The sequence below is a fragment of the Bacillus glycinifermentans genome, assembly GCF_001042475.2.
Classification (GTDB): Bacteria; Bacillota; Bacilli; order Bacillales; family Bacillaceae; genus Bacillus; species Bacillus glycinifermentans.
The window spans coordinates 1-461,373 of sequence record NZ_LECW02000045.1; the positions used below are offsets into that span (position 1 = coordinate 1).

Sequence of the window (461,373 nt, forward strand, 5' to 3'; positions counted from 1 at the left end):
TCTTGTTTAGTTTTCAAAGAACTTCGTTGCCGCTCTCAAGGCGACCACTTAAATATAACATTTAATAGACAAGCGGTCAACACTTTTTTAAAAAAAGTTTATTTTCATCTTTTCACTCGCGACCAAAAAAGATTATAACACATAATCTATCGGAAGAAAAGATAAAAAAAGCGCAGCCACAAGGCTGCACTTTCATTTATGATTCATCTTCTTCTGTCTCATTTTCTTCATCTTTTTCGACCAAGGCTACGGTAGATACATGCTCCTGATCCGCTAACCGAATGAGGCGCACACCCTGCGTAACACGGCCGGTAACGGAAATGTCATTGATGTCCATCCGAATGATCACGCCGCTGGCGGTGATGATCATTAAATCTTCCTCTCCTCTTGTCGCTTTCACCGTAACAAGAGGTCCGTTATTTTCCGTGATCTTGCACGTCTTCAAGCCTTTTCCTCCACGGCTCTGTGTTCTGTATTCTGAAGCAGGCGTCCGTTTTCCGTATCCATTTTCGGTTACGATCAAGACATCGGCATCCTCTTCGAGAATCTCCATGCCGACAACGATATCGTCGTCTGTGAGCGTGATTCCTTTAACACCGGCAGCGGTTCTTCCCATCTGCCGCACATCGCTTTCAGGGAACCGGATCAAGAGACCGTTTCTCGTTCCGATGACGATCTGCTTATTGCCGTCAGTCAGGCGGACAGCCATCAGTTCATCTTCATCGCGAAGGCTTAAGGCGATTAAACCGTTGTTGCGAATATTGGCGAATTGAGAAAGCGGGGTCCGTTTTGAGATGCCGTGTTTTGTCGTAAAGAACAAATATGACTCATCGTCAAACTCGGTCACCGGAATGATCGCATTGATCCATTCCCCTTTATCGACTTCCAGAAGGTTGATGATCGGAATTCCCTTCGCCGTTCGTCCGAATTCAGGAATTTCATAACCCTTCGCACGGTAGACTTTCCCTTTGTTTGAGAAAAAGAGCAGCGTATCATGGGTCGATGTGGAGATCAGATGTTCAACAAAATCGTCTTCATTTGTTCCCATTCCCTGAATTCCTTTTCCGCCGCGTTTTTGGCTTCGGTAAGTGGAAGAAGGCAGGCGTTTGATATAGCCGTTATGGGTTAACGTGACGACGATGTTTTCTCTCGTAATCAGGTCTTCGTCTTCAATCGTCTCAAGACCGGATGTGACGATCTCCGTCCGGCGCTCATCATTAAAGCGCTCTTTAATTTCTGTCAGCTCTTCCCGGATGATTTCAAGAACTTTTTCTTCGTCTGCTAAAATCGCTTTTAATTCGGCGATCAGCTTGATTAATTCTTGATACTCCTCTTCAATTTTTTCGCGCTCCAGTCCTGTTAAACGCTGAAGACGCATGTCCAAAATAGCTTGGGCTTGTTTTTCGGTTAATGAGAATGTCTCGATTAACCCGTTTTTCGCAATTTCGGCCGTTTGCGAGTTTCTGATTAAGGAAATAACTTCATCAAGGTGGTCAAGAGCCACTCTCAAGCCTTCGAGAATATGGGCTCTCGCTTCCGCTTTGCGAAGCTCGTATGCCGTCCGCCTTCTGATCACGACTTTTTGGTGATCGAGATAATGACCGAGACACTGCTTTAAGCTCAATACTTTCGGCTGTCCGTCGACGAGTGCCAAAAGATTGATGCCAAATGATGTTTGAAGAGCCGTCTGCTTGTACAAATTATTTAACAGAACGTTTGCATTTGCGTCCCTTCTCAGCTCGATGACGATCCGCATTCCGTTTCGGTCTGATTCATCGCGAAGGTCTGTAATGCCCTCGATTTTCTTATCGCGGACAAGATCGGCGATTTTTTCGATCAGCTTCGCTTTATTCACCTGATAAGGGATTTCCGTAATAATAATGGACTGTTTGCCTGAGGATGCTTCTTCGATTTGGGCTTTAGCGCGAAGCGTAATCGAGCCGCGGCCTGTTTCATAGGCTTTGCGGATTCCGCTTCTTCCCAAAATCAATCCGGCTGTCGGAAAATCAGGCCCCGGAATGATTTCCATTAATTCTGCAAGCGTAATATCAGGATTCTTGCTGAGTGCCAAAACCCCGTCAATAATTTCGCCGAGCTGATGAGGCGGGATATTTGTCGCCATCCCGACTGCGATCCCGGCTGCACCGTTGACCAAAAGGTTTGGGAATCTGGCAGGCATGACAATCGGTTCTCTTTCTGATCCGTCATAGTTGTCTTGGTAGTCGATCGTGTCTTTATTAATATCGCGCAGAATTTCCATTGATATTTTCGACATTCTCGCTTCTGTATAACGCATGGCCGCAGCCGAATCACCGTCGACAGAACCGAAGTTTCCGTGACCTTGGACAAGCATGTAGCGATAGTTGAAGTCCTGAGCCATTCTGACCATCGCTTCGTACACGGCAGAATCACCATGGGGGTGGTACTTACCGATAACTTCGCCGACGATCCGCGCGGATTTTTTGTATGGCTTGTCGCTTGTCATCCCGAGGTCGTTCATCGCGTACAAAATTCTTCTATGCACCGGCTTAAGCCCGTCTCTTACATCCGGAAGCGCACGGGAAACAATAACACTCATCGCGTAGTCTAAGAAAGACGTGCGCATTTCCTGACTGATATTGACTTCCTGGACTTGGGGCTTTTGTTGTTCACTCATTAAAAAACCTCCCTGGAGAATCTACATGAGTTGTGTGGGAGTAGATTTGTATTTATACTCTTTCAACGAATAAAGCTATTCTCCATTATATCAATAATCTTGAATTTATACACATGAAATTGTAAAGGCTCTATTTTAGAAAAGACCTTATTTCAAAAATAAGGTCTTACTTGCATTAAATATCCAAGTTCTTTACATAACGGGCATTTTCTTCAATGAAGTTCCGCCGCGGCTCCACCTTGTCCCCCATGAGCATTTCAAAGGTTTCATCGGCATCGATCGCGTCTTTGAGCGTCACTTGAAGCAATGTTCTCGTTTCAGGGTCCATCGTCGTTTCCCAGAGCTGCGTCGCATTCATCTCTCCCAAACCTTTATAGCGCTGCAGGCCGGGCTTAGGAGTTTGCGGAAGCTCTTTTAAAATCTCATCGAGCTGCTGGTCGTTATATGCATACTCCACGCGTTTTCCCTGCTGTATTTTGTATAATGGCGGCTGTGCAATATAGACATATCCTTTTTCGATAATCTGCCGCATGTATCGGTAGAAAAAGGTCAAAAGCAAGGTTCTGATGTGTGCGCCGTCGACGTCGGCATCAGTCATAATGACGACTTTATGATAGCGGGCTTTTTCGAGGTTGAAATCTTCCCCGATCCCGGTGCCGAGTGCGGTAATCATAGAGCGAACCTCATTGTTTGACAAAATTTTATCAAGGCGCGCTTTTTCAACGTTTAAAATTTTTCCCCGCAAAGGCAAAATCGCTTGGAAATGACGGTCCCGGCCTTGTTTCGCCGATCCTCCCGCAGAGTCACCCTCAACGATGTAAAGCTCGGAAATCGACGGATCTTTGGAAGAACAGTCGGCCAATTTCCCTGGAAGATTAGACACTTCAAGCGCGCTTTTTCTGCGCGTCAATTCGCGCGCTTTCTTCGCGGCCATCCGTGCTCTTGCCGCCATAACTCCTTTTTCCACGATTTTTTTCGCTGAATCGGGGTTTTCAAGCAGGAATTTTTCCAATGCTTCTGAAAACAGGGCGTCTGTTATGGTGCGGGCTTCCGAATTACCGAGCTTCGTTTTCGTCTGACCTTCAAACTGAGGATCCGGATGCTTGATTGAAATGATCGCTGTCAAACCTTCCCGGACGTCTTCCCCGCTTAAATTCGGATCATTGTCTTTGAATATGCCGTTCTTTCTGGCGTAGTCATTGATGACCCGCGTCAAGCCCGTTTTAAACCCGGCTTCGTGCGTTCCGCCCTCATACGTATGAATGTTATTGGCAAATGAATAAATGTTGCTCGTATAGCTGTCATTGTATTGAAGCGCCACTTCGATCGTAATCCCGTCTTTCGAACCTTCGATGTAGACGGGCTCCTCGTGGATCACTTCCCTTGAACGGTTTAAGTGTTCAACATAGCTTTTGATTCCGCCTTCATAGCAGTATTCATTCTTGCGCTCTTGGCCTTCCCGCTTATCTTCAATCGTGATTTTAACGCCTTTTGTCAAAAACGCCAGTTCGCGGACGCGGGTGGCAAGAGTATCGTAGTCATACACAGTCGTTTCCGTGAATATTTCAGGATCGGGAGCAAAATGGGTCGTCGTTCCCGTTCTGTCCGTCTCGCCGATGATTTTCAAATCGGCTTTTGGAACGCCGCGTTCGTATTCCTGGTAATGAACTTTCCCGTCTCTGTAAACCGTTACATCGAGCTCCGTTGAAAGGGCGTTGACAACGGAAGCTCCGACGCCGTGCAATCCGCCGGAAACTTTATATCCGCTTCCGTCAAACTTACCGCCGGCATGCAGTACCGTCATGATGACCTCGACGGCAGGCCGCCCCATTTTTTCCTGGATGCCGACCGGAATTCCCCGGCCGTTGTCTTTTACCGTGATGCTGTTGTCGTTTTCAATGACAACGTTGATCTCTGTACAATAGCCAGCCAAAGCTTCATCGATGCTGTTATCGACAATTTCCCATACGAGATGGTGAAGCCCCTTGCCGCTCGTTGACCCGATGTACATTCCGGGCCGCTTGCGGACGGCTTCTAAGCCCTCCAGCACCTGTATCTGATTTTCATCGTAGTTATTGTTATTCTGTTCCGCTGCCACGCACATTCACCTACACTTTTCTTCAAACATAATAAATTTATAGTTAAGATTCTTTATGAATCGATTTCCGGCTTGGATTGAGCCCGCTTTTTCAACGTGCCTGAGGCTAAAGGAGAAAAATAGATCGTCTGAACTGTGACGACAATTGATTTCGGTGTGCTGCTTGAAGAGATAATCCGCTTGCTTTGTTTTGTTAAAAACTCTTCAACGATCGGCGATGTCTTTGCCTTGTAATCAAAAATAGCCACAATTTCTCGTGTTGAGACGACAAAGTCGTCACCTAAATGGATATACAATCCCTCACCCCATTTTTTCAGTCCAATAGCGCGCCATTTGCAACACGAAAGATGCCTGCTTCGTTTAAGGTTTGATGGTCAATTCCGTCGACGCTTGTCGTTGTCACGAAAGTTTGAACACGCCCTTGAATGGTGTGGAGCAAGTGAGACTGCCGATAGTCGTCAAGCTCTGACAGTACATCATCCAAAAGCAAAATCGGGTATTCCCCAATCTCTTCCTGAATCAAATCAATTTCCGCCAATTTAAGAGATAATGCAGTCGTCCGCTGCTGCCCTTGTGAACCGTAGGTTTGGACATCCCGGCCGTTGACGTAGAACAAAACGTCGTCTCTATGAGGGCCGGACAAAGAAACTCCCCGTTCAATTTCTTTATCTCTTAATTTAGAAAATGATTCTTGATAACTATTGATCATTTTCGACAAATCAGGCGAATCTGATACGTGAAGAGACGTATGATACTTTAACGTCAGTTCTTCCAGGCCACGCGAAATTCCGGAGTGGATGGGCTGAGCCCATTTTTCGAGCTGATCAACAAATTGAAGCCGTTTCATCACAACCTTTGCCGCGAATTCCGTAAGCTGTTCCGTCAGTACGTCAAGCATGGTCTGATCTGTCTGTTTTCTCGTTTGTAGCTGCTTTAAGAAATGGTTGCGCTGTGAAAGGATTTTTTGGTAAAGAGAAAGGTCATGAAGATAGACGGGTGATACTTGGCCGATTTCCATGTCAAGAAATCTTCTCCTGACCTGCGGACTCCCTTTTACAAGATTCAAATCTTCAGGAGCAAACATGATCGTGTTAACGGCGCCTACATATTGGCTCAGTTTCTGCTGTTCAATATGATTGACCTTTCCTTTTTTTCCTTTTTTGGAAATGACGAGCTGGATTGGAACAGGACCGTTTTTTTTAATGACCCTACCTTCTATTTTAGCATAGTCTTGATCCCATCGTATGAGTTCTTTGTCATTAGAGGTCCGATGAGATTTTGCCATTGCAAGCACGTAGATCGCTTCCATCAAATTTGTCTTGCCTTGTGCATTCTCTCCGATAATCACGTTCACTTTGTTTTCAAATTCGAGCTCAACGTGTTCATAGTTGCGGTAAGATGATAATGTAAGATTTTGGATATACAATCAATATCACCTGCTTTAGCCGACGACCTGAAATGAACCGAACCCTTCAATCGTCACGGTATCACCGACATACAGCTTCCGGCCGCGGCGGTTATCCGGTTCGCCATTTATGAGTACTTCGTGCTCTGATAAAAACCATTTTGCCATTCCGCCCGACTGAATGACATCAGCCAATTTTAAAAACTGGCCGAGGGTAATCATGTTTGTATCAATCGTCACCGTCTTTGTCATTTTATCGACCTCTTTCAATATCACTAATATCTAATTGTACTAAAAAACAGGGAAAGAAGGAAAGGGGTAAGTTACAGCGCTATAGGAGCGAAAGCGTCTTTTCTGTCAGCAAAATAAGAAAGCCGCCGGACTCACCCGGCAGCTTTCTTCAATTTCAGATTAATACGTCCGGACAGGAAGAATTAATTGAACGATCGAATCATCATTTGGGGTGCGGATCAGAAAAGGTCTCATTGCGCCTGTAAAGCTGACATGAATGTCCTCTCCTTCAAGAACTTTAAGAGCATCCAGCATATATTTCGGACTAAAGGATATCTTTAAGTCTTCCCCTTCGATTTGTTCGGCATTCACCGTTTCAACAACCTTCCCGATTTCAGGAGAATTTGAAGAAATTTCGATGGACTCATCAGCGGCCGCGGACAGCTTCACCACATTGTTCCGCCCTTCCCTCGCCAGCAATGACGCCCTGTCGATTGCCTGAAGAAATTCTTTTGTATTAACGATCAGATTCGTTTTGCTTTCCTGAGGAATCAGACGATTGGTGTCAGGATAATTGCCGTCTAAGAGCCTTGAGAAGAACAGGACGTTCTTCGTCTTAAACAATACTTGCGTTTCGGTGATAACGATATCGACGAGCTCCTGATGGTCGTCGAGAATCTTGCTCAGCTCAGTCAAGCTTTTTCCCGGAATCACGACGTTATATGAGCTGTCCTCGCTGATATCCAGCTTCGCTTTGCGCAGCGCCAGACGGTGGCTATCCGTAGCAGTGCATATTAATTCACCGCCGGCAACGTTCCAGTTTACACCTGTCAAGATTGGGCGTGTTTCTGAGGTGGACACTGCAAAAACGGTTTGGCGAATCAGGTTTTTTAACAGATCTGTTGGGATCTGAAACGCATGATGCTCTTCAATTTGCGGCAAAAGCGGATACTCGCTTGCATCCAATCCGTTTAGGTTAAATTCGGCTTTTCCTGAACGGATAATCGTCAAATACTGATTTTGAACCTCGATTTCGACGGTTGACATCGGCAGTTTTTTAACGATTTCGCTGAAAAAACGCGCTTGAAGAACGATGCTTCCGGGCCTTTCAATTGTTACGATTTCCAAATCACCGTCTTCTTTCGGGATAAACGATTCGATCGAAATATCGGAATCGCTGCCTGTTAAAGACACTCCATCATCAGAAGCGACGATTTTAATACCGGTTAAGATCGGGATCGTTGTTCTTGAAGAAACGGCCTTCAACACATCCTGGACACTTTCGACTAAACGGTCTTTTTGAATTGTAAACTTCATAATCATCCTCCTTGCGGGAATCTATATTTATTATGTTTTATAAAAATAGCAGAAGTAATAGTAGGGGCTGTGGATTTGTGGATAAGTGCTGAAAACGAAAGGAAACACAGCCTATCCACATGTGGACAGACTGTGTAAGACCATGTTTAAGTTATTCACACTTTCCCATTACCTGAGCTGCTCTTTTATTTCTTTGATCTGCTGCTGAAGCTGTTCATCGTCATTCAGCAGCTTCGATATTTTTTCATGGGCATGGATGACCGTCGTATGGTCGCGCCCTCCAAATTCCTCGCCGATTTTCGGCAGGGATGAATCCGTCATTTCCCTTGATAGGTACATGGCGATCTGCCGCGGAAAGGCCACTGATTTCGTCCGTTTTTTCGCTTTGAAATCCTCAAGCTTAATATTGAACTGCTGGCCGACGACTCTCTGAATGTCTTTGATCGTAATGATTTTCGGTTTTGAAGAAGGGATGATATCCTTCAAAGCTTCCGCGGCCAAATCGGCGTTGATGTCTTTATTGATTAAAGAAGAATATGCGACGACGCGAATTAAAGCGCCTTCCAGTTCCCTGATGTTGCTGTCGATCTGATTGGCGATATACAGCATGACTTCATTCGGAATATCGAGACCTTCTGCCTTTGCTTTCTTTCTTAAAATCGCGATCCTTGTTTCCAAATCGGGAGGCGTGATATCCGTAATCAATCCCCATTCAAAGCGGGAGCGCAGGCGGTCCTCTAGCGTCGGAATTTCCTTAGGCGGCCGGTCGCTCGAAATGACGATCTGCTTCGATTCTTCGTGCAGGGTATTAAACGTATGGAAAAATTCCTCTTGCGTTTGTTCTTTTCCCGCTAAAAATTGAATATCATCTATCAAAAGAACGTCGACATTTCGATAACGATTGCGAAAATCGACCGCTTTATTGTCGCGGATCGAGTTAATGAACTCATTTGTGAATTTTTCTGAAGACGAATACACCACTTTTGCAGACGGATTATGCTCGATGACATAGTGTCCGATCGCATGCATTAAGTGCGTTTTTCCAAGTCCGACTCCCCCGTAAATAAACAGCGGGTTGTATGCTTTCGCAGGCGCTTCCGCCACGGCCAGCGACGCGGCATGGGCAAATCGGTTTCCGGAGCCTATAACGAAAGTGTCGAATGTATATTTGGGATTCAGCATATTTTGCGGAAAATCGGCCGGTTCGTCTTCTTTCGACATTTTTTTGATAGGAGATTTCGGCATGAATTCTTCTTCATTTTGATTTTGAGGAATGACAAATTTAATGCTGAGTTCTTCCCCGGTGAGATCGTAAATCGTATCCGCGATTAAGTGCAGGTATCTTGATTCAAGCCAATCGCGTGCAAACTCGTTCGGAGCAGTGATGATCAGCGTATCGCCCTGCAATGAATGAGCCTTTGTCGACTTCATCCATGTTTCAAAGCTGGGCTTGCTCAATTTTTTTTCGATCTGCCCGAGGGCTTGATTCCAAAGATCCGAAATATTTTTCATAATTGGGGTTCGTCCCTCCTTTACAAGGCAAAATGCACCTGTTATAGAACACAAAAAAAGAGCAAATGGATGGATCCATTCGTTGATTAAATGTTGAAAACATATAATATAGTAGAAAAACGTCTTTTCGACATCTTTCACAGGTTGTGGACAAATTCCTGCACACCCTGTGAAAAAACTTTCCACAAGTTATCCACAGTTTGTGGATAATGAGATGACAGCCAATTTGTTATCAAGAGTTAAAACACAAATATAATATCAGAATAAGTGAGACGTTGCAATGGTTGAAAGGAACTTATCCACACGGCATACAAACTGTTGAAGATTTTTTGTCCACAGCGGTTAGTTTTGTGAAAATGTTGTCGATAATGATTGTGGATAGAGAAAAATAAAGTCGAAAGATATCCACATTGATTATTTTTCGATTAAGAACATAAATTTCCCGCTTCCAAAAAAATCTTTTAAGCTAAAATTGAGGAAAAATGAAAATAGACTTTCGGAGTCGATTTATCTGTGTTATCCTATTATGGTGCAAAAAAGAAATGCATAAGTGAAGTTGACAATGAACAGCTTATCCAAATATAATAAATTAGACTGTCTTTAACAGCTATTCCTCGAGGGAGGTGTCATACATGAAAAGAACATATCAACCAAATAACCGCAAACGCAGTAAAGTTCATGGCTTTCGCAGCCGTATGAGTTCTAAAAATGGACGTCTTGTATTAGCACGTCGCCGCCGTAAAGGAAGAAAAGTATTATCAGCTTAGGCCACTGAATAATGTCAGTGGTCTTTTTTACATAGAGGAATGACCAGGCCCTTTTTGCCAGCTTGTTATCGGAGTGAAGGAAGAAATGAAAAAGCGAAATCGATTAAAAAAAAATGAGGATTTTCAAAAAGTATTTAAAAAAGGGAAATCGATGGCAAACCGGCAGTATGTTTTATATGTGCTTCAACAGCCTGATGCGAAAGAGTTTCGGGTCGGACTGTCGGTCAGCAAGAAAATCGGGAACGCCGTCGTCCGTAACCGGGTAAAACGGCTGATTCGCCAGGTCATCCTAGAAGAGCGTGATCAATTAAAACAGGAAAACGACTATATTATCATTGCAAGAAAACCAGCCGCTGATCTGACATATGAAGAAACGAAAAAAAGCTTGCAGCACCTTTTCAGAAAGTCGTTTGTTTACCGAAAAAAAACGAACAAGCCGTCTTGATCCGGAACATGCGCCTTTCGGCCGCACATTTTAAGCGCTTCCTTTTCGTGCAGAAAAGTCTCGCCCATTCCGGGGAGAAAGATGATAAAATACGAGAAAGTATGTATTTTTTTGAAGATCATAACCGCATAAAAAACGGTTGAAGAATGAAGATTTAGGAGGAAATGTTGTTGAAGAGGCGAATTTTATTATTACTCAGCATGGTCGGCGTTCTCGCGCTTTTAGCCGGATGTACGCAGATAAACCAGCCGATCACTGCAGAAAGTGAAGGATTTTGGAACACTTATATCGTTTACCCTTTGTCACAGCTGATTACGTATGTTGCAAGAATGACGAACAATAACTTCGGGCTTGCGATTATCATCGTTACCATCCTGATCAGACTGTTGATTTTACCGCTTATGATCAAGCAGATGAAAAGTACGAAGGCTATGCAGGCCATTCAGCCTGAAATGCAGAAGCTTCGTGAGAAATACAGTTCAAAGGATCAGAAAACTCAGCAAAAACTTCAGCAGGAAACGATGGCTCTCATGCAGAAGCACGGGGTTAACCCGCTTGCAGGATGTTTCCCGATTATCATTCAAATGCCGATTTTAATCGGATTTTACCATGCGATTATGAGAACGCGCGAGATCGCAGAGCACAGCTTTTTGTGGTTTGACCTGGGAGAGCGCGATCCGTACTTTATTCTGCCGATTCTTGCGGGTGTGTTCACTTTCATCCAGCAGAAGCTGATGATGGCCGGAAACGCGCAGCAAAATCCGCAGATGGCCATGATGCTTTGGTTGATGCCGATCATGATCGTGGTATTTGCCATCAATTTCCCGGCGGCTCTTTCTCTGTACTGGGTAGTCGGTAACTTGTTCATGATTGCCCAAACGTTCCTGATCAAAGGTCCTGATATGAGGACGGCGAAGCAGGAAGCCGCAGCTGAAGGAAAAAAATCCGGAGGTAAGAAAAAGTGAAGGAACTGACTGCTACTGGACGGACCGTCGATGAAGCAGTGCAATCCGGGCTTAAACAGCTGGAACTTCAAGCAGATGATGTTGAAATTGCCGTTATAGAGGAAGGAAAAAAAGGATTTCTCGGCATATTCGGTCATCAGCCTGCGGTAGTAAACATTCGAGAAAAAATCGACCCTGTTAAAGAAGCGAAGCAATATTTGGAAAACGTGATTTTGAACATGGGCATCCAAGCGGAAGTGACGGCTGAAGAGGAGCCGAAAAAGGTGATGTTCCAATTGAAGGGCAACAAAACGGCGCTTTTAATCGGAAAAAGGGGACAAACATTAAACGCCCTTGAAACCTTGGTACAGCTCGTTCTTAACCGCCATTCAGACCGCTATATTCAAGCGGTGGTTGATGCCGAAGGCTACCGTGCCAAGCGGAAGGAAACACTGAGGCAGCTCGCTGTAAAGCTGGCCGACCAGGCGAGCAGGCAGAAAAAAGATATCCATCTTGAACCGATGCCTTCAAGCGAGCGAAAAGTGATTCATGACACACTTTCAGGCTACTCGGATGAAATCGAAACATACTCTACGGGCGAAGACCATAACCGGCACCTCGTCATCTCATATAAAAAACAATAGCAGAAAAACCGAAGTTCAACCAAAACGAACTTCGGTTTTTTGTGCACGCAAAATGCTGAAAAGTCATTTTTTCGTCAGGCAAATCGGTTTAAGCCTGGCCTCTTTCGGTGAAAGCTGTTGATAAAAAACAAATTTAATTGTTATTCACATGTGGATAAGTTAAAGTAAATAATGACGGTTTTTCGAGTTGTGGATAACGGTTCAATTCGCTTCCACTACAATTGAAACTATGTTATCTTTAAATTTTGATTACAATAAAATTTTTTATCGATTTATGATGTTTGGAAGATGCCCCGGCAAATGGGGATAATAGATAAAGGAATGAAAAAGAGAGGTGAACGCCATGGATACGATCGCTGCCATTTCAACGCCGATGGGAGAAGGAGCGATTGCCATAGTCCGTATGAGCGGCCCTGAGGCGCTTTCGATCGCCGATAAAGTGTATAAAGGGCCGCGCGGTAAACGCTTGAGCACTGTTGATTCACATACGATAAATTACGGGCATATCGTTGATCCGGAAACGGAAAAGGTCGTTGAGGAAGTCATGGTCTCTGTGTTAAGAGCGCCGAAAACGTTCACGAGGGAAGACATTGTGGAGATCAACTGCCACGGCGGAATTGTCACGGTTAATCAAGTGCTACAGCTCGTTTTGAGAGAAGGCGCGAGACTTGCCGAGCCGGGCGAATTTACGAAAAGGGCTTTTTTAAACGGCAGAATCGACCTTTCCCAGGCCGAAGCGGTCATGGATCTCATCAGGGCGAAAACGGACCGTGCGATGAATGTCGCCATGAATCAGATGGAAGGAAGGCTGTCCTCTCTGATCAAACGTTTGAGGGCGGAGCTGCTTGAGACATTGGCACATATCGAAGTAAATATTGATTACCCGGAATACGATGACGTCGAAGAGATGACGCATAAACTTCTGATTGAAAAGGCGTCAAAAGTCAAAGAAGAAATCGAAGTGCTCCTTAGAACGTCAGAACAAGGTAAAATATTAAGAGAAGGCATCTCAACCGTTATTATCGGAAGGCCGAACGTTGGGAAATCTTCACTATTGAACAGCCTCGTTCATGAGACGAAGGCGATCGTGACCGACATTCCGGGAACGACGCGCGACGTCATTGAAGAATATGTGAATGTAAGAGGCGTACCGCTGCGCCTTGTCGATACAGCGGGGATCCGCGAGACGGAAGATATCGTCGAGCGCATCGGTGTCGAGCGCTCAAGACAGGTATTAAAAGAAGCGGATTTGATTCTGCTTGTCCTCAATTACAGTGAAGAGCTTTCAGAAGAAGACATCAAGCTGTTCGACGCGACAAAAGGCATGGATCTGATCGTGATCGTCAATAAGACCGACCTCGAACAGAAGCTTGATCTCGGCCGCGTTCAGGAATTGGCTGACGGACGTCCTGTCGTCACGACTTCCCTTTTAAGAGAGGAAGGGATCAACGAGCTTGAGGACGCCATCCAGTCGCTGTTTTTCACGGGAGCGATCGAAAGCGGCGACCTTACGTATGTCAGCAATACAAGGCACATCTCGCTGCTGCATGAGGCCAAGCGCGCCATCTCGGATGCTCTTGAGGGAATCGAAAACGATGTGCCGATTGATATGGTACAAATCGATTTAACAAAATGCTGGGAAGTTCTTGGGGAGATCATTGGAGACGCCGTGCACGAAAGCCTGATCGACCAGCTCTTTTCACAATTTTGCTTAGGAAAATAAAGGAGGAACGAAACATATGGGCTATGAAGCTGGCCAATATGACGTCATCGTCGTCGGAGCCGGTCACGCCGGTGTTGAAGCGGCTTTGGCATCAGCAAGACAAGGCGCAAAAACGCTCGTCTTAACCATCAACCTTGATATGGTTGCTTTTATGCCTTGTAATCCGTCTGTCGGCGGCCCTGCTAAAGGGATCGTCGTCCGCGAAATTGATGCGCTCGGCGGAGAAATGGCTAAAAATATTGATAAAACTCACATTCAAATGCGGCTTTTAAATACGGGGAAAGGTCCTGCCGTACGGGCGCTGCGTGCGCAAGCCGATAAATTTCAATATCAGCATGAAATGAAAAAAACGCTTGAAAATGAACCGAATTTGAATTTGCTGCAAGGAATGGTCGAACGCCTTTTGATAGAGGACGGCGAATGCCGCGGCGTGGTCACTCAAACCGGGGCGATATACCGTTCAAAAACGGTCGTCCTGACAACGGGTACGTTTTTGAGAGGAAAAATCATCCTTGGAGATTTGTCTTATTCAAGCGGACCGAACAACCAGCAGCCTTCGATCAAGCTTTCTGAGCATCTCGAAGAGCTCGGGTTTGACCTCGTCCGCTTTAAAACGGGCACACCGCCGCGGGTGAACAGCCATTCGATCGATTACAGCAAAACGGAAATCCAGCCTGGCGATGACGTGCCGCGGGCCTTTTCGTATGAGACGGTGGAATATATTACAGACCAGCTTCCGTGCTGGCTGACGTATACAAGCCCGGAAACGCATGAGATCATTGACGACAATCTGCACCGTTCACCGATGTACTCCGGCATGATCAAAGGAACGGGGCCGCGATATTGTCCGTCCATCGAAGATAAGGTCGTCCGCTTTAATGATAAGCCGAGACATCAGATTTTTCTTGAGCCTGAAGGCCGCAATACACAGGAAGTGTACGTACAGGGGCTGTCGACAAGCCTTCCGGAAGACGTACAGAGAAAAATGCTCGCAACGATTCCGGGGCTTGAAAACGTGGAAATGATGCGAGCAGGATATGCGATTGAATATGATGCGATCGTACCGACACAGCTTTGGCCGACGCTTGAAACGAAAAAAATACCGGGTCTGTTTACAGCCGGTCAAATCAACGGAACATCAGGCTACGAAGAAGCGGCCGGGCAGGGGATCATGGCTGGAATTAATGCCGGACGCAAGGCGCTTGGCAAGGAAGAAGTCATCCTCAGCCGCTCAGACGCATACATCGGCGTTTTGATTGACGACCTCGTTACAAAAGGAACAAACGAGCCATACCGTCTCCTGACATCAAGGGCGGAATACCGTCTGCTCCTTCGCCATGACAACGCGGACCTGCGCCTGACGGAAATCGGATATAAGGTCGGCTTGATTTCTGAGGAGCGCTATCAAAAATTTCTTCAGAAAAAAGTGGCTATTGAAGCAGAGAAAAAACGCCTGCATTCTGTTATTATCAAACCGACCAACGAAAACCAGGAATACATCCGTTCATTGGGCGGAAGCGAGCTGAAAGACGGCATCCGGGCGACTGATTTAATGAAGCGGCCTGAAATGAATTACAAAACCGTCACGGCGCTTGCACCTGCAGAGGAAGACGTCGCCGCCGACGTTGCCGAACAGGTCGAAATCCAAATCAAGTATGAAGGATATATCGAAAAATCCCTGCAGCAGGTCGAAAAGCTTAAGAAAATGGAAAACAAAAAGATTCCGGACAGAATCGACTATGACGCCATTAAAGGGATCGCGACAGAAGCGCGCCAAAAACTGAAAGAGGTCAGACCGCTGTCCGTTGCGCAGGCCTCACGGATTTCCGGGGTGAATCCTGCCGATATTTCCATTCTGCTTGTTTACCTCGAACAGGGCCGGATCGCCAAGGTCGCGGAATAGAAAGGATGACGGCATGAACATAGAGCAGTTTACGTCCAACTTGGAGGAGAAAGGCATTTCCCTTTCTCCTTACCAGCTGGAGCAATTTGAAACGTATTATGAATGGCTTGTTGAATGGAATGAAAAGATTAACCTGACCTCGATTACAGAAAAAAAAGAGGTGTATTTAAAGCACTTTTACGATTCCATCACAGCTTCTTTTTATGTTGATTTCAACAAGATGGACAGTCTGTGTGACGTTGGGGCCGGCGCCGGATTTCCAAGCCTGCCGATTAAGATCTGTTTTCCCCACCTTCACGTAACAATCGTCGATTCATTAAACAAAAGAATTAACTTTTTAAATCAGCTTTCTAATGCATTAAAATTAGAAAATACGGCTTTTTACCATGACCGCGCCGAAACGTTCGGGAGATTGAAAGATAAGCGGGAGAGCTTTGATGTCGTTACGGCCCGTGCGGTTGCCCGCCTTTCTGTTCTGAGCGAACTGTGCCTTCCTCTGGTAAAGAAAAACGGTTTATTCGTTGCCTTAAAGGCGGCTTCGGCTGATGAAGAAATCGAAGCGGGAAAAAAAGCAATTAAAGTCCTTGGAGGAAAAATTGAAACCGTGCATTCTTTTCAGCTGCCGATCGAAGAAAGCGAAAGAAACATCATCATCATCAAAAAACAATCGCAGACGCCGAAAAAATTTCCAAGAAAGCCTGGAACACCAAACAAATCTCCGATTGAAGGGTAAATGATTCGTTCGTTTTCGTCAAAATTGGTGGTGTCACAGAAGGAAAATTCATGAGAAAATAGAATTATAAAAATGGCAGTGTTCAAAGGTGGTGTAGGTACATGAAGCATTCATTCTCTCGTCTCTTCGGAATCGGTGAAAAAGAAGAACCAGAGATTGTTGAGCATGATACGAATAAAGAAGAAATTCAAGACATTCCAGTAGGCGATATTATTCCTAACCGTTTTCAGCCGCGCACCATTTTCTCTGAAGAAAAAATTCAAGAATTAGCCGCAACCATTCATACACACGGCATTATTCAGCCGATTGTCGTCAGAAAAACCGAGCAGGAAGGCAAATACGAGCTCATTGCAGGGGAGCGGCGCTGGCGGGCAGTTCAAACGCTGAACTGGGAAAAAGTTCCCGCTATTATCAAGGATTTTTCAGATACGGAGACAGCTTCTGTCGCTCTGATTGAAAACCTCCAGAGGGAGGAATTATCTTCGATAGAAGAGGCCCATGCATACGCACGGCTTTTAGAGCTGCATGATTTGACGCAGGAAGCCCTCGCCCAAAGGCTCGGCAAGGGACAGTCAACGATCGCCAACAAGCTCAGACTGCTGAAGCTTCCGCCAGAAGTGCAGGAAGCGATCTTGAAAAAAGAGATTTCAGAGCGGCATGCACGAGCGCTCATTCCGTTAAAACAGCCCGAACTTCAGATCAAGCTGCTGAACGAAGTGATTGAAAAAAGCTTAAATGTCAAACAAACCGAGGACCGCGTTGTCAAAATGCTTGAACAGGATAAGCGAAAGCCTAAACCGAAGAGAAAAGCATACAGCAGGGACGCGAGAATCGCGATGAACACGATCCGCCAGTCATTATCGATGGTGGAAGACAGCGGAGTCAAACTGAATACCGAAGAAGAGGAATTTGAAGAATACATTCAGTTTACGATCCGGATACCGAAATAAAAGCTCCCAGAGCTTTTATTTTTTTTAGGTCAAAATATCTACATATGGGGGAAGCTATGGAACATTATCGAAAATACTGGTCATTGCTTCATTCTGTCGCATATCGAATGACAGGGTCTATGCAGGATGCCGAAGATATCGTGCAGGACCTGTTTGCCGATCTTCAGGAAAAAAGCATCGGTCAGATCAATAAGCCTTATTTGATCAAAGCTGTCACAAACCGCTGCATTAATTTTTTGCAGTCAGCCCGGAAAAAGCGTGAGGTCTATGTCGGAGAGTGGCTTCCGGAGCCAAGCGTGAGACTCCCGGATCAGAATCCGGCTGAACTGCTGGAAAAAGAAGAAACGGTATCCTACGCTTTTCTGGTGGCGATGAGCAGGTTGAATCCCGTGGAGAGAGCGGTATTTATGTTTAGGGACGTGTTTGGATATCACTATAAGGAAATATCATCCATTATCGAAAAATCTGAAGCAAACTGCCGGAAAATTCACAGCCGCATCAAGCACAAATTAAGCGGAGAACTCTCTCTCACTTCCAGACCGAAAGAGGAGCAGCAATTGGCAGAGCTGTTCATAGCATCGACAAAAACGGGAAATTTTGACCAATTCGCACGCAAGCTGACCGAAGAAGCGGTTTTATATACTGACGGAGGCGGAAAAGTCAAGAGCGCTATCAGGCCGATCTACGGACGGAGCCGAATCTATGCATTCTTTAAGGGGATCGCTTCAAAAGGAAGACTTGCAGGCCATATAAGGCATGTCCAAATCAATGGCCAAAGAGGCGTGCTGATAGAGCGGGACAAACGCCCGGTATACGCCATTTGCTTTGCGTGGTCCCCGGAGTGCGATTTGATCAACAACATATACATCGTTTCCAATCCTGATAAACTAAAGCGCATTACATTTTAGCGTTTCCTGTCACAAATCGAATGCCTTACTTGTTATATAAGTGAATCGCTTTTTAGAGGAGGAATTGACATGGAAACAAGATTAATCATGGAGAAGGTAAATCCCAAAGGATATGGCGGCATGCTGGAGCTTGAAAAAGCGCAAAGCGCCTCAAGCATTGATCCCATTTTAAAGGAGCTTATCAAAATCCGCGCTTCGCAATTAAACGGCTGTGCTTTTTGTTTGAATATGCACACAAAGGATGCGAGAAAAATCGGCGAAACCGAACAGCGTTTGTACGCCCTGAATGCATGGCGCGAAGCTCCGTTTTTCACGGACAAGGAAAGGGCCGTTTTGGCGCTGACTGAAGCTGTGACGCTTATTGCCGATGAAGGGGTGCCGGACGATGTTTACGGGGAAGTGAGGAAGCATTTTAGCGAAATCGAAACCGCTGAACTCATCATGGCGGCCGTAACGATCAATGCATGGAACAGAATCGCGGTCTCCACCCGGAAAATGCCTCCAACGGATTGACCTTTACTTCTGCCCTGGAACACGTGGATGTTCCAGGGTTTCCTTTCTTTAATTATTATCCTTGTATAATAATATTATTTTTCCCTCATTCGACTAAATCATCTTTTTTTCTTCCTCATGCAAAAAAATTACTCTTTTTTGTAAAAAAATGCAATGTCACCGTTTCGACACAAAAAACAAAAATTCAAAAAATGCAAACGGCCGATTCTTTTTTTGTTAAAATAGAGAAATGAGAGAAACTTGTTCAATGTGAAAGTAGGTGACATTGTGGGGAAAATTATTGCGATCACAAACCAAAAAGGAGGCGTTGGTAAAACAACAACCTCTGTCAACCTGGGAGCTTGCTTAGCTTACATCGGGAAAAGGGTTTTGCTAGTCGACATAGACCCGCAAGGAAACGCAACAAGCGGAATTGGAATAGAAAAAGCTGATGTTGATCAATGTGTGTACGATATATTAGTGGATGATGCAGACGTCAAAGACGTCATCAAAACAACATCCGTCGAAAATTTGGATGTCATTCCGGCTACGATTCAGCTGGCGGGTGCCGAAATCGAGCTCGTGCCGACCATTTCCCGCGAAGTCAGATTGAAGCGCGCTTTAGAATCGGTCAAACAAAACTACGATTTTATGATCATCGACTGTCCGCCTTCATTGGGGCTGCTTACCATCAACGCGCTGACGGCTTCGGATTCCGTTGTCATACCCGTGCAGTGTGAGTACTATGCTTTGGAAGGGCTAAGCCAGCTTCTCAACTCCGTCAGGCTCGTGCAAAAGCACTTGAATACCGACCTTATGATAGACGGCGTATTGCTGACAATGCTTGATGCAAGAACGAATTTAGGCATACAGGTCATTGAAGAAGTGAAAAAATACTTCCGGGATAAAGTATATAAAACCGTCATTCCGCGGAACGTCAGATTAAGTGAAGCACCGAGTCACGGAAAGCCGATTATTTTATATGATCCGCGTTCCAGGGGAGCGGAAGTCTATTTAGATTTAGCAAAGGAAGTGGCTGCGAATGCCTAAAGGTCTCGGAAAAGGGATTAATGCGTTGTTTTCAAATGTCGATTTATCGGAGGAAACGGTTGAAGAAATCAAGCTGAAAGATTTGCGGCCAAACCCTTATCAGCCAAGGAAAACGTTTGATGATCAATCGTTGAAAGATTTAAAAGAATCCATTTTACAGCATGGCGTTTTGCAGCCGATCATTGTCAGGAAGTCCATCAAAGGCTACGATATCGTAGCAGGAGAGCGGCGCTTTCGGGCTGCTGAAAAAGCCGGTTTGGAAACCATTCCTGCGATTGTCCGCGAACTGTCAGATTCCCTGATGATGGAGATTGCCTTATTGGAAAATCTTCAGCGAGAAGACCTGTCTCCGCTTGAGGAAGCAAAAGCCTATGAGTCTTTATTAAAGCACCTTGATTTGACACAGGAACAGCTTGCAAAAAGGCTTGGCAAAAGCCGTCCTCATATTGCCAATCATTTAAGACTTTTGACGCTGCCTGAGAACGTTCAAGCTTTAATCGATGACGGTACGCTGTCGATGGGGCACGGAAGAACACTGCTCGGGCTGAAAAATAAAAAGAAGCTTGAACCATTGGTCCAAAAGGTTGTATCTGAACAGCTGAATGTCCGGCAGCTTGAAAAACTGATTCAGCAAATGAACGCCAATGTTCCACGTGAAACAAAGAAACCGAAGCCAACGAAAGATGCGGTTATTAAAGAACGGGAAACATATTTGCAAAATTATTTTGGAACGCCGGTCACCATTAAAAAGCAAAAGAAAAAAGGCAGAATCGAAATTGAATTTTATTCAAACGAAGATCTGGAGCGCATCCTTGAACTTTTGTCTGAGGGGCATTCGTAATATCCGTAAATGAGCTGAAACCATCTGGATAACAGATGGTTTTTTTGATTACATTCTTCCCGTTATTTTTTGAATCGGCGATAGATGAGGCCGGAGCCATCCGGCTGCTTTTTCAAGATGCAACAACCCTTCCGCAAGGACATTTGACATGCTCATGACAAGATTGAGCCTCGTGTTCTGCAAGACAAAATACTCCATAAACCCGCTGACATTGACGATGCCGTTGATGTGTACATCGCCGACTTCAGGCAGATTTTTTTGTACACCGGCGCCTGGCTTTAATGGTCCTTTGCCTATTTGAAAGGAGCCAACGCTTTTAGTTCGTCCGAGACAGGCATCAATAGCGATAATGAAGGGATTTTGATGGTCTTGATGAATCGTTTTCAGCTTTTCGGTCAAGTTGACGGCATGAACCGGATCGGCAAGCGTTCCATATACATGAAACCGCGTCAGCCGTTTTTCGGCAAGCTTCATTCCGACGAGGGGGCCGAGCGAATCGCCTGTGGAGCGGTCCGTGCCGATACAGACGATGGCAACGGGGCGATCGGCCGCCTGTTTTAGATGGATAGAAAGAACTTTTTCAATTTGTTTGACTGCCAACGGATCTGAATGGGAAATATATTCGTTTATTGGTTCTTGAGAAAAGAGCCCGCCTTTTCGATTCAAATGTTTCACATCCTTGTCATCGTAATAACAGAATTGTTGTACCAGATTTTTATTTCCAGTATATCCAGTGTTGTCTTGTTTTATGCTTGGATTGAAAAAGCGTAAGACCAGAGGGCAATTTGGGTTTGTTGCGTGAACTGAAGGAGTAGAAGATTGTAAGAAAAGGACTCATGTAAAATATAACAAAAAAAGCAAGAAGAGGACCGGTCTTATATGAGAAATTGATTCAGTGCTGATAGCAAACCCTCGGGAAATAAAGGGGCCGCAGGACAGCGGAAATCCTCTCAACGGGTCTGCAGGTTTCCGTCGCATCTAAAGAACATCAAAGAGCTGCCCGACCGGGGAGAGGCTGTTTGACTTTTTTGTGTTTTAAGCTTCTTCTATTTCGAAATCGATAGTTGCTGAAGGGCGATAGTCTTTACGGACGGCATGCACGCATGAAGGGTTGCGATAACAACGTACGTATTGGGCGTTACCGATCCATATGCCTTGCTTGCCATCGAAAGAGAGCTAAGATAGGGCTCAGGCTGAATATAGAAATAACATCACAAATATTGGTCGGCAAATTGCCGGTCGGTTTGGTCATACATCATTTTGTTGGCGGAATGTCCAGCCAAAACGGCGCGTTCTACACGCTGCGGATCATCCGGCATCATCTAAAACAGCACCGTCCGCCGCGGTCATGGCTATCCCCTCAACTTGACCTGATCCGTTTCTCCAAATTCCGATGCTCCTTTTTGGAATCTTTCATGAATCAGGTCAGTATAGTAACAGTAAAACGGAAACAAGCTTAAAACGATCGACGAGGTGATCAAATCGTGTGGAGAGCCGGGATGAAGTGGATGCTTCTCATTTTGGGAAGTTTAATAGGTGCAGGATATGCATCCGGCCAGGAAATATGGCAGTTTTTTGGCGATGAAAGCGGACTGGCTATCCTGTTGTTCACGATCATATTCACTCTGTCTACATATATTGTGATGAAAATCAGCTTTGAAGAAAAGTCAGAGCATTTTCTTCCCATTCTTGAAAAATTGATCGGTCCTATGCTCGCAAAAGTATACGATCTGCTCATCATTTTATATTTATTTACGACGACGATCGTCATGATTGCCGGAGGCGGGGTTACGTTGCAAATGTTTCAAATCCCGTTTTGGGCGGGTGTCGGCTTATTTGCTTTGTGCACGGCATTTATTTTTCTATGGGGGCTAAACGGGATTCTATCAGTGAACAGCTATTTAATTCCCATTCTGGTAGCCGGATTGCTGTATGCGCTGATTTCATTTCATGCAGCGCATCAGCAGCCTTGGCTGCTCAATATGAACCGTCAATATAATTGGCCTGCCGGGATTGCATTCGCTTCGCTGAACGTTTTGTCGGTCGTTGCCGTCTTGTCCGCGGTTGGCAAGGAGTTGAAGGGGCTTGGCGAAGCGCGGATTGCCAGCCTTCTCAGCGGTTTGGTATTTGGCTCAATTTCATTCATGTACAATGAAACGCTTGTCGTGCTTGCCGGGCAGCTGTCGCATTATGAAATTCCATTATTCGCGGTTTTGGAAGGTGCGCCTTTTCCGATGTTCATGTTTATGACAGCCGTTCTTTGCGTAGCGATTTATACGACGACCGTCACTAGCATTCTCGGACTGTCAAGCCGTTTTCTTACGCTGGTGAAATGGCCGAGATGGACCATTGCGCTATTCCTTCTTTTGCTGATGCTGCCTTTCACATCATTCGGCTTTTCTAATTTGATCGCTTTTTTATACCCGATTTACGGACTGCTGAATCTTTATTTATTAGTAAATATTTTGCTTTATCCCATATTATGCAAATGGAAAAATTAAAATGGGTTATATTATATCGATATAATTAATCTGTTATATTCGAATGATCTCATGTTTTGAAAAATTGCCCTTTCCATGTCGTTTTTTGTACAATAGGATCACAAAAAAGGAATTTTAAAGAGGTGAACGATGTTGGCGGATAAAGAATTTGGCCTGAATGACGTGGTCGAAATGAAAAAGCCGCATCCGTGCGGGACGAACCGCTGGAAAGTGATTCGAATGGGGATGGATATCAGAATTAAATGCGAGGGTTGTGCCCACAGCGTCATGATTCCCCGCAAAGAATTTCAAAGAAAGATGAAAAAGATTCTGGTGAAGCATGAGGAGTCCGATTCTTAATATATACGGGCCCCATGCTTTTTTGGTGGCTTGATTATCGATTTTTGGCAAAAAAAGATTTTCACCCGTTTCAGTTATTGAAAAGCATGTTTTGTCAGCTTGTTTTTTACAGTAATCATCCTTATAATTGTTGCAGGTTTGAATTACACGAATGTCATATGGATGTTTATTTATAGAGGAGATGAAAGAATGGCTTTAACAGCTGGGATTGTTGGTTTGCCGAACGTCGGGAAATCAACCTTATTTAACGCGATTACACAGGCCGGGGCAGAATCGGCCAACTACCCGTTTTGTACGATTGATCCAAACGTCGGGATCGTTGAGGTGCCGGATGAGCGTCTGCAAAAGCTGACAGAGCTCGTCAATCCGAAGAAAACCGTTCCCACCGCATTCGAATTTACCGATATCGCGGGTATTGTAAAAGGGGCGTCCAAAGGAGAAGGTCTTGGAAATAAGTTCTTGTCCCACATTCGCCAAGTTGATGCGATTTGCCATGTCGTCCGCTGTTTTGCTGATGACAATATTACGCACGTCTCCGGAAAAGTGGATCCAATATCCGATATCGAGACGATCAATCTTGAGCTGATATTGGCGGATCTTGAAACCGTTGAGAAGCGGATCGGCCGCGTCGGAAAGATGGCGAAACAAAAAGATAAGGAAGCTGTCTTTGAATTTGAGATTTTGACAAAATTAAAGGAAGCGTTTGAACAAGAAAAGCCGGCGCGCTCTGTCGAGTTTACCGAAGAGCAGCAAAAAGTGCTGAAACAGCTTCATCTTTTAACGACTAAACCCGTATTATATGTAGCGAATGTCAGCGAGGATGAAGTGGCTGATCCTTCAGGTAACGAATACGTCCGGAAAGTCAAGGAATTCGCCGCCGCTGAAAACGCTGAGGTGATCGTCGTCTGCGCGAAGATCGAATCTGAAATCGCCGAGCTTGAAGGCGAGGAGAAAGCGATGTTTCTTGAAGAGCTGGGAATCGAAGAATCCGGTCTTGACCAATTAATTAGGGCATCTTACTCCCTGCTCGGACTGGCAACTTATTTTACGGCGGGAGAGCAGGAAGTCAGAGCCTGGACGTTCAAAAAAGGCATGAAGGCTCCGGAATGCGCGGGCATCATCCATTCGGACTTCGAACGCGGATTTATCCGTGCGGAAACTGTGGCATACGACGATCTGCTTGAAGCGGGAAGCATGTCCGCGGCAAAAGAAGCTGGGAAAGTCCGACTTGAAGGAAAAGAATACATCGTTAAAGACGGCGACGTGATTCATTTCCGTTTCAATGTATAACGCTGTTGAAAAGGGACAAGAGCTTTGATATAATATAAAATTGTGAGTAATAGGATTATTGCTCCTTGCCCAAGTGATGGGCCGCTTAGTCCAAAAGGAGGTGCAAATACAAATGAGAAAGTACGAAATCATGTACATCATCCGTCCAGACGTTGATGAAGAGTCTAAAAAGGCTGTTGTTGAGCGTTTTAACAACATCTTAACGACAAACGGTGCGGAGATCACTGAAACAAAAGATTGGGGAAAACGCCGTCTTGCTTACGAAATCAACGATTTCCGCGACGGATTCTACCAAATCGTAAACGTTCAATCTGGTGCTGAAGCAGTTCAAGAATTTGACCGTTTAGCTAAAATCAGTGATGACATCATTCGCCACATTGTGGTTAAAGAAGAAGAGTAAACAGAAATGAATGATATATTCTAAAGCAAAAGGATGGTCTCTCATATGCTTAACCGAGTTGTTTTAGTCGGCAGACTGACAAAGGATCCAGAGCTTCGTTATACTCCCAGCGGTGCGGCAGTTGCCACCTTTACGCTCGCTGTAAACCGTACGTTTACGAATCAGCAGGGCGAACGTGAAGCAGATTTCATCAACTGTGTCGTTTGGAGAAGACAAGCTGAAAATGTTGCGAATTTCCTTAAAAAAGGAAGCCTTGCGGGTGTAGATGGCCGTTTGCAAACGAGGAACTACGAAAATCAGCAAGGACAGCGTGTATATGTGACGGAAGTTCAAGCTGAAAGTGTTCAATTTTTGGAGCCTAAAGGCGGCGGTTCTGGTGCCGGCGGTTACAGCGGAGGCCAGGGAGGCCAGTACTTTGGCGGCGAACAAAACGATCAGAATCCATTTGGCGGCGGTCAGAGCAATCAGAATCGCAATCAAAGCAACAGCTTTAATGACGATCCATTTGCAAACGACGGCAAACCGATTGACATCTCAGATGACGACTTGCCGTTTTAATGGATGACGGACGGACTTAAAAAAAGAAAGGAGGGAAATAGCAATGGCAGGAGGACGCAGAGGCGGTCGTGCGAAACGCCGTAAAGTGTGTTATTTCACTTCTAACGGAATTACGCACATCGACTACAAAGATGTAGATCTTCTTAGAAAATTCATCTCTGAGCGCGGTAAAATTTTACCACGCCGTGTAACAGGAACAAGCGCGAAATACCAACGTAAATTGACAGTTGCAATCAAACGCGCTCGTCAAATGGCTTTACTTCCATACGTAGCAGGCGAGTAAGCCGAGATATAAAAAGAACAAGAACCCTATGCGGTTCTTGTTCTTTTTTATTTTGAACAAATGGATAAACCAATGTGATTGATGTAATATTTCCCAAATAGTGAAACTTTATTTTCTTTTCGACACTTGAATCTGCTCTATATCTCCGAGGACGGCCAAGTAGAAAACGAGCCCCAGCAGCAATACAAATCCCGCGACGAGGAAACTGAGAGTAAAAGACCCGGTCATGTCGAACAAATATCCTGTCAATGACACCGCGATAATACCGCCAAACAGATTATTGGCGAGATTGACCATCGAACTGAGAAGGGAGATGGAGCCCGAAGGGGCAATATCAGCCGAAATGGACCAGCCGATGGGCGCCGTTGCCGAAATCCCTGCCAGTCCGACGGAAATACAAATGATCGCAATAATGATGTTGTGCGTAAAAATCGCGCCTAAAAAGGCAAATCCCAGGCTCATGCCGATAACGATGATCGTTTGATACACTTTTGTATTTGAATGCCCCTTTTTTATCAAAGTGTCGACAAGCCATCCGCCGACAATGATTCCGGAGATGGTCGAGATAAGCCAGGGAACGGCTGTAAACAGTCCTGATGACATGATATCCAGTCCATAGGTTTCTTTAAAAAAGGTGGGGAGCCAAGTTAACAGCAGGTTGAACGTATAACCGTAACCGGTAAACCCGATCATCAGCCCCCATGCTTTTCGGTTCGTTATCATCGTTTTCAGGGCGTCCATTGTCCGTTCTGATATTTTTTCAGTTGACACGGCATTGTGCTTTTGAATGTAATGAAGCTCTTCTTTTGAAACCAATTTATGCCGGTCAGGCTGTTCATAATACCACCAGAAAAAGATCGTAAAACATATATTCATGATTCCGATCGTCAAAAATGCAGTCCGCCAGTCATACGTCGTCACAAGGAATGCAACGAGCGGCGCACCGATTACATTTGCAAATTTTGCAGCCGAATCAAACAACGAATTGGCAAGGCCGCGTTCATTCGGCGGAAACCAGAGGGCGGTCGCTTTCGAAGCAGCAGGAAAGGCCGATGCGCTTGTCAGTCCGATTAAAAAACGAACGATATATAACAGCAGTTTTCCATGCAAAAAAGCCAAAATGACCGTTAAAAGGCTCCAAATCGTCATTCCGATCCTTGTTACCCAGGCGACGCCGAACCTGTCCAGCAAACTGCCGACGGGAAGATGCATGAGGGTGTAGGAATAAGTATATATCGAAAAGACCACGCCCAATTGTGTCGCCGTCAACTGAAAGGAGTCCTGTATCGCAGGAGCTGCGACAGAAATGGCGACGCGGTCAAAATAATTTAAAATGATCATGCTGCTTAATAATGATGAAATATACCATCTTGTATGCCCCGGCCGTTTTTCCAGCTCTTGCGCCATGATGAAACCTCCTCTTTTTCTTAGATTGATCCCTTTTTTCAAAATACATTCCCTTTTTGCGCTTTCTGATAACCGAAAAACCAATATAGACATTTTGATGCATGTTTGCTAAAGTGAATCATGTTAAAAACAGACGGCTTCTATGAGAGTTGGAAGCAAAACAGATAAAAGAGGTGTTGAATATTTTGAGTATCAAACAATTAAATAGCGAATGGTTTTCAAATGTGCGGGGTGATATCCTTTCGGGTATCGTCGTAGCGCTGGCTCTCATTCCCGAAGCCATTGCGTTTTCCATTATTGCGGGCGTAGATCCGATGGTCGGTTTGTATGCGTCGTTTTGTATTGCTGTTGTGATCTCGTTTGCAGGAGGGCGGCCGGCGATGATTTCGGCTGCAACGGGGGCGATGGCTCTCTTAATGGGTACGCTGGTCAGGGATTACGGCATCGAGTATTTGTTTGCGACTACGATTTTAACCGGAATCATCCAATTCATATTTGGGTTACTGAAAATCGCGCGCTTTATGAAATTTATTCCACGGTCGGTTATGGTAGGTTTCGTAAATGCGCTGGCCATTTTGATCTTTTTGGCCCAGGTTCCCCATTTTGTGGGAGTTTCGTATATGACGTATGTGGTTGTCGGTATTACATTGTTGATTATTTACATTTTGCCCCGCTTCACAAAAGCCGTTCCATCTGCTCTTGTTGCAATCATTGCCATGACCGTATTTTCTATTTTCGGCCATCTTGATCTTCGCACGGTCGGAGATTTGGGAGAGATTAAGCAATCTTTGCCATCTTTTATGATCCCGAATATTCCTTTGAACTTTGACACGTTGTCGATCATTTTTCCGACTGCTTTTGCCCTTTCCATCGTCGGTCTTTTAGAATCATTATTAACATCTTCTATTGTGGACGACATGACGGAAACGGAAAGCGACAAACATAGGGAAAGCCGCGGTCAGGGAATAGCCAATATCGTTGCCGGATTTTTCGGGGGCATGGCAGGCTGTGCGATGATCGGCCAGTCCGTGATCAATGTCAAATCAGGAGGAAGAGGACGTTTGTCCACTTTTGTGGCAGGTGTTTTCTTAATGTTTTTGATCATGGTGCTGGGCGATTGGGTCATCCAAATTCCGATGGCTGCTTTGGCAGGGGTCATGATTATGGTTTCCATTGGGACATTTGACTGGTCTTCATTCGGCATGTTGAGAAAGGTGCCGCTTACCGATTCGATTGTCATGCTGGTGACAGTCATTACCGTCGTAGCCACGCATGATTTGTCAAAAGGCGTGTTTGCCGGGGTCATCTTAAGCACGATTTTTTTTGCGGCGAAAATTTCTAAAATCAAAGTCGATACCGCATCAGCCGGACAAGAAAAAACATACATGCTCAAAGGCCAAATTTTCTTTGCATCTGTACACGACCTTGTAAAATCCATCGAAATAGACGATGATGCCAAAAAGGTAATCTTTGATTTTTCAGAAGCGCATATATGGGACGATTCCGCTGTTGCGGCAATCGACAAAATCATTCTGAAATACAAGGATCAAGGCGCAGACGTTGAGGTGACGGGCTTGAATGAATCAAGCGGCAGGCTCGTCAAAAAGATGGCGACATATCATCTGCCTTGAGCGTTCAGTGTCATGATAAAAAAACAGCCAGTAAGGATTAGATCCTTCCTGGTTGGTTTTTTATCGCATCGAAATCGCCTTCTGGGCGTGCATCGCATCGCCCCTCAAGAGCTCAGTGAGGTTGTAGGCAGGGTACAGTCCCCTTTGGTACATGTACTGAAAGACTTGCTCGTGAAGCCTGATAGCTGCATTAATCTGCTTCACCAGCACTCTTCTCAGCTCAGGGGTTGCCGTTTCCGTGATGGCGATTGCATAATTTCGGACGCTTGTTTTCGCCAATGCTAATAACTCTCCTGCTTCAAAGAAAAGATCCGCTCTTTCATCCTCCCGGTGGAAAACCGGAGCCTTCGGCAAAAACGGGAGAAGCTCTCGTAAATTCCCCTCCAATCCTCTTGCCGCCATGCTGTAAAGGTGTCTGAGCTGGGGATCTCTAATCTTTTTAAGGCTCTTTTTCACCTTGATTAAGCCTACTGATTGTGAGGCGATCAGTTCATGCAATTCCAGCGTTTCATGCCATGCCAATGTTCTTGTATGACTCATATCCATTCTCTTTTATTGCTTTCTCTTTGATAACGTATGCCCAAAACCCCCGAAGGGTTAAAGGAACGTTTCAGACCGTTTTGGAAAGGGGAATTCATAAGTATGAGATTTTTCAGCTGAGTGATTACACAAGTGAGAGGTGATAAAGGGTGCTGGATTCTGTAAAAGATTTCTTTTTATTTATGAGCGGGGGACTTCGGATCACGATATTGATCATGTTTTTGATCATCTTGTTTATGATCAGAAAGGCGAAGAAAAAAAATAAAGATAAATCCGGATTTTTAGATTGATTGAACGGCTGAAGGGGATGTTTCACATGGAACATTCCCTTCGCCGCTGCTGGCCTTATTTTACTTGAGATTTGCCCTTATGTTAATATTAAAGAAACAATGAGAGAAGGCTTTGCACCTGCTCATGTTATCGTCTTCTTGAAAATGAATTGCGACGGAAAAAGAGCAGTCGTCCATACTGCTCTTTTTGGATTCAGAAAACAAAAATATGAGGTGAACAAGTGAAACAAACAAGAGCTTTGGTAGAAGGCGCTATTTTGGTCAGTCTTTTTGCCGTTGTAATGATGATAAGCCTCTATCTTCCTTTCGTCGGAACGTTTCTCTTATTGGCATTGCCTTTGCCTGCCATGATTCAAACGATCAGGCACGGGGTAAAGCCCGGTCTTTTCATGGGCTTAGTGAGCTTGCCTGTTTCATTGATAACAGGCTCTTTGAGCGGATTGGCTTTTGCTGTTCCCGTCACTGCCGCAGGGATTCTCATGGGGTTTCATTACAGAAAAAACGAGCCTGCACAGGCGATTGCTTCAGCCGCCGTTGCTTATATGGTTTCCATTGTGCTGCTGTTGTTTATTAGTATTCAGTTTCTCGGGTTAAACTTAATAGAAGAGATCAATCAATCATATAATGAATCATTCAATATGTATGAATCGATTATGAAGCAGTTTGGAAATGACGATGAGGCGGCGAAACAGCTGGAACTCGTCAGAGAACAATTAAAACAGGCGCAGTATTTATATCCGACGGTGATCGTGATCTTTTCCGCCATCACCGCATTTTTAAATCATCTGATCGCAAAGCCGGTGCTGCGGCGTTTTGCCATGCAAATTCCGTCCCTGAAGCCGTTTAGGGAGCTGAAGCTTCCGCAGGGCACGATTTGGCTGTATGTGCTGACGATTCTTCTGTCGCTGGCGCCTGCTGAAGAGGGAAGCGTGTTCTACTCGGTTATGTTAAACGCGAGCATGATGATGGGGTTCATTATTGCCATTCAAGGTTTTTCATTCGTTTTTTATTTTTGTCACGCCAAAAAGCTGCCAACGGTCCTGCCGGTTCTTTTTTTGATCTTCGGGCTGCTTACGCCCTTGATGTATCTTGTCCGTATCTTGGGTATAATTGACATAGGTTTTAACTTAAGAGAGAAAGTAAAGAAATCATCGTGATGACGTTCTCTCTGGTGGTGAGGAGTTGATTGGAGTGCCAAGTTTTTATGAAAAACCGTTATTTCGATATCCCATTTATTCTTTAATTATCGTTACAATCATTTCTGTCCTCATCAACGTTTATTTTAATTGGGTGGCAGGAGCGGCCGGCGTCCTTATCCTTGGCGTCATTTTATTCTTTTTAAAACGTGCGGATTCTCAAATTAGGCAAGAGTTGGATGACTATATCTCGACTTTGTCTTACAGGCTGAAAAAAGTCGGGGAAGAAGCGCTGCTGGAAATGCCGATCGGGATCATGCTTTTCAATGACCAGTATTATGTTGAATGGGCGAATCCGTTCATGGCGTCATGCTTTAGCGAAAGTACGCTCGTCGGAAGGTCGCTTTATGATATTTGCGAATCGGTCGTACCTTTGATCAAGCAGGAAGTCGATACGGAAACGATCACCTTAAACGACCGGAAATTTAACGTCGTCATTAAAAGGGAAGAAAAGCTCCTATACTTCTTTGATGTCACAGAGCAAACGCAGATTGAGAAGCAGTACGAAAACGAACGAACGGTTCTGGCTTACATATTTTTAGACAATTATGATGATGTAACACAAGGTCTTGATGACCAGACAAGAAGCACGATGAACAGTGAAGTGACATCCCTTCTGAATCAATGGGCCAAACAATACGACATTTTTCTCAAGCGGATTTCCTCCGAGCGGTTTATCGGTGTATTAAACGAGCACATTTTAAGCGAATTGGAAACATCGAAGTTTTCAATTCTCGATGAAATCCGGGAAAAGACGTCTGTTCATGCCATTTCGCTAACATTAAGCATCGGGATCGGCGCGGCTGTCTCCTCTTTGAAAGAGCTTGGCGACCTTGCGCAATCAAGCCTTGATCTGGCGCTTGGCCGCGGCGGCGATCAGGTGGCGATCAAGCAGCCGAACGGAAAAGTGAAATTTTACGGCGGAAAAACGAACCCGATGGAAAAACGGACACGGGTTAGAGCGCGGGTGATTTCCCATGCGCTTAAGGAAATCGTTTCTGAAAGCAGCAACGTCATCATCATGGGGCATAAGTATCCCGATATGGATTCCATCGGTTCGGCGATCGGGATTTTAAAAGTGGCGCAGGCGAACGGAAAAGACGGATTCGTCGTGATTGACTCCGATCAGATCGGCGCAAGCGTTCAGCGGCTAATCGGGGAAATCAAAAAATACGAAGAGCTCTGGTCGCGGTTTATTACGCCGGAAGAAGCGCTTGAGATTGCCAAAGATGATACGCTGCTTGTGATCGTCGATACGCACAGGCCGTCTTTTGTTATCGAAGAGAGACTGGTCAATAAAATTGAAAATGTTGTCGTAATCGATCATCATAGAAGAGGGGAAGAATTTATTAAAGATCCGCTGCTCGTCTATATGGAGCCATACGCTTCGTCGACGGCTGAGCTTGTCACCGAGCTGCTTGAGTATCAGCCGAAACGCTTGAAACTCAATATGATTGAAGCGACCGCACTGCTGGCAGGGATCATCGTCGATACAAAAAGCTTTTCCCTCCGTACCGGCTCCCGTACGTTTGATGCGGCCTCATACTTGAGGGCTAAAGGCGCCGACACCGTGCTTGTGCAAAAGTTTTTGAAAGAGACAGCCGATCATTATATTAAAAGGGCGAGGCTCATTCAGCATACATCCTTTTATAAAGAGGGTATCGCCATTGCATCTCTGCCGGACGGCGGGGATGAGGACTATTTTGACCAGGTCATTATCGCTCAAGCCGCGGATTCTCTTCTTTCGATGAGCGAGGTTGAAGCTTCTTTTGCAGTGGCGAGAAGAGACGAGAGCACGGTATGCATCAGTGCGAGATCGCTAGGCGAGGTAAACGTTCAAATCATCATGGAGGCTCTTGAAGGCGGGGGGCATTTAACAAATGCCGCTACACAGCTGACGGATGTCTCGGTTGAGGAGGCGCTCCGCCGTCTAAAAGAAGAGATTGACGAGTATTTTGAAGGAGGCAATGAGACATGAAGGTAATTTTCTTACAGGATGTAAAAGGCAAAGGGAAAAAAGGCGAGGTTAAAAACGTGGCGGACGGATACGCGCACAACTTTTTGATCAAAAAAGGCCTTGCTGTTGAAGCGACACCTTCCAACATCAGCGCGCTTGAAGGACAGAAGAAGAAAGAGAAAAAAGAAGCGGCTGAAGAGCTGAAGCAGGCTAAAGAGCTGAAAGAAAAGCTTGAAAACATTACGGTTGAGCTTTCTGCCAAGTCAGGGGAAGGCGGCCGTCTGTTCGGTTCTGTCACAAGCAAGCAGATTGCTGATGCGCTGCAAAAGGGACACCAATTAAAAGTTGACAAGCGGAAAATTGAACTGAACGATGCCATTCGCACGCTGGGATATACAAACGTACCGGTTAAGCTGCATCCGGAGGTACAGGCGACGCTGAAAGTACACGTGAAAGAGCAATCATAAGATAAAGCCCCCTGCAAGAGGGGCTTTTTTTTATAAATCTTTTCGCATTTCGTTTGCCAAAAATTCAACATCTGTGCCGACGATCACCTGAATTTCGTGCTGGTTCAGCTTGACGATCCCTTTGGCTCCCATGGCTTTCAACGCTTTTTCATCCAGTTTGGATGCGTCGCGAATTTTGAGGCGAAGGCGGGTTACGCAGTTGTTCAGCGTATCAATGTTTTCCTTTCCGCCCAGTGCTTCAAGGTATTGGACGGCAAGGCTTTCGTATTTGGATGAACCCGTTTCCATTTCAGCTGGCGCAGCTGTTTCTTCTTCGTCTTCACGTCCAGGTGTTTTTAAATTCAGCTTTGTGATCAAGAAATAAAACAAGACGAAATAAATGGCGCCGTACGCCAGTCCGATCGGCAGCAGGAGCAGCGGCTTTGTGGCGATTCCAAAGTTTAAAAGATAATCGATGATACCCGCTGAAAATGTAAAGCCGTGATGGATGCCCAGCATATTGGTGATGGCCATCGCGCTCGCCGTTAACACGGCATGAATGCCGAAAAGCAATGGCGACAGGAACATAAAGGTGAATTCGATAGGTTCCGTGATCCCGGTTAAAAACGACGTGAACGCCAAGCCGATCAAAAATCCGGCCGTTGCTTTGCGGCGGTGTTTTTTAGCGGCTGCAATCATTGCCAGACATGCGGCAGGAAGGCCGAACATCATGATCGGAAAGAAGCCTGTCATAAATGCGCCGGCACTCGGGTCCCCGGCAAAGAATCGGTTCATGTCGCCCGTTTTGCCGGCAAATTCCCCAAATACCATCCATACCATGTTGTTTAAAATGTGATGAAGTCCCAGCGGAAGCAGCAATCTGTTTAAAAAGCCAAAAATTCCGACGCCGACCGCCCCGGCATGAATGATCCAGCTTCCGACGGCATCGATCGCCTGCTGTGCGTATATCCAGACAAACCCGAAAATCGCCGCGAGAATGATAGAAGACATGGCCGTCATAATCGGGACACAGCGTTTTCCGCCGAAGAAGCCGAGCCATTCCGGAAGTTTCGCATCTTTAAAACGGTTGTACATCATAGCGGCGACGACGCCTGAGATAATACCGCCGAGCACGCCCATGTTTAAATCTTTATTGATCGCTGCAAGGCCGCCCGTCAGCACGAAATAGCCGATTGCTCCCGACAGAGCTGCGGCCCCGTGGCTATCTTTCGATAAGCCGATGGCAACCCCGATCGCAAAGATGATCGGCAATTGATCAAGGATCGATTGTCCTGAGGCGGCGATAAACGGAATGTTGAACAAATCTGCTCTTCCCAAAGCGAGCAAAAGGCCCGCAGCAGGAAGAACGGCGATAGGCAGCATTAAAGCGCGCCCGATATTTTGAAGAAAACCAAGCATCATGAAAACCCCTTTCGATGATATTGAATCGCGTGTTTTAAACGGCCATTTTCATAGGATAAACAGCGGTCTGCCTCTTCAAGCGTCCCGCCCGTCAGCACCATAAAAATCGCTGCTTTGACGTTGTAGCGGCTTTCTTTTAAAGCCTGCAACGCTTCGTCCCGTGATATGCCGGTCGTGTTCATTAAAATGCCTGCGGCCCGGTTTTTGAGCTTTTGATTCACCAATTGCATATTGACCATCTCGTTTTGATAGACGTGGCCGAGACGGACCATTGCCGCGGTTGACAGCATGTTGAGAATCAGTTTTTGAGCCGTCCCCGCTTTTAAGCGGGTCGAGCCGCGGATAATTTCCGGTCCTGTCTCAGCCTCAATCGCAATGTCGCTGAACCTGGCTGCTTCCGTTTCCTTGTTACAGCTGATCGAAACGGAGACGGCTCCCATCTCTTTTGCATAGGATAATCCCGCAAGGACATAAGGCGTTGAGCCGCTGGCTGTGACGCCGATGAACACATCCGCTTCTGAAAATAAACGTGCCTTGAGCTGGGAGACGATGATGTCCCGATCGTCTTCATTTTCTTCGAGCGGCTTCCACATCGCTTCGTAATTTCCGGCGATCAGGCCGATCCACTGATGTTCGTCAAGCGAGAATGTCGGCGGCAGTTCGGCAGCGTCAAGGACGGCAAGTCTTCCGCTCGTGCCTGCTCCTGCGGCAAACACCCTGCCTCCCGACTGAAGGCGGCTGACAATCGTGTCGGCGGCATGGGCGATATCGGGAAGACACGGTTTGACGGCTTGCGGCACCGTATGGTCTTCCTCGTTCATCAGTGCGGCGATATCGAGCGAAGTCATCTCATCGAGTGTTTTGCTTTTTGCGTTTGTTCCTTCTGTTGTTTTCATCGTTCTTTCCTCTTCATGTCGATTACGAATTTGTAGCGGTCTCCTCTGTATACCGATTTCACCATCTCAAACGGCCTGCCGTTTGTTAAATAGCTGCATCGTTCGATTAATAGGACGGGTGATCCTGCCTCGATGTCCAGCGGTTCGCTTTCGGTCTGCTGTGCGATGGAAGGCTCAAGCGTTTGCGTGGCTCTGTCGATTGTAAGGGACAGTTTGTTTTCTACATAGTCGTACAGCGAAGCATTCATCATTTCTTCTGTGAGACCTTTGACAAGTTCAACGGGCAGATAAGAAATTTCATAAGCCATCGGAATTTTATCGGCAAGGCGGATCCGTTTGACTTCATAGACGGAAGAGCCTTCAGGTATCTCAAGCTTTGCAGCCGTTCTATGATCACACGGAATGATCCCGAAACCGATCATCTTCGTTCCCGGCGTCATACCTCTTGACTTCATGTCTTCGGAAAAGCTCGTCAGGCCTTGAAGAGGCTGCTCGATCTTTGGTTCGGCAATGAAGGTTCCTTTTCCCCGCTGCCTGACCAGAATCCCTTCATTTACGAGATTGTTGACGGCTTGCCTGACGGTCATTCTGCTCACTTCGTATTTTTCGGCAAACTCCCTTTCAGAGGGGATGAGGTCCCCGGGTTTTAAATCCTTCGTTTCTGCGAGCTTCTTAATTTCGGTTTCGATTTGGTAGTATATAGGAATGTGAGAATCTTTTTTGATCAAAAGGCCATGCTCCTTTCTTTTACAATCGATAATGCGTCACTGTCGGCGATGATCACCACGTCCTGGTGCATGTTTAAGACGGAAGCAGGAATGTCCTCATTCGGTTGTTCGCTGAGCAGCTTTGCCAGAATGCCGGCCTTTTTCTTCCCTGACACGAGCAGCAGAATCTGTTTGCTTCTCATGATCGTAGCAATGCCCATCGTGAGGGCCTGAGCAGGCACAGATGACAGAGAATCAAAATAACGGGCATTTGCTTTTCTTGTGGAATCGGTCAGTTCCACGACATGTGTTTCAGATGAAAATGGCGTCCCCGGCTCATTGAAGCCGATGTGGCCGTTCATGCCGAGGCCGAGCAATTGCAGATCAACGCCTCCGAGCCGCTCGATCAAAGATTCGTAGCGCCGGCACTCGCCTTGCAGATCTGCGGCCATTCCATCAGGCAAATGAGTATGGCTCGCCGGAATGTCGATGTGGCCAAAAAGCTCTTTTTTCATGTAAAACGTATAGCTGTTGTCATCATCAGGCGAAAGGCCGACATACTCGTCTAAATTCACTGTATAGACATGCTGGTAAGACGTTTGATTGTTCAGATGGTCTTCCCGCAGGAACCGGTATGTTCCAAGCGGCGTTCCTCCGGTGGCCAGCCCGAGCACGGGCGCTGATGAACCATTTACTTTTTCGATGATGAAGCTGGCGGCTTTTTTGCTCATATCCTCATAATTCCTGGCTTCAATGATTTTCATGATCAAACCTCCCTTTTGCTGTAAGCGATTGCTCCTTTACATAGCGTGAGAACGACTTCGTTATGTTCGTTTAATACGATCAGATCGGCGTCTTTGCCGTTTCGAATGCTGCCTTTCCGATCAAACACCTGAAGCTGTTTGGCAGGATTGACCGCCGTCATATAGACGATGTCCTCGAGCACGCAATCTGCGAATTCCATCATGTTCCGTGCGGCCTGCTCCATCTTGAGAATGCTTCCGGCCAATGTTCCGTCCTTTAAAACGGCTTTTTCGCCTTCGACGAAAACCTCCTGTCCCCCTAATGTGTAAGTGCCGTTTTGTAAGCATTTGGCGCGCATGGCATCCGTGATCAAAATGATGCCTTCTTTCTGTTTTTGCATGAACGTCAATTTGACAATGGCAGGGTGGACGTGGATGCCGTCGGCAATCAGCTCCGTTCTAAGCTCAGGATATAAAAGGGCGCTTCCCGCAACTCCCGGCTCGCGGTGATGAAGGCCCCGCATGCCGTTAAATAAATGTGTCACATGTGAAATCCCGGCTTTTATCCCGGTTTTCATTTCTTCGAGCCCCGCGTCAGAGTGACCGGCTGACGCGATAACGCCGGTCTCTTTCAAATAAGCGATCAGTTCTAAAGCGCCTTCGGCCTCAGGCGCGATTGTGACTAATTTAATGTTATTCCCCGACAGCTGCTGCCATTCTTTGAATACCGCAAGATCGGGCGAAATGATGGCATCGGCCGGCTGGGCTCCGCAGCGTTTTTCCGAAATAAAAGGGCCTTCCAGGTGAATCCCGAGTATTTCCGCCGCACCGGGCTGATTTTGCTCTGATTGATACCGTTTTGCATTTTCAAGGGCGCGTTCGATGGTTGACGCGTCCTGTGTCATCGTGGTCCCAAGAAAGCTTGTCGTGCCCTCTTTTGGAAGGGATTCAGCCATCGTCTGTAACGCTTCCTGCGTCCCGTCCATCACATCGGCTCCATTGGCGCCGTGAATATGAACGTCAATCATGCCCGGCAGCACTTTGAAGGTTTCCGGAAACTGAAGCGGCTCGGCCGTCTCCGCCGAATCGGGGATATCGGCCATTGGTCCGTAAGCCTCAATCTTTTCTCCGTTTGTCAGAAGAAATCCGTCTTGAATCGTTTCATTTTCGCCATAAATCGTAAGATGCTTAAAAATAAAGCGCTGAGAATTTTTTATCAACACAGTCAAAAGTCCTTTCTTGAAAACGTTATCATAAGTATAAAATAGTATAATTCTAGTTGTCTAGACCATTCGCAAAAATTTATTTTTTCTTATACATGATGATCATGCAGAATCATTCATTTGGCTTCCTTATTGTCAGGTTTTACGACGTAAAAAAAGCCGACTCGATGGTCGGCTTTTTAAGCTGCTTTCGCGTGTATATAGAGATTTCTTCCCGCACCAAGGCCTGTCCCGATTAAGGCGATCAGTGCGGCGATGAACAGGAGGATCGGTCCGTTCCATGAATGCGTATGATCATACAGAAAACCGACAAAGCTCGGGCCGATCGCCGCCAGCAAGTAACCGGCGGATTGCGACATTCCTGATAAAGCTGCGGCTTGATGCGCATTTTCGCTCCGCAGTCCGATTAATGTCAAGGCCAGACTGATGCTCGAGCCTTGTCCGATTCCGATTAAGATCACCCAAAAGGTCAGCATGGCCGGGCTGCCGCCGTACAAAAGGCCCGCCATTCCGGATAAATAAAGAATGCCGAGTCCGAGAACGATGCTTTTTTGGTTGCGGAAACGGCCGGCGAGAACCGGGGTAAAAAACGTTGACGGAAGGCTGGCAAACTGCATAAGCGAGAGCATCCAGCCTGCAAGCGACATGCTCATCCCGTGGGATCTGAGGATCTCGGGAAGCCAAGCGATCGTGCAGTAAAACAGGAAGGACTGGATCCCCATAAAAAATGTGACTTGCCAGGCGATTTTCGACCGCCAGACCGATTGTCCGTCTGCTTTCAACTGAACCGTGCGGTTTGCCGTGTCATGATAGCGGAGCTGGGGAACCCAGATCAATATCGCCAAAAAGGCCAGTCCCGCCCAGATCATGAGCGAGGCGCTCCATCCCCAGTCCAAACCGTGGGAAAGGGGAATGCTGATACCCGATGCCAAAGCCGCAAATATCGACATGGCCGTCGTATAAATACTCGTCATGATTCCCGCTTTGTCAGGGAATTTATGTTTGATCAGGCTCGGCAGCAGAACGTTTAAGACGGCGATACCGACGCCGATCAGAGCGGTTCCGGCAAACAATGTGAACGCTTCCCCGTAGGAACGGAGCAAAATTCCAATCAAAAGAACGACCAGACCGATCCAGAGCGTCCTTTCATTGCCCAGCCTTTGTCCCAGCTTGGGAGCGACCGGGGAAAGAATCGCAAAAGACAATAACGGCAAAGTCGTCAAAAAACCTGCCATTCCGTTTGTCATATCCAGATCGGTACGGATCGAACTGATCAGCGGTCCGACAGATGTAATGGCGGGCCTTAGGTTAAAAGCGATGAATATGATTCCCGTAATGAGAAAGATTCTGTTGATGCGGGTCCGTCGTGCGTCAATGTGGTGCATGGTGTATTCTCCTTTGCTTTCTGGTAAACAAGTGACATGAAAAAGAAACCCGGAAACGAGGTCCAAGGTTACTCTTTCTCTGTTTCGGCCAGCTTCACAAGCAAAATATGCTGCGGCATATGCATGATTTGTTCAGTGGGAATATGTAAAGACTCCGAAAACTTCTCAGCCGTTTCGGCAGATATTTGTAAAGGTCTTATGTGTTGTCCTCCATTTTCTATTGTACTAAAGCGAAAAAGGGACGCAACAGTAAATATTGTTCCCAACAATCATTGTAACATCATATAACGGGTTGGTTGGAAGAAAAACAAATAAAGGATATAAATAAAACAGGAGGTGATGTGATGAACACACCGTTATCGGCATTAAAAAAGAAATTGTATGAGCAGCAGGTCAGAGCGCAGGGGTTTTATACGTTTGAAGAGTCGAAAGATATGCGCAACGCGCTGCAAACGCTGCGCATGAAATTTGCCGCTTACGAGGAATGGGAGCTGTATCAGAAAGCGACCGATGTAATGGTCGGCATGCTGTTTAAAGACAATTGGAACAAAAGAGCGGAATAATGCCGCCACACCGGTTATGTTCCTCTGCCCATTTCTAAAAATGCCCATTTTAATAGAGAGTCTACTATATTTTTTGCAAAAATGATAAAATAGACGTTGGGTTATTTTTAATGGGAGGACGGTGCTTAACATGACAGATCTTCTGAATGACAGGCTGCCGCCGCAGAATATTGAAGCTGAACAGGCCGTGTTAGGTGCTGTTTTTTTAGAGCCTTCCGCGCTCACGTTGGCGTCTGAAGTCTTAATTCCAGATGATTTTTACAGAATGTCGCACCAAAAAATATTCAACGCCATGTTGATTCTAGGGGACCGCGGCGAGCCTGTGGACTTGGTGACAGTCACATCAGAGCTTGCGAATACCGGCCTTTTGGAAGAAGTCGGCGGGATTTCTTATTTGACGGATATTGCAAATTCTGTGCCTACTGCGGCTAATATAGAGTATTATGCAAAAATCGTGGAAGAAAAATCGATTCTCCGCCGCTTGATCCGCACCGCAACGACGATTGCGCAGGACGGATATACAAGGGAGGACGAAGTCGAAGACCTTTTAAGCGAAGCAGAAAAAACGATTATGGAAGTCGCCCAGCGGAAAAACTCGGGCGCCTTTCAAAATATTAAGGATGTTCTCGTTCAAACCTACGACAATATCGAACAGCTTCACAACCGGAAAGGGGATATCACCGGAATCCCGACCGGCTTCACGGAGCTTGACAGAATGACGGCCGGATTCCAGAGAAACGACCTGATCATCGTCGCCGCGCGGCCGTCGGTCGGGAAAACCGCTTTTGCCTTGAACATCGCGCAAAACGTAGCGACGAAAACGGACGAAAGCGTCGCGATCTTCAGTCTTGAGATGGGAGCAGAGCAGCTGGTCATGCGGATGCTTTGCGCCGAGGGAAATATCAACGCCCAAAATCTCCGTACCGGAAATTTGACGGAAGAGGACTGGGGCAAGCTGACAATGGCGATGGGGAGCCTGTCAAACAGCGGAATCTTCATCGATGATACTCCGGGGATCAGGGTCAGCGAAATCCGTTCAAAATGCAGGCGTTTAAAGCAGGAGCACGGACTCGGCATGATTTTGATCGACTATTTGCAGCTCATCCAGGGAAGCGGCAGATCAAAAGACAACCGTCAGCAGGAAGTATCGGAAATATCCCGTTCCCTGAAAGCGCTGGCGAGGGAGCTCGAAGTTCCGGTCATCGCGCTTTCCCAGCTTTCCCGCGGCGTTGAGCAGCGTCAAGACAAGCGTCCGATGATGTCAGACATCCGGGAATCGGGAAGTATCGAGCAGGACGCCGACATCGTCGCCTTCCTGTATCGTGACGATTATTATGATAAAGAAACAGAGAATAAAAACATTATCGAGATCATTATTGCTAAACAGCGGAACGGCCCGGTCGGCACCGTTTCACTCGCATTTGTTAAAGAATATAATAAGTTCGTAAACTTGGAGCGCCGTTTTGACGACGCAGGTGTTCCGCCTGGTGCATAGATCCCTAAGAATTGCTTCTTAGGGATTTTTTTTGTTTCTTGTTCCGCGGTTCTTGCCGATCTCAAACAGGCCGGTTGCCGTTAAGCCTGCCAGACCGCCGGCCCATAATCGCAGAACAAGTTCAAGTTCTGTAAACGGATATGCGGCTGCTCCGATCAGAAAACCAATCAATAGAGACGTAAGCGGAATCAAATTTTTAGGCACTCTTACCGTTTTTTTCACCAGCTCGACAAGCGCCAAAATAATGGGCGATAATACGGATGCAAAAATCAATACGGTTTCCATTGGACATTCCCCTCCTTACTAATTTCATATTGAAGAAAACTTCGTTTTATGTGTATTTGTCCAAGAAAATGTAGTTTTTGAGATTTTATCTAAAAAATATCTCCTAAAAAAGAAATATATAAATCAATAACGAACAAATATGTTTAGTGGTAAAATAAATGTTCGGATTTACGATTGACTTTGCCTTTTGACACTGATAAACTGAATGTGTTTGATATTGATATCGTTTGAAAAGGTTAACGGAGGTGCACGGATATGTCTTCAGTAGTTGTTGTCGGTACGCAGTGGGGTGACGAAGGGAAAGGCAAAATTACCGATTTCCTTTCAGAGAACGCAGAGGTTATCGCACGGTACCAAGGTGGAAATAACGCAGGACATACGATTAAATTCAACGGGGTAACGTATAAGCTTCATTTAATCCCATCCGGTATTTTTTATAAAGATAAAATATGTGTGATCGGAAACGGCATGGTCGTTGATCCGAAAGCATTGGTTGCAGAGCTTGCATATCTTCATGAGCGCAATGTCGCAACAGACAACCTGAGAATCTCAAACAGAGCCCATGTCATTCTGCCGTATCATTTGAAGCTTGACGCGGTGGAAGAAGAACGGAAAGGGGCCAACAAAATCGGCACGACGAAAAAAGGAATCGGTCCGGCTTATATGGACAAAGCGGCCCGCGTGGGAATCCGCATTGCCGATCTTTTGGACCGCGACGTTTTTGAAGAAAAGCTCGCCCGCAATCTAGAAGAGAAAAACCGCCTGCTTGAAAAAATGTACGAAGCAGAAGGGTTTAAAAATGAAGACATTCTTGATGAATATTATGAATACGGCCAGCAAATCAAACAGTACGTATGCGACACGTCGGTTGTCTTAAACGACGCGCTTGACGACGGACGCCGCGTTCTGTTTGAAGGCGCACAAGGGGTTATGCTTGATATCGACCAAGGAACATATCCGTTTGTTACGTCTTCCAACCCGGTCGCTGGCGGCGTGACGATCGGTTCCGGCGTCGGCCCTACAAAAATCAAGCATGTCGTCGGGGTATCGAAAGCATACACGACCCGCGTCGGAGACGGTCCGTTCCCGACTGAGCTTAACGATGAGATCGGAGACCAAATCCGTGAGGTCGGCCGCGAATACGGAACAACAACAGGACGTCCGCGCCGCGTCGGCTGGTTCGACAGCGTGGTTGTCCGCCATGCCCGCCGCGTCAGCGGAATTACCGATCTTTCTCTCAATTCCATTGATGTACTGACCGGAATCGAAACCGTGAAAATCTGCGTCGCTTACAAGTATCGCGGAGAAATTCTTGAAGAATTCCCTGCAAGCCTGAAAGCCTTGGCAGAATGTGAGCCGGTATATGAAGAAATGCCGGGCTGGACTGAGGACATCACAGGAGCGAAAAGCCTCAGTGACCTGCCTGAGAATGCCCGCCACTATCTTGAGCGCATCTCACAGCTGACAGGCATTCCGCTTTCGATTTTCTCAGTCGGTCCTGACCGCTCTCAGACAAACGTCGTCAGAAGCGTCTACCGCCCGAATTAACCGATTTAGCCTCTGCAGATTGCGGAGGCTTTGTTTTTTTTACAGGTTGATTCGCAGAAGAGAAGGCGGTCAGCCTCCCGGGATTTTGGCGAAGCCTTGAGCACTGATAAGAAAATGAATGCTCCCTGGCAGTGTCAGCATAAACCGCGAAGGGACGGGGGAAATCATCGCAGGAAAAAATAAATAGAGAAAAAATAAAAAAATATATTGCCACTTCTGTTCGTTCTATGATAATATAAATCTCGTTGTTGCGAAAACAACGACAAGAGCCATTAGCTCAGTTGGTAGAGCATCTGACTTTTAATCAGAGGGTCGAAGGTTCGAGTCCTTCATGGCTCACCATTTACTATGGCCCGTTGGTCAAGCGGTTAAGACACCGCCCTTTCACGGCGGTAACACGGGTTCGAATCCCGTACGGGTCATTGATTTACTTTAGCATTATTGCTAAATCTCCGCTTGCTTCGGAAGGACCACGATTCCTTCCTGGAGCAGGTACTGTAAATAACATATACGGTCCGGTAGTTCAGTTGGTTAGAATGCCTGCCTGTCACGCAGGAGGTCGCGGGTTCGAGTCCCGTCCGGACCGCCATTTACATAAAGGCTCGGTAGCTCAGTTGGTAGAGCAACGGACTGAAAATCCGTGTGTCGGCGGTTCGATTCCGTCCCGAGCCACTTTAAAGCGCGTCTGCTTTTAGCAGATGCGTTTTTCTTATAGGTTAAGCTTTAACGGAAATTTTTTTGAAAAGCAGCGGAGCGTTTATGAGAGAGAAAAAAAGGGAGGCCGGAGCAGCCGGCCAAAGAAGAAGACGTTACTATATAGACGTTTAAAAACGAAAGATGTTTCACTTTTCAGTAAAAAAAGTAACAGAAATTTAATTGGTGATACGGAAGCTGAAACATTATCAATGGGGGATATTACCAAATCCTTTCCTTGTAACTATTTTTTTAATTTTTGCTTCATAAACGTTATAATGTATAAGAAATCTATTTTTGAATGTTACGACATGAACTTAATATAAACACTGTAAACAAACCCTGGATCAGGAGGAATAAGTAATGGAAAAAAAGATACTTGTTGTAGATGACGAAAAGCCGATTGCCGATATTTTAGAGTTTAATCTGAAAAAAGAAGGTTATGATGTTCATTGCGCTTATGACGGCAATGAAGCGCTTGAGATGGTCGAGGAGCTGAACCCTGATTTAATCCTTCTCGATATCATGCTTCCGAACAAAGACGGTGTGGAAGTATGCCGTGAGGTCCGTAAAAAATATGATATGCCGATCATCATGCTGACCGCAAAAGATTCCGAAATCGACAAGGTCATCGGCCTTGAGCTCGGTGCTGACGACTATGTCACAAAGCCTTTCAGTACCCGCGAGCTATTGGCCCGCGTCAAAGCGAACCTGAGACGGCAGACTGCGGCTGCGCCTGCTGAAGAAGAGCAAACGACAAACGAAATCCAAATCGGATCGCTCGTCATTTTTCCGGATGCCTATGTTGTGTCAAAACGCGATGAGACAATCGAGCTGACCCACAGGGAATTTGAGCTGCTTCACTACCTTGCAAAACATATCGGACAAGTCATGACCCGCGAACATCTGCTGCAAACGGTATGGGGATACGATTATTTTGGAGATGTCCGCACGGTTGATGTCACCGTCCGCCGCCTTCGCGAAAAAATCGAAGATAATCCGAGCCACCCGAGCTGGATTGTGACGAGACGCGGTGTCGGTTATTATTTGAGAAATCCGGAACAGGACTAATGCCCAAATGAACAAAGTCGGTTTTTTTCGATCCATTCATTTCAAGTTTACGTTAATATACGTACTGCTCATTATCGTCGCGATGCAAATTATCGGCGTGTACTTCGTCAATGCGATGGAGAAATACCTTCTCGATACGTATAAGGAATCACTCGATCAGCGGGTTAACAATCTGTCGTATTATCTTGAACAGGAAATGACGAAGGACAGGGACACACCATCCTCCACAACGTTGAAGGAGGATGCTGAGCGGATTTTAAGCGATTTCAGCAAGGAAGGCAAAATTCTGGAGGTCAGCCTGATTGACAAAAGCTATGAAGTCATTGCGACTTCCAATCCGTATAACAGGGAAGTAGCCGGAAAAAAGACAACGGAAGGCATCATAAAAAGAACGTTGCTTGTCGGTCAGCCATATGAAAACAAATTTTTTGATCCGGTACGGGACAGCAGAGTCCAAATTTCCGTCACTCCGATAAAAAAAGCCAATGAAGAGACGATCGGAGCGATTTATGTCGTAGCTTCAATGGACGATGTCTACAATCAAATCCGGATGATCAATACGATTTTAGCTTCAGGAACGATCCTTGCACTTGGGATCACTGCCTTTTTGGGAGTGTTTGTAGCGCGGACCATTACGCACCCGCTTTCAGATATGCGAAAGCAGGCGATCGAACTGGCGAAAGGGAATTTCTCGCGAAAAGTCAGGAAATATGGAAACGACGAAATCGGCCAGCTTGCCACGACCTTTAATTATTTAACGAGAGAACTGAAAGAAGCACAGTCGATGACGGAAGGCGAACGGAAGAAACTATCTTCTGTTATCGCGTATATGACGGACGGGGTCATCGCGACAAACCGAAACGGTGCTATCATACTATTGAATACACCGGCGTTGGAGCTTTTGAATGTTTCACGTGAAACTGCTCTCGAAATGCCGATTACTACACTGCTCGGCCTTGATAAAGAATATACGTTTGAAGATTTAGTCGAACAGCAGGATTCTCTCATTCTTGAGATCGAACAGGAAGAAAGAACCTCTGTGCTCCGCGTCAACTTTTCGGTGATACAAAAAGAGCACGGAAAGATCGACGGATTAATCGCGGTCATTTACGATGTCACTGAACAGGAACAGATTGACCAGGAACGAAGAGAGTTTGTGGCAAACGTGTCTCATGAGCTCAGAACACCGTTGACGACGATGCGAAGCTATTTAGAAGCGCTGGCTGAAGGCGCTTGGCAGGATGCAAATATTGCGCCGCATTTCCTGAATGTCACGCAAAATGAAACAGAACGGATGATCAGGCTCGTCAATGACCTGCTTCAACTTTCAAAATTTGACAGCAGGGATTATCAATTCAACAAGGAATGGATTCATTTTATCCGCTTCTTCTCTCTCATTATTGAGCGTTTTGAAATGACAAAGGAACAGCATGTCGATTTTATCAGCCATCTTCCTGACAGAGATCTGTATGTCGAAATGGATCCTGATAAAATTACACAAGTGTTGGACAATATTATTTCAAACGCATTGAAATATTCTCCTGAGGGAGGCCATATTACGTTCTCCGTCGATGTGAATGAAGAAGAAGAGCTTCTTTATATCAGCGTCAAAGATGAAGGCGTCGGCATTCCAAGAAAAGATATGGAGCGTATTTTCGAACGTTTCTACCGCGTCGACAAAGCGAGAACGAGAAAGCTCGGCGGCACAGGCCTCGGTCTGGCGATCGCAAAAGAAATGGTGCAGGCTCACGGCGGAGACATCTGGGCCGACAGCATCGAAGGAAAAGGAACAACGATCACATTTACCCTGCCGTACAAAGAAGAAAAAGAGGATGATTGGGATGAAGCGTGAAACAATTAAAACGATAGTATTGTCCGTTTTAGTTTTGATCAGTCTTCTTTTTACCTTTAACATTTGGGGGTTCCAGGGCAATTACGAAAAGATCTCCAACTCCAAAGCGCAGGTAAGCGATAAGCAGCCGATCACAAATCAGACCAAATTATTGAACGAAGCGGTTAAACCGCAGCAAATGTTCATACATGACAATGAAAAACACTATTTGCTGAACGATTTAACGCTTTACACACAGCTGTGGGATGATATGAGCCGATGGGAAGTCAAATCGCTGAAAGACATTTCAGATAACTTTGGCAAACAGCAGTTCAAAGATTGGCTTTATGCTGCAAACAAAGGGCCTAAATTGGATCTTGTCTTCAGTGACAGCATACCGCTTGACGTTTTGCAGCCGCTGTTCAAATGGAGTGCGAATTCTTACGAATATAACTCTTTTGACAGGATTGTCCTTCCTATTGATGAAGGAAGCGGCGCAAAAAAGATTTATTTTGTTTCATTCAGCAAAGAAACGGTCGTTGAAGCCGATATTGAATCGGCCAATTATCGAAACATCGTGTCAGAAATCTACAAGGAAAAATCGCGTATGCCTGCCTACAAGGCGTATGCCATTAATTCGAGAAGAGATGCGCTCCTTCCTGTTAACAGGCTGCAGCTGACCGAAAAAGAGTACTTCACGGAAACGATCAGCCCAAGCCGTTTTAAAAAGGCTTTGTTTGATGATCCTGAAACCGTTCGCCAGGAGACGAATTTAAACAATCCTATTTACACGGATGGAACGAGCCTTTTGGAAATTTATTCGAACAACAGACAGGTAAAGTTTCAGCACCGCAACTTAGAGCCGAGTTCATCCTATGAAAATGGAGAGCTGATTAATAAAAGCTTTAAATATTTAAACGATACCGGAAGCTGGACAGATGATTACCAGTTTTTCAGCTTAAATGAGAATCAGCAGATCAGTTTTTACCTTTACATGGATCAGCTGCCGGTCGTCAATAGTCAAAGCCAGCCGTTTGGAACGACATCCATCGATCTGCGCTGGGCCAATAATGACATATTGGATTATAAGCATCCAAACTATGTTCTGGGGGCAAATTCAAACCCTCTCAGCAAAAAAAGCAAAGAAATCATGAACGGCAAGGAATTAATCGAGTACTTGAAAGGGCATGATGAATACAATTTTGACAGCATTGAACAAATTTTCCCTGCTTACGAAATGGTCTCGGTGTCTGAAGAACAAGACCCGGTTGTCAAGCTGGTGCCGACGTGGTGCATTAAAATAAACGGCACAGTACAGCCCGTTTCCAAGGAGAATGAAGCGGTGAAGGAGGACGAAGCAAATGGAGTGGAATAGAACGAAAACAATCTTCATTATCGTCTTCCTTATCCTTGATATCTTTTTGGCTTTTCAATATTTTGATAAGCGCACCAAAAACCAGTTCCCGATTTTAGAAAAATCGACGCTCCAGGAAGATATGAAAGCCGATCATATAACTTATGACAGCTTGTCCAAGGAATCACAGAAAGGCGCTTCGATTTCAGCACAAAAAAAAGTGTTTAAAACGAGCGAGATTAAATCGCTGAAAGGACAAAAGCCTTTAGTGGACATGTCAAAAGGAGACTCCCTCACTGAAATTGAGATGGGATTTGAAGAACCTATCCTTCTGCCGAAAGAGGACATGGAGACGAAGGCCAGGGAAATTGTGAACGAGCAATTACTGGACGGAAGCAAGTATAGGCTTTGGAAAATCGATAAGTCGCAAAAACAGATCATCTTCTTTCAAACGTATAAAGGGGACTACATTTTTCAGAACCAAAAAGATAATGCCGCAAATGAAATAGGCGAAGTTGTTTTGTTTTACAATGATAAAAATGAAGTCGTTAAGTACAAACAGTCGATGCTGAAAGAAATAAAAGAAGTCAAAACTGAAAACCTGATTTCTGCTGTCGGAGCGGTTGAAGCTTTATACTATCCTGATTTTCTTAAGCCTAACAGCAAAATTAAAACCGCCGAGATTGGATATTACACGCAATATCCTCTTGCAAGCGCACAAATTTTCGTACCGGTTTGGCGGATCGAAGTACAGCGCAAATCTGACAACGGCGCAATATATGAAGAATTTATCATTGATGCACGGGATGGAGCCGTTCTTCAGTCACAGGAGACAAAGGAAAAATCATAATGGAGTGAGAAACCATGAGCCTGCAATTTAGCGTACTTGCGAGCGGGAGTACGGGAAATGCATTTTATTTGGAAACCGAAGACCACGCTTTTTTAGTAGACGCAGGACTTAGCGGGAAGGCAATCGAAGGGCTGATGGCTCAGATAGACCGCAGCTTGGACAAGCTTGACGGTATTTTTGTCACGCATGAGCACAGCGACCATATTAAAGGACTGGGCGTGCTGGCAAGAAAATACGAATTGCCCGTTTACGCGAATGAAAAGACATGGAAGGCGATGGAAGGGCACATCGGAAATATCGATACCGGCCAAAAATTCGTGTTCCCGATGGAAACGGTAAAATCGTTCGGCTCCCTTGATGTCGAATCGTTCGGCGTATCCCACGATGCAGCAGAGCCGATGTTTTATGTGTTTCATTACAATGGGCGAAAGCTTGCGCTTATTACGGATACGGGTTATGTGAGCGATAGAATGAAGGGCATCATCAGGTCGGCCAACGTTTTTGTATTTGAAAGCAATCATGACGTCGGCATGCTGCAAATGGGCCGCTATCCGTGGAATATTAAACGGCGGATTTTAAGCGATGTCGGCCATGTATCAAATGAGGACGCAGCGCTTGCGATGACAGACGTCATCGGTGATGAGACATCGCGCATCTACTTAGCCCATCTAAGCCAGGATAACAACATGAAGGAACTCGCAAGAATGTCAGTGCAGCAAACCCTTGCTGCAAAAGGCCTGATTACAGGCGAAACGTTTGATTTATATGATACCGATCCAAAAAAACCGACACCTCTTGCAGCGGTATAAATTTTTCGGAATCAATGATTAATCTCACTGTTTGTGAACCACACTATATACATATATCGTTCCTTGAAAGGATTGAATATAGTGGAGTTTAATCATGATGATGAAAAATACGTTCGCGAAAAACCGGAGAGAAACTGGAGAACCTTTTTGTTTTCTAGCCTCGTCGGCGCCGTGATTGGTGCTTTGTTAACGGTGTTTGCCCTGCCGTACCTCTCACAGCAGGGATTTTTGCCGTACAACCTCCAAGTGGCCGAACCGGACGGAAGTCAGGCGGCAGGACAAGGCGGAGCCGTTCGCAATGTCTCGGTCAATGTAAATACTGATGTCACAAGACTGGTCTCTAAAGTGTCTGATTCGGTCGTCGGCGTCATCAACATTCAAAAAACGGGTGTCTGGGATGAAAAAGGTGAAGCGGGAACCGGTTCCGGCGTGGTATACAAAAAGAACGGAAGCATATCCCATATCGTGACAAACCACCATGTCATCGAAGGCGCAACCCAACTCGAAGTCAGCTTGCAGGACGGAAGCAGAATTCCGGCAAAGCTTATCGGCAGCGACAAGCTGATGGATCTTGCCGTTCTTCAAGTCAAAAGCAATAAAATAAAATCGGCTGCCGATTTCGGAAATTCAGATAAAGTCAAAACAGGTGAACCGGTCATAGCGATCGGAAACCCGCTCGGCCTCGAATTCTCGGGCTCTGTCACACAAGGAATCATCTCGGGAACAGAGCGTGCCGTTCCGGTCGATTTAGACGATGACGGCCAGCCGGACTGGAATGCGGAAGTATTGCAAACGGATGCGGCGATTAACCCGGGAAACAGCGGCGGAGGGCTGTTTGATCTTGACGGGAAAGTGATCGGCATCAACTCGATGAAAATCGCCGAAAGCGCCGTTGAAGGAATCGGATTGAGCATCCCGGCAAACCTTGCGATCCCGGTCATCAACGATCTGGAAACATACGGCGAAGTCAGACGTCCGTATCTCGGAATCGAAATGAAGTCGCTCGGCGACATCGCCAGCTACCATTGGCAGGAAACCCTTAAACTGCCGACAAACGTAACATCGGGCGTCGTGGTTATGAGCGTGCAGGCATTATCTCCGGCCGCAAAAGCCGGGCTAAATGGCCTTGATGTCATCGTTGAATTTGACGGCAAGCGGGTGTACGATATCATCGATCTCCGCAAAAAGCTCTATACAAAAAAAGTCGGCGACACCGTGACATTCAAGTATTACCACCGCGGAAAAGTAAAAACGGCAAAAGTGAAGCTTACGCGATCCAAATTGGGGAGCTAACCATGAACAGTCTGGCCTGTGCAGCCAGGCTGTTTTTCGTATGCGTCCATTATGAAACGGCTGAGGAATTTCGTCAAAAGGCCAAAAAACGATTTTGATTAATTAAATATCAGTTTTCTTACTATGGAAAAAACGGACATGCAGTCGTATTGCGTTTCATTTTCGCCTGCTGTATGATGATTTTAATATTTTTGACAAATCGGAACGGAAAGGGAGATAGAATGAGTCGGAATGCGTTGGTCTTACAATCGGATTTTGGCATTGACGACGGGGCTGTCAATGCGATGTACGGAGTGGCTTATTCGGTTGACAGTTCGATCCGGATTTTCGATGTAACGCACAATATTCCTGTGTTTCACATTTGGGAAGCTTCATACCGATTGCTGCAGACGGTTTCCTACTGGCCGAAAGGAACCGTATTCGTATCCGTCGTTGATCCAGGCGTCGGTTCGGAGCGCCGCAGCGTGGCAGTCAGGGCGTCTTCAAATCAATATATCATTACCCCGGATAACGGCACGCTTACCCATGTCGTACAGAAAAACGGCATTGCCGAAGCGCGCCATCTCGACGAGGTATTGAACAGGCTGCCAAACTCCGGAGAATCGCACACGTTTCACGGCCGCGACATCTACGCATACACAGGCGCAAGGCTTGCGTCAGGCGTAATCAGCTTCGACCAGATCGGCCCGGAGGTATCCCCCGATTCCCTCATCAAACTCCCTGTCATGGAAGCCTATATCGATAACGATTGGGTTGCGGGCACTATCGATATTTTGGATATACGCTTCGGAAACCTTTGGACCAATATCAGCCGCGGACTTTTCAGCAATTTAGACATCCGCTATGGGGATGTTTTAGAAGTCGTCATCACTCACGGTATCAATGAGATATATCGGCAAACCATCGTCTTTGGGCGCTCTTTTGCTGATATACCTGTGGGCGAACCGCTCGTTTATGTGAATTCGCTGGACAATTTAGGCGTTGCGATCAATCAGGGCTCTTTCGCTGAGACGCACCATATCGGTACCGGAATCGATTGGCGGATTTCGATTCGCAAAGCGGGGTAGACGAAACAATCTGGAGAAATTCAGATTGTTTTTTTCATATAAGCCGGGGATTTATGTCGAAAATAGTACAAAAGCTGTCTTAGTGCATAAGACTTATTGTCTAAAATTGTGAAAACCGATATATTGATGGAGTGTGCGTTATTAAGAATATTCGTTTGCTGGAAAACTCAATACCCGGAGGAATCCTAGATGAACCACAATGAAATGATGGCGATGAAAGCGCTGTCCGGTATGAAAAGCAAAAGTATCATGTCCGTTTTAGTATTATGTCTTGTCACCTTGGGAATGTATATTCCGTACTGGTTTCTTTCACGGAAAAAAGTTCTCGATCTTCTGCCTAGTCCTGATATTCCATACACCACACTAAAAGTCATTATATTTTATTATTTATTTTCAATTCCAATAAGAATTACAGCACCCTTTGCATTTTCTGATATGCACTACAGCCTTTTTATTTTGCTGCAGAGAATCATCATGATCCTATCCGCAGGCGTTCACATCTATTGTGCGCTTTCAGTGACGGCAGCCGTCAATAAGGTGTCCGGAGATGAACCCGCCAAAGGAACCGCTTTCGCTTTCCTTTTGAACATTTTATACATACAGCACCGAATCAACAAAATGTCCGAACCGAAACATGCATATATCACGAGGGCATCATAGGAGTGAACAAAATGTTAAAGAAATCGAAAGTGGGTTTAACCCCCATGTCAGACAAAGATTTTACAGCCTACCGATCGTATTCAATCGAACACTACGCCATGGAAAAAGTAAAAGCCGGCACATGGACGCTAGCAGAGGCTTTAGAGAAAGCGGAAGAACAGCTTCGAAAGCTTTTGCCGAACGGAAAGGAAAGCACCAACCACCGCCTCTTCTCGATTATCAACGAAAACAAGGATGTCATCGGATGGCTTTGGGTTTATGCCGACCCGCATCATCCTCAGAAAGAAGCGTTTATTTATGATTTTGGCCTTTATGAAGCGTATCGCGGTCATGGGAACGGGCGGCAGGCGCTCTTGGCTTTGGAAGAAGAGGCCAGAAGGCTGGGAATCGAGAAGCTGTCCCTTCACGTATTTGCCCATAATAAAACGGCAAGGCGCTTATATGAGAAGATGAATTTTGAAGTTACTGATTTGAATATGAGTAAGCGGCTGTAAAAGAGAAGGATCAAGGCTGACATAGCTTTGATCTTTTTTCTGTTTTGATTGGGAGAAAAATTGATACAGGAATGAAAAATAGTTATTTAGTCCTATTTTCTGCAGAAAAACGACCTGTTCACAAACATTCTTTGAAAATAAATAAGAAATAAGAACTAGTAAGGAAGGCTCTGTTTATTCGATTGATTCAATAAATAACGAAAATAAACCTGGGAATTGCAAATCGCAGTTTTGATTTCTCGGGTATTTTATAGTACCTTTTGAAAGTGGAAATGTATACATACAAAGGATAAAAAGACCGAAAGAAGTGGATTTTATAATGAATGCGGAACAAAAATCAGCAGAATTTCCGAAAATTCGGGTTGGATATACAATCTTATTAACGATCGTGACGATTGGAATGTATATTCCATATTGGTTTCTGTCGCGACGACAAGCATTTGAACGTCTTCACATAAAGCTTCCTTATGTTTTCATAAAAGTAACTGTGCTATTATTTGTTTTTTCGGTTTTGGAGTATTTTTGGATAGCATCTATAACAACTATGCAAAGTTTGTTGTTCAGAGACATTTTGCCTTTTGAAAACAATCCTTTTCTGCTTCCGCTGAATCCGGAGGACAGTTTTTTAAGCGAGTTCGGCTTCTTGCTGTTTACGATCGTAAGTATCATCAGCAGCTTTAAAATCCGGAATGGATTGAAAAAACAGCTTCCAAATCAATCGGTAAACGGATGGCTTACTTTCTTTTTTCACATTTGGTATTTGCAGCATATTGTGAATAAACACGCCTCAAGTGATCTAACAGCAAAAGAAACGGCATAACAGAAGAAATTTAAGCATTGGCTGAGGAGGCCGATGCTTTTTTTAGTTATCCAGAAGTCTCGAGTGTCCTTGTGGATAAATCAACTATAGAAGCATAACACCTATTAACATGTGAATAAATAGGGTATATTGAATATATAGCCTTTTAAAAAAGAGCCTAATGAATCAATATTGGAGGTACACTCATGAAGTCTTGTGAGGAACACATTGAAACCGTCATTGACATGTATGTAGACGAAGAAGAATTAGCACCTGAAATCAGAAAAATCGAACATACGCACAGTTTATCCACAACCTGTGAATTGTGCGAAAAGCCAGCAGTATATATAGTAGGGAACGAATGATCGGACACTAAATACACAACTTTTATCCACAATTGTGGATAAAATATATGAATAACTTGTTCTTAAAGTGGGGATGACCTGTGAATATATCAATCGTAGCAATCGGAAAACTAAAAGAAAAATACTTAAAACAAGGAATCGACGAATACATAAAACGGCTTTCCGCATACGCAAAAGTCGACATCATCGAACTCCCGGACGAAAAGGCGCCGGAAAACCTGAGCGACCAGGACATGAAAATCGTCAAAGACAAAGAAGGCGACCGAATCCTCTCCAAAATCAGCCCCGACGCCCACGTCATCGCCCTAGCGATCGAAGGAAAAATGAAAAGCTCGGAAGAATTAGCCGATAATATGGATAGACTCACCACATATGGGAAGAGCAAGGTGACATTCGTCATCGGCGGCTCGCTCGGGTTGAGCAATGCCGTACTGAAACGCGCGGATGAGAAGTTATCGTTTTCGAGGATGACATTTCCGCATCAGCTTATGCGGCTGGTTTTGCTTGAGCAGGTTTATCGGGCGTTTCGGATTAATCGGGGGGAGCCTTATCATAAGTGATGGAAAATTTTAAATTTGAGCTTATCATTATTACCTTAAAAATAGAAGAAACATTACAATTTCTCAGGAGACAGGCAATTAGGCTTGTCTTTTTTTACTCCTTTCAAATACAAATAGAAAATCCCCAACAATTTGCTACATTAAGAATACATTAAAACGGTCTACAATTTTCTGAATCGGTTAAGCATTTAAAGGAAGATAGGAATGTAAATTTTCATTTTTTATATAATAAAAAGGGAAAATAATCTAATTATCCATTCTGATATCTTCTAAGAGTTTTTTACTTTAACAAATCTAAGACATTTAGACCGAATTTTTTAAAAAATCAGGAAACCTCTTGAATCGGTTTTGTTTTACAATTATTATAAAAATAGTTAATTTGAGTTAAAGAGAGTTAGTGTTAGGGTCCCAGGACCCAAATGAAAACTGCTTTTGTCATATGGAGTCTTCGTTTGTTTGCTCTCATTTAGGTATCTTGTTTGATTTGTTTCTTTGGCAGGGTGTTTTCAGGACTATAGTGTCTGGCATCCGCAGTAGTTGTTTGGCGTTTCACCTGTTTTGTCTCGATATTATCCAGGACACTGTCCCAAATCATCCGGCCGCTGCTGCTGTTATTCTTTTCTAGGGCAAATCATATGCCTTCAACACCGACTTGTGAATTATAGGCTTTTGGAGACATGATATGGGACGCTAATCAGTAAAATTGATTTGATCTTTGTAGCGTTGGCGATTTTTCTTCAGGTGTCCGTTCTTCCAGTTCTTGTAATGCCGCGTTGGCTTTTGCAAGCCGATTTCTACGATATTGAATTTTGTGGCGGATCGTCTTCGGGAAAAGAGAGAGCAGTCCTTCATCTTTGACATCCGCTTCTTTGACTTCTTCCACCATCTGCTTGACCTCTTTTTCGAAACGCTGAGTTTACCATTTTATCTGCTTACATAACGATTTATCTGTTTTGCTTGAACAATTTTGGAACACATCCAGATTGCTTTTCCGAAAATCGTTGATAGTGTGAAAACCACGATGCTCCCCTCTGACAACCAGTGAACGGATTTAAGGATAGCCGTCTGAATTTTCCGGAAGGTGAAACACCCGTGATATATATAAAACCATAAATTAAACAGCATAGGCGGATTGTACGCGTTCCTCCACATTCGGAGTATTTCTGAATGATTTTATATAGATCCACACGGTCCACGGTCTCACTGGCTAACCGGATCAGATGATCTTCAGGAGTCAGCATAATACACCCTGTTTAGGTAGATAAGATTTGAATTTGGTGACTTGCTTTTGTTCTTCTTCTTTCATTTTCTGACTAATTCAAACTGAAAAAAATAGGTCTTTTAACAGATTAGGAGGTTCCTGACATGCACCTGCCATTCGGTCACTAACCGAATGCAGTAAAGGACAGTGCTTGCCAGCCATTAGGGTATTGAGGAGGTGATCAAAATGCTAGGTGACAGTATTTCGTCTAAGTGGACAAGTCGTGACCAAATGACCTCGGATCGAGGGTTGGTCATGGAGGAAAAAATTGATGTCTAGTGACAAAGAGGAGTCATGATCATGGCACCGCAAACGAGGGAAAAACTCTTCCCGCATCGACACGGTATGTGGGCGGTGACAAACTAACTTATAGAGCAAATTTATTAGTCGAATGAATGAGGAGGAATGAAATAATGAAAAATCATTTGTATGAGAAAAAAAAGAGGAAACCTTTGACTCGAACAATCAAAGCGACGCTCGCCGTGTTGACAATGTCCATCGCTTTGGTGGGAGGCGCTACGGTGCCTTCATTTGCATGGGTGAATCCGGGTTATCACTACCAGTACCCATCGGAAGGTGGAACATGGAGGTATGGATTCGTAAACGCCGGGCTCCGTTCTGAGTACAACCACCCGACAAAGGTCCACGGCTCGACAGTGCAAAAGCTCATCGATGGAAAAGTGGATAAAACGAATAGAAGCATTGATACGGCTGCGGGCCGCTACTCTAATGCCTATGTCGGAGCCATAAACTCACCTGGTCTTAAGGGGCGTTACTACTATCGCACCAACTAATCAAAGAGAAAACGGTTGCTGTCAACGGGGCTAACATGGTGAGTCCTAGAAAGCTCTGGGAGGTCTCTCTATAGTGGATGACGCGGGCTGAGTTGTTTACACTCCTTGCACTGCTGACAACAATCATCCCTACCTATTAAATCGGGTTTCCGCTGGCCGTTATTGTCGAGAGAGGCACTGCTTTTATTTTGGTAAGGACATACTGGATTTTTGTTTGGAGTACCAAACAAGTTAGCTTGTCTTATCGCCCACTACCGTGTCGATGCGGGAGCAATTGTCCCAGAAGTAATCTGAAAATCGGTATTTTTTGTATTACAATGATTGCAAAGTTCCATAATTTCTGAGAAATAATGAGGGAATACCTCGCTTTTTTGCAGAGCGGCACTTTATTCGCCTATAGAATTCATTCTTAGGTTTTCTTTTAAGTTTTACTTTCTTCATGGTATGCATCCTGTTTAGAAACGAGATGCTTTTGGTGCCCTGCCAAAGCCGTTGCTTCAAAGGATAGTGCATATTAGCGAAAAAGGGCATAAAAAGCAACCAAATCATTTTTTGTTTTTGGAGAATAATACATTCGTTTAATTTTGTAGTTTTATCCCAGTCAGCCTTAGCAGAAAATTGCAATCTTGCACTTTTAAAGCTTGGTGTTGGTACCGTCCGTTATTCAGACAATTTAACAAGAAGCAAATTCCTTGTGCTCCTACAGCAAATAGGTTTCCTTATGGTAGAACAAGTGAAATTTGCTAGTTATAAAGGAATTAATGTTTGTGACAAAGAAGAAATAGGATGTCACGACACTGCCAACAAGAGTGAGAAAAAACCGTTTCCGTATTAATGTGGTAGGTGGGTGATGATTAATCGGCTTGAAGAGTAAAAATAGTTAAGTAAATGAGGGGGAATGGAATAAATGAGTGCCGCTTTTTATAGCGTTGAATTTGATGGGAGGTACGGATGTTGATTGAAGCACAGGGTATTTCAGTAGCAATTGGCGGGCGCTCCGTTCTTGATGGTGAGACCGTTCGTTGCCCGCCGGGGGTCATGACAGCCCTCGTTGGTCCAAGCGGATGTGGAAAGACTACACTTTTGCACTGCCTCGGACTATTGCTCCCGGTTAATCAGGGACGCATCTTGATAGACGGACACGATGTCACAAGCTACGGTACTGCGGCGCGGCGGCGGTTTTGGCGTGATCATGCGGCGTTCATTCTTCAGGATTACGGCATTATGGATGAGGAGTCGGTGGCATTTAATGTCACCATGCAGGCGAGCATCCTTGGACGGCGTGTCACGGGAAACCAAGAGCGGTTGGCGCAGGTGCTCGAGCAGACGGGTCTCCAGGGTCGAGAAGGTGAGTTGGCTAGCCACCTTAGTGGGGGCGAGAAGCAGCGACTCGCACTGGCTCGTGCCATCTACAAGGATGCTGCATTCCTGTTTGTCGATGAGCCGACCGCCTCGCTTGACTCAACCAATCGGCGAAAGGTTATCGATCTGTTTGCGGACTTCGCTGCGCGTGGCCGCACGGTTATTGTGTCGACGCACGACTCGGAGATGATCAACGCGTGTGGTGCTCGGCATGAGGTCGGTACCAACAGTTCGTCAAAACAATTGTCGACCAGCGATCCCGGCAACTTAGGAGGTTCCTCATGAAATCAGCCACGAAGATCATAATCGGTGTCGTCGTAGGATTATTGCTTGTAGTTGGAACAGTTGCATTCCTAAACGGATGGATCACAGTGTCAAGAGACACTCATCCGCCGTGCGATCAGCTGCCGAACGTAACAGAGGCTAATGCAGCGCTTGCCAGACATCAAGACCTCGTCGAGGAGATTAAAGCGTTGGGTGATGGCATTACTGTCGAAGTAGGAAAGCCGTGTCCTGATGACCAGAACCGAGGGCTGGTCATGGTTAGCTATGGTTCAAGATCCGAGCATGACGCAATCTCCGACCTGCTCAGCCGCCGCGACGGGTTTGGGGTTCCGGTGCACCTGGTGAAGCGTTAACTCAATTTCCGCAAAACCGACTTGGTGTAACCGTTGACTACCGCTTATGTGCAAGGCTGGCTCCGCGTTTTTGCCAAGCGGTACGAACCGGATGCAGACCAACTACGCCAAGTACGAAGCGCTGGCTAGGCTTTACATATGGGCCCTTTTGGAGAATTGATAGGAGGCAGAGACAAACGAGTTGAGGAGTAGAAATATTGACAAAAATAGTTGAATAAATGAGGAGGAATGAAATGAAGGGGGAACATTACCTGTTAATCCAGGCAATTACGCCAGTCCCCGGCGATACCGGTTGTGTTAGCCGGGGCTTAGCATGGCAATTTTCAAATAGTTCTTGGAGGTCCAGCTTGTGTATAAACGTATTATAGTCGCTGTCGCGGGCGCGTTGTTTGCTCTGCTTGCGCTAATGGCGGCAATCATCACCGATTTATATGATCGAGATTTTCCCCAGGCCATTGGTGTCGAGAGCAGGTTAAACCTTGATTTCAGCGAATCGGGACTTTCCATTACTGAAGCGTTTGCGAAGCTGGAGAAGCTCGATGCGCGCTGGGATCTTGGGCTGGTCAAGGTCGCTCCAGATCTTGCTAGCGACGGTGATGGCAAAGTCTTCGTAGCATTTAATGATAGAGGTTTACCCGCCGAATTTACTTGGTTTGGCGGCGATGGTGCAGGCAAGATTGTCGGTAAGGACCGGCTTGAAACCTCCTACCCCGATGGGTTCTATCTCGTGACCGGTGAAAAGGCTCACTTGAGCGAGTTTAAGGACACGCTGAAAAGTGAAGGCGTGAAGGTCGGTCGCGGGGATGCGTCCATTTTTAAAAGCCTTGAATTCGTTGTGCGAGAAAGAGGATTTGCTGCCGCCGTTCTTGCAGCATTTGCGCTGATTGCGGCGCTTGCGTTGTTCTGGTTGTCGTTAAGAGCGCGTGGGCGTGCTCTTCGGGTTCTGGGCGGGTGCCCGACCTCGCGGATTCAGGTGCAGGACCTGGCCGGGTTCGGGGGTGCGCTGCTGGTTTCGGCGGGCGCCGTGGCACTGGCTGCGTCGTGCTATGTGGGTGTGTTTCATGGCTGGATATACGTCGGTACCTTCCTCAAGGCGCTGGTCAGCCTGCAGGTCGCCGTCATCGTCGTATCCCTGCTCGCTACGCTTGTCATGTCAGCCTCTGCATGGCCGAGCGCAACCATGATCGCCACCAGACAACCTGCGGTAAAAAGCCTGCGTGCAGCTGCGATCGTGATCCAGGCGCTAACGTTTCTCCTGGTGGTGGCTGCGGCTGGGCCTGCTTGGTCCGCATACAAACACTCCTCAGCTATAGCTGCTGAAATGGCTCAGTGGAAGAAACTTTCAGACCAGGTCGCGATTGTATTCGCGACAGACGTTGACGAGATGAACCACATGGAGCCGATGATTGGTAAACTGGTGAAGGATGCGGAATCGCTTGATAAGGTAGCTCTTTCCTACACATATACTCAAGAAATGACAATGCCAGTCGATTTTGGAGATTACTCAGCCATCTCTTTCGTGAACCAGCGTTGGCTTGATTTGGTGACTATGGATGCACCACAGCCGGCTGTTACTAAGGTACGTTACAACAGCATTCCAAAAGGGCTTGTCAAAATGATTCGAGAAGAGGCTGAGCTTTTGTCGAGGAAAGAGCTTTCCGATGAGCAGTTCGGTAAGTTCAAGTTTTTGCGGCCGATCGACGGATTCCGGTTACCGGTAGCCCAAGGAGGAGGAGGGGAAAGACTTCACTTTGCGGACGATGTCCTAGTTGTTGTCGTGCCCTCGCTCTACGATACCTATAACGATTCTGCCTTGACTTCCATGGTCTCAGGTAGCAACATCGTATTCACTGGTGTAACTGCTACGCAGGAATTGCTAGAGAAACACGGCCTGGACGTGAAGGCGCTGCGTGATCGAGATATCAACGGTGAACTGAAAGTTGTCTATGTTGCCGAAGAGGGGATTCTCCATGCGCAGTTCGCAGCGTACGTTGTATGGTTGTTGAATCTTGCGCTGATTGCATTGGTTATTGCTTTCACTGTCGCTGCTGCGATCAGTGCGTTGATCACCGCGCTGCTGCAGGCGAAGCGTGACTTCCCGCTGCGGGTGGCAGGCCAGTCATGGTTGCGGATTCTTCAGAGCCGCGTGGCCAAAGAAATGCTTGCTGGGGCCGGTCTTGTGGGCGTTGTTGTCTTGTTCCAAAGGCCTGATCCTGATGAGATGGGGGCTGTACTTGTGGCCGCGGTGTATGGGTTGCTTGTTATCCCGCTGAGCCATCTGTTTGCTGCGCGTTGGTGTTTCGATAGTGTCAGCAAACGGCGAATTTAACCTGAGATGCAGATGTTGAATGAAGCTTGCGGCGTTTCAATAGCAATTGGCGGTCGGTCCGTGCTTGACGGCACGGACCATTTGCTGTTCGACCAGGACCATGACAGCCCTCGTTGGTCCGAGCAGAAAATTGTTGAGATATTATGTTATACGATGATTATTACATATGGTACTGATATCTTCATTTTTGATGATGAGGATTTTTTGATTATCGAAAAGAAGAGGATAAGACAGAGCTTAATCATATTAAAAGAATGTTTAAGCCGTTGTTATATCAACAGGTGACGAGTTTTAGTAAGATAAAATGGCGATGAAATAATGGATAAAATCACAAAAAAGGATTTTATACTCAATTAAACAGTACCAAGTTGAAGCTATGAAAAGATGTGATAGGCTTTACACAACAGAAGTCTTTGAATGGTTTGAACGGGATGACGAGTATGCATATGAGTATTGGAGTCCAATCAAACAAGGTTTATCACTGATTGATACAGAGGAAAGGGCAATAAAAATTGGTATTGAACAGCTAAAAGAACATTCTGGTGAACTAATCGACTAAGGGGATACTTGTTAAAAAGACATACCAAAACAAGAGTGTGGGCATTAAATGATAATTGTTCAATAAATGGTTATCCTGAAAGGTCTAAAACCAATTAAGCGTCAGAAATGCCCATCGTACAAAGAACTGCTAATCATCTAAAACCACACTTAAATCCACCCCTCCCCCTCAGCAACCTTCGCCGCCTCCGTCCGGTTCTTCGCACCCAGTTTATTCATAATCTCAGAAATATAATTCCGGACGGTGCCGGCTGATAAGAACAGCTCGGCGGCAATTTCTTTCGTCGTCTTTCCTAAAGCCGCCAAGCGCAGGATTTCCTGCTCGCGTTCGGAGAGCGGGTTTGCCTTGCGGATGGCATCGAAGGTGAGTTCCGGGCTGAAGATTCGCTTGCCTGTCATGCATTTGCGGATGGCGTCTGCGAGTTCGTCGATTTCTCCGTCTTTCAGCAGGTAGCCGTGGACATTGCTTTTTAACGCCCGTTCGAAGTAGCCGGGGCGGGCGAACGTTGTTAAAATGATAACCTTACTTTTTGAGCCTCGTTTCGTCAGCTCTTCAGCCACTTCCAAGCCGCTTTTGACGGGCATTTCGATATCCATAAGACAGACGTCCGGTTCTAGCTTCAGAATGGCGGCAAGAGCTTCTTCGCCGTTCGCCGCCTGGCCGATTACTTTCATGTCCTCTTCCAGGTCAAGCAAGGAGCCCAGGGCGCTTAACAGCATTCTTTGATCTTCGGCGATAAATAAACGAATCATTGCATTGCTTCCTTTCGTTCTGCTTTCTTTACAATCGGCACGGTGATGTGTAAAACAGCGCCGTTATGGGTTGAAACGTCCAGTGCTCCGTCGATTAATGAGAGCCTTTCTTTCATTCCGCGCAAACCGTTTCCAAACGGTTTCTTTTGATCGATCCCCATTCCGTCGTCTTTAACCATGATGCTCATTTTTTCATCCGATTGAGAAATGGAGATGGTGCAATGGGTGGCACGGCTGTGTTTGACGATATTTGTGACTGCTTCCCGTATACACATGCTGACGATATTTTGTGTGACCGGAGGGACTTTTGAAAAATCTGAGTCTCCGTCGTATTGGAATGTCATTTCCGCAGCTCTGAGTATTTGCTGGATGTGGATGAGCTCTTCTGCGATTGTGGCGGTTTTCATATCGGACACGAGCTCTCTTGCCTGCTTTAAGGCGGCTCTCGATGTGATTTCCATTTCTTTTGCTTCTTTGCGCGCCCGTTCGGAATCGATGGTGACGATCCGCTGGACAAGCTGGCTTTTTAAGGTGAGCAGTGACAGGGTATGGCCGAGTGTATCGTGAAGGTCGCGGGCAATCCGTGTCCGCTCTTCGCGTTTTACTAATTCCTTGATATGCTGATTTGCTTTGTCAAGCTGTTGTTCCAGTTCTATCCGGCGGAACATGGAACGGATGCCGAATGGCGACATGAGCATAATAATGAAAAAGGGAAGAAAGCGAACGATCTGGCTTGCCGTCTGGGATAAATTACTTTGAATGAAATAAAAAACAAAAGGGATCAACAATACGAAAACTAAACTAATAAGACCGTGCTGAAACTTCTTTCTATCCCGATAAAAACCGATAAAGTTCGCCGGAAAAAAGCCTAAAAATATGAAGCTGATATCGTATAATACACAGAAAATAAGAATGATTGAAAGCTGTACGGTCAGCCAATAAGAGAATCCTTTTTTTTGCGGCGAAACACAATAAAGCTGGCGGTACGTTATAAAGAAAAGCAGCACCATTCCATAGCCGATAAGCTGTTTGCCCCCCGTTTCTTTCGTCAAATAAAAGATCGGCATCAGCAAATAGACTAAAAAGATATAGGGGAAGAAGCCGTATTGGCTCGGAAATATGCTGATTGTTTTTTTCATTCTGGTCACACCGCTTCTTGTTTTCTTCTCATATATTTAGATAGTAGCATAAGCACGATGAAATAGGCGAACAGAACGAAAACATTGTTCCAGGCCGGCATTTTGCCTTGAACAATTTCCCATGCTCCATTTCCGAAATGATAGGACGGCAGCCAATAGCCGATATTCTGCATCATTTTCGGCATCACCTCGAGCGGCATCCACATCCCCCCGGTAACAGCGAGGACCATATAGAGCACATTGCTGACTCCGGCCGCTGTATCGACTTTTTTCATCATCCCGATCAATGTCCCGATCGCAAGAAACGGGAGGGAGCCAAGCAGGATCCACAAGCCGCTCATGAACCATTCAAACGGGGTCAAAGAAACTCCGTTGATGATGGCGCCGAATGAGAAAATAACCGTGATCGAAAGAATATGAATGACGCTTTGCCCGGCCATTTGGGCGATAAAATAAACATGATCAGAAAGAGGCGTCACGCGAATGAACGTCGACCAGCCTTGGGTGCGCTCTTGAACCATGCGGATCCCGAGCGACATGATCGAGGAGCCCATGACGCTGAATGTTGTCATCGACATTAAATAATGCGCTTTCCAAGCCCCAGGATCCGGAGCATTCGTATTGACGACATTTGTAAAAATGTAATAGAAGGCAATGGGCATTACCAATGACCAAAAGACAAAATAGCGGTTTCTGAGCATTCTTTTGATTTCCATTTTGCATTGCATTTGAAATACATTCATTTTACATCGTCTCCTTTGCCTGTCAGCTGACGAAACGCCTCTTCAAGATTTGCGCGCTCAATTTGAATATCATAAGCGCCGATTTTTTCTGTGAAAAGAAGTTCCAATATTTTGTCTGTATTAGTCGTGTCGATGTAAATCCGGTTGTTTTTCCGGGAAATTTGCTCGATTTCCGGATGCTGATACAGCTTCTCCAGCGATTTTTCCGGATCGGCCATAAACGAAACTGAATGCTTCGATATTTTTGATTTAATTTGCAGCGGCGTTCCATCCGCAACAATCCTGCCGTCTTTAAACAGCAAGATTCGTTGTGCGGCATCATCAGCTTCCTGTAAGTAGTGTGTAGAAAAAATGATCGTTTTTCCTCGATCTGCGAGCGTTTTGACCGTTTGCCAAAAGCAGTTTCTTGATGTGATATCCATGCCGACCGTAGGTTCGTCAAAGATCATCAGCTCTGGATCACCGGCAAGCGCCAAGGCAAAGCTCAGACGCCGCTTTTGGCCTCCTGACAACTTTTCTGACCGTGTTTTTACATCCTTTTCTGTCAGACCTGTTAATGCGGTAAGCTTCTGAAAGGATAACGGTTTTGGATAGTAGCTCCGGACAAGCTCGATGATTTCGCCTGCGCGCAACCCCGGTGTTACGCTGACTTCCTGCAGCATCGTGCCGATTTTTGCGCGCACCTGTTTTTCATGCGGCAGGGAATTGAATAATGTAATATCGCCGGATGTCGGTTTTAACAGCCCCAACATCATGGATATCGTTGTCGTTTTTCCGGCCCCGTTCGGCCCCAGAATCGCTACAATTTCTCCTTTTCCAATTGAAAAATTGATATGTTCAACCGCCGTTTTCTGGCGGAATGTTTTTGCCACGTTTGTCAAGCTTACAACATTCCCCATTACACAACACCTCCTGATTACTTAAGGTCATTGTACAGTTGCAGGAAAGAAGTTTTTAGTATGTGATGTCATCAAAATCGGGTGACAAATGTCATTTTTTAAACAATGAAAATAATATGGAGCTAACGTTGTAGAAAGAATGGAAGTGTGTAAAGCAAATGAAGGCAGGGAGGATTACTGTAAGATAAACAAGAAGGGCGCCGTAATAATCGGCGTCCTGTCTTCTACAGAGGCTGCTTGCTTAATTTCAACTGAATTCTTTTGTATGATTGCGGATGGGAATTTACTATGGAGGTGTAGAGAGAGAGCTGTCAAAGAAACTCTCTCTATATATGCATTGTCATAGAACGTGTTTCAGCCCTCTCTATCGCTGTGGAGAAAGAAGTGTCTTAACCATTATTTTTAACCGGATACTTCCTCCCATTCTTCACAATCTTCTCTTCCACAATCTCTTTTACATCCAATCCAAGATCGTTACACAGCATGAATGAGTAGATCAAAACATCTGCGATTTCTTCACGGATGTTTTCTTTATTTGCTTTGAGTGCTTCTTCACTGCTGATCCATTGGAAGTCTTCCAGCAGTTCTGCTGCTTCGATGGAGATTGAGATGGCGAGGTCCTTTGGGTTATGATATTGTCTCCAGTTTCGTTCATCTCTGAATTCATTGATTGCGTTAATAAGGCTTTGAATATCACTCATGATCATTTTCCCCTTTCTAACTCAAGTAGTCTCTTTCTTAATTTAGGGTCTGTCGCATAAATATATAGGCCGTGGATGCCCCGTTTCATCAGGACATTTATTGAATTTAATATGATTTCTTCTTTAATTTGCTGGTTCTTTTCCGGCGACAAATCCGTACGTGAAATGAATGCACCTGTATCTTTGTATTTGGAAGTATCAATTAATAGTTCGTTTTTTTCTTCATCATAGCTCACGGAAGGGCCAAGAACGACGCCGACGTAATTTAGGTCAAACCCTTGCACGGTATAAATGGAGCCGACTTCTTTAATGGAATTCGGATTTTCGGCCCATGTCACCTTATCCTGGGTGCTGTTCCAGGGCATGTTAACCCCTTCTTCATCGACAATGTAAGTCTTTTTATCTTTTTTATGTAAATAATCAAAGGTTGAAACAATCCGAGAGAGACCGTCCTCATTGTTTTTATCTTCAATAGCTTTTTTAAACGCATCAGCATCTTCGAATATTTTAAGCTCGAAGGAGGTGTCTTCAGTCGGTAAAGGAAGAACTTTCTTTTCAACAAAGCTGTCAATCCACTTGATCGTTTCTGGATTGGCGTTCATTCTCATTTGGTCTGTAAGCCTTACGGTTTTCGCATGATACTGGTTTTTGATTTCTTCGAGCAATCTATCGTTCCAATAACTTTTAATCTTTAGGACTTGTTTTGGATCAAAGATGACAACGGTGATTTTACTTCGCTTAATAATCTCATCCAGCTGGTTTTGGTAGCGGAAATTGTTATATGAATCTTCCTTAGTAAGTAACAGATGAGCTTCATCTACTAATACGATATCTGCTGTTGCTCCCGTCTTGGTTTTCTCATTAATAAATGGTGTTGGCTTCATAAGACTCTTTTTCTTCAAATTCGGTAAGCTGTTGGCAATACTTTTATATGTCTTCAGCATCTCGCTGTGATTCACCAGCAAGTAATTATCTGTTCCTCCCAAAAAAGTGTGTTCATCTTTCGCCAGATCTTGAATCGTATTAAACAGAGAGCTTAACAAGACACTTTTACCTGTACCGGCATCTCCTTCAATGACAATGACATGATTTCCTTCTTTCTGTATATTTTCCTTACAGAAATCAAGGATCTTATTTTTTATATCTTGCTGCTGGGGCGAGAGTTCCTTATAGGGAGATAACTTATAAATATCTTTATTCCTAAGGTTTTCAAGGGAATCGCTCACAATTTTCTCTTTTCTCAGTTTCTCCCAAATGACTTGAAAGATATCTTCATTATAAAAGGGTTTCTGATAGTAATTATGCATTTCCCTTGATCTGGTCTGGCTTACGTTTTGCAGCTGGTAGCGGTTATCGGCGATAAAATAGTTAATTAGATTCGACTCAATATTGTACGTCGCAGACTGATGAAATTTTTCATGGCCGATTAAAATAAAGCGGTTCAGACTCTTTCGCCTTTTATCCTCTATATGATTCCTCAAACGTCGTGCAGCTTGAACCGTTTGCCCAATATATGCAGTCGGTTTCTTTTTCTCATTGTAAAGGATGTACACAATCGGATAGTTATTTAAATGCAGTGCTTTTACAACGTTTACATGGTCTGGAGTGAATTCTCTCTTTTCAAACACAAGTTCATTCATTGTTTTAGCCTCTGAATCTCTTTTTTAAAATAATAGTACCATATTTATGGTAGCTTATTGATATAAGTCTGCAAATGTTTTCCGGCGGTGATAAGTTCAATGCCGGGTGAGAAGACAGCAGAGGCTTCGCAGACGCGTAGAATAGGTGGCCGCTTGTATCGCTGCGTTTGAATGCGATCTCCCGTCAAGGTTCGTTGCGGTGACGAGGAAGCAGCCCGAAAAAGCAGTTTTTCTGTTAAAATAAAACCAGTATTAAGCCTAGATAGGAGGCGGCTGTATTGGATTCTAAAACGTTGAATAGGATCAGAACGGCATTCGATCAAGGAATGAAACATAATCGTGAGCTGCGGGAAAAAAGGGATCAGAAGCTGTGGAAGAATGTTAGTGAGCCGTATCAATTGGAAAGCTTGCTCCCTCTCTCAAAAATTGAATTGGACGATATACGTAAGAGTCTTGAGTTAAAAGGAATAAGCAATTTGAAGAAAGCGGAGTTAATACAGGAACTGGTTGTCGCGATTCCAAGTCATTTACGCAGAATTCTATCGACATTTGACCAGGAAAGGTATGGTCTTTTTAATAAAATCGTCAGTCATTCAGGTAAAATTCAGGTGCCAAGGAATATATCCATTAAAAAAATTAGGGCATTGATAGATTGGGGAATCATCTTTCCGATTCGTTTAGAAGGGAAGCCGGGGTTAACCGTTCCTATAGAACTTATGGAACAGTTCTTCGCTTTAGATGAACAGGAATTACACCAGATGATTGATCGAAATACCGAGTGGATTCGGCTTAGTCACGGTTTACTATATTATTATGGGGTTGTGCGTCTGTTTTAGTTGACATGGCGAGTGACTTGTTGAAGCAGGAAATAGATTTTAAAGAATTTTCAGATGTATTGACCAGTGCGAGCGACTATTATCAGCAAATGGCTTATTCACTGTATGGTTTAGTAGATAAAAGGGTGTACAATGTGAAGAAGACTTTTGAAGAAATAGAAAAGCGGCCAAGCATTGGATATTATCCTTTTACAAAAGAGCAACTTTAAAAAGCGGGCAAACCAGGGTACGTGGAAAAAACGAGAGAAATGAAAAACTTAATTCAGTTTTTACACCAGTATCATCATTTGACTGCTGAGGATATTGAGGATCTTACTGAACAGCTAAATACCATGATCCTCAATGATGCCAGTTTGAACCAAGCCGTTGAGTATTTTCAACTTCAATTTGAATTTCCGGATTTCGAATTTATTAATGATCTCGCCTATCATCTGACAGAATTGATGAATCACTCTAGAAGGTGGATGTTGAAAGGTCACACGCCAAAGGAAATTTCTCAAAGAAGAAAATCAGTGATTGGCTTATCTTCAGCTCAAAATCCTCAACCATCAACGAATGTGATCGACTTCAAAAGTCCAAAGGCGATCGGTCGTAATGATCCTTGTCCATGCGGGAGTGGGAAAAAATATAAAAAGTGTTGCTTGAACAATTAATCATGATGTGGAGAATGAGGTAGGGGGAGGAGCCTTATCTCATAAGTATCTGAAAAGAGAAAACTCCTCCCCTTTCATACCACCTCCGCAAAATGGATTTTGTGAAGATCAACAATACCAAATGGTTTGATGGGTCCATTTTGTCATCAAATATAAAAATGAATTTTTGGAGACTTATTGGGACAGCCTCGGTTTTATGGATTTTTACTTTTTCAATAACAAATAAATAAAATAAGGTGCCCCGATTAATGAAACCATGATTCCAGCCGGAATAGTGGTTTCAATGATGTTATGTCCGATTGTGTCGGCGAATAATAATAACCAACCGCCAAGTAGAATAGCAACAGGGATAAATAGTTGATTTCTGGGTCCTACTAAAGTTTTTGCGATATGTGGGGCCATTAATCCGATAAAGGAAATACCTCCTGTGACAGAAACGGCAGCAGCCGCTAATGCGACAGCTGTTAAAAGTAAAACGATCCGCTCCCTTTCAATGGAAACCCCAACTCCAATGGTTACAGGCTCGCTTAATCCTAATAGATTTAGTCGACTTGCTTTGTACAAAGTAAACGGAATCAAGATGATTAACCAAGGCAGGAGAGTCCCAATAAATGGCCAATCTGCACCCCAGATATTTCCTGCCAGCCATTTGGCGATGAAATCAACTTTTGTCCGTTCAGCAGAAGAAATAATGACAATCATAGCTCCGGAAAGTGCAGTTGAGAATCCGACTCCGATGAGGACTAAACCTATAGGCTGCATACCACTATTTTTGCTATAGGCTAACAGATAAATGAAGAAGCCCGTTATAATTGCTCCTATAAATCCAACAATTGGAATCATATAAACAAATGATCCAGCTTCAGTCGGGAAAAATAAAAAGAAAACGGCAATGGCAACCCCAGCACCCGAATTAATCCCAATAATGCCTGGATCAGCTAAATCATTTTTTGTGATTCCTTGCAAAATAGCACCTGATATAGCAAGTGCCATCCCAGCTAATAAAGTAATCAATATTCGAGGCAATCGAATAGAATATAATATAAATTCCTCTTTAAAGGTTCCTTGACCCAATAGAGTGTGGATGAGTCTGTCAAAAGATAAACTAGCAGACCCTATTCCCATCCCAATAATAGCTGTAGCTATGATGAGTATTAGAGAAATCGATAAAATCATTCGCTGTTTTTTAATTAATGCTGAATGTATCATGAGAGTGTTTTTCCTCCCTTTCGGACAATGATCAGGAAGAACGGTAAACCAAGCATAGCGACAATGGCTATAACAGGTGTTTCATATGGTGCATTTAAGGTACGGCCAAGTGTATCAGCAAATAGCATAAAAGTAGCTCCGCAAGTTGCAGACATTGGTAAAATAAAACGATAATCGGTTCCAACAATTGCCCGAACAATATGAGGAATCATAAGACCGATAAAGGTCATATTGCCAACCAGAGCAACAGATGCTCCCGCGAGAATGATAATGATAATAAATAGAAGGATTTTAATTCTGATGATATTTTGACCTAAGCCAACTGCAACTTCTTCATTTAAGCTGAGAATGGTAAGTTGTCTTGAAAGGAAAAAGGAAACAACAATTCCAATGATAATAAAAGGTACGATGATTCGCAGTTGATTCCAAGTTGTTCCAACCATCCCTCCTGCTGTCCACATCGAGATATCTTTAGAAATTTTAAAATAAAGGCCAAGCCCTTCAGCAATGGCGTATAAAAAGGCGGAAACAGCAGAACCCGCTAATACAATACGGAAAGGAGAAAATCCGCCTTTTTTCATCGAACCAATTCCAAAAACCAACAAGGCACCGATTGCGGATCCGATAAAACAGGCAACCATCGTCAAAAAGTAATTGGCTGATGGAATGAAAGCGATCGTAACAGCCAATGCTGCATAAGCCCCGGCAGATAATCCTAGTAAACCTGGATCAGCAAGTGGGTTTCTTGTTATACCTTGCATGATTGCACCAGAGACAGCAAGAGCTGCGCCAACAAAAATGGCAGCTATTTCACGAGGTAACCGAATATCACGGATAATCGAAATATGATCACCGGTTGCAGAAGACGAAAGAGCCAACCATACATCTTCAACTGAGACGGCTGCAGCTCCAAACACCATTGCCATAAAAAACATACCAATAAACACTAGAATTCCTAAGATCAGTTTGAAGGCAAATGAGGTAATAGATTGAGTTTTTCTTATCATAAAGCTCGTCATTTTCCTTTCTCAGAATGGGAAAGGGGCTGCCCTTTCCGGCCACCCCCTTTCAATAGACCTCTACTTTTCCAGTCTTAGTTTCCTAGAAACGCTTTTTTAAAGAATGCTAGTTGCTTTTCAAGTGTGATTGGGTCAGTGAATGATGCGCCTTCACCTTGCATTTCAATGACATGTCCGTTTTGGACAGCAGGAATGTTCTTGTATGTGTCTGTTTCTTGGAAAGATGTATTCGCATCAGAGTACTTACTTAAAATGATATAATCTCCCGCATATTTTGGAAGCACTTCAGCTGATAACGTATAATACCCTGCTTTTAATGCGTCTTTCTTTACTTTTTCAGGCATATTTAGTTTCATCGTTTGATATAAGATTTCTGTACCGCGCGCCCAGTTATTACCGTAAACATAAAGGTCTTTCCCATATGCTTCAATAACAGATACAGTTGAATCTTTGCCAATTTTTGTGCGAATATCTTCACCGATTTCTTCTGCCCGCTGCTTAAAGTCGTCAACCCATGCTCGGGCTTCTTTTTCTTTGTTTAGTAGCTTGCCAATTTCCACGTGTTGAGTTAAATAATCTACTTTACCCCATGTATAAGTAACAGTAGGTGCGATCTCATTTAATTTGTCTAAATTTTTTACTGTTGATAACGCGATGATTAAATCTGGCTCTAATTCAATAATTTTTTCTAGGTCATCTTCTGAAACTTCTTGAACATCTTTTAACTTTTCTTTAAAGGTTGGATTGTTTTTAGACCAAGTGTCTACACCGACAACGTTGACTCCTAAATCTAACACATTTCCGGTATACCCTGAAAGCATAACAACTCTTTGCGGATCGGCTGGAACTTCGATTGGTCCTGTTTCCGCTTGGTATGTAATCGTTTTAGATTCTTTTTTTGTTGAGCCGCTATTCTTTGTTGCTGACTCTTCATTGCCGCATGCACTAATAATAAGAGTTAGCAGTAGCAAAAACGGGATGAATAGTTTCTTCATGCTCATTTTCACCTCTTAATAAATTGTAAGTAACACAAATCGGTTTATTTGTTCCCGGATCACGGCCAATAACGGCGTCAATTTGAAAGACTTCCCGCAGTATTCATCTCTTCACAAGCCCGACCTTCACGACTTCGCCGTCTATTAATGCAATGATATAATCCAAAAAACGAACAGTTGATGTAAATCATAAAGCACCTTCATCAAGAAAAATAATGCCCGTCTCCCGTACAAGAGCCATAGCAATTCAAACACGTTGACATTGACCTCCGGAAAGGGTGTCGATCAGAAATATTTATAGTCCGATGTTCCAGTATGGCCATTTTTCGCCAATGCTTTTGTGTCTTCTTTTGAAATGTCTTTTCCATCTAAAAGGACTGAGTCTAATTGATGTGGAATAATATGCGTATGGCCTTCAGCAGATGTTGATTTTCCACAACCATTGGATTCGAGATGGTTGTTACTTTTATCTAGAATCATTACACTGAGATTTTTTACAATTAAACGTTGCCAGTACTAAATAGCTGAATCATCTTTGTGGCCCGCAGAATGAAAAACGAATAAATAAACGATAATGATTATCAATATCAACAATAAATATATATTTCATTTTTCAATATGTCAATACAGAAATTGTGTCAATATCATAGTACCCTCATAAAAATGAAAATTTTTAGAAAGAAAATTAATTATGATGTTTCGGAGTGAACGGTGATGAATCAACAGGATGATTTCAACCTTTTATAGCGGGTTAAGAGAGAGGAAGTTAATTGAATATTGGCCGAAACTTGGCGGGGATATCCTTGTTTATTCTGTAGAAAATAATTTGGGATGTTAATGGATTGACCGTTGATCCAACAGTGGGGTGTTGAGAAAAAATAGAATCGATACCCATTTTTTCTAAGTGCGACGTCAGGTCAAAATCATTATACAAGGAGGGCTTTTACCGGAAGGGCTTTTGTAAGGAAAGTCGGTCGTCTGTATTTTGACTATGAAAGGCCCTGAGAAGTACCCTTTGTTTCTGTTGAATAACAGTCACAAAGTGTTGATGAAAAGAGCGGTGTTTCACTTTATAGGAATCAAGAAAGTGAAAATATTTGAACTTGGCAATATGGAGAGTCTAAAGGAATGCAGAGTGAAAAGTTAGAAAAAATATATCACTATTTTAGAAAGGTAAATCGATAACCATTAAAAAATACTTCTCAGTAATATAAACAGTCTAAAGCAAAATCTTTCTATGAATCTATCAATCAGCCGTTTCATCGCTATGCAGAAATCCATAGATTAGTCATACGGAAACAGCCTATTATCATCGGAAGGCCATCATTGCTCAAGAATATAATGCGAAGTGGACAGATCGGGCCGAAGAAGAAAGGAATGTTCGCTGGGTGGAATCATTAAGAAATGCGTTGAAGCCCTATACCGAGGGTGATTATGTAAATTGGCCCGACCTTTTTATACGCGATTGGCCGGAACGTATTATGGGCGAAATTTTCATAGGCTCAGAAAGGTGAAAACAGAAGTGGATCCTTTTTATGTTTTCCGTTTTGAGCAAAGCATCCCGCCATTGTAAATGTCTTCGTTGGTAAGAATGTTCAAAGGCTTAATCAAAAATGATTAAGCCTTTGAAGAAAGCTTTATGAAAATACCTGCTTTTTAATGATAAATTCCGCAATCAGCAGGTTGATGATCCAGCAAAGCCAAACGGCTATTGTGTAGGAATGTCCATATGAGACATTCATTAGGTTATGCGTAATCGCAACTATTATATAAATCGTCATATTCGCAAATGAAAGAAAGAAGCTTCTCATCATCCATTGGCTGTGCAGTATGACTTTTTTTCTTTTAATAGACAGATAAGCTAGGATAGTCGTTCCAAGCCATAATGTATTTAAAATCAGAAATCCGATTGTACTGGGCCATCCTCCGGTTGCAAAAAAAGACACATAAACGCCGGGAATGAAGTTTAATATGATAGACAGGATATATAAACGGCCGTTCCAGTGGTGGAAAGTCCTCGATCTGGTTCGAATCGCTTTGATCATGCCAAGCGGGCCGGTCACAAGAGAAATGATGGCCAGCGAAATATGGAGACGGATCATCCATAACCAAAGGGATTCATTTGTGAGAATTTGATCCTTTCTGGCAATGAATTTTTCTAAATTTGGATCCGCCATAAAGTTTTTTGAGAATGTATGAAACACCCACATGAAAGAGATCAACACAATGAATCCCTTAATCGTCCTTTTCATTCAACATATGCTCCTTAAAGATTTGAGTCATCCAATTGCCGCTTTCCGGTTCAATCAGCCTTTCGGGGAAAGGCCTGTATTTTTCCAAACTGTGCCCCTGCGTTCATACTCAAACAGCTGTTCTAAAGAGATTGCGATACGAGGGCCTAATTCCCGTTCAACTAAGTAAAGGGCGACATCAAGTCCAGACGTCACACCGCCGCCGGTCACAAGGTCACCATCATCTACAACACGGGCATCGATTGGAATCGCGTTCGTCGTCCGCAAAAAATCCATTCCCATATGATGGGTTACGGCATGACGGCCGTCTAATAAACCGGCGATCGCTAAAATAACCGAACCGCCGCAGACCGTGGAAACCAGGATATCAGGTTTCTTCACAGCTTCTTTTAGAATATCGCCTAATTCTGTTTGAGCGGCTCCTATTAATTTCCTTTGAATCGCTTCTTGTCCATCAGCATCAGCAGCTCCTGGTATGAGTATGATGCCTTTGCGGGATAGATCAGGTTTGCCGTTTGCTTGAAGTTTTAGATCATTTAATCCGCTTCTTATCATTTTTTCACCCTCTGCCGACACAAGCTCCACTGTTACTTCCTTATGGGAAAAACTTGCAGCGGCAGTCAATACTTCATATGGAGCAGTGGCGTCTAATAAATCAAATCCGTCAAACAACACAATTTGAATATGCATAACGATGACCTCCAATTTAGATTTCTTGTCATCAAGAAGCATATCAATGAGGTGTCACAAAAAAAGCGCTAAAAATATCACAAAACAATCAAGAAACCATCACAACCGTGTCACGCCGGCTTGCTGCTTGTTGAAACATATGATATTGATAAATAGATGGTCATTACGGAAAGGTGTGTCATGCGTGAAGGAAGTGCAGACGGTGTTAGTTGTAGACGATGAAAAAAGTATCGCCGAATTATTAAGGGATTTTTTGGAGAATGAAGGGTTTCACGTGAAAACCGCTGGAGACGCTTCTCAAGCACTGGCTGTGTTTGAACAGAGTACGATTCATTGCATGATCCTTGACATCATGATGCCGGGACAAAACGGATTCGACTTATGTCGCCACATTCGGGAAAACAGTGATGTACCGATCCTTTTCTTGAGCGCGCGGAGCGGTGATGCAGACAAGATCAGGGGTCTGGCGCTTAAGGCGGATGATTATATTGTCAAAACGGCTTCACCCGGGGAGATTGTGGCCAGAGTAAAGGCTGTATTACGACGCGCGGGTTCTCAACCAGAGTACAATAGAAAAGTTTTGCGTTACGGAAATCTCTCGCTGGACTTATCGACAAGGGAAGTATGGCTGGATGGAGAAATCATTGCTCTTACACCTAAAGAATATGAATTGCTGCAATTGCTTGCAGAGCATCCGAAACATGTTTTTTCATATGACCGATTATTGGAGAAATTTTGGGATGGCGTTGGTGATAAACATACGGTCCGTGTTCATCTCAGCAGACTTCGCGAGAAAATTGAAGCCGATCCAAATCACCCGAAATTAATCGTCAATGTATGGGGAATTGGCTATCGTTTCATGGGAGAATAACATGAAGACGATTCGCATTCGTAAATTTACCGTGCTCAGCCTATTTTTCATATTCCTGTTGCCATGGATATTTTTTCTAGCTGCACACTTTATGGAAACCAAAACACTTCATTTTGATATGACTGATTCTGAACGAAAAGAATTGAATGAAACGATTCATTTGATCGAAACCCATTCGGAAAACTGGACAGACAAAGCCTGGCAAAAACAATTGAGCCGTCATTTGCAAAAAGTGGACATGAGTGCATCTATTCTGTCGGCTTCAGATCAGGTCATTTTTGAAACGGCTGCTGTGCGAAAACATATACCGGTGAAACCGGAACAGTTTTCCGTCATTGAGGACGGGAGAATCATCGGCAGGGTTGCCCTTTACCATTCATCGTCTAGAACGATTCAATGGATGGCGGCATTTATAGGCTTCATACTGGCTTTATTGATCATCGGCATGGCCATGAGACGATGGATGATAACGCCTCTTGAGCAATTGGGTCTCAGCGCTCGGAAGATTGCAAATGGGGATTTTGACGCGCGGCTGCCTTCGTCAAAGATCACGGAAATTGCCGAGGTTCGTGACGGTTTTAACATCATGGTGAATGGTCTTCAAGAAGCGTTTCAGAAGCAGGTCGAACTGGAGGATGAACGTCGCTTCATGATTGCTGCTGTCGCCCATGATTTACGCACTCCATTATTCGCTCTCAGGGGTTATTTGGATGGATTAGAGCAAGGGATTGCCCAATCACCGGAGAAAATGACGAAGTATGTGGCGGTTTGCAAGGAAAAGTCAGCTCAGCTCGACCGGCTTGTAGAGGACTTGTTTACATTTACAAAGACAGAATACGTCGAGATGGAGCTTAACAAAAAGACAGTTGATTTCTCACAGGTCCTGAAGCAGTCGATCAATACGATAAGGCCGCAAGCGCAACAAAAGAAGATTACGATTGTTGAGAGGGCTTTTGAACATGAGTGTATGATAAGCGGTGATCCGCATTTATTAAAACGTGCGATGAACAATTTATTGGACAATGCGGTTAGACATACACCCGGCGCTGGCGAGATTGTTGTTCAGTGTGATAAGGATCGTGACAACGTCATCTTCACGGTTCGAGATACTGGGCAGGGATTCTCCCCGGAGGAGCTTCGCCGTGTATTTGAGCCCTTGTATCGCGGGGAAGCATCAAGAAGCCGGTCGACCGGAGGAGCCGGGTTGGGGTTGACGATTTCACAAAGGATCATGAGACGGCACGGAGGCGATCTGACGGCGGGAAATGATCCTGAAGGAGGCGCGCTGCTGGAAGGATGGCTTCCCTTGGAAAGAGAAAAGCTATGCTGAAAACTCAGCAATAGCTTTTTTGATAGATTAGTTGCGAATCAGGTAGTCTAAACGCACCTAATGCGGCATTTGCCCCCGATCCCATCGAAATAATGATTTGGTTGTACGGGCCGTCTGTGCAGTCGCCGGCCGCGAATAAGCCGGGGATGCTTGTTTCGCCGTGTTTATCGACTGCGATTTCGCCGATGCGGTTGCGCTCGACTGATCCGTCTAACCATTCTGTGTTTGGCACGAGACCGATTTGGACGAAGACACCTTGGAGTTCAACGTGTTGTTCTTTGCCTGTTTCACGATCCACGTAAGTGATGCCGTTTACGTTTTGGTCACCTGTAATTTCTTTCGTTTGTACATGTTTCACTACAGTCGCGTTTGGCAGGCTGTAGAGGCGTTTTTGCAGGACTTCCTCCGCTTTCAGCTCCGGTGCGAACTCAAGAACAGTGACATGGTTGACGATACCTGCGAGATCAATCGCCGCTTACTTATCTATGAACGAGCAGAAAACCAGACCTTGTTAGCAATTTGCTGTACGAAGTGGAAAACCGTAAAAAAGAGCCCAGAGAATGATCCCTGAACTCCACATTTCCTCACTTCATATACCGATATTCCCGCAATCTCTCCAAAATAGCTACTTCCTTCAAGAGTTCCTCACCAACATTCGTTTCCTTTACTTTCTTCCGCTCAAGTTCTTTATCCACTAATCGTTTCACCGTTAAGACATCAGTTCCGGTGCTCAGCACTTCCGCCTTGGAATTAAAGTGTTTATGGGCGACGAGCTGCATGCCGTAGGAGTTGTATAACAGCGTGTAGCCGGCGATACCTGTTGTCGATTGGTAGGCTTTGGAGAAGCCGCCGTCGATGACGATCATTTTTCCGTTTGCTTTGATCGGATCTTCTCCTTCGATTTCTTTTACCGGTGTATGGCCGTTGATGATATGGCCATGATCCGGGTTGAGGCCGAATTCTATCAGGATGTTTCGGCAGGTTGCCTCGTCTTCACGCAAATAGTAATACGGGTTTTTCTTCTCTTTATGTGTTTCCTTCTCTTTAATGAAATACCGCTCAAAGGTCGTCATAGCGCGTTTTCCAAAAAGGGAGGAGTGCTCGCCTGTCCATAAATACCAGACCATATCCGTCGCCAGATCATCGGTTTCTTCCGGGTGGGCAAACGCTTCCCGCAAGAATCGTTCAAATACATCAAGCAGCTCACGGCCCGCATACGGTTTATCCTCAATCATCATCGTTTCCATATTGCCGTTTTCATCAACTGGAATACAGCCGTGAATCAACAGGTTGCCGTTATATTTTAAATAAAGGCTGCCTTTTTTCATCATAAAATTCATATGGCGGCCCAGCTTTTCGGAATGCTGGACAGAGAATAGCAGCTTGTCTATGACTTCCGCTTCTTCCTTTAATAGCTCATCTGGCTGTTCCGGATTAACCGTCGCAAAGCAGGTGTTTTCCAGTTGATATGTTTTTCCGTTCAGCGTGATTTCATTTCGGGCATAATCAATCTTTTCCAGTAACAGCCGTTTCTCCATATTAAAGTTCGGCCGTCTCTTGATAATCGGACTTTCAAGCTTGAATTGGATCATCGCAATCGCTTGATGAATTTTTGTGATTTGCTTAATCTCATCTTCCGGTCTGTTTTCGTCTGCTTTCGGACGGAAAGATGGGTTATCATCGTAATATTTTTCGGCAAGGTTCAAGAGCGGTCTCAAATTGATGCCGTACACGTCTTCAATAATATCCAAGTTGTCATAGCGGGCACAGATGCGGATAATATTTGCCAGGCATACTTTAGAGCCTGAATAAGCGCCTATCCAAAGGACATCGTGATTTCCCCACTGAATATCGACTGAATGATAGTTGATCAGTTCTTCCATAATCTGATCCGGCTGCGGTCCGCGGTCGTAAATATCGCCGACAACATGCAGATGGTCGACAACCAATCGCTGCGTGCTATATGCAAGACCGGTGATCAGCTTATCAGCTTGGCCAAGCGCAATGATCTGATCTACGATTTTGGAGTAATACTGTTCTTTGTTGGCAGCTTCTTCTGTTTTATACAGCAGCTCCTCCGTAATATAAGCAAACTGAGAGGGCAGTGCTTTGCGTAATTTGGAGCGGGTATACTTGGAAGAGCAATAAGATACGAGCTTAATCATTCGATTAATCGTTTCTTTATACCAATCGTTTAACGATGCTTTCGTATCGTAATTATGTTTTATTAACTTCAGTTTGTCTTCCGGATAATACACTAATGCTGCTAATTCATCAATTTCTCTATCATAAATGACACCGCTGAAAATATCGCGTATCTTCTCTTTTACTCTTCCTGAACCATTTCGCAGCACGTGCTGGAATGCCTGGTATTCCCCGTGCAAATCACTGACAAAATGCTCGGTGCCTTTCGGCAGGTTCAGTATCGCTTTCAAATTAATGATTTCCGTTACCACTTTTGCTTCACAATCGTATTTTTGTGCGAGTAAATCTAAATATTTGGTTTCCAAAATTGTCCATCCCCTTTTTAGAATAGGAGCTGTCCCCCTATGTACGAGCATTTGCATGATAAGGTGATTTTAAAAGTATGACATTATTTTTAAATAATTGACCTTTATATGATAGTACCGCATAACTTCTTTTTGAGACAATCAAAACGAGGGAAAGAGGCGCTGAGATGAGCGGAGAGAAAGCTTGAGAAGGCTTCTTTAACATTAATCGGACACCGTATTTCAGCTTAGGAAGTAACCCGGCTTTGGCTTGGTCACTTTTCTATCGCAGGATTGTCTCGTTTTCAGAAATGAGAGGAATGAAAACTCAATACGTAGCAGGCCATGATTACTGTGGGTCGTACTTATAGCAGGGGAAGCTTCTGAAGAGACCGCGGAAGGGTTTTACAATCTTAAGCAGTATTTGTCGTGCTGATGATTGTCAGCGGCACAAATATGATTTGTTATTCTTATGACCACGAGATTGGAGGACATCCGATCTCTTTGTTATGGGGCTTTTTATCAACGTCAAGAACTTGACCACCGAAGCGTTCAGCGACAATCCCTGTGCGGATGCCTTTACGGGCAGGGTGGATAGCTGCATTTGCACCAGCCGTACCATAAGTCGTCAATAAGGTTTACGCTAAAAAAATAACAGCACCTTCAAATTTGACGGAGAGGTGCTGTTTTGTCATTTGAATGCATGAATGGTTGTTGTTTTTGCTTTATGCTGAATTTGCTTTTTTGCTCAACCAAGTTTTTCTTATCCGAATGAAGAAAAAGAATGATCAAATACGAAAAATGACTGAATTCCGGCACTTACGCTTTTGCTTACTTTAATATTCTCCTTTAATGACAAAATAGGAGCCCCTAATGGTTCCAGCTAATTTAGACCTCTGCCTAGCGAACTTAAACTTTCCTTCTAACTCCTTTGGTACCTTCATCCCCTCAGAAAGCTTAAACCCAACGGCCCGCTTTTTAGGATCTTCAATCGTATACATGACGTTGACTGCAAGACCATCCCCATAAAAAACATAGGCAAAATTCTTTGCTTCCGGCAAGACTTGACCGAAGGCAATGCCAGTAAGCTTATTGCTCAACTCATCAGCCGTCTTCCCTTCCCCTTTAACAACCAGGTATTTCCCCTTAGGGAATTGGATAACTCTGGTTTCTCCCGCCACCGACGCCTCTGCCTCTGTCATCACGCCAGCATAATGCATCATCTTGTTGTTTACCGCTTCGTTCACGGCAAAAATATAGTCATTTGTAGCTATGGCTTTTAAAGTGTCAAACCTTCCATCTTGTTTGACGGCCTCCCAAAAGTCTGCCTTTTCCTTATTTATGCCAGCAGAATCTGTGTAATCGCTCTCAAGCTCTGTTCCAATACCAAAAACGGTAAAGCTGTCTTTTTCCTCCAGCGTGTAATTTTTCATATTCAAAACCTTCCTCTTTTTAAAATAATCAAATGATTTGTCTTTTCACTTGATGCGTTTATAATAACCTTAAATCATGTCAAAAAATGATACTGTTTAGGAGGCCCCGATGAAAAAAGTTGAACGGATTAATATCATCATGCGGTATATCAACAACCGCGCCCACTTTACAATTTCTGAAATCATGCAGGAATTTCACATCTCTCGTTCGACAGCTATCAGGGATATCAGGGAAATTGAAGCTATGGGGATGCCGCTTGTTGCTGAAGTTGGAAGGAGCGGGGGTTATTTTGTCATGAACCACTCTGTCCTGCCCGCTGTTCGCTTTACCGATAATGAGATTAAAGCTCTTTTTATTGCTTTTATGGCTACAAGAAATCAACAACTCCCTTATCTAAAGAGCCGTCAGTCTTTAGCTGAAAAATTACTGGGCCTTATCTCAGAAAACCAGCAAGAGACCCTGTTTTTTTAAAAATCGAATCTTGCTTTTTGAAGGGACAAACCCCAATAATCCCGACCTGCTTGAGCTTTCAGATCTCCCCTATCCCATGTTAGAAAAACTCATCCAGCTCCTTCTTTTGGATAGCTATTTATTGATTACCATCAAAGAAGAGAAGGTAATAAAGACTTATCCCATTTATCTCCTGCACCTTTATCATGAAAAAGGCCTTTGGCTGATTGAAGGCTTTGACTTAAAGGATGTAAGGAGGAGGATTTTCCCTGTGGACAATCTTACCAATGTCAAACCATACTCTGCGAAAAAAAGAATAAGTAAGAAAAAGATTTTAGAGAAACTAAGTAAGCAGGAAGAAGTAATCAACCTTGTCCTTGAACTTGGTCCACAGGCGATTGCCCAATTCAAAAAATATCATCCTTTAAAAATTTCAATTTCCTATACGAATCCTTATCAAACCGCAGCCATTCTAAAGACTTTTATCAATGTGAATCATCCCGAAGAATTGTCCGAAATAACAAATTGGCTGCTTTTCATAGGTGAAGATATCAAGGTCAGGGAAGTACCAGAAGAAGTATTAGAAGGTTTACAAGAGAGATTATGCTTATTCTGCCCATAAGCAGTGCCAGTTAAACCCTAATTTTCGAAAGAATATTGTCGCTAGTATAGGTGAGTTTAAGAATACTAGCGTTAACTATAAATAGGACCATTGACAAATCACTCAACCTCTATTAAAATTAAAAGTTATCCGATAGTAATCATCTCTATCGAAAAACTCAATACATGCAAGCTATGATTGCTGTGGGTCGCACTACAGCAGGAGCAGCTTCTGGAGAGACCGCGGAATTCTGCGGCGCCGAAGGGTTCACAATCTCAGGCAAAAGGACAGAAGAGTACCGAATATGTATTTGTCGTGCTGATGATTGTCAGCGGCACAAATATATTTTGATATTCTTATGACCGCGAGATTGGAGGACATCCAATCTCTTTTTTTATGGGCTTTTTTACTGCTCGTCGTTCACTAAAGAGGCAAGGAGGAGTTTGATGTGGAACAGCGGGAATTAAAGAGGGACTTATCCAATCGGCACGTACAGCTTATCGCTATTGGCGGGACGATTGGCACCGGGTTGTTTTTAGGCTCCGGTAAGGCGATTCAATTGGCAGGTCCTTCTATCATCTTTGCGTATTTCATTGTAGGTATTGCGCTTTTTTTCGTGATGCGGGCGCTGGGAGAATTGCTGTTATCTAAAGCGGGTTATCAATCGTTAACCGATATTGCCGAGGAGTATCTGGGGCCGCGTGCGGCGTTTGTCACCGGGTGGACCTATTGGTTTTGCTGGATTATGACGGCTATGGCGGATGTGATTGCCGTCGGTGTCTATGTGAAATATTGGTTTGATATTCCGCAGTGGGTCCCTGCACTTATCTGTTTACTCATTTTATTAGGGCTCAATCTGTTGACTGTCAAGCTTTTTGGAGAATTGGAATTTTGGTTCGCTTTAATAAAGGTGATCACGATTCTTGCGTTAATTGTCATCGGTGTTATTTTGCTGGTGATCGGGTTTAAGACGCATACAGGAACGGTTTCGGTTACCAACCTTTGGGAGCATGGCGGTTTGTTTCCAAACGGATTTTCAGGCTTTTTGCTTTCTTTCCAAATGGTGATCTTTGCATATGTCGGTGTGGAATTAGTAGGTGTATCGGCGGCGGAAACGTCGAACCCGAAAAAAAATATTCCATCGGCTATTAATAAAATTCCTTTACGGATTTTATTTTTCTACGTCGGCGCGCTTATCGTCTTACTATGTATTAACCCTTGGATGGAACTGAATGCAGCGGAAAGTCCTTTTGTGAAAACCTTCAGCTTAGTCGGCATCCCGCTTGCCGCGGGAATCATTAATTTTGTTGTATTAACGTCAGCCGCGTCTGCTTGTAACAGCGGGATGTTTTCAACAAGCCGGATTCTGTACAATTTAAGTAAAACGAAACAGGGCCCGGCCAATTTTGCGAAGCTGAATAAAAACCATGTGCCGAGTCACGCGTTATGGGTATCAACCATTGTCCTGTCAGCAGGAGCGCTATTAAGCAAACTGATACCGGAACAAGCCTTTGGCATCGTGACAACCATCAGCGCGATTTGTTTCATATGGGTGTGGGGTGTGATTCTTGTCAGCCATATCAGATACAGGAAAACCCGTCCGCACTTACACGCAGCATCAACATTCAAAGCGCCATTCGCGCCGTTTATCAATTATGTTGTCCTGGCGATGTTTGCGGTCATTCTCATAATTATGCTGTTTGCGGATGCGACTCGCCCGGCCTTGCTGCTGACTCCTCTATGGTTTATTTTATTGTTTATTTTATTTTGGATGAAAAAAAACAGGACAAAAAGAACATGATGAGTCAAATTAAATCTCTTGAAAAAGACGGTGTACTGCATGCAGTATGCCGTCTTTATTTTTAATTAACCGTTTCCTTTTATAGGTTTATATTTAATGTAGACATGAGAACGAGAGGAATGGAGTCATGGAATACAATTCATACATGAATGGACAATCGCAATATCCCGCTTGGTCCTATCCGTACAATTTGATCATATGGAAATGTTTGTCGGCCATGATGTGAAGTTCTATTTATATGGGTTATAACATAAAAAAGCGCCATACTGCCGTTTAAGCAGCATAGCGCCTTTCGTGTTAGTTCCGGATCAAATAATCAAACGCTCCTAACGCAGCATTCGCACCAGATCCCATCGAAATGATGATTTGGTTATACGGGCTGTCTGTGCAGTCGCCTGCAGCGAATAGGCCTGGGATGGTTGTTTCGCCGCGTTTGTCGACTACGATTTCGCCGATGCGGTTGCGTTCGACGGTTTCAGGCAGCCATTCCGTGTTTGGTACGAGACCGATTTGGACGAAGACGCCTTGGAGTTCGACGTGTTTTTCCGCTCCAGTTTCACGGTCTACGTAAGTGATGCCGTTTACGTTTTCTTCGCCTGTGATTTCTTTTGTCTGTGCGTTTTTCACGACAGTCACGTTAGGGAGGCTGTAGAGACGTTTTTGCAGAACTTCGTCAGCTTTCAGCTCCGGCGCGAACTCAAGAACAGTGACATGGTTGACGATGCCTGCAAGGTCAATCGCTGCTTCGATTCCGGAGTTGCCGCCGCCGATGACGGCTACGTCTTTGCCTTCAAACAAAGGTCCGTCACAGTGAGGGCAGTATGCGACACCTTTGTTTTTGAACTCTTGTTCGCCAGGTACGCCGATATTGCGCCAGCGCGCTCCTGTTGAAAGGATCACGGTTTTGCTTTTCAGAACAGCGCCGTTTTCGAGTTCAAGCTCGAACAGATCTTTTTTCTCGAGATGTTTTGCGCGCTGAAGGTTCATGACGTCAATATCATAATCCTTCACGTGTTCTTCGAGGCTTGCTGCAAGCTTCGGTCCTTCGGTGCGTTTTACGCTGATGAAGTTCTCGATGCTCATCGTGTCAAGGACCTGACCGCCGAAGCGTTCAGCGACAATACCTGTGCGGATGCCTTTACGGGCCGCATAGATCGCTGCGCTTGCACCGGCAGGACCGCCGCCGACGACAAGGACGTCGAACGGATCTTTGTCAGAAAGCTCAGAGGCATCTGTGCCGCTGCCCATCTTCGCAAGAATCTCTTCGATTGTCATGCGGCCGCTTCCGAATGATTCGCCGTTCAGAAATACGGTCGGCACTGCCATGATGTTTTTGCTTTCGACTTCAGATTTGTATGCCGCACCGTCGATCATGGTGTGTGTGATATTCGGGTTGAGCACGCTCATCATGTTCAAAGCTTGGACAACGTCAGGACAGTTGTGGCATGTCAGGCTGATATAAGATTCAAAGTGGTATTCGCCGCTGATGTTCTTGATTTGATCGATGATTTTTTGATCGACTTTAGGCGGTCTTCCGCTCACTTGCAAAAGCGCCAGTACTAATGAAGTGAATTCGTGTCCGAGCGGTACACCGGCGAATGTGATGCCGGTTTCTTCTCCGGCACGATTGACGCTGAAGCTTGGCGTTCTGTTTAATTGCGCTTTTTCGACAGTGACTTTGGATGACATGGAAGCCAGCTCTTCAACGAGAGCCAGCATATCCTTGGAGACGTCATCTTCGCCTGCGCTAACTTTGAGAACAATGTCATTCTCAATTAGCTGCATGTATTGGTTTAATTGTGCTTTGATATTTGCTTCAAGTACCAATTGAATGCACTCCTTAGATTTTGCCTACCAGGTCAAGGCTTGGCGTAAGGGTTTCAGAACCTTCTTCCCATTTAGCCGGGCAAACTTCACCTGGGTTTTGACGAACGTATTGTGCTGCTTTCACTTTGTTGATCAGGATGCTTGCATCACGGCCGATACCGCCGGCGTTGATTTCAACAGCTTGGATCACGCCGTCTGGATCGATAATGAATGTTCCGCGGTCAGCAAGACCGTCTTCTTCGTTAAGTACTTCAAAGTTGCGGGAGATCGTTTGAGACGGGTCACCGATCATCGCGTAAGTAATTTTGCCGATTTTTTCAGAGCTGTCATGCCAGCCTTTGTGTACGAAGTGAGTATCAGTTGAAACAGAGTACACTTCAACGCCAAGCTCTTTTAGGGCAGCGTAATGGTTTTGAAGATCTTCAAGCTCAGTTGGGCATACGAATGAGAAATCTGCCGGATAGAAGCAGAAAATGCTCCATTGACCTTTCAGGTCCTCGTGTGTTACATCGATGAACTCACCGTTTTTGTAAGCTTTCGCTGCAAATGGTTTTACTTCTTTTCCGATTAGAGACATAATATCGTCCTCCTATATGTTAATGTAATAAATAACAAAAGTTAAAACTTTAGTTATCTAAAATAATTCTAATCATGTATAAATTATTAAATAATATATTTTATTTGTCAAGGCAGAAAAACTGCATTTTTATGTTTATTTCTGCATCTGTTTCTGTTTTACCTTGCGAAGTGAAAGAGTTGTACCGGGTTTCAGCTTTAATTGTTACAATCATGTTAAAAATTATGATTCTCAATTAGTGAGTGTATTTGAGGTTGCAAGAGGGATGATATGTACAGATCAACAAAGAAAAAAATCAGAGGCTGGAAAAGGCATAAAAGAAAAATTGACGTGTGGAAGGAGCGTCATCTTCGGCTGGATATGGAGCATGTCAGGGACCGTCACAGAGATTATGCAAAACTGTGGATACACCCTTTTTACGGCATTCCAAACGTGAATCCTCCCGATTGGTATAACCGTTTGCTAGTAAAGGCCATGATTGACGTTTATGATGAATGGCATCGGCGAATGGAGGCTGAGAATGAAGATTTCTATTTGAAAATCTGGCTGTTTGAACACGATTTTATCGGTTCACAGATTGTGACCGCCTATAAGGAAGCGATCGATTTTTACAGCGATGCTTTTGACAAGGAGGATGGGGGTCAATCGTTTCCTATGAAACGATTCGAGCCGCTGCAACACGAGCTGAACCGTTTTGATTGGCAGCTTCATATTCATGCTCACTACTACTGGCTTTCAGAAATGGAGGAAGACGCGGCAGCCGGGCTTATCACCCGTGAAGATATTCTCCATATAAAAGACGTGTCTTATCAAAAAGTGACTTACGAACATGACGTATTGTATAAAGTGAAGGCGGGAAATGTCTGGATTGGCTCCTTAACGGAAGAGCCATCCTCTTAGGGAACGACGGTTAAGTGCCCGGACGTCCTGTCCGAACACCGCCGTCATCACGTCCTGTGAAAGTCCGATGCTCGGCTTTCCTAGACTGCAGGGTTTCGGGTCACGCTGAAAGGATGACAAAATCCTAAAACTATAAACCGTTTTAGGATTTTGTCAACAATCTAAGAGCCATCCTCTTAAGGATGGCTCAGGAATCTCTAAACGCCTTTAAATGCAGCGCGGTATACTTCAGCCAATTCGGATACTAGCGGAAGCTTTGGATTGGCTGTTGTGCATTGGTCTTCAAAGGCCCGGTCTGCCATGATATCGATCTTGCTTTCAAATTCGGCGGCGTCTATGCCGTTCTGTTTGAGGCTCATCGGGATATCAAGCTCTTTGGCAAGCGCGACGATGGCCTTGATCAGGCTTTCGACGCCTTCTTCGGTTGTTTTGGCCGGCAAGCCGAGCGTTCTGGCGATTTCCGCGTAGCGCTGATCGGCTACGAAATGATTGTATTTCGGGAATGCCGTGAATTTCGTCGGTTTAGCCGCATTGTAGCGAATGACGTGCGGGAGAAGCACGGCATTTGCGCGTCCGTGGGCGATGTGAAATTCCGCGCCTAATTTATGGGCCAGGCTGTGGTTAATGCCCAGGAACGCATTGGAGAATGCCATGCCGGCGATTGTTGATGCATTGTGCATCTTTTCGCGGGCGATTTCGTCGCTGCCGTTTTTGTACGCTCTCGGCAAGTATTCAAATACAAGCTGGATGGCTTTCATTGCCAAGCCGTCGGTATAGTCGTTGGCCATGCAGGATACATAGGATTCAATCGCATGCGTCAAGACGTCCATTCCGGTATCAGCCGTAATATGCTTCGGCACGGTCATGACAAACTGCGGATCAATAATCGCCACATCAGGCGTTAGTTCATAGTCGGCCAATGGGTATTTCGTATTCGCCTCTTTATCTGTAACGACGGAGAATGAGGTAACCTCAGAGCCGGTGCCGGATGTCGTCGGAATGGCAACGAATTTTGCTTTTTCGCCTAATGCCGGATATTTGACGATGCGCTTGCGGATGTCTAAGAATTTTTGTTTTAAGTCAAAGAATTCAGCATCAGGGTGCTCATAAAACATCCACATTCCTTTTGCGGCGTCCATTGCAGAGCCTCCGCCGAGCGCGATGATGACGTCAGGCTGGAATTTGGCCATCGCCAGGGCGCCGTTCATCACCGTTTCGATTGATGGATCAGGTTCTACGTCGGAGAAAATGTCGCAATGAACGTAATCCGGGCGTTTTCTTAAATAGTGGAGGACGCGGTCGACATATCCAAGCTTCACCATTCCCGGGTCTGTCACGATAAACGCTTTTGAGATATTCGGCATTTTCGCTAAATATTGCGTTGCATGTTTTTCAAAATAAATTTTTGGCGGTACTTTAAACCATTGCATGTTGACATTCCTCTTTGCCACTTTTTTCGTATTGATTAAATGAACCGCACCCACGTTTGTCGAAACGGAGTTCCCGCCGTACGTGCCGCAGCCGAGCGTTAAGGAAGGCATGTAGGCATTATAAATATCGCCGATCGCTCCTTGGGAAGACGGCGCGTTGACGATGATCCGCCCGGCTTTCATCCGTAAACCGAATTGCTCAATGGCTTCAGGGTCGCTGGTATGGATGACCGCGGAGTGTCCGATGCCGCCGAATTCCAGCATTTCTTCGGCCCGTTTTAACCCTTCCTGGAGTCCGCTTACTTTGTAGCAGGCTAACACAGGACTTAATTTTTCCCTTGAAAGCGGGTATTCCGGCCCTACGCCTTTTAATTCGGCGACGAGGATTTTTGTATCCTCCGGAACTTTTATACCGGCCATTTCGGCAATTTTATAAGCCGGCATTCCGACGATGTCAGGGTTTACCGCACAGGTCGTTTCGTTGATAACCAATTTTTCCACTTTTGCTATTTCCGCCTCATTTAATAAATAGCAATTGTTGGAAGTTAATTCTCTTTTCACGTCTGAATAAACGTCTTTATCGATGATGACGGCCTGTTCTGAAGCGCAAATCATTCCATTGTCAAACGTTTTTGATAAGATCAGGTCGTTGACGGCTTGTTTCAAGTTCGCAGATCTCTCAATGTAGCATGGGACGTTTCCTGGTCCGACGCCGAGAGCCGGTTTGCCTGAGCTGTAAGCGGATTTCACCATGCCGGCCCCTCCTGTGGCAAGAATCAGGGAAATCTTCGGATGGGTCATCAACGCTTGGGTTGCTTCGCGCGACGGCGTTTCGATCCACTGAATGCAATGTTCAGGCGCACCTGCTTGAACAGCCGCGTCCCTCAAAATCTTTGCAGCCTCAATGCTGCATTTTTGAGCGGATGGATGGAAAGCAAACACGATGGGATTTCTTGTTTTTATCGAGATCAGTGATTTGAACATGGTCGTGGAAGTAGGATTTGTCACCGGCGTAACCCCTGCGATGACGCCGACCGGCTCGGCAATTTCAATGACTCCGTCGTGTTCGTTTTCGCTGATGATTCCGACGGTTTTGTCGTATTTGATATTGTGATAGACATACTCTGTGGCAAACATGTTTTTAATGATTTTATCTTCGTATACGCCGCGTTTTGTTTCCTCTACAGCAAGCTTGGCAAGGCGCATATGCTGATCAAGGCCGGCAAGCGCCATCTGTTTGACGATTTCATCGATCTGTTCCTGATCAAAGCTGCGGAATTCTTCCAATGCTTTAAGACCCTTGTCGACTAAACGGTCGATCATTTTTGAAACGTTTATCTTTTGTTTAATTTCCTTTTCTTCAACTGCCATTGTATAACCCTCCAATGAAGTGATAGAATTTTCCGAAAAGAGTGCAACGGCTTAAATTTGTGAAACATTTCACAAGAGATGTTAAAAATTTTTATGGCGATATGGGGATGGTTTGCTGTAAGAATATAAAGTTCCTCATGACACCTCACTCCTTGTTTTTTATGAATCTTATCATAGCACGGATTTGATATAATAATTTGTGAAATGTTGAACAAAGTATGAAACATGAATAAAAACGGGAAGATTTGCTTACGTGTGCATATTTTGGAAAGCGCTTTCGATTAGCGAGACTAGATCATAAGTCATCAAAAAAATATTTTGAAATAATAAAAACTGCACTTCCGATTGCTAACACAATCGGGTGCAGTTTTATTTCAAAAAAGCTTACTCATTCCATTCTGTGTGAAACACACCTTCGATATCTGTCCGCTCATACGTATGGGCGCCGAAGTAATCGCGCTGTGCCTGCAACAGGCTGGCGTTGGAGCGGCCTGTCCGGTAGCCGTCATAATAAGATAGAGCGGTGCTCAAGGCTGGGAACGAGATGCCTGAGCTGATACCTTCGCAGACGACTTTCCGAAGTCCTGTCTGGTAGTCTTTGAGCTTTTCTGCAAAGAAAGGTGCGATCAATAAGTTTGACAGGTCGGGCTGCTCGTTGTACGCTTCGCTGATCAGGTTTAAAAATTCGGCGCGGATAATGCAGCCGCCGCGGAAGATCAGGGCGATGTCCGAAAGCTTCAGGTTCCATCCGTAAAGCTCTGACGTCATTTTATACTGGGCGAAGCCTTGTGCATAGGCGCACACTTTTCCCATATATAATGCCTGTCTGACGTAGTCGATCCACACGTTTTTATCGAGGTGCCATTCTTCTTCCGCCGGACCGGCGAGAATTTTTTCCGCAGCCACCCGTTCTTCTTTTAAAGATGACAGGTAGCGGGCGAATAACGATTCCGTGATAATGGACGACGGAATGCCGTTGTCGATTGCCTGCATGCTCGTCCATTTGCCTGTGCCTTTTTGGCCTGTTTTATCAAGGATGACGTCGATCAGCGGGCCGCCTGTCCGGTCGTCCTTTTTCCTTAAAATCTCGGCAGTGATTTCGATTAAATAGCTTTTCAGCTCGCCTTGATTCCACGTTTCAAAAATGTCGGCGATTTCATCGATGGACAGCTGCAGTTTTTCTCTTAAAAATGTATAGGCTTCAGCGATCAGCTGCATATCCGCGTATTCGATCCCGTTATGGACCATTTTCACGAAGTGTCCGGCTCCTTTTGGCCCGATGTAGGTGCAGCAAGGGGAATTGCCAACTTGGGCTGCGATTTTGGTCAAAATCGGAGCAGCTTTTTCATAGACGTCCAGATCTCCCCCGGGCATGATCGAAGGACCTGTTAACGCGCCGACTTCGCCGCCGGAAATGCCGATTCCCAAATAGCCGATTTCTTCAGCTTTCAGCCTGTCGTATCTTCGTTCTGTATCTTCGTAGTGGGAGTTGCCGCCGTCCATGATGACATCGCCTTCTTCAAGCAGCGGCACTAATGAATCGATCACTGAATCGACCGCTTTGCCCGCTGTCACCATGAGAAAGATTTTCCGCGGCTTTTCTAAAGACTGGACGAAATCCTTCAGCTCGTAGTACGGGCTGAGAGGCTGTCCTTCACTTTTCTCCATCAGTTTATCGGTTAAATCCCTCGTGTAATTGTAGACAGCGACTTGCTCTCCTTTGCCGGCCATGTTTAAGGCAATATTGCTGCCCATCACTCCCAGGCCGATGACGCCAATTGTATTGACCATAATTCCAGCTCCTTCAACAATGTTATACAAATAGACTCAGCAGTAACGTAAATCCTAATCCGGCTACAGCGATGATCGTTTCGAGCAATGTCCATGTCGCAAATGTTTCTTTCATGCTTAAACCGAAGTACTCTTTGAACATCCAGAATCCGGCGTCATTCACGTGGGAAGCGATTACACTTCCGGCCCCGGTAGCGAGCACGACCAAGGCAAGGTTGACGTCAGAATGTCCAAGCATCGGAATGACGAGCCCTGTCGTCGATAAGGCGGCGACTGTGGCGGAGCCTAAAGAAATGCGCAGGATCGCCGCGATTAACCAGGCAAGCAGGATCGGCGACATTGCCGTTCCTTTGAATAATTCGGCCACGTAGTCGCCTACCCCGCCGTTGATTAATACTTGTTTGAAGGCGCCGCCGCCCCCGATGATCAACAGCATCATCCCGATTTGCGAAATGGCTGTCGAACAGGAATCCATTACCGTTTTAATCGGAATGTTCCTGGCGATGCCCATCGTATAAACCGCGACTAATAAAGAGATGATCATTGACGTAGATGCATTGCCGATCAAACGAATACCTGCAAGAATGCTATTATCTGCAAACCCCATCGTTTCTTGAAGCAGCGTGATGATCGTAGAGACGGACATGAGGATGACCGGAAGCATTGCTGTGAACACGCTGATTCCGAAACCGGGCGTATCTTCAAGTTTGAACGTTTTCTGCTCGCCTAAAGACGCGATATTTCCTGTTCTCGTAAACGAATCGGGTACGATTTTTTTCGCAAGCTTCGTAAATACAGGTCCGGCAATCAGCACCGTCGGAACTGCGATAATGAAGCCGTACAGCAGCACTTCCCCGATGTTTGCCCCGTATTCCCCGGCGATCGCCGTCGGCCCCGGATGCGGCGGCAGGAAGCCGTGCGTGACGGATAAGGCGGCCGCCATCGGGATGCCGAGGAACAGAATCGAAATTTTTAATTCTCTTGAAATCGCGAATACAATCGGAATTAATAATACCAGTCCTACTTCAAAGAATAAAGCTACACCGATAATGAATGAGGCGATCACGACCGCCCATTGGATATTTTTTTTCGCCGAATTTGTTGACGAGAGTCATTGCAATGCGCTGCGCACCCCCTGAATCTGCGATCAGCTTGCCAAGCATGGCGCCGAGTCCAAAAATCAAAGCGATGTGTCCGAGCGTTCCGCCCAATCCTTCTTCAATCGTGCTGACGATTTTGTCAAGCGGCATGCCGAGCGCTAAAGCAACGCCGAACGACACGATGATTAAGGAAAGAAAAGTGTTAAGTTTTAATCCCATAATGAACAGCAATAATACGATAATCCCGACTGCTACAATGATTAATGGCATGATAGCGCCTCCATTCCCTTTATTCGTTTATTAAGCTTCTTTGGTAATTTGCAATTTGTGCATACTCGGTTTCCAATGATCTTGATAAGTTGATGAAAATCGGCATCAATTTCCGGTACTCTTTCGCCGAAGCTTCAATTGGCGTATGCCGGTTGGTGCTGCCGATCATGTCGGATGCGACATCGAAAGATTTGAGTTTTCCTATGGCATACAGGCCTAAAATGCACGCGCCGAGACAGGAGCTTTCATAGCTTTCCGGAACGACGACTTCAGACTCGAATATATCGGCCATCATCTGGCGCCAAACGGCAGACCTCGCGAATCCCCCTGTCGCTTGAATCCTTGCGACGGGACCGTCCATGCACTCCGTGAGCGCCAAAAATACGGTATACAAATTGTAGATGACCCCTTCCAATGCGGCCCGGATCATGTGCTCTTTTTTGTGGGACATGGTCAGGCCGAAAAATGAACCGCGCACATCCGGATTCCATAAAGGAGCGCGTTCGCCTGCGAGATATGGGTGGAACAGCAGGCCGTCAGCACCGGGCCTTACGCGCTCGGCGATTTTGGTGAGTACATCGTATGGATCGATTCCCAGCCTTTTCGCCGTTTCGATTTCTGAAGAGGCAAATTCGTCTCTGATCCAGCGAAGCACGATTCCGCCATTGTTAACCGGTCCGCCGATGACCCAATGCTTTTCCGTCAAGGCATAGCAAAAGATTCGCCCTTTTTCGTCGGTTTGCGGGTTGTCGATGATCGTGCGAATGGCGCCGCTTGTCCCGATCGTGACTGCGATCTCGCCCTTCTTAATGGCATTGACGCCAAGGTTCGACAGCACGCCGTCGCTTGCCCCGATGACAAAAGGCGTTTCCGGATCAATTCCCATCTGCTTCGCGATATCCGGGTTGCAGCTGCGAAAGATCTCTGTCGTTGGCACGAGTTTAGATAAATGGTCAGGCGTGATGCCTGCGATCGTTAATGCTTCTTCATCCCAATCCAGCTTTTTGAGATTCATCATCCCCATGGCCGAAGCCAGTGAATAATCGACCACGTATTGACCGAAGAGTTTATGAAAGATGTATTCTTTGATCCCGATATATTTTTTTGTATTGGAAGCGATTTCATTATGCTCATGCACAATCCAGGCAATTTTGCTTAAAGGCGACATCGGATGAATCGGCGTCCCGGTCCGTTTGTAGACTTCGTGCCCGTTCAATTCGTCCTTGATTTTGCGCGCCCAGCCTTCGCTTCGGTTGTCCGCCCATGTGATGCAGGGCGTGAGCGGCCGCCCGTCTTCACCCATGGCAATGACGCTGTGCATGGCGCTGCTGAATGAAATAAATGATATCTTTTTTTCCTGGTGATGTTTCATGATGCCGGCAACCGCTTGTATCACCGCCTGAAAAATCTCTTCCGGTTTTTGTTCAGCAGTTGAGATATCCGGTGTGTAAAGCGGGTAACCGATATTTTCTTTTTGGATCACCTCCCCGTTTTCACTGAATAAAACGGCCTTTGTGCTCGTTGTGCCGATATCGATGCCTAACATGTAACTAGACATTTTCCTGTTCAGCTCCCTTCGTCAGCATTTGTTGCGACAGCCAAAGATCTTCTACTTTATCTTGAACATCATCAAAATTTTGATGTAGGGACTTTATCATCAGAGCCCGATCTTTCGTTTCGATCGCTTGAATATAGAGTTCATGATTATCAAAAATTCTTGTGAAATCTTCGTATTTTTCTTTTAAACGCGCCCGCATCGACAACAGAATAAAGCTCTCCATAACGGGTTTTAAATTATTCCATATCATCTGAATGTACGAATGATTGATGGAGCGTACGATCGTCTCATGGAACAAAACGTCCTGGTATGAGAACTCATCAGCATCTTCGTATTTGATCGAGACTTTCATCATTTCCAGTATCTTGCGAAGATCTTTGACTAACTGATCGGTGTCTATTCTGACAAGCCGCTCAAAGATGAACGTCTCGATCAGAAGGCGAACATCGTAAATCTCTCTGATCTCTTTTTCCGTTAGGCCGATGACAACGGCGCCCATTCGTTCCAGCCGGATGATTTTTTCGGTTGCCAGTATTCGCAAAGCCTCCCGTACGGGGGAGCGGCTTACCGAAAAATCGGCAGCGATTTTGTTTTCAGATAGAATGGTACCGCTTTCAATCACTCCTGAAATAATCCGCATCCTCAGCTCGCACGCAACGCGAACGCCTGTTGACGCCTTTGAAAGCCATTTGACGGGATATAAAAGGTCATTTGATTCGATCATAAACTCACCTTCCTAAACAATGAGTATACTTGTATACAAGTATGATAACTCTAATTTTATATTTGTGCAAACACTTTCATTTCTAATTTTTCGAAAAATTTTTCCCAGTAGAGGAGAGTTGTGCGATACCAGTATCTATATTAATTGTAAAATTGAAGGTTGTAGAGGGAGGTGATTATTATAATAGAAAAATGAATACACAAAGCGCAGTTTGCAGAATAGGAGGCAGGGACAGGAGAGTCTCATACATGAAGGGGGCTTTTAAGAATGGTTCGGTTCTAATTCTTTTATTAAAGGTTAAGAATTAGAACTTTCGAGAGCATAGGGGATGATTTTATTTCAATTCATTAGCAAGAAAGGTCTTGATCTCTAAAGTAAGTCGCGAAATCATGAAGGTACCTGAGACTGTGATTCACCATATCATTGTTTCGGCAGCCTTTTTAAGGGACTAAATTTTTGCAATTGATCGTTATGAGTACTCATTCATTAATTAAATTAACTAATTATGTTACAATAAATCCAATGATATGTTTACTTGGAGGTTTTCCATGCAGCGCGGCACATTTCAATTAATGAAATCAGTCAATAAATCGATCATTTTAAATAAAATCCGTACGTCGGAGCCTATTTCGCGGGCGCAAATCGCCAAAGAAACGGGCATCACGCCGCCTACGGTCAGCAGCATTGTCAAAGAGCTGATGGAGCAGGGCCTGGTTACAGAGAGTGCACTCGGCCATTCGAGCGGCGGACGGAAGCCGACGATGCTGCATATCAACAGCGGCGCGTTTTACGTGATTGGGGTCGATGCGGGGCCTGAGACGGTTGAATGTATACTAACCGATTTAACCGGCGAAATTTTTCACCGGACGTCAAGTTTGCTGAAAAAACCGCTAACAAATGAGCAGTTTATCAGCGTTCTAAAGGAAAACATCTATACCATTTTGCGCCTTTCCAATGCGAATCAGGAAAAAATCATCGGAATCGGGATCGCGATGCATGGGGTGGTCGACGTTGACACGGGAACTTCGCTTGTTGCGCCTATTTTACATTTAACCAACGTCCCGATCAAAGAAGCGCTTGAAGAAGAGTTTGGCTTTACGGTAAAGGTCGAAAACGATGCGCGGGCGATGGCATTGGGCGAATCGTGGTTTGGCGGCCACGGTGACGACGGCAGCATGGTTGCCGTCAACATCGGGCGCGGTGTGGGTGCAGGTGTTGTGATGAACGGAAAACTGTATCATGGGGCACACGGAATCGCCGGAGAATTTGGCCATATGATCGTTGATGTCAACGGCGACACCTGCGAGTGCGGCAACCGCGGCTGCCTGCAAACGGTCATAAGCGGCCCCGCAATTGCCGAACGGGGGAAAAAGCGGATAACGGACAGTGACGCCCGCCTTACGGCTAAAGAATTATTCGATTTGGCGCAAAACGGCAGCGAGGCCTGCATTGACTTGTTCCGCGAAACGGGCCGGATGATCGGGATCGGCTTAATCAACTTCATTCACCTCATCAACCCAAAGAAAATTGTGCTTGGAGGCGGGGTCATGAAGAGCGAAAAATTCATGATGCCGGTGATCCTTGAGACGATTCGGCAGCGGGCGTTGACAGCCGAAGCGAAGCAGACGAAGGTGGCCGTCACCCAGCTTGGCGATGATGCGACACTGCTCGGCGCCGTTTCCTTGCTGTTAATCGAATTATTTGATCCGGTTTGAAAAAAGGCTGAACCAAGCTTAAAGGTTCAGCCTTTATTGACCGTATCAATAAACCGGAGGTAAGCTTCACGGTCTTTTAATACCCCTGCGTCTTCGAGCGCTTTTACAAATTTCTTTCCGAGTTCTTCCCTTACGATCGATTCAGCCTCTTCGGGGGCGGAAACCCTCCCGTATTGATCTTTCAGCTGTTCGGCCCATTCCACGTGATACGGTGCCACGCTGCTTGGACGGCCTGACAGAAAGTCCTTGACCGCCGCCAATTCGTCTTTCAGCCTCGGCGGCAGGACGGCCAGCCCCATGACCTCGATTAAGCCGATGTTTTCCTTTTTGATATGGTGAACGTCTGCATGCGGATGAAAAATGCCGAGCGGATGTTGAGCTGATGTCCGGTTGTTTCTGAGAACGAGATCGATTTCAAACATCCCGCTCCTGTTTCTCGCAATTGGTGTAATCGTGTTATGCGGCGTGTCACCAGTAAACGCAAGGACGTCTGCTTGTGCATCCGAGTAGTTTTTCCAAGCGTGAAGAATGTCATCCGCTGCATCGGCAAGGCGGTCGATTTCTCTTCCTTTTAAGCGGATGACCGACATCGGCCATTTTAAAACAGAAGCTGTAATCTCCGGATGTTTCTTTAATTGAAACGAACATGCATCATCCGCGCGGGTCATGGCAAACTCGTAGCGTCCGGCCTGGTAATGGTCGTGGCTTAGGATCGATCCTCCGACGATCGGCAAATCGGCATTTGACCCGATGAAATAATGCGGAAATTTGTCGGTAAACACGAGCAATCGTTTAAATGCATTTTTGTCGATTTTCATCTCGCGGTGCTCTTCGGAAAATAAAATGCTATGTTCGGTGTAATACGCGTATGGCGAATATTGAAAATACCAATTTTCCTCAAGCAGCGGAATCCTGATGATTCTGTGGCTGGCCCGCGCGGGATGTCCAAGACGTCCTGCGTATCCTTCATTTTCCTTGCACAACAGGCATTTCGGGTAGCTCTCTGCCTGCTTTGCCGCGCGCTCCCGTTTGATTTGTTCAGGGTCTTTTTCGGGCTTTGACAAATTGATCGTAATATCCATTTGACCATAGACGGTGTCCGCTTGATAAGAAATATTTTTTGCGATCTGCTTCGTTTGGATGTAATTGCTGTTTTTGCTGAGACGGTAAAAATAGCCGGTTGCCGCAAGCGGCGATTGCTGATACTTTTGATTGAAAATCGCATTGATCACAGATGGTCTTGCGACAAAGCAATTCATGATATTTGCCGACAATATTTCTTTCGCCTCCGGGGCGTCCGTTATAACGTCCTCTTTGACGGCGCAGGCGACTAAGCTTTCAAGCAGGTCGGGAATGGATTCATCAATTGTTTCAATCTGCCCTTCGGGGAACGACACCAGCCCGAGCTGGTCCAACACTTGATTTCGCGCGTAATTGACGTCGGCCGGTTCGATTAATTCCACTGCGAGCGCTTTTTGAATAAGGCTCTCAATATATTTGTAAACCAATGTTACTCTCCCTTTCCGTAGCCGTTTGGATGTGAGGAATGCCATTTCCAGGCGTCTTCGATGATTTTGGCGACGGACGTGCGCGACGGTTTCCAGCCGAGCACTCGTTTTGCTTTAGAGGAGCCTGCTATTAAAATGCTTGGATCGCCGGCTCTCCGGTCGCCGATGTTCGCTGGGATCTCTCTGCCTGTTACCGTTCTTGCGGCATCGATCATTTCTTTTACCGAAAAACCCTGGTTGCTTCCGAGGTTGAATACGTTGCTTTTGCCGCCGTGTCGCAAGTAATCCAATGCCAACAAGTGGGCATCGATCAGGTCTTCGACATGGACGTAGTCGCGGATGCAGGTTCCGTCGGGAGTGTCATAATCGCCGCCGAAAATGGTAATGTGTGATCTTTGTCCGAGAGCCGTCTGCAATATAATCGGGACGAGGTGTGTTTCGGGGCGGTGGTCTTCGCCGATATCCCCCGTTTCCCTTGCTCCTGCGACATTAAAATAGCGCAGAGAGACATAGTTGATGCCGTGGGCTTCGTCAGTCCGCTTGATTAACTTTTCCATGATCAGCTTCGTTTCCCCGTACGTACTGGTCGGAACGGTCGGCATCTCCTCTGTAATCGGTACAGATTCGGGTTCCCCATAGACGGCTGCGGTCGAGGAGAACACGATGTTCTTCACCCCGTATTCGATCATGACCTGAAGCAGAACCTGCGTCCCATGCACATTATTATCAAAGTATTTGAGGGGATGCTTCATCGATTCGCCGACAAGCGAATTGGCGGCGAAATGGATCACATCATCGATCTGTTCTTTTTGAAAAACAGAACGAAGAAAATAGATGTCGCGCACGTCCCCTTCATAAAAATGAGCCTCGGGGTGTACGGCTTTTCTTTGGCCCGTTTCAAGATTATCAACGATTACAACGCTTTCACCTTTGTCTATTAGCTGATAGACGGCATGTGAACCGATATAGCCGGCTCCGCCTAAAACCAACACGCTCATATGAATGCTCCTTTCTCGATTTCTTTTGCACCGTCGCTAATCTTTGCTGTATAAAACGCCGGCTCATACCCGACCGTTTCACGGTATACGGCATAAATGCTTTTCTTTACATCATCAGCTCTTTCCTTCTCAACGATCGCAATCGCGCAGCCGCCGAATCCGGCTCCGGTCATGCGGGCGCCCAGCACTCCCTGCTGTTCCCAAGCGGTCTCTACAATCGTATCAAGCTCAAGTCCTGTTACTTCATAATCGTGTTTTAAGGATAGATGAGACTCGTTCATCAGCTTGCCAAAACCGATGAGATCGCCTTCTCGAAGCTTTTCCAGCGCATCTAAAGTCCGGGCGTTTTCATACACGGCGTGCCTGGCGCGTTTTCGATTGATATCATTGCGGATCAGGTGTTGATAGGCGTCGAATTCCCCGATTGTCAATTCGCCGAGGCTTTTGATGGATCTCTCCTTTTGCAAATCGCTCAGCGCCGCTTCGCATTGGGTGCGCCTTTCATTGTACTTCGAGCCTGCCAGATCGCGCCGCTTATTCGTATTGATGATCAGAATCACATGGTCATTCAATACGACCGGTGCGTATTTGTATTCCAGCGTACTGCAGTTCAAGAGGATGGCATGATCTTTTTTTCCCATGCCGATGGCGAATTGATCCATGATTCCGCTGTTGAGGCCGATGTATTCGTTTTCTACTTTTTGTCCAAGTTTAATCATGGGTACGTGTTCCATATTCAAATCAAAAAGTCCGTTCAATAGAACGCCTGTTGCAAGTTCAATCGAGGCAGAAGAAGAGAGCCCGGCTCCGTGCGGAATATTTCCGTAATACAAAATATCAGCGCCGTGCGAAATGCTGCAGCCCGCTTCCTTCATAAAAAGAAACATGCCCTTCGGATAATTTGCCCACTTGTGAGATGTGTCAAAAGCTAAATCGGACAGGTCGCATTCAATGACTCCGACGTCGGGAAAATTCATCGAGTAAAAACGGATTTTCGAATCGTCCCGCTTCATACCAAGCGCATACGTACCATACGAAATAGAAGCGGGGAAGACATGACCTCCGTTGTAATCCGTATGCTCGCCGATCAGGTTGATTCTCCCCGGGGCAAAAAAGGTTCTGGGCGTCTTTGCCGTACCAAAAATAGAACGAAATTCGTTTAATAAAGAAGAAGCAGTATTCATAATTCCTCCTATTATTTTGACATTGGCCAAACTTAATAAATTAATTTAATTAAGTTAATCCAAGTGTACTATGTCTTATGAAGCGGCGCAATAAAAAGTGTTTTGTCAATTTATAAAATCTTCAGCGGGAGGATCAGCACTTGACTTTTGGAGAAATACAAGTTAAATTAGTAAAATATTTTACTAAAGAGATCGGCTCATGGAGGTTAAAATCGTGGCGACTATTAAAGAAGTGGCAGAAGCGGCAGGGTATTCAATTTCAACAGTTTCCCGCGTTTTGAATAATGATTCGACCCTTTCCGTGCCTGATGAGACACGGAAAAAAATATTTGAAGTGGCGGAAAAGCTGAACTATCGGAAGAAAACGGTCAGAATGCTGGTGAAAAACATTGCTTTTTTATACTGGCTGACCGATAAGGAAGAGCTGGAAGACGTTTATTTTAAAACGATGAGGCTGGAAATCGAGAAGCTGGCAAGCAAGTTTAACGTGGAACTGACCACGTATAAAATTTCCGACGGCGTCGAGGCCATCCCCGAGGATATCGGGGGGTTCATCGCAGTCGGGTCGTTTTCGGAAAAAGAACTGGCTTATTTGCGGAGCATTACGCCGCACGGAGTTTTTATTGATTCTTCCCCTGATTCCGATCATTTTGATTCGGTAAGGCCTGATTTAATGCAAATGACAAAAAAAACGGTCGATTTTCTTATTGAAAAGGGGCACGAAAAGATCGGGTTTATCGGCGGAACTTATCACAACCCGAACACAGACGAAGATGAGATGGACATACGGGAGCGGACATTTCGCGCTTATATGAGCGAAAAAGGGCTGCTTGAGGAACATTATATGTTTTGCCGCAGGGGCTTTTCCGTCGATAACGGCTACCATCTGATGGGCAAAGCGATCAATGAGCTCGGCGAAAAGCTTCCGACGGCGTTCTTCACGGCCGCTGATCCGATTGCTGTCGGCTGTCTCCAAGCCTTGAATGAAAAAGGGATCGCCATACCGGGCAGGGTCAGCATCATCAGCATCAACAACATCAGCGTCGCGAAATATGTATCGCCTCCGCTGACGACGTTTCATATCGATATCGGGGAATTGTGCAAAAACGCCATTGAGCTCTTGCTCGAACGGGTATTAGAAAAGCGGAACATCGTGAAGACGCTGTATCTTGGGGCTGAACTGGTAGTAAGAAAAAGCACAAATTAAAACAAGGGCACGGCTTTTCATAAGCCGTGTTTTATTTTTCGTAAAATATTTTACCTTTTTAAGTAAAAAAGTTGTTTACAGTTTTTCTTGGCCATGCTATATTGATTCTGTAAAGCGCTTTCAATTCATTTAAAGGGATGAGACAAAAGATGAAATTGAAAAAGTACGTTGGAATGTTCAGTATCATGGCTTTATCCGTATCATTAGCTGCATGCGGCCCGAAAGAAAGCAGCAATGAAGCCTCAAGCTCGGATAAAAAGGAGCTGGTAATCTGGGAGGATAAAGAGAAGGCGGAAGGCATTCAAGATGCCGTTGCCCAGTTTGAAAAGGAGCATAACGTCTCTGTCAAAGTCATTGAAAAACCGTATGCCAAACAAATCGAAGATTTACGAATGGATGGACCGGCCGGCACGGGGCCCGATGTCCTGACGATGCCCGGAGACCAAATCGGCACGGCGGTAACGGAAGGTTTGATTAAAGAATTGACGATCGGTAAAGATGTTCAATCGATCTATACCGACGCCGCGATGAAATCGCAAATGATAAACGGCAAAGCCTACGGACTGCCGAAAGCGGTCGAAACGACGATGCTCTACTATAATAAAGACCTGATTTCTGAGAAAGAACTGCCGAAAACGCTGGATGAGTGGTATGAGTACTCGAAAAAAGTGACAGACGGCAAAAAATACGGCTTTTTGGCTTTATTCGATCAGATTTATTATGCCGAAAGCGTTATGAGCGGCTACGGCGGGTACATTTTTAAAAGCAAAGGCGACGGCAGCTATGATCCGGCTGACATCGGTTTGAACAAAAAAGGTGCAATCGAAGGTGCGGCGTACATTCAAAAGTTTTATAAAGAAGGATTGTTCCCGGCGGGCATCATCGGAGAGCAGGGCATAAATGTACTGGAATCGCTGTTTACGGAAGGAAAAGCGGCGGCGATCATTTCCGGCCCGTGGAATTTGGAGCCGTTCAAAAAAGCGGGGATCAATTATGGAGTGGCGAAGCTGCCTGAGCTGTCAAACGGCAAAAATATGAGCGCTTTTATTGGCGTAAAAAGCTACAATGTCAGCGCTTACTCAAAAAATGCCAAACTTGCGGAACAATTGGCCGCCTTCCTCGCCAATAAAGAAAATTCGAAAAAACGGTATGAGGTCACAAAAGAAGTCCCGGCCGTCAAAGCATTGGCGGATGATCCGGTCGTTACAAAAAGCGAAGCTGCCAAAGCCGTTGCCGAGCAGTCAAAGTTCTCAGAATTGACGCCGAATATTCCTGAGATGAATGAAGTATGGACACCGGCCGATGCGGCGCTGCAAACTATCGCAACAGGCAAAGCAGAGCCGAAAAAAGCATTGGATCAAGCTGTTGAAACGATTCAAGGACAAATCAAGGCCAAACACAGCGGCAAGTGATGGGGAATGGCGTCAGGCGAATTGGCGCCATTTCATCATAAGGACGTCCGTATAAAGAGGTGAAAGAGAAGGTGCAGCATCGCACAACGGCTTTACTATTATCGATCATTCCCGGCTTCGGCCAATTTTACAATAAACAATGGATAAAAGGTCTGCTATTCCTTATTTTAGGTGCAGCGTTCTTCGCGGTTTTTGGCGATCTGCTGAATATGGGGCTGTGGGGCATCTTTACGCTTGGAACCGAAGTGCCGCGCGACAACTCGATTTTTCTCTTGGCACAAGGCATTATTGCCGTGATTGTCACGTGTTTCGGACTGGCCGTATATTACGTAAATTTAAGGGATGCTTATCAAAACGGAAAATTGCGCGATGAACATCAGGAATTAAGCTCCCTTAAAGAGCAATATCAAAATTTAATTTCTCAAGGCTATCCATACGTGATCAGCGGTCCGTCGCTGTTTATCTTAATTTTTGCCGTCGTTTTCCCGATCTTATTCAGCTTTGCATTAGCCTTTACAAACTATAATTTATACCATTCGCCGCCTGCACATTTAGTCGATTGGGTGGGACTGAAAACGTTTTCTGAGATTTTCACAGTTGATATTTGGCGTTCGACTTTTTTTGATGTGCTGGCATGGACTGTCGTCTGGACGCTTGTCGCTTCTTCCCTGCAGGTTGGATTGGGGATTTTGCTGGCGGTCGTCGTCAACCAGAAAGACATTCGCTTTAAAAAATTGTTTCGTACGATTCTCGTTTTGCCTTGGGCAGTGCCCGGTTTCGTCACGATCCTTGTCTTTGCCGGTCTTTTTAATGACAGTTTTGGCGCGGTCAATCATACGATTCTGGCTGCTTTAGGAATCGATCCGATTCCTTGGATGACAAGTGCGGGCTGGGCGAAACTGGCGCTGATTCTTATGCAGGGCTGGCTCGGTTTTCCGTATGTGTTCATCGTCACGACCGGCGTCCTTCAGTCGATCCCGGATGACCTTTATGAAGCGGCAACCATTGACGGCGCATCCGTTTTTACTAAGTTCAGGCACATTACGCTGCCGCTGATCTTAATTGCCATGGCTCCGATTATTATTACGCAGTTCACCTTTAATTTTAATAACTTTAACATTATCTATCTCTTCAATGGCGGCGGCCCGGCAGTTCCCGGATCGACCGCGGGGGGAACCGATATTTTAGTGTCCTGGATTTATAAGTTGACGATGCAGTCGAGCCAGTATTCTTTGGCAGCGGCATTGACGATTCTATTGTCCGTCTTTGTCATTTCGATTGCACTATGGCAGTTCAGGCGGACGAATTCTTTCAAAGAGGGGGCTTAAGACGATGCTTGCAGACATGAGAAAAAGAAAGTTTTTCCGCCTTTTTTTCTCTTACGCGCTATTGATTTTTATGATCGTTATCATCATTTATCCCCTGCTTTGGACCGTGGGAGCCAGTTTTAATCCCGGCAACAGTTTGATCAGCACGTCGATCATTCCGGACAATCCGACATTGGATCATTATAAAGAATTATTTGCCGGAAAACAGAGCCTCCAATATGGGAGATGGTATCTCAATTCGCTGAAAATCAGCATATTTACGATGATCGGAGCGGTCATCAGCGTTTCTTTTACAGCTTATGCTTTTTCCAGGTTCCGATTTAAGGGCAGAAAAAACGCGTTGATGTTATTTTTGCTGCTGCAGATGATCCCGCAGTTTTCGGCTTTAGTCGCGCTCTTCGTTTTGGCGCAAATGCTGGGAATGATGAACAGCCACTGGCTGTTGATTTTGCTGTATATCGGCGGACAGATTCCGATGAACACCTATTTGATGAAAGGCTATATGGACTCGATTCCGGTCGATTTGGATGAAAGCGCCAAGATTGACGGCGCCGGCAATACAAGGATCTTTTGGCAAATCATCATGCCTTTATCAAAGCCGATGATTGCGGTAGTCGCCATGAACGGATTTACCGGGCCGCTCGGAGACTTTGTATTGTCGTCGACCATCTTGCGCTCGCCTGAATCTTATACGCTGCCGATCGGCTTATACAATTTAGTGAATGAGGTCATGGGAGCAAGCTATACGACGTTTGCCGCCGGAGCCATTCTGATCAGCATCCCGGTCGCCGTCATCTTTATCATGCTGCAGAAGAATTTTGTGTCAGGATTAACGGCAGGCGGAACAAAAGGATAAACGAATGAAAAGGAGAATATTATGTCTAAATCTTATACGACAGAGGCAAAGTTCATGCTTCACGGAGGAGATTACAATCCTGAGCAGTGGCTTGATCGGCCCGATATTTTAGCGGACGATGTAAAATTGATGAAGCTTGCCCATGCCAATACGTTTTCTGTGGGGATTTTTGCATGGAGCGCACTTGAGCCTGAGGAAGGCGTCTATACGTTTGACTGGCTTGACGGGATTTTCGACAGCATCCACCGGATGGGGGGACGGGTCATTTTGGCGACGCCGAGCGGAGCGCGCCCGGCCTGGCTGTCGCAAACATATCCCGAAGTGCTGCGCGTGAATGCAGCCAGGGTGAAACAGCTCCACGGTTCAAGGCATAATCATTGTTTTACTTCCAGCGTATACCGTGAAAAAACGAGAGATATCAATCGCTTGCTGGCCGAAAGGTATGGCGGGCATCCGGCGCTCCTCATGTGGCACGTGTCGAACGAATACGGCGGGGAATGCCACTGCGGGGAGTGTCAGAACGCTTTCAGAGAATGGCTTAAAAAGAAATACAACGATGATCTGAAGGCATTGAATGACGCCTGGTGGGGGCCTTTTTGGAGCCATACGTACAGCGACTGGTCACAAATCGAATCCCCTTCTCCGATCGGGGAAAACGCCGTACACGGTCTGAATTTGGACTGGCGCCGGTTTGTCACCGATCAAACGATTTCGTTCTATCACAATGAGATCGTTCCTTTAAGGGAAATCACGCCGAACATTCCCATCACGACAAACTTCATGGCAGACACATACGATTTAATTCCTTTTCAGGGCCTCGATTACAGCAAGTTTGCCAAGCATGTTGACGTGATCAGCTGGGATGCGTATCCTGCATGGCACAATGATTGGGAGAGCACGGCCGATTTGGCGGTAAAAGTCGGCTTTATCAATGACTTATACAGGAGCCTGAAGCAGCAGCCGTTCCTGCTAATGGAATCCACGCCAAGCAGCGTCAATTGGCATGATGTGAACAAACCGAAGCGCCCGGGGATGAATTTGCTGTCATCGATGCAGATGGTCGCCCATGGATCTGACAGCGTCCTCTATTTTCAATGGCGGCAATCGCGCGGTTCTTCAGAAAAATTTCACGGAGCGGTCGTCGGCCACGACAATAGCCCGGAAAACCGCGTGTTTCAAGAAGTCGCCAAAATCGGTCAAACATTGGAACGCCTTTCCGATGTCGCCGGGACGAATCGTCCGGCGGAGACGGCCATTCTTTACGATTGGGAAAACAATTGGGCGATTCAGGATGCACAAGGATTCGGGATGAAGACGAAGCGCTATCCCCAGACATTGCAGCAGCATTACCGGGCGTTTTGGGAGCGGGATATTCCCGTCGATGTCATCACGAAGGAACACGATTTTTCATCATATCGATTGCTGATCGCGCCGATGCTGTATTTAGCAAGCGAAGAAACGATAGCCCGGCTCAAGGCATTTGTTGCAGACGGAGGCACATTGGTGCTGACTTATATCAGCGGGATCGTCAACGAGCATGACTTAACCTATTTATCCGGATGGCCTCAGGATCTCCAAGAGATGTTCGGCATGGAGCCTATAGAAACAGACACGCTGTACCCAAGCGATAAAAATGCAGTCCGTTATCAAAACAAATCGTATGAAGTGACGGACTATGCAACCGTCATTCGCATGCACACGGCGGTTCAGGAAGGCGTCTATGAGGACGATTTTTACGCAAATACACCGGCCGTGACAAGCCATCAATACAAAAAAGGGAAAACATACTATATCGGGGCGAGGTTAAATGACGAATTTCACGGCGATTTTTACCGGCATTTGATGGAACAGCTGTCGATCAAACCGCCATTTTCGGTGAAGCATGAGAAAGGCGTGTCCGTTCAGGTTCGGTGCGACGGGGAGCATGACTATATTTTTGTCATGAACTTTACAGAGGAAAAACAGCCTGTTGCGTTTGAATCAAGCGTGAGGGATATGGTGACAGGGGAAGTCATTAAAGGTGATTTGACACTGGACAAATATGAAGTCAGAATCGTGGCGAAAACAAAAAACGACTAGCTTCTCAGAAACATCCGCCCATGGAGAGCGGATGTATTTTTGCTCATTTTTGACAGCGCTTTCATCACAAGGAGGGTGATTATGGGAGGAAAAGGGGTTAAAACGCCGTTTGCGGTTTTTTTCACGCTGATGATCATCATCGGTTCATTTCAAGGATCGGCCAGGGCAGCCGCTCAGCAGCCGGTCAAGGCTGACATTTTTGTAGAAAAAGTGCCGGGTCTTCATAAGGATTTTATAAAGGGTGCGGACGTTTCAAGCATCATCGCCCTAGAAGAGAGCGGTGTAGCCTTTTACGATGAAGCCGGTAAAAAGCAGGACATTTTCAAAACGCTGAAACAAGCGGGCGTCAATTATGTAAGGGTGCGCATATGGCATAACCCTTATGATGCAAAGGGAAACGGCTACGGGGGAGGCAATAACGATCTGAAAAAAGCCATTGCCATCGGAAAAAGGGCGACTGAAAACGGTATGAAGCTGCTGGTGAACTTCCATTATTCCGACTTCTGGGCCGATCCGGCTAAACAAAAAGCGCCAAAGGCATGGGCAAACATGAATTTTGAAAACAAAAAAACAGCGCTGTACAACTATACAAAAGAAAGCCTGCAAACGATGAAGAAAGCGGGAATTAACATCGGGATGGTGCAGGTCGGAAATGAAACAAACGGCGGGGTGGCCGGGGAAAATGATTGGTCAAAGATGTGCGAGCTCTTTAACGCTGGAAGCAAAGCGGTTCGGGAAACAGACTCGAACATTCGCGTCGCCTTGCATTTTACGAATCCCGAGCGAGCCGGAGGCTATGCTTCGATCGCCCGCACGCTCAACAACAATCGCGTCGACTATGATGTATTTGCAAGCTCGTATTATCCGTTTTGGCACGGTACGCTGAAAAATTTGACGTCCGTACTCAAACATGTGGCCGATACGTACGGCAAAAAAGTGATGGTCGCCGAGACATCGTACACTTATACGGCTGAGGACGGAGACGGGCATGCAAATACGGCGCCGAAAGACGGCCAGACGCTCCGCTATCCGATTACGGTTCAAGGCCAGGCAAATGCGGTAAGGGATGTCATTAAAGCTGTAGCCGATGCAGGCGATGCGGGAATTGGGGTTTTTTATTGGGAACCGGCGTGGATTCCGGTCGGACCCGCGCGCAATCTCGAGAAAAATAAACGCATCTGGGAGACATACGGTTCAGGATGGGCCACAAGCTATGCCGCAGAATACGATCCCGAAGACGCCGGGAAATGGTATTGCGGCAGCGCCGTCGATAACCAGGCATTGTTTGACTTTACAGGCCGTCCGCTGCCGTCCATTAACGTATTCAAGTATGTCGATACAGGTGCGGTTGTCCGCTGATCGCGAATTGAAAGAGGCCTGAGGTCATCAGCGTCAGGCCTCTTTTTAACTTAACGGGACGATTGAATGTGCATTTTCATGACAATCTGTTCTCCGATGGGGCCGATTTTTCTTTTTCCGGTATCGGCAAAACCGGCTTTCTCATACAAACGCCGGGCCGGAATATTTTTTTGATTGACAACCAGCACGATTTCATCGCAATGTTTGAATTCTTGTTTGATAAAGGACGCAAGTTTCAGCAATCCTTTTTTGGCAAAGCCTTTTCTCTGCTGTCTATGATCAATGGATAACGCGGTTAACAGCATGGCGTTCGGGTTCGTTGAATAGTCTTTGACTCTTTCTGTTGAATGAAGCAAAAAAAATCCGACAGGCGTTCCTTCACTGACAATGACGATCGGATATTGTCCGTCCCCCGATTGCATCACATCGCGAGGAAGCGCGGTGAAGCGTCTTTGTTCTTCCGGAAGCTCAAAGCCTTTCAAAACGGGCAAATGCTCTTTAGAGCAATGCGTAAGTTCAATGCTCATTTAATCATCCCCTTTCTGCAGCGAGTAAGGTTCTTTCTCATAGGATAGAACATTTGTTTGTTTTTTGTAAAGAAAAAATGAAGGGGAGTGCCCCCTTCACCACGATCTATATCAAACAAATAAAAAGCTGGCATTCGGTTCATTTCATCTCCGCCAAAGCGCCTTGAGGCACTTCCTCCCGCTCGATCTCAATCCAGCCTTTTCCGTAGGTTCCGACGGTGTACATTTTGAGATAAGCGCCTGCCCGCAGCTTTCTGTCCATCACCCTGACGATTTTTTGTTTGTTTCCAGTTTTTTCGTACCCGGTGAATGTGTAGCGGTATTTGCCGTTCCATAGCTTTTCGTAAGCGTCCGTCGTTTTGACGTAGTATGCTTCAACCGGAAGGCCTTTCAGAAAATTATCAGACAGCGGGGTGAGGCCCGCTGTCGTCTTTTGGAGGGCAAACAGTCCTGCAAAAACGATCAAAACAGCGGCGGCGAGTCCGATTCCCAGCTTTTTCATTGCATCTTCTCCTCTTTTCTTTTGTTCAGTCCCATTTTATAAATTATCGGCGGAATAAGACATTGATTCAAATTACAGTTCGCTTACATTTTTGTAAGATTAGATTTTGTGAATCGCGGGGCAACGTGTCATAATAGACGCAAACAAAGGAGAGACGGAACATGCAAACCATTATGATTGTGGAAGACGATCCGAAAATTGCCGAACTGCTGCGGTCCCATATCATCAAATACGGCTATCGCGTACACGTCGTTCATGATTTTGACCGCGTGATGGACGAATTCAGAAATGAACGGCCTGACCTTGTGCTGCTCGACGTCAATCTGCCGAGCTTTGACGGCTATTATTGGTGCCGGCAGATCCGTCAGGAATCGATCTGCCCCGTCTTGTTTTTATCGGCGCGGACAGGTGAAATGGACCAGGTCATGGCGCTTGAAAACGGAGGGGATGATTTTATTACGAAGCCGTTTCATTCTGAAATCGTCATGGCGAAAATTCGCAGCCAGCTGCGCCGGGCTTACGGCGAATACGCAGCAAAGGCCGATGAGCGGATGCTGGAAAGGGAAGGGCTCAGGCTTTTCCCGGAAAGGCTTGAATTGGCATTTGGAACAAAAACGGCTGCTTTGACGAAAAAAGAAGCCGATATAATCGAAAGCTTAATGGAGCGCTATCCGAGGGTCACCGGCCGTGAAGACCTGCTTGCCAAGCTTTGGGACGATCAGGCGTATGTCGACGAAAACACGCTCAATGTCAACATTACACGGGTCAGAAAGAAATTTTTGGAGCTTGGCATCGAAGACGCGGTGGAAACGGTCAGGGGCGCCGGGTACCGTCTGAATGTATCCTGGGTGAAGGCGGGAGAAGAATGAAGCTGTTTTTCAAGGAGCATTATCTGCTGATCGGCGTGCAAATCGTGCAGTTTGCCGTCATGTTATCGGTGTATTGGCTTGATGGATACCGGAGCATCAAGCCCCTTTTGTATGCCGTTTTTCTCGGTTTTTTCTTTCTCGGCTGCTATCTTTTTTATCATTACTATAGGCGCCGCAAATTTTACAGGCGCCTCGCAAGGCCCTTAGAGACGCTTGACGAATCCATTCAAAAAAACGGCGGGGCCCCTGCGGCAGAAGCGCTTGAGGAGCTTCTGAAAAGCCAGTACAGGCATTACCGGCACGAATTGAAAACGTTGGAGCGGGCGCAAAAAGAGCATCTTACGTTTATGGAGCAATGGGTGCACCAAATGAAAACGCCGCTGTCCGTCATTGAGCTGACGGCCCAGAATCTCGATGAGCCGGAATCGTCGAGCATTCGCGAGGAGACCGAGCGGATGAAGACCGGATTGAACACGATTCTGTACATGGCCCGCCTTCGGACGATTGAGCAGGACTTCCGCGTCAAGCCGGTCGTTTTAGCTGATATCGTTCATGAAGTCAACCGCGACAACAAGCGCCTCTATATCCGCAGCCAGGTGTATCCGAAGTTCAAGGAAGAAAAGCAAGGCCTCACGGTTGAAACAGATGAAAAATGGCTGTTTTTTATGCTGTCTCAGCTCGTGCAAAATGCGGTGAAATATTCTGCGGGAAAAAGCAGCACGATCATTATTTCCCTTTATGAAAAAGGAGCGGAAGCGGTATTGGAAGTGACGGATTTCGGCGTCGGAATTCCTGAAGCGGACAGGAAGCGGGTGTTTGATCCGTTTTTTACGGGCGAAAACGGCCGCAGTTTTAGAGAATCAACGGGAATGGGCCTTTATTTGACAAAGACGGCGGCCGATCAGCTCGGCCATCGCCTTGAGCTCGATTCAGAGGAAGGCAAAGGTACGACGGTCCGGATGGTGTTCACTTCGACGCAAAACCTTACACCGATGTAAGGAAAGTGAAAGAAGAATCGATAGTTTTGACTTTGCTTTTTTAGATAGACTAAAATCACAGATCGAAAGAGGAAAGGAGATCTTGTGATGCTTCAAGTTAAACAAGCGAGCAAAATATACGAAGGAAAAATCGCCTACAGGGCGTTAACCGATATTAACTTAACAATTGATGAAGGCGAGTTTGTCGGGATCATGGGGCCGTCCGGGAGCGGGAAAACGACCCTTTTGAATATGATCGCAACCATTGACGAGCCGACGACTGGAGAAATTCTGATCAACGGCAGAAACCCGCATGTGCTGAAAAAAGAACAGCTGGCCAAGTTCCGCCGCAGGGAACTGGGATTCGTCTTTCAGGACTTCAACCTTCTGCACACATTAACGGTTGAGGAAAACATCGTTCTTCCTTTGACGCTTGACGGGGAAAAGGTCAGAGAGATGAAGCGGAAAGCGAACGACCTTGCTGAAAAACTCGGGATTACACATATTATGAAAAAGCGGACATTTGAGATATCAGGAGGGCAGGCGCAGCGTGCCGCCGTGGCAAGGGCAATGATTCATTCGCCGAAGCTGCTGCTTGCCGACGAACCGACGGGAAATCTTGATTCCAAATCGTCCAAAGACGTCATGGAAATGCTTGAATCGATCAATCGCCATGAGAAAACGACGATGATGCTTGTCACGCATGATCCTCAGGCGGCGAGCTACTGCCATCGGGTGATCTTTATTAAAGACGGAAAGCTGTATTCGGAAATTAACCGCGGCGATCACCGCCAGGCCTTTTTCCAAAGGATTCTGGACACGCTTTCCTTATTGGGAGGGGATGCAAATGACCTTTCGTCAATTCGCGTTTAACAACGTCCTCCGCAATAAAAGGCTTTATGCCGCTTATTTTCTCAGCAGCATATTTACGGTGATGGTGTTTTTTACGTTTGCCATGTTTACGTTTCATCCGGCGATCAATGGCGGTGCAGGGCAATCCGGGATGGGCCTTAAAGCGCTGTCAGGTATGTATGTATCGGGCGGCATCATCTTCGTCTTTTCGTTTTTCTTTATTCTGTATTCGATGAGCTCGTTTCTTCAATCAAGGAAAAAAGAGTTCGGGGTATTAATGATCCAAGGAATGTCCATGCGCCAAATCCGTATGATGGTTTTCATGGAAAATATGCTGATCGGGTTCTTTGCCACCATCGGCGGAATTGCTGTCGGCATGATATTCGCGAAATTGATCTTGCTCACAGCCGAAAATGTGCTGATTATTGAAAACAGGCTCAATTTTTATTTCCCGCTGATGGCGGTCATTGTCACGTTCGTTTCGTTTACGACTTTATTTTTGTTTATTTCGTTTCTCGTGACGTTCGTGCTCAGGACCGGGAAGCTGATCGACCTGTTAAAGGGAAATAAGAAACCGAAGGGAGAACCGAAGGCTTCCGTCTTTTTGGCGATCCTTGCGGCCGTTCTCCTTGCATCGGGCTATTATGCAGCTTTGACTGCCAAAGGAAACGGCGTTTTTCTGGTCATGTTTCCGGTGACGGTTGTCGTCATTCTCGGAACGTACCTGCTCTTTACGCAATTAAGCGTCTATGTCATCCGCAGGATCAAAAAACGGGAAACCCTGTTCTGGCGAAAAACGAACATGCTCTTATTTTCAGACCTTTCCTACCGCATAAAGGATAATGCCCGGACGTTTTTTATGGTGGCGATCATTTCTACCGTGGCGTTCAGCGCAATCGGGGCGCTCTACGGGGTGCAGTCGGTCTTGCTCGGTGCGACAAAAAGCGTGAACCCGAATACGTTCACATATCAGTCGCGGGGGGATGACAAAAAGGCAGAACAGGATACAGCTTTTATCAATCAGACGCTGCGCGACAGGAATGTGAAGACGCAAAAGGCAGAAGCGGAATTCAAATATGTGAAGATAAACGGTGAAGAGCAATTGCTGGTTAAGCTGTCCGATTACAATCGGCTTGCTGGTCTGATCGGCGAGAAGCCCCTCAAGCTGGCTGAAGGAAAAGCCGCGGCGGTTGAATTCGACGGCTATGCCGGCAGCTATGAAATCGAGAGGAACAAGCAGACCATCGAGCTGAAAACAGGTAAACGGCTTCAGGCCGATCACGCCATGTATTCAAGGGCAGTGGGTAAGCCGGGAATGTATTATGTCGTTTCTGACGAAGATTTTGAACAATTGAAAAAGCCGGTATCAGAGGAACGGTTTTATGCGTGGCAGGCTCAAGGGGAAGACGAGACGTCCTTGATTAAAACGGGAGAGATATTAAACAATAAGCTCGACCCGCTCAATTTCATGGCCGTTGATTACGAGGTTTATGATCTCAGCAGGGGATATGGCCCCATGTTATTCATCGGGTTGTTTATCGGAATTGTCTTTTTCGTTTCTGCAGGAAGCTTCCTTTATTTCCGCCTGTATACCGATTTGGATGAAGACAAAGAGAAATTTAAAGCGATATCCAAGGTGGGCTTGACCGGCCGCGAGCTGAATAAGGTGCTGACAAGGCAGATGGCGATCCTTTTCTTTGCACCTATCATCGTTGCGCTGATTCATGGAGCGGTGGCGCTCACGGCATTATCGAATGCGTTTCGGTACAATCTCTTTACGGAATCTGCAATCGTTCTCGGCGTGTTTTTCGCGATTCAGGTCATCTACTTTTTCATCGTGCGTTTCTACTATACGAAGCAGATTAAAGCTGCGCTTCGTTAGGAGATTAGACGGCTGTCTAATCTCTTTTTTATACTTCATGCGACCTGAGCACTTCGCCTCTTTTTTAATTTGGATGATTATGTTAATTTTAAAATATTTCAAATTTGAAAGAGGAGTGTTAGATGTGCAAGTGAAAGAAATTTTCGTCATTCGCTGTATATCCTGCTTAAGCGTCGTGTTGCTCCATACGATTTCCATGGTCCTTTTCTTTCGGGGAGACATGCTTAGTGATACCGTCCGCGTTGTTGAATCTTTCAGAACCCTCCTGATGTTCAGCACACCGGCGTTTATTTTCATTTCCGAGTTTTTGCTGGCGCACGCATATCCCGGCGGTGTTCCGCAAGGTTTTTTGAAAAAGAGATTCAAGACGATTTTCGTTCCCTTTCTATTCATCGCCGTTCTTGACGCGTTTGTCACGACCGGCTTGATGATGCAGCAGTTTCATATGACGGCGATCATAACCAAGCTATTGGCCAACATTTTCTTAGGAAACTTCATCGGCTACTTTATTCTCGTCATCTTTCAGTTTTACCTTCTGCATATGTGCTTTCACTCCTTTTTGCAAAAGGCCTCCCCGAAATGGGTGCTTTCCGTTTCTTTTGCGGTAACGGCTCTTTACTTAAGCTATTTTACGTTTATCAACCCGCCCGTTCTAAAAGAGATGGCGCCGTTTCCGTTTTCATGGGTGCCTTTTCCCGGCTGGCTTTTTTACTTTTGCCTGGCGTATTATTGCGGGAAAAACTACAAGAGCTTTTTGGCTCTGTTGGACAAGTACAAGTATGCGGTGTACGGTACAGCTCTCATTTCGGCCGCTGCGATTGTCGCCATATCGTTTTTCGGGGAGAATATCACCGTTAATTCAAAGCGCCCTGATATCATGTTTTACTCGACGAGCATCATTTTCTTGTGCTTTCACCTGTTTTCCAAGCTGAACGCAGTTCCAAGGCTGATCATGATGATCAGCAACTATTCTTTTTCCATCTATTTGTTGCATGCCTTCCTGCTCATCTTCGGACTTGTGATTTTAACCGCCTTTGAGGGGCTCCATGCGGCTGCTGCCTGTGTGCTGCTTTTTGTCATTTGTACAGGCGGTGCGATGTTCATCTCATGGGCGGTCAACAAGTGTAAATACGGCTATATGTTCGTCGGCAAAATCTATCAGCCGAAACAGCGGAAAACAGAGCGGAACATACAGCATCACGCAGGGTAGAATCCAAGCGGAAAATCGACAGGTTTTCCGCTATTTTTTTACTAAAATATTCACTTGCTTTTTAAATGACGAGCTACCTATAATCATAATATGATAACGAGAATCATTTTCATTCCTGGAGGCATCGATGATGGTTTTAGCAGAATTGAATCAAAGGGATAAAGCGAGAATCATAGATTTTTCAGACGTCAATGAGATGGTGCAGCGGCGGCTGATTCATCTCGGAGTAAAAGAAGACGCAGAGATTTGTATGAAGCGGAAACTGCCGTTCGGCGGGCCGTGTATGTTTGAAACATCCGGGCAATCGATCGGCATTCGATTAACCGATGCGAAAAAAATAAAGGTTGAAAAACGATGACTGGACAGCAAATTGCGCTTTTTGGAAACCCGAATACGGGAAAAACCTCATTATTTAATGCATTGACAGGTTCCTATGAATACGTGGGAAACTGGAGCGGCGTCACCGTCGAGAAAAAAGTCGGTATGATCCGCCATAAAAAAGGGACGATGATCGATCTTCCCGGCGTATACACGTTAAGCCCCCTTTCGCGGGATGAAGGGGTTGTCACCGATTTCTTATTGCACGAGCCGTTTACCGAAGTCTTAAATATTGTGGATGCTTCACAGTTAAAACGAAACCTCCATTTGACGGTGCAACTTCTCGAATTCGGGAAACCGCTGACGATCGGTTTGAATATGACAGATGTGGCCAGGCAGCGCGGCATCATCATCAATCACACCGGCTTGTCAAAACAGCTCGGAGTTCCGGTTATTCCGATCATCGCCCGGAACGGCACAGGGTGCGAAGAACTCAGCCGCCATCTGCTGTTACGGAATGGCGAAGGGCAAAAGCCGCTTGTGATCGATTACGGCAGCGTGTTGGAGAAGGCAATTCGTCAGCTTGAAACGGTCATACAGGAACGGCCCGGCGTTCCGAAGCGCTGGATGGCCCTTCAGTATTTAGAAGGCAATTCGAAAATGAAGGAGCAGCTGGAGTCTTCGGCTGATCAAGCCGCCTTGGAAAAGATCCGCCAGGCGGCCGAAGAAGAAATCGTGAAAGGGAAAACGGCGAAGACCTTGCACCAGCACATTTACCATGTCAGGGAACAGTATATCGAACGCGTGATTTCGAGCTCCGTTCGATTCGAATCAAGCGGAAAACGGACGTTAACCGAGCGGGTTGATGCAATTGTGACCCATCATGTGCTGGGAATTCCGATTTTCCTCGGATTCATGTATCTCATGTTTATGCTGACGTTCGACTGGCTCGGCGTCCCGCTGTCTGATGCGCTTGACGGATGGATGAGCGGTCCCCTTACAGACTGGACGTCTTCGGCTTTAGCGGCGGCGGGGGCGAGCCCGTTTATCAAAGCGTTGATTCTCGATGGGATTATCGCCGGAGTCGGCGGTGTTCTCGTATTCGTACCGCAAATATTCATTCTGTTTTTCTTTATATCGCTCCTCGAAGATTCGGGATATATGGCAAGAGTCGCGATGGTGATGGACCGTCTGATGGAGGCGATCGGCTTAAACGGAAAAGCATTCATTCCGCTTATCATCGGCTTCGGCTGCAATGTGCCGGGCGTCATGGCAGCCAGAACCGTTGAGCAGCCAAAAGAGAGGCTGTTGACCATCATGCTGACGCCTTTTATGTCTTGTTCGGCGCGGCTTCCGGTATACGCGCTGTTTGCGGGAGCTTTTTTTGCGGCTCACCAGGCGCTTGTCGTGCTTTCCTTATACGTCCTTGGAATCGCGGCAGCATTGGCGCTGGCGGCCTTTTTATCCTCGTCTAAGCTGAAGGAAGAAAAGTCGTTCTTTGTCATCGAACTGCCGCCGTACCGTCTGCCGCAAGCCCGTACGCTATGGCGGTCAACGTGGGAAAAAGGAAAAGGATTTGTCCGCAAAGCCGGGACTTATATTTTTGGCGGGTCTGTCCTCATTTGGATCTTGTCTTATACAGGACCGGGCGGAACGGGAGTAGAAATGGATCACAGCTTTTTGGCAATGATCGGCGGCGTAATTGCCCCGCTGCTTGCGCCGCTCGGCTTTGGAACGTGGCAGGCCGCCGCATCGCTGTTAACGGGATTTCTCGCCAAAGAAGTCGTCGTCGCTTCAATGAGCATTATTTACTTTGTACCGGAATCACAATTGCAAGGGGTCATGGCGCATCAATTTTCGCCTTTGGCAGCGTACGGATTTATGGCATTTGTTCTGCTGTATGTTCCGTGCCTGGCTACAGTGGCCGTGATTAAAAAAGAGACAACCTCAAAAAAATGGATGTTTTTGTCGATTTTATACGGTCTGGCGATCGCCTACGCCTTGACATTCGTGATTTATCAGGGCGGAAAACTGCTGGGGCTATCATAAGGAGGGATCTGGCGATATGCTGTTTAATATTACAGTCGGGACGCTCATCTTCGGATACGCGGCTTGGACGCTGGTTAAGTTTGTAAAAAGAAGCCGGAAAGGAAAATGTGCCGCCTGTGAGCTGAATCGCACATGCCAATCCGCCTGTGATGAAATGAAAAACAGCTGAGGTGATCAGCTGTTTTTTGCTGTCATGCTGATGTCCGCACTTCGCTTATCAGAGCAAGGGTATTTCCTTCCGTATCCTTCAAAAAACGCCGTCCTTGTTTCGGTGTTAACTATTTTCGCTATAAGGTGCGGTTCATCAACAAATGAAACGCCTTTTTCAAAATGACGGAACCCGAATCCGCAAATTCCTCCTTCTCAGGAAGGCTAAGGGAGGAGCCGCAGTCCGTGACATTCAAAGCTGGTTCAGGGGCAAGTACTTCCTCTTAAAAAGCAACCGCCCGTTCCAGCTTCTGGACAGGCACCCCGATTTGTCCAACCCTTTGGATTTTCATGTGTCTATCACTTCCATAACATGTATTATAAAGGTATATCGTTTCACGTGAAACAAAGAAAAAAGGCCGGAGAGATAGAGTCATTGAAATTAATGATATTGTCTATATTCAACAGTACAAAGGTATTTAAATGAGAAAGTCATTTCTATTTACTAACATGTCCTCTTCGTTTTCTTATTGATTTGATCTTTTATTCGAATACATTTATTCAAGTGTAAAAAATTATGTCTTGTTGCAGGCATAAGAATTAGTCCAGCAATGGTTTTTTTGCTCCAGTAATCGGCCAGCCATTGAGAATTTTGTGAAACAGCATGTTCTTCGAATAACCGTTTTATTCTTTTTGGTTCAACTTTTTCCTTGAATTGACCAGGTCGCAAAGAAGATACAATGTCACGAGTTCGTTTACCAACCGCTGTTCTATACGCTAATAGCGAATAAAAGTCAATTTTTGAACTTATTAAGGCTATATCTTTTTCGCTCATATCATTGCCAGAATGGGCAAATTCAATATTCATTTTTTTTAGCCAATTGTCAGCAAATAGAACTTGTCGTTCGTTGGCAATCAAAATATTCATCGTCATATCTTCAATTCGGGCAATATGCCAAAGATGCCACGCAATAGAATTTTTCGTATCAGGATTTGAAACAGGATACATCCTAAAGGTTCTTTCATCCAAACTCTTCAACACTTCATCCGCCAGTGTTGCCTTAGCCTTTTTACCGGCAGAGGAAGAATGCAGCAAAGAGTGCTGAGATAGAAATAATTGAACTGCCTGCAAGTGTTCATCAGGTTTTAAAATAATGTCTGTTAAAATCTTATGGTTTTCATTCCAAATCTTGCGTTGTTTTAAATCCATTGCCATTATTCGCTCCTATTAAAGTAATACAGGTATTATTAGGTTAAGTTATATTAATTTCCTTTTTTTACTTAAAAATAAAAAAGCAGTGTGATTTCAATTATGAAATCCACTGCTTTTATCATGTGTTCTTATACTGCCAATGCAATATAGCTCGGTTGGAAGCGAATTAATTCAGTGTTGAAAATAACACGGTTTCTTATGAGATTTAGGTTGCGTGTTAAGGTCATCAGGCTTTTTTTATTTCTTCTGATTTTCCTTCTCGCGCTTCACCAGCATATCAGTAATCAAATCGACCTGCTTGCTGACAGAGATCGGATCGTATGGATAGAAGGTGTCGAAATCGTTGATGAAGACGCGGTTGTTTTTAACGGCGTCAAGGTTTTTCCAAACGGCAGATGCCTTCAGCTTGTCGAGCGTTTTGCTGTCTCCGTTCGGGCTGTAGTCGGTGACGAACATGTAATCAGCTGCATACTCAGGTACGACTTCAAGCGAAAGCTCCTTCATTTCCCCGGTATTGATGACGTCTTTTTCGATTTTTTCAGGTGCTTTTAAGCCGAGGGCGTTATAGACGGCTTGGCCTCCGCGGCCTCCGTTGTCATTAAATACCCAGAACTTTCCTTTGTCTGTGTTTTCGTAAATTCCGAATGTGGCGTTTTTATCGATGACTTTATCGATTTTTTTCCGTGCAGCTTTTGCTTTTTGATCAAAATCGGCAAGGAATTGTTCCGCTTCTTTTTTTGCACCCGCGATATCGCCGAACATCTTTACGGTTTCCTGAACGTTTTTGGCGGTGTTGTAAGGAATGACGACAGTCGGCGCGATTTTAGAAAGCTTGTCATAATTGTCATCCTTCATGACGACGATTAAATCAGGCTTTAACTTCATCACTTTTTCAATGTTGATCGGGTCGCCCACATCAGTGACATCCTTCATCTTATCCTTTAAAAACGGGTTTGTAAAAGACCAGGACCCGGAGCCGACAACGTTCGCGCCTACTGAGAACAGCTCCCCTGCGTAAAAGTCTGTGACGATCCGTTTTGGTTTGACGGGAATTTTTACATTGCCGCGTGTCGATTTATAGGTTCTTGTCGCCGCCTCGGCAGCCCCTTTTTCACTGCCGGTGTTCCCGTTGGACTGTGACGAGCTGCAAGCGCTGACGAACAAACATAATATCATAATCAATCCGATAATAAACGAACGCTTTTTCATTTGACCCTCCGTATATATGTATATAATTGATAATGATTCGCATTATCAAAGTAAATATAGCAGAAAAAGTCCTCATTCGTCTATCACTTTTTTGCTTTGTATGATGATTATTGTTTTGGATAATTTGTTACTATAAACAGAAAAGGATTGATCAACAGATGGCGGAAACACATCCGATTATAAAAAAATTGCAGTTTAAAGACTTCGGGCAGTCCGTGCTCATCGTAAACGCGCCAGAGTCTTACAACGAAATCACGGCCGCATTTCAAGGTGAAGTACATGACAGAGCTGAAAATGGCAAATATGACTTTGTGCAAGTTTTTGGCACGGCAAATGAAGATCTGCAGGCATCAGCCCGGGAAGCGGAGCATCATATGGCAGAGGACGGATTATTTTGGCTTTGCTATCCGAAAAAATCCTCCAAAGTGTACAAGGGTTCAGATTGCAGCCGCGAGACGGTAGCCGCATTGCTTGCTGATCAAGGCTATGAGCCGGTTCGCCAGATCGCAATTGATGATGATTGGTCTGCCCTGAGGTTTCGAAAAGCGGAAAACATCAAGAAAATGAAACGGAAATTTGCCGTGACGGAAAAAGGGAAACAACGTACTGGGAAAGAATCATAAACGCTTGACGATGAATTTTTAGCCCGGCAAGAATGTTCACCTTGTGAAATAAAGTACACAAAAATGAAATATCAACATGTTCAACGATTCACAAACTTTCTGTATAATAAATCTTATATTTTAAATTCTATAGAGAAAAGAGGTATGCAGCATGAAGGAATGGGCATTTGTATCAGACTTTGACGGGACGATTTCCAAACAGGACTTTTATTGGATGGTCATTGATAAATACTTTCCTGAAGGACATGAATTGTTTAAAAAGTGGAAGGCGGGAGAATTAAAAGATATTGAATTTTTAGGCACTGTTTTTGCTTCAATCAATCAAAGCGAACAAACAATCATCGATGACATCCATTCCATTCCGATTGATGAGTATGTACCAGACTTCATTCAGCATGTCCGGGAAAATGGCGGCGACTTTTTCATTCTAAGCGCCGGAACTGATTATTATATTCATTATATTTTAAAAAAATATGGCATTAAAGATGTCGAGGTTTATTCAAATAAAGGCTTTTTTAAAGAAGACAACGTCCATATGACAATTGATGAAAACCATTGGCACTACTCTGAACGCTATGGCATTGATAAATCAAAGGTTATACAAAAGTTGAAAGAACAGTATCAGACGATTTATTTCGCGGGTGACAGCGAACCTGATTCCCATCCGGCAAAATTTGCGGATGTTACGTTTGCAAAAGACGCGCTCCAGGATATATTGCGTGAGCAGGATGTGCCGTTTGTAGCGGTTGAGACTTTCGAGGATATCGAACGGTACTTAAAGCAAAAAGGAATGATCGTCTAATGCTGCACCGGGTGACAAATATCGCCATTCCGTCGGTTTTGGATATTAGTGAAGGCGTATTTGGCCGGTTGGAGGCGATCTTGGAAAAGCACCAGTTTGCTAAGGCCATTATGTTTTTTGATGACTTTTCATATCAGCAGTATAAGAATTCATTAAAAGCCGCTTTTCAAAAAGTCAAAGTCGAAGCCGTTAAACTGCCGTCCAGCCTCGATCTTCAGCAGCTGCTTCAGAAAGCATTTTCCATCGGGAATTATGATGTCATGATCGCCATGGGCGGTGGATATGTCGTTGATTGCGGAAAATATATCGCTTTTTCAAAACGCACCCCGTTCATCAGCATTCCGACATCGGCATCCAACGACGGGTTTGCGAGCAGCAATTGTTCGCTTCAGGTCGAGGGCAAAAAAACGACGGTGCCGGCCCGGGTTCCTTATGGGATTATTGCCGATTTGAATATCATTCAAAAAGCACCAACATGCTTTATTTTAGCCGGGATTGGAGACCTGATGTCCAATATTACCGCTCTTTATGATTGGGAATTTGAAGAGCGGCACGGTGCCGGCGATGTGAATGCGTTTGCGTCTATGCTCAGCAAAAAGGCAGTGAACAGTTTCGTCCGTACGCCGATGGAGGTTATTAAACAGCCGATCTTTTTGAAAGAATTGGTCAGTTCATTAACAATGGGCGGCATCGCCACGGAAATCAGCGGGAACAGCGCACCCATCAGCGGTTCAGAGCATCTGATATCCCATGCGCTCGATAAAATCTCAAAAAAACCGCAGATGCACGGTATACAAGTAGGGTTAGCCACCTATATAATGGCCCATGTCCAAAATCACCGTGCTCAGAGAATTGAAAAGGTGTTTACAAGGACGGGCTTTTTCGATTATGTAAAAACGCTTCATCTTGACAAACATGAATTTCGTGAAGCGATCAGCCTTTCTCACACGATGAAGCCAAACCGTTATACGTATTTGCATGAAAAGGCGTACCGTCAAAAAGCGCTTCGTTTGCTTGATGAAGACCCCATTCTTCAAGACATATTTTAAGACATGCAAACAGTCTCCGCGGGAGGCTGTTTTTTGCTGTTGGGAGTTTTCCGGATGATGCCATAAAGGAAAAGCCAAGGACTGTGGTAAAATAAAGGAGAAATAGGTCATAGGTATGAGTTTGAGGCACGATTTTAATCAGGGAGAGTGGAACATGTACAAACTAATCGCGATAGATATGGATGGAACATTGTTGAATGACCTTCATGAGGTAACAGAGGAAGTGCGTGATGCCCTTCATGCGGGGAAAGCGCAAGGCGTGAAGATCGTCCTTTGCACCGGACGCCCTCTCGGCGGAGTGAGCCGCTATCTGGAAGAACTGAATTTAAATGAAGATGGCGATTATGTTATCGCCTATAATGGTGCGCTTGTTCAAAATACGCATACACAGGAGGTCGTATCAGAGCTGACGCTCAGCTATGAAGATGTGAAATCTTTATATGAACTCAGCAAAACCCTTGATACCCCGATGCACTTTTTTGACTCATCTTATTTATATACGCCAAACCGCGATATCAGCCCCTATACAGTCTATGAATCAAACGTCACCCAGGTTCCGCTCCGTTTTCGGACGCTGGACGAGATTCCGGAAGACATCCTGGTGACGAAGGCGATGTATATTGATGAGCCTGAGAAATTAGATCGGACCATCGCAAGCGTGCCTGAGGACATCAAAAAACGCTACACCATGGTCAAAAGCGCACCGTATTTTTATGAAATCCTTCATCCGGCGGCAAGCAAAGGCAATGCGGTCAAGCAGCTGGCCGACCTGTTGGGCATTGCGCAGCAGGAGGTCATGGCCATTGGGGACAACGGCAATGATCTGACAATGATCGAATGGGCGGGCTGCGGCGTCGCCATGGGAAATGCGATACCGGAAGTAAAGGCGTCCGCGAATTACGAAACGCGTTCAAATAATGAAAACGGCGTGGCCCACGCGATACGTGAGCTTGTTTTATCCAAATAAAAAAGCCGGCCTTATGAAAAGGCCGGCCTATTTTACATTCTGATCCAGTCTTCGATCCGCCAGACGTGCGTCACCCAGTCTTCATAAAAGGACGGTTCATGGGACACGAGCAAAATCGTTCCGTTATAGTTCGAGAGTGCTTTTTTTAAAGCGTATTTTGCCGATCTGTCAAGGTGGTTCGTCGGTTCGTCGAGGACGAGCAGGTTGCTTCTTGAAAGCATCAGCTCCGCAAGCCGGACTTTTGCCTGTTCACCTCCGCTGAGCGTGGCAAGCGGCTGGCTGATATGCTCCTGTGTCAAACCGGACATCACCAGCGTCTGCCTGATGTCTTTTTCTGCTACATTCGGAAAGAGCGCCTGTACTTTTTCAAGCGGCGTCTCGCGTGAGGCGAGGCTTTCCTGTTTAAAATAAGCGGCCTGCAAATGCTGTCCTGCCGTGACGATGCCGCTTAAGGGCTTAAGCTCGCCTAGCAGCGTGTTGACAAGCGTCGATTTTCCGGCGCCGTTTTCACCGACGATGGCGATTTTATCGCCCCGCTTTACAGTCAGGGAAAGCGGCTTGAATAATGGCACCGTGTAACCGGCCTCAAGCTTTTCCGTCTTGAGCACGGTCATCGCCGGATTCCGCCCCGTTGTAAATTCAAAGCGGGGGACATGAGAATCTGTCGGTTTTTCGATTCGCTTGATTTTGCTTAATGCTTTTTCCCTGCTTTTGGCCTGTTTCGCTTTTCGGACTCTGTTGCGGTCGATAAACGCCTCTAACTTTTTAATTTCCCTGTTCTGTTTTGCGTAAGCGGCTTCTGCCTGTGCCCGGCTTTGCGCATATTCCTTCAGAAAATATTGATAGTTGCCGGAGTAGCGTTTTATCGTTTGATGTTCCAGATGGAATGTAACCGTCGTGATCTCATTTAAAAAGCGTTCGTCATGGGAGATGACGAGAAATGTGTGCTCATAGTTTTTCAAGTAGCCTGTCAGCCACTCAATGTGTGAGGCATCCAAATAGTTGGTCGGCTCATCCAACAACAGCACATCAGGTTCTTCGAGCAGCAGCTTGGCCAGCAGCAGCTTCGTACGCTGGCCTCCGCTTAAAGCCGTGACATCCTGATCAAGGCCGATTTCCGTCAAGCCGAGGCCTTGGGCGGCATCCTCAATGTTGGCGCCGATTTGGTAAAATCCTGAAGCATCCAGTTCGGTCTGGAGCTCTCCGTATCTTTTCAGCATGACCTCCAGGTTGTCTCCGGGATCGGCCATTTTTTCAGCGAGCACATTCATTTCCATTTCGATTTCAAAAAGCCGTTCATAGGCCTTTTCCATGTACTGAAGGATGGTGGTGCCAGCCGTCAGCTCGGCGTGCTGCTTGAGAAAACCGGCCCGGACATTCGGATGCCATTCGATGTACCCGTCATCAGGCAACAGGCTTCCGGTCAAAAGCCGGAACAATGTCGACTTTCCGGCGCCGTTTGCCCCGACGAGGCCGGCATGCTCGCCTTTCAGCAAGCGGAAGCTGACATTCCGGAATATGATCCGGTCTCCGTACATATGGGTAAGGTTCGTTACATTGACAATACTCATGATCATTCTCTCCTTCAGGCTTATTTTTGAAAAACAAGCCATCTAAAGAGAACAGCGCGAAGCATCGCCATCCTGCCGGCAAAAAAAGCGGGTAAGGCAAATACACCTCACCCGCTACATATGAACATACAGCAAGAAAGGATGTGAAATCGTATCAAACTGTTCCCGAGATGGCTTGTCTAAAAAAGGGCAGACTTCTCCCGTCTTTAAGCCAATTCTCTTTTAAGAACAGTTGATAAGATTTTCATTCCTTTCCACCTCATGCAGTCAAAATTTCCTTCATTATCAAATTATATGAAGGACGGGTACGGATGTCAAATTGCTCATTTCCATTACATATTGACATCAATCAGACGGTATGTTATTTAAGATGTGAATAGGAAGGATATTGAAAAATCGTTTTCATCACAAAAAGGAGAGAGAAAAGATGGCTAAAAAAGAATTCAAAGCAGAATCCAAAAGATTGTTAGACATCATGATTAACTCAATTTACTCCCAAAAGGAAGTCTTTTTAAGGGAGCTGATCTCCAACGCGAGCGACGCCATCGATAAAATCTACTACAAAGCGCTCACGGATGATTCTTTAACATTTCACAAAGATGACTATTACATAAAAGTGAAGGCCGATAAGGAAAACAGAACATTGACCGTATCAGATACCGGGATCGGCATGACAAAAGAGGAGCTGGAAGAGCACCTCGGAACGATCGCAAAGAGCGGTTCGCTTGCGTTTAAGCAGGAAAATGAACTGAAAGACGGGCACGATATCATCGGCCAGTTCGGCGTCGGATTTTACGCCGCGTTTATGGTGGCTGATGTTGTCACCGTTATCACAAAGGCGCTTGGCAGCGATGAAGCGTATAAGTGGGAATCTGCGGGAGCCGACGGGTATACGATCGAGCCCTGCCAAAAAGATAACGTCGGTACAGACATCATTCTGAAACTGAAAGAAAATACGGATGATGAAAGTTATGATGAATACCTTGACGTGCACCGTTTAAGATCAATCATTAAATCGTATTCCGATTTCATCCGCTATCCGATCAAGATGGATGTCACCGTCAATAAGCCGAAAGAAGACGGCGAAAACGAATTCGAAGAAGTCCAGGAAGAGCAGACAGTCAACAGCATGGTGCCGATTTGGCGGAAAAATAAAAACGAGCTCACAAAAGAGGATTATGAAGCGTTTTATGCGGAAAAGCACTACGGTTTTGACAAACCGCTCGCCCATATTCATACGAGCGTCGACGGTGCAGTCAGATACCATGCCATATTGTTCGTACCGGAGAACATTCCGTTCAACTATTATTCAAAAGAATTTGAGAAAGGCCTGGAGCTGTATTCAAACGGGGTCTTGATCATGAACAAATGCCCGGATCTGCTCCCTGACCACTTCAGCTTTGTGAAGGGAATGGTAGATTCAGAGGATCTATCCCTCAACATTTCAAGAGAGATGCTCCAGCATGACCGCCAGCTCAAGCTGATCGCCAAAAACATCAGCAAGAAAATCAAAAATGAGCTGAAAAGCCTGCTGAAAAATGACAGGGAAAAATACGAGTCTTTTTATCAATCGTTCGGCAGACAGCTCAAGTTTGGCGTCTACAACGAATTCGGCGCCAACAAAGACATGCTGAAGGACTTGCTGCTGTTCTACTCTTCCAAAGAGAAAAAGCTTGTCACGCTGGATGAGTACGTATCGAGAATGCCTGAAGATCAGAAATTTATTTACTACGCGTCAGGAGACTCGTATGCCCGGATCGAAAAGCTTCCGCAAACTGAGCTCGTTTCGGAAAAAGGATACGAGATTTTATACTTTACCGAAGACATTGACGAGTTTGCCATTAAAATGCTGGGGCAGTATCAGGAGAAAGAATTCAAATCCGTCTCAAGCGGCGACCTCGGAATCGAGGCAGACGAAGACCAAAACAAATCTGATGCGGACGAGAAAGAGCACAAAGCCCTTTTCGACGAAATGAAAAGCATACTGGCCGACAAAGTCAAAAGCGTAAGGGCGTCAAAACGCCTGAAAACCCACTCTGTATGCCTTGCTGCCGACGGCGAAGTCACGATCGAAATGGAGAAAATTTTAAACGCCATGCCTGACAATCAGCATGTCAAAGCCGACAAAGTACTGGAGATCAATACAAATCACGACGTTTTCAAAACGCTTCAGGACGCTTTTGAAAGCGATAAAGAAAAATTCAAACTGTACACAGGCCTCCTGTACAACCAGGCCCTTCTCATCGAAGGTCTGCCGATCGAAGATCCTGTCGAGTTTACGAACGATATCTGCAAAGTAATGTCGTAAAAATAAGCTGCGTCTCGAGAAGCCTCGAGACGCAGCTTTTACTTTGCTTTTTTTTACGTCTTTGCCAAGGACAAGAATGCACCGGAAGTCTTGAAACTCTTCAGCAGCCAGCTCTTTGATATTGGGGGATCACCCATTTCTATCCTTTCACTTAATGCTTGACGACCTCCTGTCCACGAACATTCCAAGTCATCGCAAAGATGAGGGCAGCAATCGCGCAGGAAGCCGTTAATAAAGTAAATCCTGCGTTCCAGCCGGCTGCATCAACGATGGCTCCCATTAAAGCGTTGGCTGTCATCGTTCCGCCAAGGTAGCCGAACAGGCCTGTAAGCCCTGCGGCGGTTCCGGCTGCTTTTTTCGGTACAAAGTCAAGCGCCTGCAAGCCGATCAGCATGACCGGGCCGTAGATGAGAAATCCGATCGCAATCAAGGAAATCATGTCGACCAACGGATTTCCCGCAGGGTTGAACCAGTATACGAGCACGGCGATCAACACGCCGAGCATAAAGACAAAGCCGGCAGGTCCGCGGCGTCCTTTAAACCATTTATCAGAGATCCAGCCGCATAAAAGCGTTCCCGGAATACCCGCCCATTCATACAGAAAATAGGCAACGCTTGATTTGCTCATATCAAACCCTTTTTCTTCGCTTAAATAGGTAGGCGCCCAGTCCAATACGCCGTAGCGGACGAAATAGACAAAAATGTTCGCAAGTGCGATCGCCCAAACCCATTTATTATTTAATACGTATTTAAACAGGATTTCCTTTGTCGATAATTCGGTTTCAAACGTTTTTTTCGTTTTTGTTGAATAATCGTTGCGATATTCTTCAATCGGCGGCAGTCCGACAGACTGCGGCGTATCGCGGATTAAGAAATATGAGATAAATGCGATGACGATTGCGACGAGTGCAGGCAATATAAACACGCCTTCATATCCTGAAGAAGATGTGCCGGCGATTCCGGCGAATACTGCAACACCCGCAATGGCAATTGGAGCCATCAATCCGCCTCCGACATTGTGGGCGACGTTCCAGATCGCCGTTTTATTTCCCCTTTCGCTCACGCTGAACCAGTGAACGAGGACGCGTCCTGACGGAGGCCAGCCCATCCCCTGAAACCAGCCGTTTAAAAACAGCATAATAAACATGACGGCTACAGAAGAAGTAAAGAAAGGAACAAACCCCATAAGCAGGCTGATGATGGCGGAAAGAATCAAACCTGCCGGCAGGAACATTCTCGGATTGCTTCTGTCCGATATCGTCGCCATCACAAACTTGCTGATGCCGTAAGACAGCGAAAGGGCTGACAAGGCCAGGCCCAGCTGTGATTTTGAAAACCCTTCTTCGATAAAATACGGCATGGCGAGCGAGAAATTTTTGCGAATTAAATAGTATGCTGCATATCCGATGAAAATGCCGAGAAACACTTGCAGTCTGAATTTCTTATATTCAGCATCGATTTTTTCATCAGGCAATCTGTCAATCGGCGGTGCAGGTTTAAAAAGCTTAATCATGTTGTCCTCCTGTGTCTGTATTACTTGTTTTCGTTTAACACTTCATGCAGGCGATCGGGAAAGTTGGTGAACATTCCGGTGACGCCCCAATCGAACAGTCTCTGCATGTCTTCTTTTTCATTGACAGTATAAGGGTGAACGAGCAATCCGTGTTTGCGCACCTTTTGGACGTATGCTCGATCAATTTGATCAAAGTTCATCCCGAGACCGACGCTGTAAGATTGATACGCCTCAAGCTCGTCATCCGAAACGGCCGCCGGCCCATCGTACCAAAGCAGCTGCACAAGAGGGATGCCAGGGTCCAGGCGGTGAATGATCTTTAAGCTTTCAGTGCTGAACGATTGATGACTTTGTTCGAATGAACGCTTGGCCCCGTTAATTTATATTTTTTTAGGATTTGCAGCAGCTTTTCTTCCATTTTTGGATAGACTTCGGGCGATTTTGTTTCAATATAATAGCGGCGTTTCTGCCGAACTTTTGAATCACCTCTTCGAGCGTTGGAACCTTCAACCCGGCGTACTCATCTTTCGCCGATTCGGGATATTTTTTATTAAACCACGAGCCGGCATCCAGTTTTTTGATTTCTTTTAATGTATGATCTTTGACCGGTCCCGTTCCGTTTGTTGTGCGGTCCAGTGTTTCATCATGCATGGCAATCAATCGGCCGTCTTTTGTCATTTGCAGATCGATTTCTATGTAATCTCCTTTCATACGCTGTCCAAGCTCATAGGCTGATAGAGTATGTTCAGGGGCATGGCCCGATGCACCGCGGTGGGCGATGTTTAGTATTTTATTAGGATTGAGCGGTTTGGCGGCCGGTTGCGCAGCCTCCGCCTGAACGCCCGCTCCTAAGCCGGTTCCGATCAGAGCGGCGCACATGAATACACTGCGTAAAAGTCCTTTCACTTTGTTCGTTTCCCCTTTCTTTTTTTGGATCAAAAATTCACTTTCCCCCTTTGGATATGAATCTGCTAATAAAGCGACATAGAAAAAAGACCCCAAAAAAACCTCTCTGAAACTAAAGGGTTTTTCTGTGGATCTCCTGAATCTCCGTCACTATTATTAACTTAATCCCTATCATATCAGAGTTGGAAGCGCTGTCAATATTTTTTGTAAAAAAACCTATCATGGAAGATAGGTTTTTTAAATGTTTATTTTGCAAACAATTGGTCGATGTCATCGATATCGTCTTGAGACAGTTTGACATCAGCCGTTTTTAAGTTATCCAGCAGCTGGTCTGCGCGTTTTGCTCCCGGAATCAACATGTCAATCTCCGGTCTTGCAAGGTACCAGGCTAATACGACGTGAGCGATGTCAACATTGTGCTTCTCAGCGATCGGGACCAGCTCGTTCACTTTTCTGATATTTTCTTTAAAACGGTCGCTTTGGAAATGTTCCATCTCCCTGCGGAGGTCGCCTTCAGGGAATGTCGTGTCTTCTGTATATTTACCTGCGAGCAGTCCTGATACGAGCGGGAAGTACGGAACAAACGAAATATCATGCTCCTGGATATACGGGAAATAGGTCGTTTCCGCTTCCCTGTTCAACAGGTTGTATTCGCCTTGGAAAACATCAACAAGTCCGTCTTTATTCGCTTCTTTAAGCTGTTCGAGAGAGAAATTGGAGACGCCGATCGCCCGGATTTTCCCCGCTTTTTTCAGCTCGTTGAGCGCTTGGACGGCTTCATCTTTCGGCGTATGTTCGTCTGGGAAGTGAATGTAGAAGAGATCGATGTAATCTGTTTGCAGACGCTGTAAGCTCTCGTCCACAGACTTCTTCAAAAATGCCGGAGAGTTGTCAAAGACAAAATCGTTTCCTTCTTTCCTGTGAGCCGCTTTCGTTGCAATCACAACATCTTCGCGGTTGAATTCGCGGAGGACTTCACCGATCAGCTCCTCAGAACGGCCGATTCCGTATATGTATGCAGTATCCAGCATCGTCACGCCGTTTTTGAGCGCTTCCCTAACCAGTTCTTTTCCCGTTTCTTCATTCAGGTTCGGATAGAGGTTATGGCCGCCGACTGCATTTGTTCCCAAACCGATCGGAAATACGTGAAGATCAGACTTGCCCATTCTTACTTTTTTCATCGTTTCCCCTCCAAAAAATTAATAGACAGACTTGACCGGCCCGGCCGGCCAAGTTGTTCTCTTTCACTATAAACGCTATGCAAGATGGATTTCAATTTTATGCTCTTGGCAGAACTGATTGTAATCCTCATCAAGAGGCTTGGATGTTACAATGGCGTGCAGCCTGTCAAAGCGCGCATACGTCAGCAAGGTTGATTTGCCGAATTTGGAGTGGTCAGCCAGCAAATAGACTTCCTTTGCTTTTTCAGAAATCTTCTTTTTGATTTCATATTCGAGCAAATCGGAGTTTGTCAGCCCGTGTGTCAAAGTTGCTCCTGTGGCCGACATGAAGGCTTTGTTGATGTTGTATTTATCCAATGTCCCCGGATCATCCATCCCGACAAAGGACTGCGTTTTCCGCTTAAAGTTGCTGCCGATGATAATAAGGTTTATGTTTTTCAAGGCTGCCGCGGCATTGATAATATCAAGACTGTTCGTTAAAACGGTTACATTTTTATTTGGATCAAGCGTTTCTAAAATGGACCGCGTCGTCGTCCCGGAATCGATAAAGACGAGATCGTGATCTTCGATAAACCGTGAAGCGTAATGTGCGATTTTCGTTTTGGCGTCTTTATTTTGGATTGTGCGATTTTCGAAAGGGATCAAAACCGTTTTTTCAATCGCCGTCACGCCGCCGTATACCTTTTTGATAACCCCTTTCTCAGTCAATTTGTTGATATCGCGTCTGACCGTGTTTTTAGAAACATTAAAGACCTGGCACAGTTCGTCTAATGAAACGGTGCCATTTGTCAAAATATACTCTTCCATCTCCTTTATCCGCATCAATTTCATATTTTAAAATCTCCTTCATGGAATCTTTAATTAAAATATAGATAAAAACCAAGAGTTAATCAATAATTGCTTAAGAAATGATAACATTGGTGATTATTTTTTGCAAGGATTGGCTGTATTCCATATTATTACACATATATTATACTAAGATTTTCAAGGAAAAATTTATTTTTTTAATGATTGACTTATGGGTATGATCGGATTAGAATATAACCAAGAAGTGACCAAAACGTGATAATTTTTATGAAATGTTGAGCTTAAAAAGGCTTTACATATCGTTTTCGGTTCTTTTATTGTAGCGAAGTTAGTTGTTTTTTTGTAAGCGTTTAATTTTTTTCGAATCGGTCATGCATGCCGTCTATGACGCCCTATCTGTACCAGAGGATTAATAATTAAGGAGGTTATAAGAATGGCAGAAATCAGAAAGTTAAGAAACTATATTAATGGCGAATGGGTTGAAAGCAAAACCGATAAATACGAAGATGTCGTCAATCCTGCAACGAAAGAAGTACTGTGCCAGGTGCCGATCTCCACGCGGGAGGATATAGAATACGCCGCCCAAACAGCGGCGGAAGCGTTCAAAACTTGGTCGAAAATAGCCGTGCCGCGCCGGGCGAGAATCCTATTTAACTATCACCAGCTTTTGACTCAGCATAAAGAAGAGCTTGCCCGCCTGATCACGATCGAAAACGGAAAAAACACAAAAGAAGCGCTTGGCGAAGTGGGACGCGGGATCGAAAATGTCGAATTTGCCGCGGGGGCTCCGTCTTTAATGATGGGTGATTCGCTCGCAACGATCGCAACTGACGTTGAAGCGGCAAACTATCGCTATCCGGTTGGTGTCGTCGGCGGAATTGCCCCGTTCAACTTCCCGATGATGGTTCCGTGCTGGATGTTCCCGATGGCGATTGCTTTAGGAAACACGTTTATTTTGAAACCGTCCGAGCGCACGCCGCTGTTGACGGAGAAGCTGGTTGAGCTGTTTGAAGAAGCCGGACTTCCAAAAGGCGTATTCAATGTGGTATACGGCGCGCATGATGTCGTCAACGGCATCTTGGAGCACCCGGAAATTAAAGCAATTTCATTTGTCGGCTCCAAACCGGTCGGAGAGTATGTTTATAAAAAAGGAAGCGAGCATTTGAAACGCGTTCAATCGTTGACGGGAGCCAAAAACCATACGATTGTGCTGAACGACGCCAACCTCGAGGATACGGTGACAAATATCATCGGCGCAGCCTTCGGTTCTGCCGGAGAACGCTGCATGGCCTGTGCGGTTGTAACCGTAGAGGAAGATATCGCCGATGCATTTATGGAAAAATTGGTTGAGAAAGCGTCCGAAGTCAAAATCGGAAACGGCTTGGATGACGGTGTATTCTTAGGCCCGGTCATTCGCGAAGAAAACAGAAAGCGCACGCTCGGATATATCGAAAAAGGGATTGCAGAAGGCGCCAGACTCGTCTGTGACGGACGCGGAAACGTATCTGACGAAGGTTATTTCGTCGGCCCGACGATCTTCGACAATGTGACAACCGATATGACGATTTGGAAAGACGAAATTTTCGCGCCGGTTCTGTCGGTTATCCGCGTGAAAAACTTAAAAGAAGCGATTGAGATCGCCAACAAATCTGAATTTGCAAACGGTGCATGCCTGTTTACCTCAAATTCCAACGCGATCCGCTATTTCCGCGAAAACATTGATGCGGGCATGCTCGGGATCAACCTTGGCGTTCCGGCTCCAATGGCATTCTTCCCATTCTCAGGCTGGAAGTCATCGTTCTTTGGAACGCTGCATGCTAACGGAAAAGACAGCGTCGATTTCTATACGCGCAAAAAAGTCGTAACTGCAAGATATCCGGCGCCTGATTTCAACTAAACAGATCATTTCCGAACGGCGTGAATCCCGCGCTGTTCGGTCCATGTTTCAAGATATAAAAAGGAGGCTGTTTCAATGAGTCATTTGCTGCGCAAGCCGCAGGCGGTTGAGCTTTCTCAAGGCGTGAAGGTTGTACACGAAGTCAAAACGTCAAATTCGGATCTTCAATATGTGGAATTTAAAGTCATCGATCTCGCACCCGGCGCCCGCTACTCGGAGGAATTAACCAAAAAGGAATGCTGCATCGTCGCGGTTACCGGAAAAATTACGGTGTCTGATCGAGATGTGACATTTGAGAACATCGGCACGAGGGACAGCGTGTTTGAAAAAAAACCGACGGACAGCGTCTATGTGTCAAATGACCGCACGTTTGAAGTAACAGCGGTTACAAAGGCGAGAATCGCCCTTTGTTATTCCCCTTCAGAAAAACAGCTGCCGACGAAATTGATTAAAGCGGAAGACAACGGCATTGAGCACCGTGGAAAATTTAGCAACAAACGGACCGTCCATAACATTCTTCCCGATTCAGACCCTTCGGCGAACAGCCTCTTGGTCGTCGAAGTCTACACCGAAAGCGGAAACTGGTCCAGTTATCCGCCGCATAAACACGATCAAGACAATCTGCCAGAAGAATCGTTTTTAGAAGAAACGTACTATCATGAGCTTGACCCTGCACAGGGCTTTGTATTCCAGCGCGTGTACACGGATGACCGCTCCATTGACGAGACGATGACCGTCGAGAATGAAAACGTTGTCATCGTGCCGGCGGGATATCATCCGGTGGGGGTTCCTGACGGCTATACATCTTACTATTTAAATGTCATGGCAGGACCTGTGCGCAAGTGGAAGTTTCATAACGATCCAGATCATGAATGGATTCTGGAACGCTAACAATCAGGCGAGGAGTGGCTGTTGAAGATGAAATATACGTTTAACGAGGAGAAGGAATTTGACATTGTGGCGATCGGCCGCGCATGCATTGATTTGAACGCTGTCGAATACAACCGGCCGATGGAAGAAACGATGACGTTTTCGAAGTATGTCGGCGGCTCGCCGGCCAACATTGCGATCGGCAGCTCAAAGTTGGGATTGAAAGCCGGCTTTATCGGCAAGATTCCGGATGACCAGCATGGCAGATTTATAGAATCATATATGAGAAAAACGGGCGTCGACACCTCTCAAATGGTCGTTGACAAAGAGGGGCATAAGGCGGGCCTTGCCTTTACGGAAATCAAAAGCCCCGAAGAGTGCAGCATTTTAATGTACCGGGATGATGTTGCCGACCTTTACCTCGAACCTTCAGAGGTAGACGAAGGCTACATCGCCAAATCGAAGATGCTCCTTGTCTCCGGTACGGCACTGGCAAAAAGTCCGTCGCGCGAAGCGGTTTTAAAAGCGGTGAACCTTGCAAAAAAACATCACGTCAAAGTCGTATTTGAGCTTGACTACCGCCCGTATACATGGACATCACCGGAAGAGACCTCGGTTTACTATACGCTGGTTGCCGAGCAGTCTGACATCGTTATCGGTACGCGCGATGAATTTGACGTAATGGAAAACAAGAGCCGGGGAAGCAACAAAGAGTCTGTCCAACATTTATTCGGGCACTCTGCAGACCTCGTCGTCATCAAGCACGGTGTGGACGGCTCATACGCCTACAGCAAATCGGGTGAGGTTTTCCGTGCAAAAGCTTATAAAACGAAGGTCTTGAAAACATTCGGGGCGGGCGATTCGTATGCTTCGGCCTTTATCTACGGCCTTGTGACAGGAAAGACAATCGAAACCGCATTGAAATACGGAAGCGCCTCAGCCTCTATTGTCGTCAGCAAGCATAGCTCATCAGAAGCCATGCCGACTGTTGAAGAAATCGAACAGCTTATTGCGGCACAGTCTTAAAAAAGAACGAATAAAGGTGGGATCGTTTGTGAGAAAGAAAATACGTTTAACAACGGCACAAGCGTTAATTAAGTTCTTGAACCAGCAGTATATCAATTTTGACGGCGAAGAAACACCGTTTGTCGAAGGAATCTTCACAATTTTCGGACATGGAAACGTCGTTGGAATCGGTCAGGCGCTTGAACAGGATGCCGGCCACTTAAAGGTGTTTCAAGGCAAAAATGAACAGGGAATGGCACATGCGGCAATGGCTTACAGCAAGCAGATGCTGAGAAGGAAGATATATGCCGTGTCGACATCGGTTGGACCGGGAGCGGCTAACCTGGTGGCCGCCGCAGGTACGGCGCTTGCGAACAACATTCCCGTCCTCTTGATTCCGGCTGATACATTTGCGACAAGACAGCCCGATCCGGTTCTTCAGCAAGTTGAACAAGAATACAGCGCGGCGATCACGACAAACGATGCATTAAAGCCGGTTTCGCGGTATTGGGATCGTATTACGCGCCCCGAACAGTTGATGAGCAGTTTGATCCGCGCTTTTGAAGTGATGACAGATCCCGCAAAAGCTGGCCCGGCAACGATTTGCATTTCTCAAGACGTTGAAGGCGAAGCATTTGATTTTGATGAGAGCTTCTTCCGGAAGCGCGTTCACTACATCGACCGCATGGAGCCGAGCGAACGCGAGCTAAAGGGAGCGGCAGAGCTGATCAAATCAAGCAAAAAACCGCTTATTTTAGTCGGCGGCGGTGCGAAGTATTCCGGCGCGCGCGACGAATTAATCGCGATGTCTGAAGCATACAACATTCCGCTGGTTGAAACCCAGGCCGGAAAATCTACGGTAGAAGCCGATTTCGCCAACAACTTGGGAGGAATGGGGATCACAGGTACACTGGCAGCTAACAAAGCCGCCCGCCAGGCCGATCTGATCATCGGAATCGGCACGAGATACACCGATTTTGCAACATCCTCCAAAACGGCTTTTGACTTTGACAACGCAAAATTTTTGAACATCAATGTCAGCAGAATGCAGGCGTATAAACTGGATGCTTTCCAGGTTGTCGCGGATGCGAAACTGTCGCTCAGCAAGCTGCACGGCTTATTGGAAGGCTACAGTAGCGAGTTCGGTTCAACCATCAAGGAGCTGAAAGACGAATGGCTGGCTGAACGCGACCGCCTAAGCAAAGTAACATTTAAGCGCGAAAGCTTTACGCCTGAAATTAAAAATCACTTTTCCCAAGAAGTGATGAACGAATATGCAGATGAACTGAAAACCGAACTGCCGCAAACAACGGCATTGCTCGCCATCAATGAAACGGTTGATCCAGACAGCGTCGTCATTTGTTCAGCGGGCTCTCTTCCGGGCGACCTGCAGCGGTTGTGGCATGCAAACGTGCCGAATACGTACAACTTGGAATACGGCTATTCATGCATGGGATATGAAGTATCGGGCGCGCTCGGACTGAAATTGGCCCATCCGGATAAAGAAGTCTATTCACTGGTTGGGGACGGAAGTTTTCTGATGCTTCACTCCGAACTGATTACAGCCATTCAATACAACCAAAAAATCAATGTCCTGCTCTTTGACAACTCAGGCTTCGGCTGCATCAATAACCTGCAGATGGACCATGGAAGCGGCAGCTATTATTGCGAGTTCAGAACAGAGGATAACCGGATTCTGAATGTGGACTATGCAAAGGTTGCCGAAGGCTACGGCGCCAAAACGTACCGCGCCAACACGGTCGAGGAGCTAAAAGCGGCGATTGAAGATGCGAAGAAACAAGATGTTTCAACTTTGATCGAAATGAAAGTGCTGCCCAAGACGATGACAGACGGCTATGACAGCTGGTGGCACGTAGGTGTTGCAGAGGTTTCAGAACAGGAAAGCGTTCAAAAAGCGTATGAAGCCAAAGAAAAAATGCTCGAATCTGCAAAGCAGTATTAAAGGAGGCACCAGGATGGTCAAATCGGAAATTCTATGGGGCATCGCCCCCATAGGATGGCGGAATGATGATATTCCGGAAATCGGAGCGGGCAATACCCTTCAGCATTTGCTGAGCGATATCGTCGTTGCAGGCTTTCAAGGCACTGAGGTTGGGGGCTTTTTCCCGGAACCGGCGATTTTAAATAAAGAGCTCGAATTGAGAAATCTGAGGATTGCCGGGAAGTGGTTCAGCAGCTTTATTCTTCGCGACGGCATTGAAGAAGCTGCCAAAGAATTTAAGGCCCACTGCCAGTACTTGAAGGAAGTCCATGCGGATGTTGCGGTCGTGTCTGAACAAACGTACAGTGTGCAGGGACTGGATAAGAACGTGTTTAAAGAAAAGCCGCATTTTTCTGATGAAGAATGGCAGCGGCTTTGCGAAGGGATGAATCATCTCGGGGAAATCGCCGGCGAATATCAGCTCAAGCTTGTTTACCATCACCATCTCGGGACGGGGGTGCAGACGGAAGAGGAAGTCGACCGCCTGATGGCAGGCACTGATCCGACGCTCGTTCACCTTCTGTATGATACGGGGCATGCCTATATTTCCGACGGTCATTACATCAATATCCTTGAAAAACATATTGACCGTATCAAGCACGTGCATTTTAAAGACGCCCGACTTAATGTCATGAAGAAATGCAAAGAGGAAGGAAAATCGTTCAGGCAATCGTTTTTGCAAGGCATGTTCACAGTTCCCGGTGACGGCTGCATCGACTTTACGGAAGTGTATCAAACGCTTTTAAAGCACGGCTATTCCGGATGGATCGTCGTAGAAGCCGAGCAGGATCCTGAAGTTGCAAATCCTCTAGAATACGCGCTGATCGCCAGAAAATATATCGACCGTCATTTGTTAAATCCCGCAGCAACCAATTAAGGGGGCTTTACATTGAGCAATGGAAATGCAGCAGTTTCACCATTCAATAAACGAACCATAGCAGCAGCTTTGGCAAATTACATCGACGCGGGTTCCATTGTAGCAGGATCAGCCGGTTTATCTTTATGGGTCAGTTATTTAAAGCTTACGGATACACAGATCGGACTGCTCGGCGCGTTGAGCGCAAACGCCATCTCAGCAGCAATCGGAGCGCTGCTCGGCGGGTTTCTTGCCGACAAAATCGGGCGCAAGGCTGTCTATACGAACAGCATGTTAATTTATGCGCTGGGGATCTGTCTTGTTTTATTCGGCTTCAACTTCCCTATTTTGTTAAGCGGTTACATTATCATTGGTTTATCAGTCGGAGCTGATATTACAGCTTCTTGGACGATTATCGCGGAGAATGCTCCGAAAACAAACAGGGCCCGCCACTGCGGCGTTGCCCAAGTCGCCTGGGCTGCCGGAGCGGTTGTCGTCCTCCTGCTGTCAGTATTGCTGGGCGGGTTTGGCTTATTGGGCAATAAGATTGTCTTTGCACATCTGCTTGTTATTGCATTGATCACTTATGTACTTCGGATGAAACTGCCGGAATCTGACGCCTGGCAGGATAAATCCGAGACGGTGCAAGTCATTCGCAAAACTTCTTATTTGGATCTGCTTCAGCCTAAGTTTTTAAAAAGCATTCTGTTTTTAATGGGCGTGTACTTGGTCTGGAATCTGGCGGCCGGCGTGATGGGATTCTTTATGCCTTACATTTATCAGCAAGTCGGCGGTGTTTCGGCAAACATGGCAAACATTCTGCAGATGGGGCTGTTTATTTTCACCGGGCTTGGCGTCGCTTTTATATTCATGCCTTTCGCAGACAAATATAGAAAGACGGTTTTTGGTATTGCGGCATCAATGGCCGTCATCGGCTGGTCGTTGTTTCTGCTTCCGGTAGAAGGATTGCCGATTCTCGTTCTGTTTATCGTGATGATCGGCATTAACAACGGAGCCGGACAACAGGCTAACTACCAATTATGGGCAAGCGAGATCTTTCCTACAGAGTACCGTGCATCTGCACAAGGATTGATGTTCTTTCTTGTTCGTATCTCAATAGGAGCCTGGAGCCTTTTTGTCCCGATGATCATCTCGAATATGGGCATTGGAGTCATGGCTGCTATTCTCCTCGGGTGTGTCACTGTCAGCATGATCATCGGGCTCGCATTCGCACCGAATACATCCGGCAAATCGCTTGAACAAATTCAGGAAGAACTGTACGGAACTCCGCCAGCTCAAGCTGAACAAGTACAAACAAGAAAAATTATGTAACTACTTTTGAAGGAGTGGCTATCAATGAAATTACACATAGGTGTTATTGGTACAGGAGCAATCGGAAAGGAGCATATCAACCGCATTACGAATAAATTAGCCGGCGGAGAAATCGTTGCGGTTACAGATGTGAATAAAGAGGCAGCTCAACAAGTCGTAAGTGACTACAGCTTGAATGCCAAAGTCTATCCGGATGACGACAGCCTGATCGCAGCCGAAAATGTAGATGCGGTTTTAGTGACAAGCTGGGGACCGGCTCACGAGGCCAGCGTCTTAAAAGCCATTAAAGCGAAGAAGCATGTATTTTGCGAAAAGCCTCTCGCAACAACCGCCGAAGGATGCATGCGCATTGTCGAAGAGGAAATCAAAGCGGGAAAACGCCTCGTGCAAGTCGGTTTTATGCGCCGTTATGACAGCGGTTACGTTCAACTGAAAGAAGCGATCGACAACCGGGTAATCGGCGAGCCGCTGATGATCCACTGTGCGCACCGCAACCCGTCTGTAGCGGAAAACTACACGACAGATATGGCTGTCGTTGATACGCTTGTTCATGAAATCGATGTCCTGCACTGGCTGATCGATGATGATTATGAGTCTGTCCAAGTAATCTATCCGAAAAAATCGAAAAATGCACTTCCTCATTTACGGGATCCGCAAATTGTTGTCATTGAGACAAAAGGCGGGATCATTATTAATGCGGAAATCTATGTCAACTGCAAATACGGCTACGACATTCAGTGTGAGATCGTCGGGGAAGACGGCATCATCAGGCTTCCTGAACCGTCAAGCATTTCTTTGAGAAAAGACGGGAAATTCTCTACAGATATCCTGATGGATTGGCAGCGCCGCTTTGTGGATGCGTACGATGTGGAAATTCAAGACTTCATTGATTCGATTCAACAGAAAGGCGAGGTCAGCGGACCGAATGCATGGGATGGTTATATCGCTGCCGTGACAACGGACGCTTGCGTAAAAGCTCAGGAATCCGGGCAGAAAGAGGCTGTAGCGCTCCAAGAGAAACCGGAATTCTATCAATCGTTTACAACTGTAAAAAAATAATAGGGAGTGAAAAAATATGAAATTGGCATTGGACCCATCGATGTACCGAGATGATTTAACTTTGGAGGAAATGGTCTATAAAACGGCGGAGCTTGGCTACGAATATATCGAACTATCGCCGCGCGAGGATTTTTGTCCATTCTATAAATATCCGAAAGTCGATTCAGCAAAGATCAAACAACTCAAGCGGCTTTTAAGGGATACAGGTGTTAAGCTTTCATCTCTCCTTCCTCTTTACCACTGGGCGGGTCCTGATGAAGAGCGCCGGCAGGCAGCGGTGCGCAATTGGAAAAGGGCGATCGAAATTGCGGTTGAACTTGAAGTGGATTTGATGAACAGCGAATTCAGCGGTTCAAAGTATGAGCCTTATGTCTGCGAAGAGAAATTTATCAAATCCATGGATGAGCTTATTCCAGTCTTTGAAAAAGAAGGCATTAAACTCAATCTTCAAGCCCATCCATACGATTTTATCGAAACGCACAAAGGTGCGATGGATATGATCCGGGCTCTTGACCGGGATTGGATCAACCTTGTTTACTCGACAGCGCATACGTTCTTCTATGATGACGGAAAAGGCGATATCGAGACAATGTTTGACGAAGCCGGCGACCGTCTCACACATGTTTTATTTGCGGATACCCTCAATCATAAAGCAGCGCATGGCCTGCGCTACATCGTCAATCCGCCGGACGCGAAAGTAACGGTTCACCAGCATTTGAACATCGGTGAAGGCGAAGTTGATTTTGATACGATTTTCAGAAAGCTGAGAGAAATGAACTTCGATGGAATTGCGACAAATGCCGTTTTCGCCTGGGTTGATAAAGCGGATGAATCATGCAAATTCATGCTCGAAAAATTGAAACAGGAATTAGGGCTGTAAAGGCTTTTTAGTCCGGCGGGGGGCGTTCGGCTCCCTGACTATGAGATAAGGAGAATCGCAAAAATGAAGCTATGTTTTAACGAAGCAACCACGCTCGAAAATTCGAACCTTGCGAAAGATCTCGAATACTGTGAGAAGCACGGATACGATTATATCGAAATCCGGACGATGGATAAGCTGCCTGAGTATTTAAAAGACCATTCTCTCTCAGAGTTAGCCGAGTATTTTCAAACTCATCATATTAAGCCGCTGGCCTTGAATGCGCTTGTCTTTTTCAACAACCGCGATGAAAAAGGGCACCGTGAAATCATCGAAGAATTTAAAGGCATGATGGAAACATGCAAAACGCTTGGTGTGAAATACGTGGTCGCGGTACCGCTTGTCACCGAACAAAAAATCTTAAAAGAAGATATTAAAGCAAGCTCCGTCGAAGTGCTGACAGAGCTGTCAGACATCGCTGAGCCGTACGGCGTTAAGATTGCTCTTGAGTTTGTCGGGCATCCGGAATGTACGGTCAATACTTTCAAACAGGCTTATGACATCGTCAGCACCGTAAACCGTGATAATGTCGGGCTTGTGTTTGACAGCTTCCACTTCCATGCAATGGGCTCAAGTCTTGAGGATTTGAAGAAGGCGGACGGCAAGAAAATCTTCATTTATCATATCGATGACACGGAGGATTTTCCGATCGGCTTTTTAAGAGATGAAGACCGTGTTTGGCCGGGACAGGGAGCCATTGATTTGGATGCACACTTATCCGCGTTAAAAGAAATCGGCTTTTCAGACGTTGTCTCTGTTGAACTGTTCAGGCCGGAATATTATAAGATGAGCGCTGAAGAAACGATTAAAACCGCAAAGGAAACAACAGTTGATGTCGTTTCAAAATACTTTAAGATGTAACACGAGAAGGAGGGGTGAACGTGGCTTTCGTTTCCATGAAGGAGCTTCTTACAGAAGCAAAGGAACAGCATTATGCAATCGGACAGTTTAATATTAACGGCCTTCAGTGGACAAAGGCGATTTTACAGGCGGCGGAAGAGGAACGCTCACCCGTCATTGCGGCCGCCTCAGATCGCTTAATCGATTATTTGGGCGGATTCAAAACGGTTGCCGCCATGGTCGGCGCGCTCGTTGAAGAGTTGTCGATTACCGTTCCCGTCGTGCTGCACCTTGATCACGGAAGCAGTGCTGAACGCTGCAAACAGGCGATTGACGCGGGGTTCAGCTCGGTAATGATCGATGGTTCGCATTTTCCGATCGCCGAAAACATTGCCATGACGAAAGAAGTCGTGTCATATGCCCGGCTATACGGTGTTTCGGTTGAAGCCGAGGTAGGCACGGTAGGCGGTATGGAAGACGGCCTTATCGGCGGGGTGAAATACGCCGACCTGCATGAATGTATCCGCCTTGTCAAAGAAACGGATATCGATGCGCTGGCGGCCGCTCTCGGCTCGGTTCATGGCAAATATCAAGGCGAGCCGAAGCTTGGATTCAAGGAAATGGAGGAGATTTCGGAAGCGACGGACGTTCCGCTCGTTCTTCACGGGGCTTCGGGAATCCCGGCTGATCAAATTGAAAGAGCGATCAGGCTCGGCCATGCGAAAATCAACATCAATACTGAATGTATGGTCGCCTGGACAGAAAAAACCCGCACGATGTTTAAGGAAAACCTGGATTTATATGAACCGCGCGCTTATATGACGCCTGGGATCGGCGCCGTAAAGGAAACGGTGAAAAACAAAATGAGGGAATTCGGTTCAGCCGGAAAAGCGGCAGGCGCCCGCGAAATGAAAGTATAAAACACTCACAGCTTCATAGTGAGTGTTTTTTATTATATTGTTAAGAGATTTTAAATGTTGTTGACTGGTATTGATATAAAAGTTATAATTTCCCTCATAATCCATTTTGATCAGATTTTTCAGAAAATAAACCGCAAGACGATAACAAACAAGGTGAAGTGTGTGATATGTTGACAAACGTTTTAAAGTACCGCGTGCATGTGCTGTTTGGACTTTTATGCTTGATCGGCGGAACGACGTGGGCTGTGCAAAAAGCGGGGCTCAAGGACAGCCTGCCGTTTTGGTCGGCCGGCATGCGCTTTATGATCGCCAGCGTCATGATCGCCGTCTTTCTGTTGATCCGCAAACAATTTGTTGTTTCAAAGGAGCTGCTCGTACTATCCTTCTTCAACGGCATCATGTATTTTTCGATCCCTTTCGGTTCCGTCTATTGGGCTTCTCTGTATTTGCCAAGCGGGCTGGTCTCCATTCTGGCCGCAAGCATCTCCGTCTTCGCCCTGATCATCAATCGGCTTGTCAAAGGAACCCCGGCTACAAAGATTCAAAAGTGGGGCATCTTCCTCGCGTTGCTCGGCATTACGATCGTATTCGGCAATCAGCTGTTTATCAAGGTTGAAGTCATCGAAATCATCTCCATGGCTGCCATCTTATGTGCAATGTTCGGATCTGCCTTTATACAAATTAAAGTGCAGCAGAAAATCCAAACCCTTCCGATACTAAGCTTCAATTCTCTGTCCATGCTCTCGGGCGGAACGATTTTGCTCATCAGCAGCTTAGTAGTAGAAAGCGGAACGCGGACATTTTCCGGCATCAGTCTCTACTCATTGTTGTACTTGGCGATTATCGGTTCTATATTGGGATTTTGGATCAATATTTACTTGCTTAAAAACTGGCACATCTCAAAAGCGACTTCCCATCTGTTTATCTCTCCAGTCATCGCCCTTTATATCGGCTTTCTGTTTTTGGACGAAACATTAAACGCAAATATTTACTTAGGGACGTTGTTTGTGATTTTCGGAGTCATGTTTATCAACATTAAAAAAGAAGAGAGGGCAGAAAAAATTGACAAAGCTAAACAAACGCTTGGCCATCATTTGCCAAAATAAGCAATTGCCGTTTATTTTTGAAGAAGCTGAACATTTAGGCCTCGATGTTACATTTTTCTACAACTCGCAAGAAAATTGCCCGGGAAATCTCCCGGCAGTTGACCGAAGCGTTCCGATCCCGCTGTTCGAGGATGAAGAGAAAGCAATGAATATCGTCAAGCAAACATTTGTCGAATCTCCTTTTGATGGAGTGGTGACATTGTTCGAGCCGGCGCTTCATTTCACTGCAAAAGCCGCGGCGGAATTAAATCTTCCCGGACTTCCTTTACAAACGATTGAAAACTGCCGGAATAAAAGCGAAACCCGCAGGATTCTTCGGCAGCACGGGTTGAATATCCCTTTCTTCCAAGAAGCTGCTGCTTATGAAGACTTGGAACATGTTCAGCTGACGTTTCCTTTGGTCGTGAAACCGATCAACGGTTTTTCAAGCCAGGGGGTCGTTCGGGCCGATGACCGCAAACAGCTTAAGGAGGCGATGCGCAAAGCAGAGGATATCAATAAGGGCGATCTTAGCCGGTTTGTCACAGGAAAAAAAGGCATCATTGTTGAGCAATTTGTCGACGGCCCTGAATTTGCGATTGAAACATTGTCAATTCAAGGAAAAGTCCACGTATTGTCGATCGGTTATAAAGGCGATTGTAAAGGGCCGTTTTTTGAAGAAGGCGTCTATATTGCACCGGCTAAATTGGATGAGGAGGCGCACGATTCGATCATACGGGAAGTGACGGCGGCCGTTTCAGCTTTAGGCATTCATCAGGGGCCGGCTCATACCGAACTAAGGCTCGATAAAAGCGGACAGCCTTATGTCATCGAAGTCGGGGCGAGAATCGGCGGCTCGGGTATCTCCCATTACATCGTTAAAGAGAGTACGGGCATCAACTTCATGCAACTGGTCATTCAAAATGCCCTTAAACCGCTGGACAGGCATCTAGAAGACGGGATTCGCGCCAAGAGGACGGCCGGCAACTACATCATTCCCGTGCAGGGCTCGGGGACGTTTGAAAAAATCGACGGTCTTGAAGACATCAAACAAAGGCCGGAAGTCAAACGGGTTTTTCAATTTATCAAACCAGGAGCCGAAATTCTTCCGTATCCGCATTTTTCCGGATACCCGGGGTTTATTTTAACAAGCCATGATTCATATGAAGAATGCGAAGCTTTTTACCGGAAATTAGATGGTGACCTTGCCATCATCTATAAAAATAATCTGACGGGTACAATGGGAGGTTAAGATGATCTCGACAAAAGTGCAGGAAGATCAAGCGGTGATGGTTGTTCACACATTGGGTCCGAAAGGTACAAACTGTGAAAAAGCGGGTTTTTTATGGCTTGAGAACCAAGGGCTTCAAGGTGAGGTCAAGCTTTATGAAACGCTGGAAGAGGCGCTACTTCATGTAAAAGAGACTGAAAATTCAGTCCTTTTGGGCTGCGCGGTGTATCCGTTTTTGCACAATATCGTATTTGAGAATTTGCTCGATTTACAAATCATAGATAGCTTTGTCATGCCGACATACAATATGGTGTTTGCCGTGAAGCAAAACACGAGGGAACCGGATGTCAAAATAGTCGCATCACATCCTGCACCTGCTCATCTTGCAAAACTGTTCAGCGATCATGTGGATTTGGTCAGCAGCAATTCCCAAGCAGCGCTTGCCTGCGCATCAGGAGCAGCCGACGGCTGTATTACGACGATTAAGGCAGCCCATGAAAACCATTTGCATGTCATAAAGGATTTCGGCGAGGTGCCGATGTGTTTTACCATTCACGGAAAAAGCGAGGGAGGAAGCCGATGAAGACGTTGACGCGTGGCATCGTAAATATGGTAAACGAACAAATTGTACCGCAGGTTCATGAATTGCAAATGTATCAAAACGAAAAAGGACAGATTACAGAGCAGCAGGTCAGGGCGAAACAGCTTCTCCTTCAATTAGCCGAAGCTGCCGGAATCATATATGAGGCGGTACATGTGCCTGAGGCCGGCGCAGCGTTTAAAGAGGATGTCTTGGACTGGATCGGCCGCGGATTGGACGACACGCCGTATTTTGACCGTTTATTAACGGCATATCGCCCTCCGCAGGATCAGGAGACGACCTTCTTTCTCGCCCCTGTCGTTACGCCTAACGGGCCGCATACGAAAGGCTGCTTTTTTGAGGCTTTCCTGGCCGTTCGCGATGAGCCGGCGATGATGAAGCCGATTGAGGTGGAGATGCCTCACCCGGAAAACGGCTGCCAGTCGCTGAAGCTGATAGCGGGAACCAGGGGGTTCACAGAAGAAAAATGCATCGTATTTTTCCCGGAAAATGTTAAGACGAAAGAAAAAATAACAGAGCAGACGTTTGCGATTTTTTATTTCAATAAGTTCTACCAAATCTACCATGAGGATACGTTGAAGAGGGCGCGGGCTATTTTTGAAAACGTTCCTTTCAAATCGGCGCACATTTCTCCTGAAAACACGTATGAAGCAAGAGTCCTTTGGGGTTACTTGCACGACTATTACCACCACTGCGGCAACAAGCCTTTTCACAAGCACATTCAAGCGAAAATGAATTTTTTTGCGGGAATATTGGAGGAAATCAAAGTGGATTGCCAGTCTATCCTCGCTTTAGCAGAACGAAAGTACGATTATTGGGAGGAAATTATCGAATTTGTCCTGTTTGAACGTCTGCTGCGCTACCCGAGCCAGCATAATGCGACACACAACTTTGATTCCGGGACGGGATTTTTTCTGTTCAGCTGGATCATCGACAACGGCCGCTCCATCAAAAAGGGAAAAGATAAGCCGGCATCGCTCGATCTTTCATTATGCATGGACGACTTGAAAAAACTCGTTGCCGAAATCGAAGAGCTGGAAGAAATAGAGGATGATTCGGTTTATAAAAGAGAGGCTGAACGCTATGTGAGGAAATATTTGCCTCCCGGAAATGAGGGAGGGCGGTTCGGCGTCCCGACGCAGTATTTTATCCATGATATAAACAACGCCGTCAAAACGGACCGTATCATGTTTAGGGGGTAAAACATTGAAGCCGAAGCTCAGCATCATAGGCGAAAAAATGAATGAGAAGACGGGGATCAGGGCGGTGATGGCGATATTCAGGAAATCCTTCATGTCGGCTCGCGTGAATATCTCAATTTGAGCGCCGGCAATCCGATGATCCTTCAGGAAACGGCCGCGATGTGGCAAGCAGTTTTAGAGAGACTGCTTGAGAATGGTACGTTCCTTTCGGCCATCAGCCAATACGGATCAAGCTATGGAACGGACGAGCTGATCAACAGCGTCGTCCGGTTCTTTTCACACCGCTATGGTCATGACATTGAGAAAGAAAATGTGCTGATTACGGCGGGAAGCCAGCAGTTGTTGTTTTTTGCGATCAATTCATTTTGCGGCATGGGAAGCGACGGTGTCGTGAAAAAAGCTTTGATTCCGATGCTTCCGGATTATGCGGGGTACAGCGGTGCGGCGTTGGATATGGACACGGTCGAAGGCATCCCGCCGTTAATTTCAACATTGGATGATCACATGTTCCGGTACGAACTGGACCGGGAACGCTTTTTAAAGAGGATGCAAGGCGCTTGCGATATCGTCGCCGTCGTGCTGTCCCGGCCGAATAATCCATCAGGAAATGTTCTTTCTGAAGAAGACGTGCTGCTTATTTCTGACGCCTGCCGTGACGCCGATGTACCCCTTCTCATCGATTCCGCATATGCGCCGCCTTTTCCGGCTATCAACTTCATCGAAATGGAGCCCGTTTTTACCGATCAAATTATCCATTGCATAAGCCTTTCAAAGGCGGGCCTCCCCGGTGAAAGGGTCGGGATCGCCATCGGTCATCCGCGTTACATGAAGGTGATGGAGGCTTTTCAATCAAATGCGGCGATTCATTCTTCAAGGCTGGGGCAATATATGACGGCAGCTGTGTTGGATGACGGGCGCCTCGCCGCCGTTTCGCAGCATGAGGTGCGGCCTTACTACCATAACAAATTTTTGCTGCTGAAGGACGCTTTGCTTCGAGAAATGCCGGGCGATATCAAATGGCATTTGCACAGAGGGGAAGGCTCGCTTTTCGGTTGGCTGTGGATCGAGGATCTCCCTGTTGCTGATATCGAGCTGTACGCCCGGTTGAAAGCAAACGGCGTCATCATCGTCCCCGGTGCGTCTTTCTTTCATCATGTTCCGTGGGATTCGCCGCATGTCCGGCAGTGCATTCGCATCAGCCTGACGGCAGCCGATGAAGATATTAAAAAAGGAGTCGGCATTTTGGCCGGTGTCGTCGAAGGCGTGTGTCAAGATGAGAAACTAATAAAAAACAGGGGCTGATCGTTAGCCCCTGTTCTTTCCGTTGTCAGTCTTCCGTTTTCTGCGTCTTGCCATGATCCAAATCAGAACGGCCGCTACCGCTATGATCAATGCGATGACGCCGAAATATATCATATTCTGCTGACCGTTTTCCTTCGTTTTTTCGGTCTGTGTTCCGCTTGGTTTTTCTGCAAGCTGCTGATGGTTTGTGAAGAGCTGACTGCTGTCCGTTTCATTGATGACGGTCGCTGTGTTATCGTTGCTGTTCAGAAAGCTGATCATTTCTTTTGTGACGGCAGCGCCTTGCCCGTTAAACGGTGCAAACACGGCCATCGAGTAGTTTGAATCCCACGGCGATGTCTGTGTAAACGCAACTTGTTTTGCCGTTTCGTTCAGCATTTGGAAGGATGACACGTCGAGCGTCCCGTTTTTCGCTGCCGGCACGGCCAAGTCCGATGCTTTCTCTTTCAGAAGAGGAAACTGGCCAATGCCGCCGATGAACATGACGTTCCGGCCTTTCATATCATCTGCTTTCACTTCAGAGGATTTTTTGACCGTGAATGAATGCTGGGATTCACTGCCGAATGAATCTGTCACAAGCGAAAGCTCCTGAAGCTTCGATTGATCGACTTTGTCAGGCAGGACAATCAGCGTTGTCTTAGCTTGAATTCCCGCGAAGGGAAGCGGCCATTCCTGAAAGTCGGCTGACGCTGTCGTGCTGCTGACAGGGTACGTGAGTGCGCTGCTTTTATCAATGAATACCCATTTGTCATCGTCTGTTGCATAGCAGGGATTGTTCTCCTTCAAGCCGGAAGTGGCAAATTGAATATCGATGTAGCGGTTTTTTTGCAAAAGCTTCGGATCGACTTTTAAGGTCACATGATAAAAGCCGTTTTTGTCTTCTTTTCCTAAATCGTCAAGCCGGACGGAGTGAGGCTGGCCGTTGATCATGACCTTCAGCTCCGCCTCTTCGGCGGATAAATCGCTTTGGGACGTTAGCTTTTGAATCGTTTTTGATTTTTTTAATGCAAGGGACAGCTTCGCCGATTGATCCTTGTCCAAAATTGCAGGTGCAGGATAATAATAATGCTCAGAAGAAGATTGCCCTGCGCCGATTGTCAAATCGCCCGCTCCGAAATCCTCAAGCGTCAGCTTACCCGCGTCCCGTTTTGTTTGATATTGCAGCTTCCCGATTGCGAGCGTTTCGCCGCTGAGCTGGCCGGCGTATGTTTTATCGGTGATGACGCTGATTTTCACGGAAAGCACGTCATCAGACGCCGCGTTGACAAACAGAACAGGCTGCTGTTTACCGTTTGCCGTGAGCACCCGTTCCGCAAGCAGAAGCTTATCTTCTTGCGCTTTTATATCGCTTTGTGCCAAAAGCTTTTCCACTTTGCCTTTCCAATGCTTTTGAACGCCGATTAAAATCGACGGCCTGTCGATGCGCTTCATGTCTGATTCGTTCAAAGTCGTGATGCTGATGCTGCTGTCAATCGTTTTTAGATAGCTTTCCGTTTTAACAGCCGCTTCTATTTCTGCGGAACTCGGATCGTCCGGAATGACGATTGCCGTTTTTTCCACGGTGTTTCCTGATTGGGCAAATGGATACGGATAGTGCTCAAGCGCCGCTCCCTTTGCTTCGTTCTTGTCCCCCAATGTCAGATGGCTGTCCGGATAAATTTTGATCCAGTTCCCGGAGGAATCCTGCCGGACGCAGACGCCTTCCTTCACCACTCCGTAAAACTTCAATGACAGGCTGTGAAAACCCTGAGACGCTTGGCTTTTGTTCAGCGTCAGCTTTAATGTTTTGCGCTCTGCATTCCCTGTAAGCTTTACCGTTTTGACCGGTTCGTTATCGATCTCAACCGTCAGGGAAGAAGGGGAGATTAACAGGTCAGAGGCTTCATATTCAAGCGCAAGCTGCTGATGGGAGGAAGAGGCGCCGGCTGGAATTTGATACGTCAGCTCCGTGCTGTCCTTTGTACCATACATTGTGATGAGATCGCTCGTAAGCACTTGCTGCTTTGCTTGTTCACGGCTGTTTTCTCCGAGGATCGAGCCGTCCACCTTTACTTCTTTGGCTAAAGCGGCTTCCCCTGTCACTGCCGCCAGCATGAAGCCTACGAGACATATGATTGCATATTTCAAAAACGTCACCCGCTTTTCTTTTGATTGTATCGTTCTGTCTTGTACCATTTAACCTCCTGCTTGAACAGACGGTGCTTGATTTCCACGAATAACGAATAAATGACAAGCACGATCCATGCCTGCGAGTATGTAAAGTACATCAGAAAAACGATAAAAAAGTTTTGCCTGTTCATTTCCGTTTTTTCGATGCTCAACGTTATCATGACCTCCGTCATAAAGAGAAAGAAAGCCAAAATCCACAGGATCATCGACAAAAAGCCGACAGACAAGTGCAAATCGTAAAATAAATTAATAACAAAAATCGCATTTGACATGATCACGCCGAAGAAAAACAAAAAATACGTAAAGAAGAAATAAAACAAATCAAAGATAATCCGTTTTCGTTTCAGCTTAAAAAACTGCGATAAAAATTTCAGGACGACGTATTGGTTGCCGCGCGCCCATCTTGTCCGCTGGCGCCACCAGACCTTCCACGTTTCCGGTTCCTGCTCCCATGTAACAGCCGCCGGAAAAAAACGGATATGGTAGCCGAGGTTGTACACCCGGATCGTCAGCTCGGTATCCTCAGCCAGCGCTTTATCATCCCAGCCGCCGAGCCGTTCGATAATGCTTCTGCGGATGGCAAAATTCGTGCCGGGGATCGTGGCAATTTTGAACCATTTCCAGCGCCCGCCCTGCGCCATCCACTGAAAGCAGATCGTTTCAATGTTGATGAATTTTGTCAGCAGCGTCTTCGCCGCATTGATGACGCGGAATTTTCCCACAACGGCGCCCGCCTTCGGATCGTTCATCAGGCCGAGAACGAGGTAATAGACAGCCATTTTCTCCGGTGTGTTGTCGGCGTCATAGACGCAAATGACATCACCGTTCGATTCGGCAAAACCGCAGTTGAGAGCCGAGGATTTTCCTTTTCCGGCATGCGGCGGTTTCGTTACGACCATTTTAATAAAGTCGTATTGTCTGGAAAATTCGGTCACGATCTCACCCGTTCGGTCGGACGAATTGTCGTTTACGACGATAATCTCCAGCCTGTCCTTCGGATAATAGAGGTTCACCATCGCCTTCAGTGTCTGCCGAATCACGACCTCTTCATTATGTGCCGGGATCAGAACGCTGACCTTCGGAAGGTTCTTCACATTTTCTTTCCACTTCGGAATGTTCAGTTCGTAGGTCATGTAATGGCGGAAGCCTCCCTGCATCAGAAACATGTGATACAGCAGCATGACCCATATTAAGCTTAGCGAGGCAAAGAACAGAACATTACCCACGGCTTTTTCTCTCCTTAAAGATTCGTTTTTTTAGTGTGGCTCTCAAATAAAGGGTGTAGATAACGAACATCACCACAAACAGGAGCACAATCGCTGAGAGAATCCACAGCGCCTTTTCCAGCGGACTTTGCTGATGATGGTCGAAAAACTCCTCAACGGCATTCACCTTATTGTTAACGTGAATCGTTCCGTCTCCGTTTGTATGGATTTCCACTTTGTCCGTTTTTACGGTTTGTTTTGTTTTCTTTATATCGAGCCATTCGCTGTTCGGAATGCGTTCCATTTGATCGACAAGCTCAGGCAAATATTTCATGCCGAGATAAGGGTGGTAAAATGCTCCGGCTACCCCGCCTTCGAAATCGATCATTTGAGAAATGCGCTCATTCACGCCACCGAGCGGATTCTCGGCTGATGCATCGACATAGCCCAGCGTTTCAGGGTACAGCGTCATCCCGTGCAGCATGGCCGGCTTTGTCACGAACGGTGCCGTACCCGACGTTTTCCACGTTGTATCGCTGAGCTGAACCTGGCCGAAAATGCTTGAGAAATACTCGGAGGTGATCTGATAGCCGTGCTCTGACATCGTATAGTGAGGCGCTTCAAATCCGAGCGGATAGAGTCCTTCCGCAGTTAAATCCTCAATGGCGTGCGTCAGCTTTTGCCGTGTGTACGTTTCTTCGTTTTTTCTAAACGGCTTCAAATAGCTGTTATAGGCTGCTTCATTCGGAAAGTCCTGTGCTTTTTTTAAAATCGACGGCGGATCATCTGCATTTTGCGATGTGATCGGCTGATCAGCCTTGGCATCCCAAAATTCGAATCCTTCTCCGGTTTCGCTGTAGCGGTAAGCATGGGTATATCCGTGGACGATCACGCTTCCGCCCATGTCTTGCAGTTTTCTCAACACTTTGACAAGCTTCGGCTTATCAGACATATAGACTTTTTCGCCTGTTTCAGGGTTCACGTATACCGGGATGACAGCCAGAATAAAAGGAATATTCCTTTTATGCAGATACGAACCCGCTTGAAGCAGCAATTTTTCGTCTGCCATCGGACTGATATCCTCAAGCCGCAAGTATAAAAGCGTGCTGTCCGCTTTCTCTCCGAACGCTTGTCTCAGCTCCTTCGCCGTGAGCTGGCTGTCGTTTAACAAATTCGTTAAGCCGATGTATACGTTTGACTTGTCCGTTTTCCACATAAAAGGGTGCGTTTTCCCATCGTCGGATTGATGGGTGTACAATGCCTTCCCCTTCAGTCCCGAGACTTCGAGCACATGAAGCGCGCTTTCCAATGAAACCTCGCTTTTCTCACTGCTGCTTTTGATCTCGTACACGTTTTCTTTGCTTTTTAAGGAAAGGCCGGAAAACTGGCTGAATTGCCCGGCATTAAAGCCGATCGCAATCACGGGTTTTTTGTATGAGCCGATCAGGGATACGAGCTTCCTGCCGAGCTTTCGTTTCGTTTGGCCGTAATAGATGACGCGCATTTTGCCCGACAGGTCCGCTGCTTTGACATCCTCGTCTTTTTTGACGGTTACGCTGGATGAGAAATGGCCTGAGATCAAATCGAGCATTTTTACATGAGCCGATTCTGTTCCGTCCAACGTTGAATAGATGATAAGAATTCCGTTCTCCTTCTCTTTCGCTGCGGCGGAGTCCGGCTGATATAAAGCCGCTGCGATTATGAGCAAGGCCGCCCATAAAAGGCATATTCTTTTACAATTCATTCATCATCATCTCGTTTTCCAGTTCTTCTAAAAATTGCTCAGCCGTCTTGATATCGTTGCGATACGGCAGGTAACACACATGGAAGGTTAAGGTTACATATTTGCCGTTCTGAAGCTGATACGTTTCAAGCTGTGTTTTCAGCTTGGACAGGACGGCGGGCATATGCTCAACCGGCGTATGGGTCAGCACAATGCCGAACCGTTCTTCAGAGGGACGGAATTTCTTGTCCGTCTCCCGTACGCTTGACCTGATTTGACTGCCGACAAATTGGAAGAGCCTGTCGGTTTCTTTTTCTCCGTACAACGATTTAAACTCTTTGAAATAATGCATTTGAAGCAGCAGAAAAACAAACGAATTGCCGTACCGTTCTGCCCGTTTGATCTCTTCTGAAAGCTCAAGCTGCATTCGCTGTTTATTATCAAAACCCGTCACTCTGTCAATCGCGACAAAGCTGTTGATTTCAGACTGGAGCCGTTTGACAGAACGGTGAAGCTCTGCCGCGATATCGTGGATTCTTCCGGACATAAAGGAAAACACGATAAGCGCAATTCCCCAGATGACGAGCGTCCACAGCCCTTCTTCAGACGGAAACACGACTTGCCCCGCTTGAAAAAACATCATTAAAGTCCCGAGAACAAACAGGACGACGATGGTGCCGGACAGTGCATAGATCGGTCCGAGCCATATACCTGCTCCGATCACGGCAAAGGTGATGCAGGTGATTAAAGTCCCTTCCGATTGCTGGGTGGAGACATAAAAGATAAACAGAGAAAGGGCTGCTGCGAGCCCTATCGTATAAGCAAACAGTTGTTGTTTGTCATTGAATGATATTTTCATCGAAAAGCTTCCTTTCAGCCAGCAGCGGCAGCAGGTTGTCAAATGAGTGCGTCTCATTGCCGCTCATATATCCCCCGTAATACGTCTTGGTCGGGTCAAGAATTTCAAAATCATTCATTCTTTCATATATCGCCTTGATCACGGTGCTGTCTGCATTTTGCTTTGTTAAAAACATAATGGCTAAAGCGTAAACGGATGGGGACTCATATTGGACTGCCGGTTTTTTTGTATCCGCCAAATATCGTCCATAAAGCTTTCCGTTCGTCTGAAATTCGTGAATGATCCAATCAGCCAAAACAGCGGCATTTTCATCTCCCGGCCGCAAATGCCAAGCCGCATACAGCTGATCGATGATATTGACTTCGCTGTCATAGCTGTATTCCTTTGTTTCCGTATTGTATGTTTTCGGCAGAAAACCGTTTTTCAAAGGAGCCGAGAAAAGGATATTTTTGTTCCGCTGCAGGGTTTCTTTATCTATGATTCCGTTCTTTTTTAAGACTGATAGTGCATCAGGCATGATATACGAAAGCGTAATATCCTTAGATGCTGCCTGTGAGGCGGAATCGTAAAAATCAGTGAATACCCCGTTGTTCATGTTGTACGTTTTTAATGCGTCTCCGATTTTCTGAGCGGTTTGCTCATACTGGCTGTTTCCCCAAAGAGCGGCAGCTTGATCAAAGCTCCGCATGATTCTGAGATCATCGATCAGGGCGTTCACCCCGCTTGCTTCTCCGTTTTGAATTTCCCAAGAAACCAGGCCGTTCTTCATGAGAAAGGATTCGGTCAGACGCTGGTATTGCTCCTGAAAATGCGGGGCGTCTTTTCTGTTGACCAAAAATTCCATCCATAAGCCGAGAGATTCCGATAAGTAAACCGGCTGATCAGAGAGATCGGTTTTGATGAGCCCTTGATCATTCATTAAATGATGATAGACAAAGTACTCGGCAGGCTGTAGCGGCTCATTGGCTGCATCAGCGGCCGACCGTTTTTGGAGATTGCTTTCGGCTGTGAAGCCGCCGGCGGAAAGACCGATGAATAAACAGCATAAAATCAGACCCATCAATACATGCCTCACGGGCACATCCCTCCTGTGTCAGATCTGTGACTAATGAAATATATTATAAATGAAAAAACGAAGATTGCTATCTTTTTTGCGCCTTTTTGATTATTAAACAACGGGACTATAAGACTGATAAAAGTGGGGGATATTTGTGGAATGTCAGCATAACTAATGAGAACAAGAAAAAAAGGCGTTGTGATAACACAACACCTTTTTCCTGAATACTACTGCCCGAATCAACCAAAACCGGCGTTTTCCGTGACTTTGACCGGAATTTGGCTTACCGCCTTATGATCCGATACCTCATGGGTAGTGAGCCCCGCTGCCAGTATACCCAATAGCAAAGTGACGCCTGTCAGCTTTTTCATGAAATCGCCTCCGTTAATTTGAATATTTGATCTTTCGCATAGCACGCTTTCTCAAAGTATTTTGCTGAATGCTCATAGTTGTTTTGGTTTTTGAAGTATTTTGCACAGTTGATGGCGAGGTCGGCTACGTCTGACCAATGCTGTTTCATTTCCAGATACTTGAGGCCTTGATCGATTCTGTCTGGATCGTTTTTCTCATAAAGGGAATGTATGATGAAGAGTTTTGACTGACATTCAGTCTGCTGTTTTTTCGCAGCGCGGGCTGCAGCTTGTTGATACCACTCGCGCGCCTCGGCATACAACTCCATCTTGTACAGAACGCGGCTCAGCATATACTTCGTCCGCAAAGAAAAGACGGATTGCCTGTGTTCGGGGATGCTCAATGCTTTTTCCAGGCACCGCCTCGCTTCTTGCAGCTGATCATGGCGCTCATAGCAAATCCCCAGGTTCATGCAGGCAAGTCCGGCCGAACGGAAATCGCCGTCTGCGGACGCGCCCTCATACACCCTCTGATAAAGCGCCTCTGCTTCTTGAAACCGCTGAAGATCTACATAGTTGGCCGCGATCACCATTTTGCTTTTGAGCGTTTTGCTCGTATATTCGTCGTGTGCCTTAAACGATTCCAGCGCTTTTTCAGCATGGTTTAATGAAAAGATATTTTGTCTGATTTCATAATAGGCAATGGCCAGATGATAATGGAACTCGGCTAATTCGATTTCATCAGGGATTTTGTGGAGTGAAAGTTCAGCGATTTTATAGAAATTAATAGCGGTGATGAAGTTCTTTTTGTAAAATTCATACATTCCGCTGAAGAAATAAAAATAGTATTGAATCATGTTGTCCGTGCCGATTTCTTCCGGTGTTTTATTGATGTTTTGTAAGAGTGTCCCGGATTCCTCATACCGTTCTGTCAACAGTTTGAATCGTGAATCGATGAGGTTGAAATACAAAAGCACATCCTGATTTTCTTCCATTGCATCAAGCGTCCTTTTAATTTCTTCCCTCATGGCGGCTGCCTCGGTAATGTTGTTCTGTCTGATCAGCCCGTACCATTGATTCAAGCTGTTTCCCACTGCCTCGAACGCGATTTTTGCTGCCACTCTTCACCCTCCGTTCACCGATATGGTAACCTGCCCTACATTACCCATTTTATCATAATAATGGTATATGAATAGTTATAAATAGTACAAGTTTACTATAGTCAACATGGCATACAACTTGATTTCCTGCCGGAGCATATCTGCGCCTTCCAGCCCCCCAAAGGGCTAAAGCAGGTTGAAAAAGTCCGCCGGTCTATATATGATTGTATGAAGCGATAACGATAGGGGAGGCTTGTGATGGACAGGGAAAAACAGCAATTGAGCATTGAAGCTGCCAGGCTTTACTATCAGTCCGATTACAGCCAGCAGCAGATCGCCGAACAGCTTCAAATTTCAAGGCCGACGGTATCCAGGCTGCTCCAATTTGCAAAAGAAAAGGGGTATGTCCAGATCCGCATCGTCGATCCGTTTGAGGATATGGGCGCACTCGGGGCGATGCTGGAGGAGAAATACGGGCTCCTTGAGGCGCATGTCGTCTTTTCTCCGACTGAGGATGATTCGACCATCACGCACTACCTCAGCCGCTATGGTGCGGAATATATGCACGATACCGTTAATGACGGCGACATCGTCGGGGTCAGCTGGGGAATGACAATGTACCAAATCGCACAGCACCTCGAAGCCAAACACGTAAAAGGCGTAGAGGTCGTCCAGCTGAAAGGCGGTATCAGCCACTCACAAGTCAATACATATTCGGCAGAAACGATTCAGCTGTTTGCCGAGTCCTTTCAAACCATGCCGAGGTATCTCCCGCTCCCGGTTGTGTTTGATAACGCCGAGGTCAAACAGATGGTGGAGCAGGACCGCCATATCAAACGTATTATTGAGATGGGCAAACAGGCAAACATCGCGCTTTTTACGGTTGGAACGGTTCGCGACGAAGCGCTGCTGTTCAGGCTGGGCTATTTCAGCGAGGACGAAATCACACTGCTCCAAACGCAGGGTGTCGGCGACATTTGCTCCCGCTTTTTTGACGCTGACGGAAACATTTGCAGCGAAGCCATCGACTCCCGGACGATCGGTGTGGAACTGGCTGATCTAAGGCAAAAAGAAAAATCAATCCTCGTCGCCGGCGGCATCAGAAAAGCGGCTGCCATTCACGGAGCGCTCAAAGGAAAGTATGCCAATGTGCTGATTATCGATCAGCATACGGCAAAGGAACTGCTAAAAGGGGAGGAAGATTAAACCTTTTTCCGGGGTATTTCCCATTGAACAAAATTTCATATCGTAATTTACATTTGTTCAAAAATCAGTTATGCTGAAACTATCATAGAACAAAGGAAGTGCTCGTATATGACGATTGCAAAACGAATTGATCATACAGCATTGAAACCGCATACAACAAGATCAGACATCAAAAAATTAATAGAGGAAGCGAAAGCATATCAATTCGCTTCAGTCTGCGTCAATCCGACATGGGTCGAATTTGCCGCTAAAGAATTGGCCGGTACCGGCATTGACGTTTGTACCGTCATCGGCTTTCCGCTCGGAGCCAACACAACTGAAACAAAGGCATTTGAGACGAAAGACGCCATCGCAAAAGGCGCGACAGAGGTCGACATGGTCATCAACATCGCCGCTCTAAAAGACGGTGACGACGAATTGGCCGAAGCCGATATCCGCGGTGTCGTAGAAGCGGCAGCCGGTAAAGCCCTCGTCAAAGTCATCATTGAAACATGCCTTTTGACAGATGAAGAAAAAGAGCGCGCATGCCGTTTGGCAGTTGCGGCGGGAGCAGATTTCGTAAAAACGTCAACAGGATTCTCAACAGGCGGCGCAACGGAGGAAGACATCGCATTAATGCGTAAAACCGTCGGACCTGACATCGGCGTGAAAGCATCCGGGGGCATCAGAACGAAAGAGGATGTTGAAAAAATGATCGAAGCGGGAGCAAGCCGCATCGGCGCAAGCGCAGGGGTTTCAATTGTCGGCGGTGAAGCCGGAAAAAATGAAGATAATTATTGATATCATATGAGAGCGGGGAGCTTTTAAGCTTCCCGCAGAATATTGAAGATATATTTGTACAAAATTGTAAGCGAATACAATTTCAGGAGGACGCAACATGAAGTTTTTAATTGGGATCGCAGGATTAATCGTATTCTTGGCCCTTGCATGGGTGGCATCTAGTGCGAAAAACCGGGTGAAGTACCGCCCTGTCATCGTCATGATTGTTCTGCAGTTTGTGTTAGGGTATGTTTTGCTGAATACGGGTGTCGGTAATTATCTTGTCGGCGGTTTTGCCAAAGGCTTTGGCTATCTCCTTCAATATGCCGGAGAAGGGGTAAACTTTGTTTTCGGCGGGCTGGTGAATGTGAATGAATCTACATTCTTCATGAATGTTCTCCTCCCTATCGTGTTTATTTCGGCTTTAATCGGAATTCTTCAATATTGGAAAATACTCCCGTTTATTATCAAGTATCTTGGGCTTGCGCTCAGCAAAGTAAACGGAATGGGAAAACTGGAATCATTCAATGCGGTTGCGTCAGCGATTTTGGGTCAATCTGAAGTGTTTATTTCTTTAAAAAAGCAATTAGGCGGACTTTCTAAACAGCGCCTCTACACATTGTGCGCTTCAGCAATGTCTACGGTGTCCATGTCAATCGTCGGTTCCTACATGATGATGCTGAAGCCGGAATACGTCGTAACCGCCCTTGTCCTGAACTTATTCGGCGGATTTATTATTGCTTCCATTATTAATCCTTATGAGGTGACAGAGGAAGATGATGTCGCAGAGACGGTAGAAGGGGAAAAACAGTCCTTCTTCGAAATGCTCGGCGAATACATCATGGACGGCTTTAAAGTGGCGATCGTCGTGGCAGCTATGCTGATCGGATTCGTTGCCATTATCGCTATGATTAACGGTATTTTCAATGCGGTTTTAGGCATATCCTTCCAACAACTGCTCGGGTACGTATTTGCTCCATTTGCTTTCTTAATGGGTATTCCATGGAACGAAGCAGTTAATGCAGGGAGCATCATGGCAACGAAAATGGTGTCGAACGAATTTGTCGCTATGCAGTCGCTTGCACAAGGCCATTTTGGTTTCAGCGGCCGCACGGAAGCGATTGTCTCCGTCTTCCTTGTCTCTTTCGCGAACTTCTCATCAATCGGCATCATTGCCGGCGCGGTGAAAGGTTTGAATGAAAAACAGGGGAATGTCGTCGCCCGTTTCGGATTAAAATTGTTGTACGGTGCAACACTCGTTAGTTTCTTGTCAGCGACAGTCGTCGGTTTGATTTACTGAACATTATAGAAAAGGATCGGTGATGATCATGAGAATGGTCGATATCATTACGAAAAAGCAGAGCGGTCAAGAGCTGTCTACGGAAGAAATCAACTTCTTCGTTAACGGCTATACGGACGGCAGCATTCCCGACTACCAAGCCAGCGCGCTGGCTATGGCGATCTATTTTCAGGATATGACAGACAGAGAGCGTGCTGATTTAACGATGGCAATGGTCAACTCCGGGGAGACGATTGATCTTTCCGCCATCGAAGGCATCAAGGTCGACAAACACTCAACCGGAGGCGTCGGCGACACGACGACGCTCGTCCTTGCGCCGCTAGTCGCAGCTCTTGATGTACCGGTTGCCAAAATGTCAGGACGCGGACTCGGACATACGGGAGGAACGATTGACAAGCTGGAAGCGATTGAAGGGTTCCACGTGGAACTTTCGAAAGACGAATTCATAAAGCTTGTGAACCGCGACAAGGTCGCCGTCATCGGGCAAAGCGGTAACTTGACTCCTGCCGATAAAAAGCTGTACGCCCTTCGCGATGTCACGGGAACGGTTAATTCTATCCCGCTGATCGCGAGCTCGATCATGAGCAAAAAAATCGCCGCCGGGGCGGACGCCATCGTCCTCGACGTGAAAACAGGTGCAGGCGCCTTCATGAAAACGGAAGAAGACGCCGTCAACCTTGCAAAAGCGATGGTTCGCATCGGCAACAATGTCGGCCGCCAAACGATGGCAGTCATCTCCGACATGTCCCAGCCGCTTGGATATGCAATCGGAAACGCCCTTGAGGTGAAAGAAGCGATCGACACGTTAAAAGGCGAAGGTCCTGAAGATCTGCATGAGCTCGTCTTAACGCTTGGCAGTCAAATGGTCGTCCTCGCCAAAAAAGCGGACACACTTGATGAAGCCAGAGAAAAATTAATCGAGGTCATGAAAAACGGCAAAGCGCTGCAAAAATTCAAAGACTTTCTGCAAAACCAAGGCGGCGACAGCTCTGTCGCAGATGACCCGTTAAAACTGCCGCAGGCCGCTTATAAAATTGACGTCCCTGCAAAAGAAGCAGGCGTCGTCTCAGAGATTGTCGCCGATCAAATCGGAGTCGCAGCCATGCTGTTAGGCGCCGGCCGCGCAACAAAAGAAGACACGATTGACCTCGCAGTCGGCATCATGCTCCGCAAAAAAGTCGGCGACCGGGTTGAAAAAGGCGAACCGCTTGTCACGCTTCACGCCAACCGCGAGAACGTCGATGATGTCGTTGTAAAAGTGTATGAAAATATCCGGATCGCAGAAAAATCGGAAGCGCCGAAGCTGGTGCATACGGTGATTACGGAATAGAGAAATGGGAAGCAGCACATGCCCTGTGGGTGTGTGCTGTTTTTATATTCAATGGGCCTTTTTTCTTATTTACCTGTTTTAATCTTTCTTGTAGCATGAAATAGGTCTTAGGTGTCATCTTTTTACATGGACGGAAAGGTATAGATAAATAGGGGGTTTTTTAAAACGTGGCCAAACGCATCCTGGTATCTTCTGGTATTAGTGTTTTAATCTTTATTATTGTTGGTATATTCTCGCTTATTCTATATGCCGTACTGTCGTTTTTTTTCATGCAATCTTTTTCGACGGGAGAGCCTTCCCAGGATGAAGCGCTGGGATGGGGATATTTGGGTTTGTTGTTTATTTCATTCATACTGGCAATTTTGACAGGTATAATTGGCGGAATCATTTCCTTTTGTATATGTTTTAAAAAATTCAGGAAATGAAGTAGTTAAAAGGGAACTGCCGGAAAATCCGGCGTTTTTAAAAACGAATATTTTGAGAAAATCGCGGATGAATTTTTTGATTTATAGAAGAAAGGGTTCTTGCCTGTGTGCTCTTTCAGAAAAAGCTTCTTTTTTTGGCTTAGAAGCAATGCAGTTCTTTTGTGTCACTTCTGCTGACGAATTTTCCATGCTGGAATAAACATCATGTTTTTCTGAATGCTTTTTATTTTACTTTCTTTGTGCCCGGTTGTACATGAAATGGGCTGGTACCCTTTTCCAAGTTGATTGCTTTACATTTCATTGACTGTCAACTTGATAATGGCGATTGCTCCTTGATGAGTAATAAAAATTCACCAATGCAAAATAGATGGGTAAAGGATTTTCTACGCTATTTCTTATTTATAGCTTGGGCAATCAATTATGAAGTTCAGGTTGTTTTAGCCCGCCTTCTTTTTTTGTACTACAGCGTCTCCTGGTTCATTTTTGAGAACTTTTGATACAGTACAGTTTTAAGGGCTGCGTTTATTACAGCCTCTTTTTCATGTCTTTTTGAAATCAAGGATCATTAGCGTATAATCACATTCATAACACCATCATTCACTGGAAATCATATGACCAAAAGGAGTTCATTCATGAGCAAAGCCAGTTTTAGAGACTATGCATTAAGCGGTGAAATTACGAAAGCGCTCGATCATTTAGGGTATAGGCAGCCGACTGTGGTGCAGAGCAAAGTGATTCCCGAGTCGCTTAAGAAGCGGGATGTTGTGGTGAAATCGCAGACGGGGAGCGGGAAGACGGCCGCGTTCGGAATACCGCTTTGCGAACTGACCGAATGGGAAGAGAACAAACCCCAAGCCCTGATTTTGACACCGACGCGCGAGCTTGCCGCTCAGGTTAAAGAGGATTTGACTAATATCGGCCGCTATAAAAGAATAAAAGCAGCGGCTGTTTACGGGAAGTCGTCCTTTGAACGGCAAAAAACGGAGCTCAGCCAAAAATGCCATATCGTTGTCGGGACGCCGGGCCGTGTATTGGACCACATGAAAAAAGGAACCTTTCCATTAGAAAAACTGAAATGCCTTGTCATCGATGAGGCTGATGAAATGCTGAACATGGGATTTATCGATCAAGTGGGAGCGATCATCCGCCATTTGCCAGAAGAAAGGATGACGATGCTGTTTTCAGCGACGTTTCCTGAGGATGTGGAGAATCTTTCCCTTCAATATATGAAAGCCCCTTTGAAAATCGAGATTAAAGCAAGCGGTATGACAACCGCAGACATCGAGCATCAACTGATCATTGTAAATGAAAATGATACATTTTTACTGTTAGTGGATATGTTGATTGTTGAGAACCCGGACAGCTGCATCTTGTTTTGCCGCACACAGGAGCATGTGAATGAGCTGCATCGGCGTTTAGCCGGTTTGGGTTATCCCTGCGCGAAAATTCACGGCGGTATGCCCCAGGAGGAACGTTTTGCTGTTATGAACCGATTTAGAAGGGGAGATTTTCGCTATTTAATCGCCACAGACGTGGCTGCGAGAGGCATCGATATTGAGGACGTCACACATGTGATCAACTATGAGCTGCCATTAGATAAAGAAAGCTATGTGCATCGTACCGGAAGAACAGGCCGAGCCGGCAGGCGGGGAAAAGCGATTACTTTCTCCAGTCCGCGTGAAAAGAGGATGATCGCTGAAATTGAAGATTATATTGGATTTTCCATTCCTGTCATTCAGGCGCCGTCAAAAGAAGAAATTGCGCGGGCAAAAGAAGCGTTTCTAAAGAAAATCAATACGAAACCGGAGCTCAAAAAGGACAAGAGCGAACCGTTAAATAAGGAAATCATGAGGCTCTACTTTAACGGGGGAAAAAAGAAGAAGCTGAGAGCCGTTGATTTCGTAGGAACGATTGCTAAAATCGACGGAGTATCCGCAGAGGATATCGGTATTATTACGATACAGGAGCAAGGTTCATTTGTTGAAATTTTAAACGGCAAAGGTCCGCTCGTCTTAGACGCGATGAAAAAAACGACTGTGAAAGGGAAATTACTGAAAGTGCATAAAGCAAGGAAATAATCTCAGGCTGCCGACTTTGTCGGGAGCTTTTTTGCTCGTAATAAACCTTGGATAAGCAGCATATGATGGATTGTCAAAAAATGAAAGTGCTCCAAAAGAGAGGAGAACAAATGAAGATGAGAAAGTGTTTCATCCAAAACCTGGTGTTGTTTTTCATCATTGCTGCTTGTTTCGCACCAAACCAAGCTTCTGCACAAACTCAAAAACCTGTTTTTTCAGAAGTCACGGTTCATGATCCATCCATTATTAAAGCGAATGGCACGTACTATGTCTTCGGTTCCCATTTAGCTTCGGCCAAATCGACGGACCTTATGAATTGGACGCAAATTTCCTCGAGTGTTCACGACGGCAATCCCCTGATTCCGAATGTATATGAGGAATTAAAAGAAACGTTTGAGTGGGCGGAGACGGATACGCTGTGGGCCGCTGATGTCACCCAGCTTGAGGACGGCAAATTTTATATGTATTATAACGCCTGCCGCGGGGATTCCCCGAGATCGGCTCTCGGCCTTGCCGTCGCGGACGACATTGAAGGCCCGTACAAAAACAAAGGCGTCTTTTTAAAATCGGGAATGGACGGAATCAGCAATGACGGCACCCCGTATGACGCGACAAAGCATCCGAATGTCGTTGACCCGCATACATTCTTCGATAAAGACGGTAAGCTGTGGATGGTCTACGGCTCCTATTCGGGTGGTATTTTTATTTTGGAAATGGATCGGAAAACCGGGTTCCCTCTTCCGAATCAGGGGTACGGAAAAAAACTGATCGGCGGCAACCACAGCCGGATTGAAGGCGCATACATTCTCTACAATCCTGAAACAAAATACTATTACATGTACATGTCCTTCGGCGGACTCGCCGCTGACGGCGGGTACAACATCCGCGTCTTACGCTCCAAAAACCCTTACGGCCCATACTATGATGCAGAAGGCCATCCGATGATCGACGTGCGCGGCAAAGAAGGAACTCTTTTTGATGACCGCTCAATCGAACCGTACGGCGTCAAGCTCATGGGGAATTTTCTGTTTAAAAATCAAAGCGGATCAGACGCCGGCTACGTCTCACCGGGCCATAACTCCGCCTATTACGATGAAAAAAGCGGCAGGTCTTATCTGATTTTCCATACGCGTTTTCCGGGAAGGGGAGAGGAACACGAAGTCCGCGTCCATCAGATGTTCATGAACAAAAACGGCTGGCCCGTTGTCGCGCCTCACCGCTACGCGGGAGAGAAGCTCATGAAGGTAAAAAAATCGAAGATGATCGGGAACTACAAATTGGTGCGGCACGGAAAAGACATCTCCTCAGACATCAAGGAATCATCCGACATCCGCTTGAATCAGAACGGCAAAGTATCCGGCGCAGTGTCCGGCACATGGAAGAAGACCGGGCATAACAGGATTGAGCTGACGCTGGACGGAAAGCGGTATGACGGTGTGTTCTTAAGGCAGTGGGATACAGGGACCGAGAGGAAAGTGATGACGTTTAGCGCGTTGTCTCGTGAAGGTGATGCGGTTTGGGGGAGCGGGATGTAGGAGAGTGTGATTGTAACATATGAGGCATATACCAGGACGATAATAAAACCGCCTTTTAAAGCCGGGATAAAAATCTCGGCTTTTGCTATAACCCTTTCATTTTGACTAATCCTTTCCAATTCGTTAAGATGAACATAAATTGTTCACTAAGTGTAATAACCAAAAAGGACTGAGGCACAATGTGTACGAGTGTGACGTTGACGACTGCAGATCAGGTGCATCTATTGGCAAGAACGATGGATTTTACTTTTCAGCTGGACGGAGAGGTGCTGTTGCATCCGCGCATGTATCAATGGATGAGTGAAGCTGACGGCAGGGAACATAGGGGGCCATACGCGTTTATCGGAATGGGCCGGCAGTTTAAAAACGCTTTGTTTGCCGACGGTGTGAACGAAAAAGGCCTATCGTGCGCTGCGCTTTACTTCCCAGGTTATGCTGTGTATGAAAAAGAACCAAAGGATAACCATGATAACATCGCGCCGCATGAATTTGTGACATGGGTGTTGTCGAACTGCGCCAGCCTGGAGGATGTGAAGGCTGCGTTGTCTTCTCTTGCGATTGTGGAGAGAGAGGTTAAGCTGCTCGGTACGGTTACGCCGCTGCACTGGATATTGTCGGACCGTTCCGGACGGAGCATCGTTGTCGAACCGGCGGCAGACGGCATTCAGGTTCATGATAATCCTGTCGGCGTAATGACGAACAGCCCTGAATTTACGTGGCATTTGACCAATTTGAGAAATTACATCGGGCTGCGGCCCGGGCAGTGTACTGCTAAAAAATTGGGTGAACTGACGTTGTCGGCTTTTGGCGAAGGATCGGGTTTGGCCGGATTACCGGGAGATTTCACTCCGCCTTCCCGCTTTGTGAGGACGGCCTATTTGAAAGAACATATGAAACCTGTCTCAAGTGAAACAGAGGGAGTGTCTGCGGCTTTTCATATTCTTTCAAATATGAATATACCGAAAGGCATCGTCATCACGGAACAGGGAGAAGATGACTATACACAATACACGGCGGCGATGTGCAGCCATTCGGGGAGCTATTATTACCATCATTATCAAAACCGGCAGATTCAGAAGGTTTGCCTGTTTCAAGAAGACCTTGACCGGAAGGAGCTCAAATCGTTTCCGGCAAATGCTGAAGAGGCGATCCACTCACTTCAATCATAATACGAAAGAAGGAACAACATGCAAAACAAAGCAGCAAACAGTCTCACTTTATTGGGAATAGGATTGCATATTATGTACTGGTTCGGCATTTTATACGTCTTCCTGCGCGTCAAAAGCAGGTGGTTTGATTCTTACACCGTTTGGAATCCGGATGTCGTGAGCGGATCCACGCAGTCTGACACTTTCGTGGATATGCTGAGAGCGATGATTTATTCGGGGACATTGTTTAATTGGTTCTGTTTTTTTCTTTTGATCATGTTGATCGTCATTTTAGTGCAGTCGCTTGTTTTTATTGCCCTGGAAATCACCGCGTATATCAAAATCAGAAAAAACCCGTTTTCTGCGTGGGGTTCTTTTATTTTGGCGATGGGCATTAAAAACATCTTTACGAATACATCCGGAATTCCGTTTCTCATTGCAGGCTTTCTCCTTCATAAACAGCAAAAGGAACCGCAGGAACCTGAAACAAAGGCTGTGCGCCGCAAGAACAGAAGAAGGGCTTCCGCATTCAGCAAACGAAAAGCAGCAGCGGTGAAAAAACGGAGAAATCTAGGAATAAAGTCTTGATAGAAAATGAGATTTGCAGGTGAACCAAGCAGGGAAAAAGCCGCCGAACGCCGGTTTTACAGGGTGACGGCGGCTTCTACGGTTTTATGTGACAATTGTAATGAAAGCGTTGACATAAACATAGGCAGGTGCTACAGTATAGATACAAACTAATATCAGCAAGTTCTTAAGGATTGTTACTGCTTTAGCAGGCAAAACCTAAGTTACGAGAGTATTTTCGGGATATTGTCCCGGGAAGAGGTCCGTAATTTAGGTTTTTTTTGTGCCTGAAAATAAGGAGGTGATGCAAGAACGAGCGATATGTTTCCAGAAAAAAAGCCGGGTGAAGGCGGCCACCTTCAGTCCGGCATATTCCCCCAAAAGAGGAGGTACTCATATGGATTATAATAAAGTATCAAAAGACATTTTACAACTCGTCGGCGGTGAGGAGAACGTACAGAGCGTGATTCACTGCATGACAAGACTGCGTTTCAACCTTTATGACAATGGCAAGGCTGATCGTACGAAATTGGAAAACGTGCCCGGTGTGATGGGTACGAACATCAGCGGCGAACAGTTTCAGATCATCATCGGAAATGACGTGCCTAAGGTGTATAAGGCGATGATCGCCAACAGCGGACTGAGCGACGCAAAGGCCGGGCAGCCATCTTCTCAAAAGAAAAACGTGCTTGCCGCCATCTTTGATGTCATTTCAGGCGTATTTACCCCGATTCTGCCGGCGATCGCCGGTGCGGGTATGATCAAGGGAATTATTGCGTTAGCCGTGACATTCGGCTGGATGAGCGAAAAAAGTCAGGCGCATACCATCCTGTCCGCCATCGGTGACGGCGCGTTTTACTTCCTGCCGCTATTGCTGGCGGTCAGTGCGGCGAGAAAGTTCGGCAGCAATCCTTATGTTGCGGCGGCGATCGGAGCGGCGATATTGCATCCTGACCTGACAGCTCTGCTTGCTTCAGGCAAAAGCATTTCCTTTATCGGGTTGCCTGTAACCGCTGCCACGTATTCGTCGACGGTCATTCCGATTTTGCTTGCCATCTGGATTGCATCTTATGTAGAAAAATGGATTGATAGAATTACGCCGACTTCTTTGAAGCTCATCTTTGTGCCGACCTTCACCCTGCTGATCGTCGTTCCTGTCACATTGATTACGGTCGGTCCGCTCGGTGCGATTATCGGAAACTATCTCTCCGTCGGCGTGAACTATCTGTTCCAGCATGCCGGCCTGATTGCGATGATCTTGTTGGCCGGAACGTTCTCCCTCATCATTATGACGGGGATGCACTATGCATTGGTGCCGATCATGCTTAACAACATCGCTCAAAACGGATACGACTACTTGATGCCGGCCATGTTTCTGGCCAATATGGGGCAGGCGGGAGCGTCATTCGCCGTCTTTTTACGGTCAAGAAATAAGAAGTTCAAATCATTGTCGCTCACGACAAGCATCACGGCGTTAATGGGAATTACGGAGCCGGCGATGTACGGTGTCAACATGAGGCTGAAAAAGCCGTTTGTTTCCGCGCTTCTTGGTGGAGCTGTCGGTGGCGCATTTTACGGCATCACGGGGGTTGCATCCTACATCGTCGGCGGAAACGCCGGATTGCCCGGCATTCCGACATTCATCGGCCCTACGTTTGTTCAGGCGATGATCGGACTCGTCATCGCGTTCTTTGCAGCAACGATTATCGCTTATCTGCTGGGATTTGAAGACATACCTTCAGAGGAGGATGAAGCTCCGGCTAAAGGCGAAGCCGCCGCAGGGGAAATCATTCACAGCCCTTTAAAAGGCGAAGTCAAAGCATTAAGCGAGGTGGATGATGCGACATTTTCCGGCGAAGTGATGGGAAAAGGCGTAGCTATCGAACCTGAGGAAGGCGCAGCGGTGTCTCCCGTATCCGGTACGATCACAACCGTTTTTCAAACGAAGCACGCCATCGGAATTACAAGCGGCAGCGGGGCGGAGATCATCATCCATATCGGGATCGACACGGTGAAGCTAAACGGAGAACATTTTACCGTACATGTAAAAGAAGGAGACGCTGTATCACCGGGAGACCTGCTTGTCTCATTTGACATGGAAGCGATTAAAAAAGCCGGCTATCAGCTGATTACGCCGGTCATCGTGACAAATACGGATCGGTACGAATCGATCAAGCCGGTCAAAACATCCGAAAACGTAAATGTTAAGGAAGCGCTTCTCGTTTTATCGTAAATATAATAGATCCCCTCTCTTTCATTGGGAGGGGAAGAAAAAAATATTAATGAGGTGAAAAGCTATGAGTGGAAATGCCAAAAGATTTCCTGAAGGATTTCTGTGGGGCGGGGCGGTTGCCGCAAACCAGGTGGAAGGCGCCTACAACGTCGGCGGGAAGGGGCTTTCAACAGCCGATGTGTCGCCGAACGGAGTCATGTATCCTTTCGATGAATCGATGGAAACGTTGAACTTGTATCATAAGGGCATCGATTTTTATCACCGCTATAAAGAAGATATCGCGCTTTTTGCCGAAATGGGCTTTAAAGCGTTCCGTACATCAATTGCCTGGACGCGCATTTTCCCGAACGGCGATGAGAGCGAACCGAACGAAGAAGGCCTCAAGTTTTACGATGACTTGTTTGATGAGCTTTTAAAATACAATATCCAGCCAGTTGTGACGATTTCCCACTATGAAATGCCGCTCGGCCTTATCAAAAACTACGGAGGATGGAAAAACCGCAAATTGATTGAATTCTACGAACGATATGCCAGAACGGTTTTTAACCGGTATAAAGATAAAGTGAAATACTGGATGACGTTCAACGAAATCAACATCGTTCTGCACGCGCCATTTACGGGAGGCGGGCTTGTCTTCGAAGAAGGCGAAAACAAACTGAACGCGATGTACCAGGCGGCGCATCACCAGTTTGTCGCGAGCGCCCTGGCGGTCAAAGCCGGACACGAAATCATCCCAGACTCTAAAATCGGCTGCATGATCGCCGCAACGACAACATATCCGATGACGCCAAAGCCGGAAGACGTGCTTGCCGCAATGGAAAACGAAAGAAAAACGCTGTTTTTCTCAGACGTTCAGGCGCGCGGCGCTTATCCGGGCTACATGAAGCGCTTCTTGAAAGAAAACAACATTACGATCGAAATGGCTGAAGGCGACGAAGAGATTCTGAAGCAGCATACCGTCGATTACATCGGCTTCAGCTATTACATGTCAATCGCAGCAAGCACCGATCCTGAGCACCTTGCAAAATCAAAAGGCAACCTCCTCGGCGGCGTCAAAAATCCGTACTTGGAATCGTCTGAATGGGGCTGGCAGATCGACCCTAAAGGGCTGCGCATTACGTTGAATACGCTGTATGACCGTTATCAGAAGCCGCTGTTCATCGTGGAAAACGGCCTTGGCGCGGTCGATGCAGTCGAAGAAGACGGCTCCATTCAGGATGATTACAGAATCAATTATTTGCGCGATCATTTAAAAGAAGCAAGGGAAGCGATCGCCGACGGTGTCGACTTAATCGGCTACACATCATGGGGACCGATCGATTTGGTGAGCGCCTCCACCGCCGAAATGAAAAAACGCTACGGCTACATTTACGTCGACCGGGACAATGACGGAAAAGGAACGCTAAAAAGAACGAGAAAGAAAAGCTTTTATTGGTATAAAAACGTAATTGAAACGAATGGTGAGAGCTTGTAATGTGAACCGGAACGGCTGCCTCTATGGAGGCAGCTTTTAATTTGCAGAGCCGGCTTTTTCTGTAGCACGTAACATCATTTTGCTATACACTGTACATAAAAAAGAAAAAACGGGTGAATTCCAATGTATAAACTGCTGCTGATTGAAGATGATCGAACGCTGTTTCAAGAAATAAAAGAACGTTTATCCGGATGGTCCTACGATGTGTACGGCATCAAGGATTTTAGCCGAGTGATGCAGGAGTTTGCAGCAGTCAAGCCTGACTGCGTCATCATCGATATTCAGCTTCCTAAATATGACGGGTTTCATTGGTGCCGGTTGATCCGCTCCCGTTCAAATGTGCCGATCCTTTTTTTATCCTCGCGCGATCATCCCGCTGATATGGTGATGTCCATGCAATTCGGAGCGGACGATTTTATCCAGAAGCCGTTTCATTTTGACGTGCTGATTGCAAAAATCCAGGCGATATTCCGGCGCGTTTATGACTACAATACCGAGCCGAACATTGTGAAAACGTGGTGCGGAGCGACCGTGGACGTCGAACGGAATCTTGTTGTCAATGAGACAGGTACAGTGGAACTGACGAAGAATGAAATGTTTATTTTAAAACAGCTGATTGAACAAAAAAATAAAATCGTCAGCCGGGAAGAGCTGATCAGAAGCTTGTGGAGCGATGAGCGATTTGTCAGCGACAACACGCTGACGGTCAATGTAAACCGCCTGAGAAAAAAACTGGATGGCTTGAACCTGGGCCAATATATCGAGACGAAGGTCGGACAAGGCTATATGGCGAAAGAGGAAGGATCATACATATGATAAAAGCGTTCTTGACTGAAAGGCGAAGCTGGATCGCCATGTTCATTTGCCAGCAGATCCTTGTTTTATTTATCGCCTGTATCGATTCGTCCATCCCGTTTGCTCCCATCCTTTATGTGGTCTATCTGTGTTCCCTGTTATTTATCGTTTTTGTCTTGATCCGCTTTCGGAAGGAAACGAAGTTTTATAAAAGCCTCAAAGAATGGGAACACAGTCTTGATGTGACAAGCATCAGCGAACCGGAAACGCCATTTGAATCGATCATTGAAAAAAGCATCTCCGGGCAGACGGAACAATTGAAGCAAGCGGCGGCACAGCATCAATTGGCGCTCGAGAACGAAAAAGACGAACTAATGGCTTGGATACATGAAGTGAAAACGCCATTAACGGCTATGCATTTAATTATTGAGAGAATGGAAGATCAATCGCTGAAGTCGCAGTTAGCGTATGAATGGCTGCGCATTCATCTGCTGCTTGATCAGCAGCTTCACCAAAAACGCATTTCGTTTATCGAAACTGACCTGTCCCTTGAGATCCTTGATCTTAAAACGCTGATATTCAAAGAGATCAAAGACTTACAATCGTGGTGTATTCAAAAAGGGATCGGGTTTGATATTGAGCTGGAAGCAAAGGAAGTGCTCAGCGATGCGAAGTGGCTCGCTTTTATCGTCAGACAGCTTTTAACCAATGCGGTGAAATACAGTGAAGCCTCAGATATTGTAGTCAAAAGCTATGAACGGGATGAACGGATATATCTCGAAGTGAAGGACTTTGGGCGGGGCATCGATCAGAAAGATATTCCCCGCGTGTTTGAAAAAGGCTTTACTTCAACAACGGACCATGATCAAGCGTCTACCGGAATGGGGCTCTACTTAGCAAAAAAAGCGGCAAAGCCGCTGCTGATCCATATTGACATATGCTCAGCACCGGGAGCGGGTTCAACCTTTACGCTGACATTTCCGAAGCGAAACGAATTTGAACGTGTGATAGGCGTGTGACAAAAATGTCACATGCTTTTCTGTTTTGTTCGCTTAATCGCAGGAAAACGACGGCACGCCTTTCTATAATAAAACTATCCAGTATAAAGGGGAATATAGAAATGAAGATTTTAGAAGCGAATAAAATTCGAAAAAGCTACGGAAATAAGCTCAATAAACAAGAAGTATTAAAGGGAATTGATATTCACATCGAAGAGGGCGAATTCGTCAGCATTATGGGTCCGTCAGGTTCGGGGAAAACGACGCTGCTCAATGTATTATCCTCCATTGATCGGGTGAGCGGCGGCACGATCACCATCAACCAAATCGAGATGACCAATATGAAGGAAAGGCAGCTCGCCGAATTCCGCAAACAGCATTTAGGCTTTATTTTTCAAGACTACAATCTGCTGGACACGCTGACGGTGAGAGAAAATATCCTGCTGCCGTTATCGATTACGAAAATGTCGAAAAGAGAGGCCAATCAAAAATTTGAGGAAGTCGCAAAGGAATTGGGGATTTTCGAGCTGAAGAATAAATATCCGAATGAAATCTCCGGCGGGCAAAAACAGCGCACATCCGCAGCCAGAGCGTTCATTCATGAGCCGAGCATCATTTTTGCAGATGAGCCGACCGGAGCGCTTGATTCAAAGTCGGCTTCTGATTTGTTAAACAAGCTGAGCCAATTAAATCAAAAGCGCCGCGCCACCATCATTATGGTCACTCATGATCCCGTCGCCGCCAGCTACTGCAGCAGAGTGGTTTTTATTAAAGACGGGCAAATTTATACACAGCTGAATAAAGGCGGACAGAACAGGCAGTTGTTCTTCCAGGATATCATGAAAACGCAAGGTGTGTTAGGCGGGGTTCAGCATGAACATTAATCAGCTGATTATTCGAAACCTGAAGAAAAATCTGCGGAATTATTACCTCTATGTGTTTGCGTTAATTTTCAGCATGGCGCTTTATTTCGCGTTTGTCACGCTTCAATACGATCCGGCGATTAATGAAGTGAAATCGTCGATTAAAGGCGCGGCAGCCATCAAAACCGCATCCATCCTGCTTGTTGCGGTCGTATCGATCTTTATTTTATACGCCAATACGATTTTTATTAAAAGGCGGAGCAGAGAAATCGGGCTGTTTCAATTAATCGGCATGACGAAGCAAAAAATCTTCCGCATCTTGAGCGCGGAAAATGTAATCCTGTATTTCGGCTCATTGTTCATCGGGGTGTTTGCCGGGTTTTCGATGTCAAAGCTCGTGCTGATGATTTTGTTCAAAATTGTGGACGTTCAAGCAGATGCGGAACTGCATTTTTCCGGGAAGGCTTTCGTCCAGACCATCATTGTATTTTGCGCCATATACCTTTTGATTATGGTGATGAATTATACGTTTATCAAAAAGCAAACCATTTTATCTTTGTTTCAAGTGACCTCTTCTACGGAAGATAAAGTAAAGAAAATATCCGTGTTTCAGATGATTGTCGGCGCTTTGGGCATCTTGTTGATTTTGACGGGGTATTACGTATCGTCAGAGCTGTTCAGCGGCAAGTTCAAAACGATAAACGAGCTTTTCATGGTGATGACTTTTATTCTTGCGACCGTCATCATCGGTACGTATCTCTTTTACAAAGGCTCTGTCAGCTTTATCTCCAACATCATCCGCAAAAGCAAGGGCGGTTACTTGAATATTTCCGAAGTATTATCCCTTTCGTCGATTATGTTCCGCATGAAGTCAAGCGCGTTATTATTAACGATTATTACGACCGTTTCGGCGCTCGCCATCGGTTTATTGTCCCTGTGCTACATTTCGTATTATTCAGCGGAGAAAACCGCTGAGCAAAACGTGGCGGCTGATTTTGCCATAACGAATCAGAAAGATGCAAAACGGTTTGAGCAGCTATTGAGCGAACATGACATGTCGTACAGCAAAAAAGAAATACACGTCATACAAGCGGTCTTCAACCTGGAAAACATTGTTGAAGGAGATCTTGAAGGCATGGCTGCAGATCCTAAGAAATTCCCGCTCGCAGTGGTGAGCGATAAAGAGATTGACGGAATTAACGTGCCAAAAGGAGAAACGGTCTTCTCCGGATATAACGACTTTCTGCAAAAAGTAATGGCATTAAAGGATTCCGGCACCATTAAAGTCAGCAGCCGCAAGGAGACCGAATCGTTGAACTATTTGGGACTGAGAAAGGAGTTTATCTTATCCTATAATTTTACTAGCGGAGGAATGCCCGTTGCGATTGTCGATGATGCGCTGTTTAAACGTCTGAACCATGATAAACAACCGAATTTGCAGCAACAACCGGACGTTTTCATCGGCATCAATTTGAAAAATAAAGACGAGCTTGAAGCGGCAAATGCTCTCTTTACAAAAGTAAATAAAAGCGATCAGCATTTATCGCGCCTTGACGATAGCATCGCCCAAAAATCCCTTTTCGGCCTTGTCATGTTTATCGTAGGCTTTTTAGGATTAACGTTTCTCATCACATCTGGATGCATCCTTTATTTTAAACAAATGGACGAAAGCGAAGATGAGAAGCCGAATTATACCATTTTGAGAAAATTGGGTTTTACCCAAGGAGACTTATTGAAGGGTATACGCATTAAACAGCTTTATAACTTCGGGATCCCATTGGTGATCGGACTGTCTCACAGCTACTTTGCCGTTCAATCCGGCTGGTTCCTGTTCGGGTCGGAATTGTGGACGCCGATGATTATGGTGATGGTGTTATATACCGTTCTGTATTCAATCTTTGGCCTGTTGTCTGTTCTGTACTATAAGAAGGTGATTAAGTCGGCGCTGTGACGTGAAGAAAAATCCCATCGGACATCTCCGATGGGATTTTCTTCATTCTTACAATTCGACCTTATAAAGCGACGTCTGCTCTGCGCCCCCAGGGCCGCCTCTTGTGCCCTGCTGAATGGTGCTTGAGGAACCGCTGTATTCGTCTGACGAAATTTTCGCACCGTGTTTTTTGATCCAGGAAACCAGCTCACTGTTGCCTGAGTTGTTGCCCGGGATCAGGAAGTACTTCACTTTTCCTTCTTTGATCAGTTTTTTCAGCTTGCTGACCGTCAGGATCGGATCTGTGCCGTTGAAGCCGCCGAGCGCCATGACATTTTCGTCGGCATTGATGATATACGGTGCGGCGGTGACAGTCGTCAGCGTAGCGAATAGGTATTCTTCGCCTGTTTTATTTTTGCGAAGGTAGGAGAGCAGCCCAGTGTCCACATCTGAACTGAACATGCCGCTGCCAGATGAGCTTTTGAGCTGCGGGCCTGCTTCCGGAAGGACGCTGCTGTTGCCGTACATGAGCGGTGTTGCCGACCAGTAGACCGGTGTGAGAAGCAGGGCGCACAAGCTGATGATCGTCAGCTGTTGTCCGAATGGATGGCTGTGCTTGAGCATGAGAAGGGCGATCGTCAGGCCGAGTCCCAAGATGCCCGGAACGTACATCCAGGCGCTGCCGATTTGATTCGTATAACCGCTTAAAATATAGACCTGGAATGCAGCTGTGATGAACACGGCTGCCGTCAGCAAATAGCTTGCCCAGTCTTTATGGTTTTTGTACAAGCCGTACATCGCATACCATCCGATTCCTGATAATGCGGCGATTGGCGGTGCCAGCATAATTAAATAATAATGATGGAAGAAGCCGGCAACGCTGAAGAAGCCTGCGACAGGGATGAGCCATGCCGCCCAGAAAAGGGTTTCTTTCATTTGCCCCGCTTTTTCGCGGCGGTCGCGGAACCAGCTGATCATCATGCCGAGCAATCCGAACAGTGCGAATGGAAGCATCCAGCTGATTTGTCCGGAAAGTGCGGATTGGAACAGTCTCAGCGGACCTGCGGTACCGGTGCCGAACATGTTCATGCCGCCGCCCCCGCCTGGCCCTCCGTTTCCTCCGCCAAAGCCGCCCTGGCCCCCTCCGCCATGCGGTAGCCCGCCTCCGTTTTGGCCTTGAGCATTGCCGCCGGCCGGGCCGTTTCCGTTCGGCGGTTGCATGCCTCCGTTTTGCGATTTGGAATTGCTGTCAGTCAAGCTGTTTTCGCTCGGCGGCTGCATATCTCCGCCAAATCCGTTCATATCTCCGCGGGAATTGCCTGTCGTCTGTCCGAGCAGCCGTTCTGTACCGTTGTATCCGAAAGCCAGTTCAAGCACGGAGTTTTTCTGGCTGCTTCCGACATATGGACGGCTGTCCACCGACGTGTAGTCGACAACGAGCGCCCATGAAAGGGAAATGCCGGTAAGGACGATAAGCGACAGTACGGCCGACGCGATTTTTTTCCTCCATTTGGCGTTTGCCGCGACCAGGTAGAATAGCAAAAAGGCCGGGATGACCATAAAGGCTTGAAGCATCTTCATATTGAATCCGAGTCCGACGATTCCAAACGCGGCGAGCAGCCAGATCAGCTTCCCACGCTTGGCCGCCCTCATCAGGCACCATGTACCGAGAAGCAGCGTGAATACGAGCATGCTGTCGATATTATTCGTCCGGCTGACGGCGACGGCGATCGGCGTCAGTGTCATAACAAGAGCGCTGATTCGCGCTGAACCTTTGCCGAATCTCGGCTTGATCATGATGTAGAGAAGGAAGACAGAGCCGGCTCCTGCGAGCGCCTGCGGAAGGATCACGCTCCACGTATGAACGCCGAATACGAGCGCGGAGACCGTCTGTATCCATAGGACGAGCGGCGGCTTATCAACCGATACAAATCCCGAAGGATCGAATGAAGCATAGAAGAAATTGTGGAAGCTTTTCGTCATGCTTTTAACTGCTGCCAGGTAATACTGGTTGGCCGCATCATCCTGCCAGATGTTATATGTATTCAGAATAAGTGCTGCCAGCAAAATCAAGATAAGTACGATATCAGGTTTTTTTAATTTCATCATCTCTCACCTCTTTATGGTTACCTATTTTAGAAAAAAAATATGAATAAGTTATGAATAAAAAAAGAAATATTCTTTGTTATTGCACGATGGGAAAAAATAAATAATTTTGGAAAAAGTGTGTACATTTTCGATTTCTCGCTGTATACTGTACTACAACAGAAATAAAAACAAAAATCTGTTGTATAAAAAGGAGGGGAAACGATGAGCATGAAAAGCCCGCTCGAATTTTTTCGGACACTTCCGAAAAAAACGTGCCCTGAATGCGGGGAGCAGGTGGAGGAACAGGCTGAATCCTATTTCATGGAATGCGAGCGCTGCCTTGCGAAGAAGGGAGAGTAACTGTTGTATAACAAAATGCGAAAGGGGTTAGAGAGATGAAGACAGAAGAGAGAAGGCTGCAGATCAAAGGAGACATGAATCCGGAATATGAAGCGATTTTAACAAAGGAAGCGCTACAGTTCGTCGGGCGTCTTGAACGCCATTTCGGCAAAAGAAGGCGCGATTTATTACACTTGCGAAATATCGTTCAGGCGGAAATTGATCAAGGAAAGGACCCCGATTTTCTAAAAGAGACGCAGTACATTCGGGAAGGAAACTGGACGGCCGCGCCGGTCCCGCCGGATTTGGAAGACCGCAGGGTCGAGATTACCGGGCCGGTGGACAGAAAAATGGTGATCAACGCTCTCAATTCAGGGGCGAAGGTGTTTATGGCCGATTTTGAAGACGCCAACTCACCGACGTGGAAAAACTGTGTGGAAGGACAGATCAATTTAAGGGATGCGATCCGCGGGACGATTGCTTTTACAAACGAAAACGGCAAACGGTATCAGCTCAATGAGAATCCGGCGGTCATCATGGTCAGGCCGCGGGGCTGGCATTTGGAGGAAAAGCACGTGCTGGCTGACGGAAAACCGGTTTCTGCAAGTTTATTCGATTTTGGCCTCTATTTTTTTCATAACGCAAAAGCGCTGATCAACAAAGGGAGCGGCCCTTATTTCTACCTTCCAAAAATCGAAAATCATCTTGAAGCAAGGCTATGGAATGACATATTTGTTTACGCCCAGAACGATTTGGGCATCCCGCAGGGCACGATAAAGGCGACCGTCTTAATCGAAACAATCCTGGCAGCTTTTGAAATGGATGAGATCTTGTATGAATTGAAGGAACATTCGGCAGGCCTCAACTGCGGCAGATGGGATTACATTTTCAGCTTCATTAAGAAATTCCGCAGCAGGGAAGACGTCATCTTTCCCGACCGTTCAGCCGTGACGATGACGGTTCCGAACATGAGAGCCTATTCCCTTTTGGTCATCAAAACGTGCCATAAGCGGAATGTCCATGCGATCGGGGGAATGGCGGCGCAGATTCCTGCAAAAGACAATCCTGATATCAACGCTGCGGCTTTCGCGAAAATACGCGAGGATAAGGAGCGCGAAGTAAAAGACGGGCATGACGGGACATGGATCGCGCATCCCGGCATGATTCAAACGGCTCTCGACGTATTTGATGAACATATGCCTGAAGCAAATCAGATTCATAGAAAGCGTGAAGACATCAAGGTTGAAGGGAAAGATTTGCTGGAAGTGCCGACAGGGCGGATCACGGAAAATGGCGTCCGCACAAATATCAGCGCCGGCATCCGCTATATGGCTTCCTGGCTGTCCGGAAAAGGCGCTGCCCCGATTGACCATTTGATGGAGGATGCCGCAACGGCCGAAATTTCAAGAGCTCAATTATGGCAATGGATCCGCCATCCGCAAGGCATTCTGGATGACGGCCGGAACGTGACCGCAGAAATGTTCAAGACGATGAAAGAGGAAGAAATGAAGAGCATCATCGATGACGTCGGGTTAAAGCATTATCAAGAAGGACGCTTTGAAGAGGCCGGACGGCTCTTTGAAGCAATGATTTTGGATGATCAATTCGCTGAATTTTTGACGATACCCGCTTATGAAAAATTATAAGGAGGAATGGGAGATGAGGTCAGAACAGGCAAAACAATTGGAGGAGAGCTGGCAGGATGAACGGTGGAACGGAATCACAAGGCCGTACAAGGCGGAGGATGTGATCCGCCTGAGGGGGTCCCTTGAGATCGAATATACCATCGCAAGGCGCGGCTCTGAAAAGCTTTGGCGGCTTCTCCATTCGGAAGATTTCGTTCCCGCGCTCGGAGCGTTGACGGGAAACCAGGCAATGCAGCAAGTAAAGGCCGGATTGAAAGCGATTTATTTAAGCGGCTGGCAAGTAGCTGCCGATGCAAACCTTGCGGGGAGCATGTACCCTGACCAAAGCCTGTATCCGGCAAACAGCGTCCCCGAGGTCGTCAAAAGAATCAACCGTACGCTCCAGCGCGCAGACCAGATTCACTTCATGGAAGGAAAAGAAGAGATCGATTGGTTCGCACCGATCGTAGCGGATGCTGAAGCGGGATTCGGCGGGCAGCTGAATGTCTTCGAATTGATGAAAAGCATGATTGAGGCGGGTGCCGCTGGCGTTCATTTTGAAGATCAGCTTTCATCAGAGAAAAAATGCGGACATTTGGGCGGAAAAGTGCTGCTGCCGACGCAGACGGCGGTTCGTAATTTGATTGCGGCCCGCCTCGCCGCAGATGTCATGGGCGTGCCGACGGTTCTCATTGCCCGGACGGACGCGAATGCGGCCGATCTCATCACAAGCGACATCGACCAGTATGATGCCCCGTTTTTGACGGGAGAACGCACATCAGAAGGATTTTTCAAAACGAAGGCGGGCCTTGATCAGGCGATTGCCAGAGGGCTTGCATATGCGCCTTACGCCGACTTGGTCTGGTGTGAAACATCAGAACCTAATCTTGATGAGGCGCGCCGGTTTGCAGAGGCAATTCATGAACAATTCCCGGGAAAATTGCTTGCGTACAATTGCTCGCCTTCTTTTAACTGGAAAGCCAAACTCGATGATCAAACGATTGTTGATTTTCAAAAAGATCTCAGTGAAATGGGGTATAAATTTCAATTCGTCACACTCGCCGGGTTCCACGCCTTAAATCACGGCATGTTTGAACTGGCCCGCCAATATAAAACACGCGGGATGGTCGCTTACTCCGAGCTGCAGCAGGCCGAGTTCGCCAGCGAAGTCCACGGCTATACGGCGACAAGGCACCAGCGTGAAGTCGGAACGAGCTATTTTGACGAAGTCGCACAGGTCGTCACAGGAGGGACTTCTTCTACGACGGCGCTAAAAGGCTCGACGGAAGCCGAGCAGTTTCAGCCGTAAATTGCCGTGAAAAAGCCGCCTTGTATGACAGGCGGCTTGCTCGTTTGTATAAAAATATTTTAGCAATTGGCATCATTGGAAGGGGCAATCAAAGGATGTTCCCGAAGCACAATCACATTCTGATGAGCTTTGTCGCTTCTTTTGGCCGGCCGGTTGTCTTTGCTGAATGAGTAGAACAAATACACGGTCATTGTCAAAATCAAGATAAACATCATCATATCTATCCCCTCCAATTGAAATTTGCCTTTCAATAGATAAGACGGATTGCGCCCAGTGGAAGTTTCAGAAAATTGATTCATTTTTTAAAAAATATCAATCTATACCAAATTCTGTAATTTTGCGTTATGATGAAATAGAGATGAAGAAAAGGAGTGAAGTGAGTTGGGAAAGAGGTTTAAACGATTTTCATTCATGTTCGCCGTTTCGCTTATGATCTCGTCGATTCCGGCGATGGCAGAAGGAGCCGAACCGCCGAAGAAGGAAAAAGAGATTGCAGACTACCAGCAAAAGCTTGAAGTCAAACGGGAAAACATTGCGATCGACCGGGCCAATATAAAAGAATCCTACAGACTCAATAAAGACGGGCAGTCTCTGAACGTAGCAAAACCCAAAGCTTCCATCAAATCAAACTATTCTTCTTCAGAACAATCCTTTCAGCACCAGGCCACACTGACGGAAACCAACAAGGACGATCTGTGGTTTTTCAGCACGCCTTCAGACAGAACATTCATCGCGAGAATCCTATCAAACAATGCCGACTATAACGTGCAGCTTTACGTCGTTGACTGGGAAAAAGGACAAGCCATCCCGACGAATATATCCGCGTCAGCCGGCAATTTGATCGCACTCAATGAGCTTCCAAAAGGCGACTATGCGCTCAGGGTTTTTTCGGCGGGAGATGTCGGAGATACCTATACGATTCAGATGAACGCCAAGAACCCGGCCCATTTTACGTCGGCTGTATCTGTCTCATCTTCCCTGCAGCAATTTGTCGCGGAATATGAAGACGGTTCAGTTTATGCCAACGGCACCTTTGTATATAACAAAAACGGCGGAAACAGCCACCTTGACTGGAAGAGAGTCTTTTATTTTCCGTATGGCGGCGGCTACACCCAGCGGACTCACGAGATTGCAGATGCAAAGGTCAAATCGGTTTCGGCACCTGTGTCATACAAAGCAAGCTATGCCAGCTCTGAAGAAGCCATCATGGTCTATCTCGATAAAGGGACATTGTTTATGCACCACCAATCCGCCTTTCAATCCGGCGTCGGCTATGAAGGTTCGTTTGTTGATACGCTTGGAAAGGTGACGCCGAGAAGGATCGATGACAACGATTTTGAATACGGCGATCATATTCTCATCGTCGATTTAAAAACGGGTAAGTCTATCGATTTCTTCAGTGTATTAAACTACTACTATGCAAGCGGGGTCGAAAAAATCCCGACGATTCAATACTTGAATTAAAGCATTGACATGAAGTTTATAGATGTGTAGAGTAAAAGTTAATGAAATAGGAAGTCCACTGGGGGAGCCATAAAGCTGGCTGAGACAAGAGGTGATCTTGGACCCTTCGAACCTGATCTAGTTCGTACTAGCGTAGGGAAGTGGAGCCGGTGTCTTTATGAGTTCATCATCTTAAGCCGCTCCATTTTGGGGCGGCTTTTTTGCATAAAGAAGCCGTTTTCCCCTTGTGCCTTCCTTTATAAATGAATGTAAGGAGGCTTTCTTCATGAGTTTTTCAGCACAACTTCGCCGCGAGGCAAACCCCATCTTTAAAGCCATTTTTCAGCATCCTTTTGTAAAGGGGCTGGCGTCGGGCGATCTAAAAAAGGATCAGCTCATCCATTATGTCAAACAGGATGTCGCGTATTTGAATTCCTTTGTACAAATCTACGGAATCGCGATTTCAAAATGCAAAAGTCGGGAAGACATGACCATGTTCAACCGGCAGATTTCCTTTGTGCTGGACAGCGAGGTGCATCCCCACAACAATCTTTGCCGGGTCGCAGGCGTGCAATATGAAAACATGCACGGCTATCCTCTCGCACCGTCGGCTCATCATTATATCAGCCATATGCTGACGGCCGCGCACGAAGGCACGATCGGAGACATATTAGCCGTTTTGCTGCCGTGTCCGTGGACATATTGGGAGATCGGCCAAACATTGCTGAATGAGGTGCAGCCGGATCCGTCGCATCCGTTTTATGACTGGATTCATTTTTACGGAGACCGGACCGATTCGATCACAACGGCATTTTGCGCCCGTTTGGATGAATGGGCAAAGGATGCGCACGAGGAAGAAAAAGAGAAAATGAAAGAGCTCTTTTTGTTAAGCTGCCAGCTTGAATATCGGTTTTGGGAGATGGCCTATACCCTTGAAGATTGGCCTGTGAATACGGAGGCGGTGAGACGATGAATTGGAGGATGAAAGAAGTCGTCATGACCGTAATATTGTCAGTCGCCTGCGGTGTGATTTATTTAGGGTGGTCCACCTTGTGGATTCCGGTTTCGGCTGTCGTTGGTCCAGTCGGTGCAAACTTTATGTTCGGCATATGGGTGATTGCGAGTCCGATCGTTGCCTGTATCATCCGCAAACCGGGGGCGGCGCTGATTGCCGAGACGGCAGCTGCGGCGGTTGAACTGCTGACGGGAAGCCATTTTGGGTTATCTTCACTGCTCATCGGCGTTTTCCAGGGGGCGGGAGCGGAAATTGCTTTTGCAATGTTTCGTTATCAACGCTATAACCTGTTTACCCTCATGCTGTCCGGAGCGCTTGCGGCCGTCGGCAGCATGACCTACAGCCTGATCGCGAACGGCTTTGGCTACTATACGACGGAAACGCTGATTCTGATATTTGTCATTCAGGTCATCAGCGGAATCATTCTCGGCGGCTGGCTCGCCAAAGCAGTGGTCGGGGCGCTCGCAAAAACAGGTGTGCTCGACCAATATGAGATCATGAAGGAACAGCGGAAAAAGGATGAATCAAATGAATTCGTATCTAGGATGCAATAATCTATCCGTTAGCTTTTACAACCGTTCGGAAACGATATTGGACAGCGTGAGTCTATCCATTCAAAAGGGAGAGAAGGTGCTGATACTCGGGCCAAGCGGAAGCGGAAAATCGACATTGATTTCGGTGCTTTCCGGAATGATTCCCGAACACATTGAAGCCGAAGTCAAAGGCGAGGTAAACCGCAGGAAAAGCGCCGGTGTCATGTTTCAGGATCCGGATTCGCAATTCTGCATGCTTCGGGTCGATGAAGAAATCGCCTTTAGCCTGGAAAATCGCTGTGTTCCCCGCGAAGAGATGGAGCGGATGATCTCTTCTCTCATGGATCAGGTCGGGCTGAATGTTGATAAGAAAACGCCGATTGAGACTTTGTCAGGGGGCATGAAACAGCGGCTCGCGCTGGCGTGCCTTTTGGCTTTGGAACCGGAAGTGCTGTTTTTTGACGAGCCGACAGCGCAGCTTGATCCGGTCAGCCGGAACGCGATCTTTGCCCTGCTGAAAGACGTCTCTGAAAAAACGGGACAGACGATGGTGTTTGTCGAGCATGTATTGGACGGCTGCATCGAATGGATGGACCGCGTCATCCTTTTAAACAAAAACGGCCGGATCATCGGCGACGGAAAACCCGGGGACATTCTCCGTCTCTTTCAGCGGCAAATGAAGGAGGCCGGCATTTGGCTGCCCAAGCTGTATCCGGCTGTATGGGAGGAAGTCGTCCGGGATGAGAACCATCCGCTTGCCGTCAAGCTGTCTGCCGAACTGAAAATAAAAGAACGTGCGGAAGAAAGCGGAACGCCCAAAAGCAGGACATTGATCCGCACCGAAGATGCCGCGATCGGCTATCGGAAAAAAACGGTTGCGGACGGCATCAACGTTCAGATTCCAAAAGGCGCCTGGGTATCGGTCATCGGGGAGAACGGCAGCGGGAAAAGCACGTTTCTCAAAAGCCTGATCCGCTTGGAAGCGGTGAGAAAAGGACGCATTTATTTGGAGGATTGCGAGCTGAAAAAATGGTCTGACAAGGAATTGTATGACAAGGCCGGCTTCGTCTTTCAAAACCCGGAGCTCCAATTTATTCAGGATACGGTCTTTGAGGAAATCGCGTACGGAGCGAGACAGAGAAACTGGTCTGAGGAAGAGATTGAGAAAAAAACGTCCGGCCTGTTACAAGAGTTCGGGCTCACATCACATCGAAAGGCCCACCCGTTCACATTGAGCCTGGGGCAGAAAAGGCGCCTGAGCGTGGCGCCGATGCTTTTGTTTGATCAAGATTTGCTTCTCCTTGATGAACCGACATTCGGACAGGACGAAAAAACGTCCGGCGAGCTGATTAAACGCTTAAAAGAACGGCAGGAACGGGGAACCTCAATCATCATGGTGACCCATGATATGGATATCGTCGACCGGCACTCTGATCAAGTCATCGTGTTTCACAAAGGGAAAGCGGCTTACCAGGGAACGCCTTATCGTTTATTTTCCGATCGGAGCCTCATCCGCCGGTTCTCGATCGTTCCGCCGCTTCACTACAAACTGATGCATGCCAGAGAGAAGAAGGTGCCGGTATGAAAAGCAATGATTCGTACCTTTCAACATTGAATCCTGCCGGAAAGCTTTTTTTTCATCTGCTTGTCATGTGTATATTAATGACCGTTTCAAACCCGAAGCCGACTTTTTTCATATGGCTTCTCGCGGTGATGACCGGCATCGTTTTCGGAGGCTGGACGGCTGCATATTTGGCGAAGCGCCTGCTGCCATATTTGCTTTTTTTCGTTCTCGTCTGCTGGATGATGGCCGCTTTTGGAAAAGGCGAGGAAACGCTTTGGCAATGGGCATGGTTCCATGTGACGAAGGAGAGCCTGGGAAACGGCCTGACGATCGCTTTGCGGATGCTCGGGTTTGTCACATACGGACTCCTGTTTACGTCAACGACCGATTTAACGTCATTCATCATGAGCTTAATTCATCAATGCAGGCTGTCGCCGAAATGGGCTTATGGGCTGCTGGCCGGATTCCGGTTTGTTCCGCTCTTTCAATCAGAGCTTTCGCAAATGAAAGCCGCGCATAAAATCAGGGGCTATAAACAAAAAAACAGCTGGAAAGCCTTTATCGCATATTCGCTCCCATTGTTCTCCCAAGGCATCCGGAAATCGGAAAGAATTGCGGTGGCAATGGAAGCGCGCGGTTTTACGGGCACGAGAGACCGGACGTATTATCAAACGCCCCGGCTTGGCGCAAAAGACGCGCTGTACGGGACCGTTCTGCTTCTTGCTGTACTGGCGATATTAATAGTATTTTCCAAATAAATGCATTTATTAGAGCCGTGAAGCGGCTCTTTTTTCATGCCCAGAATAGAAAAACTCCTGAACAATTGACTTAAACATATTGACCTGGTTTAAAAAGGTTGTACAATCAATGTGTAACAATATGAAAAAAGAAATATAAAACATCCCCTTCATTTCTAATAAACGGGAGGTGCACCAGTGAAAATAGCCAAGGTGATCAACAATAATGTGGTCAGTGTTTTAGACGAACGGGATCAGGAGCTTGTGGTCATGGGCAGGGGAATCGCCTTTCAGAAAAAACCCGGTGAAATGGTTGATGAATCAAGGATAGAGAAGATTTTCAGGCTTGATAATAAAGACATCTCAGAACGATTTAAAACGCTTCTCGATGAAATACCGATCGAATTTATGGAGATGACGGAGGAAATCATCAGCCTGGCAAAAATGCGGCTCGGAAAAAAGCTGAACGACAGCATATACGTGTCGCTGACCGATCACATCCATTTTGCCATCGAAAGGCATAAAAAAGGGATGGATATTAAAAACGCATTGCTCTGGGAAACGAAACGGCTTTATAAAGATGAATTTGCCATCGGCAAAGAGGCGCTTTTGATGATTAAAAACAAAACCGGCATTGAACTTCCGGAGGATGAAGCTGCCTTTATCGCGCTTCATATCGTAAACGCCGAGCTCAATGAAGAAATGCCGAACATCGTCAATATTACGAAGGTCATGCAGGAAATATTAAGCATTGTGAAGTACCACTTTCATGTCGATTTTGACGAAGAGTCGCTTCACTATTACCGGTTTATTACTCATTTGAAGTTTTTCGCGCAGCGCCTGTTCAGCGGGTCCTACATGGAAAGCAAAGACGATTTTTTATTTGACACCGTAAAAAATAAATACCGGGACGCTTATGGATGTACAAATAAAATCAAGCAGTATATTGAAAAAGAATACGGCTGGAAGCTGACGAGCGAAGAATTGCTCTACTTAACGATCCATATTGAAAGGGTTGTTCATCAGGCGTGATCAGAAAATGAAAGCGTTGACAATAGGGAAAATGTGTGCTAATTTGAATATAAACAACAACACCACCATCTATTTTAGGATTGTTACTGATGATGCAGGCAAAACCTAAATTGCTATGGGACAGGGGCAGAAGTCTCTTTTCATGGCGATTTAGTTTTTTTATTTTCATACGCTCACATACGGATTGTTACTGCTTAAGGCAGGCAAAACCTAAACGAAGCCTTTTCACAGGCTTTGTTTAGGTTTTTTCTTTTTCATAGATACATAGGTTCCAAGTGAGGGGATGATCACAGATGGATTTTCAATCATTAGCCAAACAGATTTTGACTCATATCGGAGGGGAAACAAATGTTGCTTCTCTTGTCCATTGTGCGACAAGGCTGCGCTTCAAGCTGAAAGACCGTTCTAAGGCCGACAAGGAGGCGATTGAAAACATCGACGGAGTCGTGACGGTTGTCGAGAGCGGGGGACAGTTTCAAGTCGTCATCGGCAATCACGTCCCTGAGGTTTACAAAGAGATCGGCCGCATGTCCGGCGTTCTGGAGAATGCACAAGCAGGCGGAAGCCGGGACGAAAAAGGAAATCTCGCCGGGAGACTGGTCGACATCATATCCAGCATCTTCACGCCGCTCCTCGGCGTCATGGCGGGGGCGGGGATTTTAAAAGGGCTGCTTTTAATATGTACGAACGCCGGCTGGCTGACTGCCGAAGAGACGACATATACGATTTTATACGCGGCCGCAGACAGCTTATTTTACTTTTTGCCATTACTATTGGCCGTTACGGCAGCTAAGAAATTCGGAGCGAATATGTTTGTGGCGCTCACGATAGCCGGGGCGCTCATTTATCCGTCGATCATTGAATTGAAAAACAGCGGCGCGGATACGGAATTTTTCGCTATTCCCGTCGTCTTGATGAATTATACGTCAACCGTTATTCCGATTATCCTTGCCGTATTTGTGATGAGCTATCTCGAAAAGTTTTGTATGCGCTTCATCCATGAAAGCGTCAAAAACTTTATCACCCCTCTCATTTGCCTGGTCATCATGGTACCGCTGACCTTAATCGTGTTCGGTCCGCTCGGGGTTTATACGGGAAACGGCATCGCCGCGGCGATCTTGTCGATTTTTGACATCAGTCCAATTCTGGCCGGGGCGCTCATCGCGGCACTGTGGCAGATCCTTGTTATCTTCGGGATTCATTGGGGCATCGTCCCGGTCATTCTCAACAACATCGCCGTCCATGGAAAGGATTACATCAAACCGGCGACGGCGGCGGCCGTTTTTGCCCAAACAGGGGCGGCCTTCGGCGTGATGTTGAAGACGAAGAACAAAAAGCTGAAGGCTTTGGCGGGATCTGCCGCTATAACGGGAATTTTCGGCATTACCGAACCTGCCGTTTACGGGGTGACCCTCAGGCTGAAAAAGCCGTTTGTATGCGGTGTCATCAGCGCGGCGGCAGGCGGAGCCATTATCGGCTATTCCCACAGCATCGCGATCGCGTCAGGCGCCCCGGGGCTGTTGACCATTCCGATTTTTTACGGACCGGGCTTTCCCGGGTTTATTATCGGCATCTCCGTCTCGTTCATATTATCGATCGTGCTCACTTACATCGTCGGATTCGATGATCCCGCGGACGAAAAAAAGCAGCATGGCGGAGAACAGATTTACAGCCCTTTGCAAGGAGAAGTGCTTCTGTTAACCGAAGTATCTGATACAGTCTTTTCGTCTGAGGCGCTTGGCAAAGGCGTTGCGGTACTCCCGGCGAAAGGAATCGTCACTGCACCGGCGGCCGGCGTTGTCTCAACGGTATTTCCGACAGGGCATGCATACGGCATCACGACGGAAAGCAAAGCCGAAATCCTCATTCATATCGGAGTGGATACCGTAAAATTGGAAGGAAAGCATTTTTATCCAAAAGCCGTACAAGGGCAAACCGTGAAACGGGGTGATATTCTCGCAGAATTCGATTTAGAGGCGCTGAAACGGGAAGGATTTGACGTGAAAACGCCGATCGTGGTGACAAATTCAGATCGATACGGCGATGTCATCAGGACCGGCCAAAAACGGATCAAACCGGATGACTGGATCATCACATTAATGTAATCTGTATAGGAGGAATAGAAGATGAAATACAGCACTTTAGCCAAGTTTCCAGAAGGTTTTTTGTGGGGGGCGTCCACTTCCGCATATCAGGTGGAAGGCGCTTGGAATGAAGACGGAAAAGGACCGTCCGTCATTGATGCGCGCGAAAGCTATCCGGAAGGAACGACCGATTTTCAAGTCGCGAGCGACCACTACCACCGCTATAAAGAGGATATCGCGCTGTTTGCCGAAATGGGATTCAAAGCGTACCGTTTTTCAATCGCCTGGACGCGCATCATACCGGATGGGGACGGTGAGATCAATCCGAAGGGCATCGAATTTTACAGCAATCTGATCGATGAGCTTCTCAAATATAACATCGAGCCGATCGTGACGATGTACCACTTCGACCTGCCGAATGCGCTTCAGAAAAAAGGCGGCTGGTCTGACAGGAGAACGGTTGACGCCTTTGAAATATATGCGAAAATCCTTTTTGAACACTACGGCGACCGTGTGAAATACTGGCTGACCATCAACGAGCAAAACATGATGATCCTGCACGGTTCCGCGCTCGGCACGCTTGATGAGAACCTGGAAAATCCGAAAAAAGAGCTGTATCAGCAAAATCACCACATGCTGGTCGCCCAGGCGAAAGCGATCAATCTGTGTCATCAGCTTCTGCCTGATGCAAAGATCGGGCCGGCTCCAAATATCGCGCTGATTTACCCTGCTTCATCGAAACCGGAGGATATTTTAGCCGCATTTAACTATAATGCGATCCGAAACTGGCTGTACTTAGACATGGCTGTGTACGGCCGCTACAATACGACAGCATGGGCATATATGAAAGAAAAAGGCTGTACGCCGGCTATTGCCGAGGGGGATATGGAGATTCTGCGCTCCGCCAAACCGGACTTTATCGCGTTCAATTACTATACGTCGCAAACGGCTGAAGCGAGTAAAAACGACGGCAGCGATACAGCGGCCCGCGGCGGAGACCAGCATTTGCAGACAGGCGAGGAAGGCGTATACAGGGGAAGCAGCAACCCCCATCTGAAGAAAAACGAATTTGGCTGGGAAATCGATCCCGTCGGCTTCCGTTCCACACTGAGGGAAATTTATGACCGCTACCAGCTTCCGCTCATCATTACCGAAAACGGCCTCGGCGCATTCGACAAGCTTGAGGACGGAGACGTCGTTAATGATGACTACCGGATCGACTATTTAAAGCAGCATATTCAGCAAATCCAATTGGCGATAACGGACGGCGTCGATGTCTTCGGCTATTCGCCATGGTCGGCGATCGATTTGATTTCGACGCACCAAGGCTGCTCAAAGCGCTACGGATTTATATACGTGAACCGCGACGAATTCGATTTGAAAGACCTGCGCCGGATCAAAAAGAAAAGCTTTTACTGGTACAAAGAGCTGATCGCTGCAAATGGCGAGAACCTGGATTAAGCAGTTTAAAGCACCCTTTGTCACGAAGGGGTGCTTTTATCGTTAAAACGAGATAATGCCGAGTATCACCGCTGCAATCGTCATCACAATGGTCGTACCGATCGCCCATTTTAATGTGAATTTTTGATGATCGCCAAAGGTGACGCCGACCATTCCGACGAGAAGGTATGTTGACGGAACAAGCGGGCTGAGCAAGTGGACAGGCTGCCCTAAAAGCGAAGCTCTGCCGATTTCGGCCGCATCGATTCCGTAGTTTGATGCCGCTTCTGCGATAATAGGAAGGACGCCGAAATAATAGGCATCGTTTGACATGAAGAACGTAAACGGCATACTTGTGATCGCCGTAATAATCGGCAAATGCGGACCCATTGAATCCGGAATTAATGATACGAGGGAATTGGCCATGGCATCAACCATCTTCGTCCCCGACAGGATACCGGTGAAAATTCCGGCTGCAAACACCATGGAAATGACCGACAAAGCATTCCCGGCGTGAGCGGATATACGGTCCTGCTGCTCTTTAAGCTTAGGATAATTGACCATTAAAGCGATGGCAAAAGCGGTCATGAACAAAATCGGGAGCGGCAGCAGGTTGGTAACCAACGCAACCATCAACACAACCGTCAGCAAAAAATTGAACCATAGCAAGGACGGGCGTTTGAATGACGGCGCCTCTGAGGCCGCTGACGTTTCCGATGTCGTTTTGACGGAAGATTGATATTCAATATCCACAACCCCGAGCCTTTTGCGTTCTCTTTTGCCGAGGACATAAGCGACAAAGATGACCCATAGAAGTCCTAGGATCATTGCCGGAATCAGCGGGGTAAACACTTCCGACGTGTCTAGCTTGAGGGAGGTCAGCACGCGCGCGGTTGGACCGCCCCACGGAATAATGTTCATCACGCCTGAGCCGAGCATCGCGACCCCCGCCAGTATAAGCGGATTCATCCCGAGCCGCTTGTAGAGCGGAAGCATCGCCGCGATCGTAATCATGTATGTCGTGGTACCGTCACCGTCCAACGAAATCATCATCGTCAAAAGGGCTGTGCCGACTACGATTTTTAACGGATCTCCTTTAACGAATGTCAGGATTTGCTTAATAATCGGATCAAACAAGCCGGCGTCTATCATAATGCCAAAATAAAGAATGGCGAATAACAGCATGATTCCTGTCGGCGCTATATCAGATATGCCTTTCAGCATCATGTCGCCGAGTCCGCCCGCAAAACCGCCGATCAGCGCAAAAACGATCGGGACAAGGATCAAAGCGGTCAAAGCGGATACACGGTTGGACATAATCAGGTACATGAACACAATAATCATCATAAATCCTAAAATCGACAGCATAAACCGTTCCCTCCAAATGATGTTTTCTTTTTAAAAGCCGTATGAAGCCTTTTATTAAAAGAACCCCTAAAGAAAGCGTTTGCAAAAGTCAGTGTAATAAATTTTAGAATTATCTAAATAATTATTTCTAATTTTACACAAATACGATTTGCTGTCAATTGAATCTTTTGCCCGCATCTTCAAGTTTATGAAACTTCAAAACAGGGTATATCATAAAACAGCATCCTAAAAGAATCCGCATGAAACAAAAAACGGGAGGGAGCTGTCATGAGTAAGGATGAACGCCGCAAGGTCGATGAAAACAGCAAGGATGAACAGCTTGAATACTACCGGACCGACAACCGCGGCAAAAAAATGACGACGAACCAGGGTGTGCGCATATCTGAGGATGAGCATTCATTAAAGGCCGGGACGCGCGGCCCCACGCTGATGGAGGACTTCCACTTTAGGGAAAAGATCACCCACTTTGACCATGAACGGATTCCGGAGCGCGTCGTTCACGCGAGGGGATTCGGAGCGCATGGCCATTTTCAGGTGTACGAACCGATGACAAAGTATACAAAAGCGAAATTTCTTCAGGATCCTTCTGTGAAAACGCCTGTCTTCGTCCGGTTTTCGACGGTTGCAGGCTCAAGGGGGTCAGGCGATACCGTCCGCGATGTCAGGGGATTTGCCGTGAAATTTTATACGGAGGAAGGGAACTACGACCTCGTCGGCAATAACATCCCCGTTTTTTTCATCCAGGATGCCATTAAGTTTCCTGATTTGGTGCATGCTTTTAAACCGGAGCCTCACAATGAAATCCCGCAGGCGTCCACGGCGCACGATACCTTTTGGGATTTTGTCGCCAACAATCAGGAGACGGCGCACATGATCATGTGGGCGATGTCGGACAGGGCGATTCCGCGCAGCTATCGGATGATGGAAGGTTTTGGCGTTCATACGTTCAGATTCGTGAATGATAAAGGCAAAGCCCGTTTTGTGAAGTTTCATTGGAAGCCGGTGCTGGGCGTCCATTCGCTTGTCTGGGACGAAGCCCAAAAAATAGCCGGCAAAGATCCGGATTTTCACCGGCGCGATCTGTGGGAAGCCATCGAAAGAGGAGACGGTGCAGAATACGAACTTGGCGTACAAATGATCGATGAAGAAGACGAGTTTAAGTTTGATTTTGATATCCTCGATCCGACGAAACTGTGGCCGGAAGAGATGATTCCGGTTCGGATCATCGGGAAAATGACGTTAAACCGAAACCAGGACAACGTCTTTGCGGAAACGGAACAGGCGGCGTTCCACCCGGGCAATGTCGTTCCGGGCATCGATTTTACGAACGACCCGCTTCTTCAGGGCCGGCTGTTTTCCTATACCGATACACAGCTGATCCGCTTGGGCAGCCCGAACTTTCACGAAATTCCGATCAACAGGCCGGTCTGCCCGTTTCACAACAACCAGTATGACGGCTATCACCGCATGACGATCAATACCGGCCCTGTCGCATATCATAAAAATTCGCTGCAGCAGAACGATCCCGCCCCTGCTTCTGAAGAGGAAGGCGGATATATACATTATCAGGAAAAAGTCGAAGGCCGGAAAATCCGCCGGCGCAGCGACAGCTTTAAAGATCATTTTTCTCAGGCGAAGCTTTTTTGGAACAGTATGTCTCCGGTCGAAAAAGAACATATTGTATCGGCGTTCCGTTTTGAGGTCGGAAAAGTCAAAAGCAAGGACGTTCGCAAGCAGGTCGTCGAGATGTTCAACAAGGTCGACCGGAAACTGGCGAAACAAATGGCTGCCGGAGTCGGCGTGAAGCCGCCTGAAAAAGATGAAAGCTCAAAAGTGACGCTCAAATCCCCGGCACTAAGCCAGGAGAACACGAGGAAATCACCGCTGACAAGAACGGTTGCGATTTTAGCCGAAGACGGCTTCAACCATTCCGAAGTTATCCGGGTCCTCACAGCCTTCCTTAAAGCCGGGCTTGTTCCCGATGTCATCAGCTCGCATTTAGGCGCAGTGAGAGGAGACAACGGCAAAGAAATCGAAGCCGGAAATACACTGCAGACCGCCGATTCTGTGCTGTATGACGCCGTTTATATTCCAGGCGGCAAAGACAGCATTGAACGGCTGAAGAAACAAAAGGCCGCGTTGGACTTCATCAATGAAGCGTTCAGCCATTTTAAAGCGATCGGAGCCGCAAGCGAAGGAGTTGACCTTCTGACGTCCGCGGCCGGCATCCGTGCGCTCTCAGAGCCCGGCATCGTAACGGCGGCCAGCGGCGATGCGCTCGATGCATTCAGTAAAGAGCTGATCGAAGCGGTCGGTATGCACCGTCATTGGGAGAGGACGGTATAAAAAAAAGGGGCAGGCACTTAGGAGCCTGCTCTTTTAAATCAAAACTTTTTGGATAGAATCATCCACGAAGAAAATAACGTGATAATCTGCAAGGAAACCAAAATACGTAAAATATCAAATGCCGCCAATGTAAAAAAGCCCAGCTGCATTCCGAATATAAGTACAAGAAAATACACAGATAATGCGATCATGGAATACTGCATTCCTTTTTGTCTGATGAGTTGTGCTCTTTCATCCTTTTGTTCGAATTGCGGGTAGAGGTAGCCTTGAGCAAAACTTAAAAAGGATAATGCACCCCACATAAAAGCTCAGGATAAGGAACCAGCGGCTATTCCAAAGAACGCTTTAGCAACAAATATAAATACAAATAATCCTCCAATGATATTGTAACTTTTTCGATATGTCATGTATGATCCTCCTCATAACGTTTTTACTGCTCATCATCTAAAAAAAAGATGCTCTCCACCTGTGTATTAAAAGTACGCGCGATTTGAAGCGCAAGAGGCAGAGACGGATTATACCTGCCTTTTTCAATTGAAATAATCGTTTGCCGGCTTACTCCAAGGATTTCAGCTAATTTATCTTGAGAATATTTATTATTTTTTCGGTACTCCGCTAATTTGTTTTTCAATTTAAGATGCCCTCCATATAACTGTAAAGGGTGCTTTACAACCTTGCCCTCATTATATTGGAAATTTAAATAATTGTAAAGGTTCCTTTACTTTTTGCCGCAAAAAAAACTTGCCAACTAAATGGCAAGTTTTTAACCTTTAATCGAATTACCACACAAACAACCCGACAATCGCTGCGCTCAACAGTGAGACGGCAATTCCGCTGACAAGCAGCTTCCAGACGTTTTTACCGATAACCGCAGATTTTTCGTCTTCTTTAAATAAAGAGTTATATGTTCCATAGATCATGCCGACGGTGCTGAAATTAGCAAAGGAGACTAAAAACGTCGTTGCGACCGCGGCTGTGTGCGGCGGAAGCGATTGTAACTGCGTTTTTAAATCCATCATCGCCACAAATTCGTTTGTGGCAAGCTTCATGCCCATCAGCTGTGCGACATACATCGTGTCATTCCATGATAAACCGAGCAAGAACGCGAACGGGCTGAAGATGTACGAAAAGATTTTTTGGATCGTCAAGCCGTGCATGATCAGACCTAAGATGCCGTTTACGCATGACGTTAACGCAACATATCCGATGACCATCGCCAAAATGACGATTACCATGTTCATGCCGACCATCATGCTGTTGGAAATCGTTGAGAAGAAGTCCTTCTTTTCTTCCTTCGGCGGCACGTAAATGATGTCTTCGTCTTTCTTAACTTCGACCGGGTTTAAAATGCTCGCCAGGATCAACGCGTTTAAACAGTTTAAAGGAATGGCCGTAAATACATATGTGGCCGGAACCATCGCCAAATAAGAGCCGATGATCGAACCGCTGATGCTGCTCATGCTCATGATGCCGAACGTCAATAGACGGTTTGTCTTTAGCACGGACAATTGCTGACGAATGACGGCCAGCGCTTCCGTGTTGCCCAAAAACATCATTTGAATCGAAAAGAAACTTTCCAATTTAGGAAGCTTGGATACTTTTGAAATCACCCAGCCGATCTTATCGATCAGCCACGTCAGGATGCCAAAATAAGACAGAATGTCAAAGAATGTGACGACAAAAATAATCGGCAGCAAGGCGCTGAAGAAAAAGTCGACCGTCGGATTGCTCATCACGGACGGAAAAGCAAACGCGATGCCGTCTTTCGCGCAGTCTATCAGCCAAGAGAAGAATGAGGCGATTACGTTAATGACAGAGCCGCCAATCTTCGTCCCGAGCATAAACCATGTTACCAACAGTTCAAGTACAAGGAGAGAAAGGATCGGTCTCCACTTTACTTTTTTCTTTTGCGGGGAACATAAAAAAACAACGGCCATGACGACAAAAATACCCAAAATATTAATTAAAAAATACATGATCCCAACTCCCAAAATATTTTTTGAAAATAAAAAGGCTCTTATTTTTTCATAGATTCTGACAATACAGAAAGCATGAAAAATAAGAGCTGACGTAAAATAGATGGAATGGCGAAACCGTCCTATTTTCGTGTTCAAATCTATCAAACTTTCTTGTAGTCTAGCGATTTACGGTTGCTAGGTAGAAACAATCAGACCCTATTACTGATTATATACAAGAATGCTATTTGTTATTTTGACTGTATTTTATCCCGACAACCGTTAAAAATCAACCCGCCATTATATTTTCACAATAATAAATTATTTCCAATACTCCTGTGACATATACAAAAAAGCCGCCATTTTGACTGTTGATTTTATCCGTGCTTCATCTGACCATGGCTTATATCCATTTAAATTGGAGGAATGACAGATCTAGGCGTCCCAATAACTGCGATATTTGAGTTTGGCGGAAGAAGCGGCAAGAACAGAAGCATTTCCTGTCCCTTACTGAAAGTCCCCGCCCAAACGATGAATCTTATCATTCGTTTTTCATTACTCCGTCTCAATGATACACTCCTAAGTTCCCCCTGGAAATTCAAGATTTTAGCAAAGATCCTATTAATAGCACAATAGGACTTTTCATAACGCAAGACTTAACAAATATTGAGTCGGCTGTTATCACTAAAGAAAAACTACAAAACACATTAGCAACAGGAAAGTTAAAAGATTACTATGATTTATTCTCCGAGATAGACAAATCGGGAAGATATTCGCTTTTATTTTTTGATGATATGATTTTAGATAAAAGGACCAATCGATTAATTGATATTAATAAAGATGATTATTTAAGCGAAGACGGTAAATATGTTTATATTAACGGAGTTAAAGAAAAAGAAACAAATGTAATGCCTGTTGGTATTCAACAGATACAAACAGTGGATAATTATCTAAAAGGAAATGAAAAATATGAAGCTCAATTTAAGATTGACTTCAAACAAATTGCGAAGGAGATGGGTTTTGATGCGGGCGATGCAAGGATAGCTAATATTCAATATTTTAATGAAGATTATGTAGTTTTGTATATTTCCTATCATGGGAAGACAATCGGTACAGCAGGCTCTGTTAATGTATTGATCGATTTACAAAAAAACAAAAAACAGCCAACCGCTTACTTAGTTGATTTAGGAATTGACGACTAGCGGGACTGAAGAGTTTTTGTTCAGGCCTTTTCTCATTTTTCTCAAAACATCATATAGTAAGAGAAAAAAGTTAAATAAGACAATACAGTCTGGGAAACTAAAAGGTTACCTGTCTGTTTTTCCGAAAGTACAGAGTGTGAATCATATCGTAAGTTATTCGACAACATGATGAAGAGACCGTAAAAAAACTGCACCTTAGACAGCGGCTAAGGTGCAGTTCACATTTCCCGGCATTTTCAACCCTGCCTCACCCGCCGCGCTCCATATCCATTCGGATTGGCAGAATGCCAGTTCCAGGCGTCGCGGATAATCGCGATCAGGCTGTTGTGCTTGGGGGTCCAGCCCAGCTCTTTCCTGGCTCTGGAGGAGGAAGCGATCAGCGTGTCGGGAGCGCTGCCGCTGCCTTCTGCGTAACGCATGTTGATCAGGCTGATGCCTGTAACGTATTGGGCGGCCTGGATGACTTGTTCGGCGGAATAGCCTTCTCCGTACCCGAGGTTGAATGTCCGGCTTTCGCCGCCTTTTCTCAAATGGCTGACAGCGAGCACATGGGCTTCCGCCAAATCCTGGACGTGGACGTAGTCGCGGATGCATGTCCCTTCTGCCGCCGTGTGGCCGTCGTATGATAAAGATATAAAAGGTTTTTGTCCGAGCGCGGCGCGAAGAACATTTGAAATCAGATGCGTATCGCTGTCTTCGGCGTCGGCCAGAAGCGCGCCTCCCGCATTGAAAGAGCGAAGAATGACATATTTCAGTCCGGACGCTTTTTCGGCTTCCATCAGCATTTTCTCCATCGTCCATTTTGCCTTTCCGTGCGGGTGTACGGGCCGGGGCTCTGTTTCCTCTGTAATCGGACCGTCTTTGGCGTTCCCGTAAACAGAGGCGCTTGAAGCAAAGACGATCCGGCCGACGCCGAATTCCTTCATGACCGCAAGCAGCGTTTCCATACCTGTGATGTTTTCGTTAAAGGAGGCAAACACGCTGTCTGACTTCGAGGAAATCGGAGTGGCGGCGAAATGCATGACGGTTTCGATGTCCTCGTTGGCGAATACCTGTTTGAGAAAATGCCGGTCCCTGATGTCTCCCTGATAAAAAACGGCTTCGGGATGGACGGCTTCCGCTTGCCCTGTTGCCAGGGAATCGACAACGACGACTTTTTCATGTTTCTCAATTAACGTGTATACGGCGTGGGAGCCGATATAGCCGGCTCCTCCGGCAACGAGTATGCTCATCGAAATCTCTCCTTTTGTATCTCTTTTTTGTTACATGATATGCCGCTGAGGGGCGGCTGCCTGTCTCTTTTCTTCAAATCCGTATTTTCCGTCTATGATATAAAGCGGCCGGTCTTTGACTTCGTCATAAATCCGTCCGATATATTCGCCGATCGCTCCGAGGATGATCAGGATAAATCCGCTGAACAAGCATTGCAGGATGATCATCGAAGACCAGCCGGTAATGGTGCTTGTCGTGAACAGCTTCAGGCAGACGACGATAAAGGCGTATATAAAGCCGATCGCGGAAAGCACGATTCCTGAGTAGCTCGCCAGTTTTAACGGCTGGAAGGAGAACGATGTAATTCCGTCCAGCGAAAGCTTCAGCATTTTCTTGAGCGGATACTTCGTTTCGCCGGCGAGCCGTTCGCGGCGTTCATAGTACACGGCCGTTTGATTGAAGCCGAGCCAGCTGACGAGTCCGCGTACAAACGGATTTTTCTCTTTCAATTTGTTCAGTTCTTTGACGACTTTGCGGTCCATGAGCCTGAAGTCTCCCGTATCGACGGGGATGTCAACATCCGTGAGCTTTCTCAGGGTGCGGTAAAACATGGAGGCTGTCTGTTTTTTGAAAAACGTTTCTCCTTCCCGCTTCGTCCGGACGGCATAAACGACGTCATAGCCTTCACGCCATTTCTCCGCCATTTCCAAAATCAGTTCGGGCGGGTCCTGCAAATCCGCGTCAATGACGACGATCGCTTTTCCCGCTGCGTAGTCCGTTCCTGCGGTGATCGCTATCTGGTGTCCGAAGTTTCTTGAGAAATTCAGGCATTTTACGGCCGGATCAGTGTTTGCCAGCGACTTCAGCATATGAATGCTGTCGTCGCTGGAGCCGTCATTTACAAAAATCAGCTCATAGGCTTCACCGGTTGAATCCATGACGTTTTTGAGTCTGTCATAAGTGTTGTGAAGAACCTCTGCCTCATTATAGACAGGGATTACGATTGAAAATGTGATTTCTTTCTGCACCTTCATCACCCTTCCTTTATCAGTCTAACTCCACTTTATAGAGAGTCTGGTTTCCTCCCGGTCCGATTGCTTGTGATTTGCTCGTTGAAGACGAGCCGTTCCACTTGCTCTCGGAAATCTTTTTGCCGTGCTTTTTAATCCAATTTGTAATGTCAGAGCTTTGCATTCCTTTGTCATCGCCGATCAGGAAGTATTTGACTTCGCCGTTTTTGACGAGCTTTTCGAGCTTGTTCACGGTCAAAATCGGGTCGCTGCCGGAAAATCCGCCCATCGCCATCACCGCTTTGCCGGTTTTGATGATGTAAGATTGAGCAGAAGTTGCGCTGGAGACTGCAAATAAGTATTTTTCTCCGGTATTGTTCTTTTCCAGGTATGACAGGAGGGCTTCATTGACTGATTCGCCGCCGCCCATTCCGCCTGATCTCATTTGCTTTTTCTGATCAGAGCTGCTGCCTTGCTGGGTTTGATCGTTTTGGCCGGCGCTGCTGCCGGCGCTGTCATTGTCCTGCCCGTTTTGGCCGGAATTCATGTCAGGCGGTGCGCCATTGCCGCTTTGGCTGCTGTCTGACTGGCCTTCCTGGCCGTCAAATCCCGGAGGTCCGTAACCGTTTTTCATTTGCATCTTGCCGCCGGCTCCTCCAAACGATTGCGCCGATTTAGGCCCGGCTTGCGGGATCATGCCGTTCACTCCGTCAGCGAGAGTCACCGTCGTCCAGTAGAAAGGACCGATCAGCATGCCGAGAAGCGCTGCAAGCGAAACGTAGTAGCTGAATGACTTTCCTTTTTTGGCAAAGAAGAAGAGAAGACAGCTTGTGCCGATTCCGAAAGCGCCGATGAGAATGCTCCAGCCGATTCCGATGTCGCTGAGATAAGGGCTGAAGATATATAATTCAAACGCGGTTGTCAGCAAAACGCCGATTGGCAAAAGCCATTTTTTCCAGCCGCTTTCTTCCTGATAAAGTCGAACAAGTGCCGTCCAACCCGCACCTGACAAGGCTGCAATCGGTGCCGCCAGCATGATCAGGTAGTAGTGGTGGAAGAATCCGGCGATGCTGAAGAAGGCAGCGACAGGGACAAGCCACATCGTCCAGAAAATCGTTTCATTCGTTGTATCATTGAATTTTCTTTGACCGCGAAGACCTGTGATCAGTAAGCCGATGATGCCGAACAATACAAACGGAATCAGCCAGCTTGCCTGACCTGAAAGCTCAGATTGGAACAATCTCAGAGGTCCCGGTGTACCTGTGCCGAAAGAGCCTGCACCGTTGCCCCCGCCTCCGGGACCGCCGCCGCCTTTTTGAACATCGCCCGTCTGGCCGCCCGGACCGCCTGAAGGCATTTCGCCGCCGCTTGGCGGAGTCATCTGTCCGTTTGAGGAAGATGAACTGCTACTGGACGTGCCGCTTTGCTGCTCTTGGTTCGATTTCTTTTGTGTTTGATCGGAAGCTGCTTTGCCCCCGCCTGCTCCGGACTGTCCCGTCAGACGCTGGACTCCGTTGTAGCCGAAGGCGAGCTCCAGGACAGAGTTCGTCTGGCTGCTGCCAATATAAGGCCGCGAGCTTTCCGGCTGGCTGTCAACGACGACTGCCCATGATACGGAAACCGCCGCAAGAACGATGACCGATGTAATCAGAGACACAATTTTTTTGCGAATCGTCGTCTTTGCTGCAAACAGATAAAACAGCATAAATGCAGGTAACACCATGTACGCTTGCAGCATCTTGACGTTAAAGCCGACACCGACCATGAAGAAGGATGCGAGCAGCCACGATATTTTTCCTGTGCGGACTGCTTTAAACAGCATCCATGTTGCAATCATCAAACAAAGGACGAGAATGCTGTCGACATTGTTTGTATGGCTGACAGCAACGGCAATCGGTGTACACGCCATAACGAGTGCGGAAATTCTTGCTGCCGCTTTTCCGAAAGTAGGTTTTACAATGAAGTAGAGCAGTGCTACGGAAACGACTTCCGCAATTCCTTCGGGAAGCACAACGCTCCAGCCGTGCACGCCGAACACAAGCGCGAAAAGCGTCTGTACCCATAGTGCGACCGGCGGTTTATCGACGGTTACAAAACCTCCCGGATCAAAAGAAGCATAAAAGAAGTTGTGAAAGCTTTGCGTCATACTCGTAACGGCTGCCGTGTAGTAGGCGTTGTCTGTATCGCTGTTCCAGATGCCGTACAGGTTGAGCGCTGCGGATAATAAGAGAATGAGAACTAGGAATATATCAATTTTCCTTTTCTTTATCATGATTCGATCACCTCACTAACAAGCATTATAGAAGCCAAATATGATCAAACTATGAACAAATCAAGAAGGATTTTTAAAAGAGGACATAAAAAAAGCCATACCTGATATCAGGTATGGCTTGAAACATGTCATTATTTCCAAACGTCTTCGGCAATTTCGATCACATGACGCAGTTTTTCCCACTGCTGTTCTTCGGTCAGCAGGTTGCCCTCTTCCGTTGAAGCAAAGCCGCACTGCGGGCTTAAGCACAGCTGGTTCAGATCGGCATAGCGGGACGCCTCTTCAATGCGCCGCTTAATATCATCCGGGTTTTCAAGCTCGCCGAATTTAGATGTAATTAAACCGAGGACGATTTGCAGGTCTTTCCGTTTCACGAAGCGAAGCGGTTCGAAGCCGCCGGAGCGCTCGTCATCGAATTCAAGGAAGAGCCCGTCAAGGTTCAGTCCGTCGAAAATCGTTTCAGCCGCAGCGTCGTATCCGCCTTCTGCCACCCATGTTGACTGGAAGTTTCCGCGGCAAATATGCATTGTGACAGTCAAATCATCGGGACGTCCTTCGATTGCTTCGTTGATCGTATTGGCGAAGGACTGGCGCAGCTCATCAGGCTGGCGGCCGAACGCCTTGATTTGCTCATGTCCCTTTTCTGAGAAAAATACGGACCAGGCCGTATCATCAAGCTGCAAATAGCGGCAGCCGGCATCATAGAACGCGCGGATCGCTTTTTTGTAAGCCTGCGCCACATCGTGATGGAACTCATCAAGATCCTCGTACGGACTTTCTTCCAGCTTTCCTCTGAAAAACAGCATATTCGGGCTAGGGATCGTCATTTTCGGTGTATGCGTTCCTGCAATACTATGAAGAAACTTATAATCTTCCAGCATCGGATGGTTTGTAAAGTCGACTTTGCTGGTTACTTTAATACCGCGCGGTTTCGTCACGACATTGTGAAATTGAATTCCTTTGTCCGCTACAAAGCCTTCAACACCGTCAAGACCTTCGAGAAAATCGAAATGCCACCATGAGCGGCGGAATTCGCCGTCCGTTACGGCTTTCAGGCCGATTTCTTTTTGTTTTTCGACAATGCGCTTGATCTCTTCGTTTTCGACTTCGCGCAATTGTTCCGCGGTAATTTCGCCGTTTGCTTTTTGCAGGCGCGCTTTTTTAACAGGCTCAGACCTGAGCAGGCTGCCCACCTGATCCGCCCTGAACGGTCCTATTTTTCTTCCTGGCGTTTGCTGCAATACATCGGTTGATTGTGTCATGCTTCATCCCTCTTTCTGAATTAACATAAAAAAGCTCTTCCCGATAAGGAAGAGCTTGGCAGACAATCTCCTCCTTATCTTCAAGAGCACAGCCGTACTCTTAAGGAATTAGCACCATTCTGTCAAAAAGACAGCGGTTGCCGGGCTTCACAGGGCCAGTCCCTCCACCACTCTTGATAAGGAAAACCTTTTTATGCGATTTTTATAATAATTTTAATATTAATACTTTTTGCGAAAATGTCAATGGGTTTTGATATTTATCGCTAAGAACGCGATTTATTCCTCAAGCTTATGCCCAGCCGCTTTGAAACAAACCCTGCCGAAATACGGTTTCATTTTAATAAGATCGAATTTTTTTATTGAAATGAAAACTTTTTCACGGGGCTGTCAGTCTTACATGTGTACCCGTTTTGAAAATGGGTAATATAACAATGAAATGAAAAAGGAGGCCATATGATGAACAGCAAACCGTTTTTCAAAGCAGCGGCGATCATGCTCTCAGGGCTATTAATGCTGATGTTGTACAGCGGAGCGGCGATTCCTTCGGCTCAAGCGGCGAACGGGACAAAACCGGTGGTGACGAGCCATACATACAAAAACGTGAAGGAATTGAAGTACCCGCAGGTTAAAAACGTTGGCAGCAGATCTCTGCAAAACAAAATCAACAAAGACTTTAAAAACTATATTGACCAATCCTACAAAGACTATCTGAAAAACAAAAAAGACGGCCAACAGCACGGGTACCAAACGGCATACCAAACGTCTTTTGACGTCAAACATCTGACCGGCAAAAAGATCAGCATCCTGACGAAAAACTACGTGTACTCCGGCGGGGCGCACGGCAATACAGCCGTCCGCTCGTTCAACTACGATTTAAAATCAAAAAAACGCGTCTATCTGACAGACGTATTAAACAAAAAATCAAAAATCGATAAAACGAGAACATACATTTACAAGTACATTCAAAAGCATCAGGACACGTTTTTCCCGGATGTGAAGAAAAAAGACATCGTCCTTCTTCAAAACACGGCATTCCACTTTACAAAAGACGGGATTGCGATCGTGTTCCAGCAATATGACGTCGCACCTTATGTCGCCGGAAACCCGGTTGTTGCCATTCCGAAAACGGTGTATCAATAAATGACAGCCCCTGTTTCGCAGGGGTTTTTGTTTTGAGGAGAGAAGGTATGAGGAGGTTTTGGAAGCCCTTTCACAAAACGGTAACTGACGGGCATGATTCAGCCCGCTGTCAGTCTGCAGATTTTTTCTAAATCAAACAGTTCGGAGACGTGGAAGATGCACTGCTGTCCGCTGATGATCTGGTATCGCTTAAAAACGTATTCCCTGTCTGTTGCAACAGGCACAAGGTGTGTAAAGTGTTTCCCAAGGGACTCACCGGTGCTGAAGATTTCACGCCTTGACTCCAGTTCGGAAATGATTTTGCCGATGGGGAGCCGTTCTTCTTTCAGATATCGTTTAACGGCGTGCGGCAATGCATTTGTTTTGACATAGACATAGTTAAATGACAAATAATCATCGCCCCGTTTCAATGAGGAGGTCCTGAATAAAATCTTATCATCAGGCTGAAACAGCTTTGCTTCCTCAGCGGACAGATGATCGTAATCGACATAGGCCTGCCGGAAAACTTCAATATCAACCTTGCCGCCTATCAATGTTTCGATTGCCTTGGTTGTTGAACCATCCGTTTTGGTCAGCATCTCTTTCACAAGGGAAGTAAGCGATTCAGGCAAAACTTTGCTCATTTCCAATTATGGCACCTCCACACAAAGATAGAATATTTTGAAAACTTGTACTATACATTATCACAGGGAGGGTGGTTTGTCTAGAAAAAAAAGTTAAAATTTATCTTATTTTTACAAAAAGCGGGGAAGAGGTATAGGAGAGATGAAGGCTGCAAATCTCTCCGTAACAAAATGTGAATATTAAGTGGTTTCACCTTCCAGAACCTTAACAGGCAAGTAGGTTTCAAGCGGCAAATCGTTAAAATCACCATCGACCGCTTTTAGCAGGATATCGATTGCTTTTTGCGATATTGATTGAATAGGCTGCTGGATGGTTGTTAAAGAAGGGAGCAGCGACTGAACCGTTTCCGTTCCATCGTAACCGATCACTTTTAAGCGGCTGGGAATATCTTTGCCGCGTTTTTTGGCTTCAGTCAAGACGGCAGCAGCTATAAGGTCGTCACTGGCAAAAATGCCGTCGGCATTAGGTTGTTCATCAAAGAGCCTTGAGATACATTCTTGATAATTTTGATGAAAAGGAACTTCATATGTAACAGGCTGCCTTCCGTGTTCTTTCATGATGTCTTCATATGCTTTTCTCCTAAGATTTGCAGGTGTTTCAAGCTCGAGCGGTCCATTAATATGGACAATGTGCTTGCATCCTTTTCCGAGCAGCAATTCTGTCGCCTTTTTTCCGCCGGCATAGTTGTCTGATCCCACTACCGGGATATGATTGGATAAATAGTGATCGATTGCGACAATCGGAAGGTTTTGTTTGTGATAATCTAAAATGCCCCTGTTAAACGTTACGGCGATAACGCCGTCAACCTGATTTCGTATCAGCATTTCCAAATATTTTTCTTCTTTATCCTTGCGGTTTAAACTGTTGCAAAGAAGAAGTTTATACCCTTTTTGTGTGCAAATGCTTTCAATATGAAAGGCCAGTTCCCCGAAGAAAGGATTGCTGGAGTTCGGAATAATGAGGCCTATTAAATTTGTGCGTTTTCGGAATAAAGAGCGGGCAAGGTCGTTTGGGAAATAGTTAATTTCTTCCATCGCCTTGTACACTCTTTCTTTTGTTTTTTCGCTGATATAACCGCGGTTATTCAGTACCCGTGAAACGGTGGTTGATGAAACACCTGCTATTTTTGCAACATCGTGAATGTTAGGCTTCATGACCTTGCCCCCTGTGTTATTGAAATGGCTTACAATTCTCATCACGCACTTATTTTAGAGAATTGAACCGCTATGTGCAAGGGTTTTCCATGTATCTCCGCGAGGCCTTATTTGTCACCTTTGTAAAAATACATGTCAACCGGTTGACATATGAAACCGGTTGACATAAAATTCATTTGAAAGCGCTTTTAAATTTTGTTGGAACGATGGATTAAGGTGAAAAAAGTGGCTGGCGTGGAAACGTCCATGTGAAAAACGGCTTTTTAAGAAAGCGTTTTCGCATGCAGGCTGTCCAGGACAATTCAAAGCTGGCGACATGTTAAACATTCGTCTTTTCGTGTAAAGAAAGGCGCCCGAACATGCGGAACGGCGGAACAAATTCAAATACAGGCAATGGATTCCAAATAATGGTCAAGGGAGCAGTGAAAATGAAAGGCTCAAAAATTCTGTATTGGAAGCTAAGCGCTTATTTTTTCTTTTTCTTTTTTACTTGGTCTTCCAGCTATTCTTTGTTTGCGATTTGGTTAGGGCAAGAAATCAATTTGAACGGGTCTGCGACGGGCATTATCTTTTCTGTAAACGCTATCTTTACCTTGTGCATGCAGCCTTTGTACGGTTTTATCTCTGATAAGCTCGGGCTGAAGAAAAACATATTATTTATGATCAGTTTGCTTCTCGTATTTACGGGGCCCTTTTATATTTTCGTCTACGGACCGCTTTTGCAATACAATGTCTTTCTTGGGGCTATCGTCGGCGGAATTTATTTGGGAACTGCTTTTCTCGCCGGAATCGGCGCGATTGAAACTTTTATTGAAAAGGTCAGCCGCAAATATCAATTTGAATATGGAAGAACAAGGATGTGGGGTTCCCTTGGCTGGGCTGCGGCGACATTTTTTGCAGGTCAGCTGTTCAATATCGATCCGAATATCAACTTCTGGGTTGCGTCCGTTTCAGCAGTCATATTGGTGGTCATTATTGTTTCCGTAAAAATTGAGATGACAGATAATGAAAAGGAAAGAGCAGACTCGGTCAGATTAAAAGACGTCGGAGGGCTGTTTCTCTTAAAAGACTTCTGGTTTTTGATGTTGTACGTGATCGGCGTAACATGTGTATACGGCGTCTATGACCAGCAGTTCCCGCTTTACTACGCTTCCTTGTTTCCGACTCCGGCCTTGGGAAACCAAATATTTGGATACCTTAACTCATTCCAAGTATTCATTGAAGCGGGCATGATGTTTCTTGCACCTTTCATCGTCAATAAGCTCGGCCCAAAAAAAAGTTTGATTTTATCGGGGCTTTTAATGGCATTCCGCATTATCGGCTCCGGACTTGTCAGCGGACCGGTCGGAATTTCATCGATGAAACTCATTCATGCTTTAGAATTGCCGATTATGCTGATTGCGATGTTTAAATATTTGGCGACTAATTTTGATACTCGTCTTTCATCCGTTCTTTATCTTGTCGGCTTTCAATTCGCATCCCAAGTAGGCACGTCGATTTTTTCGCCGCTTGCAGGAGGTTTATACGACAGCGTCGGATTTCGCCAGACTTATCTCATCATGGGAACAATGGTCCTTTGTTTCACCATTATTTCGATTTTCACCTTGCTAGACTCAAAGAAAGACATTAAATTTTCTCAAAGTTTACAAAGAAAGCATATATAAGAGAGGGTGTCACAGATGAACAGAATTCAGCAGGCAGAAGAAGCATTGAAGAAAGCCGGGAAAAAAGTGAAACACCGCTACCGAATGGGCTATCACATGATGCCCAGGGCAAACTGGATAAATGATCCAAACGGTCTTATTCAATATAAAGGGGAGTACCATGTCTTTTATCAACATCATCCGTATGATGAGAATTGGGGACCAATGCATTGGGGCCACTTGAAGAGCAGGGATCTCATTCATTGGGAGCACTTGCCGATCGCTTTAGCGCCTGGAGACGAATTTGATGAGAGCGGCTGCTTCTCAGGAAGCGCAGTCGAATATAACGGTAAACTCGCTTTAATCTATACAGGGCATAATATGATAGATGAAGAGAAAGACAAGTTCTACCAAAATCAGAATATAGCTGTCAGCAAAGACGGTATCGTCTTTGAAAAACTGAAAGAAAACCCTGTCATTGCAGAGCCGCCGGAAGACAGCGCACGCCACTTTCGCGATCCGAAAGTATGGAGGCATCATGAGAACTGGTATATGGTGGTCGGAAATTCCTCAAAAGAGAACGTCGGGCGGGTCATCTTATACCGTTCGCCTAACTTGGTAGATTGGGAATATGTAGGCGTCCTCGCCCAAAGCGACGGAAATCTCGGCTTTATGTGGGAATGTCCGGATTTCTTTGAATTAGACGGCAAACACGTTTTGCTGATTTCCCCTCAGGGTATAAAGGAGGATGGGGATTTATATCAAAATCTGTATCAAACGGGCTATTTGATTGGAGACTATGATGAAGAAACGAATGAGTTTGTACATGGCTCCTTTAAAGAGTTGGACCATGGCCATGACTTTTATGCCGTGCAAACTTTGTTGGATGACAAAGGGCGCAGAATTGCGATTGGCTGGATGGATATGTGGGAGTCAGAGATGCCGACGAAAGCGGACGGATGGTGCGGGGCTTTAACTTTGCCGCGTGAATTGACGTTGAAGGATGATCACAAAATTTTAATGAATCCCGTCGAGGAGACCAAATTACTTCGTGAATCGGAACATCATGAATGTGCCAATCAATCGATTTCCAGCAGCTATTTTATAAAGACAGCCGAAAAGCTTCTTGAAGTGATGGCCGTTTTTGATTTGACAATTTGCAGTGCCGAAACGGTTGGCTTAAAGATTCGGGGGATTGATCAGGAAGAGACAATCATCCAGTACAGCTTGGTTGATCAAAAGCTGACGCTCGACTGTTCAAAGTCCGGCAAAGCGGAGGACGGTGTGAGAAGCGTACGGCTTGAAGCGAAGGAGAAGCTCACCTTGCATCTGTTTCTTGACAGATCGTCTATTGAAGTATTTGCGAATCATGGTGAAGCGACAATGACCAGCCGCATATATCCTAAAGAAGGAAGAGCCGGGATGGAGCTGTTTTCTGAGAAAGGCAATGTACGGGTTGAAGAGTTCACTTACTGGACGTTGAAAGATATTTGGAAAGGCGATGAAGCCAAATGAGCAGAATATTTTGCATCGGTGAGACGTTAATCGACTTTATACCGATCCAAAAAGAAACCCCCTTGCAACATGTCACAGGCTTTGAACGCGTAGCCGGAGGAGCGCCTATGAATGCCGCGATTGCCGCTGCTAAATACGGCGCCCGTGCGGCAATGCTGACGAAGGTTGCCAACGATCATTTTGGCGATTACTTAATCAGCGTTCTTGAAGAAAATGGAGTTGACACTTCCTATATCGTTCGAAGCGAAGAAGGCGAAACCGGATTGGCATTTGTATCCGTAGACAAGTCCGGGGAAAGAAGTTTTCATTTTTATCGGAAGAATGCAGCCGATTTGCTGCTTTCGGCAGATGAGATTCAGTCTGAATGGTTTCATAAAGGGGATCTGCTTCATTTTTGTTCAATTGATTTAGTCGAAAGTCCAATGAAACAGGCGCATATGAAGGTGATCAATGACTTCCGGGAAGTCGGCGGAATTGTTAGTTTTGATCCAAATGTCAGGCTCCCGTTATGGCCTGATGAGACAAGCTGCCGCCATACGATCACGCAGTTTTTGCCGCTGGCGGATATTGTAAAAGTATCGCTTGAGGAATTGCCGTTTATCACAAATATTGATGATGAGAAGGAAGCGATTGCTTCGCTCTTTAACGGCAATGTCAAAATCGTTGTGTTGACAAAAGGGGGAGACGGTGCGTCGATTTATTTGAAATCCGGCGAAACCTACGAAGATAAAGGATTTAAAGTCACTGTTTCAGATACAACCGGTGCGGGCGACGCCTTTATCGGAGGCTTTTTAGCAGAATTGGCACTACTCGATGTATCGCAGAAGACGCTGTGTGAACGAGTCCGCAAGCACCACCGAAGATTGTTGGAGTTTGCCAATGCAAGCGGCGCCCTGACTGCTTCTGTAAAAGGAGCGATACACGGTGCACCGGGCAGACAGCATGTGCTGAATCTAATTTCAACAAGTGCAGATAGAGATTAATCTGAGAAAAAGCGGCTGCTGTGTCTTGCAGCCGCTTCCTGTTTTTTTTCGGTATTTATGCTCTTTCTTCAAACAACTTCGCAATTTCGACGACAACATTTACGGCTTTCACCATATGATCGGCTGAAATGTATTCGTATTTGCCGTGGAAGTTTTCCCCGCCAGTGAAGATATTCGGACAAGGCAGCCCCATGTAAGAGAGCTGTGAGCCGTCGGTTCCGCCGCGAATCGGTTTGACGACAGGCTCGATGTCCAGGTTTTTCATCGCCTGGTAGGCGATATCGACGATTTCCTTCACCGGCTCGATTTTTTCTCTCATGTTGTAATATTGGTCATTCATGTCAACGATGATGCTGTCTTTTCCGTATTGTGCCCTCAGTTCATCTGCGACTTTTTCCACTGCCGCTTTCCGCTCGTTAAAACGGTCTTTGTCAAAATCCCGGATGATGTAGTGCAGCTTCGTTTCTGAGACATCGCCATTGATCGAAAGCAGATGATAAAAGCCTTCATAACCTTCTGTATATTCAGGAGCTTCTGCTTCCGGAAGCCCCGCGTGGAATTTCATTGCGATTTTGGCGGCGTTGACCATTTTACCTTTTGCCGTACCCGGGTGAACGTTTGTTCCTTTGCACGTAATTTTCGCGGCTGCGGCATTGAAGCTTTCGTATTGCAGTTCCCCGAGGGGGCCGCCGTCAACCGTATACGCGAATGAGGCGTTGAATGCAGCCACATCGAATTTGTGAGGGCCTCTTCCGATCTCTTCATCAGGCGTAAACGCCACTCTGATCTTGCCGTGTTTGATTTCGGGATGGCTGATCAAATATTCCATCGCCGTCATGATTTCGGCTATTCCGGCTTTATTGTCGGCTCCCAGAAGCGTCGTCCCGTCCGTCGTGATCAATGTTTGGCCTTTGTAATCGGCAAGCTCGGGAAATTCCTTCGGAGATAACACGACACCGAGCGCTTCGTTGAGCACGATGTCTTTTCCGTCATACTGTTCAACGATTTGCGGATTGACATTCTTACCGGTAAAATCGGTCGCCGTATCGACATGAGCCAAAAAACCGATCGTCGGCACCTGCTTTTCCGTATTGGCCGGAAGCGTTGCCATGACATAGCCGTTTTCATCAATCGTGACATCCTCCATGCCGATCTGCTTTAATTCTTCAACAAGCATATTGGCGAGCGTCAGCTGGCCCGGTGTAGAAGGACACGTCTCACTGTTTTCGTTTGACTGCGTATCGACCTTCGCATATGTAATCAGACGTTCAATCAATTTGTTCTTCTTCATGCTTCCCTCATCTCCATTTCTTGGTTTTATGTTTATCTTATCATTTATACGGATTGATTTGTAAGAGATGCGCTTAAAGGTTAAGAGTTAACATAACATACATAAGTTATTTTGTTAAGGTATGAGAAATATATATAGATTACCCTGTTTAAAAGAGTTAAGTTAGGATAAAATTTAAATTTTATCTTTGTATTTCTTGTGAACCTAATATAGTTTAGTTAATATATTTTGTAGAACTACATTTGGAGGTTTTTATGAAAAAGAGAAGTCGTGGTTATCCAGGAGTTAATCTTGAAATGTGTGTAAAGAATGCAATTTTAATAAGAGATCAATTTGGCCGAATGCAAGTAGACAAAGAGTCAATAACAAAGGCATTAGGCTATAGTCGATATAGCGGAGCAGTCGGTAGCAAAATAGCGTCTCTAGGTCACTTTGGTTTATTGATGAATAGTAAAGGAACTTATCAACTAACAGATTTGAGTGAAAAGTTGATTAATCAAAAAAACAATGAGGAGTATAAAAAGGCTCTAATAGAGGCTATTTATCAACCAGGTCTTTACAAAGAGATCCTCGACAAATATGAAGATGGAAAAGTATTACCAAACGACTTGCCATCCATATTACTTAAAGAACACGGTATTTCCCAAAATGCTTGTGAAAAAGCGGCAAGGATTTTTCTCGAGTCAACCCAGTTTGCTAAAGTTATTAATAAGAAAAAAGAGTTTACTAAATATCAAGAAAAAAGATCAAAAGGAGATAAAAACGTGATGAAAACGGGTTCAACTGTAAAATCTGATGAAGATCATTTGGGAGAAAAATCTCTTTATTCTCAAAATGAACCTATATTTAACCAACACCAAAACTTTATTTTTGCATTAACAGAAGGAAAGTTCGGTAAGACTGTTGTTCCAGCAAAACTGAATAAAAGGGATATTCAAATTATGAAAAAACAAATAGAAATGTTAGAACTTCAAATCGAATAGTTTTAATTTTTAAGTCATCCAATGAAGAAATATACATGGTAATCCGATAGTTAAATTATCGGATTACCTTAAATTCTCAAGAAAACCACTTTCATTTGGATCACCTTCCAGTTAAGTTCTCTTTAATGGATAGGAATTGGTTCTACAATCACCGAGTTCAAAACCTTTTCTATAGTTGTCCCGATAGTCCCTAGATCCCTCGTAAAAGGTACAGACACGAACCCCGCTATCCCTCCATTACACCCCCATTAAAAATTTCCTCTCCCAAAGGAAAAAATATGCACCAAAAAGAAAGCGTTTTCAATGTAAAGTAAAAGCAAACCATCAAAAAAAGGGGGAGAGCATGTGAGCAGGATGGCGAAGGTGACCGAGACGTTTGAGCGGGTCGCTTTTAAAATAACAAGCTTCAAGTATATCATGGCCATTAAGTCGGCGTTTGTCACGCTGATGCCGGTTATCATTGCCGGGGCGTTCGCGGTTTTGATGCAGAATATGGTGATGAGTCCTGAGACGGGGCTGGCGGTTTTCGAGCCTTTTCGTTTTTTGTCTGCGCTTGAGCCGATTATGGCATCGATCAATTATGCGACGCTGAACTTTATCACGATCGGCGCGGTGTTTTTGATCGGGATTGAGCTCGGGAAGTTAAATGGGCATAAATCGTTTTTCCCGGGCATGATGGCGTTGATGTCTTATATCTCCGTCATTCCATCGACAGTGTTGCTGGAAGTGAACGGTTCGATGCAGGAAGTGATGAACGTGCTGGCCAAGGAGTTTACGGATCCGAAGTCGCTGTTTTTGGGCATGTTTATTTCGATTTTGTCCGTTGAAATCTTCAGCAAGCTTGAAAGCATGGACCGGCTCAGGATTAAAATGCCGGACAGCGTGCCAGCCAATGTCTCTGTATCGTTTGGCACTTTATTTCCTTCCATTATTACCGTCACAATCATCGCCAGCTTCGGATTTGCGTTTCATCGGCTGACGGGCGTATACCTTCATGAAGCCGTATACAATGTCGTGCAAAAACCGCTTGAAGGCGCTATTCAAGGACTTCCCGGCATTTTGCTGCTGGTGTTTGTTGCGCAGTTTTTCTGGGTGATCGGCATACACGGAAACCAGATGGTGAAGCCGATCAGGGAGCCTTTGCTGCTCGCCTCGATCACCGTTAATATGAATGCTTATGCAGCGGGTGAATCGATTCCGAATATCATTACGATGCCGTTTTGGGATGTGTACATGAGCATCGGCGGCTCCGGCGTCACAATTGGCTTGTTGATCGCGATTTTTATTGCGGGAAAACGGGAGGATTTGCGCAGCATTACAAAAATTTCGTTCGGCCCCGGCATTTTCAATATCAATGAACCGGTCATCTTCGGGGTTCCCGTTATGCTGAATCCGCTAATGGCGATCCCGTTTATTGTGACGCCGCTTGTGACGGGGACGATCGGCTACATCGCGACAGTGGCGGGTTTTGCCGGAAAAGCCGTCGTCATGGTGCCTTGGACGACGCCTCCGATTATTAACGCATGGCTGTCGACAGGGGGAAGCCTCGGCGCCGTCGTCACACAAATCGTATGCATCATCGTTTCCGCGCTTATTTATCTTCCGTTTGTGATGTTGTTGAATCGAAGCCTTACGGTCAGTTCTGAAAAAAATGTTTCCATGTAAAGGTGTTGAAAGGAGCGAACGAAATGGCCAGACAAACGTGGAAGATTCCCGACGATTTTATTCTGGGCGCAGCAGCGTCGGCGTGGCAGACAGAGGGTTGGGACGGGAAGCGGCCGACACAGGATTCCTATTTGGATATGTGGTACAAGAATGATCCTGATGTATGGCATGACGGATACGGACCGGCGGTGGCGGCTGATTTTTATAACCGCTACAAAGAAGATATTCAATATATGAAAGACATCGGGCTAACCCACTACCGGACGTCGATTAACTGGTCGCGTTTTCTTTTGGATTATGAAACCGCCGAAGTTGACGAGGTGTATGCAGGCTATATTGATGACGTCATCGATGAGCTGCAGAGATGCGGAGTAGAGCCGATGCTTTGTCTTGAACACTACGAAATCCCGGCTGTCTTGCTGGAACAGTACGGCGGATGGGGATCGAAACACGTGGTTGGCTTATTTGCGGCATATGCGGAAAAAGCGTTTGAACGGTATGGGGACAGGGTGAAATACTGGTTTACCTTTAATGAACCGATCGTGCCGCAAACGCGGATCTACCTTGACGCACTTCGCTATCCGTACGAGCAGAACACGAAAAAATGGATGCAATGGAACTACCATAAAGCATTGGCGACGGCAAAGGTCGTGGAGCTTTTTCGGAAAAGGAAGCCAGGTTTCAGAGAAGGCGCAAAAATCGGCGTCATTTTAAATCCTGAGGTCACGTATGCGAGGTCGAGTGCGCCCCATGACCAGAAAGCGGCTCAAATCTATGATTTGTTTTTTAACAGGGTTTTTTTAGATCCGAGCATAAAAGGCGTCTATCCAGATGAATTGATGGAGCTCCTGGTTAAACACGACATCCTATTTGAGCATGATGAAGAGGAGCTTTCCGTCATCAAGCGGAATACGGTCGATTTTGTCGGTGTGAACCTGTATTATCCAAAGAGAGTTCAAGCGCCTTCAAGGCAATGGAATGAATCGACGCCTTTTCATCCTGCTTATTACTATGAGCCCTTTGAGCTGCCCGGCCGAAAGATGAATCCGTTCAGAGGCTGGGAGATCTGCCCGCGCATTGTGTACGACATGTCAATGAGGCTTAAACATGAGTATGGAAATATCGAATGGCTGATTGCGGAAAACGGCATGGGCGTCGAACATGAGGAGCGTTTTAAAAATGAAGAAGGGGTCATTCAGGACGACTACAGAATCGATTTTATTTCGGCCCATTTGCGAGAGGCAATAAAAGGGATCGCCGACGGCGCAAACTGCAAAGGATATATGCTTTGGGCGTTCACCGACAACGTCTCCCCGATGAACGCCTTTAAAAACCGCTACGGCCTTGTTGAAATCCGATTAGAGGACAACCGCAGCAGGGCGCTGAAAAAATCGGCTTGCTTTTATCGGGATATCATCAAAAACAGACGGTTTGAAACAGAGGAATTCCGGTATAAATAAAAACGTGATAAGGACCATCCCGCTCATAAACGGGATGGCCCTTCTTTATTAGAAAAAATAACTTTTATTTGAGTCCCGTGACCAGGTTTGCTGAAGATTTCAATATGACCTTCGTGTGCATGAATAATCTGCCTGGCAATCGCCATGCCCAGTCCGGTGCCTGATGTGTCGGAAGAAGCGTTCGTTCCTCTGTAGTAGCGGTCAAATAAATGCTCCAATGTTTCTTTTTCCATACCAAGACCATTGTCTTCTATGATAATGGTTAAAGACTGAGACTCACTGTTTTCAATCAAGACCTTTATTTCAGTGCCGGGAGGGTTATGCTTAATACTGTTGGCAATCAGGTTTTCAAAGGCGCGCTGCATGTATTTTTCATCCATATAAAAAGCAATTGCGTCTTGGTCCGCCAGAAACTCGAAATGTTTATCTTTCGATTCAGGCAAGCTTTTCAGCCCGGTTAAAGTTTCCCTTAACAAGCCCACTATGTCCTTTTCTTCTTTTTGAATCGGAAAGGCATCATTTTTCAAGCGGAAGGTGAGGTTGAATTCTTCTATTAATTCTTCCATATACTCTACCCGCTCGTTCATGACGTTTGCAAAATCCCTTACCTTTTCCTTGTTCCACTCATGTTTTTCAGATGATAAAAGAATGGTATATCCTTTAATGACTGACAGCGGCGTCTTTAAGTCGTGTGAAACGCCTGTCATCCATTCTTCCCGCGTTCTTTCCAGCTTCTCGCTTTCCGCTTTGTTTTTCTGAAGAATCACCGTAAGGTTGCTCATTGCATTCATGAGTTCCTGATATAGTTTATATCCGGGTTTTTTCTTTTTCTTCGGTATGAAAGAGTGAGATGCCGGTTCGGCATATGTTCCTTTGGAGAGATTTTCGATCCATGAAACGATATAAAGCAAAGGAGCGCCCAGCTGCTTTCCGAAATACAGCGCAACAATAACCCCGATCATGATCATAGAAAGAATCCAAAGCTGGTTTGTCCAATATAGAAACGGGTTGTCGGATTGAAATGGCTCACCCATAATCCACGTCAATGTCTTGCCGTTTTTCGTATCAAACCATGTTGATAGATGGAAGCCTTTTTTAGCGGGGTAAACATAATCAGAGACAAGCTCGCCGGGAATATAGTGGCTTGGAATATTGTCCGGCTTGTTGAAGGAATAAAGTTCATTTCCCCTTTCATCAAGAATCTGGAGCCACATATGGTATTCCTTTAAATGGCTGATCGCCTCAGCTTCAACGGATATTTTTCCGCCTTTTACAGCTGTTTGCCGAACGACGCTTGATAAAGAAAGGGGTGATTTGTGCGGCTCCCGGTCATTTAGAAAGAAAGTGAAAAAAAGCGTGCTGACGACGAACAGAGCGGTGCAAATCGCAATCAGCAGAATGATTCGGGATATAAAGTGAAACGCAATGCGGTCTCTCAGCTTCATTGCGTCTCGCCCGTCTGCTGAACTTCAAAAATATAACCCAGCCCCCTAGCAGTTTTAATCCATTTTGGACGGCCCGGATCTTTTTCAATTTTTTCCCTCAGCCGGCGCACGTGTACCATGACCGTACTGTCGCCGTTGTAAAATTCACCCCAAACATCCCTGTAGATCTTTTGCTTGCTTAATATTTGATTGGGCTGGCTGCAAAAATACAACAACAGCTTAAACTCCTGAGCAGGGCATTCGACTTTTCTTCCATCCACAACAAGCTTCCCTGATGTTTCATTAACTTGAAAGTCCCCGAAATCATAAGACGGCTTGGACGGTGAGGGCGCGGCACCTTTAGATCGTTTTAACTGGGCTTTCACACGGGCAACGACTTCAAGAGGGTTGAAGGGTTTGGTAATATAATCGTCTCCGCCAAAACTAAAACCTTGCAGTTTATCCAAATCAGACGTTTTAGCTGTAAGAAAAAGGACGGGGATATTAGTGAACTGGCGAAATTGATTGCAAAGAGCAAACCCATCAGTATCCGGAAGCATTACATCAAGCAGTACAATATCAGGTTGCTCCTGTTTTAACAGATAGAACGCTTCCTCTCCATTTTCGGCATGTAAGACATGAGAGAACCCTTCATTTTCAAACACCACGTTTAATAAATTCAAAATATGCTGGTCATCATCGACGATTAACACTTTAAATTGCCCGAAAGAATGATCCATTTTATGACCTCCACAAATGATACGCTTTCATTTTCACACGAAATAGCTGGTAAAGGAAGTTATGCCGGCTTTAATTTAAGTGATGTTTAACTTTCTTACAATTTTTTATTTCTCATTGCACTCATAAAATGTTTTGGAACAAGAGAAAGTTTAGAATATGTAAGCTGCGTGTCCATATATTCGCAGCTGCTTTTGTGTATTTAGGTAATGTTCAGAAAGTGTTTAAGGCGCATTTATGTAAACGGATCTATGATGAAGGTGAGGTGAGGAACAATGGTGCAAAATATTGTATTGACAAAAAATTTAACAAAAAAATTTAGAAAGCAAACATCGGTCAGCGGATTAGAGTTGAGAATCGAAAAAGGGCAAATATATGGTTTTCTGGGTCCGAACGGAGCTGGAAAAACGACAACGATCAGGATGCTGTTAGGCTTGATCAAGCCTACAGAAGGGGATATTCACCTATTCGGCCGGGATATCCGCAAAAACCGCATGCAAATTCTGCAGAGAATCGGTTCCCTGGTTGAATCGCCATCATATTACGGAAATTTAACAGGAAGGGAAAATCTTGAGGTCATTCGCAGGGTTCGGGATTTGTCTGAAGCACGGATTGCAGAAGCGCTTGAGATTGTCCGTCTGTCAAAAGCGGCTGATCGGTTAGCAAAAGAGTATTCGCTCGGGATGAAGCAAAGATTAGGAATTGCGGCCGCTTTAATGAGCAAACCTGATCTTCTGGTGCTTGATGAACCGACGAACGGACTCGATCCTGCCGGCATTCACGAAATCCGGGAGTTGATCAAGGAGCTCCCGGATAAATACGGGATGACTGTTTTAGTATCCAGCCATTTGTTGAGCGAGATTGATCAAATGGCGACACAAGTGGGGATTATTATGAACGGTAAGCTCATTTTCCAAGATGATATCGAAGCGTTGAGGAAAAAACAAAAACCGCTCCTGAAAATTGGCGTGAATCATATTTATGAAGCCCAATCTATCATACAAAACCGGGGATTGCATGCAGAACTTCGGGAAGGAAACTTGTGGATCAGCGAAACATCCCCCGAGTTTGTTTCAGAAGTCAACGGAATGCTGGTGAAATCGGGAGTTTCTGTTTACCGGTTAGAAGAAGTAAAACGTTCTTTAGAAGACATTTTCCTGGATTTGACAGGTACGGAGGGGAGCTTATGAAACAAGTGCTGCACGGCGATCTCTTGAAACTGAAGCGTTCCTCTTTATTTATTGTAGTCTTCCTAGTCCCCCTTGTTGTTTTGGCATATGAGCTGTTAAATCTAATTTACCGTGGGGAATATGTCCAAAAGCAAGCCGAAATATTCAAGGCCTCTTCTATGTGGCAGTATATGCTTTTTGACAACAGCATGCTGTTTGGATTGGGTTTTCCTTTATCCGTTACGATCATTGCTTCCATTATTGCAAATATAGAGCATCAGACAAATTCGTGGAAGCAAACGCTGTCTTTGCCAATATCAAAAGTAAGAGTTTACTTAAGCAAATATATTTGGCTTTTCAACAGTCTGCTATTAACCGCGGCGATATTTGCAATAGGCATGGTTGTACTTGGGAAGGCTTTGGGATTTGAAGGGCCGGTACCGTGGGGGCTTCTATTCGGAGACAGCTTTGCCATGCTGCTTACGGCGCTGCCGGTCATGTCTTTTCAATTATGGCTGTCCATCACATTTAAAAACCAGGCCTTTTCGATTCTCATCGGTACAATCAGCTCGATTGTCGGTCTATTTTTAGCTGCCGGAATGACGACGCGGTGGTTTCCGCTCGCTTACCCGAGCCAGTCATCGACCGTCATTTTGCAATATGAGGGTCTTGGGGGCAATCCGGACCTATCCGCTTTTGTCGTGATTAATGTTTTTGTCGGAATGGCGCTTTTGTTCATGGGGGCCTTTCACTTTAAAAAGCGAGATGTGCTGTAGGAGGATGTATGATGTTAAAAAATATATTAGCTGCCGAAAGGTTGAAATTAAAACGCTCGAAAATGTGGGTGTTGTATGTATTGGCTCCTTTGATCAGCGTCATATTGGCCTATACGAACTTTCACAATAACTATAATCTGTTTGTGCAGCCGGGCGACAACGAATGGATTGAAGCCTGGACTCAGGTTGCCGTTTTCATGGGATCCTTTGTACTGCCGATTCTTGTAGGCATTTATGCTGCTTTTGTCTGCAGAGGAGAACATATAGGAGGATGGAAGCAGCTTTTGGCCCTCCCGGTTTTAAGATCCCGGGTTTTCTTTGCGAAAAGCGTCATGGTTGCGGTGATGGTGGCTGCGACGATGGGCATCTTATTCATCCTCTTTATGATGGTCGGCTTTCTTAACGGACTAAAAGGAGGTCTGCCTTTTTTCGCGATCTTGGGATACGTTGTCCAAGGATCGATTGCCAGCCTTCCGCTGATCGTACTGCAGCTGATTGTTTCCATCAGGTTTAAGACATTCGGGATCCCGCTTGCGGTCAGCATCGGTTTTACTTTGCCGTCCATACTTGCCGCAAATACGCCATTGGGGCAAATATACCCTTGGGCTCTGCCTATGCTCGGGATGTCTCCTCCTGATGAATCGCCTATTGCTTCATATCCGTTGTTTTATGGTGTATTAATTGTTTTGTTAATCCTATTCACGGTGCTGGGAGTAAGAAATTTTTCACGGAGAGATATGGTTTAAGGTCTTTAAAAATTATGATTTTCTCTCCCGGCAGCTTAAGGATATCTAAGAAATTCTGATCCAGCGGGGGAAATCATTAAGGAACGCATCACGAATGAATAGAAAAAAGCAATTCTATTATGACATGTGGAGGAAACATATGATTTCTTTATGATATCATCCCGATAAAAACGGAATGATATCATACGTCGATTTTGCACTTTTCAAGGGGAGTTTATGCAAAATACTCCGGCCGGTTGATCATAATCTGCTTGTTCATCTGGCTGATGATGCCTTCACAGCGGAGCTTTTTCAAGACGGCGCTGACGGTTTCGCGGGAGGTGCCGGAGATTTTGGCGATTTCCGCCGCCGTGATCGGGCAGCTGATGATGGTTGAGTCGCGTTCTTTTTCGCCGAGGCTTTCGGTCAGGTAATAGATCGCTTGCGTCACCCGGTCGTGCGCATGCGAGAGCGTGATTCGCTTAAGCCTTTCTTCATGAAGGGCGAGAATGTCGGATAATTCATTGAGAACATCAAAAAGGAGCGTTTTATTGTCCCTGACGAGATCTTCAAAGATGTTCATGGGAATATAGTAGAGTTCGATATCTGTCAAGGCTTCGGCGGAATAATGGTAATGCTCGTCGCGAAACAAGCCGCCGAATGGAAAAAGCGTATGGGGGCGTACGTAGTCGGTATAAAACATCGATCCCGTTTCGTTTGATTTTTCGAGTTTAATAAAGCCGTCAAGAAGAAGATACATTCGTTCCCGGGGGTCATCTTCCATAAATAAAATCTGGCCTTTATGATAGGTGCGCCAATAGATGAACTGTTTGATGTTTTCCAGCTCCTTTTTATTCAGGGAAGCGAATAGAGGAAACTTTTTCAGATGATGTATGATGTCTTTGTTTTTCATATGAAACGACCACCCTTATCCGTTTTTCTTATGATTGTGGCTTATCATTTTAAATTTTACATGTTTTGGGCGGCAGGCAAAAGGAAGAACCCTTTCCGAGCCCTTCCTCATGCCGCTTAACCCTGTTCGACAATCGTGCCGGCTCTGCCTTCAAGGGCTTCTTTCGCCATTTGAAGGGAGGTGATCACCGCTTTGTTTCCTTTCGCTGCTTCGGCAAACTGAATGGCAGCTTTCACTTTTGGCAGCATGCTTCCTTCTGCGAATTGTTTTTCTTCTATATAGCCTTTCAGCTCGTCGGTTGTAACGCGTTTGAGCGTCCGTTCCGTCGGTTTTAAATAATCGATTGCGACATAATCGACGGCGGTTAAAATAATCAGTTCGGTTGCCTGAACCAGCTCTGCTAATTTGCAAGCGGCAAAATCCTTGTCGATGACCGCGTCGATGCCGCTGACGGACCGGTTGTCTTCAATGACTGGAATGCCTCCCCCGCCTGCCGCGATGACAATATGGCCTTTTTCGACTAAATCGTTGATGACATCGTATTCAAGGATGGATACGGGGACAGGTGACGGTACAACACGGCGCCAGCCTCTTCCCGCGTCCTCTTTAAAGACGATGTCCCCGTTCCCGCTGTTCATCAGCTCTTTCGCCTCTTGTTCGCTGTAAAACGGTCCGATCGGCTTCGTCGGGTTGCGGAATGCTTCATCATCGCCGCTGACGGCGACACGGGTGATGACGGTTGCCGCATGTTTGTCTTTTCCTTTCGCATGGAGAGCTTCATCGATTGCGTTTTGCAGCCAATAGCCGATCATTCCCTGTGTCATCGATACACACGTTTCAAGAGGCATTGCCGGCGTTTTTGGGGAATCTGCCGCTTTTTGCTGAATCATCAGGCTCCCGACTTGCGGGCCGTTTCCGTGTGTAATAATGATGTCGGTGCCGCTGTCGAGCATATCAGCCAAATATGCTGCCGTTTCTTTCAATGCCTGCTGCTGTGCTTCCGCGCTTGCGTCCCCGGCTTGAATCGCATTCCCGCCCAGTGCAACGACGATTTTTCTTTTTTTCATAATGAAACCACCTCTCGTTCAGTGATGTTTGTTAAATGGAAATGCCTCCAGATGCCAATTTCACGATGGCAAATACAGCCAGGATCAGAATGGCTGCGGCGACCACAAGTTCAGCCTTGTTGAATGCCGGAGCTTGCTTATTTTTGCGAACGGCCCGGTATACCAAAATGCCAGGCGCGTATAAAATCATGGTCAAAAGCAGGTAGTCAAGCCCCGCTGCGTAGATCAGCCATATGCCGTATATGCTTGCGATCAGCCCGATGATGACGTTTTTCCAACGGTCGGGCCCCTTGTGCAGCCAGCTGTATTTGAGCTGGTATAATCCAGAAAATAAATACGGAATTAAGATGGCTGAGGAAGCCAGCGAAAATGCGAACCGGTAAGCCGCATCCGAAATGATAAACGTCAGCAGAAACAGCTGAATGATGGCGTTTGTCAGCACCAGCGCGTTTGTCGGCGCGCCGTTTTTATTTTCTTTGCCAAACCACTTCGGGAAGACGCCTTCCCGTGCGGCAATCAGCGGCAGCTCTCCGGCAAAAAGCGTCCAGGCCAGCCATGCGCCCAAGACAGAAATCACGAGACCCAGGTTGATCAGCACGGCCCCCCATTTGCCGACGATATGCTCCATCATTGCAGCCATTGACGGGTTGGGAAGTCCGGCAAGGCTTTCTTGATTCATGACGCCGAGGGAGAGCATAGTGATCATCACATAAATGGCGAGCACGCTGATCAGCCCGATGACGGTCGCTTTGCCGACATCGCTCGATTTTTTGGCCCTGCTTGAAAACAGCACCGCGCCTTCAACGCCGGTAAACACCCAAACGGTGACAAGCATCGTGCTCTTAATTTGCGTTCCGATTGAGCCGAGCGACAGCCCTTTTCCCCAAAAATCGCCGGTAAATAAGTCAAGATGAAAAACAAAGATGACGGCGACGATAAAAGCAAAAATCGGCACCAGTTTCGAAATGGTCGTAATCAGATTAATCATGGCAGCGGATTGGACGCCCCGCAGGATCAAAAAGTGAACGCCCCAAAGAATCACGCTTGCCCCAATAATGGATGCGATATTTTGGCCGTCGCCAAACACGGGGATGAAATACCCGACGGCGCTGAAGAGCAGCGTACCGTATGCGACATTGCCGAGAAGGGCCGCGAACCAGTATCCCCAGCCGCTGTTAAATCCCATGAAATGGCCGAATCCTTCCCGAGCGTAAGTGAAAATACCGCCGTCTAAATCAGGCCGTTTCGCCGTGAGATTTTGGAATGATAAGGCCAAGGCGATCATGCCGGCTCCGGTGATGACCCAGCCGATCAAAATTGCCCCGGCCCCGGCGCCAGCCGCCATGTCGCTTGCGATGTTGAAGGCTCCGCCGCCGATCATTGATCCGATGACAAGCGCAATGAGTGCAAACAGACCCAGTTTTTTTTCTTCCGCCATTTTTGTCACCTCATTCGGTTTAAAGATGGAAAAGGGAATGTTCCCTTTTCCGGTCAGTCAAGGTCGCCAAGTGTCGCCGCCATGACAGCTTTGATCGTATGCATGCGGTTTTCCGCTTCATCGAATACTTTGGAATGCTTGCTGCGGAACACTTCGTCTGTCACTTCCATTTCTTTGAGGCCGTGCTGTTCGTAAACGTTTTGTCCGTATGTCGTATGAAGGTCATGGAAGGCCGGCAGACAGTGCAGGAAGATGACATTGTCATTTCCGGTTTTCTTCACGAGTTCCATGTTGACTTGGTAAGGCTTAAGAAGTTTGATCCTTTCGGCAAACTTGTCTTCTTCTCCCATGGACACCCAGACGTCCGTATACAGTACATCAGCTCCGGAAGCAGCCTTGTCTGTATCGTCTGTTACGGTCACGCGTCCACCGGATTCTTTCGCAAACGTTTCCGCCAGCTTCACGATTTCCTTATCAGGGTAGAGCTCTTGAGGCGAGCAGATTCTGACGTCCATGCCGACTTTGGCTCCGCCGATGAGCAGGCTGTTGGCGACATTATTCCGTCCGTCTCCGATATAGGTCAGTGTGACGCCTTTTACACGTCCAAGGTGTTCTTTAACCGTCATAAAGTCGGCAAGCATTTGTGTCGGATGCCATAGATCGGTTAACCCGTTCCAAACCGGAACGCCTGAATGTTCGGCCAGCGACTCGACTTTTTCGTGTTCAAAGCCGCGGAATTCAATGCCGTCAAACATCCTGCCGAGAACTTTTGCCGTGTCTTCAATCGATTCTTTTTTGCCGAGCTGGATATCGTCTTTGCCGAGATATTCCGGATGAGCGCCGAGGTCAATGCAGGCGGTTGTGAAGGCGCAACGCGTTCTTGTTGACGGTTTTTCAAAGAGCAACGCGATGTTTTTGCCTTCTAAATAGCGGTGTTTGATGCCCTGTGCTTTTTTGTCTTTCAATTCTTGGGCAAGGTCGAGCAAATAAAGGATTTCTTCTTCTGAAAAATCTTTTTCGGCTAAATAGCTTCTGCCTTTTAAATCGATTGTTTTCTCCATTTTGACTCTCTCCTTTTGACTGGATTGTTTATTTGACATCCTCGCGGTACAGCGGCATGCTCATGCAGCGCGGGCCCCCGCGGCCCCTTGAAAGCTCCCCGCTCGGAATTTCGATGACTTCGATGCCCTGTTCTCTCAAGCAGGCATTTGAGATGTAGTTTCGGTCATAGGTGACAACGACGCCTGGAGCGATAGCGAGCGTATTTGAGCCGTCATTCCACTGCTCCCGGGCCGAAGCAATTTCGTCTCCGCCTCCGCAGAAGATCAGATTCACATCTGAGAGACCAAGTGTTTTCTTCAGGACGTCCGGCAGATTGTGCTCTTCGGTAATTTGAATGTCGCCGTCTTCCGTTTTTCCGCGTTCAAGGACAAAGATCCGCATGTCTCCTTCAGGCCCCTGAATGGCCGGATGAATTGTGAACTGATCCCGATCGACCATGGTAAACACGGTATCCAAGTGCATAAAAGCTCTGGTTTTCGGTATTTCTACGGCCAGCACCCGGCGGATTTGGCTTTGGCGTTTAAATAGATTTCTGACCAATTGCTCAATCGCCTGGGCGGATGAACGTTCAGAGACGCCGATTGCCACGGTTTCATGATTCAGCACGAGTTCGTCTCCGCCTTCGATATTGAACTTGATATCGCGGTCAAGCCAGATCGGGATATCCTGGCCCTTAAATCGCGGATGGTGCTGGACGATGTAGCGCATGAACAGCGACTCTCTCCGGCGGGCCGGTTCTTTCATTTTGTTGATGGTCAGCCCGCTGCCGATCGCGGCTGCCGGATCTCTTGTGAAATAAAGGTTTGGCATCGGGTCGAGATAGAATGGATAATGATCATCCATCATCTCGTGCAATTGGGAACGAATGCCCTTTTCCAATTCGTTTTTTCTGATTCCGCTCATCACACGATCGACCATTGCGTCCGTATCGAACGAGAGCAGATACTCCTTTAATCTGTCGAAAGCGCCGTTTACGTCTGCTTTGCTTTCCGTCAAAAGCTCGCTGACAAACCGTTCGCGGACTGATTCGTCTTTGAGCGCTTCCGCTGCCAGCTTCTCTAAATAGAGAACTTCTACGCCTTGTTCTTTAAGAGTTTCTGCAAATTGGTCATGCTCGTGTTGAACGGCCGGTAAAAAAGGAATATCGTCAAAAAGAAGCCGTCCAAGATACTCGGGTGTGAGGTTTTCCAATTCCCGCCCGGGCCGCTTCAGCATGACCGTTTTCAAAGTGCCGATTTCTGAGTAAACGTGAATCGGTGTCGTCATGATCATCCCGCCTCCTAAGCTCTTTTTGTTACACGTACAGCTTAAAACAGCGGGAAAGATGACGCTGTGAAAGCGATAACAGCAAAAATGTGAACTATTTCACTTATTTTTTGATGGGGCAAAAGCAAAAATGAATAAATATGACAAAATGAATATAAACCTTTGTCAGGCCAACAAAGAAAACGTATAAACGCTGTATATTTTTTGCTGAGATTTTTCGAAAAAATTTTTTCGGAAATAAAAAAGCCGGCCCCGTATAGGGCGGCTCTGGAGGACGGCATCAGCACAAATTCTCGCAGAATGCTTGAGCCGTTTCAGGAGATTGAGAGATGACAAGGCATGTATCATTTCCGCAAATACAGCCCAGCATTTCGGGCCGTCCGAGCTGATCGAGCAGAACGCCGATCGTGTGGGCATTCCCGGGCATCGTTTTAATGATGACCAGATTTCCCGAGCGGGTGACCTGCAGGACGACATCCGAAATTTTCTCCTTCAAAATTTTTGAAGGGTTTAATGATAAAGAAGCGTTTGTGCGGTAGACGAGTTTTCCGTTTTCATCGATCTGTTTGACAAGGCACATCTCTTTCATATCCCTTGAAATGGTCGACTGGGAGGCCGTAATGCCGCGGCTCTTTAAAAGGCCGGTCAGCTGCTCCTGCGTTTCAACGGGATGTTCGAGAATGATCTGTTTGATGATCCATTGCCGTTTCTGCTTATCCATATTGGCGCCTCCTAAAAAAAGCAAGCACGTACATCTATTATTATAGGACGTTTTTTCGTTTATACATGGAAGCTATTTTACAGAAAATCAAATCTTTTATGGATGAGAAAGGGGGTTGATAGGCTGCCGAAATTCACTTATAATGCTTGGAGATGACAAATTGATAGAACGAAAGAAAAGGTGGTTTTCTAGGGTTCCGCAATGCCTGAAGCGTTGGTCTGGTCCGAGAGAAAACACATAACGATACATCGTTATGACACGGTGGGATAAAAGCCCAGGAGTTTTTGCTCGTTTCGAGCTCTCTCCTGGGTTTTTATTTTGATCATTTCATCATGGGAAAAGGAGCTGACAAATATGAAAAAGAAACTCATTGATATCATCATGATTATGATAGGCGCATTTTTCTTTGCGTTGGCTGTTAACTTGTTTGCGATACCGAACGATTTCGGAGAAGGGGGCGTTACAGGGGTTACCCTCATCTTGTATTATCTGTTTGAGTGGTCGCCGGGTGTGACCAACTTTATCCTGAACGGAATTCTCCTTATCATCGGCTATAGGTTTTTGGATAAAAAAACGACGATATACACGATCATCGCGGTAGCGGCCAATTCGTTTTTTCTGCACGTTACGGAAGATTGGGCGATCCCCTCTCATGAACTGATCATCAGCGCGATTTTTGCCGGCGTATTTGCCGGCGTCGGAATCGGCATGATCATCCGCGTCGGGGGAACGACAGCAGGTTCGGCGATCCTCGCGAGAATCGCCAATAAATACTTTGACTGGAATATCAGCTATGCTTTATTAATGATCGATTTGGTGGTCGTATTCAGTTCTTACTTCATCATCGGAGCCGAAAAGCTGATGTTTACGATCGTCATGCTTTACATTGCCACAAAGGTGATGGATTTCATCATTGAAGGGCTCAATACGAAAAAAGCGATTACGATTATTTCGGAGCGCAAAAACGACATCGCCGAACAGGTCAATACGCTGATGGACAGAGGCGTCACGGTCTTATCGGGCCGCGGCCATTATACGGGTGATTCGAAAGAGATTTTATATATCGTGATCAATAAGCAGGAGCTGTCCATGCTGAAAAAGATCATCAGAAGCACCGACAAAAAGGCCTTTGTCATCATTCACGATGTAAGGGATGTTTTTGGCGAGGGGTTTGTTGATATATCGAAATAGAAGGCTGCCGGATGTCACCGGCAGCTTTTTTAGCAAAAGCGTTTCAATCACTTTACAGAATGGCGATTTTGAACAATGATGAAAAAGAGCAGTTCATTTTCGGAAAAATGAAAGCGTCCTGAAATAAAAAGGAATTTTCGGCTTTGCATGCCGAAAAAGAAAAGATTCGTTTGCTGATGTTAAGGAGGTCTATGATTGGAACAGGGGAAAAAACGGACAATTGAAGTGAAAAGCAAAATGTTTTTCAGGATTTGGCTTTTTCTTGGTTCATTTGGAATGGGAGCAGCGAGTCTGTGGGTATTCTATATGGGGATCACGTTTCAAACAAAATTTTATCTGTTGGCTATACCTCTAGGGCTATTATGCAGCTTATTTTTCTTTGTATTATTTTTATCGGCTTTTCCCGCTTTCACGAAAAGAGGAAATGTCATCTTCCGCATCGAAGAAGGAGACTGCGGCCGGCTGTTCACGGAGAAAAAATCGGTGGACATCAAAGATATTAAAAGTATCAGAATGGATCGACATCCCTACAGTCCGAAGGGCATTTTCTTTATGGATGTCCTGATTCAGACGCGAGGGAACGGATTGGTGAGGATTCCGACGTACAACATCCTGCCTGAGCCGGAGTTTTACAAAGCGGTCGAGCTTCACGTCCTCTCATATATGACGGAGGAAGCGCGGCAGGATTGGATCGGCCAGTTTACCGAAGCGCAGAGAAAAGCTTATCTGAATCAGTTTCATAAAAATGCGTAAAGAAAAGCAGGGAGCGGGCAATCCCTGCTTTGACATCAGAAAGGCGTCTGTTATTTGCTCAAATTAAAGTATAACGGATGCTCTTTGGTGAAAAAATTTGGATGAAAAATCAATGTTAAGTCTTTTTCATTCTTTTTTGTGACAAAAGCAATTTGGCCTGAATTTTTTTTGCCCGCCGCCAAGTCTACCGGTTCAAATTGAGTTTTTAGCGTAACGGTGCTTGCGACGATCTTATGCACTTTGTCATCGCTGTCTTTTAATTCATAGTTTAGCGGGTTGACGGCTACCTGTTCTTTGCTGCCGTTTTCCTGCGTGATATCGACGACGACAAGCTGTTCATCATGTTTTAATGATGAGCCCTTTGTTTGCCCGTCGGTTGCGAAATATTTGCCGCTGTTTACTTTGTTTACTTTTGAAACTGTAACCGTTTGCCCGTCGCTTGTGGCTTTTTCGCCGATTTTATACGTTTTTTGATCGTTTTGATCTTCTTTTGCCTTTTGTTCTTTTTTTGCTTTTTGATCTGTTTTCGTTTCTTCAGCCTTGTTTTTATGATCAGCTTCTGTGCTGCTTGATTGTCCGCACGCTCCAAGGATCAATCCGAGAGACAGGAGAGCCGATAGCATGAGAAACCTTTTCATACTCGTTTTCCTCCAGATTCATAAAAATACTATTCTGTATTATTCTAGTTATATTGTTTTGGTTTTCAAATAGGTCTATATGCTTAAATTCGCCATGAAAGCCGTCCAAACATCCCGAAAACCTTTGGATAAAATAAATCGGATAAAGTAAAATAGATTGTTGTGAAACCTTTCGCGGAAGACATCCGTCATACTAAAGGCAGTGCAATGCACCGGGAGCTAAATGATGGAAAAAGATTTTCCGTTTCTCCTATTCTGTGTTATTGTTAATCTAGTTTGCTTTGCATTGATGAACCGCATGCCGGATCAAAAAACGACTAAAATGTTAAAAGGTAGAGGTTATCATGAAAAAAATATTCTCACATAAGCTAAGCTTTTTCTTGTTAGCTGTTATTTTCGTATGGGCTAAAACCTATGCATCCTACTTATTGGAATTTAATTTGGGCGTGAAGGGAAGCACGCAGCAGTTTCTACTGTTTATTAATCCATTAAGCTTTACCATCGTTTTTCTTGGTTTGGCTTTATTTGCAAAAGGGCGGCGCGCGGCAATATGGATGATTATCCTCGATGTCGTGATGACGTTTGTGTTATATGCGAACATTTTGTTCTACCGCTTCTTTGATGACTTTTTAACTTTTGCAAATCTGAAGCAGGCCGGAAACCTTGGCAACATGTCAGACGGCGTGTTTGCCATCATGTCTCCCCATGACTTCATCTATATCATTGACTTGGTCATTTTAATCGCATTATGCGTGAAAAGGCCTGAACTGAAAGCTTCCCAATTGAAGAAAAGATGGGGTGCTTTGATCGTTTTGGCGGGTGTTCTTCTGTTTTATATCAACCTGCAAATCGCTGAAAAAGACCGCCCCGAGCTTCTGACGAGAACATTTGACAGAAACTATATCGTAAAATATTTGGGGCCGTACAACTATACGATTTATGACGGCGTACAGGCTGCTCAGAACGCGACGCAAAAAGCGTATGCCAGCAGCGATGATTTGACGAGCGTCATCAATTATACAAACTCCCACTATGCAAAGCCGAATGACGAATACTTCGGTGCTGCGAAAGGAAAGAACATCATCAAAATCCATTTGGAAAGCTTCCAGTCGCTTTTGATCGATTACAAACTGAATGGAAAAGAAGTCACGCCGTTTTTGAATAAATTGGCGCATGGCGGAGAAGACATGACGTACTTCGATAACTTTTTCCATCAGACCGGACAGGGCAAAACGGCCGATGCTGAGCTGATGATGGACAACAGTCTTTTCGGGCTTCCGGAAGGTACGGCTTTTGTGACGAAAGGGCAAAACACGTATCAGTCGCTGCCTGCGATTTTGAACCAGAAAGAAGGATATACAAGCGCCGTCCTGCACGGAGATTATAAGTCTTTCTGGAACAGGGATCAGGTATACAAGCAGATCGGCTATGACAAATTCTTCGACGCCAGCTCTTATGACATGTCAGAAGACAACCTGGTCAACCTTGGCTTGAAAGATAAGCCGTTCTTTGAAGAATCCATTCCGATGCTGAAATCGCTGAAACAGCCGTTCTATGCGCATTTGCTCACACTGACGAACCATTATCCGTTCATCTTGGATGAAAAAGATGCAACGCTTGAAAGAGGTACGACAGGAGACGATACGGTTGACGGCTACTTCCAGACAGCGCGCTATCTTGACGAAGCGCTCGAACAGTTCTTCAAAGACTTGAAAAAAGAAGGGTTACTCGATGATTCCGTAATCGTCATCTACGGCGACCACAACGGAATTTCCGAAAACCACAACCGGGCGATGAAAGAAGTATTAGGCAAAGAGATTACGTCGTATCAAAATGCGATGAACCAGCGCGTGCCGCTGATGATCCGCGTTCCTGGCAAAAAAGGCGGAGTCAACCATACGTATGGCGGTGAAACGGATGTCATGCCGACACTGCTCCACCTGCAAGGAATCGATAATAAGAACTACATCAACTTCGGTACGGATCTCTTTTCAAAAGACCACGACGAAACAGTCGCATTCAGAAACGGCAACTATGTAACGCCTAAATACACGATGATCGACTCGACGGTGTACGATACGAAAACCGGCAAAGAATTGAAGCCGAACAAAGAAACCGAAAACCTGAAAAAACAGGTGGCTGAAAAGCTGAATCTGTCTGATCAGGTTCTCTATAAAGACTTGCTGCGATTCCATAAACTCTCGGATTTCACGCCTGTTGATCCGTCAAAATACCATTATGGAAAAGAAAAAACCGGCGAATAAATCAAAAAAAACGCCTGACGCTTTCAGCCGTCAGGCGTTTTTATTTTTGTATTTAAAAAGAGTACATTTTCCTATTCATCTCTGCTACTTTCAGACTTATAATTTAAATTATGGAAAAAGGCCTAGGAATGAATTTTTTGGAATTTTCAAAAATGATCTTTTAGTCTCTCATATTGGATAATGAAGAGGTGACGGTTCAATGAGCTATTCAGATATGCTAGACCGCATACATGCGGCGATTTCGAGCCAATCTGCCGACCTGGAAGAAAAAATATCAAGGCTTAAACGGGCAAAAAGCAAAATCGAAACGGAACAGAACACGTCTTTGGAAGAAATTAAACAAATCAAAAAACCTGATCTCGGTGCTTCATGGAAGGGAAACCGTTCGGAAAAGTTTAATGAAGCGAGAGATGACGCATACAACGAGATGGAAAACATTATAACGGACGATTATGAAGGCTACAAAGCGAGAATTCAGTCCAAGATCGTGATGCTGGAAATCGAGCAGGGGGCTTTATCCGCGGCGAGGGGGCTCGCTCACACGGCGGATCAGCTGCTCTCCAAAGGCGAGGAAGCGCTCGAAGAATTGGGAAGTACCATCAGCGACCTGAAACGGCGCTTGTTCTAAGGCGATGGTGAACGCTTGGCAAGAAAATTTCTAAAGAAAGGGCTTATGGCCGATGAAAATCTATGAAGCAAAAACTTTGATCTCCGCAATGAAAGAGCGCTCAACACAATATCAAGATTTAAAAGAGCAAATCGCCGATTTAAAGAAGCAATTTCACGGCGTCGTGAACCTGGGGGAAGATTTTCAGGGAGAAGGCGCTGACGCCATTAAAGATTTTTATCAGGCTCAGATTGATGTTGCGGACGCATGGATCGGCTTGATTGATAAGCAGATTGCCTTTTTCGGCGGTATTTCAGGCGCTTCTGAAGATCTCGATCTTGCCGGGGATACGGTCGTCAATGTTGATTTTTTAGAGAATGACCTCTCAAACGCCTATACGACGTCTAAGTCAATCGTCTCTGAACAAAAAAAGGAGCTGCAAAAAATCTTCAATGAGATCGATGACATCATGTCCCTTGAAACATTTTCTGAGGACACTTTCGAAGAGCGCCTTGATAAAGCGAAAAAGGAGCGCGAGGAAACGGTCAAAAAAGTCAATCAATTTGACGAAGACTTAAAATCGGAGTACGCCTTATCGGAAACGGAAGAAAGCTTTGTTACCGGATTGTACGGTGCGCTTTTTACTGCCACACAGAAGGGAAAGGAAGCGTCACCTCTCTACTTTGACGCCAAAGCTTATCACAATAGCGACGTCTACAAGCTAAAAGACGATGTAGAAAAAGGCACTGCCGAATATTTGAAGATTAAAAAGGAGCAGGAAGAAGCGAGGAGAATCGCGAAAGAACAGGAGAAGAAGGCAAACAGACCGTGGTATGCAAAAACGTGGGATACGGTATGCACCTTTACCGGGGAAGTCACGGGCTATTATGATTATAAGAGGGCGAAAGACGGCATCGACCCGGTGACGGGCGAAAAGCTCTCAGCGGCAGAGCGGGTCACCGCCGGCGCCATGGCAGCCGCCGGATTCATTCCAGTCGTCGGCTGGGCCGGCCGTGCATTTAAAGGCGGCAAAGCGATATATAAAACGGCGAAAGGCTTAAATGCTGCAGAACATGCCCTTGACGCCTATAAGTCGGCGAAATCGCTCGATTACCTGAAAAAAGCCGAATTCGGAATTTACGGGTTAACGGCAGCAAACGGTTTTGGAGAAGCAATCACGGGCCGCGACATGTTCGGAAACAAATTGACCGATGAACAGCGTAAGCAAAGCCTGTTCAATGCGTTCGCAATAACCGGCGTCGGAGCAGCCGCCCGTTATGCGGACAAACTGCCGGTCAAAAAAATTCCTTACAATGCCCACAGCAGCAAATGGATCAACGATAAGCTGAGCAGGGCAAGAAACGCTGTCGGCAAAGTGAAAAACAGCATCGGCCGCTTTGAAGTGCCTGTCGGCATCCGCGTCGAACAGCTTGCTACACATGCCGGACCGGTGATGAGCAGAATAGGCGTCGAGAAAAAGCCGCTCAGCGACCTGATGGCGTTTTCCGTGAAAGATGGCGGCAGACGGTCAAAACCGCACTGGGATCCGAAGCCTGACGGCATGTCGCAAAAAGATTACGTCGCTCACAACGGCAACAACTACAGCAAGGAAAAAAGAAGAGAATTATACGAAAAGCTGAATAAGAGCAACAGAAGCTACGTAAAAGAAAAAAGGGTGCCGCAGGACCATGAAACATTCCTTAGCGGAGACGACTTTAAACGAACGAAAGTCAGGGTGAAGGGCGCCACGGTCTACGAAAAAGACGGTTTGTATTATTACCGTGACACGCTTCATGTTGGGGAAGCCGCTCACGTCGAGGTATTTGACCACACAGGGAGAAAACATTTGGGAGAAGCTGATCCGATCAGCGGCGTCCTGGATGAAAGCAAAGCAGATGCGACCAAATCGATTTCCAAATTAATAAAATAGCCGTATTGAAAGGAAAAAACGATGAAATTACTTGAAATCACTCAATGCAATCTTGATAAAGATGTCTACTTTATGGAAGTGTTTCCGGGGAAAATCGTCATTAATGACGATTATGAAGGAATCATGGTGCTTGATGATCGTTTGAACGTCATCGAAAAGATCGGGTTGGAGGACATCGTCGTTGATGCGTCCTTTAAAAACGCGCTGACCGAAGAATTGGCCGTTTTCTTTCATGATGACAAGCGGCTGTTTTATTTCGATTTAAAGAGCATGGCCCATAAGGTGTGCGATATAGAAGGAGACCTTCCCGTTCTGTCAAAATATCATGTTTGGGGCAGCGATGAGATTGTGTTCGTCACCTATGACGGAGAGTTTTACAGATACGGTACTAGAGACAATGCGTTCAATCGCATTGAACAGACATATGTAAAAGAGAAGTATGGTTCATTCTATGCGTTTTGGGAGGAAACAAAGGATTTGCCGGTTGTCCGCTATGATGCAGAGAAATCGGAAATCATCGTCAATACAAGAAATAACAGATACTATGTTTACCAGTCTGGCCGGGATAAAACCTTTTTGACATCCGCTTATAAGCCGCATGATGTCGATTTCTCAGGCGATGCGGCGCTGTTCATACAAGAAAATATTATCGAACTGGCGGATCAAACAGAACGGATAACGCTTGCGCCGGAAGGCCGGATGGCGTTTTTAAGAGGAAGATTTCTTAGCCGGGGAAAAATAGCCGTGCTGTGCAGCCACAATGACGACCTTCTCAGCCAAATTACGCTCTATCAGCTGACAGATTAACTTGGAGAGACCTCTCCAAGTTTTTTTGTGCTTGTTCTAAACATCGCGCCGCCGCATAAGCTGGTATGTGAGAGGCGATGGAGAGGAGTTGGGACGGTTGACGACATTGCATTATTTTTTCAAGCTGCACCCTTTGAAAATCCGGGAAGGATGGAAGGTGAAAGAAAACCATTTATATCAAAAGCCGATTCGGGAGGGCCGTCAAACGTTATTAGTATTGGAAAATGAAGAGAATCATAAAATTGTACAAGTCGAGAGTGCGGGAGATCTCCATTATGCCGTCAAGATGTTTACTATCGATGAGAAGCCGGCCGCCGAGATGTTTCAAATACCGTATGAACAGCTTGTTGAGAGATTGGAAGAGATGATATGGAAGGAAGGGTGCGAATCAGGCGGTCCCCGCAATCTTCTGCGGCTTCGGATTCCGGACGGCTGGAAGGTTTCACATCATGCCTTAACAGATACGAATCCCGGCGATTTAAATCCAGAGAGTGACGTGTGGCTGTCTGATTTCAAGCGGGACTTGCTTCAGCTTGAGCATGAGGAGGAGCAATTGCTCCTTGATGTGGAATGGTATCCGGAAAACGATCCGGCAGGTCATTATGCCGTTAAACTGATCAAAGACGGCGACTGGAAGCGCCCTCTCGAAGAGATGCTGTGCATCCATCCGAAAGAATTGGCTTATGAAATCGACTCTGTTTTAAAAAAAGCGGGGAAACGCAGTTGATCCTCGCTTTTATTCATGTTTGACAGGGCTAAAAGACCTTCCTTATTTTGAGACTATTTATTCAATAAAATGTCATTTTCTTCTTGATAGGCGAGTCTAAATCACTTATGATAGATTCAGATATACATAAACGAAAGGGGTAATAGAAGGTGAAAAAGCTATTTGCTGCACTTTTGTCTTTAGGTCTCATCATCGGCTTTTCTTTTAGCGCCGGCGATGCGGCTGAAGCCAAAACAAAGGTAAAAACATATAAAAACTGCAAGGCGTTAAACAAGGTGTACAAAGGCGGCGTGGCCCGCTCAAAATCGGTAAAGAACAAAGGCGGAAAAACGAAGTACAAGCCGTATGTTTCAAAAGCGTTGTATGACGCCAATAAAAAGCTCGACCGCGATAAAGATAAAATTGCCTGTGAACGATAAGGGCTTCAGATCTCCCGAAACGGGGGATCTTTTTTGCATAAAAATGAAAATTAAAACTGCTGCAACATAATCTTTACAGTATGAAGCTATACTGTTGTTCCGAATCGCAAAGGTAAAGGGGAGTGGAGATTGTGTCAGCAAGTTTAAAAAAAGTCGTATTGTTTTTATTGGTTGGTATTACTCTCGGTTCATTGCTGCTCACGCCAAACGCACGGGCGGCGAAGCCTCACAAAGTGGATGTGATCGCACACAGGGGCGCTTCCGGATATGCGCCTGAAAACACGGTCGCGGCTTTTGACAAAGCGCGCAAAATGAAGGCCGACTATATCGAACTTGATGTTCAGATGTCCAGGGACGGGAAGCTCGTCGTCATTCATGACACAACGGTAAACCGCACGACAGACATCGATTCAAAGGCGCCGGTAAAAGTAAAGGATCTGACGCTTAAAGAGCTGTGCAAGCTTGATGCCGGCAGCTATTTCGGACCTCAGTTCACCGGTGAACGGATCCCGACGTTTGAGAAAGTGCTTGACCGCTATAAAGGAAAAATCGGGCTGCTGATTGAGCTGAAAGAGCCTGCCCTTTATCCGGGGATTGAAGAAAAGGTGGCGGCCGCCCTGAAAAAACGGAAAATGGATAAGCCGAAAAACGGTAAAGTGATTGTTCAATCGTTTGACTTTAACTCCGTCCGCCGCATCCACGAATTGCTTCCATCTGTGCCGACAGGGGTGTTAACGTCCCGTCCTTCCGATCTGACGGATGCCAAATTGAACGAGTTTGCCGGATATGCGAACTATGTCAACGCCCATTTAGGGAATGTGGCTGCTGATCCGACGCTCGTAGGCCGCATTCATGCACTCGGCATGAAAATTACGCCGTGGACCGTGCGTTCCCGTGATGAGGTTCCTCCGCTTTTGCAAGCGGGAGTGGATGGCATCGTCACAGACTACCCGGATTATGTTCCGAAAAAAATACGTTAAACATAAGAAGCCTGCAGACCCTTCTGCAGGCTTATCTTTTTCAATAAATCTGGGCCAGGATCAGCAGTGTGAGCGTAACGGTGATGGCGCCGCCGATCCTTGTCGACACCTGGGCAAACGGCATAAGCTCAAGCCGTTCTGCTGCGCTGAGGATGGCGATGTCGCCCGTACCGCCCTGCCCGGAATGGCAGGCATTGATGATCGCGATTTCGATCGGGTACATGTTCAGCCACTTTCCGGTGAAAAAGCCGACGGTTATCATCGTAATGACGACAGAGAAAATCGTAATAATATTGGCAGCGTTAAAAGCGGCGATCAGCTTGTCCCACGGTGTCATCGAAACCCCGATGGCAAATAGGAGCGGGTACGTAACCGCGGTTGAGAAAAAGCGCGACACGCTGAAAGCACCGCTTTCAATATGGGCGGGCGCCAGGCGGAACAGCTTGATGGCGACGGCCAATAAGAGCATCATGACAGGTGCCGGAAAACCGAATAAGTCATGGGACAGCATGCCGACCAAATAGAGCGTAACTGCCAATATGCCGCCTGACGCGAAATTCGTAAGGTTAAAAACGCTTTCTTTTTCGTTATCGTGAGACTCAAGCGAAGAAACGTCCCCGCTTTCTGAACGGTCGACTTTTCCATTGCCCGTCCATTCCGGTTTTTTCTTCCCTATGACATTGAGCACGCCTGATAAAATGACAGCGGTTAAACTTCCGAACATAATTGATGGAAGTACCAGCGCAAAAGCATCTCCCTGTGGCATATGCATAATTTCGGAATAGCCGATCGACAGCGGAATTGCGCCTTCACCGACTCCCCCGGCCATGATCGGAAGGACAATATACAGCAGCGTATGCTGAAAACCGAGGCCGAGCATTGTGCCGACCGCTAAGCCGACTGCTGCAGCGGCGATAGATCCGGCGATCAGCGGAATGAAAATTTTAAGAAATGCTCTGACGAGTGTTTCCCTTTTCATTCCTAAAATGCTTCCAACGACAATTGCAGAAATAAATAGATAAAGAAAGTTTGAGTTTTCTGTAAACTCTGTTGTCGATTTTACGATGTCGTTTGGAATCAAGTGATAGTACACGATAGCCGAAGGAATAAACGTAGCGATGATCGCGGCTCCCCCGATGGATCGAACGACCGGAATCGATTTACCGATTTGCGCAAAGGTAAAGCCGAAAAAGCCCATGACGGCGATTGACGTCAAGATATCGCTTTTCAAATCGTGCATATATACAAACGTTACAATCAAAGCAAGCAGCAGCAAGTATACAGGAAGCGGAATAATGCCGATCGTGATGTTCATTGCTCTGGCGATAAAGTTATCATCTTTTTCCTTTATCGTTTGAAAAGGCAGGCTTTGCACCTCTGATCTTTGTTCCATTTGATTTCCCCCATTCTGTTAATAGTCCCCTTTGTTGATGTGTTATTTAACTAAATTAAGTATACTAAAAAAATCAAAATTCAGACAAGTGCGAAAGAAGTCCTATCCCTGTGTTCAGCAAACTCCGGAGGCTGCCGGCGTTTTCGTCGGCGATCGTTCATTTTTCGAAAAGCCGCACCAAATATCGTTTTTGCTGAAAAATAATAGAATGCTGCCAAGCTGGTTTTTCCCGAATTTCCGGTTATTTCAAAAAAAACGACACAAAAAGGCTCTTAATCCGTCATAAAGAAATCAATTATTTAGGCTTTCAGCCCTTTTTTCTGGAAAAAAACCGTTTATTAGGCCGTCATTCAGCCTCAGCGAGGAAGAGGCGTTTAAGTCAAATGGTCTGAGGGAAAATCAGGGGACATCGCTAATGAACTTCTTTATAAGGTCTATAGACTTATATAAAAGTTATTTATTGATGAAATATAGGTCTTAAGATGTTAATATAGTTGGGTGCTAAAGAAAGAGAATAAAACATGTACATAACAATCAAATAGGAGAAAAAAGATGGAATATGTTTTTTACGGCTATCCGGCGGCAATGATTGCACTCATTTTAATCGCTTTTTTTGGATGTAAAGCGAGCTCGCGCTTTAAAAAGCTGCTCATCATCATGTGCCTTGCAGCAAACGGCGTTTATATCATCTGGCGGTTCGGATTTACGCTGCCGAGCACCGGCCCCCTCGATACGGCAATGGGGGTGATCCTGCTTGCAACCGAATGCATCGGCTTGTTTCAGCTTGTCATCTTTTATACGCTCGTATGGAAGGAAAAGAAGCGAAGCCCTGTTCCATTACAAGACAAAGATCACTGGCCGACGGTCGATATTTTAATCGCCACGTATAACGAGGAGCGGCACGTGCTGAAAAAAACGGTGTCAGGATGCCTTAATCTCGATTATCCGAAAGAACTGGTGAACGTCTATCTGTGCGATGACGGAAGACGCACAGATATTCAAAAGCTGGCTGAAGAATTTGGCGTTCACTATTTGACGAGGGAAAGCAATGAGCACGCAAAGGCGGGGAACTTAAATCACGCCATGGACCGTTCGGAGGGAGAGCTGATCGTCACGATGGACGCCGATATGGTCCCGCTGCCTTCCTTCCTGCAAAAGACGGTCGGCTATTTTCAGGACGAAAAGGTCGCTTTCGTACAAACGCCGCAGGCGTTCTATAATGAAGACCCTTACCAGTACAACTTATTTTCCGGAACCAATATCCCGAATGAGCAGGACTTTTTCATGCGGAGGCTTCAGGCGGGAAAAGACCGTTTTAACGCGGTGATGTACGTTGGCTCCAATACCGTTTTCAGAAGAACGGCATTGGAAGAGATCGGCGGTTTTGCGACCGGGGTGATCACGGAGGATATGGCGACGGGAATGCTTTTAGAAACGAAATTTGAAGCCGTTTTTGTCAGCGAAGTGCTGGCGGTCGGTTTGGCGCCTGAAACGTGGACGGATTTGCTGAAACAGCGCGACCGCTGGTGCAGGGGGAACATCCAGTGTGGGAAAAAGTGGAATCCCCTTACGTTGAAAGGGCTTTCTCCTATGCAGCGGGTCCTTTATTTTGACGGCATTCTCTTTTGGTTTTTCGGCGTTTTTAAAATGGTGTACATACTGACTCCGATTTTGTTTTTATTGTGCGGTATCCACAGCCTCGATGCTGACGTCTGGTCGATTACCGCCTTTTGGCTCCCGGCCTTTTTAAGCTCATACCTTTCGTTTAAAGCCGTTTCAGATAGACAGCGCAGCATGAGCTGGAGCCATATCTACGATACGTCAATGGCTCCGCATCTGGCGTTGTCGGCTTTGTCTGAATTTATCTTTAAAAAGCGTTTTGACTTTAAAGTCACGCCGAAAGGAGTCAGCACAAACCGGCGCAAATTCAGATATACGACGGCATATCCGTGTGCGGTTTTGCTTGGATTGACGATTGCGGCTCTCGGCAAAACGCTTTATGATTATCTGTTTCATCAAACGTTTGACATCGATGTGGCGTCATATAACTTATTTTGGATGCTGTACAATATGGCGGGCCTTTTTCTGGCGATGCTCGTTGCCTTTGACAGACCGCGATTCAGAAGCTCTGAGCGTTTTGCGATTAACAAATCAGCGGCTTTTCGGGCGGCCGGTTCAAACGGGGAGCACCCGTGCGAACTGGTGGATGTGAGCGATACCGGCGCGCGAATCAGGCTGCCGTACACGGCTGAATCTAACATTTATTATGGGGCCGACGCCTTTGTGATCGAGACGGTCGGAAAGGTTCCGGTTCAGGTGATCTGGACGACGAAAAGCGGGGACGATATCGAAATCGGCCTGCGGTTTCATGGATTGGATAGCGATCTGTATGTGAAGCTGATCGGCTATATGTTCAATGAAGAATACGCAAGAAGAGCCGACCGGGAAAAACGCGCGGATACATTGTCAACGGTGCTGCGGTTTTTCATGAAAACCGAGAAAAGCCCTGACGCTTTTAAAAGAAAATTTATCCGTGAAGCGTTTCAGGGAGAGGGGGCGCTGCAGCTTTCGGCGCCGTCAGACGAGACGGAGAGCGCATCACACCCGATAACGGTCAAGGATATCAGTCTGTCCGGCTGCCAAATCGAAACAAATGTGCCGCTTGAAAACGGCACAAGCGTTTTGGTGGCGATCGATGGCAAACTGACTGTCCGGAGACCGGCGCTCGTCTGCTGGATAAAAAAGAAAAGAAAACGATATACGGCAGGCTTAAAGTTTCTTGACGAAGAAGCGTCTGCATAACATGAATACGACCCGCAAAGCACAGGCTTTCGGGTCTGTTTTGTTACAGATCGTCATGGACGGTCCGGCCGTGTGCAAATGCCATCTTTGAATTCAGCTCATTTTCTTTAGCGGTGATGTCGAACGGCCGAATTTTAATAATGGCTGTTTTGCTGCCCAGAGACGACCGGTATTTCTCGACATGGGCTTTGGAGAGCGGGGAGCTGTAGTAGCCCGGCACGTATTTCGTCAGAAGGGCCTGCATGGCGGATGTTGCTTCTTCCAAATCTGACATGATCTCAGCTTTTCCGAAAAGCATGACGCTCATATAAGCGGTGTCCGTTTTGGCGGGTACCGGGTGAACCATCGTGCCGTAATGTTCGCTGACCGTAAAGCATACGTTTGGATTTTCGCGCAGCATATCGATTTTTCGTCCCTCAGATGCCCCGTGTACATATATCATTCCGTTTTTCCAGACGAAATTCATAGGGATCACATAGGGGGCACCGCAAGCGGCCAATCCGAGGTAGCCGATTTGTGCTTCAGTTAAAAAACGGTCAATCTTCTCTTTATCCGTACAGGCCAGTTTTTGATTTCGAATTGTATAGGTCATGGCGTCATACGCTCCTTTCGTGTGTTATCATGATTTTAGGCTTTGATTGTCACTTTAAAAAGAGACAATTTCATAAAAATTGATGAGGTCAGATGATGATAGAATTGACTCCTTTCCTGAACAAAAAACTGAACATTCCGCTCTATATTCAGCTTTATCAATACATAAAAAAAGAAATTGAAGTAGGCGGCATACCTTCCGGAACGATTCTCCCTTCCATACGCTATTTATCCCGGCATTTACATGTAAGCAAAAACACCGTTGAGAACGCCTATCAGCAGCTGACTGCAGAAGGGTATACGGAAAGCAGGCCGAGAAGCGGCATCAAAGTGCTTCCTCTGGAAAAGCCGCTTCTGCCGCTCCGTCAATTAGAAGGTGCCATTGGCCTTGACAGCAGCAGGAACGGTGAAAAGCCTGCCGCAGCATACGATTTTAAATACGGTGATATCGATTTGGATCATTTTCCGTTCAAAGCGTGGAAACGGTGTTTGCAAGAGGTGCTGGAGAGCGGGGAGCCGGGCGTATTCATGTATGGCGAGTATAAAGGCGATCAGGGCCTCCGTATAGAGCTCAGCAAATATTTATTTCAAGCAAGAGGCGTACGCTGTTCGCCTGAGCAAATCGTGATCTGCTCAGGTACACAGCACGCGATCGGTCTGCTTTGTCAGCTTCTTTCGTTTCGCGGACGCCGGGTCGCTGCGGAAAATCCGGGATATGACGGCGTTCGCTCCGTGTTTCTCAACCACGGATATACAGTGAAGCCAATCGGTCTTGAGGCGGATGGAATCGATTTGTCGCAGCTGGCCGAAAGCGGGGCGAAACTGGCGTATGTTACGCCATCCCATCAGTTCCCGTATGGGATGGTGCTCCCTATCCAAAAAAGATTGAAATTGCTTGAGTGGGCACACCTAAATGGCGCTTACATCATTGAAGACGACTATGACAGCGAATTCCGCTATCAGGGACAGCCCATCCCGTCTTTAAAAGCGCTTGATACGAAAGAAAGCGTCATTTATTTAGGAACTTTCTCAAAATCGTTTCTGCCGTCGGTAAGAATGAGCTATATCGTCCTGCCGGCGGTGCTTTCGGATCGGTTCCGGGAAAAGCTTGGGCGCTACAGCCAGTCTTCCTCGCCGATCCTTCAAAGAGCGATGTACTTGTTTATGAAAGAGGGGCATTTTGAGCGGCACATTCGAAAAATGAAAAAAGTGTATCAGGAAAAACATAAAACATTGATTTCGGCAATTGACAAACATTTTGGAAACCGGGTAGAAATCGTTGGTCAAAAAGCGGGGCTCCATATTGTCATAAAGGTCAATCACCATGCTGACGACTTCATAAACAAAGCGGAACAGCACGGTGTAAAGGTTTACCCTGTTGCAAATTTTTGGATGAATCGTGACGACAGCCCGCAGAAGGCGGTGATGATCGGGTTCGGCGGACTTTCAGAAAAGGAAATCGAAGAGGGGATCAAGAGGCTTCACAAAGCGTGGCATGAATGTTAAAAAATTTCCGCCCGCAATCCGATATGAAGAACGTAACTTAAAGAAAAGAAAGCGGGAAAACGTGTGAAAAAGATGAGAATGCTACTTCTGCTGCTTTTGGCCGTGTCGCTGTATGGCTGCTCAAGCCATGAAGCAAGCGGAGAGGAGAAGGAAATGCCGCCGAAAGCGGCGCAAAAAGAGGCTGTGCCGTCAAAAAAGGCAACGCGGCACAAACCGGCTTGGATAAAAGTGAAGGGCCCCGCCCGGATTCCGATTTTGATGTACCACAGCATCTCGTCGGGAAACAGCCTGAGGGTGCCCGAAGCCGAGTTCCGCGGACATATGAAATGGCTGAAAGACAACGGCTATTATACGCTGACGCCGGAAGAAGCCTATACCGTTTTGACCGAGGATAAAATGCCGCGTAAAAAATCCGTGCTGATTACGTTTGATGACGGCTATACGGACAATTACACGAAGGCGTATCCGATTTTGAAGCAATACGGCATGAAGGCGACGATTTTCATGATCGGAAAATCGATCGACCGCAAGAATCATCTGACGGAAAAACAAATGAAAGAGATGAGCCGAAACGGTATTTCGATTGAAAGCCATACGATCAGCCATCTGGAGCTGAACGGGCTGACGCCGGAGCGGCAATTGAGTGAGATGAACCGTTCCAAAACATTGTTTGACTCTATGTTCGGCCAACAAACCGTGATGCTGAGCTATCCGGTCGGCCGCTATAATACGGAGACGTTGAAAATGGCCGGGAAAGCAGGCTACAAGATGGCCGTGACGACAGAGCCTGGTGCGGCGTCGCACGAACAGGGACTGTATGCGCTGCATCGCGTTCGCATCTCGCCCGGGATGTCTCCGGAAGCATTCGGAAGAACGATTGAACACAACAGGTAATAAGGAAAAGCGGCATTCTTCGCGTATGCCGCCTTCCTTATTTTTTTTCGTTCTGCTCCCCCGGGTTCATGATAAGCCGCAGATTGGGGCGTACACGATCAGATGGCCGCCGGCTTGCCGCCTGGCCTGGTGCGGTTTCGATCACTCTTAAAAATGCGGGCGGTGCAGACGCCTGACGGACCAGTGTTTTCGTTTCAGCTGTTTTTTTAGGCGATCTTCCGTTTCTGTTATCAAAAAAGAACGAATACAAAATGAACAGAGCGAATAAAACGAGTAAAAATATCATATGAAAAAAACCCCTCCTTGTCATAAATGTCTTCTTTTAATATCGAACAAGCGGGTGGAAAGTTTTATATGTTTTGTATCAAAATTGATTTTTTGTGACTTTTGTATCGGTTGAAGAGTGGGGATCGTTGTCTTTACATCATTCCCAATCGGAAGTCCGGTTAAACAACTGAATATTGGAGTATATGGTGAAAGAATTTGAAGGGAATTCCGGAACATGCCCGGCTGACTGCAGCAAATACTGCATCCAGCCTAAGAACCGAGCAGGAGCAGAAGATGGAGAAAGCAGCCGGCATGTCTTAAAAGCCTCCGCCGCCATCGCCTCCACCACCGCTGCAATCACCGCCGCCGTCTCCGAATGAATCGCAGCCGCCTGAGTGATGGCCGTGGGATGAATCAGGACCGCCGGAGAAGAACATCGAAGAGCCGCTGTTTCTGTTTTTTTCGTCCGGCGATGTTATGGCGTTGTAGAGGAAGAAAAGCACAATTATAAAACAAATAATTCCAATCATGATATGAAAACCCCCTTATCAATATGACTTCTGTTTTTATACGAACGGGAGGTCAAAAAGTTTCAGAAATTTGTAAATTTATAGTTTATAATAGAAAAAACGGCTTATATGCCGTTTTTTCACTGTTTTATCAATTTGTCCCTGACTGCATTCGGCATGTCGCCGGGCTGTACTTCTTCCCACGTTTCTACATATTTTCCCTTCGCATATACCTTTAGATATGCGTTTTTTCGAAGGGAGCCGCTGGCGAGGAATGTTACTTCTTTTTCCTTGCCGGCGGCATTATATCCTTCCAGTGTGTACTCATAGCCGCCCGGACTTAGGTGCTTACCTTCTTTGTTGATCTGGACATACACGTTTTCTTTCGGGACGAGCGGATTGAACCGGTCTGTTACATCATTATGAATGAACAGAAAAGAGCCGATGCATACAACAGCCAAACCGGCTGCAATGAAAGAGATTATTTTTTTCATATCTTATCACCTTAAAAATCCTTTTAATTTTTTTAGATAGCTTTTTCGAATGATCATAAAGAATAATAGTTGGAAGATCAGAAACCCGCCTATCGTCATGAAAAGCGGAGCTGTGAAATGACCGAAACTCTGCGACTCGAGCGTCTTCATCGCGAAATAGGTATGAACTGATGCAAGCGCGAATGGAAAGAAGAACAGGATGGCCAATTGAATCGTCACGCTCTGCGACATTTCCTCTTCGCTCAGGCCGATTTTTGCAAGCGACCGGTAGCGCTCTTGATCTTCCTCAAGATCGGTAAACAGGCGGAAGTAGAGAAAACTTCCGGATGCCGTAAAAAAGAGAAGTGCAATAAAGAGTCCGATAAACAGGCTCAGGCTTGGAAGCTGAACAGTATCGAAATAAGAAATGGCCTTTGCGTCAAACTGAAATTGGATATGACCATAGTTTCCGTATATGCTGTTTTTCAGCGATTGGCTGATATCAAGGCTGTCTTTCCAGCGGCTGTACTTATAGCCGTACAGTGTGACGGATTCGCCTTGTTTTTTCAGCTTTTCAAAGGTTTTGCCGTTTACGACAACGATGCTGTCTAACGAAATGAGCGGTTGTTTCTTGCCTTTTACTTTCAGCCGTTCATTTGCCGGCTTCAGATCTTTGTTCAGCATGTTCAAGGTCTCGGGAACTTCCGTCTTGTCTTTCGCCTCAAAGGTGCTCGGATAATACAGCGCCTCGCCGTCTTTCAGTTCACCTGCATCTGACTTGAAGTGCTTTCGGAATTCGCTTTCAGAGATCAGGAGCACCGGAGGAACGAGATCTCCCTGGCTATAGCTGATATGGATACCTTTTGTCTCTTCCTTTGTATACGAAAAATGTCCTTCCTTCAGCTTTTGTTCAATCAGCTTAACGTGTGCTTGTTCTTTGGTGTTCCCGCTGTTCGATAAGTACTCCATCTCGTATTGAGAATCCATTTTTCCGAGAGAGGTCTTGTAAATCGCCAATGTACCTGTCGCGGTAAAGGCGACCGCTGAAATGATACAGACGAGAAAGAACAGGCGGGCATTATCTTTCAGCCGGTAGACAAGATCGGATACCCACAGCACGTTTTTTCCGCGCAAATAAAATGATTTCCGCTTTTTTAACATCCTGAGCAGCCAAATGCTGCTTTGGCTGAAGAAGAAATAAGTCCCGATGATCGTCAGAATTAAGATCGTGACGGCTTGGGGAAAATGGATTTCGTCGGACAATGCAAGCCAGTAGCCGGAGCCGAGGCAGCCGATGCCGATGACCGAAAAGATAAGGGACGGTTTTGGCTCCGGTTTGATTTTCCCGGTGCCTTTGATCAGCTTGACAACGGTTTTTGATTTAATAAACAAGACCGTAAATTGCGACAGCAGGATAAACAGCACGAAAAAGCAGGCGGCTGTGAGAGCCAGCGCTTTCCAAGGCAGATACAGAGGCAAAGCGTCCATTTCCAGAATATAAGCGCCGACCGTAAAGAAGGTTTTTGCGAAAATCAGACCGCCGATGATCCCTGTCACGATCGAAAGCAAGCCGATGATGATATTTTCTGCTGTAATCAGCCTCCTCAATTGACCCGGGGCGATTCCTTGAATGGTGAGTATCCCGAATTCTTTGCTTCTCGACTGAAGAAAGGCGTTTACGGAATAGAGCACAAACAGGATGGAAAAGGCGAAAATCATCCATTCGGCCACCGTCAATCCCCGTTTTGCAATGTTGTTTAAATAGCCTTTTTCCAAAGCGGGGTGGAACAAAAGCATCGCAAAGGTGAAGAAAATCATCACCGAAAACGCGCTGCTTAAAAAGAAGGCAAGATATGCCCTTTTATTCCGAACGACGTTTTTATAAGCGAACTGAAGAAAGGTCATTGGCGTTTCCTCCCAGCATGGACAGCACATTTAAAATCTCTTCATAAAATACTTGGCGGTTGGCGCCGCGGTGAATTTCGTTGAATAATGTTCCGTCTTTAATAAAAATGACGCGGCGGCAGAAGCTCGCGGCAACAGGGTCATGCGTCACCATCAATATCGTGGCATTGTCGTTTTCGTTAAGATGCTGCATCGTTTCCATCACGTCTTTTGACGCCTTGGAATCGAGGTTTCCTGTCGGTTCGTCGGCGAGGATGAGAGCAGGTTGATGAATGACAGCTCTTGCGATGGCTGCGCGCTGTTTTTGTCCGCCGGATACTTCAAACGTCCGTTTATTGAGAAGGGCCTCGATGCCGAGCTTTTCAGCAATCGCCTGAAGCTTTTCTTCCATGACGGAAGGCGGTTTATTTTCAAGCGTTAACGGCAGCATGATGTTTTCGCCGATCGTCAGCGTATCCAGCAAATTAAAATCCTGGAATACGAATCCGAGCTGCTTGCGGCGAAAGTGGGCAAGTTTCGCCCTTTTCAGATGATGCGGGTCTTCTCCGCGGATCAAAATGTCGCCGGAATCGGGGCGGTCAATGGTTGATATCATATTGAGCAGCGTCGTTTTTCCAGACCCGGAAGGTCCCATAATAGCCGTGAATTCGCCGTCCTCGACATTGAATGAAATATTTTTTAACGCCTGATGAGAGACTTGTCCTTTATACGTTTTATTGATGTTTTTAACGACCAGCATGTCAGTCATTATAATCCTCCTTTTTTGCCCTATGTCGATGGGGATTAAAAAATCCTCCGTGAAAAAGATTGTTTCTGCAAACACATCTTATCAAGGAGGATGGGGAAGAGCTATGCGGTTTTATTAAAGAAGACTTACATTTTTGTAAGGAAAGAAAATTGAAAAGCTGTCCCTTTTCCGTCTTCAGAAGCGATGCTCACATCATGATCGAGCTTTTTGGCAATCTCCTTTACAAGGTAGAGGCCAATGCCCGTCGATTCCTGAAAACGCCGCCCGTTTTCACCAGTGTAATATGGTTCGAATACCCGCTTTACATCCTGGGACGGAATTCCGACCCCATAGTCTTTTATTTCCAAAACGATACGTCCATCTTGACGGTATATCGTCATATCGATGCGGTCGCTTTTCCCCGCCGAATACTTTACGGCATTTGTGATGACCTGTCCGATTGCGAACCTGAGCCATTTCCGGTCCGTATAAATGACGGCGTCTTCAGCGGGCAGGTGTGTTTTCGGATAGACGCGGTGCTGGATAAAGTAGCCTTTATAGCGCTGAATTAACGATTGCAGCAGATTTCCAAGAGACACAGCTTCAATTTTAAAATCCCTTTCAAACAGGTCAAGCCTTGAAGAGTAGAGGAGCGTTTCCAGTCCGTATTCAATCTGCCGGACTTCTTTTTTGATTTGTTTAAAAATGGGCTCATCCTCTTCCTGAATGATCAGATTGATGACGGAAAGCGGCGTTTTCACCTGATGCACCCATTGATTCATGTAGGTCACCCTGTCTTCCAGTCTGGCTTCCATCTCATGAATTTTGCGGTGCTGAAACCGGCTTAGCTCCATATGTTTTTCATACAGCTCTGAGCAAAATTCAGACGTCCCCAAAAAAGGAATTTCCGTATCTTGTTGTTCAGAGCCGAGCCATTGATAGACTCTGTGTTCTTGATACCATTTGTACGAAAGATAAAGCGCCAGCGCCAGAAGCTGAACGCCAAGGACGTAAAAAAGGTGTGTAAAAGACTGCATGCCGGCAAACCAATAGTAAAAAAACACGAATCCGCCCTGAAGAAGGAATAGAAGGATAAGAACGGCATGGTTTTTTAGAAACAGCTTCATGATCCCGTCCTCAGCTGATACCCTTCGCCCCGCACTGATTCAATCGAGAAGGGCACGCCCATGCCCCGCAATTTTTTGCGAAGCCTCGCAATATAGACGTTTAACGTGTTTTCATCCACAAATGTATCGGTTTCCCATGTCTTCTCCATTAACCGGTCTCTGCTCGTCACCTTTTCTCCTCTTTCAAGCAGCACTTCCAGGAGCCTGCTTTCCTTTTTTGAAAGCTCGTGCTTCACATCCCGGTAGCGCAGTTCAAAACGTTCGACAAACAACTGAACGCCTTCGAATTCAACCACTTTTTCCCCTTGTTTTACCGCATATTCGCCAAAGGCCCTGCGAATCTGGCTTTTAATTTTCGCAAGCACCACCTCGTAGGAAAAAGGCTTCTCTATATAATCGTCTCCGCCGTTTTCAATCGCCATGACCTGATCCATTTCCCCGCTTCTGGCAGAAATGAAAATAATCGGACAAGTTGAATGCTGGCGGATTTGACGGCACCAATAGTACCCGTCGTATGCCGGCAAGTTGATATCAAGCAACACCAAATCAGGTTTCACTTCCAAAAAAGCATCGAGGATAGATGTGAAATCATGCGTTGCAACGGTGTTATATCCGTATTTTTCTAAATAATTTTGCAATAGCTGCCGAATGTCTTCGCTGTCTTCGACAATCATGATTTTCGTCATACGACACACTCCCATAAACAAACGTTCCGTTTCCGGACGATTGATCTTTCATGCTTAAGAATATCATAAAAAGATATTTTTCATGTGAGCGTTTTATTTTTTTGCACACCAAATCATGCTTATTCTGTTTCTGTAGGTTAAAATGGGAATAGACGACCGTAATGTAAAAAGGAGAGGATCAAATGGCAACATATAGAGGCTATATCGGAACATATACAAAAGCAGACAGTAAAGGAATCTATACGTTTGAACTTGATACCGACAAAAAAGCGCTGAGCACGCCAAAGCTTGCGGCAAAGCTGGGCAGTCCGACATATCTCAATATCGCCAAAGATAATAGCATGCTCTATGCGGTGATCAATGACGGTGATCAAGGCGGTGTTGCCGCCTACCGGGTTGACGGGAATACAGGTGATCTGCATTTCGTCAACAAGCAAACCGCAGACGGCCCGTCGCCGTGCCATGTCAGCGTCGACAGCGCCAATCAGTATGTGCTTTCCGCCAATTATCACAGCGGAACGATTGCATCCTATTCTTTAGATGGAGACGGCAGCTTGGATGCTCCCTCTTCAGAAGTGCAGCATAAAGGGTCCGGCCCGCATGAAAGACAGGAGAAGGCGCATGCGCACTATTCTGGTTTTACCCCTGACGAAAACTATGCGGTTGCCGTTGATCTAGGAATTGACCGGGTGATCACCTATCAATTGAAGGAAGGAAAGCTGGAGGAAGTGAAGTCTCTCGCTGTCGCGCCTGGTTCCGGTCCCCGGCATATTGAATTTCATCCGAAAGAAAAGTACGCGTATGTACTGACAGAGCTGAGCAATGAAGTTATCGTTCTCGAATATAACCCCGGCCTTGGAGAATTTCGCGAAGTGCAAGTCATTTCCGCCTTGCCTGACGGCTTTGACGGACAAAGCCAGGGCGGCGCGATTCACGTCACGCGCGACGGCAAATTTGTCTATGCTTCAAACCGAGGACATGACAGCATCGCCGTGTTTGCCGTAAATGAATACTCAGGCGAGCTTTCCTTGATCGAGCATGTCTCTACAGAAGGGGAATGGCCGCGCGACTTTGCATTTGATCCTGCGGAAGGATTTTTGATCGCCTCCAACCAGGAAACAGGAACGCTGACATTATATGAAAGAAACGAATCGACGGGCACGCTGACGCTGCTGCAGTCCAACATCCCTGCTCCTGAAGCGGTCTGCGTAAAGTTCTTGCATCGCTAAAAATAAAAAAACTTGATTGGCGATTTTCGGCCAATCAAGTTTTTTTGTATGAAAAGGGAAGCCCCCGCTCATTCAGCGTCAAGCTGTTTTTTGACTTTGATGAACGCGACCATCTGCCTGATGTCTTCTTCAGAAAGAAGCGCCCCGTCAACCGCCAGTTTGTGCTTTCCCCAATTCGTCAGTTCAATCGGTTCGTTTTTGCTCTTCCCATCCCGGGGGTCGTCGATTCTGCCGAGCAAGTAGTCGGTTGAGGTTCCGAATAAATCAGCGATTTCGATAAGCGCCTCCAATGAAGGGCGGCGATAGCCGGATTCATACCCCGCATAGGTGCTTTTCGCAATACCGAGGCGGTCGGCTGTATATTGCAATGACCATTTCTTATTTTTTCTCAGTGTTGTTAATCGATCTAAATTCATATCTTCCGCTCCTTTTGATACACAGTGATTATAGCACATTATGAGCAAAAGTGTACGCGAAATGAATAATCTTTCTTGATTATTTCACATTTGAGGACTATAATTGCAATGAAGGTACGCATAAAGCGTATACAATGCTTATCTGTCGGCCTTTTTGCTCTATATGATCATGCTTTAAAACGTTAAAATACTTCTTAGAGAGGTGTAGCATATGAAAAAGTTACTGCTGTTGACCACCGGCGGGACGATCGCTTCGGTAGAAGGAGAAAACGGGCTCGCTCCGGGGGTTAAAGCGGAAGAGCTTCTCAGCTATTTATCTGATAACAATAAAAATTATACGATAGATTGCCAATCTTTAATGGATATAGACAGTACAAACATGCAGCCTGAACATTGGGTGAAAATGGCTGAAGCGGTATATGAGAACTACAGCCGCTACGACGGGTTTGTCATCACCCATGGTACCGATACGATGGCCTATACGTCAGCAGCGCTTTCCTATATGCTGCAAAACGTCGATAAGCCGATCGTTATCACGGGTTCACAGGTGCCGATTACATTTAAGAAGACAGATGCAAAGAAAAATATTAAAGACGCTGTCCGCTTTGCTTCAGACGGCATCGGCGGGGTGTACGTCGTCTTTGACGGCCGTGTCATTTTGGGAACGAGAGCGATCAAATTAAGAACGAAAAGCTATGATGCTTTTGAAAGCATCAACTATCCTTATATCGCTTTCATCCACGATCAGGAGATCGAGTACAACAAACGGGTTCCTGAAGCAAAGCAAGAGCCGATTGCGTTCGATACTTCTTTAAATACCGACGTTTGCCTGATCAAGCTGCATCCCGGCTTGAAACCGGAGTTCCTCGATTGTCTGAAAGGCTCGTATAAAGGCGTCGTCATTGAGAGCTACGGCAGCGGCGGCATTCCGTTTGAGAAACGGAACATTTTGGACAAGGTCAATGAACTGATCGATTCCGGAATCGTCGTCGTCATCACAACGCAATGCCTTGAGGAAGGAGAGGATATGAGCATTTATGAAGTCGGCCGCAGAGTCAATCAGGATGCCGTTATCCGATCAAGAAACATGAACACCGAAGCGATCGTGCCTAAGCTGATGTGGGCTTTAGGGAAAAATGGTGACCCGCACGAGGTCAAAAAAATCATGGAAACACCAATTGCAGACGATATCATTATTTAAACAGAAAGCAGGGTTAACAAATGAATCAGACCGCATATCGGACAGAAAAGGATTTTCTCGGAGAGAAGAACATCCCGGCGGATGTCTACTATGGTATTCAAACATTACGGGCAGCAGAAAATTTTCCGATTACCGGATATAAAATTCATGAGGAAATGATCAAGGCGCTGGCCGTGGTCAAAAAAGCAGCCGCGCTTGCCAACATGGAGACGAAGCGCCTCTATAAAGGACTCGGAGATGCGATTGTCCAGGCTGCTGACGAGATCATCGAAGGCAAGCTGCACGATCAATTTATCGTCGATCCGATTCAGGGCGGCGCCGGCACGTCCATGAACATGAATGCGAATGAAGTCATCGGAAACCGCGCGCTCGAACTGCTCGGCCATCAAAAAGGAGAATATATTCACTTAAGTCCGAACACGCACGTCAACATGTCACAGTCGACAAATGACGTGTTCCCGACGGCCATTCACATTTCAACGCTGAAATTGCTTGAAAAACTGCTCGATACGATGGAATACATGCTGAGCGCCTTCAAGAAAAAAGCGAGTGAATTCGATCATGTCATCAAAATGGGGCGCACCCATCTCCAGGATGCTGTTCCGATTCGTCTCGGTCAGGAGTTTGAAGCGTACAGCCGCGTCATCGAACGCGACATCAAGCGGATTAAACAGTCGCGTCAGCATTTATATGAAGTCAATATGGGCGCAACTGCAGTAGGAACGGGATTAAACGCAGATCCGCGCTACATTGAAAATGTCGTCAAGCATCTGGCAGACATCAGCGGCCTCCCGCTTGTCGGCGCCGATCATCTCGTCGATGCGACGCAGAACACGGACGCTTATACGGAAGTATCGGCTGCATTGAAAGTCTGCATGATGAACATGTCCAAAATCGCAAACGATTTAAGGCTGATGGCATCCGGCCCGCGCGCAGGACTGGCGGAGATTTCCCTGCCGGCGAGACAGCCGGGGTCATCGATCATGCCGGGGAAAGTCAATCCTGTCATGGCCGAGCTGATCAATCAGATTGCCTTCCAGGTGATCGGGAACGACCACACGATTTGCCTGGCTTCTGAAGCCGGACAGCTTGAACTGAATGTCATGGAGCCTGTGCTCGTGTTTAACCTGCTTCAATCGATCAGCATCATGAACAACGGATTCCGTTCATTTACGGATCACTGTGTGACAGGTATTGAAGCAAACGAAAAACGCCTGAAAGCATATGTCGAAAAAAGCGCCGGCGTCATTACGGCCGTAAACCCTCACCTCGGCTATGAAGCGGCCGCAAGAATCGCGAGGGAAGCGATTTTAACGGGCCAATCAGTACGCGATCTGTGTCTGCAAAATGACGTTTTGACAGAAGAAGAGCTGGATCTGATTTTGAACCCTTATGAAATGACCAAACCGGGTATTGCCGGGGCTGAACTTTTAAATCGGGATTAATAAAAAAGGCAGGCGGAAACACGCTGAAAGCATTTTACCGGGATAGAAAAACAGGGTGTTTCCGCTTGCAACTAAAAATGTTGGGGAGAGTAAGGATACCATGGGTAAAATAGGATACCATCTTGTCTTTTTTCATGGTATACTTGCTCTGTTAGTTAAATTTTTAGGAAAAAATTGAGTAGAATTTACTATTTTGAAGTAGCTTTTTTTGTAAGCGTTTCAATAACAAGGGGGACTCCAGGTTGAAAGAAGCACGGTTACCGTCAATGACAGAAATTATCATTGTATTAGGTGCATTTTTAGCAATCGTTTGTTCGTTTACAGTAAAATTTAATTTGCCGATACAGCTGGCATTATTCATATCATGGTTTTTGGTGATTTTGCTCGGGCTGCGCCTGGGCCACCGTTATGAAGATTTGCAGAAATCGATTACAACAGGGATTACCAACGGTCTTGAAGCGATATTAATCCTCATTGCCGTCGGCGCTCTGATCGGCACGTGGATAGCCGGCGGAGTTGTTCCGACTTTGATCTATTACGGGCTCGAATTTATTCATCCGAGCATATTCCTGCTTGCCACGCTCATTATTTGTTCGATTACGTCTGTTGCGACAGGTACGTCATGGGGAACCGTCGGTACGGCCGGAATTGCGATGATGGCGATCGGGGAAGGTCTGGGACTGCCCCTTCCGCTCGTAGCCGGCGCCGTTTTATCAGGTGCGTATTTTGGCGATAAATTATCACCGCTTTCAGACAGTACGGTGCTTGCTTCATCTTTATCAAAAGTCGAAGTCATCTCCCACGTAAGGGCGATGCTGTATTTATCGATTCCCGCATATATCATCACGGCGGTGCTCTTTACCGTTACGGGATTTATTTACGGGGGTAAAAACGTTGATTTGGAGAAAGTCGAGTTTTTGAAGCAGTCGCTGCAGAACACGTTTGACATTCATATTTGGATGCTTGTTCCGGCGATCGTCGTCATCGTTCTTCTGGCGATGAGAAAGCCTTCCGTACCGACGATTGCAATCGGCGCTCTTTTGGGAGCCATCTGGGCGGCTGTATTCCAGGGAATGAATTTTTCCGATGCGCTCGGAACAGCGTACAGCGGTTTTTCGATTGATACCGGCATTAAATTTATGGACCAGCTTCTGAACCGCGGAGGAATCGAGGGAATGCTCAGCTCTGTCGTCGTCATTATCCTCGGCCTTGGATTTGGAGGGCTTCTGGAACATTTAGGCGTTTTGAAAGTAATTGTGTCCAAGTTCCAAAAAAAGCTGACATCTGCTGGAAATGTAACGCTTTCGACGCTCATTGTCGCCTTTTTAGGGAACGTGTTTGGCTGCGCCATGTACGTTTCGCTGATTTTAACGCCGAAGATCATGGAGAAAAGCTATGACAAGCTCCGCATCGACCGGAGGGTGCTGTCAAGAAACGCCGAGGTCGGAGGGACCATGACATCCGGAATGGTGCCTTGGTCAGACAACGGGATTTATATGGCCGGAATTTTAGGCATCTCCACCTTCAGTTACTTGCCGTTCATGTGGATGAGCTTCGTTTCAGTCGGACTCGCGATTTTGTACGGATATACCGGGAAATTCATCTGGTATACGGATCAAAAGGATTCATCGGTGCAGTAGCAGCTGATATCAAATCATTGGAGGTATTCTGTGATGAATGGCAAAAATATTATTCGCAATTTAATGATCGAAATTCCTTCAGCACCCGGAAACCTTGGGAAAGTGACCACGGCGATCGGCCTGGCGGGCGGTGATATCGGAGAGATCGAGACGATCAAGGTCGGGCCGCATTATACGATGAGGAGCATCACGGTTCAAGTCGAGCATGAAGAACAGCTGACCGAAATTCTTGGTGTGATCCGCAATTTAAAGGACGGCATTCATCTTCATACCGTTTCTGACGACGTCCTTTCCGCTCACGAAGGCGGAAAGATTCACATGAAGAGCAAAATGCCGATCAGGTCGCTCGCAGACTTGAGACGGGTGTATACGCCCGGAGTCGCCAACGTGTGCGAAATTATTAAAGAAGAACCGCAAAAAGCAAAGATTTACACGGGAATCGGCAATTCGGTGGCCATCGTGACGGACGGAACCGCTATTCTCGGCTTAGGGGACATCGGCCCTGTCGCCGGAATGCCGGTCATGGAAGGAAAAGCCGCTCTTTTTGACCAGCTTGCCGGAATCAGCGGCATACCGATTTTGCTGGATACGAAAAATCCTGATGAGATCGTCCAGACGGTGAAAAACATCGCGCCGGGATTCAACGGGATCCTGCTCGAAGATATCGGTTCTCCGCATTGTTTTGAAGTCGAGGAGCGCCTGAAACAGGAACTGGACATCCCTGTGATGCATGATGACCAGCATGGCACTGCCGTTGTTACGCTTGCGGCGGCGATTTCGGCAGCTAAAAGCGCGGGAGTCGACCTGAAGCAGGCACACGTCGGCCAAATCGGCCTCGGCGCCGCAGGCGTTGCCATCTGCCGGATGTTTATGGCGTACGGAGTGAAACGGGTCGTCGGAACAGATAAATCGATGGAAGCAATGGCCCGCTTGGAGAATTACGGCGGACACGCAGCTGAAAGCATTGAAGAGCTGATGGAAAGCTGCGACATCGTTATCGCGACGACGGGCGTTCCGGGGCTGATCGATAAAAAATGGGTTCGCGAAGGCCAGGTAATTCTGGCTTTGTCCAATCCGAAGCCTGAGATTGAGCCCGAAGAAGCGCTCAAGGCAGGAGCGGCTTATGCTGCAGACGGGCGGTCTGTCAACAATGTTCTCGGATTCCCGGGCATTTTCAGAGGCGCGCTGAATGCAAGAGCGGAATCGATCACACATCCGATGCTCGTTGCCGCAGCCGAGGCCATTGCTTCCTGTACAAAACAAGGCGATTTAGTACCCGATCCGCTGAACCCCGACGTTCATGAGATTGTCGCCGAAGCTGTGGAAAGAGCAACGCTTTCGAGCGGGAGATAATACGGACGGCAGCTGCTTTATCGTAATACAGATAAGGCGGCTGCCGTTTTTCTTGCAAAAATTAAGGGCGGTTCGACAGATTGGAAATGAATGTACAAAAGATTCGGCCTCGTAAAGATCCAATGGTTATGCAAAGCGCTGATGATGAGTCCCTGATCGGCAAGCCGTTTTGTAAAAAGAGGAATTTCTTCAGGTAAAATGGCGATTTCCGCCATATTCAAGGCGATTCCGTGTTGATCCAGCGACTCGAACATCACTTCTTTCATCGCAATTCCCCGGCTCGGCCTTCCCTGAACAGAGACGTTTATATTCCGTTTTATGCTGACAGAACAAACACCGTGTTCCACTTTTGCCTCTCCATTCAATATTTGCCCAAATTGCCGGCAAAGCGTATGAAAATGTTGCATGGCCGAACCTCCATTTTAAAAAGTAGTAAGATTTTATGAGTCTCCCCATCTTTTCATACCGCTTTTTGCAAATGGAAACTGCTGCTCCTACTTGATCATGTCCTCTGATCCCGGCGCGTTCGCGAAGTGGTACATGAAGCCCATCATAAAAGCTCCGCCGACGATGTTCCCCAATGTAACGGGGATTAAATTGCGAACCGCCCCATATAACGAAATGGTGTCCGGATGGTCGGTCACCAAAGCGACGGCGAAGGTGGCCATGTTGGCAATGCTGTGCTCATATCCGGAAATAAAGAAACAAAACACAAACAGCATCATGGAGAACATTTTTGCACCGTCGCCTTTTTGGGACATCGGAATAAAAAAGGCAAGACAGACGAGCCAGTTGCAAAGAATCGCCCTGAAAAACAGTTCTGTCATCGGCGAATTCATCTTATGTTCGGCCGCGCTCAGCAAAAAGCTGTTGACGGACGAATCCTTGAACAATCCCGTTGAGAAAATGAGGCCTGCGAATAAGATGGCGCCCATTAAATTTCCTGCATAACTGAACAGCCACATCCCGATGGCATCAAGCCAGCGCATTTTTTTGCGAAGCGCCGCAAATGTATAATAAAACGTGTTTCCCGTAAATAAATCTCCCCCGCCGTAAACAATCAGAATAATGGCTCCCCCAAATGTAACCGCGGCAATCGGATATGTGAACGGAGACTGTTCAAGATAAAAAAAATTCCCCGTTTTAAATGCGACGATCACGCCAAACCCGATGAACATGCTTGCCAGCATGGATCGCAAAAAATAGCGAAGCGGGCTCTCTTTAAAGATGCTGCATTTTTTCAATGCGAGCTCCTCTACTAACATGAGCGATTTGGTTTCCATGTTGTACCACCACCGTGAAGTAAGGATCTTAGATTACGAACATAAGTATAGCAGGATATTGTGAAGCATTTCACAATATCTATGGATTTTATGTGAACAAATACATCGGGTAAAATCGTCCATAAGTATGAGAAAGTGAAGACAGCCTATCGAACGCTTTTCATTTGTTCAGCTTTTTTGTATAAAGTGGGGGGTGATGGAATTGGACGTAAAGAAAATCATTGATAAAGCGGTGCGGGCATCCGCACGTGATCATGCTGTTCAGAGGATGACAGAAGCAGGCGGGGGCGACATCAACCGGTCTTTTCTCGTGGATACGGACAAAACCAGGCTTTTCGTCAAGATAAACGATGGAGTGCCGGCCGACTTTTTCGAAAAGGAAGCCATGGGACTTGCAGAACTGAAAAAAACCGGCGCCGTAAACGTTCCTGACGTGATCGGATATAACGGCAAAAGCGATCCGGAGCGATTCCTTGTTCTTTCTTATATTAAGGATACCCGCTCTCCAGGGGCGGAGGAAAGGCTTGGCGAACAGCTCGCCGCCATGCACCGGACGGAGAAGCCGTTTTACGGATTGGGGCATGACAATTACATCGGCACCTTTCAGCAGGAGAACGGCGAATATGACAGCTGGCCGGCCTATTACCGGGAAAAAAGGCTGATTCCGCAAATCGGGCTCGCACTTAAGAAAGGATTTTTGAATGAAAGGCAGGCGGAGAAGCATGTCAGGCTTGCGGAAACGATTTCCCGCTGGCTCCCCGGCAAGCCCTGCGCATCCGTGCTTCATGGAGATCTATGGGGAGGCAACTGGATGACGGGGGAGGACGGCTCTCCATATCTCATCGATCCGGCCGTTTTATACGGGGACTTCCGGATGGATTTGGCGATGACCGCACTGTTCGGGGGTTTCACTGAGAGGTTTTACAGCGCCTATGAAGCGGCGTCGAAAGAACCGCTTAACCGCGACATTTGGCCTTTATACCAGCTGTTTTATGTATACATGCATTTGAATTCTTTCGGAGAAAGCTACTTGCCTCATGCGGAAAGAATTGTAAAACGGTATATGGGCTAAAAAATACCGATATTGTGACAGATTCAGGACACCCTTTCAGGGGTGTTTTTTTATTGATCGGCCGGGCCTTTTAAAGTTTTATGGTAAATAAAACCTATTTGCCGTCAAAAAACGTTTGATTTTTAGTCAAGATTCGGTCACAAATCGACCCATTTTTTAGGTAATTAGATCTTTTTTTCTATAAACAAACGGTGTAAATTACTTATATAAGTAATCTCAAGATTGATTTATAAGTCTATTGTATTAATTTGAAAGAAACACCTTTTTGGTAACCGTTTGCGTCACCTTTCATAGCAATCTTGTGAAATCTTGAACAATCTGATGGAGCATATCAATGGAAATGGAGGAAGCAGGGAATGAACGAATTAATCTTAGCCCGGTTTCAATTCGCTTCAACGACGATCTTTCACTTTATTTTTGTGCCGATGTCGATCGGGCTCGTCTTTATGGTTGCCTTGATGGAAACCCTTTACGTTGTAAAGAAAAAAGACATTTACCGGACGATGGCGAAGTTTTGGGGGCACTTATTTTTAATTAACTTTGCAGTCGGTGTCGTCACGGGAATTTTGCAGGAGTTTCAGTTTGGCATGAACTGGTCGGAATATTCCCGATTTGTCGGCGACGTTTTCGGCGCGCCGCTTGCTGTTGAGGCGCTTTTGGCCTTCTTTATGGAGTCAACCTTCATCGGCTTATGGATATTCGGCTGGGACCGCCTTCCGAAAAAGGTTCATTTGCTTTCTATCTGGCTGGTGTCGATCGGCACGATGCTGTCCGCTTTTTGGATTTTGGCTGCCAACTCATTTATGCAGGAGCCGGTCGGTTTTGCGATTAAAAACGGACGGGCCGAGATGACCGATTTTCTTGCGATCATTAAAAACCCGCAGCTATGGGTTGAATTTCCGCACGTCATTTTCGGTGCGCTTGCTACGGGCTCGTTTTTTATCGCCGGCGTGAGCGCATTCAAAATGCTGAAAAAGCAGGAAATGAACTTTTTTAAAAAATCGTTTCAGATTGCGATGGTCGTCGCGCTGGTTTCAGGTATCGGCGTTGCCTTCAGCGGGCATGAGCAGGCACAGCACCTGATGAAGAGCCAGCCGATGAAGATGGCCGCAAGCGAAGCGCTGTGGGATGACAGCGGAGACCCGGCCGCATGGACCATGCTTGCCGACATCGACACGGACAAGCAGGTGAACAAGTCTGAAATCAGCATTCCGTATGCGCTCAGCTATCTGGCTTACAAAAAATTCAGCGGCGATGTGCCGGGGATGAAAACACTTCAAAAGGAATACGAAAAAAAATATGGAGAAGGAAACTATATTCCGCCGGTAAAAACGACGTTTTGGAGTTTCAGGATCATGGCCGGCGCGGGAATTCTCATGATTATCGCCGCGTTGACAGGGCTTTTCCTAAGCTTCCGCAAAAAGCTTGAGACGAGCAAATGGTTTTTGCGGGTGATGGTCGGGCTGATCGCATTTCCGTTTATCGCCAACACGGCGGGCTGGATCATGACGGAGATCGGACGGCAGCCGTGGACGGTGTTTGGCATTTTAACGACCGCACAGTCCGTTTCACCGAATGTATCTGCGGGAATGCTTCTGTTCTCGGTGATCGCGTTCACAGCGATTTATCTCGTATTGGCGATTATCCTTGTCTACTTGTTTGTCCGCGAAATTAAAAAAGGGGCGCAGCACCATGATCATCATGAAGCTGCCGTTTCGACAGACCCGTTTGATCAGGAGGTTTACCATGGTATCTCTTAATGAGCTTTGGTTCATATTAGTCGCTGTGTTGTTCGTGGGATTTTTCTTTCTGGAAGGTTTCGATTTCGGGGTCGGCATGGCGACCCGGTTTCTCGGGCGGAATGAGCTCGAACGCCGGGTGATGATCAATACGATCGGCCCCTTCTGGGATGCGAACGAAGTCTGGCTGCTGACCGGCGGCGGGGCGATTTTCGCCGCTTTTCCGAATTGGTACGCGACGATGTTCAGCGGATATTACATCCCGTTCGTCTTTGTGCTGCTTGCTTTGATCGGGCGCGGCGTCGCTTTTGAGTTCAGGGGAAAAGTAGAAACGGCCAAATGGACGAAGGCGTGGGACTGGGTCGTGTTTTTCGGCAGTCTTTTGCCACCGTTTTTGTTCGGCGTGCTGTTTACCAGCATTCTGCGCGGCATGCCAATTGACTCCGAGATGAACCTTCATGCCGGCTTTGCAGATTATGTGAATGTCTATTCGGTCACCGGCGGCGTCACCGTTACGCTTCTATGCCTGCTTCACGGCCTGATCTTTATTACCCTCAGGACGGAGGATGATTTGCGGAACCGTGCAAGACGGCTGGCCGGAAAGGTCGTGTTCGCCGTTTTGGCTGCGCTTGTTGCGTTTGTCGCGCTGTCCGTCTTTGAAACCGATCTGTTCACAGGCCGAGGCTATGTGACGATTCCGCTTGCTGCTTTGATCGTCGTCTGCTACGTGCTGTCCATCGTATTTATGAAGCGAAAACGCGACGGCTGGACGTTTGCCATGACGGGAGCGGGAATCGCACTGACGGTCGGCACGATATTTACGGCACTGTTTCCGCGCGTCATGATCAGTTCGGTCAAAAGCGCGTACGACTTGACGATCTACAATGCTTCATCAGGCGCTTATTCTTTAAAGGTCATGACGATCGTCGCGCTCACGCTGCTTCCATTTGTTCTCGGCTATCAAATCTGGAGCTACTACGTTTTCCGGAAACGCGTCAGCAGTAAGGAGCCTATGATTTATTAATGGGAAAAGACCTCTTTCAATATAAAGGAATCAAACGAATTCTTGCGGTCCTGACCGTCTTGACCTTGATGCAGGGTGCCGCCATCATCCTGCAGGCAGAATGGCTTGCAGAGGCGGTGACCCGCCTTTTTAACGGCGAACGAATCAGCGCGCTGTATTCGGTGATGATCCTCTTTCTTGCGGGGTTTCTTCTTCGCCATGCCGTCACGCTCGTGAAGCAGCGGGCGGTTTATCATTACGCAGCAAAGACCGGGGCCGATATGCGAAAATGCTTTCTTGAAAAGCTATTTCAATCAGGGCCGCGTCTGGCGAGACAGGAAGGCACAGGACACGTTGTCACGCTTGCGATGGAAGGCATCGCCCAGTTTCGCCGCTACCTTGAGCTGTTTCTGCCGAAGATGGTCAGCATGGCCGTTATCCCGGCGGCGATCGTCTGTTACGTCTTTTTCAAAGACAAATCGTCTGCGGTCATTTTAATTGTGACCATGCCGATTTTGCTCGCGTTTATGATCCTGCTCGGATATGCCGCGAAAAGAAAAGCGGACAGGCAGTGGAAAAGCTATGAGATGCTTTCCAACCATTTTACGGATTCGCTCCGCGGTTTGGAAACATTGAAATTTTTAGGCTTAAGCCGGTCCCATGAGAAAAATATTTTCAAGGTGAGCGAAAGATACCGGAAGGCGACGATGAGCACGCTTCGAATTGCCTTTTTGTCATCGTTCGCCCTTGATTTTTTTACGATGCTGTCTGTTGCCACCGTGGCCGTTTTTCTCGGGCTCGGACTTGTAAACGGTCATATTACGCTCGGTCCTGCCCTTGCGGTATTAATCCTCGCGCCCGAATTTTTTCTGCCCGTTCGCGAGGTCGGAAATGATTATCATGCGACATTGAACGGACAGGAAGCGGGAAAGGCGATAAAGAGCATTTTGGATGCCCCCGGTTTTCAAAAAGAAGAGCCTCTTCTGCTCGGGGCTTGGTCAGATGAAGACCAGATTGCATTAAAAAACGTTTCCGTACGTCATGAAGAAGGGGAAGAAGCTTCCTTAACCGATATCTCGCTATCTTTTAAAGGGAAGAAAAAAATCGGGATCATCGGGGAAAGCGGTGCAGGGAAATCAACGCTTATCGATGTGCTCGGCGGTTTTCTTGACACGTCCGGCGGAGCGATCGAAGTCGGGGGAACGGAAAGAACGCATCTGCAGGCGGAAAGCTGGCAGCGGCAGCTTGTCTATATTCCGCAGCATCCGTACATTTTTCCAGATACGCTCAGCGCCAATATCCGTTTTTACTATCCCGATGCTTCAATTGAAGAAGTGGAACGGGCGGCAAAGGCTGCCGGTCTGAGTGAGCTGATTGACGGGCTTCCGTCCGGACTTGAAGAACGGATCGGCGAAGGCGGCAGGACGCTGAGCGGCGGACAGGCGCAGCGGACGGCGGTCGCCCGGGCTTTCCTCGGGAACCGCCCGATTCTTCTGCTTGATGAACCGACAGCACACCTTGATATTGAAACGGAATACGAAATGAAAGAAACGATGCTGAAGCTGTTTGAGGATAAGCTTGTCTTTATCGCGACCCACCGGCTGCACTGGATGTTGGATATGGATGAAATCATCGTGCTGAAGGATGGGAAAGTGGCGGAAACCGGAACGCATCAGGAACTGATCGAAAAACGCGGCGTTTACTATGATCTTGTGAAAGCGCAGGCGTTTGGAGGTGCATCATGAAGAAGGAACAGTGGATCCTGCCGTATGTGAAGAAAAATAAAAAGCTGTTTATCATTGTGATTCTACTTGGCGGACTGACGGTGTGTTCCGCTGCTTTTCTTATGTATACATCCGGCTACTTGATTTCAAAGGCGGCGACTCGGCCGGAAAACGTGTTGATGATTTACGTGCCGATCGTAGCTGTCCGCACCTTTGGCATTTTGCGTGCTGCGGCCCGGTATGTTGAACGGCTGACAGGCCACCACATCATTTTGAAAATCCTGTCCGATATGCGCGTCAGATTGTACGGAATGCTCGAACCGCAGGCTCTGAGGCTGCGTTCGCGCTTTCGCACCGGCGATATGCTCGGCATTTTGGCCGATGATATCGAACACCTGCAGGATATGTATTTAAAAACGGTGTTTCCCGGAGTATCGGCATTGCTTTTGTATACCGTATTCATTGCTGTCCTCGGCTGTTTTTCGTGGCCTTTTGCCGGACTGATCGCGATCTATGCCGCGGTTCTCGTTTTTCTCGTTCCCCTTGTGTCGCTGCTTGTGACAAGGGCGAGAAACATCACGTTAAAAAGAGGGCGCAGCCGCCTTTACCGCCGGCTGACCGATGCTGTTATGGGCGCGAGCGACTGGATTTTCAGCGGCCGGCAAAACGACTTTATCCGCGCTTATGAAGAAGCTGAAGAACAAATGCTCCGCATCGAAAACAAACGCCAGCGTTTCACCCGTTGGAGGGATTTCTTCGTGCAGTGTCTTGCGGCGGGACTTGTGCTGTTGATGCTGAGCTGGACCGGCGGACAAAGCGCGGAAGGCGCATTGCCCCATACGTTTATTGCCGCATTTGTCCTTGTTGTGTTTCCGCTGACTGAAGCGTTCTTTCCGCTTTCCGACGCTGCGGGGGCGATTCCTGAATACGAGGATTCGCTGCATCGCATGGATGGTCTCCAGCCGGAACAGGAGAAAGGAAATGACGTTCCCCGGGAAAGCGCCGAAGCGGTCGGAGTGCATGACGTCACCCTTCGCTTTGAGAATGTTTCGTTTTCATATGAACACGGGCAGCCGGTATTAAAAGGCGTCTCTTTTACCTTAAAGCAGGGAGAAAAAATTGCGCTTCTCGGGCGAAGCGGTGCCGGCAAATCGACGATCATGGCCATGATCGAGGGTGCACTTGCCCCAACGGCGGGCCGCGTCACGTTTAACGGGATCGCTGCAGAGGCGCTTGAACATGATATTTCCCGGGTTGTCGGCGTTTTGAATCAAAAGCCGCACCTGTTTGATACGACGATCTTGAATAATATTCGGCTCGGCAATCCCGAGGCGAGCGATGAAGAAGTGTATTGGGCGGCACGGCAGGTAAAGCTTCATGATTTGATTGAATCGCTCCCTGACGGATATCATACGTCTGTACAGGAAACGGGGAGCCGCTTTTCGGGAGGCGAACGCCAGCGAATCGCATTGGCACGCATTCTTTTGCAGGGCGCACCCGTCATCGTTTTGGATGAGCCGACCGTCGGGCTTGACCCGATCACGGAAAGGGAGCTGCTTTTGACGATGTTTGAAGCGCTTAAGGGAAAGACCGTTCTTTGGATCACCCACCATTTGGCGGGAGCTGAAGCAGCTGACCGGATTCTTTTCCTTGAAAATGGAACGATTGAAATGGAAGGAAGCCATAAAGAATTATTGCAAGAAAACCCCCGTTATCAGCGGCTATATCAATTGGATGCACCGGCATTCAGAATGTAATAGAGGCAGCTTCATTTGTGAAGCTGTCTTTTCTTTTTTAGCAATATTTAAGACACGGGTTAACTGGGATTAAGCTGGGGTTGCTACAATAAATTGACACTAAAGGCAAGGAGAGAAGAACAATTGAACATTCAGCCGCTGCAAAGTAACAGAATCGTTTGGTTGGATCAAGCGAGGGGAATTGCGCTGTTTGGCATTTTGCTTGCAAACATGCTTTTGTTTCAATACGGAATGTGGGATGATTTATCGTTTAAACCGCTGGCTTCATATGATCATTGGGCATATGAATGGACCAGGATTTTTGCCGTCGGCAGCTTCATGCCGCTGTTTGCCTTTTTATTTGGATACGGCATGGTGTTAATGAAGGACAGGTTTGCTGAGAAAGGAATCGTAAAATACCGCCGTGTATTCTTCCGGCGCTTTCTCGTGCTGGCTGTTTTCGGCTTTTTGCACGGCTTTTTGATTTGGGATGGGGACATTTTGTTAAGCTACGGAATGATCGGAATGGGACTGCTGTTTCTGTTTATCAACCGAAAACCGAAAACGATTCTGATTTGGGCGGTCAGTTTATTTGCGGTTTATATATTGATCTGTTTTGGAAGCGGGGGAGTGGAGCCAAGTCCCGGGCTGACGGAATTCAACGGGCGAACGGCTGAGGTGATGCAAAGCGGCAGCTATTGGGAAATCGTTTCCCACCGGGCAAATGCGGAGGTTACGTTGTTTGATTTTGACGATTCGGCGCCGGAGGGACTACCCGTGATGCTCATCGTTTTGATCGCACCTGTTTTTACCCTTTCGCCCTTTCTTTTCGGCTTATATGCGGCGAAGAAGAAGTGGCTCCATCAGCCGCGTATCTATGAAAAGAGAATCGGGAAGGTATTCTTTGTGACGCTGGCAATCGGCATTCCTTTTAAAGCGCTGCCGATTGTTTGGAAAGATCCGTTCGTATATATGCTAAGCGAAGGCGTCGGACCGCTGGCGCTGACATTTTGTTATTTGACGGGGATCATCCTATTGGCGCAGACAAAACAGGGGCAGCGCCTGCTAAAACCTTTCGGGGCCGTCGGCAGGCTGTCTTTTACGAATTATCTCATGCAAAGCATCATCATGACGTTCATTTTTTACGGCTATGGACTCGGGTTGTACGGCAGGCTCGGCGTATTGGCCGGAATCGGCATTGCCGTCTTGTTTTTTCTATGTCAGATGGCAGCCAGCATGTGGTGGATCAAGCGTTTCCGCATGGGACCGTTTGAATGGCTGTGGCGGCTGGGAACATATTTAAAAGCGCCTGATTTCTTCAAGAAGAACATGACAGAGGGTGGCCGTTCCGTGGCAAAATAGGGATATAGCTTAAATAAACGTTTGTTTAAAAAGGATGTGAATCAGATGTCTAAAGAAGAGCTGCCGATTTGGACTAAAGAGCGGGTCAAAGCATCGCTGCCGCAGAGGGGCGATGACAGCCATAAAGGAACATACGGCACAGGGTTATTGCTTGCCGGAACCGATGATATGCCGGGTGCTGCACTGCTTGCAGGATACGGAGCCATGCGGAGCGGCATCGGAAAGCTTGTGATCGGTACACCCGGAAGTGCCGTGCCATTAATCGTTCCCGTTCTGCCTGAAGCAACCTATTGGCGGGATGGTCTGGAAAAGGCGGCCCGCGGCGAAATCGAAGCACATTATCGGGCGATTGCAATCGGACCGGGGCTTCTCCCTTCGCAAACGACAGAATTGGCAGTACAGAAGGTACTGAAGGAAAAATGCCCGGTTGTGCTTGATGCCGGCGCTTTGTCGATTCGGGTTTATCCGGATCGTCAAGCAGCGACGATTTTGACGCCCCATCCAGGCGAATTTTCAAGAATCACCGGATTGTCAATTCAAGACGTGCAAAAACGGCGCGCTTCGCTGGCTAAAGAATGGGCGGAAAAGCTCGGCGCGACGATCGTTTTAAAAGGAAATGAAACGGTGATCGCTTTTCCCGACGGTGAGTGCTGGAAAAATCCTACCGGCAACAGTTCTTTAGCAAAGGGGGGAACGGGTGATACATTAACCGGAATGCTCCTCGGCATGCTGTGCTGTCACGAAAATGAGAAAGAAGCGGTGCTGAACGCTGTCCACCTGCATGGCGCCTGTGCTGACAGATGGATAAAGACCCGTTCGCCGCATACGCTGCTTGCCCATGAGCTGTCGCACCTGCTGCCTGAGGTATGGAAGGAGTATGAGGCATAAAAGAGGGAAACGTCCGGGAGCTCCCGGACGTTTCCTATTGAAATTAAGGATTGACTTTGCCGACGCCGGCATTTTGCGTGACGATCGATTTGACATTGTCTACCCCGTCGAGCGAATAGCTGTAAGGCGGGTTATAGGATGTTGTTGAAGTAGTCGGCATGCTGCCTGTGGAATTGACAAATTTATTGTTGGACACGTCCCAATAGCCGGGCTTGTCGCTGTACCAGGAGACGATTGGATCTTTGGCGTTTTCAAACAGGTTGTTTTCGATTTTGAGGCGGGCGCCCATTCTTGAGTTGATGCCGCTTTCGCTGATGTTGCTGTAATAGTTGTTGTAAATGTGTCCTTCTCCGAACCGGAAGGCAGGGACGCGGGAATTCAGGTTGTTAAACCAATTGTGGTGGAATGTAATCGTCCGGTTGTTATTATCGCTGTCAGAGTTCCCCATGAGCATCGACTTCCATGCATCATGGACATAGTTCCACGAAAAGGTGATGTATTGGCTGTCTTTTTTGACATCAAATAATCCGTCATAGTAATCTTTATCAACATTCAGGCTGTGGTACAGCTCATTGTGGTCGACCCAAATATTTTTGGACGGACCTTCAATGCTGATCGCATCTTTGTCTCCTTTAGCGACTTCATGAATTTTTAAGTTGCGGATAATGACGTTGTTTGCCCGCCACACTTTAATGCCGATCCCCTTTAATTCTCCCTTTGTTCCGGAGCCGACGATCGACACATCTGATACATCTTTTATGTCAATTTTTGATGCTGATGTATTTGAGGTTGTAATTGTGCCATTGACATAAATTTTTAAAGGTGTATTTGAGCTTTTATTTTTTAATGCTGCGAGCAGCTGATCCCCCGTTGTCACAGTAACCGTCTGGCCGCCTTCTCCGCCGGTTGTTCCTCCGTTTAAAGAAGCGAAGCCCTTTAAGCTGAAATCGGCCAGCGGGCTGACCTTTGATGCGGTCGCTGACGCCGCTTCCGCAGATAATGCGGCTGTTAAAGATCCAATCATCCCAAGGATAAAAATGAACATGACGCTTATGATTTTTTTCATTGTTCTCCTCCTTTTTATTGATGGCACAAGTAGAAGTAAGCGCTTTCGCAAAGTTAAGTCGGATGATGATGAAAAACCATGGCGACCCCTCCCTTTTACTGGAATTGGAAAGATCATAGCATAATAGACTGAATAATCTGAATAATCATCATATGAGTTGGGTGCAAGTATAAGCTGATGATTATGATAAATGGCACAGATATGATGCAATGCGCATATCGCGATCGGCTTTTCGGAGGAGGGGGAGTTGCATTTTTTTGCAGACAAACGAATTTTCGGGGCATTTCGTCCAAAAAATAAGGGAAGGCTTTTTAGCCTGTCCCTTCAAAACATAAGCCTGTTTATTTCATTTTTAACTTCATCCCGCACTTGCACATGATACTGTGCTTTAAATATTTAATCTTTGACCGGCATTTTGGACATAAATGATGAGTCATTATTTTTCCTGCAGTTTGCGGAGGACGACGCCTGCAAGCACGTCGATAAACCGCGGATCAGCGTTCGGCATGGGCGGGCGGTAATAATCGGCGCCCAGCTCGTCGGTTACCGTTTTGCATTCATAATCATTGTCATAAAGAACTTCCAAGTGGTCAGACACAAATCCGACCGGTGCATAAATGAATGATCTGAAGCCTTCCTGATAAAGTTCCCTTGTCAAGTCTTGGACGTCGGGACCAAGCCAAGGATCGGGCGTATTGCCTTCGCTTTGCCAGCCGACAGCGATCTGATCGAATGACAGGCGCTCTGCGATCAATGCTGCCGTTTCTTCGAGCTGCACCGGATAAGGATCGCCATGCTCAAGAATCTTTTCAGGCAAACTGTGGGCAGAACAAATCACAATCGTTTTTTGTAAATCGTCTTTCGGCATTTTCTTTAAAATCGCGCCGATTTCTTCTGACCAGTAGCTGATAAAACCTTCCTCCTGGTACCATTCATGAACGGAAGTAATCCGGGGGCCGCCGATCGCCTGTGCGGCTTTTTCGGCGCGTCGGTTGTAGACTTCTGTGCTAAAGGTAGAGTAGTGGGGGGCTAAGACGATGGAAACGGCTTCTTCGATCTGATCCTGTTTCATTTGTTTTACCGCATCTTCGATAAATGGAGAGATGTGTTTTAAGCCGAGATACATGATGAATTCAACATCATCCTGGCGGGCATTTAAAGCCTCTTCGAGTTTTTTCGCCTGAGCCGATGTGATCTCCGCAAGCGGGGAGATTCCGCCGATATGCTGATAGCGTTTTTTCAAGTCGTCAATCATGTCTTCGCTCGGTCTGTTTCCATGCCTGATATGCGTATAATACGGAATGATGTCTTCTTCCTTGTATGGTGTGCCGTAAGCCATTACCAATAAGCCGATTTTTTTTCTTTCCATGTTTTTCACCTCTGCTGCTGATCTTGACATGTCGTACAAATTCCGTAAATCCCTAAATGGTGTCTGTTAATTTTATAATTCGTTAATTGTGCAGCTGCGTGTTCCACCTCTTTAAGCGGGGGATATTCAAGATCAACGATTTTTCCGCACGAATGACAGACGACATGATAATGGTGCGGTTTAAAAAGTTCATACTTGCTTTTTCCGTCTCCGTACGGAAGCTCCTTTACAATTCCGATCTTTACGAATAATTTCAGATTGCCGTAAATCGTCGGCAGGCTCATGAATGGCAGCTCCCGGTGGATATCCTCCGCCGAAGGGTGGTCATTTATCGAAATCATCGTTTTTAAGATCAACACTCTTTGAGCTGTCACACGCAAACCGTGCTTTTTTAACAGTGCGATCACTTTTTCCTCTTCCACATCCAACATCCCCTGCTTTCTGGATTAAGGGCAGGCATCCGCATGAAAACGAATGCCTGTACTTGAGAAAATAAGAATAAAATTGAGAATGAACGTTTCTTTACACTTCTTGCGGAACAGGCAAACCGAGTCCTTTCGCGACCTGTGTGCCATACTCCGGATCGGCTTTATAAAAATGCTGAATTTGCCGCAGCTTGATTTCATCTTTTGTCACTTGTTTCATAGAGCCGACGATGTTGCTGATCAGGCGCGAGCGCTCGTCTTCGCTTAAAAGGCGGTACAGATCGCCTGCTTGCGTATAGTGATCATTGTGGTCATAGGCAACGCTGTCTGCTGACCCTGATACAGGATATGCCGTTGTTTTGTTTTCCGGTGTTTCCGCCGGTCCTCCAAAGCTGTTTGGCTCATAGTAGACGGAGCCGCCGCCGTTATTGTCAAAGCGCATTTGTCCGTCGCGCTGATAGTTGCGCACCTCATTTTTCGGACGGTTGATCGGCAGGCTGTTATGGTTTGCCCCGACGCGGTAGCGATGGGCATCGGCATATGCGAACAGGCGTCCCTGAAGCATTTTGTCAGGCGATGGTTCGATGCCGGGTACAAGCGTTCCCGGTGAGAAAGTCGCCTGTTCGACTTCAGCGAAATAGTTTTCCGGATTCCTGTTTAATACCATGCGGCCCACTTCAATCAAAGGATAATCTTTTTGAGACCATACTTTTGTGACGTCAAACGGGTCGAAACGGTACGTATCCGCGTCTTCCAAAGGCATGATTTGCACATACAGCTTCCATGCCGGGAAATCGCCTTTTTCGATCGCTTCGTATAGATCTTGAGTGTGATAATCCGGGTTCTCGCCTGCAATCTTGGCGGCCACTTCTTCCGTCATGTTTTTAATGCCCTGCTCTGTTTTAAAGTGATATTTAATCCATACGCCCTCACCTTCGGCATTCACCCATTTGAATGTGTGGCTTCCGAAGCCGTGCATGTGGCGGTATGTCGCCGGAATTCCGCGGTCAGACATGAGGATCGTCACCTGATGCAAAGATTCAGGGGATAAAGACCAGAAATCCCACACGGCGTCAGGATTTTTCAAGTGTGTAACGGGATGGCGCTTTTGCGTATGAATAAAATCAGGGAATTTAATCGCATCGCGAATGAAGAAAACCGGCGTGTTGTTTCCGACAAGATCGTAGTTACCGTCCTCGGTGTAAAATTTGACGGCAAACCCGCGCGGATCACGCACGGAGTCTGCTGAGCCGCTTTCACCCGCAACGGTGGAAAAACGAATGAATAAAGGCGTGCGTTTTCCTACTTCCGATAAAAATTTTGCTTTTGTATATTTCGAAACATCGTTCGTTACTTCAAAATAACCATGCGCACCGGCGCCTTTTGCGTGTACAACCCGCTCAGGGACGCGTTCTCTGTTGAAATGGGCGAGCTTTTCAAGAAGGTGGACGTCTTGAATAAGCGTCGGTCCCCGGGAACCCGCCGTCATTGAGTTTTGATTGTCCCCAACAGGAGCGCCCCAGCTGGTGGTCAGGTTGTTTTTATTAGTCGTCATAAAAGGATCACCTCGCGTAAAATTTGATTACAAAAATAATGATAACATTTCTCAAGAAAAAAACAATATTTATTTATAATTATTACAAATAAAAAATTAGACTTTTTTTCGAAATGTTATCGACTTTGTCTTTCAGCCTTCCACTTCTTTTTGTTGAGGATAAATTAACGATAATTTCCAGGTAAAGGAGGAGGGAGATGGATCCGAAAGAAAAAAAGACCTTTATTAGAGCGGGAAAGCGATGATTACCTCACCGGAATCATCGGTTTTCTAAAATTCAAAAAGATTACAAATATTAATAAAGAATTATATGGTAATATTAAGCATGAAATGGAAATTACAAAATGATAGGGAGGAGTAATGATGTTTAAAAAATTAGCGGTTGGGATTTTAATGGCTGGAATGCTGTTTTCCGGCGCAGTCGGAGCATCAGCAGCGGAACACGGAAAAACAGCTTCCCGTGATATGATTCATCCCTTGAGCACGGCATATACAGATGTAAAGGTTACAGGCAAAACAGTCTACTTTTATATTAAAGGTTTGGAAAATCCGTTTAATCTGACATATTATGAAAGAGTTGCGTGGACAAGCACTGAAGATGAACCTGATACAGTGACGGGCAATATTCTGTCTGTGAAAATTCCCTTGAAAACAGGAAGCAGGTATGAGGCAAAATCAAATGAACGGCTTGAGCTGATCAGAGATAAGATTGAGTCAGGCGGCACTGTTTACGGATGGACAAAGGCGCAGAACGGCTATTGGTATCCTGCCGGCTCTGCGAAAATTTCCTATTGAGCATAGCAAAAAGCAGGCTTCATCCCCGCCTGCTTTTTGTCTTGCCGAATGGTCTTGAAACAACCGCCACTGCAGCCGCTGCAAATGACAAAACCCCCGCAAACCAAAATACCTCGCCAAGGCCCAATTGTTCCGCCACTTTCCCTGCAGCGATCGGACCGAGAAAAAAGCCGATCGCATAAAAAGACTGGTAAAAGCCCATGACTGACATTTTCAGCTTCGGCGAACCGATTTGGACAATGTTTGAGAGCAGGAGAGGAAAGATAAATCCCAATGTCAGCCCGATGACAGCGTGAATCAGGCAGACGGATAAGAGCGTTTTCGCAAACGGCAGTACACAAAGGAAAAGTCCGGTAATCACATAACAAATCAAGATGACGGCGCTGACTGATTTGATTTTGTAAAATATGCACCATACAGAAGCAGCAGCTTGGGGAATGAAAAAGGCGCACATCACCCACAGCAGCTGTTTCTCATCAATGCCGATCGTCTCCGTGTAGATCGGCGTAAATCCGAAAACGGTCATAAATAAGACGGCATGGGCCAAAAATGACAACAGTGTAATCGTTTTGAGCCGCGGGAGACGCCACGTTTGTTTCACATAATCGGAAACGGGCATCCTTCCAACAGGTTCGCGCGTTCCGTTGTCTTTAATATAAAATGACAACACAAGCCCGATCAATGAGAAGACGGCGCCGATCCAAAACGGAAACATCCAGCCGAACAAATGAACGAGGTATCCGCTGACAGCCATGCTGACGAACTGCGGAAGAACCGTTAAAAACTGCAAAATGCCCATCGCTTTCGATGAGTGTTCCTTCGGAAAATACTGTGAGTATAAAACCGTTGCCATGACCCACATCGCGGCCGTAATCCCGGCAAGCAGCCGGGCGGTGATCACCATGACGAACGAATCGAACAACAGAAATATCAAACTGCTCAAAAGAGCCGCTGCAAAGCCGGTGACAAACAGCTGTTTCCGCAGTGGAGAGAGCACATCAGACAAAATCCCGAATGGAAAACGCAGCAATACCTGCGTGATGCCGTAGCTTCCCAAAATGGTCCCAATCGCCGAATAGGAAAAACCGATACTGTCAAGATACAGCCCGAAAACGGGGACGTAGATATATGTAGCAAACCAAAAACAAAAGACAGCACCCCAAAACATCGCATGGTCTTTTTTGGCGATTTGTTTTTCTTCAAAAATAAGCTTTTCTTGCAATTCCATCCCGTTTTTATCCCCCTTTAGCTTCAAGTACACCATAAATGGCGAACGGAAAACAAGATCATTTTTTATTTTAGAATGGAATTGAACGATTTGCCGACAGATGTCGTCTAATATACGGAGGCAAAGGAAAGGGGGATTGTCATTTTAGTGGATCAGACAGATGAAAAAGAACTTATCATGCAAGCAAAAAATGGAGAAGATGCCGCCTTTTCAAAACTATTTCAGCTGCATTACCCCTTTTTATATCAATATGTGCTGAAATCAACGCTCCATCCCGATCTGACAGAGGATTTGGTTCAAGAAACGATGCTGAAAGCATATATCAGCCTTCAGCAATTTCAGGGAAGCGCAAAATTTTCAACATGGCTGATTTCGATTGCATCCCGTCTAATTATCGATCACCAGCGTCGGAAAAAACGGGAATACCGTAAGACGCAGGCAGCCAGAGAGGATGCCTTGCGGAAGATGAAATGGGAATCATCCCTCCGCGGACATGAGTGGAACGACTATTTGGAGATGTTCGCTGCGCTCGAGCCGGAATTCAGAATGCCGATTTTATTAAGGCATTATTACGGGTTCACATACCCTGAAGTGGCAAAGATGCTGAAAATAAAAGAGGGTACTGTCAAATCCCGCGTTCATCATGGCTTAAAGAAAATTCGAAAGGAGTGGGATCGGTGAATGAACGAGAGGAAAAAGAGACAATTTCACATTTGAAGCAGGAGCTGAAAAAAATCGATGCCGCCTTTGAACCTGCCCCTCTCCATCAATTTGAGCTGAACCGGCAGTTAGCCAGGTTTAAACAAGAGCGTAAACGGGCGATGCAGAAGGAATTGCTTTGCTTTATGGTTTCGGCATTTGTGATTTTGTCCTTATATATCACGATTTCGATTCAAGTGCCTGTCTTGTTTTTGACGGTGCAGGGAGCGGCGCTTATACTTCTTCCGGCGCTTGTCATGTTTGAAAAAAAGCGGCGCCGGACGGCGGACGGGGAGGTTGAAATAGATGAACCTTGATATGACTCAAGAAAAATTGACGGTTTTGCTGTTGATTTCTCCGCTTTTATTAGTACAAAGCATTCTCCTTTTTCTTGATGCAAAGAAAAAGGGAAGCAATGCGTGGTTTTGGGGAATTTGGGGTCTTATTCAAACTCCGATGCCTTTATTATTCTACTACTTGTTTGTCGTCAGACCCTATCATAAAAAAAGGGGATATCGTAATGGCCGCATCTGAAATACCCTGGGCGCTGATTGCCCCGTTGATCGCGTTATATCTTATCCTTGTCATTTCCGCATTGGTGAACTGCTCCAAGCAGGAGGAATTAAACGGTCCCAAGTGGCTATGGCTTTTGATTATTGCCGGCATCAGTTTTATTGGGCCAATTTCGTACTTTGTTATCGGTAAAAGGAGGCACATGTGATGCTGTCCGTGAAAGGATTAACAAAAGTTTATCAGCAGCATAAAGCTGTAGATCATCTAAGTTTTGATATTAAGCACCATCAATCTGTTGCACTTCTTGGCCCTAACGGAGCCGGAAAAACAACAACGCTGCAAATGCTGTCAGGCCTTTTAACGCCGACTTCAGGACAGATTCAATTTTTAGGCCGAAAAACCGTAAACCGGAGCCGCATTGGCTATCTTCCTCAGCATCCTGCCTTTTTTTCATGGATGACGGCGGAAGAATATTTGCGGTTTGCCGGGAGGCTTTCCGATTTGAGTCGCCGTGATGTTCAAGAGAAAAGCAGGGAAGTATTGCGCTATGTCGGTTTGGAGAAGTGCGGTGACCGGAAAATCGCGGGGTTTTCAGGAGGGATGAAACAAAGGCTCGGACTGGCACAGGCTCTGGTCCATGAGCCGGAGCTGCTGATTCTGGATGAGCCCGTTTCCGCGTTGGACCCATCGGGAAGACGCGAAGTGCTCGATTTGATGAAGGATTTAAAAAAACGGATGACGATTTTATTTTCTACTCATGTCCTTCATGATGCGGAGCAGGTATGTGATGAGATTATCATGCTTAAAAATGGAACGGCCAGGTGGACAGGCCCGCTTTCAGAGTTAAAGACGAAGCATCAAACGCCGTCTTTTATACTATCAGCCGAAGAAAGCCTTGAAGGGTGGCTCGAAGAACTCCCTTATGTCACAGGGCTCACCCTTGATCAGCCGTCAAAAGCCGAATTTCATTTATCCGATCGGGCATACGTCCGCGAATTATTAGCGGAATGTCTGAGAAGAAACGTGTCGGTCCTCCATTTTGAACAAAAAACACAGTCTTTGGAAGAGATTTATATGAAGGTGATGGGGCTATGAATTCATTTTATATTTTATTTCAGAAAGAGTGGAAAGAGAGCTGGAAGGACGGAAAGTTATTATGGCTGCCTGTCGTCCTCATCTTGATCGGCCTTATGCAGCCGATCAGCCTGTATTATATGCCTGAAATCATTGATATGGCCGGAAACCTGCCGGACGGGGCAGTCATCAACATTCCAAAGCCCAGCGGTGAAGAGGTTTTGGCCAGTACGCTGTCCCAATTTGGGACGGTCGGCACTGCCATCTTCGTATTCAGTGTGATGGGAAGCATTGTGAATGAACGGAACCAGGGCTCGCTTTCACTGATTATGGCGAGGCCGGTGAGCCCGCTTCACTATGTAGGGAGCAAGTGGCTTGCCCACGTCATTCTCGCTTTGTTGTCTTTTGTCGTAAGCTATAGTCTCGTCTTCTATTATACAAATCTTTTATTTACCCGGGTTACCTTTGCCAAGTTTTTGTTTAGCTTATTGGTTTACGGCATCTGGATTGTGTTTGTGATGACCATTACGCTGTTTTTCAGCGCTTTGTTTCGCCATATTGGAGGTATTGCCGGGGCAAGCATCGGTATGATTGCAGCTGTTTCATTTGCGGGCTCGCTGTTTCCTCGTTTTACCGAATGGACGCCTGATAAAGCACAAAACCAGGCAGTCTATTTTATCAAGAATGGCTCATGGGACGATGCCTTCGGTTTGATGGTTTTTTCTTCAGCCGGAATTGTGATCCTTCTGTTCGCGTGCATCATGTTTGTCTTTAAAAGGTATGAATCTTACTGATCAACCGGGCGGGCCCGGTTTTTTTCTATTTGTCAGAAATGTAAAATTAGATATAAAACGATGGAAGACTGGGACTTGCTGATCCGGCGGGAACATAAATGATTGAAAGGGTGATCCAATGAATATAGCAAACAATCAGGCCCATGTTTGTTTTGATCCCGCTCTTTACCGTCGTCTCCTGCATCGGGATCGTGTCGACGTCTGGCGGCTCTTTGGCCATGCAAAGCCAAGGGAAGTCAGCCGGAAGCGCATCGGCGCTTTTGGGGCTGCTGCCGTTTATTTTAGGCGCCGCTCGTTGGCATCGCCGGAAGCCATACGGCGATGCCGATGGCTGTCGTCATTGTATCAGTGCCGTGATCTGCTTTAAAGCGCTGGCCGGACGCGCGGCGCAGGCGTAAAAAACTCCGGAGCGTGAACCCCCGGAGTTTTTAAACATTTTTAGCGCGGAGCGATTTCCACCATCGTTTCCGCATGGCCGTAGTTTCTTCCCCATTTTTGCAATTCGGCGGTGATTCTGTGTGTGCCGGCATTCGGAAGCGTTTTTCGGACCATCACCAGCTTAAACTGGGAGGAGCTGAATGCATACACGGGAACTCTGACGGTTTGTCCGTCATTCAGAATCTGGGTATAGTTTAATGTTCTGCCGTTTAGCGAATCCCTTGTGTCCGCATGGAAGCGGTACGGGAAGTTAAATTCGACGAAGCTTGCGCCGACGAACATATTCGGTTTGTAGGTGACTTCAATATCGGAAGTCGTCCATTCTTTATTGCTTTGGGTGGTTTCGACATGAAGAGCCGGTTCGCTCCTGTAAAAAGCGGCATTTGCTTCCTGGGACGGAAGGATAAACGAAAACAATGCTGCAGATGCTAACAGGCCAACACTCATTTTTCCAATAAACTTTCGTTTAAGCATCGATTAGTCCCTCCTAAACGGGCAATTTGGCAGAAATCGACTAGATTTGTTTTCCTGCCCACTTAATCTATCATTATTTACCATACAGGTAAATATTTTTTGGAAAAAGTTCTAAAAAAGTTTACATCTATCATTATGTATCAGAAACGGTATAATTCAGGCAGCCGGCCCCTGACATGAGCCGGCCGGTATACATTTAACGAGGAACGATCTCAAGCGTAGCTTCCGCATGATTGATGTTCTTTCCGTTCTGCTGCAGTTCGGCTGTAATTCTGTGTGTGCCTGCATTTGGAAGCGTTTTCCGAACCATCACCAGTTTGAATTCGGACGAACTCAATGCATAGACGGGTACTCTGACTGTCTGTCCGTCGTTTAAAATTTGCGTGTAGTCAAGGGTTTTACCATTTAGCGTATCTCTTGTGCTTGCATGAAAACGGTACGGGAAGTTGAATTCAACATAGCTTGTACCGACGAATGTATTCGGTTTGTAAGTAATTTCGATATCAGAGGTTGTCCATTCTTTATTGCTGTTAACGGCTTTGACCTCAAGCACCGGTTTCTGAGTCGGGTTATCCGGCAGCGGATTATCAGGTTTCGGATTTTGAGGCGGCTGCGGCTTAGGCTTAAATGGTGGCGGACAAAAGATCGGACCTCTGAAATGACTCGTGTTCACTTCCTGTGCATTTGCTTCATTGGTAGGAAGGATAAATGAAAACAGTGCTGCAGAAGTTAATAGACCAATACTGATTTTACTGATGATTTTTCGTTTAAGCATCAACATGTTCCTCCTAAATGGCAATGTGGTTAGAGGACGTCCGGAAAGCAGCAAGAAAAGGCGGCAATACGATCGCGATCAACTAAATTCCTTTTCTTGTTTAATTAATCTATCACCATTTACCAAACAAGTAAATATTTTTACGTAAATTTCTTGAAAAAATTTAAAATATTCAATGATTGTTGCTAGTTTTCTGTATTTTACACATAGAAAAGAGTCGTATAACGAACAAAATGGATAATTGTGGATTAGTTATTGTTATTTTTCGATTTTCAGATTAATCTATTAAAAAAACTTCCTGAGGGGGATGGAGGATGGAAAACATTCAATTGTTTCTGGCCGGTGATTCGACGGTGTCGCATTATGATGCTTCGGCTGCGCCGAGAGCAGGCTGGGGACAGAGAATAGGGGCGCTTTTAAACCAGGGCGTCCTCGTGCACAATGAGGCGGCGTCAGGGAGAAGCTCAAAGAGCTTTATCGAGGAAGGAAGACTCGACCGGATCATGGAGCATATGCAAAACGGCGACTACTTGTTTGTCCAGTTCGGCCATAACGATCAAAAGCCTGATGAGCGCTATACCGAGCCGTATGGTTCCTATCAGGCTTATTTGCGCAAATACGTTGAATGTGCCAGGATGAAACAGGCCAATCCGGTGCTGATTACGCCCGTTCAGCGACGATCGTTCGATTCGGAAGGCAGGGTCCGCGACACCCACGGCGATTATCCGGATGCCATGAGACAGCTTGCGGCAGAATTTCGTGTTCCGCTCATTGATCTCACATCAAAAAGCGCCCGCCTGCTTCAGACTTTGGGGCCCGAATCGTCAAAAAAGCTGTTTTTATGGCTGAAGCCAGGGGAGCATCCAAACTACCCGGACGGAGCGGAAGACGATACCCATTTTTGCGAATACGGCGCAGGGGTAGTCGCAGGGCTCGTGGCAGAGGGAGCGAAAGAAGCCGGGCTTGTGTTATGAGCTATTTGAGAATGTTTTTCAATTATTTTTCGGAATTTTAGCACTTCATCATCTAATCTATGATACGATCTATTTCATAGAGATTTTTTAAAAGGAGTGCACTCTCATGATTCGCCGCTTTTTTTCATACTATAAACCTCATAAACGGCTGTTTATCATTGATTTTACAAGCGCGATCATCGTCGCCGTTTTAGAGCTCGCGTTTCCGCTTGTTGTTCAGTGGTTCATCGATACATTAATTCCAGGGGGCGACTGGGCCGAAATCGTCTGGGTCAGCATCGGACTATTATTCATCTATCTGATCAGCACCGGGCTTCAATATATCGTCAATTACCTCGGCCATAAACTCGGAATCAACATCGAGACCGACATGCGCCAGGAGCTGTTTCAGCATGTGCAGCGCCAATCGTTCAAGTATTTTGACAATACGAAGACGGGGCATATTATCAGCCGCATCACCAATGACCTTTTTGATATCGGAGAGCTCGCCCACCACGGGCCGGAGGATCTGTTTATCGCGGTCATGACCTTTTTGGGCGCGTTCTGGATCATGCTGACGATTAATGTGAAACTGGCGCTTGTCGCCATTTTGTTCGTGCCGCTCCTGATCGTCCTGATCACATATTCGAATGTTAGAATGAACAAGGCCTGGCGTGAAATGTACGGGGAAATTGCCGATGTGAACGCAAGGGTTGAAGACAGCGTCTCAGGCGTGCGAGTCGTCCAATCGTTCACAAATGAACGTTATGAAATTTCGCGTTTTCGGAAAAACAACCAACAGTTCCGCAAGGCAAAACTGAAAGGCTATAAAACGATGGCCATGACGACTGCCGGGACATTTTTAATGACGCGTTTCATGATTCTTTCCGTTCTCGTGTTCGGGGCGTGGCTCAGTTTTTCCGGAGGCATGACGTACGGCGAATTTGTCGGCTTTGTTCTGTACGTGAATGTCCTGTTTAAGCCGATTGATAAAATCAGCGCGATTTTGGAGCTCTATCCAAAAGGAATGGCCGGTTTCAAACGGTTTACGGAGCTGATTGATACAAAACCGCTGATTGTCGACCGGAAAGATGCCATTGATGTTCCGGCTTTAGAAGGAAACATCGTCTTCCGAAACGTCACGTTTGGATATGAAGAGCATAAACCGGTCTTAAACGGGATCGATTTAACGATAAACGCGGGTGAGACGGTAGCGTTTGTAGGGCCGTCGGGCGCCGGAAAAACGACGATCAGCTCGCTGATTCCGCGCTTTTACGACGTTGCCGGCGGTTCAATTACGATTGACGGCATTGACATTCGCAAGATGACGAAGCGGTCCCTGCGTTCACAAATCGGCATCGTTCAGCAGGACGTCTTCCTGTTTACGGGGACGCTGCGCGAAAACATTGCATACGGGAAATTGGATGCAACTGATGAAGATATCAGGCGTGCAGCCAAAATGGCCCATTTGGAGGAGCTGATCGAGTCGCTTCCGGACGGTTACGAAACCGAGGTCGGCGAAAGGGGCCTGAAGCTGTCAGGCGGCCAAAAGCAGCGGATCGCGATCGCGAGAATGTTTTTGAAAAACCCGCCTATCCTCATTTTGGATGAAGCGACATCCGCCCTTGACACGGAAACGGAACGAATCATTCAAAATGCGTTGACAGAGCTGTCCAAAGACAGGACAACGCTCATCATCGCCCACAGGCTTGCCACCATTAAGAATGCCGACCGGATTGTCGTGGTGACGGAAAACGGTATTGCAGAAGAAGGATCACACGATGAATTGGTTGAAAAGGGAGGAATATTCGCCAGTCTTCATCGCGTTCAGTATCAGTCGTAATATGAAAAGGGCAAGCCCGGATGCGGGCTTGCCTCTTTTGCGTTGCTGCGGTTAGCTTAAACCGGGCCGGAATATCAGCGGTTTTCTTTCCCGATCTCGGGCAGTACGGTTTTTGCGATCGCCTCGTCGAGCTTTTCGTAATCATAGTAATGAATGGCATCGTAAAGTTCTTCACGCGTCTGCAGATCGTTCAGCACGCCTTTTTGCGTGCCCTTTTCGTAAATTTCCGTAAATGTGCGTTCATACGCTTTTGCCGCGGCGCGCAGGGAAGTGACCGGATAAATCACCATGCTGAATCCGAAAGATTGAAATTCCTCGGCCGTAAAATAAGGCGTTTTTCCGAATTCGGTCATATTGGCGAGCAAAGGGGCATTGACGGCAGATGCGATTTCTGTGAATTCGGCTTCGCTTGTCAGCGCCTCCGGAAAAATCGCGTCAGCCCCCGCTTCTTTGTACAGAATGGCCCGCCTGATGGCAGCTTCTGTCCCTTCCACCGCTTTTGCATCAGTACGAGCCACGACCACAAGGGAAGGGGCGGTTTCTTTGATTGCTTTAATTTTCGCGATCATGTCTTCTATTGGGATCAGCGTTTTTCCGTTTAAGTGCCCGCATTTTTTGGGAAGCTGCTGATCTTCGATTTGAACGGCCGCGACTCTGTTCTCCACCATTTCGGCCGCTGTTCGCGCGGCGTTCAGCACCCCGCCGTAGCCTGTGTCTATGTCGACTAAGACGGGCAGGTTGGCGGCTCTGACAAGCTCGCGGGCTTTTTCCGCCATTTCTTCCGAATGGATCATGCCGAGATCGGGCATGCCCCGGCTTGCCGTATAAGCGGCGCCTGACAGGTAGAGCGCTTTGAAGCCGACGTTTTTGGCGGTGATGGCTGCCATTCCGTCATGGACGCCGGGGATTTTAAGAATATCCGGTGATTTGATAAGCCTTCTGAAAGCGTCGGCCAGCTCGGTCTGGCTTGATTGTTTGGTAACAATCCACATATGAATTCCCCCTAGATTACAAACAGTTCCATAAAGTCCGGGACGGTTGTGTTCTTTAATTGTTGCGAATCGTGTAAGAGAGTATTGATGTTCTCCGCTTGCCTTGCAGGAAAACGCGTTTTCAGATTGTTGATGAATTTTTCTTTTAGCAGTGGGATGCCTTCATTCCGTCTGCGGCGATGGCCGATCGGATACTCGATGGCGATATTCTCCGAATGTGTGCCGTCTTTATAAAATACTTGGACAGCGTTTGCGATGCTTCGTTTTTCCGGATCGAGATAATCGGCGGAATACTGTTTGCTTTCTACCGTTTTCATTTTCGCACGGAGGCGGTCGATGTCCGGATTTTGCGCGATTTCGTCTTCATAATGTTCAGCGGTAATCTCCCCGTAAATCAGCCCGATTGCTGTAATATACTGCAAGCAGTGGTCGCGGTCTGCCGGGTTGTGCAGCTTTCCGGTTTTGTCGATGATTCTGATGGCGGATTCGTGGGTCGTGATCACGATACGGTCAATGTCATCCAGTCTGTCCTTCACTTGGCCGTGAAGCTGAATCGCCGCTTCAGCCGCCGTTTGGGCGTGGAATTCGGCCGGATACGAAATTTTAAAGAGGACGTTTTCGATGACATAAGAATCGAGCGGCCTTGCAAGCGTCAATTCTTTTCCTCCAAACAGCACGTCCTGGAATCCCCACGTCGGCGCGGACAGAGCCGTTTGATAGCCCATTTCGCCTTTTAAGGTCATAAGGGCAAGCCGCACGCCCCTGCTTGTCGCATCGCCTGCAGCCCAAGATTTCCGCGAGCCGGTATTCGGCGCATGGCGGTATGTCCTGAGGCTCGAGTTGTCAACCCATGCCTGTGAAACGGCATTGATCACATCCTGCTTCGTTCCGCCCAATAGAGAGCATGCCACAGCCGCTGAAGCGACTTTGACGAATAAGACATGGTCAAGCCCGTTTCTGTTCAGGCTGTTGTTGAGTGCGAGGATTCCCTGAATTTCATGAGCTTTTACAATCGCCGTAAGCACATCGCTCATTGTGAGCGGTTCTTTTCCCGCGGCGAGCCGCTGTCTGCTCAAGAAGTCGGCGCATGCTAAAATCGCTCCCAGGTTGTCAGACGGATGGCCCCATTCAGCGGCAAGCCATGTGTCATTATAATCAAGCCAGCGAATCATACAGCCGATGTTAAATGCGCCTTGGACTGGATCGAGTTCAAATTGGGTGCCCGGCACGCGGACGCCGTTCGGGACAACCGTTCCGGGGACGATCGGCCCGAGGTGCTTTGTGCATTCGGGAAATTTGAGGGCCAAGATACCGCAGCCGAGCGTATCCATTAGGACGTAACGGGCCGTCTCGATCGCCTCTTCATTCGTGATTGTCGCATGTACCGCGTAATCTGCAATGTCTTCAAGCAATCGGTCACAAGATTGAGTCATTGTACTTTGCATAACCATCTAAAGCATCCCTTCCTTCCGGGTAAATGTTGTTTATGGCTGAAGACCGCGCGGCCCTGTGTAGCGCACCCGCGGACGAAACAGTCTGTTTTCGTCATGCTGCTCAATGACGTGCGCGCTTAAGCCGGCCGAGCGCGCCGCGAAGAAAATCGGGGTGTACAGATCGATCGGAATCCCGAGCAGGTAATAGACCGGGGCGGCGTAATAATCTAGATTCGGATATAGCCCTTTTTCTTCGCGCATCAGCGTTTCACCGGCATCACACATATCGTATAAGTCCTGTCTCCCTGTTTTGTGAGAGAGTGAAAACAGGGCTTTTTTCAACAATGCGGCCCTCGGATCCATCTTTCTCATATAGACACGGTGGCCAAATCCCATAATCTTTTCTTTATTGGCTAACTTTTGCTGGATCAGTTTGATAAAGCCGGATTTTGTTTCACCTTCGAGAAGCATGTGCATGACCGCTTCGTTGGCGCCGCCGTGCAGGTTTCCTTTTAAAGACGCGGCTGCTCCTGTAAAGGCGCCGTATATATCCGAATTGGTCGACGCAATGACTCTGGCGGCAAACGTGGAATTCGGCATTTCGTGCTCGCTGTACAGCACAAGCGTCTGATCAAAGACGTCCGTTTCCTGTTCGCTCGGCTCTTTACCCGTGAGCATGTATAAAAAGTTCTGGCTGTATGACATCTGTTTATTCGGCATAATCGCCTTCTGCTGATGTAGTATGCGGTAGCTGTTTGCGGCAATGTTCGGCACCTGTGCGATCAAGCGAAGCGCTTTTGCCGCATTGGCCGCTTTCGACCGGTCATTCAGTTCAGGGTCATACCCCGACAAAGCCGAAATCCCGGTTCTGAGCGCATCCATTGGGTGAGTATCTTGAGGAAGTGTTGACAGAATGGTGTAAATCCCGTTGGGAAGATCGTAAGCATTCTTTAAAGCGCTTTCAATTCCTTTTAGCTCCATCGCATCCGGAAGCTTGTTTTGGATGAGGAGATACAGGATATCCAGATACGTTTTTTGTTCGGCAAGCCTGATTAAATCATAGCCTCTGATGACGATTTCTTCAGCTGCGGTGTCCAGGTAGGAAATTCCCGTTTCACCGGCGATAACACCCTCTAATCCCGGTTTAAAAACATCGTGTTTGCCCATTTTTCCACCTCATTTTCGTTTTTTTAAAAACGAGGCATCGGCTGTTTAGCGGTTGAGTGTATAGCTTTGGAGCGTTTCTTCAATGGAATGTAGGCTTCGTCTGATATGGGAGCGCATGGCTGCTTCTGCCTGACGTTCGTTTCGTTCCTTGACGGCATGATAGATTGCCAAATGTTCATTGAAGGATACCGATGGTTTGTAATGAGGATTTTTGTATCCGCTGATTCTCCGGTACCGTTCGATCCTGCTTTCCAATTGTTCGAGAAATCGCTTCGCTGTTAGATTAAAACTGATGGATTGCAAGATAGAATGAAATTCAGATCCGTATTTGACCGTATCCGTATGGCGGTCCTTGGCGGCAGCCATCTTCATTAATTCGAGCCGGTCTTCAAGCTGGTGAAGATGCTCTGTCGTGGCAAGCCGTGCGGCCTCGGCGGTCAGCAGTCCTTCCAGCGCTTCACGGACCTTAAAAACCTCTTTCGCTTCTTCCGGTGAAATCGGACAGACGCGGAGCCGGCCGTTTGGCTGTTTATTGACCAATCCTTCAAGCTCCAGCCTGTAAAGAGCCTGGCGCAGCGGAGTTCGGCTGATTTCCAAGTCCTTTGCAAGATTGTCTTCTACTAGCTGTTCAGAAGGTGAATATTCGAGTTCGATGATTTTTTTTCTGATCTCATTGTAGGCGTAATCACTTGCAGACTGTCTTTTGACTGGATTTGAAGAGCGCATGAAAAAATGTCACCCCTCCTTTTTCTGAATATAAATATAATTGTATACAATTATCCGGATGTGTCAATGCATCATTTTCCATAAAAAAACAAACACCATTCCCTGTTTCTTAAAGGGGCGGGTGTTTGCTTTTTTCTTACGCATATTGATAGAGGTGGGGCCGATCATCGATCCATCGTTTTAATTCTTCAAGCATTTGCTCATAGCTGACAGGCTGATACGGCACATCCTCCCTCGTCATGACCAGGCTTTTATCAGAGCGCGCGTCATCATCGGGAATGATCGCCACACCTCTCTCAAACGTCTGATTGATGGAGAGAAGCAATTCATATTTTGAGATGAAGCGGTTTCCGGTCAGATGAATGAGACCGGTTAACCGATGCTCAAGCAGCTCCTCAATCGCCTTTGCAAGTTCAAGCGTCGTCAATCCGTTCCAGAAAACGTTTCTAAAACCTTTGATCGTTTGTTTTTGATTCATGAACCAATGAAACAAACCGATGCCGTCTTTCAGTTCAGGTCCGATAATGGACGTTCTGATCGTGAGGTTTTTGTCATCTGTAACTTCACCAAGGCTTTTCGTTTGCGCATAGACGGAACCTCCATCTTTTGGATCTGTTTCGGTATATTTTCCTTTCGAGCCTGAAAAAACGCAATCGGTGCTGATATGAATCAGGTAATAATGATAGTTGCCGCTCATGTCGGATAACAGGTGAGGCAGAATGCTGTTGACATGGATTGCGTCGAGCAGATGCTGGCGTGCGGCGTCATTTAATATCCCGGTCGCATTGATGACGACGTCGGGGTTCACTTTTTCAAGCAGCTTTTTTAATTCATCTGTGTTCGTGACGTCCAAAAAAAAGCAGTGTGGATCATCAGGCAAGGAATGGCGCTGTGTCCAGAATACGTCGTATTGCGTTTTGGACGCAAAAAATTCCTTCAGGACGTGGCCGGCCATGCCGTTCCCGCCCAAAATCAACAGTTTCACTTAATGAATCCCCCTTCCCTTAGCAGTTCTGCAATCTCGGGTTTTGTCATTAAAAGGTCGTTGGATTGGTACTTCTCAAAGGTCGCTTTTGGATATGTCCGATAGTGACGGGCCAGCTTTTCTGAGGGATGGGAAGGCAGAATGACATAGTGTTCGGAATCGAAAAGGTAAGTATACGGAACCTCATGATCGGAAACGAGCACCTCGTGGAGCTTTTCTCCAGGCCGGATTCCGATTTCTTTAATTCCGACAGAACTTCCCATCTGTTCGATCAGAACTTCTGCAAGATCCAATATATTGCAGGCCTTCATTTTCATCACGAAGATTTCTCCGCCCAGCGCTTCCTCTGAAGCCTTGAGCAGCAAGTCTATCGCTTCGCCGACCGTGAGGAAGAATCTTGTCATCTCTTTCGATGTCAGCGTGAGATCCTCTCCCTTCTGTATGAAGCGCTTAAAGAGCGGCACGACGCTTCCGTTTGTCCCCAGCACGTTTCCGCCTCTGATGCAGACGAAATCGGTATGGCCTCTGTAATCGTTGGCACGGATCATCAGCCTTTCGCCCAGCGCTTTGGTCATTCCGTAGAAGTTGACCGGATCAGCCGCTTTATCGGTTGACACGTCAATCACTTTCTTGACTCGATGGGCGAGCGCTGCGCGTATGACATTCTGCGTTCCGACGACGTTAGTCTTTAACGCTTCATCAGGCTGTTCCTCGCATATCGGGACATGCTTCAATGCTGCCAGATGAAAGATATAATCGATATCCTGGCAGGCAGACTCCAAAGAAAGATAGTCTCTTACATCACCGATGATGAACGTTAAAGAAGGGTGGTGATTGAATTCTCGCTGCATGCCGATTTGCGTAAATTCGTTCCTCGAAAAAATCCTGATCTCCTTTGGTTTATATAATAATAGTTTTTTGGTAAGTTCCGTTCCCCAGGAACCGGTACCTCCTGTAATCAGTATTCGGGCGTTTTTAAACATACTTCTCCTCCTAAAAACAGATCGTTTGATAGACTGTCAAAACTAGCTTATAAATGTATATGTTTTGCAGGAAATTTTGTGTGATAGAACCGCCTCATGCGAGAAAAAAATAAGCCATTTTGAGAGGTTAGCGATTTATGGCACACCATTTTTTTCGAAATGAATATATATATATAGATTTTTTCAACGCTAGATTGATAAATCATAAAAAGTGTTCAACAGCCAAAAAGGAGCAAGATGATGAAAATCATGACGATTCTCGGAACCAGGCCGGAGATCATCCGCTTAAGCCTGATCATCGGCAAGCTTGATCAATTTGCCGATCAGCACATATTGGTCCATACTGGTCAAAACTATGACGCGAGCTTGAGTGAAATTTTTTTTGATCAATTAAAGGTGAGGCTGCCGGATTATCATATTAAACCGTCTCGGCATTCAACAGGCGCGCAAATCGGCGAAATCTTCACCGAGGTCGAAAAGCTGATATTGAAGCTTGAGCCTGATAAACTGCTCGTGCTCGGTGATACAAACAGCGCGCTTTGCGCTTTTCTGGGCGAAAGGTACGGTATTCCGGTCTATCATATGGAGGCCGGCAACCGCTGCTTCGATAACTCTGTTCCGGAAGAAATCAACCGCAGGGTGATCGATTCGATCGCATCTTTCAACCTCCCCTATACAAGAGTTGCCAAAGAAAATCTGGAAAGGGAAGGCATGCATCCGCAAAGGATATGGGTATCGGGAAATCCGATTTATGAAGTGATGAACCATTACCGGGATGACATAGCAAAACGAAATCCGCTCGATGCCTTGAATGTACAGAGCAAATCTTTCATATTGGTAACGGCGCACCGGGCGGAAAATGTAGATCATAAAAAGCGGCTGCAAAATATTGTTGATGCGCTGACATCGCTTGCCGGGACACACAAAATACCGGTTATTTGCAGCGTTCATCCAAGAACAAGGGACCGTTTGCAAAAATTCGGCATTCAAAACGATGAAGGCTTGCTGAAATTTTGCGAACCGTTTGGTTTTTTTGATTTCGTTAACCTTCAGCAGCATGCAAAATGCGTCATCACGGACAGCGGAACCGTTCAGGAAGAAAGCTGCATACTCAAAGTGCCTTCGGTTACGATCAGGAACAGCACCGAACGGCCCGAAACGGTCATGTGCGGAAGCAATGTCGTGTCAGGGCTTGAAACGGAGCGGATCGTCGATGCGGCGGAGCTGATGATGCAGGCCAAAACGGATTGGGAGCTGCCGGAAGGTTATGATGATCCGCTTGTATCAGACAAAATCGTCCATTTTATATTAGGCGGCCTGAGACATGTTTGACCGACATCTTGAAGCCTTCTATCTCTGGCAAACGTCTGTTGAAAAATGTTAAAATTTATCACAATCAATAGATGCTGCAAAGGAGGCTTCTTGACATGAACCAAGCTTACGAGCTCCTTCCTCCGGAATTTTACCGCATGCCGACGCTTGAGCTGGCGCGGTCGCTTTTAGGGTGTCTGCTGATCAAAGAAACGGAGGAAGGGATCGCTTCAGGATATATTGTAGAAACCGAGGCTTATAAAGGACCGGGGGACAGGGCGGCCCACAGCTATGGAAACCGCCGGACAAAACGGACGGAAGTGATGTATCGGGAAGCGGGCCGGGCCTACACGTATACGATGCATACCCATACGCTGTTCAATGTGGTCAGCGCGGGTATCGACGAGCCCGAAGCCGTCCTCGTCAGGGCGGTTGAACCGCATGAAGGCGTGCTGCTGATGGAGAAAAGGAGAAGCGGAAAAAAGCCCCGCGATTGGACGAACGGACCGGGAAAATTGACGAAGGCGCTCTCCATCACAATGGATGATTACGGGAGATTGCTGACGGAGCCGCCTCTTTATATCGCCAAAGGATATATCCCGGACGACATCTCATGCGGGCCGAGGATCGGTATTGAGAATTCGGGGGAAGCGCGGGAATACCCTTGGCGGTTCTGGGTGAAAGGAAACCGGTACGTCTCAAGATAAAAAACGGCAGGTTTGGCTCAACAGTTATCCGGGTAATCATGATAAAAACGGGAAGGGAGTCATGCCTGCCATGAAAAAACTGTTGAAACGCGCGGTAAAATGGACACCTGTTATTTATCCGATCGCACGGAAAATCATGAAAGACCGAAAAGCCAAAAAGACGTGACAGCCGGCCGCTCCGGCTGTTTTTTCGTTGTTACCGCCTATTGCCCAAATGGACTTGAAAACGAAATCATAATAGAGTTTACTTAAATATGAGAGAAATTTCACAAAAAGAATGAATATAGTGTAAACAGCAGGAAAAGGAATCTGCCTGTTTGTTCTAAGGTTTAAGCGATACATATGTGAGGGAGGGCTTTTCTATGCTCAATGCTCGGCTCAGCAATATTCTCAGCGAATTGATGACAGCGGACTCACCCTTGACCAGCGCATATTTGGCAAACGGGTTGAATGTCACCTCCAGAACGATCAGATCAGATATAAAAGAACTAGACCGTCTTCTCTCTAAAAACGGAGCTTCCATCACATCCATCAGAGGCGCCGGTTACCGGCTGTCCATCCAAAATGACCACCTCTTTCGGCAGTTTCTGCAAAATACGTTTCAAGAAGAATTTTCGCATCCCGTTTTTCCGAATGAACGCATTCTCTATCTATTAAAAAGACTGCTGCTGACAGATGAGTATCTCAAGCTTGAAGATTTGGCCGACGAAATGTTTATCAGCAAGTCGACGGTTCAAAACGATATGAGAGACGTTCGAAAAAGGCTGAAATCGTACGCTATAGAATTGGAGATCAAACCGAATTACGGATTCAGGCTAAAAGGGGATGAAATAAAGCTGCGCTATTGCATGGCAGAACATATTTTTCCGAAAAGGGAAACGGAAATTGACATCCTGAACACCCGGATTTCCATTCTGCCGAAAAAAGAGCTGGAGATGATCCGCCAGACGATTTTGGAAAGGATCAACGAAGGCCAGATTTCCCTGTCCGATATCGGCCTGAACAACTTATTGATTCACATTGCCATCGCCTGCAAACGAATCCGCAGCGGAAAACACGTCTCGCTTTTTTCACAGGACGTCAAGGAAATTATGAATCATAAAGAATATGACGTCTCCCGGAAGATTGTCCGGACGCTGGAAGAAAAGCTGAAGGTGACGTTCCCGGAAGCAGAAATGGCCTATATTTCCATTCATCTGATGGGAGCGAAAAGAACGGCGATGGCGAAGCTCAGCAAGGATAAAATGGAAGGCCTTATCGATGCGGAAACCGACAGGCTGACGGAATTGATGCTGGAGGAGATCGATCAAAAATTCAAACTCGGCATTAAAAACGACAAAGAATTGAAAATCGGCCTCAGTCTTCACTTAAAGCCGGCTTTAAATCGCTGCCGCTACGGAATGAACATTAGAAATCCGATGCTCGACGCCATCAAAGCCAACTATCCGCTTGCTTTTGAAGCAGGAATCCAAGCCGGCGAAGCGATCAAAAAGGAAACGGGGTTCGACATTCAGGAAAGCGAAGTCGGCTACCTCGCTTTGCATATCGGCGCTGCCATGGAAAGAAGGAAAATGAATACCCCGTCAAAGCGCTGTATGATCGTATGCGCCTCAGGAGCGGGAAGCGCCATGCTTCTTCAGGACAGACTGCGGTCGAAATTCGGCTCAAAGCTTGAGATTATTGGAACGGTCGACTATTATAAGCTGAATCAAATCCCGCTTCATGCCCTCGATTTTGTGATCAGCACCATTCCGCTTCCAAAAGTGCTCCCGGTACCCGTCGTGAAAGTAAATGCGATTCTCGGCGGGGAGGATTTAGCAAGAATCGAGCACATTCTCGCCCCGGATGCAGAGCTGGCCGGGAAGTATACACGGAGGGAGCTTGTCTTTCTGCAGGAAGATTTTCAATCAAAAGAGGACGTCTTGCGCTTTCTTTGCGATCAGGTAACAGCGCTCGGCCTTGCCGAAGAAGAGCTTGAAGCATCGGTTTTCGAAAGGGAGTCCGTTGCGCCGACATGCTTTGGGAATCTTGTCGCTATTCCCCATCCGATGACCCCGCAAACGGATGCTACGTTCTGGGCGGTATGCACGCTGCAAAAGCCGATAGAATGGCAGGATAAAAGAGTTCAATTCATCTGTCTTCTTTGTGTTGAAAAAGGCAATACGTCCAATCTCCAGAGCATGTACAAGTTATTGGGCAACGTTTTAGACGATCGGTCAATCGTCAGGGAGCTGCTGAAATGCAAAACGTATGAGGCGTTTATGTCCGTTTTCAGAAAGAACAGCCGGATCCAGCCATTTTCCGAATAATACTTGTCCCCCTGTCTTTTTTCCGGAGGGCAGAGGAAAATCATTGCGTTAATATGAAAGCGGTTTCATAGTATGATAAAACCGTAAAACAGATAAGAACTAAACCGGAAAAGGGGGACATCTAAACATGAACATCTTATTGGCTTGTGCAGCAGGCATGTCAACTAGTCTGCTCGTTACGAAAATGGAAAAGAGCGCAGAGGAACAAGGGAAAAACTATAACATTTGGGCCGTCTCCGGGGGAGAAGTCCAGAATCATATCGATAAAGCCGATGTATTGCTTCTCGGTCCGCAAGTCCGCTATATGCTTCCGCAATTAAAAAAGCTGGGAGAATCAAAAGGCGTACCAGTTGACGTCATCAATACGGTCCATTACGGAACCTGCAATGGAGCAGAAGTGCTGAAATCCGCTGAACGGCTTGCCGGGGCTTAGAAGGAGGACGGGGGATGTGAATAAATTTAACCTGTTCTTAGAAGAGAAGGTCATGCCGATCGCCGGCCGGATAGCGGCACAGCGCCATTTGCAGGCGCTGAGGGACGGCATCATTCTGACCATGCCGCTGATTATTATCGGTTCGCTGTTTCTCATTTTGGCGAACTTGCCGATTCCCGGCTATGCCGAATTCATGGCGGGCATTTTCGGCGACAAGTGGGCCGAGAAACTAAGCTACCCGGTAGGTGTCAGTTTTGACATTATGGCGCTTATCGCAACCTTTGGAATCGCTTACCGCCTTGCCGAAAAATACGGCATCGATGCGCTGTCATCAGGAGCGATCGCGGTAGCTGCCTTTCTCCTGGCAACGCCTTATCAGATTCCGTTTACACCGGAAGGCTCCACTCAGGAAATACTCGTAACAGGCGGGATTCCGATTTCCTTAATGGGAAGCAAAGGCCTGTTTGTCGGCATGCTGATTGCGATGTTTTCCACCGAAATATACCGTTGGATCGTTCAGAAAGACATCGTCGTCAAAATGCCTGACGGCGTTCCGCCGGCCGTAAGCAAGTCATTTATCGCCCTGATTCCGGGATTTGCCGTCATCGGTCTGATCTGGCTTGCCCGCCTTTTGATCGAAATCACTCCTTTTGAAAGCCTGCACAACGTTATCAACGTACTGTTGGGCACGCCGCTCTCCATACTCGGAGGCAGCCTCGGCGGAAGCCTTGTTGCCGAAACCGTCCAACAGCTGCTGTGGTCCTGCGGTTTGCACGGGGCGAACATTGTCGGCGGGGTCATGTCGCCGATCTGGTATGGGGCGATGGATGAAAACCGCCTTGCTTTTCAAGCCGGCGAAGTTCTGCCGAACATTTTTACCATCCAGTTTTTCGAAATCTGGATTAATATCGGCGGAAGCGGAGCGACCCTGGCGCTCGTCGTCACGATGGTTCTCAGGGCGCGAAGCAAGCAAATGAAGCAGCTCGGGAAACTTGCAATCGGGCCGGCCATTTTTAACATCAATGAACCGGTTATTTTCGGAATGCCGATCGTCATGAACCCGATGCTTTTGCTTCCGTTTATCGTATCACCGATCTTGATGATGGTCGCAACCTATATCGGAATGAGCACGGGGCTCGTCGCAAAACCCGCGGGAATTGCAGTGCCGTGGACGATGCCGCCGCTCTTCTCGGGTTATTTGGCAACCGGCGGTAAGATTTCGGGAGCGGTCATGCAGCTCATCAATCTGTTTATTTCGTTTGCCGTGTACTACCCGTTCTTTAGAATGTGGGATAAGCAAAAGCTGAAAGAAGAAAGCGAGCTCGAAACTGTGCCGCCTGCAAATGAAAATCAGCAGATCGGCGTATAAAAAAGGGGGTGCAGTCATGACCGAGGAGTTGGAGCAGACGATTTTTCAAATCATTCTGCACGGGGGAAACGGCAGGAGCTTTTGCATGGAGGCGATTGCTGCTGCGAAGAAAGGCGATTTTGCCGAAGCGAAAAAAAAGATCCAGGCAGCCGATGAGGAATTGATCAAGGCTCATCACTTTCAAACGGCCCTTATCCAAAACGAAGCCAAAGGGGCAAAAACAGAGCCCACGCTGTTGATGATTCATGCGCAAGACCACTTAATGAACGCGATGACAATGAAAGATTTGGCGTCGGAAATTGTTGATTTATACGAAAATATGAATATCCGCGGAGGTGTAAATTAATGGAAAAAGGCTTGAAAATCGTAACGATTGGCGGAGGATCAAGCTATACGCCCGAGTTGGTTGAAGGATTGATCAAAAGATATGATGAGCTGCCGGTAAGCGAACTATGGCTTGTCGATATTCCGGAAGGGGAAGAAAAACTCAACATCGTCGGCACGCTGGCAAAGCGAATGGTTGAAAAGGCGGGTGTCCCGATTGATGTCCATCTGACGCTTGACCGCAGAGAGGCCTTGAAAGACGCAGATTTCGTCACCACCCAATTTCGCGTCGGTCAGCTTGAGGCAAGGGCGAAGGATGAAAGGATTCCGTTAAAATACGGTGTTATCGGCCAGGAAACAAACGGTCCCGGCGGCTTGTTTAAAGGACTCCGCACCATTCCGGTCATCCTCGGTATCGCAAAGGACATCGAAGAGCTTTGTCCTGACGCGTGGCTTGTCAACTTTACAAATCCGGCAGGCATGGTGACGGAAGCGCTGCTTCGCTACTCAAATCTGACGAAAGTCGTCGGTCTGTGCAATGTGCCGATCGGCATGAAAATGGGAGTGGCAAAAGCGCTTGATGTTGATGAAAGCCGCGTGGAAATCCAATTTGCCGGTTTGAATCACATGGTATATGGACTCGATGTCTTCCTAGACGGCGTCAGCGTCAAAGACAAAGTGATCGAGGCGATGGCCGATCCGGCAAATGCGATGACGATGAAAAACATTTCCGGCGAATCGTGGGAGCCTGACTTCATCCACGGCCTTGACCTGATTCCGTGCGGATATCACCGCTACTATTATAAAACGAAGGAAATGCTTGAGCATGAAATAGAGGCTTCAAAAACGGAGGGAACCCGCGCAGAAGTCGTTCAGAAAGTGGAAAAAGAACTGTTCGAATTATATAAAGACCCAAATTTAGCGATAAAGCCGCCGCAGCTTGAAAAGCGGGGAGGCGCATATTACAGCGATGCGGCCTGCAACCTGATCAGCTCGATTTATAATGACAAGCACGACATTCAGCCTGTCAATACGATGAACAATGGTGCGATCGCAAGCATTCCTGACGATTCTGCGGTGGAAGTGAACTGCGTCATGACGAAAAACGGTCCAAAACCGATCGCGGTCGGAGACTTGCCGGTCAAAGTCAGGGGCCTTGTCCAGCAGATCAAATCGTTTGAACGCGTCGCGGCTGAAGCCGCCGTGACCGGAGACTACAACACGGCTCTTGTCGCCATGACGATCAACCCGCTCGTTCCGTCTGATAAAATCGCCAAGCAAATACTGGACGAAATGCTTGAAGCGCACAAAGAGCACCTTCCGCAGTTTTTTAAATCAGTCGAAGCATAGATGGATTCCAAGGTTCCGGAGATTTCGCCGGAACCTTTTTCAGCTTTTACATATTGGCGCTTGCTTCTTTTTCTTTTTGAAGATCTAAGCGGCTCGCTTTGGCAAGCCGGGTAAACAGCAATATTCCAATTCCGGAAAGGATTTCGATGAAACCGCCGATTGCGATCACCTTGCCTGCGCTGAGAACTTGTGCGGCATACCCGCAGGCGATCGCACCGAGAGGAAGCGAAAGGTTTGTGATCGTATGAATAATCGCGTATACCTGCGGCTGGTCATCGCCTTCCACAGACGTTTGAATGATCGTAAACTCAGGTACATTGATCGAGCTGATTGCCGCTCCAAAAGCAAAGGCGGCGAGAAAGACGAGCGGCAAAAACGTATTCAGCCCCGTAATGAAATAGGCCGTTCCTTCTAATATCCCGGCTGTAATAAAGAGCAGCCCGTACCTGTTGATCTTCACTTTGGCGAGGATGAATCCCAATAAAAACGCTCCTCCGGCTGTCGTAGCCTTCAACAGCGAATGGATGAACGGCGTGCCGTTTAAATCTTCCGCTACATAAATCGCTGAAAGCGCCTCCCATGGCGAGGCCGCGAGATTCATGAATATGCAATAAATCGCAAGCGGGAATAACACCTTATGATGCCTCACAAGAGTAAATCCCCTTTTCAGCCTTGCAAAATATGTACCTCTTGGTTTGGCAGCGTCTGACTCAGCATGCTGATGAGCCATTTGATGCTTAATGCAGAGGACAAAAATTCCTGAAATGATATAGAGTGTGAACGATGTGATCAAGGTCGGCGCAGGACCGATAAACGTAAGAAGCACTCCGCATAATGTAACAGCGCCAAGCCTCACAATTTCCGAGGAAGACTGGAGGATCGCATTAGCTTGTTGAATCAGCTGTTCGTTCACGATCTGGGGAATCAATGTAATGGACGCCGGGTTGTATGTCGCGCCGGTCGCCGAATGGATAATCATCAGCCCGAGGACAAACCACATCGGCGAAAAGCCGTTATAGTAGCATAACGGAATAGCAAGTACGATGACTGCTCTCGTTAAGTCAGAAAAATACATCCAGAATTTCAGCGCGCTTCTTTTCACCAATGGACCTGCCAGCGGTGCCAAAAAGGCCTCAGGCAAAAAGGTGACGGCGAGCAGAAGGGAGGTGCCGATTGCGCCTTTCCCGTCAAAGATCAAAAACCATAAAATAGAGTTGAAGGCGAAGCAGTCGGCTGAAATTTTAATGATTCTGGAAAAAAAGAGAAACGTAAATTTTTTTTTCCAGACGCTTATTTCTCCATTTTTTTTCTCCATCTTCAATGTCCTTTCTTCATTGCTGCCTGAATGTTTTTAATGTCTCCTTTCAAGTAAGAGTTCCATATGTATGTAGATGATTTTAACATATTTTATATAAAATGGAATGGTCTTTGGCGAGGAATTTTTCAGAGAGGTTTAGGACGTACGGTATATGAGGAAACTTAAAGGTGAAAATGAAAAGGCCGCCGGCCCCCTGTTGCATGAGGGCCGGACAGCTTAGCACGGTTGGCTGACCGAATCGACTTCAACCGTCCAGCCGAATGGATCAGGCAAAGCGCCTCTTTGAATCCCTGTTATCGTATCGTACAGTTTTTTGGCGATTTCACCGGTTTCTCCGCCGTTAATGACGAGGCTTTCACCTTTCCAAATCAGCTCGCCGACAGGGGAGATGACAGCCGCCGTTCCGGTGCCGAACGCTTCTTCAAGCAAACCGTCCCGGTGGGCTTGAATCAGTTCATCTACGGATATTTTCTTTTCGGCTACAGTGAGGCCCCATTGTTTTAACAGATGGATGACGGAATTTCTCGTAATGCCTTCCAGGATGCTGCCGTTTAAAGCAGGCGTGATGATTTCACCGTTGATTTTAAAGAAGATGTTCATGCTGCCCACTTCTTCAATGTATTTTTTTTCGATTCCGTCCAGCCATAAAACTTGTGAAAAACCTTTGCTTTCAGCCACTTCCTGCGCTTTCAGGCTGGCGGCGTAATTTCCCGCCGTTTTCGCATTGCCTGTGCCGCCTTTAACGGCGCGGACAAATTCGCTTTCAACGGCGATTTTCACGGGGCGGATGCCTTCCTTGTAATAAGAGCCGACCGGCGACAGGATGATCAGCAGCTTGTACATCTTGGACGGGGCGACGCCGAGGTACGGTTCTGTCGAAATAATGAAAGGACGGATGTAAAGGGACGTTCCCTCTGCTGACGGTATCCACTCTTTGTCGATCTGAATGAGCTGCTTCAGACCTTCCAGCACCGTATCGGAATCCACTTGCGGAATGCAGAGGCGGTCGTTTGATTTATTCAGCCGTTCAACGTTTTTCTCCGGCCTGAACAAAAGAACCTTTCCTTCGTTTGATACATAAGCTTTCAACCCTTCAAAAACGGATTGGCCGTAATGATATACCATTGCAGCCGGATCCATTTCGATCGGCTGGTAAGGGACGATTCGCGGATCGTGCCAGCCGTTGTCAACCGAATAATCCATGATGAACATGTGATCGGTGAATATGCGGCCGAATTCAAGATTGTCCGTTTCGGGCTTTTGCTTTTTCGTCTGACTGAGCTGTACGCTGATGGTTTGTTTTGTCATATTCATTCTCCCTGCCGTTCATAATCTTTTTCCAAAAAATATTTATATTCTATTTTAAACCTTATATTTATAATCGCAATAGATTTCAGAGAAATTTGCAAAATAGAATTTTTGGAAACATTAAAAAATATTTTTCGAAAATTCGGCAAAACAAAAAGGATCCCCTAAGAACGGGAATCCTTTTTATAGAAGTCTTCGATTGCTTTGTCTACGTAGACCCAGCCTTTCCAGCCGAGATGGATCGTATCCTTCAGGAAATAAGGATCATATTCATGACCTGACAAATCGGCTACCTGAAAGCCTTCAGCTTCGATCTGCTTTTTGATCTTTGCATAGTAACCAGTCCGTCCTTTTTTAGGTACGCCGGTGTAGTCATACCATTTGCCGTGCACCGGAACCGATATAAACAGAGGATCGGCGCCCGATTCCTTCAGGACATCCATCATCATCTGAAAATCGCCGTATTCGACCGACTGTACATAAGACAAATGTTTTTTTCTGTTTTTTAGCTTCGTCATTTTCGGCTTTATTTTTCTGAATGCATCATCTATTAATTTAAACTTGTTTGAGCGGGATTCCTTTTCGCCAAGCTTTGCAGCCATCTGCTTCAGCTCGCTCCACGATTTGTCCTTGACGCTTTGCGAAATCGTGCGCTCAGGGCCTGGACTATCAACCATTGAATAGTAAAGGTCCTTTTTTTCCAGCACGTTCCGATAAGCTTTGGCAGCAGGCGAAAGAAGGGACAGTGTCGTATGGTCCTGCTTTAGCTCCGCTTTATAAAGGGCTGCGAGCAGGGCATCATTTTTGACGGCATGGTATTTCAGCATGCGCTTGATCATTTTTCTCTTTACATTTTGGTCGATTTTTTGGTTGAACATCAGGTCGTATGCCTGTAATGCTGAGAAATTCGGCGCGAAATGGGATTCATCAGATCCTTTTTTCTGGAACCATTGCGGAGATATGATAAACACCAGTTTCTTTCCCTTTAATTGATCCATATGAGCCGCGAAATTGATTGCATGGATCAGGGATTGCGAACCGCCTTTTCCGACCAGGTAAGGAGTAAATCCTTTATTATTTACTTCAAAATAATTGGACGGATGATAAGGGTCTAACCGGGACAGCTCGGATGATCCGTAGATCGGGAGGTACCTGGAATCTTCAAGCATCTTGCTTTGAAGGTACGTTCCCTGGAACATCATCGGATTCAGCTCCGTTGCCGATTTTTCGACCCGATCTTTAGGAACAAATGCCTCAAGCCATGAATTCGGGATTGAGATCGTGGTGAAAAAAAGTAAAAATGCCAAAATGATTGGCCCGAATAAAAAACGCTTTTTCATTATCTCAACTCATTCAGCTGCTTTATGATTTGATTTGGCGTGTTCCATGCATCCCGGTCAAATTCCGTAATCGGTACGGTTATGTTAAAGCGGCTTTCAAACGCGAGCAGCAGCTCTACCGTGCCGAATGAATCCAGTATTCCTTCTTCAAAAATATCGATATCCGGGTTCTCTTTGACGATATCGTCCTGACAAACCTCTGCTATAACTGAAAGTACTTCTTGATTAAAGTCCATTATTGAAATCTCCTTTTAATGAATTAGTTTTCCTGAGAAAATAAAAAATCCAAAGCATACAAAATGGAAGGTCACCACAATTGAGACTGCTGTCGTCAGCTTGTTGTTCGGCCACCATTTATACTTCTTATTCCATTTTTCAAAGAAGTTGAAGCCTACCATGAGCAGTGCGTGATAAAGTCCGTAAATGATGTACTGCAGGGCAAGGCCGTGCCAGACGCCCATCAGCAGAAACAGCAGCACATATCCGATATTAGACACCGCCATGCGGTTTTTGATCCATTTTTTCTTTGTCATCCAGAAGACAAAGCGCATAAATACGTAGTCTCTGAACCAGAATGAAAGGGACATGTGCCAGCGGTTCCAGAAATCTTTAATATTGCGGCTGATAAACGGCATATTAAAGTTTTCCGGCGACTTGATCCCCATGATATAGCTGATGCCGACCGCAAAAGCGGTATAGCCGGCAAAATCGAAGAACAAGTAAAGGCTATAAGCGTACATGTATCCGAGTCCATGAGCAATCTTGCCTGACGTGAGATGCGACAAATTCAAAATAATGTACGTATTAATGCAGTAGCCGATAATGAATTTGTATAAAAAGCCGAGAAAAATTTTGTTGATTCCTTTGTAAAGCAGCTCTTCATATTGCTCTTTCGTCCAGACCGTCTGCTCGTCTTTTTCAAAGCGGCGGTACCTGTCGATCGGCCCTGATGAGATGGTCGGGAAAAAGAGAATAAAATAAAGCAGTCTGCTGACGGGAAGCTGTTGTTTGATCAGCCCGTCGCGGGTTTCAATAATAAGCTGAACCCCTTTAAAGGTTAAATACGAGATTCCGAGAAAGCTTGCCCAGTTGTTCAGGCCGAGAAACGGCAGCAGCTTGGAAATTGCCAGGGGCAGAATCGAAGCTGCTGCGGCCAAACAAAATACAAAGCCGCTGTTCGCTTTTGAACGGTAGGCGATATAGCCTTTGATCAGCACCGTTTGCCAAAGCGTAAACAGGCACAGAGCGATGAGCCCGTGCAGGCTGTTTGAAAAAATGAGCGCCAGCACGACAACGGAGACCGCCATATTGTAAAGGCGGAAGCTTTTTCCGTTGAGACCGAGAATGATGGTCGGCGCGAGCAAAACTGCTAAAATGATGAAGAAGAGAAATGAACCGTACGGTGTCATATGGTTACCTCTTCTTTAAGCCGTTTCCGGTCAATTTTGCCGTTCGCAGTCATCGGAATCTCTTTTTGATACACGAATTTTCTCGGGATCATATAAGCCGGCAGCGTGCTGCCAAGGTCTTTCTTAATGGCGCTCGTCAGCTGGTATTCCTTTTCGAAATCGTGTTCGGCAGGCACGATCATCGCAATTAGATACTCGATTTTCTCCTCGCGGTAGAATGGAATCACAACGGCAGACTGGACGTATTTCGAACGATTGATTTGATATTCGATCTCTTCCAGCTCGATGCGGTAGCCGTGCAGCTTAATTTGGAAATCGAGTCTCCCTTGGAAGAACAGCAGGCCGTTTTCTTTGTAGCCGGCGTCTCCCGTACGGTAAGCCGCTTCGCCGTTATATGAGAAAAACACTTTTTCCGTCAGCTCTTTTTCGCCTAAATATCCTTTGCTGACGCTTTTTCCGGTGATGATAATCTCGCCTTTTTCACCTTCCTGTACAGGTTCACCGTCTTCATTGACGATGACAATGTCAGTATCGGGCTTCGCCGAACCGACAGGAAGGGAAGAGTACCGCTCCAAAATGTCGTCTGTCACTTCGATCGAAGTCACGGCGACCGTTGCTTCCGTCGGGCCGTATGTATTGAAGACCCGGGCTTTCGGAAATCTTTCTTTCAGCTGTCTGGCGACTGATGCAGGGAGCGTTTCTCCGCAAAACATAAATACGCGGAGGCCCGGCAGCAGTTCCTCTGAAAAGGACGGATCCATCAGGCACATTTGTGCAAAAGAAGGAGTCGATGTCCAGACATTGACGTTTGATTGTTTCAGCGCTTCAAACAGAATCTTCGGCCTGTTGATCATATCTTTCGTCACGGTCCACAGAGTGCCTCCCGCCTGCAGGCAAGGATATAGGTCCATTACCGACAAGTCAAAGGAAAACGGCGCCTGGTTTAAAAACACGTGACCGTTCTCAACCGGAAAATCTTCTGTCACCCAGTTTGCAAAGCTTTGAAGATTATCGGCTGAAATTTGCACGCCTTTTGGATTTCCGGTGCTTCCGGACGTATAGATGATGTAGAAAGTCTCTCCGTCCTTCACCCAGTTATCCGGGTTTGTCTCAAGCTGTTCGCCTGCGTCAAGGTGCTCGGGTTTGATCACGGAGATGAGGGCATCTCCCGTATCGAGATCGGTTCCGGAGTTGTTGAGCAGCAGCTCGGCTTTTGAGCTTTTGATGATCTTCATTACCCGATCCGCCGGGATCGAAACATCCACCGGTACATATGGGTGGCCGGCTTTTACGCAGGCGAGGAAAGAAACTGCCATTTCCGGCTGCATATGACCGTAGACGATGATGGGTGAACGATCGCCGACCGTTTCTTTTTGAAGCCGGGAAGCGAGGCGCTCTGATTGTGACCACAATTCGCTGTATGAAAGCGTCTTGTCATCATTCACAAATGCAAGTGCATCGGGTTGTGTTTGTGCATAATGTTTAATCGTTTCTATCAGTTTCATTTTTTGATTCTCCATTAAAAGTCGTTATAAATATATGAACCTGTATTTGCTGTATGGAATCCGTAAATCAAAAACAACAGCAGCAAAATAAGAAAGTAGTAGGAAGTGTTTAGGAGCCACTTCATTGTTGTTTTTTCATACAACATTTTCAGCTTGGTTAACATTGATCTGTTCCTTTCCCTTATGAAATAGCCGTCACAACAGTATAAGACGAATTTAATTTATAAAAGTTTCATTTCTTCAAAAAAAGTGGAAAAAAATTTATGGCGTTTTGTTCAAAAAAACTTAAGTCCCAACAGCCTATTATAAACATATTGTGCTGAAGATCAATCCATCCTTCTCTTTTCTTTTTGGAAAACGAATCCAACTTTTGAAACATAAAAAAGGATCATAAGAAACAGCCCTTATGATCCTTCTGATAAAATTAAAAAAAGGGATGCCGGAGATTAATAAACAAATGCTGTCCCGACGATGATGAGCAAGATAAATAATACAACGATCAGAGCAAAGTTGTTAAAGAAACCACCCATTGAGCTTCACCCCCTTGTTTTAATATAAAATATGAAACAAAAGATGCTTTCGAAAGGGATATCAATTTAGAAATACAGAAAATAATAAAGGAAACTATTTTTTAATAGCAAAAAACAAGTTCTTTATGTTCGAAACCTTAACGGAAATGGAACCGTCTATTGTTTTGAAAAGAAATCAATTTGATATAAGGAGACCAATTATGGAAACTTCAATAGATCAAATAGCAGGATTGCCGCAGCATCAAATAGAAGATTTTCGAAAACTGATGGAAGACTGGAAAAATGAACTTTTAGTTTATAAATTCGCTTTAGACCAAATGGATACAAAATTTTCGATTATCAGCCAGGAATACAACTTAATTCACGGGCATAATCCGATCGAACACACGAAATCACGCGTGAAAAACTTTGAAAGCCTGATCAACAAGCTTGTAAGAAAAGGCTGCGACATTACAACGAGCGCAGCCAAAGAGCATATAAACGATATCGCGGGACTTAGAATCGTTTGTTCATTTTTGTCGGATATCTACAATATGGTCGAAGTGCTGAAAGAACATGAAGATATCAAAATTTTAAAAGTGAAGGACTACATCAAAAATCCGAAGCCAAACGGCTACAGAAGCCTTCATTTAATTGTAGAAGTGCCCGTTTATTTGACAAACCGGGTGGAGCACGCCAAGGTGGAAATCCAAATTAGAACGATCGCCATGGATTTTTGGGCAAGCCTTGAGCATAAAATTTACTATAAATTAAATAATGAAGTGCCTGATCGGCTGACAGACGAGCTGAAAGAAGCCGCCGATATCGCCAATTATCTGGACGAAAAGATGCTTCATATCAGAAGAAAAGCGGATCAATAAACAAAGCCGGGACGAGGCGTTCGCCCGGCTTTTTTTCGTCTGCCTGTTACAGCCGTTTCCCCCGAGTGCACTGTCCGGCTTTCTTGACAATGCAATGGTCCGGGCGCATTCTTGATGTGGCGTCTGGTCCGATTAAACAGATCCTGCCAATTACATATCATTTTCAAGATTTATTTTGAAAACAAATGTGAATCGAAAAAGTGAATCAAGAAAAAGATAATAAATATGAGGAGGTCCTGATATGAGCGGACTGCAAATTGATTTCAACAAAACTGCACTTGTACTCATCGACTTGCAAAAAGGAATCGTCAACATTCCCGGAGGAGATGCCGTCGTGAAAAAGGCAACCAAATTAATTGACGTGTTCCGCCAAAAACAAGGTTTTATCTGCTTTGTGAATGTCGCGTTTCACGATGGGAAAGATGCGCTAAAGCCGGTAACGGATCAGACTGGGCAGGTTCCGGGGGAGCGCCCGTCCGATTGGTCCGAATTCGTACCTGAGCTGGGGATCACAGAAGGCGACTATACGGTCACAAAGCGTCAATGGGGCGCTTTTTTCGGAACGGATTTGGATATCCAGCTTCGGCGCCGCGGAATTGATACGATTGTGCTGTGCGGAATCGCCACCAATATAGGCGTTGAAGGCACGGCCCGCGAGGCGTTCCAGCTTGGCTATCAGCAGATCTTTATTACGGATGCGATGACGACATTCAGCCAGGAAGAGCACGAAGCCTCAATCTGTTTTATTTTTCCTAGAATCGGCAGGCTTCGGACGACGGAAGAGTTTCTGGAAGAGCTGCGTTGAAAATATCCAAGAAAAGCAGGGCGTTGTTTTTGACGACCGTCGCATCTGGAACCATGCTGAATCCGCTGAACTCCTCGATGATTTCATTGGCTCTTCACAGCATTCAAAAAGAATTTCAATTGTCATTTACAACCGTATCGTGGTTAATTTCATCTTTTTATTTAGCCAGTGCGGTCGCCCAGCCCGTAACAGGAAAACTGGGAGATTTAATCGGCAGGAAAAAGATGTTTTTATCCGGCCTGATTCTCGTTGCCATTTCGGCAATCGGGGCGCCGCTGGCTCCCGCTTTTATGGTGTTATTGGTGATGCGGCTGTTTCAATCTATAGGGAGCAGCGCGATATACCCGTCTGGAATCGGGTTGATCAGGAGCCATATACACGATCGCCAGGCGTCGGCTCTAGCCGTTCTCTCGATCTTCGCTTCCGCCATGACGGCATTGGGGCCGACGGTGGGAGGCTTTTTAATCGTCTGGGGCGGATGGCCGGCCATTTTTACGGTTAACTTTCCGTTTATCATCTTCAGCTTTGTATTTGGGCTGCTTTTGTTTCCGAAAGATGAAAAAAAAGCCGGCCTGAATGTCAAATCTGTTTTGAAGCAGCTCGATTTGCCGGGCATCATCTTATTTGCCTGCGGCATCGTTCTTTTGTTGTCTTTTTTGCTTTCTTTAAGCACCGTTCCCCGTTATGCGGAAGGGGTCTCCGGACTCATTCTGTTGATCGTGTTTATCATGTGGGAACACCGGACGGAAAAGCCGTTTATCGATATGCGCCTGTTTATTTCTCACCGGGTTCTGTCATCGGTGTATATTCAATTTATTATGTTGAACATTTTTAATTACTGCCTGTTTTTCGGGCTTCCGAGTTATTTTCAGGATGAGATGCACCTTTCCGTTCAAACGAGCGGGCTGTTGATGCTGTTTATGTCAGGAATGAGCATCATCGTGTCGCCGCTTACAGGCAGATGGATAGACCGCTCGGGCGAAGCGCAGCCTGTATTGATCGGGGCTTGTTTGATGATCGCCGGCGCGGTTCTGATGACGCTCTTTTTCGTAGAGGCGCCGATGATATGGAAAGGATTGATCCTTTCCTTGCTCGGCATCAGCTACGGTCTAGGCAACGTTGCCCTGCAGGCTGCGATGCTGACGGCAAGCCCGAAGGACATCATCGGCACATCCTCGGGGCTCTTCCAAACGTGCCGCTACCTGGGCTCGATCCTTTCCTCGGTCATTCTCGGCATGTTGTTCGGAAAAGAAATCACGGCCCATCATTTTCAGGAATTGGGAATGATCATGATTATCGTCGCCATCGGAAGCCTGATCTTTAGTTTCCGGTTTGTCAAATTGGCGAAGGATCTGGTTTGATTAAAATAGAGCTGCAGGGTGCAGCTCTATTTTTTGTTATGACGATTCATTCAAAACAGAGCGGGGAAACGATGGTCATACGTTTTTTATAGAAAATAACGTCTGTGCTTTTTGGTCACAATTGTGATCATCATAATGACTATAAAGAGAACGAATATCTGTATAAGATAAGGAAACACAATACATCATTTCCTAATAAACTTTTGAAAAAATAATAAATAGAATGTTGACTGTTGCAATAATAAGAGCACCAAGGATTGCAATAACCGTCTGCGCACTCAAGTTTATAATATTATTTGTTAGTAAAATAAAAAAAATAAAGAGATATCCCATCGAAATAAAATAATTATAAAACATGGCTTTTTGTTGGATTAATTTATAGCGCTCATCATTTTTCTTAAATTGAGGATATAAATAACCTAATCTGAAAAACATGATAAATAAAGAAAAAGGCAGAAAAGACATTACAAATCCAGGTTTTCCATTAACCCATGAGCTAAAAAAAGTATATAGACTTAAAATCAACATCAAAAAACTGATTGTGAAATTACCTAATCGTGACTTCATGATTTACCTCCTTAAACATCTTCGCTGTCCAGAATAAATAATTCTTCTACTGTAGTTTCAAAAAGCTTAGCCATCAACATTGCTAACCGAAGAGAAGGGTTGTATTTTCCCTTTTCAATTGAAATGATGGTCTGTCCAGAGACATTAAGTTTAGAATCTAAGGTTTCTTGGGATTAATTGACTTTCCCCCTATGAAACCACCTTAACGTAAAATAAACTTTACATCAATGGAACTATACAAAAGGGTCTGAGAGTCCCGAGGAGAACATGCGTAAAAATCCTTAAACAAAAAATGAGTGAAATCTGGGCATTACAGGACAGCTCGTAGTCTCGGTCGACGATGGGGAGGGGGCGGGAGTGGATATGGCGCTGCATGTCGGAGGTGATCAGCACAAGTCGTTCTCCATGCTGATCGTCTTTTTGTTTTGGTGAGGTCTGGTTTTTGTCCGTGGATTGTCGCAGTAATCAAAACCCGACATTTAGGAGGCGATCTGATATGGGGTATACTGAAAAGGCGAGGGAGTGCGCTCCCGAAAACCGACGGCCTGCCTGTGATCTTATCAAATGTGTTGGCGGCCAAACACGTTTCAGAAATGACCTGAAAAGGATGATAAACATGAACCAGAAGCTGATCCAAATCAGTCAAAACGTACTGTCGACCTGTCTCGGGCTGAAAAAAGGGGAGTCTTTTCTGATTGTCTGTGACGACAATAAAAAAGGCCTGGCAGAATCTTTGTATCAGGAGGGACAAGCGATTGGGGCGGAAACGATGCTTGCGGTCATGAAGACAAGGGGAAGACCAGGTGAAGAGCCGCCGCCGTCAATTGCTTCGGCAATGAAGCATGCAGATGCGGCCGTTTGCATTACCGAGCATTCGCTAACCCATACAAACGCCCGGAAAGAAGCTGCGAAAGCGGGAACGAGGATTGCGACGATGCCGGGGATTACGGAAGACATGTTTTTAAACGGCGCGATTGCCGCCGATTACGAAAAAGTAAAGGAAAGAACGGAAAACGTTTGTGAGGTGCTTTCAAACGGACGGTCTGTCCGTATAGAAAAGGCGGGCTATATTCTTACGTTTTCAATCGACGGGAGGAAAGGGATTCCAAGCACGGGCATGTATTTGAATCCCGGGGAATCCGGCAACCTGCCTTCGGGGGAAGCGTATATCGCGCCGCTTGAAGGTACGGCAAACGGCCAAATCGAAATAGACGGGTCACTGGCCGGCATCGGAACATTAAGCTCACCGCTCGTGTTAACGATTGAAAACGGACGGATCACGGATGCTGAGGGCGATGCCGCCGAAAAGCTGCTGAGCATTCTTGGGAGCGGCGACGGGCGGTGCCTCGGCGAGTTCGGCATCGGGACAAATGACCGCGCCAGAATAACCGGTGTCGTTCTCGAAGACGAAAAAGTTCTCGGCACCATTCACACCGCATTCGGAAGCAACAACACGTTCGGCGGCACGATTGCAGCGGGTGTACATATTGACGGAGTGGTAACAAAGCCGACGGTTTATATTGATGATGAGCTGTTTATGGAAAATGGGACATTAAAAAAACAGAGCTGATGAGGCTCTGTTTTCTTGACGCAAATTATTGCGCCCGGCGTTCTTCCTTTTCGACTAAATCGTATACCGCTGTCCCGGCGATTTGCCCGGCCGTTTTCAGCCGGTCTTTGCTGATATGCTCAATCGTGTCGTAAGGGGTGTGATACCATGGCTCTAAGGATTCGGTCCCCGGCTCCATCCAAATAAAATTGGCTGAATCGATTCCCGCGTCATGGAAAGGAACGTGATCTGATGAACCGCCCTTTCTCAAGGCTAGAACATCCTTTCCGATGTTCGCTGCGGCGTTTTTGCTTAATTCCCAGACGAGGTTTGCTGACCCGTCAGGTGTATTGATATAAAGTCGTGAAGCATTTTCCCAGCTTGTAGCGACCATGTCTAAGTTGAAGTTTGCTTTGCTTCGTTTTAATTCCTGCCCGGACAGCTTGCTGACATAATATCTCGAGCCGACAAGCCCGATTTCTTCAGCGCCGAACGTAATAAAGCGGATTTCTTTATCGGTCGGGATGTTTTTCATCATCCGCGCCAGCTCGAGGACCGTGGAAGTTCCCGATGCATTGTCGTTGGCTCCGGGCGCTTCGGGGACGCTGTCATAATGCGATGTGACATATACGATATCCGGATTTTTGATTCCTTTCGGTTTACGGACGCCGATGACGTTTTGAGAGGTTTGATTCGGGATGGATTTAAGCTTTAGCGTTGCTTCCCGTTCTGTGAGCAGTTTTTCGCCGTCTTCCTTTTTGACGCCGACGACCGGAATGCCGGTTTTATTCCCGCTGAGATTCGGTGTGAGCGGAACGAGGCTGTCTGCGTTGTTGTAGATGATAACGCCGGCAGCACCCGCATCCTCAGCATTTTTCACCTTTTCATAAAACGTCAGACCGCCTCTTAAAATTACGGCGATTTTTCCTTTCGCTTCTTCTGTGAAATCGCCGGCAAGGCCGAGTCCGGCGTCATAGAGCGGAGCGGTCAGACCTTTGCCGGAGGTAGGAGCCGAACCTGCCGCAGGCCGGGACGATATGTCACTGCCCCGGACGGTGAGCGTTCCTTCCAATCTGTCGGGGATGCTGAACGTCTGTGTACTCACTTTCAAATTCGATTTTTTCATTTGAGACGCGATGAATGCCGCGCTCTTTTTTTCTGCTTTCGTGCCTGTTACACGCGGTCCGATCGTCTCGCTTAAGTGGTAAATCGTTTGGTAAGCGCGGTTCTCATTGAATTTCTTGGCGATTTTCCCTTCCTGTTTCGAATGAATCGCTTGCGTTGCATGTACCGCGGCCGTGCCGTCAGCTGCCGGCAGGAAAACGCCCCCCATAAGAACGGCTGCAGACATACTAATAGCCATCATTTTCTTCTTCATTTCAAACCCTCCCTGATCGATCTTTAGTACAGAAAGATTCGCATTGCGAAAGAAATATCCTGCCCCGGAAAAATAAATGAGGCGTAAGACTCGTTCAGCGCCGTTTATAAGGGAAGCGAGATCCATAAAAAAGAATCTGTTTGATATAAAAAAAGCAGTTGACGGGCGGGGGCCTTTCTGATTAAAATACGTCGAATAATCAGAATTCTGATTTTGAATCACATATGTGAATGGTGGAGAGTGTTATGTCTGTAAAATCCGCAGTACGCGTCATGCGTATATTTGAACTGCTTACAACCCATCCGGATGGGTTAACAATAAAGGAGATCGCAAGAGAATTAGCGCTTCCGCAGAGCAGCACATTCCACTTGGTTGTAACGCTTTTTGAAGAAGGTTATCTTCAGCAGGATGCGGGTAAGCGCTACAGGCTTGGAGCGAAGCTGATTCAAATTGGAACCGCTGCCATGGAATCGGTTGATATATCAGCCCAGGGCGTTCCTTATTTAAAACGGCTGATGGACGGCGTGCAGGAAACGGTGTTCATGGCCGTCCTGTCCGACGATCAGCTTGTCTATATTGCAAAGATCGACAACAACCGGTCGATTAGAACGACCGCACAGCCGGGGTCACGAAAACCGCTTTATTGCACAGGTCTCGGCAAAGCCTTTTTAGCCTTCATGCCGGAGAACGAAAGAAGGAAGCTTTTCGACCGCATCGAATTCGTCCGGTTTACAAAGAACACGATGACAAGCAGGGAACAATTGGAGGAACAGCTGAAACAGTTTACAGAATTGGGATATGCCATTGATGACGAAGAAAATGAAGAAGGCTTGTTTTGTTTGGCAGCTCCGGTATACGGATCAGACGGCGTCATCAAGGCGGCCATCAGCACGGCGGGACCCAAGGACCGCATGTTGAAAAGGAAGGATGTCATTGCCGGGCAGCTTCTTGAAACAGCGGGAAAAATAACGGAAGCAATCGGCGGCTATGTTCAGCCGCCCCGCATAAAGGGGGGATTTTGATGGATGTCATAAGCATAGGGGAAGCGATGGCGCTGTTCACTCCGAATGAAGACGGTCCCCTCAGATACGCGCGAAACTATTCTGCGAGAATTGCGGGAGCCGAAACAAACACATTGATCGGGCTTGCTAAGCTCGGAAAAAAAACGGGCTGGATCAGCAGGCTGGGAAAGGATGAGTTCGGGGCCATGATTCTTTCTTCCGTAAGAGGGGAAGGGGTCGACGTCAGCCGGGTCAAGATCGATGCGGACGCACCGACAGGCTTGTTTTTTAAAGAAAGAGCAAACGAGGCGCAAGTAAATGTCTTCTACTACAGGAACGGCTCTGCCGCAAGCTTTCTCGAAAAGGGCGATATCGATGAGGATTATATCAAAAACGCCGGCTTTCTATACATTACCGGGATCACGCCGGCTTTGAGTGAGAGCGCTTCAGAAGCGGTGTTTTATGCGGTGAAGCTTGCCAGAAAGCATCATAAACCGGTCGTATTTGATCCGAATGTGAGAAAAAAGCTCTGGGAACCGGAGCGGGCGAGACAGACGATATTGGAACTTGTCAAACAGTCTGATGTCGTTTTGCCGGGACTAGGCGAAGGCCGTTTTTTATTCGGGACAGATGATGAGAAAGACATCGCAGAGGCTGTTCACCGGCTCGGTTCTGATATTGCCGTCGTCAAGCTGGGGGCAAAAGGGGCCTACTACTCCTCTAAAAATGAGAGCGGTTACGAAAAAGGCTACGAGATTCAGAGAGTAAGAGATCCCGTGGGAGCCGGAGACGGCTTTGCCGCCGGCATTCTGTCGGGCTTGATTGAAGGCATTCCGCTCCCGGGCGCTGTTAAAAGAGGCTGCGCGGTCGGCGCCATGGTGACATTGGTAAACGGCGATATTGAAGGGCTGCCGGACCGCGATCGATTGTTTGCGTTTATGGAGCAATCCGAAGAGGATGATGTCAGCCGATAGACTTCAAACGAAAGGGTGAGAGAGATGGAGGCTTTATCACAAATCGAAAAACATAGAGTCATTGCGATCGTCCGCGGCTATCATGCGGATGATGCACTCAGAATCGTGGAAGCGTTAAAAGAGGGCGGCATCAGGCTGGTGGAGATGACGCTTAACTCGCCTCAGGCGCTGAAAGCGATAGAGGCTGTTTCAGAACGATATGGAGACGACATGCTTGTCGGAGCGGGGACGGTGCTCGACGCCGAATCGGCGAGAGCGGCTTTGTCGGCCGGTGCCCGGTTTATCCTGTCCCCGACCGTCAATGAAGAAACGATTAAGCTGACAAAACGGTATGGGGCGGTGAGCATTCCGGGAGCTTTTACCCCGACTGAGATTTTGACGGCTTACGAAAGCGGCGGGGATATCATCAAGGTGTTTCCGGGAACGATGGGGCCCGGCTATATCAAGGATATTCACGGGCCGCTCCCGCAGATTCCCCTGCTTCCGACGGGAGGCGTCGGATTGGACAATATTCGCGAGTATTTGGATGCCGGAGCCGTCGGAGCGGGAATAGGAGGCGCTCTCGTCAAAACGAATGAAGAGGTCACAGGCCCGTATTTAGAAAACCTGAAAGAAAAAGCAAAGCAATTTGTCGAAGCAATCAAAAGGGGATGAGCGATATGAAGATTACAGGCTTTGAATGTTTTCAAGTGCCGCCGCGCTGGCTGTTCTTAAAAATCGAAACAGATGAAGGCATCACCGGATGGGGTGAACCGGTGATCGAGGGCAAGGCCGCAACCGTTAAAACGGCGGTCGGCGAATTAATGGAATACTTGATCGGCAAAGACCCGATGGATATCGAAGATCACTGGAACGTAATGTACAGAGGCGGGTTTTACAGGGGCGGTCCGATTCTGATGAGCGCGATAGCGGGAATCGATCAGGCGCTTTGGGACATTAAAGGAAAATTTTATAATGCACCCGTCCATCAGCTTCTAGGCGGGAAGTGCAGAGACTCCATTAAAGTCTATTCATGGATTGGAGGAGACCGGCCTCAAGACGTCGGCCTGGCGGCAAAGCAGGTGGTCGAAAAGGGTTTTACAGCCGTCAAAATGAACGGTACGGAAGAGCTCCAATATATTGACTCGCACGAAAAAATCGACCAGGTGATCGAGAGAATCGCAGCTGTCAGGGAGGCGGTCGGCCCCTACGTTGGCATCGGCATCGATTTTCACGGCAGGGTGCACAAGCCGATGGCAAAAATATTGGCGAAGGAGCTTGAGGCTTTTCGTCCGATGTTCATTGAAGAGCCTGTGCTGCCGGAGAACAATGAGGCGCTCAGGGATATCGCAAACCTTGTCTCGATACCGATTGCCACAGGTGAGCGGATGTTCTCAAAATGGCAGTTTAAACAACTGTTGACAGATGGCTATGCCGATATCATCCAGCCCGATTTGTCACATGCGGGAGGCATTACCGAATGCAAAAAGATCCTCTCGATGGCGGAAGCGTTTGATGTCGCGGCGGCCCCTCACTGTCCGCTCGGCCCGATCGCGCTGGCGGCCTGCCTGCAGGTTGATGCGACCTGCCACAACGCATTCATTCAGGAGCAAAGCTTGGGGATCCATTACAACAAAGGCACGGACCTGCTCGATTATATATTAGATCAAGATGTCTTTTTCTACGAAGACGGCTATGTCCGCATTCCAAACGGGCCCGGCCTCGGCATCGATATCAACGAAGATCACGTCAGAAAAATGGCCGAAATCGGACATAACTGGCGAAACCCGGTATGGCGGCACAGCGATGGCAGTGTGGCGGAATGGTAAAAAATGATGGCGTTTTCATTCTAAAAAAGGTGTGAGGAAGGGAGAGGCGTAATGAAAGCAGCAAATGCAAAAGAGAAACCGACGAAGGTTCGGGTGCGCGTATTGTTGTTTATCTTTGTATGTGTCGTGATTAATTATATGGACCGCAGCAATATTTCGGTGGCCGCCTCACGGTTAGGGGACGACCTGAACTTATCAGCTGTTCAATTAGGCTTGATTTTTTCGGCCTTTGGGTGGGCATATTGTGCGCTGCAAATCCCGGGAGGCGGTCTTGTCGACCGGTTTGGCCCGAGGCTTGTCTACGGCTTTACGCTGATCACCTGGTCGCTTGCGACATTGCTGCAGGGGTTCGCCCGCGGCTTTGGCTCGCTTTTCGGCCTGCGGCTTGCGACAGGTGCCTTTGAGGCGCCGGCCTTTCCGGCGAATAACCGGGTGGTGACGTCATGGTTTCCTGAGCAGGAAAGGGCATCAGCCATCGCCTTTTATACATCCGGGCAGTTTGCCGGCCTCGCGTTTTTGACGCCGGCGCTTACTGCCGTCCAGCATATCGTCGGCTGGCGCGGCCTGTTTATCGTCACAGGTGTGATCGGAATCATCTGGGGTATCGTCTGGTATGCGTTTTACCGTGATCCGGACCGTCATCCGAAAGTTAACAAAGCCGAGCTCGAACACATAGAAAAAGGCGGGGGAATCGTCCGCCGGCAACAGGAGACAACAGAGGAAAAAACTGCATTCAATTGGACGCATTTCAAACAGGTGACTGCTCACCGGAAGCTGTGGGGCATATATATCGGCCAATTTGCCGTCAATTCAACGCTATGGTTTTTTCTCACATGGTTTCCGACATATCTTGTGAAATATAGGGGGCTTGATTTTCTGCAGTCCGGTTTTCTTGCTTCGCTTCCTTTTCTTGCGGCCTTTATCGGCGTGCTGTTGTCCGGATTTCTGTCCGACTTTCTCGTGAAAAGGGGCGTATCAGCAGGGGTGGCCCGCAAGACCCCGATCATTACCGGGCTGTTCCTGTCGATTTCGATTATCGGCGCCAATTATGTTAATCAAACATCGTTGATTATGCTGTTTATGACCCTTGCTTTTTTTGGGAACGGCCTTGCCTCCATCACATGGGTGCTCGTGTCTTCTCTTGCGCCGAAGCACCTGATCGGGCTGACGGGAGGTGTCTTTAATTTCGTCGGAAGCCTCGCTTCAGTCATCGTTCCGATTGTCATCGGCTTTTTGGCTGACGGCGGAAGCTTTGCTCCTGCACTTGTCTTCATCGGCGTTCTGGCCTTAACGGGAGCCCTTTCCTATATCTTTCTCGTAGGAAAAGTCGAACGGATTCAACTGCAAGACGAGGCAAATGAAAACCGGAATATCTCGATATAAAGATTCTCGACCGCCGAATGACCGGCGGTTTTTTTGCTTTTTTAGGAATAATTGCCGGAATTCGTCGCAAAATAACTGAAAACTACTCAATCGACAGGTGCTTCCAATGAATACATATTTTCAAAAAGATTATCATCTTGGCGCTTTTCATTTTTTTTCAACATCGCACATCGTGACATTGCTCGTGATTGCAGCGCTCGGCGTTTGTCTGTTCGTCTTTCGGCGGACTCTTCAAGAGCCTAAATGGAACCGGGTGATTCGTTATGCTTTTGTCGCGATTCTTATTATGTCGGAGATCAGCTATCATTCGTGGTTCATTTATGTCCGCTCATGGACGCCGCGCTATTGTCTGCCTCTTCATCTGAGCGATCTTTCCGTTTATCTCGTCATCATTTTGCTGCTCACAAAAAATCTGAACTTGTTTAAATTCCTATACTTTGCCGGATTGGGAAGCGCGCTTCAGGCCATGCTGACGCCGGATTTGGGAAGATACGGTTTTCCGCACTTCAGGTTTTTCGAATTTTTCATTTCCCACGGGCTCGTCGTGCTGTCTTGCCTGTTCATGATCGCCGCCGAGAAATATAAACCGACGGTTCGCTCTCTTTGGATCACCTTTCTCATCGTCAATGTATACGCGGGCGTCATATTCGTGATCAACCGCATGCTGCAATCAAACTATATGTACATGATGAGAAAGCCGGGAGGCGGCGCATCGCTTCTTGATGTTCTCGGACCGTGGCCGTGGTATATCCTGTCGTCGCAAGCTGTGACCATCGTTTTCTTCTATCTCCTGTATGCGCCGTTTTGGATGAAAAGGAAAATGGAACGGTGACGTGTTTATTTTTCGAAAAAGGGGAATAGAACAAAAAAAGAGAAGGAGATGGAAACGATATGAAAAGCGACAGTACCATGCACATTATTTCTTGTACAGACGATAACTATGCACAGCATTTGAGCGTCATGTTCACCTCGCTGTTAATGAACATGGACAAAAATCGCGATGTCAAGCTGTACGTGATTGACGGCGGTATTGAAGAGGAGAATAAAGAACGGCTGAAAAAAACGATCCATCGCTTCGGAGTTCCCGTCACATTTCTCGATGTAGAGAAAAGCAGGTACGACCGCGCCGTCGAGAGCAGCCATATTACAAAAGCGGCGTATTACAGAATTTCGATTCCTGATCTGATCGGGGACGAAACCGTGAAGAGAATGATATATGTTGATTGCGACGCATTGGTGTTAGAGGATATAGCAAAGCTGTGGGATATGGACATTTCCCCTTATTTTGTAGCGGCAGTCGAAGACGCCGGCCAGCACGAACGCCTGAAAAAAATGAAAATCAGCGAAACTGCGAAATACTTCAACTCCGGCCTCATGATCATAGATATGGACGAGTGGAGAAAGCGCAGCATTTCGGAAAAAGTGATCAACTTTATTAACAACAACAGTGCAGACATGTTTGTATTCCATGACCAGGATGCGCTCAACGCGATTCTTTATGACCAGTGGCATGACCTTCATCCAAGATGGAATGCGCAGACTCATATCATGCTGAAGGAAAAAACGCCGGCGACCCTTTTGGACAAGAAGCGGTATATGGAAGCGAGGGCAAATCCCGCAATCGTCCATTTCTGCGGAGGGAACAAGCCTTGGAATTCGCAAACCGCACACCCGTATGCACGACATTATTTTGAGTATTTGAAGCGCACAGCATTCCATCGGGCTGCCGATCTGTCTAAAAACTATGTCAGTTAACATGCCAGCCTTCTTTTTTTAGCTTAGATTCATATATATAATCACGATAACCCTAACGTATCCCCATAGCCGCTTGTTTCCTCATAATGGAAACAAGCATTTTTCTGGTCGCAAAAAACAGATGAATGGAGGAAAAGCATGGCTAAAGTGCTGGTGACGCTCAGCGAACTTTTTTACCGCGCCGCTCCGCGCCTGAAAGAAAAGATTGAGGAGCTGGGGGCTGAATGCCTTTTTTTAGATTCGAAGAATGTAAGCAGAGAGGCTTTATTAACCCGTATCAAGGATGTCGATATTTACGTTCTCGGTGTTGAAAAAGCGGACCGCGAGCTGATCGATGCTGCCGGGAAGCTGCGCTATATCATCAAATTCGGCGCCGGAGTCGACAATATTGATGTGGCATATGCAAGACAGAAGGGGATTTCCGTCACGAATGCCCCGGGACAAAATGCGTCATCAGTCGCTGACCTGGCATTCGGCCTCCTCTTGGCAGGCGCAAGGTCGATTCCGCAAACAAATGCCGCCGTCAAAAACGGGTTTTGGAAGATTTCCATGGGGTATGAGCTTGATGGAAAAACGCTCGGGCTCATCGGTTTCGGCGAAATCGGAAAAAGAATCGCCAGACGTGCATCGGGATTTAATATGAACATTATGGCGTACGGCACATACAAAGATTACAAATCGGCAAAGCAATTGAACGTACGCTTTGCTGAACTCGATGACCTGCTGGCGAAATCTGATTTCGTCTGCATCAGCACATCATTGAGACCGGAAACGTTTCATCTGATGAATGAAGAACGCCTGGCGAAAATGAAGAATACGGCTTTTCTGATCAATATTGCCCGCGGAGAAGTCATCGATGAGAATGCGCTTATACAAGCGCTTGAACAGAAAAAGATCCGGGGAGCAGCGTTGGATGTTTTTGAAACAGAACCTCCATCTGCCCGGGTTACAAGCCTCCCCAATGTGATTTGCACCTCTCATATCGGCGGTGCAACTTTTGAAAGCATCAGGCGCATTGAAAAGATCACATCGGAAAACATCGGCAGGTTTATCGGCAACGAGCCTTTAACATTCACCGTAGAAGCGGGCAAAGCACGGACATAAAGAAAGAGGCGGTACAAAGGAAACCGTCTCTTTTTTCTTTAGGATCTTTGGAAAAATTCCACCAATTCTCCATCAGGACCGAAAATAAAGAAATAGCGGTAGCCGTTCGGAAGTTCGGTGATTCCGTCTTCAAAAAGCTGAATGTCCTTTTCTTTTACACGGGCGAAGTCCGCATCAATATGATCGGTAGAAACCGCAAAGTGATGAACCTTCCCTTCCTGCGGAAGCTTGTCATTGTACCCCTCGATAAGCTCGAGTTCCGTTTCGCCGCGGTTTTCAAATCCGAGAAATGCAAGCTTCATGATGCCGTTCGTGTGAGAGAGCCTGTCTTTCAGCTTCATGCCGACAACGTCTTGATAAAATGCGATCGAAGCCTCAATGTCCTTCACCATTACACCAACATGGTCGATTTGTGCCATACCGTCATTTCTCCTCCTTTTTCTACACCATCTTAGAAAAAACGGAATCATCTGTCAATTTAATGATCTTCCTTTGCATAAAAACTGGGACGGAGCGTTATGGTAGGATAGAGAAATACTAAACATAAGGACTGAACAGAATGAAGACGCTAAAGATCAAGCAAGCCCATGCAGCAAAGATTAAAAAAGGCTATCCCCTCATTTTAAAGGAAGCCGTTTTATCAAAGGATGACGATATCACCGAAGGATCGCTCATCGGCCTCACCGATGAAAAGGGCGGTTTTTTGGGGAAAGGCTATTACGGAGTGCAGAATAAAGGAATCGGCTGGGTACTCACGCAAAACAGGGATGAACCCATTGACCAGCGATTTTTTCTCAGCCGTTTGACAAAAGCTTTTCAAGAGCGGAACGAGCTTTTTGGCGATTCCGATACGACGGCATTCCGCGTATTTAACGGAGAGGGCGACGGAATCGGCGGATTGACGATCGATTATTATGACGGATATTTTTTGATCCAGTGGTACAGCAAAGGTATTTATGCCTATAAGGAATCGGTTGTGACAGCACTCGATGAACTCTCGGACTACAAAGCCATTTACGAGAAAAAACGGTTCAGTTCGGCCGGGCAGTATGTCGAAGACGATGATTTTGTAAAAGGAACGAGAGGAGAATTTCCGATCATCGTAAAAGAAAACGGGATTCATTTTGCCGTCTATCTCAATGACGGCGCCATGACCGGCGTTTTTCTCGATCAGCGCAACGTCCGGAAGGCGATTAGAGACCGCTATGCAGAAGGAAAAACAGTATTGAACACTTTCTCATATACCGGGGCGTTTTCCGTTGCTGCTGCGTTAGGCGGCGCGGCGAAAACGACAAGCGTCGATGTCGCAAACCGCAGCCTGAACAGGACGATCGAACAGTTCAGCGTGAACGGCCTTGATCATGAAGCGCACGATATTAAAGTAATGGACGTGTTCAACTACTTTTCGTATGCTGTCAAAAAGCAGCTCTCCTATGATCTGGTCATTCTCGATCCGCCGTCTTTTGCAAGAACAAAAAAGCGTACGTTCAGCGCTGCAAAGGATTATAAAAATCTGTTAAAAGAAACGATTGCGATCACCAAAAACGAAGGCGTTATCGTCGCTTCGACAAACAGCAGCGCCTTCGGAATGAAAAAGTTTAAAGGGTTTATCGATGCGGCATGCAAAGAAACGGGGACAAGCTGCACAGTCCTTGAAGAATATTCGCTCCCCGAAGATTTTAAAACGGTGAAAAGCTATCAGGAAGGCAATTATTTAAAAGTCGTGTTTTTGCGGATTCATCACCGATAAAGACCGGTTTCTTTCAATAAAAAATCTGAAAACGATACCTCTTGAGGGATTATTCATGTATATTGATATTACGTGAAAAATTGAACAGGGGGACGTTATGGATTACGGAGTCATGTTATCAATTGGAATTTATATGGCTGGAATGCTTTTGATTGGATATTTCGCCTACAGGCGGACATCCAATTTAACCGATTATATGCTTGGCGGAAGAAACCTTGGACCGGCTGTCACCGCTTTGAGCGCGGGCGCTTCAGATATGAGCGGCTGGCTTTTGATGGGCCTTCCGGGAGCGATGTACGTAAACGGGCTGAGCAGCGGCTGGATTGTCGCCGGTCTGACGGTCGGAGCTTACTTAAACTGGCTGTATGTCGCCCCGAGGCTTAGAACGTATACGGAAACGGCCGGCAACAGCATCACGATTCCCGATTATTTTGAAAACCGTTTTAAGGACGGTTCGAGAATTTTAAGGATTACATCAGCCTTTGTCATTTTAATCTTTTTTACCTTTTATACGTCATCCGGGATGGTCGCGGGAGGAGAGCTTTTCAAAACCGCCTTTCATCTCGATTACCGGATCGGCATCTGGCTGACGGCCGGTGTCGTCGTTTTGTACACGCTGTTCGGCGGCTTTTTGGCGGTAAGCTGGACCGACTTTGTACAGGGAACGATCATGTTTATTGCACTGATCCTGGTGCCCCTCGTTGTTTTTATCCATTTAGGGGGAATTGCGCCTGCTTTTTCTGATATCAGCGCCGTCGATCCGCACCTTCTGCAGCCGTTTCAAGGAACGACTGCGATTGGCATACTGTCGCTCCTGGCATGGGGGCTCGGCTATTTTGGGCAACCGCATATTATCGTCAGGTTTATGGCGATTTCCAACGTGAAAGAAATGAAGAGCGCCCGCAGGATCGGCATGAGCTGGATGATATTCTCAATCTGCGGCGCGATGCTGACCGGTCTTATCGGCATCGCCTATTTCAGCGTAAACCACCTGCCTTTAAAAAATCCGGAAACGGTATTTATCGTTCTTTCTGATCTGCTGTTCCCTTCCGTAATCACAGGGTTTTTGCTGGCGGCCATTTTGGCGGCTGTCATGAGTACGATTTCCTCGCAGCTGCTCGTCACGTCAAGCGCGCTTACGGAAGATTTTTATAAAGCGTTTATTCGGAAGAACGCATCTGACAAAGAGCTTGTTCTTGTCGGAAGGCTTGCTGTTCTTGCCATTTCGCTGATCGCGCTGATCATGGCGCTTCATCCGAACGAAACGATTTTGAACCTTGTCGGCTATGCATGGGCCGGTTTTGGCGCGGCCTTTGGGCCGGTTGTCCTGCTGAGCCTGTATTGGAAGCGGATGACGAAGTGGGGAGCGCTTTCGGGAATGCTCTCGGGCGCGCTTACGGTCATCGCCTGGGAACAGGTAAAAGCTTTTGCCGCGGTCTACGAATTGATTCCCGGTTTTATTGTGAGTACGGCTGTCATCGTGATCGTGAGCCTGCTGACGAAAAAGCCTTCGGCCGAGATTGAAAGCGAGTTTGATACGGCTGTAGAAAATCTGAAAAGGTAAAGGAACATGAAAAAAGGCCTCCGAAGATTGATTCGGAGGCCTTTCTTGGCTACACAGTAATAAGCGAAATAAGAAATGGTGCGGCGCAAAGCGTAATGATCGCTGCCAAAATCATCGAAACGCTTGAGATCGTTCCGGATACGGAGCTGAGCTCAAACGCTTTTGACGTACCGGCGCCGTGTGCGCTTGTTCCAAGCAGCACGCCTCTGGCAATTTCATTGTCGATTCTGAAATAGCGGATGACCATCGGGCCGATCACTGTGCCGAACAAAGCGGTCAAAATGACAAACACGGCGGTAACCGCAGGCACTCCTCCGATCATTTCAGAGACGCTCATTGCGATTGGCGTCGTCACTGATCTTGGAACGAGGCTCTCAATAAGATCCGCGTTCAGCTTGAACAGCTTTGCGATAAACGCTGTTGACAAAATGGCGATGCAGCTTCCGACCGCCACGTTAATAATAATTTCAGCGGCATACTTTTTTAAAATAGGGAAGTATTTATACAGCGGAATCGCAAAAGCCACGGTAGCCGGCTGAAGCATATCGGTTAACAGGCGCCCTCCGGCATTGTATGCGTCAAAAGGCACATTGATCAAAAGCAGCAGGCCGACCAATATGAGCGGCGTGATCAGTAAAGGCGAAGCATACACCTTCGGATGGCGTTTGTAAACTGCCTTGGCTCCCATATAGATCAAGACTGTTGTGATCAGACTTAAGCATCCGATGAACATGTTTTTTTCCTTTCCTTTCTTTTAGCGATGATTTGCGTCAGCATCCCTGTCGATACCATAACGACAAACGTGCTGATCAGAACGACGAGTATAATGCTTGTTCCGAAGTGTTTGAGAATATCCCCATAGTTCATAATCCCGACTGCTGAAGGGATAAAGAACAATAGAAGTTCCGCAAGAAGCCACAATGCCCCGATTTCAACCCATTCAAGCTTAATGACCTTGAAATGGAGGAGCGCAAAAACGACGATAATCCCGAGGATGCTTCCGGGAATATTTATATGAAGAACGTCTACAATCAGATTCATCAAACGCGCAATGAAAAATAAAAGAGCGACCTGACTTATTCCTTTAATGAATGTTTTCATGTCATTATCCCCCTTTCTAGACAAAAGTGTACATGAGATTGAACTATAGGTAAAATACATATACAGAATAATGATTATTCATTTTATCTATAAGGGAATACGAGAAATCAGGGCGAAAGAAACAGTTAATTGACTAAAACTGTAAAACGGCTGACGGAATAGACTTCCTGTTTTCTGTGACCATTACACCTTACTGCTCCCGTGTCTTTCGTCTTTCACCGGTGGGAAGCGGGATTGGATTCGTGCAAAAAGACTGGTCTGAAATTCTTAAAAACCGGCTTATTTCAGATTGTTCACCATGTACAAATCCCTAAAAACAGTATTTAAAGCCTATTCAACATCCATGCTTTTCGACTTAAACTATAAATATTGGAAATGTGCGCAAGTCTAGTAAAAGATGTGAATCTATGCTTGAACGGATCAAGAAAAAATCATTCCACATCATCATGCAATTTCAGAGGTGACAAAAATGGACTACTCAGGCACGCTGGAGAAGATACACGGGGTTCTCTCCCACAAGGCCCAAGAGCTCGAAGAACAAATTTCAAGACTGGAACGGGCAAAGCGCGATGTTGAAAGAGAACAAGGCTTAGGCATCGAAGAAATCAGACAGATTTTGCGCCCGGATCTTGGAGAAGCATGGACCGGAAGCCGGGCAGCCGACTTTGATGAAGCACGTGATGAAGCGCACACCGCCATGTACAGGATATTTAACGATGATTATGAGAGGTATATCCATAAAATCGATTTGAAAATATTTGCATTAGACGCTGAAAAAGGGGCGGTCGAGGCTGCGAGCTGGTCTGCTGACCGGGCGGACTATCTGTTGGAAAAAGGAGATGAAGCGCTCGACGCCCTGCATAGTACAATCAACGGTCTAAAAGGGTGGTTGAAATGAGCAAAACGATCAAACTGAACCATGGCGCGGTCATAAAACAGCTGGATCAAGTGAAAAGCGCGCTTGATTCGCTCTCTCTGCAAGGGCCGTCTGCCGGATCGCTTGGGCAAAATAAGCTTGATTTTACAACAAAGTGGCTTGAACGGGAGGAAACCATCCGCGATATGGTGAACCAGTACAAAGAAGCTGTTCAAAAAAATATCGAAGACACTCGTTCAAACGTGGATAGCCTGAAGGAGCAGGATGAGGCCATCGCCAGAAAATAAGCGCCGCCGGCAGCAAGCCGGCAGCGCTTTTTTATGTTGGGCGGGGTGCAGAAAATGTTGAATTTGGTTTAAAATATGGTGTAAAGCGAAAATCGTGCGCAAAGCTCTGAAAGGATGTCAACCAAATGGACATACGTCATTTAACTTATTTTTTAGAAGTGGCCCGCCTGAAAAGCTTTACGAAGGCTGCCCAGTCGCTATATATCTCACAGCCGACGATTTCCAAAATGATCAAGAATCTTGAAGAGGAGCTGGGAATCGAGCTGTTTTACCGGCGCGGAAGGCAGATTGAACTGACAGACGCCGGCCAAAGCATGTACGTGCAGGCGCAGGAAATCACGAAATCGTTTCAAAATTTAACTTCAGAGCTGAACGATTTGATGGACGTGAAAAAAGGACATGTCCGGATCGGGCTGCCGCCGATGATCGGTTCAGGTTTTTTTCCGAAGGTCATCGGTGAATTTAGGGACAAATACCCGAATGTCACGTTTCAGCTGGTTGAACACGGGTCTGTGAAGGTGCAGGAGGGCGTGGAGGACGGATCGCTCGATATCGGGGTCGTCGTCCTGCCGGCGAAAGAAGAGGTCTTTCATTCGTTTACGATCGTAAAAGAAAATTTAATGCTGCTCGTTCATCCGTCACACCGCTTTGCCGGTGAAAAAGAGATCGAGCTTCGCCAATTGAGTGAGGAACCGTTTATTTTCTTTCGCGAAGACTTCGTCCTTCATGAACGGATCATTACAGCATGTTTGAAGGCCGGATTTCGGCCGAACGTAATTTATGAAACATCCCAATGGGATTTTATCAGTGAAATGGTGTCGGCCAATCTCGGAATCGGCCTGCTCCCTGAAAGAATCTGCCGGGATCTTGACCCTGAGCGTGTGAAGGTCATTCCTGTTGTCAGACCGTCCATACCCTGGCATGTCGCCGTCATTTGGAGAAAGGACCGCTATCTTTCATTTGCAGCCAGAGCCTGGATCGACCACACCAAATCGTATATATGGAGCCCGAACGAAAGAATAGGAAGGAATGAAGCATGATGAACCGACAAGATGCCGCTCAAGCAATAGAGAAAGTCAGAAAAGAAAACCCGCTCGTGCATAATATGACGAACAACGTCGTGACGAACTTCACCGCAAACGGCTTATTGGCTCTCGGCGCTTCCCCGGTTATGGCCTACGCAAGGGAAGAGGCGGCCGACATGGCGAAAATTGCCGGTGCTCTCGTATTGAACATCGGCACGCTGAGCCTTGAGGCCGTTGAGTCGATGATCATCGCCGGAAAGTCGGCGAATGAACACGGCGTTCCCGTTATCCTTGACCCTGTCGGAGCCGGCGCGACGCCGTTTCGAACGGCATCCGCCCAACGCATCATGCGAAAAGTCAAGATCTCTGCCGTCAGGGGCAATGCCGCCGAAATCGCCAACACGCTCGGTGAAGAAAGATGGGTGATAAAGGGAGTTGACGCCGGGGAAGAAAAAGGCGACCGGATCGCTCTGGCCAAAAAAGCGGCCAGCGTCTGGAATACAACTGTTATCATCACCGGTGCCGAAGACGTCGTTACCGACGGGAAAAAGCTGTATACCGCCGGAAACGGGCATGAACTGCTGACGAAGGTGACGGGGACGGGCTGCCTTTTGACGTCTGTCATCGGCGCGTTTTGCGCTGTTGAAAAAGACGCTTGCAAAGCCGCTGTATCAGCCGCGGTTTTTTATGGCTGCGCGGCGGAAATAGCCGCCGAAAAAACAGCGCATCAAGGGCCCGGAAGCTTTCAGATTGAATTTTTGAATCAGCTTGCCGCTGTCAATTCAGCGGATATAGAAGAGCGCGGCTTGATCATGGAGGTGGAGTAGGATGGGGCGTATTTTACGGAGAAACATGAAAGACATGCTGTCCGTATACTTTATTATGGGCTCAAATAATACGGACGGCGACCCTTTGGCCGTCATTGAAGCTGCCTTGGAAGGCGGCGCGACTCTCTTTCAATTCCGCGAAAAGGGGGACGGGGCGCTGAAAGCGGACGAAAAAAGAGCTTTTGCGAAAAAAGTGCAGGCTCTGTGCCGCGAAGCTGGAGTCCCTTTCATCGTCAATGACGACATTGAGCTTGCCCTTGAACTTGACGCCGACGGCGTTCACATCGGCCAGGATGACGAAAAGGCCGGGGACGTCCGAGCCAGAATCGGGGAAAGAATTCTCGGCGTGTCAACGCATACGCTTGAAGAAGTGCTGCAGGCAGAAAAGGACGGGGCCGATTATATCGGAGCAGGGCCGATTTACCCGACGGAAACGAAGCGGGATGCGAAAGCCGTCCAAGGCGTCGCCCTGTTGAAAGAAATGCGGAAGCGGGGCATCGGCATTCCTGCAGTCGGAATCGGCGGGATCACGCTTGAAAACTGCGCGCCTGTCGTTGAAGCAGGAGCGGACGGCATCAGCATCATCAGCGCCATCAGCAAGTCCTCTGATCCCAAACAGGCTGCTGCCTGGTTTCGCAACAAGGTTGAAGCCGTTAAAAGCGCAAATTCCTAAAAAGGGGTTTCGCGCTTTTAAAATTGTTCATCTATAAACCGCTCCAAGAACCGCTCAATGACAATGTAGGAAACGCCAAGCGAAGAGGCGGTGCGGCCGAGGGAGGAAATGTTCAGGCGGTAATCGGTCAGCGCTTCTTTTTTACTTCTTGACGAAATCGTCTTCTTAATCGAATCGACGATCGCCGGATAAGATTCGACAATCGTATTTCGCAAAATAATCGTCTCCGGATTCAACGTTCTGATGATGTTGACGAGTCCCACGCCTATGTAAAAGCCGAATGTCTCGAACGTTTCCAGCATCTTTTGATCGCCATGGTCGGCCAGCTCCTTGACCGTTTGATACAAAGGAGCCTTAGTATGTGAAAGATACGGAGAAAAAACGGCTCTTTCCGACGCATACAGCTCCCAGCAGCCTTTATTTCCGCATCTGCATAGAGGGCCGTTCATGTCGATCGACATATGCCCCGCTTCTCCTGAAAACCCTTGCACGCCTCTGAACAGTTTGCCGTTCATCAAAATTCCTAAACCGATGCCGGCATTGATGCTTACGAAAATGGCGTGTTCCAAATGTCCGGAATGTCCGTACTCCCTTTCGCCGATGGCTCCGGCATTCGCTTCATTTTCAACGAAAACCGGAACATTGTACGCTTTCTCAAGAAGGCTTTTCATTTGGAGAAGGTGAATCGGTTTATTCGGGGTGAAAACGATGTTCCGGTCATTGTCGACCAGGCCCGGCACGCACACCCCGATCCCTGTCAAACCGTAATGGGAATCAGGCATCTTTAGGGTGGCAAGTCCGATCAGTTCAATGAGAGCCTGCTCTGTCGCCGGAATGTCCGTCTCATCAAGTTCACGCTCGTATTGCTCAATAATCTCGCCTTCCAGGTCGGTTAAAACGACGATGATGTAATTCGTTCCGATATCAGCCCCGATCGCATAGCCGGCTTTCCGGTTAAATTTCAGCATAACGGGCCGTCTGCCGCCGCTCGATTGACCGCGGCCCGTTTCAAAAATAATGTCCCGTTGCAGCAGGGAAGACACTTGGGAAGAGACCGTTGACTTATTTAGCCCGGTTATCTCTGAAAGCTTTGCCCTTGAGACAGGGGCGTTGGCAATGATTTGCTCAAGGATGAGGGCTTTATTCATTTTTTTGACAAGTGCTTGGTCTGCTGTATTCAATACGATCACTCGCTTTTGATGTAGTGCTTTCATTATAGTACAGCGAATTTAAAACACTCAAATTTTTCTAATATTGTAATTGAAAGCGCTTCGCGTATCTTGTAAAATAAATGGAAAGAAGTTAGTTTAATGGATAAACAAACTTATTTTAGGGGGGACTGTGAATGTTTTTTAAAGAAGTAGAAACGGTCAAGTATGAAGGGGCAGACTCGGATCATCCATACGCTTTTAAATATTACAACCCTGATGAACGGATCGGCGGCAAAACGATGAAGGAGCATCTCCGTTTTGCTGTTTCTTATTGGCATACGTTTGATGCGGACGGAAGCGATCCGTTCGGAGACGGAACGATCAGCCGCTCATGGAACAGGATGACGCATCCGCTGGATAAGGCGAAAACGCGCGCTGAAGCGGCATTCGAATTTTTTGAGAAGCTCGGCGTGCCATACTTCTGCTTTCATGACGTTGACGTCGTCCAGGAAGGCGATACATTGCGGGAAACGTTTTTTTATTTGGATAAAATGGTGTCATTTCTTAAGGAGATGATGGAGACAAGCGGAGTAAAGCTATTATGGAACACAGCAAACATGTTTACGCATCCGCGATTTGTGCACGGCGCCGCCACATCCTGCAATGCGGACGTATATGCGATTGCAGCGGCAAAAGTGAAAAAGGGGCTGGAAATCGCCAAGGAGCTCGGCGCTGAAAACTATGTGTTTTGGGGCGGCCGGGAAGGCTATGACACGCTGCTGAATACTAACATGAAGCTGGAGCTCGACAATTTGGCAGCCTTCTATCGAATGGCCGTCGATTATGCGAACGAGATCGGCTTTGACGGGCAATTTCTGATTGAACCGAAGCCGAAAGAGCCGACAAAGCATCAATACGATTTTGACGCAGCGACTTCGATCGCATTTTTGGAAACGTACGGTTTAAAAAAGCATTTTAAATTGAATCTTGAAGCAAATCATGCCACGCTTGCCGGACATACGTTTGAGCATGAGCTGAGGGTGGCTGCGCTCCACGATATGCTCGGCTCGATCGATGCGAATCAGGGAGATTTGCTGTTGGGATGGGATACGGACGAATTCCCGACAGATCTGTATGGCGCAGTCCTTTCCATGTACGAGATTTTAAAAGCTGGCGGCTTTAAAGCGGGAGGCATCAATTTTGATGCGAAAGTAAGGCGCGCCTCGTTTACGGATGAGGATTTGTTTCACGGGCACATCGCGGGAATGGATACGTATGCGCTCGGCTTCAAAGTCGCCTATCAGCTTTTGGAGAACCGGGCGATTGAAAGCGTCATAGAAGAACGTTATGAAAGCTATACGAAAGGAATCGGCCTCGACATCGCCGAAGGAAAAACGGATTTGAAAAAACTGGCCGCCTATGCACTCGAAAACGATCGCATCGAAAATAAGTCAGGCCGGCAGGAAATGCTTAAAGCAATGGTGAACCGCTATTTATTAAATGCTTTACGGTCAGAGCCGGCAAGAAAGGAGAAACATTAGTGGAATATTGTATCGGGGTTGACCTTGGCACAAGCGCCGTCAAAGCGATCCTCGTCAACCGGCACGGCGGCATATGCGGGGAAGCCTCAAAGCCGTTTTCAATCATCGAGCCTCATGCCGGTTATTCCGAACAGGATCCGCGCGAATGGGCGGAGAAAACGAAGGAAGCCATAAAAGAACTTGTCGGAGGACACCGGGGAGGGGCCGATGAGATTAAAGGCATCAGCTTCTCCGGTCAAATGCACGGATTGGTGCTTTTGGACGGCAAAGGAGAAGTGCTGCGGAATGCGATATTGTGGAATGACACCCGTACGACCGAACAATGCCGGCTGATTAACGAAGTCATCGGTAAGGCGCGCCTCCTTGAGCTCGTAAAAAACCCCGCGCTCGAGGGATTTACGCTTCCGAAGCTTCTGTGGATCAAGGAACATGAACAAGAGGTTTTTCAAAAAGCGGCCGTATTTTTGCTGCCAAAGGATTATGTCAGGTATACCATGACAGGGCGCATTCACAGCGAGTATTCAGATGCGGCGGGCACGCTGCTGCTTGATGTGAAGCATAAAACATGGAGCAGCGAAATGTGCCGCCGGCTTGGGATTCCTGAAGCGATGTGCCCAGAATTGGTCGAATCCGGAAGCTTTGTCGGCTGTCTCACTTCCAAATTTGCCGAAGAAACAGGCCTCACGCCCGAAGTAAAGGTTTTTGCCGGAGGGGCCGACAATGCATGCGGAGCGGTCGGCGCCGGTATATTACAAGAAGGCACCGCTTTGTGCAGCATCGGCACGTCAGGTGTTGTACTCTCGTATGAAAAAGATCCAGATCAACAATTTCGGGGCAATATTCACTTGTTCAACCATGCGGCGCCTGATGCCTATTATTCAATGGGTGTGACGCTTTCCGCAGGCCGCAGTTTCAGCTGGTTTAAGGATGTATTCGCCAAGGATGAAGCGTTTGATTCGTTGATCGGTGAAGTGGAAGAATCCCGGCCCGGTTCAAGAGGTCTGCTGTTTACGCCTTATCTTTCCGGGGAAAGGACCCCCCATGCTGACGCGGAGATTCGCGCCAGCTTCATCGGGATGGACAGCGGCCACAGGAGGGCTGATGTTGTCAGGTCCGTTATTGAAGGCATCACATTTTCCCTCCATGAGAGCATCGAACAATTTCGCGCCCGAGGGAAAAACATCAGCCGCGTCATTTCGATCGGCGGAGGAGCAAAAAGCGAAGAATGGCTGCAAATCCAGGCCGATATTTTTAACGCCGAGATCATCAGGCTGAAAAGCGAGCAGGGGCCGGCTTTCGGAGCTGCGATGATCGCAGCCGTCGGCTGCGGCTGGTTTCCGACGCTGGAAGCTTGCGCTGAACGCTTCGTTCACATAAAAGAGACCTTTCAGCCCCGCCCTGAATACAGCGGGCAATATCAACATATTTTTCCGGTTTACCGGGATGTCTATCGCTATACGAAGCCATTGAACGAACGGCTGGCATTTTTGCGCGAATAGCCCGATGCTTTTCTTTTAAGTGTCGGGCTTTTCACGCCGGTTAGGACTGATCCATATGGACGCCCGTATGCGCCTTTACTTGAATTTCCGCAAATGCTTCATCGTCATTGGTTTTTGGCGATAAGACCGTTCCGAGATAAGCTCCTAAAAATCCGAGCGGAATGGAAATGATCCCCGGGTTTGAAATCGGAATCAGCGGGTCTCCAATAAAGATCGCATTCCCCGCGGGGTCCCAAACACTTGGGCTCATCGACACGAGAATGAGGGCGCTCAGGAGTCCGGTCAAGCTGCCGGCCAGCGCTCCGGCGGCGTTAAACCGCTTCCAAAAAACAGTGAAAATAATAAGCGGCAGATTGGCGCTTGCTGCAACGGCAAAGGCCAGCGACACAAGGAACGCGACATTCAGCGATTGAGCGAAGACGGCGAGCAGGATCGAAAGAACGGAAACACCGATGGAAGCCCATCTTGCCGCGAGCATTTGCTCTTTCTCCGTTGCGCTTCCTTTTCTAATGATTTGACTGTAAATATCGTGTGCAAAAGCGGAAGCTGCTGAAAGGACAAGCCCTGTCACAACCGCTAAAATCGTAGCAAAAGCGATGGCCGAAATAAAGGCGAACAAGAAATCGCCGCCGAGCGCCTGGGCCAGGAGCGGCGCAGCCATGTTCCCCGCCTTATCCGCGGCCAGAATGTCTTCAAAGCCGACAAATGCGGCGGCGCCGAAACCGAGAAAGACCGTCATAATATAAAAAACACCGATAATCCATGTAGCAGATACGACCGACTTTCTGGCAGTCTTGGCATCCTTCACCGTATAAAACCTGATGAGAATATGGGGAAGTCCGGCCGTTCCGAGGACGAGCGCCAGATTCAGCGACAGCGTTTCAAGAGGAACTTTGTATTTATTGCCGGGATTCAAAAAATCCGCACCAAGTGGAGTAACGGTTTTCATTTGATCGAACATATTCGTAAGGCTGAATCCGAATTTGGAAAACACCATGATGGAAATAACGAGCGTCCCCGCCATTAAAAGAACCGCTTTAATGATCTGCACCCAGCTCGTTGCAATCATTCCTCCGAACACGACGTAGATCGTCATCAAAACGCCGACGATGCAAACAGCCAGCGTGTAGTCGATGCCGAGCAGAAGCTTGATCAGAGCCCCGGCGCCGACGAGCTGTGCGATCATATAAAATGTCGAAATGGCAATCGTATTTAATGCAGCGACTCCGCGAACCTTCTTTTGCCGAAAACGGGAAGCGATCATATCCGCCATCGTAAACTTCCCGAGATTCCTGAGAGGCTCGGCCACGATATAAAGAACCACTAAATAAGCGACAAGAAAACCGATGCTGTAAAAAAAGCCGTCAAAGCCGTTTAAAGCGATCATGCCCGCAATGCCGAGAAAAGAAGCGGCCGACATGTAGTCCCCGGCGATGGCCAGTCCGTTTTGAATACCGGTAAGCCCCCCTCCGGCCGTGTAAAATTCACTCGCCGTTTTTGTCTGTCTTGCCGCAAAATACGTGATGACAAGCGTAAGGGCTACGATGATGAGAAACAGAATAAAGGCTGTCGCACTCATGATTCAGCGCCTCTAAATTCCCGTTTACATTCATCCGCCATTCTGTCAAACTGATCGGCTTTTCTCGTGTAAAGAATGCACAGCGTCCATGTCATTGCGAATTGTGCAATCGCGAAGATCCACGCCCATGTAATCGGACCGACGGCGGATTCGTTTAAAAACGTAAAGTAAGACGTCAAAATCGGCAAAAGGAAATAAAAGATCAGAAAGAAAACCGTCATCGGTACGATAAAAGCACGCTTTTTCTTTAGAAGCTCTTGAAACGCCGGAGATGCAGCAGCCCTGCTGTAATCTATTGTTTCTTCTTTCATTCGGTTCATCCCTCCTGTATTTGTCTTAAAAGATACAACAAGGTATGTCACAGGCTCCGGTTTTATTCTTCAAATTTCATACGTAACCTTATTTATATAAGATGAAAGCCCTGACGATCTCTAAAAAATACTGTCTCCATAGCGAGGATTGATCGTTCGCTTTTTCTTTTGTCATGCTTTCCACCTCTTATTTGCCGTCAGTTGTTGTTTTAGTTCGTTTACAGAAACAAGCGCTGCACGATCGTTTAAAATGCTGCCGGGCTGATTTGCTTTTCCGATAAGATAACCGCCGAATGTCATGCCCATGAAGTCAAAAATATATTGAAACTGCTGAATGAGGGGCAGGCCCTTGATATGGGGTACGTCATCACCGACAGCGATGACGTACGCCGTTTTTGTGGACATCTGCCGTTTAAAATCATCTCTTCCTATTTCAACAAGCGACTGGGACCAGCGGTCAACAAAATGTTTCATCAGTCCTGACATGCCGTACCAATAGATTGGAGTGGCGAAAATGATGTCGTTTTTATCCAGGATTCGGCTTAACAGGTCTCTGTAATCATCGTCGGGATAAACCGGAGAGCCTTCACTGTGCCGATAATCCTCCACTGCTTTGACATGATAGTCGCACAAACGGATCTTGACCGCATCAAGTCCATCTATTAACCGGTTTACAAGCGTTTCTGTATTGCCGTTTTTGCGGGAGCTCCCGCAGATTACTGCAATCCCCATAATAAATCTGCCTCCTTTTGTATCAGTTTATAATGAAAAATAAAGATCAGTAAAATTGATATTTTAGATTTTTTTCATCGGAAAAACCGATTTTAGAAGCGTATTATATCCGGTAAAAAAGCAGGCAGCCGATGACGTACCGGTTAAAGGGAAGGCTCTGTATCGCGTCAGAAATGATGGTCTATGGAGGGGGTGCTTGATTTGTGCCATTTTCGCGGATAAAGCGGAAAAGGAGGAATTGAATATCATATAAAAGAAAGACAGCATCGGCCTGCCTCTGCCGGGACAAACAAGAGTGGCAGTATTCTCATCTGAACCTGCAGAAAGCCGTGAAAGGGCTGGGCAAACGAGGGCCTATAGCTGAATTACGTCATTATCAATATTAAATACTCTTTAAAACAGCCGGTTGGATCATCTTGAAAAATCAAGATTCAACAGAACCGCCTGTTTTATTAAAATAATTGTCGGGCTAAATATCTACTGCTTCAGCTGTTTGCCGGCATCTTTCTGCTTGGATTGGGAGGAAAGAAATTTTTTGACATCCTCAATATCCAGCCCCAGATTTTTCGCCTCCTTCATTAAAATCACCCAATCTTTGTCCAGTTTGTGTTTCGTTTGAGTATTCATAGACTCCTCCAATATGATAAGACGTTGTACATCCCAAGAAAAAAACCGGATTTTTCCTTGAGATGTACTAAAGTTATAAAACAACACCTTTATGAAAACAATGACAAATTTCATAAAAAATTCACAAATTCAAAAAAATAAACCTACATATTCCCTAAATAAATGACTAAAAAACCCAAAAAATCTTAGATTCTTACTTATTATAATAAACAAACAATTACTGACTGGATAGTATTCAAATAAAAATGATTAATTCTCCCTATTAAAATGTTCTCAAAAGAAGCCGATTATGCTTTGAATATTCAAAAAACAGAGAGGGGAAAAGGGGCGGAAAAACCGGGAAAAGGGTCCGTGAACCCAGACGCGGCAAGACATTTAGAAGAATGAATCTGCTGGAAGGCAGAGAGGGCTTTTTACTTATCTCAAGGAGCAGCTGAAAGGCGGATAATCCAAAAATACTACCAATTCTCTTGTTAAAGTGGAAAAAAAGAACATTGTTTTCAAATGCAGATAAAAAAGTATAGTTTTTAGACGAAAACGACATTTTTTCTTCACGAAAATCTGCTTTATAGAATAAAAAACCGAACCTTTTGGGATGAGGAGAGGCCTTTCTCCTTCTTGAAAATATTTTGACAATGCAAGCTGAAAAAGCTGGAAAATGGTAAAATGAAATGGCTTGATTCACTTGGAATGCCACAGGCTGACCTGCGGCATCGTGGAACTTCGGATCAATCGAGAGAATATCGCAATGTAAATCATGTTGATGCCTGTTTGGCGTCTGTGAAAGGGGAAGAAATGGATTGGCAGTTTTAGTATGCGGAGGAGCAGGCTACATCGGCAGCCATGCGGTGGCGGAGCTGTTAAGCCGGGGTGAAGAAGTCGTCATTATTGATAATCTGCAGACGGGACATGAGGAGGCTGCTCTCCCGGGAGCGTCTTTTTATAAAGGAGATTTGCGGGACGAAACATTTCTGAAGAACGTATTTCAGGAACATTCAATTGAAGCTGTGATGCATTTCGCCGCGGATTCTCTGGTGGGGGAAAGTGTAAGCGAACCTTTGAAATATTACGATAACAATGTGTATGGAGCAGTCTGTCTATTGAAGGTAATGCAAGAGTTTGGCGTTCAACAGATCGTGTTTTCGTCAACAGCCGCCGTATATGGAGAGCCTGACAGGGTTCCGATCGTAGAAACAGATCCGGCAAATCCGACAAACCCGTACGGAGAGACAAAGCTGGCGATTGAAAAAATGCTGAAGTGGGCAGAAAAAGCACATGGGATCCGCCATGTTGTCCTCCGGTATTTCAATGTCGCCGGGGCTCATGTAAAAGGCCTGATCGGTGAAGACCATCAGCCTGAAACGCATCTGATTCCGATCATTCTCCAAGTTGCGCTCGGAAAACGGGACAAGATCATGATATTCGGCGACGACTATCCGACTCCTGACGGTACATGCATCAGGGATTACATCCATGTCATGGATTTGGTTGATGCGCATATCCTTGCCGTAGACAAGCTCCGGAGCGGGGGAGAAAGCGCCGTTTATAATCTTGGAAACGGGACAGGCTTTTCCGTTAAGGAAGTCGTTGAAACCGCCCGCCAAGTGACAGGGCATGAGATTCCGGCAGAGATCGCGGAACGGCGTGCCGGAGATCCGGCCCAACTCATCGCCTCTTCCGAAAAAGCCGTGAAGGAGCTGGGCTGGCAACCGAAGCACGCGGACCTGGAAACCATCATTGAAAGCGCGTGGAACTGGTTCAAAGCCCATCCATCAGGCTACAAAAAGCAATAAGAAGGAAAAAAGAGCTTTTCTTTTATTGAGGAAAGCTCTTTTTTTGTGGACATTCTATGAGCTGTTGGAAGTTTAAACCCACTTAAAATGGGAAAATAGAAAAAGCAGTTGAAAAGTAAGTTAACCAAGAAAAAAATTAACAATGTTAAATTAATTATTGACCAAACTTTTTTATTGTGGTAAACCTAAATTTGACAGATTTTTTGTCCCGAAATGTCCGTTTTCCTCTGCTTGCTAATTGTGTAAAAAGAACTAACATATTCCCAATTTCATCCTCCAATCATCATAATAATACAACGTAAATTTGACGATTTTGTGACATTTGGGTGAAAGAAAGGTGAACTTTCTAAAAAAATGAGGCTAATTGGTGAAGATTTTGTTAGCATAGCAAGGTAGAAGAAAAGTTTTTCAGAATCGCTATATTCGATATTCTGACCAAATTTTATACATCATTAGGAAGGATGGTGATCCTCTTGTTCAGAGCACTCAAGCCGCTGATGATGGTTGGACTGCTTTCTGCTGTCTTTTTAATGGGCGGCTGCAGTCAAATCGCGGTGTTAGATCCTAAAGGACCTGTTGCTTCACAGCAAAGAGATCTTATTCTATTATCCATTGGATTCATGCTGTTTATCGTTGCGGTCGTTTTTGTCCTGTTTACAGTCATGATCGTGAAGTACCGCGAACGAAAAGACAGAAAGTCTCCATATAGTCCTGAAGTGGAAGGGAATACGTTTTTAGAAGTTGTCTGGACAGTGGTTCCGATTTTAATTGTTATTGCGCTGTCTGTACCGACAGTTCGAACGATTTACTCTTTGGAAGAGGCCCCTAAAGCATCAAAGGATAAAGAACCTTTGGTTGTTTACGCGACTTCTGTCGATTGGAAATGGGTATTCAGCTATCCGGACCAAAATATCGAGACTGTCAACTACTTAAACATTCCGACGGACAGGCCGATTAAGTTCAAAATCACTTCTGCCGATTCAATGGCATCGCTGTGGATTCCGCAGCTGGGCGGACAGAAGTATGCGATGGCCGGAATGGATATGGAACAATATCTTCAGGCGGATAAAGTAGGAACATATCAAGGACGCAATGCAAACTTCACCGGAGAAGGCTTTGCAGAACAAACATTCAACGTCAAGGCCATGAAGCAGAGCGACTTTAATAAATGGGTGTCAAAAACTCAAAAAACTGCGCCGAAGCTGACGAAGAACAAGTACGACGAACTGATGCTTCCAAAGCATGCGGACAAACTGACGTTTTCTTCGACACACCTTAAATACGTAAATCACGGAAATGACGCAGAATATGCTATTAAAGCGCGTGAAAGATTAGGCTGGGAGCCGAAATCTCCGCACTCCAAATCAGATCCGTTTGCAAATGTGAAAACGGAGAACAACGAAAAACAAACTGACGAATCTAAAGACCGGGATTCTCAATAAGAAAGGAGGAAGCTTTCATGCATTTGAAATGGGACGAATTCATAATCACAGGTGATCCGTTAATCCTTGGAGCACAGATTTCCATTTTGCTTACATCTATTGCTATTGTATTTGTACTGACATATTTCAAAAAATGGAAATGGCTTTGGAGAGAGTGGATTACTACTGTCGACCATAAACGATTGGGAATTATGTATCTGATCGCCGCAGTGATCATGTTTTTCCGCGGCGGTGTCGATGGATTGATGATGCGTGCCCAGCTCGCGCTTCCTAATAATCATTTTTTAGATTCAAACCACTATAATGAAGTGTTTACGACGCACGGTACGATCATGATTATCTTCATGGCGATGCCGTTTGTCATCGGATTAATGAACGTTGTCGTACCTCTGCAAATCGGTGCGCGCGATGTTGCTTTTCCATACTTAAACAACTTGAGCTTCTGGACTTTTATGGTCGGAGCGATGCTATTTAATATTTCATTCGTCATCGGCGGATCGCCGAATGCCGGATGGACTGCCTACATGCCGCTTGCCGGCAATGAAATGAGCCCGGGACCGGGTCAAAACTATTATTTGCTCGGTTTGCAGATATCGGGTATCGGTACGCTGCTTACCGGGATTAACTTTATGGTTACCATCTTTAAAATGCGCACAAAAGGCATGACGCTGTGGCGGATGCCGATGTTTACATGGACAACGCTTATCACTTGTCTCATCATTATTTTCGCCTTCCCTGTACTGACAGTGGCTTTGGCGCTGATGACATTTGACCGTTTGTTCGGAACGGCATTCTTCACTTTGCAGCACGGCGGTATGCCGATGCTTTGGGCGAACCTGTTCTGGGTTTGGGGACACCCTGAAGTTTATATCGTTATTTTGCCTGCTTTCGGTATTTTTTCGGAAATTATTGCGACGTTTGCAAGAAAACAGCTGTTCGGTTATAAAGCAATGGTTTATTCAATTCTTGCCATTTCTTTTCTCAGCTTTATCGTTTGGCTGCACCACTTTTTCACAATGGGAAACAGCGCGGCCGTCAACTCGTTCTTCTCGATTTCGACGATGGCGATTTCTGTACCGACCGGGGTTAAAATATTTAACTGGCTGCTGACGCTGCACCGGGGCAAAATCAAAATTACAACGCCTATGCTGTGGTCGCTTGCATTTATCCCTAACTTTGTTATCGGCGGAGTTACAGGCGTTATGCTGGCGATGGCTGCAGCGGACTATCAATATCACAATACGTACTTCCTTGTATCGCACTTCCACTATGTGCTGATTGCGGGTACTGTGTTTGCTTGCTTTGCCGGATTTATCTTCTGGTATCCGAAAATGTTCGGCCACAAGCTGAACGAACGGATCGGAAAATGGTTCTTCTGGCTGTTTATGACCGGATTCAACATCTGCTTCTTCCCGATGTATTTCCTAGGATTGCAGGGAATGCCTCGCCGTATTTACACATACGGAGCAAATGACGGCTGGACGGCATTGAACATGATCGCGACATTTGGGGCAGTGCTGATGGCTGCGGGATTCCTCGTTCTTTGCTATAACATTTTCTACAGCTATCGTCATTCAAAACGTGAAGAAACCGGTGATGCTTGGGGATGCGGCCGTACGCTTGAATGGGCTACGTCTTCATCAATTCCGCCGCATTATAACTTTGCGGTGCTTCCAGAGGTCACTTCACTTGACGCTTTCTGGAAAATGAAAGAGGACAAAGTTGATATTCATCCTGAAAGCAAGTTTAAGAAGATTCATATGCCTAGCAATTCAGGGCGTCCGTTCATTATGTCGCTATTCTTCGGTTTTGCGGGCTTCGGACTCGTCTTTGAATGGTACTGGATGGGAATTGTCGGCCTTATCGGCGTATTCCTCTGTATGATTCTTCGTTCATTTGAATATGATGACGGCTATTACGTAAGCGTTGAGGAAATAAAAGAGACTGAACGAAAGAATGCCAAGTAAAGGAGGCGTGAATGATGGAACATGCAGAACATGGCAATTCTAACGCTCCTATGGAATACCGGTCTGAAACAGGAAGATTGAACATCCTCGGCTTTTGGATCTTTTTAGGAGCGGAAATTGCGTTATTCTCTACGCTGTTTTCGACCTACGCTGTTCTTCATAACAGAACAGCCGGAGGCGTGCTGCCGGCAGAGCTGTTTGACGCCAAGCTCGTATTAATCATGACGTTCCTGCTGTTAACGAGCAGTTTCACGTGCGGTATCGCCGTACATGAAATGCGGCGCGGAAGCTTAAAAGGTGTGATGATCTGGATGATCATTACACTCCTGCTTGGTGCAGGCTTTGTAGGCTATGAGATTATGGAGTTCACACATTATGTACATGAAGGTGCCACTTTATCAACAAGTGCTTTCTGGTCGGCGTTCTTTGTCCTGCTTGGAACGCACGGAACGCACGTGACGATCGGTATCTTCTGGATTATCGGTATTTTATTTCAGACGAAAAAGCGCGGACTGACTCCGCAAACTTCTGCTAAATTGTTTATTTCTAGCTTATATTGGCACTTTTTAGACGTGGTATGGATCTTCATCTTTACCGGAGTCTATTTGATAGGGTTGGTGAATGTATAATGGCGGCAAAACAATCGGCTGAACACAGCCACTTTCCTTGGAAGCATATTGTCGGGTTCGTGTTGTCCATTGTGCTGACCTTATTGGCCCTTTGGGTGATCTATACCGATTTAAGCATGGCTGCCAAGCTGTGGATTATTTTCGGGTTTGCCATCATCCAGGCTGGACTGCAGCTCTTGATGTTCATGCATATGACTGAAAGTGACAGCGGAAAAATTCAAGTCGGGAACACGCTGTTTGCAGCTTTTATTGCAGCTGCCATTGTCATCGGTTCTATTTGGATTTTCGCTGCTCACAGCAACCACGGAGACAACCCTGAAGGCGGATCTCCGGGTGCGAAACACTCTGAGCATAGCGGACACGAATAAGCAAGAAAGTTCGACTGATTAAAAAAGAGGCCGGGTTTATCCGGCCTCTTTTATTTTTATAGGCTGTAAAGCCGGCGGTTTTAAGAGCATTTCGAATCGCCGGCTTTTTCGTTTTTGTGTGCACGATTGCCGGCGGTTTGCTGTACGCTGATACAAAGGAAAGAAGAGAGGGCCTAAAAAAGGCCCTCTCGCCGCATGTCGTCGGTCATTATCCTTTTTTCCCCCGGCCGAATTTGCCGTCTCCCGGTTTGCTCTTTTTAGAGAGAGTAACTGTTAGGAAAGCACCATAGCTTTTCACTTGAGCAGCTTCCAATTTGCGCATAATGTCACCTCCTTTTTCACTTCTAATGGATTACAATTTTATACTATCATAGGATAATGTGGTAAAACCCGCAAAAAAGTACTAAAAACCGATAGGATTCTTCAGCTAAATGAGTGAGCTTTTATTGCGGTAATTATTCGGAGGAGACTTGACAAGGAGGGTGTTGCTTTTGATAAGGGTATTATTGGTAGACGACTACAGAGTCTTGACCTCTGGGATGAAGGAGATACTGAAAAAATACAATATGGAAGTCATCGTGTGCCACGAAGGCAATGAGGCTCTCAACCTTTTGAAAGATTCAAAGGTGAATATAGATGTTTTCCTCTATGATTTAAAAATGCCGGGTATGGACGGGCTTGAATTGTCCCTCAAAACATTGGAGATCACGCCTCAAGCCAAAATCATCATCATGTTCTCAGGCGATGAAATCCACACTTACTTTAACAAACTGGTCGAGGCAGGAATCAAAGGATTTATTGATAAATCTTATACAGACAGCTTGATCGTCTCCAGTATACTCATGTGTTTAAAAGGAGCCGTTTTATTCCCGGAGAATCTCCTGCAAAAATTGAAGGTGGATTCCGAATTGGCGGTAGATGAACACTTAACAAACATTGAACTGGATATTTTGCAGCAGGTGGCAGCCGGAAAAACAAATAAAGAAATCGCTTCAGACTTGCAAATGTCGACTCGGAATGTTGAATACCATTTAAGCAAAATATATAAAAAACTGAAAGTCACTTCGCGGTACTGCGCCGTGAAAAAGGGAACGATGCTTAATTTAATCAATCAAAAAGCTTGATGGCTTGTCGAGAAAATCGGCAGGCTTTTTTAATGTTTTGCACCGGCTCCGGTTCTTTTCCCCTTTCTGTTCCTCCGAATAAATGCCGCAATAAAAGCTCAGTAACAAAGTTGAAGAATGATGTCGGTTTTCAGTAGTTTTTTGCGGTTTTTTCGAGATCATCCTGTGATAATCTGATTTTGTAATCGATTGGAAAATTTAGGGGAGGCGATGTTTATGCGCGAACTTCAACCTGCACGTATCAAGGACTATGGCGGTTTCTTAACCATTACGCTTTCCAAAACGACCAAGCCGGGGGATGGGAAATTCGGCCGTGGAACAAGAAAGCGGGGAGCATGAATACAGTGTGTCCGGGAGAGCTTAGAAGCTCTCTTCTCATTTTAATGGTCTGAAAAAATACAACTTTAGGGGGTCCATCTTTTGAAAATCACTCGAAATGAAGAGACAGCGACTACTGTTTTGGAGAATGAATGCATCGTTCTAAATCTCGACAACGGCCAATATTTCGGTTTGGAGGGGGCTTTAAAAGAGCTTTGGATGGAGATCGAGAATGAACGAAAGGATACAAAAGACATTCTCGTAAAGTGGAAAACGGAATTTGATCAGACCGAGGAAGAATTATCGAATATTTTACATGAAGCAATACAAGAGCTTACTCAAAGTAAGCTCTTGCACATAGAGGATGAAAGCTGATGAAAAAAGAAAGGCATTCAACCGACCGGGAATATTTCACGACGATCCACGCCTTCGTACGCATGATGCTGCTGAATAATGAATTTGAGGAAGCCTACGAAAACATTGCCATTCATCTGTTTCCGCTGTATGCAAGCGCGGGCCAAAGGCGCGCTGGGAATATCGATACATATGAGCTGGAACAGTACGGAAAACACTTGTATGCATTGGATGAGGACGACCACCTTATTACGTCGTGCGTTTCGATTGCGCTTACGATTCAATCCGTATTATTCAGCAGCGGCTGTAATGCCGATTTGTTGATCGGCGTGAAAAAAATTGACGATAAACTATTTTCCCACGCATGGGTTCAGCTGGAAAATGGGGTTTCTATTGATCCGAATAACAAAAACAAGGATTTAAAGGTTTTACAGACATACAACATGACCGATTATGCTGAAAGGTGGGTGCTATCCTTAGTATGAACATTTGGTTCGGAATGCAAGGAAGAAACACCGCTCTATGGAGAAGCTGGCTGGACGCCGTCAAGCGTTGGGGGAGCGCTCATGATATCCGGTTTCTAACCGGCGATCTCATGTGTATGGCCCAAGCAAACATAGAATACGGTGAAACGCGGCGTAAAAAAGAATCAAATCAGACGGATCTTCCGTATCCGGTTGTAATGGACGGATGGGCGGGCGGAAGGCTTACCGCCTCATCAGACAGCCCGGAGCAATGCGAAGCTTTGTACGCTTCCTTAGCCGAAGATCCGGCTTCATTGCTGTCCGGTTCCCACGGTGAATTCACCATGGCCTGGTGGGATGAACGGCGCAGGAGTTTCATTTTGGCAACAGACGTATACGCGACGCGTCCTGTCTACCATTGGAAAAGCCCAAGCGGAGAATGGTTTGCGGCGAATGATCTGCGCATCCTTTTGCTCCTTCCGGATATTCCTTATGTGATCGATGAAGATCTTTGCAAACTGTATCCGACCTCCAGTTTTGCGGTTGGGGAGAACGGATTTGAGGATCGGACGTTTTTTAAGGGCATTCGGAAGGTTCCGGCGGCTTCGTTCGCTTTTCTGAGCCAGGATGAAGTTTGCGTGCAAGGTTACTGGGGGATGCCCGACCTTTTAAAGCAGAAAGAAATAACGGCAGATGCCGTTCGCCCTTTCCGGGAGCTGTTTCAAGAAGTGACCGCGGATCGTTTAAAAGGAGATAAGCATATTATTGAGCTGAGCGGGGGACTGGATTCCGCCGCTGTAACCGCAGCTGCCATATCAGGCGGGAAAAAGGAACAGCTTCTTGCCGTCAATATTTCATTCGCTGAACCTGACATGATATTAAGCCATGATAAAGATCTTGTGAAAAATATGATGAGAGACTTGAGGATCCCCGGATTGATCATCCTTGGGGACGAAACGGCTAAAATTCCCAATGCTGAAATCGGCCGTGATCCGCTGTGGTTTGTGGACGGGCCTGATCCGCGTGCAAATCCGCTGGTTAATGAAACCTTTACGGTTATTGCTGAAGAATACGGCATCACATCCGTACTGACGGGAGAGGGCGGAGATTTTATGTTCAGCGGCGAAGCGGCGGTAATAGATTCGTTTATTCGCCAAAAACGGTTTTCTGATGCGCATCGATTGCTCCGCGCGTGGTCGGACGGCAGCCTGAAAAAAATGATGAAATACGGCTTCCAATACGGAGTTGCCCCTTTCCTCCCTTACATTGGAGAAAAACTGTACTATCGGCTGCTTTGGTCAGATACAGAATATGAGCTGCCTGAGTATTTTACGGAAGAACATCGAATGAGAGAGCGGGAAATCAACAAAGAGGACCATCTGCGGTACCGAAAAAGCCGTGATCTGCTATACTGGGGGAAACGGTTTCATTTTGATTTTTTGTGGCCGCGGGCAAGGTATATGGACTCCATTAATATCACGCTGCCGACGGTCCATCCTTTCTTGGACCGCCGTCTCATTGAATTTTCATTCTCTGTATCGCCCGAGCAGCATTTTGACGTCATAAAAGGCCGCACTGAAAATTATGCGGGTTCTAAAATGCTGCTGCGCAAATCATTTACCGATATTTTGCCTTCGTATGTATACAACAGATCAACCAAGACAACGTATGCCCATATGGCAAGAAAAAGCTTCTTGAATGACCGCAAACACATTCTGCGGCTGTTTGAACCGGGGGAACGCGTGCTCGTTGCCGAACTCGGCATAATCGACAGGGATTTGTGGTGGAAGCACTTACTGGCGATGGCCATACGCTCAGAAGATCCAAATAATGATTTAGGAATGGGCTATCAGTACATGAGGTCTGTCATCGATTTGGAGATTTGGCTTCGGGAGGCCAAAAAAGGAAAGCAGCATATTCTTGAGCGCAGCCGTCCGAGGAAACCCCGGGTGCTGGCCGATATCGAAACGGTCGGAATGTCGGATAATCCGCGCGTTTACTCATATAACTGACGATCACAATCATTTCACAAAAGGTGAAGAAGAATGAAAAGGATGCATGTATGGAACATGAAGGGGAAGCTGAGGCATATTCAGGAACCGCTTCAGACCGCAAGATTGCTTGGCAAAATGGTATGGAAATCCGGGCCTTGGCTGATGATCTGTATGCTGTTCTTCATTTTAATCGAGGCAACGGTACCATTATTGCAATTATATGCTTCAAAACAGGTGATTGACGGCGTTGTGAAACACGACAACACCGTCAATACAGAGGTATGGGCCGTTGTTTATGCGGGCAGCCTTGTCATGATCGGGGCCGTAAAATCATTGGAGACATGGGTAAAGACGCTCCTTTCGGAAAGATCGATGATCACCGTTAATACGCTGTTAATTGACGCTTTTGAGCGCATTCCCGGCATGCGTTTTTTTGAGGATCCCGCATATCGGGATAAGCTTGAAACATTGCGGGATCGCTCGACTTGGCTGCCTTCCCAATTCGTCAATATCAGCTCAAACCTGCTGACGGCCGTTGTTTCGCTTTTTGGCGTCGTATTCGTCATCGCCTACCTTTCGCCGGTTCTGGCCGTCATTCTCTTTTTGTCGACAGCTCCGTTTGCCTTTGTGCATAATCGTTATAACGAAATGGAGTGGGAATACCATAAGGACTATGCCCCTGCAAGAAGAAAGATCGCCTATGCGCGCAATATTCTGCTCAATCGGCGCTCCGCAAAGGAAATACGCTTGTTTGGGCTCGGGCCTTTTTTTCAAACAATGTATCGATCGACCTTTAAGGAATTGTACCGCGTTTTGCGGAACATACAGGTCAGAAGTTCCCGCTGGGCTGTGTTAACCGGCTTTATTTCAGGTGCAGGCACGGGAATGGGCTATTTTTGGATATTGTCCCAGTCCGGTTCACAGCATGTCACCGCAGGGGACATTGCCTTGTATTTGGGCGCTGTTTTTCAATTATCGGCAGCCCTCAGGGATATAGCGAAGGAAGGCGCAGATACATTTGATATATGGCGGATGGGAAAAGACTTTTTTCTCTTTATGAATGCCAAAAAAGATATCGCCCTTCCCGCAAAGCCCGTGCCGCTCGGTGAAAAAGGAGCGCTGGCTGTCGAATTCAAAAATGTGAGCTTTCGCTATCCCTTCATGGGCGAGGATCATAAAAACGGCCGTTCAGATGACGTGCTGAAAGATATCAGCTTTTCTATAGCTCCCGGAGAAAGAATTGCAATCGTGGGGGCCAACGGATCAGGAAAAACGACGCTTATCAAACTGCTTTGCCGCTTTTATGAATGGAACGGCGGCGAAATCAAGGTGAACGGCGTTAACATTCGAAATGCCGATGTCAAAGATGTAAGGAGCCGAATATCGGTCGTCTTTCAAGAGTTCGGCAAATATGAATTATCATTGCGGGAAAATATAGCATTAGGCGATTTGGATGCCGCAGGCGATCAAGAAAAGCTTCGACATGCGGTACAAGCTGCCCGGCTTGAACAAATCATTGAGACGTTGCCTGAAGGGCTTGATGCGATGCTCGGCCCTGAATGGGGAGGGACGGATTTTTCGGGAGGCCAGTGGCAGCGCATTGCTTTGGCGAGGTCGTTTATAAAAGATGCCGGCCTCGTCATCTTGGATGAACCGGCCGCCTCATTGGACATACGGGCGGAATACGAAATTTTCCGCCAGTTTCATCGCTTCACACAAGGAAAAACCGTGATCATGATTTCGCATCGGTTCAGCACCGTTAAAATGGCAGACCGAATACTGGTGCTGAAAAACGGTAAAATCGCGGAAGAAGGAAGCCACGAAGAACTGTTGAAGCGAAATGGAGAGTACGCCAACATGTTTCGTTTACAGGCTAAATCCTATCAAGGGAAGGATGAGGTTCAATGCTGACGCTTTATTCTTTTTTTAAAAAATTGCCTCAAACTTCTTCTTTCATTTTTTACGGCTTACGGTTGTTTTGGCGCGCTGACCCTTTCAAGACAGGCGTATTGTTTTTCATCACCCTGCTCGGCGCGTCTCTCGGGCCTCTGCTCGTATGGCTGAGTGCGAAAGTCATCGACGAAATAACGCGTGCGCCATTTCAGCTCTCTTCTTGGAATACCCTGGTTTGGGCGGCTTTGGCGTATGTGGCCCTTACATTGATAGTGGACGCCCTTCAGCCGATAGCAGAAATGCAAAAAAGGCTTCTTACCGCCAAATTGGAAGCTTATGTTGATGAGCTGCTCATTGAAAAAGCGATTTCCATTCCCGATACTGCCGCTTTTGAAGATTCATCTTTTCATGCGAAGTCGCAAATCATTCGATATAATGAATATTTTGTCTCGATGTGGATTACCATTGTATCCCAAACGTGCAGCGGGATCGTCATGATTGCCGCAAGCAGTCTGATGATCGGCACGTTTGCCCCGTGGATACCGCTTCTGTTTCTGATACTGGCGTTTCCTAAATTGTACTGGGAAGCCAAATTAAATAACGCGACATTTGAAGGACGGGAGGAAGTGCAGGAGCTGCGAAGGCGCGCGGAATATTACGCCGGCGTGCCCCTCATTCCCGAAACAGCGGGTGAAATCAAGATGTTCAATCTTGTTCCTTTTTTTAAAGCTTCGTATCGAAATACCGCTTTGAAGCTGCTAAATACGATATCCCACGATCACAGGAAGCTCGCTTTATACCACCTTTTTTGGTCTGTTTTACAATCGCTGGCAGCCGGATTTGTCCTGATTTACATCGTTCAGCAGGCGCTGCGGGGGGCATTTTCGGTCGGGGACCTGCTCTTGTTCATCGGGGCAACCGTTCAATTCAACGAAGGTGTAAACGAAATGTTTGCGGCATTCGCGATTGGTGCGAGGGAAACAAGGCATCTTGGGAATATATATACATTTTTGAACAGCAAAAATACAATGGAAACAGGAGATGCGCCGATTGCCGATCGCAAAACCGAAGGGTACGCATTTGACCGCGTTTCCTTTACCTATGACGGATCGAAAACCGTTCTTGATATTGAAAAACTCGACATTCCCTTAAATAAAACGACCGTGCTCGTAGGGGAAAACGGTTCTGGGAAAACCACGCTGATTAAATTGCTGCTGCGTTATTTTGATCCAAATCAAGGCGCAATCTATTACAATGGCTTGCCTCTTAAGGCGTACGACATTAAGCATTTTCGCTCAAACGCCACAGCCGTTTTTCAGGATTTTTTGCGGTATGAGATGAGCCTTAAATTAAATATCGGCCTCGGGGAGGTCTCCTCCCGCAACGACTTGGCCAAAATAGAAAAAGCCGCTTTGTTCGGGGGTGTCAATCTGTTTTTGGATAAGCTTGAAAACGGTTATGATACAGAGCTCGGCAGACTTTTCGGCGGAAGAAATTTATCGGGAGGAGAATGGCAGCGTGTCGCCATATCGCGCGCTTTTATGCGCGATGAATCAGCGGACCTGTTTATATTTGACGAGCCATCGTCTGCATTGGATGTGTTCATTGAAGAAGAAATATTCGATAAACTGAGCAGAATGACGGAAGGAAAAACAGTCATTATTGTCTCACACAGGCTGAGCACAGCCCGTTTTGCCGACCATATCATCTTTTTAGAAAATGGAAGAGTCATTGAGACCGGGACGCACGATGAATTAATGGCCAATCAGGGCCAGTATGCCGAATTGTATCATTTGCAAGCCAAAAAATACGTCTAGACGGTGAAATCCTGCCAGATTTGAAAAGCTGCCCGAAAAGGCCGGTTCAAAGACCGGCCTTTTCATGGTGCGAGCGCTTTTTTAGCGGTTCATTCTTTTTCTGATCAATGGAAGTCCATAAATCAAAAAGGCGGCGATATGGGCGATGATGACGTTGATGATAAAGAGTGCGATCATGAGAGAGTGTCCTGCAGGAGAAAGACTGCTTGTCATGTAGAAAAAGAAGAATACCCACATTAAAATAATAGGCGGGATCGATGAAAGTGCGATCTTCTTGTTGTCCAGCCATAAAAATAACGGAGTGGCGCTTGCAATCAGCAAGTAAGCGAAAAACATATCCATGTGTTTTCAGCCCCTTTCAAAAATGATAGCGCTGTCATTAATGGCGGGTTGAATATTTAAGATGTGTCTAATTAGAGGATATTTTGTGAACATTCTGTTACAATCATTATACCACGTTATGAAAAAAATGATACATAATGGAAAACATTTTCCACTCCAACTATTGAACCAATTTTCTCTGGGCGCAATGGGGGTAAAAAAGCCCTTGGCGCGGGAGCCAAGGGCTTATATCGCTTTAAAAAATAAAATGGGCGCAAATGACGATGACGGGCAGCGTAATCAATGTCCGAACGATAAAGATCAAGATTAAGTCGATGAACGTTACCGGAATCTTGGAGCCCAGCAAGAGGCCGCCGACTTCAGACATATAGATCAATTGAGTGACAGATAGACAGGCGATAATAAACCGCGTCATCTCGCTTTCGATTCCGCTTCCCAGTACGGATGGAAGAAACATGTCGGCAAAACCGACGACGAGCGTCTGTGAGGCCGCAGCCGCTTCCGGAACCTGCAGCAGCTCAAGCAGCGGGATGAACGGGACACCGAGCCATTTGAAGATCGGCGTGTACTGAGCCACGATGAGCGCCGCTGTCCCGAGCGCCATCACGACGGGGGCAACGCCCATCCACATGTCAAGAACGTTCTTGGAGCCTTCTTTGAGAAAGTCTTTCACATTCGTATTCTGCCTCGCTTTTTCAACAGCCTGGCTCATTCCCCATGCAAACGGAGTATAGCCTTCCGGAATCGTCTCCTGATCTGTATCGGCTGTGTCCGTGATGTAGGTATCGGCCTTCCTTGATAAAGGAGGAATCCGCGGGCTGACGACTGCCGCGACGACCCCGGCCAGCAAAATAGTCAAGTAAAACGGAACGAAGAGATGGCTAAGGCCTACTTGCGAAATGATCACGAGGCAAAACGTAATCGAGACGACAGAGAAAGTCGTACCGATAATCGCGGCCTCGCGCTTTGTATAAAAGCCTTCTTCATACTGTTTGCTCGTCAGGAGAACGCCGATCGTTCCGTCTCCAAGCCAGGAAGCCATGCAGTCGATCGAAGACCGCCCGGGGAGCTTAAAGACCGGTCTCATAAACTTTTTCGTCAATGATCCGCATAATTCCAGCAGCCCGAAATTCAGCAGAAAAGGCAGAAAAAGTCCGGCAAACAAGAAAACGGAAAACAGAACCGGCAGAAGATCGAACAATAAAGTGCCGCCCGTGCTGTCCGCATATACGGCCTCAGGCCCGATCTTGAAATACGTCAAGATCGCAAAAACCATGCCGCAAAAACGGACGATATACCAGAATGTCGACACATTCAGCAGGTTATAGAAAAAATCGCTTTTTTTGATGAATGCCGGTTGAAACGTTTTGGCGATAAACGTCAGGATGAATGTGACGGTAACGATCACCATCATGATCAGCGGGAGCTGTTGTTGTAGCAATCCCTGCAATCCCTTGGAAAAGACCGCAATCGGTATCGTCAGCTCTCCCCCGATTTTAATCGGAATCATAAACAGGACGATTCCGATCAGTGAAGGAACCAAAAATTTGATCAAATCTGCTTTTTTATGCTTTTGAATCGCTTTATCCAAAAAGAAAAACTCCTTATGCTCTATGATTCTCCAAATCTGATAAAAGTTTAATTTTATGCAACATTACACATTTTAATACAATCAGCACAGAAATCAATAACTTCTCCGAAATTCGACAATAGGAAGAAATATCCTTAAAATAAAAAATGAATGATTTTGTGTGCGATTAATCCGAAACATTTTGTGCGTTTGTACGTCATATCATTTGTGAGGAAGTCGGTTTAAGCCTTTCTTATACAATTTCATCGTGTCAGAAATAAGGGCGGGATTTCGAATGAATCAGAAAAAAAACATTACAAATCCCTTTTACCAGGGGGATTTGATTTTTGCTTTCATTGCTTTTTTTATCACGAGCATTGTGGCGGTTTACGCCGCTCAGCAGTTTAACCAATATAATGAGCCTTTTGCGGTGAAACAGTCCCTTTATTATTTGTTAGGGGCGCTTATCATCATTGTATTTCTCTACTTTGACCTCGAACAGCTTCAAAAGCTCAGCTTTTATTTTTATCTGTTCGGCATTTTCATGCTGATTGTATTAAAATTCAGTCCTGCATACATCGGGGGCTACCGGTTTGCGCCGGTCATCAACGGAGCTAAGAGCTGGTTCATGCTCCCGGGATTTACCTTGCAGCCGTCCGAATTTATGAAAATCGGCCTGATCATGTATCTGGCATCGTTTATGTCAAAACACGGCCCGAACGGCAAGCGGACGATAAAAGAGGATGCCATCTTCCTGTTAAAGATCTTCGGAATTGCCGTCGTTCCCTTCGGCTTGATTTTGGAGCAGGATACGGGAACGGCGGGCATCGTCATGTTTGTCATCCTCGTGATGGTGTTCCTGTCAGGAGTGAACTGGAAATTAATCACGATCATCTTTTGCTCGGGCGCCGCTTTGGTCACGATGATCCTGTATGTGATCATCCAATTCCCAAACGTCGCAGAGTCCTTCGGGGTTGAGAAATATCAAATCAACCGCGTGATGACCTGGGTCAACCCGAGCCAACAGAGCGCCGATAATAAATTGCAGGTCGATAAAGCGCAAATGGCGATCGGCTCCGGAAAAGTGTTTGGAAACGGTGTAAGCGACCTTCGTGTCTACGTCCCTGAAGCGCAGACAGACTTCATTTTCGCGGTGATCGGGGAAAGCTTCGGGTTTGTCGGCTGCACGTTTGTCGTCATCATGTTTTTCTTCCTGATTTACCGGCTTGTCGTACTGATCGACCGAATACACCCGTTCAGCAAGTTTGCCTCATTCTTCTGCGCCGGCTACACGGCTTTGATCGTCATCCATACGTTTCAAAACATCGGGATGAACATCGGCATTATGCCTGTGACGGGCGTTCCGCTGCTTTTGGTCAGCTATGGAGGAAGTTCGGTCATTGCCACTTTAATCGGTTTTGCAATCGTCTATAACGCAAGCTGCCAGTTAACGAGATACCAAAGATATATGTTTAAATAACGGCCTGTTTTCAGGCTGTTATTTTATTGAGTCAGGAAACGCCTCCTTTCCGTATATTCTTCGGCATGATTCATGTATAATGAAAGATGGCTGTTTTTGAAAAGGAGTAAGGCGGGGTAATATGAGTCAGAGAAAAAATCAGACAAGTCCCTATTATCAGGGTGATTTAATTTTTATATTAAGCGTGTTTTTAATGATCAGCGTTGTCGCTGTTTATGCTGCGCAGCCGTCGTTTTCTATATTGGGATATCCCGGGAAACAATTGATTTTCTATATTCTCGGTATTTTCATTGTCGCCGGCTTTCTTTATTTTGATTTAGAGCAGATTGAAAAGCTTAGCATATACGTATTTATAATGGGAATCGTGCTGCTGATCGTATTAAAATTCAGCCCGGAATCGATTGCGCCTGTGAAGAACGGGGCGAAGAGCTGGTTTCAATTGGGCCCAGTGACTTTGCAGCCTTCCGAGTTCATGAAAATCGGCTTGATCATGATGCTGGCTTCGGTCATTTCAAAAGCGAGTCCAAAAGGCTCCCGCTCCATGCGCGAGGATGTTCACCTTTTGCTGAAGATCGCCGGGTACTCCGCGGTGCCGGTTGGATTAATTTTGATGCAGGATGCGGGAACAGCGGGCATCTGTATGTTCTTTGTCGCCGTGATGGTGTTTTTGTCAGGCGTGAACTGGAAGCTGATCAGCATAATTGCAGGTTCGGGTATAACGCTCGTTTTGCTTGTGTTGTTTTTGGTTATCAATTTTCCTGATTTTTCAAAAGAGGTTCTCCACATTCAGCCATACCAGATCAACCGCGTCATGACGTGGGTCGATTCGAGCCAGCAGTCTGCCAATGATACATATCAGACAGAGCAGGCCGTGACGGCGATCGGATCAGGAGAAATTTCCGGTACGGGCATTAATCATTTGAAAGTGTATGTTCCTGAAGGCGAGACTGATTTTATCTTCGCCGTTATCGGAGAGAGTTTTGGCTTTATCGGGTGCACGTTTGTCGTCATTATGTTCTTTCTCTTAATCTACCGGCTTGTCGTGCTGATCGACAGAATTCATCCGTACAGCAGGTTTGCGTCGTATTTCTGTGTGGGTTATACGGCTTTGATCGTCATTCATGCGTTCCAGAACATCGGCATGAACATCGGTCTGATGCCGGTTACAGGCGTTCCTTTGCTGTTTGTCAGCTACGGAGGGAGCTCGGTTTTGTCCGTGCTCATCGGCTATGCGATCGTTTACAATGCGAGCTGCCAGCTGACAAAATATCAAGGCTACATGTTTAAATAAGCGAAAAAAAGACAGCCTCTGCGGGCTGTCTTTAATATTTTTCCAAAAACTCCAGAGCCGATGACACGAGGATCTTCGCGGCATTCAGCATTCCTTTCTCATCGATGTCAAATTTGGGATGATGGTGCGGATAGACGGCTCCTGTGTGTTCATTTCCGGCTCCGGTAAAAAAGAACGATCCCGGGACGCGCTCGAGATAATAGGAAAAATCTTCGCCGATCATATTGGGCGCAAGCTCGATGACGGCCGCTTCGCCAACGACCTGCTTTGCGCATGTCCGAACGATGCCGGTTTCCTTCTCATGGTTGATGACGGGCGGGTAGCCCTTTTCATAGTCGAGCTTAAAAGACGCTCCATTGGCGCCGCAAACGCCTTTAATGACGCGCTCCATCTCGGTGATGATCGTCTCCTGAACCTGTTTCGAAAAGGTGCGGACCGTTCCTTCGATAACCGCTTCTTCGGCGATGACGTTGAAAGCCTGACCGGAGTGGAACGTCCCGATTGAAATGACGGCCGCTTCCGTCGGATCGACTCTGCGGCTTACGATCTGCTGAAGGTGGCTGATAACGGAAGCTCCTGTAAGCAAGGCGTCTGTCGTCAGGTGAGGCGCGCCTCCGTGACCGCCGCGCCCCGTAATCGTAATTTTAAATTTGTCTGCCGCGGCCATCATGGCGCCGGCCTTTACTCCGACTTGCCCGACCGGCATAGGCGCCCAAATGTGGGTGCCGAAGATGGCATCCACTCCGTCAAGGCAGCCGTCCTCGATCATCGGCTTTGCCCCGCCCGGTGTAACCTCTTCTCCAAACTGGTGAATGAGGACGATGTTTCCTTTCAAATCTGTTTGATGCCTCATCAGCACTTTTGCGGCGATCAGAAGGGCCGAGGTATGCGCGTCATGGCCGCAGGCGTGCATGACGCCGGGGACGGTTGACCGGTACGGCACATCTTTTTGGTCCTGTAAAGGAAGCGCGTCAAAGTCGGCTCTAAGGGCAACCGTTTTCCCCGGGCGGCCCCCTTTGATTATGCCTACGACGCCTTGCCCGCCGACATTTGTCCTGACTTCAACGCCAAAGCTCTCCAAATATTTCGCAATGGTCAGAGGTGTATTGACCTCTTGATGGGACAGCTCTGGGTATTGGTGAAAATGCCTCCTGAGCTCGACCATTTCCGGATATAAATCATCTAATTCTTTCATTAAGGACTCCACCGTCATCTTCCTTTCCCGATCAAAATATTAAAATGATTCTATCATTTTAACATACGGAATTGAACACTTTTTCAAGACGTTTTGCTTTAGAGATATGCAGATGTTGGATATGATAAAGACAAAGAGGAGGTCTAAAGATGAATAAAACGATTGAAACGATATTACAGCACCGTTCGATCAGGTCTTTCACAGATCAGCGCCTGACGGAAGAAGAGATTCGCGTTCTTGTGGAAAGCGCCCAGAGCGCATCGACTTCAAGCTATATTCAGGCGTATTCGATCATCGGCGTAACCGATCAAAGCAAAAAACGGGAACTCGCCGCTTTGGCCGGCAATCAGCCGTATGTCGAGAAAAACGGCCATCTGTTTGTTTTTTGCGCGGACCTTTACCGGCATGACAAAATCGCCGGGAATAAAGGGGAGGACGTCAAGGCTTCTCTGGAAGGAACGGAGACCTTTATGGTCAGCGTCATTGACGCGGCCCTTGCCGCCCAGAACATGGCGATTGCGGCGGAATCGATGGGGCTTGGCATCTGCTATATCGGCGGGATTCGAAACGATCTGGAGAAAGTTGCGGAGATATTGAAAACGCCTGAATACGTGCTTCCGCTGTTCGGCTTTGTCGTCGGCCATCCGGCCAACCCGTCTTCGAAAAAGCCAAGGCTTCCGTTTGAACATATCTATCATGAAAATACCTACAATGTGGATGAAGGCGATTTTCAAAAGCATCTGACCGCATATGATGAAACCATTTCAAGCTATTATGAAAACAGGACGAACGGCAAGCGGGCCGACAAGTGGACAGAGCAAATCACCCAAAATCTCAAAGAGCCGAAACGAACGTACATGCATCGGTTTGTGAAAGAGAAAGGGTTTAATAAAAGGTAGGGGAAGAGGCAGCAAAATCTCCGCTTCCAAAGCAAAAGGCTGCCGATCGCATCGGCGGCCTTAACATGTGTCTTGTCTCTACTTGATGATGAAATGCTTGATCAGAAGATAAACAATGAGCCAAATCGGAAGACTGAAAAGGATTCCGAATAAACAGCCTTTTGCAAAGTTTTCTTCTTCATGTGGCGCGTCCGGTTTTTGTAGAGGCTCTTTCTCATTCATCAATCCTTATGCTCCTTTGATGTTCGCTTAGATACTATTATTTCTTTTTACGCCAAAAAAGTAAACTGGGGTGAAACAACATGATATCGCTAAGCATATTGGATCAGTCACCCGTTTCCGAAGGGAGCACCCCTGAAGCGGCTTTGCGACAGACAGTCGAGCTTGCGCAAATGGCTGAAAAGCTCGGATACAGAAGGTTTTGGGTATCAGAGCACCATTTTTCAAGAAACCTTGCAGGCTCAAGCCCTGAAGTCTTAATGGGGTATATCGCGGCCAAGACGGAAAACATTCGCGTAGGATCTGGAGGCGTCATGCTGCCTCATTACAGCGCCTATAAAGTTGCTGAGAACTTTCGGGTGTTGGAAGGTCTTGCACCGGGCAGAATTGATGCCGGGCTCGGACGGGCGCCTGGAGGGATGCCGATCGCTTCGATGGCTTTGCTGGACGGCGGCAGGCGCAAGACCGACAAGTATCCGGAACAGATTCAGGACCTTATCACATATCTGCATGATCAAGCTGATGAACACCACCGCTTTCCAAATTTAACCGCATCTCCGAATGTCGGATCGGCTCCGGAGGTATGGATGCTTGGGTCGTCAGGAGAAAGCGCGAGGCTTGCCGCGCAAGTCGGCGCTTCCTATACCTTTGCCCTGTTCATCAACGGTGAAGGCGGTGAAGACGCGGTCAGGCTTTATAAAGAAAGGTTTAAGCCTTCCGTATTGGGAGACCGGCCGAAGGTGACCGTCGCCGTGTTCGTCATTTGCGCGGAGACGGAAGACGCGGCGGAACGCCTTGCCAAAAGCCTTGATTTTTCTTTATTGGCGAATGAGCAGGGAATGGTGACAGAAGGTTTTCCGTCTTTGGTAACTGCTTTATCGTATCAATATTCGCCTTATGAGAAGAAGAGAGTCGAGGAAAACCGCAAGCGCATGGTAATCGGCACAAAAGAGCAGGTGAAACAACAGCTGCTTGCCCTGGCCGGTGCATACGGAGCCGATGAAATCATGGCGGTGACGATCACGCACGATTTCCGGGATAAACTGAATTCATACCGCCTTTTGGCTGAAGCGTTTCAAAACTGAATTTACCGTTTTCTCTGGAAGATCGTCAACATAAAGCGGACGGGGATCAGGAAGATGAGGCCGGTGATATACGCGGTTGTAAACAGCCAGCTGAGCGGCAAAAGGAGGACGGTGTCAACCGTTTGCTCCGCCGCTTTCTGAAACGGATTCGCTTGCTTTTGCTGCAGATTGACGGCGGCATACAAAACCGTGAAAAAGATAAAGCAGACAGCCATGAAGGATAAGCTGAACAATACGAGAAAAGAAATCATGTATACGCAGTCCTCCGGTCGCTTTTTTCACGTTTTTGAAGAGAAGGAGTTCTCCCGTGAACGCGAGGAAATTTTTGTTATCCGCATTTTAACATAAAAAAGCCTTGTTGAGTGATTCTCAACAAGGCTTGTCATTATTCGACGATAAACGGTTCCTCTGTCAGGACGTAGCTCGATTTCCCCTTTGAAACGGCGTAAGCGAGCATGTAGTACTCACCCGGTTCAAGTGAGGCTGAGTTGTTGATTTTGCCGTTCCATCCGTAGGACTGATAGCCTTTCCCCTGGTTTTTATAGACGCCTGCCTGACCGATAAACTCAAGGTTTTGGTCATAAATGAGAAATGCAAGCTCTTCCGCTCCGCCCGGCAGATAGGCTTCAACCGTATATGTTCCCTGTTTTGCTCCCGGTTCAACGGTTACCGATGTCACGCGCGGGTAATCGGGCTCTTTAACGATGAACAAGGTTGGGATTTCGGCAACTTTCTGGCCTCCCTCACGGACGGTGACGGTGCCTTCATAAGTGCCCGCTTTTGTTTTGGCCGAGTTGACGGTTACTTTGGCAACGGCTTTTTCTGTTTTGTGTGCAGGGATTGTGACCTGCTTCGTGCCTTTGACGGAAATGCCCTGCCCTTTAAAAGAATAGTCAAGCTGATAGGCCTTTCTGTATGATGAAAGGTTTTCGATCGTAATCGTCTGTTTTTTTGTTTGCTTTCCTTTGTCCTTCATGAATGTCCCATAGGAATGGCTGCCCGGCGTCACGATTGAAGAAGCCTTGAGGGCGTCCATGATCCGGATGCTGCCGGCCCCTTGCGTGTTGTGAGGGTAGAGCTTTCCGTTTTCATCCGTTAACTTTGCCGCTGTATTCATAAGAACGGCTTTGATTTGCTCCGGCGTCCAGTCCGGCTTGGCCTGCTTTAGAATCGCAGCCGTTCCGGCCACATGAGGCGAAGCCATGCTTGTTCCCTGCATTGACGCGTAGCCGTGCGGATGCTGCGGATCGTGCGTAGGGACCGTGCTGACGATATTGACGCCAGGCGCCGCAACATCCGGCTTGATCATCCAAGTATCCATGACAGGTCCTCTGGATGAGAAGGATGCAATCGTTTCACCAAGCTCTTTTGCCAATGTAAACGAGAAGACCGCCGAGCGCTTTCCGGCTTTTATCTGCTGAACAAGGCTTTCTCCTTCTTCCTTCGACAGTTTGATCGTCGGAACGGCCATGCCGATTACATTGGCTTCGATTTCGCCGGCCGCATTATTGTAGACAACAGCTCCGATCGCTCCGGCTTTTTTCGCATTTTCCGCTTTATCCACAAACGGAATGGCCCCTCTTTGGATCACCGCAACCTTGCCTTTCAGTTCTTTCCCTGAAAAATCGTCAGCTTGTCCAAGTCCTGCATCAACAAGCTCAACCTCATTGTTGTTCAGCGCCTGAACGTCTTTTTCTTCATCGTATCCCATCAGCTTGGCTGTGGAATACGAAGAAAATTTCACAGCATATTCGTTGTAAGGCAGCTGTGAGGCGCCTACGGAAATCGCTTCCCGCGAGGTTCCAGGCGATCCGACGGTCCAGTTGTCCGGTCCGCTGTTGCCGTTTGATGTAACGGCGGTTACGCCTTCGGACATCGCCCAGTCAAGCGCAATGCTCGTTGCATAATCGGGGCTGTTCAGCGAATTCCCCAAGGAAAGGTTCATAACTTTCGCTCCGTCAGCGACGGCTTTTTCGATCCCTGCAATCACGTTTTCGGTCGTACCGGAACCGCCGGGGCCGAGCACGCGATAAGCAAGGAGGGTAGCTTCAGGCGCCACGCCCTTGATTTGACCGTTGGCGGCGATCGTGCCGGCAACGTGTGTACCGTGGTCAGTTGCTTCTCCGCGAGGATCCCCTGCCGGCGTTTCCTGCGGATCGTAATCATTATCCACAAAGTCATAGCCTTTGTAAGGCCCGAAATTCTTCCTCAGGTCAGGGTGTGTATAATCAACGCCGGTGTCGATGACGGCAACTTTAATGCCTTTCCCGGTGTACCCCGATTTCCATGCTTGATCCGCGCCGATGAACGGCGCGCTTTTATCCATCTGTGGATAAATCTCGTCAGCGGCCAGCGTTACATTTTTGCTCTTGATATTGTCCGGTTTATAGGTCACGTTAGGATAAACGGCTTTCACCTCTTTGACGGACAGAAGCTTTGGAATCTCACTGGCGGGCAGCTTCATGGAAAACCCGGAAAAAACCCTGTCATATTCGCGTTTGATCTTTGCTTTTTTGATCGTTTTAAAAGCTTTGTTTTTCGCTTTGCTGCGCGCCGTTTTTAAGGAGGCCCTTGTTTGTTTTTCCCCTTCGGCCTTTGCTTCAGCCAGCGATTTTTCTTTCAATTCAACGATGACCGTTGTCTGTTTGTCCGATGTCACGTCAATATCCCCGAAAATCTCGGCTTTCTCCAGTTCAGGAGATGCTTTCACAGATGCCGTTTTTGCCTGAACTCCGGTGAGGAAAGCAGATAGAGTGAAAAATAGAATGAAAGCAAAAATGGAATAGCGGATAACCCCTTTTTTCAACACGTTTTCCCCCTTTATTTACGATACTTAGAGTTTTGAACTTTTTAAATATTCTCTCATTTTTACCATAATCCTTCTTTATATAGAAATGATTTTCAGTGATTCAATGAATTGGCGAATGAATATTCGGGTTTATTCACATTTTACTGTGTATATGTTAATAAACTTGTGTATAGATATAGTGGGGAATGTTTGTTCTTGTACTAAATGTTGAATAATAATGTGGATATGTGGATATGTATTGTGGGTAATCTGTGTTTATCTTTAGGATAACGTGTGAATAAGTTTAAAACGGCTGTTTGCGATCTTTTTAATCCGGTTCCTTCAGTTTTCAACAAAACTTCTAAAAACTAGTATCTTTTTTCACTCACATTGTGACAAACATTTTCATTTTGGCGGGATAAGATAGGGTCAGGAGTTTTCATAGAGTTGCTAGTTTTAAAAAATTGGAGGGATTGGTGTGAAGGGTATGATTTCTTTTTTTAAAATGTGGATAACCGTACTTCTGGGCTGGGTGATGCCCGTACGCGGGAGTCTGGAGAAGGTGTTCAGGGAAGCCGGGCGTACATATGAGCAAAGAGCGGTGTATTCCGGAGGGGTTGCCAAGCAACCGGAAAGGAACGGGGCATTCATGTTGGAATACAGGCGGGTATTGCCGGCTGATGTCATGAAAGAAAGTGGCCCTGATGTGTGCAAAAAAACGTCAAGACGGGTGAGAGCAGGACCTGAACTTTACACGATCACATAAAAAAGGTAAAATCCCACTCATAACGGGAAGTGGGTGACAGCCTTGAAAATCTATAAAGTGTTGAATAACAATGCAGCAATAATAAAGGAGGATGGTCAGGAAAAGATTGTCATGGGCCCGGGAATCGCTTTTCAAAAAGGTAAAAATGACACCATTTCAGCACAAAAGGTGGAAAAAATTTTTACCATTCATGAAGAAAACGAGAAATTCAAACAAATCCTCGAAACGCTTCCGGAAGAACATATTGAAGCTGCCGAAGAGATCATCAGCTATGCGGAAGGGCAGCTGTCCGCACCGCTGAGCGATCATGTCCACATCTCCCTTGTGGATCATTTATCATTTGCCATTGAACGAATCCGCAAAGGATTCGTGATTCAAAATAAATTATTAAATGAAATCAAAGCGCTTTATAAAAAAGAATATGAGATCGGACTCTGGGCGATCGGCTTCGTAAAAGAGAGGCTCGGTGTCGATTTGCCCGATGATGAAGCGGGTTATATCGCGCTGCATATTCATACCGCAAAAATGGATGCGGAAAACATGCAGAAGACGATTAAATACACGACGATCATCAAAGAAATGATTGAAAAAATCGAATGCTGCTTCAATCGGACGATTGATGAAGACAGCATTTCCTATCAGCGTCTTGTCACGCATTTAAGGTATGCGGTCAATCGGCTGGAATCAAATGAGGCATTTCACGTGATGGACGATGACATGCTTTATTTCATCCGGAAAAAGTATCCTGAAAGCTACCGGTGTGCGGCAGGGCTGGCGGATTACGTAAAAACCGAATATGATCTTGATCTCCCGGAATCGGAGGTCGGCTATATTACGCTGCATGTCCAGCGTTTACAAGATTCCCGTATGTGATACCGCCTGATGTTCGTGCGATCAGGCTTTTTTTCGTTCAATTTTCCTATATTTTTTAAAAAAACAATTGACGAAAGCGCTGTCACATAATAAAATGAAAGCGTATCAAAAATAAATACCGGGGATTGTGACTGGTAAAGCAGGCAAGACCTAAAATTTGCTTACATGAGTGGGGGAAAATATGTCCTCTTATTCGTTGGCGAATTTTAGGTCTTTTCTGCTTTTTTTTAAACAAAAAGGAGGAGTCATCATGAATCACAAAGAAATTGCCGAACGCCTCATCGAGCTGCTCGGCGGGGAAGATAATATTATCAGCGCGGCTCATTGTGCGACAAGATTGCGCTTGGTCATGAAAGACCAGGAAAAAATCGATCAGGAAAAGATAGAAGAGCTTGACGGGGTAAAGGGGGCTTTTTCCAGCTCAGGCCAATACCAGATTATTTTTGGAACGGGGCTTGTCAATAAAGTGTACGAGCAATTTGCAAAAGCGCTTCAGCTTGATCAAAAAGAGACGGTTCAGCACAATGAAGCTGCAAAGCAAAACATGAACCCTGTGGCGCGTTTTGCGAAAACGCTGTCAAATATTTTTGTGCCGATCATTCCGGCCATTGTTGCAAGCGGTTTATTGATGGGTCTTTTGGGAATGATGAAAGCGTTTCAATGGGTCAGCCCTGATTCGGCGCTTTTTAAGCTGCTCGATATGTTTTCAAGTGCTGCGTTTATCATTCTGCCGATTTTGATCGGTGTCAGTGCAGCGAAGGAATTTGGCGGAAATCCGTATTTGGGAGCTGTCATCGGGGGGATTTTGATTCATCCAAGTCTCCTCAATCCATGGGGGCTCGCTGAAGCGAAGCCTGAAGTATTGCATTTCTTCGGCATTCCAATTGAGATGCTGGGCTACCAGGGAACAGTGATTCCGATTCTCTTGGCGGTTTATCTCATGAGTAAAATTGAGAAGTGGACAAGAAAGATTGTCCCTAATGCGATTGACCTGTTGGTAACACCGTTTTTGACGATCATTTTAACCGGATTTATCGCTTTTATTGCGATCGGGCCGCTTGGAAGAGGACTCGGTTCGGGAATTACGAATGTTTTGACCTTTGTGTACGATCATGCTGGACCTGTTGCGGGATTGATTTTTGGCGGGACATATTCCCTTATCGTTCTTACCGGCGTTCATCACAGCTTTCATGCGATTGAGGCCGGCCTCATCGCCGATATCGGCCGAAACTACCTGCTGCCGATCTGGTCGATGGCGAATGTTGCCCAAGGCGGTGCAGGGCTTGCCGTTTTCTTCCTGGCAAAACGGGCGAAGACAAAAGAAATCGCGTTACCGGCTGCTTTCTCAGCATTCCTGGGCATTACCGAACCGGTCATTTTCGGAGTCAACCTTCGCTACCGCAAGCCGTTCATCGGCGCGATGGCGGGCGGGGCGCTGGGCGGAGCATATGTCGTCTTTACAAACGTTGCCGCAAACGCCTACGGCTTGACGGGAATTCCGATGATCGCGATCGCCGCACCGTTTGGAACGGCAAATATTATCAACTATTTAATCGGCATGGGCATTGCCGTCGTCACTGCGTTTATCACGGCTTTTTTCTTAGGGATCAACGAAGATGAGAAAAAGAACTGATGGAGGGTCGGCAAATATGAACGTGCGTGATCAGGAACTTCGCGAACAAGCCATGAAACGGGTTGCAGCGTATGAAAACATCGTCAATCAGGATCCATACCGCCTGCATTATCACATTATGCCGCCTGTCGGACTGCTGAATGATCCAAACGGCTTCATTCAATGGAAAGGCACATACCACCTTTTTTACCAGTGGATGCCTTTTAAGACGGGGCATGGGGCCAAATGCTGGGGACATTATTCTTCCAGGGACCTTGTCCGCTGGCGACACGAAGAGATCGCCCTTACGCCAAGCGATTGGTATGACCGAAGCGGATGCTATTCAGGCAGCGCGATCGCTGAGAATGACATGCTGCACGTCTTCTATACAGGGAATGTCCGTGATGAGGAAGGAAACCGTGAGACCTATCAATGTCATGCTGTCTCAAAAGACGGCATTTCATTTGAAAAACGGGGAGTCGTCGCAAGACTTCCCGAAGGGTATACGGCACATTTCCGCGATCCGAAAGTGTGGAAAAAAGACGGGCGCTGGTATATGGTGCTCGGCGCACAGACAGAGCGGCTTGAAGGAAGGGCGGTGCTGTTTACTTCCCAAAACTTGACGGAATGGTCGTTTCTCGGCGACTTGACCGGCTCCAATACAGATCAGCTCGGCGAGTTCGGTTATATGTGGGAATGCCCGGATATCATCACACTCGATGGAAAGGATATTTTGATCGTCTGCCCTCAAGGGTTGGAAGCGGAAGGCTTCCGCTTTCAAAATGTATATCAGTCGGGATATTTCGTCGGTGAATTAGATGAGCGGAAACCGGCGCTTAGGCACGGCGATTTTGAAGAACTTGACCGCGGCTTTGATTTTTATGCGCCGCAGACGACAAAAGATGAATCAGGCAGGCGGATTTTAATAGGATGGATGGGGGTTCCCGATCAGGATGAACAAAGCCAGCCGACGATTCCGAATGAATGGGTGCATTGTATGACATTGCCGAGGGAATTATCGCTGAAAAAAAACCGGCTGGTTCAAAAGCCGGTTCAGGAGCTGCGAACCCTGCGTCAAGAGGAAAAAAACGCTCACATTTCACTCAAGCAAGACACTGAAATGCTCGATGTAAAACAACCTGAAAAAGCGGAAATTTTACTGATTCCGCAGTATATAGAAGAAGGATTTGACATATCCTTCAGAGGAGCAGCCCGCCTGATTTACAGCAAAACGGACGGCCTCTTGACTTTAGAAAGGAACAGCTATGTTGATGAAAGAACGGAAGCCAGACATTGCCGGGTTGAGAGGCTTAAAGATGTAAACATCTTCCTGGATTCGTCTTCTATAGAAGTTTTCGTCAACGGCGGCGAAGAAGTGTTTACAGCACGATATTTTCCTTACCCGGGAAATAATCGTGTTTCGATTTCCGCCAGAAAAGAGATCAAAGCGGAGGTGACATCCTGGACATTGGCTTAAAAATCCCTTTATGATATGCTTTTTTTAGATATTGTGCAGTGCAAAGGGGTTGTTTCTTTGGAAAAACGATTGACAGCATCGCGTTTGAAAGAAATAGCAGAACATATTGAGGATACGAGAGAAGAATACAACGACTTGCTCCTGCAAGTAAGGAAGCTGATCCGGGATATTGACGAACAAACCATTCCAAAGGAAAAGATAAAAGAGAGCCTTTCGGGCACGTACGAACAAATGAAAGAATATGCCCTTTTTGTAGAATCGATCGAAGCCTTTTTAAAATCATCGGCAAGAAATATAAGCGCGAATCAGGACGGGTAATCCTTCCGTCAAGAATGAAAGAACCCCTTTTAAAGGGGTTCTCTTATTTTCCGCTGAGCCGGTGAGCAGAGTGTTTTGTCGGCCCGATATATTCATTTAAGCGGAATGATTCGCGAATGGCTTCCGTAATGAATTCTTTGGCCGCATAAATGGCTTCTTTTACGCTTGAACCTTTAGCAAGTTCGGCCGTTATCGCCGCCGAGTAGGTGCAGCCTGCACCATGTGTATAAGGGGTGTCGATTCGCTCCCCTTCGATCACTTCGGCTTCCCGTCCGTCGAATAACACGTCAACCGCTTTTTCGTGATTCAGCTTGCCTCCTCCGGTGATGAGGACGTGCTTGGCACCAAGGTCATGAATCGCTTTTGCCGCTTCCTTCATTTGTTCAACGGTTGTGATTTCGCCAAGACCGCTGAGCTGTCCGGCTTCAAAAAGATTCGGCGTTATAACCGTCGCAAGGGGTGCCAGAAGCTCCCGCAAAGCTTTTGCATGCTCGGGATACAATACTTCGTTTGCTCCTTTGCATACCATGACCGGATCAATAACGACATTTTTCATATTGTGTTCTGTAATCGTTTTTGCCGCAATCTCGATAATTTCAACGGTAGGCAGCATTCCCGTCTTCATCGCATCGACGCCGATGCCATCGACGATCGTAGCAAGCTGTGCCTTGATAGTACCGGTATCAACCGGGAACACCTGGTGGTTCCAGCTGTTTTCCGGATCCATGGCGACGATCACCGTTAAGGCCGTCATCCCGTATACGTTCTTTTCCTGGAATGTTTTTAAATCCGCTTGTATTCCGGCGCCTCCGCTTGAATCGGAGCCGGCGATTGTCAGCGCTTTGTGCATTGTCATGATTGTCAAGCCTCCATAAAAGAGATTCCATCTTCAGATTGGTATAGTTTTTATTATAGACAGCTTTTGATAAGAGTACAATGAATTGACTGAAATGTGATAGGCAAGCGGTCCTTCAGCCATTTATCATATGAAAAAGCTAGGGCGCCTTTTGATGCATGTGAAATCGTTCTTTTTATGATTTAATAAGGAAATAAACTGAAAGATGAAGGAGCGCTAATAAACCTGTTATGAATATATCGGTCGTAATCGTAACGCACAATCGGATTCACGCATTGTGCGAATCGCTTGAATCCATTGCCAAACAATCTGTTAAACCGTTTGAAGTGATCATCGTAAATGACGCAGGCGAAAAAGTTGACGTCGTGCAGTATCTTTATTCAGAACTTCCGATCAAGGTGATCAATCTGAAAGAAAATGTCAAACATGTAAAAGCGAGAAATATAGGGGTGAAAGAAGCGGCCGGAGATGTTATTATGCTTTGTGATGACGATGATTTTTTCACTCCGTGCCATATGGAAAGAATGGCAAAAGCGCTTGAAGCGGCGGATTTTGTTTATTCAGATGCCGAAATCGTATCGTTTGAAACCAATGGCGATGCGCGAATCCCGACAAGCCGTCAGCTTTTCGCTTATTCGTTTGATGTGAAGGAGATGAGGAAATTTTCTACATATGTCCCTTCAGGAAGCATGTATAAACGATCGCTGCACGATGAAATCGGCTATTTTGACCCGGATGTCCACAATTATTGGGACTGGGACTTTTTCCTGCGTGCAGCAGAGAGATTTCATATCAAAAGGGTGCCTGCCGCGAGCGTCATCTATGCTTTTTCAGAGCAAGGAGACAATCAATCCGGAAATCTGGGCGGAATGAGGCAGTATTATTTGGACGTTTTGTGTGAAAAACATCAGCTCGGCAAGCTGCCGACAAAAAATTTTTTCGTGCTTCTTAAAGAACCGGCCATGAGAAAGAGAGAGGCCGAAAGTGAAATCGTATGGGACGGAGAGCCTGTCATTTCGAGACTCATCAGCGTAAGTTCAGTATAACGTTAGGGAGGTTGAACCGTTGAAGCAGATTTTGAATGACAGCTGGTGGGAGCAGCTGCATCAAGAATTTGAAAAGCCATATTACCAAGAGCTTAGGGAAATGCTGAAAAGAGAATATTCAGAGCACACGATCTACCCTGAACCGCACGACATTTATAATGCTTTGCATTACACTCCCTATGAAAAGGTCAAGGTCGTCATACTCGGTCAGGATCCGTACCACGGACCGGGACAGGCGCACGGCCTGAGCTTTTCCGTCAAACCGGGAGTGAATCCGCCGCCTTCGCTGAAAAATATATTTATAGAATTGCAAAGCGACATCGGCGCCGATATCCCGAATCACGGCTCGCTCGTGAGCTGGGCCAAGCAGGGCGTCCTCCTGTTAAACACGGTGTTGACCGTAAGGCGGGGGCAGGCGAATTCCCATAAAGGAAAAGGATGGGAGAGGCTGACCGACAGCGTGATCGACGCTTTGAATAAAAGGGAAAAACCGGTCGTCTTTATTCTTTGGGGCCGGCACGCTCAAGCGAAGAAGGAAAGAATCGACACCTCGAAACACTTTATCATCGAGTCGCCGCACCCAAGTCCGTTCTCGGCAAGGTACGGCTTTTTCGGAAGCCGGCCGTTCTCAAGGGCAAATGAATTCTTGGAAAAAATCAATGAAGAGCCGATCGACTGGGCTATTCCGAGCCTGGAAAAACTGGAGAACCGCTGAATGCAGGCGGTTCTTTCCTTCATTACATAAAGCAGTCCGCTTTTTTGAAAACGTTTTATCGTCTGCCGGTTTTCCTTTTGTCAACTTCTGATTTTGGGTGAGAAAAGGCTTTGCGGATGTTTAGCAGAGGATGAACGACCGCAAAAAATGAAGATCCGCGGGTGGAAAATGGATTTTTATTGTTGAATATAGAAAAGTGCGTTCTGCATATGCGAATGTAATTTGTTAAAATGAAGTGGACATTGAACACGGTTTGGAGGACAAATTTTATGAACATACATATATCAAGTCTGCTTCAAAAGATGGAGGAAGAATTGAAAAAGGCAAAGAATTGCCATCGGGAGAACGAGCTGAAAATGCACGTAGCCGTTATTCGTTCCCTGTGCGATGTTATCGTCGAGCAAGAACGGCCGGCCGTTCAGCCTTCACCTTACATTCAGCCGGCGAAATCTGCAAGCGACCAGCTGATGCTGGAAAAAATGATGGGAAGCGCCGGAGCCGAACAATATCAAAAACAGGAGAAACAAAATAAGGAGGAAGACGGCAACGGGGATTCAATATTTGATTTCTAGATCGTTCTGTTTTTAAAGAGAGAGGTTGATAAAATTGAAACTGCTTTTTGGGGCTTTGCAATGGACGGCGTTCATGATCGCCTCCTCCATCGTGGTGCCCATAGCGATCGGGCAGTCGTTTGAGCTGAATCAAGCGGAGACAGCAGAATTGATTCAAAGCACGTTTTTCGTGTTGGGAACGACGGCCTTTATCCAATGCTTAACGGGGCACCGTTTACCGATTAATGAGAGTCCGGCCGGCCTTTGGTGGGGGGTCTACACGATCTATGCGGGGCTTACGGGGACCGTGTTCGCCGCATACACCGAGACGCTTCAAGCGCTTCAGGGCGCAATGCTGCTGAGTGCGGTGTTCTTTTTCATATTCAGCTTGTTTAAGATTATAGAAAAGCTGGCTGTACTGTTTACTCCGGTCGTGACCGGAATTTATTTGCTGTTATTGGTCATGCAGCTGAGCGACCCGATTGTGAAAGGAATCATGGGGATCGGCTACCGCAAAAACGAGTTTGACGGTCCCGTTTTTTTGATTGCTGTCTTCATCATGCTTGCGACGTTTCTCATGAGCAGGTCGAATGTGGCCTTTCTCAAGCAGTATTCGATTTTAATTGCGCTTTTCGGCGGCTGGGTGTTATTTGCCGTTTTCGGCGTCGCAAAGCCTGTGCAGCACACGAAAGGGCTCTTTCATTGGCCTGAGATCTTTCCGTTCGGAATGCCGGTGTTTGACAGCGGTTTGGTCGTAACGTCTTTATTTATCACGGTGCTCTTGATTGTCAATATGCTGGCGAGCATCCGCGTAGTGGAAGGGGCGGTCAGGCAGTTTGAAAAGCTTGAAGAAAAAAAGCGCGCCCGTCCAGCGGGTTTCATCGCCGCTTTCGGCCATGGCCTGAGCGGCCTGTTCGGAGCAGTCGGAACCGTGCCGATTTCCGGAGCTGCAGGCTTTATTCAAACGACGAGAATTTCCTCGAAAAAGCCGTTTTTGCTTGGGAGCATGATCGTGGCTTGCATCAGCTTTTTTCCGTTTATCATGAATATATTTGCAAGTCTTCCGTCTCCGGTCGGCTTTGCGGTTAACTTCGTCGTGTTTTCGACAATGGTCGGATTGGCATTTGCCGAATTTGATTCGTATGGAAAAGGCGAACTCGGCCGCGTCCGCTTTGTCGCCGGAGTTGCGCTTTTAGCCGGCGTCGGCGTTATGTTTGTTCCCGAGAGCGCGCTCGAAGGAATGCATCCTGTGCTTGTCTCCATTTTAAGCAACGGGCTTGTCCTCGGGACGGTTGTGGCAATCGCGGCAGAGCAGATACAGCTGAGAAAAAAGAAATTTGACAATATCGTGTCATAGCGTTTTGAAAGTTGAAATCTTAAGCTTGTACGCTATGATGAGTAGAGAAAGGCGGTCGATTCATAATGAAATTATTCTTGATTCTAGGTTCGATAAATGCAATGCTTGCGGTTGCCCTTGGAGCCTTTGGAGCTCACGGGCTTGAAGGGAAAATTCCTGAGAAATATCTGCAAATCTGGCAGACGGGTGTCCAATATCATATGTACCACGCACTCGGATTGCTGGCCATCGCGCTCATTGCCGGGAAGCTTTCCGGCGCTGGAAGCATTACGGCGGCAGGCTGGCTGATGTTTGCGGGAATTGTCTTATTTTCAGGAAGCTTATACGTCCTCAGCTTGACGCAAATCAGCGTCCTCGGCGCCATTACTCCGCTTGGCGGCGTGGCATTCATCGCGGCATGGATCATGATCGCCGTGTCGGCGGTCAAATACTTATAGTTTCTATAAAAGCCAATCTTTTTAAGAGATTGGCTTTTGTTATTTTAACGCAAACTGATTCATGATAAATTTAATGTTATGAACAGATGCGGAGGCCCTGCTGAAGCATGTTGTATAGAAGGGGTGTGCACGCTGCGGGGTCTTTAGGTCTCACGCGCGAAAAACGATGAAAATTAAAGTGATGATTGCGGATGATAATTCATTTATCAGAGAAGGCATGAAGATTATCTTGAGTACGTACGATGAAATAGACGTGCTGGCCACGGTGGAGGATGGCCGTCAGGCTGTAGAGTATTGCAGCGGACATGATGTGGATATTGCCCTCCTGGATGTCCGCATGCCGAATATGAATGGGGTCGAAGCGGCAAAGTTCATTTCGGGACAAACGGGGACAAAGCCGCTCATTTTAACAACGTTTGATGATGATGAATATATTGTAGCCGCCATACAGAACGGGGCAAAAGGATATTTGCTGAAAAACACCGAGCCGGAACGGATCAGGGATGCGATCAAAAGCGTGTATCACGGAAGCATCGTGATGCAGGATGTTGTTCTCGATAAAATCAAGTCGAATTTAACCGAGCGTAAAGATCCGGAACCGAAAATCGACAAAAGCCTGTTCACTGAAAGAGAGCTTGGCATTATGGCTTTAATCGCCAGGGGACTTTCCAATAAAGCAATTGCGAAAGAGCTTTTTATCTCGGAAGGGACGATAGCGAATTATATTTCTTCGATACTGGGGAAGACGGGGCTGGAACACCGCACACAGATCGCGATCTATTATTTAACCGGAAAATCGAATCTGAACTGAGGAACCGCAATGGAATTTTGGATGATCATCGTCAAGCTCATCATGCTTGGATATATCGTGTTAAGCTGCATACAATCGCCTGTCGGGAATCTTCCGTGGATCGTTTTTTGTTTAATCCTGTACTTTTGTGTCAATATCATCATCGGCATTTTAAAAAGGAGAGCGCTCAAAAAGGGGATCGCCGTCTTATCGATTATTATTTCGGTTGCTTCCTATCAGCATGTCCATCCTCTATTCATTTTGCTGATGCCGCTTAGCGTGTATGAATTGCTGTTTGACGTGCAGCCTAAGTGGATGATATTGACGTTATCTCTTATACCCGCCGCTTTTATCGGCGAATCGTTGCTGGCGATTTACGGACTGACGGTTTTGTTTCAATTTCTTATTTTCACTATATTAAAACAAGATTCAGCCCGGATTCAGATGCTTGAAGATCATATTGATCAAACGAGAAAGGATATGCAGACCTTAACAAAGGCTTTGCATGACAATAAAGAGTATATCAGACAGTCTGAATATACGTTTAAATTAGAGGAGCGAAACCGCTTGTCACAGGAAATCCACGATAAAATCGGCCATTCGATGACAGGGGCGCTCATTCAGCTTGAAGCGGCCAAACGCCTGCTTGATACAGACAAACAGAAAGCGTCTGAGCTGCTGCAAAACGCGATTAACATTTCAAAAGACGGAATCGAAAAAATCAGGCTGACATTAAAGAACATCAAGCCGCCTCCTGAACAGATGGGCATCCATAAGCTGAAATTATTCATTGATGAATGTTCGGCGCGGCATCATATCGATATTTCTTTTCTGCATAAAGGAGATTTGGACGTCATTACTCATATTCAATGGAAAATCGTATTTGAAAATATTACGGAAGCGCTGACCAACACGATGAAATATGCGGATGCGACCCGGGTATCGATCGAAATCCATGTGCTGAATACGCTTATCAAAACCGAAGTAAAAGACAACGGAAAGGGACAAGAGAAGGTTAAGAAAGGCATGGGAATCATCGGGATGGAGGAGCGGGCCGCGTCTGTCAACGGAAAGGTAATCGTCGACGGATCAAACGGTTTTTCCGTGACGACGCTGTTGCCGAAGCATGAATGATTTCATGAAAAGAATATGAAATTTCTCATGTGAAAAAGATGAATTGCTGCACTGCCGCGGATTCATCTTTTTTTTTATAATCATTTTCGTAAAGTCAAAATGAGGTGAAAAGATGAATGTATTAGAAATCAAAAACCTTACGAAAAAATTCGGGGATTTTGTCGCTGTTGATAATATGTCGCTATCCATAGAAGAGGGGGAAATATTCGGTTTGCTCGGGGCAAACGGCGCGGGGAAGAGCACGACGATTAATATGATCTCAGGCCTTTTGCGAAGCAATGAGGGAGAGGTTCTCATTCTCGGCAAAAACACCGCTGCATTCAGGAAGCACGCCAAAATGAATATTGGCATCGTTCCTCAGGATTTGGCGATTTACGAAGATTTGACGGCCTATGAAAATATGAAATTTTTCGCCGGGCTCTACGGGCTGAGAGGATCCCTTTTACACGAACGCGTTGAGGAGGCACTGCAATTTGTCGGGCTTGGCGATAAACATAAAAGCTTCCCGAAAAACTTTTCGGGCGGGATGAAAAGACGGCTGAATATCGCCTGCGCCATCGCCCACAGGCCAAAGCTGATCATCATGGATGAGCCGACGGTCGGCATCGACCCGCATTCGCGAAATTACATTCTGCAATCCGTGAAAAAGCTGAATGACATGGGATCGACCATTATTTACACAAGCCACTATATGGAAGAGGTCGAAGAGATTTGTACGCGGATTGCCATCGTTGACCACGGAAAGGTCATCGCGGAAGGCGCGAAAGAGCAGCTGAAGGCGATCATCACCGACACGAAAGATATTTGGATTACCGTTAAATCAGCCGGGAATGTCGACCTCGGCAAACTAAAAGAGATCAGGGGAGTCGAGACGGTGTCGGTTGAGGAAAATACGATGAAAATCAACTCGGATACAGGCGTCAGCAATTTAAACCAAATCATTGAATATCTGATGACAAGCGGTGTCGAAATTCGTTCATTGGAAGAAAAAGCGCCAAACTTGGAAACCGTGTTTCTGACGCTGACAGGAAGAAATTTACGCGACTAGAAAGGGGGTCAGAGGCTTGAATATCGTAAACATCGCAAGAAAAGAAATTCTGTCGTCTTTTCGGGATAAAAAAACGCTGATATTTATGCTGGCGTTTCCGATCGTGCTGATTGTGATTTTGGGAACCGCACTGACAAACGAATTCAATCATCAAGTATCGATTGATGATATTCACGTTTTGTATAAAGACCAATCAGACGGGGAATTGTCACAAGGCTTTAAAGTTTTTGCAAAGGAAGCAAAAAAATCGGGCGTACATTTTAAAAAAGTGCTAAGCGATATGGATGGACGGAAAGAAGTCGAAAAAGGACGCTACGATGGATACATCAAAATCGAGAGCAGCGGAATCAAGCTGTATAAAAGCGACCAAAACAGCATTGAAGGAAGCATTATTCAAGGCATGCTGTCAGCGTTTACGGATAAATATAAGACCGTAGCGGAGATTTACAAGGTCAATCCGAAGCAGGCTGGAGCAGTGCTCGCCAACAGCATTCATGATGATTATATTAAAGACACGTCGCTGCATTCCGCAAAACGGCCCAGTGCTATTGATTATTACTCTATTACGATGACTACGCTGATCGCTCTTTACGCGGCTTTACACGCCAGCTACCTAATCCGCGGGGAAAGGCTCCGCAACACAGCCGACAGGCTGGTGGCCGCTCCCGTTCAAAAATGGGAGATTTTCACCGGAAAGCTGATTGGCGGGATTGTGACAAATGCGCTCTGTATTTTTCTCGTTGTCGCTGTCAGCAAATTTTTGTTTAAAGCCAATTGGGGAGATCATATCGGCCTAGTGCTGTTTGTCCTGTTCACCGTCGTGCTGTTTGCGGTGAGCCTTGGGGTCGGCGTCAGCTATTTGACGAAAACGGGAGAAGCGGCAAAGACGATAATCAATGTGCTGATTCCGCTGGTTGCTTTTTTTGGAGGCGCTTATTTCCCATTAGATGATACGGAAGGTATTTTAAGCATGATCACGAAACTTTCCCCGATCAAATGGTCGAATGAAGCCATGATGAAAGTCATTTATGCAAACGATTTGGCGGCCGCGCTGCCGGCGGCCGCTCTGAATATCGGTTTATCCGTGTTCATGCTTCTGATCGCCGTTGCCGGACTGCGCAGAAGGGAGGGGCTGTAAGATGAAAGAAATGCTTTGGCTCGTGAAAAATTCGCTGAATGTAACATTTAAAAACAAGAAAAATATCTTCCTGTTTATGTGTCTTCCGCTGCTGGGGATCTTCGTTGCCCTTATGACGCAAGGAAGCACAGACAAAACCGATCTGAACGTCGGGATTGTCAATCATGAAAAAAGTCAGATTACCGCTGACACGGCGGCTTTTTTAAAGGGGCTTGACAATGTAAAGGTAAGCGCGGTGAGCAGTTCGGAAGCAGCAGAGAAAATCGCCTCTGGAACGCTTGATTGTGCGATTACTTTTGATAAAGGATTTACTGACAGCGTGCTTGACGGAAAGCCGGGACATATCGGGATTTCATCTGTTAAAGGTGCTGAAGTGACGGGCTTTGTGAAATCGTATTTGTATCATTACATTGACAATATCGCAGTAATGGGCAAATCGGCGCAAGGAGATTCGCAAACCTTTGAGAAAATCTACAAAAACTATCAGAACTCAAGCGTGACGCTAAAAACGCATACGCTCGATGATGCATCGAAAAATAACAGAATGACGTATCAAACGGTTGGATTTCTCCTGATGGCGATGCTCTTTTCAGCGGGGAATTTGTCTGAAATTCTTGTGAAAGAAAAGGAAAACAGGACTTATTTCAGGCTGTTGACCACGCCGATTACAGCAAGGCAGTACGTATTCTCAAATATTACCGTAAGCTTGTTTGTCATGATATTTCAAACCCTTTTTACATTGTTCATGATGAAAAACGTTTTTCATATCGATCCGGGCATTCCGTTCTGGCAGATGGCGGTTGTGCTCTTGATATTTACGCTGAGCGCCATCGGTCTTGCATTGATCACGGTCGTTTTCTCAAACAGCTCCAAGGGTGCGGGCGCCTTGCAGAATCTCATTTTCATGCCGACAATCATGCTTTCCGGATGTTTCTGGCCTGTTGAGATCATGCCGCCTTTCGCTCAAAGAATCTCGGAGTTCCTTCCGCAGCGATGGGTGCTGGACACATTGACAAAGCTGCAGGATGGACAGCAATTTCAGAGTTTATATTTAAATATCCTGATATTGTTCGGCTTTGCGGCTGCATTTTTCTTAATCGTCATTTATAAATTCAGCCGTAATAATGATGCGCGGAATTTTGTCTGATGATAAAAAAAGGGTTCGGGTTCAAAGAGAACCGAACCTTTTATCTAGGCGTGTATGAAGCCATTGAGTACGGATAGTCGTAAACGATCGGTTCATCGAACGTAATGTAATCAAGGTAAACCATCAGAAGCAAATAGCGGGTGCCCGTTTTTCTATCGCTTAAAATGATATGATCGCGTCCGGCTGCTTCAATTTCTCCGCGGAACACTTTTGCATTCCATTGCGGGTTGTTTTCAAACGTCATGTATACGGTCGCGACTTTCCCCCGGTTGAGCCGCAGAATATTTTCGATATACGACTGCTCTAATGGCAGCATGCCCGGAATGCTCGGCCCGGTTTGCTGCGCCGGAGTCATGGGTGGGACCTGAACGCCTGCCGGCTGCGGCTGGGTCAGCTGGACGGGCTGCTGAAAGGTTGGCTGGCCGCCCATTTGCGGGAATTGCGGCTGCCCCTGCTGTTGATACATCTGTCCCATCTGTCCCATTTGTCCCATGTGCCCCAATTGCGGATAAGGGTTGGCACCCATTTGCGGCCGAAAATCCGGCATTTCAATCTCTTGGAGCGGCTGAAAAAGATTTTTCTTAGGTTTCATGATGTTCCTCCTTATGATGTCATTGAATCAAAATCAGACCTTTACCCGGCTTCATGTTTGGTACTTATCGGGATCGGCGTCAGGAAAGTCCGCTTTAGCACGGTTGGGGTTGATGTCAGGTGAAAGTTCAATGTTTCTCATCCCTTTAACAGTATGAGGAAGAAGTCTGGAATATGACTGGCAAAAACGAGAAAGTCAAAATGAAAAGACCGCTCAATCGAGCGGTCTTTTGCGTGATTAAACGATGATTTTATTCGAAAGCAGAGACTGTTACATTTGAAAATTGTTTTCATTGAGTGAATGACGATGTCTCAATTGCATAAGCTGGATCCCATTTGAATACTCCGGCAATAAACGGGCGATCGGCCGCGCCGAATGGTTCATTGGGCCTCTTTTGATGAATGGATCAAAAAATCAAGAGGAGCATCGCCTGGTCACATTCTATTATTTTTAAAATATTACATTAAATACATTTACTGGGTTGTCAGAAAATGATAGTTTCTAATAGAAAAGGATCAACTTGGAGGTGACGCTTGCGTTTTGTTAGGATGTTGTCTTGTTTTTTTGGGTCATGTGTAAAATTGAAATGATAACAGGGGGATTTTGCAATGTTAAAAAGGATGTTTCGTTCTAAATTGTCGATGTTGATGGCCGGCCTTGTCATCATGGCTTCGGTTTTTCTGCCTTCTTTTCATGCCGATGCAAAGGCTCTAAAATCGGAATCAGTAAACCGTCCGGCTGCAAAGGCTTCACTATTTGCAGAGATTACGGGGAACAGCAAGCAGGAATGGTCTTTCTCCGATATTGAGCTGACATACAGGCCGAACTCGATTTTGGCGCTGGGGACGGTTGAATTTACGTTGCCTTCGGGGTTTTCTGCGACAACGAAAGATATGGTAAACGGAAGGGCGCTTACGACCGGGCAGATTTTGAACAACGGAAAAACGGTAAGACTCCCGCTGACGATTGATTTATTGGGCATCGCCGAGTTCAAGCTCGTTTTGGCGAATAAAACGCTTCCTGCCGCCGGAACGTATACGTTCAGAGCGGAGAACAGGGTGCTCGGCCTCGGCTCGACTTTCTATGCCGAAGACTCAATCGAAGTGCAAAAAAGAGCGACTCCGCCGACACAGCCGTGCAATTGCAAGTAAAAATCAAGCTCCAAAGACGATCGTCTTTGGAGCTTTCCTCATTAAACATGCAAAAATGCAGGCAGCTGTTCATTTGACAAGCGGTTGCCGACGAAGAATGAACCGAATTCCCCGTAACGCGCGCTCACTTCGTCAAAGCGCATTTCGTAGACGAGCTTTTTAAACTGCAGCACATCATCGGAGAAGAGCGTTACACCCCATTCATAATCGTCAAATCCGACTGAACCCGTAATGATCTGTTTGACTTTGCCGGCGTATCCCCGTCCGATCATGCCGTGGCTGCGCATCAGATTTCTGCGCTCTTCCATTGAAAGCATGTACCAGTTGTCATCACCTGATCTTCTTTTATCCATCGGATAGAAGCAAACATATTTGGCTTTAGGGAGCTCTGGGTACAGGCGCGCACGAATTTGCGGATTTTCGTAAGGGTCTCCGTCCCCGCTTCCCATATAGTTGCTAAGCTCGACGACGGATACATAGGAATAGGCGGGAATCGTGTACTCCGCGAGCTTCGACTTATTGAATTCCAGTTCGATTTGATTCAGTTCCTCCATCGTCGGACGCAAAATCATCAGCATGAAATCGGCTTTCTGGCCGACGATGCTGTACAATGTATGGCTTCCGTTTCCTGCTTTTTCGACAGCGCCCCATTTTTCAAGGAGTCCGGTAAATTCGCTGATAATGATCTGGCGTTCGTCGCTTGAGAGCGTCTTCCAGGCGGCCCAGTCCATCGTCCGGAAATCATGAAGGGCATACCAGCCGTCAAGCGTTTGTGCGGCTTCGTTTGTTTTCTGCTGTTCGCTCATTATTTTCACTCCTCATACGTATGTAATTGTCTTCATCATACCATAGTTTCCGTTTCTTCATCCCCTTAGAAGTCTTGGCCGGAAAATGAAGTCCGCTGTATAAGCGGGGCAGACCGTTGTATAATAAATATAATTGCCGATTAATTTAATTAAAAAAAAGAGTTTTTTAAATGAAAGCGTTATAATTAAGGCTGAATGATTGAATTTATACCGCAAAAGAGTATCCTAAATAGAGGAGTTTTTGTATTTATTCAAGGAGGGTATACAGTGGCAGATTTATTTACAACAGTACAAGAAAAAGTAGCAGGAAAAGGTGTTAAAATCGTATTTCCGGAAGGAATGGACGAGCGTATTTTGACGGCGGTCGCAAGCCTCGCCGAAAAAAACGTGCTAAAGCCGATTCTCGTAGGAAACGAACAGGAAATTGCGGCAAAAGCAAAGGGATTAAATGTAACGCTTGACGGAGTTGACATATATGATCCTCATACATACGAAGGAATGGAAGACCTTGTACAAGCTTTCGTAGAGCGCCGCAAAGGAAAAGCGACGGAAGAACAGGCCCGCCAAATCCTTTTGGACGAAAACTATTTCGGCACGATGCTTGTATACAAAGGGCTGGCAGACGGTCTTGTCAGCGGTGCGGCTCATTCGACTGCCGATACGGTGCGTCCCGCCCTGCAAATCATTAAGACAAAAGAAGGAGTGAAGAAAACATCCGGCGTCTTCATTATGGCCCGCGGCGATGAGCAGTATGTGTTTGCAGACTGCGCGATCAACATTGCGCCTGACAGCGAAGATCTAGCCGAAATTGCCATCGAAAGCGCCAACACGGCTAAAATGTTCGACATCGAGCCGCGGGTAGCGATGCTAAGCTTCTCAACAAAAGGATCTGCAAAATCAGATGAAACCGAAAAAGTGGCAAACGCGGTGGCGATCGCCAAAGAAAAAGCGCCTGAGCTTACGCTTGACGGCGAGTTCCAATTCGATGCTGCATTCGTTCCGTCTGTCGCGGAGAAAAAAGCGCCGGGCTCCGTTATTAAAGGCGATGCAAACGTATTTGTATTTCCAAGCCTTGAAGCGGGGAACATCGGCTATAAAATCGCTCAGCGCCTCGGCAATTTTGAAGCGGTCGGACCGATTCTGCAAGGCCTGAACATGCCGGTAAACGATCTGTCCAGAGGCTGCAATGCAGAGGATGTTTACAATCTGGCGCTGATTACGGCTGCTCAAGCGCTGTAATGGTGCTTCAAAACGGTGAACGATGTGCGTTCACCGTTTTTTTATTGCGTTTTGATTTTTATCGAGCAGCGCTTCGGCCCCCTTGCCGCTTATGTCAGGCGGCGGCCATTCGCAAAGGTCGAAAGGATAATCCGAGCCTTGCACCAGCCTCTCTTCTCCAACAAGCTCTTTCAGAAAATGTATGCCCTTTTCGTTCCATAACACCGTATCAAACCAAAACCTTCGCAAGTATTCGACGGGCGGGGCCGTAAGCGATGCTGCGGCTTGCGGCCACATGTCGCAGCCTTTCTTCAGTCTGCCGATTTGATAAGGGAGAAATCCGCCCCCGTGGGCCAGCACAATTTTGACATTCGGAAAGCGGTCGGTAATGCCGCTCAATAATAAGTCTGCCGCACAGACGGTCGTTTCCCACGGAACGCCGATCAAATTGGGCAGCATTTTGCGGCGGAGCCGCGGGTCTTCGGAAAGGAGCGGATGGATGAAAATGATCGCTTTCAGCCTGTCGGCTTCTTCCCAAAAAGGTATGAATGCGTCATCGGAGAGCAGCTTTTCCGATGCGCCCGGCCCGATGATTGCCCCTTTAAGGCCGAGATTCATTGCTTCATTCAGCCTGGCGCACGCTTTTTCGGGACTGTTGAGCGGGATTGTGCCGAGCCCTGACAGCCTTTGGCTGTGCGTTTTTGTCCATTTGGCCAGGGCCGCGTTGTAAACGGCCGATATGTCGTCTGTCATCTCCTCTCTGAGATCGTAAAGAAAAAGCTGGGGAACTGGTGAGACCAATGAATGCAGAATGCCCGCTTTTTCCTGCTCTTCTAAGTATAATTCCTCCTCATAAAACTGTTTCTTTAATTCAAAGCCCCACTTGTGATTGACGGTCAGAAATTCCGCTTTATCCGGCGACTTTTTTTCCCATACCGCCTGAACGGTCCTTTCATTGTCTCTCAGCCAAAGCAGGACATCCTCCGGAATGAAATGCGTATGGACATCAAACAAAGCTAAATCCCTCCCGTTTACGGCCGTCTCCAATACCCAAGCTTCTCCGAGATGCCGCGGGCGGCCTGTTTTACTTTAAAAATGATTTTTTCCTGCGAGGCTTTCATTCGTTTTGTGGGACCGACGACGCTGACAGCGTATTTGACTTCTCCGAGATAGTTTCTGATGGGAGCGGAGACGGAAGTGATCCCTTCGATGAATTCACCGTGACTGACGTCAAATCCGTTTTCTCTGATTGTTTTTAGCACGTTTCTAAGTTTGTTCGCATCTGTCACCGTTTTCTGCGTATAGCATGTCAGGCCGCTTCTCACATATCGTTCCAATAATCCGTCGCCGCCGTATGCAAGAAGCACTTTGCCTGAGCTTGTACAATGCATCGGATTTTGCCGGCCGATGTGTGATAGAAGCTCAACCGGACGGGGACATTCCGTACGATTGATGTACACAACGCTGAAATCGCCGCTTATCGCGATGTGAGACGTCTCGCCTGTCTCTTCTGTCAGCTTTTCGAGAACAGGCTGGGATTCCCGGTTAATTTCAAGAGTCGAGGTGACAATTGTATTCAACTGCAAGACAGATAACCCCAACTTATATCTTTTGGATTCCGGATCCTTCATGACAAACCCTTCGCTTTCAAGCGTACTCAACAGCCGGGAGACCGTGCTTTTCCCCAGGCCGAGAGATGCGGCGAGCTCGGTGACTTTTTTTTCAGGCGTATCCAGTGTAAACGATTGAAGCAGCCGAAGAGCGTTCTTTACAGACCCAAGCGTGTAGTTCGGTTTTGCCTCTGCGGACATTGATTTCCTCAACTCTTTCATTGTTTTGTTGCCTTTTGTTCCATAATATAACATAAAACGAGGATAAAAAACGAAAAATATCAAATTTTCGGAAAAAATAACAAGGTTGTTCCACATAGAGGAACAACGCTGTTTTCTTCACAAATAAAATCATTTAATTTAAGTGGAAAAGGAGGATTGATTTTCCATGAATTTGCAGACGGCAACATCGGCAAATCGCGTACAACCATTTGACTGCCGGCATTTTATAAACGGGAGATATTTTGCGTCAGAAAGCGGCAAAACGTTCGACAATATGAATCCGGCCACAAAGGAAGTCATCGGCAAGGTTTCCGAGGGCGGAAAAAAGGAGATCGATCTGGCCGTCGCCGCGGCAAGGCGTGCATTGAACGGGCGCTGGAAAAACATGACCGGTGATGACAGGATTCGAATCATCAGAAAGATCGGCGACATCATTCTTGAACGGAAAGATGAACTGGCAAAGCTTGAGACGCTTGATACGGGAAAACCCCTCTCATTATCCAGCACGATGGATATTCCCCGCGCCGCCTTTAACTTTCATTTTTTCGCCGACTTTATGAGAGGAGTCGGAACGGAGGCCTATCAAACCGATGACATCGCGATCAATTATGCGATCCGCCGCCCGGTTGGCGTTGTCGGATTAATCAATCCATGGAACCTGCCGCTTCTCCTGCTGACCTGGAAGCTGGCTCCATGCTTGGCGGCAGGAAATACCGCCGTCATCAAGCCGGCTGAGCTGACGCCGCTGACAGCCACGCTTTTGGGGGAAATCTGTCAAGAAGCGGGCCTGCCTGACGGAGTGGTCAATATCGTCCACGGATTCGGTCCGGAATCAGCCGGCTCTGCACTTTCCGAGCATCCTGACGTCGATGCGATTTCCTTTACCGGCGAAACGACGACCGGAAAAATCATTATGGAAGCCGCCTCAAAAACGTTGAAAAAACTTTCGTTTGAACTGGGCGGAAAAAACCCGAACATCATTTTCGCTGACGCCGACATCGATGAAGCGGTTGAAACGACATTGAAATCGAGCTTCGTCAATCAGGGGGAAGTCTGCATGTGCGGTTCCCGCATTTATGTCGAACGGGAAGCATATGACGAATTTCTGGACGCCTTCATTTCAAAGACAAAGGAGCTTCGTGTGGGCGATCCGTTTGATCCGGAAACGAATATTGGAGCTTTGATTTCGGCTGAACATACCGAACGGGTGATGAATTACATAACGCTGGCGAAAAAAGAAGGCGGTGACATTGTAATCGGGGGAGGGCGCCCGGAAGGCCTGGAATCAGGCTGCTATCTCGAACCGACGATCATTACCGGGATTTCCCGGAGCTCCCGGGTTGTCAAAGAAGAGATTTTCGGCCCGGTCGTGACGGTGATTCCATTTGACGATGAAGACGAAGTTATCGCTCAGGCGAATGATACCCACTATGGGCTCAGCGCAACCGTTTGGACGAACGATCTCCGCCGCGCGCACCGCGTCGCCGGACAGATCGAAGCCGGGATGGTCTGGGTCAACACCTGGTTTCTCAGGGATTTGCGGACGCCGTTTGGAGGAATGAAGCAAAGCGGACTTGGACGCGAAGGCGGAATGCACAGCTTCGAATTTTTCAGCGAATTGTCAAACATTTGCATCAAGCTGTAAAGGAGGAGAGCGGAATGAATGCACAAGCATTAAAAGAAACGGCGCAGACGCTGTACATGGCGGAAGCGGAAAAACGGGAAATCGTCAGAATCACAAGGGACTATCCAGAGCTGACGGTTGAAGACGCCTATCGCATTCAAGAAGAGCTCGTTGAGCTGAAATTAAAGCGGGGGAACGGGATCATCGGTCCGAAAATGGGGCTTACGAGCCGGGCGAAAATGCAGCAAATGAACGTTGAAGAACCGATTTACGGATATATCTTTGACGACATGCTCGTGCCGAACGGCGGAACACTCGAATTTGATCAGCTGATCCACCCGAAGGTTGAAGCGGAGATTGCCTTTGTACTCGGCGAGGATATCGAAGGGCCGGGGATTTCCGGAGAGCAGATTCTGGCGGTGACCGAATATTTCATCCCCGTGCTTGAAGTGATCGACAGCCGCTATGAGAATTTTTCTTTTAAACTGCCTGACGTTATTGCTGATAATGCGTCATCGTCAAGGGTCGTGTTCGGCGAAAAGATTAAAAAGCCGGATCGTCTCAAACTCGATAGAGCCTCGGTTTCTTTGGTGATTAATGGCGAGGTGAAAGAGCGGGGGACGGGTGATGCGGTTTTGGGGCATCCAGCCAATTCGGCAGCAATGCTTGCCAATATGCTTGCCCGGAAACAGCAAAAGCTTACAGCAGGCAGCGTCATTTTGACCGGCGGGGTAACGGGAGCTGTCATGCTGAAGCGCGGGGACAGCGTCTCGGCGCATGTAGAAGGGCTTGGAGACGTTTCTTTTACAGTCAGTTCATAATGGGGGAGATATTGTGCCGATCGTTCACATTCAGCTATTAGAAGGCCGGCCTGCGGAAAAGGTGGAGGAAGTCATTCAAAATGTAACAGATACAATCAGTGCCACCTTGGGTGCCCCAAAGGAAAACGTTCGCGTACTCGTGACGGAAATTCCGAAAAGCCACTGGGGAATAGGCGGAACGCCGGCGTCAAAAGCAAAACCGTAAAACTGGTTATGGGAGGAATCGACATGTCGATCGAACTCGCGGCACTTGTTCCGCATACACCGCGAATGTGTTTTGAAGAAAAAACGCCTGATTTTCAAAAAGAGCTTGTCAAAGGAATGAAACAGCTTTCCGCAATCATTGAAAACATACAGCCGGATGCCGTTGTCATCATTTCGTGCCACTGGACGTCGAGCTTTGACCACCTCGTCGATGCGACGCCTGAACATCAAGGGATTTTGACGGCGCTTGAATGTCCGAATTTAATTTCCGATGTGCCTTACGATTATCCGGGAGATCCCGAGCTTGCGGGAGAGCTTGCAGAAGCCGGCGTGAAAGGCGGGCTTCCCGTCATTCCCGTCAATGATCCCGCCTATTGCTGGGATTACGGAACGGTCGTCCCGCTCCGCTATCTCATTCCGAAAGGGGATATTCCGGTCATTGATTTATCGGTAACGCTTGCGGCAAACCTGGACGAAACGTATCGCTGGGGGCAGCTTGCCGGTAAAGTGTTGAAGGAAAGCGGGAAAAAAACCGTCTTCATCAGCAGCGGCGCGCTCAGCCACCATTTGGTAAGGGGGCCGGAATGCATGCCGACGTTGGCCGAACAGGCCCTTGATTCGCAATTTTTAGCTTATTTAACGGACAATGATCTGCAATCCGCAAGGTCAATGCTGCCCCAGTACGCCAAAAACGCCGGGCTTGAAGCGGGAGGACGCCATATTGCCATGCTGCTGGGCGTGCTCGAGGATGGCTGCAGGAGTGCATTTTACGGGTATGGCCAATCGTCAGGGAGCTCCAATGTCGTCATGACGTTTGAACCGGCAAATAAAGTGGCGCGCTCCGGGAAGATCGTGAAACAAGGCGCCGTACGCTAAACATTTTGAGACCATGAGGTGGAGGGAAAATGCGAAAACGTTTTGTTCATCCCGCAGAAGTGATGGCCGCCGGCAAATTTAGCAAAGTCCATCTGACCGTTTTTCTCTGGTGTTTTTTTGCAATCGCCTTTGACGGATACGACATCGCGATGTACGGCGTCAGCCTACCGTGGCTGATGGAGGAATGGGGCCTTACGTCCGTTCAGGCCGGGGCGATCGGGAGCTACACATTGGTCGGGATGATGCTGGGCGCGCTCCTATTTTCACCGATCGCCGACAAATTCGGCCGGAAAATGGTACTCGGCCTCTGCATGTTTTTGTTCAGTCTGTTTACTGCGGCAGCCGGACTGATCGATTCTCCGGCGCTGTTTACGATCATGCGCTTTATCGCGGCTCTCGGAATGGGGGGCCTTATGCCGAACGCCATTTCCCTCATGACCGAGTATTCGCCGAAAAAGCACAGGGCTGTCATCGTCGCTACGATGTACTGCGGCTATTCTGCGGGCGGAGTATTTGCGTCCCTGGTCGGCATGTTTGCCGTACCGGCTGCCGGCTGGAGGGTTCTGTACCTGATCGGCATCATTCCGCTGTTTGTGCTGCCTTTCTTTTTCAAATGGTTTCCCGAATCCCTGTCATTTTATATTTTGAAAAAACAAACGCGAAAAATAGCGGAGATTCTCAACAAGGTCGATCCTTGCGGCCGATACAGCGAAAGCGACGATTACCAATTTTCCAGGATCGCGGAAAAAACAAAAGGCTTTCCTGTCAAAAAACTGTTCGAACAAAAGCGGGCGTCGAGTACATTCGCCTTTTGGCTTTCCGTTTTCAGCTGCCTGCTCATGGTCTACGGACTGAATACATGGCTTCCGAAAATGATGCAGGAGTCAGGCTACGGTCTTTCATCAAGCCTGTCTTTCAATCTTGTCCTCTGCATCGGACAGGCAGCAGGCGCCCTGATCGGCGGCTATTTGGCCGACAAGGCCGGTCATAAAAAAGTGCTTGCCGCTATGTACGTGCTGGGAGCCTTCTGTTTTGCGGCTTTCGGGTTAACGGTCAACCCCGTGCTTTTGTATGTGCTGATCGGTTTAGGCGGAGCATGTACGGTAGGGACGCAAAACATTGCGAACCCTTATATATCCGAATATTATCCGAAGGAAATCAGGGCGACCGGGATCGGCTGGGCCTTAGGAATCGGCAGAATCGGCGCGATCATTGCGCCCTCCCTTGTTGCATTCATCCTTTCGGCAGGCATTGATCCGAAGCAGGCGTTTATGACGTTTGCCATCCCGAGCCTCGTCGGGGCGATCGGCATCATGCTGATCCAGGAGAATCACGCAAGCTTTGATGTTGCGGCTAAGCCGGGAGGCGGCGTCAAATTGGAAGCGAAGTGAAAATTTAAAAAACGGGAGGAAAACACGTTGCGGACACAAATAGGAATTATCGGAGCTGGACCGGCAGGATTGATGCTGGCCCATCTGCTCCAGCGCAAAGGGATTGAATCGGTGATCATCGAATCCCGTTCCCGCATGGAGATTGAGCGGACGATCAGAGCCGGTGTTCTCGAACAGATGACAGTCGATCTGCTCAATGAAACAGGCGTCGGGGAGCGGATGATGAAAAAGGGGATATTCCATGAAGGAATCGAAATTCGCTACAACGGCAAACGCCGCAGGATTGACATGCACCATCTGACGGGCGGAAAGTACGTGACGATCTATCCGCAGCATGAAGTGATCAAGGATTTGATCGCCGCCCGCATAAACGCCGGCGGGAAAATGTTTTTCAACGTTTCTGACGTATGCCTGTCCGGTCTTGATACGGCTAAGCCCAACATCTCCTATTTGAATGAATCAGGAGAAAAGGAAGAGATCATCTGCGATTACATTGCAGGCTGTGACGGCTTTCACAGCCCGAGCCGGCAGTCTATTCCCGCGGAGATCCGCAAAGAATACCAAAAAATTTATCCTTACAGTTGGCTCGGCATTTTGGCGGAGGCGCCGCCGTCGGCTCCTGAGCTTGTCTATGCACATCACGAAGACGGATTTGCCCTGCACAGCACAAGGACGCCGGAGATCCAGCGTCTCTACCTTCAAGTAAACCCGGAGGATTCAATTGACGACTGGCCGGATGAGCGGATATGGGAGAAGCTTCGGCTAAGACTCTCGACCGAAGATGAATGGACGCTGATCGAAGGGCCGGTCATCCAAAAAAACATCGTGCCGATGAGAAGCTTTATTTGCGATCCGATGCAATACGGCCGGCTGTTTTTGGCCGGAGATTCAGCGCATATTGTTCCGCCGACAGGAGCGAAAGGGCTGAACTTGGCTATGGCAGACGTTCAGATCCTTGCAGGGGCGCTTTTTGACTATTATGCTTCAGGTGAAACCGGCCGGCTTGAGCGCTATTCCGAAATATGCCTCCGCCGCGTCTGGAAAGCGGAGCGGTTCTCATGGTATATGACATCGCTTCTTCACCGGCACCGCGATTACACGCCGTTTGATTACCAAATCCAATTGGCCGAACTCGATCATGTCACGACATCAAAAGCGGCCGCGCAAAGCCTGTCGGAAAACTATGTCGGACTGCCGCTGGAATTTGAGGAACAGCCGTTAAGCGTCATATAATCTAAGAATCAATAAAATCAGGTTTAATCTGCACATCGCCGTTCCGCAAATGGTATAATGGGTTTTAGCTAAAAATGCATAACGGAAGGGTTTACATGATAAATGGCAAAGCAGATTGACTTACTGATCCAGCCGAAATGGAGAATTATCGATCAATCCAGTCTCGGCCCGTATTTTGACGCAAAACAATCGTTCGCGATCGACGACACGCTGTGCGCCGCAGTCGGAAAAGGCCTGTCCCCGGCGACAGCACGCTCCTGGGTGCACCACGACACGATCGTCCTCGGCATTCAGGATACGAGGCTACCTTATTTAAAAGAGGGCATCGCTTTTCTTGAGGAAGCGGGCTACAAGGTCATCGTCCGCAATTCCGGCGGACTTGCAGTCGTGTTGGACAGCGGGGTTTTGAACGTATCGCTCATTTTTCAGGACAAGAAAAACGGCATCGACATTGACCGTGGCTATGAGGCGATGTATGAGCTCATCAAAAGAGTGCTCTCGCCCTACAATGCCAAGGTGGAAGCATACGAAATCGCCGGATCGTACTGCCCTGGCAGCTATGATTTAAGCATCGGCGGAAAGAAATTCGCCGGAATTTCGCAAAGGCGCTTAAGGGGCGGAGTGGCCGTGCAGATTTACTTGTGCGCCGACGGGAGCGGCAGCGCGCGCGCGGAAGTCATCAGACGCTTTTACGACATCGCTTTACAAGACGAGCGGGGCAAAACGAAAGCCGTTTACCCTGATATCCGCCCGGAAACGATGGCTTCGCTCTCTGAGCTGCTTAAGAAGGGCATTTCTGTTCAGGACTTGATGCTCGCTCTTTTGACGCAGCTGAAGGAGCTCAGCGGAGACATCTTTCAGGCGCCGCTTTCAGGCGAAGAAGAAAGCGAGTATGAGAAAAATCTGCTGCGCATGATCGAACGTAATAAAAAGGTATTTGGCTAGAAAAAAAAACGCTCCGGGGACAGTCCGGGGCGTTTTTTAGGCAGCGCGTGCACGATGGTTTCGGCGTTTAATGAACAGCCATGAGGAGAGGACCGCGATATAAATGAGGCTGACGGCCATTAATACGACTGTTGCGGGCGTGTGTTTTGCCGCATAAACGAAAAAATCAAGCTGTGAGATATCGCCGGCATTCTTGATCGAATCGGCTCCATAGAACAGCTTTGTGAATTTGGCTGAATACTTCCATTCCCAAGGATCGGAGAGCAGCGCGCTGCCCTGATACCAGCTTGCCATGCTAGAAAATAAAAACAGCATGAAAACCGTGCCGAACTGGACAAAATATAAAACAAATCTCATTGGAAAAACCCGCCTTATCGATTGCTACCACCATTATGAAATGTATGTCATGCGAAATCAAGAAAAAATGCCCCCTTTCGGTTGAAAGGGGGGGGAGCAGTTATTCCGCCATCTTCTCTAAATTTCCGTTTCGGTCCATTTTAAAGGCGGGTGCAGCATGCTCATCATCTTCAAATAAAACTAGCTTTCTTGCACGATTCATGATTTTCACGAGCGTTTCGTAGTCTTCCTGGATGGTCGTCTGATCTTTTTCGAGCTTTTTGACTTCTGCTTCAAGCTTTTCGACTTTTTTTGCGAGTTCCTCATTTTCGCGTTTTAAGCGGTCGTTTTCCATTTTTAACGCATCTGTCTGCTCTTGACTACCCGTATACGATTGCAAAAAGCGGATGACATCATCCATCGTCAGATTTGAAGGAGCTGCCTGTCCGGCATTCGGCTGATTCGGCGATAGAAGATGCGATAGACTAGCTAACTCTTCTTTAAAGCTTTCATCAACGTAAGGCAGGTTTTCGCTTGAGATCGGAGCCTGCTCCTGGCTTGTTCCCGTCTCCCCGGCATTCGGCTGAACCGCTGCTTCGGCGGAGTCTATTGCGTCTGCTTCAACAGGCGGTTTGTATAAGAGCCGCTTCTTCGCAGGCTGGCCGTTTCCAAGGGCCCGCATTCTCTGCTTGCGCTGCTTTTTCGCCAGCTGCAGGGCTTTTTCGTATTGATGACGGACCACGGCGTTCCATCTGAAGCCGCAGGCAGCAGATGTCCGGTTCAGTCTGTCCCCGACTTCTTCAAAGGCGTTCAGTTGTGTGCTGCCTTCCCTTACATGCCGTAAAACGGTTTCGGCAAGCAATAAATCGTTTTCCTCAGACCATGCGTCTTGTCTTTGTTTCATCACTTCTCAACTCCCATGTCAGTATTGGTATTAGATTGTCCAATTTGGAAAATATTTATACAAGTTTGCTAAAAGAATAGGAAGTGATTTTTTTAGCGGCCGCTCCTTGCAGGAATGGGAGAATCCTTGTACAATGGAGGATGGTGTCATTTTTATTACAGCTCGGCAAAAATCGAATGCCTTCCATAAAGACAGATGAACTTTAACGAAAGGAAGCGTATGAAATGGCGAATGAATTTCGAGTGTGTGACGATTGCCAGGCTACGAATTTAAAGACGCTTTTGCCCCGGCTGAAGGAAATCGATCCGGATGCGAAAGTGGAGATCGGCTGTCAGTCTTATTGCGGGCCGGGACGGAAAAAATCGTTTGCATTTGTCAACAATCGACCGCTTTCAGCTCCTACTGAAGACGAGCTGATCGAAAAAGTGAAAAAGAAAGTCAAAAAATAATCGCCTCCCCGACGGGTCAGGCGTTTTTGCTTGTTTACCGGCTTTTCCTGCATACTGGAACAAGTTTTTGGGCAAATTCAAGGATGTTTTCAAAAAACAGACCCGATATAATAGAATAAGATATCAAAAACGAAGTTCCGAAAGATTGAATAAGAACGGTTTTGGCAGTTTGCCTCACGTTTAAAAAAAGAGGGACAGAAATGGCGTATCCATACGGAAAATTATCAGAAGAAAAGGTGTTTAAAGATCCTGTACACCGTTATGTCCACGTACGGGACAAGCTCATCTGGGATTTGATCGGAACACGCGAGTTCCAAAGGCTGCGCAGAATCAAGCAGCTTGGGACGACCTATTTAACGTTTCACGGCGCTGAACACAGCCGCTTTAACCACTCCCTCGGCGTATACGAAATCGTCAGAAGAATGGTTGATGACGTGTTTAAAGGCCGGGACGAATGGGATGACAGCGAACGCGACCTGTGCCTGTGCGCCGCGCTTTTGCACGACTTGGGGCACGGCCCGTTTTCCCATTCATTTGAAAAAGTATTCCGCCTCGATCACGAAGATTTTACGAGAGCGATCATATTAGGCGATACAGAGGTTAACGAAGTGCTTGGGAAGGTGAGCCCGGCATTTGCAAAGGACGTCGCCGAAGTCATCGCGAAAACCTACAAAAACAAACAGGTGGTCAGCCTGATCTCAAGTCAGATTGACGCTGACCGCATGGACTATCTGCAGCGCGACGCATACTACACCGGCGTCAGCTACGGGCACTTTGACATGGAGCGGATTCTTCGCGTCATGCGACCGCGCGAAGACCAGATTGTCATTAAACAGAGCGGAATGCATGCTGTCGAAGATTATATCATGAGCCGCTATCAGATGTATTGGCAAGTCTATTTCCATCCGGTGACAAGAAGCGCTGAGGTCATTTTGACGAAAATCCTACACAGGGCAAAGCAGCTTCATCAGGAAGGCTACATATTTACGCATGCCCCTGTCCATTTTTACTCCATTTTCGAAGGAAACGTCACATTGGATGATTATTTGAGCCTTGATGAAGCGATTATTCTTTATTACTTTCAGGCGTGGGAAAAAGAAGAGGATGAGATCCTGTCTGATTTATGCCGCCGTTTCATCAACCGCAGGCTGTTCCAGTACGCCGAATTCAATCCGAATGAAGAAATGGCGACTTATTTTGAGCTGACTTCGCTGTTTAAAGAATCAGGTATCGATCCCGATTATTATCTTGTGGTGGATTCCTCATCAGACCTTCCTTACGATTTCTACAGGCCGGGAGAGGAAGAAGAGCGCCTGCCGATCCAATTGCTGACAAATAGCGGTCAGATTAAGGAACTGTCGCGCCAGTCTGACATTGTCGATGCGATTTCCGGCAAACGGAGGACGGACCATAAGCTTTATTTTCCGCTGGATCTCATCGAAGGACTGGGAGCCGGCCGGCACGCGGATCGAATCAAAGAGTTGCTTGGACTGACATAGAAAGAAAAGGATGAAGGAGATGTCGGGGATTTGTTAAAAGAACATGCAAAGCTGATGAAGGTGTTCTCGGATTCAGGGGAGATCATCGGGAGAAAAAAGCTGCAAAAGATCATTTATATCGCAAAGAAGCTGGAGCTGCCCTTTTATGAAAAGTACGATTTCCACTTTTACGGACCGTACTCGGAGGAGCTGACGCTTCAGGTTGAAGAGCTGTGCAATCTCGGATTTCTCCATGAAGTCAAAGAGAAAAAAGGCGGGTATTATCAATACCGGTATTCTCCCACTGAAGCGGGAAGGCAATTTTTAAGCCAGTGCGAGCTGGAAATGAAGGATATCAAGCCGTATATTGACGATGTGAACTGCCAGTCTTCGCGATTTTTGGAGCTGGTTGCCACGATCCTTTACTTTGAAGGCCTTGATCAGGATGAGATCAGAGAAAAAGTGTTTACGATTAAGAGCAAACAGCGGTATACGGACGAAGAATTCGATGAAGCCGTCGCTTACATAGAAAAGCTAAAAGATCTGTGTTAAAAGACCTGTCGGACGACAGGTTTTTTTGTTATATGTTTTTGTCGAATGATTGGGGTTTGTAGGAATTTAGAAAGAAAGCAGCAAAAAGAACGCATGCTATATGTCCTCTCTTTTATCTGAATTAAAGGAATTTTCAGACAAGTTGAAGAATTTTTAATTCGTTCAAAAATAAGGAGGGGTTGAAAGTGAAAAAACGTTCTGTATTCTTTTCTTTGCTGCTGTCTGCCGGTTTGATTCCAGGACTGACGGCGGGGGTCGCGAAAACGGACGGCCATGACCATGACCACGCCCGCGAGGCAAAAGGAACCTATGTCGAATCATTGCCGAAAGCTGAGAGTTTTAAAGATTTTAACGGGAAAGTTCAAATTGAAAGAACGACAGTTACGAAAATTCTTGACGAAAAAGGAAATGTCACTGGAACGAAAACGTTCAAAAAGAATACAAGCGATGGGGAATTTTCGACACAGGCATCAACAGGCGCTCAGAAGGTAAGCGTTCTGGCTGTGGCTGATGCCCAGTATCGTGCGAAATACAGCGACTGGCAAACGAGGATCGTTCAAATTGTCGAACAGGCTGATGTGATGTTCAACCGCGATCACAGCATTGATTTTGTTGTGGAGGCAGTGGCGCCTTGGACGTCGTCAGGCAGCAACAGCTCTCAAATTCTCTCAAACCTTCAAAGGAGCTTCAGCGGAAGAAATTATAAATTCGTTGTCGGATTTACCGCCAACAGCAACTTTGACGCGGGCGGCATCGCGTATGTATACAACAGCAAGCCGAACGGCAGCGCCTTCAGCGTCAACCTCGACCAGGGAACGGCCAATACGGCAAAAGCGGCCACACACGAATTTTCACATAACTTCGGGTTAAATCATGATGCGCAAGGCAGCGGGATTCGCTGCATTATGAACTACGATTACGCGTACACGGTCGATGTCTGGGATTCGGCTCATAACAGCCAGATCTCAAGAAATAAAGCCTGGTATCAATAATCAAAAGGGCGTCCTGCAATCAAGCGGCAGGCGCCCTTTTTGATTATTGATCGCTCATCCGTTTCCCGGCGACTCCGTAATTTTCTTTTTTCAGCTCTTCAATGATGACAGCGATCCTTTCTTTAGGCGCCCCCGTTGTTTCAGAGACGGCTTCTGTCACTTTTTCGACAAGATTTCTTTTTTGCTCGTCAGTGCGGCCTTCGAGCATTTGAACAGTTACGTACGGCATGTTTTGTCCTCCCCCTAAAAAAATTCGCTCACTTTAGCATAAGATGCTCTTATAGTATACTGAAGATAGTAAATCTTTGTATACGAGAAAGAGGGAAAAACTATTTTAGACCGTTTTTTGATGTATCCGTTCGAAATGATTCCGTACGTCGTATTGACGCTTGCCGCCGCATTTACCGTGCATGAAGTCGCCCATGCATATGTAGCGTACAAATTTGGCGACGAAACGGCCAAGCGGCAGGGAAGGCTGACGCTCAACCCTCTCAAACACCTTGATCCGTTTGGGACGATTTTGATATTTTTGATGGGGTTTGGCTGGGCGAAGCCCGTACCCGTCAACCGTTTTTATTTTAAAAAGCCGAGGCTTGCCGGATTTCTCGTTTCGATTGCCGGGCCGGTCAGCAACCTGGTCCTTGCCTTGCTCGGATTTCTTTTGGTACTGTTATCTGCAAAGCTGCCTTCTGTGCTGCCTTCCGCTTTTTATTCCGGATTGCTTCAGTTTCTTACGATTTGGGTCAATTTAAATTTGCTTTTATTTCTCTTTAATTTAATGCCGTTTCCGCCGCTTGACGGCTTCCGCGTCATACAGGACGTCGTCGCGCCTGATGTGCGGGCGAAGCTGACGAAATACGAGGCTTACGGCTCGATCGTTTTTCTGATCATCGTCATTACGCCGCTTGGACAATACGTATTCTGGCCATTTCTCAACGATGGCCGGGAATTGATCATATCGATATTTAACAGCGTTTTCCGGCCGCTGATGTAGGAGGTATTATTGATGGAACAAGGAAAAAAGAAAAAAACTATCGGCTTCAATATCATTAAAAGCGATCCGACGGATGGACACGGCGGGTTCGGCGCAGGCTCATTGAGCCTTGATAACGTGTCGCCCGTGATCGTCGACGTGACGGAAAAGGAAGCGTTCATTGATATCGGCGCCATGCATGCGAGAAGCGCCGTCGAAAAGGGGATCAAATTTCTTCCGAATAAAGAGGAAGTGCCGAACGGGAAGCCTTATTGGCTTGTCTGGGTGACCATCGACCGGAAGGAGGAAGGCCCTTATTACGCAGGTGTGACGGCTTGTGAAATGACGGTGGACAGAAGCATTCGCCGCGGCTACAAAAAGCTTCCTGAGCATGTCAATTTAATGGATAAATCGATGAAGCGGAAGATTATCGTCGACCATATGGATGAGGATTCAAAGCACGTGCTTGCCGAGTTTTTAAAAAATCACGATCAGGGCATTTGGGACCGTTCGTCAGATGAGCTGAAAAAAGGACTGCTTCAGGAATAGCAAAACCCCGGGCTTTAGAAGGCCCGGGGTTTTATTCATCTCTCCTGAACCACCATTCCCACCATTTTTTTCGTTTGTGCGGTTTTGCGGGATTCTCCGGTTCGGCTTTTTTGTCCTGATACGTTTCTTTTCCGAAGCACACCTGGTCAGGCTCGGTTCCTTCGATAAAGTAGGCGGGATGCTTGGCCGGACAGCCCGGAGCCGCGGCATATCCAGTGGATGGATCGATATACACGCTTTTCACGCCGTCAGGCGGTTTTAATGCAGCCTCAGGTTCGCCTGCAAGCGCTCGTTCCATGAACTCAGCCCAAATTTGTTTGGCGTAATTTTTTTCCTCGACCATATCGATCGTCCGTCCCTTGTCATAGCCGGTCCATACGCCTGAGGCGAGGCCGGGATAAAAACCGACCATCCAGCTGTCCGTGCCCGTCGTTCCCGATTTTCCGGCATATGTCCGCGTTAATTTGCCGGCGATCGTCCGGCCGGTCACCGATGTGTAGCCGTCCAGCGATGTGTCAAACATACCGGTCATCATGTTTGCCGTAATAAAAGCCGCTTTTGGATCGAGTAGCTGCTTATGGAGGTTCGGTTTTTCATAAAGCACCGTCCCGTTCGAATCGGTGATTTTCGCAATAAATGACGGCTCGATTTGCTTCCCGCCGTTCGCCAGCATGGCGTACGCATTCACCATTTCGATCGGTTTTACGGGCGACGTGCCGAGAGCCAGTGAAGGCACTTTCTGGAGCGGGCTTGTAATCCCGAACCGTTTGGCGGCATCGATCAGTTTGTCCATTCCGAGGAAAAGGTGCGTTTTCACGGCGTAAATATTATCCGACAAGGCGAGCGCCTGAAGCAGGGTGATCGGACCGTCAGCGTAATAGCCATGGTAATTGCTCGGGGAATACAAGGCTCCATTTCCGAGCTCAAACGTCGTTTCCGCGCTTCTCATCCTCGTTGCCGGCGTGAAACCGTTTTGAATCGCTGAATAATAAAGCAAAGGCTTCATCGTTGACCCGGGCTGCCGCCTCGCCTGTGTCACGCGGTTGAACGGGCTTTTTTCGTAATCCCGTCCCCCGACGAGGGCGAGGACGCTGCCGTCATACGGGTCGATTGCGGCAAATCCGGCTTGTATGCCGCTTTTCGGGTTGATCGTCTGTTTGACCGCTTTTTCGGCGATTTTCTGCAGGCGCGGATCAAGCGTCGTATACACGTTGTAACCGCCCGTTTCCGCTTGTTCCGGCTTCAGCTTTAGTAGGCGGGCGATTTCTTTGACAGCCTCGTCATAAAAGTACGGAGCCGCCTTTGCTTCGGTTTGTTTCTCCCGTTTTTTGTATGTGAGCGGCATTTTCTTCAGTGTTGCCGCCTGTTTTTTTGTCAGCTTGTTTTCCTTTTCCATCATTGTCAAAATCATTTCCTGCCGCTCTTTCGCTTTTTTTTCGTTAACGAAAGGCGAATACATCGACGGTCCTTTCGGAATGCCGGCCAGCATCGCAGCTTCAGCCGTGTTGATGTTTTTGGCGCTTTTGCCGAAGTACAGCCGTGAAGCGGCTTCGATTCCGTATGCTCCGTGCCCGTAGTAAATCGTATTTAAATAGCCTTCTAAAATGTCTTTCTTTGAATAATTTTGCTCAAGGCGTATCGTATAAAAGGCTTCATTCCATTTTCTTTTCCACGTTTTATCATGGCCGAGGTAGAGGTTTCTCGCATATTGCTGGGTAATGGTGCTTGCTCCCTGAACCTTGGACATCGCCTTTAGATCGGCGATGACGGCTCCGGCCATCCGCACATAATCAAATCCGTGATGCCGGAAAAAATTCCGGTCTTCAACGGCAAGCGTTGCATCGATGACGGCGGGATTGATGTTGTCAAGCGACACCCAGTACCGTTTTTGCCCATAATGGGTTTCGCCCATCTGTTTTCCGTTTCCGTCATAAAGCACGGTCGATCTCGGCACCTGAACGGAAGGAGCGCCCTGCCACTTGGCGGCCAGAACAACCGTCATGATGAGGATGGACAATAAGAGCAGCATCAATATTCCCATGAACAAAAAAGCCCGTATCGTTTTGATGGTCAAACGGACCCGCTTGTTCGTCATCATGTCCATGCTGAAAATCCCCTCTCAGATTAATAAAATGTTCTTATCATTATGAGAAAAAAGCGGACGGTTTAAACAATAGGAACAGAAAAAACGGATGGCGGGCACGGGAAGCCGGAATCTAATGGAAAGGCTTTTTTTGATGCCTGAGCCGTCTTTACAATTCCCTTCAATTCCTCTATACTTTTTCTTTAGGCGTAAGCCGATGCTGACAGCAGAATAATCGTTGTTTGAGACGAGAAAAATAGATGGAAATACAGCTTATAATGAAAGGAAGATGACGCTTTGAGCGGACTTTGGTATACAGAAAAGCAAACGAAAAATTTCGGCATCACGATGAAAATCAACAAGACTTTACATACAGAACAAACAGAATTCCAAAATCTTGAAATGGCGGAAACGGAAGAATTCGGAAACATGCTGTTTTTGGATGGCATGGTCATGACGTCTGAAAAAGATGAGTTCGTCTATCATGAAATGGTAGCTCATGTTCCGCTGTTTACGCACCCGAATCCGGAGCAGGTGCTTGTCGTCGGCGGCGGGGACGGCGGCGTCATCCGCGAAATTTTGAAGCATCCGGGTGTCAAAAAGGCGACGCTCGTCGATATCGACGGGAAAGTCATCGAGTACTCAAAGAAATTCCTTCCGACGATTGCGGGCAAGCTCGATGATCCGCGCGTCGAAGTGAAAGTCGGCGACGGCTTCATGCACATCGCCGAATCCGAAAACGAGTACGATGTCATCATGGTCGACTCCACAGAGCCTGTAGGTCCCGCTGTCAACCTGTTCACGAAAGGCTTTTACGCCGGAATTGCAAAAGCGTTGAAAGAGGACGGCATCTTTGTCGCTCAAACGGACAACCCTTGGTTTACGCCTGAGCTGATCACGAACGTTCAGCGCGACGTGAAAGAGATTTTCCCGATTACAAGGCTGTATTTGGCGAACATTCCGACATATCCGAGCGGACTGTGGACGTTTACGATCGGTTCGAAAAAATACGATCCGCTTGAAGTGGAGGATAGCCGCTTCTTTGACATCGATACGAAATACTACACAAAAGAAATCCATAAAGCGGCATTCGTGCTTCCGAAATTCGTCAGCGATTTAATCAAATAAAAACGAACTTGCGCAGGATGAGATTCTGCGCTTTTTTTCAGGAGGTTGAACGAACATGAGATTTGATGAAGCATATTCGGGAAAGGTATTTATCGCAAGCCGTCCGAATTGGGAAGATGCGGAGGCGATTCTTTACGGCATGCCGATGGACTGGACGGTCAGCTACCGCCCGGGCTCACGCTTCGGCCCGGCGCGAATCCGCGAGGTATCCATCGGGCTTGAAGAATACAGCCCTTATTTGGACAGGGAACTTACCGACATTCGCTTTTTTGACGCCGGCGACATCCCCCTGCCTTTCGGGAACCCGCAGCGCAGCCTTGATATGATTGAAGAGTTTGTCGACAGCATTTTGGAAAAGGGAAAATTCCCGCTCGGCATGGGCGGAGAACATCTTGTCTCATGGCCTGTCATTAAAGCGATGCACAAAAAATATCCGGATCTGGCCATCATTCATATGGATGCACATACAGATCTCCGCGTCGACTATGAAGGAGAGCCGCTCTCGCATTCAACGCCGATCCGTAAAGCGGCGGAGCTGATCGGCCCGGAAAACGTCTTTTCATTCGGAATCCGGTCAGGCATGAAAGAAGAGTTTGAGTGGGCGAAGGAAAACGGCATGCACATTTCCAAGTTTGAAGTGCTTGAGCCGCTCAAACAAATCCTTCCGAAGCTCGCCGGCCGCCCGGTCTACGTGACGATCGATATCGACGTCCTCGACCCTGCGCATGCGCCGGGGACGGGCACGGTCGACGCCGGGGGCATCACGTCAAAAGAGCTGCTCACGTCAATTCATGAAATTGCCCGTTCAGATGTGAAAGTCGCCGGGGCCGACCTTGTAGAAGTAGCGCCGGTCTACGACCATTCGGAGCAGACGGCGAATACGGCGAGCAAGCTGATTCGCGAAATGCTGCTCGGCTGGGTAAAATAAGTCAAGCTGTCCCCTCTTTAGGACAGCTTTTTACTTTTTTGTGATTTCTGATAAAAAGTGTTTAACTTGCGGGCTGTTCTGTTAAGATGTATATAAGGGTGAAGCGGTTGAACTTTTTTTCTTGAATGATTATACTAGTCAAGTCAAATCCGAATGAAAAAAGGATGTGTCGGAATGGATCGGGAGACACCCGTCAAGATTCACGTGAAATCCGTTATCCAGGAAGGATCAGACTTGGAAACGATTGAATTCCGGACAACCGGATTTTATTATATGAAGAAAGATAAATTATACCTTACCTATCATGAAGAGCATGAAGCGGGAAAGGTCAAAACGATCGTCAAAGCGAGCGAAAATGAAGTGTTGGTGATGCGGTCCGGCGCGATCGAAATGAAGCAGCGGTTTATAAAGGGCAGCCGCACCGTCACACATTATAAAATGCCGTTCGGACAGCTTGAGCTTGGTGTTGACACAAAGGATATAGCAGTCAATCGTCAGCCGGAGAACGGAAATATTCATATTGTCTACGATATGCTTGTAAGCGGTGATCAAAAGCACTTACATAAAATGTCGATTTCGTACAGAGGAGGACATGATTCATGAACATAGTCGAACAGATGAAGGATGCGCTGAAGCAGGAAATTAAAGAAGCCGTCATAAAAGCGGGGCTGGCCGATGCGGCGGATATTCCGGAAGTCGTTTTGGAAGTGCCGAAAGACAAAGCGCACGGCGACTACTCGACAAATATGGCAATGCAGCTTGCAAGAATCGCGAAAAAGGCGCCGCGCAGCATTGCGGAGGACATCGTGGCAAGCTTTGATAAAGGAAAAGCGTCGATTGATAAGCTTGATATCGCGGGACCGGGATTTATCAATTTTTATATGGACAATCAATATTTGACAAAGCTGATTCCTGCCGTTCTTGAAGCAGGAGAAGCGTACGGCGAATCAAATGTCGGAGCAGGAGAGCGCGTTCAAGTGGAATTCGTTTCGGCCAACCCGACGGGCAACCTTCATCTGGGACATGCCCGCGGCGCCGCTGTCGGCGATTCCCTGTGCAACGTTCTCGAAAAAGCGGGTTATGAGGTAAGCCGCGAATATTACATTAACGATGCCGGCAACCAAATCAACAATCTGGCTCTGTCTGTCGAGGCCCGCTATTTTGAGGCGCTCGGCCAGGATAAGCCGATGCCTGAAGACGGATACCACGGCGAGGATATTAAAGAAGTCGGACGCAAGCTTGCCGAAGAGTTCGGCGACCGTTTTATCCATGAGGAGGAAAGCGAACGCCTCGCCTTTTTCCGCGAATACGGGCTGAAATACGAATTGGGCAAACTTCGCGAAGATCTCGAGAATTTCCGCGTGCCGTTTGACGTGTGGTATTCAGAGACATCGCTTTACGAAAACGGCAAAATCGATCAGGCGCTTGAAGCGCTCCGCGAAAAAGGGCATATCTATGAAGAAGACGGGGCGACATGGTTCAGATCGACGACGTTCGGCGATGACAAAGACCGCGTGCTGATCAAAAAAGACGGATCTTACACGTATCTTCTGCCTGACATCGCTTATCACAAAGACAAGCTTGACCGCGGTTTTCAAAAGCTGATCAACGTGTGGGGCGCGGATCATCACGGCTATATTCCGCGCATGAAGGCGGCCATCGAAGCGCTCGGCTATGATAAAGAAACGCTTGAGGTCGAGATCATCCAGCTTGTACACCTATACAAAAACGGCGAAAAAATGAAAATGAGCAAAAGAACGGGTAAAGCCGTGACAATGCGCGACTTGATCGATGAGGTCGGCCTTGACGCCGTGCGCTATTTCTTCGCGATGCGCAGCGCTGACACCCATATGGACTTCGACCTTGACCTTGCCGTCTCCACGTCGAACGAAAATCCGGTGTATTACGCGCAGTACGCACATGCGAGAATTTGCAGCATGCTGCGCCAGGGCGAAGAAAAAGGGATTCTTCCTGAAGGAAATCTTGATTTCTCAAAGATCGCTTCTGAAAAAGAATACGATCTGCTAAAAGTGATCGGCTCTTTCCCTGAAGCGGTCGCTGACGCGGCTCAAAAACGGATTCCTCACCGCATCACAAACTATATATTTGAACTGGCATCCGCTCTGCACAGTTTTTACAATGCCGAGAAGGTTCTTGATGCAGCTGATGAAGGAAAAAGCCGTGCGCGCTTATCGTTGATGAAAGCTACGCAAATCACACTGAACAACGCGCTGAAACTGATCGGCGTTTCCGCGCCTGAAAAAATGTAATATTCATCCCTTATCCTTTTGGATGAGGGATTTTTTTGTTATCGAAATATAAAGCGGAAATGATGGAGACAGATCGCATCGATGTAGAAAACGGGTTTTTCATTTCCGCAACAAAAGACAATCTTGATATGGACCGAATCTGCCGTTTTTTGAGCGAACAATCGTACAGGGCAAAAGGAATCATAAGAGCTGGTCACGGAAATGATCCGGAACACGCAGCTTTGCTGCGGGCTGTATGAAAACGGCGGAAAGCGGGCCGGATTCGCCAGGGTGATCTTCGGACTTTGTCAGGTTCGGCTGGGTTTGCAACGTCTTTATTTGGCCGTTCGCTGGGAAAGCGGCTGGTTGAAGCGCTTGTCAGCCATCCAAAGCTTGCGGGCGTCTGTTTGATGCTGGGGACTGATGATGCGCACGGCTTGGCGAATGTTGATTAGTGATGAGGATATGAAAACGGTCGAAAACAGATACGGATGATCATTTTAAAAAAAAGGAAGGGTGTTCGCCCTTCCTTATTGAACGTTCGTCTGGTAAACGATTGATTTCGCCTTTCGTATCAAGGTTTCCGCTTCTTTTCCTTCAATCACGATAAGGCATTCCTTCTCCCGATTGGACATTCTGAACATCTCCAATTCGAGCAGATCTTTAATTTTGCACATCGTTTTTTTCGTGCAGATATATAGCTGATGTTGTGCTGAGCGGCAAAGCCGGTACAGCTCGATCAAATTTTTTAGCGTCATCGATTTTTCGCCGATTTTAATGGATTCTGCTCGATTCATCTTGCATCTCCTCCGTATGTATATATTCTTTCTGATAAAGTGTTACCCGCAGAGCTGTCATGGTAAACACGAAAGACATTCTCCGATTTTCCAGCGATTATGAAAAAACATTGACTGAACACTCATTCATTATTTAAGATAAAGATAGACAGAAGGGGTTTTCATTCAGGGGAACTGAAAGGGGGAGCTGGTGTTGAGTACGTTGCTGTGGTTGAATTTCATCGCATTTCTCGGTGTAACCGCTTACGCCGTTTATCTGTTCGTCTATCTGATCAGAACGAGAATCAGCTATATTAAGCTCGGGCAAAAAGAGGCTTTTGATAAGCGGATCAAAGAGAGGTTTCAAAGGATATGGGAGAATGTGTTCGGTCAGAAAAAACTGCTCAAAGATAAGAAGAGCGGAATCATTCATGTGATATTTTTTTACGGTTTTATTCTCGTCCAGTTTGGCGCGCTCGATTTTATTATAAAAGGGCTTTTGCCTGACAGGGGTCTGCCTCTCGGTAAAGCTTATCCGGTGTTTACGTTTTTCCAGGAAATCGTCACACTGATGATTCTGATTGCTGTCGGCTGGGCTTTTTACAGGCGTTATATCGAAAAGCTCGTCAGACTGAAACGCAACTTTAAGTCGGGCATCGTCCTGCTGTTGATCGGTGGATTGATGTTTACCGTACTGATCGGGAACGGGATGAATATGGTTTGGCACGGGCATTCGCCGTCATGGTACGAGCCGATGGCCTCTCTCGTCGCGTTCGTTTTCGGATTTATAGGCGAAACCGCATCAGGAGCCGTTTTCTATGCAGCTTGGTGGGCGCACCTGTTGATCTTGCTGACGTTTTTGGTCTATGTTCCGCAGTCCAAGCACGCCCACCTCATCGCCGGACCTGCAAACGTCTTTTTCAGCAGGCTGACGAATCCGGGGAAGCTTGAAAAGATCGATTTTGAAGACGAATCAAAAGAGACATTCGGCGTCGGCCGCATTGAAGAGTTCAGGCAGTCGCAGCTCATCGACCTTTACGCATGTGTGGAATGCGGCCGTTGCACGAATATGTGTCCGGCCACAGGCACGGGGAAAATGCTTTCTCCGATGGATCTGATTTTGCGGCTCAGAGATCACTTGACGGAAAAAGGGGCGGCCGTTACGTCAAAAACGCCTTGGGTTCCGGCACCGCTGTTCCGGCATACAAAGGGAAATCAGCTTGCACTGGCAGCAGCCGGAGAAGGATCAAGAGAAGCTGCCGCCTCGGAGATTTACAATCCAAGCTTAATCGGGGACATCATTACCGAAGAGGAAATCTGGGCCTGCACGACTTGCAGGAATTGCGAGGACCAATGTCCGGTGATGAATGAACACGTCGATAAGATCATCGATCTCCGCCGGTATCTCGTTTTGACCGAAGGGAAAATGGACGCCGATGCTCAACGCGCCATGACGAGCATCGAAAGACAGGGCAACCCCTGGGGACTAAACAGAAAAGAACGGGAGAACTGGCGCGATGCGAGAGAAGACGTCGAAGTGCCGACCGTAAAGGAAATGAAGAAAAAAGGCGCTTCATTTGAATATTTGTTTTGGGTCGGCTCGATGGGCTCGTATGACAGAAGAAGCCAAAAAATCGCGATCGCTTTTGCGCGCCTTCTCAATGAAGCAGGCGTCACATTTGCGATTTTAGGCAATAAAGAAAAAAACTCCGGCGACACGCCGAGACGTCTCGGCAATGAATTTCTATTTCAGGAGCTTGCTGCTAAAAATATCGAAGAATTTGAGAAAAATGGCATCCGAAAAATTGTAACGATCGATCCTCATGCATACAATGTGTTTAAAAACGAATATCCTGATTTTGGCCTTGAAGCAGACGTTTATCACCATACGGAAATTCTCTCCGCTCTCATCAAGGACGGAAAGCTTAAACCTGAGTTTCCGGTTAACGAAACCGTCACGTTCCATGATTCATGCTATTTGGGCCGCTACAACGGGGTGTATGATCCTCCGCGCGAGATTCTCCGCTCCATACCGGGCATCCGCTTAGTCGAAATGGAACGGAGCCGGGAAAACGGAATGTGCTGCGGGGCCGGAGGCGGCCTCATGTGGATGGAGGAAGAGGCGGGAACAAGGATCAATGTTGCCAGAACTGAACAGGCGCTCCTTGCCGAACCTTCGGTCATCAGCTCTGGATGTCCGTATTGCCTTACAATGCTCGGAGACGGAACAAAGGCGAAGGAGCTCGACGATCAAGTCGGCACATACGATGTGGCCGAACTGCTTGAACGCGCCGTCTTTGGTGCGGAAGAGAAAGAGCATGCTTCCTAAGCGGGTAAAAATGACAGATGCAGGGGAGAGGGAATGATGGTCAGAACGGTTATTATCGATGGAGCGCGCACGCCTTTCGGAAAACTGGGCGGATCACTTCAGCAAAAAACGGCGTCAGAACTCGGAGGCATTGCCATCAAAGAAGCGCTGAAACGGTCAGGTGTCAGGCCTGATGATGTAGATGAAGTCATTATGGGGACCGTTCTGCAGGGGGGGCAGGGACAGTTGCCGTCAAGGCAGGCGGCAAGGCATGCCGGTCTTCCGTGGGACGTCAAAACGGAAACGGTCAATAAAGTATGCGCATCAGGCTTAAGAAGCGTGACAATGGCGGATCAGATCATCCGCGCCGGCGATGCCGACGTCATTGTCGCCGGCGGGATGGAGTCGATGTCAAATGCCCCTTATGCGCTGACAAAAGCGAGATGGGGCCTGAGGATGGGAGACGGGTCTGTTAAGGACTTGATGATCCTTGACGGGTTGACCTGCTCATTTACGGGGGCGCATATGGGCTCTTACGGAAACGCTGCGGCAAGAGAATTAGAGATTACGAGAAAAGAGCAGGACTGCTGGGCGCTGCGGAGCCATATGCGGGCGGTTCGGGCCGCCTCCTCAGGCGTCCTCGGAGAAGAAATCGTCCCCGTCAACATTCGGGAAAAGCGGGGCGGAGAGCTGACAGTGGAACATGATGAAGCCCCGCGCAGCGACACATCGATCGAACGGCTGGCAGCACTTGCACCCGTCTTTGACCGCGACGGCACGATAACGGCGGGCAATGCCCCGGGCGTAAATGACGGGGCGTGTGCATTCGCCGTTATGAGCGATCAAAAGGCAAAGTCCATGAATTTGAAGCCTTATGCCGTCATGACGGCGCATGCTTCCATCGCCGTTGAAGCAAAAGACTTTCCGAAAACACCCGGGCTTGTCATCAATGAGCTGCTGAAAAAAACGGGGGCGGAGCTTTCGGATATCAGCCTGTTTGAAATCAATGAGGCCTTTGCGGCAGTCGCTCTGGCCAGCGGGCAAATCGCAGGGCTCGATATGGAAAAGGTAAATGTCAACGGCGGTGCGATTGCGCTTGGCCATCCGATCGGCGCCAGCGGGGCACGAATCCTTTTGACGCTCATGTATGAATTAAAACGGCGCGGCGGCGGTACGGGCATTGCCGCGATTTGCAGCGGCGGCGGACAGGGAGATGCCGTCATGATCCAAGTTTAAAAGGGGGATTTTTCATGAGGGATGATACGATTATGGTCATCGGTGCGGGCCAAATGGGGTCAGGGATCGCGCAGGTGTGCGCCCAAGCCGGCTACAGCGTTTATATGTACGATGTATCAGAAGACCAGATTCAAAAAGGAATGAACCGCATTTCCGACCGGCTCGTCAAGCAGGCGGAAAAGGGAAAGATGCCTCACCATGACGTCAAAGATATCTACCTGCGCCTCTCTCCGTCAGACTCGCTTAATGATGCGGGAGAAGCCTTTCTCATCATTGAAGCCGCCGTCGAACGTATGGACGTTAAAAAGGACATTTTCAAGCGTTTGGATGAAAAGACGAAAGATAAGGCAGTATTGGCATCCAATACATCTTCCTTACCGATTACAGAGCTTGCCTCTGTCACGAAAAAGCCGCAAAACGTGATCGGCATGCATTTTATGAACCCGGTGCCTGTCATGCAGCTCGTCGAGGTTATCAGGGGGCTTGAGACGAGCGATCAAACCTTTGATACCGTCGTTGCTACAGCAGAAAAGCTCAAAAAAGTCCCCGTTGAAGTGCACGATTTTCCCGGGTTTATCTCCAACCGCATTTTAATGCCGATGATTAATGAAGCGGTTTTTGCGCTTTATGAAGGGGTTGCCGAAAAGGAGAGCATCGACACAATCATGAAGCTCGGAATGAACCATCCGATGGGGCCGCTCGCTCTTGCAGACCTGATCGGACTTGATACATGCCTGTATATTATGGAGACGCTGCACAAAGGATTCGGCGATGACAAATACAGACCGTGCCCGCTTCTGAGACAGTATGTCAGCGCAGGGCGGCTCGGAAAGAAAACGGGCAAAGGGTTTTATACGTACGACTCCAAATAAACAGGAGGGGACACCATTGAACCTTCATTTGACAGCTGAACAGCTCGATATGCAAAAGCAGGTCAGGGAGTTTGCAGAACGGGAGGTAGCCCCCTTTGTCCCGGAGATGGAAAAAGGGGAATTTCCAACCGGCATCATAAAGAAAATGGCGGGCCTCGGCTGGATGGGGTTGCCGATTCCGGCGAGGTACGGCGGGGCCGGAAAGGATTTCCTTTCGTACATTATGTTGATTCACGAGCTGTCAAAGACGAGCGCGGTGTTGGGTGCGATTTTATCTGTTCACACGTCGATCGTGACGATTCCCATTCTGTTGTACGGAAATGAACGGCAAAAAGAGCGCTGCGTCAAAGAGCTGGCGTCAGGACGGTACTTGGGCGCCTTTTGTTTAACCGAACCGAACGCCGGCTCCGATGCGGGAAGCCTCAAAACAAAAGCGGAAAAACGAAAGGGTCACTATGTATTGAACGGTACGAAGGTCTTTATCACAAACGGAGGAGAGGCCGACGTCTATCTCGTGTTTGCCTCAACAAACCCTGAAGCCGGGACGAAAGGCATATCGGCTTTCATCGTTGAAAAAGGCACGCCGGGCTTCCATATCGGAAAGAATGAGGAAAAAATGGGTCTGCACGGTTCGCAAACGGTGACCCTGAATTTTGAAAACGCCGTTATTCCATCCGAGCAGCTTCTCGGAGAGGAGTGCCAGGGCTTTAAAATGGCTTTGTCAAACCTTGATGGGGGCAGGATCGGAATTGCCGCCCAGGCTTTAGGAATTGCCGAGGGTGCGCTTTCCGAGGCTTCCGGATTTTTAAAAGCGCGCTACCCGGACGGAGAGCTCCACAGCTGCCGGCAGGGACTCGCCTTCAAGCTGGCGGACATGGCGACAAGGACAGAGGCGGCCAAACTGCTCGTCTACAAGGCTGCTTCATTGAAGGTGCAGGGCATGAAAACGAGAAAAGCGGCATCAATGGCCAAGCTGTTTGCTTCTGAAACGGCAATGTTTGTGACGACCGAGGCGGTTCAGCTGCTCGGGGACTCCGGTTATACGAAAGACTTCAATGCTGAGCGGTATTTCAGGGACGCGAAAGTGTGCCAGATCTATGAGGGAACGAGCGAAATACAGAGAATTGTCATCAGCAAGCAATTATGAGGTGTCAGAGGGGGAGCAAGAGATGAACTTTCAGCTGTCTGAAGAGCATCAAATGATTCGGAAAATGGTACGCGATTTTGCAAAGCATGAGGTCGAGCCGACAGCAAAGGAGCGTGACGAAGAAGAACGTTTTGATAAAGAGCTGTTCATGAAGATGGCGGATCTGGGATTGACAGGCATTCCTTGGCCTGAAGAATACGGAGGAATCGGCAGTGATTATTTGGCGTACGTGATTGCAGTCGAGGAGCTGTCAAAGGTATGCGCCTCAACCGGCGTCACCCTGTCCGCTCATACGTCGCTTTCGTGCTGGCCCATTTATGCCTTCGGAACCGAGCAGCAAAAACAGGAATATTTAAAACCGATGGCACGCGGGGAAAAACTCGGGGCTTACGGATTGACGGAGCCTGGATCAGGGTCTGATGCCGGCGGAATGAAAACGACCGCCGAAAAAAGCGGTGATGAATACATTTTAAACGGAACGAAGGTCTTTATTACAAACGGTGGTGCAGCAGATGTATACATTTTGTTTGCGGCTCTTGATCCCGAAAAAAAGCAGAAAGGAACAACCGCCTTTATCGTTGAGAAGGAGTTTCCGGGCTTTTCCGTCGGGAAGAAAGAAAAAAAGCTCGGCATCCGTTCGTCTCCAACGACTGAAATCATCCTCGAGGATTGCCGTGTCCCTTTGAAAAACAGGCTCGGCGAAGAAGGGGAAGGCTTTAAAATCGCGATGATGACGCTTGACGGCGGCAGAAACGGGATCGCGGCCCAGGCCGTCGGCATAGCGCAAGGAGCGTTTGAGGCCGCAAAGGCGTACGCAAAAGAAAGAAAGCAATTCGGCAAACCGATTGCCGAACAGCAGGGGGTGAGCTTCAAACTGGCGGATATGGCGACCGAAATCGAAGCTGCGAGGCTCTTAACATACCAGGCGGCATGGCTCGAATCAGAAGGCCTGCCTTACGGAAAAGCGTCCGCCATGTCAAAGCTTTACGCAGGCGATGCGGCTATGAAGGTGACGATAGAGGCCGTCCAGATCTTCGGCGGATACGGCTATACGAAGGAATACCCCGTTGAGCGTTATATGCGCGATGCAAAAATCACGCAGATTTATGAAGGAACACAAGAGATTCAGCGAGTCGTCATCTCGAGAATGCTGCTGAAATGATGAAAATGCCGCCTTTAGCGCCTGGCGGCAGGAAAGCGCCGGCGGACAGGTTCCAACCTTACCGCCGGCTTCTTTGGCTTTATCCGCCTAAAACAGCCTTCTTTTCATGCGTTTCCCCAGCCTCACGCCTCCTTTCTGTCTTTTGCCTGTGCCGTGTGGTAAAAATTATTGAATTAACGGGAATAAAGGTAGCATAAAGTGTTTTCTTTTGTTTATAATGAGAGGTATGGTTTGTCGTAAAGACATGAATCACATGCTTATTTTCTATGACAAAGATAGTAGATACATACATGAAGATAGAAAGGGAGTGTCTGGTGATGAGTTTGAAACAGTACTCAGAGGAACAGCTAAAGGAAATGTCTTTAGTTGAAATCGCATACGAAGTTTTCTCAGACCAAAAAAAACCGATTACATTCCAGGAACTTACAGATAAAGTTTCTTCTTTGCTTGGAGTGGGAAAAGAAGAATTGGAAGACCGCATTGCCCAGTTTTACACGGATTTAAATATCGACGGCCGCTTTTTGGCGTTGTCTGACCAAACGTGGGGCCTGCGCAGCTGGTACCCGTACGATCAGCTTGATGAAGAAACACAGCCGACCGTAAAGGCCAAAAAGAAAAAAGCGAAAAAAGTCGTCGAAGAGGACCTTGATCTTGATGAATTCGAAGAGGTTGATGAAGACGATATCCTTCTTGACGATGCAGAAGAAGACCTCGATCTTGCCGACGATGAATTCGATCTCGATGAAGCCGACGATGATGAGCTGGATGACCTTGAAGATGAGATCCTCGATGATGAAGACGAGGAATTCATGGACGAAGAAGAAGAAGATTAACATTTGTCCGGACGGAATTCATTTTTAAATCAATCTTGACTTTCCGAGGCGAACTATGTAGTATGTATTTTGGGCTCTTCAAAAAGAAGAGATTCGAGTGATACGGACTATCAGCTCCCTTTCAAGAAATTGAAAGGGAGCTTTCTTGTTTTTCCGCCTCCTAACCATTTGAATCATTTAGAAAAGAACTAAATGATTTTTCATAAACGGAGCATTTTAATGAATAAGTGTTAGATTGAAGAGAGGGGTACAGATATGACAAAATACATTTTCGTAACTGGAGGAGTCGTTTCTTCGCTTGGAAAAGGAATCACGGCATCTTCACTGGGCCGCCTGCTGAAAAACAGAGGCCTGAACGTAACGATCCAAAAATTTGACCCGTATATCAACGTAGATCCGGGAACGATGAGTCCGTATCAGCACGGGGAAGTATTCGTGACCGACGACGGTGCGGAAACCGATTTGGACCTGGGCCACTATGAACGCTTCATCGACATTAACTTGAATAAATACAGCAACGTCACAACCGGAAAAATTTATTCAACGGTGCTGAAAAAAGAGCGAAGAGGCGATTATTTGGGCGGCACCGTGCAGGTCATCCCGCATATCACGAACGAAATTAAGGACCGCGTGTTCCGCGCCGGAAAAGAATCAAACGCCGATGTTGTCATCACGGAAATCGGCGGAACCGTCGGGGATATCGAATCATTGCCGTTCCTTGAAGCGATCAGGCAGATCAAGAGCGACATCGGACGCGACAACGTGATGTACATCCATTGTACGCTTGTGCCTTACCTGAAAGCGGCCGGAGAAATGAAAACAAAACCGACGCAGCACAGCGTAAAAGAACTGCGCAGTCTTGGCATTCAGCCAAACGTGATCGTGGTCAGAACGGAAATGCCGATTTCCCAGGATATGAAAGACAAAATCGCGCTGTTCTGCGACATCGATCCGAAAGCCGTGATTGAAGCGGGGGATGCGGAAACGCTATATTCCATTCCGCTCGACCTTCAGAAGCAAGGGCTTGACGATCTTGTCTGCAGCCATTTGAAGCTGGAATGCAAGGAAGCAGACATGGAAGAATGGAAAATGCTTGTTAATAAAGTGAAAAATCTTTCTAAAAAGGCGACGATCGGTTTGGTCGGTAAATACGTCGAGCTTCCGGATGCCTACATCTCTGTGGTCGAATCTCTCCGTCATGCGGGATATGCGTTTGATTCCGACATTAAGGTCAAATGGATCAACGCTGAAGAGGTCACCGATGAAAATATCGCCGATTTGGTGAACGATGTAGACGGCATTCTCGTTCCGGGCGGATTCGGAGACCGCGGAGTCGAAGGAAAAATCGCCGCCGTCAAATATGCGCGCGAGCATAAGATCCCGTTCCTGGGCATTTGCCTCGGCATGCAGGTGGCGTCAATCGAGTATGCGAGAAACGTTCTCGGGCTTGAAGGCGCGCATTCGGCTGAAATCGATCCTTCAACACCGTATCCGATCATCGACCTTCTTCCTGAGCAAAAGGATATTGAAGACCTCGGCGGAACGCTTCGCCTCGGATTGTATCCGTGCAAGCTTCAGGAAGGCTCTAAAGCGTATGAAGCCTATCAAAATGAAGTCGTTTACGAGCGCCATCGCCACCGCTACGAATTCAACAATGAGTTCAGACAGCAGATGGAGGAAGCTGGATTTGTCTTCTCAGGGACAAGCCCTGACGGCCGCCTCGTCGAAATCATTGAGCTGAAAGACCACCCGTGGTTTGTCGCGTCACAGTTCCATCCTGAGTTCACTTCAAGACCGACAAGACCTCAAGCATTGTTCAGAGACTTTGTGCACGCTTCATTAAAAGCCTCAGAGAAGCTGTAAAACCATAAAAAAAGCCTGTCAGCAAACGAGCTGACAGGCTTTTTTCATATGTAAGGCCGGCCTCATCCATGATCAGTTTCCTATAGGCAGCTATTTTTATTGGTATTCCTGCATAATTTCCTTTAATGTAAAGGACAGGGCATGATATACGTAAAGGCAGACCATCAGGGACGGAAATCCGAACCTTGTTCCGTCTTCATCCGGAAGAAGCGGCATTTTCAGCTTAGAATCGATATGGACGTCGGCGAATGCTGCGATCGGCGCTCCATCTTTTCCCGAAGGGGATACGGCCACGATCCCGACCCCTTTTTTATTCAGCTTTTCCGCCATGTTCAACTCGTTTTCATCCGCTGAATGCGCACAGAACATCAGCACTTTGTCCGCCGTTTGAAAAACCGGCCAGTTTTCTTCATCCTGCGGAAGCGGTTTGACGGAAGGAAACGGTTCAGAACTGTAAAGCGCTTCTTTTAAAATGCCCTCTAATTCATTTTTTCCATATACATAAACCGAGTGGTCGCTGATGACCGCCTGAGCCAACAGCCGGGCTCCGTCTTCGATTGATTGGGCTTCCCCCTCCTGAATCCGATTGAAGATTCCCGACAATTGAGTGGTGAAAATTTTAAGCAAGCTGACTCCTCCTTTTTTACTGTCTGTTCATTATATAACAAAAGAGAATCATGGGAAAAATCCTCTAAATATGTCGCAAACTTAAATTTTTTAATTAAAGGAAAAGGGAAAAACAAAACAGAATAGATAAACTACTGCTTAATTTTGGCGAAAATTATAATTATAGAGGTGTAGAAAAATGAATGAAAAGATTTTAATTGTCGATGACCAGTACGGGATTCGGGTTTTGCTGAATGAAGTTTTCAATAAAGAAGGGTACAAAACCTTCCAGGCCGCAAACGGAATCCAGGCTCTCGATATTGTCAAAAAAGAACGGCCCGACCTGGTTTTGCTTGATATGAAAATACCGGGAATGGATGGAATCGAAATTTTAAAAAGAATGAAAGTCATAGATGAAGGCATCCGCGTCATAATTATGACGGCGTACGGAGAGCTCGACATGATTCAGGAATCAAAGGAGCTGGGCGCTCTGACCCACTTTGCAAAGCCTTTTGACATCGATGAAATCCGCGATGCGGTCAAAACGTATCTTCCCATTAAATCCAACGGCTGACAGAACGAAAAGTTTTTGATGTTGTCACAAGCGATGATGTTGCCGATTTGTCGATAAATTGTTATTCTATATAAGTAGAGAAAAGCTATCTAACGTTTAATGAACAAAACATTTTACATATGGCAGGTTTTTCTGGTCATGCTAGATGGGTGAGGAAGCTTTTTTCGAAAAAAGCAAATCAGGCTACATAAGGAGGACTTTCGACATGCCTTTAGTATCTATGACGGAAATGTTGAACAAAGCAAAAGAGAACGGATATGCTGTCGGACAATTTAATTTAAACAACCTTGAGTTTACTCAAGCGATTTTACAGGCTGCTGAAGAAGAAAAATCCCCTGTTATCCTTGGTGTATCTGAAGGTGCCGGACGCTACATGGGCGGATTCAAAACCGTCGTTGCGATGGTAAAAGCGCTGATGGAGGAATACAAAGTGACCGTTCCGGTTGCGATCCATTTAGACCACGGATCAAGCTTCGAATCTTGCGCCAAAGCGATCCATGCGGGATTCACTTCAGTTATGATCGACGCTTCCCACCATCCTTTTGAAGAGAACGTTGCAACAACTGCAAAAGTGGTTGAGCTTGCTCATTTCCACGGTGTCTCAGTTGAAGCTGAGCTTGGAACTGTAGGCGGACAGGAAGACGATGTCGTTGCAGAGGGCGTCATCTACGCGGATCCAAATGAATGTAAGGAGCTTGTTAAGCGCACAGGCATCGACTGCCTTGCACCTGCATTAGGTTCGGTTCACGGCCCTTACAAAGGCGAGCCAAACCTTGGCTTCAAAGAAATGGAAGAAATCGGAAATACGACTGGTCTTCCGCTCGTTCTTCACGGCGGCACAGGCATTCCGACTGCCGACATTAAGAAATCAATTTCTTTGGGTACGGCAAAAATCAACGTAAACACTGAAAACCAAATCGCTTCTGCGAAAGCTGTTCGCGAAACGCTGGCAGCAAAACCGGAAGAGTATGATCCGCGCAAATATCTCGGACCTGCTCGCGATGCGATCAAAGAAACGGTTATCGGCAAAATGCGCGAATTTGGTTCTTCAAACAAAGCATAATGACATTTTGAAAAACGTCCGAGCAGGGCGTTTTCGGGGAGACGCAAGTTTCCCGCCCGGTTAAAAGCCGCCTGAGCGACAGGCGGTTTTATCCATATCATCCGGAAAGCGCAAACATGTTCCACAGTTCAGACATTTTCATGACAGGAGGTTTTATCAATATGCTGTTTTTTATTGATACCGCAAATATTAACGAAATCAAAGAGGCCCATTCTCTCGGCGTGCTTGCAGGGGTTACGACAAACCCCAGCTTAGTGGCAAAAGAAAACGTTTCGTTCCATGATCGCCTGCGTGAAATTACCGAGGTGGTTCCAGGTTCCGTCAGCGCTGAGGTTATCTCCCTGAAAGCGGAAGAGATGATTGAAGAAGGAAAAGAGCTTGCGAAAATAGCGCCGAACATTACGGTGAAAATTCCGATGACGCCGGACGGTCTGAAAGCCGTTAAAGCGTTGACAGATCTCGGCATTAAAACAAACGTAACGCTGATCTTCAGCGCAAACCAGGCGCTTCTGGCAGCAAGGGCGGGCGCTACTTATGTTTCCCCGTTCCTCGGGCGGCTGGATGACATCGGTCATAACGGCCTTGATCTCATCAGCGAAGTCAAACAGATTTTTGATGTGCACGGTTTGGATACGCAAATCATTGCCGCATCGATCCGCCATCCACAGCACGTGACAGAAGCTGCATTAAGGGGGGCGCACATCGGCACGATGCCGCTGAAAGTCATTTACCAGCTGGCGAAGCACCCGCTGACTGATAAAGGAATTGAGCAGTTTTTAGCTGACTGGAATAAATAAAGCGAAGAGGCTGAATGTGAGTGGCAAGTGGAGGCGATCTCTCCGTTTGTCACCATTTTGTCTTGCAAAGAGAATTGACGGTTTTAACGCAGAGAACCTTGCCGCGCGAGAGCCCCGCAATATCTTCCTGATAAATTTTGAAATGTGTTGTATTCTTTCTCTTTTAATTGGATAGATTTTGAAAAGAACCATCTATTTTGAGTTAAATCATTGTACGCTCCATTAGCTATCTTCTTTAAGGAAGGAGACGATCATGGAAAAGTTAAATATAGCTGGCGGCGATCCTCTGAATGGAACAGTGCATATAAGCGGAGCCAAAAACAGCGCTGTCGCTCTCATCCCCGCGACAATTTTGGCTGATTCGACGGTTACCCTTGAAGGCCTTCCCCACATATCTGACATTCTCACGCTTCGCGATCTGCTGAGGGAGATCGGCGGGAATGTTCATTTAGAGAAGGGGGAAATGGTCGTTGATCCTGCACCGATGATCAGCATGCCCTTGCCGAACGGGAAAGTAAAACAGCTTCGGGCTTCTTACTACTTGATGGGAGCGATGCTCGGCCGCTTTAAAAAGGCGGTTATCGGCCTTCCTGGCGGCTGCCACCTCGGCCCGAGACCGATTGATCAGCATATCAAAGGTTTTGAGGCGCTCGGAGCAGAAGTGACGAATGAACAAGGTGCAATTTATTTGAGTGCAGAGGAATTAAAGGGCGCGAGAATTTATCTTGATGTCGTCAGTGTTGGAGCAACGATCAACATTATGCTGGCTGCAGTACTCGCCAAAGGCAGAACCGTGATTGAAAATGCTGCGAAGGAACCGGAAATCATCGATGTCGCCACCCTGTTAACGAGCATGGGTGCAAAAATCAAAGGAGCAGGAACGGATGTGATTCGCATCGAAGGTGTCGAATCTCTTCACGGCTGCCGCCACTCGATTATTCCGGACCGGATTGAAGCCGGAACCTTCATGATTGCAGCTGCTTCCATGGGGCAGGAAGTGCTGATTGATAACGTGATACCGACGCATTTGGAATCATTGATCGCCAAGCTTCGCGAGATGGGCGTTCGAATCGAGGAAAGCAGCGAGCAGATTCTGATGATCGGCGGACAGAAAGAGCTGAAACCGGTCGACCTTAAAACGCTTGTGTATCCGGGATTCCCGACAGATTTGCAGCAGCCGATGACTTCGCTTTTAACGAAGGCAAACGGGACAAGCGTTGTCACCGACACCATTTATTCCGCGCGCTTTAAGCATATTGACGAGCTGCGGCGGATGGGTGCATCGATGAAGGTTGAGGGAAGATCGGCGATCATTACGGGGCCAGTTCCCCTTCAAGGCGCAAAAGTAAAAGCGAGCGATCTCAGAGCCGGAGCCTGTCTCGTCGTGGCTGGACTGATGGCGGAAGGAGTCACCGAAATTACCGGTCTTGAACACCTTGACAGAGGATACAGCATGCTCGAGGAAAAGCTGACAAACCTCGGTGCGACGGTCTGGCGCGAGAAGCTGACAGATCAGGAAATTGAGCAGCTCCAGAATTCCTAGCGGATGAACAACGAATGATCATACAGAAACCGATTTTAGGGTGAGAGGAGATTAGGTAGGAATGGAAAGAAGCTTATCAATGGAACTTGTACGTGTAACGGAGGCGGCGGCGCTGAAGTCGGCCCGTTGGATGGGAAGGGGTAAAAAAGACGAAGCGGATGACGCGGCCACAAGTGCCATGAGGGATGTGTTTGACACCATTCCGATGAAAGGGACGGTCGTCATCGGGGAAGGCGAAATGGATGAAGCTCCTATGCTTTATATCGGAGAAAAGCTTGGGAACGGCTATGGTCCCCGTGTAGACGTAGCGGTGGATCCACTTGAAGGGACAAATATCGTGGCGAGCGGCGGCTGGAATGCCCTTGCCGTTATCGCTGTAGCAGATCACGGGAATTTGCTCAATGCGCCTGACATGTATATGGATAAAATCGCCGTTGGCCCCGAAGCGGTCGGCTGCATCGATATTGAGGCGCCTGTGATTGATAATTTGAAGGCCGTAGCGAAAGCGAAAAACAAAGATATCGAAGATGTCGTGGCAACCATTTTGAACCGTCCGCGCCATGAGAAGATCATTCACGAACTCCGGGAAGCCGGCGCGAGGATCAAGCTGATCAACGACGGCGATGTAGCCGCAGCGATCAACACTGCTTTTGACCATACGGGCGTTGATATTTTATTCGGATCAGGAGGCGCGCCGGAAGGGGTTTTATCCGCAGTTGCCCTGAAAGCCCTCGGAGGAGAAATCCACGGCAAGCTACTTCCGCAAAATGAAGAAGAGCTTAAACGATGCGAAAAAATGGGTCTTGATACGTCAAAAGTGCTTCGGATGGAGGATCTCGTCAAAGGCGATGACGCGATTTTTGCCGCGACGGGCGTGACGGACGGAGAGCTGCTGCGCGGCGTTCAATTTAAAGGATCTGTCGGAACCACGCACAGCGTCGTCATGAGGGCAAAATCCGGAACCGTCCGTTTTGTAGACGGAAGACACAGTCTCAAGAAAAAACCGAACTTGGTCATCCGGCCTTAATGGGAAAGAAAAAGCGGGGAATATTAACCCGCTTTTCCCCTGTATATAGCCATATGAATTGAACGAATATCGATCCTCTGGTACAATTCAGGCAGCCTTCGTTTTCAAAACAGGGTCATCTCTATCAATTTTATGTCAAAACACAAATGAAGTTGAATATGATCGTCAAATAAGGTAAAAATAAAGAGTGCTGCGAAATTTTTTCCGGGCATCCCGAATGGGTGCCACAATTCCTGCCGCATCAACATGATATGCGATAAAATCTTCTCTTGTTTTCAGTCCTCGCTTCTTTCTCAACCATACTTATAATCCTTTTCAATTCGACGATATATATGGGTGGAAGCGTTGCCGATAGAAGCTGAAATCGGCTGTATCAATAAAATCGTCTCTTTAGTATGCTAATGGGACGAAAGCAAATATTTATGAAGCGTGGTGTTCTTAGTGAAAGATGTATCCATTTCATCTTTGGAAAATATGAAATTAAAAGAGCTGTATGAGCTGGCAAGGCACTATAAAATCTCGTATTACAGCAAACTGACAAAAAAAGAGCTGATTTTTGCCATTCTGAAGGCTAATGCCGAACAGGAAGATCTTCTGTTTATGGAAGGCGTCTTGGAGATCATCCAGTCGGAAGGCTTTGGATTCTTGAGACCGATTAATTATTCCCCGAGCTCAGAGGATATCTACATTTCCGCATCCCAAATCCGCCGTTTCGATTTGAGAAACGGTGATAAAGTATCCGGGAAGGTCCGTCCTCCAAAAGAAAATGAACGGTACTACGGTCTGCTCCACGTTGAAGCCGTCAACGGAGATGACCCGGAATCAGCCAAAGAACGCGTGCATTTTCCGGCCTTAACACCTCTGTACCCGGATCGCCAAATGGTGCTGGAAACGAAGCCTAATCATCTGTCAACACGCATCATGGACATGATGGCGCCTGTCGGCTTTGGTCAGCGCGGTTTGATTGTTGCTCCGCCTAAAGCGGGTAAAACGATCCTGTTAAAAGAAATCGCTAACAGCATCACGACCAATCATCCCGAAGCAGAGCTGATCGTGCTTCTGATTGACGAAAGACCTGAAGAAGTCACTGATATAGAACGCTCTGTGGCCGGTGATGTCGTCAGCTCGACGTTTGACGAAGTGCCGGAAAACCATATTAAAGTGGCCGAGCTCGTATTGGAACGTGCCATGAGGCTCGTCGAGCATAAAAAAGACGTCGTCATTTTAATGGACAGCATCACAAGGCTGGCCCGCGCGTACAACTTAGTCATTCCGCCAAGCGGCAGAACCTTGTCAGGGGGAATTGACCCAGGGGCGTTCCACCGTCCGAAACGCTTCTTTGGGGCAGCCCGGAACATTGAAGAGGGCGGAAGCTTAACGATATTGGCAACCGCTCTCGTCGACACGGGCTCACGCATGGATGACGTCATTTATGAAGAGTTTAAAGGAACAGGCAACATGGAGCTTCACCTTGACCGTTCTCTTGCAGAAAGAAGAGTTTTTCCTGCCATTGATATCCGCCGTTCGGGTACGCGTAAAGAAGAGCTTCTCGTTCCGAAAGAACACCTTGACCGCCTGTGGTCTATTCGCAAAACGATGTCAGACACGCCGGACTTTGTCGAGAAATTCATGAGAAAAATGAAAAAGACCAAATCAAATCAGGAATTCTTCGATATGCTGATTCAGGAATGGAAACAGTCCAATATGTCAGCTGCCAGACGCTAAACTTTCGTTTGCAAAACATCCGGAACGCTGTTATAATTCTATCATGTGCGTTCCGGAGATTTTGTCCGGAATAATAACTCTGTTTCCGAATTGGATTCAGGGCGGAAGGAGATGACAGACATGAAAGCAGGAATTCATCCTAATTTCAAAAGAGCAACAGTGAAATGCGCTTGTGGAAACGAATTTGAAACAGGTTCAGTAAAAGAAGAGGTACGCGTTGAGATTTGTTCTGAATGCCATCCGTTCTACACTGGCCGCCAAAAATTCGCTTCTGCTGATGGTCGTGTTGATCGCTTTAATAAAAAATACGGTCTTAAGTAATAATAGATACTACCAACAGGCAGGAATTGTTTCTTGCCTGTTTTTTACGTGCCGAAAATCGCTGGAGAGGGGTTACAGTTGAATGTACGTCATGAAGCAAAGCGGCTGGCTCGAACTCATTTGCGGAAGCATGTTCTCGGGCAAATCGGAAGAGCTGATCCGCCGGGTCAAAAGGGCGACCTTTGCAAAGCAGGAAGTGAAAGTGTTCAAGCCTGCAATCGATAATCGCTACAGCCGCGATTCCATCGTGTCTCATAATGGGACAGCCATTGTGTGCCACTCAATCACGTCTCCAAAAGAAATATTCGAACACATTAGCGAAAAAACGGATGTGATCGGCGTCGATGAAGTGCAGTTTTTTGATGAAACGATTGTCGCTGCTTTAAACAGCCTTGCCGATCAAGGCTACCGCGTCATCGCAGCCGGACTTGATCAAGACTTTCGCGGAGAGCCGTTCGGCGTTGTTCCGGATCTCATGGCATTGGCGGAAACGGTGACAAAGCTGCAAGCGGTATGTTCTGTCTGCGGTTCGCCTGCAAGCAGGACACAAAGGCTGATCAATGGAAAACCGGCTTCATATCACGATCCGATTATTCTGGTGGGCGCATCTGAAGCGTATGAAGCGCGCTGCCGTCATCACCATGAAGTTCCGGGTAAACCCGAATAAATTTTTCAAGAAACATCGAATACGTTTTGCAGAAAAAAATGGGGGAAAACACTTGGTAATAACAAGTGTTTTTTTTATTGAGTTCATGTTGTGGGATTAAATGTAATTAAAAAACTTATTTAAGAATACGAAAAAATTATCTAATTTTCATCGCTTGAATTATGACAAAAGCAGGCATAAAATGACTTACTGTAGTAACAAAAATGTAAATAGATTTTAGGTATTGTTCAGATTATTGTCAAAAACGCGCGTACACATTTGACAAATCCAAATGGGGAAGACAAATGCCTCTATCAGTCAGTGTAATTATTTCACCTTATTAACATTTTAGAAAGAAGGTAATTAGTGTGAATAACATGAAAAAAACGAAGGAAGGATACTTAGAAACTTCTTTAAGAGGAAAAGACGTATTATCGATTCCTGCGTTAAATAAAGGGGTTGCATTTTCTCCTGAAGAGAGAAAGGATCTCGGCCTTGAAGGGCTGCTGCCTCCAACAGTACTTAGTCTTGACCAGCAGGCGGAACGTGCTTATGAACAATTTTCGAAACAGCCTGACCGTCTTCGCCAAAACGTATACTTAAACGACCTTCAAAACCGAAACGAAGTTCTATTTTATAAATTATTGCAAAATCACCTTCGCGAAATGCTGCCGGTTGTTTATACACCGACTGTCGGGGAGGCGATTCAGGAATACAGCCATGAATATCGCAGACCGCAAGGCGTCTACTTGTCTATCGATGACGTTGACGGAATCGAAACGGCGTTTAAAAACCTTCAAGCTTCAGCCGACGATATCGACTTGATCGTTGCAACAGACTCTGAAAGCATTCTTGGCATCGGCGACTGGGGTGTCGGAGGCATCAACATTGCGATCGGTAAGCTTGCCGTTTACACAGCAGCAGCTGGAATCGATCCAAATCGCGTAATTCCGGTTGTGCTTGATGTCGGAACGAACAACGAAAAGCTTCTGAACGATCCATTATACATCGGAAACCGCCATCCTCGCGTAGAGGGCGAGCGCTATGACGAATTTATCGACGCTTATGTCAACACAGCATTGAAATTATTCCCTAATGCGCTTCTGCACTGGGAAGATTTCGGAAATAAAAACGCCCGCAAAATTATGGGTAAATATACTGATAAGATTTCAACTTTTAACGATGACATCCAAGGAACAGGTGCGGTTACGCTGGCAGCGGTTTTAGCGGCTGTTAAAAGAACCGGAACATCATTAAAAGATCACCGCGTCGTCATCTTCGGACCGGGTTCAGCCGGAATCGGAATCGCCGATCAGATCCGCGACACAATGGTTCTTGAAGGACTGTCTGTTGAGGAAGCAAATCGGGCGTTCTGGACAGTCGATTACAGAGGATTGTTAGTCGAAGGCATGGACGATATCCGCGACTTCCAAGAACCATATTTGCGCAAAACAGACGAAGTGGCAGACTGGAAACGCAACGAAAAAGGCGAAATTTCTTTCGAAGAAGTCGTTCGTCAAGTGAAGCCGACGATCTTAATCGGAACATCCGGTGTGGCTGGAGCCTTCACTGAAGAAATCATCAAAGAAATGGCAGCACATACAGAGCGCCCGGTTATTATGCCGATGTCCAACCCGACACCGCTTGCTGAAGCCGTACCTGAAGACCTGTTCAAATGGACTGACGGAAAAGCGTTGGTCGCAACGGGAAGCCCGTTCGAGCCTGTCAATTACAACGGTGTGGCGCACGAAATCGGACAATCCAACAACGCTTTTGTATTCCCTGGGCTGGGACTTGGAACGATCGTCGCAAAAGCGAAATTGATCACCAACGGAATGTTTTCCGCTTCCGCAAATGCAGTTGCGAAAATGGTTGATAATGAGAACCCTGGTGCAGGACTTCTTCCGAAAATGGATGATCTTCAAGCTGTGTCCATCCAAGTGGCAATAGATGTTGTAAAAGCAGCTATTGAAGACGGTGTCGCCCAAGTTCAGCCGGAAGATATCGAAAAAGCAGTGCGCGATGCAATGTGGCGCCCTGAATACAAAACAATTGTTGCAAAACGCGACTAATATTTTTGGTAGAGGAAATGATAAATGTAAATTCGGCGGCTAAGGCGGATGTCCTGTTCGAACGCCGCCGTCACAAAGCGGCTGAGGTCTTTGGACATTGCGTCCATGGCCTCAGCCATTAAAGAGGGATCGGCAGCTTTGGACATCACGTCCAAAGGCAGCCGTTATTACGTCCTTAAAGTGGGACAACATAGAGGAGGAAACAGCCATGAGCTTTTTAAATATTTTAATCCTCCTTGCGCCAATATTTTTTGTTATTGCGCTGGGATGGTTTGCGGGTCATTTTGGAAGTTATGATGCTAAATCAGCAAAAGGGGTAAGTACGCTCGTTACGAAATATGCGCTTCCTGCTCACTTTGTGTCAAGTATCTTATCTACACCGAAAGATAAATTTTATAGCCAAATTCCGTTGATGATTTCATTGATTGTCGGAATCGTCGGTTTTTACGTCATTATTTTACTTATTTTAAGATTTTTGTTTAAATACGATTTAACGAATGCGTCAATGTTTTCATTAAACTCTGCCCAGCCGACATTCGCTTTTATGGGAATTCCGGTTTTGGGAAGCTTGTTCGGAATGCAGGAAGTTGCGATTCCGATCGCGATTACAGGAATCGTCGTCAATGCAATGCTCGATCCTTTGGCAATTATCGTAGGTACTGTAGGACGTTCGTCTAAAAAACAAGATGAAAACAATAACGAGAGCATTTGGAAAGTGACAGGAAAATCCATTTTGCACGGTTTGTCTGAGCCGCTTGCTTTTGCGCCGCTCGCAAGTATCATTCTTGTGCTATTAGGTTTGCAAATTCCTGAATTGCCGCAGAAAATGCTTGATATGCTCGGAGATACAACGTCTGGTATCGCTCTGTTCGCAGTCGGTGTAACAGTCGGTATCCGCAATATTAAATTTAGTATTCCTGCGTTGAGCATCGCCTTGTTAAAGGTCGCTGCACAGCCTGCTTTAATGTTTGTGATCGCCATGATTTTCGGCTTGTCTTCTGCAGACATGACAAAAGCGGTGCTTCTTGTCGCATTCCCTGGTTCTGCCGTGGCTGCGATGATCGCTACAAACTTTGAAAGCCAGGAAGCGGAAACTGCGTCTGCATTTGTGATCAGTGCGGTGCTGTCGATAATTTCACTGCCGATTTTAATCGCAATTACCGCTTAAAATAAAAAAGCTTGCGAGCCGGGTTACCGGCCTTGCAAGCTTTTTTTCGCTTTAAAAAGAGAAGATCGACTTAAATCTGCTTTTCGTTTTTTCTTCCCGTCTGGGGGTCGTGTCTTTTTCGATTTTACTGTTTTCCAATTCGCGTATTTTGAGTTCGAGTGCTTTGATGTGCTCCCGTTCTTCTTCGAGTTCGCGCCTTTGTTGAAGAAGCTGATAACTGACGACATCATCCGCTTTCTGCTCCAGCTTTCTTTCGAGTTCTGCGATTTTTTTCTGGAGCAGTTCGCGTTCAAGCCGTTCATGCCGCAAAAAGCGCTGCACCGTTTCTTCGATGGCTTGGCTGACGTGTTCCGGGGCGTTCGGCTGATCGGCATCATGCCTTTTGACCAGGAACTTTTTTTTAGGCCGATTCACCGTGACATCCTGCATAGGGGTTCCGTTTTTGAGCTGTTCTTTTACATCTTCCAAAACCGCGATGTCGTCATCCGTAAAGAAATAGTGGCCGAGCTCGTTTCGGGAAGCGGGCAATTGCAGCTGTTTGACCCAGCGCTGCACCGTTTTTGTTGAGACGCCGAGTTTCTTTGCCGCATCGGTTGTATTCATGGTCATTCCTCCTTTTGAACCTGTAGCTTTATCATCTAACAGGGGTATTCGACCCGAATGGGGGGCTTCCTTCCTGTTAGACAAAAGAAGAAGGGATTCGGCAAAGAAATCGGTTTTTCTCCAGACTGCCCAAGCCTTATGCTTCATACAGCTCGAGAGGCAAGCCGTCAGGGTCGGAGAAAAACGTAAACCGTTTGCCGGTTTCGGGGTCGGTGCGGACTGTCTCTGCCGTTATGCCTTTTTCCAGCAGTTTTGAGACGGCCCGGTCGACGTCGTCTACCGCAAAAGCCAAATGGCGGAGGCCGGCTGCTTCAGGACGCGTCACGCGTTCCGGCGGATTCGGAAACGAAAACAATTCAATGACGTACCGGCCGTTTAATGCGAGATCGAGCTTATGCGAATCCCTGTCTTTTCGATAAGTTTCGGCGACGATCTCAAGGCCGAGCTTGTCGACATAAAATGCTTTGGAGGCTTCATAATCTGAGCAGATGATGGCGATGTGATGGATCGATTTCAGCATGGGAAAAGCTCCTTTTTTCTTAACAGTATAACAAATCCTAAGATTTGCCACGTGGTTTTGACGGGGAAGCCCCCCTATACTATAATTAGAATGTTACGCACAGCAAACAGAGGTGAAGAGCGTGTTAGACCGTTTAAAATCAATAGAAGACCGTTACGAAAAATTAAATGAACTGTTGAGCGATCCGGAGGTCGTAAACGATCCGAAGAAGCTTAGAGAATATTCAAAAGAACAATCTGATCTGCAGGAAACAGTTGAGGTATATAGACGTTATCGAAGCGCATCCGAGCAGTTGGATGATGCGAAGGTGATGCTTGAAGAAAAGCTTGATCAAGAGATGCGTGAGATGGTAAAAGAAGAGATTTCAGAGCTGCAGGAAGAAATCGAAACGCTGACAGACAAGCTGAAGGTTCTGCTCATTCCGAAAGATCCGAACGATGACAAAAACGTCATTATGGAAATCCGCGGCGCGGCAGGCGGCGAGGAAGCGGCTTTATTTGCCGGAAACCTGTACCGGATGTACACCCGCTATGCCGAGCTTCAAGGCTGGAAAACAGAAGTGATGGAAGCCAATGTGACGGGCACGGGCGGCTATAAAGAGATTATTTTTATGATCAATGGAAACGGCGCGTACTCAAGGCTTAAGTATGAGAACGGTGCGCACCGCGTACAGCGCGTTCCTGAAACCGAATCCGGAGGGCGGATCCATACATCGACGGCAACCGTTGCCTGCCTGCCGGAAGCGGAGGAAGTCGAAGTCGAAATCCATGAGAAAGATATTCGCGTCGATACTTTCGCCTCGAGCGGCCCGGGGGGACAAAGCGTAAACACGACGATGTCCGCCGTCCGCCTGACGCACATTCCGACGGGTGTTGTCGTCTCATGCCAAGATGAGAAATCGCAGATTAAAAACAAGGAAAAAGCGATGAAGGTATTGCGCGCGCGGATTTATGACAAATTCCAGCAAGAGGCGCAGGCTGAATATGATCAAAACCGTAAATCGGCGGTCGGTACGGGAGACCGTTCCGAGCGTATCCGCACGTACAATTTTCCGCAAAACCGTGTGACGGATCACCGCATCGGCCTTACGATTCAGAAGCTCGACCAAATACTTGAAGGCAAGCTTGATGAAGTGATTGAGGCCCTGATCGTTGAGGATCAGGCAAGCAAGCTTCAGCAGTCGGAGAGCTAAGATGAAAACGGTTTTCGAAGCCCTCAAGTGGGCTTCTTCTTATTTAATTGAAGCGGGAAGAGATCAAAACGCCGCGGAGATTTTGCTGGCCGATCAGCTTAAAATGGAGCGCAGCACACTTTTGGCAAGCTTTCACGATGCGATATCAGAGGCCGATTTTTTGGCATTTAAAAAATCTGTCGAGCTTCATCATGAAGGCGTCCCGGTTCAATATATCACCGGAAAAGAGTCCTTTTACGGACGGGAATTTTTAGTGAATGAACATGTGCTGATTCCGCGCCCTGAGACGGAGGAAGTCGTTGAAGCGGTTCTTTCCGAAGCGGATAGGGTTTTTCCCGGAACGGATCGTCTTAAAGCCGTCGATGTCGGCACAGGGAGCGGGGCGATCGCGGTGACTCTTGCACTTGAGAGCACGCGTTTTTCCGTCACGGCGACAGATATTTCGGAACAAGCTTTAAGCACGGCCAAAACCAACGCAGACAGACTCGGAGCAAAAGTCGCTTTTATCGGCGGCGATTTGCTTGAGCCGCTCATCAAGGAAAACAAAAAAGCGGATGTCATTGTTTCGAATCCTCCTTATATATCTGAGGAAGACATGCGGACGCTGTCTGATGTCGTCCGTCTTCATGAACCCGCAGGAGCCTTGACGGACGGTGCTGACGGATTGCAGTTTTATAAGCGTTTCATGAAAGAACTTCCTTTTGTCATTGCAAATAAAGCGCTCGTTGTATTTGAAATCGGCTGGACGCAGGGAAGTGCCGTCAAGGACATGTTTCACACTTTCTTTCCGGCTGCGGACGTCCAGGTCAAAAAGGATCTTAATGGAAAAGACCGAATCGTGTGTGCGGCAATCGAACGGCACAGCTCATAAAACAGATTTGTCCGGCGGTCCGGTACAATGGAAAAGCAGATCGTCTGTTCAGGCGGTCTGCTTTTCCTATTTTATCGGAATAAAATAAAAAATAGTTCAAGATTAATATATATCCTAAACAGATTGTCTTATTTTTAATGCAGGTGACAGCGTCACGACTTCTCTCTGTAAGTCGCTTTTCCCGTTTAGAATGCTTACCATTGCACATACAGCTTTTTGGGCCAGCTCTTCAACGGGAATATCGATAGTCGTGATTTCCGGATCGGTCACCTCACAGATCGATTGATTGTCATATCCAAGCACAGCAAGCTGATTGGGCACGTCATACTGATAATAGCCGGCCCTTTTAATAATCCCTGCGGCCACTTGGTCGTTCCCTGTAAAAATGGCGGTCGGCTTTTCGGGCATGCTGTGGATTTGATCCATAATGCGGAAGCCGTCATGAATGGTAAAGGCGTGACTGAACATCCACTTCTCCTGAAAACGCAAACCTGCATCAGACAACGCCTTCATAAACCCTTCTTTTCTCATAATCTGGGCCTTGCTGTATATCGTATCACAGCAAAAGGCCATTGAATGATGCCCTTTTTGAATAAAAAGCTCTGTTCCTTTATAGCCGGCTTCGAATTCGTCATAGCAAATCACCGGCACTTCCGCTTTGGCGTGGAATTCGTTTGCCAGGACCACAGGGCCGTACTTGAGGTATTTTTTGATGTCTTCCCATTCGTTTTCGAGGCTGCATAAGATGACGCCGTCTACTTCTTTCCTTTTGAGCAGTTCCAGCACCTTCAGTTCATTCTGCTTTTGGTAAAACGTCTGAAAAACAATGACTTTGTATTGATGTTTCAACGCTTCAGCAGACATATTTTTCATGAGTTGTGCAAAAAACGGGTGATCTGCGTGAGGAACAGACACTGCGAGAAACATCGTTTTGTTGGACCTGAGCTTTCGTGCAGAAGTGTTCGGAATGTAGTCCAATTTCTCAATGACTTCTAAAACCCGCTTCCTTTTTTCCTCGGATACATAGGGGTGATCGTTCAGTACTCTTGAAACCGTTGTTTTTGACACATTACTTAATTTTGCAATTTCGTCAATGGTAGGCATAAAGTCACTTCCTGAAAAAAAGAGTTGTTATGGTATCGATTTCATCATTTAAGATTGTCATGAAATATGACAGTTTCCCAAAAAAATAAAAATGGGGTGAAATTGATGAAAACCGCAAGTGAAAATTTGACTTGCACAAGCAAAGAGCTGTTTTTCCTGCTACATGATTTGAAGGATGGGAAACCTGCCGGTGATTGCCGTATAGACGACACGCTGGCCAATCAAAAATTAAAAGAAACGTTGCAGCAGGACAAATTCGACATCACCGCCAATTTGCTGAACAGAATGGATACTTCGCCCTCCAGAGTTGATTTTCTGCCGCTTCATCGTCTCATCACAGAAGAAGAAGTAGAAGACGTTATAGAAGCGGTGAAAGACGTGCTGCCGACCGGGCAATTTACGAGCGGTTCTTATATTGGCGTGTTTAAAGCTGAAATAGCCGCTCTTTTGAGAAAAAATCATGTCATGGCTTCCTCCAGCGGAACCGATGCCATGATCATCGCGCTGAAGGCTGCTGGAGTTGGACAAGGTGATGAAGTCATTATGCCGGCAAACAGCTTTGCTGCAACGGAAAATGCCGTGCTTGCGGCTGGAGGCACTCCGGTTTTCTGTGATATTGACCCTGATACATTTTGCATGGAACCTTCTGAGATTGAAGCATGCATCACAATGAAAACGAAATGCATTTTGCCTGTACACCTTTATGGAAAGCGGCCTGACATGGAAGCCATCGCCCAAATTGCTGATGAATTCGGAATCCCGGTAATAGAAGACGCATGCCAGTCGATCGGCGTTTCCAATCTGGGGAAAAACAGCCTTTGCGCCATTTTAAGCTTCAATCCGTATAAAAATCTCGGCACATGCGGAAAAGCCGGTGCAATTGTAACGGACAATCCATCATTTGCATCCGCATGCATGGAATATATGTATCACGGTTTTGAATTGAACCAAAAAAATAAAAAGAAGGCTGATTACGGCTTTAACGCCAAGATTGATAATCTGCAAGCCGCTATCGGACTGGCAAGGATGAAATATCTTTCTTTAAATAATCTGAAACGCTTATACTTGGCAGATCGTTATATGACGCATTTGCAGCAGTATGAGGACCGCGGTCTGATCAAACTGCCTCAAATGACCGATGATCAAGTGTGGCATTTGTTTACAATAAAAATAATAAACGGAAACAGAGATCAAGTCAAAGATATGATGCTCAAATTTCATCATGTCCAAACAGATATATACTACCCGATTTTATCCCATCATCAAAACACACCACTTGTAAAAGCCAATTATCAGCACACATCGCTGCCGGTCACTGAATCAGTGCACAAACAAATGCTTCAGCTTCCTCTCTATCCGGCACTCACTGTAGAAGAACAAGACAAAGTAATGGAGGCCTTGATTGATGTCGTATCATGAAACACTTTCTTTTCACACCCTGGAGCAAGCAGACAAGCCGAAGTACGCCGTATTTTGCGATTTTGATGAGACGTATTTCGCCCACAGCATCACCGATGAATCGAGAAAAGCACTCATGAACCTTGAAACATTTATTCATTCGCACCATCTTGATCACAAGATTTTGCTCGGCTGGGTGACGGGGAGCAGCCTGTCATCCGTTCTTGCAAAAATGAAACGGGGCGGCTTTCGATATCTGCCGCATTTTGTCGCCAGCGATCTCGGCACTGAAATCACATATTTCTCTGAAGAAGGTCAAGTGTCTGACAAGGATTGGGAAGCGAGATTGCAAGAATCAAATTTTTCGTATGAGCTTGTCAAAGAAATCAAGCATACTCTCTCTAAAAAATATGATATTGCGCTTGTGCCTCAGACGCAGCACGGTTTTTCCCGTTATAAAATCAACTATTACTATACATCGTCGGATGAGAGCGCTGACCAGAGAGCGCTTGAAGCCATCAGGCAGCTTGCAGCCGAGCACGAAATAGGGGTGAATATCAACCGTTGCAACCCTTTGGCAGGCGATCCCGAAAACAGCTATGATGTGGACTTTATCCCATTGCAGACGGGTAAGCCGTACATCGTAGATTTTATATTGTCTAAATTTGAAATAGAGAGGGAGTATTCATTTGCTTTCGGCGACAGCGGAAATGATGTGGATATGCTTAAGAAGGCTGGACATGGATATCTGGTAGCAAATGCGACAGCCGAAGCGAAATCACTCCATACCCGTGTGACGGAAGGCCGATATACAGACGGAATTTTAGAAGTATTAAAAGCTCATATCAAACGATAAGGAGTGTCTTTTAGATGAAAATCGGAATTATTGGAGCCGGAGGAATTGCAAAGGCTCATGCGAAAGCTCTCTCGACAGTCAAAGGTGCTGAGCTTTCCGGGTTTTTTGACGTCAATTCGCTTGCCTCTCGTAAATGTGCGTTTGAATACGGAGGAACTGTATTTGATCAGTTGCAGGATCTGCTGAATGAGTCGACGGCAGTCATTGTTTCATCCCCTAACTTTTGCCACAAGGAACATGTGTTGGAAGCGATGTCCGCAGGCAAGTACGTATTGTGTGAAAAACCAATGGCCGTCTCAATGGAAGAAGCGGAGGAGATGAAAAACAAAGCGGCTCAAACTAGCTATATTCCGATCATGGGTTTTAATTACCGCCATCTCACATTTGTTCAGCGTCTAAAAGAAATGATATCCAACAATGAGCTTGGAGATATTTTGTCCGTCAATATCAATTTTAAGAAAAACAGCGCATTGAGGAGAAAAAAATACACTTGGCGGGACCATTCGAAAAGCAATAAAACGAGCGGTGCGCTAGGGGATTTGGGCGTGCATTTAATCGATCTTATTCTCTATTTATTCAACAGCCCATTTAAACTGGATAGTTTAAAAGTCAAAATGATGACAGTTGTTAAAGAAAAAGAACAAAAGCAGGTATATGTTGATGATCATTCTGAAGTATACGGCCAGCTCGAAAATCATGTGTTTGTTAAGATGATTACGTCAAAATGCACAAAAACCGATGAGTGCGGCTTTAGCATAGAGGTCAATGGTCAAAACGGCGTATTTTACTATCATTCACGACAGAAAAATGAGTTTCTGCTTAAGACCGGCTTAACCGAGCAGATGATCGCGATGCCGGACACGTGGCTGACAGACCCTGAAAATGAATTTTACGGATGGGCTGATTCCTTCAGAGCTCAGCTGATCCGATGGATGAACGGAATTGAGGATCGGAATTTTGACTCTCTTGCCACGTTTGAAGATGGATACAAAACACAGTTCTATTTAAGTGAATTTTTCAATAAAGGTCAGCAGTTGTCCCTTTCAAAACAAGCAAACTAAGGATTTGTGAAAAACCCTTGCCGGCCGTGCCAACAGCCGCAAGGGTTTTATGTTCTGCAACGAAGGAGTGAATCAAATGAAAAAAATATTTCTATTCGGCTGTTCGTTTTATTTTCTTGTTGGGATTATCCATATCCTGCTGGGAAGCCTGTCGCCGTATATCATTCAAGAATATCAACGGGATCCTCATGATCTATCCTTCCTGATCTTTTTTCAATTCATCGGTTTTTTAAACGGTGTTCTGCTTGCGCCGATATTTGTCAGACGCACCTCTCATACTGTTGTATTGACGTTTGGTCTTCTTCTCATTCTCATTACGCTTTTGGGCGTCTTCCTTTTTGATATGTTCATCTTTTTCATCATCATGGGGTTTTTGCTCGGCTTTGGCGCGGGCACTTTAGAAACAACGATGGGAGCATATGTAATTACGCAGTATAAAAATGCGAAAGGGATGAATATTTTAGAGGTTTTTTTCGGATTAGGCGCTTTGCTTTTTCCATTTCTAATTTATATCCTTACGGAACGATATACTTGGCATTTCCCCTTGTATGCTCTATTTATCTTCGTTTTTGCGCTTACGTGCATGTGGGCGGTTTATTTGCGCAAAAAAACCCCTGACACCGCTTCCGGTCAAACGGCTGATCAGGTAAAACCGACTGCCTCAGCCATATTTGAAATCGGAAGAAAGGAAAAAAATATTCTCCTCTTTCTCATTTTCGCTTTTGTTTATGCGGGTATCGAGACCAATTTCGCAAACTTTCTGCCAGCGCTGATGCTTGAAAAAGGAGCCGGGGAAATCAGCGTGATCAGCGTCTCATTTTTTTGGACCGGTATGGTGTGCGGACGTTTATTAACAAGTATTTTGGGCGGGCGCTTAACATCTGTTGCCTTTCTGATCTTCAGCGCCGGAGCTTTGACCGTTTTACTTTTGATCCTGGCGTACTTTCCGGTTCACGAAACACAGCTGCTCCTTGTATTTTTCATCGGGCTGTCAGCAGCCGGCATTTTTCCATGTGCGGTCACTCTCGCCTCGTTGGCTGGAAAGCCTTTTACAGAAGAAATAACCAGCCTCTTTATTTCATCCGCAAGTCTGGGCGGAGCACTTCTTTCTTTCTTGATCGGCTGGGCGCTTGATGTCAGCACAGCGGCTGTCTTCCCATTTCTCTTGTTCGGCGGATTGGGGGCCTTGCTGCTTGTGATCAGCGCGGTGATTTTTTTATCAACCCTGCAAAAGAACAAGCAGAGCCATATGGATATGTAGACCTTGAGATTGCAAGCTTGCTAGAAACTTTTTCGCATGTCCGTTTAAACCGTTCCATCTTTGACCATAATGTTGCTAGAAAAGGTTGAAGAACGGAGAGGAACGGTGGGGAACATGAAGAAATCATCTATTGTCTGTATGTATATGTTTCTTTTATTAATAGGAGCGATTGCAAATCTTACGACAGAAGAGACGGCCCAATCATCAGGCGGAAAGCCCGTTATGATTCCCGATGAAGCGATTCGGCTGCGGATTTTGGCAAACAGTGACAACGGGAGCGACCAAAGCATCAAACGCAAAATCAGGGATGAGGTTAATAAGAAAATTACGAAGTGGGTGGAAAATCTGACCTCGGTTGGTGAAGCGAGACGTGTCATCAAGTCGAAGCTGCCCGAAATCAAAGAGGTTGCCATAGATGTCATGAAACGCGAAAATGTCCGGCAATCGGTGTCTGTCAGTTTTGATCAAGTGTCATTTCCGACAAAGCTTTACGGCAATATGGTGTATCCGGCCGGAGAATATGAAGCGGTTTTAATCACGCTCGGAAAAGGAGAGGGAGCCAACTGGTGGTGCGTCCTGTTTCCGCCGCTTTGCTTTCTTGATTTTTCCAATGGGGAAGCCGTGAAGTCGCCTGAAGACGATCAAACCGCCGTCGGAGAACAACAGGAAGAAAAGGGAACCTCGGCGGATGAAGCGATGTCAGGCAAAGAGAAAGAAGACGACAAAGAAGACGACAAAGAAGTTACATTCTTTCTTGTCGAATGGATTACCGGGCTTTTCTCTTGAAGAGACCGCTTTGCTTTCGAGCAGGGCGGTTTTTTTACTGTTTGAATCTATTATTTTTGATGACGGTTATTCGAGCTCTTGCAATATGATATAATTTTCCAAAACGGCGCTGGGAGGAAATAAGTTTATAGCCCGATCTGCGCCTTTACATTGCGCGGCAGAAGAGAAAATGTCTTATCAATAGTGCAAATGTTCAGATTGTATACTTATTAAAGCGCGAGTTCCTGCTAATCAAGATTGAAAAATGAATAGTCGGCTTTCTTCCAAATCAAAAGGTATATTTTACTGTCGCCCTCATAGATTGAATAGAGAAGCTAAAAAACGGGGTGAAAAGATGTTCTACCAATTGAGGTTAGCGGATGCAAAAGACATGGATGCGATCGAATCCTTCTTAAAAGAGGCGGGGACAAGCCATAAAGGAATTGAAGCAAATCATGGACAATTCATCATGATGGAAGATCCCCAGAAAAAAATCGTCGCCTGCCTCGGGATGGAAGAATTTCAAAAGAAAAAAGGGCTTTTGCGCTCGCTTGTTGTTTCTGATCAGATCAGTCAGGCCCATATCGTCTCTCTGTTTCAAAGCATGCAGGCACTGTGTGACAAGAGGGAGATTCACACATTGTATTTAATCGCAAACAAGCGGACGTCCATGGATTTCTTAGAGGTGCTGGGGTTTAAACAAGCGGAAAACGTGCCGAATGAACTATATCAATCCGAACATGTCTCAGAATCTCTGAAGGTAGACGGAGCTGTTTTAATGGTAAAAACGTCAGCATAACAGCTGATTTATACACAGAGATATCCACGTTTTCAATAGCGTTATCCACAATTTGTGGACAACGCTTGTTTTCTTTGCGCTCATCTTTTATACTTTTCAACATGATTTATATGACTAATTAAGGTTTTTTAGTGTTTGTTAAGGGAGATCTGATATGAATGAATACAAAAGTATGGACTGTGGATGCAAAAGGTGAATTGTCCACAAACTATCCACAAATTACACAAGCGGCAATGCTGCTTCGCGATAATGAAACGGTTGCCTTTCCGACGGAAACGGTTTACGGCCTTGGTGCAAACGCAAAGAATACAGACGCCGTTGCCAAAATATACGAAGCAAAAGGACGGCCGAGCGACAATCCCCTCATTGTCCACATCGCCGATATCAGGCAGTTGAACGAATTTGCCGAGGTTGATTCGGAGAAGGCCAACACGCTTATGGAACGGTTTTGGCCGGGGCCGCTGACGATCGTTCTGCCGTGCAGGGAAGGCGCGTTATCCACAAGGGTGACGGCCGGGCTTGATACGGTGGCCGTCAGAATGCCCGATCATCCGGTTGCACTCGAACTGATAAAAAGAGCAGGCGTTCCTGTCGCGGCTCCGAGCGCAAATGTATCCGGCAAACCGAGTCCGACGAAAGCAGAGCATGTCGTTCACGATTTGGACGGCCGGATCGCCGGGATCGTTGACGGCGGGCCTACCGGCGTGGGCGTGGAGTCGACGGTTGTTTCTTTCACCCGAGGCATTCCGGTTATTTTAAGGCCCGGCGGCGTCACAAAAGAACAGCTCGAAACAGCGATCGGTCCCGTCATGATCGATCAGGGGATCACGGATGAAAAGAAAGTGCCGCTGGCGCCCGGAATGAAATACACCCATTACGCGCCGGAAGCGCCGCTTGCGATCGTAAAGGGAAGCCGTGAAGACATACAGCGGCTGATTGAGCAATACCAAAAAGACGGAATGAAAGTCGGCGTTCTCACCACAGAAGAGCGGGCCGGCGCATATCAGGCGGATGCCGTCCGCATCTGCGGAAGGAGAGACCGCCTTGAAACGGTTGCTTCCGGGTTGTATGACGTTCTTCGCAGTTTTGACGATTGCGGGCTCGACTTTATTTTCGCCGAGTCTTTCCCTGAGGAAGGCGTGGGCCGTGCGGTGATGAACAGGCTGATGAAAGCGGCCGGACACCGTGTGATCGAAGTGTAGCTCCGGATTGTTCTATCCCTCATTGGACGTGCATAAGCTAGAGAAGCTGGCGTGTCCAAGGGGGAATCTCATGAATGTTGACGTGTTGATAGGTGAAATTTTGACGCTGAGTATCATGGCCTTTGCACTCGGCATGGATGCTTTTTCGGTGGGACTTGGAATGGGAATGGCCAGGCTGAGAAGAAGCCAAATCTTTCACATCGGCGTTATTATCGGATTGTTCCATCTGATCATGCCGCTTGGCGGAATGATGGCAGGGCAGTTCCTGTCAGGCGCGCTCGGTGCGCTCGCAGGGTATATCGGCGGGGCTCTCCTTTTGGTGCTCGGCATTCAAATGATTGCCGCGTCTTTCAGTAGCAAAGAGGAGCGTATCGTTTCTCCTTCCGGCTTCGGCCTCTTCATTTTTGCCGTCGGCGTCAGCCTTGACAGCTTTTCAGTCGGCCTCAGTCTTGGCCTTTACGGAACAAGGCCGATTTTAACGATCTGTTTATTCGGCCTGTTCAGCATGGTGTTAACATGGGCGGGTCTTTTGCTCGGAAAGCAAGTTCAAGCGTGGCTTGGCGCGTACAGCGAAGCGCTCGGCGGTGCCATTTTGCTCAGTTTTGGATTAAAGCTTTTGCTGCCCATTTAAAGAAATAGGCGAAAGAATGCATTCGCTTTTCCATAACATAATAAAGTCGACAAAGAGGGGGAAACCCCTCTTTTTGATTTCTGAAGCGGAATTTATTATTTTTCGGTTAAATCCATTATAATAAGGGAAAGGAGTGAACGAAATTGAACATACTATTTGTCTGTACTGGAAACACGTGCCGAAGCCCGATGGCTGAAGCGCTTTTTAAATCAGCGGCTTCCCGGAAAAAGCTGGACGTCTCCGTCAAATCAGCCGGATTGTTTGCTCCTGAAAACGGCAAGGCTTCATTGTACGCGGTCGAAGCTCTGTTTGAAAAAAATATCGCGCTCAATCATTCGTCAGCTCCGCTTTCCAAAGAAAAGGTCGAATGGGCCGATCTCGTTCTGACGATGACAGAGCAGCATAAGCATTTAGCGGAGCGGGAATATCCGAACCATCAAGACAAAATCTTTTCATTAAAAGAGTATGTCAAAGGGAAAACCGGCGACATCACCGATCCGTTCGGCGGCTCCCTCAGCGATTATCAAAAAACAAGGGATGAGCTTGAGCATTTGCTGCATCAGCTTGCTGATAAGCTTTCCGGACGCGCAAGGTGAAAGAAGCGGAGCCGGGCCCGGTTGCAAAACGGACCGCAGAGAGTAAAATAAGACATAATCAAACATCGCATATTAAAGACGTGTCAAACATTCACGCCCGGCGGCCGCCTTGTTTAACGGTCTTTCGCATCCTTTGCGACACATAAAATGAGGAGGAATCATCCCATGAAAGTAATCATTGCATCAGATCACGGCGGAATCAATATTAGAAAAGAGATCGTATCATTGATGGAAGAGCTGAACATCGAATATGAAGATTTGGGCTGTGAATGCGGTTCAGGATCTGTGGATTACCCGGATTATGCGTTCCCGGTCGCCCAAAAAGTGGCGAACGGAGAAGCGGACAGGGGGATTTTGATTTGCGGCACGGGCATCGGCATGAGCATTTCGGCCAATAAAGTCAAAGGCATCCGCTGTGCGCTTGTTCATGACGTATTCAGCGCCAAAATGACGAGAGAGCATAATGACACAAATGTTCTGGCAATGGGTGAAAGGGTGATCGGCCCCGGATTGGCGAGAGAAATCGCAAAAGTTTGGCTGACGACTGAATTTACGGCGGGTCGTCATGCGGTCCGCATCGGAAAAATCGCCGAATATGAAGACAAGCATATATAAAGGGTGTCAGCGTTTATGAAAAATCTCGAACAGACGTGGACTTCTATTCTGGAAGAATTTCATAAAGAAGCGGTCTTGCGCGCCGGCCAGGTCGTTGTGATCGGATGCAGCACAAGCGAGGTGGCCGGGAAGCACATCGGGACTTCGGGAAGCGAAGAGATAGCCGCTGCGATCTACAGCGGCCTTGAGGCGCTTCGGCAAAAAACGGGCGCCGTTCTTGCATTTCAGTGCTGCGAACATTTAAACAGAGCGCTGGTCATTGAAGAAGAAACAGCCCGAGCCCTCCGCCTGCCGACCGTTTTTGCCGTTCCTGTTCCCAAGGCCGGGGGATCGATGGCCGCGTACGCGTTCAAAAAAATGAAAGCGCCGGTGCTTGTTGAAGAAATAAAAGCCGACGCGGGAATTGATATAGGCGACACGTTCATCGGAATGCATTTAAAGCCTGTCGCCGTTCCCGTCCGCGTCTCCGAAAAGACGCTCGGCGAGGCGCATGTGACGCTTGCGCGGACAAGGCCCAAGCTGATTGGCGGAGACCGGGCCGTTTATGAAACGGAATGATGGAAGCTGCCGGATGAAGAAAATGTACCGAGTCATCCGGCTTTTTTCTTTTTTGAAATAATGTTTTTGTAAGCGATATGTCGAACTATACTATTCTTGCGATCTTTAAATATTCGGTTTTCGGAACAATAAAAAACGATTTTTAAAAATAATCTCTTACATTTGCATGAAAAACCGTGTACAATGAGATGGTATAATTAACGAAATGGAAACAGATAGGAGAGGATCTCGCTGATGAAACATTTAGCTGCGCAAGATGAACAAGTATTTCGCGCCATCCAGGATGAGCGGAAACGTCAACAGTCGAAGATTGAGCTGATTGCTTCTGAAAACTTCGTAAGCGAAGCGGTCATGGAAGCGCAAGGCTCCGTCTTAACAAATAAATACGCAGAAGGGTATCCCGGAAAGCGTTACTACGGCGGGTGCGAATATGTAGACGTTGCGGAAGACATTGCCCGCGACCGCGCGAAGCAAATTTTCGGCGCCGAGCATGTCAACGTTCAGCCTCATTCAGGAGCACAAGCGAACATGGCCGTATATTTCACCATTTTGGAGCACGGCGATACGGTGCTCGGAATGAACCTTGCCCACGGCGGACATTTGACGCATGGAAGTCCCGTTAACTTCAGCGGTGTTCAATACAACTTCGTAGAGTATGGCGTTGATAAAGAAACCCAATACATCGATTACGAAGATGTCCGTGAAAAAGCGCTCAAACATAAGCCTAAGCTGATCGTGGCCGGAGCGAGCGCATATCCGCGCACAATCGACTTCAAAAAGTTCCGCGAAATCGCCGATGAAATCGGAGCGTACGTAATGGTTGACATGGCGCATATCGCTGGGCTCGTTGCTGCGGGTCTTCACCCGAATCCTGTTCCTTATGCCGATTTTGTGACGACGACGACTCATAAAACACTGCGCGGCCCGCGCGGCGGTATGATCCTTTGCCGCGAAGAGTTTGCAAAGCAGATTGATAAAGCGATCTTCCCTGGAATTCAAGGCGGACCGTTAATGCACGTGATCGCCGCGAAAGCTGTTTCCTTTGGCGAAGCCTTGAAAGACGAGTTCAAAACGTATGCGCAAAGCGTCATCAACAACGCCAAGCGCTTGGCGGAGACATTGACGAAAGAGGGCATTCAGCTTGTTTCAGGCGGAACCGACAACCACCTTGTGCTTGTTGACCTTCGTTCTCTCAACATTACGGGTAAAATCGCTGAAAATGTACTTGATGAAGTCGGAATTACCGTGAACAAAAACGCGATTCCGTATGATCCGGAAAAGCCTTTTGTCACAAGCGGAATTCGCGTCGGTACAGCAGCGGTTACAAGCCGCGGCTTTGACCTTGAAGCGATCGAAGAAGTGGGAGCGATTATCGCGCTCGCGCTGAAAAACCATGATGACAAGGCGAAGCTTGAAGAAGCGGAAAACCGCGTAAAAGCCTTGACAGACAAATTTCCTTTATATACAGGATTGGATTATTAAGATGAATCCCGCCGCCCCTTAAATGGGCGGCTTTTTGCCGTGTATGTGCCGATTTTAGTTGAAACCTGCTGTTTTTTTTTGTAGAATCAATAGAAGTGTGAAAAAATGACCGTTTTTTTCGGAAACAACAAAAAGGAGCTGAAAACGGAAATGGGAAAGGTATACGTATTTGACCACCCGCTTATACAGCATAAGCTTACATACATCCGCGATGTAAAGACCGGAACGAAAGAGTTCAGGGAGCTTGTTGACGAGGTTGCAACGCTGATGGCGTTTGAAATAACGCGCGATCTTCCTCTTCAAGAAGTCGATGTTGAAACACCTGTTCAAAAGGCTAAATCAAACGTGATCGCCGGAAAAAAACTCGGCGTCGTTCCGATTCTCAGAGCAGGGCTTGGAATGGTGGACGGCATTTTGAAGCTGATCCCGGCGGCAAAGGTCGGTCATGTGGGGCTTTACCGCGATCCAGAAACATTAAAGCCTGTCGAATACTATGTCAAGCTTCCGTCTGATGTGGAAGAACGCGAATTCATCGTTGTCGATCCGATGCTTGCAACCGGAGGCTCGGCGGTCGAAGCGCTGAACAGCCTGAAGAAGCGCGGCGCGAAAAATATCCGCTTTATGTGCCTGATCGCAGCACCGGAAGGCGTTGATGAAGTTCAAAAGCACCACCCGGACGTCGATATTTACATCGCTGCACTCGATGAAAAACTAAATGAAAAAGGATATATCGTTCCCGGCTTGGGCGATGCCGGAGACCGGATGTTCGGAACGAAATAAAGACAAGAAAATCCTGAAAAAGGGTTTTCTTTTTTTGTGTTTTATTCCATAATTAAACATGTGTGTGTGGTAAATAAGGCGGAATTGTGAACATTTTGTGAGAAGCTTCCTGTTTATGAAAAGTTTTTTAACTTTAAACAGATTGACACCTTAGGGGGGCTATTGTATGCTAAAATAGGCTATTATGATAAGGTTTTCATAGCGGTTATCATAATGACCAGTCCTCTGTTAAAATCCTTTGAAAACCCCATATTGGCAGGCGACAGACTGAATTTCACCCGATCAGTTTCAGGGTGTGTGAAGTCTTGAACAGAACGCTTTGTTTTGTCGAATGGTCAACCGCCTAGTTTACCGTAATCGTAGATAGATTTATTAAAATTTTTCATCAGGAGCGTATTTAATGACCGATGCAAGTCTTTCATTCCGTAGGCAACAGAAATATATGTTATATATTTTAGCAGTCTGCGTGTTAGGCTATGGATTTTTGCCATATCAGGCGGTTTTTTTAGGCCTGATTACCGGCACTGTTTTCGGCAATCTCAATCTCTGGCTGCTGACCAAGAGGATGCAGGCCTTTGACAAAGCAGTGGCGAAGGGCAAAATGATCCGCTCTCTCGGGACCGCCTCCAGACTGTGCAATGCCATCATAGCGGCGGCCATTGCTTTCAAATTTCCTGAGTATATTCATTTGGCAGGCGTCATTGTGGGGTTGATGACAATTTACCCTGTCATTATGATAGATTCCTTTATCCAGCTAAAACGTTCATCAATGGAAGAGAGGTGAAAACCCTTTGAATCATGAATCCAGAACAGTTGAGTTTCTAGGCCTTACCTTTGATTTAACAAGCGTTCTCATGATCACCGTGACAAGCATCATCGTCTTTCTGATAGCGGTGCTGACCACAAGAACACTTGCGATTCGCCCCGGGAAAGCACAGAACTTCATGGAGTGGATTGTCGATTTTGTGCGCAATATTATTGGCAGTACAATGGATCTTAAAATCGGCAGAGACTTTCTCGCCCTCGGCGTGACGCTTTTAATGTACATATTTGTTGCAAATATGCTCGGCCTGCCGTTTTCCATTACAGTCGGCCATGAATTATGGTGGAAATCGCCGACAGCAGATCCGGCGGTTACATTAACTCTTGCCGTGATGGTTGTGTCGCTGACCCATTATTACGGGGTGAAGAGAAAAGGGTTGAAGGAATACGCTTTGGATTTCGTCAGACCGATTCCGTACTTGGTTCCGCTGAAAATCATAGAAGAATTCGCGAACACATTAACATTGGGATTGCGTCTTTACGGTAACATTTTTGCCGGCGAAATTTTGCTCGGTCTATTGGCGGGCATGGCGACTAACTTCTATTCCCAAAGCATTTTCCTGGGACTGGTCGGAACGATTGGCGCGGTTGTGCCGATGATCGTTTGGCAGGCGTTCAGCTTGTTCGTAGGTACAATCCAGGCATTCATTTTCACGATGCTGACAATGGTTTACATGTCTCACAAAGTTAGTCATGAACATTAAAAATAAGACATATCCGATAAGGATAACAATTAAAGGAGGAACTTTTTCATGAGTTTAATAGCAGCTGCAATCGCAATTGGATTAGGTGCACTTGGTGCAGGTATTGGTAACGGTTTGATCGTATCACGTACGGTAGAAGGCATCGCTCGCCAGCCTGAAGCTGGTAAAGAATTAAGAACGCTTATGTTCATCGGGGTAGCATTGGTTGAGGCCCTTCCGATTATCGCTGTTGTTATCGCATTCCTTGCGTTCTTCAGCTAATAAATAATATATAAACTAGTCAATGGCGAAGATCACTGTGGGAGGCCTTCGCCATTGCTTTATGGTTGCTTGAACTGTCCGGCCCGCAGGAAGCCCTCTTTTGATAGAAGAGGGGGATTTTTCCAGAGGTCTCGAGAGATAATCTGCAAGAAGGGAGTTGCCGTATTCGATGTCTTTTATACCACAGGTTATGGGAGCAGGAGTTGGGTTTAACGCCGGAACGATGCTGTTCCAGCTTGTTGCCATGTTGATTTTATTAGCGCTCTTGAAGAAATACGCTTTAGGACCGCTGTTAAATATAATGAAAGAACGCGAAGACTACATCACAGGCGAAATTACGTCTGCCGAGAAAAAGCATGAAGAAGCGAAAAAACTCATTGAAGAGCAGCAGACGCTTTTGAAGGAAGCACGCGAAGAATCCCATTCGCTCATTGAAAATGCGAAAAAACTGGGAGAGCAGCAAAAAGAAGAAATTATTAAGGCTGCGCGCCAGGAAGCGGAGCGCATGAAAGAATCCGCAAAAAGCGAGATCGTCAAGGAAAGAGACCAGGCTGTCAGCGCATTGCGCGAACAAGTGGCTTCACTTTCCGTCATGATCGCTTCGAAAGTAATCGAAAAAGAGCTGGACGAACAAGCTCAGGAAAAATTAATCCAGGATTATCTTAAAGAAGTAGGAGAAAGCCGATGAGCCAATCAGCTGTCTCAAAACGCTATGCAGCCGCTCTTTTTGATATCGCGCTTGAGTCCAAGCTGGTAGGTGAAATAGAAGAAGAGCTGACCGTTGTTAAACAACTGTTTTCAGAGCATAAAAAACTGATCGCCGTGCTGAGCCATCCAAAAGTGCCGTCAGAAAAGAAAAAGCAAATCTTAAAAGATTCGTTCGGGTCTGCCTCGACTGCAGTCTTGAACACGCTGTATCTTTTGATTGACAGAAGCCGCATTTCGATCGTGCCTGATCTTGCCGACGAATATGTCAAAATGGCCAACAGGCATCGCCAGACAGAAGACGCGGTCGTGTATTCTGTCAAACCGCTCAGCGAAGAAGAAATGACTTCTTTTTCCCAAGTGTTTGCAAAAAAAGCCGGCGCCGCTTCATTACGCGTGAAAAACGAAGTGGATCCGGATCTGATAGGCGGAGTGAAAATCCGCATTGGAAACCGCATATATGACGGCAGCGTAAGCGGAAAGCTCGCCCGCATAGAGCGCCAATTAGCAGGCGAAAATCGAAAGAAGGGGTGAAACCTAAGTGAGCATCAAAGCTGAAGAAATTAGCACTCTCATAAAACAGCAAATTGAAAACTATCAGTCTGAAATAGAAGTTCACGACGTAGGTACGGTTATTCAGGTTGGTGACGGTATCGCACGCGTACACGGCCTTGACAACTGTATGTCAGGTGAGCTTGTCGAATTTTCAAACGGAGTTTTAGGCCTTGCCCAAAACCTTGAAGAATCCAACGTAGGTATCGTTATTTTAGGACCTTTCAAAGACATCCGCGAAGGCGATGAAGTGAAAAGAACGGGCCGGATCATGGAAGTCCCTGTCGGCGAAGAGCTGCTTGGACGCGTTGTCAACCCGCTCGGCCAGCCTGTTGACGGACTCGGTCCGGTTTTAACGAACAAAACCCGTCCGATTGAAAGTCCGGCTCCTGGGGTTATGGATCGTAAATCCGTACACGAGCCGCTTCAAACGGGGATCAAATCAATCGATGCTTTAATTCCGATCGGCCGCGGCCAGCGTGAGCTGATTATCGGTGACCGTCAAACGGGTAAAACGTCGATTGCGATCGATACAATTCTGAATCAGAAAGACCAGGATATGATTTGTATCTATGTCGCGATCGGTCAGAAAGAATCGACAGTCCGCGGCGTTGTCGAAACGCTTCGCAAACACGGCGCCCTTGACTATACGATCGTTGTGACGGCTTCCGCTTCACAGCCTGCTCCTTTATTGTACCTCGCGCCGTACGCAGGGGTTTCGATGGGAGAGGAATTCATGTACAACGGCAAGCACGTGCTCGTTGTGTATGACGACCTTTCAAAACAGGCTACCGCATATCGTGAACTGTCCTTGCTTCTTCGTCGTCCTCCTGGCCGTGAAGCGTTCCCTGGGGATGTATTCTATCTTCACTCCCGTTTGCTTGAACGCGCTGCAAAATTGAGCGACGCCAAAGGCGGAGGATCTTTAACGGCACTGCCGTTCGTTGAAACGCAAGCAGGCGACATTTCGGCGTACATTCCGACAAACGTCATCTCAATTACGGACGGACAAATCTTCCTGCAATCCGATTTGTTCTTCTCTGGCGTACGTCCTGCGGTCAACCCGGGCTTATCCGTATCCCGTGTCGGCGGATCCGCGCAAATCAAAGCGATGAAGAAAGTTGCCGGTACGCTGCGTCTTGATTTGGCATCATACCGTGAGCTTGAAGCATTCGCACAATTCGGCTCAGATTTGGATAAAGCGACACAGGCGAAGCTGAATCGCGGTGCCCGTACGGTTGAAGTCCTTAAACAGGATCTGCACAAACCGCTTCGCGTTGAAAAGCAGGTTGCGATTCTTTATGCTCTGACAAGGGGCTTCCTTGATGATGTGCCTGTTGAGGATATCAGACGCTTTGAAGAAGAGCTCTTTATGTATCTTGATCAAAATCATAAAGATCTGCTCGATTCAATCGCGCAGACAGGAAACCTTCCTGCCGATGAGGACATGAAAGGTGCAATCGAAGGCTTTAAACGCACGTTCGCGCCAAGCAACTAAACAATAAAAAGTGAGAAAAAGGCTATCTTTTTCTCTCTTTTTCACGTCAATGCGAAGGAATTTGAAAACAAAAAGGTGGTGAAACCTTTTGGCCTCATTACGGGATATTAAATCCAGGATTGCTTCAAATAAAAAAATGAGTCAAATTACGAAAGCCCAGGAAATGGTTTCTGCTTCAAAGCTGAACAGGGCTGAAAACAAAGCGAAATCGTTTGTTCCTTATATGGAAAAAATGCAGGAAGTCGTTGCCGATATCGCAGTCGGATACACCGGCAAACACCCGATGATGTCAAGCCGCCCAGTGAAGCGGACCGGGTACCTTGTCATCACAGCTGACCGCGGCTTGGCGGGGGCGTTTAATGCAAACGTGCTCCGCAAGGCGTATCAAAGGATTCAGGAACGCCATCAATCCAAAGATGAGTTTGCGGTCATCGCGGTCGGAAGAATGGGGCGCGATTTCTTTAAAAAGCGCGGAATTCCTGTCATTTCTGAAATGACGGGGATCAGGGACGAAGTGACGTTTTCAGAAGTCAAAGATTTGGCGAACAGCACGGTGCAAATGTATATTGACGAAACTTTTGATGAACTGTATCTGTTCTACAACCATTTTGTCAGCGCGATTTCCCAGGAGGTAACGGAGAAAAAGCTGCTGCCTTTGACAGATATTGCGCCTAACAAGAAAAAGACGTCATTTGAGTTTGAACCGGATGAAGAAGAGATTCTGGAAGTACTCCTTCCCCAGTATGCGGAAAGCTTGATTTTTGGCGCGCTTCTTGACAGCAAAGCGAGTGAACATGCTGCGAGAATGACGGCGATGAGAAATGCGACAGACAATGCAAAAGAGATTATCGCCGATCTTGAGCTGTCATACAACCGTGCCCGTCAGGCATCGATCACGCAGGAAATTACGGAAATTGTCGGCGGTGCGGCTGCCTTAGAATAGAAAAAGTTTGTCAGGAGGGATAGAGATGAAAAAAGGACGCGTTAGCCAGGTATTGGGACCGGTCGTTGATGTTCGTTTTGAAGACGGTCACTTACCTGAGATTTATAATGCGATTAAAATTTCACACAAAGCGCAAAACGAAAACGAAGTAGACGTTGAACTGACGCTTGAAGTTGCGCTGCATCTGGGCGATGACTCAGTTCGTACGATTGCGATGGCATCTACGGACGGCGTGACGCGCGGAATGGAAGCCGTTGATCTTGGAGAGCCGATCGCTGTTCCTGTAGGAAGCGCGACGCTTGGACGCGTATTCAACGTGCTTGGAGAGAAAATCGATTTGGATGAGCCGCTCGCGGCTGATACTCCGAAAGATCCGATCCACAGAAAGGCGCCTGAATTTGATCAGCTGTCAACAGAGGTCGAAATTTTAGAGACGGGAATCAAAGTTGTCGACTTGCTTGCTCCGTACATTAAAGGCGGAAAGATCGGCCTGTTCGGCGGTGCGGGCGTCGGTAAAACGGTATTGATTCAGGAGCTTATCAACAACATCGCTCAAGAGCACGGCGGTATCTCAGTGTTCGCAGGCGTTGGAGAGCGTACGCGTGAAGGTAATGACCTTTACTATGAAATGAAAGATTCCGGTGTTATCAATAAAACGGCGATGGTTTTCGGCCAGATGAACGAGCCGCCTGGCGCACGGATGCGCGTTGCGCTGACGGGACTCACAATGGCTGAGCATTTCCGTGATAAAGAAGGCCAGGACGTATTGTTCTTTATCGATAATATCTTCCGGTTCACTCAAGCCGGATCTGAAGTATCCGCCTTGCTTGGCCGCATGCCTTCAGCGGTTGGTTATCAGCCGACGCTTGCGACCGAAATGGGTCAGCTTCAGGAACGGATCACATCAACTAATGTGGGATCTGTAACATCGATTCAGGCGATTTACGTCCCTGCGGATGATTACACTGACCCGGCGCCGGCTACGACGTTCGCTCACTTGGATGCGACGACGAACCTTGAGCGTAAGCTGTCGGAAATGGGGATTTATCCTGCGGTTGACCCGCTTGCATCCACTTCCCGTGCGCTTTCGCCTGAAATTGTCGGAGAAGAGCACTATGAAGTGGCGCGCAGTGTTCAGCAAATCCTGCAGCGCTACAAAGAGCTTCAGGATATCATCGCGATGCTCGGAATGGATGAGTTGTCTGATGAAGATAAGCTGGTCGTAAGCCGTGCGCGCCGCGTACAATTCTTCCTATCGCAAAACTTCCACGTAGCTGAGCAGTTCACTGGACAAAAAGGTTCTTACGTACCTGTCAAAGAAACTGTAAAAGGCTTCAAAGAAATCCTTGAAGGCAAGTATGACCACCTTCCTGAGGATGCGTTCCGCCTTGTTGGCAGAATCGAAGAAGTTGTCGAAAAAGCGAAGGAAATGGGTGTAGAAGTCTAAACGGGTCCTAGGAGGGTAAAAGCATGAAGACCTTAAAAGTCAATATCGTTACTCCCGACGGCCCAGTATACGATGCGGATATAGAAATGGTAAGCGTTCGGGCAGAGAGCGGTGAGCTGGGCATTTTGCCCGGCCATATTCCGACGGTTGCTCCGCTAAAAATTGCTGCAGTCCGTCTGAAAAAAGACGGTCAAACTGAGCTGGTTGCCGTCAGCGGGGGAATAGTGGAAGTACGCCCTGATCATGTCACCATTCTGGCACAGACGGCTGAAACATCTGAAGAAATCGACAAAGAACGCGCCTTGGCCGCAAAACGGCGTGCAGAGGAGCGTCTGCAAAAACATTCTCCAGATATTGACATCGTTCGGGCTGAGCTTGCTTTAAAACGAGCGATTAATCGACTTGAAATTGCAAAATAAAGATTTTGATCCTTCCCATTTGCATGGGAGGGATCTTTTATATGTACCCGGATGAAATGTTGAAAAAAGTTCACAAATTGTTCAACTTTTTGATTTGAATCTCTCTATAATCAAAATAGAAAGCTATTTTCTCTTCCATTTTGGAGAGGGATTATCTTTTCACCTAATCTACTTTCCGCAGTCATTCTTCAAACAGGGGACCTCCCGGATATGGAAAGAAGTTCTATGCGCATTAGTATTAACACCAAACATTAAAACTGATAAAATAATTTGCAATGGTCAGCGTTTATCCTTATTCCGCAACAGGAGAGAAAACGTAAGGAGGCGTCATCAATAATGGAAGAGATCGGACAACAGGCTGCTGTCAGTATTTTAGTTCATCTTTTTTTTATTGCATTGACCTGGTGGGCTCTTCTGGCGGTCAACATCGATCCGCTTATCAGGAAGGGAAAAATCCTGCAGGCGAGGCTCTTGATGATTTTGCTCACGATAGCGATCGGCTCAACGGTCAGCAACTTTTTCTTGGATTATCTTTATTATTCCAAACAGCTGCAAAATTTATTTTTATAATTCGCCAATCGGTGTTTGAGTATGGACAAATGTGGGATCAAACCGCGGTCAGTCCATCGGCAAATTTGCGGGACTGACCTTGTTTTTCCACGTATGCTTTTCCTTCGATCCGTCAAAAATGGAGAGTAGGAGAGGATGGTGCGTGATGAAGAACAAACAAACGGTTAACGCCCTCATTTTTATTGTGATTTTATTTCTGGCCGTTTACGTATTTAAAACGCTTGATGCCGCGGGGAATACTCCGCTTGGGCAACTTGCCGAAGGGTTGGCCCGCCATGATGTTGTGCTTGAAGAATGGACGCTGCATACAAAAAAACAGTTCTCGCTTAATGAAAAAGAATTTTTTGAAAAAGTGCAACATTTAAAGAAGCAATATCGACAGTATGAATGGACTTTCACACGGGAAGATGGCACAGTAAAAGCGACCGGAATGTATGCTGACCCAAAAAAACGCGTCCGCGCAAAAATACATGTGGTCTCTACCCTCAAAAACGAGGGACCTGTATCGTATTTATTATATGAGCAAAAAGGCGCGGGCCTACGGGAAAACTGGAACGATACATATGAGCAGTTTGAACGGGATGCATTCGACATAATGCGAGAAAAGACCGCAGTTTTTACTTGTCTAAAGGGCCATCTAAATGGTATGATGGATGTTGTTTTGCAAAAAAAAGCAAACGAGCTAGTGAAAGAATTTAACGCAACGTCAGTTGAGGATTTAATCGAACCAAATTTCGTTTCTGTTTCTGCCTTTACTAACGAGTGGAAAGAATCCATCAAAACAGAAAAACATCAAATGAATTTGCAAGTCTCGCTTAGAAACGCGGGAATGGGCGAAAAACTTACCGTCACGGTTGGCACACCAATCGTCACGACTGAATATTAATATAGAGAAATTGGGACGCGGAGGGGAATACCTTGGAAAAAATCATCGTCCGCGGCGGTCGAAAGTTAAACGGCACAGTCAAAGTTGAAGGAGCAAAAAATGCCGTTTTACCAGTAATCGCTGCATCTTTATTAGCCAGTGAAGAAAAAAGCGTAATATGTGATGTGCCTACGCTCTCCGATGTATATACGATTAACGAAGTGTTACGTCATTTAGGCGCAAATGTTCATTTTGAGAATAATACAGTTACGGTTGATGCATCTCGTGCTTTATCAACTGAGGCTCCGTTTGAATATGTTCGGAAAATGCGTGCATCTGTATTGGTAATGGGTCCGCTTCTTGCTCGCACAGGCCATTCCAGAGTGGCACTGCCTGGAGGATGTGCGATCGGATCAAGACCGATTGACCAGCATCTGAAAGGTTTTGAAGCAATGGGGGCTAAGATTAAGGTCGGAAACGGCTTTATTGAAGCAACTGTTGAAGGCCGCCTTCAGGGCGCGAAGATTTACCTTGATTTCCCTAGTGTTGGAGCAACCGAAAACCTGATTATGGCTGCTTCTTTGGCTGAGGGCACGACGACTCTTGAAAACGTTGCGAAAGAGCCTGAAATCGTCGACTTGGCCAATTACATTAATGCAATGGGCGGAAAAATCCGTGGTGCCGGTACGGGCACCATTAAAATTGAAGGTGTTAAAACGCTCCACGGCGCCAAGCACACCATCATCCCTGACCGGATTGAAGCGGGAACTTTCATGGTAGCCGCTGCGATCACGCAAGGGAATGTTCTCGTGCAGGGAGCTGTTCCTGAGCATTTGACATCTTTAATTGCGAAAATGGAAGAAATGGGCGTTCAAATTATCGAAGAAGCAGACGGTCTTCGGATTATCGGTCCGGCAGAATTAAAGCCGATCGATTTAAAGACAATGCCGCATCCGGGCTTCCCGACTGATATGCAGTCGCAGATGATGGCCCTTTTAATGCGTGCAAACGGAACGAGCATGATTACGGAAACCGTATTCGAAAACCGCTTCATGCATGCCGAAGAATTCCGCCGGATGAACGGAGATATTAAAATTGAAGGACGTTCTGTGATCATTAACGGTCCTGTCCAGCTTCAAGGCGCAGAGGTTGCTGCAACAGACCTGCGTGCAGGTGCGGCTCTGGTTCTTGCCGGTCTTGTTGCTGACGGACATACACGCGTTACAGAATTAAAGCATTTGGATCGGGGATATGTCAACTTCCATCAAAAACTCGCGAACCTTGGTGCTGATATTGAACGCGTTAATGATGAAGAAGTTCATCTTGAAAATAAAGAAGTTGTATCAGATGTTAATGCATAATATTTTATGAATCAGTATGTCGATCAGACATACTGATTTTTGTTTATCGTTCAATCATTCTATATCAATATGTCTCCCATATCTATCATTATGTACCGAAAGTGCGATTTACATACATACAGAGAGCCAAAAAGTACTGTCATATTAGCTTGTCCCCGCCCATAAAATGAAAGAGACAAAACAGAAATGGGGGCAGCTAATTTGAAACAGCTATTTATTGTACTAGCAGGGATTTGCATGCTGATTTTACTCGTACCAACACTGCTTGTTCTTCCTTTTCACGGGGAAGCCGGGACGCCGAAGACCGCCAAACACACCGGGATAAAGGAGGAAAAAGAGCCGGCGACATTAAAAAAGTCTCCCGTTTCGATTCCGGTCTACAGAACGGCTGACCGCCAAGTAGAAGACATTCCGATTGAAGAGTATGTCATCGGGGTCGTCGCCTCTGAAATGCCGGCTGACTTTGAAATCGAAGCTTTGAAAGCACAAGCGCTTGCAGCGCGCACGTACATCGTGAGACAAATGGTATCAGATCAAGCCGTCCAATCTCCGAAAGGTTCGCTTGTCGATGATACGCAAATGTTTCAGGTGTATAAAAGCAAATCAGAGCTCCGCCGGATTTGGAAGGATGATTATGACTGGAAAATCAAGAAAGTGACACAAGCTGTTGCCAGTACACAAGGAAAAATTTTAACCTATGACCATAAACCGATTGATGCTTCATTCTTTTCAACCAGCAACGGCTACACGGAAAATGCAGGAGCCTATTGGACAAGTGATATCCCTTATCTGAAAAGCGTAAAAAGCACCTGGGATAAACAATCGCCAAAATTTTTAAATCATAAATCCTTTACGGTCGCTGAATTTGAGACAAAGCTCGGCGTTACGCTTGATGATTCGGCAAACGTCGGAAATATAACGAAGCGGACTCCGGGAAAGCGCGTGGCAACGGCCGTGATCAACGGAAAGAAGCTTGATGGAAGGGATATTCGCGAAAAACTTGACCTGAAATCGGCCGATTTTGACTGGAAACGGAAAGGAAACCAAATTATCATCACGACGAGGGGATTTGGCCACGGCGTCGGAATGAGCCAATACGGGGCTCATTATATGGCGAAGGACGGAAAAAAAGCAGAGGACATCGTCAAGTATTATTACAAAGGAACGGCAGTATCAAACGCAGGTGAGTTTTTAAACAAATATACGGCGAAAAAATAGGTTAGCAAATGTGTCAGCGCAATGACGCTCATCCGCCCGAAATCAGGATACAAATATTTCAAAATTAATGTGCCAGAGGGCTTGCCGAACAGCGTCCAAAGACCGCTAATTCGCTTTTAAACGAGCGAGGGCCGGGTGTTAATGACCAATTGAAGCGCTTCATATATGCAAAAGTAAATAACGGTGAAGAGGAGGCATGCCCTATTTATTTCTCCCTGGTGTTCTTCTACGATAATAAGTGTTTAACGACTTAAAAATGAAAGGAGACAGGGAGAATGAAGAAAAGACTCACAGTAGGTATTCTGACGGCCTTGGTTTTAAGCTTGGGATCGCCTGCTTTTGCGGCGGAAAAGAAGCAGGAGGTATCTGTTGCAGAAGATGCGCCTAACGTTGCGATCATGCTTGATGCAAGCGGAAGCATGGCGAAAAAAATCGATGGAGTAACGAAGTACGAGCTTGCCAAACAAGAAGCTTTCAACTTCAGCTCCAAGCTTCAGAATACAAATGTACTCATGCGGGTTTTCGGTTCAGAGGGAAACAATAAAAATTCAGGAAAGATCCAATCTTGTAATGCAATCAGAGGTGTGTACGGCTTCCAACCATTTGAGGAACAAAGCTTCCGCAACTCATTGAACGGCATCAAGCCGACAGGCTGGACGCCGATTGCAAACGCGCTGCAGGACGCCAAAAACGCATTTGACCAGCTTGACAATAGCGGGAAAAACGTTGTTTATCTGCTGACAGACGGTGAAGAAACGTGCGGAGGAAATCCTGTCAAAGTAGCGACAGAATTGCGCAAATCCGACCGCGACACGGTTGTCAATGTCATCGGCTTTGATTACGGCAGAGGATATCACGGCCAGCTGACGAGCATTGCAAAAGCTGGAGGCGGCGAATATTTCGAAGCTAAAACGAAAAACGACATTAAAAAAATCTTTACTCAGGAAGCCGTCAAGCTTTCAAAATAATGATTGAAGGCCCGCGGAGATAACCGCGGGCTTTTTTGTGCGCATGACGTTACAAATGTTAAGTTCCTGTGTCAGAACCTTGAACACCTCTCCATCCTTAGGCGGTGTTATCGGCTGTCTCTGCACTTTTTTGGGAGGATCATGGCTTTTTTAGCAGACTTTATTGATAGGACTTAAGTGAAAATGTCGTTCGAAACGAGTAAGGATTTTGAAAATCAAGCGATTTCAAAAAGGATTTCCGGCCTATTTATTTCTGTCCGGCCTTCTTTTACGATGTTTGTGAACTTGTCCCCGGTGGGACAAGCTGTTGAAAACCAATTGAAGAGAGGAATGTGAAAGGATGAAAAAAGGACTCGCTTTATTGTCCACGTTCGCGATTGCTTTGTCTTTGGCACCGTCAGCTTTTGCGGCTGAAGACGGAAATGCTGCGGACAGCAGCACAAAAGACGTACAAAACGTCGCGATTGTACTCGATGCAAGCGGAAGCATGGCAAGAAAAATCGACGGGGAAAAGAAATTCGACATCGCCAAAGATTCTGTCAACGATTTCGCTAATTTGCTTTCAGACGATGCGAATGTCATGCTGAATGTGTTCGGACATAAAGGTAACAACAAATTATCAGGAAAAGCAGAATCATGCGGAACGACAGAAACGCTTTTTGATTTGCAGCCATTTTCGACAGACGGATTCCAAACGGCATTAAGCGGCATCAAGCCTACAGGCTGGTCTCCGATTGCCAAATCTCTTTATGATGTAAAAGATCAACTGTCTGATAAAGACGGGAAAAATTACGTCTACATCGTGACCGACGGTGAGGAGACGTGCGGAGGAGACCCTGTTCAAGCAGCAAAAGACCTGCGCAAATCCAACATCAAAACGATCGTCAATATCGTTGGTTTTGATGTGCAAACGCCAAATGAAAAAACGAAGCTGCAAAACGTAGCAGAAGCCGGTGGAGGAAAATTGATTGAAGCCGATTCAGCAGCAGAATTTAAACAAGTATGGAAAGAAGAAGGCGAAAAACTGTCTGACTAATCCATATGGGAAAGGGGCGGCATCCGGATGCCGCCCCTTTTGATATAATCCTCATATTATTCTATCGTCACCTCAAGTTCTTTAATGCGCTTTTCAACGTAGCGCTGATCTTTTCTTGAATGAAAGGTTTCCGCTTTTTCAATAATGACCTCTGTGTTGTACTCAGGAATTTTGGCATGGCTTTCATACATGCCTTTAGGAATCAGCACATTACCCTCAGGCCAGTAAACAGCGGCGTTTCCCCGCTTCACATCCGCAAATTTGGCACGTCCCTGAAAGGTTCCGAAACGGTTGAACAAGACGATCGCTTCGCCGTTCTTCATATAAAGCGCTTCTGCGTCTTTCGGGTTGATCATGACGTCATAGCGGTCCGCATCATTAAACGGATCTTTTTTGCTGTAAATCATCGAGTTAAACTGTTTTCCACGCCTTGTCGTTACATAGAAGCGCCCTTCCGTCTGCCTGTTTTCTGGAAGGTCGGCAGGGATCAGATTTCCCTTTCCGTCGGCTGTCGGACATATGCCGCCCTCGCAAAGCCAGGCGCCTCCCCATTGAAAGACGTCCCCGCGGTTTTTCAAATGCTGAATCCCGTCGTAGTTCCGGTTGGCTGCGGCAATTTCCCGACGGATTTCCGCAGCGCTGTTGAAATCGATCAGTTCTTTGTCTTCCGGCCGGACGCGTTTGGCAAGATCGATATAGATGTCCCATTCCGAACGGGCTTCACCGATTCGCGGCCCTTTAATTTCCGGGCTGAAGTAGACCATCCGCTCCGTGCTTGTCGAAGTCCCGCCGCCGGGCTGTTCATATCTCGTCATCGCCGGCAGCACGATGACCTCTTCTTTCGCATCAAGAAGCGTCGATGTGTTCAATATAATATCCTGATGAACCCTAAGTTCAGCCTCTTGAAGGGCTTTTTCGATAAAAGCGGGATCAGGCATCGTTTCCAGAAAGTTGCCGCCGCTCGTATAAAACACTTTTACTTTTTTCGGATGATCGTCAGGAAGAAGCATGTTTTCGATTGTCTGACCGATTGTGTCTCCCTGCCACTTCGGAATCCGAAAGCCCCAAATCTTCTCAATCCGCGCCCTATGTTCTTCATCGAAATCACCGCCGGGCAATGCGAACGGGTCAGCTCCCATTTCACCTGAACCCTGAACGCCGCTGTGGCCCCTGATCGGCATGACGCCGCAATGTTGTCTCCCGATAAAGCCTTGCAGAAGGGCGAGGTTTGCCACCTGTGAGATGTTGTCTGTCGCAAACCGGTGCTGGGTGAGCCCCATGCTCCAGACGAAAACGCCTGTATTCGCCCGGGCGAGCAATAGGGCAAATTCTTTCATTCTCTCCTTTGACAAACCGGATGACGCTTCAAGCGCATCCCATGTCAGCCTTGATATATGCCGTTTTAGCTCTGTAAAGCCGTTTGTGTGCGTTTCGACAAAGGTCCGATCGATCGCTGAACCAGGTGCATGCTCCTCCATGTCAAACCAGTGCTTCATCACGCCGTTTATGAAGGCGATGTCCCCGCCGATATTGACTTGATACACATCATCGACGACCTTCGTTCCGAAAAGGGCGCTTTCAGGTATTGACGGAATCCAGTAGTTTTCCATGGCGGGTTCCCTGTATGGATTGATCATGATGATTTTTGTCCCCGCTTTTTTAGCGGCGTACATATATTTGGTGGAAACGGGCTGATTGTTGGCGGCGACAGACCCCCAGAAGACGAGGACGTCCGTGCCGATCCAGTCCCGGTAGCTGCAGCTGGAAGCACCGATTCCGAGCGAGCGTTTTAAAGCCGTTTTGCTTGGCGAATGGCAGATCCTTGATGCATTGTCAATGTTGTTTGTGCCGAGAAAGCGGGCCGCCTTTGCCGCCGTGTAATAGACTTCATTCGTAATGCCGCGGGCGGTCAGATAAAATGCAAGCTGTTTTCCGTCAATCGATCTGATCTTGCCGGCGATCCGGCTGAGCGCCTCGTCCCACGATATTCTCGAGAAAGTTCTTTCACCTTTTTTTCTGGACAACGGATAGGGGATGCGGCCCAATTTTCTGAGGCTGGCACTGTCCAGTTCTCTCAGCTTTCCGATGTCGGCAAACAGCCATTTATCTTCAATCGAAGGCATCGTGTTTAAGCGCAGGACGTTCAGCCTTGTCGTGCATAAATGAGGGCCTGTAAGCGTCTGATCGCGCAGGCCGGAGACTCCGAGCGCACATCCGTCGCAGACGCCTTGCGTCAAAATTCTGTAGGCGTACGGAAGGCTGTCTTTGTTATCCCAGGCGGCTTTCATCGTATCTCTGATATGTTTTGGCTTTACCTTTCCAAGTCCCATCGGCGCAAGAGAGGCCCACAGCTTAGGCGCCGGCCGTTTGTCTAATTTCATCGGTCCTTCATGCTTTGTTTCTCCCATTTTCCCACTCCTTTCATCCCTTAACCGAATCGGAAAAGCGAATGTCCGCTTTTTTTCTCAATTGTTTCATGTCGGCCCTGATGAAAATCGATAGGCACAGTCCGATTCCGAAAAGCACGGCGAAAACCGCCAAGCTCTGTGAGTAGCTTCCCGTCACATCGCGGATCCATGAGGAAAACATCGGTCCGGCGAGGCCGGCTGCCGCCCAGGCGGTCAGCATGTAACCGTGAATCGCACCGAGCTGCTTTGTCCCGAACAAATCGCCGATGTAGGCGGGAATCGCGGCGAATCCCCCTCCATAACATGTATAGATCAGCGCCATGAAAATAGAAAACATGATGTGATCTGTCATAAACGGCAGCAGCGGAAAAGCGATGAGCTGGGCGGCAAAAAAGGCGGTATACGTATTCGGACGTCCGATATAGTCCGATATGGAGGCCCAGCCGATGCGTCCCAAACCGTTGAACGCCCCTAAAACTCCGACGAGCGCAGCTGCGCCGGCGGCCGACATTCCCGCGCTTTCCTGGGCCAGCGGGGAAGCGATTGAGATGATGGCAATCCCGCATGTGACATTAATAAAGAGCATCAGCCATAAATAATAAAACCGTCTTGTTTTCACCGCCTCATTTGCCGTAAGTTGTGATAAATCCGTACTGCGGGGCCGTTTGCTTTTTTCTGAAGAAAGTCCTTTCGGCTGCCAATCCGTTTCAGGCGGGGACAAATAAAGAGAAGAACACAGCATGATCAAAAAATAGCAGATGCCCAGGATAAAGAAGGTATTCGCGATGCCGGCAGTAACGATCAGAGCCTGCATCACCGGACCGCTGATCAACGCTGCAAAACCGAATCCCATAATTGCAAGCCCTGTAGCGAGGCCGCGGCGGTCGGGAAACCATTTGACAAGCGAGGATACAGGCGTGATATAGCCGACGCCGAGCCCGATGCCGCCGAAGACGCCGTAAAACAAATAAAGCATCGGCAGGGATCCGAGCTGGACGGCAACCCCTGAGAACGTTACACCGGTTCCGAAGAAAAACGCGGCAAGCATTCCGGCTTTTCTCGGGCCGTGTTTTTCGACGAAGTGTCCTAAAAAAGCGGCCGACAAACCGAGAAACAAAATCGCGATGCTGAATGTCAGGCTGATCTGGCTAAGGCTCCAGCCGAACCGTTCGGCAAGCGGATTCGTAAAGACGCTCCATGCGTATACCGACCCGATTGACAAGTGAATGCCGACTGCACATAAAGCAATGATCCATCTGTTTTTCACTTTTTTCATTTCGATTCCTCCTAAAGGGGAAATGAAAACCGTTAGAAAGAGGGGGAAGGAGAGGGCTGGTCAAGATCATTAATGATAGCGCTTTCAAAAAATAGTATCATATTTTCAAGCTATCAACAAGATGAAACTCCCAAATTTAGCCTTTGAAGGTTGTGAAACATGACGATATGCGAGTATAGTAATAAGAGAAAGGGGAGAGATTTACCAATGGGAAAAAACATCACAGCAAGCCGCAGTATTATCCGTTATGATAATGGAGAACTGACAAAAGAAGAGGATCAAATGGCGACAGAATATCCCCTGACTGTGATGGTCAACGGCGAGGAATTCGTCACGCTTGTATGCTCGCCGGACCACCTGGAAGAACTTGTGATCGGATTTCTCGCTTCTGAAGGGGTCATCCGATTTAAAAAAGAGATTAAAAGGTTTACAATAGATGAAAGTCTTGGTTTCGCATATGTTGATCTTGTCAGTTCACAAAAGCTTCGGCTTCAGGATTACACAAAACGCGTCATCGGTTCCTGCTGCGGCAAAGGCCGGCATTTTTATTTTCAGCAGGATGTCAAAACGGCTAAAACGGCTCTTCAAGTCGTGAAGATTAAGCCTGAGAACTGTTTGGCCCTCATGCGGGAAATGCAGGAAAACAGCAGGCTTTTTCAGCATACGGGAGGTGTCCACAATGCCGCTTTGTGCAGCGCTGACAAGGTGATGGTGACACGGTCTGACATCGGAAGGCACAATGCGCTGGATAAATTGTACGGATACTGTTTGCTTCATCAGATTCCGGTGCATGACAAACTGATCGTATTCAGCGGCAGAATTTCCTCTGAGGTGCTGCTGAAGGCCGCAAAAATCGGCGTCTCCGCGGTGATTTCCAAATCGGCTCCGACCGAGCTTGCGATTCAGATGGCGGAGGACTTGAATATTATGACGATTGGATTTGCGAGAAACCGGTCGTTTAACGTATACACCCATCACGAACGATTACAGCTATCATAAAGGAGGCAACGCGCATGACCGCACACACAGAACAAGTATTGGATCAAAAAGGCCGGCCGCTTCGGGATTTGCGAATCTCCGTTACCGACCGCTGCAATTTCCGGTGCACATATTGCATGCCTGCCGAGATTTTTGGACCGGATTATCCGTTTTTGCCGAAGGGAGAGCTGCTTTCATTTGAGGAGCTTGAACGTTTGGCGAGTCTTTTCGTCAAGGCGTTCGGCGTTGAAAAAATCCGTCTCACGGGCGGAGAGCCGCTGATGAGAAAGGATATGCCCGATTTGGTCGAAAAACTGGCACGGATTCCGGGGCTGCGCGACATTGCGATGACGACGAACGGCGTGCTGCTCCCGGTTTACGCGGAAAAGCTCAAAAAAGCCGGATTGAAGCGGGTGACGATCAGCCTCGATTCCCTTGAAGATGCCCGTTTTAAGGCGATCAACGGAAGAGGTATCCCGGTCAGCAAGGTGCTCGATGGCATCGAAGCGGCGAAGCAGGCCGGACTCGGCATCAAAATCAACATGGTCGTCCAGAAAGGGGTCAATGAAAAAGACATTTTGCCAATGGCCCGTTATTTTAAAGAAAAAGGCCATATTTTGCGGTTTATCGAGTTTATGGATGTCGGCAATTCAAACGAATGGAAGCGGAACGCCGTTGTCACGAAAGCCGATATCATCGGCCTTCTCAATGAGGAAGTGCCGATTGAACCGGTCGATCCCAACTATAAAGGGGAAGTGGCAGAGAGGTACCGCTACTTTGATGGCTCGGGGGAGGTCGGATTTATTTCTTCCGTCTCAGACGCTTTTTGCGGAACCTGCAACAGAGCGAGGCTGTCGGCAAAAGGAGAGCTTTTTACATGCCTTTTCGCTTCAAGCGGTTTTGATCTCAGATCGCTGGTCAGAAGCGGCAAGTCCGACCAAGAACTCGCGGGCGCGATCAGCTCAGTCTGGAGAAACCGGACCGACCAGTATTCGCTTGACAGGGCACTCTCAAAGGCCGCACCGAGGAAAAAAGTTGAAATGTCTTATATCGGCGGGTAGACAACCTGCATCTAAAATCGGGGCGGCACATTGCGGGAGCCAGATCGGAAAAAATAAGTGCAAGACGATTCCAGGAAGCAAACAAACCGTTTGCTTCCTTTTTGTTTTTTCTGACATATCATCAGGTTTTGCAGGGAAGGAATGCGGCAATTTAAAAAAAGCAACGGTTGAGACAGAAAGGGTGATTTTTGATGTTCGGACTCGACGATATCGCAAAATTTTTCTGGTCGTTTTTGCTCGTATTTCCCGCAGTATCGATTCTTCACGTCTTGGGCCACGGCCTGATGGCGCTGCTTTTTGGAGGGAAGGCGTCCCTTGAGATCGGCATGGGCAAAAAACTGCTGAAAATCGGCCCGGTTCAGATCAGAAGCATTTACTTTATGGACTCGTTTTGTAATTACGGGGAATTAAAATACGACAACCGAATAACAAATGCGCTCATTTATGCAGGAGGATCGATATTTAATTTGGCGTCTATTTTTCTCGTGAACACGCTGATTGCAAAAGATGTGTTGAGCGAAAATATCGTTTTATACCAGTTTGTTTATTTTTCAACTTATTATGTGTTTTTTGCGCTTATTCCGGTGCGGTATTCCGAGAATCACCTTTCTGACGGAATGGCGATTTATAAAGTGCTGAGATATGGGGAAAAGTATGAAATCAATAATTAATCCATAGAAAATCCGGAGCTCCTCACCCCGGATAACAGGTTACCCTTTTGACGCCGTCTTCGGACGGCTGTTTAAATTGCCGTACGGCTTCGATGAATGTGTCCAAAGCATCACACCCCACATCATACCGAAAATCTTCCTGTTCCCCGTTATTCATCACAACGATATGCTCGCCGCCTAACAATCGCCCTTTCTTATGGCGAAACGATGAGATGGTGTGATAAGGCATATCGAGATAGAACGGGGCTCCGAAGAGCGAAGAATAAAACAGCAGCCGTTTGCCGGTGGCGGCAAGAAGGCCGCGGTACGGTGTATAGCGGGCGGCCATTTTTGCATTGTAGGCGCAAATAATGACTGACTTCACTTCTTCGTTCGGTTTGAGCCGGCTTTGAATGGCCGCTTTTCCTTCAGCGATATCCTTCATCAAAAACACTCCCTTCAAGATGTGTTACGATCATCCTGAAAAAAAGTTTCGCCGCTTCACTAAAATAAAGCTCCCGGTTTAGTCAAAAATAAAGTATATTATAGGAGTTGACAAAAAGACGTCCTGTAACTAAAATAATTACAACGGTGGTGAAAACATATGGTAAACAGCCGTCTTGCTGTTGCAATTCATATTCTTTCTTTAATCGCCTCAAATCCGCGCGAGCAGGTTTCTTCAGAAGTCATTGCCGGGAGCGTCAATACGAATCCGGTTGTCATCAGACGCATGATCAGCCTCTTGAAAAAAGCGGACATTCTGACGTCGCGGCCAGGTGTTGCGGGTGCACGCCTGAAAAGGGATCCCGAGGACATTTCCCTGCTTGATATTTACCGCGCAGTCCAAAGTCAGGAAGAACTGTTTGCAATCCACGAAAAACCAAATCCGGACTGTCCGGTAGGGAAACGAATTCAATCAACGCTCGATGAAACCTTTTACAGCGTTCAGCAGGCAATGGAAAACGAATTGGCCAGCAAATCGCTTAAAGACATATTATTTCATCTCTTGTAAACGAGAGATGATTTTTCACCACTCGGATGTAACTTAGTTTGTTACAAAAATGGTAACGGAGGTTGAAACAATGAAAATCGGCATTATCGGGGCCAGCGGAAAAGCGGGCAAATTGATTTTAAAAGAAGCGGCAGGAAGGGGACACGACGTGACGGCGATTGTCAGAGACGCATCAAAAGCCGAAGGCAGCGGTGTACCCGTCATTGAAAAAGACGTTTTTGATTTGAAGCCGGAAGATGTGAAAGGTCTTGATGTCGTAGTCAATGCGTTTGGCGCTGCGCCGGGGCAGGAGCATCTTCACGTTGAGGCGGGAAGAAAACTGATCGAATTATTCAGGCAGGTTCCGGAAACAAGATTGATTGTTGTCGGAGGGGCGGGCAGCCTTTACGTTGATGAAGAAAAAACGACCCAGCTGTACAACACGCCTGAATTCCCGAAAGAATATCTGCCGACAGCAAAAAATCAAGGGCAGAATTTAGAGGATTTAAAACAATCAAGCGGTTTGAAATGGACTTTTATCAGTCCTGCGGCCTTTTTCAATCCTGAAGGAAAACGCACGGGCTCCTATCAAAAAGGACAGGAAAACCT

Annotated in this window: 432 protein-coding genes, 4 tRNA genes, 10 pseudogenes and 5 riboswitches (1 of these 451 only partly in view); of the genes and pseudogenes, 297 read left to right on the forward strand and 149 right to left on the reverse strand. The window is 46.7% G+C overall.

The features are described from left to right. Positions 1-196 precede the first annotated feature (196 nt). The 7 genes from gyrA to dnaA all read right to left on the reverse strand — a co-directional run bounded on the left by gyrA (position 197) and on the right by dnaA (position 9,219). Positions 197-2,656, reverse strand: a complete 2,460-nt coding sequence (gyrA, locus tag AB447_RS19470) for a DNA gyrase subunit A (RefSeq protein ID WP_048353831.1) — start codon at positions 2,654-2,656, stop codon at positions 197-199. 175 nt (positions 2,657-2,831) lie between these two features. Beyond that, on the reverse strand, positions 2,832-4,760 hold the full coding sequence (gene gyrB / locus AB447_RS19475) for a DNA topoisomerase (ATP-hydrolyzing) subunit B (protein WP_048353832.1): 1,929 nt from the start codon (positions 4,758-4,760) through the stop codon (positions 2,832-2,834). Positions 4,761-4,807: 47 nt separating this feature from the next. Next, a complete protein-coding gene (gene remB, locus AB447_RS19480) occupies positions 4,808-5,050 on the reverse strand; it encodes an extracellular matrix regulator RemB (RefSeq protein ID WP_048353833.1) in 243 nt (80 codons plus the stop codon). Positions 5,051-5,067: 17 nt separating this feature from the next. Continuing rightward, positions 5,068-6,180: a DNA replication/repair protein RecF gene (gene recF / locus AB447_RS19485; protein WP_048353834.1), complete on the reverse strand. Its 1,113-nt coding sequence runs from the start codon at positions 6,178-6,180 to the stop codon at positions 5,068-5,070. Positions 6,181-6,195: 15 nt separating this feature from the next. Beyond that, positions 6,196-6,411 carry a S4 domain-containing protein YaaA gene (yaaA, locus tag AB447_RS19490; protein WP_048353835.1) on the reverse strand — a complete coding sequence of 72 codons (216 nt, stop codon included), beginning with the start codon at positions 6,409-6,411 and terminating at the stop codon, positions 6,196-6,198. A gap of 159 nt (positions 6,412-6,570) precedes the next feature. After that, positions 6,571-7,707, reverse strand: a complete 1,137-nt coding sequence (gene dnaN / locus AB447_RS19495) for a DNA polymerase III subunit beta (RefSeq protein WP_048353836.1) — start codon at positions 7,705-7,707, stop codon at positions 6,571-6,573. Positions 7,708-7,875: 168 nt separating this feature from the next. Beyond that, positions 7,876-9,219 carry a chromosomal replication initiator protein DnaA gene (dnaA, locus tag AB447_RS19500; protein WP_048406804.1) on the reverse strand — a complete coding sequence of 448 codons (1,344 nt, stop codon included), beginning with the start codon at positions 9,217-9,219 and terminating at the stop codon, positions 7,876-7,878. Between the two features lie 632 nt (positions 9,220-9,851). On the opposite strand from dnaA, the gene rpmH reads away from it, so the two are divergent. From rpmH to AB447_RS19555, 12 genes are all read left to right on the forward strand, one after another. Then, complete coding sequence (rpmH, locus tag AB447_RS25470; RefSeq protein WP_082094032.1) at positions 9,852-9,986, forward strand: 50S ribosomal protein L34; 135 nt, start codon at positions 9,852-9,854, stop codon at positions 9,984-9,986. An 85-nt stretch (positions 9,987-10,071) separates the two neighbouring features. Continuing rightward, positions 10,072-10,431 (forward strand): ribonuclease P protein component, encoded by a 360-nt coding sequence (gene rnpA, locus AB447_RS19505; RefSeq protein WP_048406245.1) that lies wholly within the window; start codon positions 10,072-10,074, stop codon positions 10,429-10,431. A gap of 164 nt (positions 10,432-10,595) precedes the next feature. Then, a complete protein-coding gene (gene spoIIIJ, locus AB447_RS19510) occupies positions 10,596-11,396 on the forward strand; it encodes a YidC family membrane integrase SpoIIIJ (RefSeq protein ID WP_048353837.1) in 801 nt (266 codons plus the stop codon). Then, entirely contained in the window at positions 11,393-12,019 is a 627-nt protein-coding gene (gene jag, locus AB447_RS19515; RefSeq protein ID WP_048353838.1) for an RNA-binding cell elongation regulator Jag/EloR, read from the forward strand. The genes spoIIIJ and jag overlap by 4 nt, the downstream gene beginning before the upstream one ends. A gap of 343 nt (positions 12,020-12,362) precedes the next feature. Next, the gene (gene mnmE / locus AB447_RS19520; RefSeq protein ID WP_048353839.1) at positions 12,363-13,742 is read left to right on the forward strand and encodes a tRNA uridine-5-carboxymethylaminomethyl(34) synthesis GTPase MnmE; all 1,380 of its coding nucleotides are present in this window, start codon (positions 12,363-12,365) and stop codon (positions 13,740-13,742) included. A gap of 16 nt (positions 13,743-13,758) precedes the next feature. Further along, entirely contained in the window at positions 13,759-15,645 is a 1,887-nt protein-coding gene (gene mnmG, locus AB447_RS19525) for a tRNA uridine-5-carboxymethylaminomethyl(34) synthesis enzyme MnmG (protein WP_057957719.1), read from the forward strand. 13 nt (positions 15,646-15,658) lie between these two features. Then, positions 15,659-16,378 (forward strand): 16S rRNA (guanine(527)-N(7))-methyltransferase RsmG, encoded by a 720-nt coding sequence (rsmG, locus tag AB447_RS19530; protein WP_048353840.1) that lies wholly within the window; start codon positions 15,659-15,661, stop codon positions 16,376-16,378. A 101-nt stretch (positions 16,379-16,479) separates the two neighbouring features. Beyond that, positions 16,480-17,328 (forward strand): nucleoid occlusion protein, encoded by an 849-nt coding sequence (gene noc / locus AB447_RS19535; protein ID WP_048353841.1) that lies wholly within the window; start codon positions 16,480-16,482, stop codon positions 17,326-17,328. A 56-nt stretch (positions 17,329-17,384) separates the two neighbouring features. Then, positions 17,385-18,236: an RNA polymerase sigma-70 factor gene (locus AB447_RS19540; protein ID WP_048353842.1), complete on the forward strand. Its 852-nt coding sequence runs from the start codon at positions 17,385-17,387 to the stop codon at positions 18,234-18,236. 69 nt (positions 18,237-18,305) lie between these two features. Next, entirely contained in the window at positions 18,306-18,749 is a 444-nt protein-coding gene (locus AB447_RS19545) for a carboxymuconolactone decarboxylase family protein (protein WP_048353843.1), read from the forward strand. Between the two features lie 267 nt (positions 18,750-19,016). Then, positions 19,017-19,778, forward strand: coding sequence for a sporulation initiation inhibitor protein Soj (gene soj / locus AB447_RS19550; RefSeq protein ID WP_046129434.1), 762 nt, complete (start codon positions 19,017-19,019; stop codon positions 19,776-19,778). After that, the gene (locus AB447_RS19555) at positions 19,771-20,619 is read left to right on the forward strand and encodes a ParB/RepB/Spo0J family partition protein (RefSeq protein ID WP_048353844.1); all 849 of its coding nucleotides are present in this window, start codon (positions 19,771-19,773) and stop codon (positions 20,617-20,619) included. The genes soj and AB447_RS19555 overlap by 8 nt, the downstream gene beginning before the upstream one ends. 48 nt (positions 20,620-20,667) lie before the next feature. On the opposite strand, the gene yyaC is transcribed toward AB447_RS19555, so the two are convergent. Further along, positions 20,668-21,285, reverse strand: a complete 618-nt coding sequence (gene yyaC / locus AB447_RS19560; protein WP_048353845.1) for a spore protease YyaC — start codon at positions 21,283-21,285, stop codon at positions 20,668-20,670. Positions 21,286-22,103: 818 nt separating this feature from the next. Between yyaC and AB447_RS19565 the strand changes: the two genes are divergently transcribed. The 6 genes from AB447_RS19565 (at position 22,104) to rpsR (ending at position 25,990) form a co-directional block, all read left to right on the forward strand. Further along, entirely contained in the window at positions 22,104-23,120 is a 1,017-nt protein-coding gene (locus AB447_RS19565; RefSeq protein WP_048353846.1) for a YkvI family membrane protein, read from the forward strand. A 132-nt stretch (positions 23,121-23,252) separates the two neighbouring features. After that, on the forward strand, positions 23,253-23,459 hold the full coding sequence (locus tag AB447_RS19570) for a DUF951 domain-containing protein (protein WP_046129452.1): 207 nt from the start codon (positions 23,253-23,255) through the stop codon (positions 23,457-23,459). Positions 23,460-23,648: 189 nt separating this feature from the next. After that, positions 23,649-24,749, forward strand: coding sequence for a redox-regulated ATPase YchF (ychF, locus tag AB447_RS19575; protein WP_046129430.1), 1,101 nt, complete (start codon positions 23,649-23,651; stop codon positions 24,747-24,749). A 112-nt stretch (positions 24,750-24,861) separates the two neighbouring features. Then, the gene (gene rpsF / locus AB447_RS19580; protein ID WP_046129429.1) at positions 24,862-25,149 is read left to right on the forward strand and encodes a 30S ribosomal protein S6; all 288 of its coding nucleotides are present in this window, start codon (positions 24,862-24,864) and stop codon (positions 25,147-25,149) included. A 45-nt stretch (positions 25,150-25,194) separates the two neighbouring features. Then, positions 25,195-25,707 carry a single-stranded DNA-binding protein SsbA gene (ssbA, locus tag AB447_RS19585; RefSeq protein WP_048353847.1) on the forward strand — a complete coding sequence of 171 codons (513 nt, stop codon included), beginning with the start codon at positions 25,195-25,197 and terminating at the stop codon, positions 25,705-25,707. Positions 25,708-25,750: 43 nt separating this feature from the next. Then, positions 25,751-25,990 (forward strand): 30S ribosomal protein S18, encoded by a 240-nt coding sequence (rpsR, locus tag AB447_RS19590; RefSeq protein ID WP_003178022.1) that lies wholly within the window; start codon positions 25,751-25,753, stop codon positions 25,988-25,990. A 108-nt stretch (positions 25,991-26,098) separates the two neighbouring features. On the opposite strand, the gene AB447_RS19595 is transcribed toward rpsR, so the two are convergent. Next, positions 26,099-27,397 (reverse strand): MFS transporter, encoded by a 1,299-nt coding sequence (locus AB447_RS19595; protein ID WP_057957720.1) that lies wholly within the window; start codon positions 27,395-27,397, stop codon positions 26,099-26,101. Positions 27,398-27,582: 185 nt separating this feature from the next. Here AB447_RS19595 and AB447_RS19600 point away from each other — a divergent pair, with 185 nt between their 5' ends. After that, positions 27,583-29,028 carry a SulP family inorganic anion transporter gene (locus tag AB447_RS19600; RefSeq protein ID WP_082634678.1) on the forward strand — a complete coding sequence of 482 codons (1,446 nt, stop codon included), beginning with the start codon at positions 27,583-27,585 and terminating at the stop codon, positions 29,026-29,028. A 60-nt stretch (positions 29,029-29,088) separates the two neighbouring features. Here the strand turns inward: AB447_RS19600 and AB447_RS19605 are convergent, their stop codons facing one another. Further along, positions 29,089-29,568, reverse strand: coding sequence for a spore coat protein (locus tag AB447_RS19605; RefSeq protein ID WP_048353848.1), 480 nt, complete (start codon positions 29,566-29,568; stop codon positions 29,089-29,091). 182 nt (positions 29,569-29,750) lie between these two features. Between AB447_RS19605 and AB447_RS25955 the strand changes: the two genes are divergently transcribed. The 4 genes from AB447_RS25955 (at position 29,751) to rplI (ending at position 33,478) form a co-directional block, all read left to right on the forward strand. Next, a complete protein-coding gene (locus tag AB447_RS25955; RefSeq protein WP_411801405.1) occupies positions 29,751-29,858 on the forward strand; it encodes a hypothetical protein in 108 nt (35 codons plus the stop codon). 221 nt (positions 29,859-30,079) lie between these two features. Next, the gene (locus AB447_RS19610; RefSeq protein ID WP_048353850.1) at positions 30,080-31,015 is read left to right on the forward strand and encodes a YybS family protein; all 936 of its coding nucleotides are present in this window, start codon (positions 30,080-30,082) and stop codon (positions 31,013-31,015) included. 34 nt (positions 31,016-31,049) lie between these two features. Beyond that, positions 31,050-33,032, forward strand: coding sequence for a DHH family phosphoesterase (locus tag AB447_RS19615; protein ID WP_057957721.1), 1,983 nt, complete (start codon positions 31,050-31,052; stop codon positions 33,030-33,032). Continuing rightward, a complete protein-coding gene (gene rplI, locus AB447_RS19620) occupies positions 33,029-33,478 on the forward strand; it encodes a 50S ribosomal protein L9 (RefSeq protein ID WP_048353851.1) in 450 nt (149 codons plus the stop codon). Before AB447_RS19615 ends, rplI begins: the two co-directional genes overlap by 4 nt. 30 nt (positions 33,479-33,508) lie before the next feature. Here the strand turns inward: rplI and nagE are convergent, their stop codons facing one another. The 7 genes from nagE to AB447_RS25475 all read right to left on the reverse strand — a co-directional run bounded on the left by nagE (position 33,509) and on the right by AB447_RS25475 (position 40,033). After that, a complete protein-coding gene (nagE, locus tag AB447_RS19625; RefSeq protein WP_048353852.1) occupies positions 33,509-34,876 on the reverse strand; it encodes an N-acetylglucosamine-specific PTS transporter subunit IIBC in 1,368 nt (455 codons plus the stop codon). Beyond that, positions 34,876-35,775, reverse strand: a complete 900-nt coding sequence (gene murQ / locus AB447_RS19630; RefSeq protein WP_057957722.1) for an N-acetylmuramic acid 6-phosphate etherase — start codon at positions 35,773-35,775, stop codon at positions 34,876-34,878. Before murQ ends, nagE begins: the two co-directional genes overlap by 1 nt. Beyond that, on the reverse strand, positions 35,772-36,503 hold the full coding sequence (locus AB447_RS19635; RefSeq protein WP_048353853.1) for a GntR family transcriptional regulator: 732 nt from the start codon (positions 36,501-36,503) through the stop codon (positions 35,772-35,774). The genes murQ and AB447_RS19635 overlap by 4 nt, the downstream gene beginning before the upstream one ends. Continuing rightward, positions 36,500-37,246 carry a glucosamine-6-phosphate deaminase gene (nagB, locus tag AB447_RS19640; RefSeq protein WP_048353854.1) on the reverse strand — a complete coding sequence of 249 codons (747 nt, stop codon included), beginning with the start codon at positions 37,244-37,246 and terminating at the stop codon, positions 36,500-36,502. The genes AB447_RS19635 and nagB overlap by 4 nt, the downstream gene beginning before the upstream one ends. A gap of 2 nt (positions 37,247-37,248) precedes the next feature. Next, positions 37,249-38,448 carry an N-acetylglucosamine-6-phosphate deacetylase gene (gene nagA, locus AB447_RS19645; RefSeq protein ID WP_096891961.1) on the reverse strand — a complete coding sequence of 400 codons (1,200 nt, stop codon included), beginning with the start codon at positions 38,446-38,448 and terminating at the stop codon, positions 37,249-37,251. 179 nt (positions 38,449-38,627) lie between these two features. Beyond that, positions 38,628-39,833 (reverse strand): CynX/NimT family MFS transporter, encoded by a 1,206-nt coding sequence (locus AB447_RS19650; protein ID WP_048353855.1) that lies wholly within the window; start codon positions 39,831-39,833, stop codon positions 38,628-38,630. Between the two features lie 68 nt (positions 39,834-39,901). Then, positions 39,902-40,033, reverse strand: coding sequence for a YycC family protein (locus tag AB447_RS25475; RefSeq protein WP_082142450.1), 132 nt, complete (start codon positions 40,031-40,033; stop codon positions 39,902-39,904). A gap of 144 nt (positions 40,034-40,177) precedes the next feature. Here AB447_RS25475 and AB447_RS19655 point away from each other — a divergent pair, with 144 nt between their 5' ends. Next, a complete protein-coding gene (locus tag AB447_RS19655) occupies positions 40,178-40,396 on the forward strand; it encodes a hypothetical protein (protein ID WP_048353856.1) in 219 nt (72 codons plus the stop codon). 130 nt (positions 40,397-40,526) lie between these two features. Further along, positions 40,527-41,891 (forward strand): replicative DNA helicase, encoded by a 1,365-nt coding sequence (dnaB, locus tag AB447_RS19660; protein ID WP_046129416.1) that lies wholly within the window; start codon positions 40,527-40,529, stop codon positions 41,889-41,891. Between the two features lie 18 nt (positions 41,892-41,909). On the opposite strand, the gene AB447_RS19665 is transcribed toward dnaB, so the two are convergent. Beyond that, on the reverse strand, positions 41,910-42,176 hold the full coding sequence (locus tag AB447_RS19665) for a holin (protein ID WP_046129415.1): 267 nt from the start codon (positions 42,174-42,176) through the stop codon (positions 41,910-41,912). A gap of 255 nt (positions 42,177-42,431) precedes the next feature. On the opposite strand from AB447_RS19665, the gene AB447_RS19670 reads away from it, so the two are divergent. From AB447_RS19670 to rlmH, 17 genes are all read left to right on the forward strand, one after another. After that, positions 42,432-43,724, forward strand: a complete 1,293-nt coding sequence (locus AB447_RS19670) for an adenylosuccinate synthase (RefSeq protein ID WP_048406234.1) — start codon at positions 42,432-42,434, stop codon at positions 43,722-43,724. A 266-nt stretch (positions 43,725-43,990) separates the two neighbouring features. Further along, positions 43,991-44,066 (forward strand) — tRNA-Lys (locus AB447_RS19675). An 8-nt stretch (positions 44,067-44,074) separates the two neighbouring features. Beyond that, positions 44,075-44,146 (forward strand) — tRNA-Glu (locus tag AB447_RS19680). 90 nt (positions 44,147-44,236) lie between these two features. Beyond that, positions 44,237-44,313 (forward strand) — tRNA-Asp (locus tag AB447_RS19685). 10 nt (positions 44,314-44,323) lie between these two features. Next, positions 44,324-44,396: transfer RNA gene (locus AB447_RS19690), tRNA-Phe, on the forward strand. Positions 44,397-44,780: 384 nt separating this feature from the next. After that, a complete protein-coding gene (yycF, locus tag AB447_RS19695; protein WP_048353857.1) occupies positions 44,781-45,488 on the forward strand; it encodes a response regulator YycF in 708 nt (235 codons plus the stop codon). Positions 45,489-45,495: 7 nt separating this feature from the next. After that, on the forward strand, positions 45,496-47,340 hold the full coding sequence (gene walK, locus AB447_RS19700; RefSeq protein WP_048406233.1) for a cell wall metabolism sensor histidine kinase WalK: 1,845 nt from the start codon (positions 45,496-45,498) through the stop codon (positions 47,338-47,340). Further along, a complete protein-coding gene (locus AB447_RS19705; protein WP_048353858.1) occupies positions 47,330-48,694 on the forward strand; it encodes a YycH family regulatory protein in 1,365 nt (454 codons plus the stop codon). The genes walK and AB447_RS19705 overlap by 11 nt, the downstream gene beginning before the upstream one ends. Beyond that, on the forward strand, positions 48,681-49,523 hold the full coding sequence (locus AB447_RS19710; RefSeq protein WP_048353859.1) for a two-component system regulatory protein YycI: 843 nt from the start codon (positions 48,681-48,683) through the stop codon (positions 49,521-49,523). The genes AB447_RS19705 and AB447_RS19710 overlap by 14 nt, the downstream gene beginning before the upstream one ends. A gap of 14 nt (positions 49,524-49,537) precedes the next feature. Then, the gene (locus tag AB447_RS19715; protein WP_048353860.1) at positions 49,538-50,332 is read left to right on the forward strand and encodes an MBL fold metallo-hydrolase; all 795 of its coding nucleotides are present in this window, start codon (positions 49,538-49,540) and stop codon (positions 50,330-50,332) included. A gap of 81 nt (positions 50,333-50,413) precedes the next feature. Next, entirely contained in the window at positions 50,414-51,625 is a 1,212-nt protein-coding gene (locus tag AB447_RS19720; RefSeq protein WP_048353861.1) for a S1C family serine protease, read from the forward strand. A gap of 221 nt (positions 51,626-51,846) precedes the next feature. Then, the gene (locus tag AB447_RS19725) at positions 51,847-52,692 is read left to right on the forward strand and encodes an SAM hydrolase/SAM-dependent halogenase family protein (RefSeq protein WP_048353862.1); all 846 of its coding nucleotides are present in this window, start codon (positions 51,847-51,849) and stop codon (positions 52,690-52,692) included. 189 nt (positions 52,693-52,881) lie between these two features. After that, a complete protein-coding gene (locus tag AB447_RS19730) occupies positions 52,882-53,352 on the forward strand; it encodes a membrane protein (RefSeq protein ID WP_048353863.1) in 471 nt (156 codons plus the stop codon). A gap of 11 nt (positions 53,353-53,363) precedes the next feature. After that, a complete protein-coding gene (locus AB447_RS19735) occupies positions 53,364-53,846 on the forward strand; it encodes a GNAT family N-acetyltransferase (protein WP_048353864.1) in 483 nt (160 codons plus the stop codon). A gap of 544 nt (positions 53,847-54,390) precedes the next feature. Next, positions 54,391-54,666 (forward strand): hypothetical protein, encoded by a 276-nt coding sequence (locus AB447_RS27050; RefSeq protein ID WP_241494789.1) that lies wholly within the window; start codon positions 54,391-54,393, stop codon positions 54,664-54,666. A 185-nt stretch (positions 54,667-54,851) separates the two neighbouring features. Then, the gene (locus AB447_RS25480) at positions 54,852-55,010 is read left to right on the forward strand and encodes a CxxH/CxxC protein (RefSeq protein WP_082142448.1); all 159 of its coding nucleotides are present in this window, start codon (positions 54,852-54,854) and stop codon (positions 55,008-55,010) included. Positions 55,011-55,090: 80 nt separating this feature from the next. Next, a complete protein-coding gene (gene rlmH, locus AB447_RS19745; protein WP_048354512.1) occupies positions 55,091-55,570 on the forward strand; it encodes a 23S rRNA (pseudouridine(1915)-N(3))-methyltransferase RlmH in 480 nt (159 codons plus the stop codon). Between the two features lie 694 nt (positions 55,571-56,264). Here rlmH and AB447_RS19750 read toward each other — a convergent pair. Then, a complete protein-coding gene (locus tag AB447_RS19750) occupies positions 56,265-56,456 on the reverse strand; it encodes a hypothetical protein (RefSeq protein ID WP_048354513.1) in 192 nt (63 codons plus the stop codon). An 827-nt stretch (positions 56,457-57,283) separates the two neighbouring features. Between AB447_RS19750 and AB447_RS19755 the strand changes: the two genes are divergently transcribed. The 5 genes from AB447_RS19755 (at position 57,284) to AB447_RS27055 (ending at position 62,513) form a co-directional block, all read left to right on the forward strand. Beyond that, a complete protein-coding gene (locus tag AB447_RS19755) occupies positions 57,284-57,625 on the forward strand; it encodes a lactococcin 972 family bacteriocin (protein WP_224990875.1) in 342 nt (113 codons plus the stop codon). Between the two features lie 951 nt (positions 57,626-58,576). Beyond that, complete coding sequence (locus AB447_RS19765) at positions 58,577-59,272, forward strand: ABC transporter ATP-binding protein (protein ID WP_048354515.1); 696 nt, start codon at positions 58,577-58,579, stop codon at positions 59,270-59,272. Further along, the gene (locus tag AB447_RS19770) at positions 59,269-59,625 is read left to right on the forward strand and encodes a hypothetical protein (RefSeq protein ID WP_048354516.1); all 357 of its coding nucleotides are present in this window, start codon (positions 59,269-59,271) and stop codon (positions 59,623-59,625) included. The genes AB447_RS19765 and AB447_RS19770 overlap by 4 nt, the downstream gene beginning before the upstream one ends. A gap of 349 nt (positions 59,626-59,974) precedes the next feature. Next, complete coding sequence (locus AB447_RS19775) at positions 59,975-61,954, forward strand: hypothetical protein (RefSeq protein ID WP_048354517.1); 1,980 nt, start codon at positions 59,975-59,977, stop codon at positions 61,952-61,954. A gap of 376 nt (positions 61,955-62,330) precedes the next feature. Beyond that, positions 62,331-62,513, forward strand: a complete 183-nt coding sequence (locus AB447_RS27055; protein WP_048354519.1) for a hypothetical protein — start codon at positions 62,331-62,333, stop codon at positions 62,511-62,513. A gap of 149 nt (positions 62,514-62,662) precedes the next feature. On the opposite strand, the gene AB447_RS19790 is transcribed toward AB447_RS27055, so the two are convergent. From AB447_RS19790 to AB447_RS19815, 6 genes are all read right to left on the reverse strand, one after another. Then, complete coding sequence (locus AB447_RS19790) at positions 62,663-63,265, reverse strand: response regulator transcription factor (protein ID WP_048354520.1); 603 nt, start codon at positions 63,263-63,265, stop codon at positions 62,663-62,665. Further along, positions 63,262-64,404 carry a sensor histidine kinase gene (locus AB447_RS19795; RefSeq protein ID WP_048354521.1) on the reverse strand — a complete coding sequence of 381 codons (1,143 nt, stop codon included), beginning with the start codon at positions 64,402-64,404 and terminating at the stop codon, positions 63,262-63,264. Before AB447_RS19795 ends, AB447_RS19790 begins: the two co-directional genes overlap by 4 nt. Before the next feature lie 5 nt (positions 64,405-64,409). Beyond that, the gene (locus AB447_RS19800) at positions 64,410-65,147 is read right to left on the reverse strand and encodes an ABC transporter permease (RefSeq protein ID WP_048354522.1); all 738 of its coding nucleotides are present in this window, start codon (positions 65,145-65,147) and stop codon (positions 64,410-64,412) included. After that, positions 65,144-66,046 (reverse strand): ABC transporter ATP-binding protein, encoded by a 903-nt coding sequence (locus AB447_RS19805; protein ID WP_048406230.1) that lies wholly within the window; start codon positions 66,044-66,046, stop codon positions 65,144-65,146. The genes AB447_RS19800 and AB447_RS19805 overlap by 4 nt, the downstream gene beginning before the upstream one ends. A 389-nt stretch (positions 66,047-66,435) precedes the next feature. Next, a complete protein-coding gene (locus tag AB447_RS19810) occupies positions 66,436-66,747 on the reverse strand; it encodes a nucleotide pyrophosphohydrolase (RefSeq protein ID WP_006639775.1) in 312 nt (103 codons plus the stop codon). A gap of 2 nt (positions 66,748-66,749) precedes the next feature. Then, positions 66,750-68,387 carry a DUF2075 domain-containing protein gene (locus tag AB447_RS19815; RefSeq protein WP_048354523.1) on the reverse strand — a complete coding sequence of 546 codons (1,638 nt, stop codon included), beginning with the start codon at positions 68,385-68,387 and terminating at the stop codon, positions 66,750-66,752. A gap of 278 nt (positions 68,388-68,665) precedes the next feature. Here AB447_RS19815 and AB447_RS19820 point away from each other — a divergent pair, with 278 nt between their 5' ends. The 3 genes from AB447_RS19820 to AB447_RS19830 are packed head-to-tail and all read left to right on the forward strand — an operon-like array spanning position 68,666 to position 69,876. After that, on the forward strand, positions 68,666-69,223 hold the full coding sequence (locus AB447_RS19820; protein ID WP_048354524.1) for a hypothetical protein: 558 nt from the start codon (positions 68,666-68,668) through the stop codon (positions 69,221-69,223). A 20-nt stretch (positions 69,224-69,243) separates the two neighbouring features. After that, positions 69,244-69,432, forward strand: a complete 189-nt coding sequence (locus tag AB447_RS19825; RefSeq protein ID WP_048354525.1) for a hypothetical protein — start codon at positions 69,244-69,246, stop codon at positions 69,430-69,432. A gap of 21 nt (positions 69,433-69,453) precedes the next feature. Next, complete coding sequence (locus AB447_RS19830; RefSeq protein ID WP_048354526.1) at positions 69,454-69,876, forward strand: YecA family protein; 423 nt, start codon at positions 69,454-69,456, stop codon at positions 69,874-69,876. A 204-nt stretch (positions 69,877-70,080) separates the two neighbouring features. Here the strand turns inward: AB447_RS19830 and AB447_RS19835 are convergent, their stop codons facing one another. From AB447_RS19835 to AB447_RS19845, 3 genes are all read right to left on the reverse strand, one after another. Continuing rightward, on the reverse strand, positions 70,081-71,085 hold the full coding sequence (locus AB447_RS19835; RefSeq protein WP_048354527.1) for a FecCD family ABC transporter permease: 1,005 nt from the start codon (positions 71,083-71,085) through the stop codon (positions 70,081-70,083). Next, complete coding sequence (locus tag AB447_RS19840; RefSeq protein ID WP_048354528.1) at positions 71,082-72,092, reverse strand: FecCD family ABC transporter permease; 1,011 nt, start codon at positions 72,090-72,092, stop codon at positions 71,082-71,084. Before AB447_RS19840 ends, AB447_RS19835 begins: the two co-directional genes overlap by 4 nt. An 86-nt stretch (positions 72,093-72,178) precedes the next feature. Then, positions 72,179-73,099 (reverse strand): iron-hydroxamate ABC transporter substrate-binding protein, encoded by a 921-nt coding sequence (locus AB447_RS19845; RefSeq protein WP_048354536.1) that lies wholly within the window; start codon positions 73,097-73,099, stop codon positions 72,179-72,181. A 937-nt stretch (positions 73,100-74,036) separates the two neighbouring features. Between AB447_RS19845 and AB447_RS27065 the strand changes: the two are divergent. Together AB447_RS27065 and AB447_RS25490 are read left to right on the forward strand one after the other, a co-directional pair. Beyond that, positions 74,037-74,284: pseudogene (locus tag AB447_RS27065) on the forward strand (NAD(P)H-dependent oxidoreductase); the annotation flags it as partial. Between the two features lie 98 nt (positions 74,285-74,382). Further along, a pseudogene (locus AB447_RS25490) lies at positions 74,383-74,672 on the forward strand (BBE domain-containing protein); the annotation flags it as partial. Between the two features lie 64 nt (positions 74,673-74,736). On the opposite strand, the gene AB447_RS19855 reads toward AB447_RS25490, so the two are convergent. Together AB447_RS19855 and AB447_RS19860 are read right to left on the reverse strand one after the other, a co-directional pair. Continuing rightward, positions 74,737-75,351 carry a DUF2306 domain-containing protein gene (locus tag AB447_RS19855; protein WP_048354529.1) on the reverse strand — a complete coding sequence of 205 codons (615 nt, stop codon included), beginning with the start codon at positions 75,349-75,351 and terminating at the stop codon, positions 74,737-74,739. Positions 75,352-75,405: 54 nt separating this feature from the next. Then, on the reverse strand, positions 75,406-76,041 hold the full coding sequence (locus tag AB447_RS19860) for a DJ-1/PfpI family protein (protein WP_082634680.1): 636 nt from the start codon (positions 76,039-76,041) through the stop codon (positions 75,406-75,408). 184 nt (positions 76,042-76,225) lie between these two features. Between AB447_RS19860 and AB447_RS19865 the strand changes: the two genes are divergently transcribed. Both AB447_RS19865 and AB447_RS19870 read left to right on the forward strand, forming a co-directional pair. Then, the gene (locus AB447_RS19865; protein WP_082634681.1) at positions 76,226-76,912 is read left to right on the forward strand and encodes a response regulator transcription factor; all 687 of its coding nucleotides are present in this window, start codon (positions 76,226-76,228) and stop codon (positions 76,910-76,912) included. A gap of 1 nt (position 76,913) precedes the next feature. Next, positions 76,914-78,242: a sensor histidine kinase gene (locus AB447_RS19870; RefSeq protein ID WP_048354530.1), complete on the forward strand. Its 1,329-nt coding sequence runs from the start codon at positions 76,914-76,916 to the stop codon at positions 78,240-78,242. 27 nt (positions 78,243-78,269) lie between these two features. On the opposite strand, the pseudogene AB447_RS19875 reads toward AB447_RS19870, so the two are convergent. The 4 genes and pseudogenes from AB447_RS19875 to AB447_RS19885 all read right to left on the reverse strand — a co-directional run. After that, positions 78,270-78,717: pseudogene (locus AB447_RS19875) on the reverse strand (FAD-dependent oxidoreductase); the annotation flags it as partial. Between the two features lie 109 nt (positions 78,718-78,826). Then, positions 78,827-80,752, reverse strand: coding sequence for a fructose-1,6-bisphosphatase (gene fbp, locus AB447_RS19880; protein ID WP_048354532.1), 1,926 nt, complete (start codon positions 80,750-80,752; stop codon positions 78,827-78,829). Positions 80,753-81,258: 506 nt separating this feature from the next. Beyond that, positions 81,259-81,351, reverse strand: a pseudogene (locus AB447_RS27580) (hypothetical protein); the annotation flags it as partial. A gap of 216 nt (positions 81,352-81,567) precedes the next feature. Further along, positions 81,568-82,164 carry a GyrI-like domain-containing protein gene (locus tag AB447_RS19885; RefSeq protein WP_082634682.1) on the reverse strand — a complete coding sequence of 199 codons (597 nt, stop codon included), beginning with the start codon at positions 82,162-82,164 and terminating at the stop codon, positions 81,568-81,570. Positions 82,165-82,273: 109 nt separating this feature from the next. Between AB447_RS19885 and AB447_RS19890 the strand changes: the two are divergent. Together AB447_RS19890 and AB447_RS19895 are read left to right on the forward strand one after the other, a co-directional pair. Then, positions 82,274-83,237: pseudogene (locus AB447_RS19890) on the forward strand (helix-turn-helix transcriptional regulator). Positions 83,238-83,437: 200 nt separating this feature from the next. After that, positions 83,438-83,517, forward strand: a riboswitch (glycine riboswitch). A 147-nt stretch (positions 83,518-83,664) separates the two neighbouring features. Further along, positions 83,665-85,017, forward strand: coding sequence for an amino acid permease (locus tag AB447_RS19895; protein ID WP_048354533.1), 1,353 nt, complete (start codon positions 83,665-83,667; stop codon positions 85,015-85,017). A gap of 297 nt (positions 85,018-85,314) precedes the next feature. Here AB447_RS19895 and ahpF read toward each other — a convergent pair whose 3' ends face one another. Both ahpF and ahpC read right to left on the reverse strand, forming a co-directional pair. Continuing rightward, positions 85,315-86,844, reverse strand: coding sequence for an alkyl hydroperoxide reductase subunit F (gene ahpF / locus AB447_RS19900; protein ID WP_057957725.1), 1,530 nt, complete (start codon positions 86,842-86,844; stop codon positions 85,315-85,317). A gap of 13 nt (positions 86,845-86,857) precedes the next feature. Continuing rightward, entirely contained in the window at positions 86,858-87,421 is a 564-nt protein-coding gene (gene ahpC / locus AB447_RS19905) for an alkyl hydroperoxide reductase subunit C (RefSeq protein ID WP_048354534.1), read from the reverse strand. 270 nt (positions 87,422-87,691) lie between these two features. Here ahpC and AB447_RS19910 point away from each other — a divergent pair, with 270 nt between their 5' ends. Further along, the gene (locus tag AB447_RS19910; RefSeq protein WP_048354535.1) at positions 87,692-88,321 is read left to right on the forward strand and encodes a hypothetical protein; all 630 of its coding nucleotides are present in this window, start codon (positions 87,692-87,694) and stop codon (positions 88,319-88,321) included. A gap of 197 nt (positions 88,322-88,518) precedes the next feature. Here AB447_RS19910 and adhE read toward each other — a convergent pair whose 3' ends face one another. The 5 genes and pseudogenes from adhE to AB447_RS19935 all read right to left on the reverse strand — a co-directional run bounded on the left by adhE (position 88,519) and on the right by AB447_RS19935 (position 96,565). Next, positions 88,519-91,122 carry a bifunctional acetaldehyde-CoA/alcohol dehydrogenase gene (adhE, locus tag AB447_RS19915; protein ID WP_048353368.1) on the reverse strand — a complete coding sequence of 868 codons (2,604 nt, stop codon included), beginning with the start codon at positions 91,120-91,122 and terminating at the stop codon, positions 88,519-88,521. Between the two features lie 384 nt (positions 91,123-91,506). Further along, positions 91,507-92,913, reverse strand: a complete 1,407-nt coding sequence (gene gnd, locus AB447_RS19920) for a decarboxylating NADP(+)-dependent phosphogluconate dehydrogenase (protein WP_048353369.1) — start codon at positions 92,911-92,913, stop codon at positions 91,507-91,509. Between the two features lie 22 nt (positions 92,914-92,935). After that, positions 92,936-94,283: pseudogene (locus tag AB447_RS19925) on the reverse strand (GntP family permease). 19 nt (positions 94,284-94,302) lie between these two features. After that, entirely contained in the window at positions 94,303-95,841 is a 1,539-nt protein-coding gene (gene gntK / locus AB447_RS19930; protein WP_048353370.1) for a gluconokinase, read from the reverse strand. Then, entirely contained in the window at positions 95,834-96,565 is a 732-nt protein-coding gene (locus AB447_RS19935; RefSeq protein ID WP_048353371.1) for a GntR family transcriptional regulator, read from the reverse strand. The genes gntK and AB447_RS19935 overlap by 8 nt, the downstream gene beginning before the upstream one ends. Positions 96,566-97,113: 548 nt before the next feature. On the opposite strand from AB447_RS19935, the gene AB447_RS19940 reads away from it, so the two are divergent. Further along, complete coding sequence (locus tag AB447_RS19940; RefSeq protein WP_048353372.1) at positions 97,114-98,280, forward strand: ROK family transcriptional regulator; 1,167 nt, start codon at positions 97,114-97,116, stop codon at positions 98,278-98,280. Between the two features lie 26 nt (positions 98,281-98,306). Here the strand turns inward: AB447_RS19940 and AB447_RS19945 are convergent, their stop codons facing one another. From AB447_RS19945 to AB447_RS19955, 3 genes are read right to left on the reverse strand one after another with little or no spacing between them, the layout of a single operon-like run. Beyond that, positions 98,307-99,833 (reverse strand): UDP-glucose--hexose-1-phosphate uridylyltransferase, encoded by a 1,527-nt coding sequence (locus AB447_RS19945; RefSeq protein WP_411801402.1) that lies wholly within the window; start codon positions 99,831-99,833, stop codon positions 98,307-98,309. Then, a complete protein-coding gene (gene galE, locus AB447_RS19950) occupies positions 99,791-100,786 on the reverse strand; it encodes a UDP-glucose 4-epimerase GalE (RefSeq protein ID WP_057957726.1) in 996 nt (331 codons plus the stop codon). The genes AB447_RS19945 and galE (AB447_RS19950) overlap by 43 nt, the downstream gene beginning before the upstream one ends. Next, positions 100,783-101,970: a galactokinase gene (locus AB447_RS19955; RefSeq protein ID WP_057957727.1), complete on the reverse strand. Its 1,188-nt coding sequence runs from the start codon at positions 101,968-101,970 to the stop codon at positions 100,783-100,785. Before AB447_RS19955 ends, galE (AB447_RS19950) begins: the two co-directional genes overlap by 4 nt. A 214-nt stretch (positions 101,971-102,184) precedes the next feature. Here AB447_RS19955 and AB447_RS19960 point away from each other — a divergent pair, with 214 nt between their 5' ends. The 6 genes from AB447_RS19960 (at position 102,185) to AB447_RS19985 (ending at position 110,211) form a co-directional block, all read left to right on the forward strand. Continuing rightward, the gene (locus tag AB447_RS19960; RefSeq protein WP_048406345.1) at positions 102,185-103,177 is read left to right on the forward strand and encodes a LacI family DNA-binding transcriptional regulator; all 993 of its coding nucleotides are present in this window, start codon (positions 102,185-102,187) and stop codon (positions 103,175-103,177) included. Between the two features lie 149 nt (positions 103,178-103,326). After that, positions 103,327-104,589 (forward strand): galactooligosaccharide ABC transporter substrate-binding protein GanS, encoded by a 1,263-nt coding sequence (locus AB447_RS19965; RefSeq protein WP_048406331.1) that lies wholly within the window; start codon positions 103,327-103,329, stop codon positions 104,587-104,589. Positions 104,590-104,660: 71 nt separating this feature from the next. After that, a complete protein-coding gene (locus tag AB447_RS19970) occupies positions 104,661-105,917 on the forward strand; it encodes a galactooligosaccharide ABC transporter permease GanP (RefSeq protein ID WP_057957728.1) in 1,257 nt (418 codons plus the stop codon). A gap of 4 nt (positions 105,918-105,921) precedes the next feature. Beyond that, entirely contained in the window at positions 105,922-106,773 is an 852-nt protein-coding gene (locus tag AB447_RS19975) for a galactooligosaccharide ABC transporter permease GanQ (RefSeq protein WP_096891959.1), read from the forward strand. Between the two features lie 21 nt (positions 106,774-106,794). Further along, positions 106,795-108,852, forward strand: a complete 2,058-nt coding sequence (locus AB447_RS19980) for a beta-galactosidase (protein WP_048353374.1) — start codon at positions 106,795-106,797, stop codon at positions 108,850-108,852. 81 nt (positions 108,853-108,933) lie between these two features. Beyond that, on the forward strand, positions 108,934-110,211 hold the full coding sequence (locus AB447_RS19985; RefSeq protein WP_048353375.1) for an arabinogalactan endo-beta-1,4-galactanase: 1,278 nt from the start codon (positions 108,934-108,936) through the stop codon (positions 110,209-110,211). Between the two features lie 50 nt (positions 110,212-110,261). On the opposite strand, the gene AB447_RS19990 is transcribed toward AB447_RS19985, so the two are convergent. Together AB447_RS19990 and AB447_RS19995 are read right to left on the reverse strand one after the other, a co-directional pair. Next, a complete protein-coding gene (locus AB447_RS19990; protein WP_048353376.1) occupies positions 110,262-110,738 on the reverse strand; it encodes a GNAT family N-acetyltransferase in 477 nt (158 codons plus the stop codon). Between the two features lie 139 nt (positions 110,739-110,877). Continuing rightward, positions 110,878-111,240: a YxeA family protein gene (locus tag AB447_RS19995; protein ID WP_048353377.1), complete on the reverse strand. Its 363-nt coding sequence runs from the start codon at positions 111,238-111,240 to the stop codon at positions 110,878-110,880. Positions 111,241-111,401: 161 nt separating this feature from the next. On the opposite strand from AB447_RS19995, the gene AB447_RS20000 reads away from it, so the two are divergent. From AB447_RS20000 to AB447_RS20035, 8 genes are all read left to right on the forward strand, one after another. Next, complete coding sequence (locus AB447_RS20000) at positions 111,402-112,109, forward strand: response regulator transcription factor (protein WP_048353378.1); 708 nt, start codon at positions 111,402-111,404, stop codon at positions 112,107-112,109. Continuing rightward, on the forward strand, positions 112,106-113,107 hold the full coding sequence (locus AB447_RS20005) for a sensor histidine kinase (RefSeq protein ID WP_048353379.1): 1,002 nt from the start codon (positions 112,106-112,108) through the stop codon (positions 113,105-113,107). The genes AB447_RS20000 and AB447_RS20005 overlap by 4 nt, the downstream gene beginning before the upstream one ends. An 87-nt stretch (positions 113,108-113,194) precedes the next feature. Further along, positions 113,195-113,959 carry an ABC transporter ATP-binding protein gene (locus AB447_RS20010; protein WP_048353380.1) on the forward strand — a complete coding sequence of 255 codons (765 nt, stop codon included), beginning with the start codon at positions 113,195-113,197 and terminating at the stop codon, positions 113,957-113,959. Beyond that, positions 113,934-115,820, forward strand: coding sequence for an FtsX-like permease family protein (locus AB447_RS20015; protein ID WP_048353381.1), 1,887 nt, complete (start codon positions 113,934-113,936; stop codon positions 115,818-115,820). Before AB447_RS20010 ends, AB447_RS20015 begins: the two co-directional genes overlap by 26 nt. Before the next feature lie 124 nt (positions 115,821-115,944). Next, complete coding sequence (locus AB447_RS20020; protein ID WP_048353393.1) at positions 115,945-117,030, forward strand: acyltransferase family protein; 1,086 nt, start codon at positions 115,945-115,947, stop codon at positions 117,028-117,030. 130 nt (positions 117,031-117,160) lie between these two features. Beyond that, a complete protein-coding gene (locus AB447_RS20025; protein WP_048353382.1) occupies positions 117,161-117,388 on the forward strand; it encodes a FeoA family protein in 228 nt (75 codons plus the stop codon). Then, positions 117,385-119,397: a ferrous iron transport protein B gene (feoB, locus tag AB447_RS20030; protein WP_048353383.1), complete on the forward strand. Its 2,013-nt coding sequence runs from the start codon at positions 117,385-117,387 to the stop codon at positions 119,395-119,397. The genes AB447_RS20025 and feoB overlap by 4 nt, the downstream gene beginning before the upstream one ends. Positions 119,398-119,413: 16 nt before the next feature. Beyond that, the gene (locus AB447_RS20035) at positions 119,414-119,566 is read left to right on the forward strand and encodes a FeoB-associated Cys-rich membrane protein (protein ID WP_048353384.1); all 153 of its coding nucleotides are present in this window, start codon (positions 119,414-119,416) and stop codon (positions 119,564-119,566) included. Positions 119,567-120,049: 483 nt separating this feature from the next. Here the strand turns inward: AB447_RS20035 and AB447_RS20040 are convergent, their stop codons facing one another. Beyond that, positions 120,050-120,760 carry a DinB family protein gene (locus AB447_RS20040; RefSeq protein ID WP_326075442.1) on the reverse strand — a complete coding sequence of 237 codons (711 nt, stop codon included), beginning with the start codon at positions 120,758-120,760 and terminating at the stop codon, positions 120,050-120,052. A gap of 234 nt (positions 120,761-120,994) precedes the next feature. Next, the gene (locus AB447_RS20045) at positions 120,995-121,966 is read right to left on the reverse strand and encodes an iron-hydroxamate ABC transporter substrate-binding protein (RefSeq protein ID WP_048353385.1); all 972 of its coding nucleotides are present in this window, start codon (positions 121,964-121,966) and stop codon (positions 120,995-120,997) included. Positions 121,967-122,124: 158 nt separating this feature from the next. Between AB447_RS20045 and AB447_RS20050 the strand changes: the two genes are divergently transcribed. The 4 genes from AB447_RS20050 (at position 122,125) to yidA (ending at position 125,407) form a co-directional block, all read left to right on the forward strand. Continuing rightward, entirely contained in the window at positions 122,125-122,589 is a 465-nt protein-coding gene (locus AB447_RS20050; RefSeq protein WP_048353386.1) for a DUF3052 family protein, read from the forward strand. A 151-nt stretch (positions 122,590-122,740) separates the two neighbouring features. Further along, a complete protein-coding gene (locus tag AB447_RS20055) occupies positions 122,741-123,391 on the forward strand; it encodes an MtnX-like HAD-IB family phosphatase (RefSeq protein ID WP_048353387.1) in 651 nt (216 codons plus the stop codon). Then, complete coding sequence (locus AB447_RS20060; protein WP_048353388.1) at positions 123,391-124,440, forward strand: iron-containing alcohol dehydrogenase family protein; 1,050 nt, start codon at positions 123,391-123,393, stop codon at positions 124,438-124,440. Before AB447_RS20055 ends, AB447_RS20060 begins: the two co-directional genes overlap by 1 nt. A gap of 154 nt (positions 124,441-124,594) precedes the next feature. Beyond that, positions 124,595-125,407, forward strand: a complete 813-nt coding sequence (yidA, locus tag AB447_RS20065) for a sugar-phosphatase (protein WP_048353389.1) — start codon at positions 124,595-124,597, stop codon at positions 125,405-125,407. A gap of 32 nt (positions 125,408-125,439) precedes the next feature. Here yidA and AB447_RS20070 read toward each other — a convergent pair whose 3' ends face one another. After that, positions 125,440-126,978 carry an ABC-F family ATP-binding cassette domain-containing protein gene (locus AB447_RS20070; protein WP_048353390.1) on the reverse strand — a complete coding sequence of 513 codons (1,539 nt, stop codon included), beginning with the start codon at positions 126,976-126,978 and terminating at the stop codon, positions 125,440-125,442. Positions 126,979-127,405: 427 nt separating this feature from the next. Between AB447_RS20070 and htpG the strand changes: the two genes are divergently transcribed. Then, positions 127,406-129,286 (forward strand): molecular chaperone HtpG, encoded by a 1,881-nt coding sequence (htpG, locus tag AB447_RS20075; protein WP_046130536.1) that lies wholly within the window; start codon positions 127,406-127,408, stop codon positions 129,284-129,286. 151 nt (positions 129,287-129,437) lie between these two features. On the opposite strand, the gene glpT is transcribed toward htpG, so the two are convergent. The 4 genes and pseudogenes from glpT to AB447_RS20095 form a co-directional block, all read right to left on the reverse strand. Then, positions 129,438-130,799: a glycerol-3-phosphate transporter gene (gene glpT / locus AB447_RS20080; RefSeq protein WP_046130535.1), complete on the reverse strand. Its 1,362-nt coding sequence runs from the start codon at positions 130,797-130,799 to the stop codon at positions 129,438-129,440. A gap of 20 nt (positions 130,800-130,819) precedes the next feature. Continuing rightward, a pseudogene (locus AB447_RS20085) lies at positions 130,820-131,678 on the reverse strand (glycerophosphodiester phosphodiesterase). A gap of 272 nt (positions 131,679-131,950) precedes the next feature. Then, positions 131,951-132,886: an aldo/keto reductase gene (locus AB447_RS20090; protein ID WP_046130534.1), complete on the reverse strand. Its 936-nt coding sequence runs from the start codon at positions 132,884-132,886 to the stop codon at positions 131,951-131,953. A gap of 75 nt (positions 132,887-132,961) precedes the next feature. After that, the gene (locus tag AB447_RS20095; protein ID WP_046130533.1) at positions 132,962-133,717 is read right to left on the reverse strand and encodes a DeoR/GlpR family DNA-binding transcription regulator; all 756 of its coding nucleotides are present in this window, start codon (positions 133,715-133,717) and stop codon (positions 132,962-132,964) included. Between the two features lie 409 nt (positions 133,718-134,126). Here AB447_RS20095 and iolA point away from each other — a divergent pair, with 409 nt between their 5' ends. The 15 genes and pseudogenes from iolA to AB447_RS20170 all read left to right on the forward strand — a co-directional run bounded on the left by iolA (position 134,127) and on the right by AB447_RS20170 (position 150,814). Beyond that, complete coding sequence (gene iolA, locus AB447_RS20100) at positions 134,127-135,590, forward strand: methylmalonate-semialdehyde dehydrogenase (RefSeq protein ID WP_046130532.1); 1,464 nt, start codon at positions 134,127-134,129, stop codon at positions 135,588-135,590. A gap of 75 nt (positions 135,591-135,665) precedes the next feature. Then, the gene (iolB, locus tag AB447_RS20105; protein WP_048354194.1) at positions 135,666-136,481 is read left to right on the forward strand and encodes a 5-deoxy-glucuronate isomerase; all 816 of its coding nucleotides are present in this window, start codon (positions 135,666-135,668) and stop codon (positions 136,479-136,481) included. Between the two features lie 27 nt (positions 136,482-136,508). Next, positions 136,509-137,486, forward strand: coding sequence for a 5-dehydro-2-deoxygluconokinase (iolC, locus tag AB447_RS20110; protein ID WP_048406465.1), 978 nt, complete (start codon positions 136,509-136,511; stop codon positions 137,484-137,486). A gap of 28 nt (positions 137,487-137,514) precedes the next feature. Further along, positions 137,515-139,428, forward strand: coding sequence for a 3D-(3,5/4)-trihydroxycyclohexane-1,2-dione acylhydrolase (decyclizing) (iolD, locus tag AB447_RS20115; RefSeq protein WP_048406466.1), 1,914 nt, complete (start codon positions 137,515-137,517; stop codon positions 139,426-139,428). Positions 139,429-139,441: 13 nt separating this feature from the next. After that, a complete protein-coding gene (gene iolE / locus AB447_RS20120; protein WP_048354195.1) occupies positions 139,442-140,344 on the forward strand; it encodes a myo-inosose-2 dehydratase in 903 nt (300 codons plus the stop codon). Between the two features lie 12 nt (positions 140,345-140,356). Then, complete coding sequence (locus tag AB447_RS20125) at positions 140,357-141,655, forward strand: MFS transporter (protein ID WP_048354196.1); 1,299 nt, start codon at positions 140,357-140,359, stop codon at positions 141,653-141,655. Positions 141,656-141,679: 24 nt separating this feature from the next. Beyond that, positions 141,680-142,714: a bifunctional inositol 2-dehydrogenase/D-chiro-inositol 1-dehydrogenase gene (gene iolG, locus AB447_RS20130; protein ID WP_048354197.1), complete on the forward strand. Its 1,035-nt coding sequence runs from the start codon at positions 141,680-141,682 to the stop codon at positions 142,712-142,714. Positions 142,715-142,730: 16 nt separating this feature from the next. Beyond that, positions 142,731-143,594, forward strand: coding sequence for a sugar phosphate isomerase/epimerase family protein (locus AB447_RS20135; RefSeq protein WP_048354198.1), 864 nt, complete (start codon positions 142,731-142,733; stop codon positions 143,592-143,594). A gap of 63 nt (positions 143,595-143,657) precedes the next feature. Next, positions 143,658-144,494, forward strand: coding sequence for a 2-keto-myo-inositol isomerase (gene iolI, locus AB447_RS20140; protein WP_048354199.1), 837 nt, complete (start codon positions 143,658-143,660; stop codon positions 144,492-144,494). 20 nt (positions 144,495-144,514) lie between these two features. Next, the gene (fba, locus tag AB447_RS20145; protein ID WP_048354200.1) at positions 144,515-145,393 is read left to right on the forward strand and encodes a class II fructose-1,6-bisphosphate aldolase; all 879 of its coding nucleotides are present in this window, start codon (positions 144,515-144,517) and stop codon (positions 145,391-145,393) included. 167 nt (positions 145,394-145,560) lie between these two features. Then, positions 145,561-146,499, forward strand: a complete 939-nt coding sequence (locus AB447_RS20150; RefSeq protein ID WP_048406471.1) for a DMT family transporter — start codon at positions 145,561-145,563, stop codon at positions 146,497-146,499. Continuing rightward, positions 146,456-147,730 carry an ATP-grasp domain-containing protein gene (locus tag AB447_RS20155; protein ID WP_048354201.1) on the forward strand — a complete coding sequence of 425 codons (1,275 nt, stop codon included), beginning with the start codon at positions 146,456-146,458 and terminating at the stop codon, positions 147,728-147,730. Before AB447_RS20150 ends, AB447_RS20155 begins: the two co-directional genes overlap by 44 nt. Position 147,731: 1 nt before the next feature. Next, complete coding sequence (locus AB447_RS20160; protein WP_048354202.1) at positions 147,732-148,292, forward strand: type 2 periplasmic-binding domain-containing protein; 561 nt, start codon at positions 147,732-147,734, stop codon at positions 148,290-148,292. Beyond that, on the forward strand, positions 148,289-149,512 hold the full coding sequence (locus tag AB447_RS20165) for a DUF6421 family protein (protein WP_048354203.1): 1,224 nt from the start codon (positions 148,289-148,291) through the stop codon (positions 149,510-149,512). Before AB447_RS20160 ends, AB447_RS20165 begins: the two co-directional genes overlap by 4 nt. Before the next feature lie 4 nt (positions 149,513-149,516). After that, positions 149,517-150,814: pseudogene (locus AB447_RS20170) on the forward strand (valine--pyruvate transaminase). A 3-nt stretch (positions 150,815-150,817) separates the two neighbouring features. Here AB447_RS20170 and AB447_RS20175 read toward each other — a convergent pair. The 7 genes from AB447_RS20175 to AB447_RS20200 all read right to left on the reverse strand — a co-directional run bounded on the left by AB447_RS20175 (position 150,818) and on the right by AB447_RS20200 (position 159,298). Next, positions 150,818-152,941, reverse strand: a complete 2,124-nt coding sequence (locus tag AB447_RS20175) for a cellulose biosynthesis cyclic di-GMP-binding regulatory protein BcsB (protein WP_046130594.1) — start codon at positions 152,939-152,941, stop codon at positions 150,818-150,820. A gap of 5 nt (positions 152,942-152,946) precedes the next feature. Continuing rightward, positions 152,947-154,209 (reverse strand): glycosyltransferase family 2 protein, encoded by a 1,263-nt coding sequence (locus AB447_RS20180; RefSeq protein WP_046130519.1) that lies wholly within the window; start codon positions 154,207-154,209, stop codon positions 152,947-152,949. Then, positions 154,202-155,932: a DUF2334 domain-containing protein gene (locus AB447_RS20185; protein WP_048354204.1), complete on the reverse strand. Its 1,731-nt coding sequence runs from the start codon at positions 155,930-155,932 to the stop codon at positions 154,202-154,204. Before AB447_RS20185 ends, AB447_RS20180 begins: the two co-directional genes overlap by 8 nt. Continuing rightward, positions 155,922-156,770: a diguanylate cyclase domain-containing protein gene (locus AB447_RS20190; RefSeq protein ID WP_048354205.1), complete on the reverse strand. Its 849-nt coding sequence runs from the start codon at positions 156,768-156,770 to the stop codon at positions 155,922-155,924. Before AB447_RS20190 ends, AB447_RS20185 begins: the two co-directional genes overlap by 11 nt. Continuing rightward, positions 156,751-157,845 carry a hypothetical protein gene (locus tag AB447_RS20195; protein ID WP_048354206.1) on the reverse strand — a complete coding sequence of 365 codons (1,095 nt, stop codon included), beginning with the start codon at positions 157,843-157,845 and terminating at the stop codon, positions 156,751-156,753. Before AB447_RS20195 ends, AB447_RS20190 begins: the two co-directional genes overlap by 20 nt. 221 nt (positions 157,846-158,066) lie before the next feature. Next, positions 158,067-158,198, reverse strand: coding sequence for a hypothetical protein (locus AB447_RS27305; RefSeq protein ID WP_269082038.1), 132 nt, complete (start codon positions 158,196-158,198; stop codon positions 158,067-158,069). Beyond that, positions 158,195-159,298 carry a response regulator aspartate phosphatase gene (locus AB447_RS20200; RefSeq protein ID WP_048354207.1) on the reverse strand — a complete coding sequence of 368 codons (1,104 nt, stop codon included), beginning with the start codon at positions 159,296-159,298 and terminating at the stop codon, positions 158,195-158,197. Before AB447_RS20200 ends, AB447_RS27305 begins: the two co-directional genes overlap by 4 nt. A gap of 237 nt (positions 159,299-159,535) precedes the next feature. On the opposite strand from AB447_RS20200, the gene AB447_RS20205 reads away from it, so the two are divergent. The 15 genes from AB447_RS20205 to AB447_RS20275 all read left to right on the forward strand — a co-directional run bounded on the left by AB447_RS20205 (position 159,536) and on the right by AB447_RS20275 (position 177,939). Next, complete coding sequence (locus AB447_RS20205; protein WP_048354208.1) at positions 159,536-160,483, forward strand: sugar-binding transcriptional regulator; 948 nt, start codon at positions 159,536-159,538, stop codon at positions 160,481-160,483. A gap of 108 nt (positions 160,484-160,591) precedes the next feature. Beyond that, the gene (deoC, locus tag AB447_RS20210) at positions 160,592-161,263 is read left to right on the forward strand and encodes a deoxyribose-phosphate aldolase (RefSeq protein WP_048354209.1); all 672 of its coding nucleotides are present in this window, start codon (positions 160,592-160,594) and stop codon (positions 161,261-161,263) included. Positions 161,264-161,360: 97 nt separating this feature from the next. Further along, on the forward strand, positions 161,361-162,542 hold the full coding sequence (locus AB447_RS20215) for a NupC/NupG family nucleoside CNT transporter (RefSeq protein WP_048354210.1): 1,182 nt from the start codon (positions 161,361-161,363) through the stop codon (positions 162,540-162,542). 28 nt (positions 162,543-162,570) lie between these two features. Next, on the forward strand, positions 162,571-163,872 hold the full coding sequence (locus AB447_RS20220) for a pyrimidine-nucleoside phosphorylase (RefSeq protein ID WP_048354278.1): 1,302 nt from the start codon (positions 162,571-162,573) through the stop codon (positions 163,870-163,872). A 167-nt stretch (positions 163,873-164,039) separates the two neighbouring features. After that, positions 164,040-164,297 (forward strand): hypothetical protein, encoded by a 258-nt coding sequence (locus AB447_RS25960; protein WP_156416011.1) that lies wholly within the window; start codon positions 164,040-164,042, stop codon positions 164,295-164,297. A 632-nt stretch (positions 164,298-164,929) separates the two neighbouring features. Beyond that, on the forward strand, positions 164,930-166,375 hold the full coding sequence (locus AB447_RS20230) for a DEAD/DEAH box helicase (RefSeq protein WP_057957729.1): 1,446 nt from the start codon (positions 164,930-164,932) through the stop codon (positions 166,373-166,375). A gap of 110 nt (positions 166,376-166,485) precedes the next feature. Beyond that, positions 166,486-167,910, forward strand: a complete 1,425-nt coding sequence (locus AB447_RS20235; protein ID WP_048354212.1) for an arabinan endo-1,5-alpha-L-arabinosidase AbnB — start codon at positions 166,486-166,488, stop codon at positions 167,908-167,910. 179 nt (positions 167,911-168,089) lie between these two features. Beyond that, entirely contained in the window at positions 168,090-169,079 is a 990-nt protein-coding gene (locus AB447_RS20240; protein WP_048406477.1) for a choloylglycine hydrolase family protein, read from the forward strand. 18 nt (positions 169,080-169,097) lie between these two features. After that, on the forward strand, positions 169,098-169,646 hold the full coding sequence (locus tag AB447_RS20245; RefSeq protein ID WP_048354213.1) for a hypothetical protein: 549 nt from the start codon (positions 169,098-169,100) through the stop codon (positions 169,644-169,646). A 376-nt stretch (positions 169,647-170,022) separates the two neighbouring features. Continuing rightward, positions 170,023-171,858 carry a beta-glucoside-specific PTS transporter subunit IIABC gene (locus AB447_RS20250; protein WP_048354214.1) on the forward strand — a complete coding sequence of 612 codons (1,836 nt, stop codon included), beginning with the start codon at positions 170,023-170,025 and terminating at the stop codon, positions 171,856-171,858. Between the two features lie 64 nt (positions 171,859-171,922). Next, a complete protein-coding gene (locus AB447_RS20255; protein ID WP_048354215.1) occupies positions 171,923-173,332 on the forward strand; it encodes an aryl-phospho-beta-d-glucosidase in 1,410 nt (469 codons plus the stop codon). A 123-nt stretch (positions 173,333-173,455) separates the two neighbouring features. Further along, entirely contained in the window at positions 173,456-174,148 is a 693-nt protein-coding gene (locus AB447_RS20260) for a response regulator transcription factor (protein ID WP_048354216.1), read from the forward strand. After that, positions 174,145-175,146: a sensor histidine kinase gene (locus tag AB447_RS20265; RefSeq protein ID WP_048354217.1), complete on the forward strand. Its 1,002-nt coding sequence runs from the start codon at positions 174,145-174,147 to the stop codon at positions 175,144-175,146. Before AB447_RS20260 ends, AB447_RS20265 begins: the two co-directional genes overlap by 4 nt. A 101-nt stretch (positions 175,147-175,247) precedes the next feature. Further along, positions 175,248-176,009, forward strand: a complete 762-nt coding sequence (locus tag AB447_RS20270) for an ABC transporter ATP-binding protein (RefSeq protein ID WP_048354218.1) — start codon at positions 175,248-175,250, stop codon at positions 176,007-176,009. Next, on the forward strand, positions 175,999-177,939 hold the full coding sequence (locus tag AB447_RS20275; RefSeq protein ID WP_048354219.1) for an FtsX-like permease family protein: 1,941 nt from the start codon (positions 175,999-176,001) through the stop codon (positions 177,937-177,939). Before AB447_RS20270 ends, AB447_RS20275 begins: the two co-directional genes overlap by 11 nt. A 48-nt stretch (positions 177,940-177,987) precedes the next feature. On the opposite strand, the gene AB447_RS20280 is transcribed toward AB447_RS20275, so the two are convergent. Next, entirely contained in the window at positions 177,988-180,024 is a 2,037-nt protein-coding gene (locus tag AB447_RS20280) for a glycosyltransferase family 39 protein (protein WP_172796375.1), read from the reverse strand. 204 nt (positions 180,025-180,228) lie between these two features. Here AB447_RS20280 and yhfH point away from each other — a divergent pair, with 204 nt between their 5' ends. Genes yhfH through aceA form a run of 3 tightly spaced genes read left to right on the forward strand, consistent with a single transcriptional unit; the run spans position 180,229 to position 183,279 of the window. Then, entirely contained in the window at positions 180,229-180,366 is a 138-nt protein-coding gene (gene yhfH, locus AB447_RS25500) for a protein YhfH (RefSeq protein ID WP_077735948.1), read from the forward strand. Between the two features lie 35 nt (positions 180,367-180,401). Further along, the gene (gene aceB / locus AB447_RS20285; protein ID WP_057957731.1) at positions 180,402-181,991 is read left to right on the forward strand and encodes a malate synthase A; all 1,590 of its coding nucleotides are present in this window, start codon (positions 180,402-180,404) and stop codon (positions 181,989-181,991) included. 13 nt (positions 181,992-182,004) lie between these two features. Next, complete coding sequence (aceA, locus tag AB447_RS20290; RefSeq protein WP_057957732.1) at positions 182,005-183,279, forward strand: isocitrate lyase; 1,275 nt, start codon at positions 182,005-182,007, stop codon at positions 183,277-183,279. Between the two features lie 59 nt (positions 183,280-183,338). Here the strand turns inward: aceA and AB447_RS26400 are convergent, their stop codons facing one another. Beyond that, complete coding sequence (locus tag AB447_RS26400; RefSeq protein WP_172796376.1) at positions 183,339-183,497, reverse strand: hypothetical protein; 159 nt, start codon at positions 183,495-183,497, stop codon at positions 183,339-183,341. 163 nt (positions 183,498-183,660) lie between these two features. Here AB447_RS26400 and AB447_RS20295 point away from each other — a divergent pair, with 163 nt between their 5' ends. The 8 genes from AB447_RS20295 (at position 183,661) to AB447_RS20330 (ending at position 193,148) form a co-directional block, all read left to right on the forward strand. Then, on the forward strand, positions 183,661-184,743 hold the full coding sequence (locus AB447_RS20295) for a hypothetical protein (protein ID WP_231592192.1): 1,083 nt from the start codon (positions 183,661-183,663) through the stop codon (positions 184,741-184,743). Positions 184,744-184,793: 50 nt separating this feature from the next. After that, a riboswitch (TPP riboswitch) is annotated at positions 184,794-184,899 on the forward strand. Positions 184,900-185,008: 109 nt separating this feature from the next. Continuing rightward, positions 185,009-185,695 (forward strand): thiaminase II, encoded by a 687-nt coding sequence (gene tenA / locus AB447_RS20300; RefSeq protein WP_048354220.1) that lies wholly within the window; start codon positions 185,009-185,011, stop codon positions 185,693-185,695. Then, positions 185,692-186,291 carry an ECF transporter S component gene (locus AB447_RS20305; RefSeq protein ID WP_048354221.1) on the forward strand — a complete coding sequence of 200 codons (600 nt, stop codon included), beginning with the start codon at positions 185,692-185,694 and terminating at the stop codon, positions 186,289-186,291. The genes tenA and AB447_RS20305 overlap by 4 nt, the downstream gene beginning before the upstream one ends. Further along, positions 186,266-187,855: an ABC transporter ATP-binding protein gene (locus AB447_RS20310; protein ID WP_048354222.1), complete on the forward strand. Its 1,590-nt coding sequence runs from the start codon at positions 186,266-186,268 to the stop codon at positions 187,853-187,855. Before AB447_RS20305 ends, AB447_RS20310 begins: the two co-directional genes overlap by 26 nt. After that, positions 187,852-188,592, forward strand: coding sequence for an energy-coupling factor transporter transmembrane component T family protein (locus AB447_RS20315; protein WP_048354223.1), 741 nt, complete (start codon positions 187,852-187,854; stop codon positions 188,590-188,592). The genes AB447_RS20310 and AB447_RS20315 overlap by 4 nt, the downstream gene beginning before the upstream one ends. Positions 188,593-188,769: 177 nt before the next feature. Next, positions 188,770-189,603 (forward strand): BglG family transcription antiterminator LicT, encoded by an 834-nt coding sequence (gene licT / locus AB447_RS20320; RefSeq protein WP_048354224.1) that lies wholly within the window; start codon positions 188,770-188,772, stop codon positions 189,601-189,603. Positions 189,604-189,896: 293 nt separating this feature from the next. Continuing rightward, positions 189,897-191,708: a beta-glucoside-specific PTS transporter subunit IIABC gene (locus AB447_RS20325; RefSeq protein WP_057957733.1), complete on the forward strand. Its 1,812-nt coding sequence runs from the start codon at positions 189,897-189,899 to the stop codon at positions 191,706-191,708. 21 nt (positions 191,709-191,729) lie between these two features. Beyond that, positions 191,730-193,148, forward strand: a complete 1,419-nt coding sequence (locus AB447_RS20330) for a glycoside hydrolase family 1 protein (RefSeq protein WP_048354225.1) — start codon at positions 191,730-191,732, stop codon at positions 193,146-193,148. Between the two features lie 42 nt (positions 193,149-193,190). Here the strand turns inward: AB447_RS20330 and citH are convergent, their stop codons facing one another. Continuing rightward, positions 193,191-194,495, reverse strand: coding sequence for a citrate transporter CitH (citH, locus tag AB447_RS20335; RefSeq protein ID WP_048354226.1), 1,305 nt, complete (start codon positions 194,493-194,495; stop codon positions 193,191-193,193). Positions 194,496-194,762: 267 nt separating this feature from the next. On the opposite strand from citH, the gene AB447_RS20340 reads away from it, so the two are divergent. After that, a complete protein-coding gene (locus AB447_RS20340) occupies positions 194,763-196,841 on the forward strand; it encodes a catalase (protein WP_057957734.1) in 2,079 nt (692 codons plus the stop codon). A gap of 430 nt (positions 196,842-197,271) precedes the next feature. Here AB447_RS20340 and AB447_RS20350 read toward each other — a convergent pair whose 3' ends face one another. Together AB447_RS20350 and AB447_RS20355 are read right to left on the reverse strand one after the other, a co-directional pair. Continuing rightward, the gene (locus tag AB447_RS20350) at positions 197,272-197,472 is read right to left on the reverse strand and encodes a helix-turn-helix transcriptional regulator (protein WP_048354227.1); all 201 of its coding nucleotides are present in this window, start codon (positions 197,470-197,472) and stop codon (positions 197,272-197,274) included. A 148-nt stretch (positions 197,473-197,620) separates the two neighbouring features. Further along, on the reverse strand, positions 197,621-198,817 hold the full coding sequence (locus AB447_RS20355) for a NupC/NupG family nucleoside CNT transporter (RefSeq protein ID WP_048354280.1): 1,197 nt from the start codon (positions 198,815-198,817) through the stop codon (positions 197,621-197,623). Between the two features lie 136 nt (positions 198,818-198,953). Further along, positions 198,954-199,055: riboswitch (purine riboswitch) on the reverse strand. 535 nt (positions 199,056-199,590) lie between these two features. Between AB447_RS20355 and AB447_RS20365 the strand changes: the two genes are divergently transcribed. Further along, entirely contained in the window at positions 199,591-199,998 is a 408-nt protein-coding gene (locus AB447_RS20365) for a hypothetical protein (protein ID WP_053071241.1), read from the forward strand. Between the two features lie 236 nt (positions 199,999-200,234). On the opposite strand, the gene galE (AB447_RS20370) is transcribed toward AB447_RS20365, so the two are convergent. From galE (AB447_RS20370) to AB447_RS20385, 4 genes are all read right to left on the reverse strand, one after another. Beyond that, positions 200,235-201,230, reverse strand: coding sequence for a UDP-glucose 4-epimerase GalE (gene galE / locus AB447_RS20370; protein ID WP_048354229.1), 996 nt, complete (start codon positions 201,228-201,230; stop codon positions 200,235-200,237). A 30-nt stretch (positions 201,231-201,260) separates the two neighbouring features. Beyond that, on the reverse strand, positions 201,261-202,244 hold the full coding sequence (locus tag AB447_RS20375; RefSeq protein ID WP_082634683.1) for a glycosyltransferase family 2 protein: 984 nt from the start codon (positions 202,242-202,244) through the stop codon (positions 201,261-201,263). Between the two features lie 13 nt (positions 202,245-202,257). Further along, the gene (locus AB447_RS20380; protein WP_048354230.1) at positions 202,258-204,492 is read right to left on the reverse strand and encodes an ArnT family glycosyltransferase; all 2,235 of its coding nucleotides are present in this window, start codon (positions 204,490-204,492) and stop codon (positions 202,258-202,260) included. 131 nt (positions 204,493-204,623) lie between these two features. Then, the gene (locus AB447_RS20385; RefSeq protein ID WP_048354231.1) at positions 204,624-205,754 is read right to left on the reverse strand and encodes a 5-methyltetrahydropteroyltriglutamate--homocysteine S-methyltransferase; all 1,131 of its coding nucleotides are present in this window, start codon (positions 205,752-205,754) and stop codon (positions 204,624-204,626) included. Between the two features lie 71 nt (positions 205,755-205,825). Next, positions 205,826-205,937, reverse strand: a riboswitch (SAM riboswitch). Positions 205,938-206,210: 273 nt separating this feature from the next. Here AB447_RS20385 and AB447_RS20390 point away from each other — a divergent pair. Then, positions 206,211-206,894 carry a DUF3298 and DUF4163 domain-containing protein gene (locus tag AB447_RS20390; protein WP_048354232.1) on the forward strand — a complete coding sequence of 228 codons (684 nt, stop codon included), beginning with the start codon at positions 206,211-206,213 and terminating at the stop codon, positions 206,892-206,894. A gap of 98 nt (positions 206,895-206,992) precedes the next feature. Here AB447_RS20390 and AB447_RS20395 read toward each other — a convergent pair whose 3' ends face one another. Continuing rightward, a complete protein-coding gene (locus AB447_RS20395; protein WP_096892192.1) occupies positions 206,993-207,517 on the reverse strand; it encodes a chorismate--pyruvate lyase family protein in 525 nt (174 codons plus the stop codon). 180 nt (positions 207,518-207,697) lie between these two features. Beyond that, on the reverse strand, positions 207,698-208,672 hold the full coding sequence (locus AB447_RS20400) for a LacI family DNA-binding transcriptional regulator (protein WP_046130056.1): 975 nt from the start codon (positions 208,670-208,672) through the stop codon (positions 207,698-207,700). A 428-nt stretch (positions 208,673-209,100) separates the two neighbouring features. On the opposite strand from AB447_RS20400, the gene AB447_RS20405 reads away from it, so the two are divergent. From AB447_RS20405 to AB447_RS20415, 3 genes are read left to right on the forward strand one after another with little or no spacing between them, the layout of a single operon-like run. Further along, on the forward strand, positions 209,101-210,336 hold the full coding sequence (locus AB447_RS20405; RefSeq protein ID WP_048354283.1) for an MFS transporter: 1,236 nt from the start codon (positions 209,101-209,103) through the stop codon (positions 210,334-210,336). Between the two features lie 15 nt (positions 210,337-210,351). Further along, positions 210,352-211,830: a glycoside hydrolase family 32 protein gene (locus AB447_RS20410; protein ID WP_048354234.1), complete on the forward strand. Its 1,479-nt coding sequence runs from the start codon at positions 210,352-210,354 to the stop codon at positions 211,828-211,830. Next, the gene (locus AB447_RS20415; RefSeq protein WP_048354235.1) at positions 211,827-212,813 is read left to right on the forward strand and encodes a carbohydrate kinase family protein; all 987 of its coding nucleotides are present in this window, start codon (positions 211,827-211,829) and stop codon (positions 212,811-212,813) included. Before AB447_RS20410 ends, AB447_RS20415 begins: the two co-directional genes overlap by 4 nt. 55 nt (positions 212,814-212,868) lie before the next feature. On the opposite strand, the gene pepT is transcribed toward AB447_RS20415, so the two are convergent. Beyond that, a complete protein-coding gene (pepT, locus tag AB447_RS20420) occupies positions 212,869-214,104 on the reverse strand; it encodes a peptidase T (protein ID WP_048354236.1) in 1,236 nt (411 codons plus the stop codon). 254 nt (positions 214,105-214,358) lie between these two features. On the opposite strand from pepT, the gene AB447_RS20425 reads away from it, so the two are divergent. The 3 genes from AB447_RS20425 (at position 214,359) to AB447_RS20435 (ending at position 218,212) form a co-directional block, all read left to right on the forward strand. Further along, a complete protein-coding gene (locus tag AB447_RS20425) occupies positions 214,359-215,087 on the forward strand; it encodes a hypothetical protein (protein ID WP_048354237.1) in 729 nt (242 codons plus the stop codon). Positions 215,088-215,441: 354 nt separating this feature from the next. Next, the gene (locus AB447_RS20430) at positions 215,442-216,752 is read left to right on the forward strand and encodes a PTS sugar transporter subunit IIC (protein ID WP_172796382.1); all 1,311 of its coding nucleotides are present in this window, start codon (positions 215,442-215,444) and stop codon (positions 216,750-216,752) included. A gap of 23 nt (positions 216,753-216,775) precedes the next feature. Continuing rightward, positions 216,776-218,212 carry a glycoside hydrolase family 1 protein gene (locus tag AB447_RS20435; protein ID WP_048354239.1) on the forward strand — a complete coding sequence of 479 codons (1,437 nt, stop codon included), beginning with the start codon at positions 216,776-216,778 and terminating at the stop codon, positions 218,210-218,212. 23 nt (positions 218,213-218,235) lie between these two features. Here AB447_RS20435 and AB447_RS20440 read toward each other — a convergent pair whose 3' ends face one another. Beyond that, the gene (locus AB447_RS20440; RefSeq protein WP_048354240.1) at positions 218,236-219,657 is read right to left on the reverse strand and encodes a sensor histidine kinase; all 1,422 of its coding nucleotides are present in this window, start codon (positions 219,655-219,657) and stop codon (positions 218,236-218,238) included. After that, positions 219,654-220,376: a response regulator transcription factor gene (locus AB447_RS20445; protein ID WP_048354241.1), complete on the reverse strand. Its 723-nt coding sequence runs from the start codon at positions 220,374-220,376 to the stop codon at positions 219,654-219,656. The genes AB447_RS20440 and AB447_RS20445 overlap by 4 nt, the downstream gene beginning before the upstream one ends. Before the next feature lie 273 nt (positions 220,377-220,649). On the opposite strand from AB447_RS20445, the gene AB447_RS20450 reads away from it, so the two are divergent. The 3 genes from AB447_RS20450 to AB447_RS20460 are packed head-to-tail and all read left to right on the forward strand — an operon-like array spanning position 220,650 to position 223,065. After that, complete coding sequence (locus AB447_RS20450) at positions 220,650-221,564, forward strand: ABC transporter ATP-binding protein (protein ID WP_048354242.1); 915 nt, start codon at positions 220,650-220,652, stop codon at positions 221,562-221,564. After that, positions 221,561-222,319 carry an ABC transporter permease gene (locus AB447_RS20455; RefSeq protein ID WP_048354243.1) on the forward strand — a complete coding sequence of 253 codons (759 nt, stop codon included), beginning with the start codon at positions 221,561-221,563 and terminating at the stop codon, positions 222,317-222,319. Before AB447_RS20450 ends, AB447_RS20455 begins: the two co-directional genes overlap by 4 nt. A gap of 11 nt (positions 222,320-222,330) precedes the next feature. Beyond that, a complete protein-coding gene (locus AB447_RS20460; protein WP_048354244.1) occupies positions 222,331-223,065 on the forward strand; it encodes an ABC transporter permease in 735 nt (244 codons plus the stop codon). A gap of 214 nt (positions 223,066-223,279) precedes the next feature. Here the strand turns inward: AB447_RS20460 and AB447_RS20465 are convergent, their stop codons facing one another. The 6 genes from AB447_RS20465 to argR all read right to left on the reverse strand — a co-directional run bounded on the left by AB447_RS20465 (position 223,280) and on the right by argR (position 229,511). Then, the gene (locus AB447_RS20465) at positions 223,280-223,957 is read right to left on the reverse strand and encodes a Crp/Fnr family transcriptional regulator (RefSeq protein ID WP_048354245.1); all 678 of its coding nucleotides are present in this window, start codon (positions 223,955-223,957) and stop codon (positions 223,280-223,282) included. A 116-nt stretch (positions 223,958-224,073) separates the two neighbouring features. Then, complete coding sequence (arcC, locus tag AB447_RS20470; RefSeq protein ID WP_048354246.1) at positions 224,074-225,024, reverse strand: carbamate kinase; 951 nt, start codon at positions 225,022-225,024, stop codon at positions 224,074-224,076. A gap of 31 nt (positions 225,025-225,055) precedes the next feature. Beyond that, positions 225,056-226,462, reverse strand: a complete 1,407-nt coding sequence (arcD, locus tag AB447_RS20475) for an arginine-ornithine antiporter (protein ID WP_048354247.1) — start codon at positions 226,460-226,462, stop codon at positions 225,056-225,058. Between the two features lie 53 nt (positions 226,463-226,515). Continuing rightward, the gene (gene argF / locus AB447_RS20480; protein ID WP_048354248.1) at positions 226,516-227,523 is read right to left on the reverse strand and encodes an ornithine carbamoyltransferase; all 1,008 of its coding nucleotides are present in this window, start codon (positions 227,521-227,523) and stop codon (positions 226,516-226,518) included. A gap of 28 nt (positions 227,524-227,551) precedes the next feature. Further along, entirely contained in the window at positions 227,552-228,790 is a 1,239-nt protein-coding gene (gene arcA / locus AB447_RS20485; protein ID WP_048354284.1) for an arginine deiminase, read from the reverse strand. A 280-nt stretch (positions 228,791-229,070) separates the two neighbouring features. Continuing rightward, complete coding sequence (gene argR, locus AB447_RS20495) at positions 229,071-229,511, reverse strand: arginine repressor (RefSeq protein WP_048354250.1); 441 nt, start codon at positions 229,509-229,511, stop codon at positions 229,071-229,073. Positions 229,512-229,688: 177 nt separating this feature from the next. After that, a riboswitch (guanidine-I (ykkC/yxkD leader) is annotated at positions 229,689-229,794 on the forward strand. 71 nt (positions 229,795-229,865) lie between these two features. Here argR and AB447_RS20500 point away from each other — a divergent pair. Further along, a complete protein-coding gene (locus AB447_RS20500) occupies positions 229,866-230,702 on the forward strand; it encodes a YitT family protein (protein WP_048406456.1) in 837 nt (278 codons plus the stop codon). Positions 230,703-230,897: 195 nt separating this feature from the next. Further along, positions 230,898-231,455 carry a YfjD family protein gene (locus AB447_RS20505; RefSeq protein WP_053075399.1) on the forward strand — a complete coding sequence of 186 codons (558 nt, stop codon included), beginning with the start codon at positions 230,898-230,900 and terminating at the stop codon, positions 231,453-231,455. A gap of 50 nt (positions 231,456-231,505) precedes the next feature. Here AB447_RS20505 and AB447_RS20510 read toward each other — a convergent pair whose 3' ends face one another. Continuing rightward, positions 231,506-232,093, reverse strand: coding sequence for a DUF4352 domain-containing protein (locus AB447_RS20510; RefSeq protein WP_048354251.1), 588 nt, complete (start codon positions 232,091-232,093; stop codon positions 231,506-231,508). A gap of 344 nt (positions 232,094-232,437) precedes the next feature. Between AB447_RS20510 and ltaS the strand changes: the two genes are divergently transcribed. The 7 genes from ltaS (at position 232,438) to AB447_RS20545 (ending at position 239,827) form a co-directional block, all read left to right on the forward strand. Next, on the forward strand, positions 232,438-234,357 hold the full coding sequence (gene ltaS, locus AB447_RS20515) for a lipoteichoic acid synthase (protein ID WP_048354252.1): 1,920 nt from the start codon (positions 232,438-232,440) through the stop codon (positions 234,355-234,357). Positions 234,358-234,556: 199 nt separating this feature from the next. Next, positions 234,557-234,985, forward strand: a complete 429-nt coding sequence (locus tag AB447_RS20520; RefSeq protein ID WP_048354253.1) for a YwqH-like family protein — start codon at positions 234,557-234,559, stop codon at positions 234,983-234,985. A gap of 52 nt (positions 234,986-235,037) precedes the next feature. Further along, the gene (locus tag AB447_RS20525; RefSeq protein ID WP_048354254.1) at positions 235,038-236,894 is read left to right on the forward strand and encodes a ribonuclease YeeF family protein; all 1,857 of its coding nucleotides are present in this window, start codon (positions 235,038-235,040) and stop codon (positions 236,892-236,894) included. A 21-nt stretch (positions 236,895-236,915) separates the two neighbouring features. Then, positions 236,916-237,701, forward strand: coding sequence for a hypothetical protein (locus AB447_RS20530; RefSeq protein ID WP_048354255.1), 786 nt, complete (start codon positions 236,916-236,918; stop codon positions 237,699-237,701). 97 nt (positions 237,702-237,798) lie between these two features. After that, positions 237,799-238,428, forward strand: coding sequence for a hypothetical protein (locus AB447_RS20535; protein WP_048354256.1), 630 nt, complete (start codon positions 237,799-237,801; stop codon positions 238,426-238,428). 149 nt (positions 238,429-238,577) lie between these two features. After that, a complete protein-coding gene (locus AB447_RS20540; RefSeq protein WP_048354257.1) occupies positions 238,578-238,847 on the forward strand; it encodes an excalibur calcium-binding domain-containing protein in 270 nt (89 codons plus the stop codon). A 131-nt stretch (positions 238,848-238,978) separates the two neighbouring features. Next, entirely contained in the window at positions 238,979-239,827 is an 849-nt protein-coding gene (locus AB447_RS20545; RefSeq protein WP_048354258.1) for a glycerophosphodiester phosphodiesterase, read from the forward strand. Between the two features lie 40 nt (positions 239,828-239,867). On the opposite strand, the gene cimH is transcribed toward AB447_RS20545, so the two are convergent. Continuing rightward, the gene (cimH, locus tag AB447_RS20550) at positions 239,868-241,220 is read right to left on the reverse strand and encodes a citrate/malate transporter CimH (RefSeq protein ID WP_048354259.1); all 1,353 of its coding nucleotides are present in this window, start codon (positions 241,218-241,220) and stop codon (positions 239,868-239,870) included. Between the two features lie 552 nt (positions 241,221-241,772). Here cimH and AB447_RS20555 point away from each other — a divergent pair. Further along, the gene (locus tag AB447_RS20555) at positions 241,773-244,022 is read left to right on the forward strand and encodes a glycosyltransferase (protein WP_048406454.1); all 2,250 of its coding nucleotides are present in this window, start codon (positions 241,773-241,775) and stop codon (positions 244,020-244,022) included. 43 nt (positions 244,023-244,065) lie between these two features. On the opposite strand, the gene AB447_RS20560 is transcribed toward AB447_RS20555, so the two are convergent. Further along, a complete protein-coding gene (locus AB447_RS20560) occupies positions 244,066-244,614 on the reverse strand; it encodes a pyridoxamine 5'-phosphate oxidase family protein (protein ID WP_172796377.1) in 549 nt (182 codons plus the stop codon). Between the two features lie 95 nt (positions 244,615-244,709). Here AB447_RS20560 and pdxR point away from each other — a divergent pair, with 95 nt between their 5' ends. Continuing rightward, the gene (gene pdxR, locus AB447_RS20565; RefSeq protein WP_096891953.1) at positions 244,710-246,119 is read left to right on the forward strand and encodes a MocR-like pyridoxine biosynthesis transcription factor PdxR; all 1,410 of its coding nucleotides are present in this window, start codon (positions 244,710-244,712) and stop codon (positions 246,117-246,119) included. 63 nt (positions 246,120-246,182) lie between these two features. Further along, entirely contained in the window at positions 246,183-247,013 is an 831-nt protein-coding gene (locus AB447_RS20570; RefSeq protein ID WP_048354260.1) for a polysaccharide deacetylase family protein, read from the forward strand. Between the two features lie 37 nt (positions 247,014-247,050). On the opposite strand, the gene AB447_RS20575 is transcribed toward AB447_RS20570, so the two are convergent. The 7 genes from AB447_RS20575 to AB447_RS20605 all read right to left on the reverse strand — a co-directional run bounded on the left by AB447_RS20575 (position 247,051) and on the right by AB447_RS20605 (position 252,707). Then, positions 247,051-247,299: a hypothetical protein gene (locus tag AB447_RS20575; protein ID WP_048354261.1), complete on the reverse strand. Its 249-nt coding sequence runs from the start codon at positions 247,297-247,299 to the stop codon at positions 247,051-247,053. A gap of 298 nt (positions 247,300-247,597) precedes the next feature. After that, the gene (locus AB447_RS20580) at positions 247,598-247,810 is read right to left on the reverse strand and encodes a hypothetical protein (RefSeq protein ID WP_193787113.1); all 213 of its coding nucleotides are present in this window, start codon (positions 247,808-247,810) and stop codon (positions 247,598-247,600) included. Between the two features lie 119 nt (positions 247,811-247,929). After that, a complete protein-coding gene (locus AB447_RS20585; protein ID WP_048354263.1) occupies positions 247,930-248,283 on the reverse strand; it encodes a YxeA family protein in 354 nt (117 codons plus the stop codon). A gap of 6 nt (positions 248,284-248,289) precedes the next feature. Further along, positions 248,290-250,167: an FtsX-like permease family protein gene (locus AB447_RS20590; RefSeq protein WP_048354264.1), complete on the reverse strand. Its 1,878-nt coding sequence runs from the start codon at positions 250,165-250,167 to the stop codon at positions 248,290-248,292. Then, complete coding sequence (locus tag AB447_RS20595) at positions 250,142-250,915, reverse strand: ABC transporter ATP-binding protein (protein ID WP_048354265.1); 774 nt, start codon at positions 250,913-250,915, stop codon at positions 250,142-250,144. The genes AB447_RS20590 and AB447_RS20595 overlap by 26 nt, the downstream gene beginning before the upstream one ends. A gap of 125 nt (positions 250,916-251,040) precedes the next feature. Then, on the reverse strand, positions 251,041-252,021 hold the full coding sequence (locus AB447_RS20600; RefSeq protein WP_048354266.1) for a sensor histidine kinase: 981 nt from the start codon (positions 252,019-252,021) through the stop codon (positions 251,041-251,043). Further along, entirely contained in the window at positions 252,018-252,707 is a 690-nt protein-coding gene (locus AB447_RS20605; protein WP_048354267.1) for a response regulator transcription factor, read from the reverse strand. Before AB447_RS20605 ends, AB447_RS20600 begins: the two co-directional genes overlap by 4 nt. A 182-nt stretch (positions 252,708-252,889) precedes the next feature. Here AB447_RS20605 and AB447_RS20610 point away from each other — a divergent pair, with 182 nt between their 5' ends. Then, positions 252,890-253,936 carry a lactonase family protein gene (locus AB447_RS20610; RefSeq protein WP_048354268.1) on the forward strand — a complete coding sequence of 349 codons (1,047 nt, stop codon included), beginning with the start codon at positions 252,890-252,892 and terminating at the stop codon, positions 253,934-253,936. Between the two features lie 68 nt (positions 253,937-254,004). Here the strand turns inward: AB447_RS20610 and AB447_RS20615 are convergent, their stop codons facing one another. Next, entirely contained in the window at positions 254,005-254,352 is a 348-nt protein-coding gene (locus AB447_RS20615; protein WP_046129361.1) for a helix-turn-helix domain-containing protein, read from the reverse strand. A 211-nt stretch (positions 254,353-254,563) separates the two neighbouring features. Between AB447_RS20615 and AB447_RS20620 the strand changes: the two genes are divergently transcribed. The 4 genes from AB447_RS20620 (at position 254,564) to AB447_RS20635 (ending at position 259,991) form a co-directional block, all read left to right on the forward strand. Next, positions 254,564-255,553, forward strand: a complete 990-nt coding sequence (locus tag AB447_RS20620) for an asparaginase (protein ID WP_048354269.1) — start codon at positions 254,564-254,566, stop codon at positions 255,551-255,553. A 20-nt stretch (positions 255,554-255,573) separates the two neighbouring features. Beyond that, entirely contained in the window at positions 255,574-256,998 is a 1,425-nt protein-coding gene (gene aspA, locus AB447_RS20625; protein WP_048354270.1) for an aspartate ammonia-lyase, read from the forward strand. 242 nt (positions 256,999-257,240) lie between these two features. Then, on the forward strand, positions 257,241-258,638 hold the full coding sequence (gene nhaC, locus AB447_RS20630) for a Na+/H+ antiporter NhaC (protein ID WP_048354271.1): 1,398 nt from the start codon (positions 257,241-257,243) through the stop codon (positions 258,636-258,638). 33 nt (positions 258,639-258,671) lie between these two features. Then, the gene (locus AB447_RS20635) at positions 258,672-259,991 is read left to right on the forward strand and encodes an NAD-dependent malic enzyme (protein ID WP_048354272.1); all 1,320 of its coding nucleotides are present in this window, start codon (positions 258,672-258,674) and stop codon (positions 259,989-259,991) included. Between the two features lie 17 nt (positions 259,992-260,008). Here AB447_RS20635 and AB447_RS20640 read toward each other — a convergent pair whose 3' ends face one another. After that, on the reverse strand, positions 260,009-260,398 hold the full coding sequence (locus tag AB447_RS20640) for a DUF1259 domain-containing protein (protein ID WP_048354273.1): 390 nt from the start codon (positions 260,396-260,398) through the stop codon (positions 260,009-260,011). Between the two features lie 87 nt (positions 260,399-260,485). Then, the gene (locus tag AB447_RS20645; protein ID WP_048406451.1) at positions 260,486-261,274 is read right to left on the reverse strand and encodes a formate/nitrite transporter family protein; all 789 of its coding nucleotides are present in this window, start codon (positions 261,272-261,274) and stop codon (positions 260,486-260,488) included. A gap of 202 nt (positions 261,275-261,476) precedes the next feature. On the opposite strand from AB447_RS20645, the gene AB447_RS20650 reads away from it, so the two are divergent. The 7 genes from AB447_RS20650 to AB447_RS20680 all read left to right on the forward strand — a co-directional run bounded on the left by AB447_RS20650 (position 261,477) and on the right by AB447_RS20680 (position 270,798). After that, positions 261,477-262,346, forward strand: coding sequence for a fructosamine kinase family protein (locus AB447_RS20650; RefSeq protein ID WP_048354287.1), 870 nt, complete (start codon positions 261,477-261,479; stop codon positions 262,344-262,346). A 356-nt stretch (positions 262,347-262,702) separates the two neighbouring features. Further along, entirely contained in the window at positions 262,703-264,106 is a 1,404-nt protein-coding gene (locus AB447_RS20655) for a cytochrome ubiquinol oxidase subunit I (protein ID WP_048354275.1), read from the forward strand. Further along, the gene (gene cydB / locus AB447_RS20660; protein ID WP_048406450.1) at positions 264,093-265,109 is read left to right on the forward strand and encodes a cytochrome d ubiquinol oxidase subunit II; all 1,017 of its coding nucleotides are present in this window, start codon (positions 264,093-264,095) and stop codon (positions 265,107-265,109) included. The genes AB447_RS20655 and cydB overlap by 14 nt, the downstream gene beginning before the upstream one ends. Continuing rightward, positions 265,109-266,833, forward strand: coding sequence for a thiol reductant ABC exporter subunit CydD (cydD, locus tag AB447_RS20665; RefSeq protein WP_057957735.1), 1,725 nt, complete (start codon positions 265,109-265,111; stop codon positions 266,831-266,833). The genes cydB and cydD overlap by 1 nt, the downstream gene beginning before the upstream one ends. Beyond that, positions 266,830-268,569 (forward strand): thiol reductant ABC exporter subunit CydC, encoded by a 1,740-nt coding sequence (gene cydC, locus AB447_RS20670; protein ID WP_048354276.1) that lies wholly within the window; start codon positions 266,830-266,832, stop codon positions 268,567-268,569. The genes cydD and cydC overlap by 4 nt, the downstream gene beginning before the upstream one ends. A 123-nt stretch (positions 268,570-268,692) precedes the next feature. Further along, a complete protein-coding gene (locus tag AB447_RS20675) occupies positions 268,693-269,910 on the forward strand; it encodes a DUF418 domain-containing protein (protein WP_053071239.1) in 1,218 nt (405 codons plus the stop codon). Positions 269,911-269,955: 45 nt separating this feature from the next. Then, a complete protein-coding gene (locus AB447_RS20680) occupies positions 269,956-270,798 on the forward strand; it encodes an NAD(P)H-hydrate dehydratase (protein ID WP_048354277.1) in 843 nt (280 codons plus the stop codon). Between the two features lie 43 nt (positions 270,799-270,841). Here AB447_RS20680 and AB447_RS20685 read toward each other — a convergent pair whose 3' ends face one another. The 4 genes from AB447_RS20685 to katA form a co-directional block, all read right to left on the reverse strand. Continuing rightward, positions 270,842-271,864, reverse strand: coding sequence for a pectate lyase family protein (locus AB447_RS20685; protein WP_048356012.1), 1,023 nt, complete (start codon positions 271,862-271,864; stop codon positions 270,842-270,844). Positions 271,865-272,300: 436 nt separating this feature from the next. Then, positions 272,301-273,233 (reverse strand): ferrochelatase, encoded by a 933-nt coding sequence (gene hemH, locus AB447_RS20690; RefSeq protein WP_048356013.1) that lies wholly within the window; start codon positions 273,231-273,233, stop codon positions 272,301-272,303. Positions 273,234-273,238: 5 nt separating this feature from the next. Beyond that, entirely contained in the window at positions 273,239-273,664 is a 426-nt protein-coding gene (locus AB447_RS20695; RefSeq protein ID WP_048356014.1) for a Fur family transcriptional regulator, read from the reverse strand. A gap of 91 nt (positions 273,665-273,755) precedes the next feature. After that, positions 273,756-275,213, reverse strand: a complete 1,458-nt coding sequence (gene katA / locus AB447_RS20700) for a catalase KatA (protein WP_048356015.1) — start codon at positions 275,211-275,213, stop codon at positions 273,756-273,758. 363 nt (positions 275,214-275,576) lie between these two features. Between katA and AB447_RS20705 the strand changes: the two genes are divergently transcribed. After that, positions 275,577-276,008, forward strand: coding sequence for a hypothetical protein (locus AB447_RS20705; RefSeq protein WP_048356016.1), 432 nt, complete (start codon positions 275,577-275,579; stop codon positions 276,006-276,008). A gap of 19 nt (positions 276,009-276,027) precedes the next feature. Here the strand turns inward: AB447_RS20705 and AB447_RS20710 are convergent, their stop codons facing one another. Further along, entirely contained in the window at positions 276,028-277,236 is a 1,209-nt protein-coding gene (locus AB447_RS20710; protein ID WP_048356017.1) for an MFS transporter, read from the reverse strand. Positions 277,237-277,383: 147 nt separating this feature from the next. On the opposite strand from AB447_RS20710, the gene sigY reads away from it, so the two are divergent. The 7 genes and pseudogenes from sigY to AB447_RS20745 all read left to right on the forward strand — a co-directional run. Continuing rightward, positions 277,384-277,917, forward strand: a complete 534-nt coding sequence (gene sigY / locus AB447_RS20715) for an RNA polymerase sigma factor SigY (RefSeq protein ID WP_048356018.1) — start codon at positions 277,384-277,386, stop codon at positions 277,915-277,917. Then, positions 277,914-278,252 carry a YxlC family protein gene (locus AB447_RS20720; RefSeq protein ID WP_046129381.1) on the forward strand — a complete coding sequence of 113 codons (339 nt, stop codon included), beginning with the start codon at positions 277,914-277,916 and terminating at the stop codon, positions 278,250-278,252. Before sigY ends, AB447_RS20720 begins: the two co-directional genes overlap by 4 nt. Next, on the forward strand, positions 278,242-278,469 hold the full coding sequence (locus AB447_RS20725; RefSeq protein ID WP_048356019.1) for a hypothetical protein: 228 nt from the start codon (positions 278,242-278,244) through the stop codon (positions 278,467-278,469). The genes AB447_RS20720 and AB447_RS20725 overlap by 11 nt, the downstream gene beginning before the upstream one ends. Then, on the forward strand, positions 278,456-278,656 hold the full coding sequence (locus AB447_RS20730) for a PLDc N-terminal domain-containing protein (protein WP_048356020.1): 201 nt from the start codon (positions 278,456-278,458) through the stop codon (positions 278,654-278,656). Before AB447_RS20725 ends, AB447_RS20730 begins: the two co-directional genes overlap by 14 nt. Continuing rightward, on the forward strand, positions 278,656-279,543 hold the full coding sequence (locus AB447_RS20735; RefSeq protein WP_048356021.1) for an ABC transporter ATP-binding protein: 888 nt from the start codon (positions 278,656-278,658) through the stop codon (positions 279,541-279,543). Before AB447_RS20730 ends, AB447_RS20735 begins: the two co-directional genes overlap by 1 nt. Beyond that, complete coding sequence (locus AB447_RS20740) at positions 279,540-280,316, forward strand: ABC transporter permease (RefSeq protein WP_048356022.1); 777 nt, start codon at positions 279,540-279,542, stop codon at positions 280,314-280,316. Before AB447_RS20735 ends, AB447_RS20740 begins: the two co-directional genes overlap by 4 nt. 149 nt (positions 280,317-280,465) lie before the next feature. Then, positions 280,466-280,714, forward strand: a pseudogene (locus AB447_RS20745) (MFS transporter); the annotation flags it as partial. Between the two features lie 40 nt (positions 280,715-280,754). On the opposite strand, the gene bslB (AB447_RS20750) reads toward AB447_RS20745, so the two are convergent. Together bslB (AB447_RS20750) and bslB (AB447_RS20755) are read right to left on the reverse strand one after the other, a co-directional pair. Then, positions 280,755-281,228: a biofilm surface layer hydrophobin BslB gene (bslB, locus tag AB447_RS20750; protein WP_048356024.1), complete on the reverse strand. Its 474-nt coding sequence runs from the start codon at positions 281,226-281,228 to the stop codon at positions 280,755-280,757. Positions 281,229-281,424: 196 nt separating this feature from the next. Continuing rightward, complete coding sequence (gene bslB, locus AB447_RS20755; protein ID WP_048356025.1) at positions 281,425-282,003, reverse strand: biofilm surface layer hydrophobin BslB; 579 nt, start codon at positions 282,001-282,003, stop codon at positions 281,425-281,427. 314 nt (positions 282,004-282,317) lie between these two features. Between bslB (AB447_RS20755) and AB447_RS20760 the strand changes: the two genes are divergently transcribed. Together AB447_RS20760 and AB447_RS20765 are read left to right on the forward strand one after the other, a co-directional pair. Beyond that, entirely contained in the window at positions 282,318-282,977 is a 660-nt protein-coding gene (locus tag AB447_RS20760) for a rhamnogalacturonan acetylesterase (protein WP_048356026.1), read from the forward strand. Between the two features lie 106 nt (positions 282,978-283,083). Then, positions 283,084-284,799 (forward strand): ABC transporter ATP-binding protein, encoded by a 1,716-nt coding sequence (locus AB447_RS20765; protein ID WP_048356027.1) that lies wholly within the window; start codon positions 283,084-283,086, stop codon positions 284,797-284,799. Positions 284,800-284,873: 74 nt separating this feature from the next. Here AB447_RS20765 and prpB read toward each other — a convergent pair whose 3' ends face one another. The 6 genes from prpB to AB447_RS20795 form a co-directional block, all read right to left on the reverse strand. Further along, entirely contained in the window at positions 284,874-285,791 is a 918-nt protein-coding gene (gene prpB / locus AB447_RS20770) for a methylisocitrate lyase (RefSeq protein ID WP_057957736.1), read from the reverse strand. A gap of 11 nt (positions 285,792-285,802) precedes the next feature. Beyond that, the gene (locus tag AB447_RS20775) at positions 285,803-287,236 is read right to left on the reverse strand and encodes a bifunctional 2-methylcitrate dehydratase/aconitate hydratase (RefSeq protein WP_096892191.1); all 1,434 of its coding nucleotides are present in this window, start codon (positions 287,234-287,236) and stop codon (positions 285,803-285,805) included. A 39-nt stretch (positions 287,237-287,275) separates the two neighbouring features. Beyond that, the gene (gene mmgD, locus AB447_RS20780; RefSeq protein WP_048356572.1) at positions 287,276-288,391 is read right to left on the reverse strand and encodes a citrate synthase; all 1,116 of its coding nucleotides are present in this window, start codon (positions 288,389-288,391) and stop codon (positions 287,276-287,278) included. Positions 288,392-288,436: 45 nt separating this feature from the next. After that, positions 288,437-289,117 carry a GntR family transcriptional regulator gene (locus AB447_RS20785; RefSeq protein WP_048356571.1) on the reverse strand — a complete coding sequence of 227 codons (681 nt, stop codon included), beginning with the start codon at positions 289,115-289,117 and terminating at the stop codon, positions 288,437-288,439. A 136-nt stretch (positions 289,118-289,253) separates the two neighbouring features. Then, a complete protein-coding gene (locus tag AB447_RS20790) occupies positions 289,254-290,102 on the reverse strand; it encodes a dTDP-4-dehydrorhamnose reductase family protein (protein ID WP_048356570.1) in 849 nt (282 codons plus the stop codon). Next, positions 290,099-291,085: a polysaccharide biosynthesis protein gene (locus AB447_RS20795; RefSeq protein WP_048356569.1), complete on the reverse strand. Its 987-nt coding sequence runs from the start codon at positions 291,083-291,085 to the stop codon at positions 290,099-290,101. Before AB447_RS20795 ends, AB447_RS20790 begins: the two co-directional genes overlap by 4 nt. A gap of 240 nt (positions 291,086-291,325) precedes the next feature. Here AB447_RS20795 and wecB point away from each other — a divergent pair, with 240 nt between their 5' ends. The 8 genes from wecB (at position 291,326) to licH (ending at position 298,888) form a co-directional block, all read left to right on the forward strand. Beyond that, positions 291,326-292,417 carry a non-hydrolyzing UDP-N-acetylglucosamine 2-epimerase gene (wecB, locus tag AB447_RS20800; protein WP_048356568.1) on the forward strand — a complete coding sequence of 364 codons (1,092 nt, stop codon included), beginning with the start codon at positions 291,326-291,328 and terminating at the stop codon, positions 292,415-292,417. 95 nt (positions 292,418-292,512) lie between these two features. After that, entirely contained in the window at positions 292,513-293,103 is a 591-nt protein-coding gene (locus AB447_RS20805; protein WP_048356567.1) for a DNA-3-methyladenine glycosylase, read from the forward strand. A gap of 70 nt (positions 293,104-293,173) precedes the next feature. Then, complete coding sequence (locus AB447_RS27410; protein WP_326075560.1) at positions 293,174-293,269, forward strand: hypothetical protein; 96 nt, start codon at positions 293,174-293,176, stop codon at positions 293,267-293,269. A 196-nt stretch (positions 293,270-293,465) separates the two neighbouring features. After that, positions 293,466-295,412, forward strand: coding sequence for a BglG family transcription antiterminator (locus tag AB447_RS20810; RefSeq protein WP_048356325.1), 1,947 nt, complete (start codon positions 293,466-293,468; stop codon positions 295,410-295,412). A 127-nt stretch (positions 295,413-295,539) separates the two neighbouring features. After that, on the forward strand, positions 295,540-295,845 hold the full coding sequence (gene licB / locus AB447_RS20815) for a PTS lichenan transporter subunit IIB (protein ID WP_046129399.1): 306 nt from the start codon (positions 295,540-295,542) through the stop codon (positions 295,843-295,845). A 16-nt stretch (positions 295,846-295,861) separates the two neighbouring features. After that, complete coding sequence (celB, locus tag AB447_RS20820) at positions 295,862-297,214, forward strand: PTS cellobiose transporter subunit IIC (RefSeq protein WP_048406840.1); 1,353 nt, start codon at positions 295,862-295,864, stop codon at positions 297,212-297,214. A gap of 16 nt (positions 297,215-297,230) precedes the next feature. Further along, the gene (locus tag AB447_RS20825; RefSeq protein ID WP_048356326.1) at positions 297,231-297,560 is read left to right on the forward strand and encodes a PTS lactose/cellobiose transporter subunit IIA; all 330 of its coding nucleotides are present in this window, start codon (positions 297,231-297,233) and stop codon (positions 297,558-297,560) included. Beyond that, positions 297,560-298,888 (forward strand): 6-phospho-beta-glucosidase LicH, encoded by a 1,329-nt coding sequence (licH, locus tag AB447_RS20830; protein ID WP_048356327.1) that lies wholly within the window; start codon positions 297,560-297,562, stop codon positions 298,886-298,888. Before AB447_RS20825 ends, licH begins: the two co-directional genes overlap by 1 nt. Before the next feature lie 46 nt (positions 298,889-298,934). Here the strand turns inward: licH and AB447_RS20835 are convergent, their stop codons facing one another. The 8 genes from AB447_RS20835 to AB447_RS25505 form a co-directional block, all read right to left on the reverse strand. Continuing rightward, entirely contained in the window at positions 298,935-300,203 is a 1,269-nt protein-coding gene (locus tag AB447_RS20835) for an MFS transporter (RefSeq protein WP_048356328.1), read from the reverse strand. A gap of 219 nt (positions 300,204-300,422) precedes the next feature. Next, complete coding sequence (locus AB447_RS20840) at positions 300,423-301,514, reverse strand: branched-chain amino acid aminotransferase (RefSeq protein WP_048356329.1); 1,092 nt, start codon at positions 301,512-301,514, stop codon at positions 300,423-300,425. 164 nt (positions 301,515-301,678) lie between these two features. Then, positions 301,679-302,854 carry a D-alanyl-lipoteichoic acid biosynthesis protein DltD gene (dltD, locus tag AB447_RS20845; RefSeq protein WP_048356330.1) on the reverse strand — a complete coding sequence of 392 codons (1,176 nt, stop codon included), beginning with the start codon at positions 302,852-302,854 and terminating at the stop codon, positions 301,679-301,681. Beyond that, positions 302,854-303,090, reverse strand: a complete 237-nt coding sequence (gene dltC / locus AB447_RS20850; protein WP_006639558.1) for a D-alanine--poly(phosphoribitol) ligase subunit 2 — start codon at positions 303,088-303,090, stop codon at positions 302,854-302,856. Before dltC ends, dltD begins: the two co-directional genes overlap by 1 nt. 15 nt (positions 303,091-303,105) lie before the next feature. Next, the gene (gene dltB, locus AB447_RS20855; RefSeq protein ID WP_048356331.1) at positions 303,106-304,263 is read right to left on the reverse strand and encodes a D-alanyl-lipoteichoic acid biosynthesis protein DltB; all 1,158 of its coding nucleotides are present in this window, start codon (positions 304,261-304,263) and stop codon (positions 303,106-303,108) included. Continuing rightward, on the reverse strand, positions 304,260-305,768 hold the full coding sequence (gene dltA / locus AB447_RS20860) for a D-alanine--poly(phosphoribitol) ligase subunit DltA (RefSeq protein ID WP_057957737.1): 1,509 nt from the start codon (positions 305,766-305,768) through the stop codon (positions 304,260-304,262). Before dltA ends, dltB begins: the two co-directional genes overlap by 4 nt. Positions 305,769-305,782: 14 nt before the next feature. Next, positions 305,783-305,932: a teichoic acid D-Ala incorporation-associated protein DltX gene (locus AB447_RS20865; RefSeq protein ID WP_046129408.1), complete on the reverse strand. Its 150-nt coding sequence runs from the start codon at positions 305,930-305,932 to the stop codon at positions 305,783-305,785. A gap of 282 nt (positions 305,933-306,214) precedes the next feature. Further along, positions 306,215-306,298 (reverse strand): YjcZ family sporulation protein, encoded by an 84-nt coding sequence (locus AB447_RS25505; protein WP_048356332.1) that lies wholly within the window; start codon positions 306,296-306,298, stop codon positions 306,215-306,217. Positions 306,299-306,498: 200 nt separating this feature from the next. On the opposite strand from AB447_RS25505, the gene ywaC reads away from it, so the two are divergent. From ywaC to AB447_RS20880, 3 genes are all read left to right on the forward strand, one after another. After that, positions 306,499-307,158, forward strand: coding sequence for a GTP pyrophosphokinase YwaC (ywaC, locus tag AB447_RS20870; RefSeq protein ID WP_046129410.1), 660 nt, complete (start codon positions 306,499-306,501; stop codon positions 307,156-307,158). A 241-nt stretch (positions 307,159-307,399) separates the two neighbouring features. After that, a complete protein-coding gene (locus AB447_RS20875) occupies positions 307,400-307,963 on the forward strand; it encodes an isochorismatase family protein (protein ID WP_048356333.1) in 564 nt (187 codons plus the stop codon). A gap of 53 nt (positions 307,964-308,016) precedes the next feature. Further along, positions 308,017-309,324, forward strand: coding sequence for an MFS transporter (locus AB447_RS20880; protein WP_048356334.1), 1,308 nt, complete (start codon positions 308,017-308,019; stop codon positions 309,322-309,324). Between the two features lie 192 nt (positions 309,325-309,516). Here the strand turns inward: AB447_RS20880 and AB447_RS20885 are convergent, their stop codons facing one another. Both AB447_RS20885 and AB447_RS25510 read right to left on the reverse strand, forming a co-directional pair. After that, the gene (locus tag AB447_RS20885) at positions 309,517-309,891 is read right to left on the reverse strand and encodes a hypothetical protein (RefSeq protein ID WP_053071243.1); all 375 of its coding nucleotides are present in this window, start codon (positions 309,889-309,891) and stop codon (positions 309,517-309,519) included. 11 nt (positions 309,892-309,902) lie between these two features. Next, a pseudogene (locus AB447_RS25510) lies at positions 309,903-310,064 on the reverse strand (helix-turn-helix transcriptional regulator); the annotation flags it as partial. 443 nt (positions 310,065-310,507) lie between these two features. On the opposite strand from AB447_RS25510, the gene AB447_RS20890 reads away from it, so the two are divergent. Further along, the gene (locus AB447_RS20890) at positions 310,508-311,461 is read left to right on the forward strand and encodes an aminopeptidase (RefSeq protein WP_048356602.1); all 954 of its coding nucleotides are present in this window, start codon (positions 310,508-310,510) and stop codon (positions 311,459-311,461) included. A gap of 25 nt (positions 311,462-311,486) precedes the next feature. Here AB447_RS20890 and AB447_RS20895 read toward each other — a convergent pair whose 3' ends face one another. After that, complete coding sequence (locus AB447_RS20895; protein ID WP_048406538.1) at positions 311,487-312,818, reverse strand: M28 family peptidase; 1,332 nt, start codon at positions 312,816-312,818, stop codon at positions 311,487-311,489. Positions 312,819-313,063: 245 nt separating this feature from the next. Between AB447_RS20895 and AB447_RS20900 the strand changes: the two genes are divergently transcribed. The 8 genes from AB447_RS20900 (at position 313,064) to AB447_RS20935 (ending at position 320,843) form a co-directional block, all read left to right on the forward strand. Further along, positions 313,064-313,840, forward strand: a complete 777-nt coding sequence (locus AB447_RS20900) for an IclR family transcriptional regulator (RefSeq protein WP_048352730.1) — start codon at positions 313,064-313,066, stop codon at positions 313,838-313,840. Further along, positions 313,840-314,793 carry a sugar kinase gene (locus AB447_RS20905; protein WP_048352731.1) on the forward strand — a complete coding sequence of 318 codons (954 nt, stop codon included), beginning with the start codon at positions 313,840-313,842 and terminating at the stop codon, positions 314,791-314,793. The genes AB447_RS20900 and AB447_RS20905 overlap by 1 nt, the downstream gene beginning before the upstream one ends. Before the next feature lie 24 nt (positions 314,794-314,817). After that, complete coding sequence (locus AB447_RS20910) at positions 314,818-315,447, forward strand: bifunctional 4-hydroxy-2-oxoglutarate aldolase/2-dehydro-3-deoxy-phosphogluconate aldolase (protein ID WP_048352732.1); 630 nt, start codon at positions 314,818-314,820, stop codon at positions 315,445-315,447. Between the two features lie 5 nt (positions 315,448-315,452). Continuing rightward, the gene (gene dgoD, locus AB447_RS20915; protein WP_048352733.1) at positions 315,453-316,601 is read left to right on the forward strand and encodes a galactonate dehydratase; all 1,149 of its coding nucleotides are present in this window, start codon (positions 315,453-315,455) and stop codon (positions 316,599-316,601) included. A 51-nt stretch (positions 316,602-316,652) separates the two neighbouring features. Beyond that, entirely contained in the window at positions 316,653-317,984 is a 1,332-nt protein-coding gene (locus AB447_RS20920) for an MFS transporter (protein WP_048352734.1), read from the forward strand. Between the two features lie 106 nt (positions 317,985-318,090). Next, positions 318,091-318,816, forward strand: a complete 726-nt coding sequence (locus AB447_RS20925) for a YwaF family protein (protein WP_048352735.1) — start codon at positions 318,091-318,093, stop codon at positions 318,814-318,816. A 59-nt stretch (positions 318,817-318,875) separates the two neighbouring features. Continuing rightward, positions 318,876-319,739 (forward strand): glycosyltransferase family 8 protein, encoded by an 864-nt coding sequence (locus AB447_RS20930; RefSeq protein WP_048352736.1) that lies wholly within the window; start codon positions 318,876-318,878, stop codon positions 319,737-319,739. 138 nt (positions 319,740-319,877) lie between these two features. Continuing rightward, positions 319,878-320,843 carry a phosphoglycerate dehydrogenase gene (locus tag AB447_RS20935; protein ID WP_048352737.1) on the forward strand — a complete coding sequence of 322 codons (966 nt, stop codon included), beginning with the start codon at positions 319,878-319,880 and terminating at the stop codon, positions 320,841-320,843. A 38-nt stretch (positions 320,844-320,881) separates the two neighbouring features. On the opposite strand, the gene AB447_RS20940 is transcribed toward AB447_RS20935, so the two are convergent. Beyond that, positions 320,882-321,262, reverse strand: a complete 381-nt coding sequence (locus AB447_RS20940) for a VOC family protein (protein ID WP_048352738.1) — start codon at positions 321,260-321,262, stop codon at positions 320,882-320,884. Positions 321,263-321,402: 140 nt separating this feature from the next. On the opposite strand from AB447_RS20940, the gene AB447_RS20945 reads away from it, so the two are divergent. Beyond that, positions 321,403-322,593, forward strand: coding sequence for a class I SAM-dependent rRNA methyltransferase (locus AB447_RS20945; protein ID WP_048352739.1), 1,191 nt, complete (start codon positions 321,403-321,405; stop codon positions 322,591-322,593). A 97-nt stretch (positions 322,594-322,690) separates the two neighbouring features. After that, positions 322,691-324,157, forward strand: a complete 1,467-nt coding sequence (putP, locus tag AB447_RS20950) for a sodium/proline symporter PutP (protein WP_048352740.1) — start codon at positions 322,691-322,693, stop codon at positions 324,155-324,157. Between the two features lie 49 nt (positions 324,158-324,206). Here putP and AB447_RS20955 read toward each other — a convergent pair whose 3' ends face one another. After that, entirely contained in the window at positions 324,207-324,890 is a 684-nt protein-coding gene (locus AB447_RS20955; protein ID WP_048352741.1) for a CidB/LrgB family autolysis modulator, read from the reverse strand. Further along, positions 324,872-325,258, reverse strand: a complete 387-nt coding sequence (locus tag AB447_RS20960; RefSeq protein WP_046130653.1) for a CidA/LrgA family holin-like protein — start codon at positions 325,256-325,258, stop codon at positions 324,872-324,874. Before AB447_RS20960 ends, AB447_RS20955 begins: the two co-directional genes overlap by 19 nt. A 469-nt stretch (positions 325,259-325,727) precedes the next feature. On the opposite strand from AB447_RS20960, the gene AB447_RS20965 reads away from it, so the two are divergent. The 5 genes from AB447_RS20965 to thiE all read left to right on the forward strand — a co-directional run bounded on the left by AB447_RS20965 (position 325,728) and on the right by thiE (position 328,947). Then, positions 325,728-326,156, forward strand: coding sequence for a DUF5082 family protein (locus tag AB447_RS20965; protein WP_048352742.1), 429 nt, complete (start codon positions 325,728-325,730; stop codon positions 326,154-326,156). Further along, positions 326,153-326,422: a YwqI/YxiC family protein gene (locus AB447_RS20970; protein WP_048352743.1), complete on the forward strand. Its 270-nt coding sequence runs from the start codon at positions 326,153-326,155 to the stop codon at positions 326,420-326,422. Before AB447_RS20965 ends, AB447_RS20970 begins: the two co-directional genes overlap by 4 nt. A gap of 125 nt (positions 326,423-326,547) precedes the next feature. Further along, complete coding sequence (gene cidR / locus AB447_RS20975) at positions 326,548-327,462, forward strand: cidABC operon transcriptional activator CidR (protein ID WP_048352744.1); 915 nt, start codon at positions 326,548-326,550, stop codon at positions 327,460-327,462. Further along, positions 327,462-328,274, forward strand: coding sequence for a hydroxyethylthiazole kinase (gene thiM / locus AB447_RS20980; protein WP_048352795.1), 813 nt, complete (start codon positions 327,462-327,464; stop codon positions 328,272-328,274). Before cidR ends, thiM begins: the two co-directional genes overlap by 1 nt. Before the next feature lies 1 nt (position 328,275). Continuing rightward, entirely contained in the window at positions 328,276-328,947 is a 672-nt protein-coding gene (gene thiE / locus AB447_RS20985; protein ID WP_048352745.1) for a thiamine phosphate synthase, read from the forward strand. Between the two features lie 17 nt (positions 328,948-328,964). On the opposite strand, the gene AB447_RS20990 is transcribed toward thiE, so the two are convergent. After that, the gene (locus AB447_RS20990) at positions 328,965-330,128 is read right to left on the reverse strand and encodes an ROK family transcriptional regulator (RefSeq protein ID WP_048352746.1); all 1,164 of its coding nucleotides are present in this window, start codon (positions 330,126-330,128) and stop codon (positions 328,965-328,967) included. Positions 330,129-330,292: 164 nt separating this feature from the next. Here AB447_RS20990 and xylA point away from each other — a divergent pair, with 164 nt between their 5' ends. Then, positions 330,293-331,639, forward strand: a complete 1,347-nt coding sequence (gene xylA / locus AB447_RS20995) for a xylose isomerase (protein WP_048352747.1) — start codon at positions 330,293-330,295, stop codon at positions 331,637-331,639. Then, on the forward strand, positions 331,639-333,138 hold the full coding sequence (xylB, locus tag AB447_RS21000) for a xylulokinase (RefSeq protein ID WP_048352748.1): 1,500 nt from the start codon (positions 331,639-331,641) through the stop codon (positions 333,136-333,138). Before xylA ends, xylB begins: the two co-directional genes overlap by 1 nt. Positions 333,139-333,178: 40 nt before the next feature. Here the strand turns inward: xylB and AB447_RS21005 are convergent, their stop codons facing one another. From AB447_RS21005 to AB447_RS21025, 4 genes are all read right to left on the reverse strand, one after another. Further along, positions 333,179-334,717, reverse strand: coding sequence for a solute symporter family protein (locus tag AB447_RS21005; protein ID WP_048352749.1), 1,539 nt, complete (start codon positions 334,715-334,717; stop codon positions 333,179-333,181). Continuing rightward, positions 334,714-335,028 carry a DUF485 domain-containing protein gene (locus AB447_RS21010; RefSeq protein WP_048352750.1) on the reverse strand — a complete coding sequence of 105 codons (315 nt, stop codon included), beginning with the start codon at positions 335,026-335,028 and terminating at the stop codon, positions 334,714-334,716. Before AB447_RS21010 ends, AB447_RS21005 begins: the two co-directional genes overlap by 4 nt. A 171-nt stretch (positions 335,029-335,199) precedes the next feature. Beyond that, the gene (locus tag AB447_RS21015) at positions 335,200-335,760 is read right to left on the reverse strand and encodes a flavodoxin family protein (RefSeq protein WP_048352751.1); all 561 of its coding nucleotides are present in this window, start codon (positions 335,758-335,760) and stop codon (positions 335,200-335,202) included. Positions 335,761-336,237: 477 nt separating this feature from the next. After that, positions 336,238-336,387: an anti-repressor SinI family protein gene (locus AB447_RS21025; RefSeq protein ID WP_046130642.1), complete on the reverse strand. Its 150-nt coding sequence runs from the start codon at positions 336,385-336,387 to the stop codon at positions 336,238-336,240. 800 nt (positions 336,388-337,187) lie between these two features. Here AB447_RS21025 and galE (AB447_RS21030) point away from each other — a divergent pair. From galE (AB447_RS21030) to qoxD, 5 genes are all read left to right on the forward strand, one after another. Further along, positions 337,188-338,180 carry a UDP-glucose 4-epimerase GalE gene (gene galE, locus AB447_RS21030; RefSeq protein WP_048352754.1) on the forward strand — a complete coding sequence of 331 codons (993 nt, stop codon included), beginning with the start codon at positions 337,188-337,190 and terminating at the stop codon, positions 338,178-338,180. Positions 338,181-338,644: 464 nt separating this feature from the next. Continuing rightward, positions 338,645-339,622, forward strand: coding sequence for a cytochrome aa3 quinol oxidase subunit II (qoxA, locus tag AB447_RS21035; protein ID WP_096892189.1), 978 nt, complete (start codon positions 338,645-338,647; stop codon positions 339,620-339,622). Between the two features lie 17 nt (positions 339,623-339,639). Continuing rightward, complete coding sequence (gene qoxB, locus AB447_RS21040) at positions 339,640-341,589, forward strand: cytochrome aa3 quinol oxidase subunit I (RefSeq protein ID WP_048352756.1); 1,950 nt, start codon at positions 339,640-339,642, stop codon at positions 341,587-341,589. 14 nt (positions 341,590-341,603) lie between these two features. Next, on the forward strand, positions 341,604-342,218 hold the full coding sequence (qoxC, locus tag AB447_RS21045) for a cytochrome aa3 quinol oxidase subunit III (RefSeq protein WP_048352757.1): 615 nt from the start codon (positions 341,604-341,606) through the stop codon (positions 342,216-342,218). After that, on the forward strand, positions 342,218-342,586 hold the full coding sequence (gene qoxD, locus AB447_RS21050; RefSeq protein WP_048352758.1) for a cytochrome aa3 quinol oxidase subunit IV: 369 nt from the start codon (positions 342,218-342,220) through the stop codon (positions 342,584-342,586). Before qoxC ends, qoxD begins: the two co-directional genes overlap by 1 nt. A gap of 208 nt (positions 342,587-342,794) precedes the next feature. Here the strand turns inward: qoxD and AB447_RS27640 are convergent, their stop codons facing one another. Continuing rightward, on the reverse strand, positions 342,795-342,908 hold the full coding sequence (locus AB447_RS27640; RefSeq protein WP_425531895.1) for a lariocidin family lasso peptide: 114 nt from the start codon (positions 342,906-342,908) through the stop codon (positions 342,795-342,797). 160 nt (positions 342,909-343,068) lie between these two features. Between AB447_RS27640 and AB447_RS21055 the strand changes: the two genes are divergently transcribed. The 7 genes from AB447_RS21055 to AB447_RS21085 all read left to right on the forward strand — a co-directional run bounded on the left by AB447_RS21055 (position 343,069) and on the right by AB447_RS21085 (position 350,550). Then, complete coding sequence (locus AB447_RS21055) at positions 343,069-343,710, forward strand: response regulator transcription factor (protein ID WP_232517621.1); 642 nt, start codon at positions 343,069-343,071, stop codon at positions 343,708-343,710. A gap of 216 nt (positions 343,711-343,926) precedes the next feature. Further along, positions 343,927-344,049: a lariocidin family lasso peptide gene (locus tag AB447_RS27310; RefSeq protein ID WP_269430255.1), complete on the forward strand. Its 123-nt coding sequence runs from the start codon at positions 343,927-343,929 to the stop codon at positions 344,047-344,049. An 81-nt stretch (positions 344,050-344,130) separates the two neighbouring features. Continuing rightward, a complete protein-coding gene (locus AB447_RS21065) occupies positions 344,131-344,403 on the forward strand; it encodes a PqqD family peptide modification chaperone (protein ID WP_048352761.1) in 273 nt (90 codons plus the stop codon). Then, a complete protein-coding gene (locus AB447_RS21070; RefSeq protein WP_048352762.1) occupies positions 344,403-344,867 on the forward strand; it encodes a lasso peptide biosynthesis B2 protein in 465 nt (154 codons plus the stop codon). Before AB447_RS21065 ends, AB447_RS21070 begins: the two co-directional genes overlap by 1 nt. Continuing rightward, a complete protein-coding gene (locus AB447_RS21075) occupies positions 344,864-346,858 on the forward strand; it encodes an asparagine synthase-related protein (RefSeq protein WP_057957738.1) in 1,995 nt (664 codons plus the stop codon). The genes AB447_RS21070 and AB447_RS21075 overlap by 4 nt, the downstream gene beginning before the upstream one ends. 33 nt (positions 346,859-346,891) lie before the next feature. Further along, the gene (locus AB447_RS21080; RefSeq protein WP_048352763.1) at positions 346,892-348,751 is read left to right on the forward strand and encodes an ABC transporter ATP-binding protein; all 1,860 of its coding nucleotides are present in this window, start codon (positions 346,892-346,894) and stop codon (positions 348,749-348,751) included. Beyond that, positions 348,745-350,550, forward strand: coding sequence for an ABC transporter ATP-binding protein (locus AB447_RS21085; RefSeq protein ID WP_048352764.1), 1,806 nt, complete (start codon positions 348,745-348,747; stop codon positions 350,548-350,550). Before AB447_RS21080 ends, AB447_RS21085 begins: the two co-directional genes overlap by 7 nt. 81 nt (positions 350,551-350,631) lie before the next feature. Here the strand turns inward: AB447_RS21085 and AB447_RS21090 are convergent, their stop codons facing one another. Both AB447_RS21090 and AB447_RS21095 read right to left on the reverse strand, forming a co-directional pair. Continuing rightward, on the reverse strand, positions 350,632-350,892 hold the full coding sequence (locus tag AB447_RS21090; protein ID WP_046130635.1) for a spore morphogenesis/germination protein YwcE: 261 nt from the start codon (positions 350,890-350,892) through the stop codon (positions 350,632-350,634). Between the two features lie 235 nt (positions 350,893-351,127). Then, on the reverse strand, positions 351,128-352,483 hold the full coding sequence (locus AB447_RS21095; protein WP_057957739.1) for a YjiH family protein: 1,356 nt from the start codon (positions 352,481-352,483) through the stop codon (positions 351,128-351,130). A 274-nt stretch (positions 352,484-352,757) separates the two neighbouring features. Between AB447_RS21095 and AB447_RS21100 the strand changes: the two genes are divergently transcribed. Together AB447_RS21100 and AB447_RS21105 are read left to right on the forward strand one after the other, a co-directional pair. Continuing rightward, positions 352,758-353,942, forward strand: a complete 1,185-nt coding sequence (locus AB447_RS21100; protein WP_048352765.1) for an FtsW/RodA/SpoVE family cell cycle protein — start codon at positions 352,758-352,760, stop codon at positions 353,940-353,942. A 121-nt stretch (positions 353,943-354,063) separates the two neighbouring features. After that, positions 354,064-355,233, forward strand: a complete 1,170-nt coding sequence (locus tag AB447_RS21105) for an FtsW/RodA/SpoVE family cell cycle protein (protein ID WP_048352766.1) — start codon at positions 354,064-354,066, stop codon at positions 355,231-355,233. 31 nt (positions 355,234-355,264) lie between these two features. Here the strand turns inward: AB447_RS21105 and AB447_RS21110 are convergent, their stop codons facing one another. Next, positions 355,265-356,428: a M20 metallopeptidase family protein gene (locus AB447_RS21110; RefSeq protein ID WP_269769327.1), complete on the reverse strand. Its 1,164-nt coding sequence runs from the start codon at positions 356,426-356,428 to the stop codon at positions 355,265-355,267. Between the two features lie 149 nt (positions 356,429-356,577). On the opposite strand from AB447_RS21110, the gene nfsA reads away from it, so the two are divergent. Beyond that, complete coding sequence (gene nfsA / locus AB447_RS21115; RefSeq protein ID WP_048352768.1) at positions 356,578-357,327, forward strand: oxygen-insensitive NADPH nitroreductase; 750 nt, start codon at positions 356,578-356,580, stop codon at positions 357,325-357,327. Positions 357,328-357,405: 78 nt separating this feature from the next. Here the strand turns inward: nfsA and AB447_RS26405 are convergent, their stop codons facing one another. Continuing rightward, positions 357,406-357,549 (reverse strand): hypothetical protein, encoded by a 144-nt coding sequence (locus tag AB447_RS26405; RefSeq protein ID WP_164918184.1) that lies wholly within the window; start codon positions 357,547-357,549, stop codon positions 357,406-357,408. Between the two features lie 80 nt (positions 357,550-357,629). On the opposite strand from AB447_RS26405, the gene AB447_RS21120 reads away from it, so the two are divergent. Beyond that, the gene (locus tag AB447_RS21120; protein ID WP_048352769.1) at positions 357,630-358,631 is read left to right on the forward strand and encodes an LLM class flavin-dependent oxidoreductase; all 1,002 of its coding nucleotides are present in this window, start codon (positions 357,630-357,632) and stop codon (positions 358,629-358,631) included. Between the two features lie 2 nt (positions 358,632-358,633). Here the strand turns inward: AB447_RS21120 and AB447_RS21125 are convergent, their stop codons facing one another. Next, positions 358,634-358,882: a hypothetical protein gene (locus AB447_RS21125; RefSeq protein ID WP_048352770.1), complete on the reverse strand. Its 249-nt coding sequence runs from the start codon at positions 358,880-358,882 to the stop codon at positions 358,634-358,636. 134 nt (positions 358,883-359,016) lie between these two features. Continuing rightward, complete coding sequence (locus AB447_RS21130) at positions 359,017-361,437, reverse strand: S8 family peptidase (RefSeq protein WP_057957740.1); 2,421 nt, start codon at positions 361,435-361,437, stop codon at positions 359,017-359,019. A 460-nt stretch (positions 361,438-361,897) separates the two neighbouring features. Between AB447_RS21130 and AB447_RS21135 the strand changes: the two genes are divergently transcribed. From AB447_RS21135 to AB447_RS21155, 5 genes are all read left to right on the forward strand, one after another. Beyond that, positions 361,898-362,185, forward strand: coding sequence for a hypothetical protein (locus AB447_RS21135; protein ID WP_048352771.1), 288 nt, complete (start codon positions 361,898-361,900; stop codon positions 362,183-362,185). A 42-nt stretch (positions 362,186-362,227) separates the two neighbouring features. Then, on the forward strand, positions 362,228-363,058 hold the full coding sequence (locus AB447_RS21140) for a PRD domain-containing protein (protein ID WP_046130625.1): 831 nt from the start codon (positions 362,228-362,230) through the stop codon (positions 363,056-363,058). A 250-nt stretch (positions 363,059-363,308) separates the two neighbouring features. After that, on the forward strand, positions 363,309-364,691 hold the full coding sequence (locus AB447_RS21145) for a sucrose-specific PTS transporter subunit IIBC (RefSeq protein ID WP_048352796.1): 1,383 nt from the start codon (positions 363,309-363,311) through the stop codon (positions 364,689-364,691). A 16-nt stretch (positions 364,692-364,707) separates the two neighbouring features. Then, positions 364,708-366,147 carry a sucrose-6-phosphate hydrolase gene (locus AB447_RS21150; RefSeq protein ID WP_048352772.1) on the forward strand — a complete coding sequence of 480 codons (1,440 nt, stop codon included), beginning with the start codon at positions 364,708-364,710 and terminating at the stop codon, positions 366,145-366,147. 15 nt (positions 366,148-366,162) lie between these two features. Continuing rightward, positions 366,163-366,465, forward strand: coding sequence for a hypothetical protein (locus tag AB447_RS21155; protein WP_048352773.1), 303 nt, complete (start codon positions 366,163-366,165; stop codon positions 366,463-366,465). Positions 366,466-366,508: 43 nt separating this feature from the next. Here AB447_RS21155 and AB447_RS21160 read toward each other — a convergent pair whose 3' ends face one another. Then, entirely contained in the window at positions 366,509-367,321 is an 813-nt protein-coding gene (locus tag AB447_RS21160) for a bifunctional hydroxymethylpyrimidine kinase/phosphomethylpyrimidine kinase (RefSeq protein ID WP_048352774.1), read from the reverse strand. 230 nt (positions 367,322-367,551) lie between these two features. Here AB447_RS21160 and AB447_RS21165 point away from each other — a divergent pair, with 230 nt between their 5' ends. The 10 genes from AB447_RS21165 (at position 367,552) to AB447_RS21210 (ending at position 376,684) form a co-directional block, all read left to right on the forward strand. Next, complete coding sequence (locus tag AB447_RS21165; RefSeq protein WP_057957741.1) at positions 367,552-368,367, forward strand: glycosyltransferase family 2 protein; 816 nt, start codon at positions 367,552-367,554, stop codon at positions 368,365-368,367. 19 nt (positions 368,368-368,386) lie between these two features. After that, positions 368,387-369,082, forward strand: a complete 696-nt coding sequence (locus tag AB447_RS21170; RefSeq protein WP_048352775.1) for a uracil-DNA glycosylase — start codon at positions 368,387-368,389, stop codon at positions 369,080-369,082. A gap of 269 nt (positions 369,083-369,351) precedes the next feature. After that, positions 369,352-369,654 (forward strand): YwdI family protein, encoded by a 303-nt coding sequence (locus AB447_RS21175; protein ID WP_048352776.1) that lies wholly within the window; start codon positions 369,352-369,354, stop codon positions 369,652-369,654. A 34-nt stretch (positions 369,655-369,688) separates the two neighbouring features. After that, positions 369,689-370,990 carry a purine/pyrimidine permease gene (locus tag AB447_RS21180; protein ID WP_057957742.1) on the forward strand — a complete coding sequence of 434 codons (1,302 nt, stop codon included), beginning with the start codon at positions 369,689-369,691 and terminating at the stop codon, positions 370,988-370,990. A gap of 65 nt (positions 370,991-371,055) precedes the next feature. Further along, positions 371,056-371,427 carry a DUF423 domain-containing protein gene (locus tag AB447_RS21185; protein ID WP_057957743.1) on the forward strand — a complete coding sequence of 124 codons (372 nt, stop codon included), beginning with the start codon at positions 371,056-371,058 and terminating at the stop codon, positions 371,425-371,427. Positions 371,428-371,593: 166 nt separating this feature from the next. Next, a complete protein-coding gene (locus AB447_RS21190) occupies positions 371,594-372,238 on the forward strand; it encodes a response regulator (protein WP_048352777.1) in 645 nt (214 codons plus the stop codon). Between the two features lie 9 nt (positions 372,239-372,247). Continuing rightward, the gene (locus AB447_RS21195) at positions 372,248-373,351 is read left to right on the forward strand and encodes a sensor histidine kinase (protein ID WP_048352778.1); all 1,104 of its coding nucleotides are present in this window, start codon (positions 372,248-372,250) and stop codon (positions 373,349-373,351) included. 112 nt (positions 373,352-373,463) lie between these two features. Then, positions 373,464-374,399, forward strand: coding sequence for an ABC transporter ATP-binding protein (locus AB447_RS21200; protein WP_048352779.1), 936 nt, complete (start codon positions 373,464-373,466; stop codon positions 374,397-374,399). Between the two features lie 16 nt (positions 374,400-374,415). Beyond that, positions 374,416-375,537, forward strand: a complete 1,122-nt coding sequence (locus AB447_RS21205; RefSeq protein ID WP_048352780.1) for an ABC transporter permease — start codon at positions 374,416-374,418, stop codon at positions 375,535-375,537. 1 nt (position 375,538) lies between these two features. Beyond that, entirely contained in the window at positions 375,539-376,684 is a 1,146-nt protein-coding gene (locus AB447_RS21210) for an ABC transporter permease (RefSeq protein WP_048352781.1), read from the forward strand. A gap of 40 nt (positions 376,685-376,724) precedes the next feature. Here AB447_RS21210 and gerQ read toward each other — a convergent pair whose 3' ends face one another. Further along, positions 376,725-377,276: a spore coat protein GerQ gene (gene gerQ, locus AB447_RS21215; protein WP_048406518.1), complete on the reverse strand. Its 552-nt coding sequence runs from the start codon at positions 377,274-377,276 to the stop codon at positions 376,725-376,727. Positions 377,277-377,884: 608 nt separating this feature from the next. Between gerQ and bslA the strand changes: the two genes are divergently transcribed. After that, positions 377,885-378,427 carry a biofilm surface layer hydrophobin BslA gene (bslA, locus tag AB447_RS21220; RefSeq protein WP_048352783.1) on the forward strand — a complete coding sequence of 181 codons (543 nt, stop codon included), beginning with the start codon at positions 377,885-377,887 and terminating at the stop codon, positions 378,425-378,427. A gap of 41 nt (positions 378,428-378,468) precedes the next feature. Here the strand turns inward: bslA and hemQ are convergent, their stop codons facing one another. Then, positions 378,469-379,233, reverse strand: a complete 765-nt coding sequence (hemQ, locus tag AB447_RS21225) for a hydrogen peroxide-dependent heme synthase (RefSeq protein ID WP_046132438.1) — start codon at positions 379,231-379,233, stop codon at positions 378,469-378,471. A gap of 267 nt (positions 379,234-379,500) precedes the next feature. Here hemQ and pta point away from each other — a divergent pair, with 267 nt between their 5' ends. Next, a complete protein-coding gene (gene pta / locus AB447_RS21230) occupies positions 379,501-380,472 on the forward strand; it encodes a phosphate acetyltransferase (protein WP_048352784.1) in 972 nt (323 codons plus the stop codon). 30 nt (positions 380,473-380,502) lie between these two features. Here pta and AB447_RS21235 read toward each other — a convergent pair whose 3' ends face one another. Together AB447_RS21235 and AB447_RS21240 are read right to left on the reverse strand one after the other, a co-directional pair. After that, entirely contained in the window at positions 380,503-381,465 is a 963-nt protein-coding gene (locus AB447_RS21235) for an amidohydrolase family protein (RefSeq protein WP_048352798.1), read from the reverse strand. A gap of 17 nt (positions 381,466-381,482) precedes the next feature. Then, positions 381,483-382,283, reverse strand: a complete 801-nt coding sequence (locus AB447_RS21240) for an IclR family transcriptional regulator (RefSeq protein WP_411801403.1) — start codon at positions 382,281-382,283, stop codon at positions 381,483-381,485. Positions 382,284-382,449: 166 nt separating this feature from the next. On the opposite strand from AB447_RS21240, the gene AB447_RS21245 reads away from it, so the two are divergent. The 7 genes from AB447_RS21245 (at position 382,450) to lipL (ending at position 389,377) form a co-directional block, all read left to right on the forward strand. Next, positions 382,450-383,928, forward strand: a complete 1,479-nt coding sequence (locus AB447_RS21245) for an aldehyde dehydrogenase (RefSeq protein WP_057957744.1) — start codon at positions 382,450-382,452, stop codon at positions 383,926-383,928. 14 nt (positions 383,929-383,942) lie between these two features. Further along, complete coding sequence (locus AB447_RS21250) at positions 383,943-384,728, forward strand: 2-keto-4-pentenoate hydratase (protein WP_048352785.1); 786 nt, start codon at positions 383,943-383,945, stop codon at positions 384,726-384,728. Between the two features lie 13 nt (positions 384,729-384,741). Beyond that, on the forward strand, positions 384,742-384,933 hold the full coding sequence (locus AB447_RS21255; RefSeq protein ID WP_046132441.1) for a 4-oxalocrotonate tautomerase: 192 nt from the start codon (positions 384,742-384,744) through the stop codon (positions 384,931-384,933). A gap of 23 nt (positions 384,934-384,956) precedes the next feature. Beyond that, positions 384,957-385,808, forward strand: coding sequence for a DODA-type extradiol aromatic ring-opening family dioxygenase (locus AB447_RS21260; protein WP_048352786.1), 852 nt, complete (start codon positions 384,957-384,959; stop codon positions 385,806-385,808). Between the two features lie 29 nt (positions 385,809-385,837). Then, positions 385,838-387,199, forward strand: coding sequence for an MFS transporter (locus AB447_RS21265; RefSeq protein WP_048352787.1), 1,362 nt, complete (start codon positions 385,838-385,840; stop codon positions 387,197-387,199). A gap of 27 nt (positions 387,200-387,226) precedes the next feature. Beyond that, positions 387,227-388,432 (forward strand): 4-hydroxybenzoate 3-monooxygenase, encoded by a 1,206-nt coding sequence (locus AB447_RS21270; RefSeq protein ID WP_048352788.1) that lies wholly within the window; start codon positions 387,227-387,229, stop codon positions 388,430-388,432. A 102-nt stretch (positions 388,433-388,534) separates the two neighbouring features. Continuing rightward, positions 388,535-389,377, forward strand: coding sequence for an octanoyl-[GcvH]:protein N-octanoyltransferase (gene lipL / locus AB447_RS21275; protein WP_048352789.1), 843 nt, complete (start codon positions 388,535-388,537; stop codon positions 389,375-389,377). A gap of 36 nt (positions 389,378-389,413) precedes the next feature. Here lipL and AB447_RS21280 read toward each other — a convergent pair whose 3' ends face one another. Continuing rightward, on the reverse strand, positions 389,414-389,734 hold the full coding sequence (locus AB447_RS21280; RefSeq protein ID WP_048406515.1) for a YjdJ family protein: 321 nt from the start codon (positions 389,732-389,734) through the stop codon (positions 389,414-389,416). 100 nt (positions 389,735-389,834) lie between these two features. Then, positions 389,835-390,620, reverse strand: a complete 786-nt coding sequence (locus AB447_RS21285) for an RsfA family transcriptional regulator (RefSeq protein WP_048352790.1) — start codon at positions 390,618-390,620, stop codon at positions 389,835-389,837. Between the two features lie 221 nt (positions 390,621-390,841). Between AB447_RS21285 and AB447_RS21290 the strand changes: the two genes are divergently transcribed. From AB447_RS21290 to AB447_RS21305, 4 genes are all read left to right on the forward strand, one after another. Then, entirely contained in the window at positions 390,842-391,066 is a 225-nt protein-coding gene (locus AB447_RS21290; protein WP_026589133.1) for a YuzB family protein, read from the forward strand. A gap of 200 nt (positions 391,067-391,266) precedes the next feature. Then, on the forward strand, positions 391,267-392,565 hold the full coding sequence (locus tag AB447_RS21295; RefSeq protein ID WP_048352791.1) for an HD domain-containing protein: 1,299 nt from the start codon (positions 391,267-391,269) through the stop codon (positions 392,563-392,565). A 30-nt stretch (positions 392,566-392,595) separates the two neighbouring features. Further along, positions 392,596-393,096 (forward strand): YwgA family protein, encoded by a 501-nt coding sequence (locus AB447_RS21300; protein WP_048352792.1) that lies wholly within the window; start codon positions 392,596-392,598, stop codon positions 393,094-393,096. 185 nt (positions 393,097-393,281) lie between these two features. Continuing rightward, a complete protein-coding gene (locus tag AB447_RS21305) occupies positions 393,282-394,088 on the forward strand; it encodes a zinc-dependent metalloprotease (RefSeq protein WP_048352793.1) in 807 nt (268 codons plus the stop codon). Between the two features lie 43 nt (positions 394,089-394,131). Here AB447_RS21305 and AB447_RS21310 read toward each other — a convergent pair whose 3' ends face one another. Continuing rightward, on the reverse strand, positions 394,132-394,317 hold the full coding sequence (locus AB447_RS21310) for a 2-hydroxymuconate tautomerase (protein ID WP_048352794.1): 186 nt from the start codon (positions 394,315-394,317) through the stop codon (positions 394,132-394,134). A 120-nt stretch (positions 394,318-394,437) separates the two neighbouring features. Here AB447_RS21310 and AB447_RS21315 point away from each other — a divergent pair, with 120 nt between their 5' ends. Together AB447_RS21315 and AB447_RS21320 are read left to right on the forward strand one after the other, a co-directional pair. Next, positions 394,438-395,082 carry a site-2 protease family protein gene (locus AB447_RS21315; protein ID WP_048355611.1) on the forward strand — a complete coding sequence of 215 codons (645 nt, stop codon included), beginning with the start codon at positions 394,438-394,440 and terminating at the stop codon, positions 395,080-395,082. A 12-nt stretch (positions 395,083-395,094) separates the two neighbouring features. After that, positions 395,095-395,610: a YwhD family protein gene (locus AB447_RS21320; RefSeq protein ID WP_048355612.1), complete on the forward strand. Its 516-nt coding sequence runs from the start codon at positions 395,095-395,097 to the stop codon at positions 395,608-395,610. A gap of 31 nt (positions 395,611-395,641) precedes the next feature. Here the strand turns inward: AB447_RS21320 and AB447_RS21325 are convergent, their stop codons facing one another. Further along, the gene (locus AB447_RS21325) at positions 395,642-397,714 is read right to left on the reverse strand and encodes a transglycosylase domain-containing protein (RefSeq protein WP_057957745.1); all 2,073 of its coding nucleotides are present in this window, start codon (positions 397,712-397,714) and stop codon (positions 395,642-395,644) included. A gap of 276 nt (positions 397,715-397,990) precedes the next feature. Between AB447_RS21325 and speE the strand changes: the two genes are divergently transcribed. The 6 genes from speE to AB447_RS25965 all read left to right on the forward strand — a co-directional run bounded on the left by speE (position 397,991) and on the right by AB447_RS25965 (position 402,453). Next, entirely contained in the window at positions 397,991-398,821 is an 831-nt protein-coding gene (gene speE, locus AB447_RS21330; RefSeq protein ID WP_082634684.1) for a spermidine synthase, read from the forward strand. A 55-nt stretch (positions 398,822-398,876) separates the two neighbouring features. Continuing rightward, on the forward strand, positions 398,877-399,749 hold the full coding sequence (gene speB / locus AB447_RS21335; protein ID WP_048355614.1) for an agmatinase: 873 nt from the start codon (positions 398,877-398,879) through the stop codon (positions 399,747-399,749). Between the two features lie 174 nt (positions 399,750-399,923). Then, on the forward strand, positions 399,924-400,352 hold the full coding sequence (locus AB447_RS21340) for a YwiB family protein (protein ID WP_048355615.1): 429 nt from the start codon (positions 399,924-399,926) through the stop codon (positions 400,350-400,352). Then, a complete protein-coding gene (gene argS / locus AB447_RS21345) occupies positions 400,349-402,019 on the forward strand; it encodes an arginine--tRNA ligase (protein ID WP_048355616.1) in 1,671 nt (556 codons plus the stop codon). The genes AB447_RS21340 and argS overlap by 4 nt, the downstream gene beginning before the upstream one ends. Before the next feature lie 35 nt (positions 402,020-402,054). Continuing rightward, the gene (locus AB447_RS21350; protein ID WP_048355617.1) at positions 402,055-402,258 is read left to right on the forward strand and encodes a hypothetical protein; all 204 of its coding nucleotides are present in this window, start codon (positions 402,055-402,057) and stop codon (positions 402,256-402,258) included. 45 nt (positions 402,259-402,303) lie between these two features. Continuing rightward, entirely contained in the window at positions 402,304-402,453 is a 150-nt protein-coding gene (locus tag AB447_RS25965; protein ID WP_156183618.1) for a hypothetical protein, read from the forward strand. A 75-nt stretch (positions 402,454-402,528) separates the two neighbouring features. Here AB447_RS25965 and AB447_RS21355 read toward each other — a convergent pair whose 3' ends face one another. Then, positions 402,529-402,795 (reverse strand): hypothetical protein, encoded by a 267-nt coding sequence (locus tag AB447_RS21355; RefSeq protein ID WP_048406513.1) that lies wholly within the window; start codon positions 402,793-402,795, stop codon positions 402,529-402,531. Positions 402,796-402,988: 193 nt separating this feature from the next. Here AB447_RS21355 and AB447_RS21360 point away from each other — a divergent pair, with 193 nt between their 5' ends. The 7 genes from AB447_RS21360 to AB447_RS21395 all read left to right on the forward strand — a co-directional run bounded on the left by AB447_RS21360 (position 402,989) and on the right by AB447_RS21395 (position 412,195). Next, positions 402,989-405,103, forward strand: a complete 2,115-nt coding sequence (locus tag AB447_RS21360) for a (Fe-S)-binding protein (RefSeq protein ID WP_048355618.1) — start codon at positions 402,989-402,991, stop codon at positions 405,101-405,103. 36 nt (positions 405,104-405,139) lie between these two features. Beyond that, a complete protein-coding gene (locus AB447_RS21365) occupies positions 405,140-406,318 on the forward strand; it encodes an acetyl-CoA C-acetyltransferase (protein ID WP_048355619.1) in 1,179 nt (392 codons plus the stop codon). Between the two features lie 14 nt (positions 406,319-406,332). Continuing rightward, positions 406,333-407,190 (forward strand): 3-hydroxybutyryl-CoA dehydrogenase, encoded by an 858-nt coding sequence (locus AB447_RS21370; protein WP_048406511.1) that lies wholly within the window; start codon positions 406,333-406,335, stop codon positions 407,188-407,190. 16 nt (positions 407,191-407,206) lie between these two features. Then, on the forward strand, positions 407,207-408,337 hold the full coding sequence (locus tag AB447_RS21375; protein ID WP_048355620.1) for an acyl-CoA dehydrogenase family protein: 1,131 nt from the start codon (positions 407,207-407,209) through the stop codon (positions 408,335-408,337). Between the two features lie 22 nt (positions 408,338-408,359). Continuing rightward, positions 408,360-409,499 (forward strand): acyl-CoA dehydrogenase, encoded by a 1,140-nt coding sequence (locus AB447_RS21380; RefSeq protein WP_048355621.1) that lies wholly within the window; start codon positions 408,360-408,362, stop codon positions 409,497-409,499. 317 nt (positions 409,500-409,816) lie between these two features. After that, positions 409,817-410,332, forward strand: a complete 516-nt coding sequence (gene rpoE / locus AB447_RS21390; protein ID WP_048406508.1) for a DNA-directed RNA polymerase subunit delta — start codon at positions 409,817-409,819, stop codon at positions 410,330-410,332. Positions 410,333-410,587: 255 nt separating this feature from the next. Next, positions 410,588-412,195: a CTP synthase gene (locus AB447_RS21395; protein WP_048355623.1), complete on the forward strand. Its 1,608-nt coding sequence runs from the start codon at positions 410,588-410,590 to the stop codon at positions 412,193-412,195. A gap of 96 nt (positions 412,196-412,291) precedes the next feature. Here AB447_RS21395 and AB447_RS21400 read toward each other — a convergent pair whose 3' ends face one another. Continuing rightward, a complete protein-coding gene (locus tag AB447_RS21400) occupies positions 412,292-412,822 on the reverse strand; it encodes a DUF2529 domain-containing protein (RefSeq protein WP_048355624.1) in 531 nt (176 codons plus the stop codon). 178 nt (positions 412,823-413,000) lie between these two features. On the opposite strand from AB447_RS21400, the gene spo0F reads away from it, so the two are divergent. The 10 genes from spo0F (at position 413,001) to AB447_RS21450 (ending at position 423,737) form a co-directional block, all read left to right on the forward strand. Then, entirely contained in the window at positions 413,001-413,375 is a 375-nt protein-coding gene (gene spo0F, locus AB447_RS21405; protein WP_046130282.1) for a sporulation initiation phosphotransferase Spo0F, read from the forward strand. 205 nt (positions 413,376-413,580) lie between these two features. Next, on the forward strand, positions 413,581-414,438 hold the full coding sequence (locus AB447_RS21410; protein ID WP_048355625.1) for a class II fructose-bisphosphate aldolase: 858 nt from the start codon (positions 413,581-413,583) through the stop codon (positions 414,436-414,438). 161 nt (positions 414,439-414,599) lie between these two features. Beyond that, on the forward strand, positions 414,600-415,235 hold the full coding sequence (gene fsa / locus AB447_RS21415) for a fructose-6-phosphate aldolase (RefSeq protein WP_048355626.1): 636 nt from the start codon (positions 414,600-414,602) through the stop codon (positions 415,233-415,235). A gap of 253 nt (positions 415,236-415,488) precedes the next feature. After that, a complete protein-coding gene (locus AB447_RS21420; RefSeq protein WP_048407102.1) occupies positions 415,489-416,778 on the forward strand; it encodes a UDP-N-acetylglucosamine 1-carboxyvinyltransferase in 1,290 nt (429 codons plus the stop codon). Positions 416,779-416,839: 61 nt separating this feature from the next. Continuing rightward, positions 416,840-417,805: a class II fructose-bisphosphatase gene (gene glpX, locus AB447_RS21425; RefSeq protein WP_046130287.1), complete on the forward strand. Its 966-nt coding sequence runs from the start codon at positions 416,840-416,842 to the stop codon at positions 417,803-417,805. A gap of 441 nt (positions 417,806-418,246) precedes the next feature. After that, a complete protein-coding gene (gene rho / locus AB447_RS21430) occupies positions 418,247-419,530 on the forward strand; it encodes a transcription termination factor Rho (protein WP_048355627.1) in 1,284 nt (427 codons plus the stop codon). A 120-nt stretch (positions 419,531-419,650) separates the two neighbouring features. Next, positions 419,651-419,851, forward strand: a complete 201-nt coding sequence (gene rpmE / locus AB447_RS21435; protein ID WP_006639435.1) for a 50S ribosomal protein L31 — start codon at positions 419,651-419,653, stop codon at positions 419,849-419,851. An 82-nt stretch (positions 419,852-419,933) separates the two neighbouring features. Continuing rightward, a complete protein-coding gene (locus AB447_RS21440) occupies positions 419,934-420,518 on the forward strand; it encodes a thymidine kinase (RefSeq protein ID WP_048355628.1) in 585 nt (194 codons plus the stop codon). Positions 420,519-420,865: 347 nt separating this feature from the next. Further along, a complete protein-coding gene (gene malS, locus AB447_RS21445) occupies positions 420,866-422,569 on the forward strand; it encodes an oxaloacetate-decarboxylating malate dehydrogenase (protein WP_048355629.1) in 1,704 nt (567 codons plus the stop codon). Positions 422,570-422,777: 208 nt separating this feature from the next. Then, the gene (locus AB447_RS21450; protein WP_048355630.1) at positions 422,778-423,737 is read left to right on the forward strand and encodes an AEC family transporter; all 960 of its coding nucleotides are present in this window, start codon (positions 422,778-422,780) and stop codon (positions 423,735-423,737) included. Positions 423,738-423,788: 51 nt separating this feature from the next. Here the strand turns inward: AB447_RS21450 and racA are convergent, their stop codons facing one another. Both racA and gloA2 read right to left on the reverse strand, forming a co-directional pair. Continuing rightward, positions 423,789-424,340 carry a chromosome-anchoring protein RacA gene (gene racA / locus AB447_RS21455; RefSeq protein ID WP_048407103.1) on the reverse strand — a complete coding sequence of 184 codons (552 nt, stop codon included), beginning with the start codon at positions 424,338-424,340 and terminating at the stop codon, positions 423,789-423,791. A 136-nt stretch (positions 424,341-424,476) separates the two neighbouring features. Then, positions 424,477-424,860 carry an SMU1112c/YaeR family gloxylase I-like metalloprotein gene (gene gloA2 / locus AB447_RS21460; protein WP_048355631.1) on the reverse strand — a complete coding sequence of 128 codons (384 nt, stop codon included), beginning with the start codon at positions 424,858-424,860 and terminating at the stop codon, positions 424,477-424,479. A gap of 121 nt (positions 424,861-424,981) precedes the next feature. Here gloA2 and prfA point away from each other — a divergent pair, with 121 nt between their 5' ends. Together prfA and prmC are read left to right on the forward strand one after the other, a co-directional pair. Then, positions 424,982-426,052 carry a peptide chain release factor 1 gene (gene prfA / locus AB447_RS21465; protein ID WP_048355632.1) on the forward strand — a complete coding sequence of 357 codons (1,071 nt, stop codon included), beginning with the start codon at positions 424,982-424,984 and terminating at the stop codon, positions 426,050-426,052. A 1-nt stretch (position 426,053) separates the two neighbouring features. Continuing rightward, positions 426,054-426,923 carry a peptide chain release factor N(5)-glutamine methyltransferase gene (prmC, locus tag AB447_RS21470; RefSeq protein ID WP_048355633.1) on the forward strand — a complete coding sequence of 290 codons (870 nt, stop codon included), beginning with the start codon at positions 426,054-426,056 and terminating at the stop codon, positions 426,921-426,923. Positions 426,924-427,037: 114 nt separating this feature from the next. Here prmC and AB447_RS21475 read toward each other — a convergent pair whose 3' ends face one another. After that, on the reverse strand, positions 427,038-428,027 hold the full coding sequence (locus AB447_RS21475) for a LacI family DNA-binding transcriptional regulator (RefSeq protein ID WP_048355634.1): 990 nt from the start codon (positions 428,025-428,027) through the stop codon (positions 427,038-427,040). A gap of 105 nt (positions 428,028-428,132) precedes the next feature. On the opposite strand from AB447_RS21475, the gene AB447_RS21480 reads away from it, so the two are divergent. The 28 genes from AB447_RS21480 to AB447_RS21615 all read left to right on the forward strand — a co-directional run bounded on the left by AB447_RS21480 (position 428,133) and on the right by AB447_RS21615 (position 453,400). Further along, positions 428,133-429,446, forward strand: a complete 1,314-nt coding sequence (locus tag AB447_RS21480; protein WP_048355635.1) for an aminotransferase class I/II-fold pyridoxal phosphate-dependent enzyme — start codon at positions 428,133-428,135, stop codon at positions 429,444-429,446. Next, positions 429,433-430,281, forward strand: a complete 849-nt coding sequence (locus AB447_RS21485; protein ID WP_048355636.1) for an HAD-IIB family hydrolase — start codon at positions 429,433-429,435, stop codon at positions 430,279-430,281. Before AB447_RS21480 ends, AB447_RS21485 begins: the two co-directional genes overlap by 14 nt. A gap of 14 nt (positions 430,282-430,295) precedes the next feature. Next, positions 430,296-431,342, forward strand: coding sequence for a Gfo/Idh/MocA family protein (locus AB447_RS21490; RefSeq protein ID WP_048355637.1), 1,047 nt, complete (start codon positions 430,296-430,298; stop codon positions 431,340-431,342). A 76-nt stretch (positions 431,343-431,418) separates the two neighbouring features. Further along, complete coding sequence (locus AB447_RS21495) at positions 431,419-432,603, forward strand: MFS transporter (protein ID WP_048355638.1); 1,185 nt, start codon at positions 431,419-431,421, stop codon at positions 432,601-432,603. A gap of 114 nt (positions 432,604-432,717) precedes the next feature. Then, a complete protein-coding gene (gene spoIIR, locus AB447_RS21500; protein ID WP_048355656.1) occupies positions 432,718-433,389 on the forward strand; it encodes a stage II sporulation protein R in 672 nt (223 codons plus the stop codon). Between the two features lie 334 nt (positions 433,390-433,723). Further along, positions 433,724-434,167 (forward strand): GNAT family N-acetyltransferase, encoded by a 444-nt coding sequence (locus AB447_RS21505; RefSeq protein ID WP_048355639.1) that lies wholly within the window; start codon positions 433,724-433,726, stop codon positions 434,165-434,167. Between the two features lie 158 nt (positions 434,168-434,325). After that, positions 434,326-435,369, forward strand: coding sequence for an L-threonylcarbamoyladenylate synthase (locus AB447_RS21510; RefSeq protein WP_048355640.1), 1,044 nt, complete (start codon positions 434,326-434,328; stop codon positions 435,367-435,369). A gap of 70 nt (positions 435,370-435,439) precedes the next feature. Next, the gene (locus AB447_RS21515; protein ID WP_048355641.1) at positions 435,440-436,000 is read left to right on the forward strand and encodes a manganese efflux pump MntP; all 561 of its coding nucleotides are present in this window, start codon (positions 435,440-435,442) and stop codon (positions 435,998-436,000) included. 143 nt (positions 436,001-436,143) lie between these two features. After that, entirely contained in the window at positions 436,144-436,596 is a 453-nt protein-coding gene (locus AB447_RS21520) for a low molecular weight protein arginine phosphatase (protein WP_048355642.1), read from the forward strand. 165 nt (positions 436,597-436,761) lie between these two features. Further along, positions 436,762-437,211: a ribose 5-phosphate isomerase B gene (gene rpiB, locus AB447_RS21525; RefSeq protein WP_046130305.1), complete on the forward strand. Its 450-nt coding sequence runs from the start codon at positions 436,762-436,764 to the stop codon at positions 437,209-437,211. A gap of 15 nt (positions 437,212-437,226) precedes the next feature. After that, positions 437,227-437,769 (forward strand): TIGR01440 family protein, encoded by a 543-nt coding sequence (locus tag AB447_RS21530; RefSeq protein WP_048355643.1) that lies wholly within the window; start codon positions 437,227-437,229, stop codon positions 437,767-437,769. Positions 437,770-438,003: 234 nt separating this feature from the next. Continuing rightward, a complete protein-coding gene (gene glyA / locus AB447_RS21535) occupies positions 438,004-439,251 on the forward strand; it encodes a serine hydroxymethyltransferase (protein WP_048355644.1) in 1,248 nt (415 codons plus the stop codon). A 150-nt stretch (positions 439,252-439,401) separates the two neighbouring features. Beyond that, on the forward strand, positions 439,402-440,031 hold the full coding sequence (gene upp, locus AB447_RS21540; protein ID WP_046130308.1) for a uracil phosphoribosyltransferase: 630 nt from the start codon (positions 439,402-439,404) through the stop codon (positions 440,029-440,031). A gap of 400 nt (positions 440,032-440,431) precedes the next feature. Then, the gene (locus tag AB447_RS21545; RefSeq protein WP_048355645.1) at positions 440,432-440,815 is read left to right on the forward strand and encodes an ATP synthase subunit I; all 384 of its coding nucleotides are present in this window, start codon (positions 440,432-440,434) and stop codon (positions 440,813-440,815) included. A gap of 7 nt (positions 440,816-440,822) precedes the next feature. Next, the gene (atpB, locus tag AB447_RS21550; RefSeq protein ID WP_048355646.1) at positions 440,823-441,557 is read left to right on the forward strand and encodes a F0F1 ATP synthase subunit A; all 735 of its coding nucleotides are present in this window, start codon (positions 440,823-440,825) and stop codon (positions 441,555-441,557) included. A 48-nt stretch (positions 441,558-441,605) separates the two neighbouring features. Next, the gene (atpE, locus tag AB447_RS21555; protein ID WP_003186014.1) at positions 441,606-441,818 is read left to right on the forward strand and encodes a F0F1 ATP synthase subunit C; all 213 of its coding nucleotides are present in this window, start codon (positions 441,606-441,608) and stop codon (positions 441,816-441,818) included. A 169-nt stretch (positions 441,819-441,987) separates the two neighbouring features. Beyond that, positions 441,988-442,506 carry a F0F1 ATP synthase subunit B gene (gene atpF, locus AB447_RS21560; protein WP_048355647.1) on the forward strand — a complete coding sequence of 173 codons (519 nt, stop codon included), beginning with the start codon at positions 441,988-441,990 and terminating at the stop codon, positions 442,504-442,506. After that, on the forward strand, positions 442,503-443,057 hold the full coding sequence (locus AB447_RS21565) for a F0F1 ATP synthase subunit delta (protein ID WP_048407025.1): 555 nt from the start codon (positions 442,503-442,505) through the stop codon (positions 443,055-443,057). The genes atpF and AB447_RS21565 overlap by 4 nt, the downstream gene beginning before the upstream one ends. A gap of 7 nt (positions 443,058-443,064) precedes the next feature. Next, positions 443,065-444,573, forward strand: a complete 1,509-nt coding sequence (gene atpA / locus AB447_RS21570) for a F0F1 ATP synthase subunit alpha (protein ID WP_048355648.1) — start codon at positions 443,065-443,067, stop codon at positions 444,571-444,573. Positions 444,574-444,661: 88 nt separating this feature from the next. Next, positions 444,662-445,516, forward strand: coding sequence for an ATP synthase F1 subunit gamma (atpG, locus tag AB447_RS21575; RefSeq protein WP_048355649.1), 855 nt, complete (start codon positions 444,662-444,664; stop codon positions 445,514-445,516). Between the two features lie 25 nt (positions 445,517-445,541). Then, on the forward strand, positions 445,542-446,963 hold the full coding sequence (atpD, locus tag AB447_RS21580) for a F0F1 ATP synthase subunit beta (RefSeq protein WP_048355650.1): 1,422 nt from the start codon (positions 445,542-445,544) through the stop codon (positions 446,961-446,963). Positions 446,964-446,986: 23 nt separating this feature from the next. Then, complete coding sequence (locus AB447_RS21585; RefSeq protein WP_048355651.1) at positions 446,987-447,382, forward strand: F0F1 ATP synthase subunit epsilon; 396 nt, start codon at positions 446,987-446,989, stop codon at positions 447,380-447,382. Positions 447,383-447,718: 336 nt separating this feature from the next. Then, on the forward strand, positions 447,719-447,952 hold the full coding sequence (locus AB447_RS21590) for a DUF1146 family protein (protein ID WP_048355652.1): 234 nt from the start codon (positions 447,719-447,721) through the stop codon (positions 447,950-447,952). 145 nt (positions 447,953-448,097) lie between these two features. After that, positions 448,098-448,838, forward strand: a complete 741-nt coding sequence (locus tag AB447_RS21595; RefSeq protein ID WP_048355657.1) for a YwmB family TATA-box binding protein — start codon at positions 448,098-448,100, stop codon at positions 448,836-448,838. A gap of 32 nt (positions 448,839-448,870) precedes the next feature. Then, complete coding sequence (gene murA, locus AB447_RS21600) at positions 448,871-450,178, forward strand: UDP-N-acetylglucosamine 1-carboxyvinyltransferase (protein ID WP_046130318.1); 1,308 nt, start codon at positions 448,871-448,873, stop codon at positions 450,176-450,178. 201 nt (positions 450,179-450,379) lie between these two features. Next, a complete protein-coding gene (gene spoIID, locus AB447_RS21605) occupies positions 450,380-451,396 on the forward strand; it encodes a stage II sporulation protein D (protein WP_048355653.1) in 1,017 nt (338 codons plus the stop codon). 275 nt (positions 451,397-451,671) lie between these two features. Further along, positions 451,672-452,364, forward strand: a complete 693-nt coding sequence (locus AB447_RS21610; RefSeq protein WP_048355654.1) for a VWA domain-containing protein — start codon at positions 451,672-451,674, stop codon at positions 452,362-452,364. A 340-nt stretch (positions 452,365-452,704) separates the two neighbouring features. Next, entirely contained in the window at positions 452,705-453,400 is a 696-nt protein-coding gene (locus tag AB447_RS21615; protein ID WP_048355655.1) for a VWA domain-containing protein, read from the forward strand. Between the two features lie 56 nt (positions 453,401-453,456). Here AB447_RS21615 and AB447_RS21620 read toward each other — a convergent pair whose 3' ends face one another. Both AB447_RS21620 and AB447_RS21625 read right to left on the reverse strand, forming a co-directional pair. After that, complete coding sequence (locus tag AB447_RS21620; protein WP_048354112.1) at positions 453,457-455,808, reverse strand: FdhF/YdeP family oxidoreductase; 2,352 nt, start codon at positions 455,806-455,808, stop codon at positions 453,457-453,459. A gap of 13 nt (positions 455,809-455,821) precedes the next feature. Then, on the reverse strand, positions 455,822-457,084 hold the full coding sequence (locus AB447_RS21625; RefSeq protein WP_048354111.1) for an L-lactate MFS transporter: 1,263 nt from the start codon (positions 457,082-457,084) through the stop codon (positions 455,822-455,824). 207 nt (positions 457,085-457,291) lie between these two features. On the opposite strand from AB447_RS21625, the gene fdhD reads away from it, so the two are divergent. The 3 genes from fdhD to AB447_RS21640 all read left to right on the forward strand — a co-directional run bounded on the left by fdhD (position 457,292) and on the right by AB447_RS21640 (position 459,794). Continuing rightward, positions 457,292-458,083, forward strand: a complete 792-nt coding sequence (fdhD, locus tag AB447_RS21630; protein ID WP_048354110.1) for a formate dehydrogenase accessory sulfurtransferase FdhD — start codon at positions 457,292-457,294, stop codon at positions 458,081-458,083. A gap of 14 nt (positions 458,084-458,097) precedes the next feature. Then, on the forward strand, positions 458,098-459,123 hold the full coding sequence (gene moaA / locus AB447_RS21635; protein WP_048354109.1) for a GTP 3',8-cyclase MoaA: 1,026 nt from the start codon (positions 458,098-458,100) through the stop codon (positions 459,121-459,123). Positions 459,124-459,314: 191 nt separating this feature from the next. After that, the gene (locus AB447_RS21640) at positions 459,315-459,794 is read left to right on the forward strand and encodes a hypothetical protein (protein ID WP_048354108.1); all 480 of its coding nucleotides are present in this window, start codon (positions 459,315-459,317) and stop codon (positions 459,792-459,794) included. 22 nt (positions 459,795-459,816) lie between these two features. On the opposite strand, the gene AB447_RS21645 is transcribed toward AB447_RS21640, so the two are convergent. After that, complete coding sequence (locus AB447_RS21645; protein WP_048354107.1) at positions 459,817-460,218, reverse strand: PH domain-containing protein; 402 nt, start codon at positions 460,216-460,218, stop codon at positions 459,817-459,819. Between the two features lie 159 nt (positions 460,219-460,377). Here AB447_RS21645 and AB447_RS21650 point away from each other — a divergent pair, with 159 nt between their 5' ends. Together AB447_RS21650 and AB447_RS21655 are read left to right on the forward strand one after the other, a co-directional pair. Next, positions 460,378-460,785: an Rrf2 family transcriptional regulator gene (locus tag AB447_RS21650; RefSeq protein WP_048354106.1), complete on the forward strand. Its 408-nt coding sequence runs from the start codon at positions 460,378-460,380 to the stop codon at positions 460,783-460,785. 70 nt (positions 460,786-460,855) lie between these two features. Continuing rightward, positions 460,856-461,373, forward strand: the 5' portion of a protein-coding gene (locus tag AB447_RS21655) for an NAD(P)-dependent oxidoreductase (RefSeq protein ID WP_048354105.1). It continues 124 nt past the right edge of the window; 518 of the gene's 642 nt are visible here — the first part of the coding sequence; the start codon lies at positions 460,856-460,858; its stop codon lies off the right edge, out of view.

Excerpts from the sequence above, each read along its gene's own strand:
- AB447_RS21505 (WP_048355639.1), top strand. The coding sequence starts at position 433,724 with ATGTTCTACCAATTGAGGTTAGCGGATGCAAAAGACATGGATGCGATC.
- AB447_RS20725 (WP_048356019.1), top strand. The coding sequence starts at position 278,242 with ATGAACCTTGATATGACTCAAGAAAAATTGACGGTTTTGCTGTTGATT.
- AB447_RS25480 (WP_082142448.1), top strand. The coding sequence starts at position 54,852 with ATGAAGTCTTGTGAGGAACACATTGAAACCGTCATTGACATGTATGTA.
- AB447_RS20935 (WP_048352737.1), top strand. The coding sequence starts at position 319,878 with ATGGCTAAAGTGCTGGTGACGCTCAGCGAACTTTTTTACCGCGCCGCT.
- AB447_RS20865 (WP_046129408.1), bottom strand. The coding sequence starts at position 305,932 with ATGTTAACCAAGCTGAAAATGTTGTATGAAAAAACAACAATGAAGTGG.
- AB447_RS20090 (WP_046130534.1), bottom strand. The coding sequence starts at position 132,886 with ATGAAAAAAGTAAGAATGGGCAAGTCTGATCTTCACGTATTTCCGATC.
- AB447_RS20510 (WP_048354251.1), bottom strand. The coding sequence starts at position 232,093 with ATGAAAAGGTTTCTCATGCTATCGGCTCTCCTGTCTCTCGGATTGATC.
- AB447_RS21515 (WP_048355641.1), top strand. The coding sequence starts at position 435,440 with ATGAATGTTGACGTGTTGATAGGTGAAATTTTGACGCTGAGTATCATG.
- yaaA (WP_048353835.1), bottom strand. The coding sequence starts at position 6,411 with ATGACAAAGACGGTGACGATTGATACAAACATGATTACCCTCGGCCAG.
- AB447_RS20000 (WP_048353378.1), top strand. The coding sequence starts at position 111,402 with ATGCAAACCATTATGATTGTGGAAGACGATCCGAAAATTGCCGAACTG.
- AB447_RS19815 (WP_048354523.1), bottom strand. The coding sequence starts at position 68,387 with ATGAATGAACTTGTGTTTGAAAAGAGAGAATTCACTCCAGACCATGTA.
- AB447_RS21210 (WP_048352781.1), top strand. The coding sequence starts at position 375,539 with ATGAAAGAAATGCTTTGGCTCGTGAAAAATTCGCTGAATGTAACATTT.
- AB447_RS27055 (WP_048354519.1), top strand. The coding sequence starts at position 62,331 with ATGAAAAGATGTGATAGGCTTTACACAACAGAAGTCTTTGAATGGTTT.
- AB447_RS19730 (WP_048353863.1), top strand. The coding sequence starts at position 52,882 with ATGAACCACAATGAAATGATGGCGATGAAAGCGCTGTCCGGTATGAAA.
- nagB (WP_048353854.1), bottom strand. The coding sequence starts at position 37,246 with ATGAAAATCATTGAAGCCAGGAATTATGAGGATATGAGCAAAAAAGCC.
- AB447_RS20440 (WP_048354240.1), bottom strand. The coding sequence starts at position 219,657 with ATGAAGCTGAGAGACCGCATTGCGTTTCACTTTATATCCCGAATCATT.
- AB447_RS20435 (WP_048354239.1), top strand. The coding sequence starts at position 216,776 with ATGGCCAGACAAACGTGGAAGATTCCCGACGATTTTATTCTGGGCGCA.
- AB447_RS21475 (WP_048355634.1), bottom strand. The coding sequence starts at position 428,027 with ATGCCTACCATTGACGAAATTGCAAAATTAAGTAATGTGTCAAAAACA.
- AB447_RS20900 (WP_048352730.1), top strand. The coding sequence starts at position 313,064 with ATGTCTGTAAAATCCGCAGTACGCGTCATGCGTATATTTGAACTGCTT.
- AB447_RS21495 (WP_048355638.1), top strand. The coding sequence starts at position 431,419 with ATGAAAAAAATATTTCTATTCGGCTGTTCGTTTTATTTTCTTGTTGGG.
- citH (WP_048354226.1), bottom strand. The coding sequence starts at position 194,495 with ATGCTGTCGATTTTAGGATTTATGATGATTATTGTGTTCATGTACCTG.
- glyA (WP_048355644.1), top strand. The coding sequence starts at position 438,004 with ATGAAACATTTAGCTGCGCAAGATGAACAAGTATTTCGCGCCATCCAG.
- AB447_RS19965 (WP_048406331.1), top strand. The coding sequence starts at position 103,327 with ATGAAATTGAAAAAGTACGTTGGAATGTTCAGTATCATGGCTTTATCC.
- AB447_RS20390 (WP_048354232.1), top strand. The coding sequence starts at position 206,211 with ATGAACAGCAAACCGTTTTTCAAAGCAGCGGCGATCATGCTCTCAGGG.
- AB447_RS19845 (WP_048354536.1), bottom strand. The coding sequence starts at position 73,099 with ATGAAGAAACTATTCATCCCGTTTTTGCTACTGCTAACTCTTATTATT.
- gnd (WP_048353369.1), bottom strand. The coding sequence starts at position 92,913 with ATGGTCAATACAATTGGCGTCATCGGCCTGGGAGTGATGGGCAGCAAT.
- AB447_RS20970 (WP_048352743.1), top strand. The coding sequence starts at position 326,153 with ATGAGCAAAACGATCAAACTGAACCATGGCGCGGTCATAAAACAGCTG.
- gyrA (WP_048353831.1), bottom strand. The coding sequence starts at position 2,656 with ATGAGTGAACAACAAAAGCCCCAAGTCCAGGAAGTCAATATCAGTCAG.
- AB447_RS19715 (WP_048353860.1), top strand. The coding sequence starts at position 49,538 with ATGAGCCTGCAATTTAGCGTACTTGCGAGCGGGAGTACGGGAAATGCA.
- AB447_RS19910 (WP_048354535.1), top strand. The coding sequence starts at position 87,692 with ATGTACAGATCAACAAAGAAAAAAATCAGAGGCTGGAAAAGGCATAAA.
- AB447_RS19595 (WP_057957720.1), bottom strand. The coding sequence starts at position 27,397 with ATGGCGCAAGAGCTGGAAAAACGGCCGGGGCATACAAGATGGTATATT.
- AB447_RS19810 (WP_006639775.1), bottom strand. The coding sequence starts at position 66,747 with ATGAGTGATATTCAAAGCCTTATTAACGCAATCAATGAATTCAGAGAT.
- pepT (WP_048354236.1), bottom strand. The coding sequence starts at position 214,104 with ATGAAGAAGAACAAATTGATTGAACGTCTGATTACATATGCGAAGGTC.
- argR (WP_048354250.1), bottom strand. The coding sequence starts at position 229,511 with ATGGATAAGCAGAAACGGCAATGGATCATCAAACAGATCATTCTCGAA.
- AB447_RS21325 (WP_057957745.1), bottom strand. The coding sequence starts at position 397,714 with ATGGACATGATGACGAACAAGCGGGTCCGTTTGACCATCAAAACGATA.
- AB447_RS19540 (WP_048353842.1), top strand. The coding sequence starts at position 17,385 with ATGGAACATTATCGAAAATACTGGTCATTGCTTCATTCTGTCGCATAT.
- lipL (WP_048352789.1), top strand. The coding sequence starts at position 388,535 with ATGGCAAAGCAGATTGACTTACTGATCCAGCCGAAATGGAGAATTATC.
- thiM (WP_048352795.1), top strand. The coding sequence starts at position 327,462 with ATGAACCGACAAGATGCCGCTCAAGCAATAGAGAAAGTCAGAAAAGAA.
- bslA (WP_048352783.1), top strand. The coding sequence starts at position 377,885 with ATGTTAAAAAGGATGTTTCGTTCTAAATTGTCGATGTTGATGGCCGGC.
- AB447_RS25505 (WP_048356332.1), bottom strand. The coding sequence starts at position 306,298 with ATGGGTGGTTTCTTTAACAACTTTGCTCTGATCGTTGTATTATTTATC.
- AB447_RS21195 (WP_048352778.1), top strand. The coding sequence starts at position 372,248 with ATGGAATTTTGGATGATCATCGTCAAGCTCATCATGCTTGGATATATC.
- AB447_RS21010 (WP_048352750.1), bottom strand. The coding sequence starts at position 335,028 with ATGAAAGAAGAAACAATAGATTACAGCAGGGCTGCTGCATCTCCGGCG.
- AB447_RS21320 (WP_048355612.1), top strand. The coding sequence starts at position 395,095 with ATGGAACAAGGAAAAAAGAAAAAAACTATCGGCTTCAATATCATTAAA.
- AB447_RS21355 (WP_048406513.1), bottom strand. The coding sequence starts at position 402,795 with ATGAATCGAGCAGAATCCATTAAAATCGGCGAAAAATCGATGACGCTA.
- rpsF (WP_046129429.1), top strand. The coding sequence starts at position 24,862 with ATGAGAAAGTACGAAATCATGTACATCATCCGTCCAGACGTTGATGAA.
- AB447_RS20185 (WP_048354204.1), bottom strand. The coding sequence starts at position 155,932 with ATGAATTGTAAAAGAATATGCCTTTTATGGGCGGCCTTGCTCATAATC.
- AB447_RS20260 (WP_048354216.1), top strand. The coding sequence starts at position 173,456 with ATGTATAAACTGCTGCTGATTGAAGATGATCGAACGCTGTTTCAAGAA.
- rpsR (WP_003178022.1), top strand. The coding sequence starts at position 25,751 with ATGGCAGGAGGACGCAGAGGCGGTCGTGCGAAACGCCGTAAAGTGTGT.
- iolG (WP_048354197.1), top strand. The coding sequence starts at position 141,680 with ATGAAATTACACATAGGTGTTATTGGTACAGGAGCAATCGGAAAGGAG.
- dltD (WP_048356330.1), bottom strand. The coding sequence starts at position 302,854 with ATGAAAAAGCGTTTTTTATTCGGGCCAATCATTTTGGCATTTTTACTT.
- AB447_RS20760 (WP_048356026.1), top strand. The coding sequence starts at position 282,318 with ATGGAAAACATTCAATTGTTTCTGGCCGGTGATTCGACGGTGTCGCAT.
- galE (WP_057957726.1), bottom strand. The coding sequence starts at position 100,786 with ATGAGCGTGTTGGTTTTAGGCGGAGCCGGCTATATCGGTTCACATGCC.
- spoIIIJ (WP_048353837.1), top strand. The coding sequence starts at position 10,596 with ATGTTGTTGAAGAGGCGAATTTTATTATTACTCAGCATGGTCGGCGTT.
- AB447_RS21340 (WP_048355615.1), top strand. The coding sequence starts at position 399,924 with ATGGATCGGGAGACACCCGTCAAGATTCACGTGAAATCCGTTATCCAG.
- AB447_RS21185 (WP_057957743.1), top strand. The coding sequence starts at position 371,056 with ATGAAATTATTCTTGATTCTAGGTTCGATAAATGCAATGCTTGCGGTT.
- AB447_RS19855 (WP_048354529.1), bottom strand. The coding sequence starts at position 75,351 with ATGAAAAGGACGATTAAGGGATTCATTGTGTTGATCTCTTTCATGTGG.
- iolI (WP_048354199.1), top strand. The coding sequence starts at position 143,658 with ATGAAGCTATGTTTTAACGAAGCAACCACGCTCGAAAATTCGAACCTT.
- gerQ (WP_048406518.1), bottom strand. The coding sequence starts at position 377,276 with ATGAAACCTAAGAAAAATCTTTTTCAGCCGCTCCAAGAGATTGAAATG.
- AB447_RS21280 (WP_048406515.1), bottom strand. The coding sequence starts at position 389,734 with ATGAGATTTGTTTTATATTTTGTCCAGTTCGGCACGGTTTTCATGCTG.
- AB447_RS21015 (WP_048352751.1), bottom strand. The coding sequence starts at position 335,760 with ATGGGGATTGCAGTAATCTGCGGGAGCTCCCGCAAAAACGGCAATACA.
- AB447_RS20365 (WP_053071241.1), top strand. The coding sequence starts at position 199,591 with ATGATTTTAGATAAAAGGACCAATCGATTAATTGATATTAATAAAGAT.
- AB447_RS20965 (WP_048352742.1), top strand. The coding sequence starts at position 325,728 with ATGGACTACTCAGGCACGCTGGAGAAGATACACGGGGTTCTCTCCCAC.
- AB447_RS20795 (WP_048356569.1), bottom strand. The coding sequence starts at position 291,085 with ATGTTTAAAAACGCCCGAATACTGATTACAGGAGGTACCGGTTCCTGG.
- AB447_RS20265 (WP_048354217.1), top strand. The coding sequence starts at position 174,145 with ATGATAAAAGCGTTCTTGACTGAAAGGCGAAGCTGGATCGCCATGTTC.
- mnmG (WP_057957719.1), top strand. The coding sequence starts at position 13,759 with ATGGGCTATGAAGCTGGCCAATATGACGTCATCGTCGTCGGAGCCGGT.
- wecB (WP_048356568.1), top strand. The coding sequence starts at position 291,326 with ATGAAAATCATGACGATTCTCGGAACCAGGCCGGAGATCATCCGCTTA.
- AB447_RS20010 (WP_048353380.1), top strand. The coding sequence starts at position 113,195 with ATGCTTCAAGTTAAACAAGCGAGCAAAATATACGAAGGAAAAATCGCC.
- AB447_RS20525 (WP_048354254.1), top strand. The coding sequence starts at position 235,038 with ATGAAAATCTATGAAGCAAAAACTTTGATCTCCGCAATGAAAGAGCGC.
- AB447_RS20385 (WP_048354231.1), bottom strand. The coding sequence starts at position 205,754 with ATGACACAATCAACCGATGTATTGCAGCAAACGCCAGGAAGAAAAATA.
- AB447_RS20500 (WP_048406456.1), top strand. The coding sequence starts at position 229,866 with ATGAAAAAGAAACTCATTGATATCATCATGATTATGATAGGCGCATTT.
- AB447_RS27410 (WP_326075560.1), top strand. The coding sequence starts at position 293,174 with ATGAAAAAACTGTTGAAACGCGCGGTAAAATGGACACCTGTTATTTAT.
- AB447_RS20695 (WP_048356014.1), bottom strand. The coding sequence starts at position 273,664 with ATGTTGGATGTGGAAGAGGAAAAAGTGATCGCACTGTTAAAAAAGCAC.
- AB447_RS19665 (WP_046129415.1), bottom strand. The coding sequence starts at position 42,176 with ATGGAAACCGTATTGATTTTTGCATCCGTATTATCGCCCATTATTTTG.
- AB447_RS20710 (WP_048356017.1), bottom strand. The coding sequence starts at position 277,236 with ATGGAATTGCAAGAAAAGCTTATTTTTGAAGAAAAACAAATCGCCAAA.
- AB447_RS20445 (WP_048354241.1), bottom strand. The coding sequence starts at position 220,376 with ATGGATCATTCTTTCGGGCAATTTAAAGTGTTAATCGTCGATGATGAC.
- dgoD (WP_048352733.1), top strand. The coding sequence starts at position 315,453 with ATGAAGATTACAGGCTTTGAATGTTTTCAAGTGCCGCCGCGCTGGCTG.
- AB447_RS21100 (WP_048352765.1), top strand. The coding sequence starts at position 352,758 with ATGAATCAGAAAAAAAACATTACAAATCCCTTTTACCAGGGGGATTTG.
- aceA (WP_057957732.1), top strand. The coding sequence starts at position 182,005 with ATGAGGTCAGAACAGGCAAAACAATTGGAGGAGAGCTGGCAGGATGAA.
- AB447_RS20960 (WP_046130653.1), bottom strand. The coding sequence starts at position 325,258 with ATGAAAACATTCATTAAAGGAATAAGTCAGGTCGCTCTTTTATTTTTC.
- tenA (WP_048354220.1), top strand. The coding sequence starts at position 185,009 with ATGAGTTTTTCAGCACAACTTCGCCGCGAGGCAAACCCCATCTTTAAA.
- AB447_RS20810 (WP_048356325.1), top strand. The coding sequence starts at position 293,466 with ATGCTCAATGCTCGGCTCAGCAATATTCTCAGCGAATTGATGACAGCG.
- AB447_RS20765 (WP_048356027.1), top strand. The coding sequence starts at position 283,084 with ATGATTCGCCGCTTTTTTTCATACTATAAACCTCATAAACGGCTGTTT.
- AB447_RS21250 (WP_048352785.1), top strand. The coding sequence starts at position 383,943 with ATGAATGCACAAGCATTAAAAGAAACGGCGCAGACGCTGTACATGGCG.
- AB447_RS20025 (WP_048353382.1), top strand. The coding sequence starts at position 117,161 with ATGGTTTTAGCAGAATTGAATCAAAGGGATAAAGCGAGAATCATAGAT.
- cydB (WP_048406450.1), top strand. The coding sequence starts at position 264,093 with ATGGTATCTCTTAATGAGCTTTGGTTCATATTAGTCGCTGTGTTGTTC.
- AB447_RS20160 (WP_048354202.1), top strand. The coding sequence starts at position 147,732 with ATGATCTCGACAAAAGTGCAGGAAGATCAAGCGGTGATGGTTGTTCAC.
- AB447_RS20425 (WP_048354237.1), top strand. The coding sequence starts at position 214,359 with ATGAAAAAGAGAAGTCGTGGTTATCCAGGAGTTAATCTTGAAATGTGT.
- AB447_RS21245 (WP_057957744.1), top strand. The coding sequence starts at position 382,450 with ATGAATTTGCAGACGGCAACATCGGCAAATCGCGTACAACCATTTGAC.
- AB447_RS21240 (WP_411801403.1), bottom strand. The coding sequence starts at position 382,283 with ATGAAAGAGTTGAGGAAATCAATGTCCGCAGAGGCAAAACCGAACTAC.
- AB447_RS19725 (WP_048353862.1), top strand. The coding sequence starts at position 51,847 with ATGAGTCGGAATGCGTTGGTCTTACAATCGGATTTTGGCATTGACGAC.
- AB447_RS19945 (WP_411801402.1), bottom strand. The coding sequence starts at position 99,833 with ATGGCATTCCTCACATCCAAACGGCTACGGAAAGGGAGAGTAACATTG.
- AB447_RS20395 (WP_096892192.1), bottom strand. The coding sequence starts at position 207,517 with ATGAGCAAAGTTTTGCCTGAATCGCTTACTTCCCTTGTGAAAGAGATG.
- qoxC (WP_048352757.1), top strand. The coding sequence starts at position 341,604 with ATGGAACATGCAGAACATGGCAATTCTAACGCTCCTATGGAATACCGG.
- AB447_RS20835 (WP_048356328.1), bottom strand. The coding sequence starts at position 300,203 with ATGGAGAAAAAAAATGGAGAAATAAGCGTCTGGAAAAAAAAATTTACG.
- pdxR (WP_096891953.1), top strand. The coding sequence starts at position 244,710 with ATGATAGAATTGACTCCTTTCCTGAACAAAAAACTGAACATTCCGCTC.
- dltC (WP_006639558.1), bottom strand. The coding sequence starts at position 303,090 with ATGGACTTTAATCAAGAAGTACTTTCAGTTATAGCAGAGGTTTGTCAG.
- AB447_RS19935 (WP_048353371.1), bottom strand. The coding sequence starts at position 96,565 with ATGATCGAATCAAATGACCTTTTATATCCCGTCAAATGGCTTTCAAAG.
- AB447_RS19975 (WP_096891959.1), top strand. The coding sequence starts at position 105,922 with ATGCTTGCAGACATGAGAAAAAGAAAGTTTTTCCGCCTTTTTTTCTCT.
- AB447_RS21070 (WP_048352762.1), top strand. The coding sequence starts at position 344,403 with ATGAAAAAAGAAAGGCATTCAACCGACCGGGAATATTTCACGACGATC.
- AB447_RS20050 (WP_048353386.1), top strand. The coding sequence starts at position 122,125 with ATGGCGGAAACACATCCGATTATAAAAAAATTGCAGTTTAAAGACTTC.
- AB447_RS20920 (WP_048352734.1), top strand. The coding sequence starts at position 316,653 with ATGAAAGCAGCAAATGCAAAAGAGAAACCGACGAAGGTTCGGGTGCGC.
- AB447_RS21395 (WP_048355623.1), top strand. The coding sequence starts at position 410,588 with ATGACAAAATACATTTTCGTAACTGGAGGAGTCGTTTCTTCGCTTGGA.
- AB447_RS20520 (WP_048354253.1), top strand. The coding sequence starts at position 234,557 with ATGAGCTATTCAGATATGCTAGACCGCATACATGCGGCGATTTCGAGC.
- AB447_RS21310 (WP_048352794.1), bottom strand. The coding sequence starts at position 394,317 with ATGCCGTACGTAACTGTTCAAATGCTCGAAGGCCGCACTGACGAGCAA.
- iolC (WP_048406465.1), top strand. The coding sequence starts at position 136,509 with ATGAAATATACGTTTAACGAGGAGAAGGAATTTGACATTGTGGCGATC.
- AB447_RS20880 (WP_048356334.1), top strand. The coding sequence starts at position 308,017 with ATGCTGAATCCGCTGAACTCCTCGATGATTTCATTGGCTCTTCACAGC.
- AB447_RS20885 (WP_053071243.1), bottom strand. The coding sequence starts at position 309,891 with ATGAAGTCACGATTAGGTAATTTCACAATCAGTTTTTTGATGTTGATT.
- AB447_RS20280 (WP_172796375.1), bottom strand. The coding sequence starts at position 180,024 with ATGAAATTAAAAAAACCTGATATCGTACTTATCTTGATTTTGCTGGCA.
- AB447_RS19655 (WP_048353856.1), top strand. The coding sequence starts at position 40,178 with ATGAACACACCGTTATCGGCATTAAAAAAGAAATTGTATGAGCAGCAG.
- AB447_RS20215 (WP_048354210.1), top strand. The coding sequence starts at position 161,361 with ATGAAGTTTTTAATTGGGATCGCAGGATTAATCGTATTCTTGGCCCTT.
- AB447_RS20310 (WP_048354222.1), top strand. The coding sequence starts at position 186,266 with ATGAATTCGTATCTAGGATGCAATAATCTATCCGTTAGCTTTTACAAC.
- aspA (WP_048354270.1), top strand. The coding sequence starts at position 255,574 with ATGAATCAGACCGCATATCGGACAGAAAAGGATTTTCTCGGAGAGAAG.
- AB447_RS21290 (WP_026589133.1), top strand. The coding sequence starts at position 390,842 with ATGGCGAATGAATTTCGAGTGTGTGACGATTGCCAGGCTACGAATTTA.
- AB447_RS20055 (WP_048353387.1), top strand. The coding sequence starts at position 122,741 with ATGAAGGAATGGGCATTTGTATCAGACTTTGACGGGACGATTTCCAAA.
- AB447_RS21365 (WP_048355619.1), top strand. The coding sequence starts at position 405,140 with ATGGTCAGAACGGTTATTATCGATGGAGCGCGCACGCCTTTCGGAAAA.
- prpB (WP_057957736.1), bottom strand. The coding sequence starts at position 285,791 with ATGTGGATTGTTACCAAACAATCAAGCCAGACCGAGCTGGCCGACGCT.
- dltB (WP_048356331.1), bottom strand. The coding sequence starts at position 304,263 with ATGACACCGTACGGTTCATTTCTCTTCTTCATCATTTTAGCAGTTTTG.
- AB447_RS27640 (WP_425531895.1), bottom strand. The coding sequence starts at position 342,908 with ATGCGCAAATTGGAAGCTGCTCAAGTGAAAAGCTATGGTGCTTTCCTA.
- AB447_RS20250 (WP_048354214.1), top strand. The coding sequence starts at position 170,023 with ATGGATTATAATAAAGTATCAAAAGACATTTTACAACTCGTCGGCGGT.
- AB447_RS21265 (WP_048352787.1), top strand. The coding sequence starts at position 385,838 with ATGCGAAAACGTTTTGTTCATCCCGCAGAAGTGATGGCCGCCGGCAAA.
- AB447_RS19980 (WP_048353374.1), top strand. The coding sequence starts at position 106,795 with ATGTCTAAATCTTATACGACAGAGGCAAAGTTCATGCTTCACGGAGGA.
- AB447_RS20590 (WP_048354264.1), bottom strand. The coding sequence starts at position 250,167 with ATGACCTTTCTTCAGTTCGCTTATAAAAACGTCGTTCGGAATAAAAGG.
- AB447_RS21080 (WP_048352763.1), top strand. The coding sequence starts at position 346,892 with ATGAAAAGGATGCATGTATGGAACATGAAGGGGAAGCTGAGGCATATT.
- AB447_RS20910 (WP_048352732.1), top strand. The coding sequence starts at position 314,818 with ATGGAGGCTTTATCACAAATCGAAAAACATAGAGTCATTGCGATCGTC.
- AB447_RS20740 (WP_048356022.1), top strand. The coding sequence starts at position 279,540 with ATGAATTCATTTTATATTTTATTTCAGAAAGAGTGGAAAGAGAGCTGG.
- arcD (WP_048354247.1), bottom strand. The coding sequence starts at position 226,462 with ATGGCGGAAGAAAAAAAACTGGGTCTGTTTGCACTCATTGCGCTTGTC.
- speB (WP_048355614.1), top strand. The coding sequence starts at position 398,877 with ATGAGATTTGATGAAGCATATTCGGGAAAGGTATTTATCGCAAGCCGT.
- AB447_RS20705 (WP_048356016.1), top strand. The coding sequence starts at position 275,577 with ATGTTTAAAAAATTAGCGGTTGGGATTTTAATGGCTGGAATGCTGTTT.
- AB447_RS20355 (WP_048354280.1), bottom strand. The coding sequence starts at position 198,817 with ATGTATTTTTTAATTAATATTTTGGGTATTTTTGTCGTCATGGCCGTT.
- AB447_RS21125 (WP_048352770.1), bottom strand. The coding sequence starts at position 358,882 with ATGATTTCTTTTCTCGTATTGTTCAGCTTATCCTTCATGGCTGTCTGC.
- aceB (WP_057957731.1), top strand. The coding sequence starts at position 180,402 with ATGAAGACAGAAGAGAGAAGGCTGCAGATCAAAGGAGACATGAATCCG.
- AB447_RS21590 (WP_048355652.1), top strand. The coding sequence starts at position 447,719 with ATGGAAGAGATCGGACAACAGGCTGCTGTCAGTATTTTAGTTCATCTT.
- AB447_RS20785 (WP_048356571.1), bottom strand. The coding sequence starts at position 289,117 with ATGCGCTCTTCAAATCCAGTCAAAAGACAGTCTGCAAGTGATTACGCC.
- qoxD (WP_048352758.1), top strand. The coding sequence starts at position 342,218 with ATGGCGGCAAAACAATCGGCTGAACACAGCCACTTTCCTTGGAAGCAT.
- AB447_RS26400 (WP_172796376.1), bottom strand. The coding sequence starts at position 183,497 with ATGATGATGTTTATCTTGATTTTGACAATGACCGTGTATTTGTTCTAC.
- iolA (WP_046130532.1), top strand. The coding sequence starts at position 134,127 with ATGGCAGAAATCAGAAAGTTAAGAAACTATATTAATGGCGAATGGGTT.
- moaA (WP_048354109.1), top strand. The coding sequence starts at position 458,098 with ATGACCGCACACACAGAACAAGTATTGGATCAAAAAGGCCGGCCGCTT.
- mnmE (WP_048353839.1), top strand. The coding sequence starts at position 12,363 with ATGGATACGATCGCTGCCATTTCAACGCCGATGGGAGAAGGAGCGATT.
- AB447_RS20405 (WP_048354283.1), top strand. The coding sequence starts at position 209,101 with ATGAAAGGCTCAAAAATTCTGTATTGGAAGCTAAGCGCTTATTTTTTC.
- cydD (WP_057957735.1), top strand. The coding sequence starts at position 265,109 with ATGGGAAAAGACCTCTTTCAATATAAAGGAATCAAACGAATTCTTGCG.
- licB (WP_046129399.1), top strand. The coding sequence starts at position 295,540 with ATGAACATCTTATTGGCTTGTGCAGCAGGCATGTCAACTAGTCTGCTC.
- nfsA (WP_048352768.1), top strand. The coding sequence starts at position 356,578 with ATGAATAAAACGATTGAAACGATATTACAGCACCGTTCGATCAGGTCT.
- AB447_RS19805 (WP_048406230.1), bottom strand. The coding sequence starts at position 66,046 with ATGGGGAATGTTGTAAGCTTGACAAACGTGGCAAAAACATTCCGCCAG.
- AB447_RS20190 (WP_048354205.1), bottom strand. The coding sequence starts at position 156,770 with ATGAAAATATCATTCAATGACAAACAACAACTGTTTGCTTATACGATA.
- AB447_RS21370 (WP_048406511.1), top strand. The coding sequence starts at position 406,333 with ATGAGGGATGATACGATTATGGTCATCGGTGCGGGCCAAATGGGGTCA.
- AB447_RS20635 (WP_048354272.1), top strand. The coding sequence starts at position 258,672 with ATGAATGGCAAAAATATTATTCGCAATTTAATGATCGAAATTCCTTCA.
- ywaC (WP_046129410.1), top strand. The coding sequence starts at position 306,499 with ATGGAAACTTCAATAGATCAAATAGCAGGATTGCCGCAGCATCAAATA.
- upp (WP_046130308.1), top strand. The coding sequence starts at position 439,402 with ATGGGAAAGGTATACGTATTTGACCACCCGCTTATACAGCATAAGCTT.
- adhE (WP_048353368.1), bottom strand. The coding sequence starts at position 91,122 with ATGGCAGTTGAAGAAAAGGAAATTAAACAAAAGATAAACGTTTCAAAA.
- AB447_RS20135 (WP_048354198.1), top strand. The coding sequence starts at position 142,731 with ATGAAATTGGCATTGGACCCATCGATGTACCGAGATGATTTAACTTTG.
- AB447_RS20095 (WP_046130533.1), bottom strand. The coding sequence starts at position 133,717 with ATGAAATTGATGCGGATAAAGGAGATGGAAGAGTATATTTTGACAAAT.
- htpG (WP_046130536.1), top strand. The coding sequence starts at position 127,406 with ATGGCTAAAAAAGAATTCAAAGCAGAATCCAAAAGATTGTTAGACATC.
- AB447_RS20400 (WP_046130056.1), bottom strand. The coding sequence starts at position 208,672 with ATGAAGCCTAACATTCACGATGTTGCAAAAATAGCAGGTGTTTCATCA.
- AB447_RS19995 (WP_048353377.1), bottom strand. The coding sequence starts at position 111,240 with ATGAAAAAGCTGGGAATCGGACTCGCCGCCGCTGTTTTGATCGTTTTT.
- AB447_RS20045 (WP_048353385.1), bottom strand. The coding sequence starts at position 121,966 with ATGAAAAAGCGTTCGTTTATTATCGGATTGATTATGATATTATGTTTG.
- AB447_RS21645 (WP_048354107.1), bottom strand. The coding sequence starts at position 460,218 with ATGAAGGATATCGCTGAAGGAAAAGCGGCCATTCAAAGCCGGCTCAAA.
- atpF (WP_048355647.1), top strand. The coding sequence starts at position 441,988 with ATGTCTTTTATACCACAGGTTATGGGAGCAGGAGTTGGGTTTAACGCC.
- AB447_RS21610 (WP_048355654.1), top strand. The coding sequence starts at position 451,672 with ATGAAGAAAAGACTCACAGTAGGTATTCTGACGGCCTTGGTTTTAAGC.
- AB447_RS20775 (WP_096892191.1), bottom strand. The coding sequence starts at position 287,236 with ATGCAAAGTACAATGACTCAATCTTGTGACCGATTGCTTGAAGACATT.
- gntK (WP_048353370.1), bottom strand. The coding sequence starts at position 95,841 with ATGTCTAGTTACATGTTAGGCATCGATATCGGCACAACGAGCACAAAG.
- ahpC (WP_048354534.1), bottom strand. The coding sequence starts at position 87,421 with ATGTCTCTAATCGGAAAAGAAGTAAAACCATTTGCAGCGAAAGCTTAC.
- rpmE (WP_006639435.1), top strand. The coding sequence starts at position 419,651 with ATGAAAGCAGGAATTCATCCTAATTTCAAAAGAGCAACAGTGAAATGC.
- AB447_RS20680 (WP_048354277.1), top strand. The coding sequence starts at position 269,956 with ATGTCTAAAGAAGAGCTGCCGATTTGGACTAAAGAGCGGGTCAAAGCA.
- AB447_RS20940 (WP_048352738.1), bottom strand. The coding sequence starts at position 321,262 with ATGGCACAAATCGACCATGTTGGTGTAATGGTGAAGGACATTGAGGCT.
- AB447_RS20235 (WP_048354212.1), top strand. The coding sequence starts at position 166,486 with ATGAAGATGAGAAAGTGTTTCATCCAAAACCTGGTGTTGTTTTTCATC.
- AB447_RS20240 (WP_048406477.1), top strand. The coding sequence starts at position 168,090 with ATGTGTACGAGTGTGACGTTGACGACTGCAGATCAGGTGCATCTATTG.
- murQ (WP_057957722.1), bottom strand. The coding sequence starts at position 35,775 with ATGAAAACAACAGAAGGAACAAACGCAAAAAGCAAAACACTCGATGAG.
- AB447_RS20645 (WP_048406451.1), bottom strand. The coding sequence starts at position 261,274 with ATGGAAACCAAATCGCTCATGTTAGTAGAGGAGCTCGCATTGAAAAAA.
- AB447_RS20035 (WP_048353384.1), top strand. The coding sequence starts at position 119,414 with ATGCTGTTTAATATTACAGTCGGGACGCTCATCTTCGGATACGCGGCT.
- AB447_RS20270 (WP_048354218.1), top strand. The coding sequence starts at position 175,248 with ATGAAGATTTTAGAAGCGAATAAAATTCGAAAAAGCTACGGAAATAAG.
- AB447_RS21640 (WP_048354108.1), top strand. The coding sequence starts at position 459,315 with ATGTTCGGACTCGACGATATCGCAAAATTTTTCTGGTCGTTTTTGCTC.
- AB447_RS21145 (WP_048352796.1), top strand. The coding sequence starts at position 363,309 with ATGAATCACAAAGAAATTGCCGAACGCCTCATCGAGCTGCTCGGCGGG.
- AB447_RS20070 (WP_048353390.1), bottom strand. The coding sequence starts at position 126,978 with ATGAGTATTGTCAATGTAACGAACCTTACCCATATGTACGGAGACCGG.
- AB447_RS20040 (WP_326075442.1), bottom strand. The coding sequence starts at position 120,760 with ATGGCAATGGATTTAAAACAACGCAAGATTTGGAATGAAAACCATAAG.
- AB447_RS20605 (WP_048354267.1), bottom strand. The coding sequence starts at position 252,707 with ATGACGAAAATCATGATTGTCGAAGACAGCGAAGACATTCGGCAGCTA.
- AB447_RS20410 (WP_048354234.1), top strand. The coding sequence starts at position 210,352 with ATGAACAGAATTCAGCAGGCAGAAGAAGCATTGAAGAAAGCCGGGAAA.
- AB447_RS21480 (WP_048355635.1), top strand. The coding sequence starts at position 428,133 with ATGAAAACCGCAAGTGAAAATTTGACTTGCACAAGCAAAGAGCTGTTT.
- mmgD (WP_048356572.1), bottom strand. The coding sequence starts at position 288,391 with ATGGGCAAACACGATGTTTTTAAACCGGGATTAGAGGGTGTTATCGCC.
- AB447_RS20060 (WP_048353388.1), top strand. The coding sequence starts at position 123,391 with ATGCTGCACCGGGTGACAAATATCGCCATTCCGTCGGTTTTGGATATT.
- feoB (WP_048353383.1), top strand. The coding sequence starts at position 117,385 with ATGACTGGACAGCAAATTGCGCTTTTTGGAAACCCGAATACGGGAAAA.
- AB447_RS21090 (WP_046130635.1), bottom strand. The coding sequence starts at position 350,892 with ATGGATATGTTTTTCGCTTACTTGCTGATTGCAAGCGCCACTCCGTTA.
- AB447_RS21110 (WP_269769327.1), bottom strand. The coding sequence starts at position 356,428 with ATGAAAGAATTAGATGATTTATATCCGGAAATGGTCGAGCTCAGGAGG.
- AB447_RS20685 (WP_048356012.1), bottom strand. The coding sequence starts at position 271,864 with ATGAAAAAAATCATAAGCGTCATGTTCATTTTTATCCTTGGGATGATT.
- AB447_RS20735 (WP_048356021.1), top strand. The coding sequence starts at position 278,656 with ATGCTGTCCGTGAAAGGATTAACAAAAGTTTATCAGCAGCATAAAGCT.
- AB447_RS20340 (WP_057957734.1), top strand. The coding sequence starts at position 194,763 with ATGAGTAAGGATGAACGCCGCAAGGTCGATGAAAACAGCAAGGATGAA.
- dnaB (WP_046129416.1), top strand. The coding sequence starts at position 40,527 with ATGACAGATCTTCTGAATGACAGGCTGCCGCCGCAGAATATTGAAGCT.
- AB447_RS20230 (WP_057957729.1), top strand. The coding sequence starts at position 164,930 with ATGAGCAAAGCCAGTTTTAGAGACTATGCATTAAGCGGTGAAATTACG.
- AB447_RS19955 (WP_057957727.1), bottom strand. The coding sequence starts at position 101,970 with ATGAATACTGCTTCTTCTTTATTAAACGAATTTCGTTCTATTTTTGGT.
- AB447_RS20840 (WP_048356329.1), bottom strand. The coding sequence starts at position 301,514 with ATGACAAAACAAACCATCAGCGTACAGCTCAGTCAGACGAAAAAGCAA.
- AB447_RS21005 (WP_048352749.1), bottom strand. The coding sequence starts at position 334,717 with ATGAGTGCGACAGCCTTTATTCTGTTTCTCATCATCGTAGCCCTTACG.
- AB447_RS20005 (WP_048353379.1), top strand. The coding sequence starts at position 112,106 with ATGAAGCTGTTTTTCAAGGAGCATTATCTGCTGATCGGCGTGCAAATC.
- yhfH (WP_077735948.1), top strand. The coding sequence starts at position 180,229 with ATGAGCATGAAAAGCCCGCTCGAATTTTTTCGGACACTTCCGAAAAAA.
- AB447_RS21190 (WP_048352777.1), top strand. The coding sequence starts at position 371,594 with ATGAAAATTAAAGTGATGATTGCGGATGATAATTCATTTATCAGAGAA.
- AB447_RS21295 (WP_048352791.1), top strand. The coding sequence starts at position 391,267 with ATGGCGTATCCATACGGAAAATTATCAGAAGAAAAGGTGTTTAAAGAT.
- AB447_RS21420 (WP_048407102.1), top strand. The coding sequence starts at position 415,489 with ATGGAAAAGTTAAATATAGCTGGCGGCGATCCTCTGAATGGAACAGTG.
- AB447_RS19840 (WP_048354528.1), bottom strand. The coding sequence starts at position 72,092 with ATGATAAGAAAAACTCAATCTATTACCTCATTTGCCTTCAAACTGATC.
- xylA (WP_048352747.1), top strand. The coding sequence starts at position 330,293 with ATGTTTTTTAAAGAAGTAGAAACGGTCAAGTATGAAGGGGCAGACTCG.
- dnaN (WP_048353836.1), bottom strand. The coding sequence starts at position 7,707 with ATGAAGTTTACAATTCAAAAAGACCGTTTAGTCGAAAGTGTCCAGGAT.
- AB447_RS19605 (WP_048353848.1), bottom strand. The coding sequence starts at position 29,568 with ATGAGTCATACAAGAACATTGGCATGGCATGAAACGCTGGAATTGCAT.
- AB447_RS19795 (WP_048354521.1), bottom strand. The coding sequence starts at position 64,404 with ATGAAAAAAACAATCAGCATATTTCCGAGCCAATACGGCTTCTTCCCC.
- AB447_RS21530 (WP_048355643.1), top strand. The coding sequence starts at position 437,227 with ATGAAAAATCTCGAACAGACGTGGACTTCTATTCTGGAAGAATTTCAT.
- AB447_RS27305 (WP_269082038.1), bottom strand. The coding sequence starts at position 158,198 with ATGAAAAAGCTGACAGGCGTCACTTTGCTATTGGGTATACTGGCAGCG.
- AB447_RS20305 (WP_048354221.1), top strand. The coding sequence starts at position 185,692 with ATGAATTGGAGGATGAAAGAAGTCGTCATGACCGTAATATTGTCAGTC.
- AB447_RS20580 (WP_193787113.1), bottom strand. The coding sequence starts at position 247,810 with ATGATTGGAATTATTTGTTTTATAATTGTGCTTTTCTTCCTCTACAAC.
- AB447_RS21105 (WP_048352766.1), top strand. The coding sequence starts at position 354,064 with ATGAGTCAGAGAAAAAATCAGACAAGTCCCTATTATCAGGGTGATTTA.
- AB447_RS20245 (WP_048354213.1), top strand. The coding sequence starts at position 169,098 with ATGCAAAACAAAGCAGCAAACAGTCTCACTTTATTGGGAATAGGATTG.
- AB447_RS21620 (WP_048354112.1), bottom strand. The coding sequence starts at position 455,808 with ATGGGAGAAACAAAGCATGAAGGACCGATGAAATTAGACAAACGGCCG.
- thiE (WP_048352745.1), top strand. The coding sequence starts at position 328,276 with ATGGGGCGTATTTTACGGAGAAACATGAAAGACATGCTGTCCGTATAC.
- AB447_RS20730 (WP_048356020.1), top strand. The coding sequence starts at position 278,456 with ATGGCCGCATCTGAAATACCCTGGGCGCTGATTGCCCCGTTGATCGCG.
- fdhD (WP_048354110.1), top strand. The coding sequence starts at position 457,292 with ATGGGAAAAAACATCACAGCAAGCCGCAGTATTATCCGTTATGATAAT.
- AB447_RS21315 (WP_048355611.1), top strand. The coding sequence starts at position 394,438 with ATGTATCCGTTCGAAATGATTCCGTACGTCGTATTGACGCTTGCCGCC.
- rpoE (WP_048406508.1), top strand. The coding sequence starts at position 409,817 with ATGAGTTTGAAACAGTACTCAGAGGAACAGCTAAAGGAAATGTCTTTA.
- AB447_RS19990 (WP_048353376.1), bottom strand. The coding sequence starts at position 110,738 with ATGAGCATTGAACTTACGCATTGCTCTAAAGAGCATTTGCCCGTTTTG.
- AB447_RS21485 (WP_048355636.1), top strand. The coding sequence starts at position 429,433 with ATGTCGTATCATGAAACACTTTCTTTTCACACCCTGGAGCAAGCAGAC.
- spoIIR (WP_048355656.1), top strand. The coding sequence starts at position 432,718 with ATGAAGAAATCATCTATTGTCTGTATGTATATGTTTCTTTTATTAATA.
- AB447_RS20640 (WP_048354273.1), bottom strand. The coding sequence starts at position 260,398 with ATGCAACATTTTCATACGCTTTGCCGGCAATTTGGGCAAATATTGAAT.
- AB447_RS19650 (WP_048353855.1), bottom strand. The coding sequence starts at position 39,833 with ATGCACCACATTGACGCACGACGGACCCGCATCAACAGAATCTTTCTC.
- AB447_RS20805 (WP_048356567.1), top strand. The coding sequence starts at position 292,513 with ATGAACCAAGCTTACGAGCTCCTTCCTCCGGAATTTTACCGCATGCCG.
- AB447_RS19835 (WP_048354527.1), bottom strand. The coding sequence starts at position 71,085 with ATGATACATTCAGCATTAATTAAAAAACAGCGAATGATTTTATCGATT.
- iolB (WP_048354194.1), top strand. The coding sequence starts at position 135,666 with ATGAGTCATTTGCTGCGCAAGCCGCAGGCGGTTGAGCTTTCTCAAGGC.
- AB447_RS21410 (WP_048355625.1), top strand. The coding sequence starts at position 413,581 with ATGCCTTTAGTATCTATGACGGAAATGTTGAACAAAGCAAAAGAGAAC.
- AB447_RS20465 (WP_048354245.1), bottom strand. The coding sequence starts at position 223,957 with ATGAAAAACAAAGACATCATACATCATCTGAAAAAGTTTCCTCTATTC.
- AB447_RS19735 (WP_048353864.1), top strand. The coding sequence starts at position 53,364 with ATGTTAAAGAAATCGAAAGTGGGTTTAACCCCCATGTCAGACAAAGAT.
- AB447_RS20220 (WP_048354278.1), top strand. The coding sequence starts at position 162,571 with ATGAGAATGGTCGATATCATTACGAAAAAGCAGAGCGGTCAAGAGCTG.
- noc (WP_048353841.1), top strand. The coding sequence starts at position 16,480 with ATGAAGCATTCATTCTCTCGTCTCTTCGGAATCGGTGAAAAAGAAGAA.
- AB447_RS21450 (WP_048355630.1), top strand. The coding sequence starts at position 422,778 with ATGAGCTTTTTAAATATTTTAATCCTCCTTGCGCCAATATTTTTTGTT.
- AB447_RS20945 (WP_048352739.1), top strand. The coding sequence starts at position 321,403 with ATGAAGACGCTAAAGATCAAGCAAGCCCATGCAGCAAAGATTAAAAAA.
- AB447_RS21175 (WP_048352776.1), top strand. The coding sequence starts at position 369,352 with ATGAACATACATATATCAAGTCTGCTTCAAAAGATGGAGGAAGAATTG.
- AB447_RS20585 (WP_048354263.1), bottom strand. The coding sequence starts at position 248,283 with ATGAAAAAAATAATCTCTTTCATTGCAGCCGGTTTGGCTGTTGTATGC.
- rnpA (WP_048406245.1), top strand. The coding sequence starts at position 10,072 with ATGAAAAAGCGAAATCGATTAAAAAAAAATGAGGATTTTCAAAAAGTA.
- AB447_RS21615 (WP_048355655.1), top strand. The coding sequence starts at position 452,705 with ATGAAAAAAGGACTCGCTTTATTGTCCACGTTCGCGATTGCTTTGTCT.
- AB447_RS19545 (WP_048353843.1), top strand. The coding sequence starts at position 18,306 with ATGGAAACAAGATTAATCATGGAGAAGGTAAATCCCAAAGGATATGGC.
- cimH (WP_048354259.1), bottom strand. The coding sequence starts at position 241,220 with ATGGAACAAAGATCAGAGGTGCAAAGCCTGCCTTTTCAAACGATAAAG.
- deoC (WP_048354209.1), top strand. The coding sequence starts at position 160,592 with ATGACGATTGCAAAACGAATTGATCATACAGCATTGAAACCGCATACA.
- AB447_RS20150 (WP_048406471.1), top strand. The coding sequence starts at position 145,561 with ATGTTGACAAACGTTTTAAAGTACCGCGTGCATGTGCTGTTTGGACTT.
- AB447_RS19940 (WP_048353372.1), top strand. The coding sequence starts at position 97,114 with ATGCAGCGCGGCACATTTCAATTAATGAAATCAGTCAATAAATCGATC.
- AB447_RS21595 (WP_048355657.1), top strand. The coding sequence starts at position 448,098 with ATGAAGAACAAACAAACGGTTAACGCCCTCATTTTTATTGTGATTTTA.
- iolE (WP_048354195.1), top strand. The coding sequence starts at position 139,442 with ATGGTCAAATCGGAAATTCTATGGGGCATCGCCCCCATAGGATGGCGG.
- AB447_RS20315 (WP_048354223.1), top strand. The coding sequence starts at position 187,852 with ATGAAAAGCAATGATTCGTACCTTTCAACATTGAATCCTGCCGGAAAG.
- AB447_RS20930 (WP_048352736.1), top strand. The coding sequence starts at position 318,876 with ATGAAAAGCGACAGTACCATGCACATTATTTCTTGTACAGACGATAAC.
- bslB (WP_048356025.1), bottom strand. The coding sequence starts at position 282,003 with ATGCTTAAACGAAAAATCATCAGTAAAATCAGTATTGGTCTATTAACT.
- ychF (WP_046129430.1), top strand. The coding sequence starts at position 23,649 with ATGGCTTTAACAGCTGGGATTGTTGGTTTGCCGAACGTCGGGAAATCA.
- AB447_RS20455 (WP_048354243.1), top strand. The coding sequence starts at position 221,561 with ATGAAACAAGTGCTGCACGGCGATCTCTTGAAACTGAAGCGTTCCTCT.
- dltA (WP_057957737.1), bottom strand. The coding sequence starts at position 305,768 with ATGAAACTGATAGAAACGATTAAACATTATGCACAAACACAACCCGAT.
- rpiB (WP_046130305.1), top strand. The coding sequence starts at position 436,762 with ATGAAAGTAATCATTGCATCAGATCACGGCGGAATCAATATTAGAAAA.
- AB447_RS21650 (WP_048354106.1), top strand. The coding sequence starts at position 460,378 with ATGGTAAACAGCCGTCTTGCTGTTGCAATTCATATTCTTTCTTTAATC.
- AB447_RS20415 (WP_048354235.1), top strand. The coding sequence starts at position 211,827 with ATGAGCAGAATATTTTGCATCGGTGAGACGTTAATCGACTTTATACCG.
- arcA (WP_048354284.1), bottom strand. The coding sequence starts at position 228,790 with ATGACGACACCGATTCACGTTTACTCAGAAATCGGCACTTTGAAAACG.
- AB447_RS21150 (WP_048352772.1), top strand. The coding sequence starts at position 364,708 with ATGAACGTGCGTGATCAGGAACTTCGCGAACAAGCCATGAAACGGGTT.
- qoxB (WP_048352756.1), top strand. The coding sequence starts at position 339,640 with ATGCATTTGAAATGGGACGAATTCATAATCACAGGTGATCCGTTAATC.
- AB447_RS20655 (WP_048354275.1), top strand. The coding sequence starts at position 262,703 with ATGAACGAATTAATCTTAGCCCGGTTTCAATTCGCTTCAACGACGATC.
- AB447_RS21025 (WP_046130642.1), bottom strand. The coding sequence starts at position 336,387 with ATGAATACTCAAACGAAACACAAACTGGACAAAGATTGGGTGATTTTA.
- AB447_RS20450 (WP_048354242.1), top strand. The coding sequence starts at position 220,650 with ATGGTGCAAAATATTGTATTGACAAAAAATTTAACAAAAAAATTTAGA.
- yidA (WP_048353389.1), top strand. The coding sequence starts at position 124,595 with ATGTACAAACTAATCGCGATAGATATGGATGGAACATTGTTGAATGAC.
- AB447_RS19860 (WP_082634680.1), bottom strand. The coding sequence starts at position 76,041 with ATGCATATTCAAATTGTGTTGTTTGACGGATTTGATTTATTAGACGCC.
- putP (WP_048352740.1), top strand. The coding sequence starts at position 322,691 with ATGGATTACGGAGTCATGTTATCAATTGGAATTTATATGGCTGGAATG.
- rplI (WP_048353851.1), top strand. The coding sequence starts at position 33,029 with ATGAAGGTAATTTTCTTACAGGATGTAAAAGGCAAAGGGAAAAAAGGC.
- AB447_RS20615 (WP_046129361.1), bottom strand. The coding sequence starts at position 254,352 with ATGAATTTAGATCGATTAACAACACTGAGAAAAAATAAGAAATGGTCA.
- AB447_RS21625 (WP_048354111.1), bottom strand. The coding sequence starts at position 457,084 with ATGAAAAAAGTGAAAAACAGATGGATCATTGCTTTATGTGCAGTCGGC.
- dnaA (WP_048406804.1), bottom strand. The coding sequence starts at position 9,219 with ATGAAAAATATTTCGGATCTTTGGAATCAAGCCCTCGGGCAGATCGAA.
- katA (WP_048356015.1), bottom strand. The coding sequence starts at position 275,213 with ATGACGACTAATAAAAACAACCTGACCACCAGCTGGGGCGCTCCTGTT.
- AB447_RS19710 (WP_048353859.1), top strand. The coding sequence starts at position 48,681 with ATGGAGTGGAATAGAACGAAAACAATCTTCATTATCGTCTTCCTTATC.
- AB447_RS21565 (WP_048407025.1), top strand. The coding sequence starts at position 442,503 with ATGAGCCAATCAGCTGTCTCAAAACGCTATGCAGCCGCTCTTTTTGAT.
- AB447_RS19705 (WP_048353858.1), top strand. The coding sequence starts at position 47,330 with ATGAAGCGTGAAACAATTAAAACGATAGTATTGTCCGTTTTAGTTTTG.
- AB447_RS19670 (WP_048406234.1), top strand. The coding sequence starts at position 42,432 with ATGTCTTCAGTAGTTGTTGTCGGTACGCAGTGGGGTGACGAAGGGAAA.
- AB447_RS20610 (WP_048354268.1), top strand. The coding sequence starts at position 252,890 with ATGGCAACATATAGAGGCTATATCGGAACATATACAAAAGCAGACAGT.
- glpX (WP_046130287.1), top strand. The coding sequence starts at position 416,840 with ATGGAAAGAAGCTTATCAATGGAACTTGTACGTGTAACGGAGGCGGCG.
- AB447_RS21085 (WP_048352764.1), top strand. The coding sequence starts at position 348,745 with ATGCTGACGCTTTATTCTTTTTTTAAAAAATTGCCTCAAACTTCTTCT.
- hemH (WP_048356013.1), bottom strand. The coding sequence starts at position 273,233 with ATGGAAAGAAAAAAAATCGGCTTATTGGTAATGGCTTACGGCACACCA.
- arcC (WP_048354246.1), bottom strand. The coding sequence starts at position 225,024 with ATGAAAAAAAGAAAAATCGTCGTTGCACTGGGCGGGAATGCGATTCAA.
- AB447_RS20325 (WP_057957733.1), top strand. The coding sequence starts at position 189,897 with ATGGATTTTCAATCATTAGCCAAACAGATTTTGACTCATATCGGAGGG.
- AB447_RS21545 (WP_048355645.1), top strand. The coding sequence starts at position 440,432 with ATGACCGATGCAAGTCTTTCATTCCGTAGGCAACAGAAATATATGTTA.
- AB447_RS20165 (WP_048354203.1), top strand. The coding sequence starts at position 148,289 with ATGAAGACGTTGACGCGTGGCATCGTAAATATGGTAAACGAACAAATT.
- AB447_RS21160 (WP_048352774.1), bottom strand. The coding sequence starts at position 367,321 with ATGACAATGCACAAAGCGCTGACAATCGCCGGCTCCGATTCAAGCGGA.
- AB447_RS27050 (WP_241494789.1), top strand. The coding sequence starts at position 54,391 with ATGCAAAGTTTGTTGTTCAGAGACATTTTGCCTTTTGAAAACAATCCT.
- AB447_RS21120 (WP_048352769.1), top strand. The coding sequence starts at position 357,630 with ATGATATCGCTAAGCATATTGGATCAGTCACCCGTTTCCGAAGGGAGC.
- walK (WP_048406233.1), top strand. The coding sequence starts at position 45,496 with ATGAACAAAGTCGGTTTTTTTCGATCCATTCATTTCAAGTTTACGTTA.
- AB447_RS21490 (WP_048355637.1), top strand. The coding sequence starts at position 430,296 with ATGAAAATCGGAATTATTGGAGCCGGAGGAATTGCAAAGGCTCATGCG.
- AB447_RS19555 (WP_048353844.1), top strand. The coding sequence starts at position 19,771 with ATGCCTAAAGGTCTCGGAAAAGGGATTAATGCGTTGTTTTCAAATGTC.
- AB447_RS20575 (WP_048354261.1), bottom strand. The coding sequence starts at position 247,299 with ATGATATTTTTACTCGTTTTATTCGCTCTGTTCATTTTGTATTCGTTC.
- racA (WP_048407103.1), bottom strand. The coding sequence starts at position 424,340 with ATGAATACAACCGATGCGGCAAAGAAACTCGGCGTCTCAACAAAAACG.
- AB447_RS20905 (WP_048352731.1), top strand. The coding sequence starts at position 313,840 with ATGGATGTCATAAGCATAGGGGAAGCGATGGCGCTGTTCACTCCGAAT.
- atpE (WP_003186014.1), top strand. The coding sequence starts at position 441,606 with ATGAGTTTAATAGCAGCTGCAATCGCAATTGGATTAGGTGCACTTGGT.
- AB447_RS20530 (WP_048354255.1), top strand. The coding sequence starts at position 236,916 with ATGAAATTACTTGAAATCACTCAATGCAATCTTGATAAAGATGTCTAC.
- AB447_RS20375 (WP_082634683.1), bottom strand. The coding sequence starts at position 202,244 with ATGAAGGTGCAGAAAGAAATCACATTTTCAATCGTAATCCCTGTCTAT.
- AB447_RS20460 (WP_048354244.1), top strand. The coding sequence starts at position 222,331 with ATGTTAAAAAATATATTAGCTGCCGAAAGGTTGAAATTAAAACGCTCG.
- galE (WP_048354229.1), bottom strand. The coding sequence starts at position 201,230 with ATGAGCATACTCGTTGCCGGAGGAGCCGGCTATATCGGCTCCCACGCC.
- spo0F (WP_046130282.1), top strand. The coding sequence starts at position 413,001 with ATGAATGAAAAGATTTTAATTGTCGATGACCAGTACGGGATTCGGGTT.
- AB447_RS21200 (WP_048352779.1), top strand. The coding sequence starts at position 373,464 with ATGAATGTATTAGAAATCAAAAACCTTACGAAAAAATTCGGGGATTTT.
- argS (WP_048355616.1), top strand. The coding sequence starts at position 400,349 with ATGAACATAGTCGAACAGATGAAGGATGCGCTGAAGCAGGAAATTAAA.
- AB447_RS20255 (WP_048354215.1), top strand. The coding sequence starts at position 171,923 with ATGAGTGGAAATGCCAAAAGATTTCCTGAAGGATTTCTGTGGGGCGGG.
- AB447_RS19870 (WP_048354530.1), top strand. The coding sequence starts at position 76,914 with ATGAAGACGATTCGCATTCGTAAATTTACCGTGCTCAGCCTATTTTTC.
- rpmH (WP_082094032.1), top strand. The coding sequence starts at position 9,852 with ATGAAAAGAACATATCAACCAAATAACCGCAAACGCAGTAAAGTTCAT.
- argF (WP_048354248.1), bottom strand. The coding sequence starts at position 227,523 with ATGGAGAAAACAATCGATTTAAAAGGCAGAAGCTATTTAGCCGAAAAA.
- AB447_RS20955 (WP_048352741.1), bottom strand. The coding sequence starts at position 324,890 with ATGTTCATCGGATGCTTAAGTCTGATCACAACAGTCTTGATCTATATG.
- rsmG (WP_048353840.1), top strand. The coding sequence starts at position 15,659 with ATGAACATAGAGCAGTTTACGTCCAACTTGGAGGAGAAAGGCATTTCC.
- gloA2 (WP_048355631.1), bottom strand. The coding sequence starts at position 424,860 with ATGCTGAAATCGATCCATCACATCGCCATCATCTGCTCAGATTATGAA.
- yycF (WP_048353857.1), top strand. The coding sequence starts at position 44,781 with ATGGAAAAAAAGATACTTGTTGTAGATGACGAAAAGCCGATTGCCGAT.
- AB447_RS20600 (WP_048354266.1), bottom strand. The coding sequence starts at position 252,021 with ATGAAGCTGTTTCTAAAAAACCATGCCGTTCTTATCCTTCTATTCCTT.
- glpT (WP_046130535.1), bottom strand. The coding sequence starts at position 130,799 with ATGATTAAGCTTTTTAAACCTGCACCGCCGATTGACAGATTGCCTGAT.
- AB447_RS20895 (WP_048406538.1), bottom strand. The coding sequence starts at position 312,818 with ATGAAGAAGAAAATGATGGCTATTAGTATGTCTGCAGCCGTTCTTATG.
- AB447_RS19790 (WP_048354520.1), bottom strand. The coding sequence starts at position 63,265 with ATGATTCGTTTATTTATCGCCGAAGATCAAAGAATGCTGTTAAGCGCC.
- fsa (WP_048355626.1), top strand. The coding sequence starts at position 414,600 with ATGCTGTTTTTTATTGATACCGCAAATATTAACGAAATCAAAGAGGCC.
- AB447_RS19985 (WP_048353375.1), top strand. The coding sequence starts at position 108,934 with ATGGGAGGAAAAGGGGTTAAAACGCCGTTTGCGGTTTTTTTCACGCTG.
- cydC (WP_048354276.1), top strand. The coding sequence starts at position 266,830 with ATGAAGAAGGAACAGTGGATCCTGCCGTATGTGAAGAAAAATAAAAAG.
- AB447_RS21380 (WP_048355621.1), top strand. The coding sequence starts at position 408,360 with ATGAACTTTCAGCTGTCTGAAGAGCATCAAATGATTCGGAAAATGGTA.
- AB447_RS20620 (WP_048354269.1), top strand. The coding sequence starts at position 254,564 with ATGAAAAAGTTACTGCTGTTGACCACCGGCGGGACGATCGCTTCGGTA.
- AB447_RS20890 (WP_048356602.1), top strand. The coding sequence starts at position 310,508 with ATGAACCAGAAGCTGATCCAAATCAGTCAAAACGTACTGTCGACCTGT.
- AB447_RS19750 (WP_048354513.1), bottom strand. The coding sequence starts at position 56,456 with ATGGTGGAAGAAGTCAAAGAAGCGGATGTCAAAGATGAAGGACTGCTC.
- nagE (WP_048353852.1), bottom strand. The coding sequence starts at position 34,876 with ATGCTTGGTTTTCTTCAAAATATCGGGCGCGCTTTAATGCTGCCTATC.
- AB447_RS26405 (WP_164918184.1), bottom strand. The coding sequence starts at position 357,549 with ATGAATGAGAAAGAGCCTCTACAAAAACCGGACGCGCCACATGAAGAA.
- AB447_RS20555 (WP_048406454.1), top strand. The coding sequence starts at position 241,773 with ATGGAATATGTTTTTTACGGCTATCCGGCGGCAATGATTGCACTCATT.
- AB447_RS21260 (WP_048352786.1), top strand. The coding sequence starts at position 384,957 with ATGTCGATCGAACTCGCGGCACTTGTTCCGCATACACCGCGAATGTGT.
- AB447_RS27310 (WP_269430255.1), top strand. The coding sequence starts at position 343,927 with ATGCGCGAACTTCAACCTGCACGTATCAAGGACTATGGCGGTTTCTTA.
- bslB (WP_048356024.1), bottom strand. The coding sequence starts at position 281,228 with ATGCTTAAACGAAAGTTTATTGGAAAAATGAGTGTTGGCCTGTTAGCA.
- AB447_RS20015 (WP_048353381.1), top strand. The coding sequence starts at position 113,934 with ATGACCTTTCGTCAATTCGCGTTTAACAACGTCCTCCGCAATAAAAGG.
- cidR (WP_048352744.1), top strand. The coding sequence starts at position 326,548 with ATGGACATACGTCATTTAACTTATTTTTTAGAAGTGGCCCGCCTGAAA.
- AB447_RS20430 (WP_172796382.1), top strand. The coding sequence starts at position 215,442 with ATGGCGAAGGTGACCGAGACGTTTGAGCGGGTCGCTTTTAAAATAACA.
- AB447_RS25955 (WP_411801405.1), top strand. The coding sequence starts at position 29,751 with ATGAGCGGGGGACTTCGGATCACGATATTGATCATGTTTTTGATCATC.
- AB447_RS20330 (WP_048354225.1), top strand. The coding sequence starts at position 191,730 with ATGAAATACAGCACTTTAGCCAAGTTTCCAGAAGGTTTTTTGTGGGGG.
- atpD (WP_048355650.1), top strand. The coding sequence starts at position 445,542 with ATGAAAAAAGGACGCGTTAGCCAGGTATTGGGACCGGTCGTTGATGTT.
- ssbA (WP_048353847.1), top strand. The coding sequence starts at position 25,195 with ATGCTTAACCGAGTTGTTTTAGTCGGCAGACTGACAAAGGATCCAGAG.
- AB447_RS19765 (WP_048354515.1), top strand. The coding sequence starts at position 58,577 with ATGTTGATTGAAGCACAGGGTATTTCAGTAGCAATTGGCGGGCGCTCC.
- AB447_RS20380 (WP_048354230.1), bottom strand. The coding sequence starts at position 204,492 with ATGATAAAGAAAAGGAAAATTGATATATTCCTAGTTCTCATTCTCTTA.
- AB447_RS21165 (WP_057957741.1), top strand. The coding sequence starts at position 367,552 with ATGAATATATCGGTCGTAATCGTAACGCACAATCGGATTCACGCATTG.
- AB447_RS21155 (WP_048352773.1), top strand. The coding sequence starts at position 366,163 with ATGCTTTTTTTAGATATTGTGCAGTGCAAAGGGGTTGTTTCTTTGGAA.
- AB447_RS20595 (WP_048354265.1), bottom strand. The coding sequence starts at position 250,915 with ATGACTGACATGCTGGTCGTTAAAAACATCAATAAAACGTATAAAGGA.
- AB447_RS20560 (WP_172796377.1), bottom strand. The coding sequence starts at position 244,614 with ATGACCTATACAATTCGAAATCAAAAACTGGCCTGTACGGATAAAGAG.
- prmC (WP_048355633.1), top strand. The coding sequence starts at position 426,054 with ATGAAAACGGTTTTCGAAGCCCTCAAGTGGGCTTCTTCTTATTTAATT.
- AB447_RS21510 (WP_048355640.1), top strand. The coding sequence starts at position 434,326 with ATGAATACAAAAGTATGGACTGTGGATGCAAAAGGTGAATTGTCCACA.
- AB447_RS19770 (WP_048354516.1), top strand. The coding sequence starts at position 59,269 with ATGAAATCAGCCACGAAGATCATAATCGGTGTCGTCGTAGGATTATTG.
- AB447_RS20875 (WP_048356333.1), top strand. The coding sequence starts at position 307,400 with ATGAGCGGACTGCAAATTGATTTCAACAAAACTGCACTTGTACTCATC.
- AB447_RS20275 (WP_048354219.1), top strand. The coding sequence starts at position 175,999 with ATGAACATTAATCAGCTGATTATTCGAAACCTGAAGAAAAATCTGCGG.
- AB447_RS21440 (WP_048355628.1), top strand. The coding sequence starts at position 419,934 with ATGTACGTCATGAAGCAAAGCGGCTGGCTCGAACTCATTTGCGGAAGC.
- AB447_RS21075 (WP_057957738.1), top strand. The coding sequence starts at position 344,864 with ATGAACATTTGGTTCGGAATGCAAGGAAGAAACACCGCTCTATGGAGA.
- gyrB (WP_048353832.1), bottom strand. The coding sequence starts at position 4,760 with ATGTGCGTGGCAGCGGAACAGAATAACAATAACTACGATGAAAATCAG.
- AB447_RS20825 (WP_048356326.1), top strand. The coding sequence starts at position 297,231 with ATGACCGAGGAGTTGGAGCAGACGATTTTTCAAATCATTCTGCACGGG.
- AB447_RS20205 (WP_048354208.1), top strand. The coding sequence starts at position 159,536 with ATGGACAGGGAAAAACAGCAATTGAGCATTGAAGCTGCCAGGCTTTAC.
- licH (WP_048356327.1), top strand. The coding sequence starts at position 297,560 with ATGGAAAAAGGCTTGAAAATCGTAACGATTGGCGGAGGATCAAGCTAT.
- AB447_RS20925 (WP_048352735.1), top strand. The coding sequence starts at position 318,091 with ATGAATACATATTTTCAAAAAGATTATCATCTTGGCGCTTTTCATTTT.
- AB447_RS19800 (WP_048354522.1), bottom strand. The coding sequence starts at position 65,147 with ATGAATGTATTTCAAATGCAATGCAAAATGGAAATCAAAAGAATGCTC.
- AB447_RS19885 (WP_082634682.1), bottom strand. The coding sequence starts at position 82,164 with ATGAAAAATTACACGCTGGAGGAAAAAGACAGCTTTACCGTTTTTGGT.
- AB447_RS21585 (WP_048355651.1), top strand. The coding sequence starts at position 446,987 with ATGAAGACCTTAAAAGTCAATATCGTTACTCCCGACGGCCCAGTATAC.
- hemQ (WP_046132438.1), bottom strand. The coding sequence starts at position 379,233 with ATGAGCGAACAGCAGAAAACAAACGAAGCCGCACAAACGCTTGACGGC.
- ltaS (WP_048354252.1), top strand. The coding sequence starts at position 232,438 with ATGAAAAAAATATTCTCACATAAGCTAAGCTTTTTCTTGTTAGCTGTT.